This is a genomic window from Spirochaetota bacterium, from assembly GCA_017999915.1.
Classification (GTDB): Bacteria; Spirochaetota; UBA4802; order UBA4802; family UBA5550; genus RBG-16-49-21.
On the sequence record JAGNKX010000001.1, the window covers coordinates 173,014 to 634,386 of the forward strand.

388 protein-coding genes, 3 tRNA genes and 1 rRNA gene (2 of these 392 cut by a window edge) are annotated in these 461,373 nt (G+C 51.7%); 189 read left to right on the forward strand and 203 right to left on the reverse strand.

Annotated elements, in window-relative coordinates:
• From KA369_00715 to KA369_00735, 5 genes are all read right to left on the reverse strand, one after another.
• Positions 1 to 673 carry the 5' portion of a DUF523 and DUF1722 domain-containing protein gene (locus tag KA369_00715; GenBank protein ID MBP7734468.1) on the reverse strand. The gene continues 278 nt to the left of window position 1, outside the view, so the window shows 673 of its 951 coding nt (coding positions 1-673); its start codon is at positions 671 to 673; its stop codon lies beyond the left edge, outside the window.
• 78 nt (positions 674 to 751) lie between these two features.
• The gene (locus KA369_00720) at positions 752 to 2,476 is read right to left on the reverse strand and encodes a hypothetical protein (GenBank protein ID MBP7734469.1); all 1,725 of its coding nucleotides are present in this window, start codon (positions 2,474 to 2,476) and stop codon (positions 752 to 754) included.
• Entirely contained in the window at positions 2,476 to 3,324 is an 849-nt protein-coding gene (locus KA369_00725) for a hypothetical protein (GenBank protein ID MBP7734470.1), read from the reverse strand. The genes KA369_00720 and KA369_00725 overlap by 1 nt, the downstream gene beginning before the upstream one ends.
• A 140-nt stretch (positions 3,325 to 3,464) precedes the next feature.
• Positions 3,465 to 4,925: a lipopolysaccharide biosynthesis protein gene (locus tag KA369_00730; protein MBP7734471.1), complete on the reverse strand. Its 1,461-nt coding sequence runs from the start codon at positions 4,923 to 4,925 to the stop codon at positions 3,465 to 3,467.
• Between the two features lie 185 nt (positions 4,926 to 5,110).
• Positions 5,111 to 5,767 (reverse strand): class I SAM-dependent methyltransferase, encoded by a 657-nt coding sequence (locus KA369_00735; GenBank protein ID MBP7734472.1) that lies wholly within the window; start codon positions 5,765 to 5,767, stop codon positions 5,111 to 5,113.
• Positions 5,768 to 6,070: 303 nt separating this feature from the next.
• Between KA369_00735 and KA369_00740 the strand changes: the two genes are divergently transcribed.
• Both KA369_00740 and KA369_00745 read left to right on the forward strand, forming a co-directional pair.
• Positions 6,071 to 6,472: a hypothetical protein gene (locus KA369_00740; protein ID MBP7734473.1), complete on the forward strand. Its 402-nt coding sequence runs from the start codon at positions 6,071 to 6,073 to the stop codon at positions 6,470 to 6,472.
• A 27-nt stretch (positions 6,473 to 6,499) separates the two neighbouring features.
• Positions 6,500 to 8,992 carry a glycogen/starch/alpha-glucan phosphorylase gene (locus KA369_00745; GenBank protein MBP7734474.1) on the forward strand — a complete coding sequence of 831 codons (2,493 nt, stop codon included), beginning with the start codon at positions 6,500 to 6,502 and terminating at the stop codon, positions 8,990 to 8,992.
• Positions 8,993 to 9,000: 8 nt separating this feature from the next.
• On the opposite strand, the gene KA369_00750 is transcribed toward KA369_00745, so the two are convergent.
• Entirely contained in the window at positions 9,001 to 9,981 is a 981-nt protein-coding gene (locus KA369_00750) for a PD40 domain-containing protein (GenBank protein MBP7734475.1), read from the reverse strand.
• Positions 9,982 to 10,246: 265 nt separating this feature from the next.
• On the opposite strand from KA369_00750, the gene KA369_00755 reads away from it, so the two are divergent.
• The 3 genes from KA369_00755 (at position 10,247) to KA369_00765 (ending at position 13,359) form a co-directional block, all read left to right on the forward strand.
• On the forward strand, positions 10,247 to 11,377 hold the full coding sequence (locus KA369_00755; GenBank protein MBP7734476.1) for a DUF5009 domain-containing protein: 1,131 nt from the start codon (positions 10,247 to 10,249) through the stop codon (positions 11,375 to 11,377).
• 94 nt (positions 11,378 to 11,471) lie between these two features.
• On the forward strand, positions 11,472 to 11,747 hold the full coding sequence (locus KA369_00760) for a hypothetical protein (protein ID MBP7734477.1): 276 nt from the start codon (positions 11,472 to 11,474) through the stop codon (positions 11,745 to 11,747).
• A 214-nt stretch (positions 11,748 to 11,961) separates the two neighbouring features.
• A complete protein-coding gene (locus tag KA369_00765; GenBank protein ID MBP7734478.1) occupies positions 11,962 to 13,359 on the forward strand; it encodes a CoA-binding protein in 1,398 nt (465 codons plus the stop codon).
• 15 nt (positions 13,360 to 13,374) lie between these two features.
• Here the strand turns inward: KA369_00765 and KA369_00770 are convergent, their stop codons facing one another.
• On the reverse strand, positions 13,375 to 14,301 hold the full coding sequence (locus KA369_00770) for a class I SAM-dependent methyltransferase (GenBank protein ID MBP7734479.1): 927 nt from the start codon (positions 14,299 to 14,301) through the stop codon (positions 13,375 to 13,377).
• A gap of 14 nt (positions 14,302 to 14,315) precedes the next feature.
• Positions 14,316 to 15,950, reverse strand: a complete 1,635-nt coding sequence (locus KA369_00775) for a hypothetical protein (GenBank protein ID MBP7734480.1) — start codon at positions 15,948 to 15,950, stop codon at positions 14,316 to 14,318.
• Positions 15,951 to 16,236: 286 nt separating this feature from the next.
• On the opposite strand from KA369_00775, the gene KA369_00780 reads away from it, so the two are divergent.
• Positions 16,237 to 18,897 (forward strand): hypothetical protein, encoded by a 2,661-nt coding sequence (locus tag KA369_00780; protein MBP7734481.1) that lies wholly within the window; start codon positions 16,237 to 16,239, stop codon positions 18,895 to 18,897.
• A gap of 22 nt (positions 18,898 to 18,919) precedes the next feature.
• On the opposite strand, the gene KA369_00785 is transcribed toward KA369_00780, so the two are convergent.
• A complete protein-coding gene (locus tag KA369_00785) occupies positions 18,920 to 19,603 on the reverse strand; it encodes a leucyl/phenylalanyl-tRNA--protein transferase (GenBank protein ID MBP7734482.1) in 684 nt (227 codons plus the stop codon).
• A gap of 167 nt (positions 19,604 to 19,770) precedes the next feature.
• Here KA369_00785 and KA369_00790 point away from each other — a divergent pair, with 167 nt between their 5' ends.
• A complete protein-coding gene (locus tag KA369_00790) occupies positions 19,771 to 20,709 on the forward strand; it encodes a hypothetical protein (GenBank protein ID MBP7734483.1) in 939 nt (312 codons plus the stop codon).
• A gap of 8 nt (positions 20,710 to 20,717) precedes the next feature.
• Here the strand turns inward: KA369_00790 and KA369_00795 are convergent, their stop codons facing one another.
• Together KA369_00795 and KA369_00800 are read right to left on the reverse strand one after the other, a co-directional pair.
• The gene (locus KA369_00795; protein MBP7734484.1) at positions 20,718 to 21,056 is read right to left on the reverse strand and encodes a hypothetical protein; all 339 of its coding nucleotides are present in this window, start codon (positions 21,054 to 21,056) and stop codon (positions 20,718 to 20,720) included.
• Between the two features lie 16 nt (positions 21,057 to 21,072).
• Positions 21,073 to 21,687 (reverse strand): hypothetical protein, encoded by a 615-nt coding sequence (locus tag KA369_00800; GenBank protein ID MBP7734485.1) that lies wholly within the window; start codon positions 21,685 to 21,687, stop codon positions 21,073 to 21,075.
• 338 nt (positions 21,688 to 22,025) lie between these two features.
• Here KA369_00800 and KA369_00805 point away from each other — a divergent pair, with 338 nt between their 5' ends.
• Positions 22,026 to 22,535, forward strand: a complete 510-nt coding sequence (locus KA369_00805; protein MBP7734486.1) for a helix-turn-helix transcriptional regulator — start codon at positions 22,026 to 22,028, stop codon at positions 22,533 to 22,535.
• A gap of 10 nt (positions 22,536 to 22,545) precedes the next feature.
• Here the strand turns inward: KA369_00805 and KA369_00810 are convergent, their stop codons facing one another.
• Positions 22,546 to 23,607, reverse strand: a complete 1,062-nt coding sequence (locus KA369_00810) for a cyclic nucleotide-binding domain-containing protein (GenBank protein MBP7734487.1) — start codon at positions 23,605 to 23,607, stop codon at positions 22,546 to 22,548.
• Positions 23,608 to 23,627: 20 nt separating this feature from the next.
• On the reverse strand, positions 23,628 to 23,987 hold the full coding sequence (locus tag KA369_00815; GenBank protein MBP7734488.1) for a response regulator: 360 nt from the start codon (positions 23,985 to 23,987) through the stop codon (positions 23,628 to 23,630).
• Between the two features lie 370 nt (positions 23,988 to 24,357).
• On the opposite strand from KA369_00815, the gene KA369_00820 reads away from it, so the two are divergent.
• From KA369_00820 to KA369_00830, 3 genes are all read left to right on the forward strand, one after another.
• On the forward strand, positions 24,358 to 25,452 hold the full coding sequence (locus KA369_00820) for a hypothetical protein (protein MBP7734489.1): 1,095 nt from the start codon (positions 24,358 to 24,360) through the stop codon (positions 25,450 to 25,452).
• Positions 25,449 to 26,186 carry a tRNA 2-thiocytidine(32) synthetase TtcA gene (locus KA369_00825; protein ID MBP7734490.1) on the forward strand — a complete coding sequence of 246 codons (738 nt, stop codon included), beginning with the start codon at positions 25,449 to 25,451 and terminating at the stop codon, positions 26,184 to 26,186. Before KA369_00820 ends, KA369_00825 begins: the two co-directional genes overlap by 4 nt.
• 66 nt (positions 26,187 to 26,252) lie before the next feature.
• Positions 26,253 to 27,602 carry a deoxyribodipyrimidine photo-lyase gene (locus KA369_00830; GenBank protein MBP7734491.1) on the forward strand — a complete coding sequence of 450 codons (1,350 nt, stop codon included), beginning with the start codon at positions 26,253 to 26,255 and terminating at the stop codon, positions 27,600 to 27,602.
• A gap of 20 nt (positions 27,603 to 27,622) precedes the next feature.
• On the opposite strand, the gene KA369_00835 is transcribed toward KA369_00830, so the two are convergent.
• From KA369_00835 to KA369_00860, 6 genes are all read right to left on the reverse strand, one after another.
• The gene (locus KA369_00835) at positions 27,623 to 29,518 is read right to left on the reverse strand and encodes a methyl-accepting chemotaxis protein (GenBank protein MBP7734492.1); all 1,896 of its coding nucleotides are present in this window, start codon (positions 29,516 to 29,518) and stop codon (positions 27,623 to 27,625) included.
• Positions 29,519 to 29,779: 261 nt separating this feature from the next.
• Complete coding sequence (clpA, locus tag KA369_00840; GenBank protein MBP7734493.1) at positions 29,780 to 32,047, reverse strand: ATP-dependent Clp protease ATP-binding subunit ClpA; 2,268 nt, start codon at positions 32,045 to 32,047, stop codon at positions 29,780 to 29,782.
• Positions 32,047 to 32,370: an ATP-dependent Clp protease adaptor ClpS gene (locus tag KA369_00845; protein ID MBP7734494.1), complete on the reverse strand. Its 324-nt coding sequence runs from the start codon at positions 32,368 to 32,370 to the stop codon at positions 32,047 to 32,049. The genes clpA and KA369_00845 overlap by 1 nt, the downstream gene beginning before the upstream one ends.
• Positions 32,371 to 32,498: 128 nt before the next feature.
• Positions 32,499 to 33,209: a hypothetical protein gene (locus KA369_00850; GenBank protein MBP7734495.1), complete on the reverse strand. Its 711-nt coding sequence runs from the start codon at positions 33,207 to 33,209 to the stop codon at positions 32,499 to 32,501.
• Positions 33,206 to 33,565, reverse strand: a complete 360-nt coding sequence (locus tag KA369_00855; protein ID MBP7734496.1) for a hypothetical protein — start codon at positions 33,563 to 33,565, stop codon at positions 33,206 to 33,208. The genes KA369_00850 and KA369_00855 overlap by 4 nt, the downstream gene beginning before the upstream one ends.
• Positions 33,566 to 33,711: 146 nt before the next feature.
• Entirely contained in the window at positions 33,712 to 34,434 is a 723-nt protein-coding gene (locus KA369_00860) for an ankyrin repeat domain-containing protein (protein ID MBP7734497.1), read from the reverse strand.
• A 312-nt stretch (positions 34,435 to 34,746) separates the two neighbouring features.
• Between KA369_00860 and KA369_00865 the strand changes: the two genes are divergently transcribed.
• Genes KA369_00865 through KA369_00875 form a run of 3 tightly spaced genes read left to right on the forward strand, consistent with a single transcriptional unit; the run spans position 34,747 to position 36,796 of the window.
• Positions 34,747 to 35,499, forward strand: a complete 753-nt coding sequence (locus KA369_00865; GenBank protein MBP7734498.1) for an ATP-binding cassette domain-containing protein — start codon at positions 34,747 to 34,749, stop codon at positions 35,497 to 35,499.
• Positions 35,477 to 35,779, forward strand: a complete 303-nt coding sequence (locus KA369_00870; protein MBP7734499.1) for a hypothetical protein — start codon at positions 35,477 to 35,479, stop codon at positions 35,777 to 35,779. Before KA369_00865 ends, KA369_00870 begins: the two co-directional genes overlap by 23 nt.
• A gap of 39 nt (positions 35,780 to 35,818) precedes the next feature.
• Positions 35,819 to 36,796, forward strand: coding sequence for a lysophospholipase (locus KA369_00875; GenBank protein MBP7734500.1), 978 nt, complete (start codon positions 35,819 to 35,821; stop codon positions 36,794 to 36,796).
• Positions 36,797 to 37,270: 474 nt separating this feature from the next.
• On the opposite strand, the gene KA369_00880 is transcribed toward KA369_00875, so the two are convergent.
• The 3 genes from KA369_00880 to KA369_00890 all read right to left on the reverse strand — a co-directional run bounded on the left by KA369_00880 (position 37,271) and on the right by KA369_00890 (position 41,381).
• A complete protein-coding gene (locus tag KA369_00880; GenBank protein ID MBP7734501.1) occupies positions 37,271 to 38,218 on the reverse strand; it encodes a diguanylate cyclase in 948 nt (315 codons plus the stop codon).
• Between the two features lie 197 nt (positions 38,219 to 38,415).
• Positions 38,416 to 40,875, reverse strand: coding sequence for a signal peptide peptidase SppA (gene sppA, locus KA369_00885; protein MBP7734502.1), 2,460 nt, complete (start codon positions 40,873 to 40,875; stop codon positions 38,416 to 38,418).
• A complete protein-coding gene (locus tag KA369_00890) occupies positions 40,872 to 41,381 on the reverse strand; it encodes a hypothetical protein (GenBank protein ID MBP7734503.1) in 510 nt (169 codons plus the stop codon). The genes sppA and KA369_00890 overlap by 4 nt, the downstream gene beginning before the upstream one ends.
• Before the next feature lie 274 nt (positions 41,382 to 41,655).
• Between KA369_00890 and KA369_00895 the strand changes: the two genes are divergently transcribed.
• Positions 41,656 to 42,294 (forward strand): SH3 domain-containing protein, encoded by a 639-nt coding sequence (locus KA369_00895; GenBank protein MBP7734504.1) that lies wholly within the window; start codon positions 41,656 to 41,658, stop codon positions 42,292 to 42,294.
• A 44-nt stretch (positions 42,295 to 42,338) separates the two neighbouring features.
• Here KA369_00895 and tmk read toward each other — a convergent pair whose 3' ends face one another.
• The 3 genes from tmk to KA369_00910 are packed head-to-tail and all read right to left on the reverse strand — an operon-like array spanning position 42,339 to position 44,751.
• The gene (tmk, locus tag KA369_00900) at positions 42,339 to 42,950 is read right to left on the reverse strand and encodes a dTMP kinase (GenBank protein MBP7734505.1); all 612 of its coding nucleotides are present in this window, start codon (positions 42,948 to 42,950) and stop codon (positions 42,339 to 42,341) included.
• On the reverse strand, positions 42,947 to 43,765 hold the full coding sequence (locus KA369_00905; protein MBP7734506.1) for an EI24 domain-containing protein: 819 nt from the start codon (positions 43,763 to 43,765) through the stop codon (positions 42,947 to 42,949). The genes tmk and KA369_00905 overlap by 4 nt, the downstream gene beginning before the upstream one ends.
• A gap of 2 nt (positions 43,766 to 43,767) precedes the next feature.
• Positions 43,768 to 44,751, reverse strand: coding sequence for a threonylcarbamoyl-AMP synthase (locus KA369_00910; GenBank protein ID MBP7734507.1), 984 nt, complete (start codon positions 44,749 to 44,751; stop codon positions 43,768 to 43,770).
• Positions 44,752 to 45,019: 268 nt separating this feature from the next.
• Between KA369_00910 and KA369_00915 the strand changes: the two genes are divergently transcribed.
• Both KA369_00915 and KA369_00920 read left to right on the forward strand, forming a co-directional pair.
• Entirely contained in the window at positions 45,020 to 46,873 is a 1,854-nt protein-coding gene (locus tag KA369_00915; GenBank protein ID MBP7734508.1) for a GNAT family N-acetyltransferase, read from the forward strand.
• Positions 46,874 to 46,912: 39 nt separating this feature from the next.
• Positions 46,913 to 47,629 (forward strand): hypothetical protein, encoded by a 717-nt coding sequence (locus KA369_00920; GenBank protein MBP7734509.1) that lies wholly within the window; start codon positions 46,913 to 46,915, stop codon positions 47,627 to 47,629.
• 68 nt (positions 47,630 to 47,697) lie between these two features.
• On the opposite strand, the gene KA369_00925 is transcribed toward KA369_00920, so the two are convergent.
• Positions 47,698 to 48,342: a hypothetical protein gene (locus tag KA369_00925; protein MBP7734510.1), complete on the reverse strand. Its 645-nt coding sequence runs from the start codon at positions 48,340 to 48,342 to the stop codon at positions 47,698 to 47,700.
• A 291-nt stretch (positions 48,343 to 48,633) separates the two neighbouring features.
• Between KA369_00925 and KA369_00930 the strand changes: the two genes are divergently transcribed.
• Entirely contained in the window at positions 48,634 to 52,299 is a 3,666-nt protein-coding gene (locus tag KA369_00930) for a DUF3683 domain-containing protein (protein MBP7734511.1), read from the forward strand.
• Between the two features lie 232 nt (positions 52,300 to 52,531).
• Complete coding sequence (locus KA369_00935) at positions 52,532 to 54,001, forward strand: chitobiase/beta-hexosaminidase C-terminal domain-containing protein (GenBank protein ID MBP7734512.1); 1,470 nt, start codon at positions 52,532 to 52,534, stop codon at positions 53,999 to 54,001.
• Positions 54,002 to 54,013: 12 nt separating this feature from the next.
• Here the strand turns inward: KA369_00935 and KA369_00940 are convergent, their stop codons facing one another.
• Positions 54,014 to 54,700, reverse strand: a complete 687-nt coding sequence (locus KA369_00940) for an ABC transporter ATP-binding protein (protein ID MBP7734513.1) — start codon at positions 54,698 to 54,700, stop codon at positions 54,014 to 54,016.
• Between the two features lie 10 nt (positions 54,701 to 54,710).
• Positions 54,711 to 55,988 carry a hypothetical protein gene (locus KA369_00945; protein MBP7734514.1) on the reverse strand — a complete coding sequence of 426 codons (1,278 nt, stop codon included), beginning with the start codon at positions 55,986 to 55,988 and terminating at the stop codon, positions 54,711 to 54,713.
• A gap of 458 nt (positions 55,989 to 56,446) precedes the next feature.
• Here KA369_00945 and KA369_00950 point away from each other — a divergent pair, with 458 nt between their 5' ends.
• Together KA369_00950 and KA369_00955 are read left to right on the forward strand one after the other, a co-directional pair.
• On the forward strand, positions 56,447 to 57,595 hold the full coding sequence (locus KA369_00950) for an MFS transporter (protein ID MBP7734515.1): 1,149 nt from the start codon (positions 56,447 to 56,449) through the stop codon (positions 57,593 to 57,595).
• A gap of 65 nt (positions 57,596 to 57,660) precedes the next feature.
• Entirely contained in the window at positions 57,661 to 58,980 is a 1,320-nt protein-coding gene (locus KA369_00955) for a hypothetical protein (protein ID MBP7734516.1), read from the forward strand.
• Positions 58,981 to 59,035: 55 nt separating this feature from the next.
• On the opposite strand, the gene KA369_00960 is transcribed toward KA369_00955, so the two are convergent.
• The 14 genes from KA369_00960 to KA369_01025 all read right to left on the reverse strand — a co-directional run bounded on the left by KA369_00960 (position 59,036) and on the right by KA369_01025 (position 81,389).
• The gene (locus KA369_00960) at positions 59,036 to 60,910 is read right to left on the reverse strand and encodes a phosphoenolpyruvate carboxykinase (GTP) (GenBank protein ID MBP7734517.1); all 1,875 of its coding nucleotides are present in this window, start codon (positions 60,908 to 60,910) and stop codon (positions 59,036 to 59,038) included.
• 226 nt (positions 60,911 to 61,136) lie between these two features.
• The gene (gene gdhA, locus KA369_00965; GenBank protein MBP7734518.1) at positions 61,137 to 62,495 is read right to left on the reverse strand and encodes an NADP-specific glutamate dehydrogenase; all 1,359 of its coding nucleotides are present in this window, start codon (positions 62,493 to 62,495) and stop codon (positions 61,137 to 61,139) included.
• Positions 62,496 to 62,807: 312 nt separating this feature from the next.
• Entirely contained in the window at positions 62,808 to 65,396 is a 2,589-nt protein-coding gene (locus KA369_00970) for a phosphoenolpyruvate synthase (GenBank protein MBP7734519.1), read from the reverse strand.
• A gap of 37 nt (positions 65,397 to 65,433) precedes the next feature.
• On the reverse strand, positions 65,434 to 66,705 hold the full coding sequence (locus tag KA369_00975; GenBank protein MBP7734520.1) for a helix-turn-helix transcriptional regulator: 1,272 nt from the start codon (positions 66,703 to 66,705) through the stop codon (positions 65,434 to 65,436).
• Positions 66,706 to 67,180: 475 nt separating this feature from the next.
• Entirely contained in the window at positions 67,181 to 67,846 is a 666-nt protein-coding gene (locus KA369_00980; protein MBP7734521.1) for a methylenetetrahydrofolate reductase C-terminal domain-containing protein, read from the reverse strand.
• Positions 67,843 to 68,292: a hydrogenase iron-sulfur subunit gene (locus tag KA369_00985; GenBank protein MBP7734522.1), complete on the reverse strand. Its 450-nt coding sequence runs from the start codon at positions 68,290 to 68,292 to the stop codon at positions 67,843 to 67,845. The genes KA369_00980 and KA369_00985 overlap by 4 nt, the downstream gene beginning before the upstream one ends.
• A gap of 72 nt (positions 68,293 to 68,364) precedes the next feature.
• The gene (locus KA369_00990; GenBank protein MBP7734523.1) at positions 68,365 to 72,855 is read right to left on the reverse strand and encodes an FAD-dependent oxidoreductase; all 4,491 of its coding nucleotides are present in this window, start codon (positions 72,853 to 72,855) and stop codon (positions 68,365 to 68,367) included.
• 6 nt (positions 72,856 to 72,861) lie between these two features.
• Positions 72,862 to 73,713 (reverse strand): CoB--CoM heterodisulfide reductase iron-sulfur subunit B family protein, encoded by an 852-nt coding sequence (locus KA369_00995; GenBank protein MBP7734524.1) that lies wholly within the window; start codon positions 73,711 to 73,713, stop codon positions 72,862 to 72,864.
• Positions 73,710 to 74,279 carry a 4Fe-4S dicluster domain-containing protein gene (locus tag KA369_01000; protein ID MBP7734525.1) on the reverse strand — a complete coding sequence of 190 codons (570 nt, stop codon included), beginning with the start codon at positions 74,277 to 74,279 and terminating at the stop codon, positions 73,710 to 73,712. The genes KA369_00995 and KA369_01000 overlap by 4 nt, the downstream gene beginning before the upstream one ends.
• Before the next feature lie 35 nt (positions 74,280 to 74,314).
• A complete protein-coding gene (locus tag KA369_01005; GenBank protein MBP7734526.1) occupies positions 74,315 to 77,017 on the reverse strand; it encodes a glutamate synthase in 2,703 nt (900 codons plus the stop codon).
• Positions 77,014 to 78,555 (reverse strand): alpha-hydroxy-acid oxidizing protein, encoded by a 1,542-nt coding sequence (locus KA369_01010; GenBank protein ID MBP7734527.1) that lies wholly within the window; start codon positions 78,553 to 78,555, stop codon positions 77,014 to 77,016. Before KA369_01010 ends, KA369_01005 begins: the two co-directional genes overlap by 4 nt.
• A 7-nt stretch (positions 78,556 to 78,562) precedes the next feature.
• Complete coding sequence (locus KA369_01015) at positions 78,563 to 79,969, reverse strand: hypothetical protein (GenBank protein MBP7734528.1); 1,407 nt, start codon at positions 79,967 to 79,969, stop codon at positions 78,563 to 78,565.
• A 22-nt stretch (positions 79,970 to 79,991) separates the two neighbouring features.
• Positions 79,992 to 80,909, reverse strand: coding sequence for a methylenetetrahydrofolate reductase (locus KA369_01020; protein ID MBP7734529.1), 918 nt, complete (start codon positions 80,907 to 80,909; stop codon positions 79,992 to 79,994).
• Positions 80,910 to 80,978: 69 nt separating this feature from the next.
• A complete protein-coding gene (locus tag KA369_01025) occupies positions 80,979 to 81,389 on the reverse strand; it encodes a hydrogenase iron-sulfur subunit (GenBank protein MBP7734530.1) in 411 nt (136 codons plus the stop codon).
• Between the two features lie 353 nt (positions 81,390 to 81,742).
• On the opposite strand from KA369_01025, the gene gltB reads away from it, so the two are divergent.
• The 4 genes from gltB to KA369_01045 all read left to right on the forward strand — a co-directional run bounded on the left by gltB (position 81,743) and on the right by KA369_01045 (position 90,551).
• Positions 81,743 to 86,287, forward strand: a complete 4,545-nt coding sequence (gltB, locus tag KA369_01030; GenBank protein MBP7734531.1) for a glutamate synthase large subunit — start codon at positions 81,743 to 81,745, stop codon at positions 86,285 to 86,287.
• A 1-nt stretch (position 86,288) separates the two neighbouring features.
• Positions 86,289 to 87,707 (forward strand): glutamate synthase subunit beta, encoded by a 1,419-nt coding sequence (locus KA369_01035; protein ID MBP7734532.1) that lies wholly within the window; start codon positions 86,289 to 86,291, stop codon positions 87,705 to 87,707.
• Positions 87,708 to 87,880: 173 nt separating this feature from the next.
• Positions 87,881 to 88,306: an NUDIX hydrolase gene (locus KA369_01040; protein ID MBP7734533.1), complete on the forward strand. Its 426-nt coding sequence runs from the start codon at positions 87,881 to 87,883 to the stop codon at positions 88,304 to 88,306.
• Positions 88,307 to 88,364: 58 nt separating this feature from the next.
• Positions 88,365 to 90,551, forward strand: coding sequence for an alpha/beta hydrolase (locus KA369_01045; GenBank protein MBP7734534.1), 2,187 nt, complete (start codon positions 88,365 to 88,367; stop codon positions 90,549 to 90,551).
• Between the two features lie 7 nt (positions 90,552 to 90,558).
• On the opposite strand, the gene KA369_01050 is transcribed toward KA369_01045, so the two are convergent.
• The 4 genes from KA369_01050 to KA369_01065 all read right to left on the reverse strand — a co-directional run bounded on the left by KA369_01050 (position 90,559) and on the right by KA369_01065 (position 97,161).
• Positions 90,559 to 92,325 (reverse strand): PAS domain S-box protein, encoded by a 1,767-nt coding sequence (locus tag KA369_01050; protein MBP7734535.1) that lies wholly within the window; start codon positions 92,323 to 92,325, stop codon positions 90,559 to 90,561.
• A 48-nt stretch (positions 92,326 to 92,373) separates the two neighbouring features.
• Positions 92,374 to 93,876, reverse strand: coding sequence for an OmpA family protein (locus KA369_01055; protein ID MBP7734536.1), 1,503 nt, complete (start codon positions 93,874 to 93,876; stop codon positions 92,374 to 92,376).
• A gap of 176 nt (positions 93,877 to 94,052) precedes the next feature.
• Complete coding sequence (locus KA369_01060; protein MBP7734537.1) at positions 94,053 to 95,225, reverse strand: MFS transporter; 1,173 nt, start codon at positions 95,223 to 95,225, stop codon at positions 94,053 to 94,055.
• Entirely contained in the window at positions 95,215 to 97,161 is a 1,947-nt protein-coding gene (locus KA369_01065) for a methyltransferase domain-containing protein (GenBank protein MBP7734538.1), read from the reverse strand. Before KA369_01065 ends, KA369_01060 begins: the two co-directional genes overlap by 11 nt.
• A 264-nt stretch (positions 97,162 to 97,425) precedes the next feature.
• Here KA369_01065 and KA369_01070 point away from each other — a divergent pair, with 264 nt between their 5' ends.
• The 11 genes from KA369_01070 (at position 97,426) to KA369_01120 (ending at position 107,578) form a co-directional block, all read left to right on the forward strand.
• Complete coding sequence (locus tag KA369_01070; protein MBP7734539.1) at positions 97,426 to 97,869, forward strand: hypothetical protein; 444 nt, start codon at positions 97,426 to 97,428, stop codon at positions 97,867 to 97,869.
• 334 nt (positions 97,870 to 98,203) lie between these two features.
• On the forward strand, positions 98,204 to 99,049 hold the full coding sequence (locus KA369_01075) for an outer membrane lipoprotein-sorting protein (GenBank protein ID MBP7734540.1): 846 nt from the start codon (positions 98,204 to 98,206) through the stop codon (positions 99,047 to 99,049).
• 36 nt (positions 99,050 to 99,085) lie between these two features.
• Positions 99,086 to 100,594, forward strand: coding sequence for a hypothetical protein (locus KA369_01080; protein ID MBP7734541.1), 1,509 nt, complete (start codon positions 99,086 to 99,088; stop codon positions 100,592 to 100,594).
• Between the two features lie 295 nt (positions 100,595 to 100,889).
• A complete protein-coding gene (locus tag KA369_01085) occupies positions 100,890 to 101,537 on the forward strand; it encodes a DedA family protein (GenBank protein MBP7734542.1) in 648 nt (215 codons plus the stop codon).
• A 210-nt stretch (positions 101,538 to 101,747) separates the two neighbouring features.
• Positions 101,748 to 102,386, forward strand: a complete 639-nt coding sequence (locus tag KA369_01090; GenBank protein MBP7734543.1) for an IMP cyclohydrolase — start codon at positions 101,748 to 101,750, stop codon at positions 102,384 to 102,386.
• Positions 102,387 to 102,465: 79 nt separating this feature from the next.
• The gene (gene acs / locus KA369_01095) at positions 102,466 to 104,451 is read left to right on the forward strand and encodes an acetate--CoA ligase (protein MBP7734544.1); all 1,986 of its coding nucleotides are present in this window, start codon (positions 102,466 to 102,468) and stop codon (positions 104,449 to 104,451) included.
• 162 nt (positions 104,452 to 104,613) lie between these two features.
• Complete coding sequence (locus KA369_01100; protein MBP7734545.1) at positions 104,614 to 105,072, forward strand: hypothetical protein; 459 nt, start codon at positions 104,614 to 104,616, stop codon at positions 105,070 to 105,072.
• Between the two features lie 140 nt (positions 105,073 to 105,212).
• The gene (locus tag KA369_01105) at positions 105,213 to 105,854 is read left to right on the forward strand and encodes a hypothetical protein (GenBank protein MBP7734546.1); all 642 of its coding nucleotides are present in this window, start codon (positions 105,213 to 105,215) and stop codon (positions 105,852 to 105,854) included.
• Positions 105,854 to 106,534, forward strand: coding sequence for a hypothetical protein (locus KA369_01110; GenBank protein MBP7734547.1), 681 nt, complete (start codon positions 105,854 to 105,856; stop codon positions 106,532 to 106,534). The genes KA369_01105 and KA369_01110 overlap by 1 nt, the downstream gene beginning before the upstream one ends.
• Before the next feature lie 13 nt (positions 106,535 to 106,547).
• On the forward strand, positions 106,548 to 106,874 hold the full coding sequence (locus tag KA369_01115; GenBank protein ID MBP7734548.1) for a hypothetical protein: 327 nt from the start codon (positions 106,548 to 106,550) through the stop codon (positions 106,872 to 106,874).
• 29 nt (positions 106,875 to 106,903) lie between these two features.
• Positions 106,904 to 107,578, forward strand: a complete 675-nt coding sequence (locus tag KA369_01120; GenBank protein MBP7734549.1) for a hypothetical protein — start codon at positions 106,904 to 106,906, stop codon at positions 107,576 to 107,578.
• Between the two features lie 49 nt (positions 107,579 to 107,627).
• Here KA369_01120 and KA369_01125 read toward each other — a convergent pair whose 3' ends face one another.
• The 3 genes from KA369_01125 to KA369_01135 are packed head-to-tail and all read right to left on the reverse strand — an operon-like array spanning position 107,628 to position 111,880.
• Positions 107,628 to 108,608: a hypothetical protein gene (locus KA369_01125; protein MBP7734550.1), complete on the reverse strand. Its 981-nt coding sequence runs from the start codon at positions 108,606 to 108,608 to the stop codon at positions 107,628 to 107,630.
• A 6-nt stretch (positions 108,609 to 108,614) separates the two neighbouring features.
• A complete protein-coding gene (locus tag KA369_01130) occupies positions 108,615 to 110,765 on the reverse strand; it encodes an AAA family ATPase (protein MBP7734551.1) in 2,151 nt (716 codons plus the stop codon).
• Positions 110,753 to 111,880, reverse strand: coding sequence for a metallophosphoesterase (locus tag KA369_01135; GenBank protein ID MBP7734552.1), 1,128 nt, complete (start codon positions 111,878 to 111,880; stop codon positions 110,753 to 110,755). The genes KA369_01130 and KA369_01135 overlap by 13 nt, the downstream gene beginning before the upstream one ends.
• A 487-nt stretch (positions 111,881 to 112,367) precedes the next feature.
• Between KA369_01135 and KA369_01140 the strand changes: the two genes are divergently transcribed.
• From KA369_01140 to KA369_01195, 12 genes are all read left to right on the forward strand, one after another.
• The gene (locus KA369_01140; GenBank protein MBP7734553.1) at positions 112,368 to 113,381 is read left to right on the forward strand and encodes a PASTA domain-containing protein; all 1,014 of its coding nucleotides are present in this window, start codon (positions 112,368 to 112,370) and stop codon (positions 113,379 to 113,381) included.
• Entirely contained in the window at positions 113,371 to 114,054 is a 684-nt protein-coding gene (gene rpe / locus KA369_01145) for a ribulose-phosphate 3-epimerase (protein MBP7734554.1), read from the forward strand. The genes KA369_01140 and rpe overlap by 11 nt, the downstream gene beginning before the upstream one ends.
• Before the next feature lie 293 nt (positions 114,055 to 114,347).
• The gene (gene rpsP, locus KA369_01150; GenBank protein ID MBP7734555.1) at positions 114,348 to 114,611 is read left to right on the forward strand and encodes a 30S ribosomal protein S16; all 264 of its coding nucleotides are present in this window, start codon (positions 114,348 to 114,350) and stop codon (positions 114,609 to 114,611) included.
• Positions 114,612 to 114,628: 17 nt separating this feature from the next.
• On the forward strand, positions 114,629 to 114,865 hold the full coding sequence (locus KA369_01155) for a KH domain-containing protein (GenBank protein MBP7734556.1): 237 nt from the start codon (positions 114,629 to 114,631) through the stop codon (positions 114,863 to 114,865).
• The gene (rimM, locus tag KA369_01160; GenBank protein MBP7734557.1) at positions 114,865 to 115,392 is read left to right on the forward strand and encodes a 16S rRNA processing protein RimM; all 528 of its coding nucleotides are present in this window, start codon (positions 114,865 to 114,867) and stop codon (positions 115,390 to 115,392) included. The genes KA369_01155 and rimM overlap by 1 nt, the downstream gene beginning before the upstream one ends.
• Complete coding sequence (gene trmD, locus KA369_01165) at positions 115,382 to 116,080, forward strand: tRNA (guanosine(37)-N1)-methyltransferase TrmD (protein ID MBP7734558.1); 699 nt, start codon at positions 115,382 to 115,384, stop codon at positions 116,078 to 116,080. Before rimM ends, trmD begins: the two co-directional genes overlap by 11 nt.
• Before the next feature lie 12 nt (positions 116,081 to 116,092).
• Complete coding sequence (rplS, locus tag KA369_01170; GenBank protein ID MBP7734559.1) at positions 116,093 to 116,527, forward strand: 50S ribosomal protein L19; 435 nt, start codon at positions 116,093 to 116,095, stop codon at positions 116,525 to 116,527.
• 21 nt (positions 116,528 to 116,548) lie between these two features.
• Entirely contained in the window at positions 116,549 to 117,262 is a 714-nt protein-coding gene (locus KA369_01175) for a ribonuclease HII (GenBank protein ID MBP7734560.1), read from the forward strand.
• Complete coding sequence (locus KA369_01180) at positions 117,259 to 118,323, forward strand: hypothetical protein (protein ID MBP7734561.1); 1,065 nt, start codon at positions 117,259 to 117,261, stop codon at positions 118,321 to 118,323. The genes KA369_01175 and KA369_01180 overlap by 4 nt, the downstream gene beginning before the upstream one ends.
• A gap of 1 nt (position 118,324) precedes the next feature.
• Entirely contained in the window at positions 118,325 to 118,606 is a 282-nt protein-coding gene (locus tag KA369_01185) for an EscU/YscU/HrcU family type III secretion system export apparatus switch protein (GenBank protein MBP7734562.1), read from the forward strand.
• On the forward strand, positions 118,606 to 119,829 hold the full coding sequence (locus KA369_01190; protein MBP7734563.1) for an HD-GYP domain-containing protein: 1,224 nt from the start codon (positions 118,606 to 118,608) through the stop codon (positions 119,827 to 119,829). The genes KA369_01185 and KA369_01190 overlap by 1 nt, the downstream gene beginning before the upstream one ends.
• A gap of 6 nt (positions 119,830 to 119,835) precedes the next feature.
• On the forward strand, positions 119,836 to 120,201 hold the full coding sequence (locus KA369_01195) for a YraN family protein (GenBank protein MBP7734564.1): 366 nt from the start codon (positions 119,836 to 119,838) through the stop codon (positions 120,199 to 120,201).
• 21 nt (positions 120,202 to 120,222) lie between these two features.
• Here the strand turns inward: KA369_01195 and KA369_01200 are convergent, their stop codons facing one another.
• Together KA369_01200 and KA369_01205 are read right to left on the reverse strand one after the other, a co-directional pair.
• A complete protein-coding gene (locus KA369_01200; GenBank protein MBP7734565.1) occupies positions 120,223 to 121,041 on the reverse strand; it encodes an SDR family oxidoreductase in 819 nt (272 codons plus the stop codon).
• A gap of 29 nt (positions 121,042 to 121,070) precedes the next feature.
• On the reverse strand, positions 121,071 to 121,391 hold the full coding sequence (locus KA369_01205) for an STAS domain-containing protein (GenBank protein MBP7734566.1): 321 nt from the start codon (positions 121,389 to 121,391) through the stop codon (positions 121,071 to 121,073).
• 232 nt (positions 121,392 to 121,623) lie between these two features.
• On the opposite strand from KA369_01205, the gene KA369_01210 reads away from it, so the two are divergent.
• Entirely contained in the window at positions 121,624 to 122,802 is a 1,179-nt protein-coding gene (locus tag KA369_01210) for an NADH:flavin oxidoreductase (protein ID MBP7734567.1), read from the forward strand.
• Positions 122,803 to 123,003: 201 nt separating this feature from the next.
• On the opposite strand, the gene KA369_01215 is transcribed toward KA369_01210, so the two are convergent.
• The 3 genes from KA369_01215 to KA369_01225 form a co-directional block, all read right to left on the reverse strand.
• The gene (locus KA369_01215) at positions 123,004 to 123,846 is read right to left on the reverse strand and encodes a hypothetical protein (protein MBP7734568.1); all 843 of its coding nucleotides are present in this window, start codon (positions 123,844 to 123,846) and stop codon (positions 123,004 to 123,006) included.
• A gap of 107 nt (positions 123,847 to 123,953) precedes the next feature.
• Positions 123,954 to 124,901 (reverse strand): hypothetical protein, encoded by a 948-nt coding sequence (locus KA369_01220; GenBank protein ID MBP7734569.1) that lies wholly within the window; start codon positions 124,899 to 124,901, stop codon positions 123,954 to 123,956.
• Positions 124,902 to 125,416: 515 nt separating this feature from the next.
• On the reverse strand, positions 125,417 to 127,543 hold the full coding sequence (locus KA369_01225) for a sigma 54-interacting transcriptional regulator (protein MBP7734570.1): 2,127 nt from the start codon (positions 127,541 to 127,543) through the stop codon (positions 125,417 to 125,419).
• A gap of 223 nt (positions 127,544 to 127,766) precedes the next feature.
• On the opposite strand from KA369_01225, the gene KA369_01230 reads away from it, so the two are divergent.
• From KA369_01230 to KA369_01240, 3 genes are all read left to right on the forward strand, one after another.
• The gene (locus KA369_01230; GenBank protein MBP7734571.1) at positions 127,767 to 128,552 is read left to right on the forward strand and encodes a glucose 1-dehydrogenase; all 786 of its coding nucleotides are present in this window, start codon (positions 127,767 to 127,769) and stop codon (positions 128,550 to 128,552) included.
• 171 nt (positions 128,553 to 128,723) lie between these two features.
• On the forward strand, positions 128,724 to 129,122 hold the full coding sequence (locus tag KA369_01235; protein MBP7734572.1) for a hypothetical protein: 399 nt from the start codon (positions 128,724 to 128,726) through the stop codon (positions 129,120 to 129,122).
• Positions 129,123 to 129,310: 188 nt separating this feature from the next.
• Positions 129,311 to 130,840: a glycine hydroxymethyltransferase gene (locus KA369_01240; GenBank protein MBP7734573.1), complete on the forward strand. Its 1,530-nt coding sequence runs from the start codon at positions 129,311 to 129,313 to the stop codon at positions 130,838 to 130,840.
• A 100-nt stretch (positions 130,841 to 130,940) separates the two neighbouring features.
• Here KA369_01240 and KA369_01245 read toward each other — a convergent pair whose 3' ends face one another.
• The 4 genes from KA369_01245 to KA369_01260 all read right to left on the reverse strand — a co-directional run bounded on the left by KA369_01245 (position 130,941) and on the right by KA369_01260 (position 136,767).
• Positions 130,941 to 132,389, reverse strand: a complete 1,449-nt coding sequence (locus KA369_01245; protein ID MBP7734574.1) for a nicotinate phosphoribosyltransferase — start codon at positions 132,387 to 132,389, stop codon at positions 130,941 to 130,943.
• 8 nt (positions 132,390 to 132,397) lie between these two features.
• Entirely contained in the window at positions 132,398 to 133,018 is a 621-nt protein-coding gene (gene pncA, locus KA369_01250) for a bifunctional nicotinamidase/pyrazinamidase (protein MBP7734575.1), read from the reverse strand.
• A gap of 36 nt (positions 133,019 to 133,054) precedes the next feature.
• The gene (locus tag KA369_01255; protein MBP7734576.1) at positions 133,055 to 134,722 is read right to left on the reverse strand and encodes a long-chain fatty acid--CoA ligase; all 1,668 of its coding nucleotides are present in this window, start codon (positions 134,720 to 134,722) and stop codon (positions 133,055 to 133,057) included.
• Between the two features lie 341 nt (positions 134,723 to 135,063).
• Positions 135,064 to 136,767: a M23 family metallopeptidase gene (locus KA369_01260; GenBank protein ID MBP7734577.1), complete on the reverse strand. Its 1,704-nt coding sequence runs from the start codon at positions 136,765 to 136,767 to the stop codon at positions 135,064 to 135,066.
• 187 nt (positions 136,768 to 136,954) lie between these two features.
• On the opposite strand from KA369_01260, the gene KA369_01265 reads away from it, so the two are divergent.
• The 5 genes from KA369_01265 to KA369_01285 all read left to right on the forward strand — a co-directional run bounded on the left by KA369_01265 (position 136,955) and on the right by KA369_01285 (position 142,701).
• The gene (locus KA369_01265) at positions 136,955 to 137,290 is read left to right on the forward strand and encodes a hypothetical protein (protein ID MBP7734578.1); all 336 of its coding nucleotides are present in this window, start codon (positions 136,955 to 136,957) and stop codon (positions 137,288 to 137,290) included.
• A 30-nt stretch (positions 137,291 to 137,320) separates the two neighbouring features.
• Positions 137,321 to 138,565, forward strand: a complete 1,245-nt coding sequence (locus KA369_01270; protein MBP7734579.1) for an ABC transporter permease — start codon at positions 137,321 to 137,323, stop codon at positions 138,563 to 138,565.
• Positions 138,566 to 138,583: 18 nt separating this feature from the next.
• Positions 138,584 to 139,840, forward strand: coding sequence for an ABC transporter permease (locus KA369_01275; protein ID MBP7734580.1), 1,257 nt, complete (start codon positions 138,584 to 138,586; stop codon positions 139,838 to 139,840).
• Between the two features lie 87 nt (positions 139,841 to 139,927).
• Positions 139,928 to 140,773, forward strand: a complete 846-nt coding sequence (locus tag KA369_01280) for a hypothetical protein (GenBank protein ID MBP7734581.1) — start codon at positions 139,928 to 139,930, stop codon at positions 140,771 to 140,773.
• 359 nt (positions 140,774 to 141,132) lie between these two features.
• A complete protein-coding gene (locus KA369_01285; GenBank protein ID MBP7734582.1) occupies positions 141,133 to 142,701 on the forward strand; it encodes a carbohydrate-binding domain-containing protein in 1,569 nt (522 codons plus the stop codon).
• A gap of 54 nt (positions 142,702 to 142,755) precedes the next feature.
• On the opposite strand, the gene KA369_01290 is transcribed toward KA369_01285, so the two are convergent.
• Together KA369_01290 and KA369_01295 are read right to left on the reverse strand one after the other, a co-directional pair.
• Positions 142,756 to 144,198 (reverse strand): hypothetical protein, encoded by a 1,443-nt coding sequence (locus KA369_01290; protein ID MBP7734583.1) that lies wholly within the window; start codon positions 144,196 to 144,198, stop codon positions 142,756 to 142,758.
• 33 nt (positions 144,199 to 144,231) lie between these two features.
• Entirely contained in the window at positions 144,232 to 144,987 is a 756-nt protein-coding gene (locus KA369_01295; protein MBP7734584.1) for a hypothetical protein, read from the reverse strand.
• 179 nt (positions 144,988 to 145,166) lie between these two features.
• Between KA369_01295 and KA369_01300 the strand changes: the two genes are divergently transcribed.
• Complete coding sequence (locus tag KA369_01300) at positions 145,167 to 146,003, forward strand: SDR family NAD(P)-dependent oxidoreductase (protein MBP7734585.1); 837 nt, start codon at positions 145,167 to 145,169, stop codon at positions 146,001 to 146,003.
• A gap of 6 nt (positions 146,004 to 146,009) precedes the next feature.
• Here KA369_01300 and KA369_01305 read toward each other — a convergent pair whose 3' ends face one another.
• Together KA369_01305 and KA369_01310 are read right to left on the reverse strand one after the other, a co-directional pair.
• Positions 146,010 to 146,378 carry a DsrE family protein gene (locus KA369_01305; GenBank protein ID MBP7734586.1) on the reverse strand — a complete coding sequence of 123 codons (369 nt, stop codon included), beginning with the start codon at positions 146,376 to 146,378 and terminating at the stop codon, positions 146,010 to 146,012.
• A 229-nt stretch (positions 146,379 to 146,607) separates the two neighbouring features.
• Positions 146,608 to 148,572 (reverse strand): cyclic nucleotide-binding domain-containing protein, encoded by a 1,965-nt coding sequence (locus KA369_01310; GenBank protein MBP7734587.1) that lies wholly within the window; start codon positions 148,570 to 148,572, stop codon positions 146,608 to 146,610.
• A gap of 637 nt (positions 148,573 to 149,209) precedes the next feature.
• Here KA369_01310 and KA369_01315 point away from each other — a divergent pair.
• The 3 genes from KA369_01315 to KA369_01325 all read left to right on the forward strand — a co-directional run bounded on the left by KA369_01315 (position 149,210) and on the right by KA369_01325 (position 151,576).
• Positions 149,210 to 150,499, forward strand: coding sequence for an acetyl-CoA C-acetyltransferase (locus KA369_01315; protein MBP7734588.1), 1,290 nt, complete (start codon positions 149,210 to 149,212; stop codon positions 150,497 to 150,499).
• Positions 150,500 to 150,615: 116 nt separating this feature from the next.
• Positions 150,616 to 151,044, forward strand: coding sequence for a DUF2147 domain-containing protein (locus tag KA369_01320; GenBank protein MBP7734589.1), 429 nt, complete (start codon positions 150,616 to 150,618; stop codon positions 151,042 to 151,044).
• Between the two features lie 67 nt (positions 151,045 to 151,111).
• A complete protein-coding gene (locus KA369_01325) occupies positions 151,112 to 151,576 on the forward strand; it encodes a DUF2147 domain-containing protein (protein MBP7734590.1) in 465 nt (154 codons plus the stop codon).
• Between the two features lie 87 nt (positions 151,577 to 151,663).
• Here KA369_01325 and KA369_01330 read toward each other — a convergent pair whose 3' ends face one another.
• Together KA369_01330 and KA369_01335 are read right to left on the reverse strand one after the other, a co-directional pair.
• Positions 151,664 to 152,455, reverse strand: a complete 792-nt coding sequence (locus KA369_01330; protein MBP7734591.1) for a hypothetical protein — start codon at positions 152,453 to 152,455, stop codon at positions 151,664 to 151,666.
• Positions 152,456 to 152,478: 23 nt separating this feature from the next.
• A complete protein-coding gene (locus KA369_01335; GenBank protein MBP7734592.1) occupies positions 152,479 to 153,132 on the reverse strand; it encodes a TetR/AcrR family transcriptional regulator in 654 nt (217 codons plus the stop codon).
• A 379-nt stretch (positions 153,133 to 153,511) separates the two neighbouring features.
• Here KA369_01335 and KA369_01340 point away from each other — a divergent pair, with 379 nt between their 5' ends.
• Positions 153,512 to 153,814: a hypothetical protein gene (locus KA369_01340; GenBank protein ID MBP7734593.1), complete on the forward strand. Its 303-nt coding sequence runs from the start codon at positions 153,512 to 153,514 to the stop codon at positions 153,812 to 153,814.
• Positions 153,815 to 153,829: 15 nt separating this feature from the next.
• Here KA369_01340 and KA369_01345 read toward each other — a convergent pair whose 3' ends face one another.
• The 7 genes from KA369_01345 to KA369_01375 form a co-directional block, all read right to left on the reverse strand.
• Positions 153,830 to 154,606 (reverse strand): type III pantothenate kinase, encoded by a 777-nt coding sequence (locus KA369_01345; protein MBP7734594.1) that lies wholly within the window; start codon positions 154,604 to 154,606, stop codon positions 153,830 to 153,832.
• Positions 154,607 to 154,620: 14 nt separating this feature from the next.
• Positions 154,621 to 155,751, reverse strand: a complete 1,131-nt coding sequence (locus KA369_01350) for a hypothetical protein (GenBank protein ID MBP7734595.1) — start codon at positions 155,749 to 155,751, stop codon at positions 154,621 to 154,623.
• A 24-nt stretch (positions 155,752 to 155,775) separates the two neighbouring features.
• Positions 155,776 to 157,008, reverse strand: coding sequence for a thioredoxin domain-containing protein (locus KA369_01355; GenBank protein MBP7734596.1), 1,233 nt, complete (start codon positions 157,006 to 157,008; stop codon positions 155,776 to 155,778).
• Positions 157,009 to 157,205: 197 nt separating this feature from the next.
• Positions 157,206 to 158,138 (reverse strand): fibronectin type III domain-containing protein, encoded by a 933-nt coding sequence (locus KA369_01360; protein ID MBP7734597.1) that lies wholly within the window; start codon positions 158,136 to 158,138, stop codon positions 157,206 to 157,208.
• A 469-nt stretch (positions 158,139 to 158,607) separates the two neighbouring features.
• Positions 158,608 to 160,422, reverse strand: a complete 1,815-nt coding sequence (gene selB / locus KA369_01365) for a selenocysteine-specific translation elongation factor (GenBank protein ID MBP7734598.1) — start codon at positions 160,420 to 160,422, stop codon at positions 158,608 to 158,610.
• On the reverse strand, positions 160,422 to 161,822 hold the full coding sequence (locus KA369_01370; protein MBP7734599.1) for an L-seryl-tRNA(Sec) selenium transferase: 1,401 nt from the start codon (positions 161,820 to 161,822) through the stop codon (positions 160,422 to 160,424). Before KA369_01370 ends, selB begins: the two co-directional genes overlap by 1 nt.
• Before the next feature lie 62 nt (positions 161,823 to 161,884).
• Positions 161,885 to 161,976: transfer RNA gene (locus KA369_01375), tRNA-Sec, on the reverse strand.
• A 452-nt stretch (positions 161,977 to 162,428) separates the two neighbouring features.
• Here KA369_01375 and KA369_01380 point away from each other — a divergent pair.
• The 4 genes from KA369_01380 to KA369_01395 all read left to right on the forward strand — a co-directional run bounded on the left by KA369_01380 (position 162,429) and on the right by KA369_01395 (position 165,647).
• The gene (locus KA369_01380; GenBank protein ID MBP7734600.1) at positions 162,429 to 164,195 is read left to right on the forward strand and encodes a B12-binding domain-containing radical SAM protein; all 1,767 of its coding nucleotides are present in this window, start codon (positions 162,429 to 162,431) and stop codon (positions 164,193 to 164,195) included.
• A 106-nt stretch (positions 164,196 to 164,301) separates the two neighbouring features.
• Complete coding sequence (locus KA369_01385; protein ID MBP7734601.1) at positions 164,302 to 164,646, forward strand: hypothetical protein; 345 nt, start codon at positions 164,302 to 164,304, stop codon at positions 164,644 to 164,646.
• Positions 164,636 to 165,196, forward strand: a complete 561-nt coding sequence (locus KA369_01390) for a sigma-70 family RNA polymerase sigma factor (GenBank protein MBP7734602.1) — start codon at positions 164,636 to 164,638, stop codon at positions 165,194 to 165,196. The genes KA369_01385 and KA369_01390 overlap by 11 nt, the downstream gene beginning before the upstream one ends.
• Positions 165,186 to 165,647, forward strand: a complete 462-nt coding sequence (locus KA369_01395) for a hypothetical protein (GenBank protein MBP7734603.1) — start codon at positions 165,186 to 165,188, stop codon at positions 165,645 to 165,647. Before KA369_01390 ends, KA369_01395 begins: the two co-directional genes overlap by 11 nt.
• A gap of 237 nt (positions 165,648 to 165,884) precedes the next feature.
• Here KA369_01395 and KA369_01400 read toward each other — a convergent pair whose 3' ends face one another.
• Together KA369_01400 and KA369_01405 are read right to left on the reverse strand one after the other, a co-directional pair.
• Positions 165,885 to 166,487 (reverse strand): transposase, encoded by a 603-nt coding sequence (locus KA369_01400; GenBank protein MBP7734604.1) that lies wholly within the window; start codon positions 166,485 to 166,487, stop codon positions 165,885 to 165,887.
• Positions 166,488 to 166,703: 216 nt separating this feature from the next.
• The gene (locus KA369_01405; GenBank protein ID MBP7734605.1) at positions 166,704 to 171,053 is read right to left on the reverse strand and encodes a hypothetical protein; all 4,350 of its coding nucleotides are present in this window, start codon (positions 171,051 to 171,053) and stop codon (positions 166,704 to 166,706) included.
• A 716-nt stretch (positions 171,054 to 171,769) separates the two neighbouring features.
• Between KA369_01405 and KA369_01410 the strand changes: the two genes are divergently transcribed.
• The 14 genes from KA369_01410 (at position 171,770) to KA369_01475 (ending at position 186,411) form a co-directional block, all read left to right on the forward strand.
• The gene (locus KA369_01410) at positions 171,770 to 172,555 is read left to right on the forward strand and encodes a 1-acyl-sn-glycerol-3-phosphate acyltransferase (GenBank protein ID MBP7734606.1); all 786 of its coding nucleotides are present in this window, start codon (positions 171,770 to 171,772) and stop codon (positions 172,553 to 172,555) included.
• Between the two features lie 109 nt (positions 172,556 to 172,664).
• Positions 172,665 to 173,729, forward strand: a complete 1,065-nt coding sequence (locus tag KA369_01415; GenBank protein MBP7734607.1) for a hypothetical protein — start codon at positions 172,665 to 172,667, stop codon at positions 173,727 to 173,729.
• Between the two features lie 47 nt (positions 173,730 to 173,776).
• A complete protein-coding gene (gene larE / locus KA369_01420) occupies positions 173,777 to 174,607 on the forward strand; it encodes an ATP-dependent sacrificial sulfur transferase LarE (protein MBP7734608.1) in 831 nt (276 codons plus the stop codon).
• Positions 174,594 to 175,346 carry a nickel pincer cofactor biosynthesis protein LarB gene (larB, locus tag KA369_01425; protein ID MBP7734609.1) on the forward strand — a complete coding sequence of 251 codons (753 nt, stop codon included), beginning with the start codon at positions 174,594 to 174,596 and terminating at the stop codon, positions 175,344 to 175,346. The genes larE and larB overlap by 14 nt, the downstream gene beginning before the upstream one ends.
• Before the next feature lies 1 nt (position 175,347).
• On the forward strand, positions 175,348 to 176,520 hold the full coding sequence (gene larC / locus KA369_01430; GenBank protein MBP7734610.1) for a nickel pincer cofactor biosynthesis protein LarC: 1,173 nt from the start codon (positions 175,348 to 175,350) through the stop codon (positions 176,518 to 176,520).
• Positions 176,521 to 176,525: 5 nt separating this feature from the next.
• Positions 176,526 to 177,053 (forward strand): cob(I)yrinic acid a,c-diamide adenosyltransferase, encoded by a 528-nt coding sequence (locus KA369_01435; GenBank protein MBP7734611.1) that lies wholly within the window; start codon positions 176,526 to 176,528, stop codon positions 177,051 to 177,053.
• Positions 177,050 to 178,561 carry a hypothetical protein gene (locus KA369_01440; protein ID MBP7734612.1) on the forward strand — a complete coding sequence of 504 codons (1,512 nt, stop codon included), beginning with the start codon at positions 177,050 to 177,052 and terminating at the stop codon, positions 178,559 to 178,561. Before KA369_01435 ends, KA369_01440 begins: the two co-directional genes overlap by 4 nt.
• 59 nt (positions 178,562 to 178,620) lie before the next feature.
• On the forward strand, positions 178,621 to 180,102 hold the full coding sequence (locus tag KA369_01445; protein MBP7734613.1) for a hypothetical protein: 1,482 nt from the start codon (positions 178,621 to 178,623) through the stop codon (positions 180,100 to 180,102).
• 103 nt (positions 180,103 to 180,205) lie between these two features.
• Positions 180,206 to 180,814: a TetR/AcrR family transcriptional regulator gene (locus KA369_01450; protein ID MBP7734614.1), complete on the forward strand. Its 609-nt coding sequence runs from the start codon at positions 180,206 to 180,208 to the stop codon at positions 180,812 to 180,814.
• 10 nt (positions 180,815 to 180,824) lie between these two features.
• Positions 180,825 to 181,610, forward strand: coding sequence for an outer membrane lipoprotein-sorting protein (locus tag KA369_01455; GenBank protein MBP7734615.1), 786 nt, complete (start codon positions 180,825 to 180,827; stop codon positions 181,608 to 181,610).
• Between the two features lie 5 nt (positions 181,611 to 181,615).
• The gene (locus tag KA369_01460) at positions 181,616 to 182,866 is read left to right on the forward strand and encodes an ABC transporter permease (protein MBP7734616.1); all 1,251 of its coding nucleotides are present in this window, start codon (positions 181,616 to 181,618) and stop codon (positions 182,864 to 182,866) included.
• A gap of 13 nt (positions 182,867 to 182,879) precedes the next feature.
• Positions 182,880 to 184,148 carry an ABC transporter permease gene (locus KA369_01465; GenBank protein ID MBP7734617.1) on the forward strand — a complete coding sequence of 423 codons (1,269 nt, stop codon included), beginning with the start codon at positions 182,880 to 182,882 and terminating at the stop codon, positions 184,146 to 184,148.
• A gap of 10 nt (positions 184,149 to 184,158) precedes the next feature.
• A complete protein-coding gene (locus KA369_01470; GenBank protein MBP7734618.1) occupies positions 184,159 to 184,893 on the forward strand; it encodes an ABC transporter ATP-binding protein in 735 nt (244 codons plus the stop codon).
• Positions 184,894 to 184,905: 12 nt separating this feature from the next.
• Complete coding sequence (locus KA369_01475) at positions 184,906 to 186,411, forward strand: hypothetical protein (protein MBP7734619.1); 1,506 nt, start codon at positions 184,906 to 184,908, stop codon at positions 186,409 to 186,411.
• Positions 186,412 to 186,625: 214 nt separating this feature from the next.
• Here KA369_01475 and KA369_01480 read toward each other — a convergent pair whose 3' ends face one another.
• The 9 genes from KA369_01480 to hisF all read right to left on the reverse strand — a co-directional run bounded on the left by KA369_01480 (position 186,626) and on the right by hisF (position 196,807).
• Positions 186,626 to 187,483, reverse strand: coding sequence for a hypothetical protein (locus KA369_01480; protein ID MBP7734620.1), 858 nt, complete (start codon positions 187,481 to 187,483; stop codon positions 186,626 to 186,628).
• Positions 187,484 to 187,684: 201 nt separating this feature from the next.
• Positions 187,685 to 188,746 (reverse strand): amidohydrolase family protein, encoded by a 1,062-nt coding sequence (locus KA369_01485; GenBank protein ID MBP7734621.1) that lies wholly within the window; start codon positions 188,744 to 188,746, stop codon positions 187,685 to 187,687.
• A 110-nt stretch (positions 188,747 to 188,856) separates the two neighbouring features.
• Entirely contained in the window at positions 188,857 to 189,234 is a 378-nt protein-coding gene (locus KA369_01490) for a hypothetical protein (protein MBP7734622.1), read from the reverse strand.
• A 12-nt stretch (positions 189,235 to 189,246) separates the two neighbouring features.
• Positions 189,247 to 189,918 (reverse strand): hypothetical protein, encoded by a 672-nt coding sequence (locus KA369_01495; GenBank protein MBP7734623.1) that lies wholly within the window; start codon positions 189,916 to 189,918, stop codon positions 189,247 to 189,249.
• Positions 189,919 to 190,186: 268 nt separating this feature from the next.
• Complete coding sequence (locus tag KA369_01500; GenBank protein ID MBP7734624.1) at positions 190,187 to 192,667, reverse strand: leucine--tRNA ligase; 2,481 nt, start codon at positions 192,665 to 192,667, stop codon at positions 190,187 to 190,189.
• A 385-nt stretch (positions 192,668 to 193,052) separates the two neighbouring features.
• Positions 193,053 to 193,505, reverse strand: coding sequence for a PTS sugar transporter subunit IIA (locus tag KA369_01505; protein ID MBP7734625.1), 453 nt, complete (start codon positions 193,503 to 193,505; stop codon positions 193,053 to 193,055).
• A 104-nt stretch (positions 193,506 to 193,609) separates the two neighbouring features.
• Entirely contained in the window at positions 193,610 to 195,208 is a 1,599-nt protein-coding gene (locus KA369_01510) for a hypothetical protein (protein MBP7734626.1), read from the reverse strand.
• Between the two features lie 97 nt (positions 195,209 to 195,305).
• Positions 195,306 to 196,034, reverse strand: a complete 729-nt coding sequence (locus tag KA369_01515; protein ID MBP7734627.1) for a hypothetical protein — start codon at positions 196,032 to 196,034, stop codon at positions 195,306 to 195,308.
• 8 nt (positions 196,035 to 196,042) lie between these two features.
• On the reverse strand, positions 196,043 to 196,807 hold the full coding sequence (gene hisF, locus KA369_01520; GenBank protein MBP7734628.1) for an imidazole glycerol phosphate synthase subunit HisF: 765 nt from the start codon (positions 196,805 to 196,807) through the stop codon (positions 196,043 to 196,045).
• A 246-nt stretch (positions 196,808 to 197,053) separates the two neighbouring features.
• Here hisF and KA369_01525 point away from each other — a divergent pair, with 246 nt between their 5' ends.
• Together KA369_01525 and KA369_01530 are read left to right on the forward strand one after the other, a co-directional pair.
• On the forward strand, positions 197,054 to 197,782 hold the full coding sequence (locus KA369_01525; protein ID MBP7734629.1) for a hypothetical protein: 729 nt from the start codon (positions 197,054 to 197,056) through the stop codon (positions 197,780 to 197,782).
• 154 nt (positions 197,783 to 197,936) lie between these two features.
• Positions 197,937 to 198,386: a hypothetical protein gene (locus KA369_01530; protein MBP7734630.1), complete on the forward strand. Its 450-nt coding sequence runs from the start codon at positions 197,937 to 197,939 to the stop codon at positions 198,384 to 198,386.
• Positions 198,387 to 198,392: 6 nt separating this feature from the next.
• Here the strand turns inward: KA369_01530 and KA369_01535 are convergent, their stop codons facing one another.
• Positions 198,393 to 199,514: an NAD(P)/FAD-dependent oxidoreductase gene (locus KA369_01535; GenBank protein ID MBP7734631.1), complete on the reverse strand. Its 1,122-nt coding sequence runs from the start codon at positions 199,512 to 199,514 to the stop codon at positions 198,393 to 198,395.
• Between the two features lie 381 nt (positions 199,515 to 199,895).
• Here KA369_01535 and KA369_01540 point away from each other — a divergent pair, with 381 nt between their 5' ends.
• Positions 199,896 to 200,468, forward strand: coding sequence for a hypothetical protein (locus tag KA369_01540; GenBank protein MBP7734632.1), 573 nt, complete (start codon positions 199,896 to 199,898; stop codon positions 200,466 to 200,468).
• Position 200,469: 1 nt separating this feature from the next.
• On the opposite strand, the gene KA369_01545 is transcribed toward KA369_01540, so the two are convergent.
• Positions 200,470 to 203,202, reverse strand: a complete 2,733-nt coding sequence (locus KA369_01545; protein ID MBP7734633.1) for a class I adenylate cyclase — start codon at positions 203,200 to 203,202, stop codon at positions 200,470 to 200,472.
• Positions 203,203 to 203,518: 316 nt separating this feature from the next.
• Here KA369_01545 and lon point away from each other — a divergent pair, with 316 nt between their 5' ends.
• The 5 genes from lon (at position 203,519) to KA369_01570 (ending at position 209,561) form a co-directional block, all read left to right on the forward strand.
• Positions 203,519 to 205,963 (forward strand): endopeptidase La, encoded by a 2,445-nt coding sequence (gene lon / locus KA369_01550; protein MBP7734634.1) that lies wholly within the window; start codon positions 203,519 to 203,521, stop codon positions 205,961 to 205,963.
• 14 nt (positions 205,964 to 205,977) lie between these two features.
• The gene (locus KA369_01555; GenBank protein ID MBP7734635.1) at positions 205,978 to 206,649 is read left to right on the forward strand and encodes a late competence development ComFB family protein; all 672 of its coding nucleotides are present in this window, start codon (positions 205,978 to 205,980) and stop codon (positions 206,647 to 206,649) included.
• Positions 206,650 to 206,672: 23 nt separating this feature from the next.
• A complete protein-coding gene (locus tag KA369_01560) occupies positions 206,673 to 207,239 on the forward strand; it encodes a nitroreductase family protein (protein MBP7734636.1) in 567 nt (188 codons plus the stop codon).
• An 11-nt stretch (positions 207,240 to 207,250) separates the two neighbouring features.
• Positions 207,251 to 209,059 (forward strand): oligoendopeptidase F, encoded by a 1,809-nt coding sequence (pepF, locus tag KA369_01565; protein MBP7734637.1) that lies wholly within the window; start codon positions 207,251 to 207,253, stop codon positions 209,057 to 209,059.
• 130 nt (positions 209,060 to 209,189) lie between these two features.
• Entirely contained in the window at positions 209,190 to 209,561 is a 372-nt protein-coding gene (locus KA369_01570) for a hypothetical protein (protein MBP7734638.1), read from the forward strand.
• 29 nt (positions 209,562 to 209,590) lie between these two features.
• Here the strand turns inward: KA369_01570 and KA369_01575 are convergent, their stop codons facing one another.
• From KA369_01575 to KA369_01590, 4 genes are all read right to left on the reverse strand, one after another.
• Positions 209,591 to 210,637, reverse strand: coding sequence for a hypothetical protein (locus KA369_01575; protein ID MBP7734639.1), 1,047 nt, complete (start codon positions 210,635 to 210,637; stop codon positions 209,591 to 209,593).
• Positions 210,638 to 210,958: 321 nt separating this feature from the next.
• Positions 210,959 to 211,321, reverse strand: coding sequence for a hypothetical protein (locus KA369_01580; protein MBP7734640.1), 363 nt, complete (start codon positions 211,319 to 211,321; stop codon positions 210,959 to 210,961).
• A complete protein-coding gene (locus KA369_01585; protein MBP7734641.1) occupies positions 211,322 to 212,563 on the reverse strand; it encodes a hypothetical protein in 1,242 nt (413 codons plus the stop codon).
• 280 nt (positions 212,564 to 212,843) lie between these two features.
• On the reverse strand, positions 212,844 to 213,812 hold the full coding sequence (locus tag KA369_01590) for a toxin-antitoxin system YwqK family antitoxin (protein MBP7734642.1): 969 nt from the start codon (positions 213,810 to 213,812) through the stop codon (positions 212,844 to 212,846).
• Between the two features lie 351 nt (positions 213,813 to 214,163).
• Between KA369_01590 and lysS the strand changes: the two genes are divergently transcribed.
• Both lysS and KA369_01600 read left to right on the forward strand, forming a co-directional pair.
• The gene (gene lysS / locus KA369_01595) at positions 214,164 to 215,648 is read left to right on the forward strand and encodes a lysine--tRNA ligase (GenBank protein ID MBP7734643.1); all 1,485 of its coding nucleotides are present in this window, start codon (positions 214,164 to 214,166) and stop codon (positions 215,646 to 215,648) included.
• A 334-nt stretch (positions 215,649 to 215,982) separates the two neighbouring features.
• Positions 215,983 to 216,498 (forward strand): hypothetical protein, encoded by a 516-nt coding sequence (locus KA369_01600; protein MBP7734644.1) that lies wholly within the window; start codon positions 215,983 to 215,985, stop codon positions 216,496 to 216,498.
• A 375-nt stretch (positions 216,499 to 216,873) separates the two neighbouring features.
• Here KA369_01600 and KA369_01605 read toward each other — a convergent pair whose 3' ends face one another.
• From KA369_01605 to KA369_01615, 3 genes are all read right to left on the reverse strand, one after another.
• Positions 216,874 to 218,328, reverse strand: coding sequence for an ATP-dependent DNA helicase RecQ (locus KA369_01605; GenBank protein ID MBP7734645.1), 1,455 nt, complete (start codon positions 218,326 to 218,328; stop codon positions 216,874 to 216,876).
• 249 nt (positions 218,329 to 218,577) lie between these two features.
• Positions 218,578 to 219,084 (reverse strand): YbhB/YbcL family Raf kinase inhibitor-like protein, encoded by a 507-nt coding sequence (locus KA369_01610; GenBank protein MBP7734646.1) that lies wholly within the window; start codon positions 219,082 to 219,084, stop codon positions 218,578 to 218,580.
• A gap of 159 nt (positions 219,085 to 219,243) precedes the next feature.
• A complete protein-coding gene (locus KA369_01615) occupies positions 219,244 to 219,663 on the reverse strand; it encodes a hypothetical protein (protein ID MBP7734647.1) in 420 nt (139 codons plus the stop codon).
• A gap of 135 nt (positions 219,664 to 219,798) precedes the next feature.
• Between KA369_01615 and KA369_01620 the strand changes: the two genes are divergently transcribed.
• Positions 219,799 to 220,173 carry a PilZ domain-containing protein gene (locus KA369_01620; protein ID MBP7734648.1) on the forward strand — a complete coding sequence of 125 codons (375 nt, stop codon included), beginning with the start codon at positions 219,799 to 219,801 and terminating at the stop codon, positions 220,171 to 220,173.
• A 74-nt stretch (positions 220,174 to 220,247) separates the two neighbouring features.
• On the opposite strand, the gene KA369_01625 is transcribed toward KA369_01620, so the two are convergent.
• Together KA369_01625 and KA369_01630 are read right to left on the reverse strand one after the other, a co-directional pair.
• Positions 220,248 to 226,385: a hypothetical protein gene (locus tag KA369_01625; protein MBP7734649.1), complete on the reverse strand. Its 6,138-nt coding sequence runs from the start codon at positions 226,383 to 226,385 to the stop codon at positions 220,248 to 220,250.
• 89 nt (positions 226,386 to 226,474) lie between these two features.
• Positions 226,475 to 227,329 carry a 3-hydroxybutyryl-CoA dehydrogenase gene (locus KA369_01630; protein MBP7734650.1) on the reverse strand — a complete coding sequence of 285 codons (855 nt, stop codon included), beginning with the start codon at positions 227,327 to 227,329 and terminating at the stop codon, positions 226,475 to 226,477.
• A 375-nt stretch (positions 227,330 to 227,704) separates the two neighbouring features.
• Between KA369_01630 and recD the strand changes: the two genes are divergently transcribed.
• From recD to lspA, 4 genes are all read left to right on the forward strand, one after another.
• Entirely contained in the window at positions 227,705 to 229,783 is a 2,079-nt protein-coding gene (recD, locus tag KA369_01635; GenBank protein MBP7734651.1) for an exodeoxyribonuclease V subunit alpha, read from the forward strand.
• Positions 229,784 to 229,800: 17 nt separating this feature from the next.
• A complete protein-coding gene (locus KA369_01640) occupies positions 229,801 to 230,730 on the forward strand; it encodes a hypothetical protein (protein MBP7734652.1) in 930 nt (309 codons plus the stop codon).
• 158 nt (positions 230,731 to 230,888) lie between these two features.
• Complete coding sequence (gene ileS / locus KA369_01645) at positions 230,889 to 233,651, forward strand: isoleucine--tRNA ligase (protein ID MBP7734653.1); 2,763 nt, start codon at positions 230,889 to 230,891, stop codon at positions 233,649 to 233,651.
• Position 233,652: 1 nt separating this feature from the next.
• Positions 233,653 to 234,159, forward strand: a complete 507-nt coding sequence (gene lspA, locus KA369_01650; protein ID MBP7734654.1) for a signal peptidase II — start codon at positions 233,653 to 233,655, stop codon at positions 234,157 to 234,159.
• A gap of 22 nt (positions 234,160 to 234,181) precedes the next feature.
• On the opposite strand, the gene KA369_01655 is transcribed toward lspA, so the two are convergent.
• From KA369_01655 to KA369_01730, 16 genes are all read right to left on the reverse strand, one after another.
• Complete coding sequence (locus tag KA369_01655; protein MBP7734655.1) at positions 234,182 to 234,556, reverse strand: hypothetical protein; 375 nt, start codon at positions 234,554 to 234,556, stop codon at positions 234,182 to 234,184.
• Between the two features lie 147 nt (positions 234,557 to 234,703).
• Positions 234,704 to 235,840: a methyl-accepting chemotaxis protein gene (locus tag KA369_01660; protein ID MBP7734656.1), complete on the reverse strand. Its 1,137-nt coding sequence runs from the start codon at positions 235,838 to 235,840 to the stop codon at positions 234,704 to 234,706.
• Positions 235,841 to 235,928: 88 nt separating this feature from the next.
• Positions 235,929 to 237,176, reverse strand: a complete 1,248-nt coding sequence (locus tag KA369_01665) for a (Fe-S)-binding protein (GenBank protein MBP7734657.1) — start codon at positions 237,174 to 237,176, stop codon at positions 235,929 to 235,931.
• 3 nt (positions 237,177 to 237,179) lie between these two features.
• A complete protein-coding gene (locus tag KA369_01670) occupies positions 237,180 to 237,902 on the reverse strand; it encodes a respiratory nitrate reductase subunit gamma (protein ID MBP7734658.1) in 723 nt (240 codons plus the stop codon).
• Positions 237,903 to 237,971: 69 nt separating this feature from the next.
• Entirely contained in the window at positions 237,972 to 238,202 is a 231-nt protein-coding gene (locus KA369_01675; GenBank protein MBP7734659.1) for a sulfurtransferase TusA family protein, read from the reverse strand.
• Positions 238,203 to 238,304: 102 nt separating this feature from the next.
• Positions 238,305 to 238,796 carry a DsrE/DsrF/DrsH-like family protein gene (locus tag KA369_01680; protein MBP7734660.1) on the reverse strand — a complete coding sequence of 164 codons (492 nt, stop codon included), beginning with the start codon at positions 238,794 to 238,796 and terminating at the stop codon, positions 238,305 to 238,307.
• Positions 238,797 to 239,008: 212 nt separating this feature from the next.
• On the reverse strand, positions 239,009 to 239,323 hold the full coding sequence (gene xseB / locus KA369_01685; GenBank protein MBP7734661.1) for an exodeoxyribonuclease VII small subunit: 315 nt from the start codon (positions 239,321 to 239,323) through the stop codon (positions 239,009 to 239,011).
• Positions 239,301 to 240,614, reverse strand: coding sequence for an exodeoxyribonuclease VII large subunit (locus tag KA369_01690; protein MBP7734662.1), 1,314 nt, complete (start codon positions 240,612 to 240,614; stop codon positions 239,301 to 239,303). The genes xseB and KA369_01690 overlap by 23 nt, the downstream gene beginning before the upstream one ends.
• Positions 240,615 to 240,678: 64 nt before the next feature.
• Positions 240,679 to 242,646: a response regulator gene (locus tag KA369_01695; protein ID MBP7734663.1), complete on the reverse strand. Its 1,968-nt coding sequence runs from the start codon at positions 242,644 to 242,646 to the stop codon at positions 240,679 to 240,681.
• Between the two features lie 701 nt (positions 242,647 to 243,347).
• Positions 243,348 to 244,682 (reverse strand): B12-binding domain-containing radical SAM protein, encoded by a 1,335-nt coding sequence (locus tag KA369_01700; protein ID MBP7734664.1) that lies wholly within the window; start codon positions 244,680 to 244,682, stop codon positions 243,348 to 243,350.
• Positions 244,679 to 244,951: an acyl carrier protein gene (locus tag KA369_01705; protein ID MBP7734665.1), complete on the reverse strand. Its 273-nt coding sequence runs from the start codon at positions 244,949 to 244,951 to the stop codon at positions 244,679 to 244,681. The genes KA369_01700 and KA369_01705 overlap by 4 nt, the downstream gene beginning before the upstream one ends.
• Before the next feature lie 43 nt (positions 244,952 to 244,994).
• Complete coding sequence (locus KA369_01710) at positions 244,995 to 246,440, reverse strand: acyl--CoA ligase (GenBank protein MBP7734666.1); 1,446 nt, start codon at positions 246,438 to 246,440, stop codon at positions 244,995 to 244,997.
• Positions 246,441 to 246,458: 18 nt separating this feature from the next.
• A complete protein-coding gene (locus KA369_01715) occupies positions 246,459 to 249,992 on the reverse strand; it encodes a PilZ domain-containing protein (protein ID MBP7734667.1) in 3,534 nt (1,177 codons plus the stop codon).
• A 253-nt stretch (positions 249,993 to 250,245) separates the two neighbouring features.
• Positions 250,246 to 251,028 carry an inositol monophosphatase gene (locus KA369_01720; GenBank protein MBP7734668.1) on the reverse strand — a complete coding sequence of 261 codons (783 nt, stop codon included), beginning with the start codon at positions 251,026 to 251,028 and terminating at the stop codon, positions 250,246 to 250,248.
• Positions 251,029 to 251,031: 3 nt separating this feature from the next.
• Positions 251,032 to 252,507 (reverse strand): tetratricopeptide repeat protein, encoded by a 1,476-nt coding sequence (locus KA369_01725; protein MBP7734669.1) that lies wholly within the window; start codon positions 252,505 to 252,507, stop codon positions 251,032 to 251,034.
• A gap of 217 nt (positions 252,508 to 252,724) precedes the next feature.
• Positions 252,725 to 253,630 carry a radical SAM protein gene (locus KA369_01730; protein ID MBP7734670.1) on the reverse strand — a complete coding sequence of 302 codons (906 nt, stop codon included), beginning with the start codon at positions 253,628 to 253,630 and terminating at the stop codon, positions 252,725 to 252,727.
• A gap of 389 nt (positions 253,631 to 254,019) precedes the next feature.
• Here KA369_01730 and KA369_01735 point away from each other — a divergent pair, with 389 nt between their 5' ends.
• Entirely contained in the window at positions 254,020 to 254,979 is a 960-nt protein-coding gene (locus tag KA369_01735; GenBank protein ID MBP7734671.1) for a substrate-binding domain-containing protein, read from the forward strand.
• A 68-nt stretch (positions 254,980 to 255,047) separates the two neighbouring features.
• Here the strand turns inward: KA369_01735 and KA369_01740 are convergent, their stop codons facing one another.
• Positions 255,048 to 255,623, reverse strand: a complete 576-nt coding sequence (locus KA369_01740) for a hypothetical protein (protein ID MBP7734672.1) — start codon at positions 255,621 to 255,623, stop codon at positions 255,048 to 255,050.
• On the reverse strand, positions 255,620 to 258,445 hold the full coding sequence (locus KA369_01745) for a tetratricopeptide repeat protein (protein MBP7734673.1): 2,826 nt from the start codon (positions 258,443 to 258,445) through the stop codon (positions 255,620 to 255,622). The genes KA369_01740 and KA369_01745 overlap by 4 nt, the downstream gene beginning before the upstream one ends.
• Positions 258,446 to 259,456: 1,011 nt before the next feature.
• Here KA369_01745 and KA369_01750 point away from each other — a divergent pair.
• Both KA369_01750 and KA369_01755 read left to right on the forward strand, forming a co-directional pair.
• On the forward strand, positions 259,457 to 260,302 hold the full coding sequence (locus tag KA369_01750) for a flagellin (protein ID MBP7734674.1): 846 nt from the start codon (positions 259,457 to 259,459) through the stop codon (positions 260,300 to 260,302).
• 240 nt (positions 260,303 to 260,542) lie between these two features.
• Positions 260,543 to 261,394: a flagellin gene (locus KA369_01755; GenBank protein MBP7734675.1), complete on the forward strand. Its 852-nt coding sequence runs from the start codon at positions 260,543 to 260,545 to the stop codon at positions 261,392 to 261,394.
• Between the two features lie 170 nt (positions 261,395 to 261,564).
• On the opposite strand, the gene KA369_01760 is transcribed toward KA369_01755, so the two are convergent.
• Both KA369_01760 and KA369_01765 read right to left on the reverse strand, forming a co-directional pair.
• Entirely contained in the window at positions 261,565 to 261,843 is a 279-nt protein-coding gene (locus tag KA369_01760) for a hypothetical protein (protein ID MBP7734676.1), read from the reverse strand.
• A 208-nt stretch (positions 261,844 to 262,051) separates the two neighbouring features.
• Positions 262,052 to 262,945 carry a hypothetical protein gene (locus KA369_01765; protein ID MBP7734677.1) on the reverse strand — a complete coding sequence of 298 codons (894 nt, stop codon included), beginning with the start codon at positions 262,943 to 262,945 and terminating at the stop codon, positions 262,052 to 262,054.
• A gap of 433 nt (positions 262,946 to 263,378) precedes the next feature.
• Between KA369_01765 and KA369_01770 the strand changes: the two genes are divergently transcribed.
• Positions 263,379 to 265,313: an aconitate hydratase gene (locus KA369_01770; GenBank protein ID MBP7734678.1), complete on the forward strand. Its 1,935-nt coding sequence runs from the start codon at positions 263,379 to 263,381 to the stop codon at positions 265,311 to 265,313.
• 88 nt (positions 265,314 to 265,401) lie between these two features.
• Positions 265,402 to 266,088, forward strand: coding sequence for a hypothetical protein (locus tag KA369_01775; protein ID MBP7734679.1), 687 nt, complete (start codon positions 265,402 to 265,404; stop codon positions 266,086 to 266,088).
• A gap of 3 nt (positions 266,089 to 266,091) precedes the next feature.
• Here KA369_01775 and glpQ read toward each other — a convergent pair whose 3' ends face one another.
• From glpQ to alaS, 10 genes are all read right to left on the reverse strand, one after another.
• Complete coding sequence (gene glpQ, locus KA369_01780; protein MBP7734680.1) at positions 266,092 to 267,054, reverse strand: glycerophosphodiester phosphodiesterase; 963 nt, start codon at positions 267,052 to 267,054, stop codon at positions 266,092 to 266,094.
• Between the two features lie 36 nt (positions 267,055 to 267,090).
• Positions 267,091 to 268,425 carry a DNA repair protein RadA gene (radA, locus tag KA369_01785; protein MBP7734681.1) on the reverse strand — a complete coding sequence of 445 codons (1,335 nt, stop codon included), beginning with the start codon at positions 268,423 to 268,425 and terminating at the stop codon, positions 267,091 to 267,093.
• A 3-nt stretch (positions 268,426 to 268,428) separates the two neighbouring features.
• On the reverse strand, positions 268,429 to 269,304 hold the full coding sequence (locus KA369_01790) for an MCE family protein (GenBank protein ID MBP7734682.1): 876 nt from the start codon (positions 269,302 to 269,304) through the stop codon (positions 268,429 to 268,431).
• Positions 269,305 to 269,876: 572 nt separating this feature from the next.
• Positions 269,877 to 270,338, reverse strand: coding sequence for a hypothetical protein (locus KA369_01795; GenBank protein ID MBP7734683.1), 462 nt, complete (start codon positions 270,336 to 270,338; stop codon positions 269,877 to 269,879).
• A 12-nt stretch (positions 270,339 to 270,350) separates the two neighbouring features.
• A complete protein-coding gene (locus KA369_01800) occupies positions 270,351 to 271,619 on the reverse strand; it encodes a trypsin-like peptidase domain-containing protein (protein MBP7734684.1) in 1,269 nt (422 codons plus the stop codon).
• Positions 271,597 to 273,021: a hypothetical protein gene (locus KA369_01805; GenBank protein ID MBP7734685.1), complete on the reverse strand. Its 1,425-nt coding sequence runs from the start codon at positions 273,019 to 273,021 to the stop codon at positions 271,597 to 271,599. The genes KA369_01800 and KA369_01805 overlap by 23 nt, the downstream gene beginning before the upstream one ends.
• Before the next feature lie 222 nt (positions 273,022 to 273,243).
• Positions 273,244 to 274,041 carry a hypothetical protein gene (locus KA369_01810; protein MBP7734686.1) on the reverse strand — a complete coding sequence of 266 codons (798 nt, stop codon included), beginning with the start codon at positions 274,039 to 274,041 and terminating at the stop codon, positions 273,244 to 273,246.
• A 189-nt stretch (positions 274,042 to 274,230) separates the two neighbouring features.
• Positions 274,231 to 275,568 (reverse strand): glycerate kinase, encoded by a 1,338-nt coding sequence (locus KA369_01815; protein MBP7734687.1) that lies wholly within the window; start codon positions 275,566 to 275,568, stop codon positions 274,231 to 274,233.
• Positions 275,569 to 275,840: 272 nt separating this feature from the next.
• Positions 275,841 to 276,299 carry a chemotaxis protein CheX gene (locus tag KA369_01820; protein ID MBP7734688.1) on the reverse strand — a complete coding sequence of 153 codons (459 nt, stop codon included), beginning with the start codon at positions 276,297 to 276,299 and terminating at the stop codon, positions 275,841 to 275,843.
• A 299-nt stretch (positions 276,300 to 276,598) separates the two neighbouring features.
• The gene (alaS, locus tag KA369_01825; protein MBP7734689.1) at positions 276,599 to 279,235 is read right to left on the reverse strand and encodes an alanine--tRNA ligase; all 2,637 of its coding nucleotides are present in this window, start codon (positions 279,233 to 279,235) and stop codon (positions 276,599 to 276,601) included.
• 173 nt (positions 279,236 to 279,408) lie between these two features.
• On the opposite strand from alaS, the gene KA369_01830 reads away from it, so the two are divergent.
• The gene (locus tag KA369_01830; GenBank protein ID MBP7734690.1) at positions 279,409 to 280,131 is read left to right on the forward strand and encodes an AAA family ATPase; all 723 of its coding nucleotides are present in this window, start codon (positions 279,409 to 279,411) and stop codon (positions 280,129 to 280,131) included.
• 3 nt (positions 280,132 to 280,134) lie between these two features.
• Here the strand turns inward: KA369_01830 and KA369_01835 are convergent, their stop codons facing one another.
• From KA369_01835 to rplM, 4 genes are all read right to left on the reverse strand, one after another.
• Positions 280,135 to 280,659, reverse strand: a complete 525-nt coding sequence (locus KA369_01835; protein ID MBP7734691.1) for a hypothetical protein — start codon at positions 280,657 to 280,659, stop codon at positions 280,135 to 280,137.
• A gap of 194 nt (positions 280,660 to 280,853) precedes the next feature.
• Positions 280,854 to 281,483: a regulatory protein RecX gene (locus KA369_01840; protein MBP7734692.1), complete on the reverse strand. Its 630-nt coding sequence runs from the start codon at positions 281,481 to 281,483 to the stop codon at positions 280,854 to 280,856.
• A 69-nt stretch (positions 281,484 to 281,552) separates the two neighbouring features.
• Entirely contained in the window at positions 281,553 to 281,942 is a 390-nt protein-coding gene (rpsI, locus tag KA369_01845) for a 30S ribosomal protein S9 (GenBank protein ID MBP7734693.1), read from the reverse strand.
• 10 nt (positions 281,943 to 281,952) lie between these two features.
• Positions 281,953 to 282,393, reverse strand: coding sequence for a 50S ribosomal protein L13 (rplM, locus tag KA369_01850; GenBank protein ID MBP7734694.1), 441 nt, complete (start codon positions 282,391 to 282,393; stop codon positions 281,953 to 281,955).
• Between the two features lie 304 nt (positions 282,394 to 282,697).
• Between rplM and KA369_01855 the strand changes: the two genes are divergently transcribed.
• The 3 genes from KA369_01855 (at position 282,698) to KA369_01865 (ending at position 285,516) form a co-directional block, all read left to right on the forward strand.
• Positions 282,698 to 283,957, forward strand: a complete 1,260-nt coding sequence (locus KA369_01855; protein ID MBP7734695.1) for a hypothetical protein — start codon at positions 282,698 to 282,700, stop codon at positions 283,955 to 283,957.
• 265 nt (positions 283,958 to 284,222) lie between these two features.
• The gene (locus tag KA369_01860; GenBank protein ID MBP7734696.1) at positions 284,223 to 284,756 is read left to right on the forward strand and encodes a hypothetical protein; all 534 of its coding nucleotides are present in this window, start codon (positions 284,223 to 284,225) and stop codon (positions 284,754 to 284,756) included.
• Positions 284,757 to 284,832: 76 nt separating this feature from the next.
• Entirely contained in the window at positions 284,833 to 285,516 is a 684-nt protein-coding gene (locus tag KA369_01865; GenBank protein ID MBP7734697.1) for a tetratricopeptide repeat protein, read from the forward strand.
• Positions 285,517 to 285,582: 66 nt separating this feature from the next.
• Here the strand turns inward: KA369_01865 and KA369_01870 are convergent, their stop codons facing one another.
• Entirely contained in the window at positions 285,583 to 286,911 is a 1,329-nt protein-coding gene (locus tag KA369_01870) for an EAL domain-containing protein (GenBank protein MBP7734698.1), read from the reverse strand.
• Between the two features lie 91 nt (positions 286,912 to 287,002).
• Positions 287,003 to 287,923, reverse strand: coding sequence for a hypothetical protein (locus KA369_01875; GenBank protein ID MBP7734699.1), 921 nt, complete (start codon positions 287,921 to 287,923; stop codon positions 287,003 to 287,005).
• A gap of 298 nt (positions 287,924 to 288,221) precedes the next feature.
• On the opposite strand from KA369_01875, the gene KA369_01880 reads away from it, so the two are divergent.
• The 6 genes from KA369_01880 (at position 288,222) to ccsA (KA369_01905) (ending at position 293,096) form a co-directional block, all read left to right on the forward strand.
• Complete coding sequence (locus tag KA369_01880; GenBank protein MBP7734700.1) at positions 288,222 to 288,836, forward strand: ABC transporter ATP-binding protein; 615 nt, start codon at positions 288,222 to 288,224, stop codon at positions 288,834 to 288,836.
• Positions 288,829 to 289,488 (forward strand): heme exporter protein CcmB, encoded by a 660-nt coding sequence (locus tag KA369_01885; GenBank protein MBP7734701.1) that lies wholly within the window; start codon positions 288,829 to 288,831, stop codon positions 289,486 to 289,488. The genes KA369_01880 and KA369_01885 overlap by 8 nt, the downstream gene beginning before the upstream one ends.
• A 51-nt stretch (positions 289,489 to 289,539) precedes the next feature.
• The gene (ccsA, locus tag KA369_01890) at positions 289,540 to 290,223 is read left to right on the forward strand and encodes a cytochrome c biogenesis protein CcsA (GenBank protein ID MBP7734702.1); all 684 of its coding nucleotides are present in this window, start codon (positions 289,540 to 289,542) and stop codon (positions 290,221 to 290,223) included.
• Between the two features lie 97 nt (positions 290,224 to 290,320).
• Positions 290,321 to 290,518, forward strand: coding sequence for a CcmD family protein (locus KA369_01895; protein ID MBP7734703.1), 198 nt, complete (start codon positions 290,321 to 290,323; stop codon positions 290,516 to 290,518).
• A gap of 21 nt (positions 290,519 to 290,539) precedes the next feature.
• The gene (locus KA369_01900; protein MBP7734704.1) at positions 290,540 to 290,914 is read left to right on the forward strand and encodes a cytochrome c maturation protein CcmE; all 375 of its coding nucleotides are present in this window, start codon (positions 290,540 to 290,542) and stop codon (positions 290,912 to 290,914) included.
• Position 290,915: 1 nt separating this feature from the next.
• Entirely contained in the window at positions 290,916 to 293,096 is a 2,181-nt protein-coding gene (gene ccsA, locus KA369_01905; GenBank protein MBP7734705.1) for a cytochrome c biogenesis protein CcsA, read from the forward strand.
• Between the two features lie 10 nt (positions 293,097 to 293,106).
• Here the strand turns inward: ccsA (KA369_01905) and KA369_01910 are convergent, their stop codons facing one another.
• Positions 293,107 to 293,463 (reverse strand): Hpt domain-containing protein, encoded by a 357-nt coding sequence (locus tag KA369_01910; GenBank protein ID MBP7734706.1) that lies wholly within the window; start codon positions 293,461 to 293,463, stop codon positions 293,107 to 293,109.
• 324 nt (positions 293,464 to 293,787) lie between these two features.
• Here KA369_01910 and KA369_01915 point away from each other — a divergent pair, with 324 nt between their 5' ends.
• From KA369_01915 to KA369_01940, 6 genes are all read left to right on the forward strand, one after another.
• Positions 293,788 to 294,648: an NAD(+)/NADH kinase gene (locus tag KA369_01915; GenBank protein ID MBP7734707.1), complete on the forward strand. Its 861-nt coding sequence runs from the start codon at positions 293,788 to 293,790 to the stop codon at positions 294,646 to 294,648.
• Positions 294,639 to 296,390: a DNA repair protein RecN gene (gene recN / locus KA369_01920; GenBank protein ID MBP7734708.1), complete on the forward strand. Its 1,752-nt coding sequence runs from the start codon at positions 294,639 to 294,641 to the stop codon at positions 296,388 to 296,390. The genes KA369_01915 and recN overlap by 10 nt, the downstream gene beginning before the upstream one ends.
• A complete protein-coding gene (locus KA369_01925) occupies positions 296,359 to 296,955 on the forward strand; it encodes a hypothetical protein (protein ID MBP7734709.1) in 597 nt (198 codons plus the stop codon). Before recN ends, KA369_01925 begins: the two co-directional genes overlap by 32 nt.
• Before the next feature lie 89 nt (positions 296,956 to 297,044).
• Positions 297,045 to 297,356 (forward strand): helix-turn-helix domain-containing protein, encoded by a 312-nt coding sequence (locus KA369_01930; GenBank protein ID MBP7734710.1) that lies wholly within the window; start codon positions 297,045 to 297,047, stop codon positions 297,354 to 297,356.
• A gap of 15 nt (positions 297,357 to 297,371) precedes the next feature.
• Entirely contained in the window at positions 297,372 to 298,760 is a 1,389-nt protein-coding gene (locus tag KA369_01935; protein MBP7734711.1) for a TrpB-like pyridoxal phosphate-dependent enzyme, read from the forward strand.
• Between the two features lie 66 nt (positions 298,761 to 298,826).
• On the forward strand, positions 298,827 to 299,900 hold the full coding sequence (locus tag KA369_01940) for an SGNH/GDSL hydrolase family protein (GenBank protein ID MBP7734712.1): 1,074 nt from the start codon (positions 298,827 to 298,829) through the stop codon (positions 299,898 to 299,900).
• A 62-nt stretch (positions 299,901 to 299,962) separates the two neighbouring features.
• Here KA369_01940 and KA369_01945 read toward each other — a convergent pair whose 3' ends face one another.
• The 3 genes from KA369_01945 to KA369_01955 all read right to left on the reverse strand — a co-directional run bounded on the left by KA369_01945 (position 299,963) and on the right by KA369_01955 (position 302,321).
• Positions 299,963 to 300,238: an acylphosphatase gene (locus tag KA369_01945; GenBank protein MBP7734713.1), complete on the reverse strand. Its 276-nt coding sequence runs from the start codon at positions 300,236 to 300,238 to the stop codon at positions 299,963 to 299,965.
• Between the two features lie 126 nt (positions 300,239 to 300,364).
• Entirely contained in the window at positions 300,365 to 301,771 is a 1,407-nt protein-coding gene (locus tag KA369_01950) for a B12-binding domain-containing radical SAM protein (protein MBP7734714.1), read from the reverse strand.
• Positions 301,772 to 301,994: 223 nt separating this feature from the next.
• Entirely contained in the window at positions 301,995 to 302,321 is a 327-nt protein-coding gene (locus KA369_01955) for a hypothetical protein (GenBank protein MBP7734715.1), read from the reverse strand.
• 26 nt (positions 302,322 to 302,347) lie between these two features.
• Between KA369_01955 and KA369_01960 the strand changes: the two genes are divergently transcribed.
• Positions 302,348 to 303,178, forward strand: coding sequence for a hypothetical protein (locus KA369_01960; GenBank protein MBP7734716.1), 831 nt, complete (start codon positions 302,348 to 302,350; stop codon positions 303,176 to 303,178).
• Between the two features lie 39 nt (positions 303,179 to 303,217).
• On the opposite strand, the gene KA369_01965 is transcribed toward KA369_01960, so the two are convergent.
• The 7 genes from KA369_01965 to rpmH form a co-directional block, all read right to left on the reverse strand.
• Positions 303,218 to 305,023: a hypothetical protein gene (locus KA369_01965; protein ID MBP7734717.1), complete on the reverse strand. Its 1,806-nt coding sequence runs from the start codon at positions 305,021 to 305,023 to the stop codon at positions 303,218 to 303,220.
• A gap of 166 nt (positions 305,024 to 305,189) precedes the next feature.
• The gene (gene mnmE / locus KA369_01970; protein ID MBP7734718.1) at positions 305,190 to 306,545 is read right to left on the reverse strand and encodes a tRNA uridine-5-carboxymethylaminomethyl(34) synthesis GTPase MnmE; all 1,356 of its coding nucleotides are present in this window, start codon (positions 306,543 to 306,545) and stop codon (positions 305,190 to 305,192) included.
• 9 nt (positions 306,546 to 306,554) lie between these two features.
• A complete protein-coding gene (locus tag KA369_01975; protein ID MBP7734719.1) occupies positions 306,555 to 307,193 on the reverse strand; it encodes a protein jag in 639 nt (212 codons plus the stop codon).
• A 133-nt stretch (positions 307,194 to 307,326) separates the two neighbouring features.
• The gene (gene yidC / locus KA369_01980; GenBank protein MBP7734720.1) at positions 307,327 to 308,985 is read right to left on the reverse strand and encodes a membrane protein insertase YidC; all 1,659 of its coding nucleotides are present in this window, start codon (positions 308,983 to 308,985) and stop codon (positions 307,327 to 307,329) included.
• 122 nt (positions 308,986 to 309,107) lie between these two features.
• On the reverse strand, positions 309,108 to 309,374 hold the full coding sequence (gene yidD / locus KA369_01985; GenBank protein ID MBP7734721.1) for a membrane protein insertion efficiency factor YidD: 267 nt from the start codon (positions 309,372 to 309,374) through the stop codon (positions 309,108 to 309,110).
• Entirely contained in the window at positions 309,355 to 309,759 is a 405-nt protein-coding gene (rnpA, locus tag KA369_01990) for a ribonuclease P protein component (protein MBP7734722.1), read from the reverse strand. The genes yidD and rnpA overlap by 20 nt, the downstream gene beginning before the upstream one ends.
• 8 nt (positions 309,760 to 309,767) lie before the next feature.
• The gene (gene rpmH / locus KA369_01995) at positions 309,768 to 309,926 is read right to left on the reverse strand and encodes a 50S ribosomal protein L34 (GenBank protein MBP7734723.1); all 159 of its coding nucleotides are present in this window, start codon (positions 309,924 to 309,926) and stop codon (positions 309,768 to 309,770) included.
• A 311-nt stretch (positions 309,927 to 310,237) separates the two neighbouring features.
• Here rpmH and KA369_02000 point away from each other — a divergent pair, with 311 nt between their 5' ends.
• Positions 310,238 to 312,379, forward strand: coding sequence for a hypothetical protein (locus KA369_02000; GenBank protein ID MBP7734724.1), 2,142 nt, complete (start codon positions 310,238 to 310,240; stop codon positions 312,377 to 312,379).
• Positions 312,380 to 312,490: 111 nt separating this feature from the next.
• Here the strand turns inward: KA369_02000 and KA369_02005 are convergent, their stop codons facing one another.
• The gene (locus KA369_02005; GenBank protein MBP7734725.1) at positions 312,491 to 313,027 is read right to left on the reverse strand and encodes a hypothetical protein; all 537 of its coding nucleotides are present in this window, start codon (positions 313,025 to 313,027) and stop codon (positions 312,491 to 312,493) included.
• A 364-nt stretch (positions 313,028 to 313,391) separates the two neighbouring features.
• Between KA369_02005 and KA369_02010 the strand changes: the two genes are divergently transcribed.
• On the forward strand, positions 313,392 to 313,694 hold the full coding sequence (locus KA369_02010) for a hypothetical protein (protein ID MBP7734726.1): 303 nt from the start codon (positions 313,392 to 313,394) through the stop codon (positions 313,692 to 313,694).
• Between the two features lie 32 nt (positions 313,695 to 313,726).
• Here KA369_02010 and KA369_02015 read toward each other — a convergent pair whose 3' ends face one another.
• Genes KA369_02015 through KA369_02025 form a run of 3 tightly spaced genes read right to left on the reverse strand, consistent with a single transcriptional unit; the run spans position 313,727 to position 317,442 of the window.
• Positions 313,727 to 314,665, reverse strand: a complete 939-nt coding sequence (locus KA369_02015) for a site-2 protease family protein (protein ID MBP7734727.1) — start codon at positions 314,663 to 314,665, stop codon at positions 313,727 to 313,729.
• A gap of 56 nt (positions 314,666 to 314,721) precedes the next feature.
• On the reverse strand, positions 314,722 to 315,927 hold the full coding sequence (locus KA369_02020) for a hypothetical protein (GenBank protein ID MBP7734728.1): 1,206 nt from the start codon (positions 315,925 to 315,927) through the stop codon (positions 314,722 to 314,724).
• A 3-nt stretch (positions 315,928 to 315,930) separates the two neighbouring features.
• Entirely contained in the window at positions 315,931 to 317,442 is a 1,512-nt protein-coding gene (locus tag KA369_02025; GenBank protein MBP7734729.1) for a LysM peptidoglycan-binding domain-containing protein, read from the reverse strand.
• Positions 317,443 to 317,661: 219 nt separating this feature from the next.
• On the opposite strand from KA369_02025, the gene gmd reads away from it, so the two are divergent.
• The 15 genes from gmd (at position 317,662) to KA369_02100 (ending at position 334,294) form a co-directional block, all read left to right on the forward strand.
• Complete coding sequence (gene gmd / locus KA369_02030) at positions 317,662 to 318,687, forward strand: GDP-mannose 4,6-dehydratase (protein ID MBP7734730.1); 1,026 nt, start codon at positions 317,662 to 317,664, stop codon at positions 318,685 to 318,687.
• A 45-nt stretch (positions 318,688 to 318,732) separates the two neighbouring features.
• On the forward strand, positions 318,733 to 319,617 hold the full coding sequence (locus tag KA369_02035; GenBank protein MBP7734731.1) for a GDP-mannose 4,6-dehydratase: 885 nt from the start codon (positions 318,733 to 318,735) through the stop codon (positions 319,615 to 319,617).
• 193 nt (positions 319,618 to 319,810) lie between these two features.
• Entirely contained in the window at positions 319,811 to 321,376 is a 1,566-nt protein-coding gene (locus KA369_02040; protein MBP7734732.1) for an MBOAT family protein, read from the forward strand.
• A gap of 12 nt (positions 321,377 to 321,388) precedes the next feature.
• The gene (locus KA369_02045; protein MBP7734733.1) at positions 321,389 to 322,333 is read left to right on the forward strand and encodes a hypothetical protein; all 945 of its coding nucleotides are present in this window, start codon (positions 321,389 to 321,391) and stop codon (positions 322,331 to 322,333) included.
• 385 nt (positions 322,334 to 322,718) lie between these two features.
• Positions 322,719 to 323,963, forward strand: coding sequence for an MBOAT family protein (locus KA369_02050; protein ID MBP7734734.1), 1,245 nt, complete (start codon positions 322,719 to 322,721; stop codon positions 323,961 to 323,963).
• 89 nt (positions 323,964 to 324,052) lie between these two features.
• The gene (locus tag KA369_02055) at positions 324,053 to 324,994 is read left to right on the forward strand and encodes a hypothetical protein (GenBank protein ID MBP7734735.1); all 942 of its coding nucleotides are present in this window, start codon (positions 324,053 to 324,055) and stop codon (positions 324,992 to 324,994) included.
• A gap of 108 nt (positions 324,995 to 325,102) precedes the next feature.
• Positions 325,103 to 326,242 (forward strand): glycosyltransferase family 4 protein, encoded by a 1,140-nt coding sequence (locus KA369_02060; GenBank protein MBP7734736.1) that lies wholly within the window; start codon positions 325,103 to 325,105, stop codon positions 326,240 to 326,242.
• Positions 326,239 to 327,351 carry a glycosyltransferase family 4 protein gene (locus KA369_02065; protein ID MBP7734737.1) on the forward strand — a complete coding sequence of 371 codons (1,113 nt, stop codon included), beginning with the start codon at positions 326,239 to 326,241 and terminating at the stop codon, positions 327,349 to 327,351. Before KA369_02060 ends, KA369_02065 begins: the two co-directional genes overlap by 4 nt.
• Positions 327,352 to 327,392: 41 nt before the next feature.
• Positions 327,393 to 328,628 carry a glycosyltransferase family 4 protein gene (locus KA369_02070; protein ID MBP7734738.1) on the forward strand — a complete coding sequence of 412 codons (1,236 nt, stop codon included), beginning with the start codon at positions 327,393 to 327,395 and terminating at the stop codon, positions 328,626 to 328,628.
• Positions 328,629 to 329,000: 372 nt separating this feature from the next.
• Positions 329,001 to 329,705, forward strand: a complete 705-nt coding sequence (gene ispD, locus KA369_02075) for a 2-C-methyl-D-erythritol 4-phosphate cytidylyltransferase (protein ID MBP7734739.1) — start codon at positions 329,001 to 329,003, stop codon at positions 329,703 to 329,705.
• 2 nt (positions 329,706 to 329,707) lie between these two features.
• Positions 329,708 to 330,523: an SDR family NAD(P)-dependent oxidoreductase gene (locus KA369_02080; protein MBP7734740.1), complete on the forward strand. Its 816-nt coding sequence runs from the start codon at positions 329,708 to 329,710 to the stop codon at positions 330,521 to 330,523.
• Between the two features lie 201 nt (positions 330,524 to 330,724).
• The gene (locus tag KA369_02085) at positions 330,725 to 332,056 is read left to right on the forward strand and encodes a chorismate synthase (GenBank protein ID MBP7734741.1); all 1,332 of its coding nucleotides are present in this window, start codon (positions 330,725 to 330,727) and stop codon (positions 332,054 to 332,056) included.
• Between the two features lie 60 nt (positions 332,057 to 332,116).
• On the forward strand, positions 332,117 to 333,058 hold the full coding sequence (locus KA369_02090; GenBank protein MBP7734742.1) for a bifunctional riboflavin kinase/FAD synthetase: 942 nt from the start codon (positions 332,117 to 332,119) through the stop codon (positions 333,056 to 333,058).
• The gene (locus KA369_02095; GenBank protein MBP7734743.1) at positions 333,051 to 333,650 is read left to right on the forward strand and encodes an MGMT family protein; all 600 of its coding nucleotides are present in this window, start codon (positions 333,051 to 333,053) and stop codon (positions 333,648 to 333,650) included. The genes KA369_02090 and KA369_02095 overlap by 8 nt, the downstream gene beginning before the upstream one ends.
• Positions 333,651 to 333,901: 251 nt before the next feature.
• Complete coding sequence (locus tag KA369_02100) at positions 333,902 to 334,294, forward strand: response regulator (protein ID MBP7734744.1); 393 nt, start codon at positions 333,902 to 333,904, stop codon at positions 334,292 to 334,294.
• Positions 334,295 to 334,297: 3 nt separating this feature from the next.
• Here the strand turns inward: KA369_02100 and guaA are convergent, their stop codons facing one another.
• Complete coding sequence (guaA, locus tag KA369_02105) at positions 334,298 to 335,863, reverse strand: glutamine-hydrolyzing GMP synthase (protein MBP7734745.1); 1,566 nt, start codon at positions 335,861 to 335,863, stop codon at positions 334,298 to 334,300.
• Positions 335,860 to 336,390: a 5-(carboxyamino)imidazole ribonucleotide mutase gene (gene purE / locus KA369_02110; protein ID MBP7734746.1), complete on the reverse strand. Its 531-nt coding sequence runs from the start codon at positions 336,388 to 336,390 to the stop codon at positions 335,860 to 335,862. Before purE ends, guaA begins: the two co-directional genes overlap by 4 nt.
• Positions 336,391 to 336,680: 290 nt before the next feature.
• Between purE and KA369_02115 the strand changes: the two genes are divergently transcribed.
• From KA369_02115 to KA369_02140, 6 genes are all read left to right on the forward strand, one after another.
• Positions 336,681 to 338,033 (forward strand): tetratricopeptide repeat protein, encoded by a 1,353-nt coding sequence (locus KA369_02115; GenBank protein ID MBP7734747.1) that lies wholly within the window; start codon positions 336,681 to 336,683, stop codon positions 338,031 to 338,033.
• A 9-nt stretch (positions 338,034 to 338,042) separates the two neighbouring features.
• Positions 338,043 to 339,080: a hypothetical protein gene (locus tag KA369_02120; protein MBP7734748.1), complete on the forward strand. Its 1,038-nt coding sequence runs from the start codon at positions 338,043 to 338,045 to the stop codon at positions 339,078 to 339,080.
• A gap of 126 nt (positions 339,081 to 339,206) precedes the next feature.
• A complete protein-coding gene (locus KA369_02125) occupies positions 339,207 to 339,689 on the forward strand; it encodes a chemotaxis protein CheD (GenBank protein ID MBP7734749.1) in 483 nt (160 codons plus the stop codon).
• 23 nt (positions 339,690 to 339,712) lie between these two features.
• Positions 339,713 to 340,573 (forward strand): HDOD domain-containing protein, encoded by an 861-nt coding sequence (locus KA369_02130; GenBank protein MBP7734750.1) that lies wholly within the window; start codon positions 339,713 to 339,715, stop codon positions 340,571 to 340,573.
• A 4-nt stretch (positions 340,574 to 340,577) separates the two neighbouring features.
• Positions 340,578 to 340,991, forward strand: coding sequence for a hypothetical protein (locus tag KA369_02135; protein MBP7734751.1), 414 nt, complete (start codon positions 340,578 to 340,580; stop codon positions 340,989 to 340,991).
• A gap of 43 nt (positions 340,992 to 341,034) precedes the next feature.
• The gene (locus KA369_02140; protein ID MBP7734752.1) at positions 341,035 to 341,970 is read left to right on the forward strand and encodes a hypothetical protein; all 936 of its coding nucleotides are present in this window, start codon (positions 341,035 to 341,037) and stop codon (positions 341,968 to 341,970) included.
• Between the two features lie 65 nt (positions 341,971 to 342,035).
• Here KA369_02140 and KA369_02145 read toward each other — a convergent pair whose 3' ends face one another.
• From KA369_02145 to KA369_02175, 7 genes are all read right to left on the reverse strand, one after another.
• On the reverse strand, positions 342,036 to 342,242 hold the full coding sequence (locus KA369_02145) for a hypothetical protein (protein ID MBP7734753.1): 207 nt from the start codon (positions 342,240 to 342,242) through the stop codon (positions 342,036 to 342,038).
• Positions 342,243 to 342,369: 127 nt separating this feature from the next.
• On the reverse strand, positions 342,370 to 342,828 hold the full coding sequence (gene smpB, locus KA369_02150; protein ID MBP7734754.1) for an SsrA-binding protein SmpB: 459 nt from the start codon (positions 342,826 to 342,828) through the stop codon (positions 342,370 to 342,372).
• A gap of 106 nt (positions 342,829 to 342,934) precedes the next feature.
• Positions 342,935 to 344,500, reverse strand: a complete 1,566-nt coding sequence (locus tag KA369_02155; protein ID MBP7734755.1) for a hypothetical protein — start codon at positions 344,498 to 344,500, stop codon at positions 342,935 to 342,937.
• Positions 344,501 to 344,579: 79 nt separating this feature from the next.
• A complete protein-coding gene (locus KA369_02160) occupies positions 344,580 to 345,647 on the reverse strand; it encodes a phosphotransferase family protein (GenBank protein MBP7734756.1) in 1,068 nt (355 codons plus the stop codon).
• Between the two features lie 44 nt (positions 345,648 to 345,691).
• Complete coding sequence (locus KA369_02165; GenBank protein ID MBP7734757.1) at positions 345,692 to 346,339, reverse strand: TetR/AcrR family transcriptional regulator; 648 nt, start codon at positions 346,337 to 346,339, stop codon at positions 345,692 to 345,694.
• Positions 346,340 to 346,386: 47 nt separating this feature from the next.
• On the reverse strand, positions 346,387 to 347,604 hold the full coding sequence (locus KA369_02170; protein ID MBP7734758.1) for an acyl-CoA dehydrogenase family protein: 1,218 nt from the start codon (positions 347,602 to 347,604) through the stop codon (positions 346,387 to 346,389).
• 57 nt (positions 347,605 to 347,661) lie between these two features.
• A complete protein-coding gene (locus KA369_02175) occupies positions 347,662 to 348,372 on the reverse strand; it encodes a histidine phosphatase family protein (GenBank protein ID MBP7734759.1) in 711 nt (236 codons plus the stop codon).
• Positions 348,373 to 348,551: 179 nt separating this feature from the next.
• Between KA369_02175 and KA369_02180 the strand changes: the two genes are divergently transcribed.
• From KA369_02180 to KA369_02255, 16 genes are all read left to right on the forward strand, one after another.
• Positions 348,552 to 349,385 carry a flavodoxin family protein gene (locus KA369_02180; protein MBP7734760.1) on the forward strand — a complete coding sequence of 278 codons (834 nt, stop codon included), beginning with the start codon at positions 348,552 to 348,554 and terminating at the stop codon, positions 349,383 to 349,385.
• A 7-nt stretch (positions 349,386 to 349,392) separates the two neighbouring features.
• The gene (locus KA369_02185; GenBank protein MBP7734761.1) at positions 349,393 to 350,169 is read left to right on the forward strand and encodes an electron transfer flavoprotein subunit beta/FixA family protein; all 777 of its coding nucleotides are present in this window, start codon (positions 349,393 to 349,395) and stop codon (positions 350,167 to 350,169) included.
• 8 nt (positions 350,170 to 350,177) lie between these two features.
• A complete protein-coding gene (locus tag KA369_02190) occupies positions 350,178 to 351,155 on the forward strand; it encodes an electron transfer flavoprotein subunit alpha/FixB family protein (protein ID MBP7734762.1) in 978 nt (325 codons plus the stop codon).
• A 211-nt stretch (positions 351,156 to 351,366) separates the two neighbouring features.
• A complete protein-coding gene (locus tag KA369_02195) occupies positions 351,367 to 352,830 on the forward strand; it encodes a CoA-binding protein (protein MBP7734763.1) in 1,464 nt (487 codons plus the stop codon).
• Between the two features lie 133 nt (positions 352,831 to 352,963).
• Positions 352,964 to 354,541, forward strand: a complete 1,578-nt coding sequence (gene cimA, locus KA369_02200) for a citramalate synthase (protein MBP7734764.1) — start codon at positions 352,964 to 352,966, stop codon at positions 354,539 to 354,541.
• Positions 354,542 to 354,692: 151 nt separating this feature from the next.
• Complete coding sequence (locus KA369_02205; protein ID MBP7734765.1) at positions 354,693 to 355,763, forward strand: peptidylprolyl isomerase; 1,071 nt, start codon at positions 354,693 to 354,695, stop codon at positions 355,761 to 355,763.
• A gap of 26 nt (positions 355,764 to 355,789) precedes the next feature.
• Entirely contained in the window at positions 355,790 to 357,265 is a 1,476-nt protein-coding gene (locus KA369_02210; GenBank protein ID MBP7734766.1) for a spiro-SPASM protein, read from the forward strand.
• Positions 357,266 to 357,306: 41 nt separating this feature from the next.
• Positions 357,307 to 358,053 carry a glycosyltransferase family protein gene (locus KA369_02215; GenBank protein MBP7734767.1) on the forward strand — a complete coding sequence of 249 codons (747 nt, stop codon included), beginning with the start codon at positions 357,307 to 357,309 and terminating at the stop codon, positions 358,051 to 358,053.
• Positions 358,047 to 358,952 (forward strand): hypothetical protein, encoded by a 906-nt coding sequence (locus KA369_02220; protein ID MBP7734768.1) that lies wholly within the window; start codon positions 358,047 to 358,049, stop codon positions 358,950 to 358,952. Before KA369_02215 ends, KA369_02220 begins: the two co-directional genes overlap by 7 nt.
• 91 nt (positions 358,953 to 359,043) lie before the next feature.
• The gene (locus tag KA369_02225) at positions 359,044 to 359,613 is read left to right on the forward strand and encodes a hypothetical protein (protein ID MBP7734769.1); all 570 of its coding nucleotides are present in this window, start codon (positions 359,044 to 359,046) and stop codon (positions 359,611 to 359,613) included.
• 24 nt (positions 359,614 to 359,637) lie between these two features.
• Positions 359,638 to 360,405: a prolyl oligopeptidase family serine peptidase gene (locus KA369_02230; GenBank protein ID MBP7734770.1), complete on the forward strand. Its 768-nt coding sequence runs from the start codon at positions 359,638 to 359,640 to the stop codon at positions 360,403 to 360,405.
• 131 nt (positions 360,406 to 360,536) lie between these two features.
• On the forward strand, positions 360,537 to 361,334 hold the full coding sequence (locus KA369_02235) for a hypothetical protein (protein MBP7734771.1): 798 nt from the start codon (positions 360,537 to 360,539) through the stop codon (positions 361,332 to 361,334).
• A 149-nt stretch (positions 361,335 to 361,483) separates the two neighbouring features.
• Positions 361,484 to 361,807, forward strand: a complete 324-nt coding sequence (locus KA369_02240; protein MBP7734772.1) for a YkgJ family cysteine cluster protein — start codon at positions 361,484 to 361,486, stop codon at positions 361,805 to 361,807.
• Between the two features lie 113 nt (positions 361,808 to 361,920).
• Positions 361,921 to 362,865: a rhomboid family intramembrane serine protease gene (locus KA369_02245; protein MBP7734773.1), complete on the forward strand. Its 945-nt coding sequence runs from the start codon at positions 361,921 to 361,923 to the stop codon at positions 362,863 to 362,865.
• Positions 362,866 to 363,078: 213 nt separating this feature from the next.
• Positions 363,079 to 365,823: a pyruvate, phosphate dikinase gene (locus KA369_02250; protein MBP7734774.1), complete on the forward strand. Its 2,745-nt coding sequence runs from the start codon at positions 363,079 to 363,081 to the stop codon at positions 365,821 to 365,823.
• 45 nt (positions 365,824 to 365,868) lie between these two features.
• Positions 365,869 to 366,597 (forward strand): tetratricopeptide repeat protein, encoded by a 729-nt coding sequence (locus KA369_02255; protein ID MBP7734775.1) that lies wholly within the window; start codon positions 365,869 to 365,871, stop codon positions 366,595 to 366,597.
• Here the strand turns inward: KA369_02255 and KA369_02260 are convergent.
• Positions 366,594 to 367,772, reverse strand: a complete 1,179-nt coding sequence (locus tag KA369_02260) for a pyridoxal phosphate-dependent aminotransferase (protein ID MBP7734776.1) — start codon at positions 367,770 to 367,772, stop codon at positions 366,594 to 366,596. The two genes, KA369_02255 and KA369_02260, sit on opposite strands and share 4 nt — an antisense overlap.
• Before the next feature lie 217 nt (positions 367,773 to 367,989).
• On the opposite strand from KA369_02260, the gene KA369_02265 reads away from it, so the two are divergent.
• Genes KA369_02265 through KA369_02275 form a run of 3 tightly spaced genes read left to right on the forward strand, consistent with a single transcriptional unit; the run spans position 367,990 to position 370,733 of the window.
• Positions 367,990 to 368,790 (forward strand): alpha/beta hydrolase, encoded by an 801-nt coding sequence (locus tag KA369_02265; protein ID MBP7734777.1) that lies wholly within the window; start codon positions 367,990 to 367,992, stop codon positions 368,788 to 368,790.
• Positions 368,791 to 368,843: 53 nt separating this feature from the next.
• Positions 368,844 to 370,298, forward strand: coding sequence for an RtcB family protein (locus KA369_02270; GenBank protein MBP7734778.1), 1,455 nt, complete (start codon positions 368,844 to 368,846; stop codon positions 370,296 to 370,298).
• Between the two features lie 3 nt (positions 370,299 to 370,301).
• Positions 370,302 to 370,733, forward strand: coding sequence for an archease (locus tag KA369_02275; GenBank protein MBP7734779.1), 432 nt, complete (start codon positions 370,302 to 370,304; stop codon positions 370,731 to 370,733).
• Positions 370,734 to 370,735: 2 nt separating this feature from the next.
• Here the strand turns inward: KA369_02275 and KA369_02280 are convergent, their stop codons facing one another.
• The 6 genes from KA369_02280 to KA369_02305 form a co-directional block, all read right to left on the reverse strand.
• The gene (locus tag KA369_02280; GenBank protein ID MBP7734780.1) at positions 370,736 to 371,257 is read right to left on the reverse strand and encodes a DUF4416 family protein; all 522 of its coding nucleotides are present in this window, start codon (positions 371,255 to 371,257) and stop codon (positions 370,736 to 370,738) included.
• On the reverse strand, positions 371,250 to 372,254 hold the full coding sequence (locus tag KA369_02285) for an RluA family pseudouridine synthase (GenBank protein ID MBP7734781.1): 1,005 nt from the start codon (positions 372,252 to 372,254) through the stop codon (positions 371,250 to 371,252). The genes KA369_02280 and KA369_02285 overlap by 8 nt, the downstream gene beginning before the upstream one ends.
• Before the next feature lie 49 nt (positions 372,255 to 372,303).
• Positions 372,304 to 372,639 carry a hypothetical protein gene (locus KA369_02290; protein MBP7734782.1) on the reverse strand — a complete coding sequence of 112 codons (336 nt, stop codon included), beginning with the start codon at positions 372,637 to 372,639 and terminating at the stop codon, positions 372,304 to 372,306.
• Positions 372,640 to 373,465: 826 nt separating this feature from the next.
• Positions 373,466 to 373,849 carry a hypothetical protein gene (locus tag KA369_02295; GenBank protein MBP7734783.1) on the reverse strand — a complete coding sequence of 128 codons (384 nt, stop codon included), beginning with the start codon at positions 373,847 to 373,849 and terminating at the stop codon, positions 373,466 to 373,468.
• Positions 373,830 to 374,273: a hypothetical protein gene (locus KA369_02300; protein MBP7734784.1), complete on the reverse strand. Its 444-nt coding sequence runs from the start codon at positions 374,271 to 374,273 to the stop codon at positions 373,830 to 373,832. The genes KA369_02295 and KA369_02300 overlap by 20 nt, the downstream gene beginning before the upstream one ends.
• 11 nt (positions 374,274 to 374,284) lie before the next feature.
• Entirely contained in the window at positions 374,285 to 376,693 is a 2,409-nt protein-coding gene (locus tag KA369_02305; protein ID MBP7734785.1) for a TonB-dependent receptor plug domain-containing protein, read from the reverse strand.
• A 348-nt stretch (positions 376,694 to 377,041) separates the two neighbouring features.
• Here KA369_02305 and purD point away from each other — a divergent pair, with 348 nt between their 5' ends.
• Complete coding sequence (gene purD / locus KA369_02310; GenBank protein ID MBP7734786.1) at positions 377,042 to 378,286, forward strand: phosphoribosylamine--glycine ligase; 1,245 nt, start codon at positions 377,042 to 377,044, stop codon at positions 378,284 to 378,286.
• 58 nt (positions 378,287 to 378,344) lie between these two features.
• On the forward strand, positions 378,345 to 378,845 hold the full coding sequence (locus KA369_02315; GenBank protein ID MBP7734787.1) for a hypothetical protein: 501 nt from the start codon (positions 378,345 to 378,347) through the stop codon (positions 378,843 to 378,845).
• Positions 378,846 to 378,894: 49 nt separating this feature from the next.
• Here the strand turns inward: KA369_02315 and KA369_02320 are convergent, their stop codons facing one another.
• From KA369_02320 to KA369_02350, 7 genes are all read right to left on the reverse strand, one after another.
• Complete coding sequence (locus KA369_02320; protein MBP7734788.1) at positions 378,895 to 380,799, reverse strand: thioredoxin family protein; 1,905 nt, start codon at positions 380,797 to 380,799, stop codon at positions 378,895 to 378,897.
• A 70-nt stretch (positions 380,800 to 380,869) separates the two neighbouring features.
• On the reverse strand, positions 380,870 to 382,291 hold the full coding sequence (locus KA369_02325; protein ID MBP7734789.1) for an amino acid permease: 1,422 nt from the start codon (positions 382,289 to 382,291) through the stop codon (positions 380,870 to 380,872).
• A gap of 34 nt (positions 382,292 to 382,325) precedes the next feature.
• Positions 382,326 to 382,832, reverse strand: a complete 507-nt coding sequence (locus KA369_02330) for a flavin reductase family protein (GenBank protein MBP7734790.1) — start codon at positions 382,830 to 382,832, stop codon at positions 382,326 to 382,328.
• A 15-nt stretch (positions 382,833 to 382,847) separates the two neighbouring features.
• Positions 382,848 to 383,714 (reverse strand): type I methionyl aminopeptidase, encoded by an 867-nt coding sequence (gene map / locus KA369_02335; GenBank protein ID MBP7734791.1) that lies wholly within the window; start codon positions 383,712 to 383,714, stop codon positions 382,848 to 382,850.
• Positions 383,715 to 383,924: 210 nt separating this feature from the next.
• A tRNA-Glu gene (locus KA369_02340) sits at positions 383,925 to 383,997 on the reverse strand.
• 23 nt (positions 383,998 to 384,020) lie between these two features.
• Positions 384,021 to 384,093: transfer RNA gene (locus tag KA369_02345), tRNA-Lys, on the reverse strand.
• 179 nt (positions 384,094 to 384,272) lie between these two features.
• Positions 384,273 to 385,541: an adenylosuccinate synthase gene (locus tag KA369_02350; protein ID MBP7734792.1), complete on the reverse strand. Its 1,269-nt coding sequence runs from the start codon at positions 385,539 to 385,541 to the stop codon at positions 384,273 to 384,275.
• 403 nt (positions 385,542 to 385,944) lie between these two features.
• On the opposite strand from KA369_02350, the gene KA369_02355 reads away from it, so the two are divergent.
• Complete coding sequence (locus KA369_02355) at positions 385,945 to 386,811, forward strand: peptidoglycan DD-metalloendopeptidase family protein (GenBank protein ID MBP7734793.1); 867 nt, start codon at positions 385,945 to 385,947, stop codon at positions 386,809 to 386,811.
• An 88-nt stretch (positions 386,812 to 386,899) separates the two neighbouring features.
• Positions 386,900 to 387,181 carry a hypothetical protein gene (locus KA369_02360; GenBank protein MBP7734794.1) on the forward strand — a complete coding sequence of 94 codons (282 nt, stop codon included), beginning with the start codon at positions 386,900 to 386,902 and terminating at the stop codon, positions 387,179 to 387,181.
• A gap of 281 nt (positions 387,182 to 387,462) precedes the next feature.
• Here the strand turns inward: KA369_02360 and nadC are convergent, their stop codons facing one another.
• The 5 genes from nadC to KA369_02385 all read right to left on the reverse strand — a co-directional run bounded on the left by nadC (position 387,463) and on the right by KA369_02385 (position 394,302).
• Positions 387,463 to 388,305, reverse strand: coding sequence for a carboxylating nicotinate-nucleotide diphosphorylase (nadC, locus tag KA369_02365; GenBank protein ID MBP7734795.1), 843 nt, complete (start codon positions 388,303 to 388,305; stop codon positions 387,463 to 387,465).
• Between the two features lie 98 nt (positions 388,306 to 388,403).
• Positions 388,404 to 390,413, reverse strand: a complete 2,010-nt coding sequence (uvrB, locus tag KA369_02370; protein MBP7734796.1) for an excinuclease ABC subunit UvrB — start codon at positions 390,411 to 390,413, stop codon at positions 388,404 to 388,406.
• Between the two features lie 9 nt (positions 390,414 to 390,422).
• The gene (locus KA369_02375) at positions 390,423 to 392,300 is read right to left on the reverse strand and encodes an HD domain-containing protein (GenBank protein ID MBP7734797.1); all 1,878 of its coding nucleotides are present in this window, start codon (positions 392,298 to 392,300) and stop codon (positions 390,423 to 390,425) included.
• Between the two features lie 33 nt (positions 392,301 to 392,333).
• Positions 392,334 to 393,212, reverse strand: a complete 879-nt coding sequence (locus KA369_02380; GenBank protein ID MBP7734798.1) for a hypothetical protein — start codon at positions 393,210 to 393,212, stop codon at positions 392,334 to 392,336.
• Between the two features lies 1 nt (position 393,213).
• Positions 393,214 to 394,302, reverse strand: a complete 1,089-nt coding sequence (locus KA369_02385) for a glycosyltransferase family 4 protein (protein ID MBP7734799.1) — start codon at positions 394,300 to 394,302, stop codon at positions 393,214 to 393,216.
• A gap of 288 nt (positions 394,303 to 394,590) precedes the next feature.
• Here KA369_02385 and KA369_02390 point away from each other — a divergent pair, with 288 nt between their 5' ends.
• From KA369_02390 to KA369_02400, 3 genes are all read left to right on the forward strand, one after another.
• On the forward strand, positions 394,591 to 395,235 hold the full coding sequence (locus KA369_02390) for a response regulator transcription factor (protein MBP7734800.1): 645 nt from the start codon (positions 394,591 to 394,593) through the stop codon (positions 395,233 to 395,235).
• A gap of 123 nt (positions 395,236 to 395,358) precedes the next feature.
• Positions 395,359 to 395,859 carry a DbpA RNA binding domain-containing protein gene (locus tag KA369_02395; GenBank protein ID MBP7734801.1) on the forward strand — a complete coding sequence of 167 codons (501 nt, stop codon included), beginning with the start codon at positions 395,359 to 395,361 and terminating at the stop codon, positions 395,857 to 395,859.
• A gap of 12 nt (positions 395,860 to 395,871) precedes the next feature.
• A complete protein-coding gene (locus tag KA369_02400; protein ID MBP7734802.1) occupies positions 395,872 to 396,702 on the forward strand; it encodes a class I SAM-dependent methyltransferase in 831 nt (276 codons plus the stop codon).
• A 30-nt stretch (positions 396,703 to 396,732) separates the two neighbouring features.
• Here KA369_02400 and KA369_02405 read toward each other — a convergent pair whose 3' ends face one another.
• The 3 genes from KA369_02405 to dut form a co-directional block, all read right to left on the reverse strand.
• Positions 396,733 to 399,228, reverse strand: coding sequence for a DNA translocase FtsK 4TM domain-containing protein (locus KA369_02405; GenBank protein MBP7734803.1), 2,496 nt, complete (start codon positions 399,226 to 399,228; stop codon positions 396,733 to 396,735).
• Positions 399,229 to 399,444: 216 nt separating this feature from the next.
• A complete protein-coding gene (locus KA369_02410; GenBank protein MBP7734804.1) occupies positions 399,445 to 401,097 on the reverse strand; it encodes a ribonuclease J in 1,653 nt (550 codons plus the stop codon).
• A gap of 7 nt (positions 401,098 to 401,104) precedes the next feature.
• On the reverse strand, positions 401,105 to 401,539 hold the full coding sequence (gene dut, locus KA369_02415) for a dUTP diphosphatase (protein ID MBP7734805.1): 435 nt from the start codon (positions 401,537 to 401,539) through the stop codon (positions 401,105 to 401,107).
• A gap of 161 nt (positions 401,540 to 401,700) precedes the next feature.
• Here dut and KA369_02420 point away from each other — a divergent pair, with 161 nt between their 5' ends.
• Positions 401,701 to 402,534, forward strand: coding sequence for a tetratricopeptide repeat protein (locus KA369_02420; GenBank protein ID MBP7734806.1), 834 nt, complete (start codon positions 401,701 to 401,703; stop codon positions 402,532 to 402,534).
• 214 nt (positions 402,535 to 402,748) lie between these two features.
• Positions 402,749 to 402,865: ribosomal RNA gene (gene rrf / locus KA369_02425) — 5S ribosomal RNA — on the forward strand.
• Positions 402,866 to 402,939: 74 nt separating this feature from the next.
• Here the strand turns inward: rrf and KA369_02430 are convergent.
• Positions 402,940 to 403,392 carry a hypothetical protein gene (locus tag KA369_02430; GenBank protein MBP7734807.1) on the reverse strand — a complete coding sequence of 151 codons (453 nt, stop codon included), beginning with the start codon at positions 403,390 to 403,392 and terminating at the stop codon, positions 402,940 to 402,942.
• 275 nt (positions 403,393 to 403,667) lie between these two features.
• Positions 403,668 to 404,201 carry a hypothetical protein gene (locus KA369_02435; GenBank protein ID MBP7734808.1) on the reverse strand — a complete coding sequence of 178 codons (534 nt, stop codon included), beginning with the start codon at positions 404,199 to 404,201 and terminating at the stop codon, positions 403,668 to 403,670.
• 256 nt (positions 404,202 to 404,457) lie between these two features.
• Between KA369_02435 and KA369_02440 the strand changes: the two genes are divergently transcribed.
• A complete protein-coding gene (locus KA369_02440) occupies positions 404,458 to 404,829 on the forward strand; it encodes a hypothetical protein (protein MBP7734809.1) in 372 nt (123 codons plus the stop codon).
• 13 nt (positions 404,830 to 404,842) lie between these two features.
• Here KA369_02440 and KA369_02445 read toward each other — a convergent pair whose 3' ends face one another.
• The 5 genes from KA369_02445 to KA369_02465 all read right to left on the reverse strand — a co-directional run bounded on the left by KA369_02445 (position 404,843) and on the right by KA369_02465 (position 409,335).
• Positions 404,843 to 405,466 carry a phosphoribosylglycinamide formyltransferase gene (locus tag KA369_02445; GenBank protein ID MBP7734810.1) on the reverse strand — a complete coding sequence of 208 codons (624 nt, stop codon included), beginning with the start codon at positions 405,464 to 405,466 and terminating at the stop codon, positions 404,843 to 404,845.
• On the reverse strand, positions 405,463 to 406,461 hold the full coding sequence (locus tag KA369_02450; GenBank protein MBP7734811.1) for a hypothetical protein: 999 nt from the start codon (positions 406,459 to 406,461) through the stop codon (positions 405,463 to 405,465). Before KA369_02450 ends, KA369_02445 begins: the two co-directional genes overlap by 4 nt.
• Positions 406,458 to 407,708, reverse strand: coding sequence for a molybdopterin molybdotransferase MoeA (locus KA369_02455; GenBank protein ID MBP7734812.1), 1,251 nt, complete (start codon positions 407,706 to 407,708; stop codon positions 406,458 to 406,460). The genes KA369_02450 and KA369_02455 overlap by 4 nt, the downstream gene beginning before the upstream one ends.
• Before the next feature lie 119 nt (positions 407,709 to 407,827).
• A complete protein-coding gene (locus KA369_02460) occupies positions 407,828 to 408,880 on the reverse strand; it encodes a diguanylate cyclase (GenBank protein MBP7734813.1) in 1,053 nt (350 codons plus the stop codon).
• Positions 408,881 to 408,990: 110 nt separating this feature from the next.
• Positions 408,991 to 409,335 carry an STAS domain-containing protein gene (locus KA369_02465; protein MBP7734814.1) on the reverse strand — a complete coding sequence of 115 codons (345 nt, stop codon included), beginning with the start codon at positions 409,333 to 409,335 and terminating at the stop codon, positions 408,991 to 408,993.
• Between the two features lie 201 nt (positions 409,336 to 409,536).
• On the opposite strand from KA369_02465, the gene KA369_02470 reads away from it, so the two are divergent.
• Complete coding sequence (locus KA369_02470; GenBank protein ID MBP7734815.1) at positions 409,537 to 410,229, forward strand: glycosyltransferase family 2 protein; 693 nt, start codon at positions 409,537 to 409,539, stop codon at positions 410,227 to 410,229.
• Between the two features lie 310 nt (positions 410,230 to 410,539).
• Positions 410,540 to 412,219 (forward strand): DEAD/DEAH box helicase, encoded by a 1,680-nt coding sequence (locus KA369_02475; protein ID MBP7734816.1) that lies wholly within the window; start codon positions 410,540 to 410,542, stop codon positions 412,217 to 412,219.
• Positions 412,220 to 412,267: 48 nt separating this feature from the next.
• On the opposite strand, the gene gyrA is transcribed toward KA369_02475, so the two are convergent.
• From gyrA to dnaA, 6 genes are all read right to left on the reverse strand, one after another.
• Complete coding sequence (gyrA, locus tag KA369_02480) at positions 412,268 to 414,649, reverse strand: DNA gyrase subunit A (protein ID MBP7734817.1); 2,382 nt, start codon at positions 414,647 to 414,649, stop codon at positions 412,268 to 412,270.
• 143 nt (positions 414,650 to 414,792) lie between these two features.
• On the reverse strand, positions 414,793 to 416,694 hold the full coding sequence (gene gyrB, locus KA369_02485) for a DNA topoisomerase (ATP-hydrolyzing) subunit B (protein MBP7734818.1): 1,902 nt from the start codon (positions 416,692 to 416,694) through the stop codon (positions 414,793 to 414,795).
• A gap of 246 nt (positions 416,695 to 416,940) precedes the next feature.
• Positions 416,941 to 417,270 (reverse strand): DUF721 domain-containing protein, encoded by a 330-nt coding sequence (locus tag KA369_02490; GenBank protein ID MBP7734819.1) that lies wholly within the window; start codon positions 417,268 to 417,270, stop codon positions 416,941 to 416,943.
• Positions 417,271 to 417,316: 46 nt separating this feature from the next.
• The gene (gene recF, locus KA369_02495) at positions 417,317 to 418,423 is read right to left on the reverse strand and encodes a DNA replication and repair protein RecF (protein MBP7734820.1); all 1,107 of its coding nucleotides are present in this window, start codon (positions 418,421 to 418,423) and stop codon (positions 417,317 to 417,319) included.
• Positions 418,424 to 418,477: 54 nt separating this feature from the next.
• Complete coding sequence (gene dnaN, locus KA369_02500) at positions 418,478 to 419,611, reverse strand: DNA polymerase III subunit beta (protein ID MBP7734821.1); 1,134 nt, start codon at positions 419,609 to 419,611, stop codon at positions 418,478 to 418,480.
• 245 nt (positions 419,612 to 419,856) lie between these two features.
• The gene (gene dnaA, locus KA369_02505; protein ID MBP7734822.1) at positions 419,857 to 421,206 is read right to left on the reverse strand and encodes a chromosomal replication initiator protein DnaA; all 1,350 of its coding nucleotides are present in this window, start codon (positions 421,204 to 421,206) and stop codon (positions 419,857 to 419,859) included.
• Between the two features lie 513 nt (positions 421,207 to 421,719).
• Here dnaA and KA369_02510 point away from each other — a divergent pair.
• The 4 genes from KA369_02510 to KA369_02525 all read left to right on the forward strand — a co-directional run bounded on the left by KA369_02510 (position 421,720) and on the right by KA369_02525 (position 424,722).
• Positions 421,720 to 422,487 (forward strand): class I SAM-dependent methyltransferase, encoded by a 768-nt coding sequence (locus KA369_02510; GenBank protein ID MBP7734823.1) that lies wholly within the window; start codon positions 421,720 to 421,722, stop codon positions 422,485 to 422,487.
• Entirely contained in the window at positions 422,484 to 423,491 is a 1,008-nt protein-coding gene (locus tag KA369_02515; protein ID MBP7734824.1) for an NUDIX hydrolase, read from the forward strand. The genes KA369_02510 and KA369_02515 overlap by 4 nt, the downstream gene beginning before the upstream one ends.
• Positions 423,492 to 423,821: 330 nt before the next feature.
• Positions 423,822 to 424,331: an SGNH/GDSL hydrolase family protein gene (locus tag KA369_02520; GenBank protein MBP7734825.1), complete on the forward strand. Its 510-nt coding sequence runs from the start codon at positions 423,822 to 423,824 to the stop codon at positions 424,329 to 424,331.
• Positions 424,332 to 424,371: 40 nt separating this feature from the next.
• Positions 424,372 to 424,722 carry a transcriptional coactivator p15/PC4 family protein gene (locus tag KA369_02525; protein ID MBP7734826.1) on the forward strand — a complete coding sequence of 117 codons (351 nt, stop codon included), beginning with the start codon at positions 424,372 to 424,374 and terminating at the stop codon, positions 424,720 to 424,722.
• 62 nt (positions 424,723 to 424,784) lie between these two features.
• Here the strand turns inward: KA369_02525 and KA369_02530 are convergent, their stop codons facing one another.
• Together KA369_02530 and KA369_02535 are read right to left on the reverse strand one after the other, a co-directional pair.
• Complete coding sequence (locus KA369_02530; GenBank protein ID MBP7734827.1) at positions 424,785 to 426,176, reverse strand: hypothetical protein; 1,392 nt, start codon at positions 426,174 to 426,176, stop codon at positions 424,785 to 424,787.
• 92 nt (positions 426,177 to 426,268) lie between these two features.
• On the reverse strand, positions 426,269 to 427,423 hold the full coding sequence (locus KA369_02535; GenBank protein MBP7734828.1) for a SpoIIE family protein phosphatase: 1,155 nt from the start codon (positions 427,421 to 427,423) through the stop codon (positions 426,269 to 426,271).
• 163 nt (positions 427,424 to 427,586) lie between these two features.
• On the opposite strand from KA369_02535, the gene KA369_02540 reads away from it, so the two are divergent.
• Positions 427,587 to 429,506 (forward strand): radical SAM protein, encoded by a 1,920-nt coding sequence (locus tag KA369_02540; GenBank protein ID MBP7734829.1) that lies wholly within the window; start codon positions 427,587 to 427,589, stop codon positions 429,504 to 429,506.
• On the opposite strand, the gene pyrF is transcribed toward KA369_02540, so the two are convergent.
• Both pyrF and KA369_02550 read right to left on the reverse strand, forming a co-directional pair.
• Positions 429,501 to 430,346, reverse strand: coding sequence for an orotidine-5'-phosphate decarboxylase (pyrF, locus tag KA369_02545; GenBank protein MBP7734830.1), 846 nt, complete (start codon positions 430,344 to 430,346; stop codon positions 429,501 to 429,503). The genes KA369_02540 and pyrF overlap by 6 nt on opposite strands.
• A gap of 40 nt (positions 430,347 to 430,386) precedes the next feature.
• A complete protein-coding gene (locus tag KA369_02550) occupies positions 430,387 to 430,923 on the reverse strand; it encodes an O-acetyl-ADP-ribose deacetylase (protein MBP7734831.1) in 537 nt (178 codons plus the stop codon).
• Between the two features lie 358 nt (positions 430,924 to 431,281).
• Here KA369_02550 and mnmG point away from each other — a divergent pair, with 358 nt between their 5' ends.
• The 5 genes from mnmG (at position 431,282) to KA369_02575 (ending at position 436,078) form a co-directional block, all read left to right on the forward strand.
• Positions 431,282 to 433,141 (forward strand): tRNA uridine-5-carboxymethylaminomethyl(34) synthesis enzyme MnmG, encoded by a 1,860-nt coding sequence (gene mnmG, locus KA369_02555; GenBank protein MBP7734832.1) that lies wholly within the window; start codon positions 431,282 to 431,284, stop codon positions 433,139 to 433,141.
• Positions 433,142 to 433,155: 14 nt separating this feature from the next.
• Positions 433,156 to 433,872: a 16S rRNA (guanine(527)-N(7))-methyltransferase RsmG gene (gene rsmG / locus KA369_02560; protein ID MBP7734833.1), complete on the forward strand. Its 717-nt coding sequence runs from the start codon at positions 433,156 to 433,158 to the stop codon at positions 433,870 to 433,872.
• A 66-nt stretch (positions 433,873 to 433,938) separates the two neighbouring features.
• Positions 433,939 to 434,460 (forward strand): hypothetical protein, encoded by a 522-nt coding sequence (locus KA369_02565; GenBank protein MBP7734834.1) that lies wholly within the window; start codon positions 433,939 to 433,941, stop codon positions 434,458 to 434,460.
• Between the two features lie 274 nt (positions 434,461 to 434,734).
• Positions 434,735 to 435,580, forward strand: a complete 846-nt coding sequence (locus KA369_02570) for a PstS family phosphate ABC transporter substrate-binding protein (GenBank protein ID MBP7734835.1) — start codon at positions 434,735 to 434,737, stop codon at positions 435,578 to 435,580.
• A 9-nt stretch (positions 435,581 to 435,589) separates the two neighbouring features.
• Positions 435,590 to 436,078, forward strand: coding sequence for a MogA/MoaB family molybdenum cofactor biosynthesis protein (locus tag KA369_02575; GenBank protein ID MBP7734836.1), 489 nt, complete (start codon positions 435,590 to 435,592; stop codon positions 436,076 to 436,078).
• Between the two features lie 12 nt (positions 436,079 to 436,090).
• Here the strand turns inward: KA369_02575 and KA369_02580 are convergent, their stop codons facing one another.
• Positions 436,091 to 436,744, reverse strand: coding sequence for a histidine phosphatase family protein (locus KA369_02580; protein MBP7734837.1), 654 nt, complete (start codon positions 436,742 to 436,744; stop codon positions 436,091 to 436,093).
• A gap of 241 nt (positions 436,745 to 436,985) precedes the next feature.
• Here KA369_02580 and KA369_02585 point away from each other — a divergent pair, with 241 nt between their 5' ends.
• From KA369_02585 to KA369_02615, 7 genes are all read left to right on the forward strand, one after another.
• A complete protein-coding gene (locus tag KA369_02585; GenBank protein ID MBP7734838.1) occupies positions 436,986 to 437,237 on the forward strand; it encodes an acyl carrier protein in 252 nt (83 codons plus the stop codon).
• A 32-nt stretch (positions 437,238 to 437,269) separates the two neighbouring features.
• Positions 437,270 to 438,508: a 3-oxoacyl-ACP synthase gene (locus KA369_02590; protein MBP7734839.1), complete on the forward strand. Its 1,239-nt coding sequence runs from the start codon at positions 437,270 to 437,272 to the stop codon at positions 438,506 to 438,508.
• Between the two features lie 6 nt (positions 438,509 to 438,514).
• Entirely contained in the window at positions 438,515 to 439,300 is a 786-nt protein-coding gene (locus tag KA369_02595; GenBank protein MBP7734840.1) for a 1-acyl-sn-glycerol-3-phosphate acyltransferase, read from the forward strand.
• Positions 439,301 to 439,544: 244 nt separating this feature from the next.
• The gene (locus KA369_02600) at positions 439,545 to 440,969 is read left to right on the forward strand and encodes an FHA domain-containing protein (protein ID MBP7734841.1); all 1,425 of its coding nucleotides are present in this window, start codon (positions 439,545 to 439,547) and stop codon (positions 440,967 to 440,969) included.
• Positions 440,970 to 441,086: 117 nt separating this feature from the next.
• Positions 441,087 to 442,703 carry a response regulator gene (locus tag KA369_02605; GenBank protein ID MBP7734842.1) on the forward strand — a complete coding sequence of 539 codons (1,617 nt, stop codon included), beginning with the start codon at positions 441,087 to 441,089 and terminating at the stop codon, positions 442,701 to 442,703.
• 62 nt (positions 442,704 to 442,765) lie between these two features.
• Entirely contained in the window at positions 442,766 to 443,599 is an 834-nt protein-coding gene (locus KA369_02610; protein MBP7734843.1) for a rhomboid family intramembrane serine protease, read from the forward strand.
• Positions 443,600 to 443,736: 137 nt separating this feature from the next.
• Complete coding sequence (locus KA369_02615) at positions 443,737 to 444,525, forward strand: alpha/beta hydrolase (GenBank protein MBP7734844.1); 789 nt, start codon at positions 443,737 to 443,739, stop codon at positions 444,523 to 444,525.
• 2 nt (positions 444,526 to 444,527) lie between these two features.
• On the opposite strand, the gene KA369_02620 is transcribed toward KA369_02615, so the two are convergent.
• The 10 genes from KA369_02620 to KA369_02665 all read right to left on the reverse strand — a co-directional run bounded on the left by KA369_02620 (position 444,528) and on the right by KA369_02665 (position 460,609).
• Positions 444,528 to 445,604 (reverse strand): OmpA family protein, encoded by a 1,077-nt coding sequence (locus tag KA369_02620; protein ID MBP7734845.1) that lies wholly within the window; start codon positions 445,602 to 445,604, stop codon positions 444,528 to 444,530.
• A gap of 103 nt (positions 445,605 to 445,707) precedes the next feature.
• Positions 445,708 to 449,184 (reverse strand): UvrD-helicase domain-containing protein, encoded by a 3,477-nt coding sequence (locus KA369_02625; protein MBP7734846.1) that lies wholly within the window; start codon positions 449,182 to 449,184, stop codon positions 445,708 to 445,710.
• The gene (locus KA369_02630) at positions 449,174 to 452,773 is read right to left on the reverse strand and encodes an exodeoxyribonuclease V subunit gamma (GenBank protein ID MBP7734847.1); all 3,600 of its coding nucleotides are present in this window, start codon (positions 452,771 to 452,773) and stop codon (positions 449,174 to 449,176) included. Before KA369_02630 ends, KA369_02625 begins: the two co-directional genes overlap by 11 nt.
• A 15-nt stretch (positions 452,774 to 452,788) precedes the next feature.
• Positions 452,789 to 453,622 carry an HAD family hydrolase gene (locus KA369_02635; GenBank protein MBP7734848.1) on the reverse strand — a complete coding sequence of 278 codons (834 nt, stop codon included), beginning with the start codon at positions 453,620 to 453,622 and terminating at the stop codon, positions 452,789 to 452,791.
• Positions 453,623 to 453,633: 11 nt separating this feature from the next.
• Entirely contained in the window at positions 453,634 to 455,235 is a 1,602-nt protein-coding gene (locus KA369_02640) for an MBL fold metallo-hydrolase (protein MBP7734849.1), read from the reverse strand.
• Between the two features lie 179 nt (positions 455,236 to 455,414).
• On the reverse strand, positions 455,415 to 455,885 hold the full coding sequence (gene ruvC, locus KA369_02645; GenBank protein ID MBP7734850.1) for a crossover junction endodeoxyribonuclease RuvC: 471 nt from the start codon (positions 455,883 to 455,885) through the stop codon (positions 455,415 to 455,417).
• A complete protein-coding gene (locus KA369_02650) occupies positions 455,882 to 456,637 on the reverse strand; it encodes a YebC/PmpR family DNA-binding transcriptional regulator (protein MBP7734851.1) in 756 nt (251 codons plus the stop codon). Before KA369_02650 ends, ruvC begins: the two co-directional genes overlap by 4 nt.
• Positions 456,638 to 456,742: 105 nt before the next feature.
• Positions 456,743 to 458,044, reverse strand: coding sequence for a tetratricopeptide repeat protein (locus KA369_02655; GenBank protein ID MBP7734852.1), 1,302 nt, complete (start codon positions 458,042 to 458,044; stop codon positions 456,743 to 456,745).
• Between the two features lie 66 nt (positions 458,045 to 458,110).
• Entirely contained in the window at positions 458,111 to 460,297 is a 2,187-nt protein-coding gene (locus KA369_02660) for a SpoIIE family protein phosphatase (protein ID MBP7734853.1), read from the reverse strand.
• Positions 460,298 to 460,303: 6 nt separating this feature from the next.
• Positions 460,304 to 460,609 carry a hypothetical protein gene (locus KA369_02665; GenBank protein ID MBP7734854.1) on the reverse strand — a complete coding sequence of 102 codons (306 nt, stop codon included), beginning with the start codon at positions 460,607 to 460,609 and terminating at the stop codon, positions 460,304 to 460,306.
• Positions 460,610 to 460,870: 261 nt separating this feature from the next.
• On the opposite strand from KA369_02665, the gene surE reads away from it, so the two are divergent.
• Positions 460,871 to 461,373, forward strand: partial view of a 5'/3'-nucleotidase SurE gene (surE, locus tag KA369_02670; GenBank protein ID MBP7734855.1) — the 5' portion only. 286 nt of this gene lie beyond the right edge of the window; only the first 503 of its 789 coding nucleotides appear in the window; it begins with the start codon at positions 460,871 to 460,873; its stop codon lies off the right edge, out of view.

Genomic DNA, 461,373 nt, shown 5'->3' on the forward strand with positions numbered 1-461,373 from the left:
CGTATCGGTCCCTGAAGTCCCCTCGGCTCATATCCCCGACCCGGGCCACCAGCTTTCCCAGCTCCTTCTGCTTCGCCGGGCTGTGCGCCATGAGGAGGTATTTGTGCCGGGCATGAAATTCAATGAGCACGGCCGCTCCCTTGGCGCGGGCGCATTCCTCCTTCCATCGGTCAAAAGCGAAAATCCGCACGATAAAGTTTTCCCGAAGGTTTATATCATGGAGCCTTCCTTCATCCTCCACCGGCATCCGGGGAAAGCGCTCCATAAAGGCACGCGCGAAAAGGCCCGCGCCGATTTTCCTTGAATGTCCCGCCCCGTCATACACCTTTACCCGCTCCATGCCGCTTGACGGGGACCCGCTCTTGAAAATGAAACCGCGCAGGTCCGCTTTTTCAAGCTCGTCAAGCTTCGCGCCTATCCAACGGTTCATCGGCCCTGTCATGTCCCTTCCCGTCTTCTGCGTTACCAGGCGGGGGGCCGAAGGGACGCCCGTGAGCCTCATTGCCTCGCGGGGAACTCCGAAACCGGCCTCATACTCAGGGCACACCGGAACGTATTCGACGAAGGTGCCCAGGGTATCAACGAGATAACGGTCCAGCTTGTGGCCGCCGTCATAGCGCACCCTTTCACCGAGGAGGCAGGAACTGATACCGACCCTGATCGTGGCGCCCATGGACTAAATATACTTCACCCGCAGGTCCATGACAATAAAATTCGTGATTTTACGGCGAGAGCGGGATGCCGGAGATAATTACCAACGGTCATTGATTTTGAAGAGGAAGCGGAGCACTGGCATGGCAAGGGGCTTCATCTTTTCGAACGAGGAATAAAGCCATTTCTTTGCCATGATGGCCTCCATGAACTGGTAGGGGATCGACTGGCGGGCTTTTTCCATGTCATCATGAAGATAATTCAGGTAGTCATATTCGATTTTTCTCATTATTCCGGCCTTGATAAAACGCGAAACGGCGGTTGCCTGCCGGAACGATTCCTGTATCGCCTTGACGTCATCGGTCCTGCCCTGATCCAGGTTTCCGCACATTCCCGCGGCCACCAGGGGAACGGTATCCACCGCAGCCCTGAAGGCGATCTTCATGAGAAACACATCATCGTACTGGCTGATGGCACCGTTCTCATCGTAAAGGTAATCCTTTATCAGCCTGACCGGATAGATCAGCCCGGACGCCGGCATATTCTGTTTGCCCACAAGACCCGTGCAATAGGTCCTGCTTTCCAGCCGTTCACGCCGTCGCACCAGCGATGGAACCGATCGACCGGAATCGTCCCACCGTTCATCGAAGAACTGGACATCGCCGGCGGCCACCATGCTTTCATGGAGAATCTGGGGAAAGTAAGGGAATATCGAGGGCATGACGAAATCTTCACTCCTGACAAACCAGTAATAGCATTCATCGCCATCGATGTTATTCTTAAGCATTGTCGCGAATGCCGATACGAGCTCAGCATCCTTTCCGCATTGTTGTATGGCATCGGTTATCCCTATCGAAAGGCCCTGGTATTCCGCCGCCATCAAGGAAAGCTTATCACGGACGCCCCGGTCCTCCCTGTTCAATATCAGGTGCACGGCAATATCAACGGCACCGGCTGCAACGGCAGCCGCTATCCGCACGGAATCAAGGAAACGCCGTATTGTTTCTTCACGGCGGCCATCCATCATTGTCACCAGGTGCACTTTTTTCCTTTTCTTGCCGGAGTAGAGCCCGGCCAGCGTCGGCTGGACCCAGTGGGTATAAAAGCATTTCCGGGGATCAGTGCCGATCCTTATAAGGTAATCAATGGTATTATCTATGCTTATCAGCCCCCGCAGGGTTATGAATGAATGATTGATGAACCGCTTCTTTAAATAGTCGAGCAGTCCCGGTTCAATCCTTCCACTGGCATAGACCTCCGCATCTCCGGTTCCTTCATGGATGGCAAAGAGGGCGGAATCTATGGCGCAGACAAGGCCTTTCATGTATGATTCCATAACCAGGACAAGGTCGTAACCGTATGTCCCCGCCAGTTCGGAGGGCATGGCGAAGCCGCGCTTTTTACAGTTGCCCACATTGGCAAGAAGAAGGTTCCCGTCAAGGTGAACCGCCGGATAGGGGCGGATATTGGTCCAGGGAAGGGGCCCATCCCCGGGGTCCTTCACGAACCGAAGGGCCCGGTAATTGAGGGAATCGATACCGGCGTTTCCCATGAATGCCCAGTTATCCGCGCCGAATTCCTCGTCCGCATTCCCGATGCTGCAGGCGACCTGCTCACGGATATTTGCCGGAACCACGACATCGTCATGGCAGATGAGAGCGTATCCAGCGGGGCAATCGGCGATCACCGAATTGATGAAGGCGTAATAATCGGTTCCGGTTCGCACGCGGGGAGCGGGAAGTCCCAGCCCGGCGAAAAGGGCCTCTTTTCTCCTCCCTCCATCCTCATCGGGGCAGAGGATATATATTTCGAAATTCTCCTTCATCACTCGCCGTTGCTTATCTTGTTATACACATTGAAGTCCGATATCACTATCCGGTCCCTGTGATTTTTCAGGTTGCGGCGGTATCCCTTCAGGGAACGCGTATCCACCTTCCGCTTCACCTCTTTGACCGAATCAATGACCTCCTTGATATACCCCGGGGCATATTCGAGACGCTTCAGGATCCTGATGCCCCGGCGCATGCCCCGGCGCCCCCAGTACTTGTACATGATGTAGATAAAATTCCGCGCCGACCAGAAATATTCGGTGTAATAACGGTACCGGTTGTAGGAAAAATAGTGCCCGGTGAAATGATACACCGCCGCGGGCGGATGATACAGCACCCGGTACCCGGAAAGCCATGCCCGCCAGGAGAGGTCCACGTCCTCGACATACATCCAGAAGAGCTCATCGAATCCCCGTACCTTGCTGAAAAACTCGGAATTCACCAGTATGCAGCATCCCGAGGCCCAGGGGGTCTCACCTGTCTTTTCATCATACCCCTTCGGGTGCTCATAGGGAAGCTGGCGCGCCTCCACGATCGCCACGGGGCCGCCCTGTTCCATGGCGTTCATGAGCTCATGGATGGCGTACTCATGCATGTATACGTCGGGGTTGACTATGAGGAAACTGGGGGTCGGATTGACCGTGGCAAAGGCGAAATTATGGGCTTCCCCGAAACCGCAGGGGCTCCCCTTGTTGATTTCATGGACGCTCACGATGCCCCGCTGCGCGTCACCGGCGTAGAGGCGGTCATTTATGCCGGTGTAATTGACGAGATATAGCTCGATGCCGGATATGCCTTTCTGGAGCATGAGCGAGGGAATCAGCCATGATTCCACTGTCTCCATCTCGCCTCTCGATACCGAACAAAAAACTGTTATTCTGTCATTCATGGCCATGGTATTGTCGTTTACAGCATACTATGCGATCGGTGTTGGCGCGTTACGAAAATCCTTCCGGTGATCCATTGGTATTAATTCTCTACTATTTAAACGCTGATGGATCTCTTTTCAACGATATTTTTTATTTCTTTGATAATTTTCCACCTGGTCGATATTCCGTATGTCAGAATATAAACCGTCGTGATCAACGGTAATTTTATAACAAATGAAATCAAGGACGGTGTCACGTAATAATTGAATGGAATAATGACGACCGCCACACCGACCGTCGCCACAATCGCTCCCTTGAGGGATGACAGCAGCTCCCCGGCATTTATGTTATAGTTCCTTTTCAAAAAGGGGTAGTAGACGAAGACCTGCAGCGAATAGGCGGCGGTGACCAGGACGGCTACTCCCTCGATATTGAAGTATTTCATTACTGGATACAAAAGGGCCAGTTCGGTTATTCCCACGATCAATGTTGATTTAAAAAGAAGTTCCGATTTGCCCACCGCGAGTATGACATTGCCGATAGGCTCCATGAGGCTCCGTATGATGCCGTAGACGCACAGCACGTTGAATGAAATCAGGGCGGGAAGCCATTGGCCGGTGCCGCGGCCGAGAATGAAGTACAGAAAATCATAGGAACATGCAAGCATACCGATATTCACGAAAACGCTGAGAAAGCCGACGAATTCCAGGACCTGCAGATACGATTTCTTTATTCCATCCCTGTCATGCTGTATTTTCGAGAACGCCGGGAACAGGACATTATGGACGGCGTCCTGCACGATGCCGCAGATTATGGAGCCCCAGTTGTAGGCGAGCGTATAAAATCCAAGGACCGCCGATCCCATCACGGACCCGATGATGCCCCTGTCGGCGTTAAAAATGCCGAATATGACGATACCCGACAGGAACAGGTTGCCGCCGAATCGGGTAAACTCCACGGCTACTTTTCGATCGAAGGCGAACCTGATCCGCACCGGCTTCATGTAATTCAGCAAAATGACATTCACGATGACAGAGGCTATATTCGCTATGACAATGCTCCAGAACTTGTATCCGTTTATGGCAAGGATGATTGACAGCGCATAATTGACCAGGGCCGTTCCGGTCTGAGGAATGAACATCCTCTTGTAATCCAGGTCCCTGGTAAGAAGGCAGTGGGGAATGAAGGCGAAATTGCTGACGACAAAATTAAGCGAGAGAATTATTATCACATCGCTGACCGCATCATTGTCAAAAATAAGCTTCGCAAAAGGAGACAGGGCGAAAGCTATGACAAATGCCGCCACACCGATTATAAACTTGAATGTAAAACCGGTGTACAGGTCCCCGTCCGTCAGCTCATGTTTCCTGATCACAGCCCTGCTGATCCCGAAATCGCTGAACTGTACCAGGAAATTAATGAAGATCATGCCGAATCCGATTATTCCGTAATCGTCGGCGGTTAAATTTCTCGCGAGAATTACGTTGGCAGCCGCAGTCAATACAAGGATAAATACTCTCGCCAGGGTATTGTATCCTATGCCGGTTATTGTTTTAAGTGTCAGAGAAGTGTTCATTGTTTTCCATAAAATCGTAGTTTCATCTGAGAGCTTCCGCGCGTATCATCCCTCACAGGGCGGTTTCATGACATGTTCATTCCGGGAGTCCGGGGCTCGCGAGTCCCGGCACAAGTCCCGAATACGGAGATCGTACCGGGATACGTATGGAATCGTCTAAAAGCTGCATCGATGCGTATATGGCATTATTTCTTCCGGGCCACACAGGCAAATTGCATAAAGGCCATGTCTGAGAACATGCCGCGGCATAAGAAATTTACCAATCTGAATCTCCAGCTGAAATTGGTCTTGTTGATTCCGGTGACAGACGAGACCGTGTACCCGGCTGATTCAAACAGCGAGACAATGCTCTTTTCAGTAAAAAATCTCAGGTGGGTATAGTCGAGAATGCCTTCACTCCCATAGGTCCAGTTTTTATGGATCAGCAGGTCTGTCACGACCGGCAGGAATCGTACATTGGGAATGGATGACAGGATGATCCCGTCCTTTTTCATCTTGGGTCTGATTTTTATTAAAATATCGATCGGATCGGCCAGATGCTCAAGAAGATCATTGAATACGATGCAGTCATAAAAAGCGTCGCTCAGCTTGGGAATTGCCCTGTCGATGTCCTGGTTTATGACTTTATCCAGGTTTTTCCTTGCCCGGAGGGCGGCCCCGCTGTTTTTTTCTATTCCATGGATTTGGACATTTGGAAGTCTTTCTTTGACAACCCTGCCGAAATTACCCTCGCCGCATCCCACATCAAGTATTGTTCCGCAATGGCCCGGAATAAAAACCGCCATTTCGCTCCTGGCCCGCGCGTAGTAATCCTGGCTTTTTAGTACTATATCTCTATTCATACCGGTAACACTTCTTTTTGCATATACACATATCCGGAATACGCTTGTCTTTTCCCGATATGGTTGACGGTGCATATGGCTGTCTGTGGATTCTTGAAACCATTATACCTACTTGCAACCAAGATAATGGTCAAGCATCTTTTTTATCAATCGGAATTATTGGGACCATATGTTGAAAACCACACGCCATTAAATTATTCTTTACAATTCCTGTGTTTCTTGTATTATGAGAGTATCGAAAGACAATCGGGAGAGTATGCCGCCGTAGTAAACGCCTGATATCATAGTTTCAGGACAGCGATTATGACCATCGTCAAATACACTCTTCTCTGGATTCCCCTGGTTTTTATCGCAATATGCAACGGGGCGATCCGCGATGTTACCTACAAGAATTCCCTGGGCGACCTCGGCGCGCATCAGCTCTCCACCCTGACCGGCCTCATCCTCTTCGGGATCTACATCTGGGCTATCGGCCTGAAATGGAGGCTTGAATCGGCCCGCCAGGCCGTCGCGGTCGGGTGCATATGGCTTGCCCTCACGGTTGCCTTCGAATTCCTTTTTTTTCACTATGTGGCGGGCCATCCCTGGTCTGTCCTTCTAGACGCCTATAACATACTCGAGGGAAAGGTCTGGGTGCTGGTGCTGATCTTCGTTGCCGTCGCCCCGTACCTGTCCTTCAGGATTCATTCGAAACGGAACAATTAATACGCCTTCAACATGAGGGGAACGGCTATGCCCAAAAAAACTTCTACGGGAACAAAGCTTACCACCACCACGAACGAGCTCCAGGGCAGGGACATCGAATCCCTGAAGAAATCATTCATCCACCATATGGAATACTCCCTGGCCAAAGACGAGTACTCGGCGACGAAGCACGACCGCTACAAGAGCCTGGCCCTCCTCGCCCGGGACCGACTGGTGGAGCGCTGGATCGAAACACAGCAATCCTATTACCGGAACGACGCGAAGCGGATCTACTACCTCTCCCTGGAATTCCTCATGGGCCGGGCCCTGGGGAACTGCCTGATGAACGAGGGAATTTACGATGAAGCGGGCCAGGCCCTCCGCCAGCTCGGCTATGACCTGGAGGAGCTCCGCGAAACGGAATGGGACGCGGGCCTCGGGAACGGCGGCCTAGGCCGCCTTGCGGCCTGCTTCATGGACTCCATGGCGACCCTGGGGCTCCCGGCCTACGGCTACGGCATCCGCTATGAATACGGGATCTTCTTCCAGCAGATCGTGCAGGGATACCAGGCGGAATCGCCGGACAACTGGCTCCGCTACGGCAATCCATGGGAATTCGAGCGTCCCGAAGACCTCTACCCGGTCAAATTTTACGGCAAGATAAACCAGTACTCCGACGACAAGGGGCGGTTCCGGAGCGACTGGGTGGACGCCGAGGAAATCATGGCCATGGCCTACGACACGCCGATCCCCGGATATCGCACCAATACCGTCAACACCATGCGACTCTGGTCCGCCAAGTCGACACGGGATTTCAACCTCGATTTTTTCAACTATGGCGATTATCACCTGGCCGTGGCCGAAAAGGACCACTCCGAGATCATTTCCAAGGTGCTCTATCCCAACGACAACGTCATACAGGGGAAGGAGCTGCGGTTCAAGCAGGAATACTTTTTCGTGTCCGCAACCCTGCAGGATATCGTGCGCCGCTACCGGAAAAACCACGACAACTACGATCAATTCGCCGACAAGGTGGCCATCCAGCTCAACGACACGCACCCCGCCATCGCCATACCGGAGCTCATGCACATCCTTGTCGACCGGGACGGTCTGGACTGGGAAGAGGCCTGGGAGATCACGGTGAAGATCTTCGGCTATACCAACCACACCATTCTCCCGGAAGCCCTGGAACAGTGGCCGGTATCCCTCATCGAGCGGGTCTTGCCGCGTCATATCCAGATCATATACGAAATCAACCGGCGGTTTCTCGACAGCATCAACCGGGCGTTTCCGAACGACCCGGGCCGCCTTTCCCGCATGTCCATCATCGCCGAAGGGCCCGAAAAGCAGGTAAGGATGGCGAACCTGGCCATTGCCGGAAGCCATTCGGTGAACGGCGTCGCCGCCCTCCATACCGAGATACTGAAAACCAGCGTCTTCCGCGACTTTCACCAGATCTGGCCGGAAAAGTTCAACAACAAAACCAACGGCATCACCCAGCGCCGGTGGCTCCGGCTCTGCAACCCGGGGCTTTCAGCCCTTATATCCTCGCGGATCGGCGAAGGGTGGACCACGGATCTCTATGAGCTTAAAAAGCTCGTCCCCCTGGCTGACGACGCCGCGTTCCGGCAGGAGTGGCAGAGCGTAAAAGCCGAGAACAAGAAATTCCTGGCATTGTACATCTGGACGCACAACAGGATCAGGGTCAATCCGGACTCGATCTTCGACTGCCATGTCAAGCGGATGCACGAGTACAAGCGGCAGCTCCTGAACGTGCTCCACGTGATAACACTCTACAACCGCATCACCGGCGGCATGAAGGGATCAGTCGTTCCCCGCACCATCATCTTCGGGGGAAAATCGGCGCCGGGATACTTTTTCGCGAAACTCGTCATCAAGCTCATCAACGCGGTGGCTGACATCGTCAATAACGATCCCCGCGTGGGAGAATCCCTTAAGGTCGTCTTTATCCGCAATTACTGCGTATCCAACGCCGAAAAGATCATTCCCGCCGCGGACCTGTCCGAGCAGATATCCACGGCCGGCACCGAGGCCTCCGGCACCGGCAACATGAAGTTCGCCCTGAACGGGGCCCTCACCATCGGCACCCTGGACGGCGCGAACATCGAGATATGTGAAGAGGTGGGTGGCGAGAACATATTCATCTTCGGACTGACGGCGGGGGAAGTGGAAAAAATGAAATCGGAATGGTACGATCCCAGGCGCTTCTACGATTCAAACCCGGAAATCCGCCAGGCCGTGGACATGATCGGCAACGGCTTCTTCTCCAGGGATCAGCCGGACCTGTTCCGCCCTGTCGCGGAGGCCCTCCTTGGCCGGGGCGACCAGTATATGCGCCTGGCCGACTATGAATCGTATGTTGCCTGCCAGGAACGGGTGAGCAAAACCTTCCTGGACGCCGAGGCCTGGACGCGGATGTCCATCCTGAACGTAGCCGCCATGGGAAAGTTCTCCACCGACCGCACCATACGGGAGTACGCCGACGAGATCTGGGGCGTCAAGCAGGTACGGGTGAAGTGAAGAGACCCTTACCGGGAGACCTTGAAGACGGCGTATACACCGTTGTCCCGGTAATGAAAGTAGAGGGTTTTCCTGTCATGGGAGATGGATGGCGCTTCCACGAAGCCCGACAATGAACCGATACGCTCCGGCGTGCCGAAGGGCTCCCTAAGAAATTTTCTCTTCACCACCAGTATCTCAGGCAGCGAGGTGCATTGATTGACGCGGGTGAAGAAGAGCTCGAGTCCGTCACTGCTGATCGAGGGAGCGTACTCGAGGCGGTCTTCGGTATTGACTCTCTTCAAGATCTCCGCGGAATCGGCGGCAATGTTAAAATCGCCGTTTACCATCCGCGCCATCCCGATATCGGCCTTGTCCGGGACATTGGCCCCCTTAAAATGGGCGCTGGCAAAGTAGAGCGTGTTACCGTCAGGGTTAATCTCTGCGTCCATGACGATCCATCCGGACGTCATCTTATAGATATTCCCGGGCTGAACATCCAGGTCCAGAACGGCGCCGTTCAGGAAATTGCCGCTGAAAAGGCTGGTATGGTCATAATCATATCTGCGCTTGGATATGAAATAGAACCGCCCCTCCTGGTCCATGCTGGGAACTGCGTCAAGGTGCGGTGGATTGCCGTTTGCCCCTTCGATCTTTCCCGCGAAGGTAAAGGTGGCGTCATCGACCCTGCTGGCGTAATACAGGCAGGTATCCTTTCCGTCGTTAAGGCCGTTGAAGAACAGGTAATTGCCGTCCCGCGTTATGAAAGGCTCCATGGCATGGCCCTCAAATCCGGTGACGGTCACCTTTGTCGGACTGCCGAACTCATGGTTGTCCTTTATCGGCTCATGACCCTTCTCGCAGGCCGAGGACACGGATTTGCCTCCGCCCCCGCCGCGATCATGATGGCTGGCGCAGCGCCAGTAGAACACGCCGATGAGAAACAGGAAAAACAGGAAGCATACACGGTAGAGCATTAATAGTTTTTTGTTCGAGGAATTCATGTTCATATATCCATCCATATCATAGAGAGCTGTCCCCCAGGACCCTGCGGCTTTCATCATCAGGGCGAAAAATCCCCGATTGCCAAATTAAAGCCCCCCCGAATCGGGGGGATTGGGGGTCTGAGACAACCCTGTCTTTTTTTATGTACAACCGACGGAATATACAAAAAAGCAAGGGAAGCGGCAATAAAATGTTTCACTTTTTTTGATTTTTTTATTTGACTCGTGATCAATACAAGTTAGCTATACCGAATAACAGGACTTATATGTTATGAATATCGCCACCGGTGAAGACAAACGGCTCCCTTCCCTGGACCTGTTCCGCGGGATAACCATTGCCGCCATGATCCTGGTCAACAACCAGGGAAACTGGAACGCCGTGTATCCGGCCTTCCGCCATGCCGCGTGGCACGGCTGGCTCGGGGCGGATTTCGTGTTCCCCTTCTTTCTCTTTGCCGTGGGCTCGAGCATCCACGTTTCCTTCTCATCGCGCCTCAGGGCCGGCACCGGGCGGGGAGCCCTCTTTAAGAAAGCAGCCAGGCGCACTGTCATTCTGATCGTGCTGGGGCTTATACTGAACCTTTTCCCATTTTTTAATTTTGAAACACTCCGCATCCCCGGCGTACTCCAGAGGATCGGTCTCTGCTATTTTTTCGCTTCAATTATATATCTGTATGGGGGTAAGCAGTTGCTGATCTGGATCACAGCGGCGCTGCTTCTCTTCTACGGCGCCCTTATCCTGTGGGTCACGCCCCAGGGCTTCGGCCACGGCTCCCTGGACCCCTGCTGCAATCTTCCCGGCTTCGTTGATGGCGCCCTGTTCCCGGGCCATACCTATGAACACGCCCCGGTTCCCGGTTTCGATCCCGAGGGGCTCCTCACGACGATTCCCGCCATTGCCAGCGCCATGATGGGAATATTTGCCGCCGCCGCAGCTGAAAGGTCCATGGCCGGGACCCTGCGCCGCTGGATCATCCCCTGCGCGGGGGGCCTTATGGTGGCAGCCGGCATGATACTGGACCTGTTCATCCCCATCAACAAGAACCTCTGGACCCCGAGCTATGTTCTCTTCATGGGCGGCCTGGCCTTAATCATTTTCTTTATCTGCCATTATCTCTGCGACGTCAGGAGATCCCGCGCGGCTGCGGCGCCCTTCCTGATCCTCGGGAGGAACGCCCTTGCGGCATACTTACTCTCCTCCCTGGCCGGCAAGGCCATGATATCATTTTACGTGAAATGCCAGGAAGCTCCGATAACCATAAAGAGCTGCATATTTACCCATGTCTTTGCCCCTTGGTTTGAACCGGCGACAGCCTCTATCCTTTACGCAGCGGCGTATCTCATGCTCTGGTGGGGCTTCATGTACATCCTCTACCGGAAGAAAATTATTGTCAAACTGTAATGGCTTCAAAGGCTGGATAATAAATTTCCATGTAAATGATCAATTGACAGGCCCCTGGAATTTATTTAGTTTTTTATAATTATAGGGGTATTTTATGAAAAAAATGTTTTTCATTTACGCACTGGCATTCGTGATTGCAGTATCAGGGACCGTTATGGCCGGCGGCAAGAGGCAGGGTGAGAAGTGTTTCATGGACAATGAATGCTCCTTCGGGTTGACCTGCACTGACGGCGCCTGCGTGAAGAAAAAAGAATTTGATTTCGGCGGTTCCGGAAAGAACGGCAAGCCGTGCAATATCGACGCCGATTGCATCAACGCCGGGAAGTGCGTCGAAGGTACATTCGGCAAAAAGGTCTGCTCGGGAAACTGATAGCCGCGGCACCGCATCCTGACGAATAAATTGCTTTGAATTTTTAGATTAATGAACGACCATTTATTTACGTATTACCGTTGACATGTTCCGGTCCTGATTTTAAAATAGGCTTGAAGGTGTCTGGACAGACGGTCCGATATTTTCGAACCGGACGGGCTCGCATTGCCGGCAGATTGCGCTGCATACAATAATATTAATCCGGGAAAATCAAATGTTCGATTACTTTTTTCATCCCAGGGGTGTGGCCGTCATCGGCGCGACCGACAGCAATCTAAAAGGGGGCTTTCATATCGTGCGGAACGCCCTGGCCGGCTATAAGGGCGCCCTCTACCCTGTCAACCCCAAGTACAGGGAGATCCTCGGCATACCCTGCTACCCTGACATTGCGTCAATTCCCGGCAGCTTCGACATGGCGGTCTACTTCATACCGGCGAAATTCCTCCCCGAGACCATCCGCGCCTGCGCGTCCAAGGGGGCCCGGGGGATCATCATTGAATCGGCGGGCTTCTCGGAAACCGGTCCCGAAGGAAAAAAGCTCCAGGAGGATTCCGTGGCCCTGGCGCGGCAGCTCGGTGTCCGCCTCTGGGGGCCCAACTGCATGGGATACCTGGACGGCCATTCCCGCAACGTCTTCTCCTTTATGTACTCCGACAAGTGGACCACCCTCATGAAGCCGGGCAACGTCGCCCTCATCGTGCAGAGCGGCATGCTCTCGGCCGGGTTCCTTCTGATGATGATGGATCGCGGCGGCATCGGCTTCAGCAAGGTCTGTTCTATCGGCAACAAGTGCGACCTGAACGAGACCGAGCTCCTGGAATATCTCATCAACGACCCGGAAACGGGCGTCATCGGATGCTACCTTGAGTCGATCATCGACGGCAGGAGATTCATGGAGCTGGCCCGCTCAACGGACAAGCCCGTGGTTGTGCTCAAATCGGGCCGGAGCGATTCCGGCGCGAAGGCGGCCATGAGCCACACCGCGAGCCTCTCCGGCGCGGCAGCAGTGTACACCGGCGCATTCCGCCAGGCGGGTATCATACAGGTGTACGACATGCACGAACTCCTGGATATGGTCCGCGGATTTTCCAAGACCGGCGCCTACAGCCCCGGCGGCAAAACCGCGGTCATGACCTTTTCCGGCGGCGCCGGCATTGTCACCGCGGACCTGCTTGAAGACCGCGGTCTCGGCCTCGCCGACCTGTCGCCGGAAACCATGGCGTCGCTTAAGGAGCTTTTTCCTCCGTGGATGGAACCGTCCCACCCCGTCGACCTGTGGCCCGCTGTGGAGCAGAAGGGCGCCGCTCCGGTGTACATCGGGGCGGCCGAGGCGATCCTCAAAGACCCGGCCGTGGATTCCATGATCCTGGAAACCTTCGCCTGGGAGTTCGGCAAGACCGATTACCTCGTCAACATAGGCGAGCTGAAGAAGAAATACGGCAAGCCCGTGGCGGTATGGCAGATCGGACGGAGCCCGTTGAACGAGCAGTACCGCGCCGTGGCAGAAGACGCGGGACTTCCGGTATTTGAAGAGATCAGCCGGTGCGCCGCCTTTCTTGACGCGGTCAAGCGCCACTTCACGAAAAAGGACGCGTTGCACCGGACAGCCTGAGAAATGCTGGACTGATCAGCGGATTTTCTGCAGCCAGATGCTACCCCCCGGATTTTTGAATACGAGGGGATACCTTTCCCTTAATTCTTTTTCATACATCGTTTCCAGGAAGGTGTTGAACAGCACGATCTTGAAATGCGAGTTGAACTCGAGGAAGGCCCGGAGGAGATACTGCTCGTTCCACGCCCTCCCCTCCTCGATCCACTCCTTCGAATATTCAAAGGGATAGAAGATGTCATGGAAGTGAATGTACACCCCTGCCCGGAGGGCCGGCAGGATCTCATGAAAGATATAATTCACGTCGCTGTGGATCTTCGAAACATGGGTCGAATCGATGAAGAGGATGTCGTTTTCACGGAGATCCCTGAAGACTTCCATCGGCACATCCTGCAGACGCCTTTCATGGATCGTTATTTTCCCCATATCCGACGGTTTGATCAGGCCCTTCAGAACCTCCGGAAACGGCTCGATAAAAGAGCACTTGATGGCGTTATTGAAAAAAAGCTCATTGGTGTCCAGGGTAACGCAAGACGAATATCCGGACCCCGCCTCGATGATGGCGGCCGGCCGGATATGGCGGATCATGCAGTAGAGAAAAATCGCGTCGGAATAGCTGTAGGCGCCATTTGCATAATAATATCTCAGACTGCCGCTCTTTTCATCCGTAAAAGGAAGCTCCCGGTAATAGCGGTCGAATTCATCCAGCAGCGCCAGTTGTCCCGCATCGTTCAGGTCAATTCCCGGCAGTGTAGAAAGAGGCGCGCTCCAGATCTTATCCCGGTCATTCATGACTTCAACGATGGAGGGGATCGGCGAATAGAAGTGCCCCGGCGGAACGAACCTGGTAAAGGTGTCCCGTTCCCTGATCAGGTTATCATGCTCAATGATATAGGCTTTGACGACAGGCACCTGTAATAATATTTTCTTTAAAAGCTTCTCCATGCTGATGCCTTCTTTCATCTGACGCCACGGGGCCGTTTACCCGGCGGGATTTTATCAAGAAGCCTGGCCTTGAACTCCGTACTTTTATCCTGCCATCGGGGCTCGCGGCTCCTGTCGTATTCGAAATAATAGAGATTGGCCTTTGAATAGAGATCCAGGGCGGCCTCCGGCGTTATAGCAATAATGTCAGGAACCGGTATTTCATTAATGTCATTCCTTGCATAAACAAATGAAAACATATGACCGCAGCCATAAAGCCATTTTGCTTCAGCCGGATAATAAGCTATGGTGGAACCTTTCGGTATCGAGGAGCCCGGCAGGGGCGGGTGCAGCAGCGCTTCGGAATTCAGCTTAAAAGCTTCATCAACGCGGTTCATGTCACGGGAAAAATTAATGGCCGATAATGTCATCGGCACGATCACGATAATGCACAGAGCGGCCACCGCGACGGTCCTGTTCCTTGCCTTTTCAAGGAGCCGTGAAACAAACCTGGCATAGAGCATCATGACGGCAACGGCAGGGAGCGCAAAATGCCAGGGTCTGCCGCCGCTGTAGACCGGCAGCATCATGAAGGCGGCAATGAAAAAAAGCAGCCCGAGTAACTTTCTAATTTCATCACGCTCCTTCCGGATAACGATTATCGCCCCGTAATAGAAAACGGCCGCCAGGACCATCAATCCATAGATATTATTGGCATTTGTGCTGTGCACGCGGAATAAGGGCCAGGTTTTATTTGGGAATTTGAATACATGGAAAAGCCAGAGGAAGCCGGAGACTATATTGTTGATGATAATTGCGGGATTGAGACCAATCCGGTATTCCCCCGAGCTGAACGATTCCTGAACCCTGGATAGAAATATAGCAATATAAATGATGGTAATAATTATTACCATCAGCGTCAAAACCAGGCGGTTCCTGAACAAGGCATTACCGGTGGCGACGGTCGTTCTATTGAAGAGAAATTCAAGGATCAAAAAACCAGCAAGAAAAACAGGAAGCCCGATGGCCTGTTCTTTGGATGTGACGGCCAGCAGATAAAGAAACATTGCTATAGCAATCCACGGGAAAGCTTTTTTTCTCTCCAGAAAATTGCCGCAGAAGATGATGCAAAACCAGAGAAGGAAGAACTGGTACAGGAAATCAGTCATGAAGAGATTGTGTATCAGAATGAAAAAAACCGGATGGATGAAGGAGAGGAGCGATGTAAGAAGCGGCGTGATTTCATCTTTAAACAGCTGTCGCGTAAAATAGTAGATAAAAACACTATTAATGGCAAGCATTATAACGCCAAGGACCTGGAATCCCGCGATATTGTGCCAATCGATAAAGGGCGTCACAAGCTGGTAAAAGGTGACAAAGGCCGTGGGACGGTAAAAATATTGACCGAATGATACAAGGAAAGGATTATACAGGGCGATGATATCTTTTAGCGACAGGTTATAATTCCAAAAATAGAAGAGAGACCATTCCGGGCTATACCGTGGATAGGACAGCACCTGGGAATAAACCGCGAGGATTGAAATAATTAATGCGGCACAGTAAAAGATCAAGAAAAACTTTTTGGGCAATCGTTGCGTTCCCGCTGCCATCGCCGATTTTCCCTTGAAAAGAAAAGACCATTGATCCATGATTTTTCTGATAATACTCACAATTCACCGTCCTTAATCACAAATTCCTTATTCCATAGAATGTTACAGGAGAGCACTATCTCTTACCGCTTAAAGTATCAGAGTAATAAGCCAGGATTTCCCACTAATTACGATAATCATTTCATACCTGTCAGCGTCCTTGTCAAATAAAAATCCTGTAAGGCGGCCCTTGCTCCGCCGGCATCGGTGCCGGCAAACTGCTAAACCATTTCAAGAATCCGTACGATAATATCCATAGCGACATAACCGTATCTGACCGCAACTTCGTAATATGGGGAGCACCGCCATGGCAAAAATCACACTGTCCGTATCCATTCTGATGGTAATGATCCTTCTGGGCAACGCCCATGGTTTCGTTGAAAAAAGGCACCAGTGGTGGCAGGTCCATCTCAAGAACCTCGCTGAAGAAAAGGCGCGGGTCATGAAAAACAACGCCCTGGACCGGCAGGTTCTCGGTGTCATAGATGATGAAATGACCAGGGCCCGCGAGATCATTGCGGTCTTTGAAAGCGAAATGAAACATGACGGCTCGCTGGTCCTTGAGACACGGACCATGACAGAGGCCGATATCGCCTCCGAAGCGGCGAGGACCGTTCCGCCCCTGGTGGCGCTCCACCAGTTCCAGGCCCTGGTCAATGAAGCAGGGACCGGCGCCGCCATGGATGAGGCCCGTCAGGCTGTGGAAAAACGCGTACAGGTCATGATACAGAGATCATTCACAAAAGAAAGTCCTGACCTGCTCCGCCGGATCATGGACACGAACATAGGGAAGGATGAATGGAAGAACCTCTCCATCGAATATTTCATCGGCAGGATGATGGCGTCCCGGCGAAACAGCATAGACCATGCCATCGCCGACATCACCGGCCGGGTATCCCTCGCCCTTAAAGGCACCTCCAATAGGACCAACGCCAAGGAACTTCATGGCATGACCGTCAAAGCAGCCCGCGAATACCTCGCGGAGTGCGGCTTCCATGGGTCTCCCCATGACAGCGCAGCCCTGGCGGCTTCCTGGACCTGGAAGAGGATAGAAGCATCCCTGACACGGGACTTCAAAACCTGCAACGGCGTCATTTCCCTCATTCATGGCTCCGGCGGAAACCCGGGCGCGGTCTCCCTTGACCGCATCATGTACTTTTGCAAGAATCCGGCCGAGCTGGAATCGATCCTCTTCAAAGGACAGCATCCCCATCTGGGCGACACCAAGCCATCGGCCGTCCCGGGCCATGGCCGCCAGGGAACGGCTGTCATGATTGAAATACCCGGGCCCCTCCGCGCCAATGATTTGCTTGATGAAATTGACAGGCTGCGCAGGGGAACCATTGGGACCCTTACCGGCAGGGAGGATGGGCAATATTTCGAAAGAATCGATGCCGGCTTCACATCTATCATCAGCCGCCACAGCACGGCGGTGAAAAACCGTTTCGCCCGGGAAGAGGAAAGAATCCGCCTTCTGAAAAGGAAGGACAGCGGCGTGCGAATTGTCAACGAGAAAGAATTCAGTGACGCCCATAACGATTTTAAAAAGGCCCTCTCCATGATCGACGGGTACAGGAACAAATCCATGGAATACCTCCGCATCGTCTCCGAGGGCATGAGGATTGACAGCGCCTCCCTCGCGGAGCAGTATCGCAGCCGCTTTCAGCGGGACCAGGATTATCTTCGGTTTGCGGCGGCGCTGGTGACCGAGTGCTCGCGGCTGTCGTCCTTTGAAGTGCCGGGGATCCACAGGGATTTCTCCCTCGCCATGTCCAGGGTGCGTTCAGTGTATAATTTCATCGATACGGGCCTGAGACTTGAAAAGGAGGACCGGACGCACCTGACCAAGCGCGATTTCGGCGCCATCCGCGATGACAAGATCCAGTTCACGGGCGCCATCAATTCACTCAAAGAAAATATCCGGAACACCTATGGGCGGTACGGCATTCAGCGCTCCTCATCCGCAATGGCAGGTAAAAAAAGCGAATCCTGTCTGAGGGACACGATAGCCCAGGACGAGATCGACGGCCTCTACCGCCATGTGGGACGATGCGTCGAGCTCTTCGAACAGTTCATCTACCCCGAGAAGGCCCTCTTCCGCTATGCCGAACGGTTCAATGCCTTCATGAAAGAGGCCCGCACCGGATCGCCGTCGAAGGAGCTGGAGCAATCGTTGAAGAACGGGTCCCTCTTTTCATCCATGGAGGATTTCGACGGCGCCCGTATAGCCCGCGAGACCGCCACGAAAAGCTATCTCCGGAAGGAAGGAAAGTCGGCCCTGGCGCGGCTTGCCACGCTGCTCCAGCAATATAAAAAGAGCGGTGTTTCCTTCAAGGACGCTCCGGCGGCAGGGTCTTTGGCGGCCCTGGCGGGACGCCTGAACGCAGCGCCGCAGGTGAAAATCGATTCCTGGGTGATGACCGAAAGCAACTGCGCGGAGATCGACGCCAAGGCGATAAAAAAGCTCTCTCTCCTGCTGAACCGCGGGGACATAGCCCCGGCCGCGTCTGCCGGCGCCAACGACATGGCCCGGACCGAGTCCCGGAAGATCGTAGCCATCAAGGAGCCGGAGCTTTCACTGGCCTTTCCCCGCGGCTGGGAAGAGGATTCCATCGGGGAATCCGAATCGTACCTGGGCATCGTCAAATCGCTCCACAGCGGCGACGGCGCCTCCTCGGTGAAGCTCGTCAGGCTCGCCCTGGAGCAGGGCGACATGAAGGATACGGCCGAAGCGTGGATACGAAAATCAGGGTGCAGCCTGGTGGAAAAGAGGTGGGAAAAAACGGGCGATATACGCTATCTCTGGATCCTTGCCAGGGACAAGAACAGGAACATTTTCGAAACCTGCTCGGTTTCAAAGGACGGCTACGCGGTGCTTATCACCGGAAGGAGCGGCAGGGACCGGTACGTGAAATTCAAGGCGCAGTTCAAAAAGATCATCGATTCGTTGCAGATGGAGACGCTGTAAAAGGCGGGAACGGCGCCGCGCCCTAGAGCATATCCTTCCAGCTTCCGCCGACGGTCTCATGGCGCAATCCCTCTTCCAGGATGTCGAGATACTCCTCGCGGTCAATGTGCCGCGCTCCCAGGCTTTCCAGGTGCGAGGTGTACACCTGGCAGTCCACAATGATATACTCCAGCTCCATGAGCTTCCTCACCAGTGTGATGAAGGCGGCCTTTGAGGCGTTGTCCTCCCTGGTGAACATCGATTCGCCGAAAAAGCAATGTCCCAGGGAAAGGCCGTAGAGGCCTCCCACAAGCTCGCCGTTCTTCCATGCCTCGACGGAGTGCGCTACCCCCAGCTCATGGAGTCCCACGTAAGCCTCCAGCATCTCGTCGGTGATCCAGGTGCCGCGCTCTTTTCTGCGCGGCTCCCGGCACCCCTGGATGACGGACCGGAAGTCACGGTCGCAGGTGATGGTGAAAATGTTCCGCCGGAGGACCTGACGCATGGTCTTCGAAACGTAGAGCTCTTCAGGGAAGAGGACAAAGCGGGGATTCGGCGACCACCAGATGATGGGGTCGCCGTCGGAATACCAGGGAAATATGCCGCGACGGTACGCCTCGACGAGCCGCTCGGCCGACAGGTCGCCCCCCACGGCAAGGATGCCGCTCTCTTCAGCCAACTGGACCGGCGGGAACAGGATATCTTTATTCAGCGCGAATATGGCCATGGCTCTCCGGCGTAAAGGGCCCGGACCGCGCGGCGCTCCGGCCTTTGGCAATCACCCTAGCACCATATTCAAAATATGCCAGCAAAAAATGCGCCGCCCCTGCCATAAAAGCATTGATATTTTTAATCGGAGAATGACGATGCTACGACAATAAACGAGGTCTATCGTTGCCGATCATCCTGAAATTCATCCTGTTCCAGCTTCTCATCATTGTGCCGTTCATCGCGGGCACCCTGGCGAGAAGATACTTCATCGATCCGGCTGCCGCGGCGAAAAAGATCATCAGGTTCAACCTCATCGCGCTGGAGCCGCCGGTCATCCTCTGGACCATCTGGGGCCTGAGGATCAGCCCGGACCTGGCCTTCCTTCCCGCGGCGGGACTGCTGATCGTTCTGTCGGGTTTCGCGGCCGGCTCCCTCATGGCCCCCCTGCTCCGCCTTCGGGGCGCGGCCAGGAAAACCTTTCTCATCAGCTCGTCACTGGCCAATCACGGCTTTACCATGGGCGGGTTCTTCTGCTATATCCTGCTGGGCGAGACCGGCCTCGGACTCTCGTCAATCTTTCTCGTCTATTTCGTTCCTTACACCTTTCTGATAATCTTTTCCTATGCGCGGGCCGGCGCCGGGAGGCCTTTCCACGCTCACATCAGGGATTTCCTGGCCGGCTCCAGGAACATGCCCCTGTACGCCTCCCTGGCCGCCCTGGCCCTCCTGGCATCGGGCATACCCCGGCCCGCGCTGCGCCCCCCGGTGGAGCCCCTCATCATGGCCTCGGTGGCCCTCTACTACTGGACCCTTGGCCTGACAACGGCAGTGAAGGAGATCACGCCTCTCCGCCGGGAGCACCTGGCCCTGGGGGCGATCAAATTCATCCTGATACCGGCCCTGACATGGCTGCTTCTCACGGCTCTTCCACTTGGCAGCGGCATGAAATCCGTCATACGGATCCAGTCCTTCATGCCGGCGGCCATATACTCGGTGGTCACGTCGGTGCTCTTTGACCTGGATTCCCCCCTGGCGTCATCCCTCTTCGTGGTCAACACCATGATCTTCATCTTTATCGTTGTGCCGGCCATGGCGCTGCTCCATCAGGCCGGCCTCTGGTAGGGATTATTTCAGCGGCGGCGCAGCTTCCCGGCAAGATCGGCAAGGCGCGCCTTCAGGGTGTGACGCTCCGAATCAAAGAACTTCTCCCCGCTTTCGGTCAGGGGATAGTCGCCGTTATACACAAGGCCGACGATATCATCAAAACGCCTTCTGATGATGAGGGCATTCTCGTCAAGGTAGCCGATATCGATCAGCTCTAGGAGGATGAGGGCCTCCACGTCATTGATGAGCTCCTTTGGAAGGTCCCCGGGCCCTCCATGGTGATGCAGGTCCATCAGCCGTGACAGCGCCGGATAGTAATTCCTCCTGTGTTTCTGGAGGGCCCTTATTTCTTTTTTATAGTCCATGGCTGTCCCGCGGCGATCATTCCCTGCGCCGATCGAACACTTCCATTATGGCCTCGGCCATGAGGCGGTATCCCTCGACGTTGGGGTGCACCATGTCCGCCTGGACCAGGCTGTGGATATCGGTCCCCTCGGACATCTTTTTCTTCCAGTACTGGTGGACCAGGGCGATGGGAATGCTCTCTTCGCTGGAAACCTCGCTGAGCCTGCTGTAGAAATTCTCAGCCATGAAATCAACGTCCTGGTGCATGATCGGCACCGATGTCAGGAGGAGGATTTCAGCGTCTGTATCGGTCCGTATGTGGTCCACGATGGTTTTTATCGTGTTCTTGAACTGCGCCGGCGGCACCCCGGTGAAAGCGTCATTGAGGGCGAACTGGACGAACACAAGGTCCGGGTCGCCGTCAAGAACGTCCTCGCGGAGGCGGTACAATCCCCCCTCTGCCGTATCGCCGGGGATGCCCCGGTTGAGGATCGACACGTCGCAGTCAGGAAAAAGGGATTGGAGCATTTCGGCGATGAAATCGAGATATCCCTTCCTCACCATCCACCCCTGGGTGAGGGAGTCGCCGAGGGCGATAATTTTTAAATGTTCGCCCGATGTGAGCTTCTTAATCGATTTTTGCAGTTTCAATGTCTTCTCCCATATCTTAACTGAAACATCATCGATGAGCCCCCTGTATTAGTAAATCATATATCCACAGGGACTCATTAAAAATTGGGCATTTACATCCGCTCCCAGGAATGCCAAAAATCTGCTTAATAACTTATTCACATTGAATTTTTAGCTGTTACAGTTCAAAAAAATAGTAATTAATTGATTAAATGAATAAATTTATATATTAATTATGCTAAAATTATACATTTTTTTTTGATATATAAATATTAATATTGATTTTAGAGATACCCTGTACTACACTAATATCCTGCCAAAAAATATGTCACGTGGTTCAAACTCAACGGGAGCTGGTTATGAAAATAGAAATCACCATCCTTGGACTTTTAATGGAAGAAAACCTTTACGGCTATGAGATCAAGAAAAAAATCGTGGAGCGTCTTGAAGATTACGTGGACATCAAATTCGGCTCCATCTACTACGCCATAAAAAAGGCCGTTGACAATGGCTGGGTGAAGCGTGTCGGCACGGAAAAGGACAGCGGGAACCCAGAGCGGTACATCTATGAAATAATGCCGAACGGAAAGAAATATTACAAAAAGCTCCTGAAGCAGTATTTCGACAAGACCATGATCCACTTCGACATCGACATCGTGCTCATGTTCATCAACTACCTCACGGAAGAGCAGAAGAAGCAGTTCATCGAACAGCGGACATCGATGCTCAAGGAAAAGCTGGACGCCATCAAGAAGAAAATCGACGAGGACAAGACGCAGCCCGGCGAGCAATCCTATCATGAAATTTTCACGTACCTGGAGCAGCACCTGAAGGCGGAGATGAACTGGCTGAAGTCGCTGAACTGGTAGTGGGCCGCTCTCAGAGCGAGTCCACGAGATCCTGGAGAAAATCGGCCTTCTTTTCCATCACCACGTCCTCCAGCCTGTTTTTCAGCAGGGTCAAATCATGATGGGCTCGGCGCGACAGCATCGCCTTCTTGTCCCCGCCTGCCGCTTCCCTGTCCAGGAGCTGCTCAGCCAGCGACTTGTTGACGGTCTCGATCCTGGCGACATTGTAATAATGCCGGCGCGCCAGGGTCATGGCAATATTGAGGAGGAAGTCATCCTGCTTTTCCGCAACCTCCTTCAGATCATTTTTGCGGACCCTGGTCATGATGACCGTGTTTTTAGCCTTCAGCGTCGCGGCCCGGTTCTCCCCCAGGAGAAGGGCCATCTCGCCGATGACCGTCCCCGGCTGGTCGATCATGCTGATCTTGCTCCCGTTCAGGAATAGATCGATGGCGCCGCTCTTGAGGATGAAGAGCTCATCACCCGGCGTGTTTTCCTCGCAAATGACCGAACCGCGCTGGTACTCGATTTCCTTGTCCGACAGTGACGCGGCGACGGTCATGGTGGAAGGCTCTGAGGATTTGACATAGGCCTCGCCTTTCTTGCTGGTGAGCGTGCCGTCATATTGTTCGACCAGCTCCTTCAGCCACGGGAGGCGCCGCTTGTCGTACTCCTGCTTGAGGCGGCCGACGATGGAATAATAGGCCGTGGCGTATTCGCGCATTTTGCTCTCTTCACCCTCGAGATCTTTCAGGTTCTTCTGCAGAATCTTATTGGTGAGCATGACCTGCTTTGCCAGGACCATGGCCGCGTTCAGGGCGAAGGAATAATTGCTGAGGCCGGCAATGAATTTTTCCAGTGATATTTTTTTTATATCGCTGCCGCCGTCCGCCACGGCGGTCTCAATGCGGCCGCTGTCCGTCCCGAGGAATTTCTTCATGATAATTTCAGTGGATCCGACAATGAGGTTTTTCCCGGAAATGGCGTACTTGTCGACGTTGGAGAGATAGAAATAGACGGATCCTTCGCTCAGGAAAAATACCGAGTCCGCCGCCCCTGTGGCGGCATACAATTTCAAGTAATTACCGCTCATGGTTGTGGCTACCGGCTCGTTTATTTCAGGACGCCCTTAATGGTCTCCAGGAGCTCTTCCTTGTTGAATGGCTTCTGGACATAGGCAGCGGCATGAATCGTGTGGTCGTTCAGCTTGATCGTTTTTTCATTAAGGGCCGAGACCACGATTACTCGCGCTTTCGGATCGTATTCGCAAATAGACTGGACCGCCTTGATGCCATCGACGCCGCCCATGGTGATGTCCATGGTGACAAAATCAGGCTTCAGCGATTTATATTTTTCAACGCCGTCGGCGCCGTTGTCCGCCTCGTCAAGGACCTTGTGTCCGCCGCTTTCAATGGATTCGCGAAGTATTTTTCTCATAAATTTGGAATCATCAACAATCAATGCAGCTGCCATTGGATCCACCTGTATGGATGAATTAAATACCTTGGAATTATACTGAAAAACAACCCCTTCGAGTTTTTCAGATATCCTCATGAACAATTATACAATAATAGTTTTACTGATCAATAACTTTTATTTTTTTTCTGGATAATAATATCCGCCACAGGCTGCCTGCCCGGAAGGATGACATACTTCTTGACATAACCATGTGATTAGATAATCATTACCCTGTGGGCAACTCTCGCATTCAGAACGCGACAATGAAAGTGCCTCCAAGAAACATATACATTCGATTTTTCGAGGTCCCTGCATTTAAAAAAGGCCTCGTATATGAAGAATTAATCCCTGATTCGACATAACAGCCCTGCAAGGAGATTATACAATGCGCCGTATTGCGCCCCTTCTCATGTTAACGCTGATACTATCCTGTACGCCTAAATATATCATCGATCACGGGCGGCCCGTCAGGCCCCTGGATCTTCCAAAAGACGATGCCGCCCATTACACGGCCCAGATGGAGTGGTGGTATTATACCGGGCACCTTCGGGCCGATGACGGGACCGAGTACGGATTCGAGGTCACTTTTTTCAAGCGCCTCACCGGAGAGGACAGGGCGCCGGCATGTCTCTTCAGGATGCCTGCACACTGGATCAAGGAGGTCGCCATGCTGGGCCATTTCGCGGTCACCGACCTGGATCAGAAGAAATTCAAGGCTGCCGAGATCCACAACCTTGCCAGGCAATGGAAGGCGGACCCCGACCACTACCATGTAGCCATCAACGGATGGTCCGCCGAAGCTAAGGAGGGCTCCCACATGGTCAGCGCCTCCATGTGCGGCTATTCGGTGGACCTCAAGCTGACGCCCAACAAGGCTGCGGCGCTGAACGGACCGGGCGGCATACTCGACAAGGGCGTCAATACCAACTACTATTATTCCTACACCAACATGGGAGTCGAGGGCACCATTACCGTAAAAGGTAAAAAGAAGACCGTCACAGGCAAGGCCTGGATGGACCATGAATTCGGCCCCATGAGCCTTCTTTCAAAGAAGATCGGATGGGACTGGTTCAGCATCCAGTTGGAGAACAACACGGAGCTCATGATATACCTCATCAAGGAGAACGACAGCGTGGTGCCCCACTCGGGCGGGAACTACGTGGACGCGGAAGGCAAGACCCGTCTCCTCGCGCTTTCCGACATCGAAGTGACGTCAACCGCCGCCTGGACAAGCCCGAAAACCAAGGCGGTATATCCCGCCCGGTGGACTATCGCCATCAAGCCCCTGAACCTGCTGCTCCATGTTAAGCCGATGCTGGCCGAGCAGGAGTTGACGCTCAATCCCGTGACCTACTGGGAAGGAGCGGTGACGGTGGAAGGCTCGGCGGGGGGACAGGCCGTCGCCGGCAGGGGCTACATCGAGCTCGTGGGATATGATAAAAAATCATCTTTTGATAAATACAAGCACACGACGAAATGACGGCTGAAAGGGGATCCAGGTACCTTCTCCAGGTGCAGAAAACGGTGGGACGCGCCATCAATCGCTACGGCCTTATCGCCGCCGGAGACCGGATCGCCGTGGGAGTTTCGGGCGGGAAGGATTCCGTCGTGCTCCTCGAAACCCTGGCGGTGCGGCGCCGGTGGATACCGATACATTACGAAATCCACGCCCTGCACATCAACGTGAAAAATATCACCGCCGAACTCGACCGGGACTACTACGAAAAGCTGTGCGCCGACCTGGACATCACCTTCCATCACCGGTCGATTGCAATCGATCTTGACCGCGACCCCTCCAAGACCGTCTGCTTCGTATGTGCCTGGCACCGGCGCAAGGAGCTCTTCACCCTCGTCAAGGAGCTCCGATGCGGGCGACTAGCCCTGGGCCACCACATGGACGACGCGCTGGAGACCCTGTTGCTGAACATGACTTTCAACGGCTCCATCAGCTCGATGCCGCCGAAGCTCTCCATGTTCGGTGGCGAGTTCGATATCATTCGTCCGCTGATACTGCTCAAGGAAAAGGAAGTGGAGCGGTACGCCAGGATCAGGGAGTTCCCGGTGCCCCGATCCCAGTGCCCCTACGGCGACACGACCCGCAGGGCCGACATGAAGCGCCTCATCGGCGAGCTGGCGCGCATGAACAAAAAAGCGAAGAACAATATCTTTCGGGCCATGTCGAATATACACGGCGACTATCTGCCGCCTGAATAAATTATAACTGAAACGCATCCATGCCCTGAACAATGGGTATAGCCCTGTCTCTGGAAACGAAATAATATGATACAGGATGAGCGGATCACATACCTGAACAAAAACCATGCCGTGAAGGGGGACTACGTTCTCTACTGGATGCAGCAGTCCCAGCGGGCCGAGTGCAACCATGCCCTGGAATTCGCGGTGGCACGGGCGAACGAGCGTTCATCGCCCCTCCTGGTTTTTTTCGGAATAACTCCCTCCTTCCCGGAAGCCAACGAGCGGCATTACCGTTTCATGATAGAAGGGCTCCGCCACACGAAGGCGCTTTTAAAAAAACGCGGCATCGCCATGACGGTCCGTATCTGCTCACCCGATCTTGGAGCCGTGGAGCTCTCCCGCCATGCCGCCCTGGTCGTGACGGACCGCGGGTACCTGCGCATCCAGCGGCAGTGGCGTTCCCGTGCGGCGGCGGAGATGAAATGCCCCCTCATACAGGTCGAGAGCGACGCCATCGTGCCGGTCGAAACGGCATCGCCCAAGGAAGCATACACGGCGGGGACCCTCCGGCCGAAGATCCTGGCCCTGCTCCCCTTTTACCTGAAGCCGCTGCGCCATGGGCGCCTTCAAGTCGATTCGGCCGGCCTGAAGGGCCAATCCCTGGACCTTGATGACCTTGACGCGGTCATGGAAAAAATCGATTGCGACCGCGCTGTCGGGCCGGTGAGCTGGATTCGGGGCGGCACCGGTGAGGCAAAGCGTCTTTTGCGCCGCTTCATTGCGGAAAAGCTCGACAGCGTGCCGCACAGCAGGAACGACCCGTCGCTGGACTGCGTGTCCCACCTGTCTCCCTATCTTCACTTCGGACAGATATCGCCGCTCCACGTGGCCCTGGAAGTGCTGAAAACAAAATCGCCGGGCAGGGATGTTTTTCTGGAGGAGCTCATCGTGCGCCGCGAGCTCGGATTCAATTTCGTCTTCTATAACAGCTCTTACGATACGATAGGATGCCTCCCGGAGTGGGCGCTGAAGACGCTGAATAAACATGGCAGGGACCGGCGCGAATATCTTTACGACAGGGGCGCTCTCGAAAGCGCCCGCACCCATGACCCCTACTGGAACGCGGCGCAGAAGGAACTGCTCCTCCGGGGGGCGATCCACGGGTACATGCGCATGTACTGGGGAAAAAAAATTCTCGAGTGGTCACCGTCTCCCGAAGAGGCCTTCGCGACGGCCCTGGCCCTCAACAACAGATACAGCCTTGACGGCAGGGACCCGAACAGCTTCGCCGGCGTGGCCTGGTGCTTCGGCAAGCATGACCGCCCCTGGGCCGAGCGGCCAATCTTCGGCACCGTCAGGTACATGAACGACAGGGGCCTCGAGCGGAAGTTCGACATGGACCGTTACATCGAGCGGGTCGACTCGGCCGAATAACGCCGGGCCCTGAAGGTGACCTATACCTTGAAATAACTCACCGACGATTTCAGCGCCGCGGCCGCTTCGGCGACAGACTGCGACGTGCTTGCGATCTCTTCGGCGCCGGCGGAATAGGTGTCGCTGAGGTGCGTGATGGTGTTCATTGACTGGGTTATCTCGTAGACGCCTATCTTCTGCTCTCCCGTCGCGATCTTTATGTCCTCGGACCTCGACTTGAGCATCATGACATTTTCCTGCACCGTGCTGTTCGTCTGCATCTGCGAGGCCATGGCGTTATTGATCTGCTTCATGCCGTTTTCAATGGAATCGACGCCGTGGATGATCCGCTGGAGCGTCTCCGTCGTGCCGATGATCTCCTTCATTCCCTTCGAAATCTCGACATTGCTCATCGTAATGAGGGACGTGATCTCGCTGATGCTGTGCGCCGTCTGGTCCGCGAGCTTGGAAATCTCCTCGGCCACCACGGCAAAGCCGCGGCCCGCCTCGCCGGCGCGGGCGGCCTCGATCGACGCGTTCAGCGAGAGGAGGTTGATCCGGTCCGAGATATCGTTGATGATGTTGACGATGTTCATCATGTCGTTGGAACTGCGGGTGACGGCGTTCATCGTCTCGTTCATGTTCTTGAGGGACTGCTCGCCCGCCTGGATGTCGGCGGCGATCGCCTGGGTGACGGCGAAGGTCTCCTTCACCGAGGAGCTCATCCCGTGGATGTACTGGGACAGGAGCTGCATGTGCTCGATGAGGTGCATCAGGTCGTTGAAGAGGTCCACCGTGTTGCCCGCCACGCTGCCGATGCTTGAGGACATCTCCTCCATCGACGCCGTTATTTCCTCCGCGTTGGCCGCTTCCTGCTGCGCCGATTCGGAGAACTGGTTCGACGTCGACGCCATCTGCTCGGACGACGCCGCCAGCTGGGTCGACATGGAAACGATATCGCCGGCTATGCCGCGGATCCGCTCCGAGAGGATGTTCATTGACGTACCGAGCATCCCGATCTCGTTGCCGCCGCTATTCTCAATCCTCCCGCCGGTGAAGTCCCCCTGGGCGAAGGTGACGGCCCGCTCGCGGAGCTCTGACAGGGGAGCGAAACGCTCGCTGAAGCTTTTGTACAGCAGCGCCGTGGCGATGCAGAGCCAGAACATCGTCATGCCGGCCATCCAGTAGAGGAGTGTAAGGGAGTACTTCTCAAGGTCCACCGACTCCGCGTTATCGATTTTCGACACAGCCGCATACAAGTCCCCGAGGGCGTGGTTTCCCACCGTTATAGCGGTGACGATGAGGATCAAGCACAGGACGAAGCAGATGGTGATGGCCCCGGCGACGATCTGGCCGGCCAGGGAGCCGAGGACGGTCCTTGTCCTGTCGGAAATAACATGATCCGCCTGGCGGAACATATCGAGCTCTGAAAATCTTTTTATCAGCTCCTTGGCGACGTAATTGTAATGGATGAGTGAAATGGTGATGACGCAGGCCCCGGCTATCCAGAGGTTCAGGAGCTGCTGAAACCGGATGCCGGATATGAGGGAGACCCCGATGCTCACGACGAGAAATCCCAACGTCCATCGGGCCACGATGCTTACAGAAGACAACACGTTGAAGCTGTTGAAACGTTCGCGCACGCCTATTTTCAGAATATCGTCGATCTGACCGCCGCGGTCGAGGGCGGAACAGTATTTCCTGAAGGGTCTGAATAGAAAGCGGTACCATAGCGCATTGAGTATCAGGAATATTACCGCCGTGACGCCTACGGTTATGATGAAGGCATAAACCTGTTTCTCGCTCAGCGTAACGCTGTACAGATACACGGCGACCACCAGCGGAATGACGATCAGATAGGAAATGCCGTCAGTAAGAAACATGCATTTGAAAAAAAAACGACGAAGAAGCCTTGAAGCACTATCCCTGTGTTCCATATGTCCCCCAACGAATATCTTTTTTTTGAAAAACCCTGATGGCCACACCTTGACGCCATCATAACTAATTATTCATTAAACAGCTATCGTGCCCTGTTTGTTTGTTTTGAATCGTCACGATACATCAGTCTTGCTGCAAAAAGGTCATTTCTCCTCACCCCGGCAAGGGGGGTTCGAAATGACATATTCAGAAAAGCTAAAAGCTTATTGAATGCTTCGCAATCGGGCGCGATCAATCGCAGCCGTAGCGGTGCAGCCCGATTATTTTTTTTCCTCCACTATTCGAATGGCCACGTCGTCATTGACGATTTCAGCCACGGCCGTGCCGCCTCCGGCAAGCCTGCCGAAGAGGACCTCGTCGACAAAGTATTTCTTTATCTTGTCCTGCACCAGGCGGTCGATCTCCCGGGCGCCGAACTTCGGCGAATATCCCTTGCCGCCGAGCCAGCGATAGCATTCATCGGTCACCTCGAGGACGATATGCTTCTCAGCGAGCTGCTTCCGGAAGAGATCGATCGACTTTTTCACGATCTGCACGATGACATCCATGTCGAGATCGTTGAACTTCACGACCGCGTCGAGGCGGTTCCTGAATTCAGGCGAGAAGATCCGGTCCACGGCGTCCTTGATTGCGGTCTCAGTGACCGTGCGGTCCTCGAAGCCCATCTGGGCCTTGCCGATCTCCCTGGCCCCGGCGTTGGAGGTCATGATGATGATGACGTTGCGGAAGTCCGCCTTCTTGCCGGTGTTGTCCGTGAGGGTGGCGTAGTCCATCACCTGTAGGAGCGTGTTGAATATGTCCTGGTGCGCTTTCTCGATCTCGTCAAGGAGAAGCACGGCGTAGGGCGTTTTCCTGATCGCCTCGGTGAGGAGGCCCCCCTCCTCGTACCCGACATAGCCCGGAGGCGCGCCGATGAGCCGCGCCACCGTGTGCTTCTCCTGGTATTCGCTCATGTCGTAGCGATGGAGCTTCACCCCGAGGGTCTGGGCCAGCTGCCGCGCCAGCTCGGTCTTGCCCACGCCGGTGGGGCCGACGAAGAGGAACGACGCGATGGGCCGGTCCGGGTTGCCGAAGCCGGCTCGGTTGCGCTTGATCGCCTCGCACACGTGCTCGATGGCGCCGTCCTGGCCGAAAATCTGCCGCTTCAGCTCCGCCTCGATGTCCTTCAGCCTTGTCGTTTCCGAGGAGGAGACGCTCTTTTCCGGTATCTTGGCCATCTTGGCGATGACCTTCTCGATGTCATGGACGGTTATCGAAATCTCCTCGTCGTCGCTCTCGCGGTACATCCTGGTGAAGGCGCCCGCCTCGTCAATGACGTCGATGGCCTTGTCCGGCAGGAATCGGTCGTTGATGTACTTAGAGGAGAGCTCCACCGCCGCCCGCAGTGCATCGTCGGAATATTTCACATTGTGGTATTTCTCGTAGCGCTCCTGGAGCCCCGCCAGGATATCGCGGGTCTCCTCCATGGTCGTTTCCGGGATCTCGATCTTCTGGAAGCGCCGCGACAGGGCGCGGTCCTTGTCGAAATACTTCTTGTACTCCTCGTAGGTGGTGGTGCCGATGCACTTCACCTTGCCGTGCGAGAGGAGGGGTTTCAGCATGTTCGACGCGTCCATGGACCCTCCCGACACGGCGCCGGCACCCACCACGGTGTGGATCTCGTCGATGAAGAGGATGACGTTCTTCATCCCCTGGAGCTCGGCGATGACCTTTTTCATCCGCTCCTCGAAATCGCCCCGGAACCGCGTGCCGGCTATGAGGGAGCCCATGTCCAGGGAATATATCTTCGCGTCCTGGAGGGGCCGCGGCACCTCGCCGCGGGCTATGAACTGGGCCAGCCCCTCGGTGATGGCGGTCTTGCCCACGCCGGGATCGCCCACGTGGATGGGGTTGTTCTTTATGCGGCGGCAGAGGACCTGCACCGTGCGCTCGATGATGTCCTTCCTGCCGATGAGGGGATCGAGCTCTCCCGCCCCGGCCTTTTCGGTGAGCTCCGTGGTGAAGGCCTCGACCGCTTTTTTAGCGCCCTTTTTCTTTTCCCGCACGTCCGGCTCCGCCTCGGGCTCCCCTGCCATTTCCGCTTCCCCTTCATGGTCGGGAGGATACTGCGAAATGCCATGGGAGATGTAATTCAGCAGGCTGTAGCGCGTGATCCCCTCCTCCTGGAGGAAAAAGGCGGCGAAGGATTCGCTCTCGTCGAATATCGAAACCAGCACGTCGCTTATATCCAGCTCGTCCTTCTGGGCCGAGGAGGTGTGCCAGATGGCCCGTTCGAGGACGTTCTTGAAACCCTCGGACTGGACCGGCTCCTCGGCCTCCACCGTGGTGATGTGCTTGGTGAAGAATTCCTTGATCTTGCGGCTCAGGTTATCGATGTCTCCTCCGCTCCCCCGGATGATGTCCTTCCCCGTTTCATTGAACAGCGTCGCGTACAATACGTGTTCCGGGGTGAGATATTCGTGCTTCCGCATCTTGGCCTCCTGGAAGGCGGCCATCAGTATATTGTTTAATTCGTGGTTTATTTCCATCACGCTTCCTCGTATGAGCATTTCAGCGGGAATTCCCGCGCCCGCGCCATCTGGTGAACCTGTCCCACCTTGGTGACGGCGATATCAAAGGTGTAGACGCCGCACATCCCGGCCCCCTTCTTGTGGACGTCCATCATGACCTGCACGGCCTTGGCGGAGGGCATGCGAAATATCTTCATGAGAACCTCAACGACAAAATCCATGGTGGTATAATGGTCGTTGTGAAGGATGACCCGGAACATCTTCGGCTCATCGAGCCTCTTCTCGGTCTTGAGGCTCTGATCCTCGTCAAACTGGTATCCTGCACCCCTATTATCCGGCATATTCCTCCTCCGAATATGCAGCCACTGGCATATTAATTATACAAAGGAACGGCAATTTTGTCACATTTTTAGAAAAAATATTATGCACTCTGGATCCCCTTTTTATGTCCAGACAACAGGGAATGTCGCTATTTTTCAATTCTTTTATAATCTTCCCTGGTCCAGGTCTCGGACGACCAGTCGAAGGTTTCATGGGGATGGAAGTGGCCCTTGTAGGCCATATGCCGGTTTTCTACTATATAATACCCGAGATAATAATAGGCAAGGCCCAGTGACGCTGCATGTTCCGCTTCCCTGATGACGCTGTAGGTGCCGAGGCGGTATTCCTCAAAGGATGTCCGGTAGATATAATACACCGAGCTCAACCCCTTGAGGGATAAATCTATAAAACCGATCCCTATGAGCTCCCCCCGGTGGTAATACTCGGACTGCATCGTGGGGCAGGACCTGGTGTAAAAGGCGGCGAAAAAATCATTCTCGTCGCTCTCCTTGCCGAAGCGGTTCAATGAGTGGTCGCGGTATATCTCGTATATCTCGTCCCGGTAATCAAGATCCCTGAAGCGCACCTCTATGGCGTCGCAGCGGCGCGCCACCCGGCGCTGGCTCTTGGTGGGCGCCAGTTCCCCGGCGATGACCCGCAGGGGAACGCATTTCCGGCAGTCGCCGCAGCTCGGCCGGAAGTAATATTCGCCGAACTTCCGCCATCCCCTGCTGAAAAGCTCTTCCAGGTCGGTGGCCGATAGGTCGTAGGCGAAAAAGTACTCGAACCGGCACTGTCGGTCCGGCAGGTAGGAGCAGGGCCCCCAGGGGCTCAACTGCGCTTCTTGAAGGAGTATCATAGTATCAGCTGCAGCGCCCCGAGGATGGCCATGGAAAAAACGAGGGTGTAGGAATACATTCCGCTGAATTCATTGGCTTCCTTGTTTCTGAACAACAGGTGAATGACGCCATGAAATATGAGAAAACTATTAATAATGATGGTGAAAACGCCATACGAGGCGCTGCCGCTGTTCATGATAAAATAGAGGATAATGAAGCAGAGGGGCAGATGAAGGATCGAAAATACCAGATAACCACGCTCTTCCGGCATGTCCTTCAAAACGACAAAGAGCTTCCATTCCTTTCTGCGGATTGCGTCCATCTCGTGGAGGATCAGGAGCGAAATGTTGAGTATGAAGAGATAGTTCTTAACCATATGCCGGCCCCTTATAATAATGATTTTTCATTTCAAAAAAGCATTTTTCCATTACCTTGTCATCGCGAGCAAAGCGAAGCGATCTTGCTATTGATCCAGCAATAGACCTTCTAAAAGATAACGTGTTTCATGCAAATCCATGCGGATTACTTCACCGCGCCCAGTTTGATCAGCGTGTCAATCTGATCCTGATTTGCGTTTGTTTTCCTGGATATGGTCAACGCTGTTTCCCCTGACTTGGTCACTATGTTTACATTGGCGCCTTTTTTTGCAAGATATTCAATTCCCTGGGAAAAATCATGGCTCAGGTACCCGCCCCCGCCTTTCTTTGACGCCGGGTATGACATGACGCGGGAAAGCATGCTCAGCAGCACAGATATCCCGTAATTATCCACCGAGTTGATATTACCGCCATTTTTAATAAAAAAATCTATATCATTGAAAAACTTGCTCCATCCGCCATACACCTCGGTATACACCAACAGGTCATAGAGCATTGTCTGCCCGTGTGAATCCCTGATATTTATATCAGCGCCCTTTTTCAAGAGATAGGAGCATATCTCATGATCATAACCGGCAAGATGGAGCGGGGGCGTTCCATTTTTATTGGGTAAATTCGGATCAGCGCCATGTTTAAAAAGGACCACAAGGTATTTATTAATTGTCCTGTAGTATTCCTTCTTTTGCAGCAGATGCGTCAACGGTGTTTCTCCCTTGTCGTTATAGCCATTGACATTAGTGCGATTGACCGCGCGGGAAAATGCCTTGAAATCTTCATTGTCAATCGCTATACAAATAGCATTGTTCTCCTGGGCGAATATGGAGAGCGAAAAGGCGCATATAACAATTCCGAGTAAATTCTTTATCACGACAGTTCCTCCGATTATTTCCCCTTTATATCGGATTAATTGAATATATCTCTAATAGATCCGTGGCATCAACAGTTTTATGTTTTTCATCTATTCTATCTATTGATCTGAAAAATGATTAATCAACACTTTTTCTTCAAATGTTGATTTTATTTCAATGATTATCACATAACAGTAGTTATTTTATTTTCATTTTAAGTCGATCTTGAAAAAATTCAGCGCAAGAAAAAATTTTCAACTTTTAGAGACATAATCCATAAAATAATTGACATTTTTTTGATATGTGTTATATTTTTTCATAAGCAGTTAAAAATGAAAGAAAAAATAATCATAAAAGATCTTCGCAAATCATTTGGACCCAAGGTTGTTCTTGATGGTCTCGATCTTACTGTGTACGATAGCGAAATACTCTGCATCATCGGCATCAGCGGCGTGGGAAAATCAGTCATCCTGAAAAATCTTATCGGCATTCTCGATCCCGACAGCGGCTCCATTCATGTGGACGGCGTTGAATTCACCGGCGCGGACGCTGAAACACGCCACCGCATCCTCGCGAAATACGGAATTCTCTTCCAGGGAGCGGCGCTCTTCGATTCGCTCAACATATACGATAACGTTGCCTTTGGCCTCAGAAGAAAAAAAGTCCCGGAGGAGACGATAGAAAAGACGGTGACGGAGATGCTCGAGAACGTCGGCCTCAGGGGAGTTGAATCAAAACGTGTTTCTGAACTCTCCGGAGGCATGCAGAAGCGCGCTGGACTCGCCCGGTCCATCGCGCTGCGGCCTGAGATCATGCTCTACGACGAGCCGACGACGGGTGTTGACCCCATAACCGGCGGCGCCGTGGACCGCCTCATCAAGAAGATGCGCGACACCTTCGGCATCACCTCGATCGTGGTGACCCACGACATGCGCTCCGCCTACCGGCTGGCAGACCGCATCGCGATGCTCTACGAGGGAAAAATAATTTACGCGGGACCGCCTGACATCTTCAGATCAACCGACAATGCGCACGTGCGTCAATTCATCGAGGGGAAGGCCCATGGACCGATTCATGTGCTCTGACATGCATTCACACAGTGAATGGCGCCGTGTCAGCGATGACCACGCAACGATGAAGTCGAATTTTCTGAACCAACTCGCGCTTCAATCAATGCAAGGAACGACTTCGCGACGCGATCACCCATCAGCGAAAAATATTTTCTTCATCGACGACGATACTATCATCACAAACGCGCGCATCGGGGAATTAATGCGCGAAGAAGAGCGCGACGGAATTGAAATTAAAAACAAATTTAGTGCGCTTAAAAAACATTTTTTTCTAGACAAGAAAAAATTAATATAGTACAATGCACACAAGTTCAAAAAAAGAGAGAAAGTATAAATGAATTCGTACACGCACAGCATCGGAACATTCATCGGCAAAGGCGGTACGGAAATTTTTTTCCAGAACTGGAGCGTCGATAATCCCCGCGGCATCCTCATCATCGTTCACGGCGTCGGAGAGCATTCCGGCAGATACGGCAACATCATCAATGAACTCAAGGGCTCCAACGTATCGGTGTACGCCCTCGATCACCGCGGACACGGAAAATCAGGCGGAAAGACCGGCCACGTTGAATCCTTCATGGATTACGTGTACGATCTCAAGATATTCATCGATCTCATCAAGGAAGATATCAACGATAACCGGTTGATTCTTCTCGGTCACAGCATGGGCGGCGTCATCGCCGGCAAATACGCTCTCACCTATTCCGAAGACATAGACGCACTCATCCTCTCCTCGCCCGGGTTTGTGCCGGCAATAGAGGTTCCCGCGTGGAAAACGAGCCTGGCGGGCATATTATCGCGGTATCTTCCTTCTTTCACCATGGCGACAGGTCTTGATCCCAAGGGCCTCTCCCGCGATCCGGTCGTAGTCGACGAATATGAAAACGACCGCATGGTGCACGGACAGGTGTCCGCCCGCTGGTACACGGAGATGATCAAGACCGCGGAAGAATGCATGAACAGGGCGATGGAGATCCGCATGCCCCTTCTTGTTTTTCACGGCGATGCGGACAAGATCGTCGACTACCGCGGCAGCGAAACATTTTTCAACAACGCGTCATCGGTGAGCAAAGAGCTGCATATACTGAAAGGCTTTTACCACGAGACCATGAACGACTCTGAAAAAAAATTAATTTTACCGGTCGTGGTCAAGTGGATCGGAACCGTTGTCGGCAGGAAAAAAACATCAAAAGATGCTAAAAAAAGCAAGCCGGCGAAGCCGATAATTAAAACGGCAAAGAAATCTGTTGCAAAAGCAGCAAATATATCTTTAAAGAAGGGCTCCCCCACAAGGGGCGCTAAAAACCAATAAAAAAAAGGAGTAAAAAAAATCGTGGGAACAACAAAAAAAACCGCTAAAAAAACCGTGAAGAAAGCAGCAAAGAAGACTGCGAAAAAAGCAACCAAGAAGAAAAAATAAGTTGTTAAGACGGCGGGGCAAAAACCCCGCCATTTTTTATCCTTCCGTACGTTAAAACGATTCGTTCAGCAGTGTGATTCCGACGATCCCATCTCTCCATCATAAGCATTGAATCAAGAATGACAATGGAACAGCACTAAGGCATTGAAGTGTTTCCTGCTTCTGCATGCAAAGCCATCAACCGGTTTTTTATTCCGAGAATAATGATCGGAGCAGGAAACGCGAATCATTAAAGACAGGCACGCACGAGGGGAACGGGCACCTTGCAGTGCATCCAGAGGCAGCGACATGTTACCTCCGAACCGGGCCCGAAAAACCGGATCACCTGCCGGGGTGGAAAATTGTCCCGAACAGACGGAAGCGGGATTAATCCAGGAAAACCTCTATTTTATTATTGCCGCTTCGCATGGCCCGCTTCACGGCCAGCTCGGTCTTTTTTATCAGGGCGTCAAGGACCAGGTCGTTCAGGAGATTACTGTCAACGGAATTGTTTTTCGATATCTGAGTCGGATCAAGCTCCGCAATACCGATGGCGAGGTTGATCTGCAATTTCAAATCGTTTACATCGATCGGCTTTTTTGTAAAAGCCGACATGATCCGCTTGGCGACTTTCTCGGCGTTGCCCCTCCCCGATCCGGGAAGAAAAATCAGAAAATCGGAAACCGTGTAACGTCCCAGCTTGTCATAGGGCCTGCAGGACACCTTAATCCTTCTGCCGCTCTCCACCAGGACCTCATCCATGACCGAAATGCCGTGCAGATCGACCATTTCCTTAAAATTCGTAATGGTTGCCACCATCGCCGATATATACTTCGTCTCCCGCGCGGCCCGGCCCATCTCCTTGAGAACTTCATCCAGGAGCGAGCGGCGGTTAAACAGGCCGGTCACGGGGTCTTCCTTGACCAGGGTCAGCATTTTCTTCTTGCTGCGCATCAGCTCTTCCTCGATCTTGATGATCCGCTCGGCGATCTTCATGCGGGACAGCATCTCGTCCTTGCCAAACGGCTTGAACACATAATCATTGGCGCCGGCCTGAAGGAACTTTTCAATGCCCCCTTCACGCTCCCGCGCGGTGACCACCAGGATGAAGATGTATTTACTCGTCTTGATCTTGCGTATTCGACGGCACAGCGTGTCGATATCGAAATCGCCGGAAGCCCAGTTTATTATGACCGTTTGTACCGCGTTTTTTTGTATGTCCACGGGAACATCATCGATTTTATCCGAGACAAAGAGCTTGGGTTTGTACCCCTTCAAGGAACTGGTCACCGCGGATTTGAAGGACTGGTTGCTGTTTACCAATAACACATTCATAAGTTACTCCCCTTGGGGCGGAATCGTACGCGTTCAGGCGCCGAAGGCGGACGCGCATGGCGCGTGCCGCCGCAGTTTCAGGAGCGTCCCGAAACATACTTAATACTAGTATGCCAATATTAATTTGTCAATAACTAAATGGAGATCGCCGCCGCGACCCTTTGCGCCCGGGCCGGCCACGATGCACATCATGACTGTTAGTGTATCTCGATGCGTGAGGGAAGCAGGTAGAGCGCCTTTTCATCCCTAAGCCTTATGTATTCCGCGTTCCGCACCAGCTCCCGAATCTGCTCGGCAAGCATCTTGAATTCCGGAAGCTTGAACAGCTCAAAGAGGGGACCCCGCTCATCGGGATACTTTTCAACATCGTAGCGTCCGTCGATTCCGGCCAGGTGCCGTGCGTATTCGACCGCTGTTATTATGCCCCCGGCCTCATCGGCAAGGGCCCTGTCAAGGGCCTGGGACCCGGAAAAGACCCTCCCCTCGGCCACCCGGGCAATGTCTGCGGCGCTTATTTTCCGCGCTTCCATGACCTTGCCGGTGAAGCGGTCATAGGTGAAATCGATCCCCTTCTGGAACAATTTCAGCTCTTTATCGGTCAACCGGCGCGATTCCGAGAAAATGTCCGCGAATTCGCTCATCTTGATGACATCCTTGGTGATCCCGATCTTTTTGTACAGCTCCTCCAGGGTCAGCTTGCCAAACACGACTCCGATGGACCCGGTCGTCGTGCCGGGATTGGAAAAAATCCTGTCGCCGGTGCAGGCCACGTAATACCCCCCCGAAGCGGCGATATTCCCGAAGGAAAACACCACCGGCTTCCGGTATTTTTTCTTCAGCCTTGCCAGGGCGTTCCACATGAGGTCCGATGCCGCTGCCGACCCGCCTCCCGAATTGACGCGTATGACCACGGCCGCCGTTACCGGGTCCCGGAAAGCCTCATCAAGCGCCTTCCGGTACGTCTCGTCGCCGATGGACCTGAACCATCCCGTATCAAAGGAGGCGCCGCCCACGATGGAGCCCTCAACGACGACAACGGCGATCTTCGGTGTCATGCCCCACCGGTGGTCAACCCGTGCCATGGCCATGTACGATGATATCGTCACCGTTGAAGCGCCGCCGCCTATCTCTTCAAGGGCATCGTCGGCATACCCGATGGAATCGACGAAGCGCCTTGTCACCGCCTCTGACGGATCAAGGGAGCCCCGGCTGAAGATGTCATCGACAACCTCCCTCGAAATCCCGCGGTCCGTCATGATGTCGGCCAGGTACTGCCGGTTAAGCTCCTCCAGGAGGGAGGTGATATTCTCGCGGAACGCGTCGGACATGTGCTCCCGAGTGAAGGCCTCGTTAAAGGACTTGTACGTGCCGCGCTTGATCGATTCGTACTGCACCCCCACCTTGTCCATCAATCCCTTGAAGAAATAGACCTGGGCCTTGAGTCCCGTGATATAAAAGGGGCTGTTGGGCGTAAACCATATCCGGTCGGCGGCGGACGCGAGATAGTATTCCCTGTTCCCTGGGCCCGCCATGACGGCATACACCTTCTTGCCTCTTGAACGCGCCTTCTTCAGTCCACGGCGCAGCTCCTGAATCTGGCCGAAGCCGAAAGCGGCATTTTTGATATGCACGATGATGCCTTCGATCGAGACGTCGCCGCCGGCCCGGTCGATCGCGGCGACGAGATCGTAGAAAACCGCCGCTTCCTTCCCCCAGAAGCTCCGCTTCTCGATTTCACTCATGGCGCCGTCGATTACGATCTTCAGGAATCGGCCCTTTCCCGGAAGAACCAGGGCTGAATCGTTCGATGCCAGCGGTATGGAGAAACCGACGCTGTTACGGCCCGATGCCTCTCCGTTGTTCATGGAGCGGTAGTAATGCGGCGCGATGCCCGCTGACGGATAGGTACGGAAATAGAGAGGAAAGGACACACCGAATAAAAAATCAAGGTTCCGGTCTCCGGTCACGAAGAGGGATATGTCATACCAGAGGCGCAGGTCCGCCGTAGCCCTGTAATTCAGATCAGAGGCCGAGCCTCCCTTCTCGTGCACGATATCCAGCGAAAGAGTGAGGCGTTCCCAGTAGGGCCTGATGGAAATCGAGTAGATCTGCCGCCACCTGATCCTGTTGCCGTTGACGATCCCCCATGCGTCATCCATGACGAATCCCAGGGAGACGTATTTCCAGGGCCGGAGAAGGAGGCCGACGTCAACACCCCGGTATCCCTTGAAGCATCGCACCGACGACCAGCTGAATGAATAGCTCAAACCGAAGCCGAAAATATTCCTGACCATGACGCCCTTGGTGAAGGAAAAATAGTCGGCCCCGGCATGGTCGAAGCATTTTCCCTTATTTATATAAATGTCCTGGAACCGCCCGTAGAGAAAGGTGAAGCCGTAGTACCCGGCCTGGATTAAGTGATCGCCGCTTTTTCTCCCGTCATAAAAGGAATACTGGTAGGCCAGAAGAGGCGTGGTCTTGAGATCGGCAAACACGGGATTAATGGTCTGGCCGAAGGGACCGGCACTGTGACTTGCTGATCCGCGCTCCTGTATCGTGAAGTGATTTTCCGCCGCGTCAAGGGTAGCCGCCGGAAGATGCATCGCCAGAAACAGAACGGAAAACAAACGCGTTATGGCAAATGCGGTTTTTTTCATCTCTTTTCCTGCAAATCCATAAGGAAAAACCATGAACTGCGGGTAGCGGACACGAGGAGCATGATCATTCCGGCCATGACCAGCGAGAGGCTCTGCGCGTCCAGGAAAAAGAGCACGTGGAGCGACGCGAAGATAATGGCGCTGAAAGCGATGGCCGGCAGTCCGTAACGCCGGAGAGCCGGCATATACTCTTTCATGAGCAGCCGCGAGATAAGGCCCCGCGCCGCAGCATACAGACCCGAGGCGCCGATGCAGGTGAGGGGAATGCCGATCCCGGCCGTGGACTGGTCCGGGATGAGGAAGGTTAGGGATACGCTGATGATCGACAGGAAGAGCCCGAAGGTCTGCCGCGAGTAGAACATCAGGTGGGCATTGTCCCGGTGCCGGATGATGGACCTGTTCAGGGATACCGATACAAACAGGAGTCCCAGAAGGGTTGCCGCGCATCCCATGATCGTGGCATAGAATACCTGCCATTGGCCCACCTGCCTGCTGAAATCGGTCATAATCCGGCCGCTCCTGTTGCCTTAATTTTTCAAAAATCAATTATTTTGAGCAATATGTCAACAGTAATACAGTGTACTCCGGGCCTTGATTTATGGGCGATCATGGAATGAACATTCTGATCGGACTGTTTCGATGATTATAGTGAGTGAACCAGCAATATCCCGTCCCTATCGATATCTGCCATAAAAAGGGCTGGACAGGACCCTCGATGTCAATACAATCCACATCAACAATCTTCATTATCGGATCATTCACGAAAAGGGGAGGCCCGTCATGGCGTTATTCGAAAAGGCGATACTTGCAATTATAAGCTTATCTGTTCTCTTTTTTTCAATGCCGCTCCGGGCAGCTGAAATGAAGGTCAAATACAGCACGGGAGAGAGCGTCATAGTGAGAAGCAAGGCCGACGAAAAGTCGAAACCGATTGAGAGGCTTTCAAAGGGAGAGGCGGTTCTTTTTCTGGGGGAAATCAGCGGCAACCGTTCCCGGATAACCATCAACAAAAAAGAGCATAACGAGCCGTGGATTAAAATCAGGACGGCAAAAACCGGTTCGCAGAATGAAGGATGGGTCTATTCCCCACTGCTGGCCGATAAACCCATTTTGACCAAACGATTCGCGGTGATCGCCTTCACCGACACGACCGAGGTCAGTGAGGACTGGAACTGGTTTTTCCATGATATAACGACGGCCTTTAAAGGTACGGATATCCACGTCATCCATGTAACGAAAGAATCGCATCTGGCCATCGGCCCGCCGGCCGCTCCCTTTGATATTATCGATTTAAGCGAATACCTGAAGAAGAACGGCAGCGGATACCTCTGTTATAAAAATGGAGAGATCAAATACGTTCCATACGATACGAGCGATCAAACGATCAGGATCGCAAAGGAATTCTTCGGCAGGCGCTGAACGCGCCCGTGACCGGGTGGAGTGGCAAAGAATCCGCCATGGTTTTACAAGCCGCTCCGGGACAGAAGTTTTGTGAAATCTTCTTTGATGATTTCAAATATTTCATCAACGCTGCACGTTCCATCTATTATAAGGAAGCGCTCATCGGCGATGGAAAGAAAATTATCCCGCACCTTTTGTAAAAATGATTCCTTCTCGAATATCTCCTTCCCCTCCCCTCTGCCCGTCACCCTCTGCATCGCCCTGTCGGGCGGGATATCCACGAAATAGACGCGGTCCGGTTCCGGGAAGCTCATTTTCCGGTTCTCGGCAATGATCGTCTCCGGCGCCAGGCCCGCCGCGCCCTGGTATGCCGCGTTGGAATAGTAGTACCGGTCCATGACGATGATCCTGTTTTCCTTCAGGGCCGGAATTATGTTTTTCTCCGCGTCATCCTGCCGGTCGAGGATGAAGAGCCTCATCTGCTCCGCCGCCGGCGCCATCTCCTTCTCCTTGAGCATGGTCCGTATCTTGCGCCCCCAGGGTCCGTCTGTGGGCTCCACGAGCTTTACCGCCGGAAGCCCCAGCGATAGGGCGTGTTTAAAGAGGAGATCGCACTGCGTGGATTTTCCCGATCCGTCGATCCCCTCGAAGACAATAAAGAGAGGACGATTCATGAAGACGCACCCCCGCGGTCGTTCCGCAGAGCCGGCATGACGCGCTCGACAAAGATCATGGCCGCTGAAACGGCGGCTATATTCAACCCGAGGAACCCCGCCAGGGGGATGAAGGTCATCAGGAACACAGAGGCCCCCACACCGGCGACGGTCCTCCTGAAACGCCAGGCCACGGTCATCTTTTCACGGAACCGATACCGCCGTCGCTCCAGGGGAAAGTCGAAGAACTGGAAGCCGATAAAAAACGACGTGGCCAGGAAGCCCGTGACCGAATAGAGAACGCTCCCCGCGGCCGGAATCAGGTTCAGGAAAAGGAGCAGAAGCTGGACCAGGATGATCAGGCCCAGGAGCTTGATCACGTTGCCGACCACGCGGAACACGTCCTTGATGGCCGCGGCGAAGGAAAGCTTTTCATCGAACATGGAGCCGGTCAAGGTCTCCTCCACCTTCCGGGAAAGGAAATCGTTGAAGGGCGCGGTAATGACGCTTCCCAGAATGGAATATAGAAGAACGATCAGGATGGCCAGCGCCAGAAACAGCAGCGGGGCCAGGATAAATTCGATGGCCCTGTTGTACCAGGCGGAGCCGGAAACCAGACCCAGCAGCGGATCATAAACCGTTGTAAAAATGAAGAAGACCGTCGATGACAGGATGATGATGTTCAGCAGAAAGGGAATCACGAAATATTTCGCCATTCCCCTGTTCGATCGGACGAAGCGCAGGGCCCGCGGCGCCGCGGCCAGGCCGCGGAAGAACGAATCGTCCGCCCGCGCGTTTTCCCTGAAGAGCCCCGGTGCAGTGGTTTTCCCGCCCATGATCATTCCTCCGGCATCGCCGTCTCTTTCCAGGCCGCCCGCCTGAGCCGGTCCATGATGGCGAGCCCCAGGCCGTTCTCCGGAACGGCCTCAGCCATGATGACCCGGACATTCATCCGGTCGAGACGGTGGAGTGCGGAGAACAGGTTCGCCGCCGCTTCCTTCAGGTCTCCGTCGGTGGAAAGGATCTCTGTGCGGCCTGCCGGCACTTCAAAGGCCGGTTTCTTAAAGAGCAGGAATCCCGCGTCGCTGCGGGAAAAGTCGATCTGGCGGATCGATTCCGCAAGATAGACCGAGATCGACGGCGAATAGTGCGACGGCAGCTGTCCCGGCGCCTCGGGGCCCTGAGCAGCCAGGGCCCCCCGCTCCACCGGACCGATCACAGATTCAATCTCTTCAACGGGAACGCCGCCGGGACGGAGTATGACGCTCCGCTCCCCGTCGAGTTTTATGATCGTGGACTCAACGCCCACCGCGCAGTCCCCGCCGTCTATGATCATGTCCACACGGTCCCCCATCTGGTCCAGCACATGAGACGCCTTGGTTGGGCTGATATACCCGAAGCGGTTCGCGCTGGGCGCCGCGATGGGCGTACCGGACCCAATGATGAGGTCCCGCGCGATCAGGTGATCCGGCATCCGTATCGCCACGGTGTCGAGGCCGGCCGTGACGATGTCCGGCACCAGCCCGTGCTTGGGCAGCACCAGGGTGAGGGGCCCTGGCCAGAACCTGCCCGCGAGCCTCCCGGCGCGCCGGTCCATACCGGTCGTGAGCCGCTTCATCTGGGAAAGGTCGGCGATATGGACGATAAGGGGATCGAAGAGGGGCCGCCCCTTCGCCTCGAAAATGCGCGCCACCGCTAGGGGATTGAAGGCGTCCGCGCCGAGGCCATAGACCGTTTCCGTGGGAAAGGCAACGATTCCGCCAGACTTGATGATGCCCGCGGCCTTTCTCATCACCCTTCTTGAAGGATGGGATATCCCCATGGTCCCTTCGGCGGCCCCGGATAACCGGGATACCGCCCCCCTGGCCAGATCATACAGAGACGCGATCTTCATAATGACCGATCATTGCCGCACGGTTCGGGAAATTACAAGAAAAATCCTGCAGCATAGAAAAAATAAATAGGACTTTTCCTGGCCGTGATCGCCATTTTCATTTCCCTGACAGGCTGTCAGGTATCATCACAGCCGCCCCTAATACTTCTTGACAAAACCCTCAATTCCATTGAGGTACTATACCATAGCGGTAATTATGACGGTGGAAAAAAAATACCAGGACAAGCTCATCTCCCCCGAGGATCTCCGGGAGATCATCAAGCCGGGAAACAGGGTCTTCCTGAGCAGCGGCCCCGCCATGCCCGCACGGTCGGTGGAGGCCATCGTCGCGTCGGAGAGCTCCAACCTCCAGGACCTGGAGCTCATCCAGCTCATCACCCTCGGCGACTTGCTCACCGGGGAAGCTTGCTACGAACGGAAATACCGCCTCAAGACTTTCAACATCGGCGAGAGCATCAGCTGCGAGTTCAGCGAAGGGAACGTCGACTTCATCCCGGCCAACCTCATGGAGATACCCCTCCTCCTGAAAAGCGGAGCGGTGGGCATCGACGTGGCCATCGTCACCGCGTCGCCGCCGGACCGGAACGGCTTCATGAGCCTCGGCATCGCCGTGGACGTGTCCAACATCGCCGTGCAGAAGGCGCCGGTCGTGGTGGCCGAGATCAACCCCGCCATGCCCGTGACCTACGGCGAGACCATGATCCACCTCGACCAGGTGCACCATCTGGTCGAGAGCGACCGGCCCATACTGGAGCGGCCCTGGAAAAAATGGGATGACCAGCTCGACCGCATCGGCTGGCACATCGCCAACCTCATCGAGGACGGCTCCACCGTGTCGCTCCACGCGGGGCGCACCTACGACGCCATAGCCTCCCACCTGACGAGAAAGAGAAACCTGGGCATATACACCAACGTCATCTCCGACTGGGTCATGGAGCTGGTGGAGGCCGGCGTCATTCCCTACAACCGGAGCCGCTACCGGGGCGGCCAGGTGACCTCCAGCTACTGCTACGGCACCCGGGACCTCTACGATTACGTGGACCGCAATCCCATCTTCGAGTTCTACCCGATCGCGCGCCTGGTGCACCCTAACGTGACCCGGCGAATCCCCGGCCTGATCAGCATCATGAACGTCCAGCAGATAGACGTGTCCGGCGAATCGGTCATATTCTATCCCGGGGACAACCTCCTCTCCGGCTACGAAAGCAAGTTCATCTTCGCCATGGGGGCGGCCCTGGCCAGGCGGGGCAAGACCATCATCGCCGTCCGCTCCGTGGACCCGGAGGGGAGGAGCAACATCGTCATCTCCCACGACCGCAACCGCGAGCGGGTCCGGGCCACCCTGGGCTACGCACGCTACGTGGTGACCGAATACGGGGTCGCCAATCTCTTCGGCAAATCGATCCGCGAGCGGGTCCTCTCCCTCATCGACATAGCCCACCCGGATCACCGCGAAGGCCTGCTGGAGCAGGCCAAGCAGTTCGGCTACGTGTACAAGGACCAGATATACGTCATCAAGAACGCCAAGAACTATCCCGTGGAGCTCGAGACCGTCAAGTCCTTCAAGGACAGCCTGGAGGTGAAGTTCAGGCCGATCAAGCCCTCCGACGAGGACCTGATGCGGCGCCTCTTCTACCAGTTCTCCGACGAATCGAAATACCTCCGCTATTTCGCCCGCGTCCAGACCATGCCGCACCGGAAGATGCAGGAGTACGTCAACATCGATTACGTTGACACGGTCTCTATCGTGGGGATCATCAGCCGGGACCGTTCGGAGGAGATCATCGCCGAGGCGCGCTACTCCTTCTATCCCAGGGAAAAGATACACGAGCTCGCCTTTATCGTCGAAGATATATTCCAGGGCAAGGGGATCGCCACCTTCATGGTCGATTACCTCCTGAAGATAGGGAAGGAGCGGGGCCTCGCCGCGCTCTGCGCCACGGTGCTCCCGGAAAACAAGAAGATGCTCAAGGTCTTCGACAAATCGAGCGTCGAGCACACGGCAAAATATTCCGACGGAGTCATTGTCGTCACCTTCAAGTTGCAATGATGCAACTGGACAACATTACATGGATTAGAGGATTCAGTCATGAAACACTTTTACGGGATGATCATTTGCGCCGCCCTTGGGGCGCTAACGGCGCTGCCGGCGACGGCGGGGAAGTCATCTCCGGTCACGCCGGAAGAGTCGAACCGCATCATCGCCTTGTCCTTCGAGCGGGGCATCGAGCTGCACAAGAAATACAGCGGCGTTGAATCGCTGCGGAAAGAAATCATTTCCGAGTTCGATCCGGAGACAAAAAAGCTCAAGAGCGTTTCGGAAGTGACCATGAAGCGGAAGGACTTCTTTTACAGCACTCCGGAGGTTGAAGTCCTCGCCTACAAAAAAGACGGCAAGGAGATGGAGCCTTCAAAGTTCCGCGTCATGAAAGCCATGCCGCTCTTTCCGGTCTTCGATGAGAAGGGCCGCGACAATTACGCCATAACCGTCACGGAGCGGATAACCTTTAACGGCAGGGAATGCTACCGCGTTCAGGTGGAGCCGCGGAAAGAGACATCGCGTCATTTCAGGGGCAGTTTCCTTGTCACGGTGAGGGGAATGGAGACGATCTATATCGAAGGGACCATGGCCAAGCTCGGTTTTCCCATAAAGGAATTCAGGATATCGCTGAACACTAAAAACATAGACAATGTCCCGCTGACGCAAACAGGAAAGGTCCATATACGGGTCAATGTGCCGCTATTTTATCCCGACACCATTCTTGAATCAACCCTGACGACAATAGAAACCAAGCTGATGAAGTGAAGAAGGCGGCACATAGACCACTTTTCCGGAAAGGTCCCGCCGGATCCGGCGGGCCTTCAGCGGGCCACCTACCCCTCTGAAGCGTAGGTGCTTATGATCTTCTCCCAGACTGAGATGAGGGCGGGATCATTGGAGCTGGCGATCCTTGAATTGCGCAGCACGTCGAAACGCCCCCCCTCCAGCCACGTATAGATGCGCGACGCCGCTATGGCCGCGTTATCCGTGCCGTGGCACACCTTTACAAGCCTGCGCATCTCCTCCAGGGAGAGAAAATTTCGGTACCCGTTGAGGATAATGATAAAAAAGGTGCCGTCCTTCCCCTCCTCAATGGCGGCGGTGGCGGCCGGCGGCTTCGGGCCAGCCAGCTCCTTTTTGAGGGAGTATTCTTTGAGGACGCGCTCGTTATGGGCCAGGATAGCGGCGTCCTGTATCAGTTTCTTCAGGCTATCGTCGTCAAGGGTCGCCGCAAGGGCCGAGATCTGCACAAGCATCTGTTTCCGGAGGGTCCTGCTTTGCGCGTCGGTCCTGACCGGCGGTTTCGGTATAGCGGAAGATTTTTTCGCCACCGCAGGTTTATTCACGGCTTTTGGCTTCTTTACGGCTTTCGATCGCTTTACAGGTTTAGTCTTCTTAGCCGCCGGCTTCTTTATAGCGGCCTTTTTTGTAGTCTTTTTAGCTTTTGATGCTTTCGATCCAGCTGGTTTCTTCGCCATCGTCCCCCATCCTCCTATATCATCCTTTCAAAGGTCAAGAGATATAAACCAATACCACAGGGAGTTAAGAAAATCAATACTTTTCTTCAATATTGTGTTCCGGGAGGCGGAAAAAGCATAAAACATGGCGTATAACCCGCTTTTATAACTCCCAGTGGACCACTAATTTCACTTGACGGGGGAATTGTCTCTGGAAATAAGTATCAATTCAACGGGTGCGGTTCCCCATGGGTATGGAATGCCCCGGGATGAACATACTGTCAGGTCGCACCCCGTGGCCCTGGAACAGACATGAAACGAGACTTTAAATACCGCGAGATACCGTATAACTACACCTCTTTTTCGGATCGTGAGATTATACTGAAATACTATGACCAGGAGACCCTGGACATCATCGACGTCCTGCGCCATCAGAGGGTCACCGGACGCAGCGCCAAGCTCCTCAACGAAACCATCGGCGATTTCTTCATCATTGACAGGAATCCCTATATTTACAATGACTTCCTTGAAGACAAGACCAAGCTGCGCCGCCTTAAGGCCCTTCACGAAAAGCGCCTGGCCATCATAGCCTCCGCGGCCAACAACAATCCCCTCGTCGCCAGGCTCCTCGACCGCACCAGGAGCCTCGATGAGGCCTTCTTCGACGGTTTTGCCGCGACGAAGCGGTTCCGCTTCAGGGCCTACCATGAGCTCCGCCAGGCCACCGCCCGGGACAACATCCACTTCGATCCCTTTCACCGGGTGGCCCATGTCACCGACGCCTCGGACTGGCGCGTCGAGTATCCTGCCGTCGTGGTCTACCCGGACAGCGTCGGCGAAATGCCGGGGATCATCCGCGCCGCCCGCAGGCTCGGCCTTGCCGTGATTCCCCGGGGCGGCGGCACGGGACTGACCGGCGGCGCCGTGCCGGTCCAAAAAAACACCCTCATCATCAACACTGAAAAACTCCAGGCCATCGGGCCCATCACCATGGTGAGGGAAGGCGGCCAGGACATACCGGTCATATCGGTCGAGTCCGGCGCCGTTACGGAAGACGTGATCGAGCACTGCGGCCGCCACGGCTACATCTTCGCCACGGACCCGACATCGGCCTGGGCCTCCACCATCGGCGGGAACATCGCAGAGAACGCCGGCGGCAAGAAGTGCGTCATGTGGGGCACCGCCATCGACAACATCCTCAGCTTCCGAATCGTGAACGCCCTGGGGCAGGTCCTTGAGGTGAAGCGCCGCGACCACCCCTATCACAAAATCCGCGAGGACGACACGGTGACCTTTGACGTGATCTGCGAGGGCGCCCCTGTCAAAACGATCATCCTGAAAGGCACCGATATCCGCAAAAAGGGCCTCGGCAAGGACATTACCAACAAGGCCCTGGGAGGGCTCCCGGGCATACAGAAGGAGGGCGGCGACGGCCTCATCATCGACGCCACCTTCATCCTCTACCGGCCCTTTGCCCACCGCAGCACCATATGCCTCGAGTTCTACGGAACGAACATGAAGAACGCCGCCATGGCGATCGTGACCATCAAGAACGCCTTTGACGGCGAGGGCGGCGCGAACCTCACGGCCCTGGAGCATTTCGACGAGCAGTACGTATCGGCCATCAATTACCGGAACAAGTCCGAGCGCATCGAGCGGCCCAAGGCCGTTCTCCTCATCGACGTCGAATCGAACGATCAGGCGGAGGTTGACGAAGCCTGCTCCCGGATCGCCGCCATGGTGAAGCCCTATAACACCGAGGTCATCGTGGCCCGCACCGAGGCCGAAAGCGCCATATTCTGGGCCGACCGGAAAAACCTGGGCGCCATAGCGAAGCACACCAACGCCTTCAAGCTCAACGAGGACATCGTCATCCCCCTGGAGGCGCTCCCCGCCTTCGCCGATTTTGTCGAGCGCCTCAACCTCCGCAAGGAGTTCACGAACACGCTGAGCGCCATCGCCCGCGCCGACGACTACCTGGCCGGTCGAGATCGCGCCGCCCTCCAGGAATTCACCCTGGGCCGTATCGACGCCTGCCGCGCCCATCTCGGCGAGGTAAGAGGGCGCTACGCCGCGTGGCTGGAGCAGATCGACGACGACGATCCAGCCGGCATATTCCGGCAGATACAGGACGGCGCCGTCGCCGTGTCCTTCAAGGAAGACGTGAACCGGTACATCCCGAAAATACTCCACGGCTATACCGACATGATCGACCAGATCAACGACGTCATCGGCGCCGAGCGGAAGAGAAAGGTCATCATCGCCACGCACATGCACGCCGGCGACGGGAACATCCACGTGAACATCCCGGTCCATTCCAACGACTACGCCATGATGCAGGAGGCAGACGAAACGGCCGGCATCGTGATGAAGCAGGCCGTAGCCCTGGGCGGCGTCATATCCGGGGAGCACGGCATCGGCCTCACCAAGCTCCGCTACATCGACCGGGTCATCCTCGACGACTTCGACCGGTACATCCGGGAGACCGACCCGGACGACATCTTCAACCCGGGAAAGCTCACGCCGGACTTTCCGCTCTCGCGCATCTACACGCCCTCCTTCAACCTCCTCGAGCTGGAGGCCTTCATACTGGAGGCGACGGACCTGGAGGAGCTCATGGGCTCCATGGCGTCGTGCGTGCGCTGCGGCAAGTGCAAGGCCACGTGCAACACCCACTATCCCGGCGGCACCATGTTCTTCAACCCCCGGAACAAGATCCTCGGCGTGGCCCTGGTCATGGAGGCGGTGCTCTACGACGCCCAGACCTCCACGACCTTCTTCAAGAACTTCCGCAAGCTGCAGGACATTTCGGACCACTGCACCATCTGCCATAAATGCGCCATACCCTGCCCGGTCAAGATAGACTTCGGCAATATCAGCCTCATGATCCGGAAGCTCCTGGTGGCGCGCCGGAAGAAGAGCTTCAAGCTCATAACCCAGATCGCCCTCTTTATCATACGCCGCAAGGGCTATTACTTCAACATGGCGGTGCGGCCCGTCATGTACCGCCTGGGCTACAATGCCCTGAGGTTCGGCTATTTCGCGCTCAGGCCGTTCCGCGCCATCGGCCGGAACATCGCGCCGAAGCTGTACGCCATCTTCAGCTCGCCGCTGCCGGGCGACGCCGGGGAGCGCCCACTGAGGGAGCGCCTTGGCCTCAAGGGGGCCCACAACATCTACTCCTTCGAAAATCCCGATCTGCCGGTAAAAAAAAGCGTCGTCTACTTCCCGGGCTGCGGCTCCGAGCGGATGTTTCCCGAGATCAGCATGGCGGTCATCGCACTCCTCTACCGCGCCGGCGTGCGGGTCGTGATACCGCCGGAATACCTCTGCTGCGGCTACCCCTTCCTGGCCAACGGCCAGGAAGACCGCGCCAACATCAAGAGCTACGAGAACCGGATCCTCCTCCACCGCATCAACGACATCATCGGCTACATGGACATCTCCGACATCATCGTCTCCTGCGGAACCTGCTACGACATGCTGGAAAAATACGAGGTCGAGAACATCTTCAGCGGCGCCCGCCTCACCGACATCGCGGAATTCATCTGCCGGGAAGACCTGTACCGGGCGGAGCCGGGAGCGACGGAGCCACTCCTCTACCACGAGCCGTGCCACACGCCCATGAAGGCCGCCGGCTCGGACAGGGTCCTGGCGAAGCTTTTCGGAGCCCCTCCCCGCCAGGTGCCCTTCTGCTGCGGCGAGGCCGGAACGATGTCTCTGTCCAGGCCGGACATCTCCGAAACCATACGGGACCGGAAGACCCTTCTCATAGAGGCCGCGGAATCGCGGAGCGACGATCTTGTTCTCACGGCCTGTCCCAGCTGCGTCCAGGGACTTTCCCGGAGCCGCCGTGAAACGGGGCTGGCGGCGAAGCATGTCGCGGTCTACGCAGCGGAGCGGTTCCTGGGCGAACGGTGGAAGCGCGAGTTCCTGCGAGAAATAAAGAAGCGCGGCTGCGAGACCATCCTCTTTTAGCTAAAATTCCCGTTCACCGTCAAAATTGGCATGAATTATTTTTCCAAAAAGTCATTATTTTTTGTTTTTCCACGACATAATCATTATTATGTGTTTACCGGTTGTTATGAAGAGAGGTTGATAGTTACGAACAATACCAATAAATAGAAAATATATAAACCACTATGCATAATATGGAGGGTTTGCGTTTTCTCTGACATATCAGCCGTACGTTTTTCAGTGGGTAGATAAAATGATAAAAAAAACGATTCTATCATTAATACTATCCGCAACGGCCTGTATCGGCTGCAGCAGGGGACTGGTGGACAATCCCGATTCTGTTCTCTTCTTTTTAAACCCACTTCAGGATACCCTGAAAATAGTTTCTTTCTTTCCCGCGGACGGCGCTATTGACGTTCCCATATCATCGGCGGTAACGGCGGAATTCAACCTCGATGTATCACCCTCAACCATCAACAGCAAGACATTCATTGTGGCTGATGGAGCGTACATTCCGGTTCCCGGCACCTATGCCTATGATCCGCAAAGCAGAACCGCGACCTTCAAGCCCTCGGCTGTGCTGGTATATGTGACCGATTATAATGTCCTGATAACATCCGATGTCAGGGATCTGAGCGGAAACAACCTGGTCGATGAAAAAATATGGTTCTTCTACACCATTTCGGACGGGACGATACAGGCCCCGACCTTTAATCCCGCGGGCGGGACCTATGAAGGCACCCAAAGCATCACTATCACATGCGCCGATCCTGGGGCGACGATCAGATATACGACAAACGGGATTGATCCCTCCAGCTCATCGGGCACAATATACAGCGGCCCCATCACGGTAAGTCAAAACACCGCTTCCCCCCCCATAAAAGCCATCGCTTACCGGTCCGGATATGCCGATTCATCTATCGCCACAGCAACGTATTACATACAGGTCATGACGCCGACCATTGACCCTCCGGCCGGGACCTACAGCAGCAACCAGACCCTTGATCTTTCGACGGCAACAACCGCACCGGGCACGTCGATTAAATACACCACCGACGGTACCGATCCACTAGGAGGAACGGTCTACAGCGCACCCTTCATGATAACAGCGCCCGGCACGACCGTCAAGGCCATAGCGCTCAATCCGCTCATGACGAACAGCCCCGTGCTGACAGCGGTGTATGTCATCGATACCACCCAGGTGGCGCCGCCGGTGTTCACGCCACCCATCGGTACCTATACATCACCATTTAATGTCACCATGACATGCGCCACGGCCGGCGCCACGATTAAATACACCATCGACGGAAGCAACCCCTCGGCAACGAACGGCATCGAGGGAACCTCGGTGCGCCTGACTGACACCACGGTGCTGAAGGCCTACGCCTATCTCTCCGGCATGACCGACTCAACCATCACCAACAGCGCCGGTGTCCCTTACGTGTTCGCGCCGAGAATAACGGCGATCGTTCCCAGCAAGGGCCCCAATACCGCTCCCGTTTCGGTAACGATCAAGGGATCCTACTTCAAGGCCGGCGCAACGGCACGGTTGAAACTGGCCGGATACTCCGACATAACGGCATCGCCCGTTACCGTCGTGGATGATACCACCATCACCTGCACCTTCGACATCACCGGGGCTTTCACGACAAAGTGGGACCTGGTCGTGACCAATACCGACGGCGGGTCATCGACGAACGTTAAATATTTCAGGATCTACTGAGGCGGGGCGTCGTCACTTCCGGCTTGTTTTCTTGCCCGATTTTTTCTCAACCATCGAAAGGCGTGCCTCGTGGAGATGGTAATGCACATCGGATCGCCCGATGATCGTGTCATCGTGGGTCACGACCACTATGGAGAGGCCCTCTTTATCCTTGATCTCCATGAAGAGGTTCAGGATATCCCTGCCGGTTTCGTTGTCCAGGTTCCCCGTCGGCTCATCGGCGATGATGATCTCCGGCCTGTTGATGATGGCCCGGGCTATGGCGACGCGCTGGCGCTCGCCGCCGGAGAGGGTGGACGGGTACTGGTGCATGATGTCGTGGAGGCTCAGGAACTCGACAAGGCGGTCCACGTCTTTCCGGTTCTTCGCCCCGGCGCGGCTGATCAGCGTGGGGTAGACGATATTCTGATACGCCGTCATATCCGGGAGCAGGTTGAAGAACTGGAACACGAAGCCGATCTTCCTGTTGCGGAAGCGGGAGCGCCTGAAATCAAGCCAGGAGAAGATGTCCTTGTCGTTGAAACAGACCGATCCTGAATCGGGCTTCAGCAGCCCGGACATGACGCCGAGGAGCGTCGATTTGCCGGAGCCGGACTTTCCGGAAATGGAAATCATGGTCCCTTCCCTGACGTCAAGGCTCACGCTGTCGAGGATCACCCTCTTTCCGAAGGACTTGGATACGTCTTTAACGATCAGCATAGGGACGCCCTCACTTGCGTACCGCCTTGAACAGGTTGATATTGGCGGCGAAGAGGGCCGGCAGCAGGGCCGATACCGCCGATATGACAATGGAAAAGAGGAGCGCCATGGAAAGGACTTCCCGGCCGGCTCCCTGGACGACGATCCCGCTGAAGGCAGGGATCCATATAGAAATCTTGTGGGCCAGGTACCGGAGGGCCAACTGACCAGAATAAAAGCCTATGACTCCGTAGAGGAGCCCCACCACGGAGGACTCCGCCATGAAGGTGAGCACGATTTCGGCCTTTGACACGCCCAGGATCCTCTTCAGGGAGAACTTCTGGCTCATGTTATAGACGATGTTCATGTAGGAGTTGAATATCGATATGACGGTCAGGACCAGGAAGGCGCCGATGATCAGCAGGGAGAACTGGTCGAAGATCTTCAGCATCTCGCCGGTCTTCTGGGCTATGTCGTTCTGCGATTCCACGGTGAGGCCCATGGCCTTGATCCTCCGCGCCGTCTCGGGGAGCCTCTTGACGTCTTTCACCTTCGCGTAGATCATGACCGTGTTGTAGCCCTTCCTCGGCTTTCCCGTGTCGAGGCGGTGCTTCGCGGCGAAGCCCAGGATGAAATCCGAGGGGACCACGGCCCCGATGAAAGCGAAGAGGTCCGTGAAGGAATGGATCTCCGCGTCTATGGAGAGCTCGTTGTTCTTGTCCGCGCCGGCCGCCGGCGTGGTGACGATGATCTGGAGCGGCAGCCCCCGCAGGGTCCGCTCATCCATCTGGGGCGCGTCAATCACGGAAAAGTAATTGTTCAGCAGGTCGATGAAGGCCTTGGGGGCCATGATCGGCACCGGCGTCCGGCTCCTGAACCTTTCCCACTGCGGGTCTTTCCCCCTGAAGAAGCGCCGGTCAATGCCGCACAGGGGCATGTGTATCCTCCGCGCCTGCCCCATCATCTCCCCGCGGATCCTCACCTCGTAATCAAGCTTGATCACGGGGAACACCTCCGTGACGTCGGGGAGCGACCTGATCGCGTTCACCCTGCCGGGGGCAATGGTTTTATTCAGGTTCGCCGCGTGGGCGAAAAGCTTGTTCTTTCCCGGGGAATAGGGATAGATGACGAGCTCGTTGATATTGAGCTTGCCGAACAGATTCGCCTCGATGTAATTCTTGATGGAATCGCGCAGGGAGGTGTACACCACCAGGAAGGATATCAGGAAGAGTATTCCAAAACTGGAAAGGAGCGCCTTCAGGATATTCTTTAATGAGTCGCCGATTAAGATTTTAATGGCATTGAACATGGTCTTTACACGATGGCCGTTCCGCTCCCGGTTGTTACCGGCTTAAAGGCCCGGAAATTGGGATTTAAGCCAATTCATCGGATACCGTCAAGTATATTATTCCACTCTGTCTGTAACGTCAAGCCCCATGGTAACTCTGGCATCTCTCCTATGGTATCGGTTACAGAAGAATTCTCATAGATTGATGAATAACTTGTTGCGAAACTGCATCTCGCGCTCGCAGGATAGCCCCTGCGGGGGCTTTTAAGGGGCTTCGCCCCTTAACCCCGATTAAATGATTCAGATTTTCAACAACTCTAATAACTTCTTATATTGCCAAGCCGTTCTAATGATGTATTCAATTTCTAAAATTGTATTGCGCGTCCTATTCCGGTATATACAATATCCAAAACGATAGTAAAGGGTCCATGACTATGAATGATCGCCGCCTTTCCCCATTACAACTCGCAGGCTTTGCCATGGGTCTTTTCGCGGTCCAGAGCTTCTGGGGCTTTACATGGGCCACCCTTCCCCTGTACCTCAAGGGCTTCGCGGAGTCCAACACCGTTACGGGGATCATGCTTTCAACGGCGGGCGTGACCGGCCTCGTTCTCCCGGTCCTCTCAGGGGCCCTCTCGGACAGGATCAACACGCCCTGGGGAAGGCGGCGTCCCCTCATTGCCGCAGGCTGGTTCCTCACCTGCGCGATGCTCCTCCTCATGCCGCACCTGGGATCCCTCCCGGCGGCGCTCCCGGCGATGATCATCGCCTACGCGGGCTTCTTCATGGCCATCGGCCCTTACTTCTCCCTCCTGCCCGACATGGTGCCCGCGACCCAGCGGGGCACGGCGTCGGGCGTCATGTTCCTGGTGGGCGGGACGGGAATGCTGAGCTATCTTTTTTTCGCGGCGCGCCTCTGGGACCAGTCACACCTGCGACCCTTTCTCTGGACGGTGGGTGCCATCATAGTTTCCAGCGCCGTCATGTGCATTTCTGTGAGTGAGCGCCCCGGTCCCGGCGTCCCTGTGAAAAGGAGCGGCCTCATCAATGAAGCCCTGAGGAACAGGGAAACCGCCCGCTTTTTCGCGGGGATGATCCTCTGGTGGGTGGGACTCTGGATGGTGAGCGCCTTTTTCGTCATCGCCTGCAGGGACCTCTTCAGCGTGAGCACCGAGCGGGCCGTCCGGGCCTTTTTGATTTTTAACGCGGCCTTCGTGCTCTTCGCCCTGCCGTCGGGAATACTGGCCACGCGCCTGGGCTTCAAGCGGGTTCTGGTCGCCGCGCTGATCTTCCTGGCCGGAGGTCTCCTGTGCATTCCCTTGCTGAAGGATTATACCGCCTCAATTCCGTTCCTGATCATTACCGGGGCTGCCTACGGCGCGGTCATCGCAGTGTCATATCCGTTCTTTCTCAGGCTCATCCCGGCCGATAAAACTGCGGCCTTTGTCGGGATCTACATGGCGTGCCAGAACGGGACGCTCCTCCTGGGTCCGGCCATCGGAGGAATCATCCTGGACCGGTTCGGCTATACCGCTCTTTTCTTTTCCGCCGCTGCGTTTATTATCGCGGGGATGGGGGTATTGCTGACGGTACGATCGGGGAAAAGCGGCGCTGTCACGGTTATTTAAAATTTTAACTTCCCGTCACAGGACCGTTCTTATCATTTAATTAACATTACTAATTGGAAACATCCATGATCAAATATCTGGTATTAGCTTGCATCGTTCTTCTCCAGGGTGTTGTCGCGGCCCAGGAGCCGGGCCCCGTCATGGTGGCCCTTCCCTTCGATTCAGATGAAAAAAGCGCCCGGGCCGCCGCTGACCTCCACGGAGCGTTCAGCAATCAGGTCCTGGAGAAATACAATTTTACGATAAAAAATGCCGACTTGGCCAAACCCGTGCGGTTGCCTGAGGGTCTCCACGAAAAAGAAGATATCGTACGAATCGTCCAGGCTGGTAAGGACGCCGGCGCATCGTACATCCTCCTGGGACGGGCTTCCTCCTATCCGGAGGGGGCTTCCGCCGAGATATATGTTGTGTCCGCGGATGGAAAAAAGATCCTGTATAAAACCGGGTGCTCCTTTACCGGAACGGACGCCCCCAAAGCCGCTGATATCCTTTCCGGAAGGATCAGCCTTTTTCTGAAAAAGACGCCCATCCCACGGGTAAATGAATGCGCGGCCAGCCGCGGCGATTCATCGGAAAAGATCGCCCTGTCATGGGAGCGGACAAAAGACACGAATCAATACGCGGTGTACCGCTCATACTTCGAGCAGGGACCCTTCACGCATGTGGCCTCTGTTGAGGGAACGTCCTATGATGATGCCGACGCCGAACCGGGCCTCCAGTACTGGTATGCCCTGGGGCCCGTGGTTGATTCGGTACCCTGCGAGCCGGGAAAAGCCTCGCCGGGATACCGCAGGGCCGATCCCCCACGGGGACAGGATATCGACAGGCTCATCAGGGAACGGACAAAACCGGTGCCGGTCGTCAGGAACGACACCGAGAAAAAGAAGGCCGCCTCCTACGAAACCTTCCTGAAGGGCTACTACAAGAACCCCGTGGAGCTCTCCATCGTTCTCAACATCATCAAGTCCTACGTGAAAAAAGGCGCGGTCACCGTCCTGGACGGTTTCGATCGATACGATATCAACCTGGAGCGGCGGGAGATCATGCTCGTCGATGAGAGGTACCGCTACGCCGTGCTCTTCACCTCGACACGGCTCATCCGGATTTTTTACGAAGCCCAGATGAAGAATCCCGAGCCGGAAACCAAAAAGGATCTAACGGACATCCTGGTAAAGAACATGATCGCCTTCTGCGTGTTCCGCGAAGAAAGGGCCATAACCGACGGGGACAACCGCACAAGGTACGTGCCCTGCTACGACGCCATAGGCGTCGCCACGGAGCTGCACAGGAACTGCCGTGACTGGAAGAAACACACCATGATCTTCGGCACGGGGAACAAGGACCTGGAAGAGAAGATCAAGCAGGCCCGGAAGAAGGGTGAATGACATAAAAAGAGACCGCCGTTACCGGCGGTCTCCCTGTTCAGCGTAATCAGTGCTCTTATTGAAGACGCTTCTCCAGCCCTGCAAGCTCCTCCAGGAGCTCCTTCGGGAGCCATGAACCGAACTTGGCGTAGTGCTCCTTGATGAGGGCGATCTCTTTTTTCCAGCCCTCGCGATCGACCGTGAGAAGCTCTTTCATATCATCCCCGGTCACGCCGGAAAGGCCGGAAATGTCTATGGCGTCCGGCGCGGGCATGTACCCGATGGGGGTTTCCACGGCCTTTCCCTCGCCGCTGCAGCGCTCGAAGACCCACTTGAGGACCCGGCTGTTCTCGCCGTATCCCGGCCAGAGCCACTTGCCGTCAGAGGTCTTGCGGAACCAGTTAACGTAGAAAATCTTGGGCAGCTTGTCCGCGGCGGTGCGATTACCAGTCTCGATCCAGTGTTTGAAGTAATCCCCCATGTGGTAGCCGCAGAAGGGAAGCATTGCAAAGGGATCGCGGCGCACGGTGCCGGCGGCCAGGTCAAGGGCGGCGGCGGTCACCTCGGAGCCGACGATGGATCCCAGGAACACGCCGTGGTTCCAGTTAAATGACTGGTGCACCAGGGGAATGGTGCTCGGCCTGCGCCCGCCGAAGAGGAAGGCGCTTATGGGCACGCCGTTCGGGTCTTCCCAGGACGGGTCGACGCCGGGGCACTGCCGCGCCGGCGCGGTGAAGCGCGCGTTGGGATGGGCGGCCGGCTTATCCGATTTTCCTTCCTCCCACTCGTTGCCGGTCCAGTCGATGAGCTTCCCCGGCGCCTTGTATCCGATCCCCTCCCACCAGACATCGCCGTCGCCGGTGAGGGCCACGTTGGTATAGATGGTGTTGCGGTCGATAGACTTCATGGCGTTGGGGTTTGACTGCATCGAGGTCCCCGGCGCCACGCCGAAGAAGCCCGCCTCCGGGTTGATGGCGTAGAGGCGGCCGTCCTTTCCGAACTTCATCCACGCGATATCGTCGCCCACGCACTCAACCTTCCATCCAGGGATGGTGGGGATTAGCATGGCCAGGTTCGTCTTGCCGCAGGCGGAGGGGAACGCGCCGGCGATGTACTTCTTTTCTCCCTTCGGGCTGGTAATGCCGAGGATGAGCATGTGCTCCGCCAGCCATCCTTCCTCCCGGGCTATCACAGAAGCGATCCGGAGGGCCAGGCATTTCTTCCCGAGAAGGGCGTTGCCGCCGTACCCGGACCCGTAGGACCAGATGGTGTGCTCTTCGGGAAAGTGGGATATGTATTTCTTGTCAAGGGGCGCGCAGGGCCACTTGCCGTTGTCACTTTCGCCGGGCTTCAGGGGCTTGCCCACGGAATGCATGCAGGGGACGAAGTCGCCCGTTTCTCCGAGCACCTCAAGCACCTTTTTCCCAACCCTCGTCATGATATGCATGTTCACCACCACGTAGGGCGAATCTGTTATCTCGACGCCGATCTTCGATATGGGGGATCCCACCGGGCCCATGCTGAAGGGTATGACGTACATGGTGCGGCCCTTCATGCAGCCCTTGTACAGGTCCTTCATTATCAGCTTGAGCTCTTGGGGATCGATCCAGTTGTTGGTGGGGCCCGCCTGATCCTGCGTACGGGACGCGATATAGGTCCTGTTCTCGACCCGGGCCACGTCGGAAGGATCGGAGCGGAAGAGGTAGCATTGGGGAAGCCTGTCTTTATTGAGAGGTATCGCTATTCCCTCATCAACGGCAATCTTGATCATGCGGTCGTATTCCTCCTTGGAACCATCGCACCAGTAAATGCTTTCCGGGGTCGTCATGGCAGCCATTTCATCGACCCATGCAATGAGTTTCTGATTTTTCGTCATCGCCCTTCTCCTGTAATTATTGCGGTAAACAAACGTTATAGTCAACTGTATCTGACGGCCATCCTTTAACACCATACACCATAGTCAAGCAAAAACATCGGACCATCTGATACATTCGGGTCAGAAAAACACGCATGAAAATATGCGGGATTATTTCTTTGCATTGATGCGGGCACGGCGCCGCCCGTTATCCGGGGGCGCGGATTCCGTGATGACAGATGCGGATATGACATGGGCACACCCGGCGTGCCGGATGTGCCCATGGTTACATTGCAGCGATTCAAATGACGGCGCGGCGCTTCTAGACCACTCCGTAGGCCAGCATCGATTTCGCGACCTTGAGGAAACCGGCGATGTTTGCTCCCATCACATAGTCGCCTTTTTTTCCGTACGCTTCGGAGGCGCCGAGGCACGATTTGTGGATGCTCTTCATGATGCCGTGAAGCTTGGCGTCCACTTCTTCGCGGCTCCATGACAGCCTCATGCTGTTCTGGGTCATCTCGAGGCCGGAAGTCGAAACGCCGCCGGCGTTGGCCGCCTTGCCGGGGCCGTAGAGCACGTTGTACTCCTGGTACACCTTGATGGCGTCCGGGGTCGACGGCATGTTGGCGCCTTCGCTGATGCAGTAGCACCCGTTCTTGACCAGGGCTTCCGCGTTCTTCGCGTTGATCTCGTTCTGGGTCGCGGAGGGGAAGGCGCAGTCGACCTTCAGGCTCTGCTCCCTGATCACGTCCCACACGCTGAGTCCCTCGAAGTACTTGGCGTTGTACTTGGCCGCGTATTCCTTGATCCTGCCCCGCTTGATCTCTTTCAGGTCTATGACGTAGGCCAGCTTGTCCTTGTCGATTCCCTTTTCGTCCACGATGGTGCCGCTGGAGTCGCTCAGGGTGATGACCTTGCCGCCCAGGGAGTTTATTTTCTCTACCGTGTACTGGGCCACGTTGCCGGAGCCGCTGACCGCGCATATCTTGTCGTTGAAGTCCTTTCCCTGGGTGGAAAGCATTTCCCCGGCGAAATAGACCGCGCCGTAGCCGGTCGCTTCCGGGCGGATCAGGCTTCCGCCGTAATCAAGGCCCTTGCCGGTGAGCACGCCGGTGTGCTCGTTCCTTATTTTCTTGTAATAGCCGTACAAGAAACCGATCTCCCTTCCCCCGACGCCGATGTCGCCGGCCGGCACGTCGCAATCCGCGCCTATATGGCGGAAGAGCTCACGCATGAAGGACTGGGTGAACTTCATGACTTCCATATCTGATTTGCCCTTCGGGTCAAAGTCCGATCCTCCCTTGGCGCCGCCCATCGGAAGGGTGGTGAGGGAATTCTTGAAAATCTGCTCGAATCCGAGGAACTTGATGATCCCCAGATTGACGGAGGGGTGGAACCGGAGGCCTCCCTTGTAGGGGCCGATGGCGTTGTTGAACTGGACCCTGAAGCCCCTGTTCACCTGGACGTCGCCCTTGTCATCGAGCCAGGGAACGCGGAACATGATGACCCGGTCCGGTTCCACGATCCTTTCATATATTTTCGCTTTTACGAGTTCGGGATGCTTCTTGACTGTGGGCTCGAGGGTCGTCAGAACCTCTTCAACGGCCTGGTGAAATTCCTTCTGCTCCGGATCCTGCCGCCGTACCTTGTCGATAACCTCATTGATTACGCTGGACATATGCTTCTCCTGATTATTAAGTTTGAATAACGTGTTATCTGTCGCCAGATGAACCTGTATGAAAGCCGAGAACGAGAACGCAAAACAAGCGAAATGCATCCTGCTTTAGTTATGATAAAAAATATTTTAGAATAACTAAATCATTAGCATGGCTAATTATTTTGCCAAAAATTGTCAATATTAATGAAGCATCAAAGGCACTGGTGAATGTTACATCCATGTAAACTTATTGTATCGGCAGGAATCCGGTGAGTGAATGCTCAATACCTTGATCTATCCCGTCATTGCGAGGAGTCCCTCGACAGCTGTCACTCACCGGTGCTCAAAACATACCAGCTTCTGGACATTGATATCCGCGATGAGCCGTATGGCGAAATCGACATCATAGACGTGAAGGACCTCGCCAAAGAGAGCGTCCTCCTGGAGAATATCAGCGGTGATATTTTTATATTTGCCCAGGAGCTGCGGGTTGAAATTCATACCCTCTTTGTCGGGGATTATCGCTATGTAGTAAGTGTCGCTTTCCACGATGTCCTGAAAAAAGTGGGTCCCGTAAGAAATGTCCGGGATCAGGTCGTCCCTCATGACCGCGATCTCGACTATGACCGAGGCGTTGTTTATCTCGAAGTATTTCACGGGAACCCCGAGGGCCGGCGTCGTCGTTCCCCACCGTCCCGGGCCGATCAGCATGACGGGAAACTCGCTGCGGTTGCCCGCCTTCCTGTTTATTTTCCCTATAAGATGGGCCAGGCTGTACTTGTCAGATTGTGAGAGCTCGCTGTATTTACGGGGATCAACAAAGATGACCCACTTGATATCGGAGGTTATGCAGCCGCCGAGAAAATTCCCCTCGGACCTGAAAAAAAGCTTCTCCGCCGGGACATTGTCCGGCATGGGGGCATTGTCGGTATGGCAGCGGAAATGCTGCGGCCGGCACTGGAGCAGGTTGATCCGGTAATTGCCGTCGGCGGTGAAGTTCACCGCGTATTCGATGTCCACCGGGTTCTCATAGGTCTCCTCGAGGATCTTCATGATCATCTGCATATCCTTCACGAAGGGGGTCTTGAGGATGAAATCATCGAAATTCACCAGCCATGATTCGGCGTCCGTCGCGCCGCGCTCCCGCATCTTCTCCTCGACTTCACTGTCGCGCATGCCCACGAAGGACTTCACGGTTTCCCTGCCGTCCTTGAAAAAATCGGCCACATCGATCGTTTCCAGCCTGTTGTCCGTGATGTTGAGCACGTCCAGGTGCCGCTGCGAGAACTTCCGCGCATCCCCCATTCCCGACTGCGGCTTCTGCAGGGGATTGTCGAGGGCGATGATCCTCGGGTAGTCTCCCTCGACCCGGTTGACGGCCCGGGTGCCGAGGCCGATGACGTTGCGCAGCATGCCGGCGGCGGGATCCATGTCCCGGTTCCATATGTAATGATTGTAGGACAGGCCGACCCCGGCCATGTCGGGATAGAAATTGGTGCCGTGGTACGATCCGGAAACACGCATGACCAGGAGGCCCATCTGCTCGTCGAGCTTCTGCAGCCCCTTGTTCATCCGGTAGGTCAGGGCGTCGTCCCCCATGACGCTGGCGAATATCTGCTTCACCGCCTTTTCAAATTCTACGTAGCGCACGTCCGGAGAGGCCTGGTTGACCAGGAACAGGCTCTCGTACTTCCCGGCGAAGGCGTTCCCGTAGGCGTCCTCCAGGAGGCTTGAGGAGCGCACGATGATGGGCGACTGGCCGAAATACTCGATAATCCTCTGGAAGGTCCCCTTTATTTCGTCCGGGAAGCTTCCCTCGGGGATCAGCTGGCGAAGCGTCGCGGCGGCGGTGTAATATCCCTCGTCGGTCTTGTGCTCCATGAAGAGCTTCCACCATCCGTTATGGACGATATAGGTGTAGAACACATCGGAGCCGATGTAGAAGGAGTCGTGGGCTTCCTGGAGGCGCTCCCACTTCACCCGGTTCTTCTTCAGCAATATCTTCCTGGCGAGGATCATGCCGACGGCCTTGCCGCCGATAAATCCGGTCCCGATGAGGTGGTCCTTCAATTCCAGAAAATCGTCGAGGGTCAGGTATTCCTGGGCCAGGGACAGGATCTTCTCGTCGCGGCCCATGATCATCCGGCAGAGCTGGCGCACCATCGCCTCGCGCTCCTCCCTGTTGTTCTGTCCCATCGCCAGGTCTTCCGCTTTCAGGAAGGTCCGGTCCCAGTAATCGAGGATGCGCAGGGTGCTTTCAAGGCCCCGCTTCTGGATATGCTTCACCAGGTACGTCGCCTCGATGCTGTCGATGATGGGGGTGAAGGCGTTTCCCTTCTTCAGATGGGGGAAGAACATGGTCGGCGTGTACCGGTTCAGCACCTTCAGGGGATGGATGTAGAAATTGGTCTCCGCGTTGTACACGTCGATGAGGAGCTGCGTGGTTTCCCTGATCCGCGCCACGGTCTTGAAGGAATGGTTATTCCGCAGCAGGGCGAAATAGGCTATGGTATCCAGCTTGAAAAGATAGGGGCAGGTGATGCTGAAAAAATTGCCCAGCATCAGGTCCGTCGCCCAGGCCGACTGCAGGTCGGAGAGGCAGTCGAAGACATAGAACACCTCGTTCCCCTCCTGGCCGATGATGCCGTGGAGGGTCGTGGTAAAGAGCTCGAAGCCGCGCTGCGCGTCAAGCTCGTACGCCGCCGAATACTGGTGCGGCGCGAGGAGCGGCTCGTGGGTCGCGAAGCGTATGTACACGACCCTCCGGCCCTGCTTCAGCGCCATGTTGGCGAAGGGAAGTACGAACTGCTCGTAGTCGTAGAGGGTATCGACCTGCCAGACCACGTTATCGCCCAGCCTCAGGCTGTCGCACACCTCGTCAAGGCTGGGTAATCCGGTGCTGATTTTCATCAGAGTCTTCATTGCAAACATTCCCTCGTGTCAGATTCGCGATAATGCCCTATGCCAGTATATAATAAAACACACATTTCCCGGCGCCGACGCAACGCCAGCGGGAGACAAAAATATCGGTGAGCAGCAGCGAGTCTCCTTCGGCGACGATGATGCTCTCCTCATTCATAAAAACTTCCAGCGACCCTTCGGTTACAATGATAAATTCTTTTCCCTTGTGGAGCAGTATGGGGCCTTCGATCGTCCTATTCCGCTCCAGCGTGATGCAATACGACTGCATGCCATATCGATCCGTCTCGATCATGGCGGCTATATCCGCCTCCCGGTGAGCCAGCGGAATACGGGCGCTCTTTTTTGTGAACGCGTATCCGCGGGCGGCGCCGCCAGGGGACGCCAGACCGAAAAAATAATCTATGGGCTTGCTGAATACGGAAGACAGCTGGATCAATGTCTGCAGCGAGGGGGTGATGATGTCGTTTTCAATCTGCGAAACGGCCCCGGGTGTCATTGAGAGGGACATCGCCAGCTCGGCCTGGGTCATGCGGGCCTCTTTTCGCAGGTTCTTCACCTTTTCGCCGATCTTGAACGACTCCGACGCTTTCTTGTCGTCGAAGACAATGTTGTTGTCGATTATTCGAAAGAAGCTCGGCTGTGATCCGTAGAGCGGCGTGCGGTCCTGGAGCTTGTGGACCTGCAGCTCGTAATATTCCGAATCCGTGGCCTTGACGGAAAACACGATCTGAGTGATGTGCATGATGCCGGCGATGAATTCCCGCGAATGGGCCTCGCGGCGGATGATCCAGTAGGCAAGAGCATTGAGGTCATAGAGCTTGGGACAGGTAAAGGTAAAAAAATCAAGGACGGCCGATTCGTCCTTCCAGAGCTCATGCATGCCCGTAACGCCGTCAAAGATATAGAAGGTGCCCTCCTTTTTGTGTTTCAGCTCGATTTCGTTCAGGATGCTGACAAAGGAGGTTATGTTTTTCGGATTCTCTATTTTAATGATACGGTCACTGTCGTACTGTTCGCTGTTATAAAAATCGAGAAACACGCTGTCACCGTTGCCCTTCCCATGGGTAAAGGCATCCACCAGGATCGCGTTTTTCCGCTTAAACAGGTAGTCATACCGCTTGAAGATTGTCTGGGGCGAGAAATTAAAATTGATATAAATGATAGTATTGCTAAAATCCTTGGAGGAATCAAAAAAGCACCTGATAAAATCCTCTACGGGAACCCCGTCAGCCGCCTCCCAAACGACATTATCGCCATTTTTCAATCCGCCCGTCAATTTATCGAGGTATGTCAAGCCTGTGCTAATCATAGTCTACATCCTTGGTTGCGAATCAAAATAACAGCAACCTGTTGTGATCATACTATTTATAATATAATCTGTGTCTATTAAGAATTACTTAATTTATTATTAGATATATTTAATTTTACAATATTGTAATAAACAGACTCGCTGTGGAACCGCGTCACACGCTCGGCCGACGCCTTTTTGCACATCCTGTGCGGCGTCGGCACTGCAACATCCTGTTGGGCGCATGGAGCCCCTGCGGGGAGAGGGGCTTATGAGGGGCTTCGCCCCTCAACCCCGGTATAAAGAATTAAATACGCAGAAATTCCAATGATTCATGGAGCGTACCCATAACATTGTCAATTATAGAAATGAATACCCGCGCACAGGGAGAACCGCGGAGCAGAGAGTGGCGACCGCCATATCGGCGGGCACTGGATTTATTGCACACTGCCCCAAGGGGACGTGTCTTTTATTTCAACATACGGCATGGATCCGGTTAAATCCGATGATCTTCCCGGATGATAACCCTGCTTCCGCCATGAAGGCTCACATTCCAGTTTTTCGGCGCTTTCACCACCTTGAGCCTGTCAAGCTCGCCGATCTCCTTAAGCCTTCGGTATATCAATTGCCACGCGCAGCTGCGGTCAGGCCTCACTTCGCACCGGTCTTCCCGCGACCCGCCGCAGGGTCCGTTGAGCATATGCTTGGCGCACCTGGTGACGGGGCATATTCCCCCGTATTCATGGAGGACGCATTTCCCGCAGGCCGCGCATTTCTCTGTCCAGACCGCCCGCTCTTCGAGAATGCCTATAAACTCCGTGTCAAGGCCGGCGTAGACCGGCTTGTTGTACCGCTCGGCGACGGCCTGCACGCCGGCGCCGCAGCCGAGGGAGAGTATGATGTCGTTCCGGCTGATCGCTTCCGCCGCCTTCTCCAGGAAAATATTATCGCACTGGCGCTCGATGGTCAGCTCCTCGATCTCCAGCGGAAGGCTCCTCAGCCGGGCCGCTATGCGAAGGGCCGACGAGATGATGCTCACCTCGCGCTCGCCGCCGGCCAGGCACACGGTCACGCAGGTGCCGCATCCCAGCACCAGCACTTTTTTCTTTCCCTGCAGCATGTCGATGAGCTCGGGAATGCTTTTTCTCTGCGCTACTATCATACGCATATCTCCTGATTGACTGATTGGTTGGTTTTTTTCAGCGGGTTGGGCCCGAGCTGCCTCACCGTCTCTATCATTTCATTGATATGATCAACTAAAAGCCGCGCGCCGGCCGCGGATACATTCACCATGCGAATGCGGCTTTCATCCAGGCCGCTTTCCGAAAGAAAGGACCGAGTATAGCGGACCCTGCCCTTGGCCAGAAGATTACCCTCCGAGAAATGGCATCCCCCCTCCAGGCACCCGGCGACGAGAATGCCGTCGGCGCCCCTCTCGAAGGCCTTCATGAAAAACTCGACCTCGAGCCTTCCGGTGCAGGGGGTCCGGATGATACGCACATTGGTCGGGTACTGCAGCCGCATGGAGCCGGCCAGGTCCGCTGCTGAATAAGAACAGTACTGGCAGCAAAAGGCTATGATCAACGGCTCGAAATATTCATCACTCATGTATTTCCTCTTTCATGCATAATTTCCTGTTTTATTTCATCGTCCCTCTGGGTTATGGGAGGCCGGCCATCCTCATTTTTTCTTTCCGGCAGCGGCATAATCCGCGATATAGTTATCCAGCAGTTTTTCCAGCATGGTGTTGAACTGCCGTGACTCGAAATGATTGAGCTGTATGGCCCGTGCCGGGCACTCAGAGGCGCATATGCCGCAGCCCATGCATTTCGCAGCCATGATCTCCCCCTTGCCGTCGACGTTCATGAAGGGCGCCCCGTAGGGACAGGCGTGGACGCAGGTCATGCAGGATATGCACTTGTCCTGGTTCACTTCCGACACCTGGGCCCCGACCTCGAGATGGGTCTTCGACAGGACCGTGGCGGCGCGCGACGCCGCGGCCCTGGCCTGGGAAATGTTCTCATCGATCATTTTCGGCGAATGGGCGAGTCCGCAGAGGTACACACCTTCCGTGGCGAAATCGACCGGGCGCAGCTTGATGTGGGCTTCCAGGAAAAAACCGTCATTGTTGAGCTGCAGCTTCAGCATGTCCGACAACCGCCGGTTATCGGGAGAGGCCTTGATCCCCGTGCTCTGGATCACCTTGTCCGCTTCGATCTCGATCGGTTCGGGAAGATCGGGGCTCGTGAGGGAGACGATGAGCATGTTTTCCTCGTAATACACTTCCGGCTGCTTGGTTTCGCTGTAGCGGAGAAACACGATGCCGGCCTTGCGCGCCCGCTGATAGTGCTTTTCCCTGAATCCGTAGGTCCTGATGTCCCGGTACAGGATATAGATATTGACTTCGGGGTTCTTCTCCTTGAGTATCAGGGCATTCTTGACCGCCATGGAACAGCACACCCGGCTGCAATAGGGCGTTTCCCTGTTGCGCGAGCCGACGCACTGGATCATGACGATGTTCTTCACGTTCCGGGCGAAATGCTCTTCGTGGATAAGCTGCTCCAGCTCGAGCTGGGTGAGGATGTTGTCCGATTCGCCGTAGAGATATTCAAGGGGCCGCGCCGGCTCCGCTCCGGTGGCGACAATGACGGCCCCGCAGGACACTTCTACGCCCTTGCCGTTACCGGCTTTCATCTCCGTCAGCGTGGCTGTGAAATTGCCGATATGGCCATGGACCGAATCGACCTCGCAGTTCAGGTGGGTCGCGATGTTGCGGTGGCCCTTTACTCTCCGAATGAGGTCATTCATGAATTCCGCGGTGTTGTCGCAATCAAGGGTGGAGTGGATGAGTGACATCTGCCCCCCCAGCTTCCCCGACTTTTCGACCAGGGACACGGAGAACCCCTGCTCCGCCAGGGAAAGCGCCGCGGTCATGCCGGAGAGACCCCCGCCGATGACCAGGCCGTTCTGGTTAATCGCGATCGATTCCCCCGTGAGGGGCTTCAGGAGCCCCGCCCGGGCGATGGACATCCGCACCAGCTCGATGGCCTTCAGGGTCGCGTGGTCCGGATCGGACGAATGCACCCACGAGCACTGGTCCCGTATGTTGGCCAGCTCGAAGAGGTAGGGGTTCAGGCCCGCCTCGCGCAATGTCTCGCGGAAGAGCGGCTCGTGGGTCCGCGGGGTGCAGGAGGCGACCACGACCCGGTTGAGACGGTATTCGGCGATGCGCTTCTTGATCTCCGAAAGGCTCGAATCGGAGCAGGTGTACATCGTGTGGGAGGCGACGACCACATTGGGATCGCCGGCTATGGCGTTCGTCACTTTTTCCACGTCAACGGTCGAGGCTATGTTGATTCCGCAGTGGCACACGAACACGCCGATCCTCGGCTCCTCGTCCGTCGTATCGTGCTCTACCGGGTATTTCTTCTTCGCGATGAGGGTGTTGCGGGACCCGGCCAGCAGCTCCATCGACAGGGACGCGGCCGCGCTCGCCTGGGTCACCGTTTCCGGAATGTCCTTCGGCTCCTGGAAGGCGCCGGCCACGAACACGCCGGGCCGCGACGTCTCCATGGGCGCGTACCGGCTGGTCTTGCAGAAACCCGACTGGTCCAGCTCGATGCCGAGGCGCGCCATGCCTTCGGAAATATCGGTCTTGGGGTCCATGCCGACGGCCAGGACCACCAGGTCAAAATCGCGCTCCTCGTGCCGGAACCGCTCATTGAGGAAGCGGAGCCTGATGTCCCCCGTTCCGGGGACCTGGAGGGCCCTAGAGGGAATGCTCTTTATGTACGCGATATTGTCCCTGGCCCTGGCCCGCTCGTAGTACTGGTCGAAATCCTTCCCGAAGGCACGTATGTCCATGTAGAATATGGACGCCTCCATGCCGTCAATGTGCTCGTCCGCCACCAGGGCCTGCTTCGTCGTGGCCATGCAGCAGATGGAGGAACAGTATTCGTTGCCGCACCTGGAGTCGCGGGAGCCGACGCACTGGATCCAGGCTATGCGCTTCGCCTCCCTGCCGTCGTCCCGCCGCACCACGTGGCCGCCGTAGGGACCGGCCGCGGAAAGCATCCGCTCGAACTGGACGCTGGTGAGCACATTGGAATAACGGTTGTAGCCGAATTCGCCCTTCCGCTCAGCGTCAAACTCCCTGAAGCCGGGGGCCAGGATGACGGACCCTATCTCCAGGCCGAAAGACTCTTCCCTCATATCGTGGACGACGGCCTTCTTGTCGCAGGCGGCGACGCACTCCATGCACTCGGAGCAGACAGCGCAGTTCAGGCATCGCTCCGCTTCGGCCAGGGCCTCTTCAACGGAAAAGGCGGCTTCAACCTCGTCAAAGCCGGCGATCCTGGCGTCCGCCGGAAGATGGACAGCCGTGGCCCGGGATTTCTTTTCAATATGTTTCAGGGATGGAAGCATCTCCTCAGGCACGGGCCGCACCGTTGATTCAAAGCGGTCGGAGAGCATGTCCTTGCCGTCCAGGTAGCGCTCTATCGATTCGGCCGCTCGCTTCCCCGCAGCCACCGCCTGGATAACGCTGGCCGGACCGGAGGCGTTGTCGCCGCCGGCGAATATTCCCTTAAGGGACGTTTCCATGGTGCGGGGATCGACCTTGAAGCAGCCCCGCTCCGCGTCGGCGCCGATATGCTTGAGGAATTCCCCATCCGTCATCTGGCCGATGGCCACGATGACCTGGGTTGTGTCTATTATCGTGAGATTCTTATCATTGTATTCGGGGCTGAATCTTCCCTTTTCGTCAAAGACCCTGAGGCACTCTTTAAATTCTATTCCTGTGACGGAATCGCCGCCGAGGATGCGGCGGGGCCCCCAGCCGTTGCGTATGACGATCCCTTCAGCCAGAGTCGCCTCTATCTCTTCCCGGTATGCCGGCATTTGATCACGCCGCTCCAGGGAAACCAGCTCCACCTGCGTCGCGCCGAGGCGGACAGCCGTCCGCGCCACGTCCACAGCGACATTGCCGCCGCCTATGACCACGACCTTCTTTTCAACAGCGGGCCAGCTTCCCGGCTCGCCCGCCTGGCGCAGAAAATCCACGCCGCCCGAGACGCCCTTCTTCTCCTCTCCCTCGATGCCGAGCTTCCTGCCGCCATGGGCGCCGGCGCTGATGAAAATTGCGTCAAATCCCTTCTTCAGCTCATCCAGGGTCTTGTCCTTACCGATGCTGCAGCCGGCGACGATGGTGACGCCCTTTCTCTTGATAAGATCTATTTCATAATCGAGGATGTCCTGGGGAAGACGGTAGCGGGGTATCCCCCACCGGAGCATGCCGCCGGCGTCGCTCCTGGCCTCGAAAATCGTCACCGCCAGACCCCTGTCGGCCAGGTCGCCGGCGCAGGTGAGTCCCGCGGGGCCTGCGCCGATTATGGCGACCTTCCTGGCTTTTTCGGAAGGCGTCTTCTGTTCCGGCAGAGGGAGCTCCCCGGACCGAACCAGCATCATCTCCTGGTCCGAGGCGAAGCGCTTGAGCTGCCTGATGGCCAGGGCCGAATCCACCTGCGAGCGGGTGCACTCGCCCTCGCAGGGGGCCGGACAGACCCGGCCGCATATGGCTGAGAGGGGATTCCGCTCCCTGATGAGGTTTACGGCCTTCACATACTCTTTCTTCCTGATCAGCTGGATATACCCCTGTACGTTGATGTTCGCGGGGCAGGTGGCCTTGCAGGGAGCGTGGCCCAGCTTCTGGATCGCGGGCTTGTTGGGGATCGCCTGGGCCGAATATTTCTGCACGACCTTCCGCTTCCCGAGGCCGCGGTTGAACCGGTCCTCCACCTCCACCGGACAGGCCTTGGTGCAGTCGCCGCAGTCGTTGCATATCTTTTCATCGATATAGCGGGGCGACTTTTTGATACGGGCCGTGAAATTGCCCGGCACGCCCTCGAGCTTTTCGATCTCGCAGAGGGTGTGTATCTCGATATTATGATTTCTCGCGCATTCGACCAGCTTCGGCGACACGATGCAGGTCGCACAGTCGCCGGTGGGAAAGGTCTTGTCCAGGTGGGCCATCATGCCGCCGATGGCCGCGGATTTTTCCACCAGGTGCACCTTGAAGCCGGAATTGGCCAGGTCAAGGGCAGCCTGGACTCCCGCGATTCCGCCGCCCTGGACCAGGACCGCGCCGATTATCTTGTTCGTATCTTTTTCCATGGTTGATTACCTTCTCGCCACCGACGCCGCAATCGCCTTCGGTGAATGTATCAGCTTGCTCAGCCCGAGACTGTGATGGGAAATGCCAAGGCACAATCCGAGGAGCTGTGTTATATACAGGACCGGCAGGGGGCTTTGGCTTTCGCCCTGGCGCATATCCAGGTTGATCTGGCACATGGGGCAGGCCACGGCGATGCAGTCCGCGCCGGCTTCCCGGGCCAAATCAACGATGCCGCCGGAGAGTATTTCCACCAGGTCGGACCTAGTCAGGGTCAGGGAGGCGCCGCAGCATTCCACCTTGTGGGGCCACTCCAGGCTCTCTCCGCCCATGGCGGCGACCAGCCTATCCATGGACACCGGGTTCTCCGGATCGTCGAAGCCGGTCACCTCGGCGGGACGGACCAGTAGGCATCCGTAATATGAAGCTACCTTTATGCCGCCGAGGGAATGGGTTATGGCCCCCTTGAGGGCCTCGATCCCCAGGTCCTCGAGGAGGACCTCGATGAAATGACGCACCGGCACGGAGCCGTCATAGTCCCGGCCGATGGCGCTGGCCACCCGCTCCCGCGCTCCGGGATTGTTCCTTATTTCATGATTGGCGATCTTCATCCTGCTGTAACAGGAGGCGCAGCTGACGACCATGTCCAGACCCCTATCCTTCACCTTGAGAAGGTTCGCGGCGGCAAGTGAGAGAGCCAGGTCGTGGTTTACCTGGTGCGCCGGCGTGGAGCCGCAGCAGGTCCATCCGCCGGGCTCAACGAGATCGATCCCGAGGGCCTTTGCAACCGCCTTCGTCGAGCTGTACTGGTCACGGGCGGTCGATTCCGCCGAACATCCGGGGTAATATGCGTATTTCATTTTCCTTTATCCTTGTCAGCGCCGGTCATGGCGAATATCCGCTTCACCGTCCTGCGGTCCGCCCCGAAGGGGGGAAGAAGAGCTATCTTTCCCTTTCTCAGTATGGCGGGAACCTTGTCCGTATCCTTCATATAGGTCGATGTGCCGATCTTGTAAAGGATCATGGCGCCCATGTCGTAGGTGCGGCCGAAATATTTCATCGTTCCCAGCAGGATCCTGTTCATCAGCGGCATGTTGCCATTTGGCTTTTCGGCTTTCATCCTCTCGGCCAGGACCTTCAGGGAGTCCATGAGGGCGGAGCTGTCGATTTTCATGGGACAGCGGCTGAAGCAGGTTCCGCAGCCGGCGCACATCCAGATGAATTCATTCCGGAGGAGCTCCTCGCCGGCCCCCATCTGCAGCTGCTTGATGATCTCCGACGGCGAGGACCCCGCATGGACGGATACGGGGCATCCGCCGGCGCACCGTTTGCACTGCAGGCAGAGGTCGATGGTCACGTCCGACGATTCCTCGACGATGCGCTTCAGCTCCTTTTTCATTTTTTCTTTCGTGATTCGTAAAGGCATTCCGGATTTCCGTCCTTTGTTAAAATTATATCTTTCTAGGTTTCGGTGCCGATATCGCAGGAAACGGGCTCATTCTCAAAGACGACATCCTCCTCGATAAACTCATCGTCTATGACCGGCACAGGCCTGTCGCCGGCCGTGCGGGCGGCTCCCTGCGGCACGACCTTGCGGAACACCTGGAGGGGACTCCGCATTTTGTCGTTCACGGCAAGGAGAACATCGATCGGGATATTGAAAAGGCGCTCGTTCTCTTCCAGGTAAGGAAGGATGAGCTTCCAGTCCTTCTCCTCCAGCGCCTCGATCACGCCGCCGTTGAGCTGCTGGTCCACCAGGGTCTTCCGCGGATCACGCACGTAGATCGCTCCGCCAGAGGCCAGGGAAAAGATGTTGCTCCCCGGATAGGGCTCTTCCATTTCAACGACACGGCCGTCATCGTCGAAGGTTACGCCGTTCAGGATCACGAAGCCGCCTTCATTGTGCGGGTCGCCGGCCATGAAGGATTCGCCCAGGAAATCGAGACAGGTGCCGTTGATGACCACCCGGGGGCACCCGACCGAGTTAATGAGGGGCCGGCCGGCGGCGTTGCCCATGACGTAGATACTGCCGCCCTTGGCGCCGTAGAGGAATGTCTGGCCCGTGTCGCCGTATATGACGAGCTTTCCGCTTTTTATGATCTGTCCCAGCTGGTCCTGGGCGTTGTTGTGGACCGATATGGTCATGCCGTCGATGCCGGAGGCAAGGTAGTCGCCGGAGCTGTCATACACGTCAATGGTCACATCCTCCGTGCCGGGGCCCAGTCCGTTCCCGATATAGCGCTGGCCTATGCATCCGAAGGATATGAAGCGCCGCCACCCCTTCATGTACGCGTCCATGAGAAGCGAGGCGTCGCTCCCCTCGCCCTCCGGAGGGAACCCGGAGGCGTTGATCGCCAGGACCGTTTCGTGGCGCGCCGGGGCCCGCAGGGTATGGCGGGTGTCGAGGTCAATCAATCGATAACCGATTTCAGCTGCGGCGCCGCCGTCATCAAGGCGGGGAAATCCCTTGAAGATTCCCGTGAGCTCGCTTCGCACGATGTGGAGGATATGGCTCCGCTTTTTCCCGCCCGTCGGATACCGCCGGTCATTGAGCAGGGTCAGGGCCCTGATCGCGATCTCGGCCGTGGCCGTGTCCTTGATCCCGCCGGTGATCATCCTGAGAACGGCCCGCAGGTCGTCATAGGTCCAACCGGGAATGCCGTCGCGGACATAGCTGAAGAGATCGTACCCGCCGTTCTCCATGAGGCGCCTGATGTCGCTTTCCACGGACGCGGCCATGGCATGGCTGAGATAGGCCTCGGAGGTGAAATCGCACGGTTCAGTGTCCCTGGGCATGGCAACGGGCTTCCCGAACTTATCCGTGCAGGAAAGCCTTAGCCTCCCCTCGGAATTTTTCGCGATATTAAATATGAAGGCGCCGCCGTCGGTGTGGCTTCCGCCCCGGGCGTTCCAGTAGCGGTCGGCCACCGGGCATATCCGGGGATCGTCATTGGAAAGGCTGAGGAGCGTCGCGTCGATGGCCTGCTTTTCCGATCCGATGAGACCCACCTGAACCTCGCCGTCGCAGAAGGCGAACACCTGGGGGCGAAGCATGGCGGTATCGGTGATGCCGAGGAGCTGGAACTGCTTCCGGACCGCGTCGTTCCGCGCTATGATGAAGAACCAGGGCCCGTCCGGCGAGCCGTGTATGTGCGTGGCCTGAATGGCCCGGTAGACGCCCTGTTTATCCTCAGGGAGCCGGTCGAAGTCGAGCTCCGTCGTGGGGGCCATGGCCTCGATGATGTATTCAAGAGGATAGCGGTAGGTGCGGTTCAGCAGGTCGAAGAGCAGGACCGATACCTCGGTGTCGGTGAGGAACTGGGGACGGATGTTCCTCTGCAGCAGGTGCTCGGAAACGGAATGGTAATTGGCGAAGTCCCCGTTGTGCACCAGGGCAACGTTCACTCCCGTGAAGGGGTGGGCCCCGGCGGGGTGCCAGACGCGGCCCTTGGTAGGGAAGCGCTGGTGGGCGATCCAGACATGGGCGCGGAGGTCCTCGATCATGTAATACTGGGTCACCGCCTCAGCGTATCCGACAACCTTCAGGATCATCATGTTCCTGCCGTTGGATAGGACGAAGGCCTGCTTGTCCCCCAGGGAGGCGTAAAAGGTCTGGTTGAGCCTGAAGCTGTTCTGGTTCAGGAATTCCTCTTCCCCTTCGCGGCGGTCCAGATCGAGGAGTTTATTTTCATTAATAAAAGAATCAAGCACCGCCGGTTTGACACGCACGAAATAGCGGCACACGTCCGGCGGCCTCACTTCCAGGCCGGGGACCTTTTTCCAGTCATCGACCGTATCGAGCATCGCCCTGTGGGCTATGTCAAAGAAAGGATCGATGAATTGTTTTTCCACCTCGGGCTGCGACGCCGGGTCCAGATAGGCCACGTGGACCATGTAGCAGTCGTCGAGGATTTCCCTGGTCACGCCGAGCTCTTCCGGCACGAATCCCACCGCCGCTATGCCGCCGCCCTTGCCGTTGCCGCGGTTGTGCATCTGCTTGGAGGGCTCGTGAATGTGCTTGCCCGGGACAGGCTCGGAGCAGCAGAAACCGACGACGCCGCAGCCACCCTCCTCTTCGCATTTCCCGGCCTTCGCCGGCAACCCGAATTCCGCGACGAGCCTTTTCCTGGAATCGATGATGTGTTCTATCAGGTTGTTCTTCACGCCTTGCGCTCCACGTCATTAGTATAGTCTAGATGCATCAGCAGATCCGAACGGCCCCGCAGCTTCTTGATGCTGTCGAGGCCCAGCCGCCGGAGGATCCTCATGAGCTCGTTCCTCCAGGCATTGTAAGTGTTGATAAGCCGCTGGGTTCCCCATTCCAGATCGATCTTCCGCACCAGCTTCTTGTCGGTGGTAGCGATGCAGCGGGGGCATCCGCGGCCGGCAGAGCAGCGCCCGCACCGAACGCACCCGAGGGCGACCATTTCCATGGTGCCGACGATGACCCCGTCCGCTCCCATGGCGATGGCCTTGGCCACGTCGTAGGGATTGCGTATGCCGCCGCTGGCCATGAGCGTGACGTGTTCCCGCACACCTTCGGCCACAAGGAAATTATGGACCTTGGGGATGGCGTATTCGATGGGCATGGCGATGTTCTTCTTGGCGATATCCGGGGCCGCGCCGGTGCCGCCGTACCCGCCGTCGATGTGCACGATGTGGGTGCCGGCGAAATAGCTCCCCACCGCCACCATGTCCACGTCGGTCGGTGTTGAAACCTTCGTCGAAACGAGGCAGCGGCGGTTCATGTGCTTGATCCAGTCGAGGTGCTTCATGTGGTCTTCTATGGAGTAGACGCTGTGGAAGGGGAAAGGGGAAAAGAGCGATATCCCCACCACTGTTTCCCGCATCCGCGCCACGGCCGGGGTGTTCTTGTCCCCCAGGAGGTGTCCGCCGAGGCCCGGCTTCGCTCCCTGGGCGTATTTGAACTCGACGATGGGGACCCGCTGGATTGTCTCCTCGCGCACGCCGAAAAGGCCGGTGGCGACCTGGGTGATCACGTGATCGTCATAGGGCCTCATCCGCTCCATGTATCCGCCCTCGCCGGTGCAGGTGAAGGTGTTCCACGCCACGGCGGCCCGGGCCTTGGAAAGCTGCGTCGTATTGCTGACCGAGCCAAAGGACATCCCGCCTCCGTACCAGGGGACGTCAATCCTGATTTTCGCGCGGCCGTCATTGCGGCGGTTCAGCTCTATGCCGATATCGATGTCTTCAAGTTTTACCCGAACCGGGGGCGTTTCCGGAAACCTGAACCGGATGCGGTCAAAACCGCCGCCGGAGTTCCCGGTCTCAAAATCAAATTCGTAATCCTCGTTCGGGACCTCGCCGGTCTCGGCCATTTTCCACGTGGCCAGGATCATGTTCGCGGTCCACCGGTAGTCCCCGAGGGCCTTCATCATCGGATTTTCCTCTATCGTCAGGGCTCCCCGGGGGCAGGCGGTGATGCAGTAGCGTCCCTTTTTTTCGCACCGGGGTCCGATGCAGAGATGGCTCCTGGGCGCGGCGAAATACTTGTATCCCGGCTTCAGGACATGGACGCCCTGGGGACAGGTCGCTGCGCAGGCGCCGCAGAGGGCGCATTTCTCCTCGTCCCGGTAAATGACGTATTTGGCGAATTCATTGCGATAGCGCGGCGGCGCGTGACGGATCGTGCGCTCCTGCTTGAACTGAGGAGTCCGCGTCTTGAGGGTTTTTTCCGGAATGATGTCCTCAAGCCTGCAGTCGAGTTCCAAAAAGTTTGCCAAAGGTCTCCTCCTCAAGTTGTTCGAAAAACATCGCCCTGCCCACGTCTCCCCGGAGGCGGCGGGCGTCGCGCATCCCCATGGCTCCCATGAGCTCGATCAGCTGGTTGTGCCAGGCGCTGATCAGGTTCGTCATCCGGCCCACGGCATATTCCATGGTCACGTCCCGTATCTTGGCCGGGCATAGGTGACCCGCACTGCACCTGTCGCAAAGATGGCATTCCAGGGCTATGAGCAGCGGCAGCTCCACTGAAACCAAATCGGCGCCGCAGATGATGCCCTTGGCCATGTGCTCGGGAAGGGCGATGCCGCCGCCCGCCACCACCGTGACCTCGTCGCGGATTCCCTTCCGGATCAGCGCCGTGTGGATGGTCCTGATCATGTCCTTGATGAACCTGGGTTTGGCCGCGCCTATCTCGCTGCCGTTGGTGTCAGCCACCACATGGATGACCTCGACGCCGCCGGCGGCCAGCTCCTCGGCGCGGCCGATGCCGTCGGCGTCCATGTTGATCCGCACCGACACGATGATGTTCCTGTTTATCCGTTTGAATTCCTCAATCCGTTCCCTGACATTCCCGCCATAGGGAATCTCGACGAGCCTTGTTTTTGCCACTATGTCGGAAGGGAGCATCTTCGCGTCATGATCGAAGAAGAAGGCCAGATGGGGAAGATACAGTTCCGGATTGTTCATCGCCACAGGCCATTTGCCGGAATCGATGATTGCAATGAGGTCGGTCCTGAAGGCCGTTTCGGCGATAAAGGATTCAAGGACCGGCAATGAATAGTTCGACGGTATCATGTCTATTAAAAGCGGCATGGGAAGGGAGAGCAGGGGAGGAAGATCGGCACCCACCTGCGCGTCGCCGAAGGAAAGGTACGAGTTCTTTGACCCGACATCCACCGCGGTGCTGATATACTCGCGGCCGTGGATCCCGTCCCTGGTGGGCCTCACGATCTCCGACATATCGGTCCACATCGAATCGAAGCCGTGGCCGGAAAATCTCCCCCCGTACCCGGCGCCGGACACTGGAATCTTGGCGGTCTCGGCCTGGAGCCACGTGGTATGGATGATCTCCGGCCTCCAGTAGCCGTTGCCGAGGTTCTCATAGGCCGGGTTAATGGAAAGGCGCAGCAGGTTCTTCGTGCATTCCTGCACGCAGGAGAGGCAGCCCATGCAGTCGAAGAAAAGGGCGTCCACGTCCTCGAGGTTCCTGATGTATTTCATCTCGTCCCTGTGGCGGTCGTATACGCACGCTTTTTTCACGCAGTTATGGCACCGCGCGCAATCCTCGCGCCAGTCGACGATGCCGTATTTTCCGACGCGGGGCCGGCGCGGCGGCACCGGTTTCGTTTCGATATGATATTTCTTGGGCATGGCGTCACATCTCCCCTTCCATTTAGTCTTTGACGGATAGGCCCGATTCCCCCAGGAGCCGCGGTATGATTTCTTCCTTGCCGCCCGAGAGAACATGGATTCCCCGGACGCCCTTCATGTTCTTCAGGGCCTGGATGGTTTCGACGCAGATGGCAAGGCCTTCCTTTTTCTGGGCCGCCCCGTCTCCGGCCGATCGCAGCCGCTCCACCACGCTGTCGGGGATCTGGAACTCGGTGTAGGCATTCCGGAGACGCTCGGCCTCTTCGGCGCTCTCCAGGGGAAGGACCCCGGCAAGGATCGCCGTGGTCGCGCCAATGCCCGCCTGCTGCGCCGCCGCAAGCCACTGTCCGAATTCTTCGACATTAAAAACTGCCTGGGTCTGTATGAAAGCGGCGCCGCTTTCGGCCTTTTGGGCAAGGCGCAGCATGTTCAACTCGATGGGTTTCAGGGAGGGATTTGCCACCGCCCCTGCGGTCATGGAAAAAGAGCCGCCGATCCTGGCCCCGTTCAGGAGTTCTCCCTTGTGCGTCATGGCCTTGACCATGGCCAGGAGCTGGGTCGAATCGATGTCATAGACATTGGCCGACTCGGCGCTGTCCGTCAGGCTCTGGTGGTAGCCGGAAAGGCAGAGCAGGTTCCTGATCCCCAGCGTCGCGGCGCCCAGCAGGTCTGACTGGAGGGCTATGCGGTTCCTGTCGCGGGTGACGACCTGGAATATCGGCTCTATCCCGGACTGGGCCAGCAATACCGAGGCCGCAAGGCTCGACTGGGCGACCCCGAAGGGATTATCGGACACGTTGACGGCCGAGGGCACCGCCTGCAGCGCCTGGAGGGCGCTTTTCATCGACGCGCCGTCGGTTTCAGCCTTCGGCAGGTATTCGGCGGTGACGATGAAATCCCCGTTCTGTATCTGATCGCTGAGCGTTTTTCCTGTTTTCATGTTCAATTCCAGTCTATAAAAATATCTTTATTTATTGCCGCACCGGAGGCCGGACAGGGTCCCACGGGGTCAGGCTGTCAGAGCTGCCATGTTCTTGATGGAATCGCTAAATTCATGCAGCCGCGACAGGACCGGCTCGAGCCCCTGACCATTCACTGTTAATACCGCCATGCGGTCTTTTCCCATCCCAATTTCTTCAAGCAACGAATTGACTTCCTCGACCCGCTTGGGCGACCTGAGGTTTCCTTCAAGATAGTGGCATTTATTTTTCTCGCAGGTGATCATCAGGAGACCGTCGGCGCCCTTTTCGAAGGCCTTGATGAGATAGAGCAGATTGGCCTTGCCCGAACAGGGGAGGCTGATGATCCGGTATTCGATTTCTTCATCGGCATGTACCGCGCGGTTCAATTCATCGCCATCCAGGCTGTTGGCGCAATAAAAGATGTATAATTTAACCTGCTTCTTTGTCGTACTATTCACAAGGCCCCTCTGACGAGTAGAGTATGAATCTTACCGAAGACGCATCACATGGTGCAGACGAAAAATTTTTCACTGCACAAATTTTGAAAACACTTTTCAGAGTGATAACTTTATCGTCAAGAAGAACTCTCATCAACAAATACGATTGAAAGCATTAATCTGAAAATTTTATTTTCATGTAACATTAATTTTAGCATTGCTAAACTTAATGTTAGAATAAATAAAATTTTACATAAATGTAATGTGAAATTTATTATAGTTATAGTATATTATTTCTGAGATTTACATAACGACTTGTTGCGATTCAGGCAGTTGATTTTTCATTTAAGATTCAATTCAGGAGAACTTGTTTCATGTCAGACTCGTTGCCACCTCAGGAAGGACTCTACAACAGCGCCCACGAACACGATTCATGCGGCATCGGTTTCGTCGCTCACATAAAAGGAAAACGCTCCCACGAGATAATCGAGCGCGGCCTTGAAGTTCTTGAGCGCATGGAACACCGCGGAGCCGAAAGCGCGGACAACAAGACCGGCGACGGGGCCGGCATTCTCATGCAGATACCCCACGATCTGTACCGGGATGATATGGCCGCGCTCCCCGGTCCGGGAGAGTACGGCACCGGCATCGTATTCCTTCCCCGGAAGAAGAGCGAGGCCGAATCGTGCATGGCGGAACTGGAGCGCGTCGTCGGCGAGGAGGGCCTGTCCGTCATAGGATGGCGGGACATAGCCGTCGATAACTCGGTCCTGGGAACAATTTCAAAGGCTTCCGAACCGGCCATGAAGCAGATCTTCGTTTCCGGCGACGTCCCGATAGACAGGGACCTCCTCGAACGGAAGCTGTACGTCATACGGAAAATGACAGAGGACGCCATCAGGAATTCCTCCCACAGGGAAAAGCACCTCTTTTATATACCCTCCCTGTCGGGCAGGACCATCGTGTACAAGGGGATGCTCATGCCCGCGCAGGTGCGCCATTATTACCGCGACCTCAGGGACCCCCGCGCGGCCAGCGCCGTGGCCCTGGTCCACTCGCGTTTCAGCACAAACACCTTTCCGTCCTGGGACCTGGCCCAGCCCTTCCGGATGCTCGCCCATAACGGCGAGATCAACACCGTCAAGGGAAACCGGTTCTGGATGTCGGCCCGCGAATCCACCTTCGCGTCATCCGTGTTCGGAGACGAGCTGAAAAAAACAATGCCGGTCATCGAGCCGGGCAAAAGCGATTCGGCATCCTTTGACAACGTCCTGGAAATGCTCTACTACAACGGCCGGTCCCTTCCCCACGCCCTCATGATGCTCATACCGGAATCATGGAACGAGAAAAACCCCATACCGGAAGAGCTGAAATATTTCTACGAGTTCCACTCCACCTTCATGGAGCCGTGGGACGGTCCCGCCTCCATGGTCTTCTGCGACGGACGCTACGTGGGGGGCACCCTGGACCGGAACGGACTGCGGCCGTCCCGCTACGTGATCACACGGGACGATCTCATCGTCATGGGATCGGAGGTGGGCGTCCAGACCTTCCCCCCGGAGGCGATCATCTACAAGGGGCGTCTCATGCCGGGCAAGCTGCTCCTCGTTGACATGGAACAGGGCCGCATCATCCCGGACGACGAGATCAAGCGCTCCATTTACACCCGAAAGCCCTATCAGCTCTGGGTCCAGCTCAACCGTATCAACCTGGAGGACCTTGACATGAAGGGTGACGCGCCGGTGGCGGTCGAATCGGAAGCGCTCCACGACCTACACCTCCTCCACGGATACACCCGCGAAGACGTCGAGGACATCATCGTTCCCATGGCGGAGACGGCCCAGGAGCCGACCGGGTCCATGGGGACCGACACTCCCCTGGCGGTCTTTTCGGACAGGCCCCAGCGCCTTTTCAATTACTTCAAGCAGTGCTTCGCCCAGGTGACGAACCCGCCCATAGACCCGATCCGGGAGGAGCTGGTCATGACCCTTACCAGCTACATCGGCGCGCAGAAGAACCTCCTGGACGAGACGCCCGAGCACTGCCGCATGATCAAGTTCAAGAGCCCCATATTCACCAACCGGAACATCGAGACCATCCGGCAGAACACGGATCCCGCGTTCAAGAGCATCACCCTGCCCATGACCTTCCCGGTCAGGACCGCGCCGGGCAGCATGAAGCGTGCCCTCGACAACCTCTGCATGAGCGTTGAGGAAAAAATCGACCAGGGCTATTCCTACATAATACTGTCGGACCGGGGAGCCGACCGGGAGAACGCCCCCATACCATCGCTCCTCGCCTGCGCCGGCGTCCATCACTACCTGATACGGACGAAGAAGCGCACGCGCATCGGACTCATCATAGAAACCGCCGAGGCCCGGGAGGTGATGCATTTCGCCCTCCTCTTCGGGTACGGGGCAAGCGCCGTGAATCCCTACGGCGCCTTCGCCACCATCCATGACCTGGTGCAGAAAGAGGAGCTCAAGAACCTGCGTTACATGAAGGCCGAGGACAATTACATCAAGGCCGTCAACAAGGGGCTTTTGAAAGTATTGTCAAAAATGGGAACCTCCACGCTGCGGAGCTACCGCGGGTCCCAGATCTTCGAGGCAGTCGGCCTCGGCGGGGACCTGATAGAAACCTATTTTACGGGAACGGATTCGCGCATCGGCGGCATCGGCATCGCCGAGGTGGAGCGCGAAGCGCTGATGCATCACGATACCGCCTTCGTGAGAAGGCCGAGGCTCCTCGAGTCCCAGGGCGTATACCAGTTCCGCAAGGAGGGTGAGCGACACGCATGGAACCCGGAGTCGATTCATCTTCTGCAGTGGGCCACCCGGTCCGGCGATTACGCCATTTACAAGAAATTCTCCGACCTGATAAACGGCCTGAACCGGCGTCCCCATTTCATCCGGGGACTCTTCGACTTCAGGAAACAGACGCCCATACCGATAGACGAGGTCGAGAGCGAGAAGAACATCCTGAAGCGCCTCACCACCGGCGCCATGTCCTTCGGGTCCATATCGAAGGAGGCCCACGAGACCATTGCCGCGGCCATGAACGCCATCAGCGGCCGCAGCAATTCCGGCGAGGGGGGCGAAGACCCGGAGCGCTTCACGGCGCACCCGGACGGCGTCTCCACCCGGAGCGCCATCAAGCAGGTCGCCTCGGGAAGGTTCGGCGTCACCAGCAACTACCTGGCCAACGCGGACGAGCTCCAGATCAAGATAGCCCAGGGCGCGAAGCCGGGCGAAGGGGGACAGCTCCCCGGGTACAAGGTCGACAGGACCATCGCAAAGACCAGGCACTCGACCCCGGGGGTCACCCTCATATCGCCGCCGCCGCACCACGACATCTACTCCATCGAAGACCTGGCGCAGCTCATCTTTGACCTTAAGAACGCCAACCCGAAGGCGCGGGTGAGCGTCAAGCTCGTGTCGGAGAGCGGCGTGGGCACCGTCGCTGCCGGCGTCGCCAAGGCCCACGCGGACAACATCCTCATCAGCGGCTTCGAGGGAGGCACCGGCGCGAGCCCCATCAGCTCCATCAAGCACGCGGGGCTTCCCTGGGAGATCGGTCTCGCCGAGACCCACCAGACCCTGGTCATGAACGACCTGCGCGGCCGGGTGCGGCTCCAGACCGACGGCCAGATCAAGACCGGCCGCGAGATCGTGATCGTCGCGCTGCTGGGTGCGGAGGAGTTCGGCTTCGGCACCTCCACCCTCATCGTGCTGGGATGCGTGATGATGCGCAAGTGCCACCAGAACACCTGCCCCGTGGGCGTCGCCACCCAGGACCCTGAGCTCCGGAAGAAATTCACCGGCAGGCCGGAGCACCTCATCAACTTCTTCACCTTCATGGTGCGGGAGGTGCGGGAGATCATGGCGGAGCTGGGCGTCAGGAAGTTCGACGACCTGGTCGGCCGGAGGGACCTCCTTACCGTGCGTGCCATCGACCACTGGAAGGCGAAAACCGTGGACCCGTCTCCCCTTCTCCACATCCCGAAGGAGGCGTCGGTGAACGCAACGCACTGCGTGCAGTCGCAGATACATAAAATTGACGATGTCCTTGACCGAACCCTGATCGAGCGGTCGAGCCCGGCACTGGAGCGCTACGGCCGCATGCCGGTCCAGATCGCGCTCCCCGTCAACAACACCGACCGGGCCGTCGGCACCATGCTCTCCTACGAGGTGTCGAGCCGCTTCGGCGAGGAGGGCCTGCCGGACGACACCATATCGTGCAGTTTCCGGGGCCACGCGGGGCAGAGCTTCGGCGCCTTCCTGGCGCGGGGAATCACCTTTCGCCTCGAGGGAGACGCCAACGACTACCTGGGCAAGGGCCTCTCCGGCGGACGCATCGTCGTGATACCGCCGGCGGGCTGCGCCTTCGTGCCGGAGGAGAGCATCATCATCGGGAATACGGTCCTCTACGGCGCCACCGCGGGCGAGGCCTACATCCGCGGCATAGCCGGGGAGCGCTTCGCCGTGCGCAACAGCGGCGCCGCCGCGGTGGTGGAAGGCACAGGCGACCACTGCGCCGAGTACATGACCGGCGGGCGCATCATCGTCCTCGGGAGGGTGGGCCGTAACTTCGCGGCCGGCATGAGCGGCGGCATCGCCTACGTCCTCGACCGCGACGGGGTGTTCGAGTATTTCTGCAACAGGGGGATGGTGAACCTTTCGACGGTGCGCGAATACGAGGACCAGGAGTTCATCATCGAGCACCTCGAAAAGCACGTCAAGTACACCGGGAGCACCGTCGCCCGGGACATCCTCCACGGCTGGCACGAGGTCCTGCCGAAGTTCGTGAAGGTGCTGCCGCTCGAGTACAAGCGCGCCATGGACGAGATGAAGCTGTCCATGATCGACGAAAAGCTCGCCCGGATACGGGAAGAAGAACAGCTGGGAGTGACATACTGACATGGGAGATCCGAAAGGCTTTATGCATACACGGCGCCAGGAAGCCGGCTACCGGCCGGTGGAAGAGCGCGTCAACGACTACAGCGAAGTGGAGAAGCACCTGCCCGACGACGCCCGCCGGCTCCAGGCCTCGCGCTGCATGGACTGCGGCGTCCCTTTCTGCCACTGGGCATGCCCGGTGTCCAACATCATGCCGGAGTGGCAGGACCGCGTGTACCGGGGTGACTGGAAGGGCGCCTACGAGATCCTCCAGGAGACGAACAACTTTCCCGAGTTCACCGGCAGGGTCTGCCCGGCCCTGTGCGAGGCCTCCTGCGTGCTGTCCATCGGCGACGACGCCGTCACCATCCGCCAGAACGAGCTGGCGGTCATCGAAAAGGCCTGGTCCCTCGGCCTGGTGAAGGCGCAGCCGCCAGAGAGCCGTACCGGGAAAAAGGTCGCCGTCATCGGCGGCGGCCCGGCGGGCCTGGCCTGCGCCGATCTCCTGAACAGGGCCGGCCACAGCGTGACGCTTTTCGAGTCGGCGGACGGCGTGGGGGGATATCTCCGCTACGGCATCCCCGACTTCAAGCTGAACAAGTACATCATCGACCGGCGCGTGAACCTGATGGTCGAGGAAGGGCTTGTCATTAAAACCGGCGTCACCGTCGGGAAAGATCTGCCTGCCTCTTCGCTGCGGAAGGATTTTGACGCGATCTGCATCGCCATCGGCTCCCGGGAGGCGCGGGACCTTCCGATCGAGGGGAGAAACCTCGGGGGCATACACCCGGCCCTGGACTACCTTATTCAGCAGAATCGGGTCGTAAAGGGAGACGCCATTCCGGAGAGCGAGATTATCCGCGCCTATGACAAGAACGTGGTGGTCATCGGCGGCGGCGACACCGGCGCGGACTGCGTGGGCACCGCCAACCGCCAGGGCGCCCGGTCCATCACCCAGCTTGAACTCCTGCCGAAACCGCCGGAGCACCGCACCGCGAAGGAGCCCTGGCCTCTCTGGCCGAAGCTCCTCAAAACCTCCAGCTCCCACGAGGAGGGGTGCGAGAGAATGTGGAACGTGTCCACGGTGAAATTTTCCGGCGTTGATGGCCGGGTAAAACAGATAGTTGCAAAGAAGGTCGAGTGGACCGCCGGCCCCGGCGGGAACCCGGTCATGACAGAGGTGCCGGGATCTGAATTCACCCTGGACGCGGAGCTGGTGCTCCTTGCCATGGGTTTCATTCACCCGGTCCATACCGGCCTGGTCCGTGAACTGGGCCTTGAATTGGACGGACGGGGCAACATCAGGATCGACGAGAATTCCATGACCAGCGTTGAGGGCGTGTTCTCGGCCGGCGATTCGTCCCGGGGCGCCTCCCTCGTGGTGTATGCCATACAGGACGGGAGGAGGGCTGCGGCTTCCATAGACCGGTACCTGTCATAAGCAGCGGAGCGATTTACCCCCAACCCCAAATTATTTGGACAAACGGTAATATTTTACTTGAAAAGGCCCTTTTGCTGTCACAGTATCACACCTGGAGGTTCCCTCAACAAAGGGATACCCTGTCTGGCGATCATTGAATCCTTTACAATAATTATACCGGTTCTCTTAAGATCATGACCGTGGAATACAGGAACCCGGCCCCGACCGTGGACATCATCATTGAAATTGAGAACGATCCTCCTTCGTCCTCCCCCGCCGGGATCGTGCTCATCAAGCGTAAAAATCCACCCTACGGATGGGCGATCCCAGGGGGATTCGTCGATTACGGCGAGACCCTTGAATCAGCCGCTGTCAGGGAGGCCCGCGAGGAGACCGGCCTGGCCGTTACCCTGGTCAGGCAGTTCCATACCTATTCCGATCCGTCCCGGGACCCCCGGAAGCACACCATCACAACCGTATACATTGCGACGGCCCGGGGCACGCCGGTGGGGGCCGATGACGCGGCCGAAGCGCGGATATTCCCCCTTGACGCCCCGCCGGAGGAGATGGCCTTCGACCATGGCGACATTCTCAGGGACTACCGGGAGAGAAAGTATTGACCGTGCACCCGGTGCGGATACGCGCCGGACATAGAACCATATCTTCAGGAGATGCCCGATGAACATTTCCAATACCCTTCTGACGACCCTCGAAATCACCCTCGATACCATTTTCAAGGCTTCCGGCACGGACCTACGCGTCCACGGCCTTGAAAACGTGCCGGACCAGCCGGTGCTCTATGTCGTGAACCATTTCACGCGAATGGAAACCTTCCTGATGCCCTATATCATAAAAAAGAAGCTCCGCAAATACCCCATATCCCTGGCCGACAGATCCTTCTTCAGCGGCAAGATGGGCGAGTTCATGGACAGGGTCGGCGCCGTTTCAACGGCGGACCAGAACCGGAACGCCATCCTCATCGGCTCGCTCCTCACGGACAGGCACCCGGTCATCATATTTCCGGAAGGCCAGATGATCAAGGACAAGAAGATTGTCGAAAAGGGCAAATTCATGGTGTACAACACCGGCATCCGGCGGCCCCCCCATACCGGCGCGGCCCGCATCGCCCTCCTATCTCAGTTCATGCGGGAGAAGATCCGCCGCTTCCATGAAAAGAGCGACATGGGCAGGCTTGAACAGATTGCCGCCGCCTACGGCTTCGACCTCCAGGACCTGGGCGGCATTCTCAAAAAAGAAACGTGCATCGTGCCGGTGAACCTGACCTATTACCCGGTCAGGGCCCGGGACAACGCCATAAACAAGCTGGTGGGAAGGTTCGTCAAGGACATGTCCGCCCGCTTCAAGGAGGAGCTCGAGGTCGAGGGCACCATGGTCATGGAAGGCGTTGACATAGACATCAATTTCGGGAAGCCGATCTATGCGAGGGAATACCTTCAATCGAACAGCCAGGTCATGGAGATGCTGGCCGATGATTCCCTCTACCTCTCACCGGATGATTCGAAGAGGCTCTCCGCCCTTGCTCCCCTGGACCTCGCCGTGATGCTCCAGTACATGAACGCGATCTACGGCATGACCACGGTGAACCACGATCACCTGCTTTCATACATCCTTACCCATTACAAGAAAGGATGGATCAGCGAAGATGACCTTAAAAACCGCGCCTTCCTGGCCATGGACAGGATCCGTGCGAGCGGCCTCACCAACTATCACACCGCGCTCCAGAAGAAGCAGTTCTATCTCCTCACGGACGATTTTCATGACAAGTACGCGAATTTCATCGAATCGGCCCTGTCCGACGGCCTCATCTCCCTGAAGGACGGCATCATCCGCAAAAACCGTGGCCGTTTCACCAAGCTCTATGACTTCCACACCATCAGGAAGGACAACATCATGGAGGTGCTCACGAACGAGATCGAGCCCCTCACCGCCCTTACCGCGGCCCTGGACCGCCTGTGCTTCATGCCGGCCTGGTGGATCAGGAGAACGATCCGGAACCGCTTCATCGAGCTGGACAGGAAGCTCTTCGATGAGGATTACATGAAATACGGCATCACGGGCGAAAGCAAGCCGAGGGAGATCGGGCAGCCCTTTTTCCTGAAGCGCCTCTTCAGCCGGAAGGGGATCATTCTGGTCCACGGCTACATGGCAGCGCCCGAGGAGATCAGGCCCCTGGCGGACTTCCTCCACGGGAAGGGATACAACGTCTACGGCGCCCGCCTGCGCGGCCACGGCACAGCGCCGGAAGACCTGGCGACGCGCAACTGGGAGAAGTGGTACGACTCGGTGGGAAGGGCCTACATCATCATGAAAAACTCGATGAAGACCCTGGCCATCGGCGGCTTCTCCACCGGCGCGGGCATCGCCCTGCTGCAGGCGGCGAATAAGCCGGGCAGGTTCCGCGGCGTCATTTCCATCAACGCGCCCCTGAAGCTGCAGAACATATCGTCGCGGCTCTCGTCGGCCGTTGTCATGTGGAACAATTTCCTCACGAGGATCCACGTGAACAAGGGGAAAATGGATTTTGTCACCAACACCCCGGAAAATCCCCATATCAACTATTTCCGCAATCCCGTCGCCGGGGTCAGCGAACTGGGCAGGCTCATGAAGGTCGTGGAAGAGCGCCTTCCCCTCGTCAGGGACCCCGCCCTGATCATTCAGGGCTCCGACGACCCGGTGGTCAACCCGGTAAGCGGCCTGGAGATTTTCGACCGCCTCGGCACTGAGCGGAAACAGCTCATCAGGATTTTCGCGAAGCGCCATGGCATCGTTCGCGGCAGGGAATCTGAAGAGGTGAAGGCAAGGGTCCTGGAGTTCCTGGGCAAGGTCTTCAGCGGCAAGGCCTGAGGCGGGACTACTGCACCTCGATGCCGATAAGGATGATGTCATCCACGAGGGGCGCGCCCTTCCTGAAACGCGTGACCGTATCGATGATACAGTCCAGCTTTCCGCTAATGGTGCGCCGCTCCGGATCTCGAAAAAGGTTCAGAAAATTCTCGTTGTCTGAATCGAGCATCTCCCGCTCTTCGTTGATCGTGTCCGGAATGCCGTCGGTATAGAGAAAAATGCGGTCGCCCGGCCGCAGCTCCACCGAGGCTTCGCCGTAGGAGTTATTCTCGTTCCAGCCCAGCAGGTTACCCCTGGCCTTGATGTACTCGGCTGAATCGCTCTCGCGGCGATACACTATCGGGAAGGGATGGCCGCCCCGGGCGAAGGTGAAGGTAACCCCGCCCTCATGGCGGCTGAAAAGACCGTAGAGGGCCGTCATATAGTAATCGGGCATGTCCCGGTACACCTCGTAATTGATCATCTCGATGTACCGGGAGGGACTGGTGCCGCACTTTCGGCAGGCATGGTTGGATATGGTCCGCACGAGGGAGAGGAACAGCGCCGCGGGAACGCCGTGGCCGGTCACGTCGCCGATGAAGATCCCCAGGCCGCCCTCGGCAAGGATCGTAAAAGAAAAAAAATCGCCGCCCACCGCCTCGAGGGGCAGATACCGGTAATCGATGGCAAGGGGAGGATAGACCGGGACCTCCTTCGGCATGAGGGCCTTCTGGATGATGCGGGCGCTCTCCAGCTCTTTATCCAGTATTTCATTGCGGGCCCTGAGACTGTTTTCGCTGTTCCGCAGCTCGTTCTCGACCTGCTTCCGCTCGATGATCTCCCGGATCAGCTGCTTGTTGATGCCCTTGAGCTCCGCGGTGCGCTCCTGCACGATCATCTCGAGCTTTTCATGGTGGCGCCGCAGCTCCTCTTCCATCTGCTTGCGGTCGCTTATCTCCCGCCCGATCCCCTGCACCGCGTAGGGCTTCCGGTTGCGGTACATGAGAAACGACTTTGTTTCAACGAACACGCATCCGCCCTCCTTTGTGTAGAGGATGAATTCCGTGGGGTTTTTCTGGGCGCCGGTTTCCTTGAGCTCCCTGACCAGCTCTTCCACCATCGGCATCTGGTCGTCGCCGAGGACGTCCCGCAGCGTCAGGGCGGGGATTTCCTCCTTCGAATAGCCGAGGGCGTTGATCCCGGCGCTGTTGACATCGATGAAACGGCCCTTGAAATCATGGATGAATACTATGTCCAGGGAGCGCTCAAAGAGAGAGCGATACCGCTCCTCGCTCTCCTCCAGGGCCATGCGCGCCATCTTCCTGCCCCGGATGTCCCTGGTGCTCCCCTGAATACCGATGGGCTCACCTTTATCGTCAAGGATCCACGACATCGTCGTCTCGATATCTATCACGGAGCCGTCCTTCCCGTACTGCTGCAGCTCCATGGTCCTGATGTTCGCGCGCTCCCCGGCCGGTTTCCGCAGCTCCCGGGCAAGCTCCCCGGAGACGAAGGACACACACTCCGGGAGGAGATACTTCTGCATAGGGATTTCCATGGCTTCTTCGGGGGTGTAGCCGGTCATGGCCGTGACCGACGGGCTGACGTAGGTAAAACGGCCGTCAAGGGTCATGGCCCATATCACGTCGGAGGAATTCTCAGCCAGAAGCCGGTACAGCTCCTCGCTTTTATACAGGTCGGCAATGGTTTTCCTGAAGACCGCCTCCGTCTCCTCAAGCGTTGTTATGCGCCGTCGCAGCTCCTCGATTGTCGGGTCTTTTGGTTCTTCATCCATTGCGTGCCGGATCCTGGCTCAGGGTGAGCTCCAGTCCATCCATCGGGCCTATATGGCAAGGACCTCGATCTCGACGCGGCGATTCTCCTTCCGCCCCTCGTCGGACTTGTTGGTCGCTATGGGCTTCTTTTTGCCGTATCCCTTGCTCACCAGCCTGTTCTTGCCGATCCCCTTGTTGATCAGGTAGTCCACGACGGTCTTGGCCCGCTGCATGGAAAGCTTGTTGTTAGCGGTCTCGGACCCGATATTATCGGTGTGGCCGCTGATCTCCACCTTCATGGTGGGATTTTCCTTCATCAGCTGGATAATCCGGTTCAGCTCGTACTTTGACTCCCTGAGGAGCTTGAAGCTCCTGAACTCAAAATACATGTTATTGAGGACGATATTCGCCCCCACCACGATCGGCTCAAGGAGTATGTCCTCGTTGATCTCCTTGTACTGCTGGAGCCCGGTGAGGTCTATCTTCCGCGAATAGAACATGTAGCCCGGACTCTTGACGGAAAAATCGCATATCTTTCCCTTGTTGAGGATGACGATATACTTCCCGTCATCCTTATTGCTGTGAATGGTAATGGTGCGGTCGTCATGTTTTATGTCCGTGATGTTCAACTCCGCGAACAGTGTCTTGTCAGTGTCCCTTTTATCCCGCACCGTTCCCTTCACGACAACGACCTTGGTCTGCTGGAGGTTTTCGGGAATGGGCACGGAAAAGATCCTCCGGGCGCTTTCCCGTCCGCCCTCGTCCCTGCCCAGGGACTTGGTGTAGTACATGATGTCACCCGACGCGGGAATGGCGATCAGGCTGTCTTCCCCCTTGGTGTTGATGAAGTTCCCCAGGTTGACGGGCTTGCTCCATCCGCCGCTTTCGGTCCTTTCGGTTTTGTAAAGATCGTACCCGCCGGATCCTCCGGGCCTCGTGGAGCTGAAAATGAGGGTCAGGTTGTCCGCCAGGATGACGGGGCCGAACTCGCAGTATTCCGTGTTTATCGGATTGGGCATTTTTCTCGGCTGGCCCCAGGTGTCATCTTTCTTTTCCGCGTAAAAGATGCCCAGCTTGTCCTTGCAGCCGGTCTTCTCCGGGCATTCGCGCACGAAGAACAGGGTGTTGCCGTCAGGCGAAAGGGAAGCAAAGCCTTCGTAGCCGGGCGAATTGACGGGAGCGCCCATGTTCACCGGGGTGGACCAGCGGTCGCCCTTGCGCTGCGATATCCAGAGGTCGCAGTTCCCCAGCCCCCCTTTCCGATCCGACGTGAAAAGAAGCGAGTTCTGGTCGTAGGTGATGAAGCATCCGCCGTCGGCATATCCCGAGTTGATGCTGTCCAGGGCCACCGGCCTGCTCCACTTGTCAAATATCTTCTGCTTCGCGTAAATCTTGTATTTCCTCGGCTCATCGATATCGGCCTGGTATATCATGGTGCGCCCGTCGGCCGATATGGTCGGGCTGTATTCTGAATATTCGTGTCTGGAAAACGCGCTGGTGACCGCCGAGACCGCCACCAGGAGAAAAACGGCAATCAGCGCCACTCTTGACAATGTACTATATTTTCCCATAGCTCAGCCCCTTATTATTCTTCTGTGACATGCTGCGATATTGATATACACCATTCAAGATACAACAGACGATAATATTTTTAATAGACGGTAAATTCTCTGTCAAGTAACAAATAGATGCGGATCCCGGATGGAACGAAGCTTCGGTTCATGACGATGTCTGCGGGCCGACATGATCATTCATTAAGGAACAGGATCAGCAAAACGAAAGCGACGATTGAAAAGGCGGCTGAACAGTAAAAGACCCCGTCCATGCCCCATCCCTGGAAGGCAATGCCGGTGAGGACCGGTCCCACCGTCTGCCCCAGGCGGAGCACCATGGAGTTGACGGACATGAAGGCGCCGCGGAATTCCATCGGGGCGCTCCCGGAAATATGGGTCTGTATGCTGGGAATATTGAGACCATTGGCAAGGCCGTATAACAACACGGGGATGGTCATCATCCAGATGTTGTCCGCGAGAAGCACCAGCATGATGGCGGCGGCATAGGCGATAAAGGAAACCGTGATGATGGTCTTGGGCCTGAAGCGCCGTGAGATCCAGCCGAGGTTAAAGGCGCCGATGATCGTGGTGACCGAGGTCGCCGCCAGCATCAGGCCGATGGTCGACGACGAAGCGTTAAATCTTTGATGCATGAGGAAGGGAAAGTAAGCGAGGAGCGCCCCGTACAGGAGGATAAAGGTCGCCAGCGTCGCCAGGTACGCAGGCATCACTTCCCTGTCCGCGGCGGAGCGCAGGGCCCCGCCCAGGTACTGGCGCAGAGGCGGCATCGCGGCCGGCTCCGGATTCCTGAGCCCATACAAAACGATAATGCCCATCGGCAGTGCCAGAGCCGACAGTAAAAAGGGATAGTTCCATCCCAGCAGGGCCAGGGCCCCGCCCAGGGCCGGATAGATCATGGTGCCGACGCCGAGCACCGACGCGTTGTACCCGAGCGCCTCGGTCCGGTCCTTGCCGGCAAACATGTCGGTAATGACGGTCTGGCCCAGCCCCCCAAGGGCCGACGCGCCCACGCCGTTGATAAAGCGCAGGACCAGGAGAACGGGATACTCGGTGGCAAAGGCGCATGCACCGCCGGCTACGCCGAAGAGCAGCAGGGAGGGAACGATCACTTTTTTTCTTCCGAAGCGGTCGGCAAGAATACCCATGACCGGCGCCAGGATGATGCCGGGGAAGGTGAAGACCGTGATGAGCATGACCACCTCCCCCTCCGTGAGGCCCAGGTCCTTCGCCATGGAGGGGAATGCCGGCGCTATGGAGGTAACGCCGATGGCCGAGATCAGCGTTATCCCGAAAACGATCTGGAGATCGCGGCCGAGCAGTATGCGCCAGTCCCGCTTAATCCTCACCGTGACCGCTTGCACCGTTCATGCCGACCAGCCCGATCCGATGCTCGGCGGCCTGCAGGATCTCACCCATCATCTCCCCATAGGACAGTCCCTCTATGGCGGCCATCTTCGCCATGTGGCCGTCCCAGCACCATCCGGGATTGGGATTCACCTCGAGGAGCTTCGGCTTTCCTTTCGCGTCCAGGCGCCAGTCGAAGCGGCAGTAGTCGCGGCATTCCAGCCGTTCGAACAGCTTCAGGCAGCATTCGATGATCAGCTTGCGGATGTCGTCGGAGATGGCCGCCGGTATGGGGCGCACGGTCCGGTAGGGCGATTCCCGGACCCATTTCGCCTCGTATCCGCATATCTTCGGAAGGTCCGCCGGCAGGAACGAATAATCCTCCTCGATGACCGGCAGCACGCGGTACGACTCCGGAGGATTGCCGATGATGCCGACGCTCAGGTCCTTGCCGGGAAGAAACTCCTCTACCAGGATCGGCTTCTCGTAGCCCAGGCGGTCCCTGATCTCCGAAATGGCGTTCACCAGCTCCTCGATGCCGTTGCAGACACACCGCTGGGTGATGCCGAGGCTGCAGTCGCCGATGTTGGGCTTGCAGATGACCGGAAAGGCGAAGGGGAGATCGAAGGTATTGTCCTCCGCCTTGATGAAGAAGGCCTTGGCCACCGGTATCCCCATTTCCTTGGCAATGCCGCGCACGAGGGACTTGTCGTAGCAGTAGGCCAGGCACTGCGGCCCCGATCCCGTGTAGTTGACGTCCATCATCTCCAGGAGCGAGGGCACGTGGAGCTCCCGGCGGGCGTCGTTGTTGTATCCGTCGTCGCACAGGTTGAAGGCGAAATCGGTGTTCTTCTTGAGCCGCGCCAGGTCGTTGATCAGCGAATCGTGGCTGCTGACGTAGGTGAAATTATAGTCCCGGAGGTCTTTCAGGGCGTCCTTCATCTGGTCGATATCGTACCGCTCGGTGTCCTCGCATAACGGGAAGCGCGCGGGATCCTTTTTCATCGGGTCGCCCAGGACGACCGTCACGTTCTTGATGTCCGTCTTACGCTGGCGGACCGGCGACCAGTCCTTCTTGACCAGGGCGGTCATGACGATATGCTTTTCCGCCATTCCCTGTTCCTGCCCGCGCGGGAAGTCGGCGCAGTCATGGAGCGTGATATCGCTGAAGCCGGCGGCGTTCAGAAGCTCCTGCATGCTGTCGCTGTTGTAGAGCCGCTCCGCGTAGAACTGATCGGCGATGACGCCCTTTTCCACGTGAGTGACTAACTCGCGGGATATGAGACGCTGCTTGTCCACGGAAATCGAGCGCTCCCGGCAGACAAAATGATTCTTGTCGATCCATTCCCACGACCGGGGCTGAAAATGCCTGCGCAGGTGATCGCCGTCGTTCACGTCGACCAGGAGCCGGCCCCACGGCTTCAGCACCCTGAAGACCTCCCGGAGAACGCGCAGGTCGTCATTGACCGTTTCAAAGTAGCCGAAGCTGTTGCCGAGGATGAATATGGCGTCGAAGGTATCGGGCCGGTAGGGGAGCATGCGGGCCTCGCCCTCGCGGAATTTCACGTAGAGGCACTCCTTTTTCGCCTGCACCTTGGCCCTCTGTATGAGGTACCGCGACCGGTCCAGGCCCTCCACGAACTTGAATCCGCGGCGGGCCAACTCGAGGGAATGACGTCCCTGGCCGCAGGAAAGGTCGAGGATTCGATCATCGTGAAGCACGTGGGCGATGCCGGTGAAGAAGTCCACCTCCCGGGCCGTTGTCTGGTGGTCTTCCCCCAGGTCCGGATCGGTTTTCAGATAGAGAGAATTGAAGATTGTATTCCACCAGTCGGGATTGACATATTCTTCCAGGTTTGCCACGGGGCCTAAAGATTTCCTGGCGTGCACCCCCTTCGGCCTGGCCGATACCGGATTATTATTGATTGCTGCTTTCATCGTCACCCCTTACCTCCCCGTTATAAACATTATGTCTCATGCTGTCATATATCTTCACTGCTGCACAGATCGATATCGCCCGAAGTCAGCGCTGCCTGCCACCTGCCTCATACATGCGGTACCATTCCCGGCGGTCCGGAAAAGACCATTATAGCGGTCCACTGGCCGGTTGTTTTTTTCTCCCGCCTATGATAAGGCGTACTATGACAGTGAGTATGAATATCAGGCATGATGAAATAACTCGGCAGGCAGGATGAGCCGTCTTTGGCGCCGCAGAAAGAAGAAAAAGGTTGCCGGGTTATGCCGTTGTCTTTGGTGACCGCATATCGTGGTGGAACCGGGGGGCTCCCCTTCACCGGTTCCCGCCTCTGTCCTTCCTTCGTCCCGGTCATGAAGCCACCCGGAACAGGCGGGAATGATGTTTGCTTGATTCCAATTCTGTTTACCTGTGACAATCCTTGCAAAATTCAAACAGGGATAGAGAACCAATACAATTTATTATACTTTGAAAACAAGATAATACATTACAAAAAAAATTCAATAAAAAAAAGAAAAAACCGCACCATTCATCATGGCTACAATGGGCGACCGGTACGCCTGTCCGAAAATGATAAAAGGGTTGATGCCGGGACGATTATCGGATCACGGGTAGGGGCGCATGGTATTGAAAATCTGTTTTATGAGCAACCGCTCATTAATCCCAATTGATTAATAAAATTTATATTGATTTTTAAAATCCACCATATTAGCGTGGCAGGCGTGATTAAACATATACAGAGATATACAAAATCGGAGGCTTACCTATGAATAATAACATACATCTGCATCATTAACCGACAATCCCCATACTGGATAAGCTCATGATGCCCCGCCATCGCCATAGTTGCGCCACCATGATTGCGGGAAATCACCGCGTGCAATTTCATTGTCTCCTGGACATCGACATTGCACTGGGTATACCGCTCTATTGCCGCACACAGTCTATGGTGCGGGAATACGATGCGCAGCACCAAAAATATTCACAAACAACAGGGAGAAATCAATGAAGCGTTTCAGAATTCTTGCAACAATAGCGTTTATATTCTGTTGTGCGGTTGCCTTTTCAGAATCGCCGGCGGAAATGGGAACCCGGCTCATGAAGTCGAACGACGACCGCCCCGTCTTCGAAAAAGTCAAGGCCAAGGGAACCCTTATCATTTACGACAGCAGCGGAAAGATCAAGTTCACCAAATCCCTCATCATGGGGACCTATACCGTCGGCATGGGATCTGCGGCGACCTTCGCCGAGAAATATCTCGCCTACATGATGTCCCCCGCCGACGACCAGGGCAACTCCTATCTCATGTACCATTACAAAATACGGGACGACGTCAAATGGGTGTACCTGAAGGGGATCCGCAAGGCCAAGAAAGTCACCGGGGCGGACAAAAAACTGAGCTTTTTCGGCAGCGACTTCACCAACGCCGAGGCGAGCAAGCCGAACTTCCTCGAATGGAACTACAAGTACATTGGAGACGAAAAGGTTGAATTCAAGGGAAAGGTCTTTGACTGCTACATGGTCGAATCGACTCCCAAAACCAAGACCATCATGAGCGACCAGGGATGCGGCCGCAGGGTATCGTTCCTGGAGAAAAAGTCGCTCCTCACGCTGCGGCTCGATCTTTATGATGAAAACATGATAAAAGTCAAGGAACTGAGACTTCTTTCCTTTACGACAAAAAATAATGTCAGGGGCCAAAAAGTTAATTACGAAACCGGACTGGAGATGAAAAATGTCAAGACCGGCTCAAAAAGCCACCTGCTCTTTTCAGATTTAAAAACCGAGGAAGAATCTAACCTGCGGACGGACGTTTTTACCGAGCAATACCTGACGCAGAAATGGTGGTAGGATCGATCCGTACCCGATTAAAAAATGGAGGAATACATGAGATCTTTAATAACGGCGTTTTTCGTCGCTCTCGTTCTCTTTTCAGCAAGCTTATCCCATGGCCAGATAGAGGACCTCTCAGAGGGAAAGGATAAGCATGGTGACACAAAGACACAGGGAGAGAGCGGGAAGGATGTTACCTTTGCACTTCATGGATACGCGCAGGCCAACTTTGTCGTATCGAGAAATGACATGGGGGTCGGCGGCAACCGGTGGATCAACTCAAAATACCAGTTTCCCCGGGTGGGCGCCACGCTTCAGCTGGAGCTGGAAGGAAATGCCTATGATATCGCCCATTTCTTTTCAGCGGTGCAGATTGAATACAACGCGGCAGGGGAAAAGACGAACTTCCCGAAGTTCTATTACCCGAACACTTTTTTACAGTACACCTATTATCAATCCATTGCCGATTTCAAGCGGGATGAGATAAGCAAGGCCCCTACCGTCAACGTCCGTGAAACCTATGTGGACCTGTACGGAAAACACGTAACCTTCAGGGCGGGACAGCAGATCATCTCCTGGGGCGAGATCGAAGGGATCGAGGCGCCGTCGGACGTGGTGATACCGTGGGATTTCACCACCATGAGCAACTATTTTGAATTCTCCCGCATCGGCGTTGTCGCCGCGAATCTCACCTTCCATTTCGCCAATCAGCAGCTTCAGTTCATCTGGATGCCGATATTCCAGCCTGGCAAGCTTCCCGAAGAGTCACTGTACCGGAGGGGCGTCACCAGCATCAAGCGCCCCGCCTTTGAGGTCCGCAACGGGGAATACGCAGTCAGGCTGTCAGGGGGGATCGGAAACCAGTTCCGCTACGGCCTCGGGTTCCTCTACGGCTTTGACGACACGCCGGACACAAAGATCACGATGGTGCCAAGCGTTTTTGCGACGCCCTTCGGCTCCCTCATCGTGCCCCAGGCGGTCTTCACCGAGATGTACTACAACCGGGTCATGGTGCCCACCTTTGACATGAACATCGGCTTCGGCGAAGTGCTGTCGTGGAAGGTTTCGGCCAACGCCAATTTCACCAAGGACTTCTACGGTAAAATGGACCTGGTAAAAAATTCCACGGTCACCTATTTGACCGGTCCGGAATCGTCGAACCTCTTCTGGAAAATCTACGCGGGTATCTACCTGGGCCAGCAGTGGACCATCAACTACACGAAGCCGGCTCCTGATACGGATATGATCAACATGGTCTCGAAAATGCAATTGGGGGCAATGCCCAACGGCCAGATCATCGAAGGCTACGGCCAGCAATATCCCTATAAGTGGATGCTCACGGCCAACCTTCAAAGGAATTTTCTTGAAAGTGATGCCCTTGAAATACAGGCCCGGATTGCCCTGTACGCGGATCCGAAGCTGAGAAAGTGGGATTATGTCATCTATCCCTATATGATGTACAAGTTCACCAACGGGGTCAGCACCGCCCTCGGCTTTGTATTCGCCAAACGGATGGGAGAAAACCGGAACATGATCATTTCAGAAACGCGTTACTCCTTCTGATAATTCACCAGTAACATGCATGACAACACTGTCAAAGACAGCCCCACGGGCTGTCTTTTTTTCGGCATATTCCACCCCCCCCCGAGGCTCCTGCATGTTCGGACATGAAAATCCCGCAATACAATGCGGCGCGGTAATCCGCGGGGCAAAGTGTCCCATGATGCTCTTCGATCTCTCATTGCCGAAGCAGGACCATCGGGCTTTCACGCGGCGCCTTAAAATGCATTATCAAAAAAATATAGTTGTAAAAAATAAGCTGTGCAGAGTTTGATGCCTGAAGGCCCGGGCATTTACCATGGAACAGCTGATAAACGACATAATCACGTATCTTCTCCCCAAAAATGACTTTTTTTTGTACTTGTTTCTCTTCATATGCGCCATCATTGAAAATTTATTACCACCCATTCCGGGCGATACCATTACGGTATTGGGCGCCTTCCTGGTCGGCACCGGGAGGCTTTCATTTCTTCTGGTTTATGCCTCCACCACGATAGGCAGCGTGGCGGGATTCATGATTCTCGTGTTTCTTGGCCGCTTCCTGGAACGCGAATTTTTCATGAAAAAAAATTATCGCTTTTTCCCCGCCTCAAGCATCATTGCGGCTGAACGCTGGTTCGCCCGCTACGGCTATTTTGTGGTCCTGGCGAACAGGTTTCTCCCCGGTGTGAGGTCGGTCATATCGCTGGTATCAGGCATAACCAGGCTGAACATGTTGAAAGTATTGCTCCTTTCCGTGATAAGCGCCGCCGTATGGAACCTGATCTGGATCAAGATCGGCTTTATGCTGGGGAACAACTGGCAGACCGTCAGGGAAAAAGCGGGAAGCCTCATCGAGGGATACAATATCGTTGCAGGAGCCATCATAGCTCTGATCGTAATCTGTTTAATAATATATAAACTCATTAAAAAACGAGGGGATAAGAAAGATACCTCTTCTGAATAAAATAAACATCTTTCGGCACATCCGCTCATTTCTCGTTGACCGACTCCGGGTAAATCGATTCCCTGTGCAGGAATAAACCCCCATTTCTAAAAAATACATCCAAAAAATACTTGTTTTTTTATTATACCCTTTGGTAATTGGTATTAAGTTGAACTTTGCATATAGTATGGACATGCCCATATTAAATTCTGTTAAGCTCGGCCAATCCCTATGGCAAAAATTAAGAAGGCTCTTCTCAGCGTGTCCGATAAATCCGGCATTGTTGAATTTGCCAGGGAGCTCGAAACATACGATGTCCAGTTTATATCGACGGGAGGGACCGCGCGGATACTTCGTCAGAATGGGCTGGAGATTATGGATGTGGCGGATTATACCGGCTATCCCGAGATGATGGACGGCAGAGTAAAGACCCTGCATCCGAAGATACACGGGGGCCTGTTTGGCGTCAGGTCCAATCCCGAACACCTTCATGATATGAATGAATATAACATTGAAGGGATCGACATGATCGTGGTCAACGTGAAGCCGGTGGATTCAGCCATGATCAGCCAGAACAGCACGATTGACGACGCGATGAACAGGATTGATATCGGAGGCATTGCGCTTCTCAGGTCTGCGGCCAAGAATTTTAACAGCGTCACGGCCGTCATTGACTCTGGAGATTACGAGTCGGTAATAGGTGAGATGCGGAACAATAACGGCGCCGTGTCTCCTGAATTGAATCTGCAGCTCGCTATCAAGGTGTTTGAAACGACATCCAGATATGACAGCCTGATTTCCGAGTACTTGCGGCAGAAGGCATTACGCGGTTTTTCAGAAAAAAAATATATTGAGATTCCCCGGTATTAATCAGTCGTGGTATTATAGGCAAACCGGCGAAGACCAATAACAAATATAACAATAATAACAATTTAATCGGAGGTAGTACATGGCTGAAGTTACTCTTAAAGAGATTTATCCAGTGCCCGAAAGTTTCAAGAAAAAGGCATACATCAAAAGCCGCGCTGACTACGAAAAAATGTGGAAAGAGTCCCTTGCTGATTCAGACGCCTTCTGGGCAAAGATAGCCGAGGAGTATGTGACCTGGTTTAAGAAATGGGACAAAGTCAACGGCAGCAATTATGCCAAGGACATGAAAGATTTTAAAATCGAGTGGTACAAGGGCGGCAAGCTGAACGTGTCCTACAACTGCCTTGACAGGCACCTGGAAAAAAGAGGGAACCAGTTGGCCCTCATCTGGGAAGGAAACGATCCCAGCGAAACGAGGAAGTTCACCTACAAACAGCTCCATGAAGAAGTCTGCAAATTCGCCAACGTTCTCAAGAAAAACGGCGTTAAGAAAGGCGACCGTGTCACTTTCTATCTGCCGATGATCCCCGAGCTGATGATCGGTATCCTGGCCTCTTCCCGCATCGGCGCCGTTCACTGCGTCGTATTCGGCGGCTTCTCAGCTGAAGCGCTCCGCGACCGCGTCAACGACAGCGGCTCTGAAGTGCTCGTCTCCTGCGACGGCACCTTCCGCGGCGCCAAGGCCGTTCCCCAGAAAGACAACGCCGACAAGGCCCTGACGGAATGCCCGGGCGTCAAGAACCACATCGTCGTGAAACGGGTCGGCGACCAGATCAAGTGCACATGGAACAGCAAGACCGACAAGTGGTGGCATGAAGAAATGGCTTCTGTCGACGCGAAATGCGAACCGGAACAGATTGAAGCGACAGACCCCCTGTTCATCCTCTACACCTCCGGATCGACCGGAAAGCCGAAAGGCGCCATGCACTCAACCGGCGGATACCTTGTATTCACCGCCTTCACCCACAAGATGATCTTCGACTACCATGACGGCGACATCTACTGGTGTACCGCTGACATCGGCTGGGTAACCGGACACTCCTACATCTGCTACGGTCCTCTCTGCAACGGCGCAACGACCGTCATGTTCGAAGGCGTTCCCAACTATCCGGATCCGGGCCGTTTCTGGGCAGTCGTCGAGAAGCACAAAGTCAACATATTCTACACCGCTCCGACCGCCATCCGCGCCATCGCGAAAGAAGGCGACAGCTGGGTAGACAAGCACAACATCAAGACCCTCCAGCTCCTCGGATCAGTGGGCGAGCCCCTGAACCCGGAAGCATGGAACTGGTACTATCAGAAGATCGGCCGCGGCGAGTGCCCGATCGTCGACACCTGGTGGCAAACCGAGACCGGCGGCATCCTCATCACCCCGCTTCCCGGCGCCATTGACATCAAACCCGCCATGGCTACGGTTCCCTTCTTCGGCGTCGAGCCCAGCATCGTCGACGATGAAGGCAAGGTGCTCGAGGGCGTCTGCACCGGCAACCTTTGCATCAATCGTTCATGGCCTGGCCAGATGATAGGCGTGTACGGAGATCCCAAGCGGATGTTCGACACCTATTTCGCGCAGTTCCCGGGCAAATACTTCACCGGTGACGGCTGCAAACGCGACAAAGACGGCTACTATCAGATCACCGGCCGCGTTGACGACGTTATCAACGTATCCGGACACCGGATGGGCACCGCCGAGGTCGAATCGGCCCTCGTATCCAACAAGAACGTGGCCGAGTCCGCCGTTGTCGGTTATCCGCACCCGATCAAGGGCCAGTCGATCTACGCGTTCGTAACGCTGAAATCCGGCATCGCCAAGACCGATGACCTCAAGAAAGAGCTTATCGCGACCGTCCGCAAGGAGATCGGCCCCATCGCAACACCGGATATCATCCAGTGGGCGGACGTTCTTCCCAAGACCCGTTCCGGCAAGATCATGCGCCGGATCCTCAAGAAGATCGCGGCCAGCGACTTCGACAAGAGCGGCATGGGCGACACCTCGACCCTCGCCGACCCGACCGTCGTCGATACGCTGATCGCGGGCGCCAAGGAAGCTCAGGGCAAGAAGTAAGTCGCTTGTAACGAAAACAGAAAAAGCGGCGATGAAAATCGCCGCTTTTTTTTGCCTTTAGCGCCGGGCAAAATGCACATTATGCATTAATGGACTTGACTTGCCTGTTATAACATTTCTTGATATATACAAAAATGACGATCAATGACAGGTGATTTCACTATGCACAAAGTGTTGGCGCAGATACTGGCGGTTCTAGTGTCATTGGCTGCATCCTGCACACCATCTTCACGGGAGGGAATTGCCGGCGACCCCGTTTCTTCATCAGCATCATCCCAAAAAATGATATTGCAGGAAGACGGCCACTGCCATCAGCGCGAATTCCCGGAAGGAAGTAACTGCTATTTGAGCAGTCTCAGGGAGCAACACTGCAGTGACTGCGGGACAAGGGAAAAGCTCTACGCCCTCGGATACCGGGTCGGCACAGGCCCACGCCCATGGGGATTCAGGCTCGGCATTGTCCGTATTCCCGCCGGCAGGGCTGCCGAATTCGAGGCTTTTGCGACAAGGAATTACCCGGCAAAATGCTCGGGCACCATCATCCTTCCTCCATGCAATCCCGACGCAACGAGCATGAATGTCGACATAATATGGCCTTCCTGGGTCAGATTTGAGCAATAATCAACCAGTCAACCCGACCTGGAAAAACATCTATCTGCTTGACTTTTCGCTGAATGATACATATTTTATGGTGTTGTTCCAGAAACGGAAATTTTCAATCCCCGCGAAAGGCGCCAGTCGCGGATCGAGGTCCCGTCAGCATGAAACATTTCGATACGGCATTGAGAGTCATCATCGCACTGCTGCTGATCGGCGGCTATATCGTCATGGCCGTCTCCAGGGACCTCTTTCTGATCCAGACAGCCTACTGGAAAAGGCTCATGGCTGTGTGCGGCCTGGTTTTCTACATCGTCGCCCTCGGCGCCATCCTGATATCCCACAGGAACAGCGCGCGGCCTCTATGGGAGCTGCCCCTGGCCTTCATGGCTCCCTATCTTCTTTACGCTATCCTCTTTCTCTCCTTTGATCCGTCCTCGAAGGAGCTGTGGCGCTTCACCGGGGCTTTCCAGTTCATATCGATCTCCGGCGGATTTTTCCTGGGCATCGTCCTCTCCCCCCTGATAGCGGTCGCCATCGGGTCATACACCGGCAGGGAGGCCCTCGATTTCACCGTCCTGGGCTTTCGTTTCATCGACAGAATAGGCCTCAGAGCCTTCGGTATCGTGCTGGGCGCGGGCCTCCTGACTGCCCTTATGTACGTTACCTGGCTCCTTGTCGCGGAGATCCGTGAAATCAGCATCATGAAAAAAATCTTTTTTTTCCTGGTCCTCCTTGGCAACACGTCCCTGTTCGCGTACTACTCCTACACGCTGACGAGATTCGGCGCCGGCGTTAAGATGTGATGGCCGCCGTGATGACCGACTATCCGGACATAAGGCATTCCGGCACGAATAAAACCTTTGACAAGGATACGGGCTGGACCGAGACAGCGGTTTCCATCGAGCAGGACGGAGGCGCCGTGACCGTCACAGAGATCACAAACGAAAACGGCGCCGAAATCGCCCGAAAAACCGGCACGGGACTCATCAGCGCGGTCTACCCCGCGTTGCACCTGGTCCGGATAACCATGGAGGACGGGACACGCAGGTATTTCAACACGGCGAAAAATGAATTCGACAATTCGGCTGAGCTCATCTTCAGGCGTTCCTCATTGAAAGGCTTCGATTACAGGAACGTGGACCACCTTCTGATCATACGACGCCATCTCCACGCCATAGCCTCGGTGTTTCTACAGATGCCTCCCCTCGTCGACGATGCCCGCCTGGAATGGTCGCGGAGCGGCCCGGTCGAGGAGGGCCGCCTCGGCGATTTGATGACTATTCGCGCAACCCTTCAGGACGACGGCGCGGGCGCCGACTGGTTCGGCGCCTGGATCACCCTGTGCGGCACCCCTCCGGGCTACAGCGTCCGCACCTATTTCCGCCGCGAGGGTAGCGAGAACTGGGACATCGTCGTCACCTGCCCTCCGGAATGGCATCCGAAGGTGAACGGCGTTATCGACGGTATTTTAAAGAACCATTGAGAGGATTCGACCCATGGATGATCGGCCGCGGCAGATCCCGGTTTCAGAATGCAGGATATGCAAAAACCTGAAAGACCTTGAGACATCGTTCGTGAAGTTCGGCTGGGATGAAGGCAACATGTATCTCCCGGACGCCGCAAAAGAGCTGGTCCCGGCTCAGGACCTCAGGGCGCCGGGCTGTGAAAATCATCACGTCAAACAATGTCCCCTCTGCGGCCGCCTGTACCGATATGACATGACCCATGATTATTATATCAACGGAAGCGAGGACGAAGAGACCCTCAGGCGTCTCACGCCGGAGGAAATACGGCTTTTTCTATTGTCCCGGAAGGAACCATGACCCGGCTGAAATGACAGGAGGTAACGGCAATGACCATCGAACGTCTCATCAAGGTCTTTGACACGAAACGCGACCCCTACATGGAATGGCACGACGGCCCCAGCCTCCAGGAAGTCGACTCTGCCATGGCTGGCCTGGCCCAGGAAGAACGCGTTGCAGCGTCGCGCATCGTGGCGGAGCGCATACGGTGCGGCTATGATCCCTACCTCGGCAGGGCCGCGGAGCTCCTCGGCACGGAGGAATGCCGGAAGGCCCTGGAAGAGGCCCTGGCGTCAGGGCCGGGAACGATCGGCACGGGAAACATCGCCAGGAACATACTGACCATGGGCCGAAGCGATGATGCCGTCGCCGCCCTGCGGTCCATCGTGGCAAACCGGTCCCTCGGATGGTCGGACCGGATCAACGCCCTGGTGAACCTGAAGATCGCCATCGGCGCCTCCGGCGCAGACCGGCCGATATCGGATTTCATAACCCCTGAGTTCGAATCGGTTATATTCGAAGCCGTGACGGACAATGACTACCTGGTGCGCTACCACGCAGCGGAGGCTCTTCTGAAGGCAGCCGGCGATAAAATGGAATTGTCCGCTCACAAGGAACTCTTCGGTTATATCTGCGGAAAACACGCCGTTGACGGCTCGCCCGACAGTGAGGACCGCGAAGGCTTCCTGAGGGCCGCAGAGATGCTGCGAAGGATGTTACGTTAATAATTCATTGTGCAACAGGACGCCTTCACAACCGGCGCCCATCGCCATCCTACTTCTTTTTGCTGAAGTATTCCTGGAAAAGCTCGCGGTTCATGTTCAGGAGGCGGTCCCGTATCTGGGTTATGTTCTCGAAGTTGTAGCTCTGGATGCTGTAGTAGTCCAGGAGCCAGAGGTACTTGGTGATGAGGCGGGGCATTATGTTCGATGCCTCGACCTGGCCCTTGTTCATCTTCTGAAAGGTGAGCTCCAGGTTGTAGATGTCCTTCTGTATCCCTTCCACCTGGTGGGCGCTCAGGTTGCGCTTCACGTAAAACACGTCGTGGATAAAGCCGTAAATAGGGATCCACTCCGCGATATCCTTGAAATCGGCCCGCTCCTTTTTGACGATCTCCACTAGCTCCGTGATCGGCTTCGCCCTGAGCACGGTCAGGTCGATCTCGGCCGGGTCGATGAAGAAAGCCTCGCGGAAGGAGAGAAGGCTCTTTGTCGTGTCCCCTACGTGGAAATAGGCCTCTCCCAGGATCGCCATGAGCCTCGCGTTGCTCTTGTAGGAGCCCTTGGCGTACTCCAGCGTCTCGATGGCGTGCTTGTATTCCTCCAGCCGCAGAAAGCATTCTCCCAGGTTCAGGAGGAACTGGAAATTGCTGGACGTGTCCTGCTGCTCCCTGAAGGCAAACTTGTAATTGTCGGCTGCCTTGAAAAAAATATACCTCATTGCGAACTTGAATGCCGACGAGGAGACCATGTTCTTGCTCTCCGCGTACTCGTTGAACACCTCCCACTGTCCCATCAGGTACTCGGCGGTGTCCTTCCCCTCTTCAAGGGTCTTCATCTCCTTTTCACGGTTGTTCCAGAATTTCGCAACCCGGTACGCTTCGATGAGGCCGGGATAATCAGCGTCGATGTCCATCAGCTCGTCGACTTTGGCGACGGCGGCCGCGAATTCTCCCTTTTCGAGATGCTGATACACTTCGTTGATTCCGTTCAGGATCGGGTCATCGGAAAATGTTAGTTGGCCGTTCTTGTCCATCGTCTCTTATAGCTCTACGAAGTTTCCCCAGTTCCGCTTGTCGCTCTGGTGGGTGAAGATGATCACCTGCCGCCTGTTCGAAATATAGGACACCAGATCCCTGAAGCGATTGCATCGATCATCATCCATAAACTGGAACGGTTCGTCAATCAATAATGGGAGCGCCGTATCCTCGTTTATGAGAAAATCGGAGAGGGTGCATTTGATGGACAGCAGGAGCGCGTGGATGACCGGCGGCGTCATTTCCTCGATCATCTTGTTTTCGGTTATCATCTGAAGCACGGCGGCGTCGTCGATCTTGGTTATGTACTGGTTCCCGGTCAGGTGGTTGAACTTTTCCAGGGTACCGTCCAGCAGCTTCCGCAGCTGCTTTTCCTCGCTGCGCTCGACGGCCCGGGTCAGCATGCGCGTAATGAATTCCATCGAGTTGCGGTTGACCTTCCATTTCTTCAGCGTGCGGTCAATGGCGTTCTTTTCCTCGATGAGGGCGTTCATGGCGCCGCTGTTACCCGATGCCTGGAGAAATTCGCTGTCGATCTGCTGTAAAATCCTCTCCTTGGTCTCTATCTTTTCTTTTATGATGGCCAGCTCCGTGCCGATATTCCGGATCAGATCCTCGATCTTGCTTGTTTCGTTCTCGATATCGTCGACGATATTCAGGGTATCGATGCTGTTGTGAATCTCGTTTTTGATGATCTCCTCTTCCCGTTTCAGTTCGTCCAGCTTTTTCTGTATCTTGACCATGTACTCTTCTTCCTTTAAAGAGCTCTTGATCATCGCCAGGTCTTTTTTCCGCTCCGTGTAATTGACGTAATCTTCGAAATACTGGAGAAGAAGCTCGTAAATTTCAGTGAGCTTGTAGTCTTCCAGCAAGACCTTGCTCTTCTCCATGAGGACCGTGATCCGTTCCTTGAACTGCTTTTTTTCCTCTTCCAGCTTTTCCAATTCCTTGTCGTTCCTGAAAACCAGCATGCTTATGGCGATGGCGGCATTGGCTATCACGGCAGCTCCGAGAATAGCGATCAGCAGATAGAGATCCTTGGCAGGGTTCCCGCCGTTCTTTATCAGGATGCCCGCCAGTGCCGAGAGGGCAACGGCGGAAACGACGACGGCCGTCTTCTTGAGCCTCCTGCGCTTGCGTTCTTTTCTAAAGAAGAAATTATCGATCTTTTCATTGAGATTCCTGACATCGTTGAACACTTCCTGGAGACGGTCAAGGTTCGTGCTGTCGTTTATGTCGATCCCGCTGAACTGCGGGAACATGGCGTCAAGCTCGGTCTTCATTTCTGTCATTGATTCAATCTTTTGCTGCTCCTTCTGGATCTCATCCTTGATGCCCTCGAATTCATCCTTGAGCTCCTCGACCTTGTGCAGGTTCTCGATGATCTTGTTCAGTATCTCCCTCTGGCTGTTGAGTGAATTGAGTGAATTATTCAGCTCATCCACCTCGCTCTGTATCGTGTTTTTCTCCCTCCGCAGCTTGTCATGGCGCGAACCGCTTATGTCCATGATCTGTATCTTCTTCTCAAGGTCCCGCTTGGCGTCCTCCAGGCGTGAAACCTCCGGGGGAAGACCCGGGTTGGCGCGGATGCCGCTCTCGAAGGTATTGATCATATTGAGATAATGATTGTAAAAACCGGTGTTTTCATCAAGGATGATCCGTTTCAACACTGATAGATCGATGGTGCTGTCTTTGGCGATATCGGATGATGCCGGCATGAAGGATGAATTGACAAAGGCGGCGCAGTCGATCCTGTTCAGGAACTGCCGCAACATCCTGCTTTCGAAATCATCATCGCTGAAGCTCTGATTTTTGTTTCCCGCGGTGCCGTCCGACTTCACCTCGGAATAGATTATCTTCTCCGCGTTGTTGTGGATAAACTGTATCCGGTAACTCTTGTCGCTGGTCGTGCAGATGCGGTAGTACCCGTTGTCCGTGAGCGAAAAAAAGAGGTCCAGATACAGGGAGTTCCATACGTCATCCCCCAGGAACTTGCGATCCGTGAACTTGCCCCACATCACATCGATCATGCCGCGCGCCAGGAGACTCTTACCCGAGCCGTTCCTGCCGTAGACGATGTTCAACCGGTCGCTGAAATTGATCACGCGGTTATCGAAGAGCCCGTGTTTGTACACCATGCATTTTATATACTGCACAGCCATTCCTCCAGGTTTGTAAACCCGTCCCGGGTAATTTTGTTCAGTGATGCGGCGAGATCGCTTTTATCTATATCGTGGGGCAGGCCGCCCTGGTCAATCTGCTCCTTGATTATTTTATAGAATTCACCGCGCAGGGAATTCTCATACTGGTACTCCTCGATGAGGGAGTCAATGGTGGGCTCGCTCTTGTCAACAAGGTCCAGCTTGAAAAACTCATTTTTGTATTTCTGGAGCTCATACTGGCGGAGGACAAAATCGCGCTTCCCGGTCATTATGATCTGCTGTATCGTTTTCTTTGACTTGTTGTTTTCCAGCAGCTCCTTGATGGGCCCCATGGTCAACAGGTCGGAGCACGCCACGAGGTTCCGGTACAGCTTCATGGAATTCACGGTGAGACGCTTTATCTGGTAGAGCCTGTTTTCCTTTATGACGATGGAAATGACATAGCGGTCGCCCATCTCGTCGAACGACGTCGCCTCCGGTGTGCCGGGGCATACTCCGATGATCCGGTCCATGATCTTGAACATCTTGAAGCTGTGGCAGAAGCCGAAGGCGTAGAAGTCAAGCCCCAGGGCCTTGATGTCGTTTTTCTGAAGGCGGTATACCAGGAAATCGTTCTTTTCGTTGTCAAAATCAAAATCGACATGGAACAGGCCTATATGGAATCCCTCGTCGGAGATCTTTTTTATCTTCGAGATATCGTACCCCATGGTTCCGGACAGGCCGTACACGTACACCTTCTGTCCGTTCTTCATATACAGGTAGGGAGCCGGGGCCGTGGTGCTCGAAAAAAGGCACGAGGCGTTGAAATCAAGGACGAAGGGCATGACCGTGTCCTTGTTGTTCAGCTCGCCCCTTCCCGGGGTGTACACGATTTCGGTCCCCGCGCTCCGGAGGCCCCTGAACTCGTTCTTGATCAGGTCGATGGTGTCGTTCCCGACGGTCCCGCCGTCGATGAGATCCCCGCCGATGAGGAACAGGTCGTGGCCCCGCGCTATGGCCGCAATGCGCTTGAATGTGTTCACCCGGGCGTAATCGGGAATATGGATCTCATTGTTCCTGATCCCCAGGTGAATATCCGACATGAAAAGAATCTTTATTTCGCTATCCATAGGAACGTTCCATTGAATGGTGGAAAAAATACGCATCAGACGTGCTATCTATATTGTCGTTTAAAAACGCGCAATTCTAAAGTTTTTATATACAAACTAAATATCGACTATCGGACAACCACCTATCGGGTATCTTAATCTCCCGATGTAATCCCCATCCCCTCGGTCCATCTCTATCGAACCTCACCCCGCCTCCGGCGCGCCCTCTCCCATTGAGAATGGATAAAAGGAGAGGGCTCCTCTTCAAATCCCCTTCTCCGTTCTTCTAATTCTCAATGGGAGTAGGGGCTGGGGGATGATGGCATAAAGCATGAACAGAGCATGGGTGAGGTGTAAATTTTTTAATTGACAAATACCCATTCAACGACAAAAAGACTCATCTATATCCCCGGTCGGGTTCATCGCTATCAATGATCCTGACAAGACATAATGTTTGACGGCTTCATAGTAAGCCGATGGCGCTAATACAGGTTCAGAGAGTTATACAATGACAGATAAAGGCACATCCCGCGAAGAGAAATTCAGGTATTTCGGCCATATCGGCCGTATAGCGGTCATATTTTTCATCGGCTTTTCGATCTTTCTGGTCGTTTCAACGATCATGCTGATATTCCTGACCAAACCCGAGCGGGAGGTCATCGTCCCCGACGTTGAAGGCAAACAGTTCACCGAGGTCTACAACAGCCTCATCCGGAAAGGGATCAAGCCGGAAATCAAATTCAAGGACATCGCCGATATCGACGACGGCACGGTCCTCTCCCAGTACCCGAAAAAAGGAAAGGTCGTTCCGGAGAACAGCAGGATCAAGCTGCTGGTGAGCAGGTCGGAATACTACATCGAGGTGCCGGCCCTTGCCGGCAAGGAGCTTCCTCTGGCCCTGAGCACGCTGAGGAACATACATCGCCACGACAAGACCCTGTCCCTCGGCACCGGCGTCATATCCTACATTCCGTCGAATACCACTGCGGACAACATCGTGATAGACCAGAGCCCCCGGCCCGGCGAAAAGGTCACGCCGGACCGGAAGATAAACCTCCTTGTATCGACAGGGAAAATCGCCCCTGACGCGACCATGCCAGGCGTCGTCGGCCAATCCATCGAGCTCTGCTACGATCTCCTTCGCGCCAAGGGGCTCACGGTCACCGAAGAGATCGTGGCGACGGACGACATGGCTAAAAGCGGCCTGGTCGTTTCGCAGACCCCGGCGATGGGAGCCGCTATTCAAAAGGGCGACAACTGCACGGTCCAGGTCAGCCACTGCAAGCTCGAGAAGCACCCCTATGCCGCCTACGAAAAGATAGAATACCAGATACCCAATGACGAAAAGCAGGGTGTCTATGAAGCATATATCGAGGACGGACATTCAAAAAGGATCCGCTTCTCGAAGAAAGCGGGCCCGGGCCAGAAGATATCCTTTGTATTCAGGCGCGAGGGGAACGCGATCATAACGTTCCGCTGCGATAAAAAACAGATAGATGATATGGCCATCAATGTCGATTGACGGAAAAAAAATACTCATTTCCCCCTCCATCATAGCGTCCGACCTGACGACCATGGGCATGCGGGTGAAGACCTTCGACAGCGGTCTCGTGGACCTGCTCCACCTCGACGTGATGGACGGTAACTTTGTCCCCAACCTGACCTTCGGCCCGGGCTACATCAGGGATCTGAAAAAGCAGAGCTCCATCCCCCTGGACGTGCACCTGATGATAGAGCGGCCGGAGCGCTCCATCCAGGAGTATATCGACATTGCTCCCTGGGCCATAACCATCCACTACGAGAGCACGCGCTTCCCTGCAAGGGTCCTCCAGCAGTTACGGAAGGCAGGCATTATAGCGGGTATCGCCGTCAATCCCGCAACGCCGGTGGAATCGATCTTCGACCTGGTCTCCTATGCGGACATGGTCCTCATCATGTCGGTGGATCCCGGCTTCTACGGCCAGGCCTTCATGGAGCCCGCCATCGGCAGGATACAAAAGCTCTCGAAATTTCTCGCCTCGCTACCTGAACGGAAGATGATGATCCAGGTGGACGGCGGCATCGGCCCGGATAACATCGCCCGTGTCGTTTCAGCCGGCGCCACGGTCATCGTCGCCGGCAACTCCGCCTTCAAGGGAGGAGATGTCAATAATAACGTCAGGGAGCTGATCGAACGCGCACATACAGGCTTGTAAATAGACAATAGCATTCATTGTACGATCCGCCCTGTCCTCATCCCTGTCTATAATGTCCCTGTTACGCGGATAGAATTAATTTCAGATAACACCGATGCATCGCTTTGAACGGATCCGATGAGAGAGCACCTTCCTGGTCAGTATAGAGCATGATTCATCGTAGCCCCGACTGGGCCCGTAGACAGGGTATGGGTGGAAATAAACTGATTAATTTCCCCTTTTTGGCTATTTTCTATTGACAAAAAAAGAGGGGTAAAAATAAATAAATTCCTAATCATTACAGGAGGACTGTTGTGACTGTCAAGATACGCTTACAGAGAGTGGGAACGAAAAAGAAGCCATTTTATCGCATCATAGCCGTTGACGGCAGGGAAAAAAGGGACGGCAAGTGCATCGATCAGCTGGGACGCTATCAGCCGATCGTAGAGGGCGAGCAATTCACCATCGACGAGACGAAGTTATTCCACTGGCTTGGAAAAGGCGCGGAACCGACTCATACCATCATGCAACTTTTAAAAAAGAAGGGGTTGTGGCAAAAGTTTAAAAGCGCCAAATAATTCAACAGGAGGCGGAAATGAACTACAAAGAACTCGTTGATTACATGGTGAAGTCCCTTGTTGATCATCCCGACCAGGTGGAAATACGAGAGGTTGAAGGAGAAAAGTCGACAATCCTCGAGCTGCGGGTAACGAAAGAAGATATAGGAAAGGTGATCGGAAAACACGGCAGAATAGCACGGGCGATACGGACCATCATTAACGCTTCCGCGACAAAATCTGGAAAACGGGTGGTGCTGGAAATACTCGATTAATGACAGATGATTATATCCGCATAGCTGTTGTCACCGGGGCCCACGGCCTGAACGGCCGCCTGAAGGTCCTGGTGATCTCTGATATCAGGGAACGTTTTAACGCAGGCAGATCCGTATTCATAAAGACCAAGACCGATATCCGGGAATTCAAGATACTGAATTTTATCGAGCAGAAGGGGAAAACCGGACTCCTGGAGCTCGAGGGCATACATGACCGGGACGCCGTCCAATCGCTGAAAGGCTCGGAAATCTGCATCGATAAGGCCGAAGCCGAACGAACGCGAAGCGACCTGGAAGAGGACAGTTTTTATTATTACGATGTTATCGGATGTTCCGTGTATTACAACGATGCTCCTTTCGGCACCGTGACGGACATCCTTGAAGCCGGGTCAGGAGAAATACTGATCATTTCGAACGAGGCGGGAAGGCAGTTCATGGTCCCCTTCGTGGAATCGATGGTGGACACGACGAACATACGGGACGGAAGACTGGATATTCATCCTGTTGAGGGACTCTTTGAAGTTTAAGATTGTAACCCTGTTCCCCGATTTTTTCTCTTCCCCGCTCCGAACGGGGCTCCTCGGGAAGGCGGTCGCATCGGGGACCATCGGCGTTACGATAACCGATATACGCGATTTTTCGACGGACCGGTACCGCAGCTGCGACGATTATCCCTACGGCGGCGGGTCCGGAATGGTGCTCATGCCGGGCCCCCTGGACGGGGCTATTGAAAGCGTGAAGGAATCGGGCACCAAGGTGGTGCTCACCTCCGCGTCAGGGACGCTTCTCACCCAGGACCTGGTCAAGGAGCTTCACGGGCACCGCGATCTCTGCCTCGTATGCGGCCACTACGAGGGCGTGGACCAGCGGGTGATCGACCGGCACGTTGATTACGAGATCTCCATCGGCGATTACGTACTCTCCGGCGGAGAGTACGCGGCCCTGGCGATCATCGACGCGGTGTCCCGGTACGTGCCGGGTTTCATGTCCAACAGCGGATCCCTGACGGAGGAAAGCTTCGAGCTGGACCTGCTGGAATATCCTCATTACACGCGGCCCGAGGATTTTTCAGGCATGAAGGTGCCGGCGGTGCTGACGGGCGGCAATCACGCGCTGATACGGGAATGGCGGCGCGGTGAAAGCATCGAGAAGACTAAACGGGTTCGTCCGGATCTATACAGGAAACATCTTATCAGAAAAATATCAGGAGAATGAGCGATGGATATCATGCAGGAAATTGAAAAGAAAATAAAGCCGGTTGAAAGGACCATAAACTTCGAAATCGGCGACACGGTTCGCGTCCACTACCGCATCGTTGAGGGAAACCGCGAGCGGATCCAGGTCTACGAGGGGATCGTGATCGCCATTGACAACAAGGGCATGAGCAAGACCTTCACGGTCCGGAAGCTTTCCTTTGACGTGGGCGTCGAGCGTATTTTCCCGGTCTATTCAACGCGGATCGCCAAGATCGATGTGATCCGGAAGGGAAAAACCCGCCGCGCCAAGCTCTACTATTTACGGGAACGGACAGGTAAATCCGCCAAGCTGCGCGAGAAGACGGCAAAGGGCGGCAAGAAGCACTCGGCAGCGGCCACTGACGTTCCGGGAACACACGCCGCTCCGGAGGCAACGGCCGAAGGAACGACCCCGCAGGAATCATAATATCCCGGACGAGGGAACACGGTGGAATCCCTCCACAAAACGTACGGCAAGACTGCAAAAAAAAAGGCGGGCGATGAGTCCGCCTTTTCACATGGACCCACCTTCGCCATTGAAAAAATTCTCCTTGAAGACGGTTTATCCCTCATCGCGGGCGTCGATGAAGTGGGTAGAGGCGCCCTGGCCGGGCCCCTCTGCGTCGGCATGGTCATCTACGACGCAGCCCTCATCCTTTCCGAAGACGGCCCCATCCACGGCATCAATGACTCGAAAAAACTGAGCCCGCGGCAGCGCAGGACCGGCCTTGACCTCATAGGCGCCCGGGCACTCCATACGTCATCCATCCTGGTATCGCACCGCACCGTAGACCGGCTTAATATAAATGGCGCCACTGAATTTGCACTAAACAGGCTTTTAGCGAGTATATCTATCAGGCCTGACATAATTCTCCTGGATGGAAATTTTTCTTTTCATTCCGCGGTTCCCATTCGTTCTATACTTAAAGGCGACGCGAAATCGATATCCATCGCGTCTGCCTCCATTGTGGCGAAAGTACGGCGCGACACGGTCATGGAACGGTTCGATGACATATATCCGGGCTATTCGTTCCGGAGAAACAAGGGCTACGGCACGGTGCAGCATATGGAAGCTCTCTCCGGCCTGGGCCTCTCTCCGATCCACCGGAGAAGCTACGAGCCGGCCCGTACCATGGCGGCATCCATCGGGATTCCCGGATGAGAATTGAATCGACCAGCACCATCAGGGTCTCCGGAAGAAGCGGGACCGTTGACCACCTTGCCGGTCTCCAGAAAGGAGCGGAGATAACCGCGCGGATCGTTGATCGCAAAAGCGGCCGCGATGCGATCCTTGAAATCGGCGGGAAACGGATCCATGCCGAATTTCAGAAGGGGATACCGGCCGGCGCCATGATAACCCTGAAGCTCGATGAGATTAAGGACGGCTCGCTCTTATTCAAGATGGTCGACCCCGGAGGAAGGGACGCCCTGGCGAGGCGCTTTCTTGAGGCGACAATTGCCGACATGGGCCTGATACAGAAGAACATGGGGAGCGCCCTGGCAAAGCACCCGGCGGGGATTTTCGAGTTGAACGCCCTCCTCCTGGGCCTTACGCCCAAGTCGGATAAAAAAGAGGACGGCCTGACCCGTTTCCTCGGCCGGCTTTTGAAGCTGGGCGTTGACAGAGGGGCGGTCACGGACCTGTCCATCCTCCTTTCAGGCGCCCGTTTTGACTCGAAAGCGCTCCACTCTCTTTTTTTGCTGCTCGGTTTTGACGGGGAGCGGATCCGTAAGTGGACCAGGGGAAAACCCGGCAATCATGATTCTATGATCGGCGCCATTATGAACGAGATTGACCGCCTGGAAGAGGGCGAAACAAAAGAAACGGTACTGCGACAACTCATCGGTTATGCGACACAGGCCGCTGAAATGCCGGCCGGGTATGTTACGGGGGAGCTTCCCTTCCATGATGGTGACGACCTGCGTCCGGTGCGCTTCCTGGGAAAGGGTGACGCCTGGGTCTTCAGTGTCGATTTTTCAGGCCTGGGCCGCGTCGAGGTTCTCGCGCGGACCATCGGGGACGAATACCCGGTGACCGTATTCTGCGAAACCAGGGAAGCACTGGAGGCCCTGAAGGGATCAGCCGAGATGCTTGCGAAAAACATGAAAAATATAGGTTCGGGTATTCATGTAAATTTCTACAATACCGATCAGGCCATAAATAAAATAGTTGAAATTTATTCATATTACTCTCTTAATAGTGTATTTGATATACGGGTATAGGATGAAAGACGATAGAGCAGGGGCGGCGCTGGAATATTCCGGTGATGTCCCTAAAATACTCGCCGTTGCCAGGGGGATACTGGTCGAACGTCTGATACAGATCGCCAGGGAGCACAATATTACCATCTATCGCGATTCGGATCTCGTCCAGGTGCTTGCGCAACTACCGGTGGGCAGCGAAATACCGGAAACCTTGTTCAAGGCCGTCTCCGAAGTACTCGCATACTGCTATCGGATCAATTCGGAGTTTAAAGCAAAACTGGACGGCATGGGATTAGTATAATGGCCAAGATGAGAAAAATATCCGTGGAGGAGCTGAGGCCCGGGATGGTGTACGACAAGCCCATCTACGTGGACAGCAACAACATGCTCATCACCGCCAACTCCCCCATCCGTGAAGCAGACATCAAAAAGCTCATGACCTGGGGGATCACCGAAGTCGAGACGTCGGGCATCCTGGTCAAGCGCATGGAAGTGGGCGAAGAAAAAGCCCCTGCCGCCGACAATGGCGGCGCCGCAGAGGCCGCCCCCGCGAAGCCCTCGGACATCGATAATGAAAAGAAAATCGTCAGCGATTACAACGATCTGCTGAAGAAGCGCAAGAGCCTCATCGAAGTGCACAACCGGGCGCGGAACGCCGTTGAAGCCGCCTACAAGGCGGTCCGCAACAACATTCCATTTGAGACGCGCGACCTCGAAGACACGGTCCAGAGCATCATAAAGCTCCTGAAAGACAACAGCAATATTTTTCTATTCCTGTACGGCCTCGACGAGGGCAAGGATTATACCCTGACACATTCGGTCAACGTGACCTTTTACTCCCTGATCATCGGCACCGCCCTGAAGTACAACCCTGTCAAGCTGAACGACCTGGGCCTGGGGACCCTCCTCATCGACGCGGGCATGATCAAGCTCCCGGTGTACATCATCCACAAGCAGTCGAACCTGACGGATCAGGAATTCAACCAGATAAAGACGCACCCCCTCCTCGGCTACAAGGCGCTGAAGGACCTCGGCAAGATCAAGGAGACCTCGGCGATCATATCGCTCCAGCACCATGAGCAGTTCGACGGCAAGGGCTATCCACGGGGTCTCCGGGGCAACGATATAGACGAGTTCGCCCGCATCGCCGCCATCGCCGACAGTTACGAGGCGCAGATATCAAACCGGAGCTACCGGAAAAAGGTCTATTTCTATCACGCGATGCGTAATCTCCTGTCGAGCGGCGTCAACAAGTTCGACCCGGTCATTCTGCGCATATTTCTCTCCCGCATGTCCGTCTACCCCATCGGCTCCCTCGTGGAGCTGAACGACGGCGCCATCGGCATCATCATCGGTTCGGTGCCGGAAAAGCCACTCCGCCCGATCATCAAGGTCATTTTCGACAAGGACCGCCGGCGGATAGAGGACACCACCATCATAAGCCTCCTGACGGAATCCTCGCTCTATATCGTCAGGGCCCTGGACGAGGCCGAAGTGGGCATCAACATCTTCGACGTGCTGTAGGCGGCGGTGCCGGGGAACCTCCATAACCGTAATCTCGGGACCGACGGCGAAGAGCGCGCCGCGGCCTTTCTCGAGGAAAACCGGTTCAGCATCATCGCGCGCAATTACCGCTTCGGCAAATACGGGGAGATCGACATCATCGCCCGCAATGGAGACCTCGTCATCTTCGCTGAAGTTAAAAGCCGGGGCACCGAGCGCTACGGCGGTGCCCTCTATTCCATCAGCTCCAGGAAAAAGAGCTCTCTCAAGACCGCCGCCCGGGCGTTCATCGCAGCGACGCCTGAAGTCAACCTGCCCGCCATCACCTTTCGCTTTGACCTGATATCGATACGGAATGATTCCATTGAATGGATCGAGGACATGTTCCGGTAGGGGGCGCGGCCGCCCGGCCAATCATCCCCTGAGGGTACGGTATTCGCGCACCATCTTCCTGTTGATCATGGTCATGACGAAGGGGAAGAGCCTGTTGATCCACCAGAGCGCTTTCGCGTGAAAGGGGAATATTATCAACGCCCTGTTCCTGGCCACGCCTTTAAGGATGATCTCCGCCGCGCGCTCCGGCGAGATGAGGCGCCGGGGCATCCGCTTCATGTAGGTGTCATGGTCCGTCCCGATGATCTCGAGTGCGTCATAGAAGGAGGTCCTCACGATCCCCGGGCATACCAGGGTCATGCGCACACCCAGGTCCGAGGTCTCGTGGCGCAGTGCCTGGGTGAGGCCCACCACGCCGTACTTGGCCGCGGTGTAGGGCGCGTTGATCGAAAAGGGGGCGAACCCGGCCATGGACGCGATGTTGACGATATGGCCGCTCCCACGGCGCGCCATGACCGCGTAGGCGGCCATGGTGCCGTAAAGCACGCCGAAAAGGTTCACGTCGAAGATCTTCCGCCACTGGGGGATGGTCAGGTCCCGGGCGTCCGCCGAAATGCCGATGCCGGCGTTGTTGAAAAAGAAATCCAGGGACCCGAATTCGACGGCCGCGTCCTCAACGACCCTGAACACGGCGCTTTCATCCGCCACATCGAGGGCCACGGCGCGGGCATGGAATCCCAGGGACGAGATCTCCGAGGCAGTGCGCTCCGCCTCCTCGCCGTTTATATCTGCGACCACGACCCTGGCGCCCAGCGCAGCCAGGCCGCGGCAGAGTGCCCTCCCCATGCCGGAGGCCCCGCCCGTGACAATGGCGACTTTGCCTGTATATGCCTGTACCATATTATTATCAGAACACCTTTGAATGTTCATCAGGAAGGAAAGGCTTTCTTGGCTTTCAATTTAAAAAAACTAGTCAGCTTCAGCATTGTTAAAACCTTCATGATCTCCGGATCGACATGGGTCATGGTGATGGTCCGTTTCGAGCCTGAAAGGTGCTGAACGAACTTTACAAAGGTCGCGATGGCGGTTGAATCAATGGACGTGACCGCATCCATGTTAAATTCGATGTCCTTGGTGCTGGACTCAGCGGCTTTTTTAAGCTTCTCCAGCATGTCCCCGGCATTAACGATGCCGAGATTGGAATCGGTGAAACAGATCTCCAGAACATCACTATCATGTACCTGTATCATGGTGTCCTACACTATCATCCGAGTGATTTTTTTTACCGGTGATATCATATAATCAATATGGATGGAAAATTTTACAACAAAATATTTTTTTCCGCTTCAGCTTCACTGCATTTATTGCGCAAAATATCACGACCGTTAAACAGGGGTCTCTTTCAGCGTTAATAATGATTGACACATCCGGAGAGCATTCTTACCGTTTCGGCCGATCAAGGGAATAAGAGGAATACAACAAATGAATAAAAATGGACTGTTCAATACCGGGAAGATTGGCTCCATCACACTCAGAAACAGGACCATTCGGTCCGCGGGTTTCGAAGGCATGTGCCCCGGCGGCATCCCCTCGGAATCGCTCATCAACTACCATCGCTCCGTGGCAGCCGGCGGGATCGGCATGACCACCGTGGCTTATGTGTCGGTGACCAACGGCGGGCGAACCTTCAGCCACCAGGCGTGGATGCGGCCCGAGGCCGTTCCCCACTTTAAAAAGCTCACCGACGCCGTTCACCGCGAGGGAGCGGCGGCCTCGGTCCAGCTGGGTCACGCAGGCAATATGGGAGACCGCAAGGTTTCCGGTGAGCGGGCGATTTCCCCGTCGGGACGGTTCTGCCTCTTCGGCATCACCCTTCCCAGAAAAATGACCGAATCCGATATCGAGGAAATGGCCCGGGCCCACGGCAGGGCCGCGGCGCTGGCGCGGGAAGCGGGCTTTGACGCGGTGGAGATACACGCGGGCCACGGTTATCTCATAAGCCAGTTCCTTTCGCCCTTTACCAACCACCGCGGGGACAAATTCGGCGGCCCCCTCGAAAACCGCGCACGGTTCCTCAGGATGGTCATGGCGGAGGTGAAAAAGGCGGCGGGAAATAAAATCGCCGTGCTGGTGAAAACGAACCTTGACGACGGCTTTTCGGGCGGGATGGGAGTCGATGAGGGGATCGCCGTGGCGAAAATCCTGGAGGAAGAAGGGGCCGACGCCCTGGTCCTCTCCGGCGGCTTCGTGAGCAAGACCCCCTTTTACATGATGCGCGGCCTTACTCCCCACCGGGAGCTCATCAGCTACCAGTCTGATCCTTTAATAAAGCTGGGAATGATGGCCTTTTCACGCGTCATGATCAAGGACTATCCGTACACCGAGGCCTACTTCCTCGAAGACGCCCTGAAGGTGAGAAAGGCGGTGAAGCTCCCCCTGGTCTATGTTGGCGGCCTCGTATCCCGGAAAAAAATAGAAGAGGTCATGGCACAGGGCTTCGATTACGTGGCCCTGGCCCGGGCCCTGGTGGCCGATCCCGGCTTCGTGAACGAGATTCGCAAGGACCCGGCCCATGTGTCAAAGTGCCTGCGCTGCGGCCCCTGCAACAGCTGCGTGGCCACCATGTACATGGGCGAGATGCGCTGCACCTTCGAGGGGTGAGGATATAGACATTTCATAAATAGTATTTCCCCTCCCTTGATGCCAGGGAATTGGGGAGAGGCAATCATAAGCGGCGTCGCCTTTCAGCGAACAGGCAGCCAGGATGGCTGCCGGAGCCGCTAGGACAGGATGTACTATTTGCGGCGGAGTGAGCGAAAGGTGCGCCGCTTATATCATTAAATCACCATAACTTCTGTTGAATCACTCGCCCGGCTCCCTGACGTAGAGCTGCCTCGCGATCCAGTGCATAGGCATTTTCCTCCGGAACAGCAGAAAGTACGCCGCCGCTGAAAAGGCCGGTATGCCGATACAGTACGCCGCTAGAAGGCTCCCGGTGAGCTCCCTGATCCCCATGACCGCCAGGGCCGCCAGGATCGCCAGGCCGAGGCAAACAACCCACTGAGTTCCCAGGTATAAGGCAAGGATCTTCGGGGCGCCCGGTACATTGTCCGAGGGGATGGTCCTGTCCATCCGGGCCCCCTCACGGGTGAATGCGACAAAGCCGTACACGAGCATGGGGGCGAAGCATAGGCCCATGAACACCAGGGTCCACCACACCCTGCTGGCGTAAAAGAACGAAACTCCCATGAGCTTCCCCGGTTCCCAGAGGGCGCCGTCATTCACGCTCATGTCATAGAGAAACCGCTGGTACCCGGTACAGTCCCAGCCGCACACGAGGATGAACCAGAAAATGATCCACGCCACCATCCAGTTGGCGTGTGCCCCATAGTAGTTCTTCTTCTTGACCAGCAGGAAGGTTGTCCAGTAGCCCAGGATCCCCTGGGTGATATTGGTAATGGCGAAGATGGTCACCAGCCAGGCCGGAATGTCGCTGAACTTCGTGGCCACCTGCATGGTTTCCCACTGGGTGTGCTCCCAGAGCAGATACAGGCCCGAGGGCGCGAAGAATATTGAAAGAAATAGAAGGATGAATATATACCATTTATTATTAAAGGGTTTTACCTCCTTTTCAAGCTGCCGCGCGGCGGCCGCCGCGAAGGTCGCGCCAAAGGCGTACGACCATACCACATCAACTTGTACCATGAAAGACCTCCATTTTGTTATATAAGGCACCGGCGCCGACTGCGCCGGGTTCCCCTGCTTCGCAAAGCAAAGTCCGGCCTTGCCAAGAAGGCCGATCCGAACCGCCCCTATTGGTGCTTCGCTATAAGACTTTCCACGGAAATGCCGGCGGCCCCGCAGTCGGTCACGATCATATCTATTATCTCTTCAACGAGCCTGCTGTTTTTCTTCAGCTTCTCCACCGCCCCTTTATCCGGAACCGTCTTGTCCAGGTAGGTGAAGTAAAACTGCAATGACGCCTTTTCAATACTCTCATAGGACGCGCCGGCACTGAGGACGTTTCTTATATTATTCTTATCGTTATTGATGATCCCCAGTAGGATTCCTTTGTCCTTAACGAACTTCGCGAGCCTGGTTGCCAGTATTCTCCGGATGTAAGCATCGCTCTTGGTCCGCGTATCGATGGCGCGCTCCTCCTCCGTTCCCCTGGCGGCGTTGCTGTACTTTCTGTCAGGCGCCACGGTCCGCAGCCTTTTCAGGGTATCATAAGGATAGCTCTTCATGACCGCGTAGGCCACCTTTTTGGGGATGTTCCCGGCCGGGTCCACCAGGAGCTTGTAAATGAACTTCGTCCTGTTCCTGCCCAGGAACTCCATGTCGAAAAGACCGTTCATCACCGTCACCCGGACACAGCCCCTTTTAAGAGGAACATTGATTTCATCGGTGGCGGCGAATGAGATGGCGGCCCTGCCTCTATCCCACTCATACACTGTTTTGTCCTTCAACGCCACGTCCCGTTCCTGGATGATGGGGGGCTTCAATCCCAGGTATATGGCCATGGTGTTGCGATCGTATCTCTTTTCCACCCGGGCAACGGTGCAGTCCGCGATCCAGTTGGGATAGGCCGGCACATCCCGGAGGACCTCGCCGATGACCTCCATCTTCTCATCGATGGCGGTGACCGCCATGTATTCCATCAAATCGGTTCCCATGACCGAACGCTCGTAGACTTTTATGCCGCCGCTGCTTTTCACCAGCGACCACCCCCCGGCGGCACCGGCCTGTGATACATTCAAGACACCTGCCCAAAGAAAGATGACCAGAATTCCATGAAACCTCTTCATAGCACCTCCATATGACATTCTTTGTATCTGTCAAAGCTCCATCTGTCAGATATATAATGCAGGAAACGTGCCAGAGAAAAAAATCACCCCCTCCCGCCCCTCGATAATCCGGAAATCGGGAGAATTAATGCAAAGTGCCGCGGCCGAGCATTCGATTTCCTTATTTATCTTCTCCTGACCACCCTCATCTTGTGAAGGAGAGGGGGGTCAGGGGATGAGGTCTAGCCGGCAGAGGCATTGAAGCCAGGATGATCTGTCCCACAATGGAATCATCTGTCCCGGTTTTCGGACAAATATGCAGTAACTTTACCCAGTTGGAATTGAGATAAACACTGACCTGTTGCAAAACTGTCATTTCAGCGAATCCCGGTATTCCGGGATGAGGAGAAATCTTATCAAGGAAACCCCACATTTTAGATTTCTCACCCCCGCAAGCGGGGTTCAAAACGACAAATTCAGGAAAACAGTTATTCGGAGATTCTATATTTCTGGAGCTTGTTGAAAAGGGTTGATTTGGGAAGACCGGTTATTTCAGCCGTTTTCCTTACATTGCCCCCGGTCTGCCTGAATGCGGCTGAAAGAAATTCCCGCTCGATGCGCTCCATATCAGCCGCGACATCGCAGCCGTTTCGGATCGCCTCCTCAATATAACCCTTCAGGGAGGAGTAAAAATCCATCATCCGCGACGTGTCGGAGGTGGTGCAGATCGCCTCAAGGTCTTTTTCGGATATGCTGTTCTTGTCCGTCATGACCAGCATGCGATGGACCAGGTTCTCCAGCTCCCGCACGTTGCCCCGCCACTCCTGCGACGTGAGGAAGCGCATGGCGGACACGGTGAACTCGATGTTCCGGGCGCCGGTATAATCATACTTTTTGATGAAGTGCTCCACCAGCGGGGGAATATCCTCACGCCGCTCCCGGAGGGGGGGCACGTATATCGGGAGACCGTTTATCCGGTAGAAGAGGTCCTCGCGGAATTCTCCCTCCTGGATCTTTTCCTCCAGGTTCTGGTTCGTCGCGGTGATGACCCGCACGTCAACCCTGATGGAAGACTCGCCGCCGATGCGCTGAAACTCCCCCTCCTGGAGCACCCGGAGGAGCTTCGTCTGGAGTCTCGGGCTCATGTCCCCGATCTCGTCGAGGAAGATGGTGCCCCCGCCGGCGAGCTCGAACTTTCCCCGGCGCTGGCGGTCCGCGCCGGTGAAGGAGCCCCGCTCGTGGCCGAAGAGCTCGCTCTCCAGGAGCTCCGCGGGAATGGCCGAACAGTTCAGCTTGATGAAGGGCTTGTCCCGCCGCGGACCCAGGGCGTACAGGGCGTCGGCGATGAGCTCCTTGCCGGTGCCGCTTTCGCCCCTGATGATGACGGGGATGGTGGACCTCGCCGCCTTTTCTATGATGCCGTAGATCTCCTTCATGGCGCCGCTCTGGCCGATGATGTTCTGAAAGCGCGATGAGTAATCGAGCTCTTCGTGAAGGTATACGCTCTCGTTCTTCAGCTGTTCCAGCAGCCGGGAATTCTTTATCGAAATGGCCGCCTGCTCCGACAGGACCCCGAGAAGGGTCCGGTCATGCTCGGAAAAGACCCTCTCCTCGCTGCCGGCAGACACCAGGGCGCCCGCGGCGGCGCCGTCCACAGTCACGGGGAGGCCATAGAGGCTCCGGATGGGGCCGTTCTTCATGGCGGCAGCGCGGCCCCGGATTCCGGTCATACTTTCGGGAGGCGCCGCCAGGACCGCGGCCGTGTCGATAATCTTTTTCCCGATCCTCCACTCCATGGCATCTTCAGTAGAACAGCCGGCTGCCCCTGATTCCGTAACCACTTCCATCATGCCCGATCGGGCGTTTTTCAGAACGATAAAGCTCCGGTCGCACTGGAGGAGCTTGTTTGTTTCAGCCACGATGTTGGCGAGGGTCTTTGCGAGCTCCTCGCGGGACGAGATCTTCCGCCCGATCTCCATCAGCGACGAAATCTCCCGAACGTGCTTCTCGCCCATCTGGTACCAGGCCAGGATGTAATCGCCCAGCATCCGGGAAAAGGCGAGGCCCATCACCGATATCAGGAAAAAAAACGCCAGCCGGTCCATCAGCAAAATGTAATCAAGGGGAATCCCGTGGTAGGTGCGGTCGAACCAGGAGAGCATGACGATCACCGGCACGCACAGTACAATGCTGAAGATGGCATACCGGGTCCGGTACCTGATGCCGCCGCTGAAGCCAATAAGGTAATAGATGATGACCAGGGGATCCTGCATGAGGCCGACATGGTGCATCGTATAAAAGGAAAGGGTCACGATGCTGACCGTCACGAAGGCGGTGTCCAGTAAGACGGTCGCAAAGCCGACCCAGGACCGGTAGAACCCTCTCATCAGGGCAATGTATATGCCCGCGGCTGCCGCAGACATGACGATCCACTTGCCGATGCTGAGGAGCCAGTAGGAAGGAAGGAGATACCCCAGAAGGAAGCGGAGGGCGAATATCAGGGGAATAAAAGCCAGGAGAATGACCAGCCTGAACCTGCCCACCAGGAGCTCGCCGCTCCTCCACTTATCCTCGAAAATTTCCTCGATTGAGTTCAGGCGTTTTTGCCGTGCCATGGCAAAGAGCCTATGGGACTACAATTATTTTTCAAATGTTTTTTACCCATTTACAGAAATATATTTTCCATCCCGGGGGATATGCCCCATCTGAATTAATAAAAAAATTTTTCTTGTATATACGGGGACCGGTTTCATAATTATCCAATCATGGCTCGGCTATGAACGTTCTATTTTTGGATATAGCCATTCATTACAATATACTTTACAGAAGGAGTCCCGTATGAACGTTAAAGAACTGTTTGATCTCAAGGGAAAGAAAGCGATCGTTACCGGCGGAGGACGCGGATTGGGGAGCTTTATCGCAACTGGACTGGCGGAGGCCGGAGCGGATCTCGTGATCGCGTCGCGGAAGATGCAGAACCTCGAAAAAGAGGCGAAAGAGCTCCAGTCCCTCGGCGTGAAGGCCATCCCCGTGAAATGCGACATGGAATCCAAGGATGACATAGACAACCTGGTCAAAACGGCTGTGCAGGAATTCGGCACCGTCGATATCCTTGTAAACAACGCCGGCATCACCTGGGGCGCGCCCACCCTTGACTTCCCCCTTGACAAGTGGGACAAGATCTTCAATGTCAACGTGCGGGGGCTCTGGATCCTCACCCAGCAGGTGGCCAACATCATGAAAGCTAAGGGAGGGGGAAAGATAATAAGCATATCCTCGGTCTTCGGCTCCCGCGGCTCCCTCGAAATAGCCCACCCTGCAGTAGCCTACAACTCATCCAAGGCAGCGGTGGAGATACTGACCAAGAACCTGGCCATCAAGCTGGCCCAGCATAAGATATACGTCAACGCCATCGCGCCGGGATTCTTCCATACGGACATGATGGAGTATATCTTCAAGCCTGAGATGAAGCCGATCCTGGACGCCATGGTCGGCCAGATACCCTTGATGAAAGTGGGCGAAGAGAACGAGATAAAGGGCCTGGCCCTGTTCCTCGCGTCAAAAGCGTCGGATTACATCACCGGCGCCGTGATACCGGTCGACGGCGGTCTCGGGGCGAAATAAGCAAACCTCTCACATCACCGGCAATGAAATACCCGGCACCAGGCCGGGTTTTTCTTTGTCATAACCCGCGGGAATGCCCGTGCGTGACATAGGGGTCTCACAACTTTTTCTTGACCGGCGGGAAAAACAGGGTTATCCTGCCGGATATAAATAATTTTACTGGAGGATGCTATGAATATAAAACGTTATATTATCGCAAGCGTTGTTGTTTTTGTCGTACTGCAGGCAATAGACTGGCTCGTCCACGGCGTGCTCCTCGCCTCCTGGTACCAGGAGATCAAGGGACTCTGGCGTCCCGATATGATGAACTACATGTGGCTCATGATGCTGGGATCCCTCTTCTTTTCTTTCATGTTCGTCTTCATCTTCACCAAAAGTTACGAGTCGCGCGGCGTGGCCGAAGGGGCCCGCTACGGCCTTCTCATCGGCCTCCTGATGAACGTTACCGGCATGTTAGGGGCATACGCTATGTATCCGATCCCCTTCGGACTTGCTGCGATATGGCTCGTCTACGGCATCATTGAACTGGTCATCGCCGGGATGATCACCGCAGTCATTTACCGGAAATAACCGGGTGAAGGGGCACGGCATGCCGTGCCCCTTCACCCGGTTATAAATCCTTGACAAAAACAGCCCGCTGTTGCAGAAGGTCATCAAGAATGACTGGCGTTTTTAGATGGAAATGACCATCAGGGAATTCTTGCAGTACCGTCATGTCGCACGCCTGGGCATGCAAACAACTGCCACAGGAGTGTCCCATGGAACAATCAATTATCGCATCTTACCTGGAACAAAACGGGCCTGAAGGCATCAACAGCTCCTTTCTCGCCTACCTGGCAAATCTCGAAACCATAGCCCGGGTCGCCCCCGAGGTCGCCCGGAGCGTCGTGCAGGAGCTGGCGGACCAGCGGTCGAACCTGAAGCTCATCGCGAGCGAAAACTATTCCTCCATCGCGTCGCAGCTGGCCATGGGGAATCTCCTCACGGACAAGTACGCCGAGGGATTCGCCTATCACCGATTCTACGCCGGCTGCGACAACGTCGACCAGATCGAGAACCTGGCGGTCGAAGAGGCGAAGAAGCTCTTCGGCTGCGACCACGCCTATGTCCAGCCCCACAGCGGCGCCGACGCCAACCTGGTCGCCTACTGGGCGATCCTGTCGACCCGCGTTGAAGCGCCGCGTCTGAACGAGCTGAAGGCGAAAAACCCCAACGAGCTGAGCGACGGCGACTGGGCGTCCCTCCGCCGCGACATGGGAAACCGGAGGCTCCTCGGCCTGGACTACTATTCCGGCGGCCACCTGACCCACGGCTACCGCATGAACGTATCCTCCCGCATGTTCGACGCCCATTCCTACACGGTGAGCCGCGAAACCGGCCTCATCGACTATGACATGATCGAATCAAAAGCTGAGGAGATTAAGCCCCTGATCCTCCTGACCGGGTACAGCGCCTACCCCCGGGCCATCAACTTCAAGAGAATGCGCGAGATCGCTGACCGCGTCGGGGCTGTGCTGATGGTCGACATGGCCCATTTCGCGGGCCTGGTGGCCGGCGGCGTCTTCACCGGCGAGATGAACCCTGTGGCCTACGCCGACGTGGTGACCACCACGACCCACAAGACCCTGCGGGGGCCCCGGGGCGGGATGGTCCTGTGCACCAATGAGTTCGCCGACGCCGTGAACAAGGGATGCCCCCTGGTCATCGGCGGGCCCCTTCCCCACGTGATGGCCTCCAAGGCCGTGGCCTTCCGGGAAGCGAACAAGCCTGAATTCAAGGCCTATGCCGCCGCCATAGTGAAAAACGCCGGCGCCCTGGCCCGGTTCTGCATGGAGGCCGGCATGGACGTCGCCACGGGCGGCACCGACAATCACCTCCTCCTGGTGGACGTCAGGAACTTCGGCCTCACGGGGCGGCAGGCGGAAAGCGCTCTGCGCGAGTGCGGCATCACCCTGAACCGGAACTCCCTTCCCTTCGACGTGAACGGTCCCTGGTACACCAGCGGCATCCGCGTCGGCACCCCGGCGGTGACGACCCTCGGCATGGACGTCTCCCAGATGAAGGAGATCGCCCAGATCATGCACAGGGTCCTTTCCGGCACCACGGCCCAGGTAGACCCCCAGACCCACAAAAAGAGCCTGGCCAAATACGATATCGACGCCAACGCCAGGGGCGATGCCCTGGATCGGGTCAAGGACCTGCTGTCGCGCTACCCGGTATACCCGGAGCTCGACCTTGATTTTCTCATGGATTCTTTCGTGAACAACGACATTTCCGTGGCTGTATGACGAGGCCACATTCATGGCCCACGGCAGGCGCGGTCACGAGACCGCGCTTACTTCATGATGTGCACCCCAGGGTTCAGGGGGATCCATCCTCTGAACAGTTTCAGTAGTTGTTCCTGATAAGCCTGATCATATCGGTTTTGACCCTCTTCAGCTGATCTGACAGGCTTATCTTGTATATGTGGGGATTGAGGAGCCGCTTAAACGTTTTATCCAGCGCTTCGATCTCCCCGCGGCGGTACTCCCGCACCTCCTGCAGAGACATCTCGCTGCCTGTAACCGCGCCATTGCTCATGACAGGCTCAAGGAGCTTCCTCGCCGTCGCATAATCTTTCAGAGTGAACTGCGCGTATTCCGTTGCCGGATGGTTGAAGCGGACCGGCGCCCTCCCCTTGATCGCCTCTTCCAGCTCCCTCTCCTCGTCTTCAAGGTAGATCAGGTCGGCCAACATCTGGCCCCGGTCATTGTAGAATCGCATGATATTCTTCACGCCGGGATTCGTGATCTTTTCCGCCTGGTTCGATATCTTGATGCGGGGATCGACGCGTCCACTCCTCTCCGTGGCAACGATCTTGTACACGCCCGTCAGGGCCGGGTCGTTCCAGCCCGTGACCAAGCGCGTTCCCACGCCCCACGCCTCGATGGGGGAGCCGCTGTCGATGAGCTGCCGCATGATCCATTCGTCAAGGTCGCTGGAGACGAATATCTTCACCTCCCGGAGGCCGCTCCCGTCGAGCATCGACCGGGCCTTCTTGCTCAGGTACTCCAGGTCTCCGCTGTCGATGCGCACCGCCATGAGGGACGGCTTTTTCTCCTTCAATTCCCTGAACACGGCGATGGCGTTAGGGATGCCCGATTTCAGCGTGTCAAAGGTGTCCACCAGGAGCACGCACCGGTCAGGGTACAGTGCGGCGTATTTCCTGAAGGCCTCCAGCTCGCTGTCGAAGTTCATCACCCAGCTGTGGGCCATGGTGCCGCTCACCGGGATGTCGTACATTTTTCCAGCCAGGGTGTTGGACGTGGACGACGCCCCGCCGATGAAGGCCGCCCGCGTCGCCGCCAGGGCCCCGTCGGTCCCCTGGGCGCGGCGGAGGCCGAACTCCATCACCGGCTTCTCCCCCGCGATGGAGGCGATGCGCGCCGTCTTCGTGGCGATGAGGGACTGGAAGTTTATGTAATTGAGGATCACGCTCTCTATCATCTGTGCTTCCATCAGGTTTCCCCGGACACGCAGCAGCGGCTCATTGGGAAAGACCACGGTCCCCTCCGGCACGCTGTGTATATCCCCCCGGAACCTGAACCCGGCCAGGTACCGGAGGAATTCCTTTTTGAAAACACCCCGCGAATCGAGGTAGGCGATCTCTTCCCCGGTGAAGCGCAGGCCCTCAAGGGCCCGCAGGAGCGGCCCGAGACCGGCGAAGACCGTGTATCCTCCCTGGAAGGGCTGGCGCCGGAAGAACATCTCGAACACTCCCCGGTCGTCAGGACAGTTGAAGAAGTATCCCTGCATCATGGTGAGCTCGTAAAAATCGGTGAGAAGGGAACTGGTCATGGGAGCGCTCACAGCTCCCCTGATTCGATCAGCCGTATTCCCCGGCTTTTCATCTCCCCGATGGACCGGTCGATGGAGCCTGCCGGGACATCGATGCCACGGCAAGCGTCAAGGATCACCAGGGTGTCGAAGCCAAAGGAGGCGGCGTCCATGGCGCTGTAGAAGACGCAGTAATCCGTTGCGAGGCCGCAGAAAAAGACGCGGCCGGCGTTGATCGATTTCAGGTACCCGTCGAGGCCGGTCCTGGTCTTTTTATCGTTTTCCAGAAAGGCGGAGTAGGAATCCACCGCAGGGTTGGTCCCCTTGCGCACGATGACATCGAAGCGGTCGGGGTTCAGGCCTGGATGAAAGCCGGCCCCGGCCGTGCCTGCCACGCAATGGTCGGGCCACAGGGTCTGGGGAATCCCCCCCAGTTCCACCTGGTCATAGGGCTTCTTTCCCGGGTGATTGGAGGCGAAGGACATGTGGTGCTTCGGGTGCCAGTCCTGGGTCGCCACGATGCGGTGAAAGCGGTCGATGATGCCGTTGATGACCGGGACGATGCGGTCGCCCTCGCCGACGGCGAGGGCGCCCCCCGGGCAGAAGTCGTTCTGGACATCGGTGACGATCAGGACGTCGCGGGTTGTCATGGCAGCCTCCCTGGCGCACGCTCCGCCACGCCACCGTCATTTGCCCATTTTGGCAAGCTCCATGGCGCGCAGCTCCTTGCGCAGTATCTTTCCGACCCCGCTCTTCGGCAGGGAATCGATGAACTCGATCGCGGTGGGAACCTTGTACTTGGCGAGCTTCTCCTTGCAGTACTCGATCACCTCCTCCGCGATCATGGTCTCTCCCGGCTTGAGCACCACGAAGGCCTTCACGGTCTCTCCCCGGTAGGTGTCGGGGATACCGATGGCGCAGGCTTCCAGTATCTTCGGGTGCTCGAAGAGGACCTCGTCGATATCGCGGGGGTAGATATTGTACCCGCCGGCGATGATCATGTCCTTCTTCCGGTCGACGATGAAGAAGAATCCCTCGCTGTCCATGGTGCCGATATCCCCGGTAAAGAGCCAGCCATTTTTCACGGTCTTGTCGGTTTCGTCCGGCATCTTGTAGTAGCCGCTCGTCACCTGGGGTCCCCGGATGATGACCTCGCCGGGCTGGCCCTGGGGCATATCCTTCGACCCCTCCTCGAGATCGACGATCCTGATTTCAGTATCAGGAAGGGGAACGCCGATGGAACCGACCTTGGTCTTCCCACCCCAGGGATTAACCGTCACCACGGGGCTCGTCTCGGAGAGGCCGTAGCCCTCGCAGATCTGCGATCCGGTCTTTGATTCGAATTCCTTGATGACCTCCACCGGCAGCGGCGCAGCGCCGGAGAAACAACCTTTTATTGACGATATGTCGTACTTGGCCAGGTCCGGGTGGTTCAGCAGGCCCACGTATATGGTCGGCACGGCCGGGTAGAAGTTGATCTTGTGCTTGTGGATGGCCTCGAGGATCACCTTCGGCTCGGGCCGCGGGATCAGCACGTCGGTCCCGCCTTTCCATATGGTATAGTTCATGACGCAGGTCAGGCCAAATGAGTGGAAGAAGGGGAGCACGCCGAGCATGATAATCTCGCCCTCGTTGAAATCGGGAAACCAGCTGTTGACCTGCTGCACGTTGGACATGAGGTTTCTGTACGTAAGCATGACGCCCTTGCTCACGCCGGTAGTGCCGCCGGTATACTGGAGGCTGGCGAGGCTGTCGAAGGATACGGACACCTTCGGGTCCGTGGCCGGGTATTTTTTTATGATATCCATCCACTCAAACACGTCCGGCGTAGTCGGGATCTCCCGGTGCTTGTCCTTGGCCACGATGGGAAGGAGCTGCTTTTTCGGGAATTTCAGGTGGTCCCGGATATGGGCCACGACGATCTTCTTCACCGGAGTCTTCGGCTTCAGCGCGATCATCCGGGGGCCCAGGAGGTCGAGGGTCACCAGGACCGTGGACTCGGAGTTGTTCAGCTGGTGTTCCAGCTCGTTGTCAGTATAGAGGGGATTATTCATGACCACGACAGCCCCGACCCGCCAGGCGCCGTAGCTCGCGATCACGATCTGCGGCACATTGGGGAGGAGCATGGCCACCTTGTCGCCGGGCTTCACGCCCATATCGATGAGGGCGTTGGCGAAGCTGTTGACCATGTCATTGAGCTGACGGTACGATATCTTCACATCGAGAAATATAAGAGCGGTTTTATCAGGATACTTCCGGGCGGTCCTGGCTAGAACCTCCGACATGGTAATTTCTTCATACTGCAGTGTAGGACTTACGCCTGACGCATATGACTTGATCCACGGTTTATCCATATACGAAACCCCCTAAATTAATTTTTTGAAAGCACGAATATGGTGACTCTTCTTTAAAATAATTATGGACTATCATTGGACGCTTGTCAATACAATATTATTGTCATACAATAATTGATCGAGGCACAAACCGCTGAGCTCAGCTCCGGGGATGAGAGCACGCAGAACATTATCAGACAGTACACCCCGATGCATGCTGCGAGGTGTATTTTTTCCGATTGTTTAAAAAACCCGTCCGTCATCGAGGGAATATTTGTCTTCGTCCCCCAGCAATCCAGATTGAATTAGCAGTTTGCTGAAAAACAGCAAGAAGGGAGTATTTCAGGAAACTATTAGAATTATTACCTGACGGAGTACCTGAAGGTCTGGAGAGATGACTGATTTCCCGCCAGGTCGCGGAGCCGCGCCGTGATCTCGTGCTTTCCCTTCGCCCATATCCTGTTATGGCGCAGGATCTCGATGCAGTGACGGTCCGGATCAAAGTCCCAGGCCACGTCATGGCCGTCCACCTTCACCTCGACCCTGCTCAGGTCTATGCCTGAGCCGATGTCCCCGACAGAGAGGCGCAGCTTATCGCCTTCCTTCACCTTCATCCCGTTCCTGAAACGGACGCGGGGCGCCGCATCGTCGCAGGCCAGGAAGAATTTTCCCATCCTCGTCACCGGCACACGGAAGGCCTTTTTCAAGACATCATACCGGTACCCGATGCAGGAAAAGTATTTTCCGTTCCTGGACAGGCGGTAGAGGCCGACCCTGCGGTAATCGGCGCCGTCATAGGGGATTATGATCTCCGCCGCCTTATCCATGCAGAGATTGGTGGGAGATACAGAATAGACCGCGCTCCGGGATGAAATGCCCGGTATCCGCACCCGGGGCTGTTCCTCGGTCGTCATTGTCACGATCTTGTCATAGAGGGCAGATCCCCGGGGAAACATGACGGAGCATTTCTTGTCGGCGCTGGCAAGCTCCAGGGAAGATCCCCTGATGAGATTCGGCGGCGATGAGACCTGATCCTTCGGCGACGCATCAGTCTTAACCTGAAAGACAAGGGTCGTTGAGTTCTCCGCCGCGTCATAGCAGACGATCCTGATCTCCATGGCCTGCCCTTCCTTCTCCGCCCTGATCGCACCCCTGGCGCTTGTCCGGTCATAGAGGAACATGGTATAGCTGCTCAGGCTGGAATTATCGTAATCATAGTAAAGACCGATGCGGTGGCTCAGTTTCCTTTCAATCCTCTTGTACCGGATCTGGTACAGGAGTCGGTTATCTGCGAAGCAGTCGAACCCGAAGGGCGCGACGCCGTTGCGGATGCCGATCCGGTCATAGGCATTGATAGAGATGCCGATGGTCCCCGACACCAGGGGGACTGATGGAGCCTTCACCGCGCAGGTGTTCTTCCCGGTCGCAATGACAGGAAACTTTTTCTCCTTCGCTGATCCGTCGATCCTGGACAAACTGTTCAAAGGAACCAGCGTCACGGTGTTGATCACCGGCGGGTTTTTGTCAGCCACGGCAAGGCCGCTGATGAGCGGGTTCACCGGCTCTCCGTCGCTCTTCCGCACCTCGAAATGGAAATGCTCAAGGCCAATGCCGCTCTCGCCGGAATAGCCGATAACAGCGCCCTTTTTGACCGCGATCGCCGATCCGGAGAAATCGACCCTGAAGTCTTTCCTGTTCAGTATCTGCGGCGCCACTCCCTTTATCTTTTCATTTTTAAGGATACCATCGTCAAACCGCTCCAGGTGGCCGTACAGGGTTTTCCATCCATTGTTATGAGTGACCAATAGCGCGTACCCGATGCCCCATTGCTGATACATGACGCTGCTCACATATCCGTCGTCGGCCGCGTAAACCGCGAACCCGGTCTTTCCCGCGGTGCTGACATCGATGCCGTGATGGAAGTGGGGGCCCCGGTATTCGCCGAAGGTGCCGGTTATCATCGGCGGTCGGTCTATGGGCCAGAGGAATACGGGATCTCCCGCGTTCCCGGCCGCAGCGGAAAGAATAACTATCATTGTAACGAAAACTGTTCTGTAGAGATTCATAATGACCCAAGGAAAGGGAGGAGTGTGATTTCTATCAAGGATAATTTCTCATTGACACAAGGGAAATGAGATAGTACGCTATTGAATGTCCTGCACCCTTTCTTTGGAAGCAGCATCGAGTAAATGAGCACTTGTACATGATTGCATAAGGAGGGGCGCAGAGGATATTACAAAGAAGGAGGCTGTCATGAAGAGATCACTGGTTCTTGTCCTTTCCGTGCTTATGGCCGCAGCATTAATCGGATGCGGGAAAAAAGTTCCGCTCCCCGACGACCAGAAGGTTTTCGCCGGCAAATGGGTCGCCGATGACGGCACCTTCGTCACCATCTACCTTGACGGCGGCGGCGACCTGAAATCATCGAACTCCAGCGTGACCGGCGGCAGAACCACCATAACCGGAGACTCCCTTACCATCGGGATGGGGCCGATTAAGAAAACCATGAAAATTACCGAAAAGCCCAAGGAAGTCCAGGGGAAAAAGATTCTTGTCCTTGACGGTATCAGCTATACCAGGCAGCAATAATATTCCGCCGAACGGCATGACGCACCCCTGATGAAACCGATAGTCCCCCTCATCGAGATCACCCTCGGGTGGCGGAACCTGTGGAAGAACAGGCGGCGCACCGTCCTCACCCTGCTGACCATCATGGTCGGGTGCGCCTCCATCATATTCATGAAGGCCGCCCAGAAGGGCGCCTTCAGCCACATGATCGAGAACGCGGTCACCTCCAACAACGGCCACATCCAGATCCATGAAAAGGGGTTTTGGGAGAACATGAGCATCGACTATGCTCTCAAACCGGGCCCCATCGCCGAAAAACTCCACCGGATTCCCTCCATAGCGGCCTATAGCCACAGGGTGCACACCGGCGGCCTCGTGTCGAGCGGCAGCACCACGGAAGGCGCGGTGATCCAGGCGGTCGATCCGGACAGGGAGCGCGCGGTGACCGACCTGCACGCCCGCATTCTTCCCGGGGGCCGGTATCTACGGAGCGACGACCGGACGAACATCGTCATGGGCTCCGTGATGGCGGAAAACCTCGGCGTCAGGGTCGGCGATACGATCTCGATGATCTCGCAGGGATTCGACGGATCAGTGGCGGCGGCGAACCTGGTCATCGTGGGGCTCTTCAAGACCGGAAATCCGGAATACGACAATTACCTGGTCATCATGCCCCTGGCCAGGGCGATGGAAACCTTCACCATGATGGACCACATCAACGCCATCGTCATCCGCCTCAGGGACGGCATGACCATGGAGGCAACACGCGACGAGCTGCGGCGCGCCATCGGCGAGAAAGATATCGAGATCATGGGCTGGGACGATCTCATGCCGGACATGGTGCAGTTCATCGACATGAAGCACGCCGGGTCCTACATCTTCCAGTTCATACTCTTCACCATCGCGGCCTTCGGCGTGATGAACACGATCCAGATGTCAGTGTACGAGCGGATACGGGAATTCGGCATCATGATGGCCATAGGCACCAGGCCCGGGCAGATCCGTCTCATGGTGCAGATCGAGTCCTTCTTCATAGCCCTGCTGGGAGTATCCCTTGGATCCGCTCTGGGAAGCGCCCTGGCCTTCTATTTCACCGTCAATCCCTTTGACTATTCCAGCCTAGCCGGCCAGATGAGCGTATGGGGCATTTCAATGACCCGTTTCCCGGCACGGCTTGAGGCGACGAACGTTCTGTCGACATCGGCAATCATGCTGTTTATAAGCGTGCTATTCACGATAGGCCCGGCACGGAGCGCCTCGCGCCTCAGGCCCGTTGAAGCGATTCGAAAATTGTAAGAAAGAGAGGAAGCGTCTATGGTCCGTCCCTCACTCGTGCGCGGTCTGGCCCCGCTCTTCCTGATCGGGTGGCGCAACCTGTGGCGCCAGAAGCGCCGCTCCCTGGTGGTCATATCCTCCATAGCGATCGGCATATCCTCCATGATACTGCTGACGGGCTTCATCAACGGCATGACCGCGCAGATGGTGGACAACACCATCAACACGGCCCTGGGCCACGTCACCCTGCATCGTAAGGAGTTCCACAACAGCATCAAGCTGGAATATAGCTTCATCCCGGGACAGGAAATCTATAACTCACTGAAGGGCGTTCCATCGATTACGGCCTATGCCCCCCGTGTTGTCATAAAGGGAATGATCAGGTCGAGCGAGGCGTCCCGGGGAGTCCTTATAAAGGGGATCGACCCGGCCCTGGAAATAAAGGTTTCAAAGCTGCATGATTACACCCTGAAGAAGGAAGGCCGGTTTCTTTCAGGTCCATCCTCGGACGAAATCCTGATCTCCCGGTCCCTGGCGGAAAAACTCGATGTGTATCATGACGACCGTATCGTCCTGATGTTCCAGGACAGGAACAACGAAATAGTGGGAGCGGGCCTCAGGGTGGCCGGCCTATTCGAGACGCCCATGGGCGGTTTTGACAAGGGCGTGGTCTTCGTCGGCATAAAGAAGCTCCAGGAGCTCACCGGCCTGGGAAACGCCGTTTCGGAGATAACCATGATAACTGCGGATCGAAAGGATGTTAATGGGGTCAAAGGGCGCCTGTCGAAAAAAATCAGGCCTCCCCTGGAGATCCTCACCTGGGAGGAAATGGCCCCGAACCTTGTAAGCGCGATCCAGCTCGAGGATATCGCGATGTTCATCATCACCCTGATCGTGTTCATCACGGTTGTCTTCTCCATAGCGAACACCCTGATCATGTCCATCATCGAGCGATTCCACGAGCTTGGCGTGATGAAGAGCATCGGCACACGGCCGTCCCATATCTTTTTCATGGTGATGTTCGAGGCTGCCAACCTGGGGCTCCTGGGCCTCGCCGCCGGCATTGCGGTGAGCGTCCCGGTCGTCATCATCCTGGGACAGAGCGGCATCGACTTTTCCTTCGCCCTGACCTCCATGAGGAAATGGGGCATCGGCAGCGTCATCTACCCGTTGATCCTGCCGAAGGACATCATTGCGGCGGCCGTGATCGTTTTCATAACCACCTTTGCGGCGGCCCTGTATCCCGCCTTCAAGGCAGCGAGGATCAAGCCCCTTGACGCGCTGAACTACACATGACGAAATCTTTCCGAATTTAAAATAGTTATTGCCATGAGTTGCTTGGTATATATGGTTTCATGGTAAGGATAACAACCGAGGTCGACCATGGATACAGGCAAGGGAAAGCTCTACATGAAGCTGGGCGGATTTAAAAAAATTTCCGGCCAGTCGCAGTCAAAGGCACGGACCATGAGCATCCTCTCGAAGATCGCCCTGCCGTTCATATCAGGAAGAGTGATCATTGCCTGCGTCCTGATACTGATCGCCGCCTTCTGGGCAAATGACAACATCCGGAAAAAGGGCGTCCCTCCGAAATGCTGGTTCAGCATGACCGGTGATACCGCCGTTACAAAAGGGGTCATAACAAATATTGAATTTATCGCACTGGGGCCAAAGAATAACAACGACTATAAAATACTATACGCCTACTCCGCAGGGGGTAAAACGTACAAGGGCGAATCTTACCAGACGGGACTGATCTATCGGAAAAACGAGGCCATAGACGTCACCTATTCGGTGAAGGATCCCTCCTGCTCCTGCGGCGTAGCCAAGTGCCCCATTGAAGACGCCATGTTCACGGTCATTTTCGGGGGTCTCTTTGCGCTGATTGCCCTTCTTCTCTTCCAGAGCGGCATCAGGAGGATGTTCAAAGCGATATGGATCATCGAGCACGGCTTGACCGCAACAGCCACAGTGAAACACGTTACCCGTTCCAGCAAGATAGTCTGGACCATGAAATACGCCCGGACCGTAACGAAGTGGATTGTCTCCTACGAGTTCAAGGACGCGTCGGGAAACAACGTCAAGGGCACGGTTATCGCCCCGACCGAGGATTGCGTGGGCAAAGGAGACAGCATCGCCGTGATCTATGATCCCGCCATGGCGGAAAACGCCATTGCCATAGACGCCCTCCCCTTTTTCGTGAAGACCAACCCGCCATGGCGGCAGTAAAAACCAATCCTCATGCGTCCATGGGCCCTTCACACGCTCATATCCAAAGGGCCCCATATTCATATTAATCCAATCGTGGTTCATCCGCCTCATCTGACATAATCAGTAATTCCCCCGGATTAATGAGTCCACATACAGCGGTAATGGGTCCAATCTTAGCGGATTGGTCGACCCGATGCGGTTTGTGAGATATATTTCTCCCAACACATAAGGGCATGATACCCATTATTGATCATGCATCCACTTTAAAAAATTTTAAGGGGAATCCAGGTATGAAAAAACATTGTTTTCTTATAGTCGCATTAATTTTTTTATCATTTGTACTATCCTGTAACGAAAAAAAATCGTCAAACAAAGACATGGCCCTGCTGGCCGCCCTGCTCGGTAGCTCAACTCCCTCAAGCACAACCGCCGAAGGAACGAGAACCGATACCTCCAATCCCGATGATGTGGTCAGTAATATCACCTTTGACTATAACATTACCATTGATCTTTCAGCAAAAACGGCGCAACTGGGATCTGACACGGCCCAGGACTTCACTTCCGTCGCAGTGACGCCCCTCACCGGTGTGACCATATCCACAGCAAGCGGCGTCACCATTACTTCCACCGTTACTGAAAAAATAAAATATGTCCTGACCGGCACATTAAGCGGAACCCTTATTGTCAATAGCAGCAGCGCATACCAGCTATACCTTAACGGGGCATCAATAACCGCCACCGCAGGCCCTGCTATTGACCTTGAATCGTCACAGAAAGTATACATCGTTACCGCATCAGGAACGTCGAACACACTGGCTGATACCAAGAGCCGCACCCTGACAATGAAAGGCGCTTTATTCGGAAACGGCCCCATGATCTTCAGTGGCGAGGGAACATTAAGCATTACCCATTATTACCGGCATGGTATACTAAGCAATGATTATATACGGCTGTGCAGCGGCACCATCAATGTTTCCACCGGTAATACCGATACAGCGCGGAACAGGATCCATACAGTTAACGCCTTCATCGCTGACGCCGGTTCACTGACCATTACCGCTAATGGTCAAAAAACAGACGACGAGAGCAAAGGCATCAAGGTCGAGGGCTCGGAAACCACCGGAACCGGTAAAGGTTACATCGTAATCAACGCCGGCACCATAACCATAACATCCTACGGCAAGGCAATCACTGCCGGCTGGGACATCGATGAAGACGCGACCACGACTGACACCTCCGACGATCCCAACCCCTATGTCGAAGTTAACGGGGGAACCATTACCCTCACCACAACGGGAGTGCCCTATGAGACATCGACCGCGAGCAACAGTCCCGAAGGGATCGAGGGAAAATCCAGCGTTACGATCAACGGCGGCACATTGACCATCAACACGACGGACGACTGCCTGAACGCCGGCGATTCCCTCGTCATCAACGGCGGCTATATCTACGCCAGGGGCTCCAACAATGACTCGATCGACTGCAACGGCAACCTGACACTGGCCGGCGGCGTTCTCGTGGCCATCGGCTCGGCCGCGCCGGAGGGCTCCTTCGACTACGACGATGATGATCCCTCGACATCGTACACGTTCAGGATCAGCGGCGGCACCTTCGTCGGCATCGGTGGAAACACCGCCCGGCCGAACTCCGTTTCACAGAACGTGGTGGTCCTCGGCAGCCTTACCAGCGGAACCACCATGGCGATCATGTCAGGCAGCACAACGGCTTTCGCATACACGATTCCGCAGTCCTACGCAACTATGATTCTTTCATCTCCCAAGATCGTAACCGGAACCAGTTACACGATCTATACGGGCGGAACCGCTTCAGGTGACGATCAATTCAACGGACTCTATCTTGGCACGTTGGGTTACAGCGGAGGAACGGCCGGCAGCACCTTTACGGCAACGTCGGGAATCACAAAGCTCGGGGGCGTTTATTTTTAACATACCAGGGATATGGTGATTAAAAAACGGGGGCCCTCATCGGAGCGCCCCTGTTCATTTAACCGCCGACAGGAAAAAGCTGTTGTAGGACCGGCTCTTAAGCTCCGTTTTACCGAACATGACGGTATCTTCGAAATACCCTCCGGCGTAGACCGTGCCGTTGGGGCTCACCGCGACAGAGTTGACATGGTCCCATTTTTTACCGCCGCCGCCGAAGGCCCACAGGGGTTTGCCGTTTTTATCAAACTTCGCCACCAGGGCATCATTTTTTCCGGGACTCCACCCGGCAATGGACGTTTTCCCGATGGACATCCTGTCAGAAAAGAACCCGCCGATGATGATGCTATCATCCTTATCGATGGCCAGTGAGCGGGGCTCATCGCCGCCGATATCGCCGTACGACACCGCCCACAGGCAATTGCCCGATGGATCGAACTTAGCGATAAAGATATCTTTCGGTATCAGGCTGTCGTCCTTTCTCGCCAGGGTGAATCTCTTACCGCCGACATCGGCAAAGGTTTTCGGATAGTTGCTCGGCCCCGGATACCCTACGCCGTCGATATATCCGGCGATGACGATGTTTCCAGCCGAATCGAATTTCATGTCAATGGGCTCTCCCCCGCTTCCTATTTTTTTGTACCAGAGGGGCTTTCCCCCGGGAGAGTACTTGACGAGGAACATCTCCTCGTCATTGAAGTCAGGGCCGTCGTGATGCTTTGTCACGGTGGTTTTATGGGTGAGGCCCCCGAAATCAGCCTCTTCAATTATGGATCCCGTGAAGTAGATCGCGCCCTCTTTGTTAACGGCTATGGCCCTCCCCTGGACTTTGGTGATAAACATGATGTCTCCGCCGTTGACGTGAATCACGTTCATGACCTCGCCGGCTCCGGTATATTTTACAATAAACCAGTTGAGGCCCTTCTTTTTCTTCAGGGAGACCGTCCCAAATTTTATGTATTCACCATCAAAGCCGCCCATCGCATACAGGTTACCTCCGGTATCGGCAATGAAGCCGTCCAGAGTGATATATCCGTCGTTTACCGTGGTTTTTATCCAGGTCCGTTCCCCCTCAAGAGAGTAGCGGGCGATGAACATGGAGCCTTTCCCCGCGCTGCTTACCGACCCGCCACCATCAAGCTCCATCGTTCCGGAAAATTGCCCTGCGACGAATACCGAATCCCCACCCTGTGCGACGTAACTGCCGCAGTCAGGCCCCTTTCCCCCTCCGGTTTTTATCCATTTGACCGACCTATCCGGGGCAAAGGCGAACAGGAAAAAGTCATGGTCGTTCATCCGGGTGCTTTTTGCCGTATAGGTGACATCGCCTACAGTCATGGTGCCGTTGAATCCGCCGGTTGCGTAAATTGTCCCGTCCGGACCGGCGGCTATCGACTGGATGGTGCCGCCCGATGAAGGAAAGTTGATTACCCATTTAAATGCGGGCAATACTGGTATGACACAAAGAAAACAGAGAAGCAGGACAATGTTCTTTTTCATGGCTCACTCCCCGGATAACAGGATAGGATTTGTTTATTTGATCTTAACAAACTCTCCGAACATCCATACTTCGCTGTTGAAGCCGACGCTGACAAGGTACCAGTAGTTGTTCCAGCTTTGCACTTTGTCCCTCTCCCTGGTACGGGCGATGACGACCACTTCGGTATTGGCCGGGACCGATTGAAACTCTCCTCCCGGTCCGTATATCTCTTTATAGTATTCAAGGGACTTTGCATTAACCGACGGCTTTTCCCGGATTTTGACGTTCGTCGTGGTCACCCCCTTGGCAAGCCCCATGGCCACCACCGGCACCCCCTTGTATACCTTGCTCGTCCCTGCCTTGACCTTTGATTGTTCCACGGGAAAGGGCATGGATGCATCGTTTGTCGTGACGGCGTTTTTGTTTTTTTTCGACGTGCAGGTGAAGTATTTATAGTAATACAGGTCATCGGGCATTGTCCTGATGGAACAGTACGCCTCGCCCATGGTTTCGCCGCAGTCGCCGGCGGTCCCTTCCTTGTGGGTAGAACAAAAATCAGGCTTTAATAGAACAGAGTCGCCCTTGATCGAATAGGTCCCCTTGTTATACCAGCTTACGCCTTCCGACCCGTACTCGTAGGTATAGGTCCCGTCAGGCGAAAACTTCAATTCGCTGCTGGATATGAGAGTGCCATATTGAAAGGCTTTTTTCGTCAGGAAACCCTGATCGATAGTGTTATCTCCGGCCATGGCAACAATCACTCTTAAGAGCGCTGGAATACAGACCGTTATGATGATCATTTTTTTCATAGGTACCGCCTGATTAATGATATGGTTAAACCTACACATAACAACCGATGATTTCAATAGATTTTTAAACGACAGTTATAAATTTTACTTCAATTGCTGATCGATTAGATAGAAAAATGTATTGATTTTACCCGGCCATTGGCGGAAATTTTTTTTATTTTAGTGCAAGGGGTGTACTCATGGACATACAAGGAGCGGTGGTACTCATCACCGGTGCATCAAGCGGCATTGGTAAAACAGCGGCCCTGGCCTTTGACCGTGCGGGCGCGAAGGTGGCCATGGCGGCGCGCCGGAAGGAAAGCCTCGAGGCGAACGCGGCCCTGATGAAAAACGCCCTGGTGCTTCCCACTGACATGGCAGATGAACAGCAGGCAATAGCCATGGTGGAAAAGACCGTCAAACACTTCGGCAGGATCGACGTCCTCATCAACAACGCCGCCGCCATCATCGTGTCCCGCGCCGACGAGGTGAAGTCCGATGACCTCCTCCGCTCCTTCAGGACGAACGTGGTCGGCCCCATCGCAGCCACGAACCGCGCCGTGCAGTACATGAGGAAACAGGGCTATGGCCATATCATCAACGTGGGGTCCCCGGGCTTCATGATAGGCGTTCCCCTGTACACGCCCTATGTCTGCTCCAAGGCTGCCCTGTGCGGGTGGACCCGCACCATACAGGCCGAGTGGGCCGGCACGGAAATCAGGGTCAGCGAATATTTCCCCGGCTATATCAAGACCAACTCGCCGGCTGAATCGGGCTACGGCCCCGTGGAGCAGGACACCATCATCGATCCGGACCAGAACTTCATCACGAGGTTCTTCACCAGGCCGAAAACCCCCGACGACGTGGCACTTCAGCTCATCGGCCTGGTGCGGAAGCCTAAGACCCTGGTCTACTCCAGCGTCCTCACCAGCTTCGGCTCCTGGGTGGCCAACATCCCCGGTAAGCGCCTCTCCATCGCGCGTAACATGGCCCAGGCCGCGCGGAAGAGGCTCGGCCTGAGAACGTTCCGGGATTAGGCGCGGTCAGTAGGTGAGCACGTTGACGCTGGAGAGGACCTCCTCGGTCACGCGGGCGGCGCCGACCACAATGGCTCCTTCAATAAAATCCTTCTCCGTGAGCTTTCTCTTTTCCACGCAGGGACTGCACAGAAGGATTTGATACCCGGCGCCAGTATAGTTCTCGATGAGCTGCTTCAGGGATACGCCCTCTTTAAAATGGACCTTTTCGGCGAAGCCCTTGACCGCCAGCATGACCGCATTGCTCTGCAGCACGATGACCGGCGTCACATCCATGGCCATGGCGCCGTTGGCGAGTATGAATGGTATCGTGGCCTTCTCCGGATTGTCCTCTCCATAGGTGACGATGTAGGTGATTTTCTTTTCTGCACTCATGATTATTCCTTGTATTATCGAATTTTAGTATTTAATTAAATAATACATAATAATCGTGAATTAGTCAATGAAAAATTAGCAGTTTGCTAAAAAACAGCACACTGCTAAGCGATACAAGGGTGTATCGCCATTTTTCGAGGCTTTAGTCGAGAAAAATGTGAGGTTTTGAGAATTCACTTCTCAAAACCGACCCTGAAAAACTCCACGGAGGGAGTTTTTCAGGAAACTGTTAGATATTATCGAGGAGTGACGCTATTACCCCTTCAAGGCCGGTTATCTCATCCACCATGAGTATTCTATTCATGATATTCCGAACCTTTTCTTCATCCATAGCGAGAATTGATGCTATCTCTTTGACATCTATCTCTGCAGGTTCACCTACAGCCTTCCGCTGCATTGATAAAGCTAGAACCAGCATACTGCATATCCTATAAAGCTTTTCCTCCTTTTTCTTCAAGTTCCCGTCGGCGTCCGCCATGCTTTTCAGCAGTGTCTGCTCCGACGCGTGGAGGCGGTTGGCGAAAATCTTTATAAGGCGCTGGGTAAAGGCCGGGTTGTTTTCGATCAGCACGTCCAGGTTGTCCGCCTCCGCCACGGCCAGGAGGCATTCCGTGCGGCATACGGCCGTGGCGAGGCGCGGCTGGTTCCCCACGATGGCCATTTCCCCGAAGATATCGCCCTCCGACAGCGTCACCATCCGCACCTTCTCCCCGGTTTCGAGGGTCTTGATAATGTCCACCTTACCTTTACGGATGAGGTAAAACACCTTACCTTCCTCGCCCTGCTCAAACAGCACGTGACCCTTGCTGAATCTCCACTCCTTCTGCATGACCGACACGGGCCTGACAAAGAGCTGGCGAATGCTTTTAAAGCCTGGGAGGCGCAGGATAAAAAAGATCCCCCTGGTGACGCGGTAGAGATAGTATTGCACCAGGAAGAAGCGGTATCCCAGGGGCCGCGCGGTCAATCTTACCAGCGTTTCGGAAAGATGCTTCTCGTCGTCGCGGGTGTCCCAGATGGCGATTCCCTCCACCGGCGGTGAACTAAAGGATGAGCAGGTAAAGGTAAGGGTGCACCGCGTTCCCACGGCGAGGGGGTCGACGGTTTTGAGGAAACAGTTGCACCCGGTCACATGGTATGTTATGGTCTTGATGATCTCCTTTCCAACGGCCAGGTCGACGTCAATGATGATGGGTATCTTTATGAGGCTGTTCTGAAAATATTTCGGGTTGACCACGCCGACGGTGAGGAGGTTCAGGGAATACAGGGCCGGCAGCACCGTGAAGAGGGCGATGGTTTCCTCCGGCGCCAGCCGGTGTCGCAGCAGCTCCATCAGCGTGCGCCATTCAAGGAGGCAGACCGCGGCAGCGGCGGCCATGGCAATGATGACCACGCCGCGCAACTGTCCCAGGTTGAGCTGAAAGAAAGGAACATATTCGCGGTTCTTCGATCCCATGGAGCGGAGTATCCACCGTTCAAACCGCGGCTCCCGCTGCACCGTCTCCCATTCCTCGATGGATATCCGGTGCTTCCTCAACCCGTCCAGGAGGGGCAGGGTCTGCGATTTTGCCAGGATGTATTCAACTCCCATGATGAGCATGACCAGGAGAGGGGCTATCAGGTAAATGCCGGCACCGCCCTTCAAGAGCATGGCGTCGAACATCCCATGGAACAGGAACGGCACCATGAACGCACCGGCTGCGTGGCGGAGCCTGTTGCCCCATGAGCCGCTGAAGCGCATGAGGGCCAGACCGTATCCCATGATGCCGCAGGTGAGGACATGGAGAGGCACCGAGCTGAAGAGCCGCACCACGACCACCGGCTCCCTGATGGCGAGGGCGTACACGATATTTTCCACCGTGGCGAAGCCGAGACCCAGGAGCATGGCTGAGATCACCATGTTCAGGACCATAAGCATCGGCGGCGTCCGGTACGTAAGGACCAGTATGAAGACAAACGCCCCGGCCTTCTCCGCAAGGGCCGCGCTGAGAAAGCCGCTGGCAAGCTCACTTTCGAAGGAGAGGTATTTTACTATATAGGGGCTCGCAAGCACCATGAGGAGTGCGAGGATGGCCCCGTACAGGAAATACTCCAGATGGAAAAGGACGCTGGGCTTGACCAGGAAATACCGGTAATAGAATACATAGATGACCGGGATGGGGAGGATGGCCAGGAGGAGAAGGATTATCGTCATGGATGACACGGCCGCACCGTTAGTATCATAACATTCCTATACCGCCAATGATTCAACTTCACCAACATCATTTTATCAAGCATTTTTTATGAACTGATAGAAAGCAAAGAATGGCAGCGGTATGTTTTTAGGGGGGACATGGAGCCATCCTGGCAGTAAAAAACGACCAGGATATAGGATGATGTAGCCGATTCCACAGTGGATCGACAGGCCTGTAGTGAGCGGATTCGAAGTGCCCATCAACTTCTAACCTTAATGTGTCCATAACGCCTCGGTTGCCGAGCGGAGCGGTACAGTGAGCCTGTAGAACTGCCGAGGCATGAGGCGGACGAGCGGGATGGCCATGCCTTACAATATACGACTGCTACTGTAAGGAATGAAGGATACACATTGAAACCGCCCTCAACGTATCCTCTAACCGACGAAGGGCGTAGAGATTACCCATGGTTTGATCACAAATCAAATATTTGGCTGATCATCCAAAAATTAATTATTTCCGCATAATTAATTTCCTTTACAAATAACAACACGCTGAAAAAATCAGAATAGCCGTACCGGTGGGGCATGCGGGAAAAATGGGACACCCTCATACCCCACCGATAGGCTGTCAGAATAATTATTTGTGGAGGACAGGTACATGAAAGAAGTAGTAATCGTCAGCGGGTCACGGACCGCCATCGCCAAATTCGGCGGGGCCTTGAAATCTATCCCCGTGGTGGATCTCGGTGCGCTGGTAATAAAAGAAGTTCTGAAAAAAGCGGGACTTCGTCCTGTTGTAAGCGATTTGATGAAGGAAGTTGCTCCGGACAAGCTCAAGGACCAGGGCGTGATCGACCTGGAGAAAAAAGCGGGCGCCTGGGACAGCTCCCTTGCGCCGATAGCGATCGATGAAGTCATCATGGGCAACGTGCTCCAGGCGGCCCAGGGACAGAACACCGGCCGTCAGGCCATGATACGGGCCGGCATACCAAAGGAGACGCCCGGCTTCACCATCAACAAGATCTGCGGATCCGGCCTCAAGGCGATCGCCGAAGGCGCCCAGGCCATCATGTCGGGTCAGGCGGACGTGATCATCGCCGGCGGCCAGGAGAACATGAGCCTCGCCCCCATGGCGCTGAAGGACGCGCGCTGGGGATACCGCATGGCTATATCCGGCGTCGGAGAAGTGCATGACCTGATGGTCTTCGACGGACTTTATGAAATCTTCTACGGTTACCACATGGGTCTCACCGCTGAAAACATCGCCAAGCTCTACGGCATCAGCCGCAAGGAGCAGGACGAGCTGGGCGTCCTCTCCCATTCCCGGGCCCGCAAGGCCATGAAGGAAGGCCTTTTCAAGGATGAGATCGTCCCCGTCGTCATGAAAGGAAAAAAGGGCGACGAAATTTTCGCCGAAGACGAGCGTCCCATGGACACCACCTATGAAAAGATGGCCGAGATGAAACCGGCCTTTGTCAAGGACGGCACCGTCACCGCGGGCAACGCCTCGGGCATCAACGACGCCGCGGCCGCGGTCCTCATGATGAGCGCTGACAAAGCGAAAGAATTGGGACTGAAGCCGATCGTCAGGATCAAGGGGTTCGCCGGCGGCGGCCTTGACCCGGCATACATGGGCCTTGGCCCAGTTCCGGCGGTCAGGAAGGTCCTGAAGCAGACCAAGATGACCATCAAGGACCTGGACATGATCGAGCTTAACGAGGCCTTCGCCTCCCAGGCCATCGGCTGCTTCCGTGAGCTCGGCCTTGATAGCGACAAGCCGAACCAGCTGGGAAGCGGCATATCCCTGGGCCACCCCATCGGATGCACCGGCGCCCGGATGATGGTGACGGCCATGCATCACATGAAGCGCAACAGCCTGGGCACCTGCCTCCTTACCATGTGTATCGGCGGTGGCATGGGATTCGCGATGATAGTTGAAAAAGTATAACATCATCATTCATAATAGATGCAAAAGGGCCATCCTGTTGGATGGTCCTTTTTTATTTGTTGACAAAATATATTTTTTATTGCAAAGTGAGCCATCACTCATTCCAGGAGAATCATATGAAAAAAATGATGTTTGCTCTTATCATGGTTGCATGCTGCTTCATGCTTACAGTAGCGCTTCTGGCCGCTTATACTGCCGATTCATCCCTCGGCACATGGCTGGTGCCGAAAGGCGACGCCAAGGTGACCATTTACAAGTGCGGCGATAAATTCTGCGGCAAGGTAAGCTGGCTCAAAACGCCTGAGGATCTCGATGTCAAGAATCCCGACCCGGCCAAGCGGAAAAACAAGATCCTCGGCATGAACATGCTATGGGGATTCACTTTCAAGGACAACGAATGGGTCGGGGGCCAGATCTACGATCCCGATTCAGGCGACACCTACAAATGCAAGATGTGGCTTAAGAGCGACGACAAGCTCAATGTCAGGGGCTATGTGGGCATTCCCGCCTTCGGCCGATCAGAAGTTTGGACAAAAGTCAAATAGAGTTGACATCCTGTCAGTTTTTTCTGATCATACCTCAACGACTACTAATCAAACTGGAGGAATATCTATGAAGAAAGTCTTAGCAGGTCTTATGGCAGTATTGTGCGCCGTAGTGTTTATCGCCGCCCAGGCGAAGGCAGAAGAAAAATTGGACGGTACATGGAAAACCGTCGCCGATGAGGGCCCCGATAAAGGTAAGGCCAAATCGCATCTACAAATATATGATAAGAACGGCGTTTATTTCGCTAAGGTCATCAAGCTCCTCCTCAATAAATCCCAGGACACGCTCTGCGACAAATGCAAAGGCGACCTGTTCAACAAGCCGGTGGTGGGCATGAATATTTTTTCCAACATGAAAAAAACCGGTAAAGTCGACAAGGATTTCGGCGATGAATACGCCGGCGGACAGATCATGGACCCCGACAACGGAAAATTCTACACCTGCAAAATCTGGATCAAGGGCGACACCCTTGTTGTGCGCGGATACCTGGGCCCCTTCTATAGAACGCAGAGATGGTACAGGGTCAAGTAACGAAACGGATCGGGCATATCGTAATCAAAAAGAGCATCCTTTCGGATGCTCTTTTTATTTGGATGACACCAACCCGTTCAAAGGCTGTTAAAATTTCATTCCTACGCCGATGCCGCCGGGAACAATGGTTAGAAAAACCTCGTTCTCATAGGGATTATAGGCGCCCCCTTTAGCCCTTCCCTTATACTTCTCTTCATAATTTCTAAGGTTCCGGACATTCTTCCTGGGCTGGGAGAAGATATTGACCAGGGATACGGCCTCGCTTTCCGCAAAGACAATCAGTCCATCGATCCAGGGGCGTTTGAACGCAAGCACCGTTGTCAGGCCGGCGCCCATGTTGACCACCAGGTTCAGGACATGGGGCATCCATCCCCACCCATCCGCCTCCACTTCCGCGCACTGCCGCAGAATATCCTCGGCCTGCAGGAGCTTCGCCTGGCGCTCCGCCGGCGTGTTTGCCGACATATGCCGCAGCCTGTCCGGCAAATAGGCCGATTTGAACGGCGTGATCAGAAGACCGCCCACGCCAAGGGCCGTGGTGCAGCCGCCGATCAGCATGTCTTCCGCGAAAGCGCGGTTCCTGATCTTCCTCGGGTAGGCCCTGTAATCATGCTTCCAGTCGTTCCAGTGGTGGCCCGCCAAGGTCCCCTGGACAATGGTGGCCGAGCCATAGATCGCCATCCAGCTGTACCACCAGCCCTGTGCGTGGGGCTGGGCCGTATACAGCGCATTTTCGATATACGAAAGCCGCTCCGTAACCTGGGCGTCATTGAGCTTCTCCGGCACCGGCTGCTCCTTCTTCTGGGCATACAGGGAACCCGCCGAAGTAAAGAGAACGATCAACAGCACGGCAGAGCCTAGAAAACAATTATTCTTCATAGTTCCTCCATGTAGATTAGTAGTTACTGCAATGGCGACAGGGCGCCCCGAATGAACCTCATGACTCCCTTCACGACCCTCTCATCGTTGTCAAGGGCGTCATTGCCCGCGAATATTTTCATCCGCTCCATGAAGTATTTCGACGTATATGAATACTGGAGCACCAGGAGCAGATTGTCCAGGCAGAAAGCCGCCATCCATTCGTTGACGTCGTCTCCCACGATCCCTTCCTTTTTCCCGTCAGCTATGATGTGGCGGTAATACCGGGCCGTGATCTCTTCCATTTTTTTTGACAGCCGCGCCGACATATGGGAAAGGCTCTGGGAGGTGAGATCGTGGTAGATCTGTGTGAGCTCCGGGTATTTCCGCGAATACTCCTGGGTGGCCCTCACGAGCTTTTCAATCTTTTCAAAAAGGGTTCCCGTGGAGAGGTCGATGGATGATATCAGTTTCTCGAGAATAGTGAGCCCTTCATCCGCGATGGCCATATACAGATCGTCTTTTGACGCAAAATAATTATACAGGGACCCTATGCTGATCCCGGCTTTTTTGGCTATGTCATTGATGTTGGCGGCCACCAGGCCTTTACCGGCGAACTCGCTTATGGCGACAGAGATGATTCTCTGTCGCTTTTCCTCGGAAATTTTTTCAAAGGTTTCCTTATAGAATTTAGTCATAATAGTAAAATGTATTATTTTTACTGGTTGATTAAAATGAGTGAATATTCAGTCAGTTAAAAAGTCAATCATTTATTAGAATTGATCCAATATTATAATGCTCTGTATTGAACGATGCTTCAATAACAAATGTCATCAAAAATTTCAATTAATTACTCACTCTGTCATCGCGAGCAAAGCGAAGCGATCTTGTGTATGATTGATTTTAGGATATTCATGAAAACGTTTTTTTATGAAATCATTCTATATCAAATTCAAGATTGCTTCGTCGCGTCGATCCTCGCAATGACAAATTGGATCATTATTCACATTTTTGAGATATCTTCGTAACCAATCATCATACCGGAACGTCACTACAATAAAGGCCATCGAGGTGCAGATGAAAACAGGGAAACAGATTATTACGCTCTTGATTATCATTGGAGGAATAATGGCCACGGCGCCGGCCTGCGGCGAAACCTTTACCGGGAAGGTAGCTGTCAAGGGCAATGAACCCTTCACGTACCTGGCTCTCGTGACAGGCGGAGGGGACTTTAAGATCACCGGCCCTTTGCAGAAGAAAATCCGTGACGGCTTTCAGGGAAGAGTGATCACGGTCAAAGGGACCATTACAGGCAAGAGGAAGGGCTTTATGGCCCTGCCGGAGCTGAACGTGTCCGAAATCGTGAACATTGAAAAATGATCGCGGATCGCCCCATCACCTGTTCAGATCGTGGACGATCTTGATGCCCTTCATGAGGAGAAGGGAATCCACGGTGTTTTCGTGGGCCAGATGTTCCGCCACGGTTGCCGCAAACCCACCGGTCAGAATAACCTTGAAGGCGCGGTTGTAATCCTTTTCTATCCGGGCGATGATCCCTTCGGCGAGAGAGAGCCATCCGTAAAAGAAGCCTGATTTCAGGGCGTTGACCGTATCCCGCGCCGCCACGCGGTTCGGCTTCTCAAAGGGCACCTCCGGGAGCTGCGAGGCCCTCAGGGAAAGGGACTTGATGGCGGTATCGATGCCGGGCGCTATAATCCCTCCGTCGAAGATATTCCCCTCAAGGAGAACGCAGAACGTCACGGCGGTTCCGATATCAACGACGATGGCGCCGCCGCCGTATTCGCTGAACACGGCGGCTGCATTGACGATACGGTCCACGCCGAGCTGCCGCGGGTCATCGTAGCGGATCGTAAAATTCAGTTTGCTCTCGCAGGTGATCTCATGGGCCGGGAGGCGCAGGCCGGTCTTCGCCATGTCATGGTATGCTCTATTAATTTCCGGCACCACGCTGGAAAAGGCGCACCCCTCGATCATGTATGTCTCAATTCCCGCGCCCAGGCGCCTGAGTCCGTCCCGGACCTGGTCGAACAATTCCGAAGAGCCGGTGTTCTTGACAGTCGGAAAACGGAAGGTATAATCAGGGATTACCGAGTCTTCCCGGTAGAGTGCGGCCGTGGTGCTGGTATTGCCTATGTCAAACCCTATTATCATGCAAGAGATCCACGCTACCGAAGCCGCTCGAGGGCGCCCTGGCGCTTTACGGCCCGGGGCAGATAAATCAGCCCCACCCTGTTCTTCGGGTCTATGAGGAGGAGGCGATTCATCACGTTGATGCATCCCCGGTAATCGCCCTTTTCGTACAGCTCGATGCCCTGTTTTTCAAGAACGGCCGCATCGTTGGACAGGTATTTTCGTATTTTTTCCTGCTCCTTCTGCGCCTCGGGAAGATATTTTCCCGCGCCGTCCAGGAGCGGCAGGGCGTCGTAGAAGCGCTTTTCGTTGACCTTCTTCATGGCGCCTTCATAATCGACTTCAGCCTTGTTTATCCCCGCCAGCTGTTCCCGGGCCTCGTTGTTCGTCCGGTCAAGCTTGAGGACGGTGGCGTAGTTCTTCTTTGCTTCCTTGATATCGCCTTTCCGCAACGCATTGCCGGCCAGGGTCAGGTACCAGTCTATCCTGACGGCGGGATCGCCGGCGGGCACCCCGGTAACGGCCTCTTCTTCGGTATTGAAGTTGTAGGATATTCCCCCGGCGAAATTCAAGCCGTGGAGGGGTTTCCCGGAAAGATACTGCAGGGTGTACTCCGCTCCGGCGCGGAGCCTGAAGCCCTGCCTTATCGGAAAGAAGAATCCCGCTTTGGCCAGCAGTCCCGGCTTCAGGGACTTAACATTCTGGTTGGACCTGCTCGCGTAGAGATGCACGTAGGACCCCATGGCCGAGGCCCCTATATAGACCTGGAAGTGCGGGACGATGGGGTAATAGAAGAGCAGTCCCGCTGCCGCCGAGGCCGTTTCCAGATATGAAGGCTTGTTTCCCCTGCCGAGCTGTGTCGATATCAATGCCGCATAGGTGTACCTGTTCGTTTTCATGGGATAGCGGGAATAGAAGGCGTCTATCTCCCCCATCAGGTATTTGACCTGGGCCTGGTTCCCGAAGGACAGGGTCCCCCCGACAGAATAGGATCCCCTGAACCGGCCACGGTACGGTCCCTCGATCATCGAGTATCCGGCCTTGGCCCCGATGATGATATCACCGGCGGCCCTCTTGTTAGTCTCAGCGGAAACGGCCGCGCCCAGGGCGGCGATACAGAACAGCGCCATTATTCCACTCAGAACGATGATCCGGTTTGTTACCATCTCAGCTTATCCGGTCTTTGTTGATCACTTCTCATTGAGCTCACGGGACAGCACGTATTCAAGGAGTTTTTCATCAGGCACGCCCTCCAGCCGCCTGCCGTTGATAAAAAGGGTGGGCACGGCCCGCACATTCAGCCTGGCTCCCAGCTCCATATCATCGCGAATTGATAGCCGCGCCTTTTCCGCCAGGGCCTCCTGTAAAAAACTGTTATACTCTTCAACTGACCTGTTCTTGAGAAAATAATCCTTGAATCCGACCATGACGTCGCCGGATCGTAGTTTCGGCAGGTTTTCCCTGTAATGGGAGTAATGATGCTCAAGGCAATCCCTGAACAGCCCCCGCTGCGCGGCCAGGCTGAACGCCTGGGCGGCTATGCAGGAATTGGCATAGGTCGTTTTGGGTATATGGTCGTTACAGACCCTGTCAAGGGGAAAGCTGTAGTAGTCAACGCGGATCTGTCCCTTGAAGCGCGACAGGAGGAGGCCCTCGACTTCATGGAACTTCATGCAGGCCCCGCAGAGAAAATCGGTGAACAGAACGACCCTGATCCGTGCGGAGGGATTTCCCACCGACATGGCGCTGTCGGGAAGGGAGAGCTCTTCCTGCGCGGTGGAAAAGTAGCGCTCTTCAAACAGTTTCATTTCAACAGCCGACGGCTCCGACGCCCCCCCCTTTATTTCAAAATACGCCGACAGCGAAAAAACGAAGAGGACCATGAAGAGGGTAATGAAGAAGATGCCCAGTGCCGCGGGGCGGTTTCGATGGCCCCGGGCCAGGGAAAGGAGCCCCCGGTATATGGACCGCAGGCCTGCCCCCCGGTCCCTGATCGCCAGATACCAGATGAAAAGAGATATGCATATCAGAATGTTGACTATATAGGTGACTATGCAGAGGGTGCACGATATTTTCAGGTACACCAGAATGGAGCCGAGGATGATATCAACAATGACCGACGCCCCTCCCACCGGAACCTGCAGACCGAAACAGGGACTATACCATGAATCGCCGGCCGCCAGGGCCAGTGACCCGGTAATAATGAAAATGCAATATCCGATTAAAGCGTATCCCGCCAGGGGAAGGCCGAAGAGAACGCCATGGCCGGACCTGGCGAGGATTGCGCAGGGATTATCCAGCCCGCTCCCGCACACCGCAGCGGAAAAATCCGAGTGCGGAAAATAGTGCTGATACATCAGCATGATGGAAACGGCGGCCCCGATGGCCGACAGGCACAGTATGGAGAGGATATATTTCTTCATCAGATTATTATCTTACTACGGTCAATCACGGAGTCAATAAGATTTTTTGACATAGAACAAAGGTGATAGTGCCGATCTGAACTATTGGACCAACGTTCACAACAAAACACCACTGCCATTAGCAAGATCATAAAGAAAACAAAACTATAAATTTTTAAGGCAGGTTTGTCAGAAACTAAAAACGCAAGATTGTTATTCTACCAGCACACACACAGGACATGACGGGATACATTGCAATTCTCGCTTTTATCGTCTATCCATGTGCCGTCTGTTTTATTGGTCGTGCCTGATTCTCCGTCAGACCCATTGGTCCCATCAGTCCATGATGAACAGGTATTGCAGGCGGTGCAGGCATCATTTTTAAGATAATTCCCATTTTCATCAGAACCGGACCACCATTTATTACTAGCCACTGACGCACTTTCAAGATCAACCAGAATCGAGCCGTCCAGCAGATCATACCAATCGCTTGCAACCGTTATACCAGTCGGCCCTACGATTTTTCTATTGGTAGGAACACTATACTGACCCGGCATTATCGCAATATAGTCCGTTGTCGATATGCTGATAAAGGCCCGCACGTTCAGGCAGGGAAGTGTCGGATAGGACGTCTGCTTTGTATCGATACAATAACTGTCAATATCCGCCCGCGCTGAAGCCGTGGTCGGAGTTGTAAGATTTCCGGTATGAGTATCGGTGGCGAACATGTATATGGCATCGGTCACTGTAGTGACCGAAACGGTCATGTACGCCGCGGTATTGCCGTCGCCGTCGCGCACCACCGCGTTGAAATAATAGGTGGTTCCCGCGGTCAGCCCGCTCGCGACAGCGGTTACGATGTCCTGGGTCCAACCGGTCACCACCATGCCATTGGCTTCCGCAAGGGCCGGCGTGGAGATGTTATTGCTGGAAGAGCGATAGAGGCGGTACCATAGCTCGCCCTGGGGAGTCTCCGTGTCTTCTGCGCGGGTCCAGTTGAGCTGTACGGATGTGGTTGATACTACTCCATTGGTCATGATGCCGCCGTTTCCCGGGATAGGACGTCCATCCGCCTGGATAACCGGAATGACCGGCAGCGTTTCAAACTTCATTACGTTATCGAAATTATCGCTGAAACAGGATTGCAGCATAATCGCCAGAAGGATAAAGGCACAAGCCAGCGGAGCTGATCTCAATGATGGTGTAATTCGAAATTTTCTCATCAACATATACCCACAATGATACAAAAAACAGTCGGTGGATATCGATGGGCTTAAAAGCAGGATACTTGAATGCGCATAAGCTTGTTTAAGCAAGCTTATGTAAACCAGAGGATATCCATATGAAAATATAAAATTATTGGGCACAGTTCAAATTAATTGCATAATTTCTAAAAAAAAATTAAAATTATACCTTTTTTGTAAGGGAATACTCTTAAGTGACTGTAGGAAAATTACTTTTTCATGAAATGTTTCGTTGCTGGATGGGATCTCACAGGGTGAACATATGTTTATTTTAAAAAAATCGAACGCGCCCGAAGGGACGTGGTGACCCAACGCCGCAACCGACAGGAAAATCATAATTTCGATCAGGGGAACATCAAATTTTTTTGATATTCCCTCACGATTTTATGCGAAAATCACCCAGCCGTTTTATGAGGCCATCCCTTTCAATCCTGTTCAGAAGGGGAAGTATGTATTTGCGCGAAAGGCCCACTACGTCCTTGGCTTCAGGAACGGTGATCTTGTCCTTTGTTTTAAAAAGCGACATGATCGCGTTTTTCATTTTTTCATACACATCCTTGTGATACAGGATATTCCCGTCGAGGCTTACCAGGGAACCGAGCTTGATGAGCTCCCGCGCGTCCCTTTTCATCGATTCATCTTTTAACCGGTCAAGCTCCATGCCCTCGCCGCCGCTTGCAAGCACCGATTCAAGCAGCTTCATCTTGGCCTTCGACAGGATAACGCCGGTGCCGGGGAAAAAGCGTCCCTCTTTCTCCGCAACCTGTCCCCTGGAAACAAGTCCGGCTATGATCAGCCTGCAGATATCCGGATCGGTATCGGACGTGTCCGACAGCTCTTTCTGGTTAAGGCCCACATGGCTTTTCACCGCTTCGCTGACGCGCTTCAGCGCGTCGTCATGGGCCCCGGCTGTCAGGAGGTACGGGCCAAGCTTTTTCAAAACGCCCCGCTCCAGCAGGGAGGAGCAGGCCCTGTCTATTTCCTTCTTATTTTGGGACAAGGTTCCATCCAGGTCTTCCTGCGTTGCATGGCCGCGGACGGCGACAAAGAAGGAGATATATTCCTCCAGGGTATGGGACGCGATGAGGCCCAGGTTTTCCTGAACCCGGTCCCGGTGCCGGCGCGGTTCATACCCGGGAAAGAGGACCCTGCCGCCCCCGATGATCCGGAATCCTCCAGGGCTGGTGAGAATCAACGGCTGGCCCGGGTAAGCGTACCATGGCTCGTCGAACTTGATGCGGCCGGGAAAGTCCAGCGCCGTTGTGGTGTCGCCGGAGAACAGGATGATCTTTGCCCTGACCGCCGCCGTGCCTATGAGCACCTCGATGCCGGTGTTGTTTTTTAGGACCTTCTTGCTACTCAGAAGCCGTATCTGCGCAACGATCTCGCCGGACTCCGTGAAGAATCCCGCGCGGTAGAGTATCTGCCCCCTTTTCAGGGAATCGGCGGGAATCCCCGAAAGGTTCAGCGCCGTCCGCTGCGAGGGGCTTCCCTCTGCGATTGTACTGTGATGACTTTCGATCCTCTTAATGCGCGCTTCCATGGCGCCGGGCTGGATATGGACCAGGTCGTCGCTGTGAAGCATGCCGTTTCTCAGGGTCCCGGTCACGACGGTGCCGTAGCCCTTTGACGCGAATACCCGGTCTATGTACATGAAGGGCTTGTCGGCGTTGCGGGCCCGCGAAAGTTTCTTCAGATTGTCCGTGATGGCTTTCTTAAGCGTATTGATTCCCGCGCCGGTCTTCGAGGACACCCTGGCGATGTCAGCGTCCCGGTAGGGCGTGCCGTCAATCTTCCCCCGCACCTCCTCCTCGACCAGGTCTATCATCCCCTCTTCGACGCAGTCGATCTTGTTCAGCACTACGATGATCCGCTCGATGCCGAGGAGCTGGAGAACGCGGAAATGGTCTTCGGTCTGGGGCATCCATCCGTCATCCACGGCCACGACGAGAAGGCCCAGGTCGATGCCCCAGGCGCCGGCCACCATGTTCCGGATGAACCGCTCATGGCCGGGCACGTCGATGAAGCTCACGGCGCCGTAGCCGGGCAGGTCCGTGGATGCGAAGCCGATATCGATGGTCATCTCCCGGGCCTTTTCCTCGGGGAGGCGGTCGCAGTCTTCGCCGGTCAGGGCCAGGATAAGAGAGGTCTTCCCATGGTCGATATGGCCGGAGGTGCCCACGACGAACATTATTGCTTTCCTTTGTTGAGGGCTAAAAGTCTTCCCACCGCTGCGGCCGCGGCAGGGACATCATCGTCAAGGATTGTCATGAAATCCAGGGTAAAGCGGCCGTCTATGATGACACCGATGAGAGGGACTTCGGAATCGGCAAGGAAGGCGTAGATCTCATCAGCGCCGAGGCCGGGGATGTCCACCTGTATCCCCATGCTGTCCCTCTGGAAGCTGGGCATGGCTCCGCCTCCGATGGTGCTCTTCGTTCCGATACGTTTCAGGAACTCCTTTTTTTCCGGACCGGCAATGAGCCTGAGGAAACGGCTGATGCGCCCGCCGATCGACGCGCTGTCCTGGACCATGATACGCCAGAGAGACAGAGTATCGTGCTCTCCGTTGACATGCCTGATGAGGGTCTCCTGGAGGATATAATAGGTGATCTTGTCAACGCGGAGCATGCGCATGAGGGGGTTCCTGCGCAGGCGCCCCACCAGGTCCTTCCTTCCCACGATAATACCCGCCTGGCACCCGCCCAGGAGCTTGTCGCCGCTGAAGCAGACCAGGTCGGGGCCCTGGTCGATCTCCGACCGCACCGTCGCCTCGAAGGGCCGGGGAAGCCGTTGGTCCGTGGTAATGTTTCCGCTCCCCAGGTCGCGCACGAAGATGATTCCTTCTTTCTTGAGCTCACCCATGTCCCTGAGAGAGGGGCTTTCCGTGAAGCCCTGGATCGTGAAATTGGACCGGTGGCACGAGAAGATCATGGCCGTGTTTTCGGTAATGGCCCCGCGGTAATCTTCAACCGTGGTGATGTTCGTGGTCCCGGTCTCGACAAGGAGGGCGCCGCTCTGCTTCATGATGTCGGGCAAGCGGAAGCCCCCGCCGATCTGCACGAGCTCGCCCCGGGAGACCACGACCTCCCTTCCGCGGGCGAATTCGCTCAGTATGAGAAACACGCTGGAGGCGTTGTTGTTGACGATGAGGGCGTCCTCGGCGCCGGCCAGCCCGGCGATCAGCTCCTCGGCAAAGCCGCCACGCTTTCCCCGCCGCCGCTCCGCCAGGTCATATTCCAGGTTGCAGTAGCCGGAACAATCCGCCGCGATCTTCTGCAGTATGTCGGCGCCAATGGGAGATCGGCCCAGGTTTGTATGGATAATCACGCCGGTGCCGTTGATGACGCGCTGAAGCTTACGCCTTTTTTTTGACTGGCACCGCGACACCACGGCCGGGACTATGGATTCCAGCGAAACCGCACCTCCCCTTCCAGCCTCTTTTCTGATGTCGGAAATGACCTCGCGGACCGCCTCGATCACCGCTGACCGGCCTATCTCGGAGAAAAATCGGCTCAATTCCTCAGCCTGGAGGATTTTCTCCACCTGGGGGATATTCCTGAATATCTGGTTTATATCTTCCCTATCCATAGTTATTCGCTGTCATTCGACCAGCCTGATCGTCACATCCGGTTAAGCCGCTGTTTAAAAAATGCGGAAGGGGCAGGAATCGAACCTGCCGCCGTGATAAATCACAGCCTACGGTTTTGAAGACCGCGGGGACCACCGGATCCCATCCTCTTCCATAGTGGTGCCGATGGGGCTGTCTCAGAAGACCCCCCTAACCCCCCAGAGAGGGGGTTATTGACCTGGTTATGATCATGTAAGTCCCCCTCCGGGCGCCGCACTGAGCCTGTCGAAGTGGGATTCAGGGGGCTTCTAATTCAACCTCACCATTTATTGATTACATTTCACAGAATATCCATGTCAATAAATTAATTTGAAAGGCATATTTTTGCAACCGTAAAGACAGCTGGCCTGTCTTTACTTTTCGAATAGACGCAAAAAATGCCCTATGAAGATATAACGTCAGGGAGATTAATATGCTGGAATCATTACTGGGGATACTTGTTGTATTGAGTGCACTGTACGGCATAAAAATACTCAAATCGCTCTAAACCCCGTCAATACGCAGTACCGCGTGTTTATCACGCAACAAACACACACATAATATCACCCTTATTATGGGAGAAGGATATGGAAAGGAAGATACTATTGGTCTACCCGGAGATACCTGCGACTTACTGGAGTTTTAAGTACGCGTTGCCCTTCATACGATACAAAACCCTCATGCCACCCCTGGGGCTCATAACCATTGCGGCGCTCCTGCCCGAAGACTATACGGTGCGTCTCATTGACATGAACTTCCAGAAGCTCACCGCCGGGGATATAGCCTCTGCAGACATGGTCTTTGTCTCCGCCATGATCGTCCAGAAGGAATCCTTTCACAGGGTGGTAGCCCTGTGCAATGAATACGGTACGCCCGTTGTGGCCGGGGGCCCCTATCCGACATCGAGCTACCGGCATATCAAGGGAGTGAGCCATTTTGTCCTGAATGAAGGAGAAATAACGCTGCCCCGTTTTATCGACGACCTGGAGCGCGGACAGGCGCGGCATATCTACCAGGACGACGCCAAGCCGGATATAACCACGACGCCGCCTCCCCGCTTTGACCTGCTGGACATAGGCGCCTATGAATCAATGGCTCTCCAGTCCTCGCGGGGATGCCCCTTCAACTGCGAATTCTGCGATATCATAGAGATGTTCGGCCGGGTCCCGCGGTACAAGACGCCGGATCAGTTCATCAATGAAATGAATGTCCTGTATAAAACAGGCTACCGCGGGTCCCTCTTCATCGTCGATGACAATTTTATCGGTAATAAAAAGAAGGCCCGTGAACTGCTGGAGCATATTGCAGCCTGGCAGAAAGAGCGTAACTACCCGTACAGCCTCTTCACGGAGGCGAGCATAAACCTTGCCCAGGATGACGGTCTCATCGACCTGATGGTCGACGCGGGACTCGACACGGTATTCATCGGCATTGAGACGCCCATTGCCGAAACCCTGTCCCTCACGCAGAAGCAGCAGAACACCAGGGCCGACATACTGGAAAGCGTCAGGACGATCCAGGCCAAGGGTATAGAAGTAATGGGAGGGTTCATCGTCGGCTTTGACAGCGACCCGGAGAATATCTTTGATCTCCAGATCGAATTCATCCAGAAGGCCGCCATACCCCTGGCGATGATCGGGACCATGGTCGCTCTTCCCAACACGCAGCTCTACCGCCGCCTCGAGCGGGAGGGCCGCATCGTCGGAGAGACCGACGGCAACAATACCCATTCCATGGAAATAAATTTTATTCCCCGGATGCCCCGCGAGACCCTTATAGAAGGATACAAGCGGGTCATCGCCGCAATCTACGAGCCGCGTAATTACTTCGAACGATGCAAGTCCCTTATTAAAAGATTACCCTCCCATGCCAACACCCATGGAGTCATAAGCAAAAAACATATCAAAGCCCTTTTCATGTCGCTATGGCGTCAGACCTTTTCCCGCTATGGCCGCGCCTACCTGGGACTGCTGGCGTCAGCCGTCATACACAATCCCCGGCAATTCCCGATGGCGGTCAGTCTTGCCGTGAAGGGATACCATTTTTTCAAGATGACCGACGACATCATGAAAGCCGAACAGATTGCCGCATACATGAAAACGTCCCTTGAACGCCTTGAAGAGGAATTTGAACTGAAATACAATGATCCTGAGCGGACCCGTCCGGTAGCGGCCGGGCATATCACACGGCGTGCCATCAGGCAGATGCGTCGGATATACCGCGCATTGAACCCGGAGCTCAAGGTATACCTGAAAGACACCTATCATGAATTCAAGATGAAATGCGAAACCACAGCCTATTACTGGTCACAGAAAGCCATGATGGATGATGAATCGTTGATGCATACGAACTGATACAGCATTGCAACTGGCAGGATACCACGGGGTTTGCAAAAAATGATTTACAATTTCGTAATAATAGGAAGATAACTGCCAATAACAGAACAATAAGGAGTATTCTATGCCATCAGCCGCAGCGCAAATATTAGTGACCATTATTCCCATGGTTGGTATTGTCATGGGGGCGGCGGTCCTTTTCTTTTTTCTGTTATGGCAGCACAAGCAGAAAGTGTTATTGATAGAGAAAGGGCTCTATAAAAAAATCGAATTTGACCTGACCACATTCAGCCTCTTTTCCGGGCTGGTGTTGACGAGCATAGGCGCAAGCCTTGTGATCTTTTTCGTTATACTGGAAGGTTTCACATACCCGGTCCTGGGCGGATTGATCCCGCTCTCACTCGGTGTAAGCCTCCTCGTATTTTTCACGGTACGTGTAACTACCGGCAAGGACAAAAATGGACAATGAGCACAAGACCGATGAGCAGATCGTCAGACAGGTACTACTCGGCGGCATTGAAAACTTCAAGACGATCGTCGAGCGGTACCAGAAAAAGGTCTTTGGCATCGGGATGCGATTCTTTAAAAACAGGGACGACTCGTATGATTTCACCCAGGAGGTCTTCATCAGGGCCTACGAGAGCCTGAAGACCTTTGCCGGCAGGGCGCCCTTTCCGTTCTGGCTGACGAAGATAGCCTACAATCACGGCATCAACCGCGTCAGCTCGAAGAAAATGGAACCGGAGGTGCCCGTTGAAATTCCGGCGTCGGACACGACCCCCGAAACGGGACAGATGCGGAAAGAAATCCGCGATCTCCTCCTGAAGGCCGTGAACGAACTCCCGGAGCGGTATCGCATATGCGTCGATCTGTATTTTTTCATGGGACTCACCTACGGTGAAATCAGCGAGCTCACCGGGTTTCCCGTGAACACTATAAAATCAAACGTTCTTCGCGCAAAGAACATGCTGCGCGACGAGCTAAAAGGCACCATTGCGGAGGACTACCATGAATTGTGAAACCATCCAACAAAGATTTATCGAAATGGACAATCGTTCCCGGATCCCTCTTTCCGTCCAGATTCACATGCTCCACTGCCATCGGTGCCGTCATGACATTGCCATGCTCACAGAGCGGTTTGAGGCCCTCCGTGAAGAAGCCCCATTTATGATAGATCGCGACCTGTGCGAGCAGATCATGCGTGAGGTTTTCAGGTCCAAAGAACAGTATGAGCACCACGTTTCCGGCCTGCAATGGTGGATCGTCGGCTCAATACTCTTCATCAGCCTTTTCGCCATACCCTTCAGCAATTCCTTCGGCTGGCTCAGGAACTATTTCGGGGCCGGCCTCGAAGTGCCGTTGAGTATAGTCCTGGGGTTGGGGCTCTCGATTTATGCGCTGGTGGGTATTTTTTCAAACATGGAGAATTTGAAAAAATTTGTCGATAATCTGCCGAAAAGGATGCATTGAGAATATATTAAGGTGTCAGAGCAAAATAAAAGCGCATATTTTAACTTCAGGGTCAGAGTAATTTTTTTCAATGAAAACCATTCAAAATTTGACAGAATCTGAAAATGATTCAATAAATTTTTTAGATTTTAAATACACAAAACTAGAAAGATGGTATTCATCACAGAAAAGATAAGATCGAGACTGGTAATTGCGTGGAACAATTTAAAATAATACTATAAATCCTTCCGAAATAAATCATTTTTCAAATATCTCTCTGGGAAATATTCTTTTCCGATACATATCCTCATATTCAAGAAGCTTTTTCAACCGATCCTCATAGTTGTTTCCGAGATCCTGAAAATACCGGGAAAACGTTATCGCCACCGGTGGTATATACTCCCTGTCAACATAGGCCCTGAATCCTCCATAGGCGTACTTCCGGGGATCACTGACATACTTGCTCCGCACCGGATTATACGCCGTGTAAAGAAATACATTCCAGAAATAGTGGACAGGATTGGCGGTGCGCTCGATGATCATATTGACAAACCGTTCATTCCAGAAGGGCCCTATTCTATCCATCATCTTGTTGTAGCGCCGGGCGAACTGGGACTTGATAAATTGCATGATACGGGAGATGGTTTCCCCACCTATCAGCGTTTTTATGTTAAAATGGAAATGATTATCCATTATTGAATAAGAAACCAGTTCGAAATGATATTTCTCCAGGGCCTCGTTAAGGACATCATGCATCAGATCTTTCATACTGGATCGTCTCATGAGGGGTTTTCTCTCAATACACCGCGATATTGCATGGTTATGCGTATCGGGCAGGCATTCTCTGGTTTTTCTGGCCATATCCATCCTCTCGTTTCCTGGGCTGTTATCTGGTTAACGAACGGGAGGGGATATTTTTTAAAAAAATTTAGGTGTCAGAGCAAAAAATTTCAAGCGGCCAAAATTGTGGTGTCAGAGTAAAATTAACTCTCAGAGCATTCCCCCGGCCGGGCGAACTTTAAAGAAACACCCGCCATAAGCGGGTGTTTCTTTAACAGATCAGAATATATTCAGCTTTTAATTACTCTGGAACCCGAGATTCTTAATGATCACATTGATATCAATCCTCGGATCATTCATGTCCGCCATTGCGTCAAGCATAAGGACCAGGTCGTCCCAGAGCGGAGAATTGGGGTCAGAGACAATGCTCCACGAAAGGAACCGGTCTAAATCCTCTACAACGGCCTGCGCAGAGTACGGCGTGGTCATACCCTCGATAATGGCATGGAGGATGCTGTTGTCATTCTTGAGCAGGTAATCAACGTTTTTCAGCATCCGGTCATATTTGACACCGGAACCGTCGCTGGTCTTCATGGTTTCATGCACTTGAGGCAAATACGTGAGAACATCAACCAGCTGGTCGTAGGAATCGGTCTTGCCGGGCCCATGATCGTAACCATGGTATTGCCACGCGCCGCCCGGATATACCTGGTTGTACCTGGCGAAAAGCTTCCCAGCCGTGTATAAAAGGCCATGGACCTGGTCTTCCGTAAGCTGCTGCGCCAATACGGCGTTAGTTACGTTGACCAGATTCTGGGTGATATTCCTGGAGCCTCCCACAAAGCTCTTCAGCATATCCACGGTATCCTCGAAGCTTGACCAGTCGGCGCCGCTCGCGCGATACTCGCCCTCGTATCCAAGGAAATCCTCCAGGTCAAGGTCCTCATTTCTCTTACTGAACATCCATTCATATCTCGAGAAATCCAGTGTAGTAAAGTAACCGTTCGTAATGGCCTCGCTCTTGTTGAACTTGGCCGCAGTCATGACCTGTTCCAGACCGAGGGCGATGTTTGCCCGGGGTTCCGCATAGGTATCGCTACCAAGGAGCTGCAGCAGGCCCAGGAGCCTTGTGACCATGCCACCGCCGTCGGCCATCATGGGGAGTACGCCGTCATAGCCGCTTGCGCTGTTGCCGGTAAGAACACTTATAGGAGTACGCAAAATGTCGCGTGGTAGATAATTATTGATGCTACTAGAATAAGGATTTACATCACCATTAGTATCTACAGCAACATTAGGATTAAAATATTGATAATCGTCACCGGTTTCATCCTTAACCCGTTGCACCCAACGATTTGATGGGGAATCGAATCGACGGAACATCGGTTTACCGAGCGGCATGAGAACACCTTCAAGCAAATCCGCCATCGGATACTTGTGAGGAGATGCTGGTGAATAATTGTAGTTATACCCTGATGCTGACTTATTATACAAAGTTCCATCATGAAGAACTCCGGTAAGTGCTGCCAGAACAGGAGCCAGTTTATTTCTATTTGCCCAGGCTGTAGTCCATGTTGAGGTACGATTATCAGAAAGGATATCAACTGCATTTTCTGTCAAAAAAGCCATGCGGGCGACCGGCTCGATATTTCTCCCAACTGCGTCAGGAAGTACATAACCGCCACCCAAAACTTTATTGAACAAGAATTCCGGATTGATCTTTATCTCTAGAGAACCTATATCCAATAAAACAATTTCACGGCAAAACACAGTAATTCGTCCATCACCGGGTCTATCGGAATCACCATAATCAGGTGAATTTTTATAATTTGAATTATATGCAGTAGCCGGAATACCTTCACTTCCGAGTTTGACCCAGCGTCCATTTGCTGTCCCTTTTTTAGCATTGGCAAGGCCTACAGCACCATTGGCTTCAATCAAGATAAATGCTCCGGCAGATTGTGTTCCCAAAACATCAATATACATGGGGATAATAAACACCATTTTTTTCTCATAAAGAAACCACTGTATGTTTCTATAAATGGCTTCTTCTTGAGTGGCACATTCTCTTGTAGAAATGCCAGAACCTGCGGATGTTTCCTGTTTGTGTGATATTCTTTCATATAATTTAAACTGTTTAGCTTCAACTGTTATTTCAGAGGATTTTAAAGATTTTAATTTATATTTTGCTGCATCGGTTGTCCCTTCAACATAATCAGATCCTGCTTCATTCATTGGAGGCATATTATATCGAGCATATGCTATACCCCATATTAATTCATACATATCAATTAAATAGTAATCAGATTTCACTATATCCTGATAGCGGTTCGCCCTCTGGGCATTGGCATCATCAGGGTCGGCAATGTCGTCACCGATCCCTGTTTGGTTAGAATTCGGATAAAAATATTCCCATGTAGTCGGGCTTGATGAAGGTTTATACACATAGGCATAGACCTCGCCATTTGGCTTATAGTATATATTCACTGTCTTTCTGCCGTTGACAGGCATGGTATAGCTTGTTGTTGCAGGATGGGTTGAATCATTGGTATAGGTCGTTGAGTAGTATGGCCCCTGTCCGTCCCAGGCGACCCGGGCTACCCAGCCCATGAGGAATTGTGACGTGTTAAGCACTCCCTTACCATCAGCCACCTTGGGCCAGTAAGTGCGGTAGTCATTTTTATAATTAGTAGAAGCAAGAGTCGCAGCATTTGTTTCAGTTTCAGAATCGTCAACTTCTACGGCAGTTTCCCCTCCATTGGGAATCCCCGCATCGCCGGCACAGTTGGAAGGCAACAGCAGCATGGTGGGATAATCATATCCCAGATAAAATTTATGGGAATCTCGCTGAGTATAGCTAAAAGGCAAATAACTGCGGGAAATATGGTTGCCCTGGGTATTACGTTTTGCAAGGGCAAGGGCATATGAATCCATTAAACCACAACCGGGTATAACACTACCTGAAAGTGCTGACAAAGAATCCTTGGATGTTAATGAAAACATACTATCATTAATGGTTATTATTCCTTTCGTAGCGATTCCATGACCATAGTTAAAATTAGTATAATTACCTTCTTCAGAGGCTGATCCAACTCGGGCAAGGAACCCAAAATTATAAGCCGCACCGACCGTGTATACCAGGTGGTCCAAATACGACATCTGCGACCAGGATGAATCGGAACTCCTGCTCTTCATCCTCCCATTGTACTGCATCGTTCTCTTAAGGGTAGGCTCCAGCGCATTGGCGCTGTTGGAATAATCGATTCCAGCGGCTTTTAATTTTCCCAGACCCACCATTAACGATTCAATGGGCGACTGTTTGTCTGCATTGATTATCGAATAATCAGCGCCTCCGGTGCCGTCATTGCGGATAAATAGCTTCACCAGGGTGGGTAGCATGTCGCGAAGGGTTTCCTTAAATGACGCGTTCACATATCCGGTGGCAACACTAGAATTATGATAATCCGTGCTGCTTTCATAGGTGCTTGTGCCGATCTCATCCGCGGCAAAATAATTAGACATGTTCACGATGGCGTTCTCGATTTTCGTGGTCGCATTGGCGTCCGCATTCAGCAGGGCCGGCAGGTCTTCAAGGATCATGGCATCTATGGTGGCCCTCACCGTCTCATCGCTGGCCGCTATGGTATTGAGTCCGTATAGAAGCTTGATGACCCCCTTGACCGCGTTGCCCAGGTCGGTGTTGACCGTATAGGGGGCGCTGTTCGCTGCGTCGCGATTGGTCGCAAGCGCATTGGCGCCGTTCACCCACATCGGATAGTCGCAGCTCATGGTCACCTTGCCGGCCAGTTTGGCCAGCTTGGTGATATCATACTCGATTTTGACCGACCGGGTCCGGTTGTTCCAGTTGGTGCCATTGTCGGTGAGGCACCGATCGCTCGAGGTCAGCTCCAGGGAATTGCCTGACTGATTGTCCGCGTCATAGAGGGTGACTTTGATGCCAATGGGCACCGAAATTGACGATATAGCCCCGGCATGGGCGCCGAGGGCCGATGTGGAATAAGACCCCGCTGGAAGATCGATGTAAAGAGACGAGCTTGTTTCGTCATACATGTTGTTATCATAGAACCGCACCTTCATCATGTTCCCCATGTCGGATTCTATTTCCTGTGGGGTCTTTTCAGTGACGAGATAATCCACCACCTGTTCAGCTATGTCAAGAACGTCACCGCCCAGGTTGGTGTTGGTCACTACCATGTCAAGGGCCGCGTAAAACTGGGCGAGCCGGTCGATGGAGCCGTTGGTTGTGTCATAATACCCGCCGTCACTGGTGGAGGGATCGTCGTAATGATAAACATTGGCCGTGTCCATCATTATCTTCAGCACACCGTGGAGCTCTTTGATCATGGGAACCAGGAACGGTGCCTCCACAAGGCCCACCGCGTCCCTGAGAAAAAGCGGCGTATTATAGCCGTTGATCATCATGTCTCCGAGGCCGTCGTTCAGCTTCTGGGAATCAAGGCTTTCAACGAGGCTGTTCAGGGCGGGAAAACCCTCAAAGAGCCTGAGGAGGCTGTATTCAGGTTCCTGATCATTTCCCTGGAATCCAGCCATCTGGCCTTTGGAACAGCCGGTATATATCGACATGGTAAAAAGCGCGCTAATTAAAACAAAAAGAATTTTTTTCATATCCAGATCCTCCCAACTCAATCATTCAAGCATCTATTTCTGTATAAAATAAAAACCGTCCGGCCGGTATTTATATATTGATTTGTGAACAAATACATTCTTTAAAATTCTAGACTAATTTTTGGTAATTTTCATGAATTATGGCTTTTTAGAAATGCACCCAACAAGTTTTTTCACTTAATATATTTATACTTTACCGCAATTGTAATAGTGAAAGATTAATTTTTTCCTCTCACCATAAAGCGCGAAAAATACATGCATGTGTTTTGAAAATAAGGTAATGGTTCATTTCTGTCAACTGAAAAAACTGAAGATTCAGTTTTTAGAATGTATTAAGGAATAAAAATACAATGCTATTTTGTAATGTATACTGTATTTTAAAAATATCTGAACCTATATTACCGCCATTGGCAACCAATCTAATATTGACTATTTTTTATTTATTGTCCAATCAATAATTTGGTTGCAAATCAACGGCAAAATGGCTTATTAAAAAAAATTTTATGCGTCAGTATATGCAGAATTACGATCCGAAGATTTCCTTTCTATAGGAATCATCGGTATTGCCATATCATCTATTTGAAAAAAACGTAATCATGCTTTCATTGTAACTATTGTTACTAATTGAACGGTATTAATACTTGACGCGAATGCTGTTTGTCAATTATCAACCCATTGTCATTTTCCCTGATCCGAACCGCTGTTAACCAGGGACAATGGATCAGATCAAATCGAAAGAATCGGATCTGTTGCGGGATATCATGAAAAAATCACTATTATTTTTCCTTTTTAGCCTGCGCTCCCTGACCGTTGCGATCCTGGCGACGTTCATCTTCGGCATCCCGGCACTGATCGTCGCATTACTGGACAGGACAGGGAGGGCGCCCTACCGCATCGGCCAGGTATGGGCCAGGATGATACTCCGCCTGAACGGGGTGCGCATCCGTGCGGTGGGCCTGGAAAACATCGACCGCAACAGGTCCTATGTATTCTTCTCCAATCACCAGAGCAATCTCGACGGTCTTGCCATAGGAACGACCCTTCCCTCTCCGCTCCGCTTTGTCATCAAGAAGTCTCTTTTGAGGATACCGATAATGGGACAGGCCTTCAAGCTGGGGAGGATGATTCCCATAGACCGCAGGGACGGCCGGAGCGCCGTCGATACCATCAATCGCTACGGCAGGGAACTCCGTAACGGCATCAGCGTTCTCTTCTTCGGCGAGGGGAGGAGGAGCAGGGACGGCAGGCTGCAGCCTTTCAAAAAAGGAGGGTTCATCTTTTCCATAACGTCGAAACTTCCCCTGGTGCCGATCACCGTGGCCAACAGCTTCAACCTGATGCCGTCAGGGGTCGTGGGCATAAAAAAGGGGACCATCACGATCATCATAGGCAAGGCGATTCCCACCATCGATTGCGGTATCGACCATGTTGAAAGCCTCATGAACAGGGTGCATTCGGTTATTTCCGAGAACCTGGAGAACCATTCTACCTGCAAGGTCTGATGCCACCGCATGGAAAAACCTTGACAATGCCGGAATTGCATCAATAATTCATTACCATGTGTCATACCACCATGGAATAATACCTGTTTTTTATCAGAGGTTAATGTACATGAAACTGAAAAAATTATTTACCGTTACAGCCGCTATAATACTTTCCATTGTCTTGCTTATCGCTATCGCCGGAGGCGCCGCCTACTTCGTCCTCATGCAGAAGCCGAGCGTGAAATTCCTCCTTACCAACTCCGGCTTCAGAAACCCGGCCCATTATTCCAATAAGGAAGAGTCCATTGACGTCAAAGGCGAGAAGGTGCCGGTGATCCTGTACCGCCATGATTCGGCAAAATCGAAAAAGTATTTCATGCTCCAGCACGGCCTCACGCCCCAGGGACACAAGCATCCCAAGATCGACCGCTTCGCCGCGAGCCTCTGCGAAGCCACGGGAATGAACGTGGCGATACCCTATGTAAAGGGAAGTATTGAGGGAGGGTCACTTGCCAATACATACGAGGCCATGGCCGATATTTACAGGGCCCTGGTAAAAACATATCCGGGAAGCTACCGCGCTTTCGGCGCCTGCATCGGCGCGAACATTCTCCTGGTTGCCCTGAACCGCGTGCCTGACGAAATATATCCGGAAAAAATATTCATGCTCGGCCCCTTCTTTGACGGCAGGACACTCTTTGATTTTTACAACAAGATATCGAAGCCAGAAGATATAGATATCATGGTCAAGATGGCCATCACCCTGAACATGGACGTTTTCTCCGAAAACGAAAAGGACCTCATCCGCAAGGCCATTGCCGCGTCCAAGCCCGGCACCACGGACCGGAGCGAAATGAAAAAGATCCTCGGCACAAAACTCTTCAGCGACATCGCCGTGGTGAAGCTCCATCATAAGGATTTCGAGAATATTAACCCGAAGACCATGTTCGGGAAAAATAAGGGTCGATGCAAATACTTCATCCTCCACTCCAAGACGGACAACATCATTCCTTATTTCGAAGGTAAAAACCTGGCGGACTTCATGAAAAAGAGCGGTATCAGCACCAAATTCCTCGGCACGGAGTACGTGGAGCACGCCCAGAACCAGGCTTCCGTGACCGGCTTCCTCAAGGAAATGAAATACCTGATCCGGTTCTTCGACGAGCTCTTTGAAGGGGACGTGGAGTTTTAAACAAAGGCGGGGATGCGCATCCTCGACTTAGTCATGGCATTACTACAATGGATACCATACTCGACGAAAAAACAACCTTTCTCCACCGCATCATCGATTCCTACGGTTCCCTTGCCGTGGCCTTTTCCGGCGGCGTGGACAGCACCTTCCTCCTGAAGGTGGCCAAGGAACGCTTGGGAAATCGCGTCATTGCCGTCACCGTGCGGTCGCCCCTGACCCCGCCCGAGGAGATCGATGAGACGCGGAATTTTACCGCCCTTGAAAAAATCAGCCACGAGATAGTCGCTGTGGACATTTTCAAAAACGACAGGGTCATCGCCAATCCCCTGGACCGCTGCTACCATTGCAAGCTCGATATTTTCCGCGCCATAATCGCCTGCGCCTCGTCGCGGGGAATCAGCCATGTGGCGGAAGGGTCCAACCTGGACGACCGGGACGATTACCGGCCCGGTGCCAGGGCCATCGCAGAGCTTTCGGTCCTGACCCCCCTCATGGAAGCGGGCTTCACCAAGAATGACATCAGGGAGGCCTCCCGGGCCATGGGCCTTGGGGCATGGGACAAGCCGGCCGCTCCCTGCCTGGCCACGCGGATCCCCTGCGGCACTGCCATCACAGAGGAAAGGCTCGATGCCGTGTACCGGGCCGAGTTGTTTCTTCACGGCATCGGCCTCCGGGACGTGCGGGTCCGCCACCACGGAACCATCGCCCGGATCGAGGTCCCTCCTGAAGACCGGGAGATAATACTCACCAACGCGACGGCCGTCGCGGAGGCCCTTAAAAGGCTCGGCTTTGCCCATATAGCGCTTGACATCGAGGGGTATCGCAGGGGCAGCATGAATGAATCGACTGAGAAGGGGAGGTCCAATGGACAGGGATAAAATCCGCGAGCTTCTGGAAAGGGTCAGGAGCGGCGAGACCGCCGTGCAGGAGGCGATGGACGCCCTCAGGATGCTCCCCTTCGAGGACCTCGGCTTCGCCAGGACCGACAATCACCGGGCCCTCCGCACCGGATACCCGGAAGTGATATACTGCGCGGGCAAAACCATCGCCCAGATTTGCGCCATCGTCGAGCGCCTGTCGGCGGCCCACCGGACCATCATCGCCAGCCGCGCCACCGACGAGGTATACGAGGCAGTGAAAAAGGCGAGCCCCGGGGCCGTGTTTAAAAAGGACGCCCGCCTCATCATCATCGGCGAGCCGGTGAAGCCAAAGACCGAAAAGAAGATATTGGTCATCACCGCAGGCACCTCCGACATCCCCGTGGCCGAGGAGGCCGCTGTCACGGCCGAGGCCATGGCTAATCCGGTGGAGCGCCTCTTCGACGTGGGCGTAGCCGGCATTCACCGCCTCTTTGAAAACGCGTCGAGCCTCTTCAGCGCCAATGTCCTCGTGGCCGTGGCCGGGATGGACGGCGCCCTTCCCAGCGTCATCGGCGGACTCGTCGACAGGCCGGTCATTGCCGTGCCCACCAGCGTTGGCTACGGCGCGAGCTTCGGCGGCATCGGCGCCCTCCTCACCATGCTGAATTCCTGCGCCCCCGGCGTGGCCGTGGTGAACATCGACAACGGCTTCGGTGCCGGATACCTCGCCGGCATGATCAACCGGATAGGGGAGTGACATGAAGATCGCCTATTTCGACTGCTTTTCCGGCGTGAGTGGCGACATGGTCCTGGGAGCCCTCATCGACGCCGGACTTGACCTGGACAGGTTAAAAAAAATCCTCTCCACCATTCCTCTTTCAGGATACGAGATCACGGCCGAGAAGGTCATGAAAAACGGCATCGCCGGCACCAGCTTCAGGGTCATCGCGGAGAAAACGGACCAGGCGCGCCACCTCGATGATATACTTCAGCTCATAAACAAGAGCTCCCTTTCAGAAAAGGCAAAGGAATCCGCCGGCGCCATCTTCCGCGCAATAGCAACGGTGGAGGCCAATATTCACGGCACCACCATAGACAAAATACATTTCCACGAGATCGGCGCAGTCGATTCCATCATTGACATCGCCGGGGCCTGCGCCGCCCTTGACATGATGGGGATCGGCGCGGTATTCTGCTCCCGCGTGAACGTGGGGAGCGGATTTATCAAAACAGACCACGGCATGCTCCCGGTGCCTGCCCCCGCCACGGCAAAGCTCCTGGCAGGCGCCCCTGTCTATTCAAGCGGCATCGAGGCTGAGCTCGCCACACCCACCGGCGCGGCCATCATGAAGCATTTCGCCGGGCGCTTCGGTCCACTGCCGGACATGACGGTCCGTACCATAGGCCATGGCGCCGGCATGAAGGACCTCCCGGCGCCGAACATACTCCGCGTCTACATCGGCGAGGACGACGCCCGGGAAGGCTATGACAGGGTCCTCTCCCTTGAAACGAACATCGACGACATGAACCCGGAATTCTATCAGCACGCCTGCGAGCGGCTCCTCGAGGCCGGGGCCCTGGACGTGTACACCACGCCGATCATCATGAAGAAGGGCCGCCCCGGGGCGCTCCTCACGGTGCTGGCCCGGGAGGAGCTGCGCGAAACCCTTACGGAGATACTCTTCGCCGAGACCACCACCGCCGGCGTGCGCGTCTCCAGGCTCGAGCGCACGGTCCTCGATCGGGAGATGCGGCGCCTGCAAACGCGCTTCGGCGAGATATCGGTAAAGATACTCTCCCGGGGCGGGCGGGTCCTCACCGTGTCCCCCGAATACGAAGAGTGCCGGGCCATAGCGAAGGAGCGGAAGGTTCCCCTCAAAGAGGTATATGACGAAGCGAAAAAAATCGCGGCCGCCCTCGTACCGGAGTGAAACAAATGCTTCCCAGGGGCTACATACATATTTATACCGGCAACGGCAAGGGAAAGACCAGCGCGGCCCTGGGCCTCGCCTTCCGCGCCTCCGGCTCGGGACTCCGGACCATCGTCATCCAGTTCATGAAGGGGCTTCCCACGGGGGAGCTTGAAGCTGCCTCGAAGACCGGCGGTCTCGTCACCATCGAGCGGTACGGAAGCAGGCGTTTCTGCAGGCCCGACGACGATTCCTTCGAGGAGCACAGGAAATACACGATAGAAGGATATGAACGGGCACGGCAGATCATAGCGGACGCCCTTTATGATATTGTCATTCTTGATGAAATCATCACCGCTGCAACATTCAAACTCCTGACCGACAGCGACATACTGGCCCTCTGCGACTCCCTGCATGAAAACACGGAGCTGGTTATGACCGGGAGGGGCGCCTCCGACGCGCTCATAGGCCGCGCGGACCTCGTCACGGAGATGAGGGAGATCAAACACTACTACCGGGCCGGCGTGGCGCCGCGCAGGGGGATTGAGGATTGACTTCATTTTTACGATACGCCATATCGGCCCTGTCTCTGACACTGTGTCTCGTCGTTCTCCGCAGTCCGGTTCTCGGCGCGGAGAAACCTCTCATCGGCATTGCGGCAACCCGCGGCAACAGCCCCCGGGCCATGGCCCTCACGGCGCTCCTTGAGGAAAACCTCTTGCGCGTCGTTGAAAAAAGCGGTGTCTTCCAGGCGGTGAACCCCGGCCTCTTCCGCGAAGAGATCAAAAAATTCGGCTGCACCGACGAGCAGTGCTTCCTCGGCTTTGCCAGGGACGCGGGCCTCTCCCTCGTCATACGGGGCGACCTGGACGACACTAACGATTTCATCGATCTTACACTCAAGGCCTTTGGCATCGATCTTCCGTACCAGCGCCAGGTCGTATATCAGTACAGGGTGCGAATACCCATGACCGGGCAATTCGGGCAGGTGGAATACAACAACATCACGGCGGAGCACACGGGCATATTCTTCTCCCGGCTCCTGTCGCGGTACCGGACCGCCCTTCCGGTCGCTGACGGCGACGATAATGTTATGGTTGTAAACCAGACCATAAGCGGGTCCTACGCCCTCTATCGACCCGAAGCTGCGCGGGACAAGGATTCCCTCCGCGCGTTCCGGCCCATCGGGAAAGCCCGCCTTTCTGCGGGAAGGATCGTCCAGTCCGACACACCGGCCCGGCCGGGGGACTTCATTTTGATCGGCTACAACGAAACCGCACAGTTTTTGGATAAGCTCACCTACGGCGGAAAGAAAGAAATCGTATTCCGGAAACCGGCAGCCCTGAATACACTCTACGCGCTCCTCCTCACCGGGCCCGCCAGCGCGGTCATGCCCCTCCTGGCGCCGACCCTGGGATACTACTCGTCCCGTGACTGGACCGGCCTGGCCCTCTGGACTTTCAGCGCCACGCCCTATCTCTACCTGGAGCTCAACGGCATAACCAACTACTACGTTAATTACTACAAGAAGGATAAGACCGTTCCCCGGGACGTCCAGGCCCAGCTCTATTTCGGCTGGTACATGCTCTGCGCCGGGGGCTCTTCCCTCCTCGTGGATTCCCTGGCTCACTCCATGCTCCTCAAAGCGGCCAATTTTCAGGGAATACAGCCCTACCTGGGAAGCGCCCTTACCGCGGGCTACCTGTCCCTGATAGCCGGCGGTGGAGGGCTTTTTTACCGGGGCCACCGTCTCTGGGGTTATCTCTATTTTCACGCGGACAACCTACTCCTGTATTTTACCCTGAGGGAGTTCTTCCCGGATAAAAAATACAATTCCCTGACGCGTACCTTTTCCACCGGGAAGATAAACAGGACCAGGGCCTACTCCCTGCTTTCGGCTGCCTGCGCGGTGAAGATAGCGGAGGTGATCCACGCGGTCCTGGTGCGGGACAACATCCGGAACGGCACTGAAATCGAAGAAGGATATTCCATAGAGCCGGTCATATACGCTGACGAAAAGAACGATATGGGTATGGGACTCCAGTATTCGTACAGATGGTGATACGACACCCCTCCCATCAAGGGAGGGGGATTATACTTGAAGGTATCAGTAAATAAAAAATGTTTCATAAATCAAACATTACGCTCCTTCTACTCACAACCCTCCTTCTTCTTACCCCGGGCAGCTCGCTTTTCGCCGAGCGGATCGCCGTGCCCGGCACCATCGCAGTTTTTCCGGTCCAGGACTCCGGCCTCCAGCTAAACGCCCTGTCCCGGAAGTCCGCCGATTCCGTCGCGGACGTATTCGACCGCCTGGGACGGTTCCTGCCGGTCGATGGCGACAGGGTCCAGAGGGCCATGGACGCCATGCAGAAGGGGGCCGGCGACGAGGCCCTTCTCAAGGCGGCCCGGGAGCTGGGCGCTGACCTGTACGCCGTGGTGTCCGTGTCCCTGGAAAGCGGCACTGTTTTCGGCACCATCGCCATCCGTCCTGTTTCGCCCCGCTACGGCCGGCTGCAGCAGGACATCACCGTCAGGAGCAAGGTCCTGATGAATATCCCCCTGAAGCTCTCCCGCGAGATAGCCCTGCTCCACAGGGACATGGCCATCGAGGCGCGCGTCGTGGAAACGCGGGAGGGCCTGAGCCTCCTCGACGCGGGACAGTGGCACGGCCTCGCGCCGGGGCGATACCGCATCGGTTCCGGAGCGTTCATTACCATACAAAACACCGGCAGGTACCGGTCCCTGGCCGCACTCCCGGAAGGACTGCCTCCATCGTCCCCGATAACAATAAAGGTCTACCCGCCGTACCGGGCCATAGTGCGGGAGCTCACAAAGCAGATCGATCACAACACCAACGGCAAGTACAGCCTGGCGGCCACCGGTGTCCAGGGCCAGGACCCGGAAAAAAAATTCACCCTGGGAATGTGCCTCGTTAATCCCGGCGCCAATGCCTGCCTTCCCGGCTACGGATCGTACCTGTCCACATCCTACCTGGGATTCAAGAACACGAGCCCCAGCATCGGGGGGATCGTGTTTTCATCACTTCTTATCGTCACGCACTTCATCCTCCCCGAAGCCATGACGAAATTCAAAATCAATTTCGTGCCCGGTATCATGGACAGCGACAAGACCGAGGCCATGAACAACCTCCAAATATTCTGCTGGGCCACGGTGCCCCTGACCGTATCCGTGGCCTACCTGGACCAGCTGGCATACCAGTTCAAGGTGAACAGCGCCCTGCCCCCCTTTTTCATGAACCGGAACGAGACCGCCCTGGCTCTATCACTTTTCATTCCCGGCGGGGGCATGTTCTACAAGGGCTACCGCCTTCCCGGCTGGGGTTTCTATCTCTCGGAGATGTTCCTTGCCGGATTCTGCGTGAACACCAAGAACGACAAAAAAAAGGTCCTCTACGGCGGCATTGCCCTGGGAGGGTTGAAGCTCGTCGAGCTCATCACCGCCTATTTCAGCCCACCGGCCTTCAGCTTTTTTAAATTCGAGCAGGAAGGAAGGATCAATCCCGCGTCCCTGTCAATGAGAATCGACCCTTCTGAAACAGGCGATCTGGTCTATAAACTGGGTATTTCCTGCATTTTTTAAAAAAAATTATCCAATACTTGACAAAGTATACGATTATCGTTATATTATACTTAAATCGTAAACATTGACGATATTGGTATAAATAACATTAATAAGTAATAATATGGATGAACCGCATCTAGATAATAAGAAATATCAGGATCTGATAATCACGGCCCGGGAACTTTTCTTCAAGCATGGAACCAAAAGGGTCACCATCGAGGAGATCTGCGAAAAAGCCGGCGTTAGCAAGATGACCTTTTACAAGTTCTTTCGTAATAAGAGCGAACTTGCCACCAGGGTGCTTTCCGAGCTGAACGACAGGATTTTACAGGAGCAGGACGGGATCATGAACAGCACGATCCCCTTTATCGACAAGATAAAAGGGATCGTCAACCATCTCATAAAAACGAGCGAGGAGCTCGAGGACATATTCCTTGACGAGATGTGGGGAACCAATGAAGACTTCATGCTCTTTTTCAACGCCCTGAAGATGGGATCGTACCAGCTTATCAGCGATTTTATCAGGCAGGGCCAGGAGGAAGGGGTCATCCGCAAAACGCTGAAACCGGAGGTGATCCTGTATCTCATTGAGAAATTCCAGGAGATGCTCAACAATGATCGCATAAAAGGCATGGCGCCGGACCCCCATGAGCGTCTTGATATGATGTTGAATCTTATGTTCTATGGAATAATCGATACCCACACGCAGGAAGGCGTATCAACGAAATAAGAAGCAGGACATGAAAAAACTGGTTACAATTATCATTGCCATGGCCGCGGCTATGCCGTTCATGCACGGCACGTCATACGCGCTGACGGCAGCGGAAATCATCGACCGCGCCGAGAAGTCCGTCCGCGGCGACACCCTGATATCCATGATGGAGATCACCATCAAGAACCGCCGCTGGACCCGCACCATGAAGATGAAGAGCTGGGACAACCGGGTAGCGAAAAAATCCTTCGCCGAGATCCTGGCCCCCAAGAAGGACGCCGGTAACCGGTTCCTCATGATCACCGCGGAAAAGCTCATGTGGCACTACAATCCCGACATAGGCAAGGAGATGAAGATACACCCCTCCATGATGCTCCAGTCCTGGATGGGATCGGATTTCACCAACGACGACATTGTCAAGGAATCGAGCATCCTTGACGATTATACCCACACGCTGAGCGGAAAAAAGCAGGTGGAGGGCCATGAATGCTATGTCATTACCATGATCCCGAAGCCCAACGCGGCCGTGGTCTGGGGCAAGCTCATCTATTACGCCCGGGTGAGCGACTGCCTGCCGGTGAAGCAGGAATTCTACGATCAGCATGGCAAGCTCAAGAAGGTCATGACCTGCAGCAATTTCAGGGAGATGGGCGGCCGGGTCATTCCGGCAACCATGAGAATGAAAACGCTGAAGAAAAAGCGCCAGGAGGGGGAAACCGGCGAGGAATACACACAAATGGACCTGAAGGACGTCAAGTTCAATGTTAAGATCCCCGGCAACGTGTTTTCCCTCCAAAATCTGAAGAGGAGATAGCAGTCATGAAACTGCGGAAGGAAGGCTCGATCGAGGTCATGCTGGCATGGCGCAACGTATGGAAGAACAAGCGCCGCACTATCCTTACGCTCCTCACCATCATGGTGGGGTGCGCCATGATCATCTTTTCACGTTCCTTTCAGGATGGAACCTACGGGCAGATGATCGAGGACTCCGTGGCTGCCAATACCGGCCATATCCAGATTCATGAAAAAGATTTCTGGGAAAACCAGAGCATTGATTACGCCTTTAAGCCGGGCGACAGACTCATGAAGTACCTCAATACAAATCCGGCCGTGTCCGCCTATACCCGGCGCATCCACGCGGCCGGCCTGATATCCTACGGAAAAAACACGTATGTAACGCTTATCCAGGCGGTGGAACCTGAAACCGAGAAAAAGGTAAGCAACCTCCATGGAACCATACTGAAAGGAGGAAGATACCTCGTCCCGGGTGACGGGAAGAACATCATCATGGGGGCTACGCTGGCGAATAACCTCAAGGTGAAGGTTGGCGATACCGTTTCCATCATCTCCCAAGGATTCGATGGCTCCATTGCCGCCGCCAACGTCTCCATAGTCGGAATATTCAAGTCCAGAAACCCGCGGTATGACCAATCAACCATCATGATGTCCTTCAACCAGGCCGTAGAAACCTTCACCATGATGGACTACATCTCGTCAATCGCCATCAGGCTGAAGCAGACCGAGGACATGGAAACAATCCGTGATGAGCTCCGCGACCTTCCCGGGTCGAAGGCCCTTGAGATCATGGGATGGGACGAGCTCCTGCCTGAGCTGATACAGCATATCGTCATGGACAGGCTCTTTGCCAATATTTTCTATATCGTGCTGCTCCTCATCATAGCTTTCGGCGTGCTCAATACCATCCAGATGTCAATTTTCGAACGACGGCGCGAGCTCGGAATTATGATGGCCATCGGCACTAAACCGTCCCAAATCGTCACCATGGTGCTTTTTGAATCGACATGCATATCCTTCATTGGCTCGATCCTCGGGATAATAGTGGGTGCTGTTATCAGCTACTATTTCACCATTTTCCCGCTTGATCTCTCCGAGTACCAAAAAGAGATGGAGGCTTTCAACCAGGTCACCATGATTTTGCCGACGAAATTGACCATTAAGAATCTTATTTCTACGGCCTTTTTCACGTTTTGTATCGGCGTGCTGTTTTCCATCGCTCCCGCCCGACGCGCCTCTCGTCTGCGGCCTCTCGATGCGATTCGGCAGCTGTGAGCAGGAGGATATGATGAAAAATAACGTGTTTGATTTCACGATTAAGATAAAAACATTCATAATGCTGGGATGGAGGAACCTGTGGCGGCAGAAGCGGCGTTCCCTGGTCGTCATGCTTTCGATCACCATCGGGGTTATCCTGATGCTTCTCCAGATCGCCCTCATGAACGGTATGATGTCCCAGATGCTCGACAACAACATCAGCACCAAGCTTGGCCATATTGCGGTCAGCAAGAAGGGGTTTTTTAACGACATGAAGCTTGAGTCCAACTTCTATCCAGATCCCCGGATCCTGGATTCGATCAGGAAGGAAAAGGATGTTGTTGCCGTGTCGCCGCGCATCAAGGCCTTTGCCATGATCCGCACCAGCGAAGCGTCCCGGGGCGTCATCGTCATGGGGATCTATCCCGACAGGGAAAAAAAGATATCCAAGATAAACGAGTACACCATCAAGAAAGAAGGGAGCAGCTACCTTGACGATCCGGCCGCGAGTGAAATCCTCGTTTCCAAATCCCTCGCCGAAAAGCTTGACGTGTCAGTGGGGGACAAGATCGTCCTCCTCGTGCAGGATGAGGAGAATGAAATGAGCGGTGTCGGCCTGACGGTCAAAGGACTTTTCCAGACCCCGGTAAAGGATTATGACAACGGCGTGGTCTACATGGGGATCAAGCGGCTCCAGGAGATCACCGGTCTGAAGAACAACGTGTCAGAAGTGATGGTAATAACGACCAACAAGGATAATGTTGACTCGGTTAAGCCGGGCCTCATCGGTCTTATAGACAATAAAGACCTGGAGGTTCTCACCTGGAAGGAGATGGCGCCGTTTCTTCTGAGCGCCATCGCCATGATCGACAAGCAGATGATCATCTTTTACTTTATAGTGTTCATAACCATTATTTTTTCGATAGCCAACACCCTGGTCATGTCCATCATGGAGCGCTTTCACGAGCTCGGAGTCATGAAATCGATCGGCACGCGACCCTCGCAGATCTTTTTCATCATCATGTTCGAGGCCATGAACCTCGGCGCCGTGGGCCTTGCCGCGGGTGTGGTGATCAGCATTATCGCGGTCAATATTCTCGCCTTGACGGGTATCGACTTTTCACTTTTCAACGAAGCGATGCGCCAGTGGGGAGCCGGCAGCATTGTCTTCCCTCTCATATACGCCAAGGATATTGTCATATCAGTTGTGGTCGTCGAGTTTACCACGATGCTTGCGGCAATTTACCCTGCAGTGAAGGCTGCGCGCATAAAACCGCTCGAAGCGCTTCATTACATTTAAGGAGGTCACCATGTCCATCATAACCATAAGCGGTCTGACAAAAGTATACGACGGCAACACCATAGAGGTCAAGGCGCTCTGCGGCATCGATCTCGCCATCGGCCGTGGCGAGTTTACCGCCATAGCCGGCCCCTCGGGATCGGGAAAGACGACCCTCCTGAACCTCATCGGCGGCCTCGACCATCCGACCGGCGGTGTCCTCACCGTGGCGGGGAGCGACCTGAACCGGATGACTCCCAGGGAGCTTTCGGACATCCGCCTGAACAAGATAGGATTCATATTCCAGGCCTATAACCTTATCCCGGTCCTCTCCGCGGTGGAGAACGTGGAATACATACTTCTTCTCCAGGGCGTTTCCAGGGAGGAGCGCCGGGACCGGTCGCGGCGCATACTGGAAGAGGTGGGCCTCGGCAAGGAGATCAACCGTCTTCCCAAGGAGATGTCCGGGGGCCAGCAGCAGCGCGTGGCCGTGGCCCGCGCCATCGTGTCGGAGCCGGAGCTGGTGCTTGCCGACGAGCCCACGGCCAACCTTGACCAGAAGACCGGCTCAAGCCTCCTTGACCTGATGCACGACCTGAATCATCAGAAAAACATCACCTTCCTCTTTTCGACCCACGACCAGATGGTCATGGACTACGCGGAGCGCCTCATCAGGCTCTCCGACGGCATGATAATCTCCGATGAGAAAAAAAAGAGCGCCCGGGAAAGCTCGGTGAAAAAAGCAAAAGCAAAAAAGAAAAAATGAAGGTGCTTCGCCATGGCCGTTCATATTCCTATCCGCCTAATTATGCCATTGCTCCTGCTGATGCTCGCAGGAACGATTTCGGCAACACAGGGCCAGAAAAAAAACGCGCCCCCGAAGCCGGACGATCCGGCACGCGTTGAGCAGAAGAATGACAACGCCGAAGAAGCCGGCGCGGGGGAAAGGGGCAAAAAAAACGCCGGAAAGGACAAGGCCCTTATAAACGAGCCGCCATCAGCGGATGATAGTGATGAATCACTGGACGAACAAAAAGATGCCCGGTTCAAATTCAAGGGGCAGGTGAAAAATCTCTTCACCTTCCATGAGACCGACAACTTTATCGAGGACAATCCCCTGTCAACGGTCCACAAGGACCTGATTGCCGATCTCACCCGGATCAGGCTCTCGCCGGAATTCCTGTACAAGGATATTTTAAGCATCAGGGTAGATTACGATAACGAGCTGATTGCGAGCAATTACGGCAACAGCCTCTATTTCAAGAGCTACTGGCGGACGTCGCAGTACAACGATTTCCTGCACCTGTCCTGGGAGCCGTACCGGGGCGATGAGGTCTACTACCGCACCAAGATACACCGGGCCTACATCAAGGTGAATGTCGATCATTTCACCGCCACCGTGGGGAGGCAGCAGATACGGTTCGGCAGTGGCAAGCTCTGGAATCCCCTGGATATTCTGAATCCCATATCGCCCACCTTTGTGGAAGGTGGCGACGACCAGAAGGGAACCGATGCCGTGAAGCTCGATTTCTTCCCGGACGACAAAACGGAGATATCTTTTGTCTATGACCTGAAGAAAAGCGACAACAAGATAGATAAATTCAACATGGGGGATTGCAACTATATTATAAGGGCGAAAACCTCCATCAAGGACACGGACCTCGCCCTGCTGGGGGGCTATGTAACCCGCCGCTGGACCGGGGGTTTCGACTTCGCAGCCATTCTCTTTGACGGAATGCTCCGAGGGAGCATGATCGTCACACAGGCGCCGTCACCCTATTTCAAGCCTGAGGATAGCCGATACTACTGGAAATATCTCCTCACCACGAAGAACGAGTGCTTCCCGGTCTATTTCCAGGCCAACGTCGGGTACGAGTACACCTTCAAGGCGGGAGTGTATTTCCTGGCGGAATATTTCTACAACCAGCGGGCCCTGAACTACAACAAGGACCTGAAACTGGCCGGCCTATCCTCCCAGCTGAACGCCATGGACCAGGGGACCTACCTCCAGATCGCCAACCAGTTCCTCACGACGAACCAGCACTACGTGGCCGTGGCCCTGGGCTACGACTTCCACCCCCTGGTGCGCGGAGAGCTCTTCGCCATCGGCGATATCCAGGGACAGGGAATCTTCTGGTCCCCGGCCCTGAAGATCAACGCCTATGAGAACCTGGATTTCACCGTCGGGGCCATGGGCGCCTTTGTCATCGGCAACAAGGCATCCGATTTTTCAGAATTCAGGAAGAACTATCTCTTCTACGCGTCGGGGAGCTACGTGTTTTAAATAAGCAGACTTGTAGCGTATCCCGTTGTCATCAAACCTCCACCACATGGGAAAAAGGTCCGTGTATTACCAGGGAGAATGTGACACAACAGGCCTTATTTGAAATGATCATGGCGCTACTGAGGCCCCGTGACAATCAAAAAGTTCTGTACTGGGGCCTTGCAAATTTGATCTAGGGCACGCCATGCCCCGACATGCATGACGCCCCCTCCCTTTATTTTGCCAGCGGCGGATCGGTTTTTACGAACCACGGCAGGGCGCCGATGGCGATAGCATTCTCCGGCATGGCCGGATCGTACACAATCCCGACCTCGTCCCCCTTTTTCAGCAGGCCCTCGGGCATGCCTACCTTGACGTTACAATTCTTCCCGGAAGCGTCCGTAAAGCTGCAGGTGGCGGTCCAACTGATGGTGGTGCGCCACACCCCAACACGCCCCGTCATATGCGTTTCAGTTTTGCGGGTGATGGTGCCGACCGTGGCCGTTGCGGCTGTCCCGTGTTCGATGACCCATATGGCGCGCATGATCCTTGGTGCGCCGCTCACGATAAGCAGGATGGCAAGAATGACGAGGGGGACGCCGAACAGGACCGTAAACATCGCGTTGTCCGCGGCGCACTTGATGTCACGTATGCAGGAGCAGGACGGGTCCTTCACCGAATAGTCGACGGTGACCGGGCTCTTTTCCATGACTATGTACCCCGTCTGGTACCCGACGCCGGCATAGGTCTTTCCGTTCACCGTGTATGAGTATTCCACCCGGTATTCGTTGTTGCGGGCCTTCGTGCTGTAGGAGATGCATTCGGTCTTCGTCACCACGCCACGGATCTCCGCCTGCTCGCCGGCTGAGCAGAACCAGCACTTCGGCTCCACGTTGCGGGCTGCGAGGTGGTTGTTCGCGAACCAGGCAACAACGCAGAGGAGGATGACGCCGAAGACGAGCCTCCGCGACCTGTACGCGAGGGCGACCTTCTGGTGCATCCCCAGGCTCCTGGCTTTTTTCGCGGCCCCGCCGGATACCTTCTTCATCCGGTCCAGCCTCATGTAAACGTGCCCTTTTCCGCTTTTTTTCATATTCATTCACTCCCCTGATATTTTCCGGCTCGTATTAAATACCGCGCAGTCCCGATGTATCGGGACTGATTATTTTCTCGCATAACGAAAAAAAATAGCGGCCGGAGTGTAACGATGACCCGACCGATGAATAGTAAACCAATGGTCAGAAATAATAGCAAGAAAAAACTGGATTTTTTAAAAAAATGACAGTCGCAGCTTTTACCGGTTTAAAAACCTCCCTGGATTTATTTCGGATATTTTCTTCCGCTCCTCATCGGTCAACTCGACAAAGATGGTGTTGATGGATGAATAGAAGTGACCCTCCATTTCCACCATGTAGTAATCCGACCCGAAGAGCATTTTGTCGCCCACGGGACCGGCTATCATTTTTTTCATTGTTGGATAAAAATCCCGGTAGCTGAACGTATAGGAAATATCGGTATACACATTCTCATACCGCATGGTCAGGTTGATGATCTTGTCGACCCAGGTGCCTTTTCTGCCGGACAGGTACAAACGCCATTCATCCTCGCCGCCGAAGTGGGCCAGGTTCAGGCGCAGTTTCTTATACTTTTCCAGGACAGGTACCCAGTTGCGCGGATCGTTGAAATAGCGTTTCCATTTCGACCGGACAAGGAACCGCTCGTTCCTATCGATATATTCATACTCGTCCCCGTTGAACATGGTACCCTTTACCCGAATGGAATGGAAATCGGTATTGATCCCTCCTCTGGAGCAATGGGTCGTGACAGGGATGCCCTTCTCCTCGCAATGGCCGAATATCTCCATGAGGACCGGATCGCTGGGGAGATATCCGAGGGCGGGATAGATCTTGACGCCGTAAAAATCCTTTTGGTCGCCCACCGACTGTTTCACCAGGTCGAAGATCCCTTTCCTTCTCGGATCCACTGCCAGGAATGGAAAAAGAATGTCCCTGTTATCTTTTTTAAGCTCGATCATCTCCCTCATCTGGGAAAGGAACGTATCATCCTGGTCGCTGTTGCCTTTAAATCCGAACTGGAAATCCATCATGAGGGGAGTGAAGATTGTTCCCGGTGGGTAGTAGCGGACCATGGTATCGAAGATGACCTTCATGGAGCGCCTGTTTCCCGTTTTAAGGAAATAGGCGTAACTGCTCAGCCTGTCCCGGTCGGTCCAGGGCAATAGATTATGAAGAAATATGGCCACCTGGCCCACGTCGTTGCGCCTGACCCAGAACTTCTGGAAATAGGCGTCCGGCACATACTTGAAATTAAAGATATGGCCATGCACATCTATCATGGCGATGCTCCCTCCGGTAGCCCCAGATTTCAGTATGGTCAACATACTTATGGGTATGCCCCTGCCAGGGGGGCTGTTCTTTTATATCTTATTACGGATGATTGGCTGAACTACTGCATCTGGTTCTTGAAATCGTCGAGATTCACGCCCTCCAGGTGCTGCTGTATCAGCTGCTCCAGGTCATCGGCCGTGGCAAGCATCTCCTCCACCGTGGGATGGTGATCGAAAATGAACACGATATAGGAAAGGAAGCTCTTGGTGATCTTGATGCCGAATTCAGCAAAATAGACATCGACGCCGTCCTGGAGGCATTTTCCCACGGCGATGGAATCCTCCGCTTCATTGAAGTAATCGGCACGCTCTTTGAAGAGTCGCGGCACTGCTTCATCGTCAAAAATCAGGTGGGTGACCCCGGCCTCTTCCAGGAGCTTTTTAAAGGGTTTCACCCCGATGAATTTATACAGTGTATAGGGTTTCTCAGATGCCATACATGAATGTCCTCACCTGTTCTTGGTGGCCTCCCATGGCTTTCGTTCCCTGTTGACGAGATAAAACCCGCGGATGAGGTTCCCGCTGCGGAGATACTCGCCGCTGTACTGCTGGGTGAAATAGGCGTTCGCTCCCAGCCTCCGGAGCTCCTGCTGCGTCGTTACGGAGCGCGTGAAGTATAGCCTGCCGTTGGCAATACCCACGTTTTTCAGATATTCCGTGGCGCCCCGTCCCCAGTTGGGAAAACGGATCGTGCCGTAGATATACCCTCCGCTGGCGCGGAGCGACAGGTACCCATGGTTGCCGGCAGCGTTGACCGTGTAGTCGCCTACGTAATCCTTCTGGGCAGGCTGCCACGCCCCCAGGTCCTCTCCCGGCTCCTCCTTCGTGCCGAAGAATTCGATATACTCGATCCCCTTCATCGAGCGCAGAGAAAGGCTCCTGCCCGTCTCCTTTGCCTGAAGGGCTTCCCGCTTTGTGGGATATGCCGATGTATCGCGGGAGCTTATGAACACGTTTCCCGCGATGAAAAGCGCCCGGGCCCGGTAAAAGCTTCCGGAGGTTTCCTTCACAAGGGCATCGTAGCGCGCAAACACCGCCAAGAGGAAGACCAGTGTTACGGAAATTAATATTCCCGCGGCCGGGGGGACCGCGATGGCAATAATCCTTTTTTTATCTGGCATGGTGCCACCATCCCTTTTTTTCTCATGATAGGCAGTTTTATATGCATAAATACCGACGAATGTGATATCTCATTTTTTCGATGTGATATACGAGATAGTGCATGGATTTGCTCTTAAACAAGCAAAACATGGATGTTTTGCGTAAAGCGAGGATGGTCCAGGATGGACCTTCCGCTGCAAAACAACCGACTATCAATAGCTGACAAATGAAACGAGTAAAAAATGAGATGTCACACTCGCTACTATCATTCAATAGTTAAATGTTTGCCTATTGCACCACAATATTGACGAGCTTCCCCGGAACCACGATGACCTTTTTCACGGTCTTTCCGGCGATGAAATCCTTTATCTTCTCGTGCTCCCGGGCCATCTTCTCCATTTCCTCTTTGGTGATGGCGGCGCTGACCTGCTCCTTGCCGCGGATTTTGCCGTTCACCTGGAAGACGATCTCGACCTCGTCGCGCCTGGCCAGGGACTCGCTGTAATCCGGCCAGGGCACCTCGTGAAGATGGGTTTTGTTCCCCAGCATCTCCCACAGCTCCGCGGCCACGTGGGGAATGAAGGGCGAGAGCATGGCCAGGAGCTTGCCGAAGACCTCGGAGATAAAGAGCTTCCCTTCGGGCGTGGCGAGCTCCTTCTCGTCTACGAGGTAGAGGGCGTTAACCAGCTCCATCATCCGGGCGATGGCGGTGTTGTACTGCATCCGCTCGCGGAGGTCGTAGGTGACTGACTTCACGGTGAGGTGCAGCTCCCGCCGGGCCTTTTCCAGCCCCTCGCTCAGTGCGGCGCCTTCAAGTTTTGCCCCGGCCTGGTAGAGATCGCTGAAGCGGTTCACGAAGCGCCAGATGCGACCGATGAAGCGGAAGCACCCCTCGACGCCCTTGTCGGACCACTCCAGCTGCTTGTGGGGCGGGGCGGTGAAGAGCATGAAGAGGCGCACCGTGTCTGCCCCGTACTTCTCGATGATGGCGTCCGGGTCGACGACGTTGCCCTTGGACTTGCTCATCTTTGCGCCGTCCTTTATCACCATCCCCTGGGTGAGGAGATGGGTGAAGGGCTCCCGCGACTTGAGGAGTCCCATGTCGTTCATTACCATGGAGAAAAACCGCGCGTACAGGAGATGAAGCACCGCGTGCTCGATCCCGCCTATGTACTGGTCCACCGGCATCCAGTACTCCACCTCGCCGCGGTCGAAGATCTCCTTCGAGTCGGGCGACGTGAACTTGGCGTAATACCAGGAGGAGTCCACGAAGGTATCCATGGTGTCGGTCTCGCGCCGGGCTTTACCCCCGCACTTCGGGCAGGGGACATTCTTGAATTCGTCCATGTGGATGAGGGGGGACTGGGAATCCCCCTTGAAATCGACTTCGGTCGGGAGCGCCACGGGGAGGTCCTTTTCCGGGACCGGGACCATGCCGCATTTTTCGCAGTAGATCATGGGGATCGGGCACCCCCAATAGCGCTGGCGGGACACCAGCCAGTCGCGGATGCGGAAGTTCACCTCCCGCCTGGCGAAGCCCTTGGATTCGGCGTAGTCCGATATCTTCTCGATCGCGTCCATGTTGGGGACGCCGTTGAACTGGCCTGAATTGACGCAGACCCCCTCGTCCACGTAGGCGTCGGTCATGGCATTGACATCGATGGGCGCCTTCGGATTGTCGATGACGAGCTTCACCGGGATGCCGTACTTCTTGGCAAAGGCGAAGTCGCGGGTGTCATGGGCCGGGACCGCCATGATGGCCCCCGTTCCGTATTCCATGAGGACGAAGTTCCCCACGAAGAGGGGAACAATATCGCCGGTGAAGGGATTCACGATCTTAAGGCCCGTGTCGATGCCCTCCTTCTCCTTGTCGTCGGAAATGCGGTCGAACATCGACTGGTTCCTGATCCGGGCGATGAACTCCCGTATTTTTTTATCCTGGACCCGGTCGAGGAGCGGGTGCTCCGGGGCGATGACCATGAAGGTGACGCCGTACACCGTATCGGGCCTGGTGGTGTAAATGGGAAAATCCTCGCCGCTGTCCAGCTTGAAGTTGATGCGGAGGCCCGTGGAGCGGCCGATCCAGTTCCGCTGCATCGTGAGGACCTGCTCCGGCCAGGCGCCGTCCGGGGCGAGTTCCTCGTGCCCCTTCAGGAGATCATCGGCGTAATCGGTTATCTTGAAGAACCACTGCTCGAGCTCCTTCTGGGTTACCTCGCTCTCGCAGCGCCAGCAGATGCCCCCCTCGGCCTGCTCGTTGGCCAGCACGGTGCCGCACTTCTCGCACCAGTTGACCGCGGCCTTCTTCTTGTATGCCAGGCCCTTCTCGTACATCTTCAGGAACATCCACTGGTTCCACCTGTAATATTCGGGCTTGTAGGTCGCCACTTCCCTGGTCCAGTCGTAGGAGAAGCCCATGCGCTTGAGCTGGCTCTTCATGTAGCTTATGTTTTCCGACGTCCACTTGAAGGGCGGGATGTTGTTCTTGATGGCGGCGTTCTCCGCCGGGAGCCCGAAGGAGTCCCAGCCCATGGGATGGAACACGTTGTATCCGCTCATTTTCTGGAAGCGCGACACCAGGTCGCCGATGGTGTAGTTCCGGACATGGCCCATGTGGAGCCTCCCCGACGGGTAGGGGAACATCTCCAGCACGTAATATTTTTTCTTCGCAGGGTCCTTCCTGGAAATGAACGCCTTTGATTCCTCCCAGCGCTTCTGCCATTTCAGCTCGATCTCGGTAAAGTTGTAATCCCTTTCTTTATCTGCCATCACAAACCTCGGTGCGGAATAATTCGGTAGTCCAAGCACATACGGGTGAACCGCGTCATCCATATCAGGGGACATGAAACAACCTATTTACAATTGACGGGCATATCTTTTGTCAAGAGTATTTTAAGGGCTTAACACAGCACCCGCGCTTTGTTTCCTGTCTATGCCCTCACCCCCCGTCCCCCTCTCCCATGGAAAAATTGGAAAAAGGAGAGGGGGTTGTCTATAGAATTACTTATTACGGAAACCCTCTCCTTTTTGCCATTCTTAATGGGAGAGGGTGCCCCGGAGGGGCGGGTGAGGGGTCGCAATTTGGGAAATGTTACTCCATGTGCATACACTTTCAGACGGTGCGCCGTGCCGGTCGAAGCGGGAACAGTAGAGTCTAGTTGTACGACCTCAGTATGTTCAGCACCTCTTCGCTGGAGGAGGAATTGATGATGCTGTCCTTCACGGTATCCTTCTTGATGATGGACATGATGTTCGAAAGGAGGCGCAGGTATTCCTTGTGCTGCTTTTCCCCCGCCGCGACCAGGATGACCAGGTGGACCGGCTCCCCGTCCATGGAATCGAAATCGATGCCTTCTTTCGAGATCCCTATGGCAAAGGCCATTTCCTGTATGGTCCCGATCTTGGCATGGGGGATGGCGATGCCGAAGCCGATGCCGGTGCTCATGATCTCCTCGCGCTCTTTCAGCGCCTTGATGAGGGTATCGATGTCCCCGCACACGTCGCAGCCCTTGAACACAAGGGCCAGCTCCTCGATGGCCTTGAACTTGTTGGTCGACTGGAGGACCTTGATGTAATTGCTCTTCGTGTATTCGGTTACTGACGCCATGAATGCACCTCGCCTGGTAGATGGCAACATCATAGCTACCCAGCGCCGGCATCTGTCAATGATTAATTCCGGTTGTCCGACACGGCGGGGAATCGTCCGGTCTGTCAGTTCACCCCGGCCGCCACGCTTCCTTCGACGAAACCGAGAAGCTCCCGCTCCTCCTTCGTGGAGTACTTATCAAGGTCAAATCCGAGACCCAGGGGGTAGGGATGGGCCCGGGTGACATCGCCGAACCGCTCCTGCACCGAACCGTAGGTGTTGTTCCGGAATTCCCCGGGTATGGCGTAGCCGCTCCGGATGAGCCCCATCTCCCGCGCCGCGTGGAGGAGCTCGTCCTGGAAGGTGGAATCGGCCAGCTCAATCATCGCCTGGGCCCGCTCCTCGATGGAGGCGAACCGGAGCTGCCGCCATCCGTACTCGGTAACCACGCAGTCCATCTTGTTGCGGGTGACTCCCACGACGTTCCGCAGCACCGGCACGATGTTGCTCGCCATCGCCTCCACCGCGTCGTTTCTATAAGAGCTCCGCAGGCAGAGGATCGATTTCCCCCCCTCGCTCTTCATGCCCGACTCCTGGAACTCGAACTGGCCCCCCATGCCGGTATACTGCACGAAGCGGTCGCCGAGGAAAAAGCCCTCGGACGAGGCCTGGCTGAAAAGGTCCATCTGGAGGGTACTGTTGATGCCGTGAAATTTCGGGAGCTTGACGATGAAATCCTTGTTATTGGTCTCGTGCACCTCGGTCATCCAGACATCGGGATTGTCGTCTATAAACCGGTACAGGTCCTCCCCCCCGACCACGAAGGCGCCGGTAAGCAGGACCCCCCTCCGGTCCCGGCGGGTGAGAACACCGTTCCGGATCAGGTGAAGGAAGGCCGGGGATAGGAGCTCCGAATAGCCGTTGATGTCCCTCCGTCCCTTCTTCACCAGCCAGTAGGCTATGGAATCGGCCATCTGCCCGATCCCTATCTGGAGGGTCGCGCCGTCGGGGACCAGCTCAGAGACATAGCTCCCTATGGCGTGCTCCAGCACGGTCAGCGCCTGGTGGGGCATGATGAACAGGGGCTCATTCTGCTTCACCACGAAATCGATGCAGTCATCGGGGATGTCGGCGTTGCCGTGGCAGTAAGGCATGTTGTCATTTTCCAGGAGCATGACCGCGCCGTTGTTCTTTTTCACGTCGCGGATGGCCTGCAGCATGAGATCCACATTGGTGCCGCAGTTGTACCTGCCATGCTTCCGGGAGGCCTTCATCACCACCATGTTCAGCCCCCGCGACCGCGCCGCTTCGCTGGTGTCCCTGAAATTGACCGCCAGGTAGTCTGACTGTATGCCGGGAATCTTCCTTCCCAGGCCGGGTGAATAGTAGTAGCTGTGATAGGTCAGGTAGCGCGGCGGCTCTTCGCCTCTCGCGGCTGCGGCCGCGCAATCGTCAAAATATTGGAATGGCGTATAATCTTTGAAAATCCGTTCGTACACGGAGGCGAGGACCTCGGCCCTGGGGCTGCCGGAGGGACGGGGCTTTTCCAGGGTCAGTGCGGCGGTCACGGAGAAATCGATCTCGCCTTTTTTGGCGTATTCGCCCAGGGCGTTCAGGAAGGCGTTGCCGGAACCGATCCCGATGGGGGTCATGGCAAAGATCCTTCTGCCGAGCTTTCTGATGGCGAGGGCGGCCGCTTCATTTGCGTTTGCGCACAGTATCATCTCAATCCTCCTGAGAGAGATACGGACGCCCCAATCCATTACAATCTAACGCATTTTTTGAGTCAAGTCAAAGATTTGGACGATGATCCAGATTTTTTTACTTATTATATCTCACTGCCGCATAGATTATGGCAGCGGGCCAAAAAAAGAGGAGAAGCAGGATGAATACCGGGAGGGAAAACGTTTTTCTGGCAGGAGCGGAAACCGCCTGCATCGGCGCGATGTTCCCAGTCTGGTTGGACGGTGCATCCTGTTTTCGAATATCCTCAAGGGCCCTGTTCCGCATGTCGTTCCACCGATCAATTCCCACCGGCGTCCCGCAATAGGGACAGAGGGGGAGGGCGGCCTGCGACGCGGGAAAGCTTTGTGATATGGCGCTCCCGCAGCTGTCGCAGCGGTCCACCAGTACCATGGTGCGATGAAGGCGGCCGTCAATGATCTTTTCCGGTTCTCCTTCGAGGATGTAATAGCCGAGGCCCCGCCGATTGATGAGCAGAAGAGCCTGTTCGACGGCGCGGCGGCTGATTCCGGAGCTCTTCATCAGATCGGCCACCGGCGCTTCAGGTGTTATTTTCATCTTATGCATGATCGCGGACGCGACCTGTTCCTTTCTGCGGAAACTGTAGCCTATTAGAAGAAATACCATTGCCGGAAGAAAGAGCATCAACGCCGCCGTGTAGAGCTTTTCGGACTGGTCGGGAGAAGCCCCCTTTACCATATTGGATACCGCTGTCCCGCCGGTAAGGATAAAAAGCGCCAGAAAGACGTAACCCGCCTTTATGAGAATATCATCGATGCCGTATATATTGTATCTATCTTCATTCATTGCCGGCACTAGAGGATCACGTCCAGGCCTCTTTCTTTCAGATACTCCTTGACCTGCCTGATGCTGAAAGTGCGGAAATGAAATACAGAAGCAGCCAGAAGTACCTGCGCGCCGCCCTTGACCACACCGTCGTAGAAATGCTCCAGGGTGCCGGCCCCGCCCGAGGCAATGACCGGCACGGACACCGCGTCAGCGACCGCCCTGGTGAATTCCAGGTCGTATCCCGCCAGGGTGCCGTCGCCGTCCATGCTTGTGGGGAGCACGCAGTCGACGCCGGCTTCGTCGCAGGCGCCGGCCCACTGGATGGCGTCTTTCCCGACCGGCGTGGTCCCCCCGGAGACGACGAGCTCAAAACCTGACGGCATCGACTTGTTTCTCCGCGCGTCGATGGCTATCACGATCCTGCCGGGGCCGAACTCCTTCACCGCCCGTTTCATCAGGTCGGGATTTTTCACCGCGGCGCTGTTCATGGACACCTTGGTGGCCCCGGCCTCGAGGACCAGTTCTATATCCTCAAGGCTATTAATGCCGCCGCCCATGGTAAGGGGGATGGTAATGGCCGATGAAACCTGCTTGACCCACTCGAGCCTGGTTTTCCTGTTCTCCAGGGTCGCGGCGATATCGAGCATGGCCAGCTCATCCGCCCCTTCGGACTGATAAAAGCCGGCGTTCTGGACCGGGTCGCCGGCGTCGCGCAGATTTACGAAATTGATTCCCTTGACCACCCGTCCTTCCTTCATGTCAAGGCACGGCATTATTTTTATCTTCCCCATGTTTTTCCCTCTCTGGTTCATTACATGACAAGACTCAATCCTAAACCACCATTGCCGAAAGTCAAGAGAAGAATCCGTTCCCGGCGGGGCATGATGTCCTTTTTTTAAATCTTGACAGAAAATTAATTCTCCCGGGATATACACCGGGTATTACCTGATACATTCTGTTAAAGAAGAAGGACAGGGACCCAGCCCGATCATCAGGGGCTGTTAATTTATTACATTCACCATCACAAGGAGTATCCCATGGATCTGCATAAAATCATATATCTTCTGTGGCCCATCAAGGGACAGGGCAAGGCCAAGACCCGCGAAATCCTGCTGCGCGAGATGGCGAGCCGCCTCATCGGCTCCGGGGCGGAGCGCCTCACCATGGACATAGCCGACCCTGACGCGGAGATGCGCTCCCCCGCGCCTAAGCTCTACAGCGGAGAGCCGATTTGTGCCCTGGTCAACGTCTGGGTCGAGGATATGGGCAAACGAAAAAACATCGAGGACACGCTCCGCTATGCCGGTTTCAGGTTAGCCGGATACCTGGTGGAGGAGTCGATTTACACCGATTACGGCGGGAACCGCCATTCAAAGCCCCGGGACTGGGATGACGGCAAGCGCTCCCCGGGCATAACCATGGTCACCCTCATGGAGCGGCCCAGGCGCCTCTCCCGCGAGGAATGGATCAAGCGGTGGCACGGCACCATGTCGCCGGTCTCCGAAGAGATACAGCCGCGCACCCGCTACGTCCGCAACGTGGTGATCGAGGCCATAACGCCCGACGCCCTTCCCTTCGAGGGGATCGTCGAGGAGGCGTGGCCCTCGAAAAAGCACGTTTCCAGCCCCTTTCTTTTCTACGGCGCGGCCAATATCCTGCAGCTCGCGAAAAACATGGTCACGATCCTGAAGGCGGTCAAATCCTTCCTGGACCTCCGCCACATTCGCACCACCGTCATGAGCGAGTACCTTATTAAAACGAAGTAGCCGGTTTATCCCCATGGATATACCGGCCAGTGCGGCATATCCATGGGATCCTTGCCCTGATAATTAATATTTGACATTCTCGAGATTTACCGCTACAAGAGACATGCCGTCACAATCATCATTGTAGTCCGGATTACAACGCAGGGAGGCCTCTATGGGTCACGTACGATATGTTCCGCTTGTCTTGTCATTTTTCATGGCCGGCCTCATGGCATGCTCATCGACAACGCCAAAAGCTGTGACCAAATCCGCCACCCTTATCGGAAAATGGGAGGGTGTGGATCGGACCGGGAAGCCCGGGGCATTCCACTTCTTTGAGGACGGCTCCATCATCCTCGTCATCGACGGCAAAAGCCTGGGCGGCGCCGATTCAAACAGCATGGGCCGGATGAAGTTTACCGTTGACTACACCAGGGACCCCATTGAGCTCGACATTATCGGCATCGATCCTACCGGGATAGAGCGGGGCAAAATTCTTATGATAGTGAAATTCATTTCAAAAGATAAAATCAAGATCAGGTCATATTTTAATGACGAGCGGCCCCAGGGCTTCGGCGAGGAAACCATCGACGACACCATCATCCTGGACCGGAAGATTGAATGAAGGCGATCAGCTGAAAAGCCGGTCGATGATCCACCGGGAAAATTTCGTTGTGCTGGCCTTCATCATCAATGTGAAAGCCGGGCTGTCAATCAGGGCCTTGAACAGCGATGCCCTCCTGAGGCGGAAATTAAAGGCCCTTCTGCACATCTTTTCATACTGCGCCAGCGACCTCTCGTCAGGCATGCCTGCTCCCCGTTCATAGGCCCGCAGGACCGCGTCCGCGGCGAGGACGCCGCTTTCCATGGCATAGGATATTCCCTCGGCAGTGGCGGGGTTGCAGAGTCTTCCCGCCTCGCCGGCGTAGAGCATTCCCCTGGCGTATACGGCCTTCACCGATCCCGAGGTATTAATGACAAAGGACCGGCTCTTGCCCATCTGCGACGCCCCGGAGAGCCTCTTTGCGTAATGCTTTTCCAGGAATTCCTCAAAGACATCGGCCACGTTCCTTCCCCTGAGCCGTTCCTGTCGGAGGCACACGCCGATGTTCACGATGCCGTCCCCCTCGGGGAAGACCCACCCGTAATGGGGGAGCAGGTCGCCGTCAAAGACCATCTCCATGGTGCCTTCTTCCATATCGAAATCCTTCCACCATCCGATCCGGGAATAGACGGGATAAAGGGGCCTGGTATCGGCGAAATATTTTTCCCTGAATTCCCTGTTGCGTCCCCCGTTGGCCAGTATCGTCACCTCCGCTTCGATGACACGGTCGCCGTCCCGGGCGCCGACGATCCTGCCATGGCCGTCGAGAAGGAGGTCCCGGAGAGTAAACCCGGGAACGAACCTGGCCCCGTGGGTCCTGGCCCTGTCGAGCAGGGCAGCGTCGAATATTCTCCTGTTGATGGTCATGGCCTTCAGATTGGTGGACATGATGATGTCCTGGCCCCCAGGCCCCACGAACCGCACCCGTTTCATGGCCGCGCTGGGACTGAGGCCGGTGAGAATATGATCCAGATTCATCTTTTTTAGGAAGCGGTGCGATGACGGCGATATGCCCCCGGCGCAGGGCTTCCCGCGGGGGAAGTCGGAACGGTCGACGAGGATAAAATCGAGGAAGCCTGAACTGGCCAGGCGGTATGCCGCCATGGTCCCCGCCGGACCGGCCCCGATGATCAACACCTTTGTCTTCATACCCCTGTTCCACCCACAGCTGATTTTTTTATAGAAAGAAATAATGTAGCATTGTTTCATTGCCATTTTATGTCAAGAATTAGTAAGACTACAGGTTATTATATTGGATAGCAGCATATTTTTAGGGGGCATGGAGCCATCCCGGCGAGAAGGCGACATGGATGTCGCCGATTCCGCCGAGTCAACATGGACGTTATACGAGGCGGACGAGCGGGATGGCCCATACCCCCCAATTTACGACTGCTGTCATTATATGGTGTACTGGGATACGTTTTCGCTAACAGGGGACAGTAATCAGCCAACATTAAAAAATCATTGACGTAATTCATTGTCTCACCCTAGCATAGGTACATCAATCAGCACGACACTCAGGGGTGAGCTATGAAGGTTATCCATGTAATAAAAAGGATCGAAGAAATCGACAACGATGTGAGGGAGCTTAAAAAACTCGAGAAATCGGTGAAACGGAACAAGTCCTTCACCACTCCCATCTTCATGTCCATAGAGAAGCAGATCAACATCCTGCTGGGCGAACGGATCAAAATGCTGGACCTGAAGATCGAGAACCCTCCTGAATCGATGCGGAAAGAGATCGAGGGCGACGAGACAATAGAGAAGCCGGCGCCCCTGGCCAAGGCCACGCCGGAGCCGGAAAAAAAGAAAAAAGAGCCGAAGCCGAAAAAAGTTGAGCCCATCGAAACCATTGACGATGATGACGACATCCCGATGCTGACCCAGGACCAGATCGACGCGAAGATCAGCACCCTGGAGTCCGACAAGGACAAACCGAAGGCCTCCTCAAAAAAGGAAGCGGAGCGAAAGGTCGTCGACGACAGCAGCGTTAAAATTCTGGATATCGCCCTCGAAAAGGGGACTCTCGGAAGCGATCTTGACGATAAAAAGGAAAAGGAAAAAAAGGTGAAATTCTTCCGCGACAATTTCCCGGTGGAATAGCCTACTTCACCGCCTTACCGATCATCAATTCAATCTTATATTTTTCCATTAAATACGGCGTCGAGCCGAGGGACAGTTCTTTTTCCTGCATATCCGCGAACACCATGTCGTGCACCGCGGCGATGCAGGAAGGGTGCGTCCTCATGATCCGCTCCACCAGGCCGGGGAGCTGGTTCAGCGGGACCAGGGCCTCGCTTGCCTCTCCCTGGGCCGCTACGGCATAGCGGGCTTCGCCGGAGCCGCTCCTGGCCACCCGCACCGCCAGGGGCTTCCGTGTCTTGAACTTGACCAGGAAGAGCTCCTGGATCCAGCGGTTCTTGTTTTCAAAGGTGAGCTTGCCGGAACGGTCTATGGCGATCTGGTGGAGCTGTATTCCCTGGTTGACCAGGGGAAGGCCCTCGTGGCCGCTGATCCTGCCCAGGATATTCTGGCAGAAATCGTAGAGATAGATGATCATTTCATCCCTGGTCCGCTTGGGCCTGATGAAGGTGAAGAGATTGTCCCGCTCGTTTATGACATAGATAAGGACGTGCTCGCCGGATTCCTCGTACAGGACGGTAATGGAATTCTTCTTCCTCATGTTGTACATGGCGTCCAGGATCATCAGGCGGGGGTCGGCCGTATGGAATCCATACGCCACATTCTGCCGCGGGTTCAGGGAAAGACGCATCAGGGCCTTCACGATGTCGCCGTCGGAGCTGATGGTCACGGTATCCACGTCACGCGTGGCCGTGACGTACATGCCGCCGAGGCGCGCGCAAAACCGGTAGGCGATCCGCCTGTCCTTACCGGAGATGAATTCGAAGGCTTCCTTGAATATCAGCCCGATATCCTTGTACGGCTTCTTGAAGGGCTCCGGTGAAACGATGACACAGTAATCGTCGAATTTCTGCCGCGATTGGATCCCCTCCTTCAATACAGTACCGAGGATGGAAACCAGGTCATCGGCCCTGGCGTATTCGTCGATATACGATTCTCCCCAGCTGGTCTGGTAGATATGGTGAATGGTCGTGACGGTTTCCGCGTTCTCCATCCCGAAATTGAGGATGATCATGTTGGCCATTTTAAAGGGCGGCTTCATGTAATGCTCGTTCTTCAGCCTGGACAGGGTCCCGGAAAAGAGCGTGGAGATGCCGGTCAGGAGGTCCAGCACGGCATTCTGGTTCATACGCTTGTTGCCGGCCTGCATTTTCAGCCTGCTGAACGTGGGATCGTATATCTGGTTGATGGCGGCCCACGCAATGAGCCGCACCAGGCTCTTTTCGCTCCGCAGCACCGCCGTTGCCGTCGTGTCGTCGCCGGCCTTGCTTTTTTTGATCAGGCTCCATCCTCCGCCCTCGTCGCCCCCTCCCGGCGACGGCTCCACGTTGAGCACCGATTCATAGGGCGTGTCCTTGAAGGTGATGTAATTGTCTATCTTGTTGCTCTCCTGGGCGAAATGGGATTTGATCTTCCCGCTCAGGAGCTTGAAATCGGAGGACGATATCTTGTCCTCGAGCTTCATCGCCGGGATCTGGAGGGCTATTTTCTGGTAGCTCAGGAGCATGAATTTCTTCACCAGGTTCCAGAAGACCATGGTCTGATTGTAGTCCCAGTTCTCGAAATTGTCCAGGAGCTGGATATCCTTCGCGGTCCAATTCCACTCCTTGACATACTTGAACATGACCAGGACCTTGTAGGGCAGATTCTGCCGGTCCTTCACGCCGATATAGCGCGACAGCTGCGGGTTGATTTTAAGGTAGAGGTTCTGTCTTAGGATCTTCAGGAGCGCAGGCTCGTCCATGGACGAATCGTAATAGTCATAGACCTCCTCGAACATCATGATGTACGAATCGATCACCTTGTTGTCCAGGTTCCCGCGGAGGATGTTCGACTTGATCTTCTGGCAAAGGAGGGGCGTATAATCGGACGCGAAGAGGTACTTTTCGAGAAGTCCCAGCTTGATGATGGACTTGAAGGGATTGCCCAGCGATTTTATGATCAAAAAGAGGGCCGGGCCGATAAAATCCTGTTTCGATATTTCATACAAATTCCCCAGGTCGACATACTGCTTTTCCCGTACTTCCGGGGAAACCATGGCATAGAGACTCTCGTATTCACTGTCCCTGACCAGCCGGGGAAGGACCCACCAGAAGGGCGTCTTGCCGGCTATGATGATGGAGCTCCGGAAGAATTCGTCTTTCAGGACCGTGCCGATGATCGAGCCGAAGGCCTCTTCCTCGCTCTCGGCGAAAATATTGTTCTTTATGTCCGTGATATCATTAATGAAAATATGGACCTCGATATCGGCCTCTTCCATGGCCCAGTTCTGGACCGCCTCCACTTTTTTCGCAAAGGCCTCGAACCGTTCCGGCGGCAGGGACTGCCGGTCAACGCAGACCCAGTAATCATAATCCGAGTTCCTGGTATAGGCTATGGTCCCCACGCTTCCCATCACGGCCATCATCTGTATGAAGGGGCTTTTTTTCCTGATCTCGAATTCCTTCGCATAAAACCGGGCCTGTATGAATTTAAGCGCCTCCTCATCGGGCTCGAAACCCACGATGCCGCAGGGAGGATCGCCTTCCATATACCCCGGAAGCCGTTTATAATTGGCGCTGAGGAGGAGCGGTATGGCATTGACGACTTTCCGGATGGCAGGGTTGGGGATGAGCTGCTGAAAACGCTTATACTTGACATCATTGAATTGCAGGAACAATTCGCGGTTTTTTTGTAGATCATCCAGTATTGACATCGTATCCGATTACAACCGTCCCTTTTTTGAATTGTATTCTTCCAACTTGAAATCCGTTTGCTTTCACGACACAGTATCCAATACATACTGTATCATCCACCAGAAAACACATTTTTACTCATATTTCAAATATTAAAAAACCCCGGTTACAGAAAAAATAGCAACTTTAAAAATTGACAAATATCGCTGTTTTCATTAGAGTTAATCAGGAGACATCCCGCTCCGGTGGCAGGCAAAATACGACAGAAATTGCCGCTGACCCTTGTTATCGCGCGGAGTGTCCAGGCGATTATCATATCTCAACAGCAGAGGCATCATGGATTTTGACGACATAATACTGGACAAAAACGATATTTCAATAGATTCGGAGCTTCTTGAGAGCGACCTGGTTTCCATCGACCAGGTCCTGCCATCTAAGCTCTATATCATCCCGATACGGTACCGGCCGATATTCCCGGGCATCATCACGCCCCTCATCATCTCGTACGGCCGCTTCACTGAGGTGATCGACAAGGTCATCCATGACACCAGGACCATCGGGCTGGTGCTGATCAAGGACGACAACAAGGACGAAATAGCGGCCGGCGACCTCTACAGCTTCGGCACCGCGGCAAAGATTTTAAAGCGCATCAACCTGCCCGACGGGGGCCTGAACGTGCTCATCAACAGCATGAAGCGCTTCCGCGTGAGGCGGATCATATCGGACGATCCCTACATCCTCGCCGAGGTCGATTACATCGAGGATATCGCGCCGGATAAAAAAAGCATCGAGTTCAAGGCCATTACCCGCGAGGTCCTGAGCAAGCTGAAGATACTTTCGGACAATAACCCCCTCTTTACCGAGGAGATGAAGCTCACCATGCTGAACGTGGACGAGCCGGGCAAGATAGCCGATTTCGTCACCTCCATCCTGAACATAGAAAAATCCGAATACCAGGACATCCTGGAAACGCTGAGCGTCAAGAAGAGGCTGCAGAAGGTCCTGGTGCTCCTGCACAAGGAGATCGAGGTGCTCTCCGTGCAGAGGCGTATCCAGGGAAGCATCAACGAGAAGATCGACAAGCAGCAGCGGGACTTCTTCCTCAGGGAGCAGCTGAAGGCCATCAAGAACGAGCTGGGCATAGAGGACGACGAGCGCTCACGCGAAACCAAAGAGCTCCGAAAAAAACTGGAAGAGCTCCACCTCGAAGGCGAAATAAAGGAAAAAATGGAGGAAGAAATCTCCAAGCTCACCCTGATGGACAGCGCCTCCTCGGAATACATAGTGACCCGCAACTACGTGGATATCGCCCTGTCCCTCCCCTGGAACAGCAAGACCGTGGATTCCATAAATCTGAAAAATGCTGAAAAGATACTCAACCGCGACCATTACGGCCTTGAGGACGTAAAGAAGAGGATCATCGAGTTCCTGGCCGTCAAAAAGCTGAAGCCCGACGGCAAGGGCTCCATCATCTGCCTGGTGGGCCCTCCGGGGGTTGGCAAGACATCCCTGGGCAAATCAATCGCACGGGCCCTCAACAGGAAGTTCTTCCGCATCTCCCTGGGGGGCATGCGCGACGAGGCCGAGATCAAGGGCCACCGCCGCACCTACGTGGGGGCGATGCCGGGCAAGATCATCCAGGGCCTGAAAATATGCAAGGTCCGCAATCCCGTATTCATGCTGGACGAGATCGACAAGCTGGGCCAGAGCTTCCAGGGGGATCCCGCGTCGGCGCTCCTGGAAGTGCTGGACCCCGAGCAGAATGTCGAGTTCCGCGACTATTACGTGGACGCCCCCTTTAACCTGTCCGATGTCCTGTTCATCACCACCGCCAATACCATCGACACGATCCCGCAGGTCCTGGCGGACCGGATGGAAATCATACGCCTGTCGGGCTATATCGCCAACGAAAAATACGAGATCGCCCGGCGATACCTCCTCCCCAAGCAGATGGAGCAGCACGGCCTGAAACAGAACAGCATCAGGATCGACAAGAAAGGATTCATGCACATCATCAACAACTATGCCCGGGAGGCCGGCGTCAGGAACCTGGAGCGCCAGATAGAAAGGATCTGCCGCAAGACGGCCACCTCCGTGGCGAACGGCAAAAAGCTTCAGCCCAAAGTCCTCAGCCTGAAGACCCTGCGGGAATACCTCGGCGCGGAGCTTTTTGCAGACGAATCCCTCATCAAGATCACCCGGGCAGGCCTGGCCGTCGGCCTGGCCTGGACCCCCTACGGGGGAGCCACACTGGTGGTCGAATCGATCGGCATAACAAACAAGAAAGGGGGCGGCCTGAAGATCACAGGGCAGCTGGGGGATGTCATGAGCGAATCGGCCAACATCGCCTATACCTACGTCCAGCACCTTCTGAAAGACCGCGACGAGGCTGCCAAGGTCTTCACCAACAACATCATCCATATCCATGTGCCGGCCGGGGCCACTCCCAAGGACGGTCCCTCCGCAGGCATAACCATGGCGACGTCGCTCTATTCCATGGCCACGGACAAGAAAATCAAACCGGGCCTGGCCATGACCGGCGAGCTTACTCTCACGGGAAGGGTCTTCCCGGTGGGGGGCATCAAGGAAAAAATCATAGCGGCGAAAAAGGCCCATCTCAAGGAAATCATTCTGCCGAGGGAAAACAGCAAGGACCTTGACGACATTCCCCCGTACATCAAGAAGGGCCTCAACTTTCACCTTGTAGAACAGGTCGAGGAAGTCATTACTATCGCGTTCACACAGAAGGGGAAAAAAAGAAAGACCCCGATAAAAAAATAATATGGAGAAACGTGATGCCGGTAACCAATTTAATGAAGGACATCGTAATAAGCACCCTTGACGAAGTGCTCAAGAAAGAAGCCAGGGATGTCTCCAGGGACAGCAAGGACGATATCATCGCCTATGTTCTGAACCGCGTGCCCCCTAAATACGTTACCAGCCAGCGCGGATTCCTGTATGGCGTACTGGACACGCGGTACCAGGTGCAGAATCGCGTCGACGTCCTCTTTCTCATCTATGAGGCCATTTACAGGATACTGGACAGGAGAGACCATGCCGGCACGGCTAAGGGGGTGACCGTTCCCGAAACGGCGGTCTATCTTCCCCATATCGTCGGGCAGGTCCTGGAGGAATCGACCCTTACGGTCATCCCCGATGTGGAAGTCACCCTGCTGTACGGCGCCGCCGCGGCCGCCATGGTTGACGCGGATTGGGAAAATCCGTACCGGACCACCCAGGCCACCAAGGGCCATTTCCATTTCTGGCCGAAATATTCAGAGGGCGCGATGAAGTCGACCTCATCCATACCGTTCAAGCTGACCTTCAGGCATCCCCATTGCGCCGACCAGGCCCTTGACCTCACCCTCAATGTGAACAGTAAAAACGATTTCGGCATATCGCACTTCATCCCGACGGTTCTCATGAAGGCTAAAAACCAGGGAAAAGATTTCCCCTGGTCGCAATAGGCCCATTTTTATCGGAGGATCCCATGGAACTCACCGAGGCCATACAGCACAGGAGATCGGTACGGAAGTTCACCGATTATTACGTCACCGACGGCGAGATACGCGATATGATCGACGCGGCCCATTACGCCCCTTCCTGGGCCAACACGCAGGTCTGGGAATTCATCGTCGTTCGCGAGCGCGAGCTCATCAAGGAGGTTACCGAAACCTACTCCTCGACCAACCCGGCCCGCCCCTGTTCCTTCGAAGCATCGGCCCTCATCGTGGTATGCGCCAGGACGAAAATATCCGGGTGCAAGGAGGGAAAGGAGCGAACGAAATTCCATGAATGGTTCATGTTCGATCTGGGCATGGCGGTCCAGACCCTCTGCCTGAAGGCCCACGAGATCGGCCTGGGAACCGTTGTGGTAGGCTCCATGGACCATGACGCCTGCGCCAGGGCGCTCAAGGTCCCGGAAGGCTGCGAGGTGGTCGTTGTCATTCCCGTGGGCAGGCCGGCCGCTCCCCCGGGCAAAGGCCCCACTCGCAAGGAACTGAAAAGCTTCGTGTACCTGGACGCTTTCGGCGAGCAATACGGAAAAATCTATTAAGGAAATTATCCATGGCTGAATCAATACCGGAACGAAAAAAAATCCCGGAGGGGCACAAGTGGGACCTCGCACCCCTGTATGGGTCGGACCAGGCCTGGGAATCGCATTACGCAGAGATAGAGAAAGAGCTGCCCCGCTATGAATCCTTCCGGGGATGCCTTGCCGAATCGGCAGCCCTTCTAAAAGAGGCCGTCGAGTTCGACCTCGTTGTGTCCAGGAACCTGGAGAAGCTTTTTACCTTTGCCCACCTGCGCAGCGACGAGGACAAATCAAACCAGCACTACCTGGGGTTTCACCAGCGCGCCATGAACCTCTACACCAGGGCATCGGAGCTCTCCAGCTTCATGACGCCGGAGATACAGGCGATTCCGGACGATATCATCGCCGGCTTCATCAAGGAACCGGCCCTGGAGCAGTACCGCTTCTTCTTCGATAAGATCCTCCGGTACAAGCCCCACACCCTCTCGATTGAAATCGAGGAGATCATCGCCATGTCCGGAGACATGAGCCACGCCGCCTCCGAAATATTCAGCCAGCTCGATAACGCGGACCTTTCCTTCGGAATGATTTCCGATGAGACCGGGAAAGAAGTGGAGCTATCCCACGGCAACTTCAGCTCCTTTCTCCAGAACCGGGACCGGGAAACGCGGAAGCGGGCCTTCTTCCAGTATTACAAGGCCTACGATGCTCACAAGAACAGTATTGCCGCGGCCCTTCATTATTCCACTAAAAGGGACCGTTTCTATTCCAGGGTCCGCAATTTCGAAAACTGCCGCCGGTCGGCGCTCTTTTCGGACAACGTGCTGGACGAGGTTTACGACAACCTGATAGGCGCGGTGCGGGACAATCTCGCGCCCCTCTTCCGCTACCTAGATTTCCGCAAGAAAATGCTCGGCCTCGGGGAGCTCCATTTTTACGACACCTACGTGCCCCTCGTGAAGGACACGGAGTTCTCAATGCCCTATGAGGAGGCGGTGGAGACCTGCGTGAAGGCCCTCTCGCCGCTGGGAGAGGAATACACCGGCACCATGGGCAGGGGTCTCCTGGGGGGATGGGTCGACCGTTACGAGAACCGGGGCAAGCGGAGCGGCGCTTATTCGTCCGGATGCTACGATTCGCCGCCTTACATTCTGATGAACTACCGGGACGACAACATCAACAGCCTCTACACCCTGATCCATGAAGCGGGCCACTCCATGCACTCCTGGTTTTCCAACCGACACCAGCCCTACATGTATCATGACTATACCATCTTCGTGGCTGAGGTGGCGTCCACCTTTAACGAGGCGCTCCTGAGCGCCCATCTTCTGTCGAAATACGCCAACGACAGCTCCATGAAGGCGTACATACTCAACCGCGAGATCGACAACTTCCGGGCGACCCTGTTCCGCCAGTGCATGTTCGCGGAATTCGAAAAGCTCACGCACCGTGCCGTTGAGGAAAACAGGCCCCTGACCCTGGACGTGATGCGCGCCATATACGGGGACCTGCTGAAGGTTTATTTCGGGGAGTGCCTTGTCATCGACGAAGAGCTCACCCTGGAGTGCCTCCGCATACCCCATTTCTACTCGGCGTTCTACGTGTATAAATATGCCACCGGCATTTCGGCCGCCATAGCCCTGTCGCGGAAAGTCATTGCCGAAGGCGCGCCTGCCAGCGACGCATATCTCGGATTCCTTACCCTCGGCGGGAGCGCCTACCCCCTTGACGAGCTTCGGGCTGCCGGCATCGACATGTCCCGGCCCGAGCCGGTTAAGGAAGCCATAGCCTATTTCAGCGGCATAGTGGACCAGTTCATCGGCCTCTATGATAACCAATAACGATCCGACCGGGACCCGCCATTAATCCGGAAAGGATCTTCCTTATTTTTGTCTCGGGAGAAAATATCTATTTGACAGACGTTATTTGTTATGCCAAGCTTCAGGAAGGATATGCAAGGAGGATAGCTGAATGAGCGACAATCTGTACACCCTTAATTATCTTCAGGACGAAAAGATACTCCATCTTCAATTCTCCATCGCTACTATCGACAAGGACACGGCCAATGCCATATACGATAGCTACACGAAGGAGCCGAATCTGCCCGATTTTACAGATTTCATCCTGGATGCTTCATCTGTAACCGATATTAGCGACCCGGCCATCGGCATTCTCATGAAATCCATGGTCATAATGAAGAAGGCCAAAGGGTACCTGGTTATCGTCATGACCGAGGAGTTTTTGCAGAAGATCATGATTGCACACCCGGAAATGTTCAACGTCATGGCGGTGTTTCATACCCTTGATGAAGCCAGGGCCTATATCAAGAAATCAAAAAAATAGTCCGCCCTTCCAACATACCGGCACACCATTTATCTGATCGAACTTGACAGTCCGCCGAGGAGCTCCATCACCTTCTCGGCGAGCTGGATCGTTAGGGTGCCGGTGCCGCAGCTGGGGGTGACTATCGACTGTGCCAGGATATCGCTCTCGGCTATGCCCCGCTGCGACAGCTTTTTGACCACGGCGCCGAAATTCACTTTAACATCATCGGCGGTAGCCTTTTCAATCTTTTCCTTCAATGTGGGCACCACGCCCCAGGCGATGCATTTCCCGTTTTTCAGGTATTGGGGCAGATTCCGTGCATTGAGGAATTTATCCGCGATGATGTCGTCGGTGGCGTCGAAATTGATGATGTCCAGGTCAAGGTCCGGGTCCAGCAGATCATCCCAGTCGGCGTTGCCGCAGCAATGGGTGGCCGCAAGTCCGCCTTCTGCATGGATGCCCTGGATGATCTCCTTGAAGGCTCCTGAAATCAGGGTTTTATCGACGGAGTAGAACCCCGACCCGATGATTGAAAGCGAAGGCTCGTCAAAGGAGATAATCACTGTACCCAGGTGCTCTTTCAGCTTCCGCACCTGCCACCGGGCGTTCATGGTGCAGCTCTTCACTATGGCGTCGAAAAGATCCGGCTTGTACAGGGCGTACTTGCCATCGGTGAGGTCCGTCATGAGTCCCAGGGTCAGGGGACCGGTGGTCTCCCCCTTCAGGGCGATGGCTTCCGGCGCCCTGCCGCTCTTCACTGCGTCGACGAAGCATCCGAAGCCGGCCGAATGCTTCTCGTCCAGGCCGAAGTATTCCACGTCATCCTCGATGACCTTCGTGTAAAAGCGCTCAAGCTCTCCGGCGATGTCGCGGGACGTGTCGAATCCGAGCTTCCTGTTTTCCTCGTCAAGGTGCAGGCAGGGAAGGCTCCTGCTGAACTGGGCGTTCATGTCCTCGAAAAAGCCCCGCCGCGGCAGCTGGGGCCACGCCGGAATCCGTTTCAAGGTGTCGAATACGAGCCTGCACGCTTCAGCCGCTTCCCCATGGGGAAAGCTCCCGATAATTGTCGCAGCGCCGCCTGGTTTGAAATTCATCGCTATCACCATTCCCTAAAAAATGTGAGTCAATTAACAGCCATGAAAGCATTTTGTAAATAATTATTTATAAACTCCCATCCCTATGACCTGATCTCATAATATGACATAAAAAAACAGCCGTCACTTTAAAAATATTGACAAACAGATTATGTCGTTTTATTTGGAAAAAATTCAACGGCAGAATATCTCGTCTTCTCCGTGAATACCAGTCTGGCCTCAGGCTATTGTGAAAGGCTGGGATATAATATATAATTAACAATGCCCATCTTGCGATGGGCATTGTTTTTCTCATGTATCACCCCGTCAATCACCGTTGTTTCATCGGGTCGAAAATTCTATCTTACCGGTGTGCGCATGGACCTTCACCGCCGGCTGCAGGTAGTACCTGATCGTTTTCGCAGGATAATTTGTCCTCATAACGTAATACCAGTCCTTGTGCCTCGACAGGTGCAGGACCAGCGGCCTGTCTTTTCTGTACACATAGGTCCCGTGCTCCGGAAGATACGGAGCTGCCAGTCTGATCGCCTCGGCTGGCTGGATCGCAGCTTCCGGGATCGTTGCGGAATGATCTCTTATATAGACCGGCTCCGTGTAAAAAAAAGCAAAATAAATAAACACCCCTGCGATAATGGCCGCCACTGCGGCCGCAAGGGAGGCAATGACCTTAAAAAAAACCTTCATCTAGTTACGCGCCTTCCGCGGCCGCTGCGCCTGTCCGGGCTTCCTGTTCTTCTTGAACTCATCGATGAACTCCTTAGACGAAAGGTATTTATCGGCAAATGTCACTATATATGATTCCTTGTACCGGGGAGGCACCAGGGTCAAGGGCCACATGTGTTTCACGATAATGTCCTTCTCAATATCGTTGAGTTTGAAATATTTTTCAGCGTTGGCCAGGGCTATTCGTGGATGCTCGATGCCATGGTACTTGTCCCGGTGCAGGTCCGGCTCGTCGTGGTTCCGCCAGTCGTACAGAAAAAAATCATGGAGAAGGGCGCCCCGCGCCGCCGACCGGTAATCCAGCTTGAGGTACTTGCAGGCCCGGTACGTAAAGTAGGCGACGTCTCTCACGTGGGCGTAGATAGACGAATTATGATGAAAAAAACGCTTGAGCTTCATGAACTCTTCATGCCTGTAAATATCATTGATGATGTCGTAGAATTCCTTTTCGAAGGGTTTCCTCCCCTCTATATCCATCATGATCTTGGTCTGGATTGATTTCATAAACGTGCTGATCCTGTTTCGTATCTCATAATTGATTTTGGTATCGATATACCTGTCCAGGTTCGGGAACGCGGACCTGAGTCGCTTGAACGACTCGAAGATTTTCTCTATTTCAACATTGCTCAGATTGAAATATTCCGAATAGAGGAAAGCGATCTTTTTCCGGAACGATGTGATGGAAGAGACCGACATCACAACATCAACGGAGCTGTATACGAGAAAAACCGCCGCAGCGCTGCGCACCAGGGTATAATCGAGAGAGAGCACGGAGCTCACCACCAGGGGATTGACAAAGGTCGCAAACACAAAGGCGATAGCGGTCCAGAAAATGGAAAAGAGGAGGCATATCCTGCCGTGGAGATTAAAGGCGCTGTCGGAATAATCCCACAGCTTGAGCCTGAAAATCGTTTCAAACAGGTACCCGACGGCATATTCGACCACGGTCAGAACAACGCCGTACATCAGAACCTTGATGATGACATCCAGGGGCATCAGGAAGTATTCCAGGATGACAACAAAGGCGGCGCCGAATCCATATATCGGGATGAAGGGGCCGTACAGAAAGCCGGCATTGATGAATCTCTTCTGCGTCGCCGAGCGATAGATAACCTCTATGATCCATCCGATAAACGAATAGACCGCGAAGAGAATTACGCAATGATACAGAGTGATCCCGCTATACAGCGCGTCGAGGTGCATAGTTCCATGATCCGTCAAATAATAGTATTATAGCGACAGATAGATTTGGATAACATGATTGTTTTGTAATCCTATGGCACGGCCTGGTTACATTGTCCATGCATTTTTTATGAACTGTTTATAGGGTTTAATTACCGGGAGAAAATGTCATTATTAGACTCGTTTCATAACTTGTTTATTGGGGTATAAGGGGCGAAGCCCCTTAAAAAGCCCCCGCAGGGCTTTCCTGCGAGTGCGAGACGCCAGTTTCGCAAAAAGTCTATTTTGTATCTATCGCTGCTTATTGTTTTCTTAATTTTCCATTAATATACTGACCGGATTTTTCCGTATCGACCGTAACCCCGTCCTTGGCATAGAAGACCCAGTTCCCGCTGCGCCTGTCATTGACATAGTCGCCGTTCCCTTTTTTATTGCCGGTCGCATAATACTCGATGAAGCTTCCGCTCTTAACGCCCATGGCAAAGACACCTTCGTATTTAAGACGCCCGTTCCGGTAATACGCTTTCCAGGCGCCGTTTTTCTTCGGGTCATGGGCGAGACCGTTCATGATCCCTTCCCCCGTGAGGCGCCCCTGATTGTAGAGCCAGCAGGGACCGTCGATCATGCCGTTCTTCATCGTAACCTTTTTTGTTATCTTTTTATATTTGTCAAAATAAATCCAGAGGTCCCACTGAAGTCCGTTCCTGTATTCCCCTTCGGAATCGAGCCATCCCTCGGGCGAATAGGAGCGCCATTGCCCCTCCATGAAACCGTCGATGTAATTGCCTTCCATGTACTTGTTGCCGTTGTTATGATACAGCGTCCATTTGCCCGACTTCTTTCCATCGATACACTGGCCCGCCATCATCTTCTGGCCATTGGGATAATTCATGAAACAGTCGCCGTTCAGCCTGTCGTCCTTGAAAGTTTCATGGTTTTTCAGGGTGCCGTCCTCGTAGTATTCCAGGGAAAGGCCCTCCCGTTTTCCCTCACGGTATTCCTCTTCTTTAAGAACCGTGCCGCTCTCGGCATAGATTTTTTTCTTCCCGTGGATTTTTCCTCCTGTCAAGGGCGTTTCGGATTTAATCTTGCCGCTCGGATACAGTTCCTTGACCAGTTCCTGGGACGATGGCGTCATATTGCTGGGATCGGACTTTTCATCCGCGGATACGGCGACTCGTATCCATCTCCCGTACAGGCGGTCATTTCCGGCAACGCAGACAACCGCAAGCATCATTGCCAGCGCGACGATGCCTCTAAAAGATCTCATTCTGAATCCTCCGAAACGTGTAAACAGTCCATGTTAGAATATATACCAACCTAAATGACAAATCAAAGCATCAGATAAAAATAATGATAAATAAGTAAAGAAAAAATTTTCCGGCAATAATATTTAATCACTTGTTAAAATTTACATATTTGAGAGATCACCGGCTGAAACATGTCATTGCCTTTTATTTATGTCACACGGAATCAGGGCGCCATCGATGGAAGGCATGCAAAAATAATTTGACACCTGCATCGAAGTACCAAAGATGAACACCAGTCACGACCTTGATTATGAGTGTATCCCGAAACCCGGGACCCGCTCTTAATGAATAAAACACACGCGGGTGATACAATGGAAGAAGAAAGCACTCTGATAAAGATACGGAAAGACAAGCTTGCCGAAATACGGGACGAGTTGAAGATCAACCCCTTTCCGTACACCTATAATGTCACGCACCACTCCGCGGATATTTTCAAGAATTACGACGATCTTTCGTCGTCGGAAAAAGAGGTGAGCGCCGCCGGCCGCATCATGACCGTCCGGGAGATGGGCAAGGCCAGTTTCTGCACCATCCAGGACCGGGACGGCAGGATACAGCTATACGTCGCCATCAACGCCATCGGCGAGCCAAGCTACAAGCTCTTCAAAAAGCTTGACATCGGCGATATCATCGGCGTCACGGGCACGGTAAAGAAAACAAAAACCGGGGAGATCAGCATCTTCGCCACCTCGCTCACGCTCCTGTCGAAGAATATCCGTCCCCTCCCGGTGGTAAAGGAAAAGGACGGCGAGGTCTTTGACGCCTTCGCGGACAAGGAGCTGCGGTACCGCAACCGCCACGTCGACCTCATCGTGACGCCCGGGGTCAAAGACACCTTCATGAAGAGGATCGCCATCATCAGGCATATAAAGAAAATCCTCGACGGAAGGGGCTTCTACGAGGTGGAAACGCCGGTCCTCCAGCCCCTCTACGGCGGCGCCTCCGCGTCCCCCTTCACCTCGCGGCACAATGCCCTGGACATGAACCTCTACCTGCGCATATCCCTGGAGCCGTATCTGAAGCGCCTCATCGTGGGCGGCTTCGACCGCGTCTACGAGATAGGCAAGTGCTTCAGGAACGAGGGGATCGACCGGACCCACAACCCGGAATTCACCATGCTGGAGCTTTACCAGTCTTACGCCGACTTCACCGACATGATGGCCATCACCGAGGAGATCATTGGCGTGACCGCCGCCGCCATCACCGGCGGGACCACCATCACCTACGACGGGAAGGAGATTGACCTGAAAACGCCGTGGCGGAGGCTTAAGGTCGTCGACGCACTGAAGGAGTACGCGGGCCTCGACGTCATGGCCATGAGCGATGCCGACCTCGCCGCCGAGGTGAAAAAGTCCGGCGCCGAGATCAAGGGCGATTTCATCCGGGGCCTGGCCATCGACGAGCTCTTCAAGCAGCTGGTCGAGGACAAGCTCGTCCAGCCCGTGTTCATCACCCACCACCCGGTGGAAACCACGCCGCTGTGCAAGCCCGACTATGACGACGAGCGGTTCCTCCAGCGCTTTGAGCTCTTCATAAACGGCACCGAAATAGCCAACGCCTACAGCGAATCGAACGATCCGGTGTTCCAGCGCGCGACCCTGTACGAGCAATCCCTGCGCCGTTCCGTGGACGAGGAAGCCCCTCCCATGGACGAGAATTTCGTCCAGGCCATCGAAACGGGGATGCCCCCCACCGGGGGCCTCGGCATCGGCATCGACCGGGTGGTGATGCTTCTCACAGGCGAGACGTCGATACGCGACGTGCTCCTCTTTCCCACGATGCGGCCCCAGGATTAATTACGGGTAAATTTCAAGACCCCTGTCCGGGGCCTTTTGTGTTGCGGGGGTCTTTACGAGACCAATGGCAGGTGCCTATAATACTCTTTGTGTCGCCTCGGCCAGACCCGTGTGGGAGCAAAATCCTAGATAATCAAAAAGGACTTGGGCGGAAGCCATTAAAAGCTCCTTTAATGCCGATCCGGAAATCTGCCCTAACTGCGGCGCCGAAATGATCAGTTCCGCGATTTTTTCGTATAATACCGACGATGAATGGCCAATTACATATATTTGTTGACATATGTCCTTTTTTATAGCATTCTCAAATCATGTCAAAATCTGGAGGAAGCTTATTTTGAAAAATTTGAAAGCAACAACGTTTTCATTTATCTTTATCATAAGTTTTTTAACCTTATCCTTTGCCGGATGTGATATTTTTAAAAACAAATCTGATGAAAATTTTAAAAGAAATCAAAAAATCAATCTGCTAACTTCTCTCCTGACGTCAGCCCGAAATCTTGAGGGAACATGGAAAACAGCCATTCCAGTAACGATCTATACCAATGTGCCCTGTAGCAAATCTTGTAATGTCACATTCATAATCTATCCCGGTTTAGATAATAACCATCCAAATATCAATATAGAAATAGTTGGGACTTCTGCAGGTTGTTCATTTCCTTTAGATATATACGCGACGGGCACCATTAGTTCCACCAATCTCGTTGTAGAAAATATAGACTGGTCTTGGGGTGTCGGAAACTTTAATTTTACTACCGATATCCTTACCGGAACTCTCGATTGCACGATTGACTATGGGACTGAAGAACACTATTGGACAAATACCAATGAGCTCATTTTAATCAGACAGTGACGAGGTTTCCAATGCACGACAATAGGGTGGTTATGTGTCGCGGTAATGGTTCCCGAATATGTAATGGATCATAGAAGTTATCGAAGGCTCCTACCGGATCATTTATTATGGGCAACTCTAAAATTAGAATATTCAATATATCAACATTGAAAATTTTATTTTTACACTGAAAGTGCCCACAAGGGAACATCCAAATTTTATTTTTGAGGTTCTCTTATATAAAACCCGAACAAATTGATGTATTTTCGGTTCTTCACGGGGCAGAGAATGTTTTTGTGTGAGGATAATGCATAGCAGTCCCCGTCCCGCAGCTTACGATAAGTCGTCTTATGTGCGCCGAGGGCCGAGGGCAGCCTGCTTTTTTGCCGCCGCATTTTACATGCAGTTGTCGCAGTTCTTGCATTCAACGTTTTTCATGTCAAAATAATTGTGGATATAGTTCCTTCTGCATTCACGTGTCTTTACGTAGTTAAGCATTTCAATAAGCCGCTTTTTGTCGCGCTCCTGCTTTGACTTTATGTATTCATCCGAAATAATTTCATCCGGCAGGGGCAATATTAATTTCAGGTTCTGCGTTTCCGCGTTGCCTTCGGTGACATTATACATATCGAAAATGTTAAGCACGGTCTGAAGCCTGTGGTCAGCTTTATGCTTGAACACAAGCTTTTCCTGGAGATCCTCGTAAGAATACGCGTTGATCGTATCGCCCAGGGAATCGAGCAGGCGATATGTTTTCTTGATGAATCCGGCGTCGGGATTCTTCCATTCCAGGAAGCTGATCTGCACTTCAAGGTCATCCTGGCAGTACATGAGAATGCAGTCCGAGGGGCGGCCGTCGCGGCCGGCCCTGCCAATCTCCTGGTAATACGATTCTATGGAATCGGGAATCTCGCCGTGGATTATCATTCTTATGTCGGGCCTGTCTATGCCCATGCCGAATGCGTTGGTCGCAAGTATGACAATATTGTCAGATGTCATAAATCTTTTATGTACTTTTCTCCTTTCAGGCGGATTGAGTTTTCCGTGATATATGGAATACCCATGGCCTTTACTGTCGAGAAACTCGGCGAAGCGTTCTATGCTTTTTATCAGGTTGAAATATACTATCTTGCTCCCCGGCTTTTCATTTATCAGCTTGTACATCTTTTCAAATTTTTCAGGTTCGTCGATAGCTTCAACAACATGGAGCGAAAGATTCGGCCTGCATATGCCCTCGTTGAATATTTTAATATCTTGCGCCGGAATGCCTGTCTTTTCTATAATGTCGTTCTGCACAATCAGCGTGGCTGTTGCGGTCAATGCTATTGTCGCCGGGTTGCCCAGCACATCCCTGATTTCTTTAACCTTTGAGTAGTCCGGCCTGAAATCATTGCCCCAGCGGCTTACACAATGAGCCTCGTCGATTGCCAGCAGCGATATTTTCCTGCTTCTAATTGTTGCGTTAAATTCCCTGTTCCTGAAACGCTCCGGAGCAACGAACAGTATTTTGTATTTGCCCTCCGCGATGTTTTTATACCGCGCCGTTCTTTCCGCCTTGCCCAGTGACGAGTTGATGTATGCTGCGTCAATGCCAAGCTCAAGCAGGCTGTCGACCTGGTCTTTCATCAGCGATATGAGCGGCGAGATTACGACCGTAAGCCCGTCCATGAGCAGGGCAGGCAGCTGGTAGCACAGCGACTTGCCCATGCCCGTGGGCATGAGCACAAGACAGTGCCTGCCCGACAGCACGTGCAGAATAATATCCTTCTGCGAAGCCCTGAAGCCGCCTTCGGCTTTGAATGTTTCGCGTAAAAGCGTGTGAATTTTCTGTTCAGCTGCACTAATATCCATAGTATAAATGACCGGTTTTGAGAGATTGCTGGATGAAAATTTATGCCATAAGATTATTATATTAATTTTATGCAAGAAATATAAATGCAAAACATGTGAATGTTTACAGGATATTCCGGTTTTCAGGCAGGCGATGTTTCATGCTTTTTTTGAATCAGCTTAATCAGTAGACCCGGCGGGCAGGTCGACCATCCTGCGCCTGCCCACCGTGAACCCGCTGCTCGTAAAGCAACATCAATGGAGAAGGCCCTAGCTTCGCTTGTATTTTCCCATGAGCTGGCCCTGGGCCAGCACATGGCCCTCCATGGCCCTGAGGAGCTCGCTCTTGGCCGCTCCCTCCTTCAGGGCAAGGACCGTGTCAAGGGCATAGACCTTGAAAAAATACCGGTGCGTGCCCCCCGGGGGGCAGGGGCCGCCGTAGGGGAGCTTGCGGAAATCGTTGATCCCCTGCTTCGCGCCAGCGGGCATGGATGCCCCTTCTGCCAGCTCCTTCACCGCCGCGGGTATGTTGAATACCACCCAGTGGACCCAGGTGCCGGCCGGAGCGTCCGGGTCATCGCAGATTAGGGCGATGGTTTTCGCCCCGGCCGGAACGCCGCTCCAGGCGATCAGCGGCGAGAGGTCCCGACCATCGCAGGTATACTTTCCGGGGATCATTCCCCCCTCCTTGAAAGCGGTGCTGGTAACAGTCAACGTACCCATAGCCTTACCTCCACGAACTTTAGAATAACCCTCTGTTCCGATATTTGATACCATGACAATGAAAAACAGCGAGAGAAATAGACAGACTGGTCTTTTAATCATAAGAAACCTCCTGGCAAGGAAGATTGTATATTGATGTCATATTCTTTGCCTCTCCATGGCCGGCCTGGAGGTCAGCGGTTATCTCTGTGCGGGATATTCTTGCTCAGCGGTTTATTTTCTGGTATTGAAGATATCCCGCGCCTCCCGCTCCGCCTCGGCCAGCACGCCGGGGCCGAAGGTGTTGAAGATGATCTTATCCATCTCGTTGCTGTAACACTTGCTCCGGCGACGGTCCGCCGACCCGGATATGACCAGCTCGATGCCGTGCCTGGTCTTCATGTAATCCCCCAGGAAGCGGCCGAATTCTCCGTCATAACGCTCCTCCCCGAACAGATACATCCGGTACGAGCCGCCCCTGGCGTCGACCCTGGCCCTCTTGATGGCCCTCAGGCACTGGTCCCTTGATTCATCATCCCCTGCCTCAGGCCGGGCGGCATCCCTCTTCGCGGCGGTGGTAACGCCTTTTTTCGCTGCGCATCCCGTGGCCGCGATGAAAAGTACGATAATTAAAGAGCTCACGATATATTTCATAGGATTATACTTCAAATGTACACCGGAGTAAAAAAATAGCAAGGAAATTTCAATTCCTGATTATGCTTGCAATTTAATCCCTCCCGGGATAGGGTATGTTATCGAAGCTGTGGCACAACTTCAGGAACGGCAACAATGGAACGAAGGCTATATACCCGGATACCCTTTAACATTGAAACGATCATTCGCTTCAACGACAGGCCCATCCAGGGGACCGTCCTCAATATCAGCCTCCATGGATTGTTCATCGATATCCCGGAGGCCCTGCCGGACAGGGCCCTGGTGGGCGTGGAAATCTCCATGGACAGCTCCGGTTCCCATAAAAGCCTGCTTCTGCCGGGGCTGGTGGTCCGCTCCGGATCGGGCGGCACCGCCGTCAAGCTCATGGAACTGGATCTAGAATCCTACACTGTTGTCCGGGACCTCATGATGGACCGGTCCATCACCCCGGAGGTCATCATGGACGAATTCTGCAGATTCATAGCCTGCGGCCAGGACCATTCCCTTTAAAAAAGTTGCTGTCCTCAAATCCCCCATCTGGGGGATTTGGGGGATCTTCTGATAGGGCCTTTCAAGCTATCCTATCAATCAACCCTGAGCCGCGAACCCTCCGAATGGGAGGTGAACTCCGGCGCGTACATGCACTGGATCGTTGTTATGCCTGCCGAGAAATCCCCCTTCAGACTCACCACCAGGGGATACTCGAACACGAAGGTCCCCTTGGGCAGGCGCTCCATGAAAAAGTGCGTGGCCGTGTCCTTGGTGCTCTCATAGTACCAGAGGCCGTCCTGGAAGCGGTGCCGGGACAATACGTTTTCCGGCTCCGTCCCTGCCGCGCGGAGGTCCTTCATGTGCACGTAATCCATGTCCCGGTCGGACCTGAGAATTATGCGCACCCTCACCTTGTCCCCCGGCTTGAGCTTCCTGTTCCCCGTCAGCTGCTCCAGCACCGGACCGCGGTCGGTGGAGGTGACAAGGAAAAACTTCTTCTCGAGCTTTAGCGGCGTTTCGTGGGGCGTGATCTTGTCCATCTGCTCGAAATACTGCCAGTAGAGCGCGCCCCAGGCGGGATTGCTGTTCGGGTTGACTACCTTCACGTTGCCCATTTCAGGCACAATCTCGTTCTTGTCCCAGCTGACCTTGAAGTATCCGGTCCCCGCCTCGGTGGCCGCGCCCATGGCGGCCGGGTCCACGGCACGGTCGTTGATCACTATCTGCGCCAGCGTGTCGTTCTTCAGCCAGTCCGATCCTCCCATGAGAAGGGCATAGCAGGCGTCGGTGGTGGCCTTGGTTGTGCTCCAGTGCTGGACCTGTTTCATCTTGACGAGCCAGGTACGCATGTCGTCGACAGCCGCGGCGTCCCGGGCCACTTCGCTGAAGGCCTCGATCAGGAGCGCCTGGGTTTCGATGGGCGCCTGGTACCACCAGTACCCTCCCACGTTTTCCTTCCAGTACATGCCCATCTCATCATTCTGTATGGCATGTTCCCTGAGGGACTCCATGATCTCCTGCGCCGGCTTTGCCTCGCCGAAGCGATGCAGGGCGATGGCCGCCAGGCCCTTGCCGTAGGGCCCTTCCTGGGGCCAGTATTTCACCGCCTGGCCCTTCCAGTAATCGAAGGCTTCTTTGCACTGCTGGGGCATGGCCGTATCCATGAAAAAGCTCCGTGTATACAGGTAATGGTACTGGATATAGCCGATATTCTTCTGCTTGAGATTTATCTTGTACCGCACCAGGTAGTCGTAATCCCTCTTCATCTCCCTGTCGATGAAGGCCACCGCCTTTCCGGTCATAGCCGATATTTTTTCCTTTGACGCGCTTCCGACCCCCAGGACGTTGAGCTTGGCCAGGCCGGCCAGTATGTGCTGGGTGATATACCAGCTCTCGGGAAGGCCCGTGAACCAGGGCCATCCCCCGTTGGCCCCCTGCATCTGCCTGAGCTTTGAAAAGGCCCTGTCCAGCTCCCGGGCCATATGGTTCAGGTCGAAGAGGAGGGCGACTCGCTTCTTGTTCTGCTCCTCGTTTTTTCCGTTCAGGAGCCACGGCGTCTCCTGAAGTAAAACCGACTTCAGCTCCTCGTTCTTCTGCAGATTCGACAGGAGGGCGTCGCTGTTCTTCCACCGGTCGAAGACAGCCCTGACCTTGGGGCTGCTGTTGACGATATGGGACGCCAGGCTGTTGGAATAAAAGCGGCTGAACACCTGCTCCGAGCACTCGTGGGGGAACTCCATCAGGTAGGGCAGCGCCTGCACCGCGTACCAGACCGGATTGGACGTGAATTCCAGGGTGAGCCGGTAGTGGGACAGGGTGGTTGACTCTTTCGATTTGAGGAGCTTGGCGAAGGTGAAGTTTTTCGTCTGGTTCCCCCGCACCGGGAGCGGCATCGATTCCGTCACCATCATCCGGTTCGACAGGACCGGCAGGGTCGATTCCTCGCCGTCGCTGAAGCTCCCCGCCCGGGCAACGACCCGCCATGTCACGGCCTCCACCGATTCCGGCACTTTTACGCGCCAGGATACGGCCGTGTTTCCCTTTTCCGGCACGGAAAAATCCGACGGCCCGCCGTCATTGGAAAGCTCCCTGTCCAAAGGCTTCATGGTCGCCGCGTCAAAGAGCCGGAGTTCCGCCTTGCCGGCGAGCTTCCTGTCCGTCATGTTGGATATCTTCGTGCTTATGTAGACCGTGTCCCCTTCCCTGAGGAAGCGCGGCACGTTGGGCGTCACCATGAGCTCTTTCTGTGTCACCACCTCGTTGGTAAAAACGACTGATTTAAGGTCCCTGGTGTGGGCAAACCCGAGGATTTTCCACCTGGTCAGGGCCTCCGGCGCCGTAAAGGATATGATAACCTCGCCCTTTTCATTGGTCATCAGGTGGGGATAGAAAAAGGCCGTCTCATTGAGGTTTTTCCGTATCTGCACGGCTCCTTCTCCGGTCCCTTTTTTATTTTCGCCGCCGATGACACTCAGGCTCTGCTCCCCGGCCGGCGCCGGCGCAGGTTCGTCCTTGCGTTTCGCCTTCTGTGGAGCCGCCTCTTTTTTATCGGTAATCCCCTCTTCCATGGCGTCAGCGGAGGCGGAATAATCCATGTCTTTCTTCCCCCCGCCCTTGTAATACCGGTATCCCCTGCCCCTGCTGTAGAAATACACGCCGAAGAGGTTCAGGTAATCGTGATACCTGTTATAGGAAGGATAATACTCATTCCAGCCGTTGGCGGCCTGTCGCGACTGCTCAACGGCAAAGGTCGAATTGGAATGCCAGTATTCATAGGTATAAAAATAGGGATTCACGTTGAAAGACCAGTTATGGGGATAGAACGAATCGAGGGACGCGTCGTACATGGACGCGGCGATTTCGGCAGCGGCCATCTCCCCGCCGGGGCCTGTGATCTTTACGCGCCACTGCTCCTTTTCACCGGGATTCAGCCTGTTCCGGAAGGTCATGAACTCCGCCTTGAGCTCCTTGTTGGTCCAGGGCACCTGGATGGTCCCGTATCCGCTGTGGAGACGGTTGTCCCTGACCAGGGCATAGCGGTAATGGATGTTGCCCCGGTCCTCTTCCCTGATCGGAATGGCGACGCGTTTTTTATTACCGTCAAGCTTTATGATCCTCTGTTCCGGTTTCGAACCGTGGCGCAGGATATCGAAAAGTAGATAGGCATCGCGGGCGGCAGAGGCCACTAAAAAGACGCAATCGCTCCCTGGCTCCACGGAGGCATCCAGGGGCATTATCGAAACATATTCGTTCCTGGAAAAGGCCCCGTCCTTCGGCTTGAACAGGGTCACTTGCCGCTGGTACCGGATCCTTTCGCCGTAGGAGTCCCTGGTCTCGATCTCCACCAGGTAATTGCCGTCGGGCCAGGAATGCACGTCACCGGCGGTGACGATCTTTTCCTTCTCAGTGTTGAAAGGGGCGCTGAAATATTTTCTTTCTATGCCCCGTGCCTGGACATCATCCTCATTCTTGTAGATGTCATGGGGAAAGCTTTTAATATATTCATCCTTTGTCATGACAAAGCGGTCCGGCCGCTCCCACAGGCGGGGCCGGAGGAGTCGCTCAGGCTCACTCATCCGCGAAATGGTGAGAGTGCCCCGGGCCGGCACGAACTCCCCGCTGTAGTTGACGCTGGAGAGCTTAAGGGCAAGATTCTTCGATGAATCGATGACGCCGCGCAGGTCGGGGATATCGACGATAAGGGACGTATACCCGGCCCTTACGCCGGCGCCGGCTCCATGGGTCTCCCCGTTGATGTCGGTCACGTCCGCATGCACCTGGTAATAAAAGGCCGGCTGCTCCGAGCGGGGGATGCCCTTGTCAGGCTGTGCCTCGAAGGTGAGAGCGAATTCACCCTTGCCATCGGTCTTCATCTCCCCCCTCTGCATGACCGTTTCCTTGCCGTTGTACCGCCAGTAGTACCATCCCGACCAGCGGTACATGAACCAGACCTTCCTCACGATGGTATACTTCACCACCGCGTCGGAGAGGGGGGCCCCGGAATAGGAGCGGGCGAAGCCCTTGACGGTCACCTTCTCACCGAGGCGGTAATTCCCCTTGACCGGCTCGAAGGCCGCCTCGAACTTGGGCCTTTTGTACTCCTCGACCCTTATGACGGCGCTCCCTGACCCGTTCCGGATGGTCATCTGTCCCGTGAGGACACCGGACGGGGCGGTGAAGGCGCCGCTCACCGTGCCGTACCGGTTCGACCGGAGCTTCACCTGGCCGACCCGCTGGTTGTTGTAATCGTAGAGCTCCACCGTGGTGTCCTGGTCCGGCAGGATCGCGTAACGCCGGTCGGCGTCGAGCCGCAGCAGTATCCCCTTGAAATAAATCGTCTGGCCCGGCCGGTAGATCGAGCGGTCGGTGAAGAAATAACTCTGGTAATGGTTTCTCGCGCTTTCGCCGTAGGTGTAACTGTAAAATTCCGATGTCAGGCGGTCCCCGTTTTTCCGGAGGATAACGCTCAGGGTCCTGTAATAGCTGTCGCCGGTATCCAAGGGGAAGACCGCTGAGCCGTTCCTGTCCGTAACCAGTTTCGCCGCCACGGTGCTGACATATCTGCTTTTCGCATAGTCGTACTTCCGCTCCATTATGGTGACGTTGACATCCCCGAGGGGCATCCCCGTTGCCCGGTCGAACACGTTGAAAACCGCTCCCTCCTTTTTCGACACATGGTGGGTGAAGCTCAGGTTTGATACCGCCATGGCCATGAAGGCCGCCGCGTTTTTGTCGTACGAAAAGGTTCGGTCCGTTCCGGCCAGGACCGCATAATAACCTTCATCCAGGGGCGGCACCCTGATCTCCGCCGCATGGTCCCGGAGGTCGCCGTCGTCAGGAAGGGCCACTTCCCATTCCTGGAGGGCCTTCATCTTCCGGAGCCGGTCAAGCTTGACCTCGGTCCTGTCATAGTTGTCGTTGAGGTACTCGTAGTCATCCACGGTCAGCCGCAGGGCCCTGAGGTAGATACGGTTCAGGTTCTTATACTTCACCAGGGCCCGGGAGGGGCTCCGGGGCACATTGACCTTCTCCGTGAGGAGAGAAAGGCTCTTGTCGATCGCCGTCAGGGGCCTGCACAGGAGCGCTCCCTCCGATTCCGGGAAGCGGCGGACCACGTCCCCGGCTATTTCAACGGATTTCCTGATCGACCAGCGATGATCGGAGGGGTCTCCCTCCTTCCATTCCTGGCCCATGGCCCGGTACCACCGGGCGATCTCGTATGACACCAGGGCCGAGGAGGGATGGCCGGCGAGCCTCTTTTCAAGGGCCTCAAGGGATTTAAAATAAAGATAATCCTTGTCCGGGATGACCGACCTGTCGCGGACAAACTGGAGCCTTTTCAATTCCACGTCCGCCAGGGCCGCGGGGCCGCCGGGCAGGTCTTTCAGATGCAGCCGGGTCAGGTCCTGGAGGATGATCATCGCGTTGTAGCGGAGCGAGGTCGCATCCCGGGCCGTTATGGTCATGGCTGCGAACTCTTCAGCCGTCCCGAAATATCCGGCTGTATCGATTTCATAATCGTAGGCGGGCCTGGTGAGCTGGTTTTCATCGACCATGAAAAAATCAACGGCCCGGTGCGCGAGAAAATCGTACAGGGTGGGCCGGTACTCCCGGGGGGCGCTTCCACTGACCAGGATTGCGTCCATGAGGTCCAGGGGAATTCTTTTCAGATCATCGGGCCTCTCCAGGGCGCCGCGGTGCAGCTCGATGATGCGCCCCATGATCTTAGCGAGGCTCCAGGTGGAGACATCCCCATCCCTGGGGTTCGCCGTATCGGTCCGGCTGTAAAAGGTCCAGCGGTGGGCGGAAAAATAGTTCCAGTAGGCCTCGGCCATGATCGAGCGGAGGACCTGCTTCTCCGGGAATGACGACGATAAAGCCTCCTGCTCCAGCATGCGGAGGATATCCGGGTGCTCCTTTTCGCCGATGGCCATGAGGTACTTGACCCTGTGAATCTGGGCCTTGACGATCTGCGGAACATTGCGATCCTTTTTGGCGCGGCCGAGGATTTGTTCGACCTGCTCCAGGGCGGAGCGGGGCTTGCTCTTCCTGTCGAATTCAACGACAGCTTTCCAGTCCTCCGTATAGGGATTGAATTTCCCGGGAACGGTATATGATTCTCCAGCCGATATCCTGTTTTTAGCCAGGGAACTGCCCCCAGATATAGGGTCATAGAGCGGGACAAGGAGAGCCAGAGACAGGATGAGAGCGGCGCGTTTCAGGATCTTCATCGGGCACCTCGCGGGTGAAGGGTTTTAATTAATAGACTGGCGGCGGGGAAAAAAGTTCTAAGGAAAAACCGGGGCCGCCCTTACGGGCGTCAATCGTTATAAATGAAGAAACCCCTCCCCGATTTTTTCCCCAGGTATCCCGCCGCCACGTACTTTTTAAGGAGGGGGCAGGGACGATACTTCGAATCGGAATAGCCCCGGTGCATCTCCTCGATGACGGCAAGAAGCACGTCAAGGCCGATCATGTCCGCCAGGGCGAGGGGGCCCATGGGAAAGTTGAGGCCCGCCTTCATGACCCGGTCTATCGATTCGGCCGTGCCGGCCCCTTCATAGAGAAGATAGATGGCCTCGTTGATGAGGGGCACCAGCATCCGGTTCAACAAGAATCCGGGATAGTCCTTCGATTCGACATGGATCTTCCCCAGCTTCTTTACAAAGGTCTTGGCCGTCTCCACGGTTTCACGGGTGGTGGCGATGCCGGGGATGATCTCCACCAGCTTCATCACATGGGCCGGATTGAGAAAGTGAAGGCCGATGACCGACTCGGGCCGCTTCGTTGCGGAGGCTATCTCGGTTATGGATATGGAGGAGGTGTTGGAGCCCAGCACCGCGTCGGCCCGGCAGACCCGGTCAAGGTCGCGGAATATCTGCTGTTTCACATGGATATCCTCAAAGGCGCATTCGATCACGACCATGGCGCCTTTGATCTCATCAATGGCGTCGCAGAGGGAAAAGTGCTTCATGATGGTGTCAGCCCTGGCCTGTTCCAGCCTGCCGGTGTCCTTGTACCGCTTATACCGGTCATGAAGCCGGCCCAGGGCCTTCATCGCACGCTCCTTATCCTTATCGAAGAGAAGCACTTCGAAGCCGGCATTGGCCGAAGCGCAGGCTATATCGGTGCCCATGAGACCGGTTCCGATGATCGCGACAGTTTTCATATCCACCTCACCATCCAGGGCTCCCGGCGCCGCGGATTCCTGTTTTCCATCATGCCCGCGCCGGGCGCGGCCGCGAAGTACGCTCTAAGCCTCCGGGGCAGAATGCACGGATCCATTACAGGGTATACTAGTATCCTGTATTTTACGCGTCCTTAGCGTATATTTTTTCCGGGGTCAAAGGGGCGCAGCCCCTTAAAAGCCCCGCAGGGCTTCCTGCTCCAGTAATTTGGTTGAGGGCGAAACCCTCATTGTGTAATCTAGGTATCGATCATCGGAAATATGCAAGAAAAAATTAATAAATATTGACGCGGGCTAATTCCATGGCCATATCATCGATCAACGCCCCTATAGGCGTGCTATCTATTGCCATTACCGGGAATTATGGTGAACGAACGTACCTTCCAGCGCCTGTTGGATCTATCCGTGGTTTCCGGATCGGACACGGACGATCTGAAATCGGCATACAAGGCGGCGGTGGAGAACCTCGACCTCCTGACCGTCGATTACCAGACCATTCGCGACCTGGCGCGGCTGTCCGGATATTCAGACATCTCCCTTCATCTCCTGCTCATCGCCATGTTCGCTTCCCTCGCGGATGGAAGCGTGTGCCTGAATTGCTCGCCCCGGTCGCTGGAGCGGGTCTTAGCCCCGGTGTGCGGCGCCGCCACAAGGGGGCGGGTAAGGGATATCCTCCACCGCATCAGGAATTACCCGGCCCTGGTTCATTGCCGGGACGAATCCGCGCCGGCCCTCTTCGAGGATCCCCGAGAAACTTACAAGCCCCTCATCCTCGCTGCCTCAGGGGACGGACTGTTTCTCTATTTCCAGAAATATTACGCTGCCGAAAAAGCTGCCAGGGATTCCCTCAGGGCCATCCTCAGCCGGCACGCGAAAATCCCCGCCGATCCAGGAACACTGGCGTCAGTGGTCCGAACCGTTTTCCATGAAAAGCCCCTGGCCAGGGGCGACGAGCCGGTTCTCCTCAATGGAGACCAGCAGCTGGGGGTGGTTCTGCCGGCGCTGAAGAATTTTGTCCTCATCTCCGGCGGCCCCGGCACAGGTAAGACCTTTATCGTCCTCAGCCTGCTGCGGGTCATGGCGCGTCTCGGGGTTCCCGCCGGCCGCATAAGGATCGCCGCTCCCACGGGCCGCGCGGCCAGGAAAATGACCGAATCTATCCTGAAGGGAATCGCGTCGATCCGGGAGCGCGATTCCCATGACGATTCCCTCCTGGCCCTGCAGGGCGCAACCCTGCACCGTCTCCTTCGGTACAGCCCCGCCAGGGATGATTACCTGTACAACCGTTTCAATCCCCTGCCGGCAGACCTGATCATCATTGACGAGGCTTCCATGATCGATATCGTCCTCCTGGGGAAGCTCTTTGAAGCGGTGTCTGAAGGGTCCGCCGTCGTGATGCTGGGCGACCGCAACCAGCTTCCCTCGGTTGATGCCGGGGCTGTCCTGACCGACCTCATCCCCGGCGACCGGGACGGTTCACTCAGCACGGCCATGGCGGAAACCGTAGGGACCATACTGCCTGATATCGCCATCAGCCGCAAACCGCAGGCCGGCGGCGCCTCAATCCAGGCGGGTTCCGACCCTTTCACCGACAGGGTCGTCATACTCAATGAGAGCTACCGTTCCGAGGAAGCTATCAAAAATATCGCCGGGGGAATCAACCGCCAGGACCGGTCCGTAATAACCATGATCCCGGAGTGGGATCCCCGGGGAGAGCTCCCGCTGCGGGGTGTCTGGCGCATAGAGCCCGGAAGAACCGGGGACCCCCCCCTCAGGGAGATGCACCGCATCCTTTCATCATGGGCCGCTCGCCACTACCTATCGCCTGTCATTGACGGCACATCATACCGCGATCTCATTGAAAAAATCTCTTCGAGGGACCTGGACGAGAATACCGAGGTCATGGCGCCGGACATCCGGAAGATCCTTGGCCGCCTTGACGAGGCCCGGATACTGACGCCCCTCAGGTCGGGCATCTTCGGCGCGGCCGGGATCAACCGGTACCTTCTGGAAAAACTGGGTCCCATCTTTGATCCCGCCGGCGCCATGGCCCTTTTCAACGGGGCCCCGATCATCATCACCCAGAACGACTACGAGCGGGGCCTCTTCAACGGCGATGTGGGCCTCATACTGAAAGGGTCCGGGGGCCGCCGCAATGGAGCCTTCTCCTGGCCCGACGGAATAAAGCTCTTCCCTGCGGAAACCCTTCCCCCCCATGAACCCTCCTTTTGCATCACTGTGCACAAGAGCCAGGGCTCGGAATACGGGAACGTGCTCCTGGTCCTGCCGGAGGGAATGCCGGAGCGTCTCCTGACCAGGGAAATACTCTACACCGCCCTGACCAGGGCCAAGCAGTGTGCCATCATCTATGCCACCCGTCCGGTACTGGAGAGGGCCATGGAAAACAGAATAGAACGGGAATCGAGGATCCGATTGGGCTAAGGCCGCAGGGAGGGCTTATGCGTCACTTTAATTTATTATTCACAGCGCCGCTGGTCCTATGCCTGTCATGCACAATGGCGGACCTGGCCCATGTATTTAAGGACGTAAATCTCGAGAAAAAGGGGATCCGAATCAAACTGCACAGGGTTCCCACCGGCCTGTACCGGGAGCCTTTTATAGTCGCCTTCGACAAAATGCTGAGCGACATCTCCGATGAAGCCGTACGGATACGGGCCATCAACCTGTACACGGTTGGAAATTATGACAAGCTCTCTCCCCGGTCGATCAGGGAGGTAAGCAATTTCCTCGATCCCACCTGCAAATTCAAGGACACCTGGTTCGGGGTCTATGTCATCATGGATGACAGGGAAAACCTGGGAAGACGATTCATTCTGAAAGATCCCGGCGGGAAGCCCGATGATCTTGACAATCTGAACAACCGGTCTCTCCTGATGCTGCCGGCCCTGGACCAGAAGATCATAGTCTGGTCGAGCCACCAGCACCAGGCCGGTTATACCTGGGAGCGGTTCATCCGGGAGTTTCATTTTGATGTCCGAAAGGATACGAAGCTGACTGCCGAGACCGTTACGGACCGGCACGGGAGGGCGTGGCGCAGGATCACCGGCTCCTTTACCACCAACGCCGCCCTGACCGACACGGCCAGAACAAACATGTCATTGATCTCTTCAATTCGATCCTATGTCGGCCTTCCCAACTCTGAAGTGTACGCCCGCGTGAAGCCGTGGCATGCTCTGATCATCAGGGGATCCATCTCGGCGCGATATTTCCGCTGCAGCGATACCGCCTTCTGGGCCGTGGCGTACTACAACGGCGGGGCCTTTTACGATACAGCGGGACGGTTTATCGACAACTGGGAACAGACCGATCTGCGGAAGGTCCTTGAGACAATGTTTGACGACCTCGAGATAGGGTGCGTGAACAATTGAAGGTACTTTGAACGCGGTGCCGCTATCCCGGCCGGCGTCTTCAAAAAAAACATTGACAAAACCCCCTCATAATTATGTTTCTGATTATTATTTTATAGTAATATATGATCTCCCGATACCATTTTGCCACGGAGGCTCTATATTAAAACGAGGACGTAATGGACTATTCAAAGACCGTCAACCTGCCGACCACTGATTTCCCGATGAAGGCCAACCTGCCCCAGCGGGAGCCGGAACTGCTCAAGCTCTGGGAAAAGGAAAACATCTATGCCAGGATCCTTGAGTCACGGAAGAATGATGAGCTCTATATCCTTCATGACGGGCCGCCCTATGCCAATGGCCATATCCACCTGGGTCATGCCCTGAACAAGATCCTGAAAGACATCATCGTGAAGCACAAGACCATGATGGGCTACAAGTCCCCCTACGTGCCCGGATGGGACTGCCACGGCCTCCCCATCGAGCACAGCGTCATGAAAGACCTTGGCTCCAAGGCTGAGACCATGCCCAAGGAGAAGATCCGCGGCCTGTGCCGCGATTTCGCAGAGAAGTTCATAAAAATACAGATGGAGGAATTCAAGCGCCTGGGCGTTTTCGGCGATTACGAAAACCCCTACAAGACCATGACCCGCGACTACGAGGCGACCATCGTCGAGTCCTTCGGCAAGATCCTTGAAAAAGGATATATCTACCGGAGCAAGAAGCCGATCTACTGGTGCCCCACCTGCGTGACCGCCCTGGCCGAGGCGGAGGTTGAATACGCCGATCACACGACACCGGCGATCTATGTGAAATTCAAGGTCGATCCCGCCACGATACAAACGCCCGGCATGGACCCCGACAACACCTACGTGATCATATGGACCACGACGCCCTGGACCCTTCCGGCGAACCTGGCGGTGAGCTTCCACCCGGAATTCCAGTACTCAGCGGTGAAGTTCGGCAACGAGTACTACATCGTCGCCAAGGGCCTCATCATGCAGATCGAGGGCGCCGTCGGCAAGGCCAGGGACGGCGAGATCGAGCTGCCCGGCGAAGCCGTCAGGAAACTCAAGGTCTACCATCCATTTATAAACCGGGAATCGAAGGTCATCTTCGGCACCCATGTCACCCTAGACGCCGGCACCGGCATCGTCCACACCGCCCCGGGCCACGGCCACGAGGACTACATCGTGGGCCTCGAATACGGCCTCGATGTCTACTGCCCCGTGGATGAACGGGGACGCTTCACCGATGATTACCCCGAGATGAAGGGCGTCAATGTCTTTGACGCCAACGATCCCATCGTGGAGATGCTGAAGAAGATAAACGTGCTCATCCAGACCGAAAAGATAAACCACTCCTATCCCCACTGCTGGCGCTGCAAAAAGCCCCTGATCTTCCGGGCCACGGAGCAGTGGTTCTTGAACATCGACCATGACGACCTCAGGAAAAAGGGCCTCGACAACGTAAACAAGACCGAATGGATCCCCTCCTGGGGGCAGTCCCGGTTCCTGGGGATGGTGGAGACCAGGCCCGACTGGTGCCTGTCTCGCCAGCGCTCCTGGGGCGTTCCGATCCCCTCCTTCCGGTGCGAGAAGTGCGGCGAAAACCTGATGAGCGCCGAAAGCGTAAAGCTCTTCGGCGAGATAGCCCGCACAAGGGGAATCGACTCCTGGTTCACGGACGACATCAAGGATCTCATACCCAACGGCACAAAATGCAAATGCGGCGGCGATTCCTTTACGAAGGAATTTGACATCCTCGATGTCTGGTTCGATTCAGGGGTCTCTCACTTCGCCGTGCTGGACGTGTGGAAGGACCACCGGTGGCCCGCCGACCTCTACCTCGAGGGAAGCGACCAGCACCGGGGCTGGTTCCAGTCCTCCTTCTGGCCCGCGATGGTGCTTCGCGGCCGCGCGCCGTACAACACCGTCCTCACCCACGGCTTCATGCTCGACGAGGAGGGCAAGGCGATGAGCAAGTCCCAGGGGAACGTCATCGCCCCCGAAAAGCTGATAAAGGAATACGGAGCCGATATCCTGCGCATGTGGGTCTCTTCCGAGGACTACCGCAACGACGTCCGCATCGGCATGCAGATGATGAAGCAGATCGCCGATTCGTACCGCCGGTTCCGCAACACCTTCAAGTTCATCATCGGCAACCTGTCGGACTTCACCCCGGATAAGGCCGTGCCCTACGAAGAGCTGGGGGACCTGGACAAGTGGCTCCTGCACAAGCTCTACACCCTTTCGGCGAGGATCATCGAGCATTATGAGAAGTTCGAGTTTCACCTGGTATACCGGAAGCTGCTCAATTTCTGCGCCGTTGAGCTCTCGTCCATCTATTTCGACATCTCCAAGGACATTCTCTACGTGGAGCTGCCCGATTCGAAGAAGCGGCGGGCGAACCAGACCGTGCAGCAGGAGCTCTTGAACTCCCTTGTGCGGCTCATGGCGCCGATCCTGGCCTTTACCATGGAGGAGATCTGGCAGTTCAACAAGAACACCGGCTCCATCCACATGGAGCGCTACTACAAGCTCGATGACCGCTTCAACAATCCCGATATCGAGCAGAAGATCGAGGGCCTGGTAAACATCAAGAACGACGTGCTGAAAGAGCTCGAAATATGCCGCAGGGACAAGGTGCTGAAATCGTCCCTGGAGGCGGACATAACCCTGTTCGTCAAGGACAACGCGGCCAAGGAGATGATGGCCTCCATGGGTCCGGAGCTCTCCCGGTTCTTCCAGGTGGCATCAGTGACCCTGGTCCCGGAGAAGGGAGCGGCCATGCGCGATTACGATAACGCTTCGGTGGCGGTCAAAAAGACCGGCGGTAAAAAATGCGTCCGCTGCTGGAATTACTTCGAAACCCTGGGGAGCGACCCGGACCATCCGGAGCTCTGCCGGCGCTGTACTGACATAATAAAGGTGATTAAATAGCATGAAACGCGAACATTTGCAGACCTATCTGCTGCCACTGGGGCTCATCACGGCTATCCTTTCCCTGGATATCGTGACCAAATTCCTTATCGTCCGTAACTACGGGTTCGGCGACCGTACCGACTTTCTGAACGGGTTCCTGAGGATCGCCCTCGTCTATAACGAGGGCGGCGTCTTCGGGATACTGCAGGGGCACAAGAACCTTTTCCTCATCGTGTCCATCGTCGTGCTGGCCCTGATGATCGTGTATTACTTCTTCGAGAAGAACAAATCGCTCCTCTTCAACACGTCCATGGCCCTCATTGTGGCCGGCGCCGTGGGGAACATCATCGACCGTCTTGTGCCGGGACGCCCGGGCGTGGTCGACTTTATCTCCATCGGCGTGGATGGCGTGTACCGGTGGCCGTCCTTCAATGTCGCCGATTCATCCATCGTGGTGGGCGCTTTTCTGCTGATCGTGGTTTTTTACAAGGAAGAGCTTAAGCGGAAAAAACAGGCTTCTGAATAGGAGCGCCGATACACAGGTCGTATCAACGCTCCTCTATGGCAATCTCGGCGCTGCCGATGGCCGTATCCTTCTTGTAGGCCCTGACCAGGTATTTTCCCCCGGTATAGAAAGCAAGGTTCACCGAGGCTGTCTGCTTGTCCGGTTTCACGTCTACGGTGAGGGTGTCGACCTTCTCGGTCTTTTTCTCCCTCACCTCGTAGACCCGCACCGTTATTGATTTCACCCCGAAGGGATCCTCGCTGTTGATGACAGCCGTAAGCTCGCCGTCCTCGAATTTCGTGCCGCAATTGACGCCTTCCCCCTTGGGAGACACGCCCTCGCAAAACTGTATCGCCTTCGACCGCGAACAGCCGGCGACGAAGGACAGGATGACGCAAAGCAACAGGACTTTTTTCATGGGCGGGCACCGTTCATATAAAATTGCCGGATAGCAGCGACTGCATATCCGGCTCCCAGTGTCATACAGGGCGCGATTCATTACAATCAAAAAATGATGTATCCCGCGGCAAAAGCCGGTTCAGGCGCCCTTGGCGATGACAAACTTTCACATAATATCATTGAGGTTCTTGACCAGATTTGCGAGGCTGTCCGCCGTGCCTGCCATTTCCTCCGACGAGGAAGCGTTTTTCTGGGATATCTCACCCAGACCGTTCATGCTGGAGCTGATCTGACGTACCCCCTGCTCTATCTCCGTATTGGACAGGGCCATCTCCTCGACCAGTTGCACGATGGTCTTTGACGAGTCTATTATTCCTCTCATCGATCCGATGCTGTTCGCTGATAGGTTTTCTCCCTGCCTGATCGTTCCCAGGGAATTGGCGATCAGGTCGCTGATCTCTTTCGACGATTGTGAGGTCCTTTGCGCCAGGTTCCGCACCTCGGCGGCCACCACGGCAAATCCCCTGCCGTGCTCACCGGCCCGGGCCGCTTCGACCGCCGCGTTGAGGGCCAGGAGGTTGGTCTGGAAGGCGATGCTGTTGATGAAATCGACGATCTCGGTCACCTTCTCTGTGTCCTTGCTGATGTCACTGATCGACAGGATTGCATCCTCTATCTGCTTTCCACCGTCAACGGCTTTCCGCGACGAATCGTCGGTTACTGTTCTCGCGTCGAGTGATTTCCGGGCGTTTTCCGTAACGTTGGCCAGGATCTCCTCAAGGGAGGAGGATATCTCCTCGATGTTTGCTGATTGTTCCGATGAGCTGGCGCTGAGGGATTGCGATGCATTGCGTATCTGCTGCGATGCATCAACAAGATACCTGCTCAGGTCCGCCATAGTGCCGATCATCTGGCTGAGTTTCCGGGCCATTGTCTTTAACTGATCTGATATTTCGCCGAATTCATCCCGGCTGGTCAGATTGATGTCAACATTGAGATCTCCATTGGAAATCCTGGATATGGCCTTTTGCATGTCTTTGATCGGACGAACAATCAGTGAATTGATAAAAAGAACCGCCACAACGCCGGTGACGAGGCCGATCGGGATCGTGATCAGACTGACCTTGAAGGTCATCCCCATTTTTCCCAGGATAAATCCCAGGTAGGTTATAAAAGCTACCGAGATAACAAAAATGATGAACAGCTTGGTAATGATTTTCCACCTGTAAAGGCCATAGGAAACGCCGGTAAGAAGAAAAAAAACAGAGACAAGGATACAGGCGAAGAGAATGTATTCATTCATGGCATCACCTCAAATAAATATAGGATAAGACACTTCCCCCGGAAGTGGATATTCTAAAAATACTAAATGGGTGATGCAATGTCAATCGTCACACGATCATATTCTCGCACACAAGCTCGGTCAGGTATTTCACTTCTACGTCCAGTCCGTAGCCGCTCTGTATGGTCTTCAATTGAGAAACGCAGTTCTCGCAGGCGGTGACCACGATTTTCGCCCCCGTCGCCACAATCTGCTCCTTTTTCGGCTTCCCGGTCTTTATCCTGAAATCCTCGTTATCCAGGGCCACCAGGCCTCCGCCACCGCCGCAGCACCAGTTCTGGCCCTTTGTCGGCGTCATTTCCCGGTAGTCGGTGACTATTCTTCGGATTATATCACGCGGCTCCTCGAAGACGCCGCCGTTTCTTCCCAGCTGGCACGGGTCATGGTAGGTGACCGGTTCCGTGACAGAGCCTTCCTTGAGCTTGATCTTTCCTTCTTTCAGGTAGCGATGTATCACCTCGACGATGCTAGACACCTTAAAGGGAAGCTTTCCCATGAGGGCCCTGAGTATCCTGAAAGCGGTGCCGCACTCGACGATGACCACTTCCTTCACGTTCAGTGATGTCGCTTCCTTGATGATGCGCTGGGCGATGAAATTCGCCTTTTCAGGATCACCGGCGAAAAAGCCGAAATTGACAGCCTCGAAAAAGCTCAGGGTCCAGTTTTCTTTGGCAGCACTGAAAATGATCGCGGGATTCACGATGGAATGGGCGCCGGCAAGGCCGACGTAAAGGATATTTGCGTCCTTTTTCTCCATGGGAATCAGGCCGTCGGAAGACGGCAGGTTAAGCTTTTTCTGAACCTCCTTTTCGAGGTCGCGGATGACGTTCCGGTATCCTTCCTTGAACTGGTCGATGCTTTTCCCCTTTTCCACTGCCGCATCGGCGAGCATGACGAGCTCCTCCGGGGCGGTGCCGTTGGCTACCAGGAGGTGCTTGGCCACCCCCATCATCATGCCAGTATCGATGCCAAAAGGACAGTTGACAACGCAGCGGCGGCACCCGGTGCAGGACCACGCCGCCTCGTAGAGCTGGTCCATCACCGTATCGCTGAATTTCGTCGCATCGCTCCAGTAGGGGAATAGGAAACCGCTGGGACGAGTGTATTTCTTGTAGAGCTTGCGGATCACTTCGGCCCTGCCTACGGGGGAGTACTCTTTTTTCGGTATGCCTTGAAAGGCATGGCAGGTGTCATAGCAGAGACCGCACCGGGTGCAGGTGTCCACATAATAACGCATCGGCCTATTGAGACGCGTTTTAAGGATTTTTTTCAGTTCCATCCCTTTTTCTTTTTCCATGACTTACTTCCTCCTGAGGTTCAATGAAAGAAACGCGAAGGCCATGTGCACCACTTTCGAGAAGGGAATCATCATAAGGACCAGGTTCGCGAGGAAAACATGGAGCACCACCAGGACATAGTGTGGAGAATCGGCTATGCCCGAGGGAACGACCGGCTTAAAGGCCACCAGGCTCGACAGGTATTCGCGGTACGCCTCCACCGGTATGTCGAAGGCGCCCCCGCCCGCGTAGAACCGCGCCGACAGGTGCAGATGGCTCCCCAGGAAGATCGTCAGGAACAGCATGATCAGGAACAGGAAGTCCTCAGGCGCGGAAATCTCACGCCAGGGGGATTTGAATCTGCGGAAGAAAAAATAGAGCACCGAAAGCGTAAGCACGATGCCGACCGCTCCGGCCCCCAGGAAAACATCGTGGGGGATTATCTGCAGCACCTTGAATTCCCGGATAAGCTCAAGATGGCCGATGAAAAGAAGGACAAAGGCCACGTGGAAGACAATGATGAAGAGCCAGAAGACCTTGTCCTTCTTCCAGGCCGCCGGAACCGCGAAGGCCTCGGCGGCTACCCCAATGGGTCTCGGCAAACGCTTCGGAAAGGTCGCCAGCGAACCGGGAAATTTTTTTGAAAAGAATACCACAATGAGCTTGAACAACAGGCCGCCGATCAACATGGCAAAGGCCGAATACACCATGGGCACCATGGCAAAATAAAATATCTTGCTCCACATGTTGCGCTCCTCGGTTATTTATAATATCCGCGGGATGCGGTTTCACCGCATCCCGTCATGAGTAGATTGCTATTTCAGCTTCTTGATGAAGAATGTAGTAACAGTGTCTTTTTTGTCGGTGCTGACTATTTCATTGCCCGTGCTCTTGGCCCAGGCCGGGAAATCAGCGTGAGCCCCGGGATCGGTTGTCTCGGCTGCAAGGACCTGGCCAATCTGCATTTTCTTGATCTGCTGGCTCACTTTCACCACCGGCATGGGGCACGCCAATCCCTTCAGATCCATTGTGATATCTGCTTTAATGTCACTCATAGGATTCTCCTTTCATTATTCGTGATATATTCATAATTTTGAATTAGCAACTCTAATTCTTTTCATGCGATAAATTTTATACAGCATAACCGGTTAAATGAATAGCTGTATCCTGCTGTCACCGGCCTCCAGAAGGAATTTGGCAACGCCAACAAAATCCCTTCCCGGCACGTCGATCATCTCCTCCCGCTTGAATCCCATAAGGTCCATGGACATTTCGCAGATGTAGATCTGAACTCCCATCTCTCCGGCAAGGGCTATCAACTCCGGCAGGGAGGCGACGTTCTTTTTCTTCATGAGTGTTTTCATCATGGCCGTGCCCATGCCGCCCATATGCATCTTGGACAGTGTAACCTTGGCCGCTCCCTTGGGGAGCATGAACCCGAACATTTTTCCGAACAGGTCCTTGCCCTTGCCCTTCTTTTTCGGGTCCCTCAGGGCGGGGGTGGCCCAGAAGGTGAAGAACATGACCACTTCCATGCCCATAGCCGCCGCGCCCGTCCCAATGATGAACGCGGCAAGGAGCTTGTCCAGGTCTCCGCTGAAAACCACCATGGAGAGTTTGTTTTTGCGCTCATCGCGCATCTGGGACATTTCGCTTTTCAGTGAATCTAACGTTTGTTGTATATCCATACTTTACCTCATTCATCATGATCCATGATTATTTAATATAATGATATTATTATAAGAAGTAAAGATTAATGTCAATAAATTTTTTTATAATATTATAAAATCCTTAAATACTAAATATATGAATCATACAACAGACAAAAACGAATCATTTGTTCATATAATTATTATAAAAGAGATCCCTGCAGGTCATCCTCGTTTTCGATCTCACCCGAGGCGTCATCTACATCGACTTCTTTGGCGGAAACCTGGCCGTCTGCGCCCTTCTGCAATATTTCGATCTTGCGCTCCGCCTCATCGAGCTTCTGCCTGCAGAACTTGGCCAGTTTCATTCCCTTCTCAAACTGGCTGATCGATTCATCGAGGCCCAGGTCGCCGTCCTCGAGTTTCACCGCTATTTCCTCGAGCTTCTGCAGGGCCTTTTCGAAATCTATTTTCTCTGTCTTTTCAGCCATGGACTTAGCCGTTTTTTTCTTTTCCATCGCTTCCTCCGCGCGTGATAGAATTGACGCCGCACTGCACTGTCCCGTCGGACAGCAGGAGCCGTATCAAACCGTCGATCTCCACGTCATCGACAGACCGAATGACCGACCCTTCCTCATCCGTGGCGATGGCATAGCCCCTCCGGAGCACCGCCATGGGCGAAAGCTGCTCCAGCGCCTTGAGCACCATCACGTAGGAGTGTTTTTTATTATTGATCATATTTTTCATTATCATGCGGATATCGGGAATCGAGAGAAGGCGGCTTTTACCGGCGGAGACCTTGTCCTTGAGGCTCCCCAGCATCTGGCCCAGCATGTCCGCCAGCATCTGTTCCTTCCGGTTGACTATTTCGTAGGGATCCCGGAAGATACGGCGCGAGCGGATCCCCTCGACCCTTGTGTTCAGGTCCCGAATAAGGGATCCCACCGCGTTGGACGTCCGTATCATCAGATACTCGATCTCTCCGGCCAGATCCTGCCTGGTGGGAACCGCCATCTCTGCGGCGGCGGATGGAGTCGGCGCGTAGGCGTCTGCCGCGTCGTCGCACAGGGGGTGGTCGATCTGGTGACCCACGGCGGATATGATGGGGACCCGCGAATTGTAAAATGCCCGGACCACGATTTCCTCGTTAAAGGGCATCAGGTCCTCGAAGGAGCCGCCGCCCCTTCCGGCAATGATGCAGTCGATCCGGTACCCGGGACTGTTCAGCTCCTCGATGGCCCGGGCAATGGATACCGGCGCGTCATTCCCCTGCACGATGGCCGGGGCGATGACGATCTCAATGTTCGGGTAGCGCCGCGTGGCCACCTTGATGATGTCCCTCACTGCCGCGCCGGTGGGCGATGTCGCGACGCCCAGGCGCCGGGGAAGGAAGGGGATCGGCCTTTTCCTGTCGGGATTGAAAATCCCTTCGGCCGCGAGCTTCTGCTTCAGCAGCTCTATCCGCCGCTGCAGGTCCCCCAGGCCCTCCTGCTTGACCATGGAGACATTGATCTGGTAGCTGCCCCGTTTCTCGTATACAGTGATGCTGCCGAGGGCCAGGATGCTCATCCCCTCCTTCAGCCTGAAATCAATGTTCCGGTTGGCGTGCTTGAAAAAAACCGCGGCAATGACCGCGTCGTTGTCCCTGAGGCTGAAGTAGATGTGGCCGGATGAATGAAATGTCAGGTTGAAGATCTCGCCCTTGACCCACAGGTTGTTGAAATCGGCCCGCCCCTCCAGGGTCCGCTTGATGCTGCGGGTCAGCTCGGCCACGGTGTAAATTTTCTGCTGTGACGAGGTGTCGTTCATGATCCGGATATTATTGGGGCCATGAACAATAAATCAATGAAAAAATGAGCCGCGACGACCGAGTTTAATTGTTTTCGATACTCGCCGCCAGGGCCCCGGAAGCGTGTATCTCGCTGAAGGAATCGTGGATCCCAAGGAAAATATCCACGATGCCCGGATCGAACTGCGATCCGGAGCAGCGCACGATTTCCTTCAATGTAAAATTGTGGGACAGGGCTGTCCGATAGGGCCGCTCCGATGTCATCGCGTCATAGGCATCGGCAATGGCCATGACTCGTGCCCCGATGGGGATATCGTCCTTGTACAGGGCGTTGGGGTATCCCTTGCCGTTGTAATGCTCATGGTGGGCGATGATGATCGACGCGACGTTGTTGAACTCCGTTATGGGCTTGATGATCAGTGCGCCGTTCACGGGATGGTTCTTGATCTGGGCGAACTCGCTATCCGTCAGCTTGCAGGTATTGTGCAATATCTCTTCGGGAACGGCTATCTTGCCGACGTCATGAAGAAGGGCGGCAAGCTCCAGGTCCTTGAGCTCATGGTCGGCAAAACCCATCTTGCGCGCCAGGGCCATGGAGTACCTGCTCACGCGAAGGGAATGGTCCTTGGTGTAATTATCCTTGGCCTCGATCGTCGACACCAGGGACTTAACCATGGCAAGGAGAAGGATCCGCTGGCGGTCCACAAGGTCATCGGTCCGGACTTTCAGATTGTGATTTGCAAGGGCAAGGGCTTCCTCAATAGTCCGGGTCCGGAGGAGCGACCTGACCCGCGCCTTGAGTTCATCCGCGTCAAAGGGCTTTGCCAGGTAATCATTGGCCCCCGAATCTATTCCCGCCACCAGCATCTCGGAACCGGCCCGGGCCGTCACGAGGATAATCGGGATATGCTTCAGGGAAGGATCGCTCTTCACTTCGCGGCAGAAGGAATAGCCGTCCATTTCAGGCATCATCACGTCACATATGACCAGATCCGGGATATTCTCGCGGAGCATGGCAAGCCCTTTTCGTCCGGAATTGCAGAGGAGGAGATCGAACTCATCTTTAAGAAGGAAATGCATCAGCTTGAGAATATCGGGATTATCATCAATGATCAGTATCGTATAATCATGGATCCCGCTCCGGTGTTCGTACGTTTCCAGATCAAGGCGCTGTTCAAGGTCGATGAGCTGCAGCTGCCGGTAATTGCTCACCACGTCGCTGACCTTGAGGCCCTCAACGTCGCTGGCCCGCTTCTTGTATTGCACCGGCTGCTCCGCTTTCCTCCTGTCCCGCACATCCTCATGGATATGGTCATCACCCTTTTTGATCTGGACGATAAAGCGCGAGCCCCTTCCCAGAGCGCTCTGGGCCCGGATTGACCCGCCATGGAGCTCGACGATTTCTTTTGCGAGGGACAATCCCAGCCCGGTGCCCTCCCTGCTCCTGGTGGATGATCCGTCCACCTGGGCAAAGCGGTCGAAAATGGTTTCGAGCATATCGGCGGGTATTCCTTCCCCCGTGTCCTCGACGACAAGCTCCACTTCATTCTCGGAATTGTCGATTGACAGGATGATCCTTCCCCCGGCCGCGGTGAACTTGATCGCGTTATGAAGGAGATTGATAATGACCTTTTCAAACTGCTCCGTGTCGATCATGACCCGGATCCCGTCTTTCATCTGGTACTGGAAATAGAGCTTCAACCCGCGGGTTCCCGCCATGTGCTGCACTGTGGCCACGATATCTTCGCAGAACTTAATAAGCTCAACTTCCTGGAAGTTGAGGCGCATCCTCCCCGCTTCCAGCTTTGCGAAATCGAGAAGGTTGTTGATCTGTTTCAGCAACCTGAGGCCGTTGTTTTGCATGATGGTCAGGGTGTTCCGCACATTTTCCGAAACAACGCCCTTCGGGTCATTGATCAGGGCTCCAAGGGGCGCCAGTATGAGTGTAAGGGGCGTGCGCAGCTCATGGCTCACATTGGTGAAGAATTCGGTCTTCAGGCGGTCATGGGTAAGGAGCTTCTGGTTTGACTCGGCGAGCTCATCGGTCAGCATCTCCAAGTCGTCGTTGGCTTTTTGAAGGTTAAGACGTGCTTCTAATTGATTCAGTCTCGTTATATTCTTGAAATAGGTTCCAAGAACCGACAAAAACATTGTAGTTATTAAGAAAAAATTATTTGAAATAATAATATTATAATCGGTTGTTCGATTAATCAACAGCGGAGAAATATAATAAGCATATATTATTAAACAAGTGACCATGACTTTCTTTACTGTTAGAGGTAATACAAAAATCATAAGCAGCACTGTCAGGTTAATGCCTGCATAATACATGCTGGAAGGGCCACCGGTCAGATGACACATGGTTGCAATGTCAATTCCGCTCACCATCATCATAATCATCGCGATCTTTTGAGTATTGTTTTTTACTAATTTTGTATTCAGCGATAAATAAATGATGATGCACATGACAACAACAACAATTCGCAGAGCCCAGAGCATTTGGTATTTATCAGGATACACAAAAATATCCAACGCTCCAAATATAGGATAAAAAATAATACCTATATAACAGGTAACCTTGATCATGTCTAGACCAAGTATTTTAGTCTCCTGCTGGAATTTTTCGCGAAGATAGCCATCTTCTATTTTTTCATTTATATATTGTTTTAACATGTTAATATACATAATTTCTTCAAACCTGGATTGATTTTATTATGAGATACGTTTTCTTTTTTCAGTAATAAAAACCATTTCTAGTGAATATTTTTATATATAGTTTTAAGATAATTTGATCGCTTATCAAATGAATCCTTGTTAAAAACCTGGCTGTAAGCCCATAAAAATCCTTCTTCAAGATCTTCCACCGTTAAATTTTTTGGCTTGAATAGGACATCTAAAAATGTGCACCTATCCCAGAAAGGCTCCTGCGCCAGCATACGCTGCTCATCATGAAGTCTTTTAAATAAACGTGAACCAGGTAATGGGGTGGCAATGGTGAGCTGCCCGGTAATGTTATGTTCATCCATAAAAGTGACAACATTTTTAAAAACCCGTTTATCATCATTGTCGAGGCCAAAAATAAAAGATCCGAAAACAATAATCCCGTGTTTTTGAATATTATCAATATTCCTGCCATAATTTACCAGTTGTCTGTACTTCCACGAGCTTTTATTCATTGTTTTCAGGTTTTCCGGATTGATACTTTCCAAACCGATCAATAAGGTTAAACATCCGCTTTCATACGCCATGGTCAGCAATTCATCATCATCTCCTATGCCTATATCTGATTGCGCCCACCAGCGAATGTTCAGCCTTTTCAGAAGAGTGAGTAATTCTCTTGAATGCTTTTTATTAACAAATAGATTATCATCGGAAAAGAGCAGTATCTTTCCGGGAAAATATTTTTTTATTTCAATAATTTCTGATTCAATCTGAGCCATCGTCTTTGTCCTGAACCTGTTCCCGTAAATCTTCGTAACAAGGCAAAACTCGCAATCATGGGGGCAACCCCTGCTTGTCTGGATCGGAACCATGTTGTAGTATAAATGTGGATCCATAAAATAATTTTTTTTATGTAATAGATCATACCTCGGAATCGGAGACATCGTTAAATCGACAGGAACTTTATCATCACTATAATAAAACTTTCGTTCACAATTGCTCTCATAATCAGAAAGAAATTGAGGCCAGAGTCGTTCCGCTTCGCCTATTATTACCGTATCCACAAATCGGGCCGCCTCCTCCGGCATAACCGAAGCATGAATTCCTCCCATGACGACATAGACCCCTCTTTTTCTGAACTCAGCAGCCACATTGTATGCATGCAGAGCCTCTTGTGTCATAGCCGTAATTCCTACAATATCATAGCCCTTATTGTAATCTATATCCTCAAAATTTTCATCAATATATGATATTTCAATTTCCCGAGGAGTCAACGCGGCAATAGTCATAATACTGAGGCTTGGGGTGTAATATGCTTTCAAAAAGGCATTTGTTTTATCAAGAACTTCCTTAATGCGGGGAGTCTTCGACCAAGTATAGCGTTTGTTGACAAGCAAACCAATATGTTGGATCGATCTTTTTTTCATGATATATCTTTTTCAAGGACCACAGTATGAATTATTTCGATAAAGTCTCCAACCGTTTCCACGCCGAGTAGTATTGATTCATCAATCGCCACATTATAAAATTTTTCAATATTCGCAACAATTTCAATTGCCATCAGAGAATCTATCCCCAACTCCTCCCTGATTAATACGTCATCACCTATACCGGATTGATCCATCCGTGTTATCCTTGATACAATTGCTATTATATTTTGGCGGACATCATTGGCTTTAGTATTCTTCATATTCATATTGTGTTATCCTAATAAATACTTTTCTTGTTCTTACTAATCCTTAAGATTGGATGCTGTTATGAACCGCCATCAATTCATATTCTTCATCATCAAGAGGCGTCATCACCTTCGGAATCTTGTATCGTGCAATAATACCTTCAAGATTCTTTTTTATCATCTGTATATTCTCATCAAAATCATTTCCGGAATCGATTTCGATTCCCGCAGAGAGAATATTGTCAATGCATGCGACTTCTGCTTCACGGACCTTCGGATTCATTAACAGCGCCCTTCGTATCTCTTCCAGGTCAACCATGTTGCCCTTGTATTTTCTCGTCCCCTTCTGTTCCCTGATAAAAACCAGGTGGCCCTCTTCCATTTTCCCGATATCTCCTGTTCTGAACCACCCATCCGAAAAAGCATCGGTCGTCTCAGCCGGCCTGCGGAAGTACCCTTTTGCCATGTGAGGCGTCCGTATCAGGATTTCTCCGGCGCCGTCGGTTCCCGGCGAATCTATCCTGCATTCCAGTCCCCGGCAGACCGGGCCTATGGTTCCCGGCCGCCCCTGGCCCCTGATGTTTCTGCTTACGGGCGTGAATTCCGTAAGGCCATAGCCGTGAAGATATTCCACGTTGAATGCTTCACGCACTTGTTCAAAGAGCTCACCGGCCATGACGCTTCCTCCCGAAACAAAAACCTCCAGTGACGGCAGGTGTATTGAACCATCCTTCAGCCTGTACATCAATTCGTACACTTCAGGCACTGCCGTAATGATCGATATGTCAAATTGCCTGACGATCTTGAAGAGATGGAGTGGGTTCACCGTTCCTGAAATGACGGCCGTGATACGGTTCAGGAGCGGCACACAGAGACACCCGACAAGGGGGAAGATGTACGAAAATGGAAGAACCACCAGCATCCTGTTGCCCGCCGCAGGCCTGAGTCCTTCCACCAGAGCCGCCGCTCCCTCAACATACTGGCTATGGGGCACCAGCGCTCCCAGGGGATAACCGAAGCCGCGATAGGTATAATTGATTGTTGCTATGGATTCATCGATATCAGCGGGTTCAAACTGTTGAGATGAATCCCCGCCATGGATCTGTTTCAAGATACCGTTTTTTCTCTGGATCACGATTCTTCCCGCGCAATAGGATTCCACAATGGGAAGGTGCTTGGCCTCCGCGATAATAGCATGGGGATCCGCGTTGGCCATCAGTTCATCCAGCTCGATTGTGCGAAACGCAAGGTTGACCGGTACCAGTTTCGCCCCAATTTCGATAAGCGCTAAAAACAGGGCGACAAAATCAACCGAGTTTTCAAGAAAGATCGCGGCTATGAACCCCCGTATAATTCCTGAACCCTTCAGGAATTCTTTCATGGAGACAATTCTTGACTTCAATTCCCCCGCTGACACGAAGAGAGGCGCATCTCCTGTGGACAGATCGATAACAGCAGGGTGATTCCCCCACGTTTCCAGCGACTCATGTATTTGTTTAACAATATTCATCGTTTTAATTCAAGGCCTTTACTTTTTGATCCCGGTCACGATTACCGCCTGGGGCGGGCTTCCCATTGATAAATGTATTTCCATATTTACAAAGCCCGCTTTTCTCATCATGCCGGCGATTTCCTCGCCGGAATAGAACCTGAAATATCCGTCCTCCTCCAGCTGAAAGAGCGATGCCGCCTCGTTGAGCATGGTTCTGGCATCGGCAAGATCAACGTCCCTTTTCTCCGAATCGTATTCATCACGATCAAGGTTCTGCACTTTGTTTATATAATTTGTGAAAATGACCGATATATCGCTGTCAGGTCTCATGGAAGAGACAAGCAACCGTCCCTCCGGCTTAAGAAGCCTGTAAAATTCATGAATTATCTCATCGGGATTAAAGAGATACGAAATAAGAAGACTCGCCGAGATTTTGTGGAACGATTCGTCGTGAAAGCCCATGCGCACATCACGGGTATTGTCCCCGAATTTGAGACATGTAAAATCCAGGTCGGTCGTCCTGATGTCATGGAGCTCCTCTGAACCTGATCCGTTGATCCTTTTATTACAAGATGTCTTCAAGTCGTCAGGCTTCAGTGTGCCGGAAATGTATCGTGCGGCGCGGTTGATATCGATGATAGCGCAATAATCATCATCATTCAAGCACGCGCGCAGGTACCCCCGGGAATGTTCGCTTATCGGCACACCGCGCATGATGCTGGCAATAACCTCCGAGTTCAGTCTCACCAGATTATCAATGGTGCTGTTCCTCAACCCTTCTATTCGATTTCTTAAAAACTCATACCCCAGGGAACCGTCTTCCATGAACCGCTTCACGGGAAGGAGACGGTTCGGCTCAAGATTCCGCTGCAGATAGGTAATACGGCTCGGGATGAGGGGGCCGTGGGTGCGTTTCAGCTGCTCGATTTTTTCCCTGGTCCTGCCAAGGGCTTCCGGGACCAGATCCGCCAGCACCAGATTGGCCCTGCCGAGATCGAGCCCCTGCGACGCGCTGTCATCAATCATTCGCTCAATGAAGATGCCGGTTCCGCATCCCATGTCCGCCATGGATTCGCCGTTTTTCAGGTCCAGGAGCCTTCCCTGTAGCGACAGGAACTCCCTGAATTCATCGATATTCCGGTACACATCATAGCCGGCGCAGTTCCGGTCCCCGCCGACGAGATATTCCTTCCAGTATACCCCCACATCGACATCATCCTGCGCGACAAGCCTCTCGCGCTCCCCGGTGATCATGGCTACCATTCGTTCCCGGTCTGGATTCATAGGACGAATCGTCTGGCCATTGAGATAATGATATATCATGCGCGTCACAATTTTAAATGTCCGGATCGCGTCATCACTGGACCGGAGATTATGGCCGGTGGGTATTTCAATTACTTCACGGGAGCCCTTTGACCGGACGCTCATGAGATCCCGGATCTCCCTCTCAACGACCCAGCGGTCATACTTGCCGAAAATCCAGGATACCGGAATGGCTATGCGTGCCATGTCATGGCGCGCGTCGGCGAGATAGGCATATCTGGTGTCGATCAGGTCCCTCGCGGTGGTATCAAGGTTCAGAATCTGCCCCAACACGCCGGAGAGTCCATTCTGTATGCCGTTCCGCGCGTTATCGATGATGTCGATACCGCCGGTAATATTATTGAAGGAGCTCCGGGCGCAGGTGACGCCCATGACGTTGATCAGATAGCTGACCCGCTTATCCTTCACCGCCAGTTTCCTCGCATCCAGCGCCGACATGCTGAAGGCGACAATGACGACCTCCGAAGGCTTGAACATGGCATTGTGATGCACGAAGTCCATGGTCGCTTCCAGATCGTCAAGGCCCTGGCTGATGCGGTAGTTGAGCATCTCGTAGCCCCGCTTGGGGCACATCTGATCCCGGCAGCTTTCCCCCGGCCTGTTGATGCCGTCATACCGGATGGTCACGATATCCCTGCCGAAGCGCCCGAAGTTTTCTATCAATGTCGCCACGAGGGGAGCCAGCGCCTCCTTCTTTTTCCCAAAGGCCGGGGGGAGGATGACAACCGGCACCTTGCCCACCGCGCCGGTATGGTTCAGGAGGGCCACGATTTCTTTCCCATCCCTGTTCGCATATCGCACGATATCGGAAACGATCCTGGAACTGCCGGGAAATGGGCGTTTCAATGATCCTTTGCCCTTGTTCCACTGGGTCAGGCTGAAACGTTTATAAATGTAATCCTTGCGCCTGATGCCTGCTTCAATGCCTATCTGCACCATCATCCCTTCATCATAAAGGCCTACTTCTTTGATATGTCGTATTTCCCCAAAGGCATCAAGACCCATATCTTTATTGAATGTGTAGGTGACCGACTGGCCCAGCTGGATCTGCTCTCTATCGAAGTTATTAAGCTTCACATTACATGAAAAGCCGCGGCGGCTTATGTTGACCAGCTCGCCCCGAAGTCTTCCGATGGGGGAATCCTCAAGCTCAAGGGAAATATCGATCCCCCCGCTGATGTATTTTCTCTGGCATGATCTCTTGTCAGACTGGTGGATCACCGACGGCAGGGCAAAGGCAATGCTTGTCGGGCCGGACTCCCTGATATCCGTGGTAAAATAGTAACTTGAACCGTGCAGGTAAAAGGAGCAATACACCTGGTGATGCTTTTTCAACTCACAATCAATGACTTCTTTCTGCGATGATGTGGTGAATAATTTTTTCTTTGTGTCAATAGTCCTCATCTTCAAGACAAACATGATGATGCTTTTGTCAAAAAGGACATTCATCGTCCTTTTTTCTTTTTTCAGAAGATTGAAGAGGGCTACGATTGTTTCATGATTTTTTATCAGGGTATCATTGGCGGCGACCTGTTCGTTCCTCCTTTCCTGTATCGTTTTAATGGCGGTGCTTGTGGCCGATTTGAGGATGAAATTCTGAATCCTGGTGGAATCAATATCCGAGATGGATTTGAAGCACAATCCGGCCCTGTTCGTATCGCCCTTATTTCCCCGGATAACATAGGAGACTGATCCCTCGGCGGTAATGCCTCGCCGGTCCCCGGGCAGATTCACCCCGATGGTGATGGATTCGCGTGTATTCAGGATTCCCTTGTAACTGACAAGGCACCCTTCAGTCGAGATGTTATCTATTGAAATAATGGAGACCCCGTCTTTATCGCTGGAGATTCCGGTGAGGCTGCATGATATGCGCGGGATAATCCTCATGTCGGATGTCCCGTATTCATTCTTTATCCTGGTGAAGTTCACATTCCTTATAAAGTTGTCGATAAGGATCATCTGCGCGTCCGTCTGACAGGAGAACTCGATTCCCAGGACATGCTCGTCTTCTTCAGTGTCCGCTTTATTGCTCCGAACTATTTTGCAGGGAATCGGAACGTTCTCTGAATCCAGGGGAAGCATGAATGCCATCCTGTGCACGGACAGGTGGGATACCGGAACATTGACGACAACCTGGATGCCGCTGTTGCTGATATCTATGGATTTACCGATGAGGGTCTGTCCTTCAGCGACAAGCTCCACCTGCTTTTCATAGGATACCCTGGCATGTTTTCTGTTATTGGTCATAGGTCACCCGCGAGTGGAGAAATAGTGTATAAACAGGGGTAACCCCTTCTCCCGAAAATGTGTGTTCCAGAAGCTATTGCACATCCATTCATAGATACATCCAGCATTCTGCCTGATCAGCTGATTATGTGATTAAACACGCCAGATATGGGAATCTGGGTGATACTATTGTGTCGGTTCTCAAAATCTAAAAATGAAAATATTTATGGGGGGGAGTGATTAAAAAAAACAATACCGATAGAATTGTATACAATTAGAGGGTGAGCAGATCAATGAGCTGACCATGGATTTTCCCATTTGAGGCAACAATCTCCGGATATTCCGGATGAAACAACCCGCCATTATACGTGGTAACGGTACCGCCGGCCTCTTCCACGACAAGGCTGCCCGCGGCCATGTCCCATGACTTGAGCTTCCCCTCCCAGTAGCCGTCAAGCCTGCCGCAGGCCACATAGGACAGATCGATTGCGGCGGATCCCATACGACGAATTCCCTGTATGCGAAGAATAATGCGGTTAAATTCTTTCAGATTATTGTTCTCCGATAACGCCTTGTCATAGGGGAATCCCGTGGCGACAAGGGAAACGCCTATATCGTCCAATGAAGAGACATGTATCGGCTGATCATTGAGAAAGGCCCCGCGTCCTCTCATCGCGGTGAACATTTCATCAAGGAATGGATTGAAAACGACGCCGGCCACGACCCGCTTGAGGCTTATGGAAAAGACGCCGAGGGACACGCAGAAAAAAGGAAGCCCGTGGGCGTAATTATTGGTGCCGTCAAGGGGATCCACATACCAGATATAATCGCCGGCAGCGTCTTTCCGGCTCCCCTCTTCGGCGATAATGGTATGGTCGGGAAACCTGGCCGATATCCTCTCTACCAGGTGCTTTTCCGAGGCTTTGTCCGCGTCAGTCACCAGGTCGGTTCTGCTCTTATAGGAAATGACCGTTCCCTGCGACCTGAAGCCCTTGAGGAGAATCGCCCCGGCTTCCCGCGAGATCATCCGCGCAAAATCGGCGATATCAGCGATCATGATCTAGAACTTGATTCCCATTCCAATCTGGATGTTGAACTCATGGTGCTCCGAGTCCTGGTCTGCGACCTCGGCGATGAACTTCTGGTACATGAAAAAATTCCTCGTGAAAGATTCGTTCAGCCGGAGGCTTATCACCTGGGACAGGGCCTTGAAACCGGGAAAGGGCTTTCCCTTGGTAAACCGGTATACGTCGAGGCCGAACCATCCCTGGCCGTTGGGGGCCAGGGTATAGGGATGCGTGTTGTTAAGATTCTCCAGATAAAACCGCTCGAGCCATTCAACGGTCAACGACAGCAGCTCGGACCCGTCGTCATGCTTCACCAGGTTGCCGAAGGTCAGGCCCAGGCCCATATCATAGACCCCCCAGTAACTGGCAATGCCCCGGTAGTATCTCATGAAGCTCATATAAAAAACGCGCCAGTCGTTGGAATGGCAGAAAACGTAATAATCGCGGAAATTGAAAATGGCGTGTATTTTCACGTCCGGATACATCTGGTACCCGTAGTCGATGCGAAGGGATCCCACGTCAAAGCTCTTTCCCGAGGAAGAGCGCGGGTCCATGATGAGCATACGCGGATACCAGGTGATGGTCGTATCCACCTTGTCCTTGCGGTACCCGACAATCAATCCCACTTTAACGTCGTTCAGCCTGTATCTCCGGTAAAAGGCCCTGCTGGTGTCGTACTGGTTCAACATCACCCCGGCGCCGAGTTTTATGTTCTTAATGTTGAATAGTATTTCGGCCTTTTCGGACAGCACCACCAGCCCCGGGGGCGTCAGGGCGCCAAGCCACGGGTTTTCCAGCGTGGCGTCGATCTGGATAAGGGGGATCGGAGTAATCCTCATGAAGAGGGTATAGGGCGCGCTGGTGATAAGTCCGTCATCGGGCACGTACCGGAATCCATGGTGCGATGTATGATAGATCCCCCAGTACAGGGATTTGTTTCCGTAATAGGAGCCCATCCGGACCATGCCGTCAAGGGTCATATAGAAAACCTGGGGCTTTTCAGGAACCTCTTGTTTCTTCCCGCCGCGCTTTTTATAGGCGTCTTCAAGCCAGGGCGGCACCTGTTTGTTGGCGGGATCGGCTTTCAGAACCGCTTCACCGACCTGGATCGTGCGCTCATAGTTTTCAGTTTTATAATGGCTGTAGCAGAGGCGCTCACCGGTGAGAATTTGTTTTGGGTTCAGCTTCCATGCTTCCTCGTAATTCTTTATCGCCTGGGGAAGATCCCCTTTTTTCTCGAGGGCGTATCCCTTGTTATGATACGCTATCGCCATCGCCCTCTTCCGATACTCAACGGCCTTGTCGAATATTGTCAGGGCTTCGTCGACCCTGTCCGACTCACCTAATTCGATCGCCTTTTTATGCCTCGCGCGATCCTCGGCGTCTTCATCGGAAAAAAGGGCATGACTGCTCGCCATGACGATCAGCACGCAAACCAGGATAAGTAAGAAGGGGCTCGATTTTTTCATACCATATACCTTTAATCATTATAGGAAAAGAAGTTCGGGATGTCAACCTCTTGTTTTGAGATAACCTGTTCAGCACACCTTTATAAATTCGTAATTTTAATGATTAATTGATAATACTGCTTTTTTACATCGAAAGTGCAACAGGGACGCACTCAAATATGATTTTTCATGGTTCCCTGTTACATTTTCGGCAGATGTCCGGATATTCTCGTTTTTTTTAATGGAGGCCGTCGATCCTCGTCAAACCGCAATTTAGGGCATGGTCCACCGCATCGTCGTATTCCTGCAGTGTTATCCTGCGTTTCAGGTCAAAGCATTCCCCGGCACGGTACTCGGGGTGGTATTGATCCATGATATTAATGTATGTCCCGCGCGAGAGATCGGCAATGAAATTAATGACACGGTCCGTTGCCGCGATATTGTTCGGGAGGACCAGGTGCCGCACCAGGAGACCCCTCCGTGCGATCCCGTTACGGTCCAGCACGAGATCCCCCACCTGCCGGTGTATTTCTCTCAGCGCCGCCATGGCAACATCAGGATAATCCGGGGCGCCGCTCAGACTCCCGGCCGTTTCCGGATCCATGTATTTAAAGTCCGGCATGTAGATATCATAGACCCCGTCAAGGATCGAGAGGACAGCCGCGTCATCATAGCCCCCGGAATTGTACACCAGGGGAAGCCGAAGTCCCATCGGCACGGCAATGAGAAGTGCCTTGACAATGGCGTAGTTCATGTGGGTCGGCGTGACGAAATTGATATTATGGCACCCCCTGTTCTGAAGCGAAAGCATTATCTCCGCCAGTCTTTGATATGATAGTTCCTCACCCCTGCCCAGATGTGATATATCATAATTCTGGCAGAATATGCAATCCAGATTGCAATGAGTGAAAAAGATCGTCCCTGATCCGCATCGTCCCACCAGGGGCGCCTCTTCCCCAAAATGCGCATTAAAGGAGGACACAACCGGATAAACACCGCTCTTGCACCGCCCCCGTTCTCCCTCGATCCTGTTCACACGGCACCGGTGCGGACAAAGGGTACACTGACTCAGCCTTTCGTACAGTTCCCCGGCGCATTGGCCAAGTCTTCCATTGTTGTATAATTCTATATATGACGGCTGCATATCATTCACGTTTTCCCTTCATGAGTGCAGGAGTATTTGTATTATTATAATGTAAATAGTCAATTCGTTTATAATGAGTTGATACCGCAACCGGAGAATGGCAAACACCTATTTCATTACAATTTTTGCAAAAGGATTTCCATCACAGAATATATTAAACTTGTTGTGTATCTAATTCTCTTTACCGGGGTTAAGGGATGGAGCCCTCTAGCAGCCCCCCGCATCCCGACAAGTCGGGACTGCGAGGGTGGAACGCAGTTTCACCACAAATCTATTAATTATTGATTTGACGTACAGGTAAAAAAAATTGTTAATTGATAGTATACAATTCGTCAATGATGATAGCTGACTGATAATAATCAGGATAGACCTATACCGGGGTATTAAGAATGAGAAACCTATTGTGCTTCCTCTTTATAATGACAGCCTTATACGGCTGTTCTAAAGAAAAAGAATCACCCCGGGGGACAGCCTCTCCGAACACAATAACCGTCTCCGGCGCCTGGGCCCTCTATCCCCTGGTCGTTACCTGGGCTGAGGAATACCAGAAAAAAAATCCTGGCGTCATCGTCGATGTATCTGCCGGCGGAACTGGAAAAGGAATGGCCGACGCCCTTTCCGGCGCGGCAGACCTCGCCATGGCTTCCAGGGATATCACCAAGGCCGAGACCGCCCAAGGCGCATGGTTTATCAGCGTTGCAAAGGACGCCGTGGTGCCCATGATGAGCGACGCCAATCCCCTTAAAGAGGCGCTTCTCAAGCGGGGAATCACCCGGAAAGAATTCGCCAGCATATGGATAAGCGGCACACTGATATCGTGGGATGCCCTTGCCAAATCCGAAAGAAAATATCCCCTTCATGCCTACACACGCTCCGATGCGTGCGGCGCATCCGAGACCTGGGCAAAGTATGTCGGCGGAACCCAGGAAGACCTGAAGGGAATCTGCGTGTACGGGGACCCGGGCCTCGCAGAGGCGGTGCGAAAAGACCCCCTGGGAATCGGGTATAACAATGTCAATTTCGCCTATGACGCAATAACAAAAAAAACGATTCGCGGCCTTCTTCCGGTCCCCGTGGACATTAACGGCAGCGGGAACATCGAGCCGGATGAGAATTTTTACAACGACCGTGATGCTCTCGTGAAGGCGATCGCCGATAATAAATATCCATCCCCTCCGGCGCGCACCCTGCATCTGGCGGCGCGGGGCATGCCACAGAAACAGCAGGTGCGTGATTTCCTTCTCTGGATTCTCGGTGACGGGCAGCGGTATGTTTCCGAGTCTGGGTATATCTGCCTCCCCGGTGAATCATTGAAAAAACAGGCCGAGGTCCTGACAAAAAAACCATAGGGAATAGGGCCTCCTTTTCCCGTGATGGTCGCTATTGGAATTATTCAGAACTTATATGGCGGCGGGAATCACGATGATTTCTGAGCCTGATTTTTCATCGCCTTCCGAAATGAAAAATAGCTTTTCAATACCAGAATGAGGCATAGCCCCAAAGAGCCCCATTTGAGGGACGCGACAACGGACAGGGCCATCACCATGGCAGCGCTCAATTCCCTGCCTGTGAATAACGAATAGATCAGGGTGATGCCGATGAAATCAACAACGGCCGCGCCGAAGGGAAGCAGGCAGACGATCCTATCGGAAAATCGTATGTCACCGCCCACAATGGCCCCTCTGGCCGATGAAAAATAAGCCAAGGCGGATGCCAGAAGGACCGCATAGGATGCGGCATGGATAAAATAGAGCCAGAGCGAACTAAGGAGCAGGTCGACTCCGCCGCTCTTCCAGGATGACAGGATCCCGGTAAAATTGCTCGTGGTGAAAGCCAGTTGAAGATACAGCAGGCCCCTTCCTCCGAAGCCGGCCAGCTCCGCGTCAATCCGTAGCATTACGACTGTCATGACGGCCGTAATGAAAAGGAACACCAACGCCACCCTTTTCCCCGAGAGCAGTTCATAGAGCCTTTCAAGAGGGGTGTTGCTCATCGCACTGGCACCATATCATTATTTTTTTCCACGTCAGGAGCCAGGGGCTTGTTTTCCCGGGTCTGTTTACCCCGGGTGTCGCCGCCCTCGTTCTTATCGGTTTTTATTTCCTCACCCGTTATGGGATCGATGACGGGAAGGGTCATATCCTCATCCTTGAGCCGTATCTCATAGGCTCCCTTGCTTACGGGCAGCGGCATCTCGGCGTCCTGTTCAACATCGAATTCATTCTTTTGCTCGGGCGTATCCCACTTTTTGCTGTCCTTGTCGATTTTCAGCCTGACTTCGTCGAGACGGGCCTTGGTGTCGATGTCGTTCGGGTCCGCGGCCAGGGCCTTGGCGTAATTGCTTTCCGCCTCATAGAGGTTTCCCGTTTTTTCATGGCACATGCCGAGGTACCGGAATATCTGCGGGGACTTTTCATTCTGCTGGAGCGCCTTGTTGAAGTACTCGATGGCCTCCTCTGTTTTTCCGCTGGAGAAATAAAGGACTCCCATCTGCATAAGCACCTTGGGGTGGTCCTTGTTGATGCGCATGGCCTGCTGCAGGTAGCTGAATGAACCCTCAATGTCCTGAAGCGTTATACAGACCAGCGCCATCCGGTAATGGGCGTTGAAATTGTCCGGATTGATTGTCAGCACGGCCCGGTACAGTTCCTGCGCCTCGGACCATTTCTTGTTTTTTTCGAGGTTCAGGGCCGCGTTATAGTAATACTTTTCCTTGTAGGCGAGCATTTTTAAAACATAGCCCTGCAGCGTAATCTTGAACTCCGCCTGCTTTTTCAGGTCAAAGAGGAGCTTCGTTTCCTCATGATAATCCCGGCGGGCTTCCGCCAGTTCCGTCTTCTTGAGAAGGCTGATTATCCCATCATTGTTCTGGAACGACGTTGCGAGGGTCTGCATGAAGGCACGCTCGTCCGATACGCTGTCAATCTGGTCAAAAACCAATCTGTTTTTTATTACATAGTCATCTATGAACGATTTCTTTAACCTTAGGCGTTCAGGCTCCGTGAGATAGAGACCAGGGAAGAAGTTATTACTGGGGATAACGGAGAGAATATCATCAAGGCGCGTACTCGACAGATGAGCGCACACATGTGGCTCGTCCATGAATATCCGGTTCAGATCCTCATGGCTGTTTAAGAAACCGATGAGGCGTTCATACGATTGCTGGTTGATCATTAACGCCTTGTCGTTATCCGACGCGAATACGATCATGATATTCGAAAAGAAGTAGACCCCGTGCCGTTTAAATGAGCGCTTGAGGTTCTTCAACGCCATGGACAGCAGCTCCGGCCTGCATCCGGGAATGTTATACACCTGGGCAAAGACGCCGCCCTTATCCAGGCATCGTTTCACGATGGCATAATACGCTCCGGAAAACCTGAAGGCATTCATATCCTGATCCAGGAGGTTCGGAATATCGATGATAGAATGATATATGGTCCTGTTCTTTTCGATAAATGACAGAAGGGGCGCGCTATCGGGTATGTATTTTTGCGTACCGGATATGGGGAGCCTGTTGTAATCGACATCCCGGTCAGACAGCTCATCGAGACAGAGGGAATACTTGTAATAGCCGATGACGGGGCTGCGGAAGAATCTCTGGTTCCCGTCGATGAAGAGCATTTTCTTCCCTTCGGGATGGTAGAGAGCGACCGGGACGAGGGACCGTTTAAGGTTCCTTACCACGCTGTCTGAAAGCGCAAACACCGGCCTGCCGTTCATTGTAACGACTCCCTCGTTTCGAATGTAGTCGGCATTGTAGTTGACCGTGGTCAGTTCCTCAAAATGCTCCGTCCTGGTGACGTAAACATTATTATCCAGCGAAATCCTGAAAAACAGGATCATGAAGATGAAGAGGGGCAGAAAAAACAGGGACAGGAAAAAGTAAATCCCTTTCTTGAATCCGCTGATGGTTGAATTAACGATGCTGATGGCCGGCACGACGACGTTAATGATCATCACGATGCAAATGATGATGTAAAACCACAGATTGGTCAGACTGACAAGACAGAGCGCCACCAGCACAGGGAGGGGCACTATGAGCAGTGAAAATTCAATGATGGTCGCCCTTTTAACGCTGTCATACCTGTTTATGACAGCGCCGATGGAGTTGGAGAGGACGATCCCAAGCAGGAAGGCCATGGGCGCAAAAAGGATGATCCCGAACAAGAAATGTATCTGCCGGGAAAAACTCATGACCATGACAAGAAAAACGAGAAAGGCGATGGGAAAAAATGATTCGCCGTAGATATACAGATTTGAGACTTTTATCAACCGGCCGGTTCCGTATCCTGCGGCCATGAGAATGAAAAGCAGCGCCATATACGCCATTGTTACGTATATCTGGTCACCATAATACCTGCTGATGCTAGCCCCACCCAGGTAGGCATATATGACAAGGCATACGACATTCAGGTATGTAAATAACGAAGCGTCATGCTCCATGATCGGTTGTGCCGAAGCATCCCGGTCTTTTTCTTCCTCGTAATCCTTTGTGAAATACGAGGCGGGCTTGTAAGGGAGGTCAATCATGAAAATGGTCGGCACCAGCAATAATCCCAGGGGAATCGTGAGCAGCAGCGGCATATTAAAAGAGTAGAGCAGCACGCTGAGAGATATCCCGGCTGAAATGCCGCACAGCACTAATCCTATCACGGTTTCGATGCCCTGCTTTTTATCGATGAAATCACCGCTCGATACCCTGATGGAATAATTAAGCTTGATGCCGAAAAAAAGGACCATGATCAACAGTAACGCAGGGACAGAGTATTTGAACGAGAAAAAAAGGGTAATAAAAAATTCACCGGAATCCGGCATGAATATATTTCTGACAGTAAATAGTATGAATAAAATTATAAATGCCAGTTCAGCAATAATATAGAGAAATCTGTGATTCACTTTTTTGGAAAAAAGCACTTTGCCGAGAACATTGCCAAGTAAAAGACCGATTGCGACGATTATTACTATGATTTTAAAAGCCGGGGAATAAAAAGAGTAATATTTCAGCAATAAATATACATTGCTTAGCAATACGGCAAATATCGTGAAAGAAAGAAAAATATTGAAATGTATTATTTTCCTCTGGGATATATTGGAATAATGAAATTCTTTCAAAAAAGCCATGCCTCTCAATCACCTTTATGAAACATCGACAGTGTATTATTGTTAAAATCGGTAATTTACAAGAATTTTTCAATCAGTATACTTAAAAATTAAGTTACGATACCAAAAATATGTTCATTTTACTAAAAAACCGTCTCAAAAAAATGCAATAACAATTAAGTCTGTCATTGCGAGGAGCGCAGCGACGAAGTATGCCTCGGCTTCTCCTCGACTATGCTCGGGGCGAGCGCTCGGCAACCAGCTGTACCCCGATCGAAGCGGTGCGGTGAGCCCTTCGACGTCGCTCAGGACAAACCTGTCGAACCGTCGAGGGGCGCTTCGTTACACTGGCGATGACAGGCAAAATAGTGATTAACTGTATTTTTATGATGGCTTTTAGGATAGTTCCAAGGAATTATTTAAAATCTGGGCCAATATTAACGTCATTAATAAAAAATTTATCAATTTACAAAAAAAATAAAAATTTTCTAACGTAAAATATTGAAATTCCGACAATTTGATTAGGAAAAAAATGCAAAAAATCAGCAAATATGATAAAATATAATAATATATTTATATATTTATTAATAACAAATGATAATCGCCTATAATCGCCTATAATCAGGATCAATAAAATCCTCCCTGAAACCGAATTAAAACATGAGAGGTGAAAGCCGATCAGGCTGGCAAGGAGGCCAGCCGCGTAAGATTCAGGGAGGAATCTTAATGATCATCAATCACAACCTGTCTGCCATCAATGCCAACCGTGTCCTGAAATTTCAACACTGGAACGTTGACCACTCAATGGAAAAGCTTTCCTCCGGCATGAGAATCAATCGGGCCGGCGACGACGCTTCCGGCCTTGCCGTATCCGAAAAAATGAGATCTCAGATAATGGGCCTTCGCCAGGCGGAGCGCAACACCGAAGACGGCATGTCAATGATCCAGACCGCCGAAGGATACCTTCAGGAAGTCAACGACATCATACAGCGCATGAGGGTCCTCGCGGTCCAGTCTTCCAACGGCATATACACGCAGGAAGACCGGCAGTATATCCAGGTGGAGATTTCCGAGCTTGTCGATGAAGTCGATCGCATTGCCTCGCAGGCCGAGTTCAATAAGATGAAGCTTCTCCTGGGCGATTTCTCCCGGTTGAATCCGAAAGCCTCCATGTGGTTTCACATGGGTCCGAACATGCACCAGCGCGAGCGGGTATTCATCCAGACCATGACCGCCGTCGGACTGGGAGTCCGTGATTCCGTCGGCAGGCCCATAAGCCTCTCGACAGCTGACTTTGCCAACCGCAGCATCGGCTTCTTTGATGAAGCAATACATATTATTTCAAAACAGAGGGCCGACCTGGGCGCCTATTACAATCGCCTTGAACACGCGGCGAAGGGGCTCATGAACGCCTATGAAAATACCCAGGCGTCTGAAAGCCGCATCCGCGATGCCGACATGGCGGAAACGACCGTCGATTACACCAAATCCATGATCCTGGTCCAGAGCGGGACCGCCATGCTGTCTCAGGCCAATAACAGGGCCCAGACCATACTGGAGTTATTGCGTTAGTGTTTTAGTGGTTTATAATCATATTTTTGTTCCGCCGGCTGTGGGGCCGGCGGGGCAAGCTCTTTGAAAACTCTGTAACGTACAATACCGACATTGCGGCAAGCATGTAGCTCTAATTTTAGGTACTCATGGTTGCAGCAATGCACCAACAGGTATTCCCTGTAAAAAAAGTAAATAACCTGGTAAAGAATAATTCCTGATAAGGAGATCGGGAAAAGTAAAACAAAGGAGTGTTAGACTATGATAATCAATCACAACATGAGTGCGATCAACTCCCACAGGGCGTTGAAGTTCAAGCACTGGGACGTTAACAAATCAATGGAGAAGCTGTCCTCCGGTATGAGGATCAACCGGGCCGGCGACGACGCTTCGGGTCTTGCCGTATCTGAGAAGATGAGAACCCAGATCCAGGGCCTGCGTCAGGCGGAACGGAACACCGAGGATGGAATGTCCTTCATCCAGACCGCGGAAGGGTATCTTGACAACACGTCTGCCCTGCTGCAGCGGATCAGGGTGCTGGCGATCCAGTCTTCCAACGGCATCTATACCCAGGAAGATCGTCAGCTCATCCAGGTCGAAGTTTCTGCTCTCGTAGACGAAGTCGACCGGATAGCTTCCCAAGCCGAGTTCAACAAATTCAAACTGCTGCTCGGCGATTATGCCCGGACCAACCCGAAAGCCTCCATGTGGTTCCACATGGGTCCGAACATGCACCAGCGTGAGCGGGTCTATATAGGCACCATGACCGCGGAAGGCTTGAATCTGAAGGAACGGACCGGCAGATTTCTTGTTAATCTCAGTACCGCTGAAGGTTCGAATAAGGCTATCGGCTCGATCGACGACTCTCTGCATAAGATCGCAAAACAGAGAGCCGACCTTGGCGCTTACTACAACCGTCTCGAATTTGCTGCGAAAGGTTTAATGAGTGCCTATGAGAATATTCAAGCATCTGAAAGCCGTATCCGCGATGCTGACATGGCTGAGTCGTTAACCGATCTGTCCAAGGATCAGATACTCGTTCAGAGTGGAACTGCCATGCTTGCTCAGGCAAACATGAAGACAAGGACAGTATTACAGCTTCTCGGTGGTTAATACAAAAATTAGATGAAACGCAAAAGGGAATACCACCAGGCGCAAACCCGCTCGAAAGAGCGGGTTTTTTATTTACATGGAAACAGAGTCGTGATGACAATGGGAAGGAACGGTCTCTCTCAGAAGGGATAAGCTCTCAGGGATACGCGATTATTTAATAAAGGAATTGTTCAGGCCAGGGCGTCGAAAAACGAGCCGGGCTGGATGCCAGAGGTTGTTTTCCGGGAGATGCCCGCCGGGGAATACTCGTGATGGGAGCCGCTTTTCATCAGGGCCAGCATTTTGTCATGGTCTTCCGGCGAAGGCTTGGAATAGGTGATATTCGATTCCGTCCTTCTCGTTACGCCGTGGATATTCTCAACGCGCCCGGCGTTGTACAGGGGCCAGACATAGAACTTTTCTGATGCGATCCTGTTGTTCGCCATGCCGCTGAATCCGATTTCGGCCATGCCGGTGGAAATTCTCATAATTATCATATCGGCAGGATGACGAACATTCTTTAATCATCTTTACCCCTGTTCAGCTAAACTCACCGCGACTGAATGGGTCATAACCGGAATGACTCCGGCATATCTGCAGCCAGATGGCATCCGTCAAGCACCGGACAAGCGCCCTTGCATTTATCAAACCCGTCTCTCCGGCGTGTTCTGATGCTCGCTACATAATCCTTATCTCCGCGGCGCAGCGCGGGCAGGAACAGCCGCTTTTCCCAGCGGGAACTGAAAAGGCGTTGCCGCACCCGTCGCACCTGATCTCCGGCCGGTCAACGGCGACAAGGCTGCCGCAGGATTCGCAGATCATCCTCGCGGCGCCCTTCACCGCTCTGAGCTCTCCGCCGCAACCGCCGCAGTGCCTGACCTCACTGTCGCCCGGCTCCATTTCGATATACTCATCCCTGATCCCGCCGAGATCCATGAGCTTATCCCTGTCCGCATCGTTGAGATAGGGGGCCCAGCTCTCCAGGAGAATTCCGTGGTTAATCTTCATCCCCATGTCGCCGGTGATATTGTCCGGGTGTGTTCCCAGGAGTCCCTGTTTCGCGCATTCCTCGATGAGCGCCCATGAGAATTTCACCCAGGCATCGTACATCTTCCAGAAGGTCGCGGAAAAAACTCTTCCCGTTTCCGGATCATAGCGAAGCGCCGCCATGGCGCGGCTCGCATTTTTTTCCAGGTCCGCCATGCCGGGAGTGAAGGCCTGGATGGTGTACTGCTCGGCCATGTAGTTGATGATTGCTTCGCGGTAATCGGGATCGCCGATGCGCGGCGAATAGGAGGCGGGACAATCAGCCACGTGGATGGCAAAGAGCTGTTTCTGGATAGAGCGGTATCGCTCACGGTCATGTTTTTTCAGGGCCTTTTTCATGCCGGGCATAAGCTTTTCATTCAGCTCCCGCCATGCCGGTCCCGGCATCTTCGATCCCGGAGTGGATATGGATTTTTGGTAATCCCAATCGGTATAGGTGCCGCAATAATCGCAGTAGATGTAGGCGGTGGCGTACCCTGCCACCTTGGGAGAGCCGCAGGCACGGCATTTGACCTTTTTAATCATCAAGAGAGAAGCTCCTGTCTGATACAACCATATCCCTGTTAACGAGCGGCTAATGTGTCAGGAAAAGCGTACCGCTTCCGGTAAAATTATTTGCTCCGGCACATGAATGGTGCATGGTTTCTCATTTAAGATACAACTTTTTTGTCCTGATGTCAAAAATCCAGGATCTCATTATTCTTAATCCAGTGGTCCCCTGGTCTTATGCCCAGCTGCAGGTTTTCCATGACGGGATCATAGCCAGCAGGTCATTAACGGTGATGGCCCTTTTTCTCTCAAGGGCGTATCCAGGACCACGGCTGCAAGCTACGGAGAGTGTTGTATCTCAAAATGTTTTGCTCACCCACGATCAATAAAAAGTACTTGAAAAGAATCATGGCCAAAATCAACTGGATGCCATTCTATTAATAAAAGGAAATGGAGCCGGGGACCAGCCATGGGACAATCAGTCTGTTACAAGATACTTCACGACCATATCATTGAAGGGACATTGGCGCCCGGCAATGAAATCGGCATTCGCATCGACCAGACCCTCACCCAGGACGCCACCGGGACCATGGCCTATCTCCAGTTCGAGGCCCTGGGTATTCCCAAGGTCAAGACCGAGGTTTCTGTATCCTATATCGACCATAACACCATCCAGATGGGTTTCGAGAACGCCGACGACCACCTGTATCTCCAGACCATGAACGCAAACTACGGCATCTATCATTCCCGCGCCGGCAACGGCATCTGCCACCAGGTCCACCTGGAGCGCTTCGGCAGGCCCGGCGCCACCCTCCTCGGGTCCGACAGCCACACACCCACCGGCGGCGGCGTTTGTATGATAGCCATCGGCGCCGGCGGCCTCGACGTGGCGGTAGCCATGGGCGGCGGCCCCTTCTACCTGACGGCACCGAAGGTGGTCAATGTCCGTCTAACCGGGAAGCTCCGTCCCTGGGTGTCGGCCAAGGACGTGATACTCACCGTCCTCGGCATACTCACGACAAAGGGTAACGTCGGCACGGTCCTGGAATACACCGGCGAGGGCATCGCCACGCTTTCCGTTCCAGAGCGGGCCACCATCACCAACATGGGAGCGGAGCTCGGCGTGACAACCTCCCTCTTCCCCAGCGACGAGATAACCCGGCTGTTCTTAAATGCCCAGGAGCGGGGAGATTCGTGGCGGCAGATTCTTCCAGACCCGGACGCAGCCTACGACCGCGTCATCGACATAGACCTCTCCTCCGTGGAGCCGATGGCGGCCTGTCCCCACTCGCCGGACAATGTTAAAAAGATAGCGGAGCTGAAAGGGCTTCCCATCCACCAGGTGGCCATCGGCAGCTGCACCAACTCATCGTACAAGGACCTCATGACCGTGGCCCGGGTCCTTAAAGGCAAGAAGGTCGATCCGCGGACAAGCCTTATAGTCGCCCCCGGCTCCAGGCAGGTCTTCGAGATGATCGCCCGCAACGGGGCCCTTGCCGACATCATCGCCAGCGGCGCCCGCATCATGGAATCCTCCTGCGGCTTCTGCATCGGCGCCGGGCAGGCGCCCCCGACCGACGGCGTGTCCCTCCGGACGAACAACAGGAACTTTGAGGGCCGTTCCGGAACGGCATCGGGCCAGATATACCTGGTGAGCCCGGAGACAGCCGCCCTGTCAGCACTAGCCGGGGTCCTGGTGAATCCCCGTGAATACCCGAAAGAAGAGTTTCCCTTTGTTTCCATGCCCGATCAATTCATCATCGACGATTCAATGATCCTTCCCCCGTCGGACACTAAGGGGAAGATCATCCGGGGGCCCAATATCGGCGAGCCTCCCTACACGTTGCCCCTCCCGGATGAACTGCAATGCGTCATCGGCCTTAAGGTGGGGGATAAAATAACCACCGATCATATCATGCCCGCCGGCCCCCGTTTGAAATACCGGTCCAATATTCCCGCCTATTCCCAGTTCGTATTTGAGAACGTCGACCCGGAATTCTCAAAACGGGCCTTTGCGGACAAGCAAAAGGGGCTGTTCACGGCCATCGCGGGAGGCGCCAGTTACGGCCAGGGATCGAGCCGCGAGCATGCAGCCATCTGCCCCATGTACCTGGGTGTCCGCCTGGTCATGGCGAAATCATTCGAGCGGATCCATTCGGACAACCTTATCAATTTCGGTATCATCCCCCTTGTGTTCAGGGACGCTGGCACCTACACGGCGATAAACGCCGGCGACAGCGTGACCATCCGCTCCCTCAGGTCTCTGGTCATGGAAGCGGAGACCATCCCGGTTGTCATCGGGGGGTCGGAATATCAGTTTACCCTGGCCCTGTCGCAGCGTCAGCGCTCCATCCTCCTTGAAGGGGGACTGCTGAACTATACAAAGAAAAAATTCGGGGCATAGAGGCATCGCCGGAGGCTTTTCAATGTCCCGCAATCCAATACTTTAGCCTGGACCGGCGCCTGACGAAAGTCTATGGAACAATCAACCAATGAACTATTACGAAACAATCATCCTCTGCCAGCCCGATGGAGAGAAAAGCTGTTCCGCCTGCTGCGGTCTTTTCAATTTTTCCGATATATCCCGTGAAAACCTGTCTCGCTTTCTGGAGAGCGGCGCAGCCCGGTCATCGGCATTCCTGTCATCGAGCGACATTACCGATCAGGGCGACGGCAGCGCCATAAGGGACACCACGTCATATATCTGCCCCCACCAGGGTCTCCTGTTCAACAAGCGTCCCGGATGCCTGCTCCATCCCCAGTACCGGAACGCTTCATTGCGCCATAACTCTTTTTTCGGGGAGAAGATATGCGGCGGCTTTCTCTGCCCGGCCCATTCGATCATGACCACTGAGCAGAAAAAGACCTTCATCAGGCTTATAGACGACTGGTATCTCTACAGCATCGCCGTTATAGACCCGGAATCGGCCGTATGGATGCTTGACCTTCTCCGGCATCGCTACCCCATAGCCTTGCAACGGGACGAGGTGGCCAAAAGGATTCTTTCCGGGATGATAGAGATCCACGCGCGGTATCTGAACGAAAGCCATGGCCCGGTCTTCTTTTATTCCGTGGCCGAATACGAGATCGGGAAAAAGAATATTTCCCTTGCCTGTGATTTCACCGACAAGGAACTGCAGGTACAGGAAATGATCGATGTGATTGAAAGCAACCTCTGATCGTCAGAGTCCTTTTTTCGCCAGAAACCGCAGGGCCCTGTCGGGGAAATCGGTAAAGATGCCGTCCACCTTCATTTCACATAAAAATATCTCCAGCATTTCGTCAAAGGTTCCGGCGTAGGACGGCAGGGCATCGGCCCTAAACGTATAGGGATTCACCTCCAGGTTCCGCTCATGGGCCCATTCCACCAGGCGGGTATATTCCGGCTTGGTTCCCTTCCCCCTGTCAATGACCACCTGGTTGACCCAGGGACCGATGAGGTCGGCATAGGTTGCCACCTCGTCCAGACCCTGCGGGGTCACCATGCGCTCATAGTCGACGCCGGGAGTCTCCTCCCAGGTCACATCGCCGATGAGCTGCACCATGGGAAGATCGCTCTTCAGCGTATCCCTCATGTAGCGGATGCAGTCAGGCTCGAAGCTCTGGATGACACACTTTGAAGTCCTGGAGCGGTATCCGAAGCGGTGGACGACATCGATCACCGCTTTTCCGATGTCCTTCCCCTCTTTTGTGTGATAGGCAGGTCCCTTAGGCTCGATATAGAACCCCACGTCCATGACCATGCTTTTATTAAGCCCCTGGATGAGGTCGATCTCCTCTTCCAGGGTGGGGATTTCAAAATGCACCCGGGAATCTGCCGGGAATCTGCCGGGATGGACCTCCCTGCCTGTCGCGGGGTCCACCCGCTCATGGAGGCGGAGCTTCTTGATCTCCTCAAGGGTGAAGTCTATTGCGTAGTGCAATCCATCCTTCCTCTTCCGGTCAGGGAAGAGCTCCGCGACGTTGGTCATGGCGTCCAGGTAGTGATCGTGGAACACGATGGGTACTTCATCCCTGGTGAGGAGGGCGTCCAGCTCCACGTAATCCGCTCCCATGCCGAAGGCCAGGGCCTTGCCGGCCATTGAATGCTCCGGGAGATAGCCGCAGGCTCCCCGGTGGGCGATGACTAAGGGTTTCTTATTCATGGTATGCTCTCAGTCCTTTTGTAATAATGTCCGTTATTATTCAAAGAGCCGGCCGATGGCGTCTTGTATCGTCCGTATGCCTATGATGGCTCCCTCAAAGCCAGCCGCCTTCGCCTCCGTCACTTCCGCCTCCGGCAGGATGAGGGTATCGAAGCCGGAATGCCTGAATTCCTGTATCCTCCGACCGCACAGCGAGACCGGCCGTATCTCCCCTGACAGGGATATCTCCCCGAGGAGCCCCACGCCATGGGGCACCGCTTTATTCTTGAAGCTCGAGGCAATGGACACAGCCACGGCCAGGTCCGCCGCCGTGTCGTTTATCTGGAAGCCGCCGGAAACGTTGATGAACACGTCGAAGGCGGCAAGCCTCAGCCCTGCGTGTTTTTCCAGCACCGCCGTGATGAGGATCAGCCGGTTCAGGTCAAAACCGTCGGCCATCCGGCGCGGATTGGGGAACGCAGACGAGGTCACGAGCGACTGGACCTCGAAGAGGATGATCCTGCTTCCCTCCGCCGCCGCTGACACGGAATTTCCCGGAGCCTGCGAGAGGTAGGGATTCAGGAATATCTTGTTCTTGTCTGTCACCTCCACCAGGCCGCGCTCCTCCATGCGGAAGAGGCCTATCTCGTTCACCGACCCGAAACGGTTCTTGAAGGCACGGAGGACGCGGTAGTCCCGGGAAAAGTTCCCCTCAAAATAGAGGACCGTGTCCACCAGGTGCTCCAGGAGCTTCGGACCGGCTATGGCGCCCTCCTTGGTTATATGCCCGATGAGGATCAGGACCGCGTTCAGCCTCTTCGCAGCCTCGGCAAGGCGCGACGCCGATTCCCGTATCTGGCTCACCGAGCCCTTGAGCCCCGGTATTTCGGACGAATACAGCGTCTGAATGGAATCGACGATGAGACACTGCGGCTTTTCCGCTTCGGCCAGGCCGATGATTTGTTCAACGCCGCAGGCGGTGGATAGTTTTATTGCCTCCGTGGGGCAGCCGATACGATCAGCCCTGAGGCGGATCTGCGCCGGCGACTCCTCGCCGGAAATGTACAAGGTCTTGAAGTATCCGGCCACCTGGAGCGCCAGGGTGGATTTGCCGATGCCCGGCTCCCCGCCGATGAGAATCACCGAGCCGGGCACGATGCCGCCGCCGCACACCAGGTTGAATTCCCCGATCCCTGTCATGATACGGTGAACAGGACTGAATTCAACGCTGCCCAGGGATATCACATCGCCGGCAGGCGCTGTCTTGGCTGGTGCCGAAGGCTCAGACTCAACGATGGTGTTCCATTCGCCGCAGGCGGAGCATTTCCCCTGCCACTTGGGAAAATCCGTACCGCAGGTGGCGCATATGAAATATTTTCTGTTCCGGGCCATTTTTTAGTTCTGGGTCCGGAAAAAGAGTTTCGACGGATCCTGCTTGAGCTGCCGGAAGAGGTCCTTGGCCGCGATGGATGCGTCGCGCAGGTTTACGTAGATGTCCTCCTCGTTCAGGAGCCGCCCCAGGGTGCCGCGGCCCTTCTCAATCCGGAAGACGATCTTGTTGAGGTTAGTGGACGTTTCGGACAGGTTCCTGAGCGTGATGTTGATGTCGTCCTTGTTCTTGTCGGAAAGATCGGCCATGTTCTTTGAAAACCTGTTGATGTTCGCCATCATGATCTTTGACTGGAAATTCAGGTTGGCTATGGTCTCCTTCGCGGATATGATCGCCTGCCGTATGTCGTACTTGTTGTCGTCCGCGATCTTGTTAAGGTTTCCCACGAACTTCTTGGAATTCTGGAAAATCTCCGCCAGGACCTGGCCCCCGCTCTCGTCCTGCATGAAGGCCTGGAATGTCATCATCATCTGGTCGAAGCTGGCCGGGTCCATGCCGTAGACCTTGTCCCCGTCCATGAGGAATTCCTCCACGTCGCTTGCAGGGGGGACGAAGACGTTGATATACTTTTCTCCGATCAGCCCGGAGGTGAAAATGGCGAACTTGGTGTTTTTCACCAGGGAATACTTTTTTTCGATCCAGAGGGTCACCTCGGTTTTTTCACCGGACTGCTTGATTGACTCGACATAGCCGATCTTAATCCCGCCGGCTATCTTGACCGGGGCGCTTATACGGAGATCATTCAGGAAGTTGAAATAGACCCGCAGGGTATACCCGGAGCGGGACACATTGATTTTCGCAAGGAGCGCCACCAAGATAATGAACAGGGTGAAGCTGATGGTTATCATCAGGCCAACCTTGGCTTCATTGTTGAGTTTCATACGCATCCTCCGGAGAAGACGTGGTCATGGATGTCATCCCTACACATCCATTATTCCGACAAAATTTGCAACTATATTTCGATATAATATTCCTTCCGACAGCAATAGGTGCGCATGCACACCCGCCGGAGGGAGTATTCTGTTACGCATTTTTATGTTGACAAAGTTCCATCAAAAATTTATGTGATTAGAAAATTGAGGAGGTACTCCGTGGGAAAGCAATACAACGCCAGAGAAAAGCGCCAGAGGGCGAAGAAGCAGATCAAGAGAAAGAAAAAGCTCCTGAAGGAAAAACTGTCGAAAAAGGGTTAATCACCGCTGTTTATAGAGCCGGTCATCTTTTTTCAATATTACCGTATCATTCTCGATTCTTTTTAATTCCAGACAAAAATTGACAAATTCATTGTATTCAATGGGCTGAAATGCCATTGCGTCAAAATGGATTTGTTTTTCCGCGTCCAGGACTATTGACCCGCTTTTTTTTGTGACAACGATCCTGCGGCTGCCGAACCTGTTTTTACCTCATGGGTCCTGGTCACTTCCTGGCTTATCAAAGATTTCATTCAATTTCGTCATTCAATGATAACCGCCCCTTTTTCGAAGAGGATATCCAGGATATAGGAGTCCCTTTTGGAATTAATAGGGGTATAGGCGATCAGCTGGCCCGAAAATTCGAGGTTCCTGTTCTCTGAGAGCATGGAGATCGATACCGCGCTGTCTATATAGACATGGTAGACAATTTTCACGTTCAGACGCTCAGCCTCGGGGTCGGTCAGGATGACACGGTATTTTTTCTTGAGGCGCGTGGTTTTCTGTATCGATGTCACCAGTCCCCGGACCAGCACAATTGAGTTCATCCTGCTTTCAAGGAAGTCATCGCGCAGGATCGGGGCGGTGCGTTGAAATTCAGAAAAAAACTTCTTATCCAGCGGGAGCGCTTTCTGTTGTGGCGCCCCCTCCTCCGGGAAAAGCCTTATCGGCGCCATTGTCATCAGCAGAAGCGCGGAACATATCCGTAGAATATTCGCTGTCATATCGTACCGCCTTCAATCGGAAAGTTGTATTTCAAAAACTCGGGAATCCCTGTTCACAGTGATCCTTCCTATCCGTGAGCCGCCTTTATCGAATATTCTCATAAATGAATCCAGGGATGAGATTCTTTTGCCGTCCATTGAGAGAAGAACATCGCCTTTTTTCAGGTTATAGAGAATGCTCTTCGGCGATACATCCGATATGACCACGCCGCCGGTCTGGGAATTCTCATCTATTTCAATGCCGTAGAGCATGAAGAGCCTGTTCATGGCGGTCCGTATTTTTTTATATACCGTCCGCTCCATCAGCATGAGGTTCACCTCCTCCATGCGACCGTTCCGGGACAGGGTAATGTCGATGGTCGTTCCGACCGGTTTGTTCCCAACGGACCGAATGAGGCTCCCCAGGGTCGTTATTTTTTCCCCGTCCACTTCACGAATGATATCGCCGGTGAGAAGACCCGCCGATTCAGCGGGGGAATTCTTTATCACTGATACTATCTTGAGAAAGCTCTCCTCTTTCCCGATGCCGTTCCGTTTTTCCTTGACCAGGAATCCTATCCATCCGCGTCTGACCCTCCCATGCCGGATAAGCTCGCGGCACACCTGCTTAACCAGATTGGAAGGTATGGCGAAGCTTATCCCCTGGAAGCCGCCTGATTCGGAACGGATCGCCGTGTTGATGCCCACGAGCTTTCCTTTCAGATTGATGAGGGGCCCGCCGGAATTGCCCGGGTTGATGGACACATCAGTCTGAATAAAATCCTCAATGTCGGCAAACCCTATATTGTCCCTCCCCTTTGATGAAACAATGCCGCCGGTGATGGTCTGCCGGAGTCCGTAGGGATTGCCGATGGCCAGGACCCATTCCCCTTCACAGAGCCGGTTTGAATCATCGAAGAGGACCGGGCTCAACGGCACGGCATCTGGATGCCTTATTTTTAGAAGGGCAAGGTCGGTTTTCTGGTCGGCAAGATACAATTTTCCGTTCTCAAATCTATCCAGCTCCAACGGCACGCCGTCTTTTAAAAGAACCTGAAAATAGTCGCCCTTCATGACCACGTGATAATTGGTGACTATATACCCGCCCTCAATAATGGTTCCGGAGCCGTAGGCGATCTTTTTGAAATTCCCGTCTTTCCCGCCTGCTTTTCTTTCATATATGGAAATGCTCACCACGGAATTCTTGACCGAATCAGCCGCATTGATAAAAGGCCCGTTGAAAGTATCAGGCCCCGCCGCGCCGAGCAGCGTTACGACGCTAATGACCGACAACAGCGTCAAAATAGCTGGTGCCATCCGGCATGGTGTACTTTTTAAAATCAATTCCTTTCCCCTTGGGCGCATGCTTGTATTTTGTATCTCTCGGGGCAAGCCCGGTCAGCAGCGAGAATATCCCAACGGCGATTCCCTCCGCTATTTCATTCTGTTTTTTTGTCAGCAGAAGCCGGTCACGGCTCCTGTTCAGGTATCCCAGCTCGATGAACGCGTTGATGGCATTGACATGGAGCGGCATGATCCATACCGATATATAGCTCTTGCCGGGTTTTTGTGACCGATTATCGTCACCGTGAATATTGAGTGAATAGCATATGTAGCGGATGATTTCATAGGAAGCATAAGCGTTGTCGCCGCCGAAGCCTTCCTCTCCCCCGTCGCGCCGGTAATGCTCGTAGGAAGACCGCTCCCGGTCCCAGAACCTTCCTTCGGGGACAAAGTTATCAAAGGTCGGGGCATATCGGCTTGAGGGAACGCGGTAGCGTGCCGCACGCTCCCATCCCGGGCTGTCCGCATAGGACCACCTGACCATGTTGTACCGGTACCCCTTGAAGCCGGAACGGTCTATTTCAAGGCTGTTCCGCAATGGATACCCGGTGAAATAAATCGACGTATCGTTCAGGAACCAGTCAAAATCGGAGCGGGTGTTTTCCTCAATGAACCATTCCCGGTAACGGCTCTTCGTGTAAAACTTTTTACTCTCCTCCTCTTTCTTCAGGTAGGCAAGTCCTTTCCGGAGAAAGGAATAGGGCGGAGTGATGACCGGGTTCATGCCCTCGAAGTCCCGGGGCGCGTCTTTTGCCAGGTGGAGCGATACGACCAGGTGAGGCCTGACGGCATTGATGCGGGATATTCGACCCGGCTGCATTTCACCGAATATGTCAGGATAATCGAAAAGCCTGAAAAGAGCGTTCGGATCCTCCCGGTCATAGGCCTCTTCTTCGGATACCGAGCGTCCCCGGCTCATATAGGTCAGGATAGTGGCCTTTTGCGGCATTCCATCGGCATATCGCTCCAGGATGCGGTAGAATTTTTCCCTGTCTCCCCCCGGCGCAAGGAGCTTCAAGATCTTTTCCGTCTTTTTTGCGATGCTGTAAACGATTTCCCGTTCCTGTATGGACCCTCTGGAGGCGCCCTCCTTGAAATGATCAAGGAATCGCCGGTATACGGTGTCATACCTGTCACCATGGACCGACATGAGTTTTCTTCCCACCCCGCCATGGCCCGGGTCAATAACGACCCTGAAAGTCGGGAATTCCTGTATGCTCGTCATGGCGGGCATCATGACAAAAAAAATGACAGCGACAGGAATCAACAACCATGGTTTGAGGAGCAGATTTACCGTGAAAAAGTAGCATTCAATAATATTATACTTGATGACTTCTATTTTTTTTCTGGGAACGGCCATGCGCTCTTACTGTCTATATCTCAGAATTGATGGTGCAAATATTAAACCCGCTCGCTATAAATTCTATTACAATTTATCCGGGGTTAACTATTTTTTAGAGGATTGTTCCCGGATATGGATAATTACCGCAATCGCTTGCGATCCTTCCGTAATCGGCATGTTCAATTAATAAAAAAAAGGGGACGAATCCCCTTTTTTTTATTTCTATGACAAAAATTCTGATTACTTGGTTTTAGTCTCGGTCTTGGTCTCTTCTTTCTTTTCAGCGTAAAGCCTGTTTTTATTATCAGCCTTGGCGACTTTATATTTATCATGAATGCTCTTTTTCTCATTATCATCTTTCGCGAGAGATTCCAGGATCGCTATGCCATAGGCCCTTGCCACGCGCATGTGATACACGGAACCGGCATAGGACCTGTTTTGTTTCGATGACTGGGCATCGTCAACCTGGCCGTAGGCAACCCTTAATCTCAAGTGGTTATTCTGGAGCTGTTCCGCTACGTCAGGATCGATGCGGGAACTGATATTCAGATGGAGAAGAAGAACCTTGCCGGCGCACTCATTGAGGAGCTCATCATTCTGCTTTTGATAGTCATCGATAACGAGCTTGAAAAGCTCATTGATCGCGGTCAGGTTTTTTTCCAGTTTGTCCCTGGCATAGATCATGTTCCGCTTGTAGTACTGTTCGAGGCCTTCTTTATATCCGTTATATATTTCCTGATATTTTGTATCCCATCCTTTGCCTGAATTATTTTTTATCAGAACATTCAGGAGGTATATGTCTTCAAGATTTCTCTTCATCAATTTTTCAACAATTTCATTGGCATGAAATTTTGCCAGATAATCGTCTTCAGGCCTGGTTGACTCATCAAAATCCTTGCTTCTGTACGATCCGTCGGGCATCTTTTTAATGCCGTCATCCTTCTTCTCCGCGGCTTTCTCCTGGGCGAACGCAAGAGAAAAAGCGAATACGCTTACTATAATAAGCGACATAACTTTGCAGCACCTTCTCATCGTCATAATATTTCTCCTCGTGAAAAACAATATTTATTCAAATTAAAAAAACTAGTCTTTCTATCCTTATGGAAAAATTAATGATATGTTAATTTTCAAATTATAAATAATCAACACTTTTTTTATATATCGTACTATTTTCCTTTCTACTTAATCCTTTTATTCTAAAATATGCAATTCCGATAACTAATTATGTCACAACACCAGTATTATACGCACATCCATCGTATTGGTGTTAGTTGGTCCGGTCACTATGAGATTCCCCACTTTCTCATGGAAATGGTATGAATCATTTGATGCGATGTATGTATTGATATCGATCCCCATTTTCCTCGATTGATCCAGCGTCAAGCCGTCTGCAACTGCTCCGGCAGCGTCCGTGGGGCCGTCGCTGCCGTCAGTGCCGACGCTGGCCATGGTGATCCGTTCCATTCCTTCTATAAACAATGCCGCGTGCATGGCAAACTCCATGTTCCTTCCGCCCAGGCCGTCGCCGTTAACCACGACCGTGGTTTCCCCTCCGCTTACAACGCACGCCGGAGCAGACACCGGATTGGAGGATGCCGCGATCTCCCGGGCCACCCGGGAGTGCCAGAAAGCGGCGTCCCTCGTATCCCCTTCGATCATGGATGATAGAATGATGCTGTTATAGCCGCGGGCCACTGCCTCATCCCGCGCTGCCTGGAGGGCTATGATATTCGATGCCACGATGAGATTCGTAATATTTTTAAAAATCGGATCATCGGAACCGGGATTTTCCTCGATATCGCCCCGGACGCCCATTTGTATGCGGCCCAATACTGACGCCGGCACCTGATCATCGAGGCCGTAATTTTCAATTATCCCCAATGCATCGCGGAACGTTGACCGGTCCGGCACAAAGGGGCCCGAAGCGATCACATCCATGTTGTCTCCAACCACGTCAGATATCATGAGGTTGATCACCGTGGCTCCCCCTGCCGCCCTCGCCAGATTGCCGCCCTTCACCAGAGACAGGTGCTTCCGCACCGTGTTGACTTCATGAATACCGGCGCCGCATTTGAGCAGGAGGGACGTCGTTTCCCTTTTTTCCTCAAGGCTTATCGGCTCAGGGGGGAGCGGCAGGAGCGCCGAGCCGCCGCCCGATATAAGCGATATGATCAGATCATCCGCGGTTGCGCTGTTCAATAAATCCAGCACCTGTTTCGCCCCCTTTACCCCGTTGGCATCAGGCACGGGATGGGCTGCTTCGATGATTTTTATTTTTTGAAGTCTATCCGTATACCCGTATTTGACGCAAATGAGGCCCTCATCAAGGCGGTCACCGAGAAGTTCCTCAACTGCCCTGGCCATAGGCGCCGTTGCCTTGCCGGCGCCGGTCACTATGATACGGCGAAAACCGTCCAGATCGAATTCCTTCATAACCTGCTCCCCGGATAATAGCTGGAGCGTGTTATTCTTTCTCCTTACATGAGTATCTACCGCGGTCACCGGATTCACCGCTGCAATGGCAGCCTTATAAATGGCCGTCAAATCTTCTCTTGCCTTTGACATTCAGTCATCCCCCATGACCCAATGGAGTTGGTTTTGGAACTATATGATTATTAATGATACCGCATCATTTCTGAAAAGTCAATAGTCTTATGCCCATCCCGTTTTTGTATTCTGAAAGAAAGCGGTATTGTTGCGTGCTCTCTTGAATACAACGATGTGAGATGATTCACTTAGTGGCATCAGCTCCGATCAAATTTCGTATAAGGGCTGTTACAAATCCATCCCTCTGTGAAACGGTGTGCTAGTACGGTGCCGTGCTTAAGGAAGCTAGTCTAATGCATTTCCTTGAAATAAAAATCGATGTCGAAGCCCCCGAATTTCGAGTTGAAGGAGAGGTTTATATTTTCATAGAGGGTCTTCATGGAAATCGGGTCATCGTTGAATTCCGGCGCGTTGAGTTTGATGTCATGCTTCAAAAACTGCATCTGGTTGGCGAAGGTCCCGGTGATAAGGTTCGCCAGTTCGCCTGCCACGTCACCGTGGTACTTTCGGATCGTCTTCATGTCGTCGGAATTGATGAATTTCATGGTGATGAGGTCAAGGGTCTTCTTGGGAAGATTTATGATGATCTCTCCCTTCATGGTTCCGTTGATCTCAACGACCACCAGGGGGTCTTTGGTTTTAGACTGGGTTTCGAACACTTCCTCAACTGAGGCATCATCGAGAAAGTGCTTGAATATATGATTTACGGAACGAACCAGATATTTTGAGTACCTATCTGTATCAACCATGAACACACCTCATAATAATGCGGATCGCCTTTTCTGTATGACGTATCCTTTGACCTGTTGAATAACTGTTCAACAATACTATCAAGTACCCTCTGCCGGTGGCGGGTGCACGTGTCTGTCATTAATTAGTTATACAACAAGTCTATTCTTTATAGCGGAAAACATCCGTAGGAAAACATGTATATTCGGAAAAATTTTCTGTCAATAATTTTACATAATTATGTCACATAAAATCGCAACCATGAAAAACGCGCCCGGAGCGGACGCGTTATTAGCTCCCATGCATTTTGGGTTTGCGGTTATTTCCTGGCGACCATGTCCCGGGCAATGGCGACTGCTTTTGCAACCGCGTCGGCCAGACCCTCTGGCGATTTACCCCCCGCCTGGGCCATATCCTTGCGACCGCCGCCGCCGCCGCCCACCAGCTGCGCCGCTTCCTTTATGATCTTCCCGCAGTCTATCCCTTTTTTCACCGCATTGTTCGTCGCCGCGAACAAGAGCAGGGCCTTGTCGTTATTATTCGATCCGAAGAGGACAACGGCGTTCTGTTCCTTTTCCCTGATGGCGTCGGACAGGTTCCGCAGCTCTTCCGCTTCCATGCCATTGAAGGTCCGGGACACGATGGTCACGCCATCGAGCGATTCCGCGCTGGCCAGTATCGAGTCCAGGCCGGTCGACAGGGAATCCTTCTTAAGTTTTTCAAGTTCTTTTTCGAGCATCCTTGACCGCTTTACGATCTCATCGACCTTTTTTACAAGGGCCGATTCGGTGACGTTCACCAGATTGGCCAGGGCCGATACCGTTTCCTCCTGGCTATTGTACCGGTCGAGGACCCCCCTGAGGGTCGCTGCCTCGATGCGGCGCATGCCGGCTCCGGGCGAGGCCTCGCGGAGTATCTTGAAGAGACCGATCTGGCCGGTCACTGCCGCGTGGGTGCCTCCGCAGAGCTCCTTGCTGTAATCGCCGACGGACACGACCCTGACCGTGTCCTCGTATTTCTCGTCAAAGACGGCCATGGCGCCGGTCTTGACCGCATCCTGGTAGTTCATGACCGTCGTGGTTACGGGTATGTTTTCCCATATTTTCCGGTTCACCATTTCTTCAACTTTTTTCAGCTCGTCGCCGGTCAGGGCGTTAAAGTGAGAAAAATCAAAGCGCATCCTGTCAGGGGACACCAGGGATCCCGCCTGCTTCACATGGACACCCAGCACCGACCGGAGGGCGGCATGGAGGAGGTGCGTGACCGTGTGATTGGCCCGTATCAGGTTCCTGTTCACGATGTCATAGGCCGCGGTGACCCTATCACCCTTTTTAAATTCCCCTTTGACGACTTCACCGACATGGGTGGTCGTTTTATTGTTCTTCTTCGTGTCCTCGACCCGGAACACCGCCCCGGTCAAGGATGTTATCAGGCCGATATCCCCCACCTGGCCTCCGGATTCGCCGTAGAAGGGGGTCTCCTGCAGCACCAAGAGTCCCCTGGAACCTTCACCAAGGCGGTCAATGGCGGCAGCGCCGTCATGGAGCAGCTCCACGGTCGTGGACACGGTCTCAGAGTCGTAACCCCGGAAGACTGTATCAGGAGCGGTTTTGCCGATCTCCTCGCAGGCTTCGTCAAGGCTGCCTGACGCGGCCTTCCAGCTCTGCTTACCCCTTTCACGCTGCTTTACCATCTCATCTTCATAGCCCTTGACGTCCACGTCAAGGCCGCGCTCCATTGCCATCTCCCTGGTCATCTCCAGGGGGAATCCGAAGGTGTCATGGAGGATGAACGCGTCGCTCCCCGACACTATTTTTTCCCTGTTTTTCGAGCAGGTCTTCATTATCTCTTCGAGGCGGTCCATGCCGTTCTCGAGGGTTTCCAGGAAGCGCCTCTCCTCGGATTCTATGACCTTTTTCACATTGACCGAGGATTCCTTGATCTCGGGATAAAAGTCTCCCATGATGCCGACGATCGGATCTACCACGGCGTATATGAAGGGCTCCGCGATGCCGAGCTGGCGGGTGAAGCGCATGGCGCGCCGGAGGATGCGCCGCAGCACATAGCCCCTGCCGTCATTGGAGGGATAAACCCCATCCGACACGGCGAAGGTAATGGCCCTGGCGTGCTCGGCGATGATGTTCACCGGAACCTTTTTGTCGTCCCGGTAGTCGATCTTTGCCCGGTCGCATACGAATTTGGTGATGCTGATGAACTCGTCTGTCTCGAAGACCGAATCGACGTTCTGCACCAGCGCGGCCAGACGCTCAAGGCCCATGCCGGTATCGATACCGGGCCTGGGCAGGGGTTTCAGGTTCCCCGCCGCGTCCTGGTTGTACTGGTTGAAGACCAGGTTCCAGTATTCCAGGAAACGCTCGCACTCGCATCCTGGCTTGCAGTCCGGTTTGCCGCAGCCGTAGGCCTCGCCCCTGTCTATGTAGAGCTCGGAGCAGGGACCGCAGGCCCCGGTGTCCCCGGCGGGTCCCCAGAAGTTATCCGCCTTGCCGAGGCGCACGATTTTTTTCTCCGGTATGCCGATATTCTTGTTCCACAACGCGAATGCCTCGTCATCGTCCTGGTAGATGGACACCCAGATCCTGTCCGTGGGAAAGCCGATCACCTTCGTCGAATAATCCCAGGCAAACTCGATTGCTTCTTTTTTAAAATAATCGCCGAAGGAAAAGTTGCCGAGCATCTCGAAAAAGGTCAGGTGCCGCTTGGTTTTGCCGACGTTCTCCAGATCGCTGGTGCGGAGGCATTTCTGCACCGACGAGGCCCTGGTGTATTCCAGGTCCACCGTACCGGCGAACATGGGCTTAAACTGGACCATGCCGGCCGTGGTGAAGAGGAGGGTCGGGTCATCCTTGGGGAGAAGGGAGCTGGAAGGGACGATCCGGTGACCCCGTTCCCGAAAAAAATCAATGAAGGACTTCCGCAGATCCATTACCGTAAGCATGTCGCACCGCCTGTTATGATCCTCTCAAAACGAGGTATTGTGGCAATTTCTAGGCACCCTGCCATATTTTTCAAGGAAATATTAATACCCCGGATAAACCATGAACGATATTCATTCACTAGTTTTGGAAAGTGACTTTACAAAATAGTGGCTCCGGGCAGATGATATCTGCCATGCACCTGAAGCGTATAATATTACAGCCCGCTAACTATCCGACCAATGACCAGTATCCTTTTAACCTTGAGCTTTTCCGGGTCACTGATTCAATTGAATTTACAAAGCCCGTGGTATTTTTTGTGGGTGAAAACGGCAGCGGAAAATCGACCCTGCTCCGGGCCATAGCCACGAAATGCGGCATACACATATGGGAGGGAATGGAGCGGACCAGGGCACACTACAACAGGTATGAAAAGGACCTTCATAAATATATCAGCGCCGAGTGGGTGGACAAGCCGGTGCCGGGGTCATTCTTCGCGTCTGAGATATTCCGGAATTTTGCAGTGAACCTTGATGAATGGGCCTCCATGTCGCCTGCCACGCTGGAGTATTTCGGGGGAAAATCTCTTCTCGAGCAGTCCCACGGCCAGTGCCACATGTCTTTCTTTAAAAACCGATTCCAGATAAAGGGGCTCTATCTCCTGGACGAGCCGGAAAACGCCCTCTCCCCGAAACGGCAGATTGAGCTCTTGCAGCTCCTCGATCAGATGGGCCGGCTGGGTCATGCCCAGTTCATAATAGCGACCCATTCGCCGATCCTCCTTGCCCTTCAGGGATCGGAGATATTCAGCTTTGACCGTGCCCCCATACATACGATCGATTATGAAGACACCGATCACTACCGCATCTACAAGTCCTTCATAAACGACAGGAAATCCATGTTCGAAGGACTGAAATGAAGGTTACCGTATAATAGCGTTAATCACCCCGTTTTCGATTGTAAGACAGTCGGTAGTGCCAGAACCGTTACACAGAACCCCTGAGAACGTAGCTTTCATGATTGTGCCGGTTCCGCTCCATGCTGAGATATTGAGCCTGAAGTCATTGTTTACCGTATAATTTGCATTCATTGTATAGGCGGTATTCGCCCTTGTGTAGGAAAAGTAGCTTGTTGCGCTTTCCAGATACTCGGAACCTGCCGCCGGAGAGGTCAATGAAATGGTTACCGTATGGATCCCCGCGGAGTCTGAGGCGGTAAAAACGCCGGTGTAGGCGTTGCCCGACGATGTCAATTCCGATGTCATATTCAGTACCTTAAATTCAGGGGCGGTCGATAATCCGCCGATTATGGCAAAGCTCATGTATGATGATGAAAAGCCGCTCGTCAAGGTGAACAGGCTTGTTGCGTCAATCTTGGACTCTTCATCCGTACAGCGTAAAACAATAACAGTCGAAAGACAGATCAAAATGCATAACAATTTTTTCATAACTCCCCCCCTTCACGCGCTGATGCATGCATCATTAAAATAGTTAATTAATATAAGCAGGAAAACTGACTCGTCAGATTTTGCAATACTTACCTACGCATACCAGGATTACAAGAAAAAATGTAGTTAATAATGAAAAAAAGTCCGGTTAGACGGCGATCGACATTGGCAACCAATATGCTAGTGACCGATAATCACTCCCTATCCTCATTCTCCTTGAGTATCCTTTCCGTCACGGTTCTCACCATTTCGGTGTCGAAACCCCTACTGTGAAGAAAATAAGAGAGCTTGGCGATGCTGTTTTTTTTATCCTTTACCGCCGCATACTTTTTTTGGGCAATGGCGTACAAGGCTTCAGGATCGGTGTGGATGGTTTCGGTTTCTTTAAGGGCATGGTTTATTATCTGCCGGGAAATCCCCTTCTTCTGCAATTCCCTCGCCAAAAGCTGCTTCCCCACCAGCTTTTTTCTTAGTTTATTTTCGATATATCGCGCGGCGTAATCCGCGTCATCAATATACCCGGCTCTCGTGATGGCGTTGACGATCTCGCGGATAATGTCACGGTCGAATTTTTTTTTACCCAGATACCTCTCCATTTCCAGCGCCGACCGTGGGCAGATGGCAAGGTAATTCAGCGCCATGGCTTTGCACCGGTAGCGCTGTGATTCAACTGACAACTGAGCATATTCCGTTGCGTCAATGGACCTTCCTGTCTCCAGACCGTACAGGCCGGTCACCGCGAGGGGTATTTTCAATAGCTCCCCGTTATCCAGTTCCAGGGTGACACAGTCATTGCCGTGCCTTATCTTACTGATTGTAATCATCCATTGACCTGTATAAACAAAAAGAGGATGCTGCCGAGCATCCTCTTTTTCGCAATATATCTGCTTGAATTAACGTTTCGAGAACTGGAACCGCTTCCGCGCTTTTTTCTGTCCCGGCTTCTTCCGCTCAACTTCCCTGGAATCCCGGGTGAGAAACCCGCCTTCCCTGAGCTGCTTGCGCAGTTTTTCATCGGTCTGAACGAGGCACCGCGCGATACCCATCTTGACCGCCCCGGCCTGGCCGGACCAACCGCCGCCGTCTACGATGGCCAATACGTCGTATTTGCCGAGCAATCCCACGTGCTCCATGGGCTGGCGAACGATAAGCTCCAGCGTTTTCCGCCTGAAATACTCGCTTATTGGCTGTTTGTTGATCACCATGTTTCCGGAACCGGGGGCAAGCCAGACCCTGGCAACGGATGTTTTTCTTCTTCCGGTAGCATAATAACGGTTAGACATAACGACTCCTCTATATATCAAGTGGTTCCGGTTTCTGAGCCTGGTGCGGATGCTCTGAGCCGGTATAAACTTTCAGGTTGCCGAAAATCTTTCGTCCCATCCTGCTTTTCGGGAGCATGAGCCGTACGGCATGTTCGATGACGAATTCAGGCTGTTCCTTCCGGATCTTCTTGATGTTCACGAACTTTATGCCGCCGGGATACTGGGAATGCCTGAAGTATTCCTTATCCTCATCCTTGGAACCGGTCATGACGACCTTCTCGGCATTGATGATAATGACGTTGTCGCCCATGTCAAGATTGGGGGTGAAGGTCGGCTTGTTCTTTCCCCGCAGGATCTTGGCAACCTCGGAGGCAAGCCTTCCGAGGATTTTGCCATTGGCGTCGATAATATACCATTTTTTGTCTATTTCAGACGCCTTCATGGAATATGTTTTTTGAATTCCTTTCATATCAGTCTCGTACTGTTATAGTAAGATAATATTTTTCCGCAATCAGTAAAAATTAATCGGAAGGTTTAAATTATATACAGCCCCTTTTCTGTCAATAAAAATTATTATTAATTTTGATATTAATTTGAATAGTTTCTTCTTAAATTTAATTATAATACATGATTTAAAGAACAGAATATAGCATCATACGGTCAAATCCATATACAATATGACGTATTCTGAATTCCTAAAAATAATTTGACTATTTGAATAAATTCTTTTTATATTAACCATTGCACTCAATCACCATCAAAGGAGTAACCTGATGAAAAAGGCCTTCATATTTATTTTTTGCTTTGTATTCCTGCTCGGATTTGTCTCCTGCGGGACGGCAAAAAACGTAAAAGACAACAAATCGGACGATTTTTCAATGGATGAAAAATCCGAGAAGATGGCCCCCACCAGAGACAGGGCCGAAGGCGTTGCGGCCATATTTGATAACGACAAAGCCCTGGCCCGGGACCGCGCCATCAACGACGCCCGCAACAAGCTGGTCGAGAAGGTCATGGGCACCACGGTATCCGGGGAAAGCGCGGTGAAGGACTTTGAGCTCGTGAAAATGCTGATCGAGTCGAAATCGTACGGCCTGGTAAAAAAAGAGAAGATCGTCAGCGAAAAAGCTGAAAGCGACCTCTACCGTGTCGAGATTGAGGGCACCGTCGAACCGGCTGTCGTCGAGGACGCCGTCGAGGACGCCCTGAACCGCTACGGCAAACCCAAATTCATGATCCTCATCAGCGAGACATTCGAGGGCAGAATGAACCAGCCCGGTTTCACCGAAACGGAAATTCTCATGCAGGAGCGCATGGGACAGGCCGGCTTCCAGTTCGTCGACATCCAGATCGTTCAGGACATGATGAAACGCCAGTACGGACGCATGGCCAAGGCCATGAACGGCCAGGTCACTGAAGACGTCCAGAACATGCTGCTGAACGATGTCGGCGCCGAGGTCATCATCATCGGCACCGCCCAGACCAAGGACCAGTCGCAGGCGCTGAGGGAATACTCTAAAAACATGAAATCCAAGTCGGCCATCGTGCGCCTGAAAGCGATCGACGTCTACTCGGGCAGAATACTGGCCACGACCAGCAAGGACGCTCCGGGCGTTCACATCCAGTCCGATACCGCGTCGAAGAAGGCCATCGAGAACGTCATCAAGAGGATCCTCGGCGGCAAGGATGAGGATACCGGAAAGTCGAAACCGGGTCCCTTCATGGACGACATTATCAAGCAGTTCGTCAAATCCGCCACCCACCGCCAGATCAACATCTACCTGAGCGGTCTCGATTACAACGGAATGAGAAAATTCAGGGAAGAAGTATCGAACAGGATCCGCGGCGTCCAGCAGGTGCTGGAAAAAGGACGGATGGGCCAGGTAGCCCGGATCGAGATCTACTTTGCCGGGACCACCACGGAATTTGTCGACGAGCTCAAATCCAAGGCGAGCAAGCTCGGCTTTGATTTCGAGATCCCCGACACCTTCCCGAACAAGGTCACCATCCAGGCAAAACTCCTGAATAAATGATGCACGACAACATCATTGCTCAGCAAAAAAGGCCGTCAGATCGACGGCCTTTTTTATTATCAAAACTGCTTTCGAACATATGCTGTCTCGAGGAACATCTTTGATGATTTATTGGTATTGGGATTTAAGTTATAATCTGAAAATTGTTGACATATTGACCTATAGATGGGAGAATTCATTAATAACAACCAGCGGTTCTCTCACCATGTCTTAGAACCTATCCGCCGGATGCGCGGCGCATCAATTAACTATCGGGAGCATCCTTATGAAAAAAAGAAAAAACTATCTGATAGACAAAAAGTTTCAGTTCCGCGCCACCTTTATCATTATCGGCCTTTCAACCGCCATTATCTCTGTAATAATAATTTTCATCTCAATCATTGCTGTTTTCAATAACACAAAAATTAAAGAAATCATAGGCGCCGAGGACAACATCGTGCAGTTTTTGGCCACGAAACCGGATAACGTTGACACCCGCTACTACAACGATGTGCTGAAAGACATCGCCAAAAAGCATAACACCAACACGAAAGACATGAACGATATCATCTTTAATAACCAGATTCTGCTCATGGTCACATTGCTGATAGCGCTGCTCGGTGAATGCCTGCTCTCCATGAAGCTCATCAGGTTGACCCACAGGATATCGGGACCCATTTATGTCATGAGCAATTATATACGGTCCATTATCGATGGCAAGAAACCCGAGATCCGCAATTTAAGAAAAGACGACGAGCTCCAGGAATTCCACCGGCTGTTTAAAGAGATGGTTGACACAATGGAAAAGGGAAAAAAGTAATATAACTATGAACAAAACCATACCAATACTGGCAACAATCATCTTTATGACGGCCTCAGCTGCAACGGGTCCTTCTTTGAACGCCAAAACTGATCCAAACGTTCAAAAGATGTTCGACCGTGGCAAGGGATACTATATGAGCACCGATTATTCGATGGCGATCCATTATTTCAGGGGCGCCCTCGCCCTGGACCCGAAGCATTTTGATTCCCTGCATTACATGGGCGGCGCCCTTTATCATACCGGCGATTCTCAGGGCGCCATCGAATACTACACGAAAGCCCTCGAGGTAAATCCAAATTCATATTACACTTTCTATAAACGGGGCCAGACCAAATACTATGAGAAAAGGGTGGCCGAGGCAGTGGATGATTACTCAAAGGCTCTGACGATAAAAAGGGATTTTTTGGAATCACTCTATGCCCGCGGGCTGGCCTATATCGACCTCGGGGAGCAGCAGAAGGCCATTGACGATTTTTTATTGTACCTCCTTGCCGATCCCGGCAACTACAAGGTCTGGTATCTAAAAGGGTTCGCCCTATACAAAAAAGGGGAAAAGGACGCTGCGTTGAAGGATTTTAACCGGGCCAAATCATTGTCGAGAACCCAGCTTCCCAATTACGCCGACGATATCAATCCTTTCTCGGTGCATTACAAGGAAAAGATTGCGGCCAAAGAAAAGAACAAGGAGAAACAGAAAGATTTCAAGAAGGAGGAAAAGGTTAAGGGTAAATCAGACGAGCGATCCAAGTCGTTTTGATCAAATCCCTGCCGCCTCGACATCCCGGAGCAGAGCTCCTGGATGTGCGCACGCCGCGATGAATAATCACTTCTTGCTGAAATATTTTTCAAGGAACGTGTCAGCGTCTGACGATGTAAGGGGCTTAGAAAAATAGTAGCCCTGGGCGTAATCGCATCCCCAGTTTTTTAGAAGTTCCACGTGGGACGGATCATCGGTCCCTTCCGCCACGACCTTGAGGCCCAGGTTATGGGCAAGGCTGATAACTGACCTGACGATGATCTCGCTCTGGTCATCTATGTGCATCCATTTAACAAAGGACTGGTCAATCTTGATCACATTCACCGGGAAGTGCATCAGATAGCTCAGTGATGAATACCCCGTGCCGAAATCATCCATGTAGAGCATGAAATTCTTTGACCTGAATTCAAGCAGCGCGATATTGGCCGATTCCATATCGCTCATGAAGGCGCTTTCAGTGATCTCAAAGGCTATATCGGCGGGGTTGATATTGTATTTTTCCGTAATCTCGAAAACGCGTGCCGTCAGGTTCGGAAAAATGAACTGGCGCGGCGATATGTTCACATTGACCCGAAGCGGTGAATCAAGATTGAACTTTTCCTTCCATTCGTTAATCTGCCTGCATGTTTCTTCTACGATCCAGAGACCCAGAGGAAATATCAACGCAGACTCCTCGGCCACGACGATGAACCTGTCAGGCGTAATAACAGCGCCATTTTCATCGATCATTCTGATAAGAGCCTCAAATCCAGATATTTTATCATGTTCGAGAGACATCACTGGCTGGTAATAGAGCCTGAACATATTGTTTTCCAAAGCGGTCCAGAGCCTGGCTTCCAACTCCTTTTTTTCTTTGTTTACCTCGTGATCGTCATGATGCGGTAATACGACCTGATTTTCCGGGATCAAGTCCACGTCAAGCCTCTTCTGGCTCATGAGCTCCGACAGAAGCGAATTGATCTGTATCGATGAATCGTTATTCAGTATTACTTTCTTATGCTCTGACAGAAAGCGTATCGCCTCGTCGATATACTTAAAAAAGAAGTTTTTACCGAACGGCGACGTCATTATGCCGGAGATAATATCATTGATCTGCAGGGAATAGGATTTTTCTGATAATGTCGTGTCAATAATTATCAATGGGAGTGAAAAATCATCCGCTATTTTAATTATATTATCAAAAAGCTTGTCATTTTGAATATCGCCTCGAGGAGGAGCCGAGGTAATAATGTAATCCGGGAAAACCTTGATAATGCGATTATATGATTCATCCATGGAGCAGAAATCCACGTAGTGACCCTGGGGCTCGATAATTGCCTCTATCTCCCTCTGCTTATCAGTGGGGAAGTTGACGGCCAGTATATTTAGTTTTATTCTGCCTGTACTTTCTTCCATAAATGGATTGCCTGGTATTTACCCCGATTAATGATGGGTTATATAATAAAGCCGGGGTTAATTCCCGGCCGTATTGAACTCATCGTTCCCTTTATTTCTTCTTGATTATACAGACGCTCACCACCTCGCCGGTCGGTCCGTAGGGCTCCGGCTTTTTTGCGAAATATTTCTTGGCGGTATCATAGTTATACACCTGCGGACCGTCTTCCATTCCCTGGAGCGTGATCGTCAGGATTTTTCCCTCAAGCTTCCATGAAAGATTCCCGGTACGCTCTGTTTCGCTGCCTACTTTCTTGTAGGTGCCGATGCCTCCTGCGGCGAAGGTGAATGTCCATACCGGACTTTCCGTATACCTGGTATCGCCAGGATTGAGCAGACAGTGCATCCGGTACTCTCCGCTCGGGGCCGGGACGCTAGAACCGGATTTGGCTTCCTCGGCCAGTTTGCCGCTTTTCCACGTTCCCTTGACGACCTTCTTATTGGCATAAGTCATGGTGCCTTCGCCATCCATCTGGTCGTTCTTCCACTGGCCGTTGTATGTATCCCCGGACTTCCATGTCATGGTGCCTTTGCCCTCTCGCTTTCCGTTTTTAAAGGCTCCTTCATATTTATCGCCGCTCTTCCATGTCATGGTTCCCATTTTATCCATCTGGCCGTTGGTCCACATGCCGGTATACCTGGTGCCATTGGCGTAGGTCATGGTGCCGTAGGTGCTCATCCTGTTATCAAGAAAGGTGCCTTCATACTTGTCGCCATTGGGCCACGTCATGATACCGTTTCCCTTCATTTTCCCCCTGACCCACACTCCCTTATAAACAATTCCGTTCTTGTAGGTCATGGTCCCTTTGCCCTCCATGGTGCCGTTCTTAAACTGGCCATCATAGGTGTCACCGCTGGTCCAGGTCATGGTGCCGGTGCCGTTTTTACAATCCCCCTTGAGGCATTGCTGTGAAAAGACGTATTGCCCTGCACCAATCATCAGCAGAACAGCAAAAATAGATAATTTTTTCATGCATCCCTCTCTTTGTTTTTTCTTAATTATAAACCGGTTAATCTTTTTTTCAAGCAGATTATTTTTCATGGAATGCAAGCCGATTGGCGGCTTCTATTATTAAAATTCTTCAATATAAACACAAAGACCTGTTTGGGGATATATAATATGGAACATGATAACAGGGAAAATCCCAAAAAGTGTATCTTATTTATATGCCCTTACAAGTCATTTGTATTTGACAAAAATCAATGGTACCCTTTTTCTCATGGCATAGAGAAGGCCTAGTGTTATTACCGATCTGTACCAGACAGGCACGATGGACACCGCAAAATACACAATCACCGTCAATGATCTTGCCAGGAAATTCGGACGGCATGCCGTATTTAAAAACATCAATCTGTCTGTTGAGACGGGACGGTCCCTCTGCATCACCGGGCCCAACGGATCAGGAAAATCGACCCTGCTGAGGATCCTCGCTGGGCTCCAGAATCCCACATCCGGGACCGTACTTCTTTCATCGGGCGGCCCCATCGAGAAAGCCCTCTGGATGGACCATATCGGCTATACCGGGCCGCTGGTCAATCCCTATGATGAATTGACCGGCATTGAAAATCTCTCATTTGTTCTCAAAGATGGCGGCGCAGCACAGAAGGTCTCGTCGCTCCTCCTTCAATTCAAGCTGGACCTTCACGGCAATAAAAAAGTTAAGCATTATTCATCGGGCATGAAGCAGCGCCTCAAAATAATCCTGGCTATACTTAACGATCCCCCCATTCTCTTTTTAGACGAGGCTGGAACAAATCTCGATTCAGACGGGACATCGATACTTCATGGTTATCTCGAATCGGTCCGCACCTCGAAGATAATTATCCTCGCCACGAACGACGCAGATGAAGAAAAACTGTGCAGCGGGGTGATCAGGCTTGGGTAAGGATATACTTCGCAATCTACGTAAAGATTTCCTGATCGAGTTCAGGAGCAGGTTCGCTTTGAACATCGCCGTCTCCTTTGCCGCCATCGTGACCATCGCCATGAGCCTCACGGCCGGGGGTGTTCCCTTTCCGGTGCAGGTGCAGGCGATCCTCCTCTGGGTCGTCATCTTTTTCAGCGCCATGAACGGCCTCTCCCACATCTTCGTCCGCGAGGAAGACCAGTCGACGGCCTTATTTTTGCGGATCACGGTCCCGGCCGAATCCGTCTTCATATCCAAATTCATCTTCAACCAGCTATTCATGATGATCATTTTGGCGGTGGTGACACCCCTCTTTCTCTTCTTTTTGCAGGTGACGGTCATACACGCCCTTCACTTTGTATGCACGATAGCGATAGGGGGAATTTCCGTTGCAGCGGCTACCACAATACTGGCAGCCATGGTCGCAAAGGCGGGGGGGAAAGGGTCCCTGTTTACAATCATATCTTTTCCCATTCTCCTGCCGGTGCTCTGGGTCTCCATTTCATCGACGGCGGCGGCGCTGAGCGTCCCGGAGCCAGGGGGAAGGAACCTTCTTTTTTTGCTTGCTTTTTCCGGTTTCATTTCAGTTATATCCTTTCTACTATTCAGATTCGTCTGGATTGAAGATTGATCATATTGATTATCATCCCGCAGCAAAGGGACACAGCGGAGATCCCGGGCAATGAAAGTTTTAACCGCAGCATTGAAATCATTCTATATCCTGATGCCGGTCGCCATCGTGATGGCTTTCCTGTGGGCGCCCGCGGCTGAAATACTGGGTGATGCCAGCCGCATCATCTATTTCCACGTGCCCATAGCCTGGGTTTCGATTCTGTCCTTTGTCGTGGCGGGACTGCTCTCCATCCTGTTTCTGGCCGACAGGGGCCGCCGGTTCTCCGGCCTTGATGAAAAAGCCCATAATTCAGCGACAATAGGCCTGGCGTGCACCGTCATGACCGTCATAACCGGATCGATCTGGGCAAGGATCAGCTGGGGCGTTTTCTGGAACTGGGACCCCCGGGAGACATCCATCGTGATAATCCTTCTTATTTACATCGCCTATTTCAGCATTCAGGGTGCCCTGGGCAGCAACGAGAACCGCGGAAGGATAGGCTCCGCCTATCTGATCCTGGCCATGATCACCCTGCCATTCTTTGCCTTCCTGGTGCCAAGGATCTACCCGTCCCTGCATCCGGACCCGATCATAAACGCCGACCGCACAATTTTTCTCGACGGCCGGATGCGCGCGACTTTGGCGGTCGCCATCGGTTCCTTTACCCTGTTATTTTGTCATATACTCTCTATCATGAATCGCATCACACGCATACAACATCAGATTGAGGAAACCAGTCATGAGGCTGATTAAAAAAGGAGCGATCCTGCTCTGCATCGTATTATTGATCATCACTGTAAAGGGATTTCCCGGCGATTCCGGAACGGATCGCTCTTCATCGTTCCTGCCCATGGATACGCTCTACGCCCAGGAACCCGTTACGTCCGATCAGATCCCTCGTGATAAAGATCAAAAATCCGAGAATACGACAACGCTCTACCTGGTCATGGCTGTGATCCTTTTCATATGGCTCGGGCTGGCCCTTTTTCTGTTCAGACTGGACCGCAAAGTGGCACGGCTGGAACGGCAGACAAAAGACCTGAAGTGAATCTCTTACCACCGAGGCGCCATGAAATATCGAACAATCATACTTTTCATCGTGGGGCTGGCGTTCCTGGTCGCAGCCGTTTTCTTCGTCAGCGACGACATCCTGTCGCCCTACGTTCCATTCAAAGAGGCACAGGCCAGCGCGGAAAAATACGTCCAGATCATAGGTAAACTCGATAGATCGGTCCCGGTCAGCCACAGCGAGGGTGAATTTACTTTTACCGTTATTGACAGGGACGGGACCAGGATGCGGGTACTCCACCGGGGGACCAAGCCGCAGAACTTCGAGCACGCGGAACAGATTGTCATGCTCGGCAGGTACAGGACAGACGGAAGCATCTTCGATGCGGACAAGGTCCTGGTGAAATGTCCGTCCAAATACAGGAGAAAAATGTAACATGAGCTCCAACGCGGGAAACATACTGATCATCCTGTCCCTGGCCTTATCCGTCGGTGCAACCATCGCCATGATCCTATCCGCCGCAGGCAGGGTACGGTTCTCCAGGCCTGCCGCCATCCTCTACTGGATTACCGGTGCCGGCATTGCCCTTTCCGCGATCCTGCTCCTCTACTACTTCATCGAATACGACTATCGCTTTGCCTATGTCTTTGACAATTCATCAAGAGACCTTCCCCTTGCCTACCGCATAGCTGCTTTCTGGGCCGGCAAGGAAGGCAGCTTTCTTCTCTGGCTCCTCTTTCTCAACCTGTTCGGATTCGTTATAATCCGGAAGAAGGGTCCCGAATCTGAAATCGTCGCGTCGGTCATGCTCCTCTCCCAGATATTCATACTGATCATTCTCCTTGTGGAAAGCCCCTTCACGTACATATGGGACAAATTCCCGGAAAGCATAAGCCCCGGCATGGCCCCCGGCGACGGCGCAGGGCTCAATCCCCTTCTCAAGGACCCGTGGATGGTGACTCACCCGCCTATCCTTTTTCTCGGCTATGCATCGTCTACGGTCATCTTCTCCTATGCGATCGCGGCCCTGGTGAAGAGGGAATACCGTTCATGGGTGTCAGCCTCCTACCCCTGGCTCCTTTTCAGTATGGTGACCCTGGGTGTAGGGATTTTCCTGGGCGGCTACTGGGCCTACACGGTCCTCGGCTGGGGAGGCTACTGGGGATGGGACCCTGTCGAAAACTCATCCCTCATTCCGTGGCTCGTTTCCATCGCCCTGGTCCATGGCTTTGTCATACAGCGACGAAACAGGACCCTGGCGCGGACCAATATCATACTTGCCCTCGCATATTTTCTCACGGTATTTTACAGCACCTGGCTTACGCGGAGCGGCGTGCTTTCCAATTTTTCCGTCCACTCCTTCGCGGCTTCGGAAGTGGCGACATTCCTCATGGTCTTTATGCTGGCATACATAGCGGGAGCGGCAGTTATTTTCAGCCTCCGCGTTACAACCATTACAGGGGAAAAGCTGGATGCGCCTTTTCTTGATTGGAAGACCATGACCGTGTACGGCATCATAGTCCTCATGGCTTACTCCATCATCATACTGGGGGGAACGTCGATGCCCCTTCTTTCCCAGCTGTTCATGGCTCGTCCCACCAATGTGACGGCTTCTTTTTATAACAATTTCTCAATGCCCCTGGGAATCATAATGCTCGTGCTGATGGTTACAGCCACGACGATGATAGTAACGAAGGGAAATGGTATTCTGAAAAAGGAAACAATCATATCTTTTGCCGGCGCTCTCATCCTGGGCATCGCAATCAACTGGGGATTCACCGGGAGCGTCCCGGCCTATTTGTATTCCGTCCTGGCGATCTTTGTCATGGCGCAGTCCATTGCCGACATGTTGAAATCTAAATCCGCCGTAATCCTCCCATCCCGCCTGGCCCATATCGGCATCGGCCTTTTGATACTCGGCATAATAACGTCGAATTTCCATACCACATCGGTCCAGAAAAAACTGGACTACGGCACAAAGGCATCAGTTGATTCCATGGATATCACCTTTTCCGGGGTCACGGAAGAAAAAGAATCCCGTCTACGCTTTACCGTCCAAAGGGGCCAGCGGACTGACACTATTGAAACGGCCTATTATTTCCATGAAAAAACCCAGTCCATATACAAGGAGCCGTATATCTTCGCCGGTTTTTTCAATGATATCTATATCGCCCCGGAAAATTATGAAAACGGATCCGATGCCGTTACGAATTTGATCATCGGCAAAGGCGAGGAAAAAAAATTCAGCGGAGTGACCGTCGGCTTTACCGGGTTCAGGACCGAGCATATGACATCGGGGGAGCCCTCAACCTACGCCGATATTAAAGTAAACGGCATCCCCCTCTCTCCAGGCATTGTCTTCAGCCGCGGCGCCATGCATTCGCAGGACTGTCCGATCCCGGGCACCGACCGGTCTGTTTCCCTCCGCGACATAGACGCGAACAGTAAAAAGATACTGCTCCATATAACACCGGGAAAAAACATAGCGGTGCCGGCCGATTCGGTCCTGATCACCGTCACCAGGAAGAGGCTCATCTGGCTGGTATGGCTGGGAACGATTTGTATCGCCTGCGGCGGAGGTTACGGGCTGATTCGATCGCTGCGAAGCAGAACATGAGGATATAGCATTACAGGCTGTTTTCTTCCAGCATCTGCCGCAGGGCTTTTCGCATATTTTCTATTTCATCATTAAGCACGCTGAACGCTTCATTAACCTTTTCAAGGTCATGGTTTTTCCCCATTTTTTCCAGCGTCAGGGCCGCGTTAAAGGCCTTTTCCGCCGAGAAGTTCGCCACCGCGCCCTTTATGGTATGAGATGTCTTGCCTATCTTCTCGGTATTTTTACTACTGATCGCTTCCTGCACGGCTGTCACAAGTTTCGGAGAATCCGACAGGAATAACTGCGCCAGTTCCTTGAAGAGCTCAAAATCACCGTCAAGACGCTCGCTTAAAGCTTTCTTATTGATATAATCTTCCGCTTTCATCGGGCCAGCCTCCCTGCCACCGGCACATGAGCCTACCGCTACCAAAAGTCTAATAATGCATTATCTTCACTGTTTCGATCAATATTGTCAAGATTTAAATGCAAATATCCGCCATCATAGATCGCAGAGCGCATAAAACATTATGCGACAGAATACCCCGTCCCGATGTATCGGGACGGGGGTATTTGTCACGAAAATTTTTAACAACGCTGTGCCTCTGTTCGTATACAGTAGAAGAGCGCCGGATTTGAGTGAACGAGGCACCTTTTTTAATTGACGGTCCCCGACTTGAGCCATAAAGTATCATGATTGGCGGTACCATTTATGATACAGACAGCATCAATAAATTTTCGACCGGATGACGAGAGCTCACTTCCGCTCCTTGCGCAGCTCATAGAATTTCTTGAGGAGAAGCATATCAGGATCCATCTGCCGGAATACGACATCATCCGCGGTGAATCATTTTATCGCCTGGCGGTGCCGCAGGACCAGTTCGTTCACGGCGCGGACCTGATCATCGTCATCGGCGGGGACGGCACCTTTCTCCGCACAGCCCGACTTTTCTGCGGAACGGGGAAGCCGATATTCGGGATTAACAGGGGGCGCCTCGGGTTCCTGACAGAATTCAGCCCCCAAGAATATCCGGTCCACCTGGAAAACGTCCTGAAGGGCCACTATTCCACGGTGGAACGGCTCGTTCTCGAGGTCGTCCTGCGACGGGACGGCATGGACCTGGTAAGCCAGTGCTTTCTCAATGACGCGGTGCTCCACAAGGGATCATTTTCGCGGCCCATACGCCTGGAGCTGCAGATCGACGGGTGCTTTTTCAGCTCATACACCGGGGACGGCCTCATCATCTCCACGCCCACCGGCTCAACGGCCTACGCCCTGTCCGCCGGCGGCCCCATCATAACCCCGACGGAAGCGAAAATTTTTCTGCTGATTCCCATCTGCCCTCACAGCCTTGCCATGCGGCCAATGATCATCCCTGCGACATCCGACTTCCGGGCGCGCATAGCGTCGGATTACAAGAATTTATTATTGACAATTGACGGTCAGGAAGTAATTGGAATAGACGGAAAGGACGAGATTCTGATACGACAGTCCAATAAGAACATCAAGCTGATAACGCATCCGGAAAAAAATTACTATTCCATCCTGCGCGAAAAGCTCGGGTGGGGTTAGTATACGGCGGGACCACGACAATGCTCCTCGAGATGAGAATAAAAAACTTTGTCATCATTGAAGATCTTGCCATCTCTTTCGGCAAAGGCCTCAATATCCTGACCGGCGAAACAGGCGCGGGAAAATCGATCCTCATAGACGCGCTTTCGGGCATCCTGGGCGAAAAGATGACCACCGACATGATCAGGACCGGGTTCGAGAAAGCCAGCCTGGAGGCGGTGTTCGACATCTCCTCATCACCCCAGGTACGGCAGGTCCTTGAGGAATCCGGCATCGACTGCGATGACGATTCCCTCATCCTTCGCCGGGAGCTCTATTCCAGCGGCAAGGGACGCTCCTTTGCCAATTCTGTGCAGGTGCCGGCTTCCAAGCTGAAGGAATGTTCCGAATACCTGATCGATATCCACGGCCAAAACGAGCACCAGAACATAGTCAAGGTTTCGCGGCACCGCGAGCTCCTGGACAGCTTCGGCGGCCTCGACGGCGACGTTTCACGGGTCCGGGCGATTCACGAGCGCCTCCAGAATCTGAAAGACCGTCTTAATTCCTTCGAAATCGACGAGCGCGAAAAGGCCCGCCGCATAGAGTACAACTCCTTCGCCATCAAAGAGATCGACGCCGCCGGATTGAAGATCGGGGAAGAGGAGGAGCTGAAAAACGAATCACTGCTCCTGGCAAACTCGGAAAAGCTGTTCAAGGAAATCAACACCTCCTCCCGCCTGATGGGCGGTGAGGGAGGCATCATATCGAAGCTGAAAACCGCGGATCAGAGCCTCTCCAGGGTCTCGGAATATGACCCGGAAATTGCGGGGACCCTTGACGCGATCAAGGAGGCCCTCTATTCCCTGGAAGACGCGTCCATCTTCCTGCGCGATTACGAAAAAAACATCGATTTTTCGCCGGAGCGGATCAACCAGGTGGAAGAGAGGCTTTCGCTCCTGTCAACGTTGAAGAAAAAATACGGGGACACCGTCCAGGACATTGTTAACTACGCTGAAAAGGCGCGCAAGGAGCTTGATGCGATCAATTCCGGCGACGAGGAAAAGGAGCGCCTGAAAAACGAATACCGCCTGGCGGTGAAGGATGCGAAGGAGACAGCCCTGGCACTGTCCGACCAGCGCAAGGAGGTGGCCCGCCGCCTTGAGGCAAAGGTCATGAAGGAGCTCGCTGACCTCGGCATGGCTGGGACCCAGTTCCGTGTTTCCATCCAGCGGGAAGCGAGCCCAGAGGGTGAAATCGAGGCAGACAACAAGCGCTATGCCCTCTATCCCCACGGCCTGGACCGGATCGAGTTTCTTCTTTCAGCCAACGCCGGCGAAGACCTGCGCCAGCTCCGTAAGGTCGCCTCGGGCGGCGAAATGTCGCGGATCATGCTTGCCATCAAGAACGTCATTCTCTCCGCCGATATCGTCGACAGCCTGGTTTTCGACGAGGTCGATGCTGGCATCGGCGGAAAGGTCGCCGAGATCGTGGGCCGGAAACTGAAATCCCTGGCCGGGAACCGCCAGGTCCTCGTGGTGACCCACCTTCCCCAGATCGCCGCCATGTCCGACCGGCACTACACCGTGCAGAAAGGAAAGACCGGCGAGCGCGTCACCACACTGGTGAAGCAGCTCTCGGCCAAGGAAAAGATCAGGGAAGTAGCCCGGATGCTGGCAGGCGAAACGATCACCGACATATCCATGAAGCACGCTGAAGAAATGGTCCGCAATGCAGAAAAAATCCCCGCGCCCGGACGATAGGATCGACCTTTCACAGGCCCTTACCGCCGTCATCGCGGACATTGTCCGCCGCTGCGGACCCCTCGGCCATATCGATGTAAACAGGCTGCTCGTGTGCGTGGGATCCAACAGGGGCGGCCGTTATGGCGGCTTATACGGGAAGCTGATCCCCCTGCGTTTTAAGGACGGATCATCCCTTCTCAGATTCCGGGGCAGGATTTACGCCCTTCCTGAAATAACCAGCAACGGCGCTTCCTGTCTCTATATCATCTACTTTTATATGCCCCGTTTTTTCGATCTTTCCTGGGAGGAGAAGCTCAGGGTGATTTTTCATGAACTCTATCATATCAGTCCCGAATTCGACGGGGATATACGCCGCATGGGAGCCGTTAAAGCCGCCCACGGGCATTCCAAAAAGCGCTACGATTCCCTCTTTGATTCCGAGCTGCAGATCTATAAAAACCATATCCAAGGGACTCCCCTCGTCGATTTTCTCAGCATGAAATCTCAGGACCTGTACGCACGGTATCGCCGCGTTACCGCGGTCCGCATGAAGCATCCCCGCCCGATCATCATTAATTCCTAGAATGACAAAAATAACTTGACATGAACGGCCCCTCAATGGCTTTGTTTCTATTCATAGAATCGTTTCTATCAATAGAAACTATAGCAATCATGACCAACAACAAACTGAGGGAAATAGCGTCCGCGCTGGCTGCTTCCGAGGACCGGGAACAGATCGAGTCATTTTTAAAAAGCATCCTCACCAGGAACGAGATCGATGAAATCTCCGCCCGGTGGGAGCTGGTGAAGCTGCTCGATGAAGGCATGAGCCAGAGAAAAATCGCCGACCGCCTCGGTATCAGCCTCTGCAAGATCACCAGGGGCTCACGGGAGCTTAAAAAGGCCCATTCCCCCTTCAGAGCCATGATTGAGCGGTACAAGGAAACCGCAAAAGAACCGCCTGGAAAAAAACAGGCGAATTAATATAAGGAGTTTCCTATGCAGAATAAAATTTTTCTCAACGAAAGCGAAATGCCGCGGAAATGGTACAATATCGCGGCCGACCTTCCGACCCCTCTTCAGCCGCCTCTGGGGCCTGATGGAAAGCCCGTTACCCCCGACATGCTGGCCCCGGTATTTCCCATGAACCTGATCGAGCAGGAAGTGAGCCAGGAACGGTGGATCGATATACCGGAGGGAATCCTCGAGCTGCTGTACCGGTGGCGGCCTTCGCCGCTGCACCGCGCCTATCATCTTGAAAAGGCCCTGGGGACGCCGGCTCGCATCTACTATAAAAATGAGAGCGTATCGCCGGCGGGGAGCCACAAGCCCAATACGGCCGTGGCCCAGGCCTGGTACAACAAGCAGTTCGGCATTAAAAAGCTTACCACCGAAACAGGCGCCGGCCAGTGGGGAAGCGCCCTCTCCTTCGCCTGCTCCCTTATCGGCCTCGAGTGCAAGATCTTCATGGTTCGCATCAGCTTCGAGCAGAAGCCGATGCGCAAAACCATGATGCAGACCTGGGGCGGCACCTGTATCCCCAGCCCGAGCCCGGAAACCAAGGCGGGCCGGGACGTCCTGGCAAAGCATCCGGACACCCCCGGCAGCCTGGGTATCGCCATCAGCGAGGCGGTCGAAGCCGCGGTATCCGATACCACCGGTCAGACCCGCTATTCCCTGGGCAGCGTCCTGAACCACGTGCTCCTTCACCAGACCATAATCGGCCAGGAGGCGAAAATCCAGCTCCAAAAGGCCGGGGAAAAGAAGGTCGATATCGTTATCGGCTGCGCCGGCGGCGGCAGCAATTTCGCCGGTCTCGCCTTTCCCTTTGCCAGCGATAAGATAAACGGGGCGCAGATTGAGATAATCCCGGTGGAGCCTGCCTCTTGCCCCACCCTCACCAAGGGCCCCTTTATCTATGACCATGGCGATATCGCGAAGATGACGCCGCTTTTGCCGATGCACTCCCTGGGCCACAGTTTCGTGCCCGATGCCATCCACGCCGGGGGCCTTCGCTATCACGGCATGGCGCCGCTCGTTTCAGCCGGCGTGGTGGAGGGACTCTTCAAACCCATGGCGCTGCAGCAAATCGAATGTTACAAGGCGGCCATGCTTTTCGCCAGAACCGAAGGAATTATCATCGCGCCGGAGACCAGCCACGCCGTCGCAGCCACAATCCGCAAGGCCAGGGAAGCAAAGGAAGAAGGCAAGGAAAAAGTGATCGTCTTCAACCTGAGCGGCCATGGACTGATGGACCTGTACGGCTATGACCTCTTTCTTCAAAATAAGCTGGTGGACCATGAGCTGCACCAGGACGAAGTCAACGAGGCCCTGGCGGAGCTGAGCAATCTCCCCAAACCCTCGGCCGCAAAGACCGGTAAATGGTAACAAATCCAACCAGGCATATTCGCACCCCCCGCGGATATGCCTGGTTATAATACCCGAACGCCATCCGTGACAAAAAATTCTTCCATAAAAATACTGTCCCTTACTATATCGATAATGCTCCTCCTTTTCGGAGTAGTGGAACTTTCCTTACGTCTTTACCGGGCTTTTGATCCGGCCTTTATAATCACGCCCGATACGACCTATCTCCGTTACCGCGGCAGGCCCTGTTCCGAAGAGTTTAACGGGTTCAGGCTCAACTCCCGCGGCTACAAGGATATCGAATTCAGCGGACGGAAAAAGCCGGGTCACTACAGGCTAGTGGCCGTAGGGGATTCCCAGACCTATGGCGCCGTACCCTACGAGGACAGCTACATGAACCTCGTGGAGAAAAGGCTGCGTTCGGTCCATGGCAAATCAGAAATCCTCAACCTGGGGATACCCCAAGCTGGCCCGGTGGACTATCTGTCGGTCCTGGCTGATGAAGGATTCAGCCTGAACCCCGACATGGTCATTATACATTTCAACATATTTGACGACTTCAAAAATGGAGGAAAGCGCTTCAGGCTGTATTCATATTCAGCCGCAGCTACATGGATTAATGGATACATCGCCCGCATTATTAAACCGAAGGGCGCGATTTTCGGCTCCGGACCATACAGGGAAGGATTTTCACTGAGGAGCGATGAAGCATACCTGCAGCTCCTCCTTGACGCCCATGGGATGGTATTCAAAAAAAACAATGCCCGTTTCAACGATGATTTCAGGAGCTCATTTGATTTTATAACCAGGATAGACAGGGCCTGCAAAAAGAGAAATATAGCCCTGGCTGTTGTGATAATCCCGGCCGATCTCCAGCTCTATCCCCATCTTCAAAAAAAGGCATGGGCAGCCCTGAACGCATCAGAGGAGGATTTTGATTACAGAAAGCCGAACAGGATTCTTGCTGCCGAGTTAACGAAGCGCGGTATTCCTTACCTTGACCTGCTGGATTATTTTCTCCCGGAAATTAATAAATCTGGCAAGAGCGTCACCCAGGGAAACGATCCTCACTGGAACAGGTTCGGCAGCAGGATAGCAGCCGAGGCTGTCAGTCCCTGGCTTATCAGGCAGGTGAGTCTTCGTCTGCGCCCTGCGAAATGATGGGCAAGCAGTTCTCCCTGTTCCTGCAGGCAAGGATCCCCATAGGACTTTTTGAGGCTCCCTTAGAACTGGTAATCCCCCCGGAGAGAGCCCGAGAAGTCGGATACATCAACAGTTTCTATATGGCCGTAAAAAGAGAAATTTTTTGGATTGGTCGTAAGATCCGAGATATATTGTCTCACCAGATCCCCATCGTCAGTATTAAGAAGAACCCTGACAGAGCCGTCGGAGAGGTTGGATGCAGTGCCATGGATGCAATGGACGCGGGCATACTGGCTGCAGTAGGCTCTGCAGCAGACACCCTGAACCCTTCCATGGAGAATTATTTTTTTTGCCATATCACACGACTCCACCGGCCCCTGCAACAGGGGCCTTGCAGTACTATAGTACATTGCCGGCGACACGGAAGCAAGAATTTTTATTACAAAGGCATCACAGGGCAATCTAAGTCATGATCCCGGGTATCAAGCTTTTTCAACAGCAAGGGTTTCTTTTGTGCGATGCCGTTCGCTGGATTCCATGCGGGCAATATCTTTGAGATATTCACTGTTATTTTTCTTCCACCGGCGGTTTATGATCCTCGCATACACGGCTATGCCCGCGGCGATCCAGTTCTTGCGCAGCATCTTTCTTACGATTTCAGACAGGGAATAAAACCGCTCGTGGCTGTATGTCTGCGCCCGCTGCAGGCCTTTCAATGAAAAATGCAGGGGCCGGTACACGACATGGTGTGCGTCATACATTGACCAGTCGGGAAATACGATGCGTTTTTCCACATGCTTGTAGAACTCGGACCCGGGAAAAGGCGTCAACATGAGGAACTGCGCCGACGTCAGTTTCATCTTTTTTGCGTATTCCACGGTCATCTTGACCGAGTCCCACGTATCGCTGTCAAAGCCATGGACGAACATGCCATGGATATGTATGTTGAAGGAATGGATGATCCTGACGGCCTTTATGATATCGTCGACGGTCTGCTTCTTCTTCATCTCTTTCAGGCTTTCGGGGTTGAACGATTCGAACCCGATGAACAGGGTGTGGCAGCCGCTCCGTTTCATGAGGTCCAGAAGCTCGAGGTCATTGACGATATCCGCCCGCACCTGCGTGGACCACTTGAAGGTAAGCCCTTCGCGCAGCATGGCTTGCAGCAGCTCCTTGGCCCTTTTCCTGTTCGCGGCAAAATGATCATCGTAAAAGAATATCATTTTCCCGAGGCCCCTGTAGCGCCTCAATTCATCGAGGATATGCTCCGTGGACCGGTATCGGTATTTTTTCCCGAACATACCCGTAACGGAACAGAACGAGCAATCGTAGGGGCACCCGCGCGACGTCTGCACCGGAAGCACTTTAAGCTTCGAGCCGTCTTTCATGAGGGAAAAATCAGAAAACGGCAGCCGGTCGAGATCGTTCTCGAATTCACGCATCGGATTGTGCACGAAAAGATCGCCGTCCTTGTATGAAAGATTTGGCACCGATCGATAATCCCTGTCTGACTCCCAGGCATCGATGAACCGCATGAGAGGGATCTCTCCCTCACCCCGTATTACGAAATCAGCGTATTCAAGGGCCTCTTCGGGAAGAAAGGTCACGTGGGGCCCCCCCATGATAACGGTGATTCCCATGCGGCGTATCGTATTGGCAACGCTATAAGAATTGATCGATGTGGGAGTAATGGTGGATATTCCCACAATATCCGCGTCTGACAGCTCGTCATAATGTATCGAGGTCAGATCTTCGACGATTATTTGCGTATCCCAGCCGCGATTTTTCATCATCGTGGCCAGAATGAAAATTCCGATTCTCGGCAGGGCAAATTGCGTGAAGATATGTTCTCCCGGCGGTTTAGGTTCAATAAACACGATTTTTTTCATTGAAATTTCCTGTATATGGATATGATAAAAAAGACAGAAGTAAAGATTTATTGTTGCATCTTTTTTTTGATAAACAATAAAAATGATCTAAATGAAAATGTCATTAATAAAATCATGCCCTCGTAAAAGAATTGTTGCGATTGGATATATTCTTTCCGGTGCAGTACCGGCATTATTGTGCGCAATTATTCTGTCATGCTCATTTCTGAATTATAAGAAAAGTTCATGGGAAGGGATCCATGACGGCACCCTCCGCGTTTTCGTTCACTATAATTACATTGACGGCATTGACGGGAAAATCAATCGCGCCACCGATGATGTCTTGCTTGATACCGGCAGGATCAGGGCTGAAACCATTCTGGTGAGCTACCTGCGCATCCGCGGTGCCGGTTTTGAACAAGCCGCTGCCTGCCAGCGTCTTCTTCCCGGCATCCTCTCCGGTGGAATAATCCGCCATAAGTTCTGTCGCGATGATTACTGCGCCGCCTATATTGACTTTACCGTGAATGATTTTCTCAAGGCAGCAGATTGAATTGCTGAACCGGCCCATGCCTATGAAGAGGTTTGCAACTCCCTATGACTGATCCCGCGCACTTTCTTGTGAAAACCGGGGATGGTTCGTACACCCTCTACCTCCCTGAGTATGACGAGCATATGCATTCACTATCCGGGGCCTACGAGGAAGCACTGCTGAAGCATGTGCGCCCCTCCGGGATCCTTGGCCTGAATAAATCCGCTCTGCAGGTCCTCGATGTCGGCTTCGGCCTCGGGTATAACACCCTTGCATTGCTTGCCGAACTGGAGCGGGCCGGATACCTGGGCGTCGTCACTGTTTTCTCCCTCGAACGGGACCGATCATTGGCCGCCGCGTTGGCATCCATCACGTTTGATGATGATCGGGGCCGGCTCTATACCGCGCTGCAGAAGGCCTACATCGGGGGATCATCAACCGCCGGGAGCGCCTCGATTTCCGTTCTTTTCGGCGATGCCCGGGAGAACGTCAGGCCCCTGCCCGATGAAGCCTTTGACGCGGTGTTCTTCGACCCCTTTTCACCCTCTCGGAATCCGGAGCTCTGGTCCGTGGATTTCTTCAGGCAGATATACCGGACAATGAACGATCAGGCCGTGCTCACAACCTATTCCAGCGCTCCGCAGGTCCGCTCCGCCCTTCTCGAAGCCGGCTTTCTCATCGGCAGGGGACCCTCTGTGGGGGGCAAACGCGAGGGAACCATTGCTTCAAAAAGCAATATAATACCGGAGATAACCGCGCACGACATGGCCCTTCTCATGGCCAACAAGCGTGCTGTTCCCTACCGTGATCCTGAACTTTCCGCTGACAGGGAGACAATTCGTGGCAGGCGCAGTGATGAGATGAAGCAGTTTCATTCTGAGATCAATGATCAGTAAAATAAACAGCGGAATATTGATCCCGCGGCGAAGATTGTATTATAGCATATCATCGAGCTCTTCGAGGATCGACTTGCCCGATTTCTTTTCTGTTTTATCCTTGTCAGGGGATTCCTCTTTCTTCGATTCGCTCTTCATCTGCTCCAGCTCTTCCTTCCTGAATTCCAGATTTCCCGAGAGGTCCCCCTCCTGGCTCAGACGATAGGCGAAGGCAAGGGCGAAACAGTAAATGATATAAATGGCTTCGAAGATTTTCTTCCCATGGATCTTTTTCTCGCCTTCAATGGCGGGGTCAAAGAGGAGTTCTTCCTGGGGATTTTCAATGTATATCTGGTGACTGTCCATGTCCTCGAGGAGCATCTGCAGCTCCTGGACTATTTCCAGCATGTACCCATGTACAACTGACAAGGCGTTTTTGCCCAGGGTTTTCTTCTTTGTTTCCAGCGCTTCGATGCGCTTGGTGAATTCGATATACTGTGTGCTGCCCGCTGGCTTCTCATTCCTCGATTTTTCGTAATTGGCGAGCTCCTCCGCATATTCACGGAGGCTGTCGCTGCTCTTTCTCATCTTGTCGTAGAGTGTATTCAGTTTCGCCCTGAAATCGATTTTCGTGCGTGCGATAATATCGGTCCTGAACTTGATCTTGTTGGTCGTTAAAATGAAGGAATATTCCTTGTCAAACTCGTTAAAGAGCAGGTAGGTAATGAAAACCTTGTCGCCGTCGCTCACATGCTCGAAGAGCCGCTGCCGGTCATATTCCTTCCTGAGCTTCGCCATGTCCAGCATCGACATCATTTCAAGACCCTGACGTATAGCGTTCAGCCGTCCTTTATCGGCCTCGTTCTCCTCTTCTCCCTCTTCCTGTTTTTTGTTCGCGGCTGCTTCTTCCTGGACTTCGGCCACTTCATCAAAATACTGCGCCAGCTGCCTGTTTCCCGGTTTTTCAGCCTCTCCTATGCCCAGAATGCTCTCGATATCAGTATCATACAGTTCATAATACCGCCCCTGGTACAGGCAGAAAAGAAGGTGAAGCCGCGGCAAAAATTTATGGAACGTGATGAATAGATCGTTCCGTATCCTTCTTCTCATGGATGAGTAGGAATCGCCGGTCGTATCGCTCGATTTCCCATAATAATCGATGGCGCGTTCGAAGGCTGATTGAACGGAATTCTCAAAAGGATTGAGCACAAGGAGTTTTTTATACAGCAGCAGGATCTGTTCTTTCAGCTCCAGGGTCTTTTTCTGCAATTGGGGGAAATTGACATATTGTTCCGTTATCTGATCGGCGACTATTTTGTCGAAGAGGTTGCCGATCATCTCAATGAGCTCGAAATAAAGAGGTTTCATGCCATCGAGTTTTGCTGTTATGTTCCTGCCAACGGCGGGATTTTTCCTGAAAATTTCCAGGTACAGTATCTGGACATCCATCAGGGCCGGCTTGTAAATATTATTGAATTTCTTGAAGAACTTGTTGTTGAAATAATACCCATTGAAACCGGCGATGCCAAGGAACTTGAGCTTGAAACGGAGCTTCAGTCTCCCCATGAGAAGATCCAGAGCTCCGACTTCACTTCCCGATGCCGGTTTCTTTGCGGCTGTTTTTTTTGTTTCAACTGGCGCGGCCTTTTCTTGTTTTACTCTCTTGTTTGATGGCCGGGTTTCAACCCGTTTTAAGAACTGCTTCTGTTTTTCCCGATCAATGGTCAGGCGTGTCTGGACCTTTTTCTCCTTGACGACCTTGCCGCCGCTCTCCACGAATTTATCGAAGAGATTTTTCCTTGTCTGTTCATCAAGCCTGGAAACGCCGATATTCTCTTTCGTTTTGTCGATTTTTCCTTTATCCATACTATTTGACCGAACCGGGTTGAATGGGAAATGTTGAGATGTATTAAAGTACATCATAAAAGTAATAAGAAATTATGATCAATCAAAATTTCTTTTTTCCGCCAAAACGACCGTTATCCTTCCAGGGCAGTCGCCTTTTAACATCCGTTAAGGCTGCGCCGTGACATTATTTCCCTATGCAGAATCTGCTGAAAATGGAATCAAGAATATTATCAGGGGTGATTTCACCGGTAATGTCAGCAAGGATATCCATCAGAGATTGAAGCTCGAAAGCGATTATTTCGCCGGGAGCACGGGACGCAACAAGGTCTGATACTTTCTCCGAAGATGAAAGGGCATTCTTCAAGAGGCCGATGATACGCATGTCCGCAATGAAGGAATTCTCTACTTGAACAAAGTCATTTTTGATTCTCCTCGACAGGGCCTCCATCAAATCCTGCAGGCCTGCTCCGGTCACAGCTGAAAACAGCACCGTATCTTCCTGAAGCATTTCTTTGATGGAGGCAATATCATCGGCGCCGGCGACATCGGTTTTATTAATAAGGATGATCCTTTTTTTCTCCTTCGTTTTTTCCAGTATATTGCGGTCCGCATCGTTTATACCCGCACGGGCGTCAAGAACCAGAATGATAAAGGGCGACGATTCGATTTTCCTGTGGCTCAGGTCAATCCCCATTTTTTCGATCTCATCGCCCGGCGTGTCTATGCCTGCCGTGTCGACCAGGTTAACGTGCATGCCGCATATCTGGAAGGGCTCCCGGATGATATCCCGCGTCGTTCCCGGAATGCTCGAGACGATGGCCCGCTCCTGGTTCAGGAGGAGGTTCAGGATGCTCGATTTTCCCACATTGGGCTTGCCGGTGATCGTAATGTCAATGCCGTGGCTCAACTGCTCCCCCATGACGCACCGGTCCAGGAGATCCCGGATCAAATCCCTGATCCTCCCTGAAGCCGCAAGGGCCTCTTCAGCCGTGATGACTTCAATTTCCTGGTCGGAAAAGTCTATGCCCGCTTCGATATCCGCCTTGAATCCGGTTATGCTCTCCCTGATTTTTTGAATGACATCCCTCAGGGACCCGTGCATCTGCCGGAGGGACGTTTCAATCTCCCATTCGCTTTTCGCGGTGATGATATGGTTGATGGCTTCCGCTTCGGTGAGATCGATCTTGCCGTTCAGGTATGCCCGACGGGTGAATTCGCCCGGCTGGGCCAGCCTAATGCCGCTGCCGTTGAGGAGCATGATGATCTTTTTTACGATGAGCTGATTGCCGTGGCAGAAAATCTCCGCCATCTCCTCGCCGGTATAGCTCCGGGGCGCGGGATAATTCACGATGATCACATCATCGATCTGTCCGTCGCGATCCGTCAGGCTCCCGTAATGGGCGTAGCGCGGCTTCAGGTCTCCGGCAGCGGTGAAATGCGAAGCGATGGCCCTGTGCGTGTCAGGGCCGCTTATTCGTATGATCGCGATTGAAGAATTTACAGGAGGGGTCGCCGGAGCACAGATGGTGTCTTCAGTCATGGTTCCCGGTCATTGCTTCGGTATGATGGTCACTTTCCGGTAAATGCCCTGTCCTTCGCTCTTGGTCGTGACCCGGCTGTCGTTTTGAAGGGTCAGGTGTATCAGGCGCCGCTCGAAGGGATTCATCGGCTCCAGGGTCCATGGTTTCCCCGATTTTATCACCTTGAAGGCGATGTCCTTGGACATTTTCCTGAGGGCCCGCTCCCGCTTGGCCCGGTACGATTCTATGTCCAGTATGATTTTCTTATCGCTGCCGGTCTTATGGTTGACGATAAGGTTCACCATGAATTGCAGGGACTCCAGCGTTTTCCCTTTCCGTCCGATGACCAGACCAGAGCTGTTCTTGCTTTCAAGCTCAATATACACCTTTGACTCGCCTTCCTTGACATCGGATATTCTGCAGTCAAGCTCCATCTTGCTGAAGATATTCCCGATGACGTCCCTGATGGCATCGGCGATATCCTTGGTGTCTATATTATAATACAGCCTGATCTTGGCCGGCCTGGAAACCCCGAAACCGAAAATGCCGCTCTTTCCTTCATCGATGACTTCTATATTGATTTTTGAGGAATCGGTGATCCCCAATTCCGCAATGGCTTTTTTTGTCGCGTCGTCAACGGTCCGTCCTTCCACTTCTATAACTTTCATCATTGACCTCCTAATTGAGTAAGAACTCTATCTATTTTTATTCGTTACAGTTAATAGCCGAATCGTCGCCCCTTATCGTCCGCCTCTGCGGGATATCCATGACATCCGGATAAAAACGGGGCGACGCCCCCCATCAGCTTGCCTTCTCCATTTGTGAACGCTTATTGATGATCAGCTGATGTGCTATCTGAAAAATATTCTGCAGGGCCCAGTAGAGGACGAGACCCGAAGGCATGCTCCAGAATATGAAAATGAAGATCAGCGGCATCATCATCATCATCATTTTCTGCTGGCCCCCGGTATCGACCGTGCTCAGCTTCGACTGGAAAAATGTCGAAACGGTCATGATAATGGGCAGAATGTTCAGGTTGAACCCGGATATGGTAAGCACCGTATCGGGCATCGACAGGTCTTTCATCCAGAAGATGAAGGGTGCCTGCCAGAGGTCGATCGAATCGATGAGGGCGCTGTAGAGGGCGAAGAAGAACGGCATCTGCAGAAGAAGCGGCAGGCAGCCGCCCATGGGGTTGACCTTGTTCTCGCGGTAGAGCTTCATCATCTCTTTCTGCATCTGGTCCGGCTTGTCCTTGTACTTCGCCTTCAGCTCATTCAGCTTCGGCGTGAGCTGCTGCATTTTTTTCATCGATTCCGTTGATTTGATGGTCAGCGGCATGAACACGACCTTGGTCAGGATCGAGAAGATGACCAGGGCCCATCCCAGGTTGCCGATAAGTTTGTTGATCGAGATGAGGCACCAGATGACAAAGTCCCTGATCGGCTCGATGAGGGAGTTCACATCGGCGGCGTCCACGATCGCCTTGTCGAAGGATGCGAGCTTTTTCTTTTCTTTCTCGCCCAGATATACCTTGAAGGATTTCTTGATCTCTTTCCCCGGTTCGAGTTTATTGAGGCCGATATACATGCCGGTACGGAAGCCGGCATCTTTACGGTTATCATGAATGACGCTTTTTCCGGCCCCGTCTTCCGGGATCATGATAAGGAGAAAATACCTGCTCATGATGCCGGCCCAGTTTATCGCTCCCGTCTCTTTTACAAGGGCATCGCCGCCGGAGGAGGATCCACATCCCAGGAAAAAGCCCCCGCCCCCCTTGTCGGCTTTTTTAAAGCTGCCGCCGATCGAGTACACGCTCATGAGCCTGTTGTAGGTGTTGGTGTAGTCCAGGGTCGGGCCCAGGATCTCAGCCGGGGAAACCATGGCTGATCCGTTCCTGAAGGCTATTTCATTTTTCCCGTTGTTTTTCAGCCGGTATTCTATTTTAAATCCGTACCCGTCGTTCTGGAACAGGTATGTTTTTTCTATGCGGACCGGATTGCCGTCCATCTGGATATCGGTAAAAAAAGTTATCCTGTTGCCGTCCTCGCGGACCAACCAGAGCGCGTTGCTCAGATTATTGCCCTTAACAAACTCGTCGTCATTGAAGCTCATGGAAAAATCAAGGGCTCCCCTGGCGTTGAAGGGATTCTTTTTCACAATCAGATCGATATTGCGCTCCAGATAGGTGCACCCTGTGATGGCGGCGCCCTTTGTCGAGAGGGTCATTGCGTATTTCTTGGTCTTTACTGATATATCTTTCTCGGCTCCCTTGTTCCCGGTGGCGACAATGTTCATCGCACCCTCGGTTTTCCCGGTTTTCTCCCCTTCTATTGCCTTGGCGGATTCCGTTTTGACAGCCTCAGGTTTTTTCGCCGGTTTGTCAGGCTTGAAGAAAATAAAATAGCCTCCCCATATCACTGCTATCAGCAAGATGGCGATAATATTCTTTTTATCCATGGTCATTATCCTTTTTCAATTGATTGATGGGCGAGAATCCACAGGCCGTTACGGGCCCCGCGTATCATTCCGTTACAGGAATATGGTCCGGCATTGATTCTTCAGGAGGGCTGGGTACGTATTTATTTAAAGAAATGAAACGTTTCAGGGACAGGGTCAAAGCCCCCTTCATTCAACGGGTGGCATCGGAGAATTCTACGCGCTGACAGATAAGAGCCTTTGACCGGGCCATGCTTTGTTATCGCATCTATTGCGTAGGCAGAGCATGACGGATAGAACCTGCAGGACCGGGGTAATATCGGGGATATAAAAGCTCGATAGACACTAATCATTAATATAATGATATTTGAGAATAATGTTCGCACCATATTATACGGATTTATGCGCATTAGTGTTAAGCAATCCCGCCCTTGTAAATAGTGTAATGATAATCCGTTTCTGGTCTTCAAACGTATAATTACTAAAATCACTATCGATCCTGATTATTATGAAAAAACCTTCCTTAAAATCGCTCAATAACTCGGTGCAGATCGCGCGTATTCTTCTTTTAGCCTTGTTCCTGATATGTGACTTCCCAAATGATCGTGTCAGTGCTATTGCGATTTTTATATTCTTGATTCTATGTAATCCGTTGCCGCTGTTTTCAGGTTTCACATCTTCACGTATTTTGGATTTGAGAGTATATACCCGAATACCCGTGTCCTGTATTCTTCTGCCTTTGAGATAAACGTCCTTAAATAAATTCCTTCCTTTTAAAGAATAAATGCTCTTCACGATAATTATTATTTCGGTAACCGCCGCTCGTCTGAAACCGTCAATTTATACCGCCCTTTGGCCCTTCTTTTGCTCAAAACTTCACGTCCCTCGGCGGTGCTCATGCGCGACCGGAATCCATGCTTCCTGTACTTTTTTACTGTGCTCGGCTGAAATGTCCTTTTCATAATGATTCACCTCGTATATATAAACATCAGTTACATTCTATTTTAGGAAAGCTGATCAGAAAATAGTGAATGTACTATTTTAAAAAGAATCCCTTTTTGTCAATAAGATTAATAAAAAAACTAAGTCAGAACTACATCTGATATCTCTGTTCAGTTCTCTTCTTTCACTTCTTTTAAAGTATCTTTCTTGTTCATTCTGTTACAAAGTTTCCAATTCTAATGTGACATAAAATTTTGATTGACAAATAATTTGCAGTGTATATTTTTTTTACCTGTAAACCCATTTACGAATCAACATCGGAGTCAGTATCATGATTGTTAACATCATAACCTGTGTGGTCTGCCTGGCCATGTTAATCCTTTTCAGGAAGCTGGACAGGACAAACATCAAGATGGCAAAACTCCGGAGATACTCCTCCCGTCTCTTTGATGAATTCAAAAATCTTGCTGAGACCGAAAACCGCCGCTTTAACGATGCCACCATCGAAATGGACATCATGCTCAAGAAATCAAGCGGCCTGGCGAAAATAATCAATTCTTCCGTCAAGGAGATAGAGGCGAAGCTCCAGGGACTCGACATTGAGAAAACAAATCTTAAAAAAGTGGAAGATGACATAAGGATCATATCCCAATCAGCCCGTGACGTCAACAAGCAGATCGAATTCATCGCCGGCGCCAAGGAAAGCTTCGCCGAACTGTCCCTCAACATGAATTACCTGAAGGATTCGATCAAGGACCTGAAAGGCGAAAGCGCCGATATTCTTCAGAATTTCAGCACCCGCCTCAAGGAGCGGTCCCGGGAACTGACCGCCGAATTCACCGACCAGATGAACAAGCTCCGCGAATCAATCGAGAACAAGGAGGACATCCTCGTCAACAACAGCCGCCAGAAGCTCATAGACCTGACTGAATCCTTCGAGCGGGCCATTGCCGACATGGACCAGCGCGTGACCGACACCGGCGAGATTCTTCTGCAGAATTTCAAGGTGAGAATCGACGGTGTGGCCAAGTCGGTGGAAGGGGCCTCCAATCTCCAGAACCAGATCGAGGTTCTGAAGATCAACCTGACCGATCTTGAAGGCAAGGTCTTCTCCGACATCAAGGAGCGCAGCGCCGCCGTGGAGAATGAAATCCAGAATTCCATCAAGGTCCTCTACAACAAGGTCAGCACGGTCGAAATCAACATGAACGACTCAAAATCGAAATTGATAAAGTCCTTCGAAAGCGAGGTCGACAAGGTGCGGAACGAGCTGGACAACCTGAGCATTCACGCCATAACCAAGCGCGACGAGATCGTCCAGGCTTCACGGCGCGAGGCGGAAGATATCAAGAAAGTAATAAACAATTTCGAAGAGCGCTTCATGGAATTCGAGACAAAGATAATCAACACCGCCGACGCCAAGAACAATGAACTGCGCAAAAGCGGCGAACAGATTAAAGAAGAGTTTGACACCATGGAGAAACGTCTTGGCGACATCAAATCGGAAATACTCAATTACGAGGACCAGAACAAGATATTCACGAAGACCGAGACCCTCATGCGGGACGTCGATGCCGCAGTGGACAAATTGAACCGCATGCTCCAGGAATCCCAGAAAGAAGCCCTGCACCTGGAGAAGTTCTTTGCCGACATGGACCACATCAAAGAGCTTTCGAAGGATTTCGACCGCGAGATACGGACCTACCAGAACAAGAAGGAAAAGCTCGCAGACATCGAAAGCGAAATACGGACCCTCCAGGACATGAGCGACAACGCCATGGAAAAGACGGCGGCCTTCCATGACCAGTTCAGTAAAATCGACGCGGTCAGCTCCAAGATTGACGCCCTTGTTGAAAGCTACGCCGGCCTTGAGGCAAGGATACGGGAGCTCCATGAATACGAGGACGTTATAACGCGGAACCTGGATTCCGTGAACAAGGCCGATATCCTGATCCAGTCGGTCGAGGGCAAAATCAACGCCTTCCAGAAGGTCGTTGACAAATCGGAAAAGAGGGTCGACAAGATCAACCAGAACATTCGCGGGGTCGAGGAGAACCTGCTCATCCTCAAAACCCGCGAAACCGACGTCAAGGAGATCAAGGACAAGTTCAACGAGCTGGACGGCCTCTCGGAAATCATGGAGGTCCGCGTGAAGCAGATCCAGGCCATGTTCAGCAAGGTTGAAAAGCTCCGCGACGAGATCAGCACCACCGACAACAGGCTCCAGGAGCTTTTCAGCGAAACGGACAAGAAGATGCGTCAGTTCGCCGATTTCATCCAGGCGGTCGACAATAACAATCCGATCCTGAAACAGGTCAAGGGAAATCCTTCGGGGCCGAAAAACATCAATGATAACGTCATACGCACGGTCCGCGACCTGTCCAACAAGGGATGGACCTCCGATGAAATATCGCGCAAGCTCATGATGGACGAAAATGCCGTGAGATTGATCATAAACACGACTTCTCTCTAGACGAATAAGTTGTTTTCCTATTGAACACCGGGGGCAAACGAGAAGCCCGTCCTTCGTAAGGGACGGGCTTTTCGTCATAGATCATCATACTGCATTGCAGCATTTTTATTGTTAATTGCCCATCATTTTCTTTTCAACTTCCTTAATTATCTGGGCATCGGTCTGTTTCTTCCTGAGGACGATGCGGAACTTGATGTACATGTTATTGGGCTGTATGGTTTTCTTCGGGAATTTAAAGGTCCACCGCTGGAGATCATCCAGGATGAGATTGTCCAATTCTATCAGGTTCAAGGGCTTGTAGGGCCGCACTTTCATCAGGGTGCCACGATCGGGGAAGAGGGAAATGTGATACATCCCTTCCCGGTACTCGTCGATTTTATCGTATTTCCTTATTTCATCGCAGATATACTTGTCGCCGCCGGGGTCCTTGTCCCGCTCAATTGTATCCTGATGGTCCGTCTGTACCACGGTATACTTGTTGGACATGATAAGGACCCGGAAGGTTTCCTTGTTGTCTCCCTTTTCAAACGGCGCATCCAGAAACCGCTTGTTGGCTGATTCAAGTTTTCTCTCCTCTGTGCTTGTACAGGAAAGCATTATTGCCAGGCCCGGAATTAAAAGACTGATAATCGCTCGACTCTTTTTCATGTATACTATCTCAATCCTCATAAAATGATAAACGAAGCCACATGGCTATACCGGCATTGGAATGCAACCATTATTTAAAATACAAAGAATTATGAATATATCGAAAAAAATATTTCAATTTATAATAAAAAATTTTTCTTCATATTATTAAATAGGGATTCCCATTAACATAAGATAAATCGACTCTATTCCATCCAGAAATTATGTGTATTTGTCCATTGTTGTATAGTATGATGCTCCTACCCTGGATATTGTGTCGTGCTATTATAAAATAATCTTTACGTTTATCGTCAATCATGAATGTAATGGTGTTCGGGTTCCACTAATGTCGCTCGAATTTCCTATAACCGCGAGGTGACTCACCATGACGTTTCTCATGCTTGCCGTCTTGACATTTCTGGTCGTTCTGGTTTTCAAAAAATATAAATCTGTAGCTTCAGTCATAATAACCATTCTGTTGGCATTCATGATCACAACAGCGGTCCTGGTCGCAGGATTGTACAGCCTTGACGGCAATCAGTTCTTCAATTTCTTCAATTCAACCATCGGACGCGATGAATTATATCATCTCATGGCGGCATGGTATGGGGCGGATATTTTCTGCTCGGTGTTGATAGTCAGAAATCATATCGCGTATCGTAAGGTAAACTCACCGCAGCATAAATGATCATACGTGTGTCTCTAATGGGGGAATCATCGCTACAGAAAATTCACCGGCACCGGGACAAAGGTGACGATGAGTATAATCATGCAGAGCCAGCCGATAGCTTTTTCCACCGGGGTCAGCGGCGTCTCCACCGGTATTTCCGGATGGGCGACCATGAGGAAGAGGAGCGTCAATACAATCCACACAACCCAGCCCTGCCATATAAAGGAAAGTACGCACAGACCAGCCAGGGAGAGCCACCCGAATATTTTCTGTTTTTTCCCGATCAGGGCATAGAGGATATGGCTTCCGTCAAGCTGGCCGATCGGCATCAGGTTAAGGCTGGTTATGAGAAAACCTATCCACCCGGCCCAGGCATAGGGCGACAGGTAGATATCATGGCCGGCGGGAATCGATCCGTGAATAAGCTTCACAAAAAATGCAAACAACAATGAATCTCCGAAAACGGGCATCATCATATCGCCCTTGACGACAGGGAGGGGCTTGATATCGGACAGATAGATTCCGCCGATCACCGCCCCAAGGCTCAGGATAAAACCTGGCAGCGGCCCCATCGCCCCGATGTAGAACAGGGCCCGCCGGTTTGGGATGGGCGATCGTGTCTTTATAACAGCCCCCATGGTGCCGATGATGGATGGGAATGGAATAAAATAGGGAAGGGTTGCGTCCACGCCGAACTTGCGGGCGGCACAATAATGGCCGAATTCATGAAACAGGAGTATGGCTATGAGCGTGGCCGAATAGGGAAGCCCGCTGATAAAGGCGTCCACCATGGATTCGCTATCCGAAGCACCGGCGAAGGTGGTGCTGAAAAAGGTTATAATAAAAAGCAGTATATTGATAATGGGCTTGTTCCGTGCCTTCGGCCGCTCAAGGGGGAGATCCGGGGTCCGGTAATGGGGCCGCTGACCCGTATTGAGCCGCTTAAGATAATTTTGCCCCCATACCCTGATTGATTGTATCATCTTCATAATGGACATCACCGGTCAATTGTGTCTCTGCAACGTGATTCATACCGGGCAGGAAGTCATTCCGCTATCCTGCTGTATACCGAGATTTTTTTTCGTATGTATTCAGGCGAGTATTCATTGGCCAGAGATCCCCTGGCGTCAAGAAGATTCCGGTACAGCGCTATGATCTCCTTGGCGGTTTTAGCCAGTTCAATATTTTTGCTTTTCACCGTTGTTACGCTGGTGACGAACAACTTTTTCAGATACAGCGATATAAAGCGATTGCCGTCTGGCGAAAATATGACGTCTTCCCCTTCAAGCCCGATTGTTATGTTTTCAAGATGCCTCACGTCATAGGCATGGATGACCTGATCCTGAAGGAACGATATCATTTTGGGAAATACCGAAAATTGGATGTTCGTGTTCAGGGAATTTCCGAGCAGTTCCGTCGACCTCTGTGTCGTCGTGTCATAAAGATGCACCGAAAAATTGCCTGCATACCCTTTCCGGTAGACCAGCAGTGCGTTATCGACCCAGTACAGTTCGCTCGCGGAAGTCATTCCGGGAATGCGCCACGACCTTCCCGAGGAGATCACTTTGCCCTGATAGGCGCCGCCGCTCCCGCTCGCCACGACAATCTTTTTTCGGTTCGGCGACAGCACTGCGATCACCGGGGAGCCGGCCTGAATGATATCAGCGTACTCCTTCCGGTAAAGCACAATGACCTTCCTCCCTGATTCCGGAAAATACTCCGCGATACCGTCTTTCGTTTCCACCAAAATGGTATTGCCGCCCGGAGCCACGGAAAAATCGAGAAAGGGGTAGGTCGATTCAAGGGTGACCGCCGATTTTGCCGATAGGTCCAGGACCTGCGTTTCACCCCGCGGCATGGAATTCTCTCCTTCAACCAGCCGCTTGATAAAGAGATATCTCCCGCTGGCGCTGTTCTTAAAGGCGGTGATGGTCCCCTGTATCCTGAATAATTCAATGGTCCTGCGTGATGCTCTGTTGAAAGAATAGATGACGTTGAGCCGGGGTAATTCCTTGACATAGAGAATACTGTTACCGTCTCCCCAGCAGGAGAAGATCACGTCACGGTCGATGAACTGGGAGCCAGCCTTCTGGTACGCCTCGACCTTCTTTTCAATGAGCCTGGCGTACAGGTTCGAATCCCCGTTGATATACAGGGAATCAAGGTTGATATCACGGGCGTGCAGGGACGACGACAGACAGGTTGCTATAATGACACAGGATATATATGCTCTGAAAATAAAATGTTTCACAAACTATTCTTTTACTTCCTCATCAACTGTTTCCTTCGGGACATCGTCGGTTTTTTCCTTTTCAGGCTCTTTAGTCCCGGAAGTCTCTTTCTCTGATGTTTTTTCTTCAGATGTCTCTTTCTCCGGCACCTCTTTTTTTTCCGGGATTTCAGGTATTACAAACTTCTGGCCCGGGAATATAAGATCCGGGTCCTTGATCTGGTCCTTGTTGGCCATGTAGATCAACGGCCACAGCTTGGCGTTCCTGTATACCTTGTGGGCTATCCTCCACAGGCAATCGCGTTTTTTCTTGTTGTAGACGACCTTATATATCGCTTTTCCCTCCAGTTTCTGCAAAAATCCCTTATGCTTTGATGCATCCTTTTCGCCGGCAATGCCGAGAGAATAGAGGAGCGATTCCGCTTCGTTGTATTTTGAAATGCTTTCCTTGTAGGAGCCTCCCTCGAAAAGTTTGTTGCCGTCCGATATCATTGTCGCCGCGCTATCGGTCTGATCTTTATACTGGTTCTTGGTGTCCCGCGTGCGGGTTTCATCGAGAAGCTTTTCAACGGACCTGGCCTTGTCCTGGGCGATACCCTTTATGGTCTTCTCTTTAGCTATGGTCAGGGAACTTTCGGCATCGGCTATCTTTTTGTTGGCCTCATCGGTCTTGTCCTGGTCAAGGAGGGAATCCGCCTCATTGAGAGCGGCAACAACGACTTCGATGTCCTCTCCCGCAAATTCAGATCCCCGCTCTTTTTTCAGGGCATCAACCTCTTTGCGCAATTGTGTTATCCGTTCCTTTGACGAAAGTTTCAGCACCGCGACCTGGACTTTTTTTACGGCCTTCTCTGATTCCGCGATGAGGGGAACCGCTTCCTTGACGTTGTTCTGGGCAATAAGGGTGCCGGCCTTGTCGCAATTGGCCCCTGCAGCTGCCAGGTCCTGCTTCTGCTGGTCGGATAGGTTCTTTGAGTTGAGTTCTTCTATCTCTTTTTTTATTCCGCCGATAGTTTCATTCAGCTGAGGCACTTTCGCGAGACACAGTTCTTTCGTTTCTTTTCCCAGGGCCACCGCGTCCTTTGCCTTCTGGAAGGCTTCCCACAATTTTTGATCGCCCTTGAGCTTTTCAGATTCTATGATGGCGTTGCCCGTCTGGGCATATTTCTCGGATGCGAACTGTTCGGCGTTCAGCGCTTCCGATTCCTTGTACAGCGTTTTCGCCTCGACTAAAGTATCATCGGTAATCTTCGGCAGCGAGGTCTGTATGGCCAGATCCGCAAAGTTTGCAGATTCAATGGCGGCCTTCTTGGCGTTGCTCCCTTTTTTGTCGACCATGGAATCATGGCTGAGCTTCAGCTGTTCCGTTGCTTTCGCGTAATTGTCAGGATCATATTTCTCGGCATTGACCTGGCGGGCCTTTTCAATGGTGGTCCTGGCCTTCACCATTTCCTTAATCGGGACTTCAACATCGCACGATACAAAAAATATCGTTATGCATGACAGGATGAGTATGTTCAATTTGTGAGCTGCCATAGAACCCTCTCAAAGATTTGATTATACTGTCCTTATAACGCTTTTATTTTTTCATGTCAATGCTTTTCTCGGTTACGGACCTCATCGCGGTCCTGAATTCATGACGCGGAAAATGATCATTGACAAATAATGATCCCTATCCATAATCTGGATCAGTCTCATTAAAAGAGCCATAGCATTACAATTACGTTTTTTATTTGTCACGAGGTATTTTATAATATGTCAAAAACCGCATTTATCACTGGAATCACAGGCCAGGACGGCGCCTATCTTGCCGAACTGCTGCTGAAAAAAGGATATAAAGTCTATGGAGGATATCGTCGGACCAGTTCCCCTAATTTCTGGAGAATCGAGGAACTCAATATTAAAAACGATGTTGAGCTCATGGAAGTGGACATCCTCGACACCGGCAACTTGATTCGAACATTCGACAAGATTAAGCCGGAAGAAGTTTACAATCTGGCGGCCCAGAGCTTCGTGGCAGTATCCTTTGAGAAGCCCGTATTGACCGGGGAAATAACAGCCATCGGCGTAACGCGGGTCCTTGAAGCGATCAGGATCGTCGATCCGAAGATAAAATTCTACCAGGCCTCCAGCTCGGAGATGTTCGGGCTGGTGCAGGAAATTCCGCAGAAGGAAACCACACCTTTTTATCCGAAAAGCCCCTATGCCACGGCCAAGCTGTACGGCCACTGGCTCACGATAAACTACCGCGAGTCATACAACATCTTCGGCTGCTCCGGGATCCTTTTCAACCATGAGTCCCCCCTCCGCGGAATAGAATTTGTAACGAGAAAAGTAAGCGACGCCATCGCCCGGATCAAGCTCGGGAAGCAGGATTCTTTCGAAATAGGCAACATGGACGCCAAGCGCGACTGGGGTTTCGCAAAGGAATATGTCGAAGGAATGTGGCTGATGCTGCAACAGCCGAAACCGAAGGATTACATACTCGCCACCAATGAAAATCATTCGGTCCGCGAGTTCATAGAACACGCCTTTAATCACGTCGGAATCACCATCGAGTGGAAGGGGTCCGGTGTCAATGAAAAGGGCCTTGATGCAAAGACCGGCAAGACATTGGTCCAGATCAATCCCAAATATTTCCGCCCCGGCGAAGTTGACCAGCTCCTCGGAGATTATTCGCTGGCTAAAAAAGAGCTCGGCTGGGAGCCTAAGGTCAAATTTAAAGAATTAGTGCAGATCATGGTCCAGTGTGACCTTGAACGGGTACAGCAATCCCGATAAATTGCCACGGTTATGGGTACCTCGCCTGTAACAATGAGTAAAACCATGAACATTGTTATTACCGGCATCAATGGTTTTGTTGGAACAATACTGCGGCGCATGCTGGAGGAAAAGGGATATCGCGTCTCCGGAATTGATATCCGCAGCAATGACGAGAATGTTCACGCCGTTGATATTACCGACCATGAAGCGGTATTACAGAGTATCCAAAAGCTTGCCCCTGATTTTATTTTTCATCTTGCCGCAATATCCAGGGTTGATTACGCGAACCCGTCGCAGCTGTATTCGATTAATGTGACCGGCACCCTGAACCTTCTTACCGCAGCGTCGCACCTGTCGACAAAACCGCGTTTCCTCCTGGTAAGCTCTTCGCAAATCTACGGTATTGTTGAAGAAGCAAGCCAGCCTATTTCAGAAAAGTCCCCGATAAACCCGGTCAATCACTATGGAGCGAGCAAGGCATCGGCGGAACACCTGGTCAAGGTATTCCACCATGAATATGGCATCCCTACAACGATCGTCAGGCCCTTCAACCATATCGGGCGCGGTCAGGATCCGCATTTCGTGATACCCAAAATAGTCAAATCAATTAAGGATAAAAAAAGCAGCATCCAACTGGGCAATCTCAATGTCATGAGGGACTTCCTGGACGTACGTGATGTGTGCGACGCCTATATCCGCATCATGGAAGACTTTAAAGACGGCAGCATTTTCAATATCGCCAGCGGAACGGCCTATAAAATAGCCGACCTGGTATTGATGATCCAGGAGATAGCGCATATCAAGCTGAATATTGAGCATTCAGATTCATTATTCCGCAAAAAAGAGATTGTAAAATCCATAGGTGACAGTTCATTTTTCAAAAAACAGTATAACTGGCAGCCGGTCTACAGCATTCGGGACAGTCTCGAGTGGATGATATCGGAATAGTATCTCGCGGGAATCCAACGAGGAACACTTTCTTTTATCCTCTTAATTGAACGCCAAATAATTTTTTTGTCTTGACTATATTTAAAATACGACTATACGTTGCACCCCAGCTAAATCGGCAATAATATTCTTGACGATAAAGTCAAACAATGCCAATGATGCATCTTTAAATTCATAATGAACGATATGCGGTATGCTGTTTAACTCAATTGACTTTTTCATATTTCTTCCTGTTGTTCTCCTGGTGTATTTCCTTCTGGCCCACAAATGGAGATGGATATGGCTCCTGGTTACCAGCTGCTTCTTCTTCGGCTATTTTTACTATTCCACCTATGTCGCGGGAAAAACTCATTTTTATTACTATATAATCATCGCTTTTTCGATCCTTTCTGTCATACTGGTCGAGTATTACCTTGCCATTCTCATCGATAAGAACAGGACATCTAGAGCAAGAAACGGAAAGTTATTAATGGTCGCCGGCATTATCTTTCCCCTTATTCTTCTCTTCATGTTTAAATATTTTAATTTTTTCAGCCAGACCATCTCGCAGATTGCGTCATTTCTCAGGTTGAACTATCCGGCGCAGGTGTTGAACATTCTCGTCCCGGTGGGCATTTCGTATTACACCTTCCACAGCATCAGCTATATCATTGATGTGTACCGGGGAGAAAAACCGGAACGCCATCTTGGCATATTCTCCCTTTATTTTCTATTTTTCCCGAAGATCGTCGCCGGTCCCATCGAGCGGGCGGGCAGACTCATCCCGCAGTTCAGGGAAGAGCATCCCTTTGATTATCAGAATTTTACCGACGGCCTCAAGCTGATGGCATGGGGTTTCTTTAAGAAAATCGTCATAGCCGACCGGGCGGCGATCGTAGCCAACGAAGTCTTCAACAACCCCCACGGCTATCACGGCATATACCTGATCATAGCTTGCTTCTGCTTCATTTTCCAGGTCTATTGCGATTTCGCTGGATATTCTGACCTGGCCGTCGGCATTGCCCAGCTCATGGGCATCAGGCTGACGGAAAACTTCAAGCGCCCGTACCTGTCCACCTCCATATCCGATCTCTGGCGGCGATGGCATATTACACTTATAGCATGGCTGAGGGATTACATCTATATTCCCCTGGGCGGGAAGCGGGTTGCCCGGTGGCGGTGGCAATATAACATCATGGTGATCTTCCTGGTAAGCGGCATCTGGCACGGCGCCAACTGGACCTTCATCATATGGGCCAGCATGAACGGCTTCTATCAGCTCTTTTCAATTTGGACGGAAACCATCAGGAACCGCTTCAACAGCCTCATCGGCCTCACGCGGGTGCCGCGGTTCCATAAAGCGTTGAAAATATTCACGACATTTTTATTATTCACCTTTGCAGGAATCTTCTTCAGGGCCAATACCACCTCTGACGGCTTTTACATCATCACCCATCTCCATGTCGGATTCGGCGAACTATTCAAAATTATTTCCGCCCTTGACTATGAGAAGCTCAAATTATTCCTGGTTATCCAGAATAAGGTGACCTTCCTCGGATTCGCCAAGCCGGCCTTTCTTCCGGAAATGGCCACCCTTGCCGTTACGCTTATCGCCTGGTTCTCAGTGGAGCTTATCCAGGAAAACAGCAAGGAGCGCCTGCGTGTTGTCATATCCCGCAAGCCGTGGTATTTCCGCTGGCTGTTGTACTTCGGCATGCTCTTTATGCTGGTATTTTTCGGCGTTTTCGCCAATCAGCAATTCATATATTTTAAGTTTTAGGCTTCGCACACTATGGTAAAGCTGCTAGGAAAAATAATCATCTGCTTCATCCTCATGGGCGCGACCATTGCCCTGATCTGGATCATCCCGGGGACCCATCCCCATGATCTTGCCGCGCTCCTGAACAAGAAAGAAATGCTGAAGACAAAGGAGCATCCGCGCATGATTTTCGTCGGCGGGAGCAGCGTGCTCTCCCTTAAAAGCGAGGCAATTGCGCAGGAACTGCACTATAATATCATCGACATGAGTTCCTGGGGAGGCATGGGAACCGCGGAAATAATCGAGGAAATAAAGCCGTATATCAAGCCGGCCGATGTCATCGTCATTACAATGGAATACGGCACCATACTGGACAAGAATTTCTATACCTACATACATACGAATGATGAAGCCAAAAAATTCCTGTTCCTCATGTCCCCGGGACGCCATATCACGGAGTACCTGAGGCGTGGCGAGGCCTTCAATCTTTTCAAGCTCATGCATGAGCTGGCACAGATGAAGACAAAATCCTTTCTCCTGAAAATAGTCACGTTCCGGTTCTCGCGCCTTTTCGATATAGGGTTTCCCGGCTTTCAGGATGATTTCAACGCCAACGGCGATCGGAACAAACCCTATATGATTTTCAGGCCCCTCGGAGACAGCACCACCAATTTCAGCGACCCCGACTGGGAAAAACTCGCCTTTCTCAACGATTTCTTCGATTTTGCGTCGCAGCGCAAGGCCAGGGTCTTTTTTTATTTTTCCCACTTCCCGGAGCATAAATACAGGGAAAACGAAAAGTTCATCGACGCCTATTATCAGTTGATGAAGAAATCATTCAAAGGCACATTGTTGAATAAACCCTCTGATTTTGTCTACCCGGAGGATTATTTCGCCGATACCATTTATCATCTGAATGATAAAGGTGAATCCATCAGAACGCCTGAAATGATAAAATTGCTCAGGAAAGCATTATAAGCAAATCCGCACAATCACCACTGATTGTTATCTCCTGGGCATGTGACGTGCTCTTTGTCAATATATAGGTTCCTGTTTTACCACATCCTGATTCGAATGTTAATTGTTTTATGCTATGCAATTCAACACCATCGAATATCTATTTTTTTTGCCTGTCGCAGTTATCGCATACTACCTGATCCCCTACGCATGGCGGTGGCTCTGGCTTATTGCAGTCTCTTTTTATTTCCTCTCCTTCAATCCCTGGTTTATCATTCCTCTAGCGGTAGTTGCCGGTATTGAATACACCATTGCCCTGAGGATATCCGGATGTAACATCGATAATAAGCACAAACGGATGGTGCTTCTAATCATTGGAATCATAACACCCCTGGCTCTCTTATGTATGTTTAAATACATACCGATCTTTTACAAGGCCCTGTTCCAGGCTGCATGGTTCATTCATATCCATTATCCGGCTGCGATCGCCGATTTCATCGTGCCCCTCGGCATCTCCTATTATACGCTGCAATGTCTCTGTTACATCATTGAAGTTCACAGGGGCTCCATCCTCCCCGAAAAACACTTGGGCATATTTATCCTCTATATGATGTTTTTCCCGAAATTCGCCGCCGGACCCATCGAACGGCCCGGCTTCATCGCCCAGTTCCATGAACGCCATGACCCTGATTATGAAGCCATTACCGGGGGCATCAAGATCTTCGCCTGGGGCCTTTTCAAAAAAACGGTCATAGCCGACCGAGTCGCCATAGTGGTCAATGAAGTATACGGCCGCCCCGGCCATTACCACGGCATTTATTTCCTCCTCGCCACGTTCTTCTTTGCGGTACAGCTCTATTCCGATTTTTCCGGATACACCGACATGGCCCGCGGATCGGCCCGTATATTCGGTTTCAGGCTGATGGAGAATTTCAAGCTTCCCTACGGGGCCGGCTCGATCGCCGAATTCTGGAGAAGATGGCATATATCCCTCTCTACATGGTTTCGGGATTATCTCTATATTCCTCTCGGAGGCAACCGTGTCCCCAGGGTGCGCCATTCGGTCAATATCATGACGACCTTTCTCGCAAGCGGTCTTTGGCATGGAGCGAACGGGACCTTCGTTGCCTGGGGAGCTCTCCATGGCGCCTTTGTCGTCACCGGCTTATGGACAGATCCCCTTCGAGAGCGTCTGGCCGGGATAGCAGGGCTTAAAAGGCTGCCACAGTGCCGAAAAGCATTGCGAGTAATAGCAACAGGGACCCTGGTCCTTTTTGCCTGGGTCCTTTTCAGATCCGGCACCCTCTCCGAAGCCATCAATATATATTCCAGCATTTTCTCCGGCCTGGCAGATATCATCACCTCAGTTGCGGCTGCGGACACGGCGCGGCTGAAATCGATCACTGATATAGCCAGGGGAAACCAGATACTCGGATTTTCAAGGGAAACATACCGGCCGGAGATGGTCATTACGGTCTTTTCGATACTTGCGCTCTGGCTGTTCAATACTCTCCATAAGCATGGTGACGTGTGGGAAATCCTTTCACGGAAATCCCGGTTTGTGCGCTGGTCTTTCTATTTTTTTATAGCAGCAGGGATTTTATTTTTCGGCATGTTCACAAAGGATCAATTTATTTATTTCAGGTTCTGATAGTGCGGATCTTTCATCATTTATCGCTCAAGGTTAAACTGGATAAAACATTGAGAGTCCTCCTCCATATCATGCAGAAAGGAATTATCATGTTCCTGCTTTTAGCGCTCTGCACGCTCATTGTCTGGTCAGTTCCCGGAGACTACAACCATGACCTGGCTGCTCTCGTGAACAAGCGTGATATGCTGAATTCGGCAAAATCCCCGAGAATAATCTTTATCGGCGGAAGCAACCTGATAACCCTTGACAGCGCTCGACTGGAGCTTGAATTGAAAAAAACCGGGAACAACTACTATTCAGTCATCAACATGGGTCTCTGGGGCGGCTTAAGCATGGAACGGTATCTGGATGAATTGAAGCCCTATCTTGCTCCGGGCGATATTGTCGTTATTTGCCAGGAATATGGCACGCTGCTTAGCTCAAATTTTTTCAAATATATCAGAGAGAATGAGGAAGCAAATGAATTCTTTTTTCTTATGAAATCGCGGAGAAGTATAGTAACCGACTGGCAGCTTGTCGACATCGCCGATGATATTAAATACATCATCCTTCTCAATCAGTTGAAGATTAAAACATACCTGCACGTGCTCATAGACGATAATTTCGCTCACATCTTCACCGGCGGTTTCTACCGTTACGCAGACAATTACACTATCCATGGCGACAGAAAGAAATCCTTCAAGATCATGAGACCCCTGGGAGAACAGGGCGCCCGGTTTGAGGAGCCGGATGCAAAGAACCTTCTCTATCTAAAGAATTTTGCCTGTTATGGTCGAGCCCGTAACATCAGGGTATTTTTTTCATTTCCTCCCTTTCCCGAGAGAGAGTACAGCCTTAATAAAGCTCGCATTGATTCTCTTGTCCATGTCATCGGCCAAGACCTGGGCATGGTCATCCTGACCATGCCGGGAACAACGGTGTATCCGGAAACATGTTTTGCAGACACGGTCAATCACCTGCAATCCCGTTGTGAAAGGATGAGGACAGCTGCACTGATTAAGCAATTGAGGATTCACATGACCCTCCCCTGAGCGCTAACCATCATGGATTGCACTGAACGCTTATTATCTCCCGGATTCATTTTTTTCATTGACGGTACACAATCATTCAACTAAGTCATCTTCTGGAGTGATCAAATCATGATAATAGGCGTTGACGCGTACTATCTCTATGCCGAGCATATCGACGGGCTCGGAAACTATCTCCTGAGGCTTTTAAAGGAGCTGTCCCGCATCGACCGGGAAAACGAGTATTTCCTGTACACCCCCGGCATTTCTCACAGTGAGTATGCCGAGGCGATTCTTGCCAACCCCCGCTTCACTTTGCGTCAGATACCCGGCATCCTTACGGGAAAGCGGCGTTTCTGGCTCCAGAGCCCTTCCCTGAAAAGACAGATCCTGAGCGACGGCGTGGAATTATTTTTCGCCGGCGCCGAGTATTTCCCCCTGTTTCTTCCCAAAAGGGTCACGGTAGCGACAACGATCCATGACGTGGCCTTCAAGGCAATACCTGAGGCCATTTCCCTTGCCAACAGCATCTTCTATAATTACTTCTTCCCGTTTTTTATAAGAAGGTCGGATTATTTTTTTACTGTATCCCATCATTCAAAAAAAGAGATGGTGACCTACCTGGGCATCGCCGATGAAAAAATCTCCGTGGTCTACAACGGCATCGAGCTTGAAAATTTTCCCCCCGCAAAAAAAGCCGAGAAAAAGAATTACATACTCTTCGTGGGGACCCTGCAGCCGCGAAAAAACCTTCTGAACCTGGTCCAGGCCTTTGCCCGCGTTGCCGGCGACATCGACTCTGACCTTGTCATCGTGGGAGGAAGCGGATGGAAGAACACTCCCCTCCGCGACCTGATCGATCGCCTCAACGATCCGGTCAGGAAGAGGATTATCTTCAAGGGATACGTGGCCGGCGACACCCTCGCGGCGCTCTACCGGGAAGCGAAGGTCTTCGCCCTTCCCTCCCTCCATGAGGGCTTCTGCCTGCCCATACTGGAAGCCATGGCATCGGGGACCGCGGTCCTTACGGCGAGAAGCACCGCCATTCCGGAGGTATTCGGCGATGCCGTGGTTTATGCCGATCCTCTTTCTCCGGTGGATATCGCGGATAAACTCCGCGATCTGGTACAGAGCGAAAAAAAGCGCCTCACCCTTCAAAACAAGGGCCTTGCCCTTTCAAAAAAGTATGACGTGCGAAACCAGGCCGAAGGCTACCGTGCCTGTTTTAAAAAAATTGCCGCCATGACCGGCACGCGTAAGGTGGTTTCATGAATATAGTCATAAATGCCCGGGTTTTGAACGAGAGAAAGGGAGGTCCGGCGCGGTATACCATGAATGTTATCAGGGAGCTTGCGGCCATTGACAGGACGAACCGGTATCACATTCTCATGTACGATTCCATGGATTTCACCTTTCCCCTGCCTGATAATTTTACCGTTAAAATCGTCCCGCTCCGTTCCAAGATATTATTCGATTACCTGTTTCTTCCCCTGTTCTCGTGGCGTAACCGCATCGATCTCTTCCTCTTCCCCAAGAACACCTTTTCGCCGCTGGTGCGGGGAAAAAAGATTCCCGTGTACCATGACATCGTGTATTTCGAGGATTTCGATTTCCGCGAATTCAAGTTTTTCGATAATCTCCACCATAAATTGATGATCCCGGTCGCGGCCCGGCTTTCCAGGATCGACCTTACCGTTTCGGATTTTACCGCGTCGCGGATGAAGGAGCTCCTGCGCATTGGGCCGGAAAAGATCCGCGTCGTCAAGGAGGGCGTGGAGCCCCATTTCAAGAAGATCACCGACGCGAAGAAGCTTAAAAAAACCAGGGACAAGTACCGGTTGAAGACGCCTTTCTTTTTTTACGCCGGCTCCCTGAGCCCCCGGAAAAACATGGTAAACCTCATCAGGGCCTTTATCAAGATCAAGGACATCATCCCCCACGTGATCTATTTTACCGGCGGCGATTCATGGCTCGACACGGAAGTCCATGACATGATCGTGGCCAACGGCCTTGAGGAACGCATCATCAAGCTCGGATTCATCAGCGAGGAGGAGCTGGTGATCATGTACAATCTCGCTGACTGCTACCTGTATCCTTCCCTCTACGAGGGCTTCGGCCTTCCGATACTGGAAGCCCAGGCGTGCGGCTGCCCGGTCATCACCAGCAATGTTTCCAGCTGCCCCGAAGTTGCCGGCGACGGCGCTCTCTATGTCAATCCCCGCGATATCGACGACATGGCCTCCGCCATGATACGCATCGTGAAGGATGTTAAACTGAAAAAGAGGCTTATCGCGGCGGGCCTTAAAAACTGCCGTCGCTTCACCTGGGAAAAAACAGCCCGGGGAATACTGGATGTTTTTAACGAATGCGTCACGCGATGATTGAAATGCGCAATACAGAAAAGCGCCGCCGGAGCCGGCAAATGAGAATTGCCGTGGAAGCCCACGCCCTCAGCGACGACAAGCTCACCGGGGTCGGCAAGGTCATTCTTCACTACCTGAACGAGCTCCAGATGCTGGACCGCGAAAATGAATATTTTATCTACACCATGGATGATCTGAAGCATGTCACCGTGACCGGTCCCCGGTGGCGCCATATCCAGTTCAATTATCTCCTTAAGCGCCTCCGCCTGAAGGTGACTTCCACATGGCTCCGGCTGAAATCGGAAAACGAAAAAAAGAAAAGCATTCTTTGCGTGACGGGGATTATCTGCTGCCGCGTGATAAAGATCTTTGTGAGTCTTCTCGATGATTTTGTCTATTCCTTCAAGGTCGTTTCATCCCTCAGGGACAATCAAGTGGATATCTACCTGGGAACCTCCACCTATTTTTATCCATACTTCTTTCTTTCCCCGGTGAAAAAGGCCGGGATACTCTATGACCTTGTCTGGAAGCTTTATCCCGGGACCATGGAATTCGGCAACAAGATACGGATGAAGCTCTTCACCCTGCGGAACATGAAAAAAATGGATCTCCTCGTATCGATATCGGAAAACACGAAAAAAGACGCACGGGAGCTGTTGGGCATAACGACACGCATCGACGCGATACCCCTGGCGGCGGATCCGGTTATTTATTATCCGGCTTCCCAACAGTCCATTACAGCCATACGGAAAAAGCACGGCATAACAAAAAAATTTATTCTCTCGGTATGCACCCTGGAACCGAGAAAGAACCTCAAGGCCCTGCTCCAGGCATATCGTACTATGCCAAGCCGCCGGGATTACCAGCTGGTCCTGGTGGGAATGACCGGCTGGGTCATTGCCGATCTCTTCAAGGACATCGCTTCTTCGGACATCCGGGATAACATCCTGGTAACCGGGTATGTGGCAAATGAGGAATTGGCCCCCCTCTATACCGGAGCGGAGCTCTTTCTGTTCCCCTCCCTGTATGAGGGATTCGGCCTCCCGGTCCTTGAGGCCATGCAGTGCGGATGCCCGGTCATAACGTCGAATTCATCGTCAATTCCGGAAGTGGCGGGCGACGCTGCCATCCTGATCGATCCTGAAGACGTGGAAACACTGTCCGCGACCATGGAACAGGTTTTAAATAATCAAACACTGCGTAAAAACCTTTCCCGAATGGGGCTGAAGCGTTCCAAGCTCTTTTCCTGGGAAAAGGCGGCGCGTACCCTCTTGAAGAGCCTCGAATCGTTGTGATAATAAGCACGGTCTCAGGCACCCCATAATATTGTTTTGGATGAGAATAAAACAAATGGCATCGGTTTATCCAGGATAGAGTTGCTTCAACGATGTTAATTCTGTTGAAGTTCTAATTTTTCTTGACATTAATCATAATTATTCAAGAATTTCTGACAAGAAGTTATTACCGAGTATTAATTTGCGAAAAGAAAAAAAGAATTTCGCTGGATTAGAGACTTCCCTTGAACCTTCCGGCAATCAGCCTTGTCAACGGGAGCTTCATTTATTTCTCCGGAACGGTGAATCTTCCAGCCATTGTCGCCGACTCGCATCTTGTAATTTTCGTAATCATTCCAGACATGTTTACAAATCTGAAACCGGAGTAAATCCATGAATCGCATCTACACAATCATTCTTGCCGGCGGACGGGGATTGCGCCTTGGCGGGAAAACCCCCAAGCAATTCCTTCCTCTTGGATCAAAGCCGATCATTGCCTGGTCCCTCGAACTGTGCCAGCAGCTCCCCGAGGTCGACCATATCATTACGGTTATACCCGAGGAATTCACAGCCCAGATACATTCGATAGTAACCGACCATGGCATCACGAAACATATAAAGACCGTTCCCGGCGGTTCAACGCGGCAGGAATCGGCCTTTAATGCCATCACGTCGGTCGATTACGCCGAAGACGACATACTGATTTTCCATGACGCGGCGCGGCCCTTCGTGAGTCAGGAGATCATGCTCCGCTGCATCGCCGGCATACGCGACCATGGGGCTGCGGCAGCCTATGTCCCCGTCCATGACACTATTGCCGAAATCGACAATGACTTTGTCACCTCCGTGCCTCTTCGGGACAGGTTGTACTATGCGCAGACCCCCCAGGGGTTCCGTTATTCCATCATCAAGGACGCCCATGACAAAGCCCGCGCCAGGTCCCTTGCCTCCACCGACGATGTGAGCCTGGTCCTTGCGACCGGCGCCAATGTCAGGATGATAGACGGGGACTACTCGAATTTTAAAATAACGACGGATTATGATTATCAAACGGCCTGCAGCATTGCGGAAACATTTCATGACAATTCCCGGAGATGACGATGAAAACAGCAATTCAATGTGCCAATAAAATGACCGCCCTGGTCACCGGGGCATCCTCGGGCCTGGGAGAGTCCTTTGCCCGTGACCTTGCCCGGCGGGGACATGACATGGTCCTGACCAGTGAAAACCGGAAAGAACTGAAGCGGGTTCAGGCGGATATATCCTCCCGGTACCACACCTCCGTATCCATATTGGAAATGAATCTATTCGACGCCGATTCCGCGGACCGCATATTTGACTGGTGCAGAAAAAAAAACATCTCCATCGATATCCTCATCAATTGCGCCGGCATATACCTGAACATAGAACGCGAGATGGCAGATATCCGGAGCATTGAACAGGTCATCAATCTCCACGTCCTTTCCCTGACGAAGCTCTGCTTCCTGTTTTGCAGGCCCATGATGGAGCGCCGCCGCGGATACATCCTGAATGTCTCCTCCATCAATTCTGAGTTCCCCGACCCTGCGTCGATGACCTACGGTCCGACAAAAAGATATATTCTTTCCTTAACTGAATCGCTTCACTGCGAGCTGAAGGAGCGCAACATCCATGTGACCTGCCTGACACCGGGAGGCATCAGGACGAATTTTTTCACCGCCAATGATGTCTTTATTCCGCCGGCCATACGCCATACCCTCATCTCTTCCGAGGCCTGTGCGAAAAAAGCCGTTGACGCCCTGTTCCGCGGCAAGGCCCGCATCACGCCGGGAATGACCGGCAAGGTCCAATCATTGCTTCTACGGTTAGTCACGCGTCCATCAACTTATCCGTTGATTAAAAAAACGTATTTCGCGATGAAAATGAAGTCCAATTGACCTTCAAAAACCAGGCCCTAACCATGGGCCTATCATTAAAAAACTTGACAGGGAGTTTCGCCCAAACTATCTGTCATAAAATCCCCCGCAGCATGCTACGGGGGATTTTGTCGAATAATGTTTTGCGTGCTCCCGTCTTCGGAGCAGAGCTCCGGGGATGAAAGCACGCTGCGATCAAATTGTCCTCCTCGAGGTATTGTCATGATCGGATGCACCTATGGCCAGTTTTTTCAAGTGACCGTGGCGGGCGGCTCATACCAGGAGGGTCTGGTAACTCATCTCCAGGGTATTCCCGCCGGGATCCACCTTCAGGAGGAAGAGATCTATTTCGATCTTCTGCAGCGCAAGCCCGGCCAGGGAGAGCTATCCTCGCCGCGGCGCGAGCCGGACATCCCGGTCATCTATACCGGCGTTAACGCCGCAGACACCATGACCGGATTCACCAATGAGGGCCATACCAACGGCACGCCCCTGACGATCCTGATTCCCAACCTGGACCGGCACTTCGAGCATATCGAGCAGTACCGCGTCACCAACAGGACCCCGCGTCCCGGCCATGCGTCCTATGCCTCGTACCAGAAATACGGCCAGTGGGACGATTCCATAGGCGCCGGCATATTCAGCGGGCGCTATACATCGACCATCGTCGCCGCCGGCGCCGTGGCGAAAAAAATCCTGGCCGATCGGGGCATCGAGATATTCTCCTTTGTCCGCGAGGCAGCGGGCGTGGTCATGGAAGACATGGGATATGATCTTATTCGCGACAGGATATCCGCCTTCAAGACAATCCGCCGCGACATGGACCCCGTGTACAACCTTATTTTCAAGGAAAGGCGGTTCCGCCCCGGCATGCGCTTTGTGGAAAAGATAGCCGTCCTGGCAGAAATCGAGAAAATGGTTCCCGATATAAAACGACCGCCACTGTCTGAAAAGGAGATCGCGGCCCTGGCAGAGCAGGGGATACACCCGGTCCTGAACTGCCCCCACCTGGAAAGCGCCCGGGCCATGTACGACAAGATCCTTGCCATACGGGACAGCGGCGATTCCAGCGGCGGCGTTGTCGAGGTGGTGGCCCGGGGCGTGCCAGCCGGCATCGGCGAACCGGTGTTCAACAAGCTTGACGGCGAGCTGGGACGGATGATGAGCATCGGCACGGTCAAGTCCGTTGAGATTGGAGCGGGCCTCAGGGTCAAGGACATGACCGGGAGCCAGTGCAATGACCAGATGTTCATGAAGAACGGTAAGGTTGCCTTTTCTGATAATAACAGCGGCGGCATTACCGGCGGTCTCACCACCGGACAGGACATAGTAGTCCGCCTGGCCATCAAGCCGACACCGACCATCGCCAAGCCCCAGAAAACGATAGACAAGGTGTCCAATACCGACGCGAACCTGGCCGCCGTGACCAGGCGGGATCCGACCATAGTTTCCCGGGTGTGGCCGGTTGCCGAAGCCTTTATGGCCATTGTGCTTCTGGATCAATTCATCATCAATACCGCGCACCAGGAGATGAGAAGGCTCTATGATAAATAACATGGTATGTGGGCCCCATGCAACGGCCGCCATCATCCGTACCGATACAGCGCCACAGCAATGAAGATATATCATCATATCCCGGAACACAAGGACCTGTTCATAAACCCGGTGGTCACCATCGGTAACTTCGACGGCGTCCATCTGGGACATCGAAAGATCCTGAACACCCTTCTCGACACGGCCAACAGAAAGTCGGGCGACCCGGTGGTCATAACCTTCTCATCGCACCCGAGGAAAGTTCTTAATCCCGAACATCCAATCAAAATCATAACGACCTCGGAAGAAAAAGTCAACGCCATATATAACTTCGGGATCCCCAACATCATACTCCTCAACTTCACGCGCCAGATGGCCGAAATGCACGCCATCGATTTTTATAACGAGATACTCATCGGCAAGCTCGACGCTAAACACCTTGTGGTCGGCTATGACCACGCCTTCGGCAAAAATCGCGAGGGGAACATCGATTTCCTCTCCGACCTCGCCGCGTCAACCGGAGTGGAGATCACCCGGATCGAGGAGGAGGACCGCTACGAGCACCCCGTATCGTCAACCTGGATAAGGAAAGAGATCGAGAGCGGCAACATGCCGATGGCCAACAAGCTCCTGGGATGGCGCTATACGCTCTCCGGCTCAGTTGTCGAGGGGAAGGGTCGCGGCCGCCACCTCGGGTTCCCCACCGCCAATATTCACCCCCTTCACCCGGATAAAATAATACCGGGCGACGGGGTCTACGCTGTGCGTGTCATATTCGAGGACGGTACCAAAAAAAAGGGCATGCTCAACATCGGGTCAAATCCCACCTTTTCAGGGGAAACCCGCACCATTGAAGTGTATATCTTCGACTTCAATGAAATGATCTACGATACCATTCTCACCCTTGAATTCTTCGAACGGACACGGGGCGAAATAAAGTTCCAATCAAAGGAACTGTTGATCGAACAGCTTGAAAAGGACAGGCAGTCAGTATTGAAAATATTCGAGAATAATGATGGTTGACCTCGCGACATTGGATCATATTCGCCGCAGCGGTGATATTTTCTACGAGAGGTTCAGCTCTTCAGTCGGTGACATATTTATTCTCGGTAATGACTCATCACTCAAAGCCATACTATACCGCGATTCCTATCCCGCGAAAAAAAACATCGCTACGTTCTTTACCAGAGGATCGTCAGTGGCCATCACGAAAACAATTCGCATCCTGGACCGCTACTTCCAGGGATTCAATTCCCGAAATAAGGGAAGAACTGCAAAACCGCCGAGGCATAGGACCAATTTAAAGAACAGATCATTGGACCTGACGATGTACGGCATTACGGTGAATCTCGATCTTTCATGGTACACACTCAAGGAGATACAGGTGTACGGCGAATTATTGAAAATACCGACAGGATCCACCATATCTTACGGCGATCTTGCCTGGAAGTCAGGCATTCCCGGCGGAGCCAGGTTTGTCGGCAACACCATGGCAAAGAACAGCTTCCCCATTATTATTCCCTGCCATCGTGTGATCAGGTCTGACGGGTCCATGGGCAATTATTCAGGTGGTGTGAATATAAAAAAGCACCTTCTTGATATCGAACAATACTGAGCATCATAGAGCAGTATTTCTTATCTTTAAATTTCATTAATAATCATCGTTTATTAACAAAAAACGGGAATATTTTTTAATGAAAAAATCACAAAATTTGATATAGTGGCAAAATATTTTTTATTTTAAAAAAAATTGTCATCTAATACCTTAAAAAAGCACTATATTGATATGGTGCGTTGTTTTTTGTATACAGTACCAGATTAAAAAACAGTAATAAATATACTGTTTAATTTTAAAATAGGTGCTTGATGATTAAAACCAGAGTAGTACTTGTCGAAGACGATTCAATAACAGCCTATGCCATTCAAAAGATGCTCGAAAACCTGGATTATGCAGTCATTGACACCTTTGTATCCGGCGAAGATACCCTTGATAAAATCAGCATACTGGATCCTGATATCATCCTTATGGATATCACCCTCAAGGGAAAAATAAACGGTATTGAAACAGCGGCGGTCATAAATAAGAAATTCGGGATACCCATAATCTATCTCACGGCGAACACGAATTATGACACGATTCAAAAAGCCAAGGAGACAACGAAGTCCTATGGATATCTATTGAAGCCCGTCAGGGGGATCGACCTGCACTGGACCATCAACACCGCGCTGAAGCGCCACAAGCTTGAGGGGTCAGTGTGATTGTCATTCCCATTCGATGGTGCTGGGCGGCTTCGAGGAAATATCATACACCACCCTGTTGATCCCTTTTACCTCATTGATGATCCGATTTGAAATTTTTCTGAGAAGAGCCTCCGGGAGATAGGCCCAGTCCGCGGTCATGGCATCCACGGAGGTCACGCCACGGATGGCTATGACGTTCTCATAGGTCCTGCTGTCCCCCATGACACCGACCGACTTTACCGGCAGATACACGGCGAAGATCTGCCACAGATCGTTGTAAAGCCCTGCATCCTTGATCTCCCGAACCACGATATCGTCCGCCTCCTGGAGGATCCGGATCCGCTCTTGAGTGACTTCGCCGATTATCCTGATGGCAAGACCTGGCCCCGGGAAGGGCTGACGGTTGATGAGCTCCTCCGGCATGCCGAGGACCCGTCCCAGTTCCCGGACCTCGTCCTTGAAAAGCTCCTTGAGCGGTTCGATGACCCTTCCGGACTTTATCAGCTTCAGGACTTCCGGAACACGGTTATGATGGCTCTTGATTGTGTCAGAGGGTCCCTTCGTGGATACCGATTCAATGACATCCGGATAGAGGGTCCCCTGGGCCAGGAAATCGAACCGGCCGATCTTCTTCGCCTCCTCCATGAAAACCTTGATGAACTCGCGGCCGATGATCCTCCGTTTCTGCTCCGGTTTATCGACGCCGCGGAGCTTTTTCAGGAACCGCGCCGAGGCGTCGGCATAAATCAGGTTCAGCTTCATGTGCTTGTTAAAACGCTCCACCACCTGGAGGTGTTCGTTTTTCCGCAGCACGCCGTTATTCACGAAGACGCAGTAGCACCGATCGCCGAGGGCTTTCTGGAGCAGCACCGCCGTTACCGACGAATCGACCCCGCCAGACAGGCCCAGGAGCACGGTCCCGTCCTTGACCTCATTCCGTATCGCTTCCACCGATGTCTCGATAAAGGATTCCATGTTCCAGGTCGGGCGGAGGTTGCATATGCCGAAGAGGAAATTCTCAAGGACCTTTTTCCCGTTCACCGTATGGTACACTTCCGGATGGAATTGCACCCCGTAGATCTTTGAATCCCTGTGCTCGATGGCCGCAGTTTCCGCGTTTTCCGATGAGGCGATAACTGAAAAACCCGGAGGCGGAGCCACCACCTTGTCGCCGTGACTCATCCACACCTGCTCGCGGCGGGACAATCCTTTGAAAAGAGGCGATTCTTCTCGTATGTCTATAAACGCACGCCCGTATTCCTTGGACCGGGCGCTCTCTATTTTTCCCTTGAAGGCCTCTACGACCTGGTAGAGGCCGTAACATATTCCCAGCATGGGGATGTTCAAAGAAAAGATCTCCGGCGCCGCCTGGGGCGCCCCTTTTTCATAGGTCGACGACGGTCCTCCGGAGAGTATGATGGCCGCGGGTTTTTCCTTCTTGATCTCTTCAACAGGATAATAATAGGGCACGATCTCCGCGTATACATGGAGCTCCCTGATCTTGCGGGCTATGAGCTGCGTATATTGTGACCCAAAATCAAGAATAACGATCCGCTCATTGGGAATCTGAACGGCATGATCGATCATCTGCCTGCCTCTTTGTTTTTAATGTATTCTTTTAATCCCATCTTCTTCAGCTGTTCGTTCCTTCCCGAAATTTTATCCGCCATGGACTTCCGGTAGCTCAGGAGGCGCTCGGCGCAGCCCCCGTCGGACAATGCGAGGATGCTCACCGCGAACAGGGCCGCGTTGGCCCCGCCCGCCTTCCCCGCCGCCATTGCCGCGACCGGGATACCGGCGGGCATCTGGATGATCGACAGCATTGAATCAAGCCCCCCCGCAATGGCGGTCTCTATGGGTATACCTATCACGGGAAGTGTCGTATGGGAGGCCACGACGCCGGGAAGATGGGCCGCGCCGCCCGCGGCTGCTATGATCACCTTGAGGCCCCTCTTTGACGCCGTTGATGACCATTCCATGGTCTGGACCGGACAGCGGTGCGCTGAAGAAATAATGACTTCAAAACCGACCCGGAGCTCATCGAGAATGTCAAAGCAGTCTTTGATCTTGGGCAGGTCAGAGTCGCTTCCCACTATTATGCCGACTTCAGCCATGGCAACCTCCTAAACAATGCTTCCCATCGAAATGGTTTATGGAATGATCATATGTAGTGCGATTAATTTCCACCAGATTGTAAAGAAAAATAAAATTGAAAAAATGGTTATTTTGTCAATTATGAAATTTATCACGACACCAATATGTTTCGCCCGCCGATAATCTACTTGACGGAAGATACAACCACGCCATATAAATAGAAAGATATTGTATACACCCTCCGTGGTGTAGCTATGTTCCTCTGGATCCAGGTTCCAGTGAAAACAATAGGATACTTGAGTAGAATATAATGAGTTATGCCATACTTGCATTCTTCCTCGTATTAATCATTATTATTTTCATCATTGTTAAATCAACTTCTTTTCCTTCGAAAATCCGAAAAGCTGAGGAATACCTTGAAGATAATGATATAAGCAAGGCCAATGAAATCATAAAAAAAATCCTGGATCAAAAGGGCGACTATGCCCCGGCCCGGTACCTCCGGGCCCAGATACTCATGAAGCAAAACCAGTACCTTCTGGCCATTTCAGAATTGAATAATATCCTGAGCCTTCCGGATTTCAGCAAGTTTATCAACGAAATCGAGATTCATTACCATCTTGCCCGCCTTTATCATGATACAAAGAACTTCCCCAAGGAAATCGAGGAATACAAGGCCATCCTGACCTTCAATCCCGAAGACCTTACGGCCAACCACCGCATAGGCCATGCCCTGTATAAAAAGAAAGAGTACAAGAAAGCCCGGGAACACCTGATCAGGGCCATTACCCTGAATCCCTCCCTTACCGATATCTACCTGCCCCTGGGGATATCATGCTACAATATCTCCGATTACGAAAAAGGCGAGGAATACCTCACCAAGGCCATGTCCGTACCGGGTGATAACAGCGACGCTCAATTTCACCTCGGCTCCATTTATCAAATGAAAAAAGACTTCCGAAGCGCCATCACGATGTTTGATAAATCAAAAAAGGAACGGAAGTATTATTTGAAGAGCATCTACAAGATCGGCGAAATCTATCACCAGATGGAAGAATACGACAACGCCATCGAAATCCTTGAACAGGGCCTCGGCAGTCTCAAGGAAAAGGATGAAGAATCGCACCAGTACCGCTATCTCCTAGCCGAATGCTATGAACACCAGAACAAGATAAAAGAAGCCTTTCATCACTGGACCAAAATAGCGGAAGAGAATCCAAATTTCCGCGGGACCCGCCTCAAGATTGAATCCTATCAGGACATTCTCGGCAATGACAGCCTTATGACCATGTTTATCTCGTCACTGGAATCATTGCAGCCGACCATAGTGGAAACCATATCGAGCCTCAACTACAACATCATCTCCAAGGACCGGATCAACTCCAACGAATACCAATACCGGGCCTACAACATCAAGAGAATCAACGACCCGCCCATCCTGATCTATTTCCACAGGACCACCAGGGAAATAACAGAAGAAAACATGAATGATTTTCATAAGCTCATCAATGAGGAAAAATGCAAGACCGGTATCTATATAACAACATCAAAATTCAGCATCAGGGCAAAGGCCTTTGCTCAGTCAAAGACCATTGAACTCTATGATGCGGAATTCCTGAAGCGGATAGTGGAAAAAATTCAAACCAGAAAAAAAATGAAATAAAGTAACGTCATGATAAAAATCTATACCATAGTCACCGCCATAACCTGTTCTTTCATTGCAATCCTCACAGGGTGTTCCCTTGATCCGGACAGAAAACTGGACAAAGCCATTGCCGCCTACAACGAAAAACAGCCCAATGCCCTCCAGATCCTCGAAGAAGAATTCATCAATACTGTCTCCATCGGTTCAGTGGAAGGGACAAATCTTCAATCAAACGGCGCCCTTCTATATAAAATCCAGGACAACGGCGCGGAAGTTGTATACCCATCCACATACAAGTACACACTGACAGACAGTGAGGCCATAACCTGTATTGACAGAACCGCTGATTATGCCGTCATCAGCGACGGAATCAAATTCTGTATCTATAACGGAGACGGCGATCATCGAAACGATGAAACCATCGGAGAGAAAAAAAACAGGGTCAAAGCCGTTTCCATAGACGGAGACACCATAATCTACTATAAAAATTTCAAGCTGTATCGCTACAGTATTCTCCATAATACGAGCGAACTGCTTCATAAAGAATCATTTCCTCCACCCTACGCCAATTACTACAGGGTTAGTCTTTCCAAGCGGGACGATCTTCTCTGTATCTTATCCGGCATTGCCGGCTCGTATTTCTATAACCTTTTACAGATATCCAACGGCGCTGTAGTCATCAAGAACCTGGCTTTGTCTTCCTCGAAATACCATTTGGGCGAAAATACTATCCGATATATAACGGGGAATTCAGGGAACTGGGAAATAATGCAGTACGCCATCGGAAGTAAAGAAAAGAAATCCCTGGCCAAACTGACAGACATTGTCGACATTGAACTTGTCGGCCAAGGTTATGTTGTCGAATCCTCCAAGGGACTATGGGCTGCCCGGTATGGAATGGAAAAAAAACCCATACCCTTCGCCTACCAGCTGGGGGGGGGCTATAAAGGCAGGATTCTGTTAAAATACAGGAATGCCTATTACTTTATCGATATGAACAAGATGTTCGCCAGCCTGAAAAAAATCGAGGAACAAACGCCGGGTTTATTCATCAAATCACATTAATCCTGTCCCAATCTGCCTTTACCGGCAATTTGAAAATAAGTCCTAATGCTCTTGACAAATATGCTGGATTGTTATAGTATACAATTAATAACTTTTGAATAATCTTAATCGTGCAGAGTAATAGTTATGAGTGAAATTATTACGGTGGGTGTTGCCCAGGTACGAACATCTTCTTCTCCTGCCGTGTTGAGGACGATTCTCGGCAGCTGTGTCGGCATTTGCATTTACGACCGTGTTAAGAAAATCGGCGGCATGGCCCACATCCTCCTTCCGCAGAATCAGAAGGGAAATCCCAATCTGGAAAAATATGCCGATACCGCCATACCCTTCCTGGTAAAGGAGCTCCTGAAAGACGGATCGAAAAAAGAGAATCTTTCCGCCAAAATAGCCGGCGGCGCTTCCATGTTCAAATTCGGCTCAAATGTATCCCTTGGCCAGATCGGCGACCGCAACATCGAACAGACAAAGGTCGAGCTTCAGAAGCTCGGCATACCGATCCTCGTGGAAGATGTTGGCGGTAACCTTGGAAAAGTTATCGATTTTTACCTGGAAGACGGCCGCATGAAGGTCAAGGCCGGCGGACAGGAAAAAGTATACTATAAAGTTTAACAACGGTCGTCCGGAGACTGTGTATGGACCAGAATATAAAACAGCGCATCGAAGCAATAATTAACAATATCGACCAGCTGCCCCCCCTTCCTGAGGTGGCGAGCAAGGTCATAAATATGGTCAGCAACCCCGATGTTTCTTTTAAGGATGTTGCCCAGGAAATCTCAAAGAACCAGGCCATCACCGCCAATATATTGAAACTCTGCAATTCTGCTTTCTTCAGCAAGGGGAAAGAGATAACGTCCATTGACCGCGCCATCGTTACCCTGGGCCTCAAGGAAGTGAAGGACATAGTGCTCCTGGTAGTGGCAAAGCCTGTGCTGGACAAGCCTGTGATGGGATATGACCTGGGTCAGGGTGACCTCTGGAAGCAGGGACTTGCCGTGGCTACCATGTCCCGTGACATCGCCATAGCGAAAAAGAAAAAGGAAATCGCCGATGTTGTCTTCACCGGAGGCATCATTCACAATGTCGGCAAGGTCGTTATCGCCCTCTATGTCCAGCAGGCCTTCAAGGAGATATTGAAACTGGTGCAAACACAAAACGTTCCTTTTCATATTGCAGAAAAGGAAATCATGGGATACAACCACCAGGAAGTCGGTGAAAAAATCCTGACCAAGTGGAATTTCCCGCCGGTCCTCAGGTCCATCGTCAGTTTTTACCAGGATCCTGTCGGCGCCCCCGCTGAGCACATGTTCGAGGTATCAATCGTACACATTGCCAATGCCATCTGCCTCATGGGCGGCATAGGCATCGGCAATGACGGTCTGTACCATGAGATCAAGGACGAAGCCATTAAAAAAGTTGGCCTCAGCCAGGCTGAACTCGAGGAATTCTATACCCGGGTTCCGGAAATCCTGAAAAAGATCAGAGATCTGCAATAGAGCCATGTACCTGATAAAAACGTGCCCCACCTGTAAAACCAGGCTCCGGTTTCCCATCGACAAAGGAACCATCAAGGTCAAATGCAATTGCGGATACAGCTTTGTCGCCAATCCCGACAATACCGACATATACAAGGACGCTTCCTTCGACCTCAGTCACACGACGGGGACGCTGAAAAAAATGACCCCTCTTAAGAGCGCCCTTGACAGCATCCGGTTTGATCAAATCATACCATCCTTGATCAATAAATTTCTCGATATCAAATACAAGCTCCAGAATTTCCGTCTTCTTCCTTACGCCGAAAAGAAAAAATTAGTGCTCACCCTATTCCTGTCATGCGCCGGGCTGATCGGCATGATCGTCACTTTTTACCTTCTCACCCGCATGTCTGAAACCAGCGGTAAGATCATCATTTGACGCCCCCTCTTTCATCGGTCGCTCCGGCAGCGCATTCATAGCCATGGCCTCAGATTATCATATCAATGACACAACACACTATCACCGAGAAGGATTACAGACCCTCGGCTGGGAGCTCACCGTGACCAATGCCCTGGAAGGCGCGTCAAGCCCCTGCCGAAGCGTCCTGGAAAAGCCGGGAAGCTTCGGAGAGCTCCTTTTCGATCATCTGAGCAAACTCATCCCGCTGAACACACTTTCATCTGTGGCCGAAATCGGAGGGGGCTATGGATTCCTCATGAGGGACTTTTTGCGAAAAGGAAGCTTTACCAAAGTGGCTATGATCGATCTCTCCCCGGTGCTGCTGAACAAGCAGAGAGAAACCCTGAAGGATTGTGGCGTATCCTTCCTGGAAAACGATTTTTTCTACATCGGTGCCTCATTTTACAATGCTTATGATCTGGTGATCCTGAATGAAATAGTCGGCGATTTCCCAACCATCTGCGATATATCCCCTGATAGTATGGCGTCCCCTCACGACGATCCCTTCACAGAAAAGATATCGCGGTTTTTCCACAACTACGCACTGCCCGTTCCGGAGCGTACATTCAATCTTAATATCGGCGCCATGGAAGCAGTGGAAAAACTCTGCTCAGCCGGCGTCAGGTACATATACCTGAGTGAACACAGTTGCGAAGCAACGGTGCCGGAAGAACTGAAACATAAGATCACTATTACGAGCGCCATGAACCCCGAACGGATACCCCTTATGGGGCACTGCGAATACACCATCCGGTTTTCCTATCTGGTCCGGATCGCCGAACAACTGGGCTATCGTGTACTGAGGGGCCAGTACAGGGACTTCATAAGCGTCAATTATTCCGGCAGGGTGAATTTCATACTGACGTCACATTCACAGAAAGATGACCATGAAATCATACGGCAGTTTATCGAAGATCTATTCAAGTACGAGTATGTGGTGCTGATGAGGCAGGATTGAAACAGGATTTAAAAATGGAGCGGGGCACCTCCGTCAGAGGCGGAGGCAGCCCCTTCTGAGCCGATTTACGCTCCCATTTCCTTTTTTCTCTGGAGCAGCTGCTTGTAATATTTTGAGCCGGTCATGTTACCTTTCTCAATTTCCTCGAGTTTCGAGGTGAGCTCTTTCGCGGTCATTCTATTGATCTTTTTTGTCTTGCCGGCCGCAGCCTGTGCTCCCTCCGGAGCGGCCGCTCCCTCCGCAGGCTGAGTTGCTTGTACTTCATCCGCCATACTGGTTTCCTCGTTATAATATAGTTGCTGAGCGCCTGAGCTTCCGATGCATCCGGGGGAAGCGCACAATCCCACGGGCAATAGTACCTAAGAACGTATCATAGATGCTGTCAAGACTTTTATTGGGCTAGCGGTAGTTCTTCCATTCGCGCTGCAGTTCACGGTCCACTTCGCGCTTCTTGATGCTGTCCCTCTTGTCGTACTTGGCCTTTCCACGGGCCAGGCCGAGCTCCACCTTGACTTTCCCATTTTTGAAATAGAGTTTCAGCGGCACCAGGGTAAAACCCTTCTCCTGAACCTTGCCGATGAGCCTCTTGATTTCGTGCCGGTGGAGCAGCAGCTTCCGGTCATGGACCGGTTCGTGGTTGAACCTGTTGGCCATCTCGTACACGGCGATGTTCATTCCCGTGATAAACATCTCGCCGTCCTTGACGCGGGCATAGGCCTCCTGGATGCTCGCCTTTTTCTGGCGGAGCGATTTCACCTCGCTTCCCCTCAGTACAATGCCCGCCTCGAAGGTCTCGATTATCTCGTAATCGAACCGGGCCTTCTTGTTCCGCGCTATTTCAATATAAGAATCAGCCATGGTCTTCTCCAGGGACAACAGGCGTTAGGGTGCACCCCGGCGCGGTTAAGCGTCAAGATTAATACGCATCAGGGGCTGGATTTTTCTGAAAAGCGTTTGAATCGGCTCATTCCTTCATGATCGAATCGGCGCAGCGTATTCCGTCAACGGCTGAGCTCACGATGCCTCCGGCGTACCCCGCTCCTTCACCGATGGGATAGAGGCCCCTGAGTGAAACAGACTGAAAGTCATCGTTTCTTCCGATGCGCACCGGCGACGAGGTCCTTGTTTCAACACCGATGAGTATCCCGCTATCGCTCACGAATCCCCTCATTTTTTTTTCGAATTGGGCCAGTCCAGCCTTCAACTCCTCGGTAATCCATACCGGAATGCACCGGTTCAGGTCCGCCGGAACGATCCCGGGACGGTATGACACCGGGGGAAGGTCCGTGTCGATCCTGCCACGGATGAAATTCGTTACCCTCTGGGCAGGGGCTGTAAAGGACCCACCTCCCATGGCATAGGCATGTTCCTCAACGGTACGCTGCAGCGCAATCCCTCCAAGGGGATCCTCCCCGCAGTCATCGGGTGACACGGTAACGGCAATGGCCGCATTGGAATAGGGATAATTTCTGGCTGAAAGGCTCATCCCGTTGGTGCACAATCTTCCCTGTTCGGAGGAGGAATTGATGATCCTTCCGCCGGGGCACATGCAGAACGTGTATACCCCCCTGCCGGTTGCGCCATTGTTATGGGCCAGGGCGTACTCGGCATTGGGCAGGATGTCCCGGTAGCGGGAATTTCCGTACTGAATGGAATTGATCAATTCAGCGGGATGCTCGATTCTCACACCCATGGCGAAGCCTTTTCTTTCCAGGGCAACCCCCCTGTCCCGGAGCATCCCGTAGGTATCCCGGGCTGAATGGCCGATGGCAAGCACCACCTTCGAGGCCCTGATCTCCCTCGCCGCGGAGGTGATGACCCCGGCCAGCGATCCGCCGGATACGATCAGATCGACGACGGTTTCATTAAAATGTATGGACGAACCGGATTCGATGATCCTCTGCCTGATATTTTTCACAATTCCCCTGAGGCGGTCCGTGCCGATGTGGGGCTTTGCGTCATAGAGGATGGCAGACGGCGCGCCGCACTGCACCATCATGGAAAAAAGCCAGTCTATCTCGGGACGCCTGGTGCGCGTTGTCAGCTTGCCGTCCGAATAGGTCCCGGCCCCTCCCTCGCCGAAGAGGACGTTGCTCCTTTCATCCAGGATGCCCCGGCGCTCCAGGATCTCTATGTCCTTCATCCGCTCATCCACCGGCTTTCCCCGCTCGATGATTTCAACCCTGTTCCCTGCCTCGATGAGCCTGAGGCCGCAGAAAAGGCCGGCCGGGCCGCTTCCCACAATGACGATCCTTTCCGATATTTTCTTTTTGGGAACCGCGGGAAATTCTTTCGATTCATAGGGAGAAATGTCCCTCTGTTTCAGAAGGAAGGCGCCTGTTTGATCGTCCACATCGACGACAACACGGAACCGGTATACGATTTTTTCTTTTTTTCTCGCGTCAAGGGACCGGCGCAGAATTGTTATGGAAAAATCGCCATCGATTGAATAGAGTTCCCTGATGCGGTCTTGCAGGAGGGAGCTGTCTTCATCAGGGCTAAGAATGACATTATCGACAAGGATCTTCATGGAATGATAATGAAAGCCATGAAGGAAAATTTGTCAAGATGAGAATAATCTATCCTGACCCAACGGTGCCGTCAATTACCTACCATTTCGACGTTTCCACGACCTGCTTCGCCACGGTCTCCAGGATCTTCACGGCGCCGATGAGCATCTTGAAGCGCTCATCCTTGGTCTGGCCGTGATAGAAGCGGTAATAGATCTGCTGGGCGATGACGGCAAGTCGAAACAGGCCGAAGCAGAAGTAAAAGTCAAAATCCTTCACTGGCCGCCCCATTATCTCGCCGTAGAGGGCCACCTGCTCCCTGCGCGTAAGCATTCCCTCTATGTTTGTCGCCATCATCCTGATCATCTGCACGTTGGGGGGATCATCCTTCTCGATCCAGTAGGCGACGGAGTTCCCCAGGTCCATCAGGGGATCGCCCAGGGTCGCCATCTCCCAGTCGAGGATGCCTATGATCTCAAGGGGATTCCGGGGATTCAGGACCACGTTGTCGTACTTGTAATCGTTATGGATGAGGCAGGGCCTGTCGGTATCAGCGGGCATGGTGTCGGTAAGCCATTTCATGATGTTCTCGTAATCAGGAGCGTCGGGCGTGCGGGCGTCCCGGTACCTGCCGATCCATCCTTCCACCTGGCGCCGGACATAGCCCTCCGGCTTTCCGAAATCAGCCAGGCCGGCCTTCTTGTAATCTACCGAATGGAGTTCGCACAGCACTTTGATCAGGTTCTCCGAGAGTGTCCTGGCGCCCTTCGGGTCAAGGACCATCCCTTCGGGAAGATTTTTCCGGATGATGAGGCCGTTGATCCGTTCCATGACATAAAAGGGACAGCCCATCACGGCCGGGTCCTCGGTATAGACCAGGGGTTCCGGGCAGTATTTGAAAACCGGTTTCAGGGCTTTTAATATGCGATACTCTCGGGACATGTCATGGCCCGATTTCGGTTTTTTCCCAAAGGGCGGCCTCCGCAAGATCATTTCCCTGTTGTCGGCTTTAACAAGATAGGTAAGATTGGAAAAGCCGCTCGGGAACTGTTTCACGGTCAATTCCCCCTTCAGGCCCGGTATCGAGTCCCTGAGGAAGTCGCCAACCTTTGCCAGGTCAAGCTCTTCGCCTTTTCTCACCTCAACGGGTTCGTCTTTTTTTGCCATAATCGCCGCCTCCTGTTGTGAACCTGTAGCTTCTTAAAATGTTATCATTTCTTATTGATTATAAATGACTCCACCATGTCGATGATGAACAGGGCATAGTCCTCTACAGATATCTTTCGCTGGGCATATTTCCACTGCTTCAGATACCAGTCCTGCATCATGGCCTTTATGACGGAGCCGGTAAGCTGAACATTCCCCACGTCAAAGACCTTGTTCTTGACGCCCTCTTCAAGGATATCAGTGATGACATGTTCGGTCATGAGCTCGCTTTCCACCGAGATCTTCCGGTATTTCTTGTTGAGGTTCTTCGTTTCCATGAAAAAGAAGTAAAACCAGCTTTTCATCACTTCGCTGAGGTACAGGTGGGTGCGGATTGCGCTTCGCAGCTTGTCCCTGGTTTCGCTGTCCCGGTCTATATGGTCCCGCAATATCCGCTCCACGGCGCGCTGGCCGTGGTACTGGATCATGCTCAAAAGGTCTTCCTTGCTCCCGAAGTAGGAATAGAGGGCCCCCATGCTGAGGCCCGATTCGCCGCTCAGGTCCCTAAGGCTCATGGCGTCGAATCCCTTCTTGTAGCTCAGCTTAAGCGTGGTGTTGACGATGGTGACCAGGTTCTTGACCGCCGTGTCTTCTTTTTTGATCTTAATGGTATCGCGGTTCTCCCGGTAGAAGTCCCTGCACAGGTCTTCCACCGATATCATCACCCTCTTGTTGAATTCCTGGAATGTCATCGTATCTTTTACTTTTTCCCTTTTTTCATCTCTCCGCCATAGCGCTTCAACAGGCGCGTTGCAAAGGAAGTCTTGTGCACTTCATCGGCGCCGTCGTAAATGCGGGCGGCCCGCTCGTGCCTGTAAAAGTAGGCGAGTATGGTATCGTCGGTCATGCCGAGGCCGCCGTGGACCTGCAGGGCACGGTCCACCACTGAATTCATGGTGTTGGCCACGACCCATTTTATGATTGAAACGTCGTCCCGGGCGTCCTTGGCCCCCACGGTGTCGATACGCCAGGCCGCGTACAGGGTAAGAAGCCGGGCCGCCTGTATCTCCGCAGCCGATTCGGAGACCCAGTTCTGGACGGTCTGCCTCGTGGCCAGGGTCTTGCCGCCCGGAGCTATGACCCGCTCGCTGGCGCGCCTGCACATCAGGTCAAAGGAGCGCTTGCATATGCCGAGCCACCGCATGCAGTGATGGATACGTCCCGGCCCCAGGCGCTCCTGGGCCAGGATAAAACCGTGCCCTTCCGGTCCCAGGAGGTTTTTCTGCGGCACCCGGCAGTTCTGGTAGAGAATCTCCCCGTGACTGGCGTAATCGCTCCCGCTGTGGCCCATGACCGGTATGTTCCGCACCAGGTTGAATCCCGGCGTGTCCGTCGGAACGATGATCATGCTTGCCTGCAGGTATGCCGGCGCATCGGGATTGGTCACTGCCATGCAGATTGCGAACTTCGAGCCGTCCGCCGCCGTGGTGTACCACTTGTGGCCGTTGATGACGTAATCGCTTCCGTCCTTGACCGCCGTTGTCTCAAGCATGACCGGGTTTGAGCCGGGCATATCCACTTCGGTCATTGAAAAACAGCTCCGGATCTTTCCCGCAACCAGTGGCTTCAAGTATTTTCCCTTCTGTTCTTCCGTGGCATGGAGGTGCAGAATTTCGATGTTTCCCGCGTCAGGAGCCTGGCAGCCGAACACGTAATGCCCCAGGGGCGTTCGCCCCAGGGCCTCGGACACGAGGCCGTGCTCCACCATGGTAAGGCCCATGCCGCCGAGCTCTGTTGGGTGGTTGGGGCCCCAGAGCTCCATGCGCCGCACCATGTCACGTTTCTCTTCCAGGACCGGCACCATGTCCCTGAATTCCGTGTTAACGAACTCAGGCTCAAGGGGAATGAGCTCCTTATCGATAAACTCGTTGATCATGTCGAGGATGGTCTGCATCTTGTCGGAGATGGTGAAATCCATGTGCCCTCCTTATTTCAGTATGATTATACTGTCTATTGTTCCCCGGATTCTTTCGTGCTACCGGTATGTTATCAGCTTCTCGTCGTTTTCCCGTTCCAGGTGAGCATATTCGTTAAAGGTCGCCATCATGATGCGATCCCTGGTGCACTTGAACCTGGTTATCGAGGTGTTGACCAGCTGCTCCGCTATCTTCATGGCCCCTTTTTCACCGAGACCGAGGGTCCTCTGCACAGCCACAGAGATGGTCCCTCCGGAGGTGAAAACCGCCACGTGCTTCCCGGCGCCGTCATTCCTCATTATCTCATCTATGGCCCCGTTCACCTTGTTCTTGAATTCTTCCCATGTCAAAAGGCCCGGTACCTGGTGTGAGCCGGTCGCCCACAGTCCCATGACCGCTTCAAAGACCCTCTGGAAGGCCTTCCGGTCCTTCATGAGGCTTGCCACATCGGAGGCAAGGGAGGGATCGGCTTTGATGGCATGGGGCGCCAGGGCCGGGAATATGTCATGGGTCGGATATTCATTGAGCCCCTCAAGGTGCCGTACCTCGGGGGCCGGGGCATTCACTTCTTTCAATAATGAGAGCAGGGCCTCGGCTGTCCTTACCTGGCGGGACAGGGTACCGGTATAGACCGCGTCAAAACGCCTGTTCATAACCTCAAAGTAATGGGCCAGAATCCTCGCCTGGCGGTGGCCGGTATCGGACAATTCATCGTAATCTTCCTTGCCGAAGGATGCCTGTCCATGGCGTATGAAATATAATGTGCTCATTGAATCCTCATCACCATTTATAAAATAAGAAAGCGACCGGTATTTGTCAATAAAAAAAGAGCGAGCGTTCGTTTTTTTATTGACACGGGACCGCCATCTTTTTTATCTTATAGACAACATAGGGAAAGTCATGGCCAGCCGGTGACGGTCATGATATCGATCTTTTTACGAGGGAATTTATGGCTTCGAAGAAACTGTTGGGACTTATCGCTTCCTACCGCCGCCTCGGCAACGCAGAAATAGCGGTCAAGGCAGTGGCTGAAAAGATGCAGGGGTGGGATCTCTCCATGATCCGCCTTCCCCAGCTCTCCATCCTTCCCTGCAAGGGATGTTACGCCTGCCTCCTTCCCGGCGTGAAGTGCAATCTCAGGGATGACATGGAATGGCTCCTGGAGCGCATGGCCGAAGCGGACGCGATCATCGTGGCTGCGCCCAATTACGTCCTGGGACCGGTGGGCATCATGAAGATGATCGCGGATCGTGCATTGCAGTCAGCGCCCTACCAGGACAGGTTCCGTGTTATAAAGACCGCTGTTGCCCTCACCCTCGGCAGGGAAGATTACCGGGGATATGCCGACACCGCCCTGACGGCCCAGGTATCTGCTCTCGGATTCAATGTGGCTGGGCTGGAGCTTTTTTACGGCACCCATCCCGGCGAGATAGCATTGAAGGATGATTTCAATGAAAAAATAGCCATGCTCTGCCGCTGTCTCACTGAAGAGCCCCCCAAGGCTCCCATTGTATCTGACCGGTGCCCCCGGTGCCATTCCGATCTCTTCAGGATTCGTGACGGCGCCTTTGAATGCGCCCTGTGCAAGACCCTGGCCCGTCCCGAAGGGAACATGCTGTCATTCTATTATTTCCATCCGGAATTCGGCGAGGAGGGCAAGCAGGAGCATCTGAAATGGCTCCTCGGGAAAAAAGAGGAATATGCCAGGCTGAAGGAGCAATTATCAGCGATACAGAAAAAATATCGCGAAGGCTCATGGCAGACGCCGTCGGGAACGTCATAACAGGACTATGAAAATACTGGTCTGCATAAAACAGGTCCGCGACACGGAGTCGCCTGTGGAAATTTCCGGCGATTCAGGGTGGATCAGCGAAGAGGGCCCCATTGCATTCCGCATGAACCGCTACGACGAATTCGCCCTTGAAGAAGCGGTTCTCATCAGGGAGGCCCTCGGCGATGTGACCGTTGACGCCATATCCGTCGGGCCGTCACGGTTCAGCTCCACCTTAAAGAAGGCCCTTGAAAAAGGCGCGGCCAGCGGCATCCACATCCTCTCCGATCATGAAGGCTACTGCCCGCCATCACTGATAGCCGCGTTGATAGCTGATTATGCCAGTGACAAGGGCTATGACCTCATTCTTACCGGGGTCATGGCTGAGGATGACATGCAGTGCCAGGTGGGGCCTCTCATTGCCGCTCACCTGGATCTCCCCTGCGCCGTGTCCGTGGTAAGGGAAACCATCAACCCGGCGGAGAAGACCATCACTGTTGAATGTGAACTGGAAGGCGGCATCAATGAAACCATCCGGCTGCCCATGCCATGCCTCCTCGCCATCCAGTCCGGGATCAACCGACCCCGGTACCCGTCCCTTTCCAATGTCCTCAGGGCTAAGGAGCAGAAGCTGGTCACGGTGAACGCCAATCAGGCGGATACGCCAGGGACCCCGGAACAGCTCAGGGCCATTTCCTATCCTGAAAAGGGAAGCGCCGGCGTGATCATCGGCGGTACGGCCGAGCAAAAAGCGGAACAGCTCCTGGCCGTACTCCATGAGAAGTCGCTGCTTTAGGTGATGATATGGACAGGATACTGGTCATCATCGATACCATAGAGAAAGCCCCTCCTCCTTCCTGGTTCGAGCTCATAACCTTCGCCGAAAGGTTCTCAGAGACTTTTCCGCTGAACATCCAGGTCGTGGTGGCCGGCGCGAACGTCCGGAATACCGTTGAAAAGGCTGCTCGGTTCGGCCATGACGTCATCGGCCTTGAACATGATTCTCTGATCAGCCCTAACCCGGATCTGCTGGCACGGGGAGTCTCGTCATTAATGGACGAAATCGGGCCGAGCTATGTCTGCTTCCAGCATACCATGAGGGGATGCCAGATGGCCGCCTTTCTTTCGGTGCGGCAACGCCTGTCATGCATTACCGCCGTTGAATCATTTACAAAAATGGGGACAAGTCCCCTGTTCAGAAGGTCCATCTACAACGGCAAGATAAACATAGACCTGTCTTCCTCCACTGAGCGGTCTGTCCTGACCGTTTTGCCCGGAGCCTTTGCAGGCGGGAGCGGCCCCATATCCCGAAACCCGGGCGCCATCGATATTCGAACCATTTCCGGTATGAATTCGGCCTGTACTCCCATCGGGACAAGTGAATCCGCCGAAGAAACGATCCGCCTTGAGGATTCCGACGTCATTGTTTCCGCCGGCAGGGGTATCGGCGCCCAGGAAAACCTTGAACTGGTCAAGGCTGTTTCACGGCTCTTCCCCAATTCCGCAGTGGGCGCGTCGCGGATCATCTGCGACCAGAAATGGCTTCCCTATGCCCACCAGGTGGGGGTCACGGGCAAGACCGTCTCGCCGAAGCTTTACATGGCCTGCGGCATATCCGGGGCCCAGCAGCATATTGCCGGGATGAAGGGGTCACAGCTCATTGTAGCGGTTAATACCGATCCCCAGGCAGCGATCTTTTCCATATCCGATTACATCATCATCGAAGACCTGAAAACATTCCTGCCGATTCTTATTCAGAAATACGAGGAATTATATAAATAAGCATAGAGGATCAATCAGGATAATTAGCATCATTACCCGTTAATTACCCCGTTAACTCAATTAATTTTAAATGGTCACAACTGATTAACTGTCATTTCCCCATATTCCATTGAGTTTTCACTATATCGATTCAACCGGGAAATATACTGGACAATAAAGTGCATCATTTTAGATGTGATAACAGCAGCATATTATATTTCAGGAGGCGCCCATGGCCGCCAATCCGCTTCACCAGATTATGAACGCCCGCTCCCTTGTCTTTTACGGGGCATCCAATAATATTTCCAAGATGGGATCGAGCCAGCTCGTTACCCTTCTGAGCAATGGCTATCACGGAAGCATTTATCCGATCCATCCCTCGGAAAAGACCGTGTTCGGATTGAAGGCCTATGCCAGGGTCGCCGATATCGGCAAGCCCGTTGATTGCGCCGTTATCGTGCTGCCGACCCGGCTGGTCCCGGCTGTTATTGAAGAGCTGGGCGAAGCCGGGGTCACCCGCGCGGTGATCGTGACCGCCGGGTTCGAAGAGGTGGGAAGCGCCGATCTCCAGGAAGAGCTCAACAGAGCCGCGCGGAAAACAGGACTCCGCTACGTGGGCCCCAACTGCATCGGCGTTGCCAATCTCCGCGAAAACTATAATTTCACCGTATTCCCCTTCGCGGGGGAACCGGGTTCCTTCGGCATGCTTTCCCATTCCGGGACCTTTGTCACCCATGTGCTCCCCTACCTTCACGCTCGGCGGCTCAATTATGCGGAAGCCATCAGCCTCGGGAACGAAGGGGACCTCGACATCGTTGACGGCCTCGATTACATGGCCGGCAGGGATTCCATAAAGGCCATATCCTGCTACATTGAATCGGTGCGCCGCGGCAGGGAGTTCCTCGAAAAGGCAGAAGAGGTTTCCCGGGTGAAGCCCATTGTCGCCCTCTACGCGAGCGGAACCGAAGCCGGGGCGCGGGCCACTGCGTCCCACACGGCCGCCATGGCTTCGCCCGAAGGGATCATGGACGGCGTATTCCGCCAGTCCGGCATCATCCGCGCCTCCACCCTTGAGGAGATGTTCGATTTTTCCTGCGTTCTTTCCCGGTGCTCCCTCCCGGCGGGAACGCGCGTGGGCATACTCACCAACAGCGGCGGCCCCGGAGCCCTGATGGCCGATACCGTATGCCGCCTCGGCCTCAAGCTTCCGATGTTTTCGGAGCGATTACAGGACGCCATTAGCGAGTTCTCGCCCCACACAGCGTCTCTCTCCAACCCGGTGGATTTCACGTTCATCAACAACTGGGAGGGCTTTTTCAGCAGGGTGCCAACCATCATAGCTGAATCAGGCGAGGTGGACGTGCTCCTGTTTTACGGCCTCTTCGGCATCGATACGTTCCTCCATTACCGGGACCATCCTGCGGTGGCTCCATCCCTTGACCGGGCCATGATCAAGGGCGCGTTGGGGCTGGGCGACGCCCTTAAGCATAAAATCGGCGATGCCCTGGCGGGTCTGCCGATCCCGGTCATCTGCTCCACCTTTCTTGATTTCAACGAATCCCTTATCAGCCACCTGGTGGCGAGGGGGATACCTTTCCTGCCGACCCCGGAGCGAGCGGCCAGGGCAGCCTGGGCCCTGTGCCGTTATGCATCCTGGAGAAGCGCCTGTTTAGAGGAGGACGCCGTAGCGGTGTAAGAGATTCGACAGCCTGCTTTTACCGCTCTAGCCGCCGGATAAGACAAAGGCCCGGAACAGGGAACAATCTTAAAAAATCCTTGCAATATTTTCGCGCCCTGAAAACCATGCTGTTTTATCAGGAACAGGTTTCATGGGTAAAAGGATAATTTCAATATACGATACGACCCTTCGGGACGGCGCCCAGACCGTCGGCATATCCCTGTCCCTTCACGACAAGATCATCATTGCCGGAGCCCTGGACAGGCTCAGGATCGATTATATCGAGGGAGGATGGCCCGGATCCAATCCCAAGGATGACCAGTTTTTCAGGGATATCAGGAAAACAAAACTGGACCACTCGAAGATCGTAGCCTTCGGATCCACCAGGCGAAAGAACACTACCTGCCGGAGCGACAGCCTGGTCCAGGCCCTTGTCGATTCAAAGGCTAAGATCATTACCATCGTTGCAAAGACCTGGGATTTCCACGTGACCCGCGCGTTGAATATCAGCCTGTCGGAAAATCTTGCCCTCATATATGACACCATTGCCTACCTGAAAGACAGGGATATCCAGGTCTTCCTCGACGCTGAGCATTTTTTTGACGGTTTCAAATCGAACGAGGATTATTCCTTCAAGGTGATCGAAACAGCCCGCAGGGCCGGCGCGGACATGTTCGTATGCTGTGATACCAATGGAGGCGTAATGCCCGGGGAAGTTCACCGCATCATCGAAAGGGTGGGCAGCGAAGGCTCGATGCCCCTGGGAGTCCACTTCCATAATGACGCGGGCGTCGCCGTGGCCAACTCCCTGGCTGCGGTGGAGTCCGGTGTCGTATCCGTTCAGGGAACGGCCAACGGCTACGGCGAGCGGTGCGGAAACGCGAACCTGATGACACTGATCCCCAACCTGGTGCTGAAGATGGGGTACCGCTGTTCCGCCGAAAAATCCCTCGGCCACCTCACCGAGGTAAGCCGCTTCATCAGTGAAACCGCGAACCTCGCCCATAACGAGCGATCCCCGTACGTGGGTGACAATTCCTTTGCCCATAAAGGAGGCATCCATGTTTCCGCCCTCCAGAAAGACACCAGAACCTACGAGCATATCGAGCCTGAGCTGGTGGGGAACCGGCGCAATGTCCTCGTTTCGGAGCTGTCCGGGAAGAGCAACATCATTGTAAAAGCGAAAGAAATGGGGATCAACCTGAAAAACAAGGTAACACTTCCGGGCAAACTACTACAAAAGGTAAAGGACCTTGAGGAGCAGGGTTTCCAGTTCGAGGCGGCGGAAGGCTCCTTTGAGCTTCTTATCCGGGAAGCGAACGGCGAATACAGGCCTTTCTTCACGCTGAAGGGATTCCGCGTGATTAGCGAAATGGAGGGAACGACCAAGCTGATGTGCGAAGCGACCATCAAGGTCGAAGTGGACGGAAAGATCGAGCATACGGCAGCCAACGGATACGGTCCCGTCGAGGCCCTCGACAACGCCCTCCGCAAGGCCCTGGAAAAATTCTATCCCGAGATCAAGGAAATACAGCTCGCCGACTACAAGGTACGCGTCCTCAATGAAAAAAGCGGCACCGCCGCGGCCGTACGCGTCCTCATCGATCAGAGGCGCAAATCGGAGCATTGGGGCACCGTCGGCGTGTCCACCGACATAATCGAAGCTTCATGGATGGCCTTGGTTGATGGGATCGAGTACATGCTCTTTAAAAATAAGAAAAAGCGTTAAATGGCTCGAAGGATAATCCGCTGCTCCGCAGTAAAAAAATCTTGCAATTAATATTGATCTGAATAAATAAGGAATTATGGCCCGCCCTGCCCCATGGGTTACGCGGCGCCGTGTAGGTTCCCATAATTAACCATCAATGAACGGCACATATATGAAACAGCGTATACAATGCCTCACCACCGCGATGACTCTCCTTATCGCCGTCATGCCCGCTTTTTCCTGGGAAAACTTTGACGGTGTTATCGCCGTGGTGAACGATTTTTCCATCATCGAAAGTGAGATAGACAACAAGCTCAACCAGGTCATCAAGTTTCAGAATATCCCCCGGAACAGGCACAGCACCGAAAAAAGCAAGATCCTCGATAAATTCATCGAAGACGCCCTGGTCATGCAGGCGGCGACCGAGGAAGCTATCGTTGTCGGCGACCGCAGGGTCTTGAGCCATATCGAAGAAATGATGAGACAGTATCTTTCCTCGAAAATCCAGGATACCAAGAAGCTGGACAAACAAATCGGTAAAATGCTCAACCGCCTTGAGAAAAGGCTCAACGACGAGCCCGTCATGGGCGACAAGGAGCTTGACGCCCAGATCGACAGCTTTACCGGATTTCTGGAAGGGCGTTTCCATATCGGCTTCAAGGAATATTTCGAGGAAGTGCGTTCCCAGATCATGAGGGAACAGGTCATGTCGATCGCCATCGGTGTATCCCCTCCATCGAAAGAAGAGGCGCTGGACTGGTACCGGAAGAATAAAAACAAGCTCGGCGACGAGGTCTGGGTCAAACACATACTGGTCAGGTCCGCGGGCGGTTCCTTCACTGCCGAGCGTGAAGCGAACGAAAAGCTCAATGCCATGAGGGAAAAGATCGCGGCCGGCGAGTCCTTTGAGAAAATGGCCCGCTCCTACTCCCAGGACCCCGAATCGGCTGCCAGGGGAGGAGACCTGGGATGGAAAATGCTCGCCGAAATGGACCCATACTTTGCCGGTTTCGTGAACAATATTCGAGCCACGGGACAGGTTTCCCAGGTATTCAAATCCAGTCAGGGTTACCATATCGTCAAGCTCATGGGACGGCGCGCCATTACCTATGAAAAGGTCGAGCGCCTCATCATGTTCAAGCTCTACAACGAGAGCATGTACCAGCAGTTCAAAAAATGGGTCATCAAGCGAAAAAAAGAATCGGAAATACAGATATTCATGAAGAATTACGTTGAAACGTAATTTACGCGAAGTACCGGGTGAACTAATTGAAGGCTGATATTCTTCTCTACATAGAGTCCGCCACCTCGGACAGCGACCTGTCCTTTCTCGATATGTATCTGCCGGAACTGCTGGCCCGCCGCATCCAGGGCACGGTTCAAAACTGCAGTGTATATTATTCCGTGCCACCCTCGTATCAGGGAAAGCTCTCCGGCACTGCATCCTGTATCGTCCGCTCCGGCCATGACGATGTCGCATTCTGGAAAGAGCTGTTCGCGCGGACCGGTTCAGATCATATATGTAAAATTTACGCAGATTCCCCCTTTCTCGACCCCTCGATCATTGGTGAGATGATGGACCTTCACCTGACATATCTGGCGGAATTCACCTATTCTGAGAACCTTCCCGCCGGCTTCTCCTGCGAAACAGTCTCCAAGGAGCTTATCGCCGCCATTCCCGAGTTGAAGGAACAGACCCTTCCCCTGGCCCAGGTGATAAAATCGAACCTCAATCAGTTTGACATTGAGATCTATTACAAGGATCCCGATATACGGGATAAGCGGATATCCTTTCGATCCGCCAACCGCCGCGATGCCCTCATCATGGAGCGCATATACCGTCTCGGCTCGTCAATTCCCTCCTACGAATCCCTGAAAGGGATAATCGAAGAGCATCCTGAAGTGCTTCATGTGGGGCCGTCATATCTCGAGATCGAGCTTACCGGCCGGTGCGACCTGGAGTGCCTCTTCTGTTACCGGAACAGTCTCAAACAACACCATGGGGACATGGAAAAGAATAGTGTGGCCCTCGTGCTGGAACAGATGAAACCTTTCGGACTTCCTTACACAATCTGTTTCGGCGGGTCCGGGGAACCGCTGATGCACCCGAACGTGTACGAAATACTTTCCATGGTTGCGGGTGACCCGCTGGTGGAAACAATCATAGTAGAAACGAACGGCCTCTATGCCGACGTCAATTACCGCACCCATCTTGGCAGCTCCGGCGAAAAGATCAAGACCATCGTCAACATAAACGGCTATAATTCCGAAACCTACGGGAAACTCCATGGGAAAGAATTCTTTGATCGTGTCCATCAGAACATTCTGGGCCTTGCGGAATCAGCCACCGGCCGCCTCTATATCCAGATCATGAAGATCAACGAAACCGAGCCATTTCTGGACTCATACTACGACTACTGGGAAAAACTGAAGATACCCATCATTCTCCAGAAGCAGAACACCTACCTGGGAAGGATCCCGGATCGCCGGTATTCCGACCTGTCACCCCTTGACAGGATCCCCTGCTGGCACCTGCAGCGTGATCTCTACATTACCGCTGACGGCACTGTCACCTTCTGCAAGCAGGATGTGGATGGTAACTGTGCTCAGGGGACCATGGGTTCCTCGACTCTTGCCGAAATATGGGAAAAGAAAAGACAAGCATTCATCAATGACTATCGCAAGCAGTATCCAGCAATGCCGGACTGCAAATCCTGCGACGAATGGTATACATTTAACGCTTGATGCTGCTCAATCCCCAGTCTCATAAATCCGATAATATCACCATGAAGGGAAAAGTAACGGCAATCATCCAGGCGCGGATGGGATCAACGCGCCTCCCCGGGAAGGCTATGATCGACCTGGGGGGAAAGCCCCTGCTCTATCACGTGTTCGAGCGGATCCAGGTCACGGCAGGGGTAGATCGCATAGTTCTGGCGACCTGCCACGGCGAAAGAAACAATGGCATCATAGACCTTGCCAGATCCATGGGAATTGACGTATTCATCGGCTCCGAAGACAATGTGCTGGAGCGCTTCTATTGTGCCGCCCGGCAGTTCGGCGGAGATTTCATAATGCGCGTTACCGGTGACAATCCCTTTACGGATCCCGGTTATGCCGAACGGACCATACGGGCAATCAAGGAGACGGGGGCGGATCTCTGTTATTTCCCGAACCTTCCCCTCGGCACCGGCGTCGGCATGGTAACGAAATCAGCCCTTGAGATTGCCTACCGGCGAAGCGATCAGCCCCATGAGTTTGAGCATGTGACCCCCTACATCAAGGAGCACCCTGATGAATTCAAGCTGCACATCTGCGACATTGAGCTGCACAATCCATTCCCCAACCTGCGGCTAACCGTTGACACGGAAGAAGATTTCGAAGTGGCACGGCGAGTCTACGCCGGCTGCTACAGGGGCAAGCCCTTCCCGCTCAGCGAAGTGATCAGCTATATTGAAAAGAATCCAGACATAGCGTCGATCAATAGCGCCATACAACAGCGTCCCATGACGCATTCCAGCCCGACATGCTGAATACCGAACTATCCATCGTTACAGGCTGGGGGAACCATCTCGGCACCGGCCACATCCAGCGCATGGCGACCCTGGCTGATTACATCAACAGCCACACATCTATGCGGGCCTTTATCGTAAGCGAAGGCATTCCGGAATTCATTCCCGGCCATCTCCACGATTGTCGTTCCCGCACTATCCGGCCGGGGAAAGGGATCATCATCAGGGATAAACGGGATTCACGCATTGATGAAATGACAATGCTCAAAGAGAACGGCAGGGTCATCACAGTCGATGACTGCGGCCCAGGCAGGGACCTGGCTGATCGCGCCATAGACCTCCTGCCGAATCTGAACTATTCCATCAACCAAAAAGGACTCTTTATCTACGGCTATTCCTTTTCCGATTCTATAAGGCGGTTGGGTAATCAGACCATTCGTAAAGATATTGACTACGCCCTGTATTGCGGCATACATCCTTCCCGGGAAATTGTTGATTTTTTTCTTTCCCTGGTCCCGGAAAAAAGCTCCTGCGCCATCCTTGCCGGTGAAGCTTCATTCCTAATGAATAATGGCGTGAAGATGCCACTGGTCAAATCCTATGCAGAAACGCTCCTATCAACGCGGATCCTCATTTCGCATTTCGGCATCACTCTCTACGAAGGGCAGATTGCACAATGCAGACTTGTTACCATTAATCCAACAGAGTACCATTCGCAACTATCTGATAAAGCCGCCTCTGATCTTCACTGCATCAATCTCGGTGTCATTGGAGACATAGACAGAGAAAAGGCCAGGGCTACCCTTTCAAAGGCCATGGGTGATGATGTTCCAGAATCAATCAATCCAGCGAAGATCAGTGATGCAATCGAAGAAGGTTTAGACCTGTTCATGTCGCAGATTCAACCATTCATGGAATGAGCCGCGCCGTATCTTCAAAAAATTAAAAAAATCATTGCTTTTATTTCGTCGCCGGATACTTTCGATGAAGATACATCCAAAGGAGATGCATATGCGTACCACCGCCACAACAATTATGGGAACCCTCATCATCGGCTGCCTTATGGCGACCGGCTGCTTTACGGAAGGCAATATACGGACCATCACCTTTAAAGACGGGTCGAAATATGTAGGCGAATTCAAGGATGATATTAAGCAGGGGTATGGCAGGATGACCTGGGCCAACGGCGACCAGTATGAAGGCCAGTGGGTCAATGACGCTATTAATGGGAAAGGCGTTTTCACCTGGGCCAACGGTGATCGCTACGACGGCCAGTGGGCGGCCAACAAGCGCAGCGGCCAGGGCTTCATGGTTGAAAAAAACGGTACGAAGTATGACGGCCTCTGGTCTAATAACCAGCGCAATGGCCAGGGAACGCTGACAAAGCCCAACGGCGAAACCTATACCGGCCAGTGGAAAAATGATGTGAAGAACGGGACCGGCATAAATACCTGGCCAGACGGATCGAAATACGAAGGGGAATGGAAAGACGGCAAGCGTCATGGCCAGGGTATCATGACCGGAGCCAAGGGCGTTGTTGAGCGAGGTAAATTTCTCAATGACGTTTTTGTGGGCAAATAACACGCTATACTATCAATGATAAGCATGTCCCGACTTTACATCCTTGCCGGTTTGCTCCTTGTCGCTTCAGGATTGGCCCATGGCGCGGATATGGCCGAGAGATTCCAGGCCAGGGTGTATACATCAAAAAATCACGGGGCGCTTCCCTACCGTCTCCTGATGCCGACCTCCTACAACAGGACTAACAAGTATCCCCTCATCCTGTTCCTCCATGGAGTGGATGAACGAGGCACGGACAATAAAAAGCAGTTGTACTGCGGCCTTGATATTTTCGCTGATGATAAAAGAATGGATAAATATCCCTGCTTCATTGTCGCCCCCCAGTGCCCGCCCGACACGTTATGGGCCGATGTGGACTGGAGGTCCGAGCGTCATACCATGAAAAAAAAGCCGACCCGTGCCCTCGCCATGTCGATAGAAGTGATCCATGAGCTTGAAAGGGAATTCTCCATAGACAGCCGCAGGCTCTATGTCGTCGGATATTCCATGGGCGGCTTCGGCGCCTGGGAGGCGATCCAGCGATGGCCCGATCTGTTCGCTGCAGCCGTTCCGGTGTGCGGCGGCGGAGACGAGGCTGAAGCGCCCCGCATCGCCGGCATCCCCATCTGGGCTTTTCACGGCGCCCTCGATACGATCGTCCATGTCAGGAGATCCCGTAACATGATCAACGCCGTTGTCAAGGCCGGGGGAATCCCGCGGTATACCGAATACTCCATCATCAATCATCTATGCTGGTGGCTCACCTTCAGCGATGAAAAAATGTTCGAATGGCTTTTTAAACAACATAAATAATTTTTCCCTGTTCGTTGACGCTACAACCCGATTTTACCATCGAGGAGATAATACCCCTCATATTTTCGTTATACGACATATCAACAGAAAAAATTACTTGTTATTTTGTTTAAGGAATATACAATAGCATAATGAAAATAATAAAACAACTGGCGCCGGGAAACAGGGACAACATGAAGAGCCTTACCTATGAGCTCGAAACCCTGATCTACTCCAATGTCAAAGGATACTATCCTGAAGGATGGGATCAGAAACAAATCACCAGGTCACTGTTCTTGGATATGAAATCATTATTCAATGAAAAGGTCATTCATACTCCCGGTGATACCATTAAAACAGAATGGACCCTCCTGCAGCAAAGAATCGAAACAGAAGAGATTTTCGGAGATTTCGCAGTCGTCGTCCAGGTGACATACCATGACGGACAGAGTGTCACCGGCGTTGTTTTTTACGATGTGGCGGAAAAAGACGGCGGGAAAAATTCTTTTTCGAATCTCCATAAGAATAATTACCGACGACTTCTCTCCGTGTCTCCGCATTCCCAGCTCCTCCTATACGATTATGACACCATAACTGGCATGGCGTTTCCGTCTACGGCTGAATCCGTCATCGGCAACCATCCCCATAACTGGAACAGCTGGATACCTTTCACCCATGCCGTCACTGTTCCGGCAAACCTTGCGCTCTCCCTGGACGTAAAAACGACCGCTCTGTATAAAGTTTCCCTACCGCTTGCGTATCAGATCAGCTACCGGTATCTGTACGGACTGGATCTTGATTATTCTGCATCCGCCCTTGAAACAGCGTCAGGCCAGAAAACAATTAAAGGGAATCCAAGGCTTGTAATACTGGTGGCGGTATCCCACGGAGGCGCCGAACCTCAAATGAATTTTGGGCTCAACAACCAGATGTATATCGAGGTTGACTAATTCTTCAAGCAGTGAAAACCAGATCAATAGTCGGGTCGATGCATGAAGGAATATCGGAACGCTGCGAAAGACACTCTGGAAACCATGAGAACGGACGCCTGCTCGCACGAACATTCAATGGAGAGTTAAAATCCCACGGGTAAGCATCATTGGAAAAGGACACTGCCAATCAATGTCTCCAGTGCGGGGCCTGTTGCCATGTCGACATGATTGCCTACATAACCGAGAGTGATATACGCAGATGGGAACAGGAGGGGCGATTCGATATAATTTCCCATGTTCGCGGCACCGAGATACGCTGGTTCGGCGATATCATAGTAACCAATCACGGCATTCATGTTCAGAGTTGCACCTTCCTCAACTGGGACGGCAAAGTTTTTTACTGCGATATTTACGAAAGCCGTCCTCAGGTATGCCGTAATTACGCTCCAGGATCATCGGCATTGTGTCCTCTTTATAAATGTTATAAATAAAAAATTACTTTACTGAATTCCGAGATGCTAATTAATGTTCCCAAGGATCGGGCATATAGGTAATACATAAAAATTCCTATTAATCTTTAACTGTATCCTGCCAATGGACAATTATGAACGGAACCGGATCATACACAAAAAGCTGGGTAATACGCCTCATAGTCCTCAATATTGCAATCTTCTTCGGACTGCAGCTCATGCTATCCATGGTCAGCACCACTGACAAGACTTCGTCCCTCGGCGATGTCCTGACCTTTTACCTCGGACTCCGGCCAATCCTGGTCATCGAAAAATTCTATATCTGGCAGCTATTTACCTACATGTTCCTCCATGGCGGGTTTCTCCATATTTTTCTGAATATGTACGCACTCCTCATATTCGGCATCCCCGTTGAACAGGCATGGGGAAGCCGCAGATTTTTATTCTACTACCTATTTACAGGAATCGGCGCCGGAATCACCATACTGGTCATCAACACGGTTCTGGGTGGCGTTAATTATATAACCCCCACCATTGGAGCCTCCGGTGCCGTGTTTGGCCTTCTCCTTGCTTTTGGCATGCTCTTCCCCGACGCCGAGATACTGCTTTTCTTCATCATTCCCATGCGCGCCAAGTTCCTCGTATTGCTCTATGGCGGTATTGAGCTTTACTCTCTTATTGGGACCGGCGGACAGAGCCCCATTTCTCATGCAGGCCACCTCGGAGGAATTATCTTTGGGCTGTTGTTTTTTCTTATCCTTCGCAAGAGAGGGCTCGGTTTTAAATCCAAAATACTGAAGGCCCGATTTAACCGGGAACATATCCGCAGAGAAAAAAATTTAGATAAAGACACGAAACAGCCTGATCTTGTGCTGGAAACCATACTGCAGAAATTGAAGACAAAGGGACCCGGATCCATCACTGATGACGAGTATCAGCATATTCGCTATATGGACATCATGACGCAGGATATCAACGAGCTCTGCGTGGAAGAAGATTTTGATCAATCGGACGAATATTGTTCCAAATGCGTCCATCGGGATGCGTGCCTTATCCGGCAGATCAAAAATTATCTGTAAATGGTTTTGATACACAAAATTAATCTTTACAAGTACAACGGTTCTTTTAAACAATTCACCTGTGACTGTACCTCAACCTGACGATGTTTCAGGGGGATCGTTTCATTGAGAAATATTCCCGGACCCGTTCGGGAAATGGGCAATAGAAAATATTATTATCTATACTGCTTGCATCACTCTGAGGGGATGAAAGCATAAATTTATTCAAGGAGAATCGGAATGGCAAAAAGAGTATACCTGTTTGGCGGAGGAATTTCTGAAGGCAAAGCCGACATGAAAAACCTCCTTGGCGGTAAAGGTGCCAACCTTGCCGAAATGTCAATTCTCGGTATTCCCGTCCCGGCAGGGTTTACCATAACCACTGAAGTCTGCATGGAATTCTATAAGAATAACAGACAATACCCGGCCGGTCTCAAAGATGACGTCAACACGGCAATGAAAAAAGTGGAACAGGTCATGGGGGCTCGTTTCGGCGATCCGTCAAATCCCCTCCTTGTCTCGGTGCGTTCCGGCGCACGCGCATCAATGCCCGGCATGATGGACACGGTCTTGAACCTTGGCCTCAACGACAAGACAATTGTCGGCATTATAAAAAAATCGGGCAACGAGCGTTTCGGCTGGGACTCCTACCGCCGATTCATCGCCATGTACGGCGATGTTGTCATGGGCCTCAAGCCGGCGTCAAAGGACGAACACGATCCCTTCGAAGAGGTCATGGACAACCTGAAAAAGAAGCGCAAGGTTAAGATGGACCTTGACCTGACCGTCGCGGACCTGAAGGAGCTGGTAGCCCAGTACAAGGCCCTTATCAAGAAAAAACTCAAGAAAGAATTCCCCTCCGATCCCTATGAGCAGCTCTGGGGAGCCATCGGCGCCGTTTTCGGATCATGGATGAACGACCGCGCCATCCTGTACAGGAAAATGAACGGCATCGAGGACAGCTGGGGAACGGCAGTCAACATCCAGGCCATGGTCTTCGGCAACATGGGTGAAGACTGCGCCACCGGCGTCGCCTTCACCCGCGACCCGTCCACCGGCGACAACCGTTTTTACGGCGAATACCTGATCAACGCCCAGGGCGAGGATGTCGTGGCCGGTATCAGGACGCCCCAGCAGGTCACCGTCGTGGGTTCCCAGAAATGGGCCAAAGAGAATAATATAAAAGAAACCGATCGCAAGGGAAAATACCCCTCTCTTGAAGAATACATGCCCAAGGCTTACAAGCAGCTCTATGATGTCTACAACAAGCTTGAAAACCATTACCGTGACATGCAGGACATCGAGTTCACCATCCAGAACCAGAAGCTCTGGATGCTTCAGACCAGGAACGGCAAGCGCACAGCTGCCGCGGCGGTTAAAATCGCGGTGGACATGGTAAAGCAGGGCCTCATCACGAAGGAAGAGGCCCTCATGCGCATAGACCCTGTCTCCCTTGACCAGCTTCTGCATCCCACCCTGGACCCCAAGGCTAAGCGGAACGTCATCACCAAGGGTCTTCCCGCCTCGCCGGGAGCCGGTGTTGGAAAAGTCGTTTTCAACGCAGAAGACGCTGAAGCATGGAGCTCCAAAGGCGAAAAGGTCGTCCTCGTTCGCGTGGAAACATCCCCTGAAGACCTGAAGGGTATGACCGTGTCGCAGGGAATCCTTACCGCCCGGGGCGGCATGACCTCCCACGCCGCTGTTGTGGCCCGGGGCATGGGCAAGTGCTGCGTGTCAGGCTGCAGCGAGCTTGAAGTTGATTACAAAAAACGCATTTTTAAGATTCGGAATATAACGATCAAGCAGGGCGATTTCATCTCCCTTGACGGATCGACCGGAGAAGTGATGCTCGGCAAGGTTCCCACCGTGGATCCTCAGCTCTCCGGTAACTTCGGCACCATCATGAAGTGGGCCGATGATGCCCGCAAACTGGGCGTTCGCACCAACGCGGACACGCCCCATGACGCGGAGGTTGCCCGCGGATTCGGCGCCGAAGGAATCGGTCTCTGCCGCACAGAGCATATGTTCTTCGAAGGCGACCGGATCAAAGCGATGCGCGAGATGATCCTCGCCGACGACCTCGCAGGCCGAAAGAAGGCCCTCGCCAAGCTTCTCACGATGCAGCGCAAGGACTTCTACGGCATCCTCAAGGCGATGAAGGGCTTCGGTGTTACCATCCGCCTCCTTGATCCTCCCCTTCATGAGTTCGTTCCCCATGAAGAGAAAAACCAGAAGGAAATGGCCCGCCAGCTGAAAGTATCCCCGGCTGTTATTAAGGCCAAGGTCGAAGCGCTCCATGAATTCAACCCGATGCTGGGCCACCGCGGATGCCGCCTCGGCATCACCTATCCCGAAATAACCGAGATGCAGGCCCGCGCCATCTTCGAGGCGGCGTGTCAGCTCAAGAAAGAAGGGGTCAACGTCAAGCCCGAGGTTATGGTTCCCCTGGTCGGTCATGTCAAGGAATTGATAATGCAGAAGAATATAATCGTTGAGACAGCCGAAAAGGTAATGAAAGAAAAGAAGGTCAAGGTGGACTACATGGTAGGCACCATGATAGAAGTGCCACGGGCGGCGGTCACCGCAGACGAGATTGCGGCGGAGGCCCAGTTCTTCTCCTTCGGCACCAACGATCTCACCCAGATGACATTCGGGTACAGCCGCGATGATTCCGGAAAATTCCTCCCCGAGTACGTTGACAAGAAAATCCTTCCCAACGACCCGTTCCGCGTTCTTGACCGGGATGGCGTCGGCAAGCTGATACGCATGGCTGTCGAAAAGGGCCGGGGCGTCAGGAAAGACCTGAAAGTCGGCATCTGCGGCGAGCATGGCGGCGAGCCGAGCTCCGTTGAATTCTGCCACCTGGTAGGACTCAACTATGTAAGCTGTTCCCCTTACCGCGTTCCCATCGCGCGTCTGGCGGCTGCGCAGGCTGCAATCAAGAAAGAACGTAATGTTAAGGTATCGACCACCGCGTAGGCGGTGGTCGTCGCCTGTGATCATTCTACATACAGAGGGTGAAAAATGAAAAAAATATCGGTTCTTGTAGCCTTGCTCCTGTTCACCGGAACATCCCTTTTTGCCTCATACAAGGAGGCGTTGAAGCTTTTTGAAAAAAAGGATTACGCCAACTCGTTGAAAATGATTGCGGATGAGCTGGAGACCGCCAATGACGCAAAACCTGATTCACCGAACTACAACCTCAGGTTCCTGGCGGCCCATAACCACTGGAAGCTTGGCAATTCCAAGTCAGCCATTGATCATTTCACCCGCTGTATAGCCATCAAGAAAAACAAGGTGGATCCCTATATCGACCTGGCATTGCTGCAGATCGAGATGAAAAAATATGTCGAGGCCGAAGCCACGGCCCGCCGGGGTATGGAAGTAGAAAGATCGCCCATGATCTTTTACGTCATGGGTATCGCATCGTTAAAGAGGGAGAATTTTTGGAAAGCCAAGGAAATGTTCGAAAAAGCCAATTCGCTCAATCCGGATCTCTACTATTCATACAATGCCCTGGGAATTACCCTGATGAAGCTGAAAAAATACAGCGAGGCGAACACCGCCTTTTCGGCGGCCTACGCGGTCAAGCCCCGGTCAGCTGAAATAGTGAATAACCTGGGCATGAGCTACGAAAAGCTCGGGAAACAAAAGGACGCCCTGGAATATTACAAGAAAGCCAGGGCCCTTGATGAAAAAAATTCCGTCATTGCTGCCAATATAGATCGATTGAAAGGAAAAGTTAAGGATTAACCCAGCTTATCCATTGCTTCCTTGAATTTCGGGATCGATCTTTTTATGACATCCTCCGGCACGCAATAGGCCATCCTGAAGTAACCCGGGCCGCCGAAACCGCTCCCGGGTACCGCCAGAACATTGAACTTCTGCAGGTGCTGTATGAAGGCAACGTCATCGGCAAGAGGCGATTTGCAGTATATGTAAAAGGCCCCCTCCGGCATCGGGAATGAATAGCCGGCGCTTTTCAATCCATCCGCCAGCAAATCCCTTCTTTTACGGTACGGCGTAATATCCACCGTGACATCGGTCAACTGAGCCACGATGCGCTGCATCAGGGCCGGGGCATTCACGTAGCCGAGGATCCGGTTGCACAGTATCATGCCGGCCATGAGCTCTTCAATGGCATCGCAGGTGGGATTCGCCGCGATAAACCCGATTCGCTCGCCCGGTATGGAGAGTGACTTGGAATAGGAATTCACCACGATCGACTGGGAATATGAGGAGAGTATACTGGGCACATTCACATTATCATAGATGATCTCCCGGTATGGCTCGTCGGAAAGGAGGTATATGGTCTGTCCTTTTTTTCGGAAATCCTCCAGCATAACGGACAGGTCTTTTATCTGTTGCTCCGGATATACCCTTCCCGTGGGGTTGTTGGGCGAATTTATAAGGACCGCCTTTGTTTTGGCTGTAATCGCCTTCCGGATATTCTCTATATTCAGCGAAAAATCAGGATTGCTCTCCGCCAGCCTGGTCACGCCGTTGTGATTGGTGATATAAAAATTGTACTCCACGAAATACGGCTTGGAGACAACCACATCGTCTCCGGGATTCAGGATCGTTTTCAGGACCGTGTTGAGACCTCCGGCTGCGCCGCAGGTCATTATGATATTGTCTGCCGGTATTTCAATCCCCTGTTCCGAGGAGACCATCGCGGCGATTGCCTTGCGCACGGACGGGTATCCCGCGTTTGGCATATAACCATGGGCGCCTTTAACGGGCTTTTGCGCAAAGTCCTTGAATACATCAAAAAACTTCGCCGGCGGATCCAGATCGGGATTTCCGAGACTGAAGTCAAAGACATTATCCTCGCCAAACTGAGCCTTCAGCTTTATCCCCTCTTCGAACATCTTCCGTATCCATGAAGACTTTTGCATGGATTCCCTGATGTGATCCGCTATGGCCATGATGCTCCTCCTTTTATATATATTTGTATAATGAAATAGCTTTTCGCTCCGTGCTAAATCTCAGTATCCAATATATCCCCTGATGGTTAATGAATAATACTACAATATCGACTAAAGAAACACATCTAATAATTGCAAGAACAAAATTTCAGATGAATATCGAACGACATCTATTATGAATTGACTTTATTGCAACCACCATGGTTAACTTAATCAAATGTGGAGGCCCGTCATGTCCGATTATTCCAGATTCGATCACCCGGCCATTGCATCATTTCTTTTTTATCCCAGGCCGGAAGAGACCAGATCCCTGTCTGGGGATAACATTTCAGAGCTTACCATCCCCGTTGAGCCTGACATTACGATCGGCGGCAAGATATTCATCGCCGGGAAAAAGAATCCCTCCATTCTATTTTTTCACGGCAACGGAGAGATTGTCATCGACTACGACGATCTGGGCCCACTCTATGTCAATCTTGGCATTAACTTCATCCCGGTCGATTACCGGGGCTATGGCAGATCTGGGGGCAACCCCAGCGTATCGTCCATGATGAAGGACTGCCATGCCATCTTTGATTATATGCTCCAGTGGCTTAAGGATAACGGCTTTCAGGGGAAGCTTATTATCATGGGACGGTCCCTGGGCAGCGCCTCTGCACTGGAGCTTGCCTCAACCCGCCAGAATGTCATAGACGGCCTCATCATTGATAGCGGCTTTGCCTATGCCATTCCCCTCCTTCGGATTCTAGGCATCGATCCTGACCGCCTGGGACTTCATGAAGAGGAGGGTTTTCGCAACAGCTACAAAATAAAACAGTTCAGAAAGCCTACCCTCATAATCCATGCTGAAAAAGACCATATCATTCCCTATAGCGATGGCCTCACTCTTTATGATTCATCTCCGGCGGAGCATAAGCATATGGTGACCATAAAAGAGGCAAACCACAATACGATTTTCATGTACGGCCTTAAGGAATACCTGACAGCAGTGAGACAGCTGGCAGATGAAATTGAATAATTCCTCATACCCTTGCCTTCATTATGGTATGAGTATGGATCAATCTATTAACGATGAATACAGCACCCCTTAAAAAAATTAACGATTTTCTATACGAAATTCCGGCCGATTATAAACCGGGGATGAGGGTCCCGGCTCGCATATACGCTACCATGAAGCTCATCGAAAACATGGACAATGCGGTCCTTGACCAGATTACCAATGTGTGTCTCCTCCCGGGAATCATCAAGCACGCCCTCTGCATGCCAGACGGCCATTCAGGCTATGGGTTTCCCATAGGCGGCGTAGCAGCCATAGACCCTGATAGGGGAGTCATCTCGCCGGGAGGCATAGGCTTTGACATCAACTGCGGGGTGAGGCTCATGGCCACATCCCTTACCCTTGCCGAGATAAAACCCCATCTTAAAACGCTGGTGCAGGCCCTCTTCAACCGGGTCCCATCCGGAGTCGGCTCCGACGGTATGATTCGGCTGAAACCTGATGACTTTGACGAAGCAATGATCATGGGGGCCCCCTGGGCTGTCCGGAATGGGTACGGCTCTCCCGCTGATCTTGATTTTATCGAGGAGAACGGCTCCATGAAGGGAGCTGACCCGAAAGCCGTGTCCGACCGAGCCAGGGCGCGGGGGAAGAACCAGGTCGGAAGCCTTGGCTCCGGCAACCACTACCTGGAATTGCAGGTGGCCCGGAAGGAAAACGTTTTTAACCGCCCCTGCGCCGAACAGTTCGGCATCACCCGGGACGATCAGATCATGGTCATGATCCATTCCGGCAGCCGCGGTTTCGGCCACCAGATCGCGACGGATTACCTGAAACGATTCCTGTCCGTCATGGGCCCCCGGTACGGCCTCGCCATGCCGGACCGGGAGCTGGCCTGTGCCCCCTTCTACTCCGATGACGGGCAGAACTATTACAAGGCCATGAACTGCGCCATCAACTATGCCTTTCTGAACCGCCAGATGATGATGCATTCGGTAAAATCGGTCTTTTGCGATATCTTTAAAAAATCCCCGGAGGACCTTGGCCTCAGGCTGGTCTACGACGTATGCCACAACACGGCAAAGCTGGAGCGTCATGTCATAGACGGAAAGGAAAAAGAAGTACTGATTCACCGCAAGGGAGCAACCCGCGCCTTCGCTCCCGGGATGGATGGGATCCCGGACCGGTACCGACACACCGGTCAGCCGGTGCTGATAGGCGGAAGCATGGAGACAGGTTCGTATCTTTTAGCAGGCGTTCCAACCGGCGCTGACGCTTTTTATTCTACCTGCCATGGAAGCGGCCGTGTCATGTCGCGGCACCAGGCAAAAAGCTCCTTCAACGGCAGGGACCTCCAGAGACAGCTTGAAGAACAGGGGATATATATTCTCACATCGTCTTTCCCCGGCCTCGCGGAAGAGGCGGGCGGCGCCTACAAGGATGTCGATGAAGTCATCAACGCAACCGAGCGTGGCGGCCTCAGCAATGCTGTGGCCAAGCTGCTTCCCCTGGGCAATATCAAGGGATGACCTATGGCCTATGAACTTATAGAGGGCATAAGCAGTGCGGATATAGCCTTTCGTGTCAGGGGGATTGATTATACCAGTCTCTTCACCGCAGGGGCAGAAGCCCTGATTTCCATCATGCTGAAAGACCCTGCTGCAGTCCTTAAAACGTTATCTGTCAGTTTCTCCTGCGACGCCCCTGACCTTGACATTCTCTATTTTGATTTTTTATCTGAATTCATTTTTTACAAGGATGCCGAGAATCTTCTGCTTCTTCCCGAAAGTCTGGAGATCATTCATTCCGATAACGGGTACAGCCTTTCATGCGTGGCACGGGGAGAGACCATAAACCGATCACGGCATATCTTCACCGTCGATATTAAAGCTGCAACCATGCACCATCTCAGCGTCATTGGGGACGAATCCGGTTATAGCGCCACCATTGTGGTGGATGTGTAGGCTTAGCCTCGAAGCTGGTTGTGGTACATTCGCCGCACTTCATGGAAGAAAAAAAGATACTCCGGTTTCTGATAATCAGGGTAAGTCCAGTCCCACGGTTGATAGCGCTTGGCCACGTACCGGTATTCATTTTCAAGGAATACTCCTTTCCGCAAATAGGTCCTGTGAAAAAAATCCTTGCAGGTCGCCAGGTACACGTTTGAAAGGGTCAGATAACCGGGATCAATGTTCACTTTCCTTATTTTATTCTCGGAGAACCGCTTTTCGAGCCTGTTGGTGTAGAGCTTAATCTCAACGATATCCTCGCGGCGTATGAGTTTGCGGAATGAAAGAAGAGCCTTGTACTGCGCCGATCCCATGTCGCTGTAATACTTGGTATGCACGAAGGGAATGTTTTTCGTACGGTAATCGATGTCGCCGAATTTCTTGAGGAGGTGCTTCTCCACTGCGTATAGAACGTCCTCCGTGGAAAAAAGGATGCCGATAAACAGTTTTGCCTTGGCTGGAATTACCGGTTCAGACATAGCAGCCCCACTTCATGTTGATCAATTCCCTCATGTCATCCCGAAGAGGCGCCTTGACGCGGATCTTTTTACGCATGACCGGATGCCAGAGGGTGAGGGACCGGGAATGAAGGGCCGACCTGCGGAATCCCACCCTTTGTTCAATTTCTTCCGTGGGACCATTTTTTAAAAATTCATTAAAAACGGCTTCATCTAACCCGTACAATTTGTCACCAACGATGGGGTACCCCTCGTATTTGAGATGGACCCGTATCTGATGCTGTCTCCCGGTCAGAGGCACCGCCTTCAGCAGACTGAATCCATTAAAAGACGCAATTCTTATGAAGATGGTGCATGCCCTTTCTCCGGCATCAGTATGGGCGATCCGCTTATGCTCAATGCCAGATCCTGTATCGAACCCAATGGGCACTTCTGTCATAAAGACATCCCTCTCAGGGACACCCTGCACGAAAGCTAAATAGGACTTTTCCACGGTACTGAAGGCTTTACTGATTTCGGAAGCGACAGAGGCATCCTTCGCAAGGATTATCACACCAGACGTTTCCCGATCCAGCCTGTGAAGGAGATACAGCTTGTGCCGATATTGTTTCTGAAGGATTGAAAGAAGAGTATTATGATAGAATATGCCGGCTGGATGCACCGGGAGGTTGCCCGGCTTATTCACAGCCAGAAGGTGCTCATCTTCATATAAAATCGTGTAATTGGCATCAACATCCGGTTCAGCCGCATCCCTTCCTGCATAGGCGATCAGGTCGCCTGTTTTGATTTTTCTGTCATAGCCGATGATTATCTCGCCATTGCATGACAGTTTGCCCCGTCCTATCTCTTTCTGCCATTCTGTCCGGCTTAAATATCCATATTCCTTTGATAAAAACCGGTCGATTCTCTGCTTCGAATATCGCTCTGTAACGCGGCGTGTGGTTAGAAATTCCATTGGTAATTTTTTGTAAGGTTTGAAATATGAACCTATTGGAGAAAACTTAACAACAATGTCCATTACAAAATCATTCAGTTACTATCGTGGGTCTTGATGATTTCGGAGGCTCTTATTCTACGCCTGGAAATGAATTAACAAATTTGATTTTAATGTCTTGGAATGATTCTACGTATTGTACTGTATAATCGGGAAATGACGTTACAAACTGCCATTTGCCGCATTTATCCGGGAAAGAATTTACTGTTTGTACATTCAAATCAGGAAAACTGGATACAACCTTTACCTTTATGTCAGGAAAACTGGCAACGACTTTAACTTTACCGTATAGTTTAATTCCATTGAAAGTGCAATCTCCCTTATTGATCTGATCGTTGCCGGAAAAACTCGATGTTGTGAGAATGATTAAACCCATAATGCATGTTATAACTATCATTATTTTTTTCATTGCATAACCTTCTCAAAATATTTCATTAATTATACCAGTTTCCTGAAAAATTCCTGCCAAGTGCAATTTGCTGTTTTTCTGCATACTGTAAAATATAACATCACTGAGTGAATATTAAATTGGGCAATGTCCAGATTGTAATAATAAAATTGATTTTTTTAAAAATTATTATTGCATAAATTATTGTTTTAATATTAAGTATCATAAATTAAACATTAATACTTTTTAAAAGATATAAAATTTTTTTTGTTTCAAAAAAAACACACATAAAACATCCCGCACGGGCGGATTATTATTTAAGTGTCAAATGGGGGTATGAAATGAGAAAAGCAATTGTCCTTGTTGCAATGGTTCTCACTGCTATAGCATTACTCTTCTTATTCCCGGTTTAGGGACATAAGGATTGAATCATGCTATATAATAAATATCTAATTTATTGTATTTAAAAGAGGTGGAAATTGACAGGGAATAATAATTCGAGCCGAGAAAAATATTAAAAACAAATATTTTTTTAGGTTTTTAACCTCCCGCACGGGCGGATTATTCTTCATTATCCAAGGAATACATCAATATGAATGTCCGAGATTCCTTTTTTATTAAAAAAATTATGGTCATTGATATGAGACAGGCTCTTTTTTTAGTTGCGATGGTAATAACTGCAATCGCATTGCTCTTTTTATTACCTATTTAGAAGTCTATTCTAAAAATATTCAAAATAATTATATTCGTTAATCGATTAATACTGATCTGTAATTACACGGCAGGAACTTTAATGGCGGGTCCAAGAAAAAGATAAAGCGTATCCATTTCACTGATAACATTAGCTCTATCTTTCGTATTGAATTACCGTACCTTTCACATGAAGTATCTCTACCATTCCGATTATCCAGACCTGGCGCTCAAACCATGTTCGAACATTGATAAGATTATCGCCGCGGAGATTATTAATAGCGTCACCGACGGCCCTGTCATAATCAATTCGCGGTGTGACGGGAATAATCCATAGCAGGTTAAAACTGCTGCTCGTACCCTCGGCTTCGCCGAGAACGCGATACCGTATGCTTTCCATTGTCTTTGCCTGGGGTTCTAAACCGGCGACCCTGATTCCCTTGTACAGGCACCCGCTGCTGATCGAGAGACACAGTACTATCGCTACGATGGGCCGAATCATTAAGATGAAGCAGCGCAGCTTATTTCTTTTTATCCACATTTTTTTCTTCCGTCACATTCACCTTTTTAGCCTTTATCGACTGTCTCCCCTTGTCCTTGTCCGGGGCGCCCTTATCAAAGGATACAGCCTCACCTTCAACCACGACCTTGTGCATAGAAACAAAAAAGAACCAGGATGTTTTTTGATAACAGCTGACGTTGATGAGGGCATCTCCCCCTTTTTGTTTCAAAGCATCCTGAATGGCCAAGTCTATATCGGGCCTACCTACCATCCACAGACCGAATACCGACCACACCCGGTGCGAGCCCTGAACCGGACCGTAATTCATGTTTATTTTCTTGTCATGGACCGGTGTAGATGATGACGTCAGCGTTACGGGGCTGGTTATGCATGCCCATTGCATCAGCAAAGCCATCATCAGGGAAATGAATGCTACCCTTTTTCTACCGCGGCGTATCATCATATTCTCCTTTTTTAAAATTTTGCTTCAACGCCAAAATTGGGGATGAACGCAATGGAAGTGCCAAACGAGGTTATCTTCGGGTTCCTGGATGTTCCAAGATACGGCACACGGTAATCCCACCTTTGCACCACCTTCGGCCTGTTGTTGTAGGCATTGATAATTTCAATGTACCAGCTCACATATCCCCATGAGTAATTCGTCGTGTTGCTGTATCTCAGATCAAGGCGATGATAGATGGGGAAATTGCGAGAATTTGGTTTGCCATATACCGGTGCGAAACGTAGATCATAATCAGCATCCTGCACCGATGCAACTATGGGAGTATAGGGAGTTGACGTGTAGAGCATGAATTTTCCCGTAATGGCATGTTTTCCGTGGCCATAGCCGAGAATGACCTTGAGGCTGTGATTCTGCTCATAATCGTAATTGATCCAGTGATTGCCCCAGTAATCGCCCACCTTGTTCAAGAAAACATCGCTAAGGGTGGTCGGCACCGTGCCCGTGCTTGTCAGGAGCACCCCGTAAACCCCAGGATAGTTGGGAAGCCCGGATTTGAACCTTGATCGTGTATAAGCGTAGCTTATCCATCCAAAGATGCCGTTTTCCCCCTCTTTCCTGTCTTTTTTCAGCATTATTTCCCCGCCGTAGGCGCGGATTCTTCCCGTGCTCATGGTCTGCCGTATGCTACCGTCCGGTCCGATATGGACATATTCCTGGGCAAGATCATGAAAATCATTCCAGAAACCATCAACTTTAATTTTGAAAAGACCGATGGTCTGTTCCAACCCGGCAACGCGGTGAATAGCCCATTCAGGTTTGCCGTACCTGCCTGCCTTAGAATACTGCGGGTTGGAATCGAAAAAATCTGGTGTTGTCTGAAAGAATGAGCTGTATTTTCCTCCCGCCACGGAAATAATTGTATTGGTCGGAAATTCGTAACTGATCATTCCCCGTGGATCCCATGTTATCCATCCGGATTTCTGAAGATAATCGCTTCGATAGCCAGGAATAAAGGTAAAACCACCGTAAGTGAATTTGATCTCTCCATACCATCCTATGGCATGATTGAGGATGGTATTGTTCAAAACCATTATTACATCGTTATTATTTGACAGGTCTGAGGTAAAACCCCCACCTGTCGATTTCGGCCTGGCTCCGCTTGCTGAAAAATCGTAGAGGTTGTACTCGATTCCTCCCCGTATTTCCAGGTATTTTTTTACGGCAACGACCTTGAACTTGTCGGTTAAGCCGAAGACATAGGGTTTTGACTTGATTCTTATTCTTTGCTGTGCAAGGTTGACCCCCGGCGCGGGAATTGTTATCGCTATGGAATTCTGGCGCAACGAAGAGTAAAAGGTGAACTTGTTCTTGAACCGTTCCGATGGCTGATATGCATAACTGAGACTCTGACCATGGGACATCTGGTCGGTATTGACGGAAAGGCCGGCTAATAGCGGATCTGAACCATCGTTTTTAATCTTTTTTTCATTCAAATATTTCAAGGTGTCACTGCTTCCCATGGCGAAAAGAGTGAGGGAATGGGCGCTGTTAAAACTATATTTTGCCTTGAACTGGTAATCCCAGTACCGTGGCACAATATTTATGTTTTCACCCGAGACCAGCCCGATCAGCGGCAATATGATGAGATCGACATAACTGATCCTGCCCGACGCTATGATGTATCCGGCATTTTTGGCTTTCTTCTGATCCTCCTCTGGAGAACCGAGGGATACTCCGTCCGTTTCATTCCTGTGGATCGGCACCTGGATCAGTGCGGCCGCCGACAGGAGGGAAAGGTCCGTGTAGCCGCCGAATTCCTTCACCTCATCAATGGTGTTCATGCTGATCACGGCAGACGTGGCCGCTCCGAATTCCGCGGGATATGCCGATGAAAAAAGGTCTATCTCATCGATCATATTGGTATTGATGACCGAATGAAGTCCGCCATAGTGCAGGGCATTGTATATGGGTATCTCATCCACAAGATACCTGACGCCGCGATAATTACCGCCCCGTATCACCACGGGCCCGAAGAAATCGCCACCGGTCCTGATAACGCCCGGCAGGGACGCAATTGCGTTGATTGAATCACCGAAGGAAGCCGGCACCTCCTTTATTTGTTTCAGCGTCATGGAATGACGCGAAACGGTCTGCAGGTCCCGCCTCCCGGTTATGGTGAGTCCCTCGCCTTTGACGGCAACGCTTTCCAGGGGGAAATTTTTTATCGTGTCATTTTCTATGTAAACCGTCGATTTGGAAACCTTTAGCCCCTCCGAACGCACGAATACGGTATAGGATCCCGCTTTCGGCACCGCGATGCGGTACATGCCGTTGGTATCGCAGGCGGCTTTTGTTTTAAGCTCAATTATGAAAACCGTTCCAGTACCGACCGGTTTCTTTGTTGCCGCATTATAGATCATGCCCCGAAGGACGTGGCCATCTTTTTTTTGGGACAATGCGTCAGTTGAATGAAAAACAGAAAGCCCGGCACAGGCCAGGGCAACGATGAACAAGATAATGTTATGCACTCTAATTGCCATTGATCATGTTTATAGTATTATAACACCATACGAGTCAAGAAATAACACCTATGTTTCAAGAAAAAAAGCAATTCGATACTATTCAATATTACTATATCCGTTATACCAGCAGGAGATTTTATTGGCGATCATTGAGCATAATTCGTTGACACGGATATTATTCTTCTACTATGTATCTGTAATTATTCATGATATAGTCATCCAGCACATTTATTAGTGGGAGATACTATGAAATATCTGGTTATTGGTTCCGGCGGCAGAGAACACACCATCTCATGGCGCCTCCTCCATGACGGCAGTGCCAAAGAAGTGTACGTTGCTCCTGGAAATGGCGGCATAGACCCGGCCTTCTGCGTCGATCTATCCATACATGATTTTCCCTCTATTGAACGCCTCTGCATTAATAAAAAGATCGACATGGTCATTGTCGGTCCCGAAGCACCCCTGGTGGATGGCATTGTCGATTACCTCAATGACAAAAAGATACCTGCATTCGGCCCGACCCGGAAGGCTGCCATGCTTGAAGGAAGCAAGCTTTTTGCCAAGTATATCATGAAGAAATATGAGATACCCACTGCGCAACACCATGAATTCAATGGAAAAAAAGAGCTCCTTTCATACATTGAGCAGGACATTCAATACCCTGTCGTGATTAAGCTGGACGGCCTTGCCGCCGGTAAGGGCGTCGGTATTCCGGAGAATCGCGGTGAAGCCATGGAGTTCATCAACGCCACGGTCAGTGAAGATGCGCGGGTATTCGTTGAAGATTATATAGAAGGCGAAGAAGCTTCGGTCCTGTGCATCTCGGACGGGACCCACATCGTTCCCTTTGTGGCCGCCCAGGACCACAAGCGCGTGTACGACGGCGACAAAGGCCCCAACACCGGCGGCATGGGCGCCTACGCGCCGGCACCGGTCATGACCCCTGAACGTCTTGACTTTGTGCGTGACCACATCCTCCAGAAAACGATCGACGCCATGAGAGAGGAGGGCATCCCCTTCAAGGGCATCCTTTACGCCGGAGTCATTGTCAAGGGGGATGACATAAAAGTCCTCGAGTTCAATGTTCGTCTTGGCGATCCGGAGGCACAGGTAATCATTCCTCTGATGGAGGGTAAGCTGGGTGACTTCATTGGAGCTGCAGTGAACGGCACCCTTGGATCCGCATCCCTTTCATTCAAGCCGATGCATGCCATAACCGTTGTCATATCCTCCGGTGGATATCCCGGCGCCTATGAAAAAGGGAAGCCTATTTCAGGCCTTGATAAAGCGTACGAGAACATCATTGTCTTTCACGCCGGCACTAAATTCGATAATGGCGCATATTATACCAATGGAGGCCGCGTTCTCAATATTACGGCCCTGGGAAGGACCCTCAAAGAAGCAAATGACAGGGTGTATCGCATGATTAATGCTATTTCCTTTGATGGTGCCTATTACAGGAAGGATATAGGGCACCGCGCATTGCAGTGATATTCCATCAGCAATGTATCGATTGATAATGAAACGACATAATGAGTGGATTGTAAACATGAAAAAAATTCTGATCTTAAGTTCATTTGTAATCTTTTCTTCAGCGGCTATTTTCTCAGCTGACGTAAAAAGCCCGGCTGAAATTAAGAACCTTGAAGCCCTTGAGGGCATTACCCATTATGGTATGCCAATTTCCGAGATTATCAAGAAATATGAAAACAATGGGTCACTTGTTGAAATTGTTTATTCAAAGAATCTTTCAGACGACAACATGGACGAATATATTAAAAATTTCTATGACGTCCTGTTGCGCCAGACTGAAAAATGGCTTTATGAAAATAAGCTCCCCTATAAGAACATGCGCATTGTCATATCAAACTGCAAATTTTGTAAAATCGGTTATTGCAAAAAAAAGAATATTAAAGAGCTTAGACTCGTTTCATACAATAATGAAAAAATGATCAAAGAGCTTGCTATAAAACATTCCGATATCCTTGACAAAACAAAGCATGCAGAAATGGCTCAAAGCGCCGTAATCACTCTTCTTGAAAAGCGATAACATACAGACCCGACCCCGAGGTCATGGCTATGAACAGGCTTTTTCGAAGTTATTTAAGGCCCTGAATATCCACTTGATACTTAAACAGATTATTCTTGTCACTACGGGCAGAATGTAACGCCTTTAAAACATCATCCTTGGAATAAATATCCCTGAGTATGATGGGCCTGGTAAAAGCCTCTCCCGGGGGAACAACGGCCAGAAGCGGAATCGCCTGGCTTTTAAAAAGCTGCATCAGCTTCTCCGCGTCACCATTCTTCCCGGTTATGTCCGCTACCATGAAATCAACGGAAAGATCCCGCAGGGCCGAAACGACCCTGTCATTCTGCAGAGTCGCCTTTTCCACAAGCTTGCAGTTGGGACACCAATCAGCGGTGAATTCTATAACCGATATTTTTCCCGATTCCCTGTTACCGAGAAATCGTTCAACACTGAACTGATTCTTCGATAAAGTATTTTCTTTTTTCGCACTGTACAAATATTCAAAAGAAACAAGATACCCTGTCACGATTATTCCAATCAACGCGATGATGGAAATCAACCTTTTCAGTCGCGATTGTACCGGAGAGCCATATTTCCCATACTGCCAGAATCCAAAGGCAATGAAACCAAGGAACGCTATCATCGGCATAATTGACGCGCTGTCAAGGATGCCGATCAGATAGATGACGGTAAAGACAAGGAAAAAAGCCATCACCTTTTCAAAGGTGACAAGCCATTCCCCGGGCTTCGGGATATACTTCAGAAAAACGGGATTGATGGTGAGAATCAGATAGGGAAGGGCCATCCCCGCGCCTATGGATATGAATATAAGAAAAATGACGCCTGGCGGCTGAGTCAATGTCCAGGCCAGTGTTCCTCCGAGAAAAGGGCCGCTGCATGGCGTTGCCAGAAGTGTTGCGAGGAGCCCCTTCAGGAACGCGTCTCCATACTGGTTGCCCTCACGATGGGCCGTTCTGCCCGCAAAAGAGGGAATATTGATCGTAAAGACGCCGAAGAGCGAAAGGGCAAGGGCGAATACAATGCCCGTCATGGCTACCAGAAATGCCCGGTATTGGAACAGGCCACCCCACTGGTATCCAAAAAACGCAGCCAGGGCCGCCAGCACGGCGAAACTGGCGATGATCCCCAGTGAAAAGAGGAGGCCCAGCAGAAATAGTTCTTTCCTGCTCTTCCCAGCGTGCTGGATGAAGCCCATGACCTTCAGACTCACTACCGGCAGTACGCAAGGCATGATATTAAGCAACAAACCGGCAATGATGCCGAACAGAATAGCCTGGAACAGCCCCGTCACTGTCCGCTCCATATACCGGGGTGAGAATTTTAGATCAGTCGGCAAAGATGTTTGTATTGCAGCAGTTCCGTTCTCGGTCCGATGTATCTTTGAACCGTCTTGCGCCGGCTCTGATGATTTTCCGTATTCCTCAAGAATCACCCGTCCATAGGCAGTGCCGGTCATGCCTTTGGGTACTACCTGAATCAAAGATTTAAAATTATAGATTTTAGGAACACAGAATGAGGCACCGCCGCTCCCGGTATCGCTGCAGAGCAGAGAGTCAAACACCACTGAAATTTCATGGTTTCCTGTTGTAGCATTTTCAGCAACTTTAAAGGGCAGGAATATCTTTGTTTCATGCTCATATCCCCAAACATAATCTTTTTCTCCCGGGAAAAAGTATTTGTTCGGTTTCAGAAAACGGGCCTTTCCGAACGCGATATTCTTTGGCGCCGTGACAAATACCTCCGTTGGTTTGCCTGTCCCCGGGCCCTTCGGGTTGCCATAGATATGGCTTCGGCTGGGGATCTCAACCTGGATTACGATAAACGAATCGCTACCCTGCGCGGCCACTGTCTCCTTCTGCATCGGGTATACATTCATTTCCTGGTATTCTTTTTTATTGCACGATATGACCATGAATGCCAGAATAAACAGGACATAGACATAGTTTTTCATCGTCCGTTCCTTGTTGTTCAATGTATTTTTACAACTGTTAATATCATATTTAAAGCAGTACTATCCCTAATTATCCGCTGATTTTTTTTAGCGCCTTCGTCTTCCAGCGGTAGTACACAAGTCCCGTGGACATCAGGATCAGGCCAAGAAGAGAAGGCACCGGGGCGGTTATCAGGGTTACGACTAGATAGAGCAGCAGAAGCAGGAGCACGGCAAAGATGCTGTACGGATAAAGCCACGCTTTATAGGGCCGCAGCGCATCGGGATATTTCTTCCTGAATATGACCAGAGAATAAATGGTCATGATATTAAAAATGGTCCCCGTTGCTGAAAAGAAGGCGATGATCGTTTCGTAGGACGCGCTGGACCGGATGTCAAACAGGAGATACACGGAAAGCATCCCGAGAAGTATAACCGACGCCCACGCGGCCTGTGCCAGCAGCGAATTATTGGGCGTCCGGTACCGCTCATGGAGTATGCCGAGCTTTGTGAAGAACAGGTCATCCCGCGCCATGGCCTGCCAGGTCCTCGCCTTGCACAGGATCTGGGTGCTCACATTGCCGAAGGTCGACGCCATGACCGCAAGGGAGATCAGGATGCCCCCGGCCCCGCCGAGGGCCGCCTTCATGGCCTCCGCGGCTATGCCATGGGTTTCGGCGATGACCCTGACCGGAAGCTGATAGATATAGGCTGCATTGGTTCCGAGAAAGAGGACCATGACGCCGGCAATGCCCAGTAAAAGCGACAGTGGAAGGTTTCTTCTGGGATTTTTCACTTCCTCCGCGATATAGGTGGCACCCTCCCACCCGCTGAAGGCGAAAAATGAAAGCCGCAGCGCCGCCCCGACGGCCAGCACCGTGGCCCACGAAAAGCCTTCTGGCAGAAACGGTGACGTGAAATGTCCGATGCTTCCGCTGGTCGTGAAGGAAACGCCGATTATGACGCAGATTGCCGTGATCTTCACGGCGCTGAAAATATTTTGAAAAACGCCGCTCACAAACACCCCGAAGAGGTTGATGGCAGTCAGGATCCAGATGATCGACAGGGCAATTAAGATCTCAGTAACATGGCCGTAGGGCACATGAAACAGAATCTTCCATATTTCATTCAGATACTCGGCGAACACCAGGGCCACGGCGGCTATTGCTCCTGTTTCAGACACAAAAAACATCGCCCAGCCACGCAGGAACGCCCACACCGGGCCATAGGCTGCCTTGAGATATACATAGGGACCCCCGGATCGGGGCATCATGGCCACCAGCTCGGCATAGCACACGGCATGAAATATCGTCACTATGCCCCCGATGATCCAGACCAGGGCAAAGAGGGAGGTGCATGAAACCAGGGCCATAATCGGTCCGGGAGTCCTGAAAATCCCTGACCCGATGATGCGTCCTATGACAATTGAAATGGACTCGACAAGACCGAGATCGCGTCTATAGTCTGTCTGCTCTTCAAAGATGCAGTCGTCAGAAATACACTTCTGTTCCATCAGGCTGATATCCACGATCCGGATTGTAGAGGATTTATTTAATTCGTACCGAGAGTATCTCGCCGATGTACATTCGGTGATAATCCTGGTTAGGATAATTCTCGGCTATAGAAGGATCAATAAAATTTTTCGGGTCAATATCCTGGAAGTAAATTATTTTACATTCAATAACCAGGCGGGCTTCCGAGAAATATACAGCCCCATTGGCTGTCTGAAGAGACGTGATGCCCGTCTCAGCCGGCTTATTGACGTCCCTTCCTGATTTCGCTCCGCAATATTTGAGAACATCCCGATATTTTTCATGAAAAAAGGAGAGTGTAAAAATTTTATTTTTTTCCAGGAATGTGTAGGTATATCTCTGAGGCCGGACGACGATATAGCACACGTTTTTATTCCAGAGCACACCCATGCCGCCCCACGACGCGGTCATGGTATTGAATGCGTCCACGGTACCGGCAGTGATGAGCATCCAATCATTCCCCAGCAGCGAAAATACATTTTCATTCAGTTTCCCAGGCTGGATCTCGAAATAGTCATTCATAGTTCCACCGCCTTATCATTCAGTCAGTATCTCCGACCCTGTTTCCGTCACCAAAACCGTGTGTTCCCACTGGGCTGATAGCTTTCCATCAATGGTCACCGCGGTCCATGAATCCGCCATGAGCCTGGTCTCATATCTGCCCTGGTTGATCATAGGCTCAATCGTAAACACCATGCCGGGCTGCATCACCACCCCCCGTTTCCTGCTTCCATAATGATGCACGTGGGGTTCCTCGTGGAATTTCAGGCCTATCCCGTGACCGCCGTAGTCCCGAACGACCGAAAAACCATTCTTAACAGCGTGCTGCTCGATGGCATACCCTATTTCCCCCAGGTCCTGATAGGGCTTAACCTGATCGATGCCGATGTACAGGCACTCTCTGGCGACATTGACCAGACGCCGGGCATCCTCAGATCCATCGCCGATTATGAACATTCTTCCGGCATCGCCGAAATATCCGTCCAGAATTGTCGTCACATCCACATTGACGATATCACCGTCCTTGAGCACCGTCTCATCCGGAATGCCGTGACAGATAACGTTGTTGATTGAAACGCAAACGCTTTTTGGGAACCCATTGTAGTTAAGAGGAGCCGGAATAGCGCCGTGTCTGATCGTATAGTCATGGACCCATTCATTAATGGTGTTGGTTGTTATGCCTGGCTGAATCCGATCGGCTACCATGTCCAGGATTTCCTTCGTGAGTCGGCTGCTTTTTCTTATGCCCGCTATCTGTTTTTCAGTTTTAATTATCACGCCCGGCGGAAGCTGGAGTGATTCCTTCGATACAACTCCGCTTTTAATATCTGAATCAAGGTGGCACTTTTTATATTTTTTGCCACTTCCGCACCAGCAGAGATCATTTCTGGCAAGCTTTCTCATCTTTATTTCCGCATTTCAAATAATTGATGCCTACTGCAATTACACTTTTTCTCCATATCTCTTAACAAAGATAACGAACAATAAATCAATAATCAATAGGCCCTCATCAAATCTTGCGATACAATTATACGTATCCCCACTGGTTGTGGCAAGGCATTTTGTCTTGAAATAAAAAAGGCAATTCTTAAAAGAATCACCTTTTTTATGATGCATCCCCGAGGGGGATCGAACCCCTGTTGCCGGGATGAAAACCCGGTGTCCTAGACCACTAGACGACGGGGACATAGGAAACAGTATATGAAATATTGAGACGCCCGAGAATTGAACTCGGGACCCACTGCTTAAAAGGCAGTTGCTCTACCGACTGAGCTAGCGTCTCAAAATGTAAAAATACCTGATACTGAAATGCCCTGTAACTGTCAATAATAATTAAACAGTTTTCTAAAAAAAACTGCCAAACCTACGCGATTACTATCACACCAGGAATTAGATATTATCAATTTGATCCATGCAATTTCTGTTGTCACTGAAATCTTCAAACAGGTACAGGGGTAATTGTCACTTGTTTTTGAAGGTGCTATGCCGGCCAGGTCCAACCGATATGATAGATATTTTTACGCCGATTTGAGACTCGATAAAATCTATGTACTTGCGCGCATTAAGCGGCAGGTCTGCCTTTTTTCTGCAGCCGGATATGTCCGTATTCCATCCTTCAAGTTCCTTATACACCGGCCTGGCTTTTTGAAGATTCGTAACGGGAAAATAATTAATTTTTTTCCCATCCATCGTATAATTGACAGCCACCTTTATCTTTTTAAAACCGCTCAGCACATCAAGCTTTGTCATCGCAATGCTGGTCAGACCATTGATGAGGGCCGTTTCCCTTACCAGCTGGACATCGAACCATCCGCAGCGCCGGGGTCTTCCGGTTGTGGATCCGAATTCAGACCCATTGACCCTCATGCGGTCGCCATCTTCACCGATGGCTTCTGTCGGAAAAGGCCCTTCGCCGACCCTGGTGACATAGGCCTTCATGATCCCGATAACCTGGTCTATATTGAACGCATTGAGCCCGGTTCCCATCAGCGCGCCCCCGATGGTCGGATTCGACGATGTGACGTAGGGATAGGTTCCATGGTCTATGTCAAGGGCGTATCCCTGGGCGCCTTCCAGGAGGATACGCTTGCCTTTTTGCGCCGAAGAATGGAGATAGTGCTGCGTATTGACGATCATGTCGCCGCATTCTTTTTTGAATTTTTTCAATATATCCATTACTTCTTCGACGGTAAATGTCTGCTTCTTAAATATTCGTTCGAGCTGAAGGTTTTTCAGCTTCAGCACATTGGCCACCTTGTCTCTAAGGAGCTTCATATCAAAAACATCACCGGCCCGGATGCCGATGCGGAGGCATTTGTCGGAGTAGCTCGGTCCGATACCCCGCACGGTCGTTCCGATCTTCTTGGACCGAAACTCCTCCATTGCCTCATCATAGGCTTTGTGATAGGGCAGGATGAGATGGGCCGCATCGGATATGAGCAGGCGTTTCCTGACATCATAGCCTTCCTGCTCAAGCGATTCAATCTCATTGATGAGCTGGAGGGGATCAACGACAACCCCGTTGCCGACGACACATTGCTTGTCTTTATGAAGGATTCCCGACGGAACAAGATGAAAGATATACTTTTTATCCTGCACGACGACCGTATGACCGGCATTGGCGCCACCCTGATAGCGCACGATGATATCGCTATCCCTGGTGTAATAATCGATCATCTTGGCTTTTCCCTCATCGCCCCACTGCGTCCCCATGATTACCTTACAGCTCATCACCGCACCCGATTACTTGTCAGTGTTGATAGTTCACCATTTACTGCTGTGATTTCTATCGTTCTTAAAGCAGACTGACATCATAAAATATCACAAACAAAAATAACAAGCCTTTTTCAGGCACTATTCATTTATTAATACAGTGAAAAATCATAAATGATTGAATGATGATATATCATGAAGATACAACTTCGCAATGAATTTTGAGCAAATTATGTCGCAAATGATCACCGGACAAATTGAAAATGGGGCATTCTTTCCAGACTAATCCAAAAACCAGTCTTGTTAGTTATATTTCAAACTATGGGTAGTGAAAAATGCTAAATTACTGAATGACACTTGCCGATATATAGAATAAGACAACTTTGCCCTTTCGGGCAGTACGGGAAAAAGGATGTTTACCGTGTCTAACAGGGATGTTATTCTGCAGATATCCATTGCTGCATTATTCTGCATTTTCATTTTTCCATGCACTATTTATTCTCAATCTGAAGTGAGAATAAATTACAAAACAGACGAATACCATTCTCATAACAATGTGACATATGACTCATATGAGAATTATCGTGCTGACAGGGATCGTTACGACCATAGCAAACCCACGATATTACGAGATAAACAGCGTGCCCCGAACACTCGTTCTTCACGTTCCTGCAGGCAATGCCCGAGTTATAATCCAAAGAAAAAACATTATATCACCTATACAATTCGTAAAGGCGACACCCTGACCGCCATTGCCAGAAAAAATCAAATTTCCATTTCATCACTGCGATCCATGAATCGCATAACCCCTTTAAGCATTCTCAAAAAGGGAATGGTGTTGAAAATACCTGTTAAACAGTCATTATCCGTTCCGTTAGAAAAACAGATGTTATCCTGTACAGATAAAAAAAAACCGTCTGAAAGGCCGTTCTTTCAATGGCCGATAAAAAGTGTCATCGATTATCGACATGATGGCTTAAATGGAGTCAAGTCTATCGGTATCATTATAACCGGCAAACCAGGTGCAACTGTACATTCCTCTGCTCCGGGAACAGTGAAAAAAATTGGAAGAATGAGAGGTTTTGGCAATTATATTGTCATCAGTCATCCCGGACGGTTTTCCACGGTTTATTCAAACTTAGACATTATCATGGTCAGCATCGGTGATTCAGTACCTGCCGGTAATGCCATAGGCAAGATCAATGCAGCTGAAAAAAAGATTCATTTCCAAATTGATCAGGCGGGAAAGCCTGAAAACCCTCTTCAGTATCTTCCCAAAAAAATTTAATTTTTTTATTTATTGAAATGATTTTCCCACCAGAATTTATTGACTAACACGGCGTTTAACAGTATTATCTTTCATAGGTACATGTTATATGGATCCAAAAAAAATCAACGTAAAAGATTTAACATCTGTTTATCGGGAACTGCAGAAGGGCTCGGAAACCTCCATAGGTAATTATCTCTTCAAGGGATTAAGAATTCAGATTAGCAAGTACAAATCATCTGGAACCGAGCGCTATATGCGGCTGTACAACAAAAGACGAAATGACGGCTTATGCATCCGGTGCGGCAACAAGGTCACGAAAAGAAATCCCCATACGGGCAAGCTATACCGGCTATGTGAATATCATCGGGAAATAACAGACCGGAGATAACAATTAACCTATATTCCCTGCCACCGGGACCTGTTTCCCCCTTCAAAGAACCCGTTCATTCTCTTTTGATAGACAAGATAAAAACCGGAATAACAGGAACGTCCTGATAGATCCCGATTGATTTTGTTTAAATCTGCCATATAGTAGTGAACACCTCCATCCCCTTGAGGACCGGACCTCGCCGAACACACAATATCCGAACTCCTAAGCCCTATGATCGATATTCGGATTGCCTGCAATATTGATAAAGAATTTTCATTTTGGTGTTGATGATACTGGTATCATTCAAAATCCATTGAAAGATCAAAGGCCTGCACCGAATGAGTGAGGGATCCCATGGAAATATAATCAACATCAAGTCCGGAAATTTCTTTAATACGATCCTCTGTCATGTTGCCGGAAACCTCTATCCTTGCTTTCTTGCCGATCAGTTCAACAGCCGCCTTCATCGTGGCTCCATCCATGTTGTCGAGCATGATAATATCAGTTCCGGATGCCACTGCCTCAGCAACATCTTCCAGGCTTTCTGTCTCAACTTCAACCGTGTATTGGGACCCATAGTGCTCACGGACCAGCTGCACGGCCCTTTCTATGCTCCCGGCCGCTCTGATGTGATTATCCTTTATCATGACCATATCATAGAGACCCATGCGATGGTTGACGCCGCCCCCGCTTTTAACCGCGTATTTATCGAGTTTCCGGAAGCCCGGCAAGGTCTTCCTGGTATCCAGGAGCTGTATGTTCGTGCCGGTCAACGTCGAAACAACCTTCGCTGTGCGCGTTGCTATGGCGGTCATGCGCTGGATAAAATTAAGCACGATCCTTTCGCCGGAGAGAACGCTGATCGTCGGACCTGCCACCGTCATGACCCTATCATTTTTTCGGATTGTATCCCCATCCCGCACCAGAGGCGTCACCGACACCTTGGGATCAATGATTTCATATACGATCCGGGCCACATCAGAGCCGCAAAAGATGCCCACATCCTTGGAAGCTATGATACCGTAAGCAATGTCACCTTTATTAAAAATTGCCTGCGACGTAATGTCTCCGCCGCCGATATCCTCTGCGATGGCAAGACCCACCAGTTTCTCAATATCGCTCTTCTGTATCGTTTCACTCATGGCATAACCCTGGCTGATTAATATGCAAATATTCCACCATGCTTTTCTACTTTATCAATACTATACTATTCATGAAAAATCATTACAATACGATCCGATTATGCTTCAGTCTTCTCAAGGAGCTCTATTTTCTTTTCAATATCGAGCATCTGGTCGCGTAATACCGCGGCTTTTTCGAATTCGAGATCATCCGCCGCCTTGAGCATTTCATCACGAATGGAATCCAGCGCCTCTTTCAGTTTCTTTACATTGTTGCTCTGGTAGGCCGCTCCGTATTCGGCGACCATATCCGCGTAGCGGCTTTCATCATGGTACTCGCGCTCTATGATATCAACGATATCCTTGGTGATGCTCTCCGGTGTTATGTTGTGCTCCCGGTTGTAATGTTCCTGGATCGTCCTCCGACGATTCGTTTCATCGATGGTCCGGCGCATTGAATCAGTCATGGTATCAGCATAGAGTAGCACCGTGCCGTTTATGTTTCTCGCCGCGCGGCCGGCGGTCTGAATGAGGGAGCGCGTCGAGCGGAGGAATCCTTCCTTGTCAGCGTCGAGGATCGCGACCAGCGAAACCTCAGGCAGGTCCAGCCCTTCGCGAAGAAGGTTGATTCCCACCAGGCAATCGAACAAGCCGATGCGGAGGTCCCTGATGATCTCAACGCGCTCAATGGTATTGATTTCCGAATGGAGATACTTCGCCCTGATCCCCACTTCCTCGAAATATCTGGTGAGGTCCTCGGCCATCTTTTTCGTGAGCGTAGTCACCAGCACCCTCTCGTGCCGTCCGGCGCGCGTATTGATCTCGCCGATCAGGTCGTCCACCTGGGTTTTCGCCGGCCTGACCTCGATCACCGGATCGACGAGACCAGTGGGCCGTATTACCTGCTCAACGACGTTTCCGCTTTTTTCGAGCTCATATTCAGCCGGAGTGGCGGATACGAACACCACCTGGTTTATCATCTTCTCGAACTCCTCGAAATAGAGGGGCCTGTTATCAAGGGCCGAAGGGAGCCTGAAACCGAATTCGACCAGGTTCGTCTTGCGCGCCCGGTCTCCCTCGTACATACCCCGCACCTGCGGCACGGTCACATGGGATTCATCGATGAACATCAGGTAGTTGCCCCTGAAATAATCGAGGAGGCACGAAGGCCGCTCCCCGGCCTTGCGGCGGGAGATGATGCGCGAATAATTCTCGATCCCGCTGCAATATCCCATCTCAGCGAGCATCTCCATGTCATACCTGGTCCTGCTTTCCAGCCGCTGCGCCTCGACGAGCTTGTTCAGTTTTGTAAGCACCGCCAGGCGGGACTGGAGCTCTTCCTCTATGAGGCTGATCGTTTCTTTCATTTCATCCATGGATGACACGAAATGCTTGGCCGGATAGATATAGCATTCCTTTACTTTTCCAATGACAGCCCCGGTGACCGGATTGATCCGGGATATACTTTCTATCTGGTCGCCGAAAAATTCGATCCGGTACGCCTCCCTCTGCAGATAGGCAGGGAATATCTCCACAACGTCGCCGCGGGCCCGGAAGGTGCCCCTGATGAAGGATATGTTATTACGGTCATAATAGATCGATACCAGCCGCCTGAGCAGGTTGTCCCGCTCCATTTCATCTCCGGTATGAATTCGTATGTGGGACCGGTCAAAATCCTCGGGAGTGCCCAATCCATAAATGCACGATACCGAAGAAACCACTATGACGTCATTCCGTTCAAGGATCGACGAGGTGGCCTTAAGCCTCAGCCGGTCAATCTCGTCATTTATGGAAGCGTCCTTTTCGATATAGAGATCCGACGACACAACATAGGCCTCAGGCTGATAATAGTCGTAGTACGAAACGAAATATTCCACGGCATTGTCAGGAAAAAATTCTGAGAATTCCCTGTAGAGCTGCGCCGCCAGAGTCTTATTGTGGGTCAGCACCAGGGTCGGCATCCTGACCTCTTCAATGACCTTGGCCATGGTGAAGGTCTTTCCCGATCCGGTGACGCCGAGAAGGGTCTGAAATTTCTCGCCCTTGCGGATACCCGCGATAAGGTCATTGATCGCCCTTTCCTGGTCCCCGGAGGGCTTGAATCGTGATACTACGTTAAATTCCGCCATACTATCTCACTATTCTTCCCTGATAATATCCATGAAAACATTGACAATAGAAGGATCAAAAAGAATTCCGCCATTTGATTTCATGAAGCCGGTTGCATCATCCCGCTGTAATCCCTTCCGGTAGGGCCTGTCAGCGGAGATGGCGTCCCAGACATCGGCCACGGTAATTATCCTGCTCTCAAGGGGTATTTCGTCGCCTCGGCGGCTCTCCGGATAACCCCCTCCGTCCCAGTGCTCATGGTGATACAGAATCCCCGGCACTATTTTATTATACGATGGAATATCCCCTATGATCCGGGCCCCTATGCCGGGATGCTCCTTGATGACGGCATATTCCTCGGCGGTGAGCTTCCCCGGCTTGTCAAGGATGAGTTCGGAAACGGCAATCTTGCCGATATCATGGAGAATCGCCGAAAAGGTGACTGTCCGCACGATCTCTTCGGGCATGCTCAGCCGGTACGCGATCTTTTCCGAATAGGTGGCGACCCGTTCGCTGTGACCCGCTGTCCATTTTGACTTCGCGTCTATCGAGCGCGTGAGGGCCAGAAGGATTCCCACCAGGAGCTGTTCCTTCTCCTCAAAGGCCCTGATGCTCTGGAGCGCGATCCCCACCTGGTCTGCCAGCATGGTAATGGATTCCATCTCACGCGGTGAAAAGCCATTCTGTTCATCTCTTGCCAGCACCAGGGAGCCAAGGTACTGTTCCTCCATGTAAACCGGGACATTGATCCCGGTTCCTCGTTTACTGCCCAGGAGCCCTTCCATGACCTCGCGGTATTGCGATCCTTCATCCTGAAGACTGAATTGCCTTATTCGCTCCATTTCCTTCCGGTCAATGCTGTTAAAAGGCACGAAAGGTTTTTCCGCCAGAAGCCCCTCCACAGGGTCCTGATAGCGCGAAAGCAGGTCGAAGCCTTTCTTTTCATCATTGTACAGCGCCATTGCTATGGAACTGCTGTTAAAGAGGGATGACACCAGACCAATGACCCTCTCCAGCAGATCGCTCCTTGAAATCGATGAAAGAACGGCCTTGTCAATCTTATTCATGGTTTCCATGGTCTTCATGCGATGTTCGATTTCCCGGACATGGCCGTCAATCTTGTGAGTCATGGTATTCAATGATTCAGAGAGAACGCCTATCTCATCACTCCTGTCCATGGTGAACTGGCGTCCCGTAACGCCGGCAGCGCGGTCCCGCGCCACCTCCGAAAGCATCTTTATCGGCCTGGCGATGCGGTAGGCAAAGATTTTCCCGAGAACAATGGATATCACGAGCAGCAGAGATGCAAAGATGACAATCCGATGCACATTCTTTTTGATGAAGGATGCCAACCCTTCCCGGTTCATTTCCAGGTTCACGACATAAGCGTACTTCGCTTTCCGAAGAGGCAGGAGAAACATTATGGAAACACGATCGCTCTGCCCGAAAAAGAGGCGCGAGGAATGGAATATTCTCTCCTTGAGGGTTCTGTTCAAATGATGCACTTCAGAGGAGGGCGCCGGCTCTTCCCTGAAAACAGAATTGGCGTCGCTGTATATTCTTTTCCATGAATGTCCCCGGCGATCGTGATAGTAGATAGTGGGCTTGATTGTCCCGAATGTCGAAAATGATGTTTTCAGGACGAGATTGTATAACCTTGTCAGATCATCATTCCTCTTGTTTATCAGCTCAAAAATAAAGTCCTCACCCTTGGTGCCGGTTATTTCCTTGAATATCGGCACAGCGGTTTCATAGGCCATATCGATTTCTCTTTGAGTGGAGCCTATGGTATAGAGAATAAAGGTCACGTATCCGATGACAATTCCGAATATGACAAAATAAAGGGTTATCTTTATCCCCAGGGATACTCGGATACGCTGGATAATGAATTTTGCTAACGTTCTCATGGGCTGCATCATACATCAGTATGATATGTTTTGTTATGACAGAGATATAACTTTTTCAAGATTTTTTAAAAATCTTTTCTGCATCAGCCTGTTCCGGACAAAGGGGGTCTTATTGATCATGATTTCCATTGAATGAAAAAGAAGAACCAGTACTGGATTTCCATAGAGTCTGGTCATTTCCTTGATTACCCTTTTCTGCTCCCACACGGTCATGTGGGTGGGCCTGAGCCAGTTGTAAAAGAGCCAGTTATCGGGTAAAAACCTTCCCATGATGCCGAACCTTTTTCCAAACACCGTCACCGGATATTCCATAATGCCGGCACTCATGCTTTTATCAGCGGCCGCATACAAGTCGCCACTGCTGATCCAATAGGGCTGCAGGGGAGCACGGCTGTGATCAGGGCCGCCGATCCCTGACCAGTCGATGCCAGGCGTAACCGAGCTGTCGTAGCGATACCCCAGGTCATGGAGTATCCGTATTGTGTCAAGGTCTGCTCCATAGCGCGCCGCCCGGTACCAGATTGGACGAACTGAAAGCCTCTTCTCAATTAATTCGGTCAGGTTTTTTATTTTGGCATGTTCTGTGTTCGTATCATGGGCAAAGCAGGGAAATTCGGCCGATACCTTACCGGCCGGATCTTGGATCGTTACATTGGGTTCAATGTATTCCGAATGAAGGTGCGTGCCGATTATCGCTCCCTTTGCGATTTCCGATGAAAGCACCCGGCAGCAGGCATCGTCGCGAACCACTTCCGGTGAGACAAAATAGATCGGCTTGATGGAATGGAGATCCCAGAGGGGCCGCAACAGGGCAGGAATTCCCTCCGTGACGGATGTGAAGGTCAGAGGCGACGAGCGCCTCCATGAAATATCGCAATCCGGCTCAGTGTCAATGGTGACGTATAATTCCATATCATTGTCGCAGGAGAGAAATATAGTCCTGGATTACATGGTCCCAGTCGAACCGTTCCAGCGATATTTTAGGCGCTGAAACCTTATGGCTGATCAGGTGCCGCAGCTTGGCCCTGAGATCCACCACGTTTTGTTTCTCAAAAAAATACTTATCTTCTTTCAGGATAAAACGATGCCCGCCTATATCCGATACCAGTGGATAGCATCCGGCGCTGACTGCCTCGAGGACCGTCAAGCCAAAGCTCTCAAAGTAACTGGCTGATATGAAAATCGACGCCTTGCCATATACGTTCTTCATTTCAGGGCTGTCGTTGTCGATCCATCCCAGGAATTTAACGGTCCGGCTCAAGCCATCGACGCGCGCCTTCTCCTTGAGATCCTCTCGATAGGGGCCGTCCCCGACGATCTCAACCTTCCAATCGCCCAGGTCCAATCCCTTCAGGGCCTCAAGGATATCCTGAACGCCCTTGTTGAAAAAGAGCCGTGTGACAATAAGAATCGTTTTGTCCTTCTTCAGGGGCTTAAACCTCTTTAAATCAAGACCATTGACTACGGTTACAAAGGTTCCATCCCGGGTGATCTCTTTTATTTTTTCAATGAGATAATCCGAGGGAGCAGTCACGCACTTCGCATGCTTGATGATTGTCTTCCAGGGTATTCCCAAAAACGGATAGAGCATGGCAAATCGATTATTGTGACCCAGCACATCGCTCCCGTGAGACGTGAGCACATAGGGAATGTTAAATCTCTTTTTAGCCCAGAGCGCCAGGACCCCTGTGGGTATGATGAAATGAGTATGATTAATATCATACCTGACCTTCCGAAGGCGTCTCAACAGGAAGAACCAGGCCGAAAGGAGATAGGTCAACTGCTCCCAGGGATGGCAAATCTCTATTTTAGACCGCCATGATTTGACACGGAATACATTGATGCCATCGATAATCTCGAAAGCGGGGAGGTCCTTGTAGCTCATGGTGACCACATCCACCTCGTGGCCATGCTCCACATATCCCCTGGCGATCTCAAGACAAACAGGGCTTGCCCCTCCGCCGATCGGGGTAAATTCATAGTTTAGGAATAATATCTTCATCGGGAAAAAACCTGTATCCTATACATTGCAGTAATATTCATGGAATTGTCATTAGCGGACTGGTAACATCCCATTTATAAAATAAAATATTCAATGAGGGACCCATAAACATTAAAGTCAGAATGACAATAATTTATTCAATAACATTTTTTTTCATTAAATCTCAAAACAGAGACAGTTAAGAAACCTCAGTTTATAAGTTCATACAACTTTTTTCAAGAATAGTCCTGATAATGGATAAAAATCTTGAATTTTATACCTATTTTTATATAATGCTACGAAAATACAATGAAAAATCAAATCGCATTATTATCGGATAATCAGGAAATACAGGGCGTTATTGCATCTTATTATCCATCCATAGAGTTATTCAGGTCCATTGAATCGATCAAGCGTGACGACTTTTCCATTCTTCTAACCGATTTTGATATTTTCGGCTCCATCGATTCCATCCAATTTCTGTTGTCCAAAATCAGAAAAAAAATTCAGGATAAACCGGTATTGCTGATATTAAAAGACAAATCCATTGCTGAATTGCATATGGACTGGTTCTTTGACGATTTTATCTTATTTCCATTCAAGAAAGAAGAGCTCTATGCGCGGATCAACAGAATCCTCTGGCAAAAGGGCATCGATGATGACACGGTAGCAATCGGAAGGCTCATCATTAACTTTAAAGAATACAGCGTATACATGGAAAATGAAAAGCTCGATTTAACATACAAGGAATTTGAGCTCCTTCGCCTTCTTGTATCAAATAAGGGCGAGGTCTTTTCCCGCAAGGACCTCCTGAGCAAAATATGGGGCGTCGAATATATCGGAGGCACCAGGACCGTCGATGTCCATATACGGAGATTGCGGGGAAAGCTCGGCGATGAGTTCAATTCAATCATAGAGACTGTTCGGAATGTCGGATACCGGTGCAAGGTATAACCTTCCTGGTATACAAAGAAAATTACTTGCTATTTTTAGCCAATTTTTTAAGTTGTACGTTACATTGTCACACATGTGCAGCAATATTCCACCAAATCGAAATGAATTTGTGCGAGGACCGGTATGAACCATTTAAAAAAAATAAAGAGAGTGCTTGATGTCGCCTACAACGAAAATCTTGACGAATATGAACTTCTTGTAAAACGCCTTAAAAAAGAGCTTCCTCTCTTCAATGGAGCAAAAAGAATAGCAGCGGCGGTGCTTAAGGAATATCTCGGCGATATTTCCGGAATTGAAATTCCAAAGGAAAAGCTTTATCAGAAGGCCGAAGCCGGCCAGATCGTTTTTGAAGACATCAAGGATGGACGGGCGCGGCTCTTCATCAATATCGGGAAAAACCATAATATCAGCACCGGCGACCTCATCAGGGAGATCGTCAAGAAATCAGGCATTGATGGTAAATCGATCGGCAAGATCGACATCCACACGACCTATTCCTTCTTTGAGATCCCTGAACAATTTGCCGAGCTGGTGCTCCATTCCTTTGACGGCGCTAAAATAAAGGGCCTCAATGTCGTGGTTGAGCCAGCAAAAAAAAGAAAGAAAGAAAAAGACGTCATATAGCGGCGCCGTCCCATGACCGGCGATGTCAGAAAGTGCCCGGTATGTTCCACTTCATCAATCACGCCCATGAGCGAAGAATTGCTTATATGCGCGCAATGTGGTATTGCATTCAATACCGCCTATGCTCTTAAAACCTACAATGACACCTATTTTCTCGATGAATACCGGAATCAATACGGTAAAACCTATATTGATGACCGCCACAATATCTGTAACCAGTCAAAGAAGCGTCTTCTCCGTATATTGAAGCTTATATCCGGCAGAGACGTTAGCAGCACGGATCTATCGCTTCTCGACATCGGTTCTGCTGCGGGCTTCTTTCTGCAATGCGCCAGGGACATGGGCATCAGAGACGTTTCCGGCATAGAAATTTCTGAATACGCCGCACGGTATTGCGAGAAACAATTCAATATCCCTGTCACACGATCATCATTTGATGATGTAACATTGACGTCCCCTTACAGTATTATCACCGCTTGGTATTTTATAGAACACTGCGGAGATCCTCTTTCTGTGATGCGTAAAATCTATAATGCCCTTGATACGGGCGGAATCTTTGCTTTCTCAGTGCCATCAATTTTCGGGCCTCTCTACACCTTTAACCGTGTCGCATGGATAGAAACACATCCGTCAGATCACTTTATTGATTTTTCGCCCAGGGGAGTGAAAAAAATTCTTACTGGTATAGGGTTTACAAAAATCTCGATCAGGCCTGCGGGAATACATCCTGAACGCGTCATCAATCCGCGTTCGTTCTTCTACCGCCCTTTTGTCACTTTATATAATATTTATTCACAGGCCACTTCTTTTTCTGATACGATAGAAGTCTATGCCATAAAATAGCTTTGTGTACTTTACAAAAATCCCTGAAATCTAAATAAAAACTTCCCGTGGTTTGCTTCCGATCTGAGGTCCGATGTACCCCATGTCCTCCATCTGTTCAATGATTCGGGCAGCTCGGTTGTACCCTATGGACAGGCGGCGCTGGAGATACGAGGCTGATGCTTTTTTGGTCTCTTCAATAATTTTCAGAGCTTCCTGGAACAACTCGTCTGACGCCTCGTCCAGTTCCTTTGATTCTTCTTCCTCGAGGAGACTCTCCTCAATGTCGATATACGACGGCTTGCCGCGCTTGCACAGGTGCGTGGCGATCTTCTCTATCTCCTCCTCTGAGATATATCCCCCCTGGATGCGCATGGGGAATGAGCTTGTCGGCGACTGGTAAAGCATGTCGCCGCGCCCCAGAAGCTTCTCCGCTCCGTTCTGGTCGATAATCGTTCGTGAATCGGTTCTCTGGGCCACCTGAAAGGCGATGCGGGCCGGAAAATTCGCTTTGATGAGGCCGGTGATGATATCAACAGAGGGCCGCTGCGTCGCCACGACCAGATGAATTCCCACCGCCCTCGATTTCTGGGCAATCCTGGTAATATAACCCTCGACCTCCTTGGAACTCATCATGAGGTCGGCCATCTCATCTATAATGGCAACGATGAAGGGCAGCTGCTCGGTGCCGTCTTTAAGGCGCGCCACCTTTTCGTTATACCGTTCAATATCGCGGGTATTCAATGCCGAAAGGAGGCAATATCGCCGCTCCATTTCATGCATAGTCCACTTGAGCACCATTGGCGCCACCTGAGGATCCACAATGACCGGCGTCAGCAGATGGGGGAGGCCGTTATAGAGCTGGAGCTCCACCATTTTAGGATCAACGAGTATAAAGCGGATGTAATTCGGATCATAATTGTAGATGAGGCTGGTGATGATGGAGTTCACGCAAACGGATTTCCCCGACCCGGTGGTCCCAGCGATCAGAAGGTGCGGTAATCTCTTGAGATCAAGCATGACCGGCTTTCCCAGAATGTCCTTGCCGAGAGCGACAACAAGGGACCCGTCATAATTATTAAATTCATCGGATTTTATTATATCGCCAAGGGTGACCGTCTCCCGGTACAGATTGGGAATCTCGACGCCGATGGCGGATTTTCCCGGAATCGGCGCAACGATACGGACTCGCTGAGCCGCCAGGGCCATGGCGATATCATCGGCCAGACCAACGACCCGGTTCACCTTGATCCCTGGAGCTATCTGCATTTCATACAGGGTTATGACCGGACCGCGGTTAACGTTAACCACATCTGCTTCAATGCCAAACTCGGCAAGGGTATTCTTCAAAAGTACAGAATTCCGGTGAATCTCCTTTTTCCAGCTTTCAGTGTCCAGCGGTTTCGACGACGTGAGATAGGACGTTGGAATGATATACTCTTCATTGATCGAAATGTTGTCAAATACCCTTTCCGCAATGTCTTCCCGTATTTCCGAATCCATGGCTTGAAGCGTTGCCCTTTGCCGAGGCACCTCAGGACCGGCATTATCTTCTTCACAATCAGCTCCCTCGATTTGTTCAGAGGATAATTCAGAGACAGAAGAACCATCGTTTATTTCCGTCTCCTCAGAAGCCATAATTGGTTCTTCATCTACATTTTCATCTGCTCTGTCATGGGCTAATTCATCATCAACACGGTATTCATCTTCATGGAGAATAACTTCTGCTTCATCCTTACCATAAATTTCATCATTATCAGGCGTATCCAGTAAGGGAATATCGCCTTTTCTGTTATTGTCCGAAACGAATGCCTGGACACTGTTCCATGGTGCATCAGGCAGCGATCTGAATTGCATTACATCAAAAAGGGCTCCTGCCTTTTCTGTCTCGTAGACGATAATCCTTTTTTTTGTTATCCAGGGGAATTTCCGATCTTTTTTGACACTGTTAAGTTTACCAAATGAAATTTTAGGAATTTCATCTCGTTCCGAATCTCTTCTGAATCGTGCTTGTAACCGCCTCATTATCCCTGACAGGCGGGTCTCGGTTCTATACTGCTCATGCTTGGGTGATATGATCAAGCTAATCAGAAGAAGGGCCGAGATGAGAACCACCGCTGACAGGCATATATATGATGCGGATCTACCTATTAAGGATATGAATAAGCTATCGATCATTGTGCCGAGATAACCGCCCGACATCTGCGGCACATTGCCCATGGATAGGGATACCACCGATGAAAGTGAAATCGTGACGAGAAGCGTCAGGCCGGTTTTTTCCGTAACTTTGCTGATCAGGCTGCTTTTGATCAGGTATATGCCCGGTATGATAAGAACTGCGATAATGCCGTAAGACGCGACACCGAAGAGCGAGCGTATGATATGTCCTATCCATGCTCCCACTGGCCCGGTGATATTCTTTACTGTCCCATGTTCAGCCAGAAATGAATAATCGGAAGGATGATATGCTGCGATCGAAACAAGAAAAAAAACAGCAATGCCAATCAATACGGCTCCCAGTATTTCCTGATAGCGTTTCCAGAACACGGTCAAATCCTCCTTCGACTGTCAGGCCTAACCGAACCGTGATGGGAACCCGTAATGCCGCAGAGACCTGGCGCACGGATACCCCCGATCAGGTAAAACCTATCTCATATCATTTTCGGTCGTTTGGATGTTTTTTTTTAGTCAGGATGGGGCAGGTCGCAGAAAAATGGCCTCATAGCTTAGGACTTTCAAACATTAAACAGCTCATTTTTCGCTTTAAACTTCCAGAATCTCAACCACAATAAGAGGATTCCGGCGGGTCAGCTTGAAAATGAAGTTTTTCACCCCTTTTTTTAAGTGGGTGGAAATGTCATTGGCGGAAGCCTCTTCAGCCAGAAGCTTTTTTATCCGCTCGTTGGCGTCTTTCCGGATCAATTCCAGGACCTTCTCTTCTTTGGTGCCGAGAAAACCCCTGGAAAAAATATCAGGCTCCCTCATGAGCATCCCTTCCGAAATGACAATGGCGATAATAACGATCCCGTCTGAGGACATTACATGGCGGTCCTTGATCACATTGCTCTCAATGTCGCCGATTTCCTTGCCGTCGACATATATCTGGGAAAGATCTATTGAACCGGTTTTTTTAAAGTTTTTTGATGATAGCTCTAGGATATCACCGTTTTCAGCGATCAAAATCCGCGATGCCTTGATATTGAGTGATTCCGCAATTTCCGCATGTGCTTTGAGGTGGCGATACTCGCCGTGGATGGGCATGAAGAATTTCGGCTTTGTGACCGCTATCATGAGCTTCAGTTCCTTTGAGGAGCCGTGGCCCGACACATGGATATCGTCATCCTGGTCGTAATAGACCTCGGCCCCCATCTTCATGAGGGAATTAACCACGTTCGTCACCATTCTCTCGTTGCTGGGAATGACCGATGCGGTGATGATCACCGTATCGCCCTTTTCGGCGAAAAAATGCCTGTGCGTGCCGTAGGCCATCCGGTAGAGGGCGGACATCGGCTCTCCCTGGCTGCCGGTGCCAATGATGACCAGCTTTTTATTCGGCAGGGAGCTGGCCTCCGAAATATCGATGATGAGGTCATCCCGGTAGCTCAGGTATCCGAGGGAATTGGCGATCTCCACGTTCTTCTGCATCGTCAGGCCGGAAATGACGATCTTGCGGTTATAGCGCTGGGCCACATCCATGACCTGCTGTATCCGATGTATATTTGACGCAAAAGTAGCCACGATAATCCGGCCATTGGCCGATGAAAAGATATCGGTCAGCTTTTCGATGAGCACCGATTCAGATTTGGTAAAACCCTCCCTCTCCGCATTGGTGCTATCCGACATGAGCAGGAGGACCCCTTTTTCGCCATAATCCGCAAACCTGAATATATCCGTGACGTCGCCGTCCACGGGAGAGAAATCTATTTTAAAATCCCCCGTATGGATGATGGAGCCGATATCAGTCTGAATGGCAAGGCCCACTCCGCCGATAATGGAATGGTTTACCTTGATAAACTCAATCATGAAATTACCGATCAGTAATCGATCGCGGGGCATAATTTCTATGAATTCCGGATCCTTTTTCGGCGGGATCTCCTCGAGCCTGCTCTGAATAAGGCCGATGGTGAGCTTCGTTGCGTAGAGAGGGACACTAACTTCCTGAAGGAGGTATGGTATCGCACCGATATGATCTTCATGGCCGTGCGTGACCAGGATCGCCTTGACCTTTGCCTTGTTCTTCCTGATGTAGCTGAAATCAGGAATGATGTAATCAATGCCGGGGGTTTCCTCGGTGGGAAACATAATGCCGCAGTCAACAATGATTATTTCATTTTTGTATTCAAAAAGGGTTATGTTTTTTCCGATGCCCCCCAGTCCTCCCAGAGGGATGATTTTAATGGCCTTATGATCCTGCATACAGAGCCTATACTCCTGAATGACCGAAACCGCCGTCATGCCTGTCGGTTTCACTCAATTCACAGTCAACGATGAAATTGCCTTTATACGTTTTATTGAAAACCATCTGCGCGATTCTCATGCCGTTTTCAATGGAAAATTCTTTTTTCCCGAGATTGGTCACAATGATCTTTATCTCTCCCCGGTAATCCGAATCAATCGTGCCCGGGGTATTGAGCAGGGTAATGCCGTGATTGAGGGCGAGGCCGCTCCTCGGACGGATCTGGGCTTCATATCCTTCAGGTATCTCCATAGTTATGCCGGTCGGGATGAGTTTTGTATCACCGGGCTGGAGAACGACTGAACCATGAATAAATGCGAAAATATCGGCCCCAGAAGCACCCTTGCTTTGATAAGCGGGAACGCGTGCGCCCGGCTCTGCATGAATTTTTATTGTCACCATATTCGATGTAACACATATGATAATAATGTTAACTTTGTCAAGTTAATAGCACTCTTATGAACAAGTATCATATTAATAATTCACGATATTTGAATTATTTATTGCTTCCAATTGTTGACTCCGATATTATTCTATAAGGAATATAAGACGGCGTATTCATCATGACAGGAATCTCAACAAATAAAAAATTCAATAATGCGGTTCAATACGAAAAATTGGGTGACTATGAAAATGCCCAAAAAGAGTATATTTCCATCATAACCATTGACCCCATGTTTCGTCCTGCCTATGTTAATCTTGGCTCCCTCTACTCCAGGATGAATCATTTTGTTGAATCCATGAAATGCTACGAAGCAGCACTATCACTGGGGAAGGATTACATCACATTTTTCAATATTGGCTGTATCCTCTATAAGATGAATGATTATTCCAAAGCCTTGAAAAATCTGAATCTTTCATCCTCTTTAAACAATACATTCGCCTTATCAAAACTCGTAGCGGGTCTCTGTCATAGCCGGCTGAACAATCTTGCCGATGCAGAAACAAATTTCCTGGATGTCCTGAAAATTTCCCCTGACAACAGGGTCTCTCTCACTGCACTTGCGATTATATATTACAATAAAAAGACCTATGATCGTTCCCTGCAAATACTCAACCGAATTTTATATATCGATGCAAATAACAACAAGCTTCGTGAATTAAAATCCAATATTTTATTGATAATTGGACGCATTGACGAATCAGCCAGAGAAATTAAAATCCTGAAACGTAACTCCGATGGTTATACATACTTTGATGAATTCATCAAATCGATACCGGTTGACTGCTTGACAGACAAATACGGCACTATAGATAATAAAATAGAGGCGTTGAAGAATACTAATAAAAGCAACGGCGATAATCTGATATCCCTCAGTCTGTGTCACCTTTTTAAAGGAGACACAGATACGGCTATTGATTATTTATTTAAATTTAAAAAGAATTATGGTAATTAACATTTTCTGTATATTCAATGTATTGCAAATTTGATTCTTTTATTTCAGGGTTATAGGGTGAAGTTTCATGCAAGCATCCCTACAGGATTTTTAACTGCAAGAGCGAAATGCTATTTTACACCCATTCTACAATAAATTATAAATTATTAAAAAAATTTAAAAAAATACAATTAATATCATTGACAATTTTACGAATAAAATTCATATGGTAAGTTCTGGTGGTTATAGAGAGAGGGAAACACCTGTTCCCATTCCGAACACAGCAGTTAAGCCTCTCATCGCCAATGGTACTGCATGGGTAACTGTGTGGGAGAGTAGGACGCTGCCAGGACTTGAAATCATATATAATGAAAAAAGCCATGATGCGAATCATGGCTTTTATTTTTTATATTGATCTTTTCAGTGTCAATCCCACTTCGCAGCAGATACTTTTTTCTTCAGGCCCTTGGCATGTACCACATAAATAATTTCGCAGTTTTGCTCATCGTCCCAGGTTACTTTTTTCACAGAGCCGCCCTTTGTCACGGCCTTCAATTCCTGCGCTACAGCAATGCCGGTCATCTCAAAATTTTCCATGCCCGATGCGCCTTCCACCGAGGAACCCTTGAATTTTTCAATAATCTGATACTGCGCATTCAGAATTGCGGCTCTCTTGGAGGCTTCCTTTCTCTGAACAACATTGGTCAGCGTTTTAGTCGGAACACCGGCGGCCGCGAGTTGAAATGTGTCATCATCGATCCAGCCTTCGGTGGTATACGTTTGACCTTCAACGGTTCCCCCGATCTTGCTACTGCATGATGTCAGTGTGATAAGAAAACCAGCAGTGAGTATTAATCCAAATATTAATAACTTCTTCATCTACCATCCTCCTAATAATTTTTAATTAAATTAATCTGGCAGTGATTGACATGCCATGAAATCTATATGTGAGACCTGCAGTCCCAGACCAATATAAATTGTTTACACCTTTTAAACGATTATCATAATACTATCATTTCTGGCTAATGTCAACTTAAAATCATTGCAATTTCATCTAATTCTTTTCATTTGGGTGACAATCAATTGTACTGGTATACTCACGATAAGTGCATCCTTTTTTCCATACCATTGAACCTGGATGAAACTAAAACCTATCACTGATTGTTGATCTCATTGATGCACATACCTATAAGAATTGTCATCACGATAATATTAACGAGAAACCATAGGAAATTAATGGATTTATACACTCCCCAATTATACATAAGCCCCGTAGCCGTTCCCGTGCCGAATCCGACTAAAATAATGGAATGATATTTTACAAAAATACTCATGGCTGTATCAGAAAAAGTTCCTCCGGTGGTTATCATAACGCTATCGAAATTTTTCTTAGCCAGGGGAAAGACAAAAAACATGACCACGAATAGTATCGCTGAATTCAAGAACCAGTGCTGAGAAAGCATTGCCAGCATTATCCCGATCAGGGAAGCGACGCAAAGACTAATCAATAAAACGGACATTGAGTAGTTATTGCTGATCTTGTTCCACAATTTCATCATATAAGGCATGACTTCTTTCAATTCTTCTTTGGTAAAGCTGTCCTTGGACAGGTATAAATTCACATAATAACTGCCGAGGACTATAATCATCAGATAAAAAATATAAATAAAAAAAATTTCGATTAACACGGGGCGCTCCTTATGGGGGATTTTACTACCATAATTCCTCTTATGTAAAATAAAAAGTCAACTATTTTTGATCATTTTATCCTTTCACATCGCCCTATAGCACAAAATGCATTTATTATTATACCATGATTATACTCACAAAAATCCCCCCAGAGGAAGACACTTTAATGTTTTCTTCTTGTAATTCTTAATTAGTATATTAGACTATTACCACTTCATTTTGGTTCTAAATTTTTCTGTAATGGCGGTGCTTACCATGAAAAAAATGATCTGGCTTGCAATAGTAATGCTCACCATATCGTGTGCCAGCAATAAACTCTCACAGACAAATACCAATACAGCGCCCATTACCACAGGCTGGAGCGATGATGACACCTATACGGTGAAAGTTACAGATAAAACAGAGGATGATGCAATAAAAGTTGCGAAACATAAAATTTTGAAAGACATAGTCGATGTGCGGCTCAGAAATAACAGCCGATATACAGACATCGTTAAAATCCGGGATGAATTTGATATGCCGTTGAGAAATGGTGTTGTCGTAAAACGGCAGCAAATCCCTGATGAATTGACTATATATTATCAGATCCGGGATAAAGGATTAAAAAAGAAGTTTCAACGCCAGTAACCAGAACCTTCTGTTATCCGCGAATGATTACTTTATTCACGATAACATCTAATTTATTTTCACAGAACAGGCGCACTGATTCCGAGATAACAACAGATTCCTCTCGCATGATCTTCATTGATAATGTTTCAACGGTATCTTGTTCATGCACCATTACCGGAACCTGCATTATGATTGGTCCGGTATCCATACCCTTGTCCACAAAATGTGCGGTACACCCGGTAATTTTAACACCGTATTCAAGGGCTTTTTTCTGACTATGAATACCCGGAAATGAAGGCAGGAGAGAAGGGTGAATATTTATAATCCTGTTCCGGTACTGTTTCACAAAATATTCTGACAGCATGCGCAAGTATCCCGCGGTAACAACCAGGTCGGTTTTGAACTTATCTAGCAGCGAAACAATGTCTTCCTCATGGCTTTCTCGTGAAGAATACTGCTCCGGATCAACAACATAGGCAGGAACATACAATTGTTTCGCCCTGTCAAGAACCGGGGCTGATGGATTATCAGTTATTACACAACCTGATTTGGCCCGTATCTCCTTGTTGATGATCTTATTCACAACGGATGAAAAAAGGAGCCCTCTCGTGGATGCGAGAAACGATACGACTTTTTTCCTGTGCCATGGCTTCATATTCTCAACCGTTCAAGGAATTCATCTGATGCGGAATCAGACACCGAGATCGTTGTCATCGCGACATCGTTTTTAAAAACAACGATGCGGGGCGCATCCAGTTCTATCTTTCCATAGCGCCGTATGATCGACCCGATTATTGCAATTTCGGTTTCATTAATAATTCCTTTGACTAGTACCGCCGGCCCCTTGAATGCCGGCAGAAAAAAATAATCCGCTCGGCCCCGGTATTTATCAAGCTCGTTGTTCTCCCTTTCATTTCGTGAGACAATGATCTTGGCCAAATCGCTGATCCGGTAATGTCTGCCTATCGTCAGCAAATACATATCAACGGCGTCAACCTCGCTGTGTTTCTCGAGCAAGTCCCTCACTCTCTGCGATATGAACTTATCCGTAAAAAGACACCCGCCGGATGGTGATTCATATTCATTGATCGCATAATTGCCGGCCAACTCAAACTGCTCTTTACGGGACCTGCCGTTGATCCCCAGAAGCCGGTTGCGGTCCACAATCCCCTCCTCCTCGGGAATTGTCGGTTTAAGCAATTTCGCGGATAGAGGTCGCAGCAGCCGTCCCTTCAGACCTGTCTCTTTTTCGATATGATTCATGGTGTGACGCATCTGGGACATGGGGCGTTGTCCCACCACTTCTCCGGTTGCGACAAAATCAGCCTTCAGCTCATGCATTAATTCAGCGGCCTTTTTAATGAAATAGATGTGGCAGTCAATACAGGGATTAGCATGCTTACCGTAGCCATGGGCAGGATTGCGGATGATATCAATATATTCCTTACCGCATCTGTGCACCCGCGTCTCCAGGTTAATGCGGGAGGCCAGTTGAACGGGTTTTAAATTTTCCGGAAGTGCATCGGGTGCGACAAAGGGGAGCACGCCATGAAAACCCATCAGATCCAGGTCCTGGTCCATGAGTACCCGTGCAGCCAGAAGGCTATCGAGACCTCCGGAAATTAATACGACCCCCTTGCCCTTGCTCAATCAATTTCCTCATGATTGATAAGCTGAATCATCACCCGGTCTCCTTTTGAGCATCCGGTCGATTCCTCATTCATCACGATCAGGCAATTGGCAACGCTCATCGAACGGAGTATCCCCGATCCCTGAGGGCCCGTCGTCGATACATGAAAAACGCCGTCAATGATCGTAAAGTAACCTCGGAAAAATTCTTTCCTGCCGCTTCTTTTATCAATATCGTTATCTGCCACAGCATGGACCAACGGCTTATTGAGCTTTGTTGATCCGCTCATTTTCAACAGAGCCGGGCGGACAAATTCAATAAATGATACCATAGTCGATACCGGATTTCCCGGCAGACCAAAGACCAGGGTATTTTTCCTGGTACCGTAGATGAGGGGCTTCCCCGGCTTCATCCTGATAGTCTCAAATGAAATATCCACACCAAGCTCAACAAGCACGTCCTTCACCAGGTCATACTTGCCCATGGAAACGCCACCGGTGGAAATAACCATGTCATACTCGAGGGCTTTTGCGAACATTTCCTTTGTAAAGGATATAGAATCTCTGGCTATCCCGATATAATGAGGTATGCAGTGATATTTTTTTATTTCCGAAGAAAGCGTATAGGCATTGGAATTCCGTATCTGTCCCGGCCTTAATTCCGCCCCCACTTCGGCAATTTCATCACCGGTGGAAATGATCGCCACCCGCGCCTGTTGATACACAGGAATATCGTTTACATTCAATGAAGCCAGCAAACCAATTTCAGCCGACTTTAATTGTGTGCCTTTATTCAATGCTACCTGTCCAACCCGGATGTCTTCACCGGCATGTCGGATGTTTTCATTCTGCTTGATCTCTTCGAAAACAGCTATAGTCCCCCGGGTGGCGTCTTCCCTGGTATGCTCTACCGGGACCACCGCAGTAGCGCCATCGGGAATTGGTGCTCCGGTCATAATGCGGACAGCTGAATTCCCTTCAACTTTAATGGTATGAAACTCGACGCCTGCTTTTATCTCACCACATATCAATAATTCCACGGGACTATCCGGATGTGCGCCACCGGTGTCGTCCCAGTGAAGGGCAAATCCATCCATGGCAGAATTATCAAAAGGAGGAATATTGATTTCAGAACGAATATCCTGGTAAAGGATACGCCCGTAAGCCTCTTTCAATGGAACTCGTTCTAAGCCAAGCTCCGTAACAGAGGACAGAATCATACAGTGGGCTGTATCAAAAGAAACAAATGTTTTACTTTTTTCTGTCATTATATCAATCCGTGTAGTACCTGCACCTGTATAGCTACATGAATACATCAAAGGTTGTCAAGAATTTTCAAAAAGGCATGGGATCTAGCATTGATCAGTTAGCTAAGGTCTTTTTTTTGTTATAGATCAAAATTTACCAGGGAACCTGACTGGTTATATCCGAATATATCGCCTTTTTTCTCTATTTTTGATCCATACATGGCGTAATCGGCAAGAGTGACCAATTCTTCGTAATTCGTAATATCATTCGGATAAGGATACGTGGCAATGCCCATTGAAACGGATATAGTGTTAAGGCCGGTTGACTTATAGTCTGTTCCGACTATATCGGCGATACTGATATTCTTTAGCATATCGCGTATCCTACGAGCAACGGTCAGAACACTGAGATGATCAGTTTCAGGCAGGAAAATGCAGAATTCGTCGCCTCCGAATCGTGCCGCAAGGTCATAGGGACGAATAATGAATTTGTAAGACTGTCCGTTTCCGTTTATCGGTCGATACACACTTTCATCGATAAAGGCGCTGCATATCTTTTTCAATACCATATCACCGACCAGGTGATTGTAGGTATCATTGATCTCCTTGAAATTATCGCAATCAAGATAAATAATAGAAAGATATGACTTGGGACCATTGTTGTTTTGCGGCTGATTCTCATAATTTCTGTTTTTTCTTATGACACGCTCGAATTCGGATTTGAGCCGCTCCTCGAATGTCTTGCGGTTCAGAATTCCTGTCAATCCGTCAAATCCGGACATCTGAAAGCGCGTTGAATTCTTCACGATGGCGGAGAGGTATTTTGCACGGACAGGTTTATCCAGGAAATAATAGGCGCCCTTATCAAGAACGATATCGGAAAGCTCGACTTCATTATAGCCTGTAATGGCGATTATCGGCGTGCTCACGTTATATTCAGCTTTAAGGACATCCAGGGCATGTAACCCGTTTTTAGGATCTGCGCTATCACCGTCATGGAGGGGAATTGACAGGTCCAGCAATATCGTATCCCAATAGGTCTTGCTTACCAGATCCAGCAGTTTTTGAACATTAGTCGCAGTTTCAATGAAATAATTCTCATCTGATACCTCGAGAATTTTCGTAATGGTGCGTAATACCAGCGGATCGTCATCAACGATAAGGATACTGATATCCCGTTTAGTATCAATCATGGTCTTTATGCTTATTACTACTATTCAATATTATTCAGTAACATATTAAGGGTATCGCCGTACCAGCAAGGCGGCCTTACATCGATTAACGACAGTTGTTTTAATACAATTCAGACTGATGCAAGCGCGTCAGCCAAATTTCGGAAAATCCTGAAAAACGTGTCAACCCTAGTAATGCTGAATACCTTTAATACGAATGTATTATCACTTACAAGATGGATAATTATTCCCTTCTTTCCTGCGGCATTTTTTATTGCAATTAAATATCCGATTCCCACTGAATCGATAACCGTGACCTTTGTCAGATCAAGAATGAAATTTTGGACATGTTTCTTGGTTATTAACGATTTTATAGTCTCAATTGTCTCGCTCGAGTCATCATTTATCAGCTTATCATGCAAAAACTCGAATATTCCAAACCCTTGTTGCTCATAAAACCGATAATTTAGATCCATTTCTTTCCTGATTGTTATTATACGTCATGCCGGGATGAATTTAGACAATACTATCATATGAACGTAATCCTTCGTCAACAATTTATTACTTCAGCATATTAATATAATAATCTGCAAATGAATTGACAGGCTAAGGGCTTCCATGGAATTTCAAGATGTATTTGATAGCATATTTATTAACGGCAATCTATGGACTCGTCATTGCTTATAATCATCCCTGTGTATAACCAGGGTTCTCAGATAAAGAAAAGCCTGTCTCTTCTTGAAGAGCTCAACCATGACGTTCTCTTGGTTGATGACGGTTCTACCGACAACACCTATGAAATAATCAAGGATGAGAAGTGGCTTAGATATATCAAGCATGAACTGAACCTGGGCATAGGCGCTTCTATTATAACAGGATATGAATATGCCCGTGACATGAATTATGAAACAATAATCATGCTCAAAATCGAAAATAGTAAGTTTAAAGAAGAAATAACCGAGCTCATGGAGAACATCAACTACGGCTATGATATTGTCACCGGCAGCAGGATCCTTGAAAATTTCAGTTTTCAGGATATACCGCCCGAATTCATTTCAATAACATCAGATCTTTCATCACAGATCAGGGAGATAACCGGTTTTGATATAACCGACCCCCTCTCGGGAATTCTCGCCATACGGACCAGCGTATTGAAGAATATGGAGCTTACTGAATTCAATCATTGCCTCCTGCTTCAGCTCTGGATTCAGGCGCACTATTTCGGTCTTTCCATTATTGAGATTCCAGCACAGTCAGGCAGAGGATTTGGCGAGGAGTTGACCATCTATGATGATCCGATGGGTCTTTTTCTTGCGCTCATGGAAACAGAAAAAATTCTCTATCCAAAAAAGGATAATACCGAGCACTAAAGCATCAATTGAGTGATATTGCTACCGTCATCGAGAGATCATTCGATTTTTTTCATTCCTTCAACCCCATGGCTGCGCTCCTGATAAAATACCCCTCAGCAAGCCACGGTATATTTTGACGCATAATGTTTTGCGCGGGGCGATCAAAACATCTTAAATATTTTTCCATGCCCCGCAATTTATAGATTGACAAATATACGACTATCAGTAGTACAAATTGATTCTTTTAAGCATTGTCACATTTGTTTAAAGGAGTGTTATAATATAGCAGCATCAGTATTCATGCTGCGTGAGGTGATCAGAAACATTCATGTCCAAGCCCGTTATTATTCAAAGCGACAACACCCTTCTTCTGGAAGTGGATAATCCTAATTTTGAAAACGCCCGAGATTCAATTGCACAATTTTCCGAGCTGGTAAAAAGCCCCGAGCACATCCATACCTACAAGGTTTCCCCCCTTTCCCTGTGGAACGCCGCTGCATCGGGCCTGACCTATCTGGATATTCTTGGAATATTGAAGCAGTATTCACGCTACGAAATACCCGAGATCGTCAATACCACCATCAAGGACCAGATGCGTCGCTACGGCCTCCTCAAGCTGGTACCGCGGGATAACGACATCTTTCTGATATCCAGCGACGCCATACTCCTGAATGAAATCTGCAACACGAAAAAAATTCAGCAATATATAGACGCCCGCCTCAACGAGAACGAGATAAAAATCAGGAAGAACTTCCGCGGCCACATCAAGCAGGCGCTGATAAAAATAGGCTTTCCCGTTGAGGACCTTGCAGGATACGAGGACGGCGATCCCTGCGACATCCGGATGAAAGATGTATCTTCGAAGGGACAGCCCTTTAACATACGCGATTACCAGCAGAGCTCTGTCAATGCATTCTACCGGGGGGGCGGTCCCGAGGGAGGCAGCGGCATCGTTGTTCTGCCCTGCGGCGCCGGTAAAACCATTGTCGGCATTGCCATCATGAACCTGCTTTCGACCGAAACCCTGATACTGGTCACCAACACCATCGCACTCCGCCAATGGAAGGAGGAGCTCCTCGACAAGACGCATCTCGATCCGGAACAGATCGGCGAATTTTCCGGTGAAAAGAAAGAGATCAGGCCCATCACCATAGCAACGTACAATATCCTCACCTATCGGAAGGACAAAAACGGTCCCTTCCTGCATTTCGACCTGTTTAATTCGAAAAACTGGGGCCTTATCATCTATGATGAAGTGCATCTGCTGCCGGCGCCGGTATTCAGAATGACATCGGAAATCCAGTCTAAACGGCGCCTGGGACTCACCGCAACCCTTATCCGCGAAGACGGCATGGAAGCGGATGTGTTCAGTCTCATCGGCCCGAAGAAATTTGACATGCCCTGGAAGACCCTGGAAAAATCAAACTGGATCGCCAAGGCACTCTGCACGGAAGTCAGGATCGACCTCCCGGAAGATCTGAGGATGAAGTATTCCCTGGCCAAGGACCGGGAAAAATTCAGGATTGCCTCTGAGAACCATGAAAAGAACAAGATCGTGGGAACCATCATCGAGCACCATGGCAATTCAAACATACTCATTATCGGGCAATACATATCCCAGCTGAAAGAAATAGCCGATCATTTCAACTACCCGATGATTACCGGAAGCACCTCCATAACTGAACGCGAAGAACTGTACCGCCTGTTCAAGGAAGAGACCATAAAAATACTGGTAGTATCGAAGGTCGCAAACTTCTCCATCGATCTTCCCGATGCCAATGTCGCCATACAGATATCGGGGACCTTCGGTTCGCGGCAGGAAGAGGCGCAGCGCCTGGGAAGGATCCTGCGGCCCAAGAAGGGTGATAACAAGGCCTTCTTCTATACGATAATTACATCCAATTCAGTTGAAGAAAAATTCGCCCACAACAGGCAGCTCTTTCTGACTGAACAGGGCTACACCTACATCATCCTCAACAAGGAAATGTTCCAGGAAAAATTCAAATAGCCGAAGAGCTCCCTTGCGGGTATCACGCTGTCCATGACCCCTTCAGCTCTATTCGCTGATAGCAGCAAAATCAGTCACGAAATCGTCATCGCCCAGATCAAGCAGCTTGACGCCGACGGTCGCCCGTCCCTGTATCGAAACATCCTCTGCCAGAAGCCGGATGGCCATGCCGTTTTTCGACGTGATGATTATTTCATCGCTGTCAAACACTGATTTAACCCCGTTGGCCGAGCCGTTCTTATCGGTGACCTTGACATAGGCCATGCCCTTGCCGCCGCGGCCCTTATTGGCAAAATTCTTGTAATCGACCCTCTTGCCGTATCCCTTTTCCGTAATGACAAAGAGTGTCGAGTTCTTCTTTACCATGTCAATGCCCATGATCACGTCGTCCTTACCGAGGCGCATGCCGATGATGCCGGCGGCGTTGCGACCCATGGACCTCATCTTCATAAGGTTCGTCCTGAGGAGACTGCCGCCCCGGGACGCAATGACGATGTCATCACCCTTGTCGACGACCTTGACGTCCACCAGTTCATCGTTCTTCTTCAAATTCAGCGCGATGATGCCGCCCTTCTTGGCGTTCTGGAACACGTTCAGGTCGGTCTTTTTCAGGATACCAAACTTGGTCACCATGCAGAGATATTTCTCGCTTTCAAAATTATCGATCGAGCATATGGCGGTGATATTCTCTTCGGTAGACAGGTTGATGATCCCCTTCAGCGATTTGCCGCGGCTCGTTTTTGACGCCAGGGGTATCTCATAGGCTTTCAGGGCGAATATCTTCCCTTTATTCGAGAAAAGGAATATGACATCATGGGTCGATGCGATGGTCATCATCTTGATGAAATCTTCCCGCTTGGAGGTGATGGCGCTGACGCCCTTGCCGCCCCGGCGTTGTTTTTTGAAAGTGTCCACCGGGAGCCGTCTGATAAACCCGTCATTGGTTATGGTAATGACCATATCCTCGTCGGCGATGAGATCCTCCACATCGAAATCGGTGGAAGTTTCTCCACCCTTCATGATCTCCGTTCTCCGCTTGTCACCGTACTTTTGTTTTACTTCCAGGAGCTCTTTTTTAATGATCTCAAATATCTTGGCTTCGCTCTTGAGGATCGCCTTGAGCTCCTTGATGAGCTTGAGGAGTGCGTTCAACTCTTCAACGATCTTGTGAACTTCAAGGCTGGTGAGTCGCTGCAGGCGCATGTCCAGAATGGCCTTGGCCTGTATCTCCGACAATGAAAAGCGCTTGATGAGCTTTTTGGCCGCCTCATCCGGATCCTTGGACCCGCGGATAATTTTAATGACTTCGTCGATGTTATCCAGGGCGATTTTCAGGCCTTCCAGTATATGGGCCCGCTCCTCGGCCTTTTTCAGCTCGAACCGGGTTCGTCTGATAACGACTTCCTTCCGGTGTCCTATATAATTGCTGATGATACCTTTCAGATCAAGGATACGGGGAACGTTGTCCACCAGGGCCAGCATGATGACGCCGAATGATGTCTGCAGGGCCGTATGCTTGTACAATTGGTTGATGATAATGCTGGTATTGGCATCTTTCTTCAGTCCAATGACGATCCTCATTCCCTTCCGATTCGATTCATCCCTGAGCTCTCCTATCCCTTCTATTACTTTTTCATTGACCAGTTCGGCTATACGGCTGATAAAAACCGCCTTGTTTACCTGGTAGGGGATCTCGGTTATGATGATATTTTCACGGCCTTTCTTGTTTTCCTCAATATCCACCTTGCCCCGTACCATGATGCTGCCGCGTCCTGTGGTAAAGGCCTTGAAAATACCGTCAGTGCCCATGATGGTGGCTCCGGTGGGAAAATCCGGACCCTGGATGTGCTTCATGAGCTGTTTAACGCTGAGTGAAGGATCATCTATGAGAGCAATGGTGGCATCGACCACCTCGCCGAGATTATGGGGCGGAATCTTGGTCGCCATGCCTACCGCGATGCCTTCCGAGCCATTGACGAGAAGGTTGGGGAATGAAGCCGGCAGTACCTGCGGTTCCTTCTTTGTTTCATCGAAGTTGGGATTAAAATCTACCGTTTCCTTGTCGATATCTTTTAATAATTCCTCGGCGATCTTATTGAGGCGAGCCTCCGTATACCGGTACGCTGCAGCAGGATCGCCGTCAACGGAGCCGAAGTTTCCCTGGCCGTCGATGATCGGGAGGCGCATTGAAAAATCCTGCGCCATGCGAACCATGGTATCATACACGGCAATGTCCCCATGGGGGTGGTAATTACCGAGAACTTCACCGACTATCTTGGCGGACTTGACATAGGGACGGTCACTCCGCCAGGCCCGTTCGTTCATTGCGTGGAGTATCCTCCGGTGGACCGGCTTGAGTCCGTCCCGGACATCCGGCAGGGCACGGCCGACTATGACGCTCATGGCATAGTCGAGATAGGAATTTCGCATCTGGTCTTCTATTTCAACTGCGACGATATTCTCCTTGAATAATTCGCCGCCTTCAGATTTTTTCTTTGGCACGTCGCTACACTCCGCATGTAATTATATCAATCGGTTTCCGCTCTCATCTGAACGGCAATACCGCCTGGATCCTACAGATCCAGGTTCTGAACATTCTTTGCGTTCTCTTCGATGAATTTCCGCCGAGGCTCAACGGCGTCACCCATAAGAATGGAAAAAGCCTCTTCAGCCTCCACCTCGTCATCAATGCACACCTGCATAAGCGTTCGTTTCTGGGGATCCATTGTCGTTTCCCAGAGCTGTTCAGGGTTCATTTCGCCAAGGCCTTTATACCGCTGTACTGTCACCTTTGATTTATCATGGCCTTTTATAATCTTATCGCGTTCATCATCGTTATACGCGTAATATGATTCCTTGCTGATCTTGATATTGTATAGAGGAGGCTTGGCGACATATAAATATCCCTGTTTGATAACCTCCGGCATGTACCGGAAAAAAAATGTCAGAAGCAAAGTCTTGATGTGTGCACCGTCAACATCCGCGTCGGTCATGATGACGATTTTATGATACCTGGCCTTATCAATGCTGAATTCATCCTCCCCGATACCGGTTCCGATTGCCGTAATGATCGTCCTGATCTCCTCGTTGGAAAGGATCTTGTCAAGCCTCGATTTCTCCACGTTAAGAATTTTTCCCCTCAGGGGAAGAATCGCCTGGAAGTTTCGGTCACGGCCCTGCTTGGCCGAACCGCCGGCGGAATCGCCCTCGACCAGATACAGCTCGCATTGTGACGCTTCTCGCTCGGAACAATCAGCCAGCTTGCCGGGAAGCGTGTCATTTTCCAGGGCGCTTTTACGCCTGGTCAGATCGCGGGCTTTCTTTGCCGCAAGACGGGCGCGCGCGCTCTGCATACATTTCTCTATGATTTTTTTCGCATCCTGTGGGTTCTCCTCAAAGTGAAGACTCAGATTTTCATTGACAATGGACTCGACCAGTCCCTTGATCTCACCATTGCCAAGCTTCATTTTGGTCTGCCCTTCAAACTGGGGATTGGGCAGTTTCACGCTTACGATGGCTACCAGACCCTCGCGTACATCGTCGCCGCTGAGCTGGGTCACATTCTTATCACCCTTGATCTCCTTTTTCATGTAATCGTTGATGACCCTCGTCAAACCGGATTTGAAACCGACCAGGTGTGTCCCGCCCTCGCGGGTGTTAATGTTATTGGCATAGGTAAAAACCGTTTCAGTGTAGGTGTCGATGTATTCAAGGGCAACCTCTACATCCACATTCCCCTTTACCGTGTGCAGGTATATCGGCTTTTTAATGATTGGGGTTTTAGACTCGTTCAAATACTGGACAAAGGAAACAATGCCGCCTTTGAACTGAAAAACATGCTCCTTTCCTTTCTTGCGTTCATCTCGCAGCGTAATCTTTATACCACCATTAAGGAACGCCAATTCACGCATCCGTTTCGATAAGGTATCGAAATTGAATTCCGTTGTTTCAAAAATCTGATCATCAGGTAAAAATATAACCCGGGTGCCCGTTTTGTTGGATTCTCCAACACCCTTCACTTTTGCTGTCGGGACCCCCCGCTTATAAGACTGGGTATATCGTTTACCGTCCCTGGATACCTCAACAGTGAGCTCTTTAGATAGGGCGTTGACCACCGAAACCCCGACACCATGGAGACCGCCTGAAACCTTGTACGAGTCATTATCAAACTTGCCGCCCGCATGAAGCTTTGTTAACACCACTTCAAGGGCTGATACTTTCATGGTTGGGTGGGGATCAACGGGTATGCCGCGTCCGTTATCAACGACCTCCACTGAATTATCCTGGCGAATAACCACGGTAATGGAATCACAGAAACCGGCCAGGGCTTCGTCGATAGAGTTATCAACTACTTCATACACCAGATGGTGAAGACCGTATCCATCGGTTGAGCCGATATACATGGCAGGTCGCTTACGAACCGCTTCAAGGCCTTCCAGGACCTGTATTTTATCAGCATTATAATTCTTGGTCATTGGTTCTTCTCCATACGAAATCTTCTTCCAGGGATGTACGTTTGATCACGGTAAAAGGACTGACATTGCTGGACATTATTGTATTGTTACGATCAACGGCAATCGTTTTATCATCGCTGCCGACCCTGCTGGTGATATACTCATTATCATGGGACAGAATTAATGTGTCCCGGTTAAAAATTCCCATCAGGATTTTATCTGAAACGCAAATGTTATTTCCGATATGAATAAACATGCGGAACAGCCTTACCATCGTATCGATTTAATTTCCACCTTGATATCCCGGATGGCATGAAAGAAAAATTGTTCGTGCAACTTGTTCAGGAGCATATCCTTCATCATGATTATCTCGTTGGCATACACAGAATGATCAGCCGTCACAAACAGGATGTTCTTGTATATACGGTCCGGTTTACTATGGGTTGATATTATGTCTCCAACAATAGAGTACCATTGTGTTACTAATTCTTCAATTGTAAACGATTTTTCTAATTCAAATTCATGAATTATGTCAGGAAGGATGTTTTCAAATGAATTAATGCCGTTTTTTCTCTTGTCCCGTATCCTGAATTTCATATAAAGCGCTTTTCCCGTGCGATAAAAAATACGATGATTAGAATAATCAAAATTCCTTGATCAGACCATTGGGTCCAACGGTGTATCCCTTATACTCTCCAAACTTATCCAATTGCTCTGGATTAAAATGCACCATGGTGAAAATAATCTGATTCCCGCGTCGAAGAATATCGATCATCTTTGATCGCCTTCGCTCATCCAGTTCTGAGAAAATATCATCGACAAGGATAACCGATTTTTTTCCCATAACTTCCTCTATCAAGATGCACTCGGCGATTTTCAGTGTGACGGCCGCCGTTCTCCTTTGCCCCTGGGACGCATAATGTATGAAACGATTCCCGCCCTTATTTTCAAGGATAAAGTCGTCTCTCTGCGGGCCCAGGCCGGTGGATCCGAGGATACAATCACGGGACCGCGCGTCATGCAGCTGCTGAAGAATTGCAGCGGCATCATTCTTTCCCGTTGTGCAGTCATAGGCTATGAACGGCGGATCATCGCTCTCGGCAATATTAACATAAAATTGGCGAAAAACAGCGTTAAATTTTTCAATAAATGCATGGCGTTTACTTGTAATGATACTCGACTTTTCACTGAAAAGCGCATCCCATACATCCAGCTGATTTTTTGCTATGGTGTTGAACTTGATCTCTTTTAATATTCTATTGCGCGAAGCAAGGACTTTTTTAAATTCATTGAGGGCGTCAAAATATGTCACATCGATCTTTGAAATGACGCTGTCAAAGAACCTCCGCCGTGATTCAGGAGCTCCATTGATAATGTTGATATCGCCGGGAGAAAGGACAACGGTGAGAAATCTCCCGTAATAACCGCCGGCCGTTTTTATCTCCTTGCCGTCTATTTTCAGGCGCTTTTTTACCGCATCCTGACCAGCGGTGCATCCAACCTCAAATATGCGATCATCTGAATCACCAACAACAACCGAACAATGATAGGCATTCTCATTCCATTTTATTATTTCTGAATCGTGAATATTTCTGAATGTCTTTATATTTGATGCAATGGAAAGGGCCTCAAGGATATTCGTTTTTCCGACACCATTATTGCCTATGATAAAATTTATCCCTGGCGCAAACGAGATATTCAAGGTATCATAATTTCTAAAGTTCTTTGCTGTCAGCTCCCGTACATACATATATCATTCAACATTATTAGTAACATATTGATATGAAATCATCAGAGATCGATATTAATCAGTTTGAGATGATTTGATCTGAATCGGCATTATTATTGATATATAGTTGCTGTCCTGTAGAGGCGTAATGGTGACAGGGCTCATCTGTCCCGTTATACCGCACTTGATATATTCAGAATCAACCTCTTTGAGCGCATCAATGAGAAACTGCGCGTTTATACCGATGGAAATCTTTTCATCCTTGCTGGTTTTCACCGCTATCTCTTCTTCCGCTTCTCCCAGCTCCGGCGTGCTCGACTGGATAACCATTTTATTATTTGAAACATTGACAATTATTTTATTGGCCGGTTCCCTTGTGAAAATCATGGCCCGCTTCACTGAGTCAAAGAGCTTCTTCGTTTCAATCTCGATTTCAAGCATATGTTCCTTGGGAAGGACCTGGCGATAATTGGGAAACTGGCCATCGACGATCCTGGATATGATCTCAGTATTGGAAATTTTAAAAAAGCACTGGTTATTATTATAGGAAAACAGGCACGTGCCGGATGTTTCAAGAAGACGGTAGACCTCGTGTATTGTTTTCAGCGGAATGATGATGCCATCGCCGAATTGTATCTCCTTCTGTATAGTCCTGCTAATCAGGGCCAGTCTCCTGGAATCAGTGGATACAGATGTAACATTGCCCTTGGAATCAGAAATAAAAAATACGCCATTAAACACCGGCTTGATCGCGTCACTTGACGCGGCATAGATGACCTTCCTGATCATTTCCCGCAATATGCCCTGATCGAGTTCAATGGAGTTTTCTTCGATGAAATGCGGGATTTCCGGATATTCGTCCGCAGCAAGACCTATCAGCGTATAATGGCCCTTCACATCCTTCGACTTTGAGGTTATATTGATCGACAGGTTTTCGTTGACAGTGATGGCCAGCTCATCATTGGGAAGTTCTTTCAGGATGCTGGAAAATTTTTTTCCGTTTGCGGCAAAGGATATTTTTTTATCCGCCTGTGCATCAACCTTTGTCCGGACAGCTATCTCATTATCGGTCGATATCAATTCTATCGAATCCTTTGAAACATTAAAAAGACAATTGGCAAGAATCGTATTGATATTTTTTGTCGAAATAATAGAATCGGCAATATTTATGGATTTTAACAGGGATTCTTTATCGATCTTTATAACCATTACAGGCTCCTTCTTATACAATTAATTAATAACATAAATTAATAAGTTGTAGTAGTAGTAACATAATTTTGTTGATATCTTTATAACCCCTGGAAATACCAGTAATTATGATATTATTACAATGTTAATAACGTTTTATAATACAACGAGAGAGGCACTATAAACGATATAAATAACAAAGGTTATGAGATTTGAGACTTTTCGAATATTTATTAACAGAGAATTCGAGATTTATTAACACTGTATTAACTTTTTAATTCGATAATAAGGTCGTTGATCAGCTCTTTAAATTCAGGGTCGTTTTTTATATCGTCCATGATTTTGTTGCAGGCATTGATCACTGTTGAATGATCCCTGTCACCGAATTCCTTTCCGATATCGGTGTGTGTCATTCCGGCAAGATCTCGGGCAAGGTACATGCCGATGAAACGAGGCTGGATTATTCGTCCCTGCCTGCTTTTTGATTTTAAATCATCGGGAGAGACATTGAATTTTTCCGATACTTTACTGATAATATCACTGATAGACACCATTTTATTCGAATCAACGTCAAACAGTTCTTTCAGATGAAGTTTAACAAGGTCAATGGTGATTTCCTCCCTGCTGAACTGGGATACCATTTTCAACTTGCTCACTGCGGCCTCGAGAGCCCTGATATTTGATTTAATACGACGGGCTATGTAATTGAAAGCCTCGTCGGATATGACCAGCTTTTCTTTTTCAGCCTTATCCCTCAGAATGGCCTCGCGGGTTTCCAGGTTCGGCGCCTGGATGTCGGTAATCATACCCCACTCGAACCGTGTCCTCAGACGATCTGCCAGGGTTGCAATCTGTTTTGGAGGTCTGTCGCTGGATATTACGATCTGCTTTTTGTTGCCGTGGAGTGAATTGAATACCTGGAAAAACTCATTTTGCGTTTCTTCCTTGTTCTCCAGAAACTGGATGTCATCTATCAACAGGATATCCACATGCCGGTATTTTATTTGAAAGCTTTCCTGGGTCCGGTTACGGATCGCATTAATGAATTCCGTGACAAAATCGCCGGTTGTAACAAAGAGAACTTTTAAATACGGCTTTTCCATATTGATATAATTGCCGATGGCCTGCAGTAAATGGGTTTTTCCGAGACCCGTGGATCCGTAAATAAAGAGAGGGTTAACCTGTGTGCCCGGGGCCTGTGAAACAGAATAAGCCGCAGCATGGGCATACTGGTTATTGGGACCTATAACGAAGTTCTCAAAGGTATATTTGGGATTCAATGATGATACTGATGACATCTGTTCTCTCTTAAAATAGGAATTACTATTAACAGGTTGTGAACCTATGCTCTTGTCTTTTTGTTCAGGTGAAAAGCCATTTGTAGTGACAAATTCACAAATATAATTCAGACCGGTGATTTCTTTTAATTTCAATGAAATCTGGTTCGAGTATTGCTCAGATATGTGCCGCTTCGTAACTTCATCTATGACTTTTATTTTCAATATATTATCAGAAATAGACAAAGGCTCTGTATCTTTCAACCACATATTAAAAGATTGCTTGTTAACACTGGATTCAAGCGATTCCAGCACGTTATTCCATAATTCTCTGGGCACAACAACCCCCACATTTATCCACAAATGTTAATAACTATGTGTATAAGTATATTAATGTTCAGTATTATAAATTTTATTAAACATTTAACTGTTTCATATATTTTTATCAGAATAATTGGCTACAACAAAAAGAGATATAGAGATAAGACTTTTATTTTCACAAATCGGATATTATGTCTTGTTAATAAAAAAGCAAAGTATTTTTGGCAATCAATTAATTCACATATTTATTTTTGGGAAAAAAAAATTTAACAATTCTTAATAAATATCTGATAACCTGTTAATAAAATGGATTAATTGTTGATAACTGCTTGATAATTTGTTTATAATATATGAATATCAGTTTTTTAGATACTAGTGAATTTGTTCAAAGCTTAAATTCCAAAAATCATTGTTCCGAGCCATGAAATGCTATATTAATTAAATATGCTATATTCACGGAATGACATAACAAGGACCTATGAACAGGTTCATGATCTCCTGCTCACAAGATATATCATCAAAACATATTCGATGAATAAGACGGACATACGTGATGTCGCGCTGAAAGACCTTGATTGCGGAAATATTAAAAAAGTGCTGGAACTGGGATGCGGCTATGGCTTTTTTATTGAAAAGCTTAAAAATAGGCTTAATGATGGGGCGGTGATAATAGGGATTGACATGGTGGAAAACAATAGGGAGCCCTTTCTACATTCTGTTTCGTCAATACAATATAAAGGTGAATTCATAACAGGGAATGCAGATATAATTAAACAAATGGCGAAAGAATCCATTGATATGATAATAACAAGTTATTCATTATACTTTTTTCCCCATCTTATTCCGGAGATTTCACGAATTCTGGCTCCGGACGGAGTTTTCATTGCCATAACCCATAGCAAGAATACGCTGCAGGAAGCAATGAATTTTATATGCGCTTGTATGAATTCCGTGGGTTTTAATAATATGAACGAAACGTCTCTCAATAAATTATTTTCAGCATTTTCCATGGAAGATGGCCGTTATCAGCTGGGACAATATTTTAATAGCATAGAACGCCTGGATTTTCCCAATGCCATGGTTTTTCCGGCAGAGCATGTCAATGATTTCATTTTTTATATTAACAAAAAGAAGAACCTGATTTATAAAGAAGTCATGGAATTGATGCCAGATAGACTTGATGATGTGCTCGCTTGCGTTGAGACGAAGATATTCGATTATGTTAAGATGAATGGTAAAATCATATTAAATAAAGATGACGCGATTTTCAGATGCCATAAACCGATATCACGCCAATGAAAAAAAGAAGACAATACTGTTCATATTGCGGGCAGCCCGTGACAACGAAAGAACAGGACGGAAAATCTCGGGATTTCTGTCCCTCTTGCAATATATTTTACTATGACAATCCCCTTCCCGTTGCCTGCACGATCGTGGTAAACGATAAAAGAGAGGTTCTTCTAGTACAGAGGAAAAAGGATCCCTATAAGGGAATGTGGTGCCTCCCCATCGGTTTTGCCGAAACCGGAGAGGAAGTGACTGAAGCTGCATTGCGGGAATTACAGGAAGAGGCCGGTGTTGAAGGGGAGATCCTCAGGCTCATCGACGTGGATACTGTCGATAATTATTTTTATGGCAGCCTTGCCATCGTAACCTATGAAGTGAAAGTGACGGGCGGTGAGGTCTGCCCGGGAGATGACGCATCGGATGCCCGCTTTTTCCCCATTTTAGAACTCCCCCCCCTGGCATGGTCTTCCAATGAAAAGGCGATCACTATTTTTATCAAACTGTATAAAGACTCCTGGGCCATGGTGGATTCCTTCAGGCAGCTTTACCCTGAGCTCAATGCCCGTGACTCTTTCACGCAGGTCACCGATGAGCAGAAGCAATTATTGTCAAATGTCCTGATAAAGATGCTTAATACCGATAACGTGGAAATGACACATCGATGGAGCAGTGAAATATCAGTGAAAGTTCCGGTTTTGGAACCATATCTGGACATTCTTGTGGATATTAATGGCAAAATTATTCAGTCCATCCAGAACCACCTCCAGGGAGTCATCAAGGGGAACGATTATTCGGATTTTATTCCGACAGGCAGAGACCTTCTAAATGCCCGTGTGCCGTTGCCGGAGTTATTGACAGCCCTTGCCCTCAGCAGAAGGACCATATGGACCCATGTGATAAAAAAGAGAATCCTTGCATCGCCTCTGGAGATATATACCACCCTTGAGCTGAATAACCGCATAATATTCATTTATGACAGAATCATTTATTTTATTGCCAAAGGATATAACGAATAAAAAATTTTAGCTGTTTGCTGAAAAACAGCAAACTGCTAAACGATACATGGATGTACCGCCATTTTTCGAGACATTGGCCGAGAAAAATGTGACGTTTGACGAATTCACTTCGTAAAACCGACATGTGCTGGACAGGATGTCCGAATGCCGACGCAGCGCAGGATGCGCTAAAAAGCGTCGGCAAAAACTCCAAGGAGGGAGTTTTTCTGGATACTGTTAGATGGAATCTGCATCATCCGCTCAATAGAAGAAACGTGGTAATTGGTAGTAACAGAATTGATACAAAAAAAGATTCTTATCCGAGGCGGCAGCATCCCCGCCGGATATGGTGTGGATAAGTCCTATGTGGATATCATCCGGGAAAAGATACAGGACGCTGAAATCATCAACAGATCACGGGTAAAGGATAATTCTTTTCAGGGAGTATGGACTTTTTCTGAAGATATTGATCGCTATAAGCCTGATATCTTCGTGCTTCACTTTGGCATCGACGACGCGTACCAGCCGGTTTACCGGTCAGAATTCAAGGAGAACCTTGTGCAGATTGTCAGGCTTGCCAGAAAAAGATTCAATCCTGAAATAATCTTATTGACCTCACATCCTTTTGAGAATCCCTATGATATGGAAATGATCTACATCTACTACCGGGTGATCCGTGAAGTGGCTGTTGATCTCCAGTGCGACATGGTTCCTGTCCATGTATTATGGATGGGGATTATCGAAGAAAAAGGGAAAGCAATTTCGGATTATGTACTGGAAGATTGCCGGTATCCCAATGAGCGGGGTCATGAATTGTATGCTGATTCGGTATTACATAAATTAAAGGAAAAGTTATCCTGACGGACGAATTTAATCAAGTGAGAGAGCATAGGAGGGATATATGTCAGTAATTATCAAAGACATTAAAAAGAATAACAATGAAATAATTCGTATCGAGGTATCGGAATTCAAGGGTCGTGAGCTGATCAATGTGAGAATATGGTATCAGGCCATCGACAGCGGCAGCGGCGACCTGGTATACAAACCGACGCAAAAAGGAATTACACTGAATATAGCTGAATTTGAAGAGCTCAAGGATGGGATTGAAAAACTCGGTAACTATATACAGGATCAGCTTACCGGCAACAAGCCGAAGCAGCCGGGGGAAGAAAAGCCGGATAAAGAAAAAAAAGCAAAGGCTGAGAAAAAAGAAAAAAAGGAAGCTGAAGTTGAGGATGATGTTGATGATTAAAAAAATTATGCCACGTTACGCGAGAGGGAGCATCAAGAGCCTTGTTTGCGATGATTGACCCACTATTCGATATTTATCAGGGCATCGAAATATAACCGCACAATCGAATCCACACAGACCATTCTGGCTTTATTGATCTGCATTTCGTCATGAAGAATATTTGGATTCACAACACCCTTCAGGACGTCTTCGATAAGTATCCCGGCTGAAAAAGGGAGATGGCGAAGCACGGAGGAAACGATTTTTTTTTGAATACCTTTCATCGCTGTTGATAGAGTGAACCAGCCCACTGACAATAATAGATATTGATAATCGGTCGGGCTTGTCAAGGAAGATAGTAGATAAGCAAAACGCTCCGAATGTAACTTGATACGGTTCATTTTCAGTTTTCTGTACTGTGAGATGAAGGCTATGCGGCCCTTCATTATGTCATCATATGACAGTGAAGGATGTAACAGTTTCTGAATATCGTCCAGTTTCCTTTGCGTTATCACTTCTGACAGAATCGGTTGTATAGAACCGATGTCTCTGCCGATGGCCGCGGCTATGATAGGTTCCTCGGTTGATGAAATAGTGGCCTGCAGCAAATCCTCAGATCGCATCTCAGAAAGCCAGGCGGGGAAATTTTTTTTCAACGCCAGATCACTGGCGAGAGACAGCTGTACCACGCGCTGAATATTTCTGAGCACCGCGGAGTAGCTGAGATCAATGCCGTCTCTCATGAGCATAGAGATAGATTCTTCGACGGAATAGACGCCCCCTGCAATATCGCGTTTTGTTATCTTGAGATTGTTATCTTTGTTAAAGAGAATGACATCATCGATGGAGTTTTGCGATAAAGTATTTTTTATCTTACCGGTTAAATCAGGGAATGCGTTGATAACAAGAAAGATCTGGTATGGCGTAAAGGAACCGCTTTTTTGAAGATAATGTATCAATGAACGGAGCTCGATTCTGTCCAGAGATCTGAAGAGATAATGTATTTCAGGAAGCATCCAGAGTGGATTGCCAAAAAAACGAATGACGCTTTTTTCAATGTCAAGGGCCGATACGGCAGATGATTTAGAAATTGAGAAAAAACTAAAAAACTCAATTGGGAAAAAAATATGTATCTCCCTATCCTCTCCGAAAACGGAAAATGAAATCGAAATTTCTTTTAAGTGTGATGTGTAAATGGTTTGTTGAAGATTGCGGACAAGTGTGATGGTAACATGCTTTTTACATATAACATTGAAGGTGGTGGTTATGTCATGAATCATATCAGCGGTCTTATGTTGAAATATCTTCTGTTCATCCGTGGAAAAATTGTGGAATGAGACATGGATGCTGATTTTATTTGAGAGTGATTGCAAACAGAGGGTCATCTGTATCTGATCTGATGTTGAAGAACAATCCATGATGGGAGAATAGGCGATGTTGCGCCCATGGAGCAGATCATGCAGAAGATCGCCCATGTCCGGAAAAAGAAGATCACATATGATGACTGAGGCATGATTGAAAAGCATAGGAATAAACCGACAATAGAGCAATAATCCCCATGTGATCGTTAAAACTCGATGTTCAGAAAGGCTATATCATCAACCCTGTTCTCAAGGGGTGAAAAGGACTTCACTTCATCAAGGAGTGCCTTGCAGAAACCGTCACCCTTGATCGAGAATTTTTCTGAAATAAATTTAGCCAATCGGGTCTCTCCGAATTCTTCTCCCTCATAATTCTTTATCTCGCTTATGCCGTCCGTGTACAAGAGCAACTTGTCACCCGGCTCCACCGGCAGCATTTTTTCTTCATAGGATGTATCCTTGGCCAGACCGATGAAGAAGCCCTTGGTGTCAAGGGCGTGAACCTTCTTCTTTGAGGCGCGATAATAGAGGGCCCTGGTGTGGCCGGCATTGGAATAGTGGATCGTCTTGGCCTTGCTGTCGTAAAAGACAAGGAAGGCTGTTATGTACTGCGTATCAAGGAGAAGACCGTTCATCTGCTCATTGACCGATTCGAACAAACTGTGGGGCGAATCATAGCGGGATGAGTAAATGCTGAAGATCATCTTTGCCATGGACATGACCAGGGCGGCTGGAATGCCGTGGCCGGTGACATCAGCGATAAGGAAACCGTATCTGTCATTGGGGAGTGAATAGCAGTCATAGAAATCGCCGCCGATATCCTCAATAGGCAGGTAGCAGCCGCTCACGGCGGGATAGGGTATCGGGGAAAAATCCTTCGGGATGATGAATTGCTGGATGCGTTTCGCTATATCAAGCTCCTTTTTGATCTGGAGATTTTTTTCATACAACTCGCTGTGAACACTTTTCAGACGGAGGAGCGAGAGCACCCGCGCCGTCAGTTCTTTTTCATTAAGAGGCTTCAATAGAAAATCGTCTGCGCCGATGCGGAGACCCTTGATTTTTGAATTGAGGTCATCGGAACCGGTCATTAAGATGGCAGGGACGAAATTGTTTCCTATGATCTCCTTGAATTTTGACAAAAAACCGAAGCCATCCAGCTTCGGCATGATGATATCGACAAGGATGAGATCATATTTCTTATTCTTCAGCGCGTTGAGGCCGTCAATGCCGTCGACAGCTTCATCAACTTTCATGTTAAGTTCAGAAAGAGTATTTTTGATGATGGCCCTGTTAAGCTTGCTATCGTCAATAACAAGGATGTTCCATTCAAGATTCAGATAATCGAGATTCAGTGTCATAGAAATGATGCAGCTATCCGGTTATTTTTACAATATCGCGATATATAGTTCAACTATTCTGCCTTTCTTAATAAATATTGATATCTATATTAATAGTTGATATTATTTCAACTATTAATTATTAGAAATATATGCAGAAAAATCATATGACATAATCCTGATCATGAAGAAAAAAAGAATACTATTTGTGCAGCTTCCATTAACAAGCCACTCCCATGATTACAACCAGGGAAATATTGAATATGCCTCAGCATCCATTGCCGGATATATCATCAGGCATGTGACAGCACATGTTGATATTCAAATGGTGCCCTCGGTCATAACGCAATTCTGCGCGAACAGGATTATTGTAAAATACATACTCAATGTAAAACCGGATATTCTTGCATTTACCTGTTTTCTCTGGAACGTTGAGCGAAGCCTCTCAATAGCCCGAGCAGTGAAGGAAATGGACGGCTCCATACAGATCATTTTCGGCGGTTCGGAAATAAATCCAGGATCTATCGCTATGACGGTGCCGAGGGAATACGTGGATTATTTTGTCACGGGAGAGGGAGAATGGTTTTTTCATAAATTGTTGTGTGACGATGATCTCAACAGGCATACGTCATTGATAAACGGTAACAGGGTCGCAACACAGCCGGCGGATGAATTGGTTCCGGTTGAGAAGATCGTCGAGCCATTCAGCAACAGGAGGCTCAATCCCATGGCGGACGGGTCCGCTTTTTTTGAGCTGACCCGCGGATGCCCCTATAGATGCAGCTACTGTTTGTATTCAAAGAATGTCAATCTGATCCGGGAACTCCCCTTTGATGCATTAATTGGCGCATTGACAAATGACTATACGAAAAAGATCCTTTCGGAACTCTACATTCTCTCTCCTGCCTTGAATACGACACGGCAGTTTGAAACAAAATTAGAGCTGCTGGAAACAATCGGTCATGGTATACGCCTTCATTCGGAAATGAGGGCCGGCGGTGTTGATAAAAAGATGGCGCAGCTATTATATAAAGCCGGATTCAGGAGCATGGAAGTCGGCCTTCAGACAATGAATCTTTCTTCCCTGAATGAAGTGGGGCGAAACAGCAGCCCCGCCTGTGAACTGGAAGGGATGAAACATTTGAAGAATGCCGGTATTGATATTAAAATCGGATTGATGCCGGGACTTCCCGGGGATACAAGGGATTCCTTTCTGGCCATGGCGGACATGTTGATAAAAATAGGATTCAAGGAGAATATTGAACTATATCCTTTAATGATCCTTCCGGGCACTCTGATTCGGGATAACGCCGACAGAAGCGGCATCAATTATTTGAAGAAGCCCCCCTATTACTATAATTATGGCTGGGGAATGTCCTTTGATGACCTTCGTGACATAACGAAGTCCCTTGAGGATGCTACCGGTTTTTCCCATATCGTCAGGAAGCTGCCTGATTTCACCGGTTCAGAGAAGGGCTTGTATTGCAGGGGGATATCGTGTACCAGCGATGATTTATTAAAGTACGTTAATCGTATTATGGAATGCATTGAAACCAATGTATTTGATTTTTTCATCCAGGTGAATGATGAAACGGGGCTGTACCAGGGCGTCTCTGAGTTGATGGAGCTGAGTCCTGATAACCAATTGTATAACATTATCGTGTATGAGAACTCGCTTCTTGATGAAACGAAGGTCGTTGATGCGGTACAGAACTGCGCTAACGACACGTTCATGGAAAGAATCAATATATTCCATGAATGGAAAGATGGTTCTACTTTGCGGGTGTATCAGATCATCGATGAGTACGAGAAGTATTGCGCGGCAAAATCAATATATTCATTCATAACACCAATATTCAAGATACATGATGACAACTATAATGCTTTATCGCTAATTCATGACTATGAAGATAATGTCCTTGTTGCCCGAGGCTTATTTAAGAGGGTTAAGAATCAACTGAAAAAATTCGCCGATTCAATCGAGTCTATCGCCTTTGAGGATTATTCCGAGGAAGAGGCGTTTTATAAGATGATCGGATATGACTACATCAAAATGCCCTATACCTTTAAGGTGCTACACTTCCATGACGATGCAAAACTATGATTCAAGAGAGGACGCGACCGCATCATTCAGTTCCTTCAGGGCCTTGACAGCCGCTTCGGCGTAGTGGAGCTTTTTATGCTTTTTGTAGGCGTAATTGATGGCGCTCGAAGAGTTAATGCGGTGAATGCGAATATCGTGGAATTGCTTTAAAACACCCATAACTTCTTCCAGGCTCCCACCCTGGGCTCCTATGCCCGGTATCAGGAGCGGGATTTCCTTTCCCGATCGGATATAGGTCAGGGCTATCTGCGACAGCTGCTCCGGATAGGTGGCGCCGACAACTGAACCGAGGCCGGGCTGGTGCCATTCAGTAATTTTTTTTGCCACATGAAGGTAGAGGGGCTCATTATCAAGCATGAGATCCTGTATGTCGATGGAGCTCTTGTTGGATGTTTTTGTTAAAACGTAATATCCCTTGGTAGGAAATAATTCAATAAAAGGGTGGATGGAATCAAAGCCCATATAGGGTGCGAGAGTTACCGCATCGGCCTTGTAAAAATCAAAGGCCTCCCTCGCATAGGCTGCAGCTGTTTTATCGATGTCTCCCCGTTTTACATCCAGGATAACAGGAAAACCCTCGTGACCGAATAGACTGATTATCTTCAATAATGCGTCGATGCCCGCCATGCCATACTGGGCATAAAACGCATAATTGGGCTTCACTGCTGAAGGATATATTTTTTTCTGCAGGATCTTATTCAGTATTTCCTCATAGAACGCGACAATGACTGACTGAGGATCCCCCGAAAGGGGAATGTCTTCAATGACGGGATCAAGGCCAAGGCAAATGATGGAGTTGAATTTATCATACGAAAGTTTTAATGAATCAAGATAATCCAATGGTAGTGTCCTTTGCTGTATTGTTGGTATTATGTACGCATCAGCCCTTTAAGCTGTTAATATAGTCAGAATAAATCGAGACATTTTCCTTATCAAAAAGGACAAAATAAATTTCAATCACATAATCATATTTTTTCATGAACTCAAGGGCGGTATCCACGGCGATCCTGCAGGCTGCTTCTTTGGGATAGCCGTAAACTCCCGTTGAAATGGCAGGAAAGGATATTGATTTCAGGTTATTCTCTTTTGCAAGAAGTAGGGAATTCATATATGATTTTTTCAGTATTTCCGGCTCCCCGCTCCTGCCGGTTCTATATACAGGACCAGGCGTGTGGATGACATGCTTGGCCCTGAGATCATGGCCGCCGGTGATTCTCGCCTCTCCGTGGGCGCACCCGCCCAGCTTTCGGCATTCCTGAAGAAGACCCGGTCCTGCAGCACGGTGAATGGCGCCGTCGACACCGCCGCCGCCAAGAAGGCTTGGATTGGCGGCATTGACGATAGCATCAACCGCTTCGCGGGTTATGTCACCCTGTTTTATATGGATGTGATCAAGTAGTGTCTGCATACGGGACATAATAGTATTTTCATATTTAATATATTACGGTTTATAGTAACGATGGGGTGAAAAAAAAATGTCAATTATTAAAAATATTAATTTGATCGCAGCGGGTGCCAACCCCGGAGGTCTGCTCCGGAGTTTTAGAGTGCGCAAAACATTATGCGACAAAATACCCCCGTCCCGATGCATCGGGACGGGGGTATTTTGTCTGGCCGGGTCATTAAAAAAAACGTATGTACATTGAGTCCATGATAAACAACCGATGTTTAATTATAATACAAAGCCCTTGGTTCAAGAATGTATTAATCAATTGACTCAAAATCACCGTCTATCACAATAACTGTTGTAACTATTAGTTGAAATAGGGAACTGGATGATACGGAACTATGACATAGTGATAGTGGGCGCCGGTCACGCGGGTGTAGAAGCGGCATTGGCCTCGGCGAGGAGGGGCTTCAAAACGCTGCTACTCACCGGCAATCTTGACACCATTGCGCAGATGAGCTGCAACCCGGCAATCGGCGGCCTGGCCAAGGGACACCTCGTCAAGGAGATAGACGCGCTGGGAGGCGAAATGGCGCGGGCCATCGACGAGACCGGGATCCATTTTAAAATGCTCAATAAAAGCAAGGGGCCTGCGGTATGGGCGCCGCGGGCCCAGGCGGATAAAAAAAACTATCAGTTCAGGATGAAACACGTTCTCGAATCGGAGAAAAACCTTGAGGTGATACAGGATATCGTCGAGGAGATCATCGCAGAGGGAGGGGCTGTTGCCGGTGTAAAAACGAAAAGAGGACAGGAGCATTGCGCGAAAGTTGTCATTATATGCACCGGAACGTTTTTAAAGGGACTCATACACATTGGAGAGTACCAGGAGCGAAGCGGAAGGCTGGGAGATTTTTCCTCCGAGACATTGTCTGATTCATTGCGAAGGCTGGGATTTCCGGTGTTGCGCTTGAAAACCGGGACGCCTCCCCGTGTTAATGGAGAGTCGATAGATTTCTCACAATGCGAAGTACAGCATCCTGACGAAAAGCCGGTGCCATTCTCCTATTCCACGGAAAAGATCGTGCAGCAACAGGTCCCCTGCTGGATTACTTATTCCACTGTCGACACCCATGAAATTATTAAACGAAACCTGCACAGGTCCCCGCTCTACGGGGGAGTCATCAAGGGAGTGGGCCCACGGTATTGTCCATCCATTGAGGATAAGGTGGTCCGTTTTTCTGATAAATTGCGCCATCAGCTTTTTCTTGAACCTGAAGGATATCAGACCAGGGAATTCTATATCAATGGGTTTTCCAGTTCCCTTCCGGAAGATGTCCAGCTTGAAATGATACGAACGATACCGGGGCTGGAACATGTCAAAGTAATGAGGCCGGCTTACGCTGTGGAATACGATTTTGTGCCTCCCACGGAATTATATTCAACCCTTGAGACGAAAAGAATAGCCGGGCTTTATCACGCGGGCCAGATAAACGGGACCTCCGGTTATGAAGAGGCAGCGGCGCAGGGCATCATTGCTTCAATAAACGCCGGGAATAAATTGATGGGGAAAGAGCCTCTCATCATCAAGCGCTATGAAGCATATACTGGAGTATTGATCGATGATCTTGTCACAAAGGGAGCCAATGAACCGTACCGTATGTTCACATCAAGGGCAGAGCATCGGTTGATACTTCGCCAGGACAACGCTGATTATAGAATGATGAAGTACGGCTATGAAAACGGGCTGATCGAGAAAGAGATCTACGAAGCAATGGATGAAAAATACAAAAAAATCTATTCCTTGATCAACAGCTTCAAGAATAGAACAATAGAAATAGATGAGTTGAACAAAAAGATTATTACGAGCGGTGATGGGAATCCCGTATCACCGGGTAAATATAAAATAGATAAGCTGTTAAAGAGGCCTGATGTTACCATACAGAACATAATGGCTATTTCTAATGAGCATTTTGATCCGGATCTTGCACCGATTGTTGAAATGGAGATCAAGTATGAAGGATATATTGCGCGGGACCAGGAGCGTATAAAAAAAATAGAACGGATGGAGCATAAATCGATACCAAGGGATATTGATTATGGCTCCATTACAGGATTAAAAAAGGAAGCGCGGGAAAAGTTGAATATGATCAAACCTGAAACCATGGGCCAGGCCATGAGAATTTCAGGGGTTGATCCTACGGATATATCCATACTGCTTGTACATATTGAATCTTTGAAAAAGTGAAAGAGAGGTTCCACGTGGAACACGTGTTGCTGATGGAATGGAAGAATAAGACCGGAGTAACCATTGATTCTGATAAGGAGGTTAAGCTGATCAAGTATGCTGAATTGATCCATGAAACGAATAAAAAATTTAATATTACCGGTTTTAAAACAGTTGAGGATATAATTAAGAATTTGATTGTAGGAAGCCTCGATCCCCTGTTTTCATTGAATGTTCCACGTGGAACATTATTTGCCGATATCGGGACCGGGGCAGGGATCCCGGGAGTTCCCCTTGCTATATTCAATGAAAATTGGAAAGGCCTATGCATTGATTCAAACAGTAAAAAAATCTCCTTTGTGAAATCCGTGATCCAGAAGTGCGGGATAGAAAATTTACAGGTGCATAACGGCAGGCTAGAAGATCTTGCCAGGGGAGAGATGAGGGAAACCTGTGATTACGTATTTTCGCGCGCTCTGGGAGAGATATTTTTTGTTCTTGAAGTGGGTGCTCCTCTTCTAAAGAAGCAGGGGCTATTGTATGTTTATTCTCATGCTGCACCTGAAGAGCTGTCATCTTCTATGTGTAATCACGCAACAGAGGTGGGATTGACGTTGCTGCAACGGTCCAGATATACTGAGTATGGCTTCGGCGATACCGGTCTTCTTTTTTTTAAGTCAGGAGCAACAGAGAGCAGGTATCCCAGGAAGACGGCTGCAATAAAAAGGGATATAGCCCGATTAAAGGCATAAGGACCCATAAATTTGATGAAGACACGAGCTATACTATTTTTCATTGGGCTGATTGTGATCTGCTCTATGTCTATTGCAGAAGCAGAAGAGGACACGATCCCCTATGATAGGATTTTGCGTGATAGCACACTCATTGTGCCTGGAATCGGCGCTGAAGGGATTCTCATAAATGAGGACATTGAGGATGTTTTTAAGCGTGTCGGTCGGATGAAATACAAAGTATCAAAGCCCCGCGCCACCGGAGAACTTTTTAAAAATGTATTCAATGTAAACAGCAGGAAAAAAATATATTTTGAAACACTCTATTATCATGAAGAGAACAAGTATACAGCCTGTGTCTTCCATGGGAAAGTTGTCGCCGTTATTGGCTTGAATAATAACAGGGTGACCCTTGATTCCGTCAATTTACGGAGCGGTATTAACAGTTTCATTTTCAATTACGGGAAGAGAAATCTTTATCTGGTCAAGAGCGATTCCAATGCTGTCTATATCTATCCTGACCGGGGCACAGCCGTGGCGGACGATGGCATGAATGATTCAATAGATTTCTATATTGTCTTTAGGGGGGAAACCAGCGAAACCAGATAATTTTTGGCGTCCATAATGCACTGCCGGATATTCCATGGTGCGGTTCCGGCAGCAGAGGTGACGGAACCAGTTTAAAATAACAAGTGTTATGCTTTTAGTTATGATGAAAAACGCATGACATGAGCAATAATTGAATATCCACATCATTGCCTTGTCCGGCGTAATAGACGGTGACTATTGGAATAATTATCCCGGGTTTAGAATAAGTCTGTTGACTTTTAACCAATGAATAATGAGAATAAAAAATCACGGAAAAATATATGAGGGTTCTATAATGATACAAAAGATTATTTATGCATTGTGCTCAATCATTATTATCGGGTTATCTGTTTCCGGTTGTGGAAAGAAAAACGGGAAGGAAATAGAGATACGCGGATCAAGGACAATGGAACCGGCGTTGGCCAGTCTTGCTGAATCGTATAGTAAAAACCATGGAGCAGCTATTAAAATTATATCGACAGGTTCTCTGAAGGGATTGACCTCGTTGAGTGATGGAACCTGTGACATGGCCAGTTCTTCGGTTAAAATGCCGGCCCAGATGGTGTGGGAAGCCCAGAAGAAGGGCGTCATCGTAAAAGAATTTATAATTGCCTATGATATAATTGTTCCCATCGTGCATCCATCAAACCAGATCAAAAATTTATTTCAGGGTCAGCTGGCCGACATGTATTCCGGGCTGATCAAGGATTGGAAGGTTATAGAGATCAAGCCGGGAAGAATCATTGTTGTCGAAAGGGATGACAATTCGGGAACAAAACTGCTCATGAATGAGAGATTCTTCGAGCTTAAGAAACCTATGGAAACGAGCGTCAAGGTCAAATCCGATGTCGATGTTGTAAATTATATCGCCAGGCACCCCTCTGCCGTGGGTTATGTCAGCAAACGATTTCTCACTACCGGCGTCAAGGCGGTCAATATCAACGGGTTCAGCGGAACAGTGGAAAATGCAGAAAAGAAATATTATCCACTTTCCCGTGAGTTATACCTTTACGCAAACGAGAAGGTTTATGCCGGGGATGTGAAATCATTTATTGATTTCTGCACGAGTAAAACCGGCCAGGATATGATGAAGAAGGCGGGATTTATTCCTGTGGATCTCATTAATAAACAGGTGAAATAGGGAAGTGATATGATTTCCATTGGCATAATAACCGTGAGTGACAGGTCTTCGAAGGGCCTGCGCAAGGATTTGTCAGGACCTGCCATCCGGCAGTGGGCCGAGGGTAAAGGGTATCTTGTTCAGAGAGAGCTGATTGTCCCCGATGAATATGAGGAAATAAAAAGAGCGTTGATCGAGCTTTCCGATGCTGATATCAATGTGATCCTTACAACAGGAGGAACGGGCTTTGCGCCGCGGGATGTTACGCCGGAAGCAACCCTGGATGTGTTGGAAAAACAGGCCCCGGGATTTGCCGAAGTAATGCGAATGAAGTCATTTCAGGTGACGGCCCACGCCATGCTTTCCCGGGCCGTTTCCGGTATACGGAAAAGGAGTCTCATAATAAACATGCCGGGGAGTCCCAAGGCGGTTCGGGAAAACCTGGGTTTCATCGAAGCTGCTATTCCCCATGCCGTTGAATTACTCAAGAACAAGGTCTCTGACTGCGGTGGGACATAATAAGAATCATGACTACCATGGCGGCGGATTGATCTCCATGACATGGTTATGGTAGCCGAGGAATAATCTATCATTCTCGTAGAATGCATACAGGCCGTCCAGGTACCCTGGATCGCCGATATCCTCATGGCGCAAATTAAAGTAGTATTCCCGCATGATCATGATGTTCCAGTCATGGGTGACGTTGACAGTGGAATGCCTTTGTGAATTAAGCTGGTTGACCAGTATCGATAATTGTATCCGAGCAGCCTCAGGGAGAGACATAATTAGATCGGCGGGCAGCTCATTATCGAACCATTTTCGAATGAATTTCGTCTGGCCGATTTCTTCAATAGCGCGAACCACTGATTCCCAAATACCGGTTATGTAGGGACCTCCCAGATCAAAGATAAAACCCTCCAGGGTCGCGACCTGCTTGGCGTTTGAGATACCTTCACGGATGCAGTCAGCAGTTTCCTTGCACCGGGGTACGGGACTATGGTATATTGCAATGGGGCTATAGCGCGCCAGGCTTTGCCCGAGGTTGTACGCATCCTCTTTGCCTTTGCTCGTCAGCAGCAGGTCAAGGGCGTTTGCCATTTTATTGATGGGATGACGCTCTGCATGGCGAACCATGATGGCTATGGCGCCGTGTATTTCCGGTATGTTAAGATTGTTTTCTATCATGAAAACATATCTGGAACCGATGTATCTTTCAGTCAAGCTGTTATCGGAGTGTGTCTGATGATACATTTAATTTGTCTTGACTTTTTTTTTGTCGCAAATTGTGGTGGGTCTATTCATTTTTCACGATTTGTAGATTTCTTATGAATTGTATCTGTACATAACTATATCTTAAGAAATGCTATAAGAGCGTCAGGCATGTCTCTGGGAGAATATGCATGGCATAAATTTGCAGGAGCGTTACATGACTCGACAAGAAATTGTAGAAAAGATTCTTGAATTACTGAGGGATGAATTTGAAATAGAGAATCCGGATCTGGATGATAATCTCACTGAAAAATATGAATTCGACAGTATCGATGCCATTGCATTGCTTGAATACGTTGAGGATTTTATCGCGTCTCCCTTGACACAGGAAGAAAAAAAACAGGCCATGGAAATCCGCTCGATCAATCAGATTTGCGATTTTATCGAAGGTGTTATGAAAAAAAGATAATAACCCGAATCAGGTAAAGAGCCAGAACTAACATGGAACGTAGAGTCGTCATAACAGCGGAATCAGCCATAACGCCGATCGGGCACGGGAAGAAAGCCATTTTCAGCAACCTGATTAACGGCGTGTCAGGTATAAAGAATATCAAGCAGGAAGACGATCTGCTCTCCAAGTACCTTCATTCGAAAGTCTTTGGCCTGGTCGATTATGAAATCGCCTATGAGTTTTCCCGAAAATTCACCAAAACCCTGGGACCGGTTTCATACTATGCCTGCCAGGTCGCCAAGGAAGTAATTGAACAGGCGGGTTTGGACCAGGAGTTCCTCTCATCCGGCAGAGTAGGCATAGCCTTTGGATCTACCCATGGAAGCCCCACGGTTCAGCGCCATATATATGAAGCTTTTTTCGATCCGGAGCTAAAGGGTTACGCGAAAGTAAACGCCACGGATTATCTGAAGTCCATGGTGCACACGACAGCGGTGAATATTACCCGGATGTTCGGCATCACAGGACGGGTTATATCCTCCTGTACCGCGTGCACCACCAGCAGCCAGTCCATTGGATACGGATACGAAGCGGTAAAATACGGTCTCCAGGATGCGATGATCTGCGGCGCCGCTGACGAATACGATACCACAACCGTCGCCGTCTTCGATAATCTGCTGGCCTGTTCCACGGCCTATAATGACAGGCCCCATCTGACCCCGCGGCCCTTTGACGTGAAGCGTGACGGACTGGTGGTCGGCGAAGGAGCGGGGGCTGTCCTCCTCGAGGAGTATGAACACGCGAAACGGCGGGGGGCAACGATCCTGGCCGAGGTTATTGGATTTGCCTGCAGCAGCAACGGCGGCGATCTGATACTGCCCAATGCTGATGGGGTTAAACGGACCATCAGGATGGGCCTGGAAAACGCGCGGATCAATCACGATGAAGTAGGCTTTATCAGCGCCCATGCAACATCCACCAAGGTTGGTGATGTCGTTGAGGCCCAGGCGATACACTCGGAATACGGCGCCGGGCCGCTGGTATCCGGACTTAAAAGCTATATCGGTCACACCATGAGCAGCTGCGGGGTCATCGAGGTCATTTTTACCTTGTACATGCTTCAGGAGGGCGTCATTGTTCCTACTCTGAATCTGGAGGAGGTTGATCCGCGGTGCGATATGATACAACATGTGTCCACAATAAAGGAATGTGAAGTGAAGATAGCATCGATACAGAATTTCGCCTTTGGCGGAGTTAATACCTGCCTGTTCATACAAAAATGGAAATGATTCTGTATGTCATTCATTTACAGGGTCATTAAAGCTCCCCTTGATGTTATAATTACACTTATATGCTGGATTTATTTTCTTTTTGGATACCTTTTTTTTTATATACCCTTGCTTATTGTTTTGAATCCATTTACTTCTGATAAGGAGTCGCTATTTCAGAAGATAAACCATGTCTTTTATAAAGTGTTTTTCATGCTTCTCAAAATCATCACTCCGGGGCTTTCCCTGGATATTAGCCCTGAGGTCATGCAAATAAAATCTGCGGTGGTTGTAGCAAACCATCGATCATACCTTGATCCAATTCTATTGATATCGCTCTTTCCACGGCATAGAACGATTGTGAAAGGGATTTTCTTTACCATACCGATCATGCGATGGATTATGAAGTCCGGCGGGTATATACCCTTTGCTCAATCAAGCGAATCCAGGGAGATTATGAGAGAGGGAATACAGGGAATGTCTCACTTTTTCCAGAAAGGGGGCGTCCTCTTTATTTTTCCTGAGGGACGGCGGAGTCGAGACGGGGCACTGGGGCACTTTCAGAAAGGAGCATTTTCAATTGCCGCCCAGTGTCGGATGCCCGTAGAGGTTTTATATATCAATAATTCAGATACATTATTTACCCCGGGCAAATTCTTTTTCAATACATGTCTGAAGAATCGAATTACCGTTGAGCGCGTAGGCCGAATTGATCCGGATGATACAGGTCATTCTCACATTCAGGCGCGTATCATGCGCGATAAAGCCTTGCAGCTTATCCAGCATAGAATAGATAAAAAGCCAGATAATTGAAAAAATAGATTGGATTTTGCCTGTATGAAAGGCATACAGAAAGCGTCTTTTTAAAAGCAGTTTAAAAATATCTCTGATAATTAAAATAATTATAACGACCGATAATAGAGGTACGGGGAGTATGATTCCTGGGTGATGTTGTATGCTCCCATTCTTTTGGGAGCAGATATCTGTAATCAATAACGACAGAATTTAATGGAAACTGATATCACTGTGATGAGCCATGGGAAATTATAGTAATAGCATGATCAGAATTATCGTCGGAGCAATCGTATTTGTCTGTTTGGCTCCTAGCTTCTCCTCAACGGCAATGGCCGGCCAGTATCTTAAGATCGATAAAATTGACGCCACATCTGAATTCCCTAAAGTAAAAGTATCAGTAACAATAGGTGGAATTGACTGTTCATCCGGTGCATTGAGTGATAATGACCTTATCATTGATGAGGATGGTTTGAGAATTGAAGAACCTCTGACAATCATGAGAGCCCCTGAACCGGAAAATTATTTATACCTCGTATTCTCAATTGATTCAAGTAAAAGCATCAGTAAAAAATTTTTAAAAAAAATAAAAATGTCGGCTCGGGACATTGCCGGAAGCATTGGCGCTAATGACAAAATCGCGGTGTACCGGTTCAATGACAATGTTGAATTGTTGAATAGCTTTTCTCATGATACTGATGAAATCATGAAAAACATCGGTGGAATTGAGCGTCATGGAAGCAAAACGCTCCTCTACACGTCTATTTATGATTCCATTGAATTATTGGATAAGGCCAAGCTGATTAATAAGAAGGTAATAGTTTTTACCGACGGCAAGGACGAAGGGAGCAGCGTCGATGAGGAGGACGTCATTCAGTTCGCCGGCAATGCTATGGTCCCCATCTATTTTATTTGCTGCAAGGATTCAAAAAATATCCGGTCCATGGCCCGGATTTCACAGCGCACGGGCGGCAAATTAATATACAGCAATAGCAATGACGTCTCCGGAATGTATCGAACTATCATATCCATTATGAAAAACAGGTATACGGTATCCTATCCTACAAAATTGAATTTAGACGGCATGAACCACCGCATCGAATTGCGGTTAAAGCATAAGGAAATACGGGATCGGGATTCAGAAGTTTTCTTTTTAGATAAGAAGGGGAGTGGCAGCCCCATCATATCGAACAACGCAATTATCGTCCTCAACATTATTCTCTTGATTATCATGCTCTCTGTGATTTGTTTCTTTTTATACAGGGAAAAAGAGCTGTTGAAGAGAAGGACAGAAGATACGCAGAGATCTGTTCCCGTCCATGATGATCTGGCGTCCATGACGCCTCTCGAAGATGCGAGCGCTGCATTTGAAAGGAGTATCGGTGGCGCCTGGCTGTTACAAAAAAACGGATCTGCAATCGGGAAGAAATATCCAATTCAATATCAGGATATTATCATCGGCAGCGGAAAAGACAGCACCATTTTTATCAACGATTCATCCGTGTCGGAAAAGCATTCCAAGATAAAGAATATCCAGGGGATGTATACGCTGTTTGATTTGATCTCCGATCGTGGTACCTATTTAAATGATAAAAAGCTCCTGCGGCCGAAAGTTCTCCATGACTGGGATGAAATAACCATTGGATCTACGAAACTGATTTTTCGTGCCTCGCCATTGCGGGGTGAATGAATAATTGACACCGGCGATATAAAATCCTTGACTTCTTCACATATTTTAATTTTTGTTTATCCAGCGGGCTTTTGATGCTGCGCATAAATCAAAACAAAAATATTATTTCTGAGATCGATGAAACATAATCCCTTCACCAGTGAGGACGCAAGTAAAATACTGATAGTGGATGATGAGCCCTTTATTCGTAAGGTATTATCCAAGTATCTGATCGGAAAGAATTATATCATTGAAACAGCAGATAATGGCGAAGTCGCGATAGATAAGTTAAATTCTGAACCATTTGATCTTGTCCTGACAGATCTGCGGATGCCCAAGATGGGAGGCCGAGAGTTGCTGCAGATCATGTCGGAAAATTTTCCCAGCATACCAAAGATCGTCCTCACCGGTTATGGCACCAGTGAGGACATCATACTGGCCCTGCAGACCGGCGCCTATGATTTTCTTACAAAACCGATAACTGATTTCGGGATCCTTGATCATTCAATAAAAAGGGCGATCGAGCGAAAAAAGTTGAATGATGAGAGAACCCGGTACTTGCAGCAGGTCAATCAGATCAACGAAATTATCACCATGCTGAACCAGGGCAAAAGCACCGATGATATCTTCCATTCCCTCAACAGCACGTTGAAAAAAATCATACCCTTCGATACTCTGGTTCTTCTCATCATCAACAAGGAAACAGGGATGGTCGGGGTCAAGCTTGTGGATTCGGACCGGAAGTCAGTATTCACAACCGATTCAAAGTTTTCCAAGGATGACCCGATTCTCAATGATGTATCGATGACCAAGGCCTTGTTGTCAATTGATGATGTACAGGATTTCCCCAAGGCTTATTCGGAATCAGAGTTCATCAAAGAATTCATCAAGGGAGAATACAAATCGCTTCTTATCCTGCCGCTGATCATGAAAGGTGTGAATCGAGGATTTCTTCTGTTCGCATCCGGATCCGTGGAAGCCTTTGTAAAAAGCCATGTCACGTTTCTCGAATCCATTGGCGGCCAGATTTCCTTCAGCATAGAACGGGGCGAGCTGATAGCTGAGATCGAGCAATATACGAAAAACCTGGAGCATACCATCGAGATTCGCACAAAGGAAATACTCAAGACACAAAAAAGCATGATATTTGCCCTGAGCAAAATCGCCGATACAAGGGATAGGACAACCGGCGACCATCTTGAGCGCATTCGAAGCTATTGCGTATTGATAGCGCAGATAATGAAATATTCCGGCAATAATGAGATCACCAACCAATTCATCCGGGACATGTATGATTCCTCAATACTTCATGACATTGGGAAGGTGGGTATCCCGGACAGCATTTTGCTTAAAAAGGATAAGCTGTCCGATGAAGAGTTGCAGATCATGCTGAGGCACGCTACCATCGGTTACGAGGCCTTGAAAACAGCGTCCAAGGACCTGGGAGAGGATTCATTTTTAAAAATGGCACTTGATATCACCCTGTACCACCATGAGCGCTGGGATGGCAGCGGGTATCCCTATGGCCTAAAAGGCACTGAAATACCTCTGTCAGCCAGGATTGTTGCAATAGCCGATGTCTATGACGCTCTTACAACGGCGCGGCCCTATAAAAAAGCCTTCACTCATCAAGAGTCACTGGATATATTTAAAAACGAATCGAATAAATTTGATCCTGAGCTATTGAAGATATTCATGGAAAACGCTGAAGAATTTGATCAAATCCGCATGCGATTCATTTCTGATTTGCAATAATCGTGAGCATTGTTATGTACGGGCAGAATGTCAATATTAGAATCGGCGGTCCCCTGACCCCTATGGTGAAAAAGCTGATGATCATCAACGGGGGCATTTTTATCTGTCAGCAGATCCTAGGAATATTCTATCCCGGGTATGTAGAGCATCTCTTCGGGATGAATCATGTCGGATTCATACAGGAATTCAAGCTGTGGCAGATAGTCACCTACATGTTTCTCCACGGCGGGTGGTTTCATATTATTTTTAATCTACTGGGATTATGGATGTTTGCGGGAGAGCTGGAACAGAACTGGGGAAGCGCCGTTTTTCTCAGGTATTATCTGATCTCCGGGATAGGCGCGGGATTTTTCATTGCCCTCATGAACTACCTCATGTATGCCAGGAGTGGGATAAATCCCGTGACTATCGGAGCATCCGGCGCTATCTACGGCATACTCCTTGCCTATGGCGTAACCTGGCCAAATAGAAAAGTGCTGCTCTATTTTGTCATCCCCATCAAGATTAAATATCTGGTGATGATTTTTGGATTGATCGAATTTTTAGGCATGCTTTCCTCAGCTGCCGGGACCGGCGGTAACGTAAGCCATATTGGGCACCTGGGCGGCCTCATTACGGGCCTGGTATACTTTTTTCTCCGCATACGGCGATCAGCCAATGCCGGGGTATCTGAAAAGAAGACGGATGGGGGATTCCTTTCAAGTTTCTTTAAGAAAATGAGGATTAGAAGAAAGAAAAAGGTGATAGAGACGAGAATAGAGTCGAAAAAAATTATTGACGAGCTTCTGGAAAAAATTGCGCGCCAGGGCATGAGTTCCCTGACACCGCAGGAAAAGAAAAAACTTGAATGGGCCCGAAAGCATTACTATCCTGACAGGGATGAAACACTGCATTGATTATTAAATAATAATATGCAATCGTCCTCCAGATTGGGGACGATTTTTTTTTATCGAGGCACGCAAAATGCCTTGAGCTTTGCTGCGGGGGTATTTTATATTCTTGAAACTGTATCTGTGCTGTTGTATACTGAAATATGCATACGCAGATGGTGTCACTCGAGTACAATAACAGTCCAATACAATTGGCTGCAAGAATCAGGGACAGGGGTGATGACCTGATTTTCTGCATCCATGGCCTTGGATGTGCGAAAGAAAATTATCATGATGTCTGGTCGCAAAAGGCGTTAAGCGAGTATTCCATAATTGCTCTTGATCTGCCCGGGTTTGGCAATTCAGCCGGGTTGGATGACTTTTCCTATGACATGAAAGAGCTTGCTGCGGTATGCGGTTCCTTTCTTTCGCATTTTCCCAATAAAAGGGTGCACATAATCGGACACAGCATGGGCGGCGCCGTGGGACTTTTACTGGCAGATTCCATCCATGAACGGGTAGCCTCATTTATTAATGTTGAGGGAAATTTGATCGGCCAGGATTGCACGGTGAGTCGTCGGAAATCATCGAGCAGTTTCGAGAATTTTAAAACAAAGCAGCTGCCGGCAATGATCCATTCCATGGCCATGTCTGACGAACCGGGAAGGAGGCTTTGGTCGGTCCTGATGAAAAAGGCGGATCCCCGTGCTCTGTACCTTTCTGCCCGGTCGCTGGTCCAATGGTCTGACAGCGGTATCTTGTTGAAACAATTCCTGGAGCTGACCTGCTCAAAGGTCTATGTGTACGGAGAATTTAATTCATTCATGAAGGTGCTGCGTATGCTGGGAGACCTGCCAGCAATTTGTATTTCTAAAAGCGGGCATTTTCCCATGAATGACAATCCCGATGAATTCTACTATTCCGTTGCATCTTTTATTGATAGTATTCGGTGATGCTATTCAATAATGATAAATTCCACCCTGCGGTTGAGAGCTCTTCCAGCGGGCGTGCGGTTGTTTCCTATCGGTTTGCTTGAACCGTACCCGGCCACTTCGAGATGTTTGGGATCAATCCCTTTTTGGGTTAAATATTTTTTAATCGATTCAGCCCTTTGAACTGATAATGTCTGGTTGAATGGCGCCGTGCCCTGTATGTCGGTATGCCCCTCGATACGTACGTTGACGTTCTTTTCCTTTATGATCTTTTCAATTTTTTCCAATTCCTTGTATGAATCGGGAAGGATTGTTGCACTATTCACTTCAAAATTGATTTTATCTGATATAAAAAGAACCTCCTCGGTATGAATGGAGTTAAGTATGGACCGCATGGTCGCAATTTCATCATCCGTCATTTTTTGGGGGTTTGCCGGCGGTTCTTTTTCCTTGATCAGTATTTTATTCTGATATGATAAAAGTACTCTCTGGTCTACAAAAGCCGGGTTGTTAAGCTCCGTTATGCCGGAAAGTGAATATACGGTCGACATATACAGGGGTTCGATCACCTGCTCTTCACCCGGTTGTTGTGCCGATTTTTTCTGTTTTAATTGCAGCTTTTTCATTTCCTTTGTATCTTCTTGTATATCGAAACCAAGCTCCGTGCCGCGGATGGCGGCTACGACGGTCGGTGTTTTTATTTTTATATCGTAATCTTTGAATAGCTTTTCGAATTTTCCATACATGGATCCGCTGTTCAGCTTCAGCAGTATTTTTCTGACAGACATTTCATCAATTCTCATCATGCTGTTTTCAGAAACACGGATGGCCATGTCGCCGTGAAAACGTATATCCATGTGCGAATTATTCTCTGTTTTTACTTCATATCCCAGGCCGAGTGTTTGACCCACGATTGCTATCTCCCATTTTTCCGACGGGGATTTCCTGTATGAGGCGTTACCGAGGACAAAAGTAATTTTTGGATTTTTTTGTATCAAAACCGGCAGTTGGACCATGGCGATGTCCGTATAGAGAATAAAGCCGATACCCAGGCCGGCGATAGATAAGAGTATAAGAATAACGATTAATTTCTTTATCATAACCACTCCATATTATCTGTATCAATAAATTACATAGAGGAGTATGGGAAGTCAAGCCTAATCATGAATGCAGATGATGACTTGAAATGAATCAGTTGGCTCACTATCGTGCTATATATTCTTCTTTGTCAGCCCGATAAAAATAAATGCCGCTCTGTGGGTTATTGCGATCCATGCCCCTGAGATACAGATAGTATATGCCTCCGAAGTGACGTTCATAGTTAAAATCAGGAATCAGGTTTTTCAGCCAACGGAGGAGTGCTGTGGCATAGATATTCATCTGTAAATCATAGCCCATGTCATGGATGTTTTTTTCAATGGCATCCCAGGAATATCCTTCTTCGATAAAATTCGATTTCCAATCAAGAATATAATATTTATCATTAAAGACGAAAATCATATCGATAAATCCGTGCATGAAATCGCCGCAGGCAGCTGTTTCAGGTACTATGAAATGAGTACCAGCGGGGACGGAGTAATAGAATTCGATTTCGTGCATTCTGTTTTTTAAATTTTTCAAAATCAGATCCGAGCCGTTCAAAGGCGTATTAAGGGTATGCCAGATTATTCGTGCGGTCTGCTCTCGAAGAATATTTATATCTGCTGAAATGAATTGGCTCATATGGAGCTGAATGGACTTTTCGATTACCGTTCCGGTTTCTGTGCCCGAGGCGGTCAGCTCAGCCGGATCGGTGGCGTTACCTGCGAGTTGAAAATCGATCTGCTCAAGAATGCTATGGAGCATGATTCCGGTATCTTTGCTATGGGGAAGATCGTGCGTGTTTTGATGATCTGATGAGGCGAATCCGGCGACAAGGAATGTTTCATCATAATCATTGGCATCAGGAATGGTATTGCCGAATTTTGGAGATTCCTGATCGATCGGTTCATGGTACATAGCTGCTTTTAGTCCGGAAAACGAATCAATACGTATTCTGCGGTCATATAATTGTTGCGCATATTCCGGGACTAATGGCTCAGGAATTGCCATATCAAAGGCAGGCTTGAGTTGTTCAGTGATTTGTTGTGCATTTTCATCATATCTTGTCTCAATGGAGCGCCAGTCCACCCGGTCCTGCTTGCGCAGCTGTTTCAAGGCTGTAAGAAGTTTGTTGCCCAATATACCGGCACTGCTCTGCGACCTGCTGCCCGGCTGGAATATGGGAACATAGAGCTTCTCCTTTGCCCTGGTTAGGGCAACATAGAAAAGGCGTTCCTCCTCGCTGTTGGCCTCACGGTCGTACTGTGACTGATGATCAGAGCTCATGACCAGGTCAAAGACCCTGCCGGAATTGGCGTGATATGTCCAGAATGGCGCTGTCTTTTTTTTTGTATATCCCCCGGCAATGAATACCGTCTTGAATTGAAGGCCTTTACTGGTATGAATTGTGAGAATCTGAACGCCGGGATTATCCATATCGATGGCGTGTATATTATAATCATCGTGGGATGATGCATCATTCCGTCGCAGGCCTGCTAGATGGTCCACAAGATCTTGGATGCAGTAATTGTTCCGGTATGCTTCCATGTCGAGGTTTTGCAATATTGAGCGATAGTTGATAAGCGCCCGGTCATGATCGTCCAGATCGGAACAATAGACAATGCCGGTATCTTCAAGGAACGATTGAAAGATTAGAGGCCATTTTTTTTCCGATCCCAGCCGGATCCATTTCGCGAAAAGTCGGTCGGCCGGATGATCATGGAGCATGCCGGTATAATCAAGCAACTGTTGAACGGGAACACGGAAGAAACGCGTGAGCAGCGCTTTTTTTCTGGCCATTAAATCATGGGGGCTCGCTATAACAGAAAGGAGCAGCTGTATTTCAAGGGCTTCCTTTGATTGAAATAGTCCTTCTTTTTTATAAAGGGAATAATTGATTTTTTTCTTTTTCAGGAATTTTTCGATGGCTTCAGCTTCCTTCCATTTCGTCACTAGAATTGCTATTTCATTGAGATTAATTGACGGATCGGCGGAAATCATAGCCTTTATTTCATGGGCGATATAACGGGCCGATTTATATTTAGCAGCACTACCGCTGCAGGTTCCACAATCCAGGACAGTAAGGGACCCGTCAATACAGCGAGTATCATCGCTTTTGCTTTGCGGATAATGGTTGGGCAGGTAATGAATAGTGTCGTCGGAAAACCATTTTTTTTCGGCAAAAATAGCATTGTATAAGGCAATAAGTGAACGTGTGGACCGCCAGTTTTGATCAAGACTATAATACCCGGCATTGAAGTGAAAAATCATATCATCACGGGCGGTGTAGTAGGCATGAATATCGGCACCGCGGAATCCATATATGGATTGCTTGGGATCCCCGATAATGAAGAGCCTGTTCTTTCCTGAATCGAGGAAGATTGTGCGGAATATGCGCCATTGAAGCATATCGGTATCCTGAAATTCGTCAACCAGGGCATAGCGATATTTTTTCTGCAGCGCACTCTTCAAAAGGGAGGTCCTCGTGCTGAGAGCGCTATAGACGCGGGTTATCATATCATCATAGCTCAATAATCCATTTCCTTTTTTATGCTGAAGTGCTAATTCTTTCAGCTCATTCACGGTGGCTGTGGTGAGGGCATGGCGAAGCGTGGCGATATCAAGGGCTCTCAGTTTTTCCAGAACCTCAATGATTTCAATAAGACGCGGTAGTTTTTCTTTGTAGTCGGAGCCATCCTTGTTCCAACGAGTATTCAATTCATAAAATCCCTGGTCACCCAGGTTAAGGCCTGTGATGAAATCATCAAGAGCATTGGGATCACAGGACTTTTCTTTATGTTCCACGATTAGTTCAACAATTCGCATTATTATCCGAAGCCGCTTGGCCATGCTGTTTTTATTGATATTGAGCGAAGCATAGCGGGCCGGGAAATCACTCTTGGAGATATCGCCGGGATCGATGAAACCTATAAGCTGTTCCAATTCATGAAGGCAGGTCTGGCATTGTAATTCAATTTCGTTCAGAGTTGAAATAATGTCTATCTCATGGCTGGGGATAAGAACGTCATTGCCATAAGACTGGAATCGCAACGCTATTTCTATTGTTTCATTTTCCCAGGAACTGAGACTTCCGGCGGTCGATCCCGGATAGAGGGATATCCTGAGTATCTTGCTCAAATCTTCAACAAATCGATTCGGCCATAGGTCTCGCATTATATGATGCAGAACATCCTTGTATACGGACCTGTCATCGGTCAGTTGCCCTTGAAATTGCTCATCATTTTCAAAGGCGAATTCCTGGAGTAGCTTGTTGCAGAAACCGTGGATCGTGAAAATCGATGCAGAATCAAAGTTGTCAAGGGACATCTTGAGCGTTTCAGATGGATATGTATCCAGCGCTGCCGTTAGGTTCTCCTGTATGCGTTTTTTGATTTCAGCCGCCGCTTTTTCCGTGAAGGTTACAACAAGAATTTCTTCAAGATTGACGACCTTGCCTCTTTTCAACAGCTCAATAACCAGGTTTTCAATGGTATATGTTTTTCCAGTGCCTGCCGAGGCTTCTATAACAGCATGGGAATCCAGATCTATCTGATCAATGCTGTGAACGGGGATCGGATCTTTAAGGGGATCATTCGTCACTATGGTCACTCCCGATAAATGAGGTGAAAAGGATCCCGAAACGGTTGCGGACTTTAATGTACGCATCAGCGGGAACCTCTGGTTCTACAAGATCGAGAAGCGCCATGGGCCGGTAGAGCGGATACATCTTCTCGGCATCATCGTCGATCATGTCCACGAGGGTCTGACGGTATCCGGCTATCCCTTCTTCATCAGGGTCTTCATGCACGGTGGGAATGTGTATAATTCTTTTATCACTCAGTATCGGAATGGGGAGCAGGTCGAAGTTCTCTGCGTTAAGGAAATCTTTTAAAAGAGAATGCAGGTAGTGCCTGCTCTCTGATTCGGTCAGTTTAAAGGGATAGGACGATATCCCTTTTTGATGCGACACATGGATGGTAAAGGATCCTGAGCCTATAAGTTCTCCAAAATCCGCATTGTAATTGGATGCGGCAGCAACATAGAATATGAATGGAAGGATGAGATGAAGAACTGAAGGCTTTGAACTGTTGGTCATAACCAATGTTTCAGAATCGCCTGTCTCTGGGTTTTTCCAAATTGCAGGGAGTGATCCGCTCAGCTCTACGGTAATAGTTAGATCATGGTCGGTAACAGGACATTGAATTGATGGAAAAAACTTGTCTGGCACTATGCCTGACTTATTTGGGCCGATTGACACAGCCTGATGCCAGGTATAGGAATTCCGGGCAAGAATAAAGTCCAGGAGATTATGGCCGTTACAGAAGCGCCTTTGCACATCTGCCTGCAACGAATTATAATCAATATCACTGAAGGCACCGATCGGCATAAAACCCATGAGCTTCAAGTGCCGATAATAGTTGCCCATATATGTTTTAAGATCAGTGGCATTTTTTGATCTGAGAGCAAATGTAAGAGAATTGATGATAAATTCATGATTTGACGGGTAGACGGAGAAAAAGGGCTCAGTGGCTTCAACGGCACGATCATCTGATTCAGTGTCATATATTGAAAGATGCCACCGCAGGGCAGATTCGGCCGGGTTCATCAAGAATGATCTGATGTCATTGAATGAAACGGATGCAGTTACAGGCTGTGTTGCTTCTTTAGCCCGGGGGATGGAAAAATCAGGAGTTTTGTTTTGCAAGCGGTCTGAGAGTTGAATGGCTACTCGTTCATCCAATGAATACAGGCGTGATAATTTATTGAGCATAATAAGTCTGTCAGATTCACTGTAATTAACAGGTTGATATGAGCCGCGTAAATCGGCCTGAATCAGGTCTGAATATTCAATGAAAGCCGGACCATGACGCAGGTAGTCAATACTGCTTCCAGATGGCGGAATGGTAATTATATTAAATGTATTTTTTACGACATGATTGCTTACATAGGTTATAAGCTGACCGATTACCGAGTTAGGATTAAAATCCTGATCCTTCTGAAGGTCCTTGGAAATATAGGTGATATAGAGCTTTTCTCTTGCGGCAAGAAGGATTTCAAGAAAATGATACCGGTTGATGTCGGGACGTGTCGTATCGCCGATCTTTCGAGCCTGGGTCATCAGATTCAGGGTCGAAAGATCCCTGGGGCCTGGGAACAATCCTTCCTGCATGCCCATGATATAGACGATCTTGAAAGGAATATGCCGCTGTGGAACCAGGGCTGATATGTTTATACCGCTGGTTAAATAGCTTCCCTGAGCACTGGTAATGCCGGTGAGGGCATCAATGATGAATTCTTTCAGAGCGGTGATGGACAGCAATGGCCGTTCATTGGTAACAGTGAGTTGTTCGAGGATGGCAAATCGGTTCAGATCTTCCATGAGGCTGGAATAGACATTGGTTTCATCGGGCCTATCCGCTGGAATGGTCAGGAATTCTGCTATCAGTGTTTTAACATGATTGACCCATTCGAGAGGCGATGCCTCAAGGGAACCGAGCCCTTTAGTTTTAACATGGAGAAGTTCAATGGCGTCATTGAACGTATCAATGAGACGCTGGTCACCGCTGGCGATATCCGAAAATGGAATGATATTGTTGAAATCAAGAAATCTGCCCTCGTGGATTGAAGATGCCCTCGTTTCCATTATTCTCCCATAGCGGAGTCTGAGAAGTCCCTGGCGCCAGGTAAATAAATTCTGCTCCGGGTCTAGCGCTTCGTTTTTTTCAAAGCCGCGGTAAATATTGAGTTTTTCAACCCAGGAAAGCCAATCCATGATGTCGTCAAGGGTCATGGCGTGGGCCTTGTAAAAACAGGGATTGCGAACGAGAGAGATCACCTCTGAACGGGTGAAGGACCCGGCTGCGATTTCAATAAGGGACACCACCGCCTGTGCGAAGAGGCTGTCTGTGATGGCGGTGGAATCGATTATGCTGTAGGAAAGGCGTCGTGGCTCGCGGGAGAAAATGGAATGGATGACCGGCCCATAGAGGGCCATGTCAGGGACCATTATGGCAATATCGGTCATTCTGAGGGTACTGTCGCGTTCAAGGTTATACAGTATGCTGTTAAATACGGCTTCCACCTCGCGGTATAGCTCGGTACAGGATGCAATCTGAATGGTGGTATCCTGATTTATACGGGCGTCGGGATCAATCCACGTTGACCTTCGCAAAATCTGATCTTGGACAATGGCAAGGGTTGTGCTAGCCGGTTGGTTTTGTTTCGGAGCAATCCAGTGAGAGGTGCAGAAACCGTCCCTGCTGCCGGCTTCTTCAATAATGCTCAGGAGTTTTATGGTTTCTCTTCCGGTCTTACCCCATAGCTTGAGGAGCGGATTTTCATTTTCATCAGAGAATAATGCTGATCCATCCTGCGTTTCTTCTATGGGGATAGAACGAATTCGTTGCCACCGCTCTTCACCGGGGGTGGGGATATCTTCCCAGAATTCGGAACAGGGATTGATCTGATACATGACAATTGAATTATTTTTCCCGAGTTCGAAAATCATCGATGCATGGAATGGTGAAAGATGTGATTCGCCGAAGATGATACACCTTTTGGGAGAACAGTCTGAATGCTTTCCTGAGAGGTGGTTCCAGTACTGGGGAAGGGTAAACCATGTTTTAAGAATTGAATCCCGGTACCCACCTTTTGAAAAAAGCGTTCGATAGAGATGGCATTGGGCTGACTCAATGTCGTTGTTCAAATTGAGGGCACCCATCATCCAGGAATGGATCATGTCTGAACGGTACAATTCGTATTCCATGAAGTAACGGGCAAGCCTTGATGATAACTGGAATATCTTATAATCATAATCGCTTTTCTTTGTATTATCAGTGTCGAACAGGTATTGTCGTATGAGCCTGCAATGTTCATTTTGAGGATTGATGGAGGCTATCGCATGATACAGCAACAGCTGTATATCTTTTTGATCCAGGAGGGAAGGTTTTTTTTTGTCCGGGTTCCGATAATCCAGCAATTCCCATAGACCGTCATTGAGGAAACGAAACGTGACATTCATGAAAATGCCGTTACGCTCTGCGATCTTGAGTTGAATCCATTTCTGAACATAGGGGTTTGGCACAATTATGGTCAAGGGATCGAAGGGGTCCCCGTGCCGAGCTATTTCATCGGCAAGGTTATGAGTCAATGCTTCAATGGAGTTGCTGAAAAAAAATTGTATTGGCATGGTCGCCCTGTCGGATTATTCGACCCGGTCCCGGCGGGGAAGGATGGAATCGGGATCTATTTCCCCAATGTTCATGAAAATATAATCGGGTTGATAGGGAAACCGGTGGGCCATCTCACGGGTCGTAATCCCCGATAGGACGAGACAGGTGGTCATGCCCGATTCAATACCGGCAATGATATCGGTATCCATCCGGTCGCCGATCATGAAACAGCTAGCCGAGTGCACCCCGAGCTTTTTCCGGGCCCAGTACATCATGGCCGGATTGGGCTTGCCGAGAAAGTAGGGGGCCATGCCGGTGACTTTTTCAATGGGCGCGACCAGGGCTCCGCAGGCAGGAACCGGGCCGCGTTCCGTCGGACCGGTGATATCAGGATTGGTAGCAATGAAACGGGACCCTTCACCGATGAGCAGGGTGGCCTCCACTATCTTCGCATAATCATATTTTTCCGTTTCACCGACAATGACGTAATCAGGATTGTCCCGGGTTATTGTAATATGCGCCTTTTCAAGCTCAACCTGGAGGCCTTTGCCGCCTATCACATAGGCGGAACAGCCCGGTTTCTGGTACAATAAGAAGCTCGCCACCGCCATGGCTGACGTGTAGAAGTGATCCTCTCCCGCTTCAATGCCTAGGTTGCAGAGATTACGGTTGAGCTGTTCAGGGGTGTAGTACGAGTTATTCGTCAGGAAAAGAAATTTGTGATTGGCCCTCTGGAGTCGATCGACAAATTGAAGGGATCCGGGAATGAGGGAACTTCCGCGGTTTATGACACCGTCCATGTCAATGAGGAACGCCTTGTCATAGCTCCTGTTTTCCGGGGCTGTGGTGATCAATGGATCGGTCATGGGCAAAAATCCTACATTTCATCAATGATCATTTTCAATAACGCCTGTGCATCGTGAACATCTTCCTGGATTTTCTGCATTTCTCCCGCTTTTTTCGTGCTTTTCACTTTATTATACTTATCGATAAGAACTTTAAATGTCTGGGAAAGTTTGTCAATCTCTGAATCAAGGCCGGGTGTCGTATCCATAGCAGTAAAGGTCGCCACCTCGCTCTTCATTGTCGCCGGATCAATGGTTTCGCCCCAGTCCGGCACATGGGTCATAAGGCCAAACTCGTTGTGGAGCTTGTCGGCAAAGGTCCGCGCGGATTGCTCTTCGCCGTGGATTACAAAAACCTTGAGTTTCGGATTTTTGATGTTTTTGACCCATGATGTCAGGCCTTCCTGGTCGGCATGGGCGGAGAATCCACCGAGGGTGTGGATCTGGGCTTTTACCGATACGTCCGTGCCGTATACACGGACCTGTTTCGCCCCTTCAATGAGGCGGCGGCCCAGAGTGCCCTCGGCCTGGTAGCCGACGAAGACGATGCTCGATTCAGGTCGGAAGAGATTGTATTTCAGATGATGCTTGATGCGGCCGGCGGTACACATGCCGTTCGCTGAAATGATGATGGAGCCCTTCGCTTCGGTATTGAGCCATTTGGATTCATCGGTTGACCGGGTATAATGGAGATTGGGGAATGCCAGGGGACTGTCGCCGGAAAGTATCCGTTTCCGCATCTCTTCATCAAACAGGTCTTTGTTCTTTTTAAAGATTTCCGTAGCTGATATGGCAAGGGGTGAATCGATATATACCGGCATGGTCGGTATCTGGTTTTCCTTAAAAAGCTTGGAAAGAGTATAGATGATCTCCTGGGTCCTTTCAATGGCAAAGGCAGGAATGATAATATTTCCTTTTTTATTGTATGCCTCAATGATGATATCCTTGAATTCTTGATAGGTGTCGGTTTTATTCTTATGGAGACGATCGCCGTAGGTTGATTCCATCAGGAGTATATCGGCTTCTTCAACGATCGCCGGATCGCAGATGATGGCCTGTTCCTTTGGTCCGATGTCGCCGGAAAAGACAATTTTTGTCTTATTATTTCCTTCATCGATCCACATTTCGATAAAGGATGACCCCAGAATATGGCCAGCGTCCCGGAACCTGACTTCCACCCTGGGATGAACCTGGATTACTTCATCATACGCGACAGGAACAAAATTTTTTAAAGACTCAACAGCATCTTCGCCGGTGTAGAGAGGATCCACCGGTTTGCGGCCGAGTTTCAGATTTTTCTTGTTTATGAAAGCCGCGTCCATTTCCTGGATATGGCCGCTGTCGGGAAGCATGATGGAACAGAGGTCCGCTGTTGCCTTGGTCGCATAGATGTTTCCATAGAAACCGTTTTTTACAAGTTTTGGGATGAGTCCGCTGTGGTCGATATGGGCGTGGGTCAGTAGCAATGCGTCTATCTTCTTCGGGATATAATTCTGATGGAAGTAATTTCGTTCACGAATCTGCGTTGTCCCCTGGAACATGCCACAGTCAACCATGATGGTAAAATCCGCGTCGCTTATAATAAATGATGAGCCGGTGACTGTTTTAGCCGCTCCGAGAAATTCTATTTTCATGATTGACTCCCTAATAATGAACCGTAAGGCTAAAAAGAACTGTTTATACCCTTGCAATCATTACGCAAAGGCCCTTATCAACCCCATGACAGGATTGGATATATTATAAAATTATTCAAGCACTATGATTTTTTTTGTAAAAAATGGAGACTGAGAGAACTTTTTTCTCCTTTCAGAGATTATTTCGGATTGTTCTGTCTGAGGGAATGGCATAAGGCTATGGCTGCCGCGTCAGCAGCATCGTCAGGGGTAGGGATTTCGCGAAGATTAAAAATCGATTTTATCATGAATTTCATCTGTTCTTTGCCGGCCTTGCCGTAACCGGTAATGGCCTGCTTGATCTGGGAGGGGGTATATTCACAGTAACTGATATTTTTCAGTTTGAGAGTGAGGATCACGGCACCGATCGCTTTTGCCACATCAATGCCGGTGGTGATGTTTTTTACAAAAAAAAGTTTTTCAATGGCTGCATGATCAGGATTGTGCAGCTCTATTATTTCCGTAAGTCTTGAATGAATCTCGAACAGGCGGTCCTCGATGGATGAACCCGATTCAGTTGAAATAATGCCGTAATCTATCAGACGTTCGCTTTTTTCTACCACAGCCCAGCCCAGTATGCCATAGCCGGGATCTATGCCGAGGACCCTCACTGCGCCTCGCTGATCTTCATCATGACGTCATCGGGAATATCATAATTGGAATAGACATTTTGAACGTCATCAAGGTCTTCCAGTACTTCAATGAGCCTTAAGCATTGGGATCCTTTTTTCTCGTCCAGCGTAACAGTTGTTTGAGGTATGAAGGTTATTTCATCTTCAATGAGCTTGAATTCCTTATTCCCCAGCACATCGTGTACTTCATTGTAACCGTCGGGAGGAGTCACTACCTCGATGTTGCCGTCTTCGGTCTTGATATCCTCAACATTATTGTCCATGAGAAGCTCCATGACCGCGTCCTCGGTGGTCTGCCCGGCCTCGATCAACATGTATCCCTTGCGGTTGAAAAGATAGCCCACTGACCCGGTCTCACCGAGGTTGCCTCCATGCTTGGTAAAGGCGGCCCTTACCTCAGCCGTGGTACGGTTGCGGTTATCTGTGAGACAACTCACCATGATGGCGACGCCGCCGGGGCCATATCCTTCATACTGTATCTCCTCATAGGTTACTCCCTCGAGGGTCCCGGTGCCCTTTTTTATCGCCCGTTCTATGTTATCGTTGGGCATGTTATTGGCCTTGGCCTTGGTAATGGCGGTCCTGAGCCGCGGGTTTGAGTTTATATCATCTCCGCCGTTTTTGGCGGCAACGGTAATCTCTCGGATTATCTTGGTAAAAAGGGCCCCGCGTTTTGCGTCTAGGGATCCTTTTTTCCTCTTGATGGTTGCCCACTTGGAATGACCGGACATTGTATTACCTCTTCACCTGGATAGTTGCGTTACTCAAGAATAAGAATAATGTATAAGAGCGGGTTTGAATTAAAAATACAGCATTAATTATTATGTGGCAACCATTTAATAACCACGTTTAATTTTCAACTCTAAATTTATAATTTTATTTCTGGCCTGATTGGATTTATAATCAAAGGCGATGGCGTTCCGATAATACGTGATGGCTTCATTCAGCTTATCCATTCGTTCCAGCGCAGAGGCAATATTCCATCGTACTTTGCCGGCGTTTAGCTTGGTATATTCATTCTCAATCTGGCGAAGCTCTGTTTCTTTTTTACCTTTGATGTCCATCAGGTTTTCATATTCCTCATACTGCTCAAAATTCTCATTTTTAAGGAGGTTTGATTTCAAATTCCTGATTTTCAAGGTCAACTCGGCGATCTCATTCTTTTTATTTTTAACTTCAACGGATATTTTTTCCTGGTATGAGATGGTCTCGGTATAAAACCGAACGGCATCGTCAAACTCGAGCTCCTGCAAGGATATATCTGCCTTGTATTCATAAGTTTTGGATATTTTAAATATCTCGTTTTTAGGAAGAAACTGCAGGGCTTTATTCAATGACTCAAGGGCCAGAGCATAGTTCCCGGTACGAAGATACGCGATATGGCCAAGAGCAAATTGAATATGACCGTCATCCGGTTTTTTTTCAAGATATTTGATATAGTATTTTTCCGTTTCAAGATACTTGGCAATATCTTCATAGAGATTGCCAAGCATGAGATAGAGTTCAGGCGACAGTGGCTTATCGGTACCCGAGAGGTACCTCTCAAGGTGATAGATGGCCCGTTTTTTCATGCCTGTCCTGTACAGGGCACGGCCCAACTCCAGGGAGTAATCGAAATTATCCATGTTGAGGGAACTGGCTGTTTCAAGAACGTCGATATAGGCGGTAAAATGGTTCCGCTTTTTGAAGATCTGGGATATTTCATAATAAATGATATCATCCTTTTTATCTTCAATTTTCTTAAAACGCAGGCATTGAATATAGTGATTCAGGGAATAATCAAAATTGGTTAACTTGAAATAGTTGCGGGCGGCGTACAGGTGAAGGGACGAGACGTCAGGTTTATCTTCGATGAAGAACGGTTCAGCCTTGCGGTTCCTGAAAAGCATTTTAAGATCGACATCTTTCATGACGTTTTTCATGGTGATGAATCCGGTGGGAATACGCTTGTCATCGACGCGGGTCAGATAAAAATCATTGAGCCTTTTATTGATAATCTCAAGGGATTTGGCATAATTCCCGTTGGAGTAATGACTGATATAATCCTCTGATTCGGCGACCTGTGATAAGGCGGGAATTGTCAGTAAGAAACATATGACAGCCGCAGCGAGAGTGATGGCCAGTTTCTTGATACTCATGATATTACATGCTTCCAGTTTCTCCATTAATATATTATCGGAAAAAAAGGAAGAAAAAAAAGCCTTTTATGGTATTCTGAAGATTATCATGGTAATATCATCATGCTGCGGTATGGCGCCGGTGAATTTATCTATTTCTTTGATGACTGATTTTATCATATCCTGCGGATGTTTGCCTTCGCTTGCCAGCAGAGTTTTCTGAAAACGATCCAGTCCGAATTCATTATTGTCGGCGTCCATGGCTTCATCAACGCCATCCGTATATTGCACGAAATAATCACCCTTTTGCAAGGCGAACTCTTTTATGTCAATAGCCTTTGAGAAGGTTTCGCCGGCAATAACTCCCAGTGCGATGCCCCCCGCAGTTAAATTGAGTATTTTTCCGTTCCTGATAATAATAGGTCCGAAGTGTCCGGCGCTGGAGTAGGTTATTTTCAAGGATTTAAGGTTAAGTATTCCGTAAAACATGGTTACGAAATAACCGCTGGCGGTGTTATTTTTCAAATATTCATTGATGCTCTCGATTATTTTCTTTGTATTGGTTGTTTTCGTGCAATAGGTATGGAGCAGCGTTCTTGTCATTGCCATGACCAGGCCTGAACCGACGCCGTGACCTGAAACATCGGCAATGGTAATGCCGACCTGGTCATTGTCCAAAACGATGCAATCGTAATAATCGCCTCCAGACTCGGTTTGGGCCGAATAATATGCTCCGAATTCGATGCCTTTCAGCTCCGGCAGGGCTGCCGGGAGCAGCGCCGCCTGTATCTGCTGGGCGGTCAGCAATTCCTTTTCCATGCGGACTTTTTCAATTTTTATATCCTCGGCCTTTTTCAGGTTCAACGTCATGACGTTGAAAATATCCGCCAGTCTCCCTATCTCATCGGAGCCGGGAATGTCGATTTCTTTTTCAAGATTGCCCTTGCCGATCTCAATCGCCCCGTCCTCCAGTGTCTTAATGGATCTGATGATGAAAGTGGGGAAGAGGAGAGCGAGGAAAATGGCCCGCAGCAATATCGATATCATGAGATTGATGATTTCATTTTCGCTTTTAACCATTTCCGGAAAATACTTGGCCCTGTACAGGTACAGGCCGAGAACGCCGGCGAGGTCCTTGCGGAAGGAAATACGGGCAAGCTCGTCAAGGGTTTTATCTGATGAAACATGGATTTCGAATTGGGTAAGACGCTGAAAGCACTCTGACCAGACCCGTGCTTTAATCGCTTTTGTAAAGGAGGGGATGCCGTGCTTTTTCAGGATCTCTTCCCAGATTGTTAATGTACGGGATATGGTTATCGTTCCATTCCTGATGTTCCTGTCCATCATGTCGTTAAAGTCTTCGGTCAATTCTTGCAACTGGGCTGGTTTCAGCCTGGTCACTGTTGATTTGGCCAGAAGAAAATTCAGGAGGATGTTCCTGCTTTTTTCCGAGGATAATTCGATAGTATAATCGAGATGCAAACCCTGGCTGAGGATATTTTTGAGGAATTGCCGGGGCAGCCTTTTTTTCTTTTCAAGATACTGCTGAACCGTTGCTTTGGAGGGGGATTGGCGCTTGAATTCCAGATATTCGCTGTAAAGGGTCGGTTTTTCCCTGAAAATGGGTATACCCATAATTACATAGCTGGGTTTATTTTCAAAAAGATATTTGTATTGCTCCTGGACATCAGTGACAGAGGCAAAACCGATGAAGGGGCCTATATCTATATTATTCATGTAGTGATTGATGATGGTCGGCTCAAGGAGTGGGTCATTTCTTCCGTTTTTCTGCATGAAGGGATCGCCGGAAATGCGGTTAAAGTAAACATAGTGTGTCTGGTCCCACTGTTTCCAATCAATTGTGACATCCTGCCAGTTGCAATCAACCATGTAGGCGATATCCAGGATTCTGTCCTCTTTAATATCTCTAAGAGCTTCTTTGCCGATAACAGAAGAAAAATAAGTGCTCATTTTTTTCAGCGCTTCCGTCTGCTGTTTCGTCATGAAGACTCGGTTCATTGGAGGAATTGTTTGGGCTTGATCGGAGGATAGCATATGCTTATTGACAAGGAATATTCTGGCCTGGTCTGAGATGCCTTCAAGAATCGTTGCGCCCTGTCGCTGCAGGGAATCCTTTATCTTCTTTTCATGCTGGTTGAGCAGGGCAATGCCGATCATTGTTGATACAAGGAGTACTGCCAGTATAATAATGATGGAAAACTTGAAACGGATTCCGAAAATGATTCTTCGTATTGGTATTTTTCTTTTTTTCATCAGTCATTAATCGTTCGATTTTTTTTGGGATAAGGAAATGAAAAAATTGTAGAGCGCCGAAAAAGCAAAGCCGGCAATGAGGCTGTCAAAAGCCGCGTACATGGTGTTTATTGCTATCCCCGGGATACGGGATGTTATGGTTCCTTCAATGTTCTCAATTATCGAAAGTCCGCCATTGGGGTGAATTGATTCGAACAACCGAACGACCTCAATGCCAAAATTGTTTATTGAACACCATATAAACAGTATCAGCATCGGTAGGGTTCCGATGATCAGTGTCGTTATGGAAAACCATTTAATATTCAGTTTCATACTTGGCCTCTTTATACAGAACCTTGGGTAAATTTACTATATATTATATGAATAATTGTGTTAGTCAATTAAATATTTTTCATATATTATCAATGGCTAAAAAGGAATTTTATCATTTTTTATGTTTGTATTAAGGCTGTCCTCCAGGGATTTCTTCATTCAAGGATTATAGATTGATGAAAAAATATTTGAAAAATTATTGATACTGTTTATTGGTTGTATTTACCGCTTCTGAAATTTTAACTGATGGCAAGAAATTTAATGAAAATTCTTTTAACAAACGATGATGGTATACATTCAGAAGGTATTAATTCATTATTCAATATAATGTCAGAACGTCATGATGTTTACATGATTGCGCCACGTAGCGAACAGAGCGCCTGTTCGAATGCCATCACGGTGCGAACCAAGCTGAATATTAAAAAAATCGGTGAATGCAAGTTTTCCGTAAACGGGTTTCCCGCCGATTGCGTTATCATAGGACTGAGCGGAACATTCATTCCCGATATTGATCTCGTTGTCTCAGGTATTAATCACGGTCCCAATGTGGGGGATGACCTGGTGTTTTCCGGCACAGTGGGAGCCGCTCGAACCGGCTACATGTTCGGCAAGTCCGCCATCGCCATATCAATTAATTCCTACCATCGTCCATCACGGTATTCAGATGATGCATCGCGGTTCCTTGTTGAATTCATCGAACAAAACATCCACCATGGACACGGCTCATCAGCGTTGCCGGAAGAAAAGAGAAAAGACCATAAAAC

Coding starts and splice junctions, on each gene's coding strand:
- KA369_01040 (MBP7734533.1), top strand. CDS start 87,881: ATGACCGTGGAATACAGGAACCCGGCCCCGACCGTGGACATCATCATT.
- KA369_00975 (MBP7734520.1), bottom strand. CDS start 66,705: ATGATTAGCACAGGCTTGACATACCTCGATAAATTGACGGGCGGATTG.
- KA369_01860 (MBP7734696.1), top strand. CDS start 284,223: ATGAAAAAAAGAAAAAACTATCTGATAGACAAAAAGTTTCAGTTCCGC.
- KA369_01965 (MBP7734717.1), bottom strand. CDS start 305,023: ATGGATAAAGGAAAAATCGACAAAACGAAAGAGAATATCGGCGTTTCC.
- KA369_02630 (MBP7734847.1), bottom strand. CDS start 452,773: ATGCCAATACAATTTTTTTTCAGCAACTCCATTGAAGCATTGACTCAT.
- KA369_00970 (MBP7734519.1), bottom strand. CDS start 65,396: ATGAAGACTCTGATGAAAATCAGCACCGGATTACCCAGCCTTGACGAG.
- KA369_00865 (MBP7734498.1), top strand. CDS start 34,747: ATGAAAGAAAAAATAATCATAAAAGATCTTCGCAAATCATTTGGACCC.
- xseB (MBP7734661.1), bottom strand. CDS start 239,323: ATGGAAAAGAAAAAAACGGCTAAGTCCATGGCTGAAAAGACAGAGAAA.
- KA369_01955 (MBP7734715.1), bottom strand. CDS start 302,321: ATGGGCCGGTTCAGCAATTCAATCTGCTGCCTTGAGAAAATCATTCAC.
- KA369_01895 (MBP7734703.1), top strand. CDS start 290,321: ATGGATACGCTCTACGCCCAGGAACCCGTTACGTCCGATCAGATCCCT.
- KA369_02125 (MBP7734749.1), top strand. CDS start 339,207: ATGAGTGAAATTATTACGGTGGGTGTTGCCCAGGTACGAACATCTTCT.
- KA369_01350 (MBP7734595.1), bottom strand. CDS start 155,751: ATGGTAACAAACCGGATCATCGTTCTGAGTGGAATAATGGCGCTGTTC.
- KA369_02040 (MBP7734732.1), top strand. CDS start 319,811: ATGCTGTTTAACTCAATTGACTTTTTCATATTTCTTCCTGTTGTTCTC.
- KA369_02270 (MBP7734778.1), top strand. CDS start 368,844: ATGAATACAGCACCCCTTAAAAAAATTAACGATTTTCTATACGAAATT.
- KA369_01525 (MBP7734629.1), top strand. CDS start 197,054: ATGGATCTGCATAAAATCATATATCTTCTGTGGCCCATCAAGGGACAG.
- KA369_00875 (MBP7734500.1), top strand. CDS start 35,819: ATGAATTCGTACACGCACAGCATCGGAACATTCATCGGCAAAGGCGGT.
- KA369_01560 (MBP7734636.1), top strand. CDS start 206,673: ATGGAACTCACCGAGGCCATACAGCACAGGAGATCGGTACGGAAGTTC.
- KA369_01665 (MBP7734657.1), bottom strand. CDS start 237,176: ATGGAAAAAGAAAAAGGGATGGAACTGAAAAAAATCCTTAAAACGCGT.
- KA369_02385 (MBP7734799.1), bottom strand. CDS start 394,302: ATGAAGATATTATTCCTAAACTATGAATTTACCCCGATCGGCGGAGGG.
- KA369_01790 (MBP7734682.1), bottom strand. CDS start 269,304: ATGAAACTCAACAATGAAGCCAAGGTTGGCCTGATGATAACCATCAGC.
- KA369_02535 (MBP7734828.1), bottom strand. CDS start 427,423: ATGACACTGAATCTCGATTATCTGAATCTTGAATGGAACATCCTTGTT.
- KA369_01530 (MBP7734630.1), top strand. CDS start 197,937: ATGGGTCACGTACGATATGTTCCGCTTGTCTTGTCATTTTTCATGGCC.
- KA369_02265 (MBP7734777.1), top strand. CDS start 367,990: ATGTGGAGGCCCGTCATGTCCGATTATTCCAGATTCGATCACCCGGCC.
- KA369_01710 (MBP7734666.1), bottom strand. CDS start 246,440: ATGAATATTGTTAAACAAATACATGAGTCGCTGGAAACGTGGGGGAAT.
- KA369_01400 (MBP7734604.1), bottom strand. CDS start 166,487: ATGGCCAGAAAAACCAGAGAATGCCTGCCCGATACGCATAACCATGCA.
- KA369_00855 (MBP7734496.1), bottom strand. CDS start 33,565: ATGGTTAAGAACTATCTCTTCATACTCAACATTTCGCTCCTGATCCTC.
- KA369_01760 (MBP7734676.1), bottom strand. CDS start 261,843: ATGGCCGAAATCGGATTCAGCGGCATGGCGAACAACAGGATCGCATCA.
- KA369_01000 (MBP7734525.1), bottom strand. CDS start 74,279: ATGCCTTTACGAATCACGAAAGAAAAAATGAAAAAGGAGCTGAAGCGC.
- KA369_01235 (MBP7734572.1), top strand. CDS start 128,724: ATGAATATAAAACGTTATATTATCGCAAGCGTTGTTGTTTTTGTCGTA.
- KA369_01555 (MBP7734635.1), top strand. CDS start 205,978: ATGCCGGTAACCAATTTAATGAAGGACATCGTAATAAGCACCCTTGAC.
- KA369_02525 (MBP7734826.1), top strand. CDS start 424,372: ATGTCAGTAATTATCAAAGACATTAAAAAGAATAACAATGAAATAATT.
- KA369_02305 (MBP7734785.1), bottom strand. CDS start 376,693: ATGATCTATAATGCGGCAACAAAGAAACCGGTCGGTACTGGAACGGTT.
- KA369_01210 (MBP7734567.1), top strand. CDS start 121,624: ATGAATAAAAATGGACTGTTCAATACCGGGAAGATTGGCTCCATCACA.
- KA369_02155 (MBP7734755.1), bottom strand. CDS start 344,500: ATGAAGATCCTTGTCGATAATGTCATTCTTAGCCCTGATGAAGACAGC.
- mnmG (MBP7734832.1), top strand. CDS start 431,282: ATGATACGGAACTATGACATAGTGATAGTGGGCGCCGGTCACGCGGGT.
- KA369_01355 (MBP7734596.1), bottom strand. CDS start 157,008: ATGAAGAAATATATCCTCTCCATACTGTGCCTGTCGGCCATCGGGGCC.
- rpmH (MBP7734723.1), bottom strand. CDS start 309,926: ATGAAAAGGACATTTCAGCCGAGCACAGTAAAAAAGTACAGGAAGCAT.
- rimM (MBP7734557.1), top strand. CDS start 114,865: ATGACAGATGATTATATCCGCATAGCTGTTGTCACCGGGGCCCACGGC.
- KA369_01545 (MBP7734633.1), bottom strand. CDS start 203,202: ATGTCAATACTGGATGATCTACAAAAAAACCGCGAATTGTTCCTGCAA.
- KA369_02350 (MBP7734792.1), bottom strand. CDS start 385,541: ATGAGCTGTAAGGTAATCATGGGGACGCAGTGGGGCGATGAGGGAAAA.
- KA369_02135 (MBP7734751.1), top strand. CDS start 340,578: ATGTACCTGATAAAAACGTGCCCCACCTGTAAAACCAGGCTCCGGTTT.
- KA369_02360 (MBP7734794.1), top strand. CDS start 386,900: ATGGATCCAAAAAAAATCAACGTAAAAGATTTAACATCTGTTTATCGG.
- KA369_02085 (MBP7734741.1), top strand. CDS start 330,725: ATGATCGGATGCACCTATGGCCAGTTTTTTCAAGTGACCGTGGCGGGC.
- KA369_02655 (MBP7734852.1), bottom strand. CDS start 458,044: ATGAGTATCAAGAAACTGGCCATCACTCTCGCTGCGGCTGTCATATGT.
- larC (MBP7734610.1), top strand. CDS start 175,348: ATGAAGATCGCCTATTTCGACTGCTTTTCCGGCGTGAGTGGCGACATG.
- KA369_01535 (MBP7734631.1), bottom strand. CDS start 199,514: ATGAAGACAAAGGTGTTGATCATCGGGGCCGGTCCGGCGGGGACCATG.
- KA369_01310 (MBP7734587.1), bottom strand. CDS start 148,572: ATGACGATAATCCTTCTCCTCCTGGCCATCCTCCCCATCCCGGTCATC.
- gltB (MBP7734531.1), top strand. CDS start 81,743: ATGTCAGACTCGTTGCCACCTCAGGAAGGACTCTACAACAGCGCCCAC.
- KA369_02225 (MBP7734769.1), top strand. CDS start 359,044: ATGCGTACCACCGCCACAACAATTATGGGAACCCTCATCATCGGCTGC.
- guaA (MBP7734745.1), bottom strand. CDS start 335,863: ATGATCGATCATGCCGTTCAGATTCCCAATGAGCGGATCGTTATTCTT.
- KA369_00880 (MBP7734501.1), bottom strand. CDS start 38,218: ATGAATGTGTTATTGGTAAACAGCAACCAGTCCTTCAAATCCGCGGTG.
- KA369_02570 (MBP7734835.1), top strand. CDS start 434,735: ATGATACAAAAGATTATTTATGCATTGTGCTCAATCATTATTATCGGG.
- KA369_01835 (MBP7734691.1), bottom strand. CDS start 280,659: ATGAAAAAATTGTTATGCATTTTGATCTGTCTTTCGACTGTTATTGTT.
- KA369_01855 (MBP7734695.1), top strand. CDS start 282,698: ATGAAAAAGGCCTTCATATTTATTTTTTGCTTTGTATTCCTGCTCGGA.
- selB (MBP7734598.1), bottom strand. CDS start 160,422: ATGTTCGTCGTGGGCACCTCCGGCCATATCGACCATGGGAAGACCTCT.
- KA369_01795 (MBP7734683.1), bottom strand. CDS start 270,338: ATGACAGCGAATATTCTACGGATATGTTCCGCGCTTCTGCTGATGACA.
- KA369_01080 (MBP7734541.1), top strand. CDS start 99,086: ATGAGATCTTTAATAACGGCGTTTTTCGTCGCTCTCGTTCTCTTTTCA.
- KA369_02580 (MBP7734837.1), bottom strand. CDS start 436,744: ATGATAGAAAACAATCTTAACATACCGGAAATACACGGCGCCATAGCC.
- KA369_00920 (MBP7734509.1), top strand. CDS start 46,913: ATGAAACACTTTTACGGGATGATCATTTGCGCCGCCCTTGGGGCGCTA.
- KA369_01275 (MBP7734580.1), top strand. CDS start 138,584: ATGGTCCGTCCCTCACTCGTGCGCGGTCTGGCCCCGCTCTTCCTGATC.
- KA369_01945 (MBP7734713.1), bottom strand. CDS start 300,238: ATGGCAAAAAAAATAATTCTCCATGGAAGGGTTCAGGGTGTCTGCTGC.
- KA369_02080 (MBP7734740.1), top strand. CDS start 329,708: ATGAAAACAGCAATTCAATGTGCCAATAAAATGACCGCCCTGGTCACC.
- KA369_01065 (MBP7734538.1), bottom strand. CDS start 97,161: ATGAAAGCAGCAATCAATAATAATCCGGTATCGGCCAGGCCGAAGGGG.
- KA369_02300 (MBP7734784.1), bottom strand. CDS start 374,273: ATGATGATACGCCGCGGTAGAAAAAGGGTAGCATTCATTTCCCTGATG.
- mnmE (MBP7734718.1), bottom strand. CDS start 306,545: ATGACTGAAGACACCATCTGTGCTCCGGCGACCCCTCCTGTAAATTCT.
- KA369_01305 (MBP7734586.1), bottom strand. CDS start 146,378: ATGAGTGCAGAAAAGAAAATCACCTACATCGTCACCTATGGAGAGGAC.
- KA369_02120 (MBP7734748.1), top strand. CDS start 338,043: ATGATAAAAATCTATACCATAGTCACCGCCATAACCTGTTCTTTCATT.
- KA369_01880 (MBP7734700.1), top strand. CDS start 288,222: ATGGACACCGCAAAATACACAATCACCGTCAATGATCTTGCCAGGAAA.
- KA369_02330 (MBP7734790.1), bottom strand. CDS start 382,832: ATGAATGACTATTTCGAGATCCAGCCTGGGAAACTGAATGAAAATGTA.
- KA369_01405 (MBP7734605.1), bottom strand. CDS start 171,053: ATGAAAAAAATTCTTTTTGTTTTAATTAGCGCGCTTTTTACCATGTCG.
- KA369_02595 (MBP7734840.1), top strand. CDS start 438,515: ATGTCATTCATTTACAGGGTCATTAAAGCTCCCCTTGATGTTATAATT.
- KA369_01765 (MBP7734677.1), bottom strand. CDS start 262,945: ATGATTAAAAAGGTCAAATGCCGTGCCTGCGGCTCTCCCAAGGTGGCA.
- KA369_01320 (MBP7734589.1), top strand. CDS start 150,616: ATGAAAAAAATGATGTTTGCTCTTATCATGGTTGCATGCTGCTTCATG.
- KA369_01300 (MBP7734585.1), top strand. CDS start 145,167: ATGGACATACAAGGAGCGGTGGTACTCATCACCGGTGCATCAAGCGGC.
- KA369_01700 (MBP7734664.1), bottom strand. CDS start 244,682: ATGAAAAAAAGATCGATCCAACATATTGGTTTGCTTGTCAACAAACGC.
- yidC (MBP7734720.1), bottom strand. CDS start 308,985: ATGGATAAAAAGAATATTATCGCCATCTTGCTGATAGCAGTGATATGG.
- KA369_01755 (MBP7734675.1), top strand. CDS start 260,543: ATGATAATCAATCACAACATGAGTGCGATCAACTCCCACAGGGCGTTG.
- KA369_02060 (MBP7734736.1), top strand. CDS start 325,103: ATGATAATAGGCGTTGACGCGTACTATCTCTATGCCGAGCATATCGAC.
- KA369_00820 (MBP7734489.1), top strand. CDS start 24,358: ATGCGCCGTATTGCGCCCCTTCTCATGTTAACGCTGATACTATCCTGT.
- KA369_02145 (MBP7734753.1), bottom strand. CDS start 342,242: ATGGCGGATGAAGTACAAGCAACTCAGCCTGCGGAGGGAGCGGCCGCT.
- KA369_01085 (MBP7734542.1), top strand. CDS start 100,890: ATGGAACAGCTGATAAACGACATAATCACGTATCTTCTCCCCAAAAAT.
- KA369_00740 (MBP7734473.1), top strand. CDS start 6,071: ATGACCATCGTCAAATACACTCTTCTCTGGATTCCCCTGGTTTTTATC.
- KA369_00850 (MBP7734495.1), bottom strand. CDS start 33,209: ATGATACTCCTTCAAGAAGCGCAGTTGAGCCCCTGGGGGCCCTGCTCC.
- KA369_02090 (MBP7734742.1), top strand. CDS start 332,117: ATGAAGATATATCATCATATCCCGGAACACAAGGACCTGTTCATAAAC.
- KA369_02600 (MBP7734841.1), top strand. CDS start 439,545: ATGATCAGAATTATCGTCGGAGCAATCGTATTTGTCTGTTTGGCTCCT.
- KA369_02515 (MBP7734824.1), top strand. CDS start 422,484: ATGAAAAAAAGAAGACAATACTGTTCATATTGCGGGCAGCCCGTGACA.
- KA369_00895 (MBP7734504.1), top strand. CDS start 41,656: ATGGCGTTATTCGAAAAGGCGATACTTGCAATTATAAGCTTATCTGTT.
- KA369_01295 (MBP7734584.1), bottom strand. CDS start 144,987: ATGAAAAAAATGATCATCATAACGGTCTGTATTCCAGCGCTCTTAAGA.
- KA369_02025 (MBP7734729.1), bottom strand. CDS start 317,442: ATGGCAGCTCACAAATTGAACATACTCATCCTGTCATGCATAACGATA.
- KA369_01950 (MBP7734714.1), bottom strand. CDS start 301,771: ATGAAAAAAATCGTGTTTATTGAACCTAAACCGCCGGGAGAACATATC.
- KA369_02620 (MBP7734845.1), bottom strand. CDS start 445,604: ATGATAAAGAAATTAATCGTTATTCTTATACTCTTATCTATCGCCGGC.
- KA369_02235 (MBP7734771.1), top strand. CDS start 360,537: ATGAAAATAATAAAACAACTGGCGCCGGGAAACAGGGACAACATGAAG.
- KA369_01455 (MBP7734615.1), top strand. CDS start 180,825: ATGAAAAAACTGGTTACAATTATCATTGCCATGGCCGCGGCTATGCCG.
- KA369_02455 (MBP7734812.1), bottom strand. CDS start 407,708: ATGACAGAAAAAAGTAAAACATTTGTTTCTTTTGATACAGCCCACTGT.
- KA369_01695 (MBP7734663.1), bottom strand. CDS start 242,646: ATGCTGACCGATGAGCTCGCCGAGTCAAACCAGAAGCTCCTTACCCAT.
- KA369_00770 (MBP7734479.1), bottom strand. CDS start 14,301: ATGGAGAAGCTTTTAAAGAAAATATTATTACAGGTGCCTGTCGTCAAA.
- map (MBP7734791.1), bottom strand. CDS start 383,714: ATGAGAAAGCTTGCCAGAAATGATCTCTGCTGGTGCGGAAGTGGCAAA.
- KA369_01730 (MBP7734670.1), bottom strand. CDS start 253,630: ATGCAGCCGTCATATATAGAATTATACAACAATGGAAGACTTGGCCAA.
- KA369_02590 (MBP7734839.1), top strand. CDS start 437,270: ATGGAACGTAGAGTCGTCATAACAGCGGAATCAGCCATAACGCCGATC.
- KA369_00750 (MBP7734475.1), bottom strand. CDS start 9,981: ATGAACATGAATTCCTCGAACAAAAAACTATTAATGCTCTACCGTGTA.
- KA369_01155 (MBP7734556.1), top strand. CDS start 114,629: ATGAACTACAAAGAACTCGTTGATTACATGGTGAAGTCCCTTGTTGAT.
- radA (MBP7734681.1), bottom strand. CDS start 268,425: ATGGCCCGGAACAGAAAATATTTCATATGCGCCACCTGCGGTACGGAT.
- KA369_01975 (MBP7734719.1), bottom strand. CDS start 307,193: ATGAAAGTTATAGAAGTGGAAGGACGGACCGTTGACGACGCGACAAAA.
- KA369_01385 (MBP7734601.1), top strand. CDS start 164,302: ATGCCATCAGCCGCAGCGCAAATATTAGTGACCATTATTCCCATGGTT.
- KA369_02575 (MBP7734836.1), top strand. CDS start 435,590: ATGATTTCCATTGGCATAATAACCGTGAGTGACAGGTCTTCGAAGGGC.
- KA369_01575 (MBP7734639.1), bottom strand. CDS start 210,637: ATGAATTTCAAACCAGGCGGCGCTGCGACAATTATCGGGAGCTTTCCC.
- KA369_01435 (MBP7734611.1), top strand. CDS start 176,526: ATGCTTCCCAGGGGCTACATACATATTTATACCGGCAACGGCAAGGGA.
- KA369_02285 (MBP7734781.1), bottom strand. CDS start 372,254: ATGGACATTGTTGTTAAGTTTTCTCCAATAGGTTCATATTTCAAACCT.
- KA369_02320 (MBP7734788.1), bottom strand. CDS start 380,799: ATGAAAAACTATGTCTATGTCCTGTTTATTCTGGCATTCATGGTCATA.
- KA369_00765 (MBP7734478.1), top strand. CDS start 11,962: ATGTTCGATTACTTTTTTCATCCCAGGGGTGTGGCCGTCATCGGCGCG.
- KA369_01605 (MBP7734645.1), bottom strand. CDS start 218,328: ATGGATATTAGTGCAGCTGAACAGAAAATTCACACGCTTTTACGCGAA.
- KA369_01255 (MBP7734576.1), bottom strand. CDS start 134,722: ATGGATAAACCGTGGATCAAGTCATATGCGTCAGGCGTAAGTCCTACA.
- KA369_01360 (MBP7734597.1), bottom strand. CDS start 158,138: ATGCTGCAATCCTGTTTCAGCGATAATTTCGATAACGTAATGAAGTTT.
- KA369_01500 (MBP7734624.1), bottom strand. CDS start 192,667: ATGGCAGATAAAGAAAGGGATTACAACTTTACCGAGATCGAGCTGAAA.
- KA369_02395 (MBP7734801.1), top strand. CDS start 395,359: ATGAACCATTTAAAAAAAATAAAGAGAGTGCTTGATGTCGCCTACAAC.
- KA369_02050 (MBP7734734.1), top strand. CDS start 322,719: ATGTTTAAATACATACCGATCTTTTACAAGGCCCTGTTCCAGGCTGCA.
- KA369_02035 (MBP7734731.1), top strand. CDS start 318,733: ATGAACATTGTTATTACCGGCATCAATGGTTTTGTTGGAACAATACTG.
- KA369_02635 (MBP7734848.1), bottom strand. CDS start 453,622: ATGACCGATCCATTGATCACCACAGCCCCGGAAAACAGGAGCTATGAC.
- KA369_00910 (MBP7734507.1), bottom strand. CDS start 44,751: ATGGGGATATCCCATCCTTCAAGAAGGGTGATGAGAAAGGCCGCGGGC.
- KA369_01480 (MBP7734620.1), bottom strand. CDS start 187,483: ATGAAAAAAAGCGGAAAAGGGCACGTTTACATGAGGCTGGACCGGATG.
- clpA (MBP7734493.1), bottom strand. CDS start 32,047: ATGGAAATAAACCACGAATTAAACAATATACTGATGGCCGCCTTCCAG.
- KA369_01720 (MBP7734668.1), bottom strand. CDS start 251,028: ATGATCGCTGATATCGCCGATTTTGCGCGGATGATCTCGCGGGAAGCC.
- KA369_02605 (MBP7734842.1), top strand. CDS start 441,087: ATGAAACATAATCCCTTCACCAGTGAGGACGCAAGTAAAATACTGATA.
- KA369_01290 (MBP7734583.1), bottom strand. CDS start 144,198: ATGAAAAAGAACATTGTCCTGCTTCTCTGTTTTCTTTGTGTCATACCA.
- rpsI (MBP7734693.1), bottom strand. CDS start 281,942: ATGTCTAACCGTTATTATGCTACCGGAAGAAGAAAAACATCCGTTGCC.
- KA369_00830 (MBP7734491.1), top strand. CDS start 26,253: ATGATACAGGATGAGCGGATCACATACCTGAACAAAAACCATGCCGTG.
- KA369_00755 (MBP7734476.1), top strand. CDS start 10,247: ATGAATATCGCCACCGGTGAAGACAAACGGCTCCCTTCCCTGGACCTG.
- KA369_01840 (MBP7734692.1), bottom strand. CDS start 281,483: ATGATTACAATCAGTAAGATAAGGCACGGCAATGACTGTGTCACCCTG.
- KA369_02055 (MBP7734735.1), top strand. CDS start 324,053: ATGTTCCTGCTTTTAGCGCTCTGCACGCTCATTGTCTGGTCAGTTCCC.
- KA369_01035 (MBP7734532.1), top strand. CDS start 86,289: ATGGGAGATCCGAAAGGCTTTATGCATACACGGCGCCAGGAAGCCGGC.
- KA369_00745 (MBP7734474.1), top strand. CDS start 6,500: ATGCCCAAAAAAACTTCTACGGGAACAAAGCTTACCACCACCACGAAC.
- KA369_01715 (MBP7734667.1), bottom strand. CDS start 249,992: ATGACCAATAACAGAAAACATGCCAGGGTATCCTATGAAAAGCAGGTG.
- smpB (MBP7734754.1), bottom strand. CDS start 342,828: ATGGCTGATTCTTATATTGAAATAGCGCGGAACAAGAAGGCCCGGTTC.
- KA369_01055 (MBP7734536.1), bottom strand. CDS start 93,876: ATGGGAAAATATAGTACATTGTCAAGAGTGGCGCTGATTGCCGTTTTT.
- KA369_01935 (MBP7734711.1), top strand. CDS start 297,372: ATGCAGAATAAAATTTTTCTCAACGAAAGCGAAATGCCGCGGAAATGG.
- KA369_01330 (MBP7734591.1), bottom strand. CDS start 152,455: ATGAAGAATAATTGTTTTCTAGGCTCTGCCGTGCTGTTGATCGTTCTC.
- KA369_01820 (MBP7734688.1), bottom strand. CDS start 276,299: ATGGTTGATACAGATAGGTACTCAAAATATCTGGTTCGTTCCGTAAAT.
- KA369_00810 (MBP7734487.1), bottom strand. CDS start 23,607: ATGAGCGGTAATTACTTGAAATTGTATGCCGCCACAGGGGCGGCGGAC.
- KA369_01280 (MBP7734581.1), top strand. CDS start 139,928: ATGGATACAGGCAAGGGAAAGCTCTACATGAAGCTGGGCGGATTTAAA.
- KA369_01745 (MBP7734673.1), bottom strand. CDS start 258,445: ATGCCGGATTCCGGTGAATTTTTTATTACCCTTTTTTTCTCGTTCAAA.
- sppA (MBP7734502.1), bottom strand. CDS start 40,875: ATGAAAAAAACCGCATTTGCCATAACGCGTTTGTTTTCCGTTCTGTTT.
- KA369_02175 (MBP7734759.1), bottom strand. CDS start 348,372: ATGAGCACATTATATTTCATACGCCATGGACAGGCATCCTTCGGCAAG.
- KA369_01370 (MBP7734599.1), bottom strand. CDS start 161,822: ATGGATAGGGAAGATATAAACCAGATATTCAGGAATATCCCCCAGGTG.
- KA369_02260 (MBP7734776.1), bottom strand. CDS start 367,772: ATGGCCATAGCGGATCACATCAGGGAATCCATGCAAAAGTCTTCATGG.
- uvrB (MBP7734796.1), bottom strand. CDS start 390,413: ATGGCGGAATTTAACGTAGTATCACGATTCAAGCCCTCCGGGGACCAG.
- KA369_00950 (MBP7734515.1), top strand. CDS start 56,447: ATGGGTCTTTTCGCGGTCCAGAGCTTCTGGGGCTTTACATGGGCCACC.
- KA369_01910 (MBP7734706.1), bottom strand. CDS start 293,463: ATGAAAGCGGAAGATTATATCAATAAGAAAGCTTTAAGCGAGCGTCTT.
- KA369_02185 (MBP7734761.1), top strand. CDS start 349,393: ATGAAAATACTGGTCTGCATAAAACAGGTCCGCGACACGGAGTCGCCT.
- KA369_01660 (MBP7734656.1), bottom strand. CDS start 235,840: ATGAATGAATACATTCTCTTCGCCTGTATCCTTGTCTCTGTTTTTTTT.
- KA369_02640 (MBP7734849.1), bottom strand. CDS start 455,235: ATGAAAATAGAATTTCTCGGAGCGGCTAAAACAGTCACCGGCTCATCA.
- KA369_01485 (MBP7734621.1), bottom strand. CDS start 188,746: ATGATAGATGTGCATGGCCATATCTTTAATTTCAAGTATGTGCCGGAC.
- KA369_02220 (MBP7734768.1), top strand. CDS start 358,047: ATGCTGAATACCGAACTATCCATCGTTACAGGCTGGGGGAACCATCTC.
- KA369_02550 (MBP7734831.1), bottom strand. CDS start 430,923: ATGTCCCGTATGCAGACACTACTTGATCACATCCATATAAAACAGGGT.
- KA369_01450 (MBP7734614.1), top strand. CDS start 180,206: ATGGATGAACCGCATCTAGATAATAAGAAATATCAGGATCTGATAATC.
- KA369_01390 (MBP7734602.1), top strand. CDS start 164,636: ATGGACAATGAGCACAAGACCGATGAGCAGATCGTCAGACAGGTACTA.
- KA369_01380 (MBP7734600.1), top strand. CDS start 162,429: ATGGAAAGGAAGATACTATTGGTCTACCCGGAGATACCTGCGACTTAC.
- KA369_01140 (MBP7734553.1), top strand. CDS start 112,368: ATGACAGATAAAGGCACATCCCGCGAAGAGAAATTCAGGTATTTCGGC.
- KA369_00730 (MBP7734471.1), bottom strand. CDS start 4,925: ATGAACACTTCTCTGACACTTAAAACAATAACCGGCATAGGATACAAT.
- KA369_01680 (MBP7734660.1), bottom strand. CDS start 238,796: ATGCGCGATGAGCGCAAAAACAAACTCTCCATGGTGGTTTTCAGCGGA.
- KA369_02400 (MBP7734802.1), top strand. CDS start 395,872: ATGACCGGCGATGTCAGAAAGTGCCCGGTATGTTCCACTTCATCAATC.
- KA369_01045 (MBP7734534.1), top strand. CDS start 88,365: ATGAACATTTCCAATACCCTTCTGACGACCCTCGAAATCACCCTCGAT.
- KA369_01830 (MBP7734690.1), top strand. CDS start 279,409: ATGCACCTGAAGCGTATAATATTACAGCCCGCTAACTATCCGACCAAT.
- KA369_00835 (MBP7734492.1), bottom strand. CDS start 29,518: ATGGAACACAGGGATAGTGCTTCAAGGCTTCTTCGTCGTTTTTTTTTC.
- KA369_02440 (MBP7734809.1), top strand. CDS start 404,458: ATGAAAAAAATGATCTGGCTTGCAATAGTAATGCTCACCATATCGTGT.
- KA369_01215 (MBP7734568.1), bottom strand. CDS start 123,846: ATGGTACAAGTTGATGTGGTATGGTCGTACGCCTTTGGCGCGACCTTC.
- KA369_00795 (MBP7734484.1), bottom strand. CDS start 21,056: ATGGACTATAAAAAAGAAATAAGGGCCCTCCAGAAACACAGGAGGAAT.
- KA369_01775 (MBP7734679.1), top strand. CDS start 265,402: ATGAACTATTACGAAACAATCATCCTCTGCCAGCCCGATGGAGAGAAA.
- KA369_01570 (MBP7734638.1), top strand. CDS start 209,190: ATGAGCGACAATCTGTACACCCTTAATTATCTTCAGGACGAAAAGATA.
- KA369_02650 (MBP7734851.1), bottom strand. CDS start 456,637: ATGTCCGGTCATTCCAAGTGGGCAACCATCAAGAGGAAAAAAGGATCC.
- KA369_02140 (MBP7734752.1), top strand. CDS start 341,035: ATGGCCTCAGATTATCATATCAATGACACAACACACTATCACCGAGAA.
- gmd (MBP7734730.1), top strand. CDS start 317,662: ATGTCAAAAACCGCATTTATCACTGGAATCACAGGCCAGGACGGCGCC.
- KA369_00760 (MBP7734477.1), top strand. CDS start 11,472: ATGAAAAAAATGTTTTTCATTTACGCACTGGCATTCGTGATTGCAGTA.
- KA369_02255 (MBP7734775.1), top strand. CDS start 365,869: ATGAAAAAAATATCGGTTCTTGTAGCCTTGCTCCTGTTCACCGGAACA.
- KA369_01075 (MBP7734540.1), top strand. CDS start 98,204: ATGAAGCGTTTCAGAATTCTTGCAACAATAGCGTTTATATTCTGTTGT.
- KA369_01615 (MBP7734647.1), bottom strand. CDS start 219,663: ATGAAATATATCGTGAGCTCTTTAATTATCGTACTTTTCATCGCGGCC.
- KA369_02585 (MBP7734838.1), top strand. CDS start 436,986: ATGACTCGACAAGAAATTGTAGAAAAGATTCTTGAATTACTGAGGGAT.
- KA369_02295 (MBP7734783.1), bottom strand. CDS start 373,849: ATGTGGATAAAAAGAAATAAGCTGCGCTGCTTCATCTTAATGATTCGG.
- KA369_02095 (MBP7734743.1), top strand. CDS start 333,051: ATGGTTGACCTCGCGACATTGGATCATATTCGCCGCAGCGGTGATATT.
- ileS (MBP7734653.1), top strand. CDS start 230,889: ATGGACTATTCAAAGACCGTCAACCTGCCGACCACTGATTTCCCGATG.
- KA369_00915 (MBP7734508.1), top strand. CDS start 45,020: ATGACGGTGGAAAAAAAATACCAGGACAAGCTCATCTCCCCCGAGGAT.
- KA369_01240 (MBP7734573.1), top strand. CDS start 129,311: ATGGAACAATCAATTATCGCATCTTACCTGGAACAAAACGGGCCTGAA.
- KA369_02390 (MBP7734800.1), top strand. CDS start 394,591: ATGAAAAATCAAATCGCATTATTATCGGATAATCAGGAAATACAGGGC.
- gyrB (MBP7734818.1), bottom strand. CDS start 416,694: ATGACCAAGAATTATAATGCTGATAAAATACAGGTCCTGGAAGGCCTT.
- gyrA (MBP7734817.1), bottom strand. CDS start 414,649: ATGCGAAATTCCTATCTCGACTATGCCATGAGCGTCATAGTCGGCCGT.
- KA369_01470 (MBP7734618.1), top strand. CDS start 184,159: ATGTCCATCATAACCATAAGCGGTCTGACAAAAGTATACGACGGCAAC.
- KA369_02275 (MBP7734779.1), top strand. CDS start 370,302: ATGGCCTATGAACTTATAGAGGGCATAAGCAGTGCGGATATAGCCTTT.
- rpe (MBP7734554.1), top strand. CDS start 113,371: ATGTCGATTGACGGAAAAAAAATACTCATTTCCCCCTCCATCATAGCG.
- KA369_01580 (MBP7734640.1), bottom strand. CDS start 211,321: ATGAAGGTTTTTTTTAAGGTCATTGCCTCCCTTGCGGCCGCAGTGGCG.
- rplS (MBP7734559.1), top strand. CDS start 116,093: ATGCAGGAAATTGAAAAGAAAATAAAGCCGGTTGAAAGGACCATAAAC.
- KA369_01135 (MBP7734552.1), bottom strand. CDS start 111,880: ATGGATAGCGAAATAAAGATTCTTTTCATGTCGGATATTCACCTGGGG.
- KA369_01180 (MBP7734561.1), top strand. CDS start 117,259: ATGAGAATTGAATCGACCAGCACCATCAGGGTCTCCGGAAGAAGCGGG.
- KA369_01930 (MBP7734710.1), top strand. CDS start 297,045: ATGACCAACAACAAACTGAGGGAAATAGCGTCCGCGCTGGCTGCTTCC.
- KA369_01335 (MBP7734592.1), bottom strand. CDS start 153,132: ATGACTAAATTCTATAAGGAAACCTTTGAAAAAATTTCCGAGGAAAAG.
- KA369_02010 (MBP7734726.1), top strand. CDS start 313,392: ATGACGTTTCTCATGCTTGCCGTCTTGACATTTCTGGTCGTTCTGGTT.
- KA369_02665 (MBP7734854.1), bottom strand. CDS start 460,609: ATGAAACTGAATATTAAATGGTTTTCCATAACGACACTGATCATCGGA.
- KA369_01620 (MBP7734648.1), top strand. CDS start 219,799: ATGGAACGAAGGCTATATACCCGGATACCCTTTAACATTGAAACGATC.
- KA369_00940 (MBP7734513.1), bottom strand. CDS start 54,700: ATGCTGATCGTTAAAGACGTATCCAAGTCCTTCGGAAAGAGGGTGATC.
- KA369_01340 (MBP7734593.1), top strand. CDS start 153,512: ATGAAAACAGGGAAACAGATTATTACGCTCTTGATTATCATTGGAGGA.
- KA369_01590 (MBP7734642.1), bottom strand. CDS start 213,812: ATGAGATCTTTTAGAGGCATCGTCGCGCTGGCAATGATGCTTGCGGTT.
- KA369_01270 (MBP7734579.1), top strand. CDS start 137,321: ATGAAACCGATAGTCCCCCTCATCGAGATCACCCTCGGGTGGCGGAAC.
- KA369_00845 (MBP7734494.1), bottom strand. CDS start 32,370: ATGCCGGATAATAGGGGTGCAGGATACCAGTTTGACGAGGATCAGAGC.
- KA369_02070 (MBP7734738.1), top strand. CDS start 327,393: ATGAGAATTGCCGTGGAAGCCCACGCCCTCAGCGACGACAAGCTCACC.
- KA369_01050 (MBP7734535.1), bottom strand. CDS start 92,325: ATGGATGAAGAACCAAAAGACCCGACAATCGAGGAGCTGCGACGGCGC.
- KA369_02065 (MBP7734737.1), top strand. CDS start 326,239: ATGAATATAGTCATAAATGCCCGGGTTTTGAACGAGAGAAAGGGAGGT.
- KA369_02660 (MBP7734853.1), bottom strand. CDS start 460,297: ATGAAAAAAAGAAAAATACCAATACGAAGAATCATTTTCGGAATCCGT.
- KA369_01110 (MBP7734547.1), top strand. CDS start 105,854: ATGGCCGCCGTGATGACCGACTATCCGGACATAAGGCATTCCGGCACG.
- KA369_02230 (MBP7734770.1), top strand. CDS start 359,638: ATGTCCCGACTTTACATCCTTGCCGGTTTGCTCCTTGTCGCTTCAGGA.
- KA369_01265 (MBP7734578.1), top strand. CDS start 136,955: ATGAAGAGATCACTGGTTCTTGTCCTTTCCGTGCTTATGGCCGCAGCA.
- KA369_02565 (MBP7734834.1), top strand. CDS start 433,939: ATGTCTATTGCAGAAGCAGAAGAGGACACGATCCCCTATGATAGGATT.
- KA369_01205 (MBP7734566.1), bottom strand. CDS start 121,391: ATGATACAGGTACATGATAGTGATGTTCTGGAGATCTGTTTCACCGAT.
- KA369_02510 (MBP7734823.1), top strand. CDS start 421,720: ATGAATAAGACGGACATACGTGATGTCGCGCTGAAAGACCTTGATTGC.
- KA369_01815 (MBP7734687.1), bottom strand. CDS start 275,568: ATGTCAAAGGCAAGAGAAGATTTGACGGCCATTTATAAGGCTGCCATT.
- KA369_01115 (MBP7734548.1), top strand. CDS start 106,548: ATGGATGATCGGCCGCGGCAGATCCCGGTTTCAGAATGCAGGATATGC.
- recF (MBP7734820.1), bottom strand. CDS start 418,423: ATGTATGTACGGGAGCTGACAGCAAAGAACTTTAGAAATTATGATACC.
- KA369_01540 (MBP7734632.1), top strand. CDS start 199,896: ATGAAGGTTATCCATGTAATAAAAAGGATCGAAGAAATCGACAACGAT.
- KA369_00890 (MBP7734503.1), bottom strand. CDS start 41,381: ATGACCGATTTCAGCAGGCAGGTGGGCCAATGGCAGGTATTCTATGCC.
- KA369_00735 (MBP7734472.1), bottom strand. CDS start 5,767: ATGAATAGAGATATAGTACTAAAAAGCCAGGATTACTACGCGCGGGCC.
- KA369_02445 (MBP7734810.1), bottom strand. CDS start 405,466: ATGAAGCCATGGCACAGGAAAAAAGTCGTATCGTTTCTCGCATCCACG.
- ispD (MBP7734739.1), top strand. CDS start 329,001: ATGAATCGCATCTACACAATCATTCTTGCCGGCGGACGGGGATTGCGC.
- purD (MBP7734786.1), top strand. CDS start 377,042: ATGAAATATCTGGTTATTGGTTCCGGCGGCAGAGAACACACCATCTCA.
- KA369_02430 (MBP7734807.1), bottom strand. CDS start 403,392: ATGAAGAAGTTATTAATATTTGGATTAATACTCACTGCTGGTTTTCTT.
- KA369_02490 (MBP7734819.1), bottom strand. CDS start 417,270: ATGAAATTCAGGATACGGGACAAGAGAAAAAACGGCATTAATTCATTT.
- nadC (MBP7734795.1), bottom strand. CDS start 388,305: ATGAGTGAAACGATACAGAAGAGCGATATTGAGAAACTGGTGGGTCTT.
- KA369_01410 (MBP7734606.1), top strand. CDS start 171,770: ATGGATCAGATCAAATCGAAAGAATCGGATCTGTTGCGGGATATCATG.
- KA369_01185 (MBP7734562.1), top strand. CDS start 118,325: ATGAAAGACGATAGAGCAGGGGCGGCGCTGGAATATTCCGGTGATGTC.
- KA369_02465 (MBP7734814.1), bottom strand. CDS start 409,335: ATGGATCTAAATTATCGGTTTTATGAGCAACAAGGGTTTGGAATATTC.
- larE (MBP7734608.1), top strand. CDS start 173,777: ATGGATACCATACTCGACGAAAAAACAACCTTTCTCCACCGCATCATC.
- KA369_02205 (MBP7734765.1), top strand. CDS start 354,693: ATGAAACAGCGTATACAATGCCTCACCACCGCGATGACTCTCCTTATC.
- KA369_01020 (MBP7734529.1), bottom strand. CDS start 80,909: ATGAAAACAGGAAAAACGCTCAGCGATCAGATACAGAACGGGGATTTC.
- pncA (MBP7734575.1), bottom strand. CDS start 133,018: ATGACAACCCGCGACGTCCTGATCGTCACCGATGTCCAGAACGACTTC.
- KA369_01725 (MBP7734669.1), bottom strand. CDS start 252,507: ATGAAAAAATCGAGCCCCTTCTTACTTATCCTGGTTTGCGTGCTGATC.
- KA369_01260 (MBP7734577.1), bottom strand. CDS start 136,767: ATGAATCTCTACAGAACAGTTTTCGTTACAATGATAGTTATTCTTTCC.
- KA369_01505 (MBP7734625.1), bottom strand. CDS start 193,505: ATGGCGTCAGTAACCGAATACACGAAGAGCAATTACATCAAGGTCCTC.
- KA369_01805 (MBP7734685.1), bottom strand. CDS start 273,021: ATGGCCGTTCCCAGAAAAAAAATAGAAGTCATCAAGTATAATATTATT.
- KA369_01640 (MBP7734652.1), top strand. CDS start 229,801: ATGCGTCACTTTAATTTATTATTCACAGCGCCGCTGGTCCTATGCCTG.
- KA369_02015 (MBP7734727.1), bottom strand. CDS start 314,665: ATGAAGATGATACAATCAATCAGGGTATGGGGGCAAAATTATCTTAAG.
- KA369_01245 (MBP7734574.1), bottom strand. CDS start 132,389: ATGACCAGTTCCCTTCTCACCGATTTTTACGAGCTCACCATGATGCAG.
- KA369_00870 (MBP7734499.1), top strand. CDS start 35,477: ATGGACCGATTCATGTGCTCTGACATGCATTCACACAGTGAATGGCGC.
- KA369_01200 (MBP7734565.1), bottom strand. CDS start 121,041: ATGGTACAGGCATATACAGGCAAAGTCGCCATTGTCACGGGCGGGGCC.
- KA369_01325 (MBP7734590.1), top strand. CDS start 151,112: ATGAAGAAAGTCTTAGCAGGTCTTATGGCAGTATTGTGCGCCGTAGTG.
- KA369_01395 (MBP7734603.1), top strand. CDS start 165,186: ATGAATTGTGAAACCATCCAACAAAGATTTATCGAAATGGACAATCGT.
- KA369_02045 (MBP7734733.1), top strand. CDS start 321,389: ATGGTAAAGCTGCTAGGAAAAATAATCATCTGCTTCATCCTCATGGGC.
- tmk (MBP7734505.1), bottom strand. CDS start 42,950: ATGAATCGTCCTCTCTTTATTGTCTTCGAGGGGATCGACGGATCGGGA.
- yidD (MBP7734721.1), bottom strand. CDS start 309,374: ATGCGCATAAATCCGTATAATATGGTGCGAACATTATTCTCAAATATC.
- KA369_00815 (MBP7734488.1), bottom strand. CDS start 23,987: ATGGCAGCTGCATTGATTGTTGATGATTCCAAATTTATGAGAAAAATA.
- KA369_01490 (MBP7734622.1), bottom strand. CDS start 189,234: ATGGCATCTGAGAAACCCTATACACTGTATAAATTCATCGGGGTGAAA.
- KA369_01770 (MBP7734678.1), top strand. CDS start 263,379: ATGGGACAATCAGTCTGTTACAAGATACTTCACGACCATATCATTGAA.
- KA369_00905 (MBP7734506.1), bottom strand. CDS start 43,765: ATGGGCGGGAAAACCACTGCACCGGGGCTCTTCAGGGAAAACGCGCGG.
- KA369_01915 (MBP7734707.1), top strand. CDS start 293,788: ATGATACAGACAGCATCAATAAATTTTCGACCGGATGACGAGAGCTCA.
- KA369_01125 (MBP7734550.1), bottom strand. CDS start 108,608: ATGGACAAGAACGGCCAACTAACATTTTCCGATGACCCGATCCTGAAC.
- KA369_00960 (MBP7734517.1), bottom strand. CDS start 60,910: ATGGTGTTAAAGGATGGCCGTCAGATACAGTTGACTATAACGTTTGTT.
- KA369_01925 (MBP7734709.1), top strand. CDS start 296,359: ATGCAGAAAAAATCCCCGCGCCCGGACGATAGGATCGACCTTTCACAG.
- KA369_00945 (MBP7734514.1), bottom strand. CDS start 55,988: ATGTTCAATGCCATTAAAATCTTAATCGGCGACTCATTAAAGAATATC.
- KA369_02530 (MBP7734827.1), bottom strand. CDS start 426,176: ATGGGCGATCTTCTGCATGATCTGCTCCATGGGCGCAACATCGCCTAT.
- KA369_02325 (MBP7734789.1), bottom strand. CDS start 382,291: ATGGAACAGAAGTGTATTTCTGACGACTGCATCTTTGAAGAGCAGACA.
- KA369_02190 (MBP7734762.1), top strand. CDS start 350,178: ATGGACAGGATACTGGTCATCATCGATACCATAGAGAAAGCCCCTCCT.
- KA369_02170 (MBP7734758.1), bottom strand. CDS start 347,604: ATGGATTTCACCATCTCCGACAAGATGCAGACCATCCTCGACATGATC.
- KA369_00720 (MBP7734469.1), bottom strand. CDS start 2,476: ATGAAGGAGAATTTCGAAATATATATCCTCTGCCCCGATGAGGATGGA.
- KA369_02380 (MBP7734798.1), bottom strand. CDS start 393,212: ATGGAATTATACGTCACCATTGACACTGAGCCGGATTGCGATATTTCA.
- KA369_00995 (MBP7734524.1), bottom strand. CDS start 73,713: ATGAAATACGCATATTACCCCGGATGTTCGGCGGAATCGACCGCCCGT.
- KA369_00955 (MBP7734516.1), top strand. CDS start 57,661: ATGATCAAATATCTGGTATTAGCTTGCATCGTTCTTCTCCAGGGTGTT.
- KA369_01585 (MBP7734641.1), bottom strand. CDS start 212,563: ATGCACCTCGACGCGCTGTATAGCGGGATCACTCTGTATCATTGCGTA.
- KA369_02115 (MBP7734747.1), top strand. CDS start 336,681: ATGAGTTATGCCATACTTGCATTCTTCCTCGTATTAATCATTATTATT.
- KA369_02100 (MBP7734744.1), top strand. CDS start 333,902: ATGATTAAAACCAGAGTAGTACTTGTCGAAGACGATTCAATAACAGCC.
- KA369_02160 (MBP7734756.1), bottom strand. CDS start 345,647: ATGGCAAAAAAAGACGAACCCGTTGAGGTGAGAAAAGGCGAAGAGCTT.
- larB (MBP7734609.1), top strand. CDS start 174,594: ATGGACAGGGATAAAATCCGCGAGCTTCTGGAAAGGGTCAGGAGCGGC.
- KA369_01515 (MBP7734627.1), bottom strand. CDS start 196,034: ATGAATGAAGATAGATACAATATATACGGCATCGATGATATTCTCATA.
- pepF (MBP7734637.1), top strand. CDS start 207,251: ATGGCTGAATCAATACCGGAACGAAAAAAAATCCCGGAGGGGCACAAG.
- hisF (MBP7734628.1), bottom strand. CDS start 196,807: ATGGGGAAGATAAAAATAATGCCGTGCCTTGACATGAAGGAAGGACGG.
- KA369_01875 (MBP7734699.1), bottom strand. CDS start 287,923: ATGAAAAAATTATCTATTTTTGCTGTTCTGCTGATGATTGGTGCAGGG.
- KA369_01625 (MBP7734649.1), bottom strand. CDS start 226,385: ATGAAGATCCTGAAACGCGCCGCTCTCATCCTGTCTCTGGCTCTCCTT.
- KA369_01690 (MBP7734662.1), bottom strand. CDS start 240,614: ATGAACGACACCTCGTCACAGCAGAAAATTTACACCGTGGCCGAGCTG.
- KA369_02375 (MBP7734797.1), bottom strand. CDS start 392,300: ATGAGAACGTTAGCAAAATTCATTATCCAGCGTATCCGAGTATCCCTG.
- KA369_00805 (MBP7734486.1), top strand. CDS start 22,026: ATGAAAATAGAAATCACCATCCTTGGACTTTTAATGGAAGAAAACCTT.
- lysS (MBP7734643.1), top strand. CDS start 214,164: ATGGAAGAAGAAAGCACTCTGATAAAGATACGGAAAGACAAGCTTGCC.
- KA369_01230 (MBP7734571.1), top strand. CDS start 127,767: ATGAACGTTAAAGAACTGTTTGATCTCAAGGGAAAGAAAGCGATCGTT.
- KA369_01475 (MBP7734619.1), top strand. CDS start 184,906: ATGGCCGTTCATATTCCTATCCGCCTAATTATGCCATTGCTCCTGCTG.
- KA369_00930 (MBP7734511.1), top strand. CDS start 48,634: ATGAAACGAGACTTTAAATACCGCGAGATACCGTATAACTACACCTCT.
- KA369_01750 (MBP7734674.1), top strand. CDS start 259,457: ATGATCATCAATCACAACCTGTCTGCCATCAATGCCAACCGTGTCCTG.
- KA369_01670 (MBP7734658.1), bottom strand. CDS start 237,902: ATGTGGAGCAAGATATTTTATTTTGCCATGGTGCCCATGGTGTATTCG.
- KA369_01735 (MBP7734671.1), top strand. CDS start 254,020: ATGAGAAACCTATTGTGCTTCCTCTTTATAATGACAGCCTTATACGGC.
- lspA (MBP7734654.1), top strand. CDS start 233,653: ATGAAACGCGAACATTTGCAGACCTATCTGCTGCCACTGGGGCTCATC.
- KA369_01610 (MBP7734646.1), bottom strand. CDS start 219,084: ATGGTATCAAATATCGGAACAGAGGGTTATTCTAAAGTTCGTGGAGGT.
- KA369_00780 (MBP7734481.1), top strand. CDS start 16,237: ATGGCAAAAATCACACTGTCCGTATCCATTCTGATGGTAATGATCCTT.
- glpQ (MBP7734680.1), bottom strand. CDS start 267,054: ATGAATAAGAAACCCTTAGTCATCGCCCACCGGGGAGCCTGCGGCTAT.
- KA369_02540 (MBP7734829.1), top strand. CDS start 427,587: ATGAAGAAAAAAAGAATACTATTTGTGCAGCTTCCATTAACAAGCCAC.
- KA369_01810 (MBP7734686.1), bottom strand. CDS start 274,041: ATGACGATGAGAAGGTGCTGCAAAGTTATGTCGCTTATTATAGTAAGC.
- KA369_02460 (MBP7734813.1), bottom strand. CDS start 408,880: ATGATTGATACTAAACGGGATATCAGTATCCTTATCGTTGATGACGAT.
- KA369_00785 (MBP7734482.1), bottom strand. CDS start 19,603: ATGGCCATATTCGCGCTGAATAAAGATATCCTGTTCCCGCCGGTCCAG.
- KA369_02180 (MBP7734760.1), top strand. CDS start 348,552: ATGGCTTCGAAGAAACTGTTGGGACTTATCGCTTCCTACCGCCGCCTC.
- KA369_00825 (MBP7734490.1), top strand. CDS start 25,449: ATGACGGCTGAAAGGGGATCCAGGTACCTTCTCCAGGTGCAGAAAACG.
- KA369_01090 (MBP7734543.1), top strand. CDS start 101,748: ATGGCAAAAATTAAGAAGGCTCTTCTCAGCGTGTCCGATAAATCCGGC.
- KA369_02610 (MBP7734843.1), top strand. CDS start 442,766: ATGGTGAAAAAGCTGATGATCATCAACGGGGGCATTTTTATCTGTCAG.
- KA369_01120 (MBP7734549.1), top strand. CDS start 106,904: ATGACCATCGAACGTCTCATCAAGGTCTTTGACACGAAACGCGACCCC.
- KA369_00725 (MBP7734470.1), bottom strand. CDS start 3,324: ATGGAGACAGTGGAATCATGGCTGATTCCCTCGCTCATGCTCCAGAAA.
- KA369_02245 (MBP7734773.1), top strand. CDS start 361,921: ATGAACGGAACCGGATCATACACAAAAAGCTGGGTAATACGCCTCATA.
- KA369_01460 (MBP7734616.1), top strand. CDS start 181,616: ATGAAACTGCGGAAGGAAGGCTCGATCGAGGTCATGCTGGCATGGCGC.
- KA369_01870 (MBP7734698.1), bottom strand. CDS start 286,911: ATGGAAGAAAGTACAGGCAGAATAAAACTAAATATACTGGCCGTCAAC.
- KA369_02420 (MBP7734806.1), top strand. CDS start 401,701: ATGACAGGAATCTCAACAAATAAAAAATTCAATAATGCGGTTCAATAC.
- ccsA (MBP7734702.1), top strand. CDS start 289,540: ATGAAAGTTTTAACCGCAGCATTGAAATCATTCTATATCCTGATGCCG.
- KA369_01105 (MBP7734546.1), top strand. CDS start 105,213: ATGAAACATTTCGATACGGCATTGAGAGTCATCATCGCACTGCTGCTG.
- purE (MBP7734746.1), bottom strand. CDS start 336,390: ATGGCTGAAGTCGGCATAATAGTGGGAAGCGACTCTGACCTGCCCAAG.
- KA369_01015 (MBP7734528.1), bottom strand. CDS start 79,969: ATGCCCAAGAAATATCATATCGAAACGAAACCGGTGCCGCCGCGCCGG.
- KA369_01445 (MBP7734613.1), top strand. CDS start 178,621: ATGTTTCATAAATCAAACATTACGCTCCTTCTACTCACAACCCTCCTT.
- KA369_01285 (MBP7734582.1), top strand. CDS start 141,133: ATGGCCCTGCTGGCCGCCCTGCTCGGTAGCTCAACTCCCTCAAGCACA.
- KA369_02410 (MBP7734804.1), bottom strand. CDS start 401,097: ATGCAGGATCATAAGGCCATTAAAATCATCCCTCTGGGAGGACTGGGG.
- KA369_01705 (MBP7734665.1), bottom strand. CDS start 244,951: ATGAATATGAAGAATACTAAAGCCAATGATGTCCGCCAAAATATAATA.
- KA369_02195 (MBP7734763.1), top strand. CDS start 351,367: ATGGCCGCCAATCCGCTTCACCAGATTATGAACGCCCGCTCCCTTGTC.
- KA369_01465 (MBP7734617.1), top strand. CDS start 182,880: ATGAAAAATAACGTGTTTGATTTCACGATTAAGATAAAAACATTCATA.
- KA369_00990 (MBP7734523.1), bottom strand. CDS start 72,855: ATGGAAAAAGATACGAACAAGATAATCGGCGCGGTCCTGGTCCAGGGC.
- dut (MBP7734805.1), bottom strand. CDS start 401,539: ATGGTGACAATAAAAATTCATGCAGAGCCGGGCGCACGCGTTCCCGCT.
- KA369_01225 (MBP7734570.1), bottom strand. CDS start 127,543: ATGGCACGGCAAAAACGCCTGAACTCAATCGAGGAAATTTTCGAGGAT.
- KA369_02315 (MBP7734787.1), top strand. CDS start 378,345: ATGAAAAAAATTCTGATCTTAAGTTCATTTGTAATCTTTTCTTCAGCG.
- KA369_01740 (MBP7734672.1), bottom strand. CDS start 255,623: ATGAGCAACACCCCTCTTGAAAGGCTCTATGAACTGCTCTCGGGGAAA.
- KA369_02130 (MBP7734750.1), top strand. CDS start 339,713: ATGGACCAGAATATAAAACAGCGCATCGAAGCAATAATTAACAATATC.
- KA369_00980 (MBP7734521.1), bottom strand. CDS start 67,846: ATGATAGTAGCGCAGAGAAAAAGCATTCCCGAGCTCATCGACATGCTG.
- KA369_01900 (MBP7734704.1), top strand. CDS start 290,540: ATGAAATATCGAACAATCATACTTTTCATCGTGGGGCTGGCGTTCCTG.
- rplM (MBP7734694.1), bottom strand. CDS start 282,393: ATGAAAGGAATTCAAAAAACATATTCCATGAAGGCGTCTGAAATAGAC.
- KA369_02005 (MBP7734725.1), bottom strand. CDS start 313,027: ATGAAAAAGAGTCGAGCGATTATCAGTCTTTTAATTCCGGGCCTGGCA.
- cimA (MBP7734764.1), top strand. CDS start 352,964: ATGGGTAAAAGGATAATTTCAATATACGATACGACCCTTCGGGACGGC.
- KA369_02000 (MBP7734724.1), top strand. CDS start 310,238: ATGATTGTTAACATCATAACCTGTGTGGTCTGCCTGGCCATGTTAATC.
- KA369_02615 (MBP7734844.1), top strand. CDS start 443,737: ATGCATACGCAGATGGTGTCACTCGAGTACAATAACAGTCCAATACAA.
- KA369_02215 (MBP7734767.1), top strand. CDS start 357,307: ATGAAGGGAAAAGTAACGGCAATCATCCAGGCGCGGATGGGATCAACG.
- KA369_01190 (MBP7734563.1), top strand. CDS start 118,606: ATGGCCAAGATGAGAAAAATATCCGTGGAGGAGCTGAGGCCCGGGATG.
- KA369_01345 (MBP7734594.1), bottom strand. CDS start 154,606: ATGATAATAGGGTTTGACATAGGCAATACCAGCACCACGGCCGCACTC.
- KA369_00985 (MBP7734522.1), bottom strand. CDS start 68,292: ATGAGTGATGAATATTTCGAGCCGTTGATCATAGCCTTTTGCTGCCAG.
- dnaN (MBP7734821.1), bottom strand. CDS start 419,611: ATGGTTATAAAGATCGATAAAGAATCCCTGTTAAAATCCATAAATATT.
- KA369_01960 (MBP7734716.1), top strand. CDS start 302,348: ATGACTGATCCCGCGCACTTTCTTGTGAAAACCGGGGATGGTTCGTAC.
- KA369_00925 (MBP7734510.1), bottom strand. CDS start 48,342: ATGGCGAAGAAACCAGCTGGATCGAAAGCATCAAAAGCTAAAAAGACT.
- KA369_01510 (MBP7734626.1), bottom strand. CDS start 195,208: ATGATACTGTGCGCAAACGCAAATGAAGCGGCCGCCCTCGCCATCAGA.
- gdhA (MBP7734518.1), bottom strand. CDS start 62,495: ATGTCCAGCGTAATCAATGAGGTTATCGACAAGGTACGGCGGCAGGAT.
- KA369_01495 (MBP7734623.1), bottom strand. CDS start 189,918: ATGCCAGATAAAAAAAGGATTATTGCCATCGCGGTCCCCCCGGCCGCG.
- KA369_02290 (MBP7734782.1), bottom strand. CDS start 372,639: ATGAAAAAAATAATGATAGTTATAACATGCATTATGGGTTTAATCATT.
- recD (MBP7734651.1), top strand. CDS start 227,705: ATGGTGAACGAACGTACCTTCCAGCGCCTGTTGGATCTATCCGTGGTT.
- KA369_01415 (MBP7734607.1), top strand. CDS start 172,665: ATGAAACTGAAAAAATTATTTACCGTTACAGCCGCTATAATACTTTCC.
- lon (MBP7734634.1), top strand. CDS start 203,519: ATGGATTTTGACGACATAATACTGGACAAAAACGATATTTCAATAGAT.
- KA369_01315 (MBP7734588.1), top strand. CDS start 149,210: ATGAAAGAAGTAGTAATCGTCAGCGGGTCACGGACCGCCATCGCCAAA.
- alaS (MBP7734689.1), bottom strand. CDS start 279,235: ATGCTTACGGTAATGGATCTGCGGAAGTCCTTCATTGATTTTTTTCGG.
- ccsA (MBP7734705.1), top strand. CDS start 290,916: ATGAGCTCCAACGCGGGAAACATACTGATCATCCTGTCCCTGGCCTTA.
- KA369_01100 (MBP7734545.1), top strand. CDS start 104,614: ATGCACAAAGTGTTGGCGCAGATACTGGCGGTTCTAGTGTCATTGGCT.
- acs (MBP7734544.1), top strand. CDS start 102,466: ATGGCTGAAGTTACTCTTAAAGAGATTTATCCAGTGCCCGAAAGTTTC.
- KA369_01655 (MBP7734655.1), bottom strand. CDS start 234,556: ATGAAAAAAGTCCTGTTGCTTTGCGTCATCCTGTCCTTCGTCGCCGGC.
- KA369_02280 (MBP7734780.1), bottom strand. CDS start 371,257: ATGTCTGAACCGGTAATTCCAGCCAAGGCAAAACTGTTTATCGGCATC.
- KA369_00935 (MBP7734512.1), top strand. CDS start 52,532: ATGATAAAAAAAACGATTCTATCATTAATACTATCCGCAACGGCCTGT.
- KA369_02475 (MBP7734816.1), top strand. CDS start 410,540: ATGTCCAAGCCCGTTATTATTCAAAGCGACAACACCCTTCTTCTGGAA.